The sequence below is a fragment of the Flavobacterium branchiarum genome (genome assembly GCF_030409845.1).
GTDB classification, from domain to species: domain Bacteria; phylum Bacteroidota; class Bacteroidia; order Flavobacteriales; family Flavobacteriaceae; genus Flavobacterium; species Flavobacterium branchiarum.
In genome coordinates this window covers 922,741-1,384,113 of the sequence record NZ_JAUFQQ010000005.1, presented here as the reverse complement: position 1 = coordinate 1,384,113, position 461,373 = coordinate 922,741, and the positions used below count along the sequence as shown (strand labels likewise).

The 461,373-nt window shown below is 32.9% G+C and carries 379 protein-coding genes, 9 tRNA genes and 1 pseudogene (2 of these 389 cut by a window edge); 198 read left to right on the top strand and 191 right to left on the bottom strand.

The window, feature by feature from the left end:
• The 5 genes from QWY99_RS17920 to porU all read right to left on the bottom strand — a co-directional run.
• On the bottom strand, positions 1-192 hold the beginning of the coding sequence (locus QWY99_RS17920) for a dihydrolipoamide acetyltransferase family protein (protein WP_290267091.1). The gene continues 1,449 nt to the left of window position 1, outside the view; 192 of the gene's 1,641 nt are visible here — the first part of the coding sequence; it begins with the start codon at positions 190-192; its stop codon lies off the left edge, out of view.
• 6 nt (positions 193-198) lie between these two features.
• The gene (pdhA, locus tag QWY99_RS17915) at positions 199-1,197 is read right to left on the bottom strand and encodes a pyruvate dehydrogenase (acetyl-transferring) E1 component subunit alpha (RefSeq protein ID WP_290267090.1); all 999 of its coding nucleotides are present in this window, start codon (positions 1,195-1,197) and stop codon (positions 199-201) included.
• A gap of 156 nt (positions 1,198-1,353) precedes the next feature.
• Entirely contained in the window at positions 1,354-1,836 is a 483-nt protein-coding gene (gene cdd, locus QWY99_RS17910) for a cytidine deaminase (protein WP_290267089.1), read from the bottom strand.
• Between the two features lie 76 nt (positions 1,837-1,912).
• A complete protein-coding gene (gene porV / locus QWY99_RS17905) occupies positions 1,913-3,082 on the bottom strand; it encodes a type IX secretion system outer membrane channel protein PorV (protein ID WP_290267088.1) in 1,170 nt (389 codons plus the stop codon).
• 35 nt (positions 3,083-3,117) lie between these two features.
• Positions 3,118-6,960, bottom strand: a complete 3,843-nt coding sequence (porU, locus tag QWY99_RS17900) for a type IX secretion system sortase PorU (RefSeq protein WP_290267087.1) — start codon at positions 6,958-6,960, stop codon at positions 3,118-3,120.
• A gap of 222 nt (positions 6,961-7,182) precedes the next feature.
• Here porU and gldJ point away from each other — a divergent pair, with 222 nt between their 5' ends.
• The 4 genes from gldJ (at position 7,183) to QWY99_RS17880 (ending at position 11,439) form a co-directional block, all read left to right on the top strand.
• Positions 7,183-8,868 carry a gliding motility lipoprotein GldJ gene (gldJ, locus tag QWY99_RS17895; RefSeq protein ID WP_290267086.1) on the top strand — a complete coding sequence of 562 codons (1,686 nt, stop codon included), beginning with the start codon at positions 7,183-7,185 and terminating at the stop codon, positions 8,866-8,868.
• A gap of 65 nt (positions 8,869-8,933) precedes the next feature.
• On the top strand, positions 8,934-10,217 hold the full coding sequence (locus QWY99_RS17890; protein WP_290267085.1) for a UDP-N-acetylmuramoyl-tripeptide--D-alanyl-D-alanine ligase: 1,284 nt from the start codon (positions 8,934-8,936) through the stop codon (positions 10,215-10,217).
• A 74-nt stretch (positions 10,218-10,291) separates the two neighbouring features.
• A complete protein-coding gene (locus QWY99_RS17885) occupies positions 10,292-11,128 on the top strand; it encodes an endonuclease/exonuclease/phosphatase family protein (RefSeq protein WP_290267084.1) in 837 nt (278 codons plus the stop codon).
• A 158-nt stretch (positions 11,129-11,286) separates the two neighbouring features.
• Positions 11,287-11,439 (top strand): fibronectin type III-like domain-contianing protein, encoded by a 153-nt coding sequence (locus QWY99_RS17880; RefSeq protein WP_290267083.1) that lies wholly within the window; start codon positions 11,287-11,289, stop codon positions 11,437-11,439.
• Between the two features lie 151 nt (positions 11,440-11,590).
• Here the strand turns inward: QWY99_RS17880 and QWY99_RS17875 are convergent, their stop codons facing one another.
• The 10 genes from QWY99_RS17875 to ahcY form a co-directional block, all read right to left on the bottom strand.
• The gene (locus QWY99_RS17875; protein WP_290267082.1) at positions 11,591-13,612 is read right to left on the bottom strand and encodes a DUF3857 domain-containing protein; all 2,022 of its coding nucleotides are present in this window, start codon (positions 13,610-13,612) and stop codon (positions 11,591-11,593) included.
• Positions 13,613-13,875: 263 nt separating this feature from the next.
• A complete protein-coding gene (locus tag QWY99_RS17870; RefSeq protein WP_290267081.1) occupies positions 13,876-14,484 on the bottom strand; it encodes an alpha-ketoglutarate-dependent dioxygenase AlkB family protein in 609 nt (202 codons plus the stop codon).
• 4 nt (positions 14,485-14,488) lie between these two features.
• The gene (locus tag QWY99_RS17865) at positions 14,489-14,974 is read right to left on the bottom strand and encodes a GNAT family N-acetyltransferase (protein ID WP_290267080.1); all 486 of its coding nucleotides are present in this window, start codon (positions 14,972-14,974) and stop codon (positions 14,489-14,491) included.
• 11 nt (positions 14,975-14,985) lie between these two features.
• The gene (locus tag QWY99_RS17860; protein ID WP_290267079.1) at positions 14,986-15,939 is read right to left on the bottom strand and encodes a Fic family protein; all 954 of its coding nucleotides are present in this window, start codon (positions 15,937-15,939) and stop codon (positions 14,986-14,988) included.
• 42 nt (positions 15,940-15,981) lie between these two features.
• A complete protein-coding gene (locus tag QWY99_RS17855) occupies positions 15,982-16,314 on the bottom strand; it encodes a DMT family transporter (protein WP_290267078.1) in 333 nt (110 codons plus the stop codon).
• A 124-nt stretch (positions 16,315-16,438) separates the two neighbouring features.
• Positions 16,439-16,897, bottom strand: a complete 459-nt coding sequence (locus QWY99_RS17850) for a hypothetical protein (RefSeq protein WP_290267077.1) — start codon at positions 16,895-16,897, stop codon at positions 16,439-16,441.
• 25 nt (positions 16,898-16,922) lie between these two features.
• Complete coding sequence (locus QWY99_RS17845; protein ID WP_290267076.1) at positions 16,923-18,014, bottom strand: WG repeat-containing protein; 1,092 nt, start codon at positions 18,012-18,014, stop codon at positions 16,923-16,925.
• A 10-nt stretch (positions 18,015-18,024) separates the two neighbouring features.
• Complete coding sequence (locus QWY99_RS17840) at positions 18,025-18,660, bottom strand: hypothetical protein (protein WP_290267075.1); 636 nt, start codon at positions 18,658-18,660, stop codon at positions 18,025-18,027.
• A gap of 324 nt (positions 18,661-18,984) precedes the next feature.
• On the bottom strand, positions 18,985-19,395 hold the full coding sequence (locus QWY99_RS17835; RefSeq protein ID WP_290267074.1) for a helix-turn-helix domain-containing protein: 411 nt from the start codon (positions 19,393-19,395) through the stop codon (positions 18,985-18,987).
• A 714-nt stretch (positions 19,396-20,109) separates the two neighbouring features.
• Positions 20,110-21,426 carry an adenosylhomocysteinase gene (ahcY, locus tag QWY99_RS17830; protein WP_290267073.1) on the bottom strand — a complete coding sequence of 439 codons (1,317 nt, stop codon included), beginning with the start codon at positions 21,424-21,426 and terminating at the stop codon, positions 20,110-20,112.
• A gap of 547 nt (positions 21,427-21,973) precedes the next feature.
• On the opposite strand from ahcY, the gene QWY99_RS17825 reads away from it, so the two are divergent.
• Positions 21,974-22,606 carry a 4'-phosphopantetheinyl transferase family protein gene (locus tag QWY99_RS17825; RefSeq protein WP_290267072.1) on the top strand — a complete coding sequence of 211 codons (633 nt, stop codon included), beginning with the start codon at positions 21,974-21,976 and terminating at the stop codon, positions 22,604-22,606.
• A 206-nt stretch (positions 22,607-22,812) separates the two neighbouring features.
• Here QWY99_RS17825 and QWY99_RS17820 read toward each other — a convergent pair whose 3' ends face one another.
• The 3 genes from QWY99_RS17820 to QWY99_RS17810 form a co-directional block, all read right to left on the bottom strand.
• A complete protein-coding gene (locus QWY99_RS17820; protein WP_290267071.1) occupies positions 22,813-23,202 on the bottom strand; it encodes a group III truncated hemoglobin in 390 nt (129 codons plus the stop codon).
• 2 nt (positions 23,203-23,204) lie between these two features.
• Positions 23,205-23,486 (bottom strand): hypothetical protein, encoded by a 282-nt coding sequence (locus QWY99_RS17815; RefSeq protein ID WP_290267070.1) that lies wholly within the window; start codon positions 23,484-23,486, stop codon positions 23,205-23,207.
• A gap of 75 nt (positions 23,487-23,561) precedes the next feature.
• A complete protein-coding gene (locus QWY99_RS17810; protein WP_290267069.1) occupies positions 23,562-24,158 on the bottom strand; it encodes a Crp/Fnr family transcriptional regulator in 597 nt (198 codons plus the stop codon).
• Positions 24,159-24,601: 443 nt separating this feature from the next.
• Between QWY99_RS17810 and pnuC the strand changes: the two genes are divergently transcribed.
• The 13 genes from pnuC (at position 24,602) to QWY99_RS17745 (ending at position 39,616) form a co-directional block, all read left to right on the top strand.
• Positions 24,602-25,225 (top strand): nicotinamide riboside transporter PnuC, encoded by a 624-nt coding sequence (pnuC, locus tag QWY99_RS17805; RefSeq protein WP_290267068.1) that lies wholly within the window; start codon positions 24,602-24,604, stop codon positions 25,223-25,225.
• Positions 25,186-27,294 (top strand): DUF4301 family protein, encoded by a 2,109-nt coding sequence (locus QWY99_RS17800; protein ID WP_290267067.1) that lies wholly within the window; start codon positions 25,186-25,188, stop codon positions 27,292-27,294. The genes pnuC and QWY99_RS17800 overlap by 40 nt, the downstream gene beginning before the upstream one ends.
• Positions 27,294-27,698 (top strand): alternative ribosome rescue aminoacyl-tRNA hydrolase ArfB, encoded by a 405-nt coding sequence (gene arfB, locus QWY99_RS17795; protein ID WP_290267066.1) that lies wholly within the window; start codon positions 27,294-27,296, stop codon positions 27,696-27,698. Before QWY99_RS17800 ends, arfB begins: the two co-directional genes overlap by 1 nt.
• A 260-nt stretch (positions 27,699-27,958) precedes the next feature.
• The gene (locus QWY99_RS17790) at positions 27,959-30,142 is read left to right on the top strand and encodes a TonB-dependent receptor (protein WP_290267065.1); all 2,184 of its coding nucleotides are present in this window, start codon (positions 27,959-27,961) and stop codon (positions 30,140-30,142) included.
• A 340-nt stretch (positions 30,143-30,482) separates the two neighbouring features.
• Positions 30,483-30,620: a hypothetical protein gene (locus QWY99_RS17785; RefSeq protein ID WP_290267064.1), complete on the top strand. Its 138-nt coding sequence runs from the start codon at positions 30,483-30,485 to the stop codon at positions 30,618-30,620.
• A 61-nt stretch (positions 30,621-30,681) separates the two neighbouring features.
• On the top strand, positions 30,682-31,398 hold the full coding sequence (locus tag QWY99_RS17780) for a GLPGLI family protein (RefSeq protein WP_290267063.1): 717 nt from the start codon (positions 30,682-30,684) through the stop codon (positions 31,396-31,398).
• 864 nt (positions 31,399-32,262) lie between these two features.
• Complete coding sequence (locus QWY99_RS17775) at positions 32,263-32,484, top strand: hypothetical protein (RefSeq protein WP_290267062.1); 222 nt, start codon at positions 32,263-32,265, stop codon at positions 32,482-32,484.
• 61 nt (positions 32,485-32,545) lie between these two features.
• Positions 32,546-33,262: a GLPGLI family protein gene (locus QWY99_RS17770; RefSeq protein ID WP_290267061.1), complete on the top strand. Its 717-nt coding sequence runs from the start codon at positions 32,546-32,548 to the stop codon at positions 33,260-33,262.
• An 869-nt stretch (positions 33,263-34,131) separates the two neighbouring features.
• Entirely contained in the window at positions 34,132-34,383 is a 252-nt protein-coding gene (locus QWY99_RS17765) for a hypothetical protein (RefSeq protein ID WP_290267060.1), read from the top strand.
• Between the two features lie 66 nt (positions 34,384-34,449).
• Complete coding sequence (locus QWY99_RS17760; protein ID WP_290267059.1) at positions 34,450-35,190, top strand: GLPGLI family protein; 741 nt, start codon at positions 34,450-34,452, stop codon at positions 35,188-35,190.
• Positions 35,191-35,293: 103 nt separating this feature from the next.
• Positions 35,294-36,034, top strand: a complete 741-nt coding sequence (locus QWY99_RS17755) for a GLPGLI family protein (RefSeq protein ID WP_290267058.1) — start codon at positions 35,294-35,296, stop codon at positions 36,032-36,034.
• Between the two features lie 103 nt (positions 36,035-36,137).
• Positions 36,138-36,878 (top strand): GLPGLI family protein, encoded by a 741-nt coding sequence (locus tag QWY99_RS17750; RefSeq protein WP_290267057.1) that lies wholly within the window; start codon positions 36,138-36,140, stop codon positions 36,876-36,878.
• Positions 36,879-36,943: 65 nt separating this feature from the next.
• Positions 36,944-39,616 carry a TonB-dependent receptor gene (locus QWY99_RS17745; protein ID WP_290267056.1) on the top strand — a complete coding sequence of 891 codons (2,673 nt, stop codon included), beginning with the start codon at positions 36,944-36,946 and terminating at the stop codon, positions 39,614-39,616.
• Positions 39,617-39,676: 60 nt separating this feature from the next.
• Here QWY99_RS17745 and QWY99_RS17740 read toward each other — a convergent pair whose 3' ends face one another.
• Positions 39,677-40,093: a Rieske (2Fe-2S) protein gene (locus QWY99_RS17740; protein ID WP_290267055.1), complete on the bottom strand. Its 417-nt coding sequence runs from the start codon at positions 40,091-40,093 to the stop codon at positions 39,677-39,679.
• Between the two features lie 154 nt (positions 40,094-40,247).
• Here QWY99_RS17740 and greA point away from each other — a divergent pair, with 154 nt between their 5' ends.
• Together greA and QWY99_RS17730 are read left to right on the top strand one after the other, a co-directional pair.
• Positions 40,248-40,724 carry a transcription elongation factor GreA gene (greA, locus tag QWY99_RS17735; protein ID WP_290267054.1) on the top strand — a complete coding sequence of 159 codons (477 nt, stop codon included), beginning with the start codon at positions 40,248-40,250 and terminating at the stop codon, positions 40,722-40,724.
• A 44-nt stretch (positions 40,725-40,768) separates the two neighbouring features.
• Positions 40,769-41,155 carry an HIT family protein gene (locus QWY99_RS17730; RefSeq protein WP_290267053.1) on the top strand — a complete coding sequence of 129 codons (387 nt, stop codon included), beginning with the start codon at positions 40,769-40,771 and terminating at the stop codon, positions 41,153-41,155.
• Between the two features lie 68 nt (positions 41,156-41,223).
• On the opposite strand, the gene QWY99_RS17725 is transcribed toward QWY99_RS17730, so the two are convergent.
• Positions 41,224-42,378: a sensor histidine kinase gene (locus tag QWY99_RS17725; RefSeq protein ID WP_290267052.1), complete on the bottom strand. Its 1,155-nt coding sequence runs from the start codon at positions 42,376-42,378 to the stop codon at positions 41,224-41,226.
• A 157-nt stretch (positions 42,379-42,535) separates the two neighbouring features.
• On the opposite strand from QWY99_RS17725, the gene QWY99_RS17720 reads away from it, so the two are divergent.
• The 3 genes from QWY99_RS17720 to aat all read left to right on the top strand — a co-directional run bounded on the left by QWY99_RS17720 (position 42,536) and on the right by aat (position 44,528).
• The gene (locus QWY99_RS17720; protein WP_290267051.1) at positions 42,536-43,420 is read left to right on the top strand and encodes a flavin reductase family protein; all 885 of its coding nucleotides are present in this window, start codon (positions 42,536-42,538) and stop codon (positions 43,418-43,420) included.
• Between the two features lie 23 nt (positions 43,421-43,443).
• Positions 43,444-43,815 carry a DUF3127 domain-containing protein gene (locus QWY99_RS17715; RefSeq protein WP_290267050.1) on the top strand — a complete coding sequence of 124 codons (372 nt, stop codon included), beginning with the start codon at positions 43,444-43,446 and terminating at the stop codon, positions 43,813-43,815.
• Between the two features lie 71 nt (positions 43,816-43,886).
• The gene (gene aat, locus QWY99_RS17710; RefSeq protein ID WP_290267049.1) at positions 43,887-44,528 is read left to right on the top strand and encodes a leucyl/phenylalanyl-tRNA--protein transferase; all 642 of its coding nucleotides are present in this window, start codon (positions 43,887-43,889) and stop codon (positions 44,526-44,528) included.
• A gap of 78 nt (positions 44,529-44,606) precedes the next feature.
• Here aat and QWY99_RS17705 read toward each other — a convergent pair whose 3' ends face one another.
• Genes QWY99_RS17705 through QWY99_RS17690 form a run of 4 tightly spaced genes read right to left on the bottom strand, consistent with a single transcriptional unit; the run spans position 44,607 to position 46,973 of the window.
• On the bottom strand, positions 44,607-45,167 hold the full coding sequence (locus QWY99_RS17705) for a DNA-3-methyladenine glycosylase I (RefSeq protein WP_290267048.1): 561 nt from the start codon (positions 45,165-45,167) through the stop codon (positions 44,607-44,609).
• Positions 45,168-45,177: 10 nt separating this feature from the next.
• Positions 45,178-45,630 (bottom strand): lipocalin-like domain-containing protein, encoded by a 453-nt coding sequence (locus QWY99_RS17700; RefSeq protein WP_290267047.1) that lies wholly within the window; start codon positions 45,628-45,630, stop codon positions 45,178-45,180.
• 21 nt (positions 45,631-45,651) lie between these two features.
• Positions 45,652-46,296, bottom strand: a complete 645-nt coding sequence (locus tag QWY99_RS17695) for a hypothetical protein (protein ID WP_290267046.1) — start codon at positions 46,294-46,296, stop codon at positions 45,652-45,654.
• Positions 46,293-46,973, bottom strand: a complete 681-nt coding sequence (locus tag QWY99_RS17690; protein WP_290267045.1) for a queuosine precursor transporter — start codon at positions 46,971-46,973, stop codon at positions 46,293-46,295. Before QWY99_RS17690 ends, QWY99_RS17695 begins: the two co-directional genes overlap by 4 nt.
• 163 nt (positions 46,974-47,136) lie before the next feature.
• Here QWY99_RS17690 and QWY99_RS17685 point away from each other — a divergent pair, with 163 nt between their 5' ends.
• Complete coding sequence (locus tag QWY99_RS17685) at positions 47,137-49,266, top strand: M3 family metallopeptidase (RefSeq protein ID WP_290267044.1); 2,130 nt, start codon at positions 47,137-47,139, stop codon at positions 49,264-49,266.
• 181 nt (positions 49,267-49,447) lie between these two features.
• On the opposite strand, the gene QWY99_RS17680 is transcribed toward QWY99_RS17685, so the two are convergent.
• The 7 genes from QWY99_RS17680 to QWY99_RS17650 form a co-directional block, all read right to left on the bottom strand.
• Positions 49,448-50,011: a hypothetical protein gene (locus QWY99_RS17680; protein ID WP_290267043.1), complete on the bottom strand. Its 564-nt coding sequence runs from the start codon at positions 50,009-50,011 to the stop codon at positions 49,448-49,450.
• Positions 50,012-50,220: 209 nt separating this feature from the next.
• A complete protein-coding gene (gene tsf, locus QWY99_RS17675; protein WP_290267042.1) occupies positions 50,221-51,183 on the bottom strand; it encodes a translation elongation factor Ts in 963 nt (320 codons plus the stop codon).
• Between the two features lie 135 nt (positions 51,184-51,318).
• A complete protein-coding gene (gene rpsB / locus QWY99_RS17670) occupies positions 51,319-52,101 on the bottom strand; it encodes a 30S ribosomal protein S2 (RefSeq protein WP_290267041.1) in 783 nt (260 codons plus the stop codon).
• Between the two features lie 174 nt (positions 52,102-52,275).
• Positions 52,276-52,662: a 30S ribosomal protein S9 gene (gene rpsI, locus QWY99_RS17665; protein ID WP_007808909.1), complete on the bottom strand. Its 387-nt coding sequence runs from the start codon at positions 52,660-52,662 to the stop codon at positions 52,276-52,278.
• Positions 52,662-53,117: a 50S ribosomal protein L13 gene (gene rplM, locus QWY99_RS17660; RefSeq protein WP_290267040.1), complete on the bottom strand. Its 456-nt coding sequence runs from the start codon at positions 53,115-53,117 to the stop codon at positions 52,662-52,664. Before rplM ends, rpsI begins: the two co-directional genes overlap by 1 nt.
• Positions 53,118-53,309: 192 nt before the next feature.
• Positions 53,310-54,122, bottom strand: coding sequence for a ferritin-like domain-containing protein (locus QWY99_RS17655; RefSeq protein WP_290267039.1), 813 nt, complete (start codon positions 54,120-54,122; stop codon positions 53,310-53,312).
• Between the two features lie 28 nt (positions 54,123-54,150).
• Positions 54,151-54,903 carry a ferritin-like domain-containing protein gene (locus QWY99_RS17650; protein WP_290267038.1) on the bottom strand — a complete coding sequence of 251 codons (753 nt, stop codon included), beginning with the start codon at positions 54,901-54,903 and terminating at the stop codon, positions 54,151-54,153.
• 231 nt (positions 54,904-55,134) lie between these two features.
• Between QWY99_RS17650 and QWY99_RS17645 the strand changes: the two genes are divergently transcribed.
• Positions 55,135-56,160, top strand: coding sequence for a LacI family DNA-binding transcriptional regulator (locus QWY99_RS17645; RefSeq protein WP_290267037.1), 1,026 nt, complete (start codon positions 55,135-55,137; stop codon positions 56,158-56,160).
• Between the two features lie 103 nt (positions 56,161-56,263).
• Here the strand turns inward: QWY99_RS17645 and QWY99_RS17640 are convergent, their stop codons facing one another.
• Positions 56,264-56,686 (bottom strand): helix-turn-helix domain-containing protein, encoded by a 423-nt coding sequence (locus tag QWY99_RS17640; RefSeq protein WP_290267036.1) that lies wholly within the window; start codon positions 56,684-56,686, stop codon positions 56,264-56,266.
• Positions 56,687-56,837: 151 nt separating this feature from the next.
• Positions 56,838-59,687, bottom strand: a complete 2,850-nt coding sequence (polA, locus tag QWY99_RS17635; protein WP_290267035.1) for a DNA polymerase I — start codon at positions 59,685-59,687, stop codon at positions 56,838-56,840.
• Between the two features lie 305 nt (positions 59,688-59,992).
• Between polA and QWY99_RS17630 the strand changes: the two genes are divergently transcribed.
• The 6 genes from QWY99_RS17630 to QWY99_RS17605 all read left to right on the top strand — a co-directional run bounded on the left by QWY99_RS17630 (position 59,993) and on the right by QWY99_RS17605 (position 64,549).
• Positions 59,993-60,235: a hypothetical protein gene (locus tag QWY99_RS17630; protein WP_290268281.1), complete on the top strand. Its 243-nt coding sequence runs from the start codon at positions 59,993-59,995 to the stop codon at positions 60,233-60,235.
• A gap of 186 nt (positions 60,236-60,421) precedes the next feature.
• Positions 60,422-61,096 carry a response regulator transcription factor gene (locus tag QWY99_RS17625; RefSeq protein ID WP_290267034.1) on the top strand — a complete coding sequence of 225 codons (675 nt, stop codon included), beginning with the start codon at positions 60,422-60,424 and terminating at the stop codon, positions 61,094-61,096.
• A gap of 10 nt (positions 61,097-61,106) precedes the next feature.
• A complete protein-coding gene (locus QWY99_RS17620) occupies positions 61,107-62,441 on the top strand; it encodes a sensor histidine kinase (protein ID WP_290267033.1) in 1,335 nt (444 codons plus the stop codon).
• A gap of 106 nt (positions 62,442-62,547) precedes the next feature.
• Entirely contained in the window at positions 62,548-62,742 is a 195-nt protein-coding gene (locus QWY99_RS17615; protein WP_290267032.1) for a hypothetical protein, read from the top strand.
• Between the two features lie 195 nt (positions 62,743-62,937).
• Positions 62,938-64,179 carry a metallophosphoesterase gene (locus tag QWY99_RS17610; RefSeq protein ID WP_290267031.1) on the top strand — a complete coding sequence of 414 codons (1,242 nt, stop codon included), beginning with the start codon at positions 62,938-62,940 and terminating at the stop codon, positions 64,177-64,179.
• Positions 64,180-64,252: 73 nt separating this feature from the next.
• Positions 64,253-64,549, top strand: a complete 297-nt coding sequence (locus QWY99_RS17605) for a thioredoxin family protein (RefSeq protein ID WP_290267030.1) — start codon at positions 64,253-64,255, stop codon at positions 64,547-64,549.
• A gap of 56 nt (positions 64,550-64,605) precedes the next feature.
• Here the strand turns inward: QWY99_RS17605 and QWY99_RS17600 are convergent, their stop codons facing one another.
• Together QWY99_RS17600 and QWY99_RS17595 are read right to left on the bottom strand one after the other, a co-directional pair.
• On the bottom strand, positions 64,606-65,250 hold the full coding sequence (locus QWY99_RS17600) for a polysaccharide deacetylase family protein (protein WP_290267029.1): 645 nt from the start codon (positions 65,248-65,250) through the stop codon (positions 64,606-64,608).
• A 91-nt stretch (positions 65,251-65,341) separates the two neighbouring features.
• Entirely contained in the window at positions 65,342-68,617 is a 3,276-nt protein-coding gene (locus tag QWY99_RS17595; RefSeq protein ID WP_290267028.1) for a glycosyltransferase family 117 protein, read from the bottom strand.
• Between the two features lie 245 nt (positions 68,618-68,862).
• Between QWY99_RS17595 and QWY99_RS17590 the strand changes: the two genes are divergently transcribed.
• Together QWY99_RS17590 and QWY99_RS17585 are read left to right on the top strand one after the other, a co-directional pair.
• Positions 68,863-68,933: transfer RNA gene (locus QWY99_RS17590), tRNA-Gln, on the top strand.
• Positions 68,934-69,042: 109 nt separating this feature from the next.
• Positions 69,043-69,113 (top strand) — tRNA-Gln (locus QWY99_RS17585).
• 96 nt (positions 69,114-69,209) lie between these two features.
• Here the strand turns inward: QWY99_RS17585 and QWY99_RS17580 are convergent.
• A complete protein-coding gene (locus QWY99_RS17580) occupies positions 69,210-70,034 on the bottom strand; it encodes a universal stress protein (RefSeq protein WP_290267027.1) in 825 nt (274 codons plus the stop codon).
• 176 nt (positions 70,035-70,210) lie between these two features.
• On the opposite strand from QWY99_RS17580, the gene rimP reads away from it, so the two are divergent.
• From rimP to infB, 3 genes are read left to right on the top strand one after another with little or no spacing between them, the layout of a single operon-like run.
• Positions 70,211-70,675, top strand: coding sequence for a ribosome assembly cofactor RimP (gene rimP / locus QWY99_RS17575; protein WP_290267026.1), 465 nt, complete (start codon positions 70,211-70,213; stop codon positions 70,673-70,675).
• 13 nt (positions 70,676-70,688) lie between these two features.
• Entirely contained in the window at positions 70,689-71,936 is a 1,248-nt protein-coding gene (nusA, locus tag QWY99_RS17570; protein ID WP_229989914.1) for a transcription termination factor NusA, read from the top strand.
• A 47-nt stretch (positions 71,937-71,983) separates the two neighbouring features.
• Positions 71,984-74,881, top strand: a complete 2,898-nt coding sequence (gene infB, locus QWY99_RS17565; protein ID WP_290267025.1) for a translation initiation factor IF-2 — start codon at positions 71,984-71,986, stop codon at positions 74,879-74,881.
• 1,809 nt (positions 74,882-76,690) lie between these two features.
• On the opposite strand, the gene QWY99_RS17560 is transcribed toward infB, so the two are convergent.
• Complete coding sequence (locus tag QWY99_RS17560) at positions 76,691-77,080, bottom strand: SPOR domain-containing protein (RefSeq protein ID WP_290267024.1); 390 nt, start codon at positions 77,078-77,080, stop codon at positions 76,691-76,693.
• 220 nt (positions 77,081-77,300) lie between these two features.
• Between QWY99_RS17560 and QWY99_RS17555 the strand changes: the two genes are divergently transcribed.
• From QWY99_RS17555 to QWY99_RS17420, 28 genes are all read left to right on the top strand, one after another.
• The gene (locus tag QWY99_RS17555) at positions 77,301-78,626 is read left to right on the top strand and encodes a c-type cytochrome (RefSeq protein WP_290267023.1); all 1,326 of its coding nucleotides are present in this window, start codon (positions 77,301-77,303) and stop codon (positions 78,624-78,626) included.
• 32 nt (positions 78,627-78,658) lie between these two features.
• Positions 78,659-81,715, top strand: coding sequence for a TAT-variant-translocated molybdopterin oxidoreductase (locus QWY99_RS17550; RefSeq protein WP_290267022.1), 3,057 nt, complete (start codon positions 78,659-78,661; stop codon positions 81,713-81,715).
• 38 nt (positions 81,716-81,753) lie between these two features.
• The gene (gene nrfD, locus QWY99_RS17545) at positions 81,754-83,154 is read left to right on the top strand and encodes an NrfD/PsrC family molybdoenzyme membrane anchor subunit (protein WP_290267021.1); all 1,401 of its coding nucleotides are present in this window, start codon (positions 81,754-81,756) and stop codon (positions 83,152-83,154) included.
• Positions 83,147-83,671 carry a DUF3341 domain-containing protein gene (locus QWY99_RS17540; RefSeq protein ID WP_290267020.1) on the top strand — a complete coding sequence of 175 codons (525 nt, stop codon included), beginning with the start codon at positions 83,147-83,149 and terminating at the stop codon, positions 83,669-83,671. The genes nrfD and QWY99_RS17540 overlap by 8 nt, the downstream gene beginning before the upstream one ends.
• Before the next feature lie 8 nt (positions 83,672-83,679).
• A complete protein-coding gene (locus tag QWY99_RS17535; protein WP_290267019.1) occupies positions 83,680-84,225 on the top strand; it encodes a c-type cytochrome in 546 nt (181 codons plus the stop codon).
• Positions 84,226-84,255: 30 nt separating this feature from the next.
• Positions 84,256-85,662 (top strand): cation-translocating P-type ATPase, encoded by a 1,407-nt coding sequence (locus QWY99_RS17530; RefSeq protein ID WP_290267018.1) that lies wholly within the window; start codon positions 84,256-84,258, stop codon positions 85,660-85,662.
• A gap of 19 nt (positions 85,663-85,681) precedes the next feature.
• Positions 85,682-86,845 carry a cytochrome c oxidase subunit II gene (locus QWY99_RS17525; RefSeq protein WP_290267017.1) on the top strand — a complete coding sequence of 388 codons (1,164 nt, stop codon included), beginning with the start codon at positions 85,682-85,684 and terminating at the stop codon, positions 86,843-86,845.
• Positions 86,846-86,876: 31 nt separating this feature from the next.
• On the top strand, positions 86,877-88,673 hold the full coding sequence (locus QWY99_RS17520) for a cytochrome c oxidase subunit I (protein ID WP_290267016.1): 1,797 nt from the start codon (positions 86,877-86,879) through the stop codon (positions 88,671-88,673).
• A gap of 71 nt (positions 88,674-88,744) precedes the next feature.
• The gene (gene ruvB / locus QWY99_RS17515) at positions 88,745-89,767 is read left to right on the top strand and encodes a Holliday junction branch migration DNA helicase RuvB (protein WP_290267015.1); all 1,023 of its coding nucleotides are present in this window, start codon (positions 88,745-88,747) and stop codon (positions 89,765-89,767) included.
• Between the two features lie 120 nt (positions 89,768-89,887).
• The gene (gene queG, locus QWY99_RS17510; RefSeq protein WP_290267014.1) at positions 89,888-90,811 is read left to right on the top strand and encodes a tRNA epoxyqueuosine(34) reductase QueG; all 924 of its coding nucleotides are present in this window, start codon (positions 89,888-89,890) and stop codon (positions 90,809-90,811) included.
• Between the two features lie 573 nt (positions 90,812-91,384).
• Positions 91,385-107,710: a T9SS type B sorting domain-containing protein gene (locus QWY99_RS17505; RefSeq protein WP_290267013.1), complete on the top strand. Its 16,326-nt coding sequence runs from the start codon at positions 91,385-91,387 to the stop codon at positions 107,708-107,710.
• Between the two features lie 61 nt (positions 107,711-107,771).
• Positions 107,772-108,683 carry a PorP/SprF family type IX secretion system membrane protein gene (locus tag QWY99_RS17500; protein ID WP_290267012.1) on the top strand — a complete coding sequence of 304 codons (912 nt, stop codon included), beginning with the start codon at positions 107,772-107,774 and terminating at the stop codon, positions 108,681-108,683.
• Between the two features lie 11 nt (positions 108,684-108,694).
• Positions 108,695-110,635 carry an OmpA family protein gene (locus QWY99_RS17495; protein WP_290267011.1) on the top strand — a complete coding sequence of 647 codons (1,941 nt, stop codon included), beginning with the start codon at positions 108,695-108,697 and terminating at the stop codon, positions 110,633-110,635.
• 252 nt (positions 110,636-110,887) lie between these two features.
• Positions 110,888-111,313, top strand: a complete 426-nt coding sequence (locus tag QWY99_RS17490; RefSeq protein WP_290267010.1) for a CBS domain-containing protein — start codon at positions 110,888-110,890, stop codon at positions 111,311-111,313.
• 159 nt (positions 111,314-111,472) lie between these two features.
• The gene (locus QWY99_RS17485; protein ID WP_290267009.1) at positions 111,473-113,764 is read left to right on the top strand and encodes an NADP-dependent malic enzyme; all 2,292 of its coding nucleotides are present in this window, start codon (positions 111,473-111,475) and stop codon (positions 113,762-113,764) included.
• Positions 113,765-113,846: 82 nt separating this feature from the next.
• Entirely contained in the window at positions 113,847-114,428 is a 582-nt protein-coding gene (gene ruvA, locus QWY99_RS17480; RefSeq protein ID WP_290267008.1) for a Holliday junction branch migration protein RuvA, read from the top strand.
• A gap of 27 nt (positions 114,429-114,455) precedes the next feature.
• Positions 114,456-121,673, top strand: coding sequence for a T9SS outer membrane translocon Sov/SprA (gene sov / locus QWY99_RS17475; protein WP_290267007.1), 7,218 nt, complete (start codon positions 114,456-114,458; stop codon positions 121,671-121,673).
• A gap of 87 nt (positions 121,674-121,760) precedes the next feature.
• Positions 121,761-122,141: a glycine cleavage system protein GcvH gene (gcvH, locus tag QWY99_RS17470; RefSeq protein ID WP_290267006.1), complete on the top strand. Its 381-nt coding sequence runs from the start codon at positions 121,761-121,763 to the stop codon at positions 122,139-122,141.
• Positions 122,134-122,520 (top strand): VanZ family protein, encoded by a 387-nt coding sequence (locus QWY99_RS17465; protein ID WP_290267005.1) that lies wholly within the window; start codon positions 122,134-122,136, stop codon positions 122,518-122,520. The genes gcvH and QWY99_RS17465 overlap by 8 nt, the downstream gene beginning before the upstream one ends.
• A 169-nt stretch (positions 122,521-122,689) precedes the next feature.
• Positions 122,690-123,433 (top strand): deoxyribose-phosphate aldolase, encoded by a 744-nt coding sequence (gene deoC, locus QWY99_RS17460; protein ID WP_290267004.1) that lies wholly within the window; start codon positions 122,690-122,692, stop codon positions 123,431-123,433.
• Between the two features lie 523 nt (positions 123,434-123,956).
• Positions 123,957-124,859 carry a heme o synthase gene (gene cyoE, locus QWY99_RS17455; protein ID WP_290267003.1) on the top strand — a complete coding sequence of 301 codons (903 nt, stop codon included), beginning with the start codon at positions 123,957-123,959 and terminating at the stop codon, positions 124,857-124,859.
• A 2-nt stretch (positions 124,860-124,861) separates the two neighbouring features.
• A complete protein-coding gene (locus QWY99_RS17450; RefSeq protein WP_290267002.1) occupies positions 124,862-125,449 on the top strand; it encodes a cytochrome c oxidase subunit 3 in 588 nt (195 codons plus the stop codon).
• A 42-nt stretch (positions 125,450-125,491) separates the two neighbouring features.
• Positions 125,492-126,472: a cytochrome c oxidase subunit 3 gene (locus QWY99_RS17445; RefSeq protein WP_290267001.1), complete on the top strand. Its 981-nt coding sequence runs from the start codon at positions 125,492-125,494 to the stop codon at positions 126,470-126,472.
• Positions 126,473-126,490: 18 nt separating this feature from the next.
• Entirely contained in the window at positions 126,491-126,841 is a 351-nt protein-coding gene (locus QWY99_RS17440; RefSeq protein WP_290267000.1) for a cytochrome C oxidase subunit IV family protein, read from the top strand.
• 77 nt (positions 126,842-126,918) lie between these two features.
• Positions 126,919-127,560, top strand: a complete 642-nt coding sequence (locus QWY99_RS17435; RefSeq protein ID WP_290266999.1) for a hypothetical protein — start codon at positions 126,919-126,921, stop codon at positions 127,558-127,560.
• A gap of 12 nt (positions 127,561-127,572) precedes the next feature.
• Positions 127,573-128,262, top strand: coding sequence for an SCO family protein (locus tag QWY99_RS17430; RefSeq protein WP_290266998.1), 690 nt, complete (start codon positions 127,573-127,575; stop codon positions 128,260-128,262).
• Between the two features lie 2 nt (positions 128,263-128,264).
• Positions 128,265-128,804, top strand: coding sequence for a DUF420 domain-containing protein (locus QWY99_RS17425; protein ID WP_290266997.1), 540 nt, complete (start codon positions 128,265-128,267; stop codon positions 128,802-128,804).
• Positions 128,797-129,063 carry a hypothetical protein gene (locus tag QWY99_RS17420; protein ID WP_290266996.1) on the top strand — a complete coding sequence of 89 codons (267 nt, stop codon included), beginning with the start codon at positions 128,797-128,799 and terminating at the stop codon, positions 129,061-129,063. Before QWY99_RS17425 ends, QWY99_RS17420 begins: the two co-directional genes overlap by 8 nt.
• Positions 129,064-129,070: 7 nt before the next feature.
• On the opposite strand, the gene QWY99_RS17415 is transcribed toward QWY99_RS17420, so the two are convergent.
• Complete coding sequence (locus QWY99_RS17415) at positions 129,071-130,480, bottom strand: DUF4403 family protein (protein ID WP_290266995.1); 1,410 nt, start codon at positions 130,478-130,480, stop codon at positions 129,071-129,073.
• 168 nt (positions 130,481-130,648) lie between these two features.
• On the opposite strand from QWY99_RS17415, the gene QWY99_RS17410 reads away from it, so the two are divergent.
• The 7 genes from QWY99_RS17410 to tsaB all read left to right on the top strand — a co-directional run bounded on the left by QWY99_RS17410 (position 130,649) and on the right by tsaB (position 138,585).
• Complete coding sequence (locus QWY99_RS17410; RefSeq protein WP_129540842.1) at positions 130,649-131,350, top strand: ABC transporter ATP-binding protein; 702 nt, start codon at positions 130,649-130,651, stop codon at positions 131,348-131,350.
• The gene (locus QWY99_RS17405) at positions 131,343-132,587 is read left to right on the top strand and encodes an ABC transporter permease (RefSeq protein WP_290266994.1); all 1,245 of its coding nucleotides are present in this window, start codon (positions 131,343-131,345) and stop codon (positions 132,585-132,587) included. The genes QWY99_RS17410 and QWY99_RS17405 overlap by 8 nt, the downstream gene beginning before the upstream one ends.
• 2 nt (positions 132,588-132,589) lie before the next feature.
• The gene (locus tag QWY99_RS17400; RefSeq protein ID WP_290266993.1) at positions 132,590-133,861 is read left to right on the top strand and encodes an ABC transporter permease; all 1,272 of its coding nucleotides are present in this window, start codon (positions 132,590-132,592) and stop codon (positions 133,859-133,861) included.
• A gap of 41 nt (positions 133,862-133,902) precedes the next feature.
• Entirely contained in the window at positions 133,903-135,018 is a 1,116-nt protein-coding gene (locus tag QWY99_RS17395) for an efflux RND transporter periplasmic adaptor subunit (protein WP_290266992.1), read from the top strand.
• 86 nt (positions 135,019-135,104) lie between these two features.
• Positions 135,105-136,550: a TolC family protein gene (locus tag QWY99_RS17390; RefSeq protein ID WP_290266991.1), complete on the top strand. Its 1,446-nt coding sequence runs from the start codon at positions 135,105-135,107 to the stop codon at positions 136,548-136,550.
• Between the two features lie 6 nt (positions 136,551-136,556).
• Positions 136,557-137,843: an efflux RND transporter periplasmic adaptor subunit gene (locus tag QWY99_RS17385; protein WP_290266990.1), complete on the top strand. Its 1,287-nt coding sequence runs from the start codon at positions 136,557-136,559 to the stop codon at positions 137,841-137,843.
• A 70-nt stretch (positions 137,844-137,913) separates the two neighbouring features.
• The gene (gene tsaB, locus QWY99_RS17380) at positions 137,914-138,585 is read left to right on the top strand and encodes a tRNA (adenosine(37)-N6)-threonylcarbamoyltransferase complex dimerization subunit type 1 TsaB (RefSeq protein ID WP_290266989.1); all 672 of its coding nucleotides are present in this window, start codon (positions 137,914-137,916) and stop codon (positions 138,583-138,585) included.
• A gap of 9 nt (positions 138,586-138,594) precedes the next feature.
• Here tsaB and QWY99_RS17375 read toward each other — a convergent pair whose 3' ends face one another.
• The 3 genes from QWY99_RS17375 to QWY99_RS17365 form a co-directional block, all read right to left on the bottom strand.
• Positions 138,595-139,407, bottom strand: coding sequence for a mechanosensitive ion channel family protein (locus QWY99_RS17375; RefSeq protein WP_290266988.1), 813 nt, complete (start codon positions 139,405-139,407; stop codon positions 138,595-138,597).
• Between the two features lie 101 nt (positions 139,408-139,508).
• Entirely contained in the window at positions 139,509-140,150 is a 642-nt protein-coding gene (locus QWY99_RS17370; RefSeq protein ID WP_290266987.1) for a hypothetical protein, read from the bottom strand.
• Positions 140,151-140,322: 172 nt separating this feature from the next.
• The gene (locus tag QWY99_RS17365; RefSeq protein WP_290266986.1) at positions 140,323-141,222 is read right to left on the bottom strand and encodes a NifU family protein; all 900 of its coding nucleotides are present in this window, start codon (positions 141,220-141,222) and stop codon (positions 140,323-140,325) included.
• A gap of 163 nt (positions 141,223-141,385) precedes the next feature.
• On the opposite strand from QWY99_RS17365, the gene QWY99_RS17360 reads away from it, so the two are divergent.
• Both QWY99_RS17360 and QWY99_RS17355 read left to right on the top strand, forming a co-directional pair.
• Positions 141,386-142,372 carry a PorP/SprF family type IX secretion system membrane protein gene (locus QWY99_RS17360; RefSeq protein ID WP_290266985.1) on the top strand — a complete coding sequence of 329 codons (987 nt, stop codon included), beginning with the start codon at positions 141,386-141,388 and terminating at the stop codon, positions 142,370-142,372.
• Positions 142,373-142,397: 25 nt separating this feature from the next.
• On the top strand, positions 142,398-142,919 hold the full coding sequence (locus QWY99_RS17355; RefSeq protein ID WP_290266984.1) for a gamma carbonic anhydrase family protein: 522 nt from the start codon (positions 142,398-142,400) through the stop codon (positions 142,917-142,919).
• 121 nt (positions 142,920-143,040) lie between these two features.
• Here QWY99_RS17355 and murI read toward each other — a convergent pair whose 3' ends face one another.
• The 8 genes from murI to QWY99_RS17315 all read right to left on the bottom strand — a co-directional run bounded on the left by murI (position 143,041) and on the right by QWY99_RS17315 (position 151,460).
• The gene (murI, locus tag QWY99_RS17350) at positions 143,041-143,817 is read right to left on the bottom strand and encodes a glutamate racemase (protein ID WP_290266983.1); all 777 of its coding nucleotides are present in this window, start codon (positions 143,815-143,817) and stop codon (positions 143,041-143,043) included.
• 146 nt (positions 143,818-143,963) lie between these two features.
• Complete coding sequence (locus QWY99_RS17345) at positions 143,964-144,461, bottom strand: OmpH/Skp family outer membrane protein (RefSeq protein WP_290268250.1); 498 nt, start codon at positions 144,459-144,461, stop codon at positions 143,964-143,966.
• Between the two features lie 35 nt (positions 144,462-144,496).
• Entirely contained in the window at positions 144,497-145,504 is a 1,008-nt protein-coding gene (locus QWY99_RS17340) for an OmpH family outer membrane protein (protein WP_290266982.1), read from the bottom strand.
• Positions 145,505-145,542: 38 nt separating this feature from the next.
• Positions 145,543-148,269 (bottom strand): outer membrane protein assembly factor BamA, encoded by a 2,727-nt coding sequence (bamA, locus tag QWY99_RS17335; protein ID WP_290266981.1) that lies wholly within the window; start codon positions 148,267-148,269, stop codon positions 145,543-145,545.
• Complete coding sequence (gene uppS / locus QWY99_RS17330; RefSeq protein ID WP_290266980.1) at positions 148,202-148,939, bottom strand: undecaprenyl pyrophosphate synthase; 738 nt, start codon at positions 148,937-148,939, stop codon at positions 148,202-148,204. The genes bamA and uppS overlap by 68 nt, the downstream gene beginning before the upstream one ends.
• A 4-nt stretch (positions 148,940-148,943) precedes the next feature.
• Positions 148,944-149,627: a type IX secretion system protein PorG gene (gene porG, locus QWY99_RS17325; protein ID WP_290266979.1), complete on the bottom strand. Its 684-nt coding sequence runs from the start codon at positions 149,625-149,627 to the stop codon at positions 148,944-148,946.
• A gap of 173 nt (positions 149,628-149,800) precedes the next feature.
• Complete coding sequence (locus tag QWY99_RS17320; RefSeq protein ID WP_290266978.1) at positions 149,801-150,685, bottom strand: NAD kinase; 885 nt, start codon at positions 150,683-150,685, stop codon at positions 149,801-149,803.
• Between the two features lie 115 nt (positions 150,686-150,800).
• Positions 150,801-151,460 (bottom strand): CBS domain-containing protein, encoded by a 660-nt coding sequence (locus QWY99_RS17315; protein ID WP_290266977.1) that lies wholly within the window; start codon positions 151,458-151,460, stop codon positions 150,801-150,803.
• Positions 151,461-151,575: 115 nt separating this feature from the next.
• On the opposite strand from QWY99_RS17315, the gene QWY99_RS17310 reads away from it, so the two are divergent.
• From QWY99_RS17310 to QWY99_RS17300, 3 genes are all read left to right on the top strand, one after another.
• Positions 151,576-152,289 carry a pyridoxine 5'-phosphate synthase gene (locus tag QWY99_RS17310; protein ID WP_290266976.1) on the top strand — a complete coding sequence of 238 codons (714 nt, stop codon included), beginning with the start codon at positions 151,576-151,578 and terminating at the stop codon, positions 152,287-152,289.
• A gap of 78 nt (positions 152,290-152,367) precedes the next feature.
• Positions 152,368-154,647 (top strand): TonB-dependent receptor plug domain-containing protein, encoded by a 2,280-nt coding sequence (locus QWY99_RS17305; protein WP_290266975.1) that lies wholly within the window; start codon positions 152,368-152,370, stop codon positions 154,645-154,647.
• Between the two features lie 3 nt (positions 154,648-154,650).
• Complete coding sequence (locus QWY99_RS17300) at positions 154,651-155,505, top strand: DUF4249 domain-containing protein (RefSeq protein ID WP_290266974.1); 855 nt, start codon at positions 154,651-154,653, stop codon at positions 155,503-155,505.
• A 38-nt stretch (positions 155,506-155,543) separates the two neighbouring features.
• On the opposite strand, the gene QWY99_RS17295 is transcribed toward QWY99_RS17300, so the two are convergent.
• Complete coding sequence (locus QWY99_RS17295; RefSeq protein ID WP_290266973.1) at positions 155,544-156,944, bottom strand: hypothetical protein; 1,401 nt, start codon at positions 156,942-156,944, stop codon at positions 155,544-155,546.
• 522 nt (positions 156,945-157,466) lie between these two features.
• Positions 157,467-158,855, bottom strand: coding sequence for a hypothetical protein (locus tag QWY99_RS17290; RefSeq protein ID WP_290266972.1), 1,389 nt, complete (start codon positions 158,853-158,855; stop codon positions 157,467-157,469).
• A 209-nt stretch (positions 158,856-159,064) separates the two neighbouring features.
• Between QWY99_RS17290 and QWY99_RS17285 the strand changes: the two genes are divergently transcribed.
• The 9 genes from QWY99_RS17285 (at position 159,065) to serB (ending at position 167,003) form a co-directional block, all read left to right on the top strand.
• The gene (locus QWY99_RS17285; protein WP_290266971.1) at positions 159,065-159,829 is read left to right on the top strand and encodes an alpha/beta fold hydrolase; all 765 of its coding nucleotides are present in this window, start codon (positions 159,065-159,067) and stop codon (positions 159,827-159,829) included.
• 56 nt (positions 159,830-159,885) lie between these two features.
• Entirely contained in the window at positions 159,886-160,230 is a 345-nt protein-coding gene (locus QWY99_RS17280; RefSeq protein ID WP_290266970.1) for a phage holin family protein, read from the top strand.
• Positions 160,231-160,349: 119 nt separating this feature from the next.
• Positions 160,350-161,675 carry a trigger factor gene (locus tag QWY99_RS17275; RefSeq protein WP_290266969.1) on the top strand — a complete coding sequence of 442 codons (1,326 nt, stop codon included), beginning with the start codon at positions 160,350-160,352 and terminating at the stop codon, positions 161,673-161,675.
• Positions 161,676-161,843: 168 nt separating this feature from the next.
• Complete coding sequence (clpP, locus tag QWY99_RS17270; RefSeq protein WP_229989974.1) at positions 161,844-162,518, top strand: ATP-dependent Clp endopeptidase proteolytic subunit ClpP; 675 nt, start codon at positions 161,844-161,846, stop codon at positions 162,516-162,518.
• A 157-nt stretch (positions 162,519-162,675) separates the two neighbouring features.
• On the top strand, positions 162,676-163,908 hold the full coding sequence (clpX, locus tag QWY99_RS17265) for an ATP-dependent Clp protease ATP-binding subunit ClpX (RefSeq protein ID WP_290266968.1): 1,233 nt from the start codon (positions 162,676-162,678) through the stop codon (positions 163,906-163,908).
• A 282-nt stretch (positions 163,909-164,190) separates the two neighbouring features.
• Positions 164,191-164,601 carry an SRPBCC family protein gene (locus QWY99_RS17260; RefSeq protein ID WP_290266967.1) on the top strand — a complete coding sequence of 137 codons (411 nt, stop codon included), beginning with the start codon at positions 164,191-164,193 and terminating at the stop codon, positions 164,599-164,601.
• A gap of 11 nt (positions 164,602-164,612) precedes the next feature.
• Positions 164,613-165,020, top strand: a complete 408-nt coding sequence (locus tag QWY99_RS17255) for a VOC family protein (RefSeq protein WP_290266966.1) — start codon at positions 164,613-164,615, stop codon at positions 165,018-165,020.
• A 40-nt stretch (positions 165,021-165,060) separates the two neighbouring features.
• A complete protein-coding gene (locus tag QWY99_RS17250) occupies positions 165,061-165,498 on the top strand; it encodes a VOC family protein (RefSeq protein ID WP_290266965.1) in 438 nt (145 codons plus the stop codon).
• Positions 165,499-165,767: 269 nt separating this feature from the next.
• Positions 165,768-167,003 (top strand): phosphoserine phosphatase SerB, encoded by a 1,236-nt coding sequence (gene serB, locus QWY99_RS17245; protein WP_290266964.1) that lies wholly within the window; start codon positions 165,768-165,770, stop codon positions 167,001-167,003.
• A gap of 145 nt (positions 167,004-167,148) precedes the next feature.
• On the opposite strand, the gene QWY99_RS17240 is transcribed toward serB, so the two are convergent.
• On the bottom strand, positions 167,149-168,660 hold the full coding sequence (locus tag QWY99_RS17240; RefSeq protein ID WP_290266963.1) for a GH3 auxin-responsive promoter family protein: 1,512 nt from the start codon (positions 168,658-168,660) through the stop codon (positions 167,149-167,151).
• A gap of 257 nt (positions 168,661-168,917) precedes the next feature.
• Here QWY99_RS17240 and QWY99_RS17235 point away from each other — a divergent pair, with 257 nt between their 5' ends.
• Complete coding sequence (locus tag QWY99_RS17235; RefSeq protein ID WP_290266962.1) at positions 168,918-169,712, top strand: DUF2797 domain-containing protein; 795 nt, start codon at positions 168,918-168,920, stop codon at positions 169,710-169,712.
• A 6-nt stretch (positions 169,713-169,718) separates the two neighbouring features.
• On the opposite strand, the gene QWY99_RS17230 is transcribed toward QWY99_RS17235, so the two are convergent.
• The gene (locus QWY99_RS17230) at positions 169,719-170,747 is read right to left on the bottom strand and encodes a LacI family DNA-binding transcriptional regulator (RefSeq protein WP_290266961.1); all 1,029 of its coding nucleotides are present in this window, start codon (positions 170,745-170,747) and stop codon (positions 169,719-169,721) included.
• A 158-nt stretch (positions 170,748-170,905) separates the two neighbouring features.
• Between QWY99_RS17230 and QWY99_RS17225 the strand changes: the two genes are divergently transcribed.
• From QWY99_RS17225 to QWY99_RS17215, 3 genes are all read left to right on the top strand, one after another.
• Positions 170,906-173,551, top strand: a complete 2,646-nt coding sequence (locus tag QWY99_RS17225) for a TonB-dependent receptor (protein WP_290266960.1) — start codon at positions 170,906-170,908, stop codon at positions 173,549-173,551.
• Positions 173,552-173,641: 90 nt separating this feature from the next.
• Entirely contained in the window at positions 173,642-174,862 is a 1,221-nt protein-coding gene (locus QWY99_RS17220; RefSeq protein WP_290266959.1) for an MFS transporter, read from the top strand.
• Complete coding sequence (locus tag QWY99_RS17215; protein ID WP_290266958.1) at positions 174,852-176,717, top strand: alpha,alpha-trehalase; 1,866 nt, start codon at positions 174,852-174,854, stop codon at positions 176,715-176,717. The genes QWY99_RS17220 and QWY99_RS17215 overlap by 11 nt, the downstream gene beginning before the upstream one ends.
• 230 nt (positions 176,718-176,947) lie before the next feature.
• On the opposite strand, the gene QWY99_RS17210 is transcribed toward QWY99_RS17215, so the two are convergent.
• Positions 176,948-179,587, bottom strand: coding sequence for an AsmA-like C-terminal region-containing protein (locus QWY99_RS17210; protein ID WP_290266957.1), 2,640 nt, complete (start codon positions 179,585-179,587; stop codon positions 176,948-176,950).
• A gap of 421 nt (positions 179,588-180,008) precedes the next feature.
• A complete protein-coding gene (gene sppA / locus QWY99_RS17205) occupies positions 180,009-181,772 on the bottom strand; it encodes a signal peptide peptidase SppA (protein WP_290266956.1) in 1,764 nt (587 codons plus the stop codon).
• A gap of 136 nt (positions 181,773-181,908) precedes the next feature.
• Here sppA and folK point away from each other — a divergent pair, with 136 nt between their 5' ends.
• Positions 181,909-183,042 (top strand): 2-amino-4-hydroxy-6-hydroxymethyldihydropteridine diphosphokinase, encoded by a 1,134-nt coding sequence (gene folK, locus QWY99_RS17200; protein WP_290266955.1) that lies wholly within the window; start codon positions 181,909-181,911, stop codon positions 183,040-183,042.
• On the opposite strand, the gene QWY99_RS17195 is transcribed toward folK, so the two are convergent.
• The 3 genes from QWY99_RS17195 to QWY99_RS17185 all read right to left on the bottom strand — a co-directional run bounded on the left by QWY99_RS17195 (position 183,043) and on the right by QWY99_RS17185 (position 184,730).
• Complete coding sequence (locus QWY99_RS17195; RefSeq protein ID WP_290266954.1) at positions 183,043-183,636, bottom strand: CHAP domain-containing protein; 594 nt, start codon at positions 183,634-183,636, stop codon at positions 183,043-183,045. It abuts the gene before it with no gap.
• A gap of 55 nt (positions 183,637-183,691) precedes the next feature.
• Positions 183,692-184,228 (bottom strand): RNA methyltransferase, encoded by a 537-nt coding sequence (locus QWY99_RS17190; protein WP_290266953.1) that lies wholly within the window; start codon positions 184,226-184,228, stop codon positions 183,692-183,694.
• Positions 184,229-184,307: 79 nt separating this feature from the next.
• Positions 184,308-184,730, bottom strand: coding sequence for a DUF1573 domain-containing protein (locus tag QWY99_RS17185; protein ID WP_290266952.1), 423 nt, complete (start codon positions 184,728-184,730; stop codon positions 184,308-184,310).
• 157 nt (positions 184,731-184,887) lie between these two features.
• Here QWY99_RS17185 and mutS point away from each other — a divergent pair, with 157 nt between their 5' ends.
• The 4 genes from mutS to QWY99_RS17165 all read left to right on the top strand — a co-directional run bounded on the left by mutS (position 184,888) and on the right by QWY99_RS17165 (position 188,311).
• Positions 184,888-187,497 (top strand): DNA mismatch repair protein MutS, encoded by a 2,610-nt coding sequence (mutS, locus tag QWY99_RS17180; protein ID WP_290266951.1) that lies wholly within the window; start codon positions 184,888-184,890, stop codon positions 187,495-187,497.
• A 150-nt stretch (positions 187,498-187,647) separates the two neighbouring features.
• A tRNA-Gly gene (locus tag QWY99_RS17175) sits at positions 187,648-187,720 on the top strand.
• A 14-nt stretch (positions 187,721-187,734) separates the two neighbouring features.
• Positions 187,735-187,820: transfer RNA gene (locus tag QWY99_RS17170), tRNA-Leu, on the top strand.
• Positions 187,821-187,963: 143 nt separating this feature from the next.
• Complete coding sequence (locus tag QWY99_RS17165; RefSeq protein WP_290266950.1) at positions 187,964-188,311, top strand: YegP family protein; 348 nt, start codon at positions 187,964-187,966, stop codon at positions 188,309-188,311.
• 147 nt (positions 188,312-188,458) lie between these two features.
• Here the strand turns inward: QWY99_RS17165 and QWY99_RS17160 are convergent, their stop codons facing one another.
• Entirely contained in the window at positions 188,459-188,683 is a 225-nt protein-coding gene (locus tag QWY99_RS17160; protein ID WP_290266949.1) for a hypothetical protein, read from the bottom strand.
• Between the two features lie 374 nt (positions 188,684-189,057).
• The gene (locus QWY99_RS17155) at positions 189,058-190,284 is read right to left on the bottom strand and encodes a 3-deoxy-D-manno-octulosonic acid transferase (protein WP_290268248.1); all 1,227 of its coding nucleotides are present in this window, start codon (positions 190,282-190,284) and stop codon (positions 189,058-189,060) included.
• Between the two features lie 166 nt (positions 190,285-190,450).
• On the opposite strand from QWY99_RS17155, the gene QWY99_RS17150 reads away from it, so the two are divergent.
• From QWY99_RS17150 to QWY99_RS17135, 4 genes are all read left to right on the top strand, one after another.
• Positions 190,451-191,581 carry a DegT/DnrJ/EryC1/StrS family aminotransferase gene (locus tag QWY99_RS17150; protein ID WP_290266948.1) on the top strand — a complete coding sequence of 377 codons (1,131 nt, stop codon included), beginning with the start codon at positions 190,451-190,453 and terminating at the stop codon, positions 191,579-191,581.
• 36 nt (positions 191,582-191,617) lie between these two features.
• Positions 191,618-192,640, top strand: a complete 1,023-nt coding sequence (gene galE / locus QWY99_RS17145; protein ID WP_290266947.1) for a UDP-glucose 4-epimerase GalE — start codon at positions 191,618-191,620, stop codon at positions 192,638-192,640.
• An 88-nt stretch (positions 192,641-192,728) separates the two neighbouring features.
• Positions 192,729-193,634: a DMT family transporter gene (locus QWY99_RS17140; RefSeq protein ID WP_290266946.1), complete on the top strand. Its 906-nt coding sequence runs from the start codon at positions 192,729-192,731 to the stop codon at positions 193,632-193,634.
• 146 nt (positions 193,635-193,780) lie between these two features.
• The gene (locus tag QWY99_RS17135) at positions 193,781-194,974 is read left to right on the top strand and encodes a glycerophosphodiester phosphodiesterase (RefSeq protein WP_290266945.1); all 1,194 of its coding nucleotides are present in this window, start codon (positions 193,781-193,783) and stop codon (positions 194,972-194,974) included.
• Between the two features lie 62 nt (positions 194,975-195,036).
• On the opposite strand, the gene QWY99_RS17130 is transcribed toward QWY99_RS17135, so the two are convergent.
• From QWY99_RS17130 to QWY99_RS17115, 4 genes are all read right to left on the bottom strand, one after another.
• A complete protein-coding gene (locus QWY99_RS17130) occupies positions 195,037-195,558 on the bottom strand; it encodes a hypothetical protein (protein WP_290266944.1) in 522 nt (173 codons plus the stop codon).
• A gap of 113 nt (positions 195,559-195,671) precedes the next feature.
• A complete protein-coding gene (locus QWY99_RS17125; protein ID WP_290266943.1) occupies positions 195,672-195,998 on the bottom strand; it encodes a LytR/AlgR family response regulator transcription factor in 327 nt (108 codons plus the stop codon).
• A gap of 144 nt (positions 195,999-196,142) precedes the next feature.
• The gene (fabD, locus tag QWY99_RS17120; protein WP_290266942.1) at positions 196,143-197,018 is read right to left on the bottom strand and encodes an ACP S-malonyltransferase; all 876 of its coding nucleotides are present in this window, start codon (positions 197,016-197,018) and stop codon (positions 196,143-196,145) included.
• Positions 197,019-197,092: 74 nt separating this feature from the next.
• On the bottom strand, positions 197,093-197,455 hold the full coding sequence (locus QWY99_RS17115; RefSeq protein WP_290266941.1) for a DUF983 domain-containing protein: 363 nt from the start codon (positions 197,453-197,455) through the stop codon (positions 197,093-197,095).
• Positions 197,456-197,554: 99 nt separating this feature from the next.
• Between QWY99_RS17115 and QWY99_RS17110 the strand changes: the two genes are divergently transcribed.
• Positions 197,555-198,418 carry a helix-turn-helix domain-containing protein gene (locus tag QWY99_RS17110; RefSeq protein WP_290266940.1) on the top strand — a complete coding sequence of 288 codons (864 nt, stop codon included), beginning with the start codon at positions 197,555-197,557 and terminating at the stop codon, positions 198,416-198,418.
• A gap of 423 nt (positions 198,419-198,841) precedes the next feature.
• Here QWY99_RS17110 and QWY99_RS17105 read toward each other — a convergent pair whose 3' ends face one another.
• The 4 genes from QWY99_RS17105 to QWY99_RS17090 form a co-directional block, all read right to left on the bottom strand.
• Positions 198,842-199,372, bottom strand: coding sequence for a YceI family protein (locus tag QWY99_RS17105; RefSeq protein WP_290266939.1), 531 nt, complete (start codon positions 199,370-199,372; stop codon positions 198,842-198,844).
• Between the two features lie 117 nt (positions 199,373-199,489).
• Complete coding sequence (locus tag QWY99_RS17100) at positions 199,490-199,720, bottom strand: (4Fe-4S)-binding protein (protein WP_290266938.1); 231 nt, start codon at positions 199,718-199,720, stop codon at positions 199,490-199,492.
• A 156-nt stretch (positions 199,721-199,876) separates the two neighbouring features.
• Positions 199,877-200,593, bottom strand: a complete 717-nt coding sequence (locus QWY99_RS17095; RefSeq protein ID WP_290266937.1) for a pirin family protein — start codon at positions 200,591-200,593, stop codon at positions 199,877-199,879.
• Between the two features lie 298 nt (positions 200,594-200,891).
• On the bottom strand, positions 200,892-202,373 hold the full coding sequence (locus QWY99_RS17090; RefSeq protein ID WP_290268246.1) for a helix-turn-helix domain-containing protein: 1,482 nt from the start codon (positions 202,371-202,373) through the stop codon (positions 200,892-200,894).
• A gap of 119 nt (positions 202,374-202,492) precedes the next feature.
• On the opposite strand from QWY99_RS17090, the gene aceB reads away from it, so the two are divergent.
• Together aceB and aceA are read left to right on the top strand one after the other, a co-directional pair.
• Positions 202,493-204,094, top strand: a complete 1,602-nt coding sequence (gene aceB / locus QWY99_RS17085; protein ID WP_290266936.1) for a malate synthase A — start codon at positions 202,493-202,495, stop codon at positions 204,092-204,094.
• A 226-nt stretch (positions 204,095-204,320) separates the two neighbouring features.
• Positions 204,321-205,601 carry an isocitrate lyase gene (aceA, locus tag QWY99_RS17080; protein WP_290266935.1) on the top strand — a complete coding sequence of 427 codons (1,281 nt, stop codon included), beginning with the start codon at positions 204,321-204,323 and terminating at the stop codon, positions 205,599-205,601.
• Positions 205,602-205,857: 256 nt separating this feature from the next.
• On the opposite strand, the gene QWY99_RS17075 is transcribed toward aceA, so the two are convergent.
• From QWY99_RS17075 to QWY99_RS17050, 6 genes are all read right to left on the bottom strand, one after another.
• Positions 205,858-206,433, bottom strand: a complete 576-nt coding sequence (locus tag QWY99_RS17075) for a Crp/Fnr family transcriptional regulator (protein ID WP_290266934.1) — start codon at positions 206,431-206,433, stop codon at positions 205,858-205,860.
• The gene (locus tag QWY99_RS17070; RefSeq protein ID WP_290266933.1) at positions 206,433-206,750 is read right to left on the bottom strand and encodes a DUF6370 family protein; all 318 of its coding nucleotides are present in this window, start codon (positions 206,748-206,750) and stop codon (positions 206,433-206,435) included. The genes QWY99_RS17075 and QWY99_RS17070 overlap by 1 nt, the downstream gene beginning before the upstream one ends.
• 3 nt (positions 206,751-206,753) lie before the next feature.
• Entirely contained in the window at positions 206,754-207,914 is a 1,161-nt protein-coding gene (gene purT / locus QWY99_RS17065; RefSeq protein ID WP_290266932.1) for a formate-dependent phosphoribosylglycinamide formyltransferase, read from the bottom strand.
• A gap of 861 nt (positions 207,915-208,775) precedes the next feature.
• A complete protein-coding gene (locus QWY99_RS17060; RefSeq protein ID WP_290266931.1) occupies positions 208,776-210,644 on the bottom strand; it encodes a peptidase U32 family protein in 1,869 nt (622 codons plus the stop codon).
• Between the two features lie 141 nt (positions 210,645-210,785).
• Positions 210,786-211,250 (bottom strand): hypothetical protein, encoded by a 465-nt coding sequence (locus QWY99_RS17055; RefSeq protein ID WP_290266930.1) that lies wholly within the window; start codon positions 211,248-211,250, stop codon positions 210,786-210,788.
• A gap of 38 nt (positions 211,251-211,288) precedes the next feature.
• Positions 211,289-211,864, bottom strand: a complete 576-nt coding sequence (locus QWY99_RS17050; protein ID WP_290266929.1) for a hypothetical protein — start codon at positions 211,862-211,864, stop codon at positions 211,289-211,291.
• Between the two features lie 257 nt (positions 211,865-212,121).
• Between QWY99_RS17050 and QWY99_RS22285 the strand changes: the two are divergent.
• Positions 212,122-213,179: pseudogene (locus QWY99_RS22285) on the top strand (serine hydrolase domain-containing protein).
• A 61-nt stretch (positions 213,180-213,240) separates the two neighbouring features.
• On the opposite strand, the gene QWY99_RS17035 reads toward QWY99_RS22285, so the two are convergent.
• Together QWY99_RS17035 and QWY99_RS17030 are read right to left on the bottom strand one after the other, a co-directional pair.
• Positions 213,241-214,431 carry a pyridoxal phosphate-dependent aminotransferase gene (locus tag QWY99_RS17035; protein WP_290266927.1) on the bottom strand — a complete coding sequence of 397 codons (1,191 nt, stop codon included), beginning with the start codon at positions 214,429-214,431 and terminating at the stop codon, positions 213,241-213,243.
• A 72-nt stretch (positions 214,432-214,503) separates the two neighbouring features.
• Complete coding sequence (locus QWY99_RS17030; RefSeq protein WP_290266926.1) at positions 214,504-215,601, bottom strand: fatty acid desaturase family protein; 1,098 nt, start codon at positions 215,599-215,601, stop codon at positions 214,504-214,506.
• 107 nt (positions 215,602-215,708) lie between these two features.
• Between QWY99_RS17030 and rsmG the strand changes: the two genes are divergently transcribed.
• From rsmG to QWY99_RS17010, 4 genes are all read left to right on the top strand, one after another.
• Positions 215,709-216,338, top strand: a complete 630-nt coding sequence (rsmG, locus tag QWY99_RS17025) for a 16S rRNA (guanine(527)-N(7))-methyltransferase RsmG (RefSeq protein ID WP_290266925.1) — start codon at positions 215,709-215,711, stop codon at positions 216,336-216,338.
• 149 nt (positions 216,339-216,487) lie between these two features.
• Positions 216,488-217,903: an alkaline phosphatase gene (locus QWY99_RS17020; protein ID WP_290268242.1), complete on the top strand. Its 1,416-nt coding sequence runs from the start codon at positions 216,488-216,490 to the stop codon at positions 217,901-217,903.
• Positions 217,904-218,066: 163 nt separating this feature from the next.
• A complete protein-coding gene (locus QWY99_RS17015; protein ID WP_290266924.1) occupies positions 218,067-218,459 on the top strand; it encodes a hypothetical protein in 393 nt (130 codons plus the stop codon).
• 159 nt (positions 218,460-218,618) lie between these two features.
• Positions 218,619-219,767 (top strand): virulence RhuM family protein, encoded by a 1,149-nt coding sequence (locus QWY99_RS17010; RefSeq protein ID WP_290266923.1) that lies wholly within the window; start codon positions 218,619-218,621, stop codon positions 219,765-219,767.
• 59 nt (positions 219,768-219,826) lie between these two features.
• On the opposite strand, the gene QWY99_RS17005 is transcribed toward QWY99_RS17010, so the two are convergent.
• From QWY99_RS17005 to QWY99_RS16995, 3 genes are read right to left on the bottom strand one after another with little or no spacing between them, the layout of a single operon-like run.
• Positions 219,827-220,525: a LytR/AlgR family response regulator transcription factor gene (locus QWY99_RS17005; protein ID WP_290266922.1), complete on the bottom strand. Its 699-nt coding sequence runs from the start codon at positions 220,523-220,525 to the stop codon at positions 219,827-219,829.
• Between the two features lie 59 nt (positions 220,526-220,584).
• A complete protein-coding gene (locus QWY99_RS17000) occupies positions 220,585-221,754 on the bottom strand; it encodes an alpha/beta fold hydrolase (protein WP_290266921.1) in 1,170 nt (389 codons plus the stop codon).
• 46 nt (positions 221,755-221,800) lie between these two features.
• Positions 221,801-222,853, bottom strand: a complete 1,053-nt coding sequence (locus tag QWY99_RS16995) for a sensor histidine kinase (RefSeq protein WP_290266920.1) — start codon at positions 222,851-222,853, stop codon at positions 221,801-221,803.
• Between the two features lie 314 nt (positions 222,854-223,167).
• Between QWY99_RS16995 and QWY99_RS16990 the strand changes: the two genes are divergently transcribed.
• A complete protein-coding gene (locus tag QWY99_RS16990) occupies positions 223,168-224,256 on the top strand; it encodes an NHL repeat-containing protein (protein WP_290266919.1) in 1,089 nt (362 codons plus the stop codon).
• Positions 224,257-224,331: 75 nt separating this feature from the next.
• On the opposite strand, the gene QWY99_RS16985 is transcribed toward QWY99_RS16990, so the two are convergent.
• The 8 genes from QWY99_RS16985 to map form a co-directional block, all read right to left on the bottom strand.
• Entirely contained in the window at positions 224,332-225,060 is a 729-nt protein-coding gene (locus QWY99_RS16985; RefSeq protein ID WP_290266918.1) for a hypothetical protein, read from the bottom strand.
• Between the two features lie 294 nt (positions 225,061-225,354).
• On the bottom strand, positions 225,355-226,983 hold the full coding sequence (gene pruA / locus QWY99_RS16980) for an L-glutamate gamma-semialdehyde dehydrogenase (protein ID WP_290268240.1): 1,629 nt from the start codon (positions 226,981-226,983) through the stop codon (positions 225,355-225,357).
• A 153-nt stretch (positions 226,984-227,136) separates the two neighbouring features.
• Positions 227,137-227,523 carry a Co2+/Mg2+ efflux facilitator ApaG/CorD gene (apaG, locus tag QWY99_RS16975; RefSeq protein WP_129540919.1) on the bottom strand — a complete coding sequence of 129 codons (387 nt, stop codon included), beginning with the start codon at positions 227,521-227,523 and terminating at the stop codon, positions 227,137-227,139.
• An 80-nt stretch (positions 227,524-227,603) separates the two neighbouring features.
• Entirely contained in the window at positions 227,604-228,857 is a 1,254-nt protein-coding gene (locus QWY99_RS16970; RefSeq protein WP_290266917.1) for a type IX secretion system plug protein, read from the bottom strand.
• A 63-nt stretch (positions 228,858-228,920) separates the two neighbouring features.
• Positions 228,921-231,830 (bottom strand): DEAD/DEAH box helicase, encoded by a 2,910-nt coding sequence (locus QWY99_RS16965; protein WP_290266916.1) that lies wholly within the window; start codon positions 231,828-231,830, stop codon positions 228,921-228,923.
• 117 nt (positions 231,831-231,947) lie between these two features.
• Positions 231,948-232,721 carry a class I SAM-dependent methyltransferase gene (locus QWY99_RS16960; RefSeq protein WP_290266915.1) on the bottom strand — a complete coding sequence of 258 codons (774 nt, stop codon included), beginning with the start codon at positions 232,719-232,721 and terminating at the stop codon, positions 231,948-231,950.
• Between the two features lie 49 nt (positions 232,722-232,770).
• The gene (locus QWY99_RS16955) at positions 232,771-233,184 is read right to left on the bottom strand and encodes a GxxExxY protein (RefSeq protein WP_290266913.1); all 414 of its coding nucleotides are present in this window, start codon (positions 233,182-233,184) and stop codon (positions 232,771-232,773) included.
• Between the two features lie 62 nt (positions 233,185-233,246).
• A complete protein-coding gene (gene map / locus QWY99_RS16950; RefSeq protein WP_290266912.1) occupies positions 233,247-234,065 on the bottom strand; it encodes a type I methionyl aminopeptidase in 819 nt (272 codons plus the stop codon).
• 199 nt (positions 234,066-234,264) lie between these two features.
• On the opposite strand from map, the gene QWY99_RS16945 reads away from it, so the two are divergent.
• Positions 234,265-235,509, top strand: a complete 1,245-nt coding sequence (locus QWY99_RS16945) for a DUF445 domain-containing protein (RefSeq protein WP_290266910.1) — start codon at positions 234,265-234,267, stop codon at positions 235,507-235,509.
• A 68-nt stretch (positions 235,510-235,577) separates the two neighbouring features.
• Here QWY99_RS16945 and QWY99_RS16940 read toward each other — a convergent pair whose 3' ends face one another.
• The 5 genes from QWY99_RS16940 to gpmI all read right to left on the bottom strand — a co-directional run bounded on the left by QWY99_RS16940 (position 235,578) and on the right by gpmI (position 242,303).
• Positions 235,578-236,966 carry a TolC family protein gene (locus QWY99_RS16940; RefSeq protein ID WP_290266908.1) on the bottom strand — a complete coding sequence of 463 codons (1,389 nt, stop codon included), beginning with the start codon at positions 236,964-236,966 and terminating at the stop codon, positions 235,578-235,580.
• Positions 236,966-238,312: an HlyD family secretion protein gene (locus QWY99_RS16935; RefSeq protein ID WP_290266905.1), complete on the bottom strand. Its 1,347-nt coding sequence runs from the start codon at positions 238,310-238,312 to the stop codon at positions 236,966-236,968. Before QWY99_RS16935 ends, QWY99_RS16940 begins: the two co-directional genes overlap by 1 nt.
• A 5-nt stretch (positions 238,313-238,317) precedes the next feature.
• Positions 238,318-239,976, bottom strand: coding sequence for a peptidase domain-containing ABC transporter (locus QWY99_RS16930; RefSeq protein ID WP_290266903.1), 1,659 nt, complete (start codon positions 239,974-239,976; stop codon positions 238,318-238,320).
• Between the two features lie 11 nt (positions 239,977-239,987).
• A complete protein-coding gene (locus tag QWY99_RS16925) occupies positions 239,988-240,659 on the bottom strand; it encodes a TetR/AcrR family transcriptional regulator (RefSeq protein WP_290266902.1) in 672 nt (223 codons plus the stop codon).
• A 126-nt stretch (positions 240,660-240,785) separates the two neighbouring features.
• Positions 240,786-242,303: a 2,3-bisphosphoglycerate-independent phosphoglycerate mutase gene (gpmI, locus tag QWY99_RS16920; protein ID WP_290266900.1), complete on the bottom strand. Its 1,518-nt coding sequence runs from the start codon at positions 242,301-242,303 to the stop codon at positions 240,786-240,788.
• Positions 242,304-242,910: 607 nt separating this feature from the next.
• Between gpmI and QWY99_RS16915 the strand changes: the two genes are divergently transcribed.
• Positions 242,911-243,633 (top strand): murein L,D-transpeptidase catalytic domain family protein, encoded by a 723-nt coding sequence (locus tag QWY99_RS16915; RefSeq protein ID WP_290266898.1) that lies wholly within the window; start codon positions 242,911-242,913, stop codon positions 243,631-243,633.
• Here the strand turns inward: QWY99_RS16915 and QWY99_RS16910 are convergent.
• A complete protein-coding gene (locus QWY99_RS16910; protein WP_290266896.1) occupies positions 243,622-245,202 on the bottom strand; it encodes a L,D-transpeptidase family protein in 1,581 nt (526 codons plus the stop codon). The two genes, QWY99_RS16915 and QWY99_RS16910, sit on opposite strands and share 12 nt — an antisense overlap.
• A 1-nt stretch (position 245,203) precedes the next feature.
• Positions 245,204-245,641 (bottom strand): GNAT family N-acetyltransferase, encoded by a 438-nt coding sequence (locus tag QWY99_RS16905; RefSeq protein ID WP_290266894.1) that lies wholly within the window; start codon positions 245,639-245,641, stop codon positions 245,204-245,206.
• A 136-nt stretch (positions 245,642-245,777) separates the two neighbouring features.
• On the opposite strand from QWY99_RS16905, the gene QWY99_RS16900 reads away from it, so the two are divergent.
• Positions 245,778-245,850 (top strand) — tRNA-Gly (locus QWY99_RS16900).
• A gap of 117 nt (positions 245,851-245,967) precedes the next feature.
• Positions 245,968-246,040 (top strand) — tRNA-Gly (locus QWY99_RS16895).
• A gap of 34 nt (positions 246,041-246,074) precedes the next feature.
• Here QWY99_RS16895 and pepE read toward each other — a convergent pair.
• Positions 246,075-246,782, bottom strand: a complete 708-nt coding sequence (pepE, locus tag QWY99_RS16890) for a dipeptidase PepE (RefSeq protein ID WP_290266892.1) — start codon at positions 246,780-246,782, stop codon at positions 246,075-246,077.
• A gap of 154 nt (positions 246,783-246,936) precedes the next feature.
• Here pepE and QWY99_RS16885 point away from each other — a divergent pair, with 154 nt between their 5' ends.
• From QWY99_RS16885 to QWY99_RS16855, 7 genes are all read left to right on the top strand, one after another.
• On the top strand, positions 246,937-247,689 hold the full coding sequence (locus QWY99_RS16885; RefSeq protein WP_290266889.1) for a hypothetical protein: 753 nt from the start codon (positions 246,937-246,939) through the stop codon (positions 247,687-247,689).
• On the top strand, positions 247,676-248,404 hold the full coding sequence (locus QWY99_RS16880; protein WP_290266887.1) for a peptidase associated/transthyretin-like domain-containing protein: 729 nt from the start codon (positions 247,676-247,678) through the stop codon (positions 248,402-248,404). The genes QWY99_RS16885 and QWY99_RS16880 overlap by 14 nt, the downstream gene beginning before the upstream one ends.
• Positions 248,394-249,146 (top strand): BamP family beta-barrel-assembly machinery protein, encoded by a 753-nt coding sequence (gene bamP, locus QWY99_RS16875; RefSeq protein WP_290266884.1) that lies wholly within the window; start codon positions 248,394-248,396, stop codon positions 249,144-249,146. Before QWY99_RS16880 ends, bamP begins: the two co-directional genes overlap by 11 nt.
• The gene (locus tag QWY99_RS16870) at positions 249,147-249,656 is read left to right on the top strand and encodes a DUF6702 family protein (RefSeq protein ID WP_290266882.1); all 510 of its coding nucleotides are present in this window, start codon (positions 249,147-249,149) and stop codon (positions 249,654-249,656) included.
• A 62-nt stretch (positions 249,657-249,718) separates the two neighbouring features.
• Positions 249,719-251,959: a M1 family metallopeptidase gene (locus QWY99_RS16865; RefSeq protein WP_290266880.1), complete on the top strand. Its 2,241-nt coding sequence runs from the start codon at positions 249,719-249,721 to the stop codon at positions 251,957-251,959.
• A gap of 107 nt (positions 251,960-252,066) precedes the next feature.
• Positions 252,067-252,393, top strand: coding sequence for a Sec-independent protein translocase subunit TatA/TatB (locus tag QWY99_RS16860; RefSeq protein ID WP_290266878.1), 327 nt, complete (start codon positions 252,067-252,069; stop codon positions 252,391-252,393).
• Positions 252,393-252,956, top strand: a complete 564-nt coding sequence (locus QWY99_RS16855) for a phosphatase PAP2 family protein (protein ID WP_290266875.1) — start codon at positions 252,393-252,395, stop codon at positions 252,954-252,956. Before QWY99_RS16860 ends, QWY99_RS16855 begins: the two co-directional genes overlap by 1 nt.
• Before the next feature lie 464 nt (positions 252,957-253,420).
• Here the strand turns inward: QWY99_RS16855 and QWY99_RS16850 are convergent, their stop codons facing one another.
• From QWY99_RS16850 to QWY99_RS16830, 5 genes are all read right to left on the bottom strand, one after another.
• Entirely contained in the window at positions 253,421-254,062 is a 642-nt protein-coding gene (locus QWY99_RS16850) for an O-methyltransferase (protein WP_290268239.1), read from the bottom strand.
• A gap of 112 nt (positions 254,063-254,174) precedes the next feature.
• Complete coding sequence (locus QWY99_RS16845) at positions 254,175-254,507, bottom strand: hypothetical protein (RefSeq protein ID WP_290266873.1); 333 nt, start codon at positions 254,505-254,507, stop codon at positions 254,175-254,177.
• A gap of 185 nt (positions 254,508-254,692) precedes the next feature.
• Positions 254,693-255,244 carry a hypothetical protein gene (locus tag QWY99_RS16840; RefSeq protein ID WP_290266871.1) on the bottom strand — a complete coding sequence of 184 codons (552 nt, stop codon included), beginning with the start codon at positions 255,242-255,244 and terminating at the stop codon, positions 254,693-254,695.
• An 8-nt stretch (positions 255,245-255,252) separates the two neighbouring features.
• On the bottom strand, positions 255,253-256,617 hold the full coding sequence (locus tag QWY99_RS16835; protein WP_290266869.1) for a hypothetical protein: 1,365 nt from the start codon (positions 256,615-256,617) through the stop codon (positions 255,253-255,255).
• Between the two features lie 7 nt (positions 256,618-256,624).
• The gene (locus QWY99_RS16830; RefSeq protein WP_290266867.1) at positions 256,625-257,185 is read right to left on the bottom strand and encodes a YceI family protein; all 561 of its coding nucleotides are present in this window, start codon (positions 257,183-257,185) and stop codon (positions 256,625-256,627) included.
• A gap of 476 nt (positions 257,186-257,661) precedes the next feature.
• On the opposite strand from QWY99_RS16830, the gene rlmN reads away from it, so the two are divergent.
• On the top strand, positions 257,662-258,711 hold the full coding sequence (gene rlmN, locus QWY99_RS16825; protein WP_290266865.1) for a dual-specificity RNA methyltransferase RlmN: 1,050 nt from the start codon (positions 257,662-257,664) through the stop codon (positions 258,709-258,711).
• A gap of 79 nt (positions 258,712-258,790) precedes the next feature.
• Here the strand turns inward: rlmN and QWY99_RS16820 are convergent, their stop codons facing one another.
• On the bottom strand, positions 258,791-259,651 hold the full coding sequence (locus QWY99_RS16820) for a hypothetical protein (protein WP_290266863.1): 861 nt from the start codon (positions 259,649-259,651) through the stop codon (positions 258,791-258,793).
• A 255-nt stretch (positions 259,652-259,906) separates the two neighbouring features.
• Here QWY99_RS16820 and QWY99_RS16815 point away from each other — a divergent pair, with 255 nt between their 5' ends.
• The 5 genes from QWY99_RS16815 (at position 259,907) to dnaG (ending at position 265,675) form a co-directional block, all read left to right on the top strand.
• On the top strand, positions 259,907-260,884 hold the full coding sequence (locus QWY99_RS16815) for a polyprenyl synthetase family protein (RefSeq protein ID WP_290266861.1): 978 nt from the start codon (positions 259,907-259,909) through the stop codon (positions 260,882-260,884).
• 222 nt (positions 260,885-261,106) lie between these two features.
• Positions 261,107-261,667 (top strand): RNA polymerase sigma factor, encoded by a 561-nt coding sequence (locus QWY99_RS16810; RefSeq protein WP_290266860.1) that lies wholly within the window; start codon positions 261,107-261,109, stop codon positions 261,665-261,667.
• Complete coding sequence (locus QWY99_RS16805; protein ID WP_290266858.1) at positions 261,654-262,382, top strand: hypothetical protein; 729 nt, start codon at positions 261,654-261,656, stop codon at positions 262,380-262,382. The genes QWY99_RS16810 and QWY99_RS16805 overlap by 14 nt, the downstream gene beginning before the upstream one ends.
• A 62-nt stretch (positions 262,383-262,444) precedes the next feature.
• Positions 262,445-263,482, top strand: coding sequence for a hypothetical protein (locus QWY99_RS16800; RefSeq protein ID WP_290266856.1), 1,038 nt, complete (start codon positions 262,445-262,447; stop codon positions 263,480-263,482).
• Between the two features lie 126 nt (positions 263,483-263,608).
• Entirely contained in the window at positions 263,609-265,675 is a 2,067-nt protein-coding gene (gene dnaG, locus QWY99_RS16795; RefSeq protein WP_290266853.1) for a DNA primase, read from the top strand.
• On the opposite strand, the gene QWY99_RS16790 is transcribed toward dnaG, so the two are convergent.
• The gene (locus QWY99_RS16790; protein WP_035618090.1) at positions 265,672-266,301 is read right to left on the bottom strand and encodes a LuxR C-terminal-related transcriptional regulator; all 630 of its coding nucleotides are present in this window, start codon (positions 266,299-266,301) and stop codon (positions 265,672-265,674) included. The genes dnaG and QWY99_RS16790 overlap by 4 nt on opposite strands.
• Positions 266,302-266,393: 92 nt before the next feature.
• Positions 266,394-267,200: an NAD(+) synthase gene (gene nadE / locus QWY99_RS16785; protein ID WP_290266848.1), complete on the bottom strand. Its 807-nt coding sequence runs from the start codon at positions 267,198-267,200 to the stop codon at positions 266,394-266,396.
• Between the two features lie 100 nt (positions 267,201-267,300).
• Here nadE and gldB point away from each other — a divergent pair, with 100 nt between their 5' ends.
• Together gldB and gldC are read left to right on the top strand one after the other, a co-directional pair.
• Positions 267,301-268,257: a gliding motility lipoprotein GldB gene (gene gldB / locus QWY99_RS16780; protein ID WP_290266846.1), complete on the top strand. Its 957-nt coding sequence runs from the start codon at positions 267,301-267,303 to the stop codon at positions 268,255-268,257.
• Positions 268,257-268,595, top strand: coding sequence for a gliding motility protein GldC (gldC, locus tag QWY99_RS16775; RefSeq protein WP_290266844.1), 339 nt, complete (start codon positions 268,257-268,259; stop codon positions 268,593-268,595). Before gldB ends, gldC begins: the two co-directional genes overlap by 1 nt.
• Before the next feature lie 50 nt (positions 268,596-268,645).
• Here the strand turns inward: gldC and QWY99_RS16770 are convergent, their stop codons facing one another.
• The 3 genes from QWY99_RS16770 to QWY99_RS16760 all read right to left on the bottom strand — a co-directional run bounded on the left by QWY99_RS16770 (position 268,646) and on the right by QWY99_RS16760 (position 270,822).
• Entirely contained in the window at positions 268,646-269,272 is a 627-nt protein-coding gene (locus QWY99_RS16770; protein ID WP_290266841.1) for a hypothetical protein, read from the bottom strand.
• A 121-nt stretch (positions 269,273-269,393) separates the two neighbouring features.
• Entirely contained in the window at positions 269,394-270,014 is a 621-nt protein-coding gene (gene yihA, locus QWY99_RS16765) for a ribosome biogenesis GTP-binding protein YihA/YsxC (protein ID WP_290266839.1), read from the bottom strand.
• A gap of 43 nt (positions 270,015-270,057) precedes the next feature.
• The gene (locus QWY99_RS16760; RefSeq protein WP_290266837.1) at positions 270,058-270,822 is read right to left on the bottom strand and encodes an alpha/beta fold hydrolase; all 765 of its coding nucleotides are present in this window, start codon (positions 270,820-270,822) and stop codon (positions 270,058-270,060) included.
• 376 nt (positions 270,823-271,198) lie between these two features.
• Between QWY99_RS16760 and mraZ the strand changes: the two genes are divergently transcribed.
• The 16 genes from mraZ (at position 271,199) to QWY99_RS16680 (ending at position 288,134) form a co-directional block, all read left to right on the top strand.
• On the top strand, positions 271,199-271,672 hold the full coding sequence (mraZ, locus tag QWY99_RS16755) for a division/cell wall cluster transcriptional repressor MraZ (RefSeq protein WP_290266835.1): 474 nt from the start codon (positions 271,199-271,201) through the stop codon (positions 271,670-271,672).
• Positions 271,647-272,555, top strand: a complete 909-nt coding sequence (gene rsmH, locus QWY99_RS16750; protein ID WP_290266833.1) for a 16S rRNA (cytosine(1402)-N(4))-methyltransferase RsmH — start codon at positions 271,647-271,649, stop codon at positions 272,553-272,555. The genes mraZ and rsmH overlap by 26 nt, the downstream gene beginning before the upstream one ends.
• Before the next feature lie 17 nt (positions 272,556-272,572).
• Positions 272,573-272,920, top strand: coding sequence for an FtsL-like putative cell division protein (locus tag QWY99_RS16745; RefSeq protein ID WP_290266830.1), 348 nt, complete (start codon positions 272,573-272,575; stop codon positions 272,918-272,920).
• Positions 272,911-274,911 (top strand): penicillin-binding protein, encoded by a 2,001-nt coding sequence (locus QWY99_RS16740; RefSeq protein WP_290266828.1) that lies wholly within the window; start codon positions 272,911-272,913, stop codon positions 274,909-274,911. Before QWY99_RS16745 ends, QWY99_RS16740 begins: the two co-directional genes overlap by 10 nt.
• On the top strand, positions 274,908-276,371 hold the full coding sequence (locus QWY99_RS16735; protein ID WP_290266826.1) for a UDP-N-acetylmuramoyl-L-alanyl-D-glutamate--2,6-diaminopimelate ligase: 1,464 nt from the start codon (positions 274,908-274,910) through the stop codon (positions 276,369-276,371). Before QWY99_RS16740 ends, QWY99_RS16735 begins: the two co-directional genes overlap by 4 nt.
• A 10-nt stretch (positions 276,372-276,381) precedes the next feature.
• Positions 276,382-277,614: a phospho-N-acetylmuramoyl-pentapeptide-transferase gene (gene mraY, locus QWY99_RS16730; protein WP_290266824.1), complete on the top strand. Its 1,233-nt coding sequence runs from the start codon at positions 276,382-276,384 to the stop codon at positions 277,612-277,614.
• Between the two features lies 1 nt (position 277,615).
• Entirely contained in the window at positions 277,616-278,947 is a 1,332-nt protein-coding gene (murD, locus tag QWY99_RS16725) for a UDP-N-acetylmuramoyl-L-alanine--D-glutamate ligase (protein WP_290266822.1), read from the top strand.
• A 50-nt stretch (positions 278,948-278,997) separates the two neighbouring features.
• A complete protein-coding gene (locus tag QWY99_RS16720; protein ID WP_290266819.1) occupies positions 278,998-279,363 on the top strand; it encodes a four helix bundle protein in 366 nt (121 codons plus the stop codon).
• 46 nt (positions 279,364-279,409) lie between these two features.
• Complete coding sequence (locus QWY99_RS16715) at positions 279,410-280,711, top strand: FtsW/RodA/SpoVE family cell cycle protein (protein ID WP_290266817.1); 1,302 nt, start codon at positions 279,410-279,412, stop codon at positions 280,709-280,711.
• Positions 280,712-280,766: 55 nt separating this feature from the next.
• Complete coding sequence (gene murG, locus QWY99_RS16710) at positions 280,767-281,855, top strand: undecaprenyldiphospho-muramoylpentapeptide beta-N-acetylglucosaminyltransferase (protein WP_290266816.1); 1,089 nt, start codon at positions 280,767-280,769, stop codon at positions 281,853-281,855.
• A 46-nt stretch (positions 281,856-281,901) separates the two neighbouring features.
• Positions 281,902-283,251, top strand: a complete 1,350-nt coding sequence (gene murC / locus QWY99_RS16705; RefSeq protein ID WP_290266814.1) for a UDP-N-acetylmuramate--L-alanine ligase — start codon at positions 281,902-281,904, stop codon at positions 283,249-283,251.
• Positions 283,238-283,960: a cell division protein FtsQ/DivIB gene (locus QWY99_RS16700; RefSeq protein WP_290266812.1), complete on the top strand. Its 723-nt coding sequence runs from the start codon at positions 283,238-283,240 to the stop codon at positions 283,958-283,960. Before murC ends, QWY99_RS16700 begins: the two co-directional genes overlap by 14 nt.
• Before the next feature lie 6 nt (positions 283,961-283,966).
• Entirely contained in the window at positions 283,967-285,349 is a 1,383-nt protein-coding gene (gene ftsA / locus QWY99_RS16695) for a cell division protein FtsA (protein WP_290266810.1), read from the top strand.
• A gap of 52 nt (positions 285,350-285,401) precedes the next feature.
• On the top strand, positions 285,402-287,360 hold the full coding sequence (gene ftsZ, locus QWY99_RS16690; RefSeq protein ID WP_290266808.1) for a cell division protein FtsZ: 1,959 nt from the start codon (positions 285,402-285,404) through the stop codon (positions 287,358-287,360).
• Positions 287,361-287,553: 193 nt separating this feature from the next.
• Positions 287,554-288,003: a GatB/YqeY domain-containing protein gene (locus QWY99_RS16685; protein WP_129540971.1), complete on the top strand. Its 450-nt coding sequence runs from the start codon at positions 287,554-287,556 to the stop codon at positions 288,001-288,003.
• Between the two features lie 57 nt (positions 288,004-288,060).
• Positions 288,061-288,134 (top strand) — tRNA-Arg (locus tag QWY99_RS16680).
• Between the two features lie 186 nt (positions 288,135-288,320).
• Here QWY99_RS16680 and QWY99_RS16675 read toward each other — a convergent pair.
• From QWY99_RS16675 to QWY99_RS16630, 10 genes are all read right to left on the bottom strand, one after another.
• The gene (locus tag QWY99_RS16675; protein WP_290266804.1) at positions 288,321-288,890 is read right to left on the bottom strand and encodes a GNAT family N-acetyltransferase; all 570 of its coding nucleotides are present in this window, start codon (positions 288,888-288,890) and stop codon (positions 288,321-288,323) included.
• 1 nt (position 288,891) lies between these two features.
• Positions 288,892-289,050, bottom strand: a complete 159-nt coding sequence (locus QWY99_RS16670; protein ID WP_290266802.1) for a hypothetical protein — start codon at positions 289,048-289,050, stop codon at positions 288,892-288,894.
• Between the two features lie 491 nt (positions 289,051-289,541).
• The gene (locus QWY99_RS16665; protein WP_290266800.1) at positions 289,542-290,813 is read right to left on the bottom strand and encodes an acyltransferase family protein; all 1,272 of its coding nucleotides are present in this window, start codon (positions 290,811-290,813) and stop codon (positions 289,542-289,544) included.
• Between the two features lie 54 nt (positions 290,814-290,867).
• Positions 290,868-292,076, bottom strand: coding sequence for an anhydro-N-acetylmuramic acid kinase (locus tag QWY99_RS16660; RefSeq protein ID WP_290266798.1), 1,209 nt, complete (start codon positions 292,074-292,076; stop codon positions 290,868-290,870).
• Positions 292,077-292,294: 218 nt separating this feature from the next.
• Entirely contained in the window at positions 292,295-295,291 is a 2,997-nt protein-coding gene (locus QWY99_RS16655; protein WP_290266796.1) for a serine hydrolase domain-containing protein, read from the bottom strand.
• Between the two features lie 82 nt (positions 295,292-295,373).
• Positions 295,374-296,879: a sodium:solute symporter gene (locus QWY99_RS16650; RefSeq protein WP_290266794.1), complete on the bottom strand. Its 1,506-nt coding sequence runs from the start codon at positions 296,877-296,879 to the stop codon at positions 295,374-295,376.
• 60 nt (positions 296,880-296,939) lie between these two features.
• Positions 296,940-297,767, bottom strand: coding sequence for an N-acetylmuramic acid 6-phosphate etherase (gene murQ / locus QWY99_RS16645; protein ID WP_290266793.1), 828 nt, complete (start codon positions 297,765-297,767; stop codon positions 296,940-296,942).
• A 114-nt stretch (positions 297,768-297,881) separates the two neighbouring features.
• Entirely contained in the window at positions 297,882-299,081 is a 1,200-nt protein-coding gene (locus QWY99_RS16640) for an exo-beta-N-acetylmuramidase NamZ family protein (protein ID WP_290266791.1), read from the bottom strand.
• A 270-nt stretch (positions 299,082-299,351) separates the two neighbouring features.
• Positions 299,352-301,085, bottom strand: coding sequence for a RagB/SusD family nutrient uptake outer membrane protein (locus tag QWY99_RS16635; RefSeq protein WP_290266789.1), 1,734 nt, complete (start codon positions 301,083-301,085; stop codon positions 299,352-299,354).
• A 24-nt stretch (positions 301,086-301,109) separates the two neighbouring features.
• The gene (locus tag QWY99_RS16630) at positions 301,110-304,376 is read right to left on the bottom strand and encodes a SusC/RagA family TonB-linked outer membrane protein (protein ID WP_290266787.1); all 3,267 of its coding nucleotides are present in this window, start codon (positions 304,374-304,376) and stop codon (positions 301,110-301,112) included.
• Between the two features lie 245 nt (positions 304,377-304,621).
• Between QWY99_RS16630 and QWY99_RS16625 the strand changes: the two genes are divergently transcribed.
• The 9 genes from QWY99_RS16625 to QWY99_RS16585 all read left to right on the top strand — a co-directional run bounded on the left by QWY99_RS16625 (position 304,622) and on the right by QWY99_RS16585 (position 321,204).
• Entirely contained in the window at positions 304,622-305,371 is a 750-nt protein-coding gene (locus QWY99_RS16625) for a DeoR/GlpR family DNA-binding transcription regulator (RefSeq protein ID WP_290266785.1), read from the top strand.
• Between the two features lie 136 nt (positions 305,372-305,507).
• Positions 305,508-307,433, top strand: coding sequence for a glucosamine-6-phosphate deaminase (nagB, locus tag QWY99_RS16620; RefSeq protein WP_290266783.1), 1,926 nt, complete (start codon positions 305,508-305,510; stop codon positions 307,431-307,433).
• 197 nt (positions 307,434-307,630) lie between these two features.
• Positions 307,631-310,546, top strand: coding sequence for an FAD-binding and (Fe-S)-binding domain-containing protein (locus QWY99_RS16615; protein ID WP_290266781.1), 2,916 nt, complete (start codon positions 307,631-307,633; stop codon positions 310,544-310,546).
• A gap of 112 nt (positions 310,547-310,658) precedes the next feature.
• Entirely contained in the window at positions 310,659-311,486 is an 828-nt protein-coding gene (locus QWY99_RS16610) for an alpha/beta hydrolase (protein WP_290266779.1), read from the top strand.
• Positions 311,487-311,496: 10 nt separating this feature from the next.
• Positions 311,497-313,335: an outer membrane protein assembly factor BamB family protein gene (locus QWY99_RS16605; RefSeq protein ID WP_290266777.1), complete on the top strand. Its 1,839-nt coding sequence runs from the start codon at positions 311,497-311,499 to the stop codon at positions 313,333-313,335.
• An 877-nt stretch (positions 313,336-314,212) separates the two neighbouring features.
• Entirely contained in the window at positions 314,213-315,685 is a 1,473-nt protein-coding gene (locus tag QWY99_RS16600; RefSeq protein WP_290266775.1) for a glycoside hydrolase family 10-like protein, read from the top strand.
• Positions 315,686-315,707: 22 nt separating this feature from the next.
• Positions 315,708-318,215 (top strand): beta-N-acetylhexosaminidase, encoded by a 2,508-nt coding sequence (locus QWY99_RS16595; protein ID WP_290266773.1) that lies wholly within the window; start codon positions 315,708-315,710, stop codon positions 318,213-318,215.
• Between the two features lie 5 nt (positions 318,216-318,220).
• Positions 318,221-319,525, top strand: coding sequence for a serine hydrolase domain-containing protein (locus tag QWY99_RS16590; protein ID WP_290266770.1), 1,305 nt, complete (start codon positions 318,221-318,223; stop codon positions 319,523-319,525).
• Positions 319,526-320,061: 536 nt separating this feature from the next.
• Positions 320,062-321,204 (top strand): exo-beta-N-acetylmuramidase NamZ family protein, encoded by a 1,143-nt coding sequence (locus QWY99_RS16585; protein WP_290266768.1) that lies wholly within the window; start codon positions 320,062-320,064, stop codon positions 321,202-321,204.
• A 116-nt stretch (positions 321,205-321,320) separates the two neighbouring features.
• Here the strand turns inward: QWY99_RS16585 and QWY99_RS16580 are convergent, their stop codons facing one another.
• The 4 genes from QWY99_RS16580 to QWY99_RS16565 form a co-directional block, all read right to left on the bottom strand.
• A complete protein-coding gene (locus QWY99_RS16580; RefSeq protein ID WP_290266766.1) occupies positions 321,321-321,785 on the bottom strand; it encodes a PepSY-like domain-containing protein in 465 nt (154 codons plus the stop codon).
• A gap of 25 nt (positions 321,786-321,810) precedes the next feature.
• On the bottom strand, positions 321,811-322,254 hold the full coding sequence (locus QWY99_RS16575; protein WP_290266764.1) for a PepSY-like domain-containing protein: 444 nt from the start codon (positions 322,252-322,254) through the stop codon (positions 321,811-321,813).
• 74 nt (positions 322,255-322,328) lie between these two features.
• On the bottom strand, positions 322,329-323,600 hold the full coding sequence (locus tag QWY99_RS16570; protein ID WP_290266762.1) for a sensor histidine kinase: 1,272 nt from the start codon (positions 323,598-323,600) through the stop codon (positions 322,329-322,331).
• Positions 323,600-324,271 carry a response regulator transcription factor gene (locus tag QWY99_RS16565; protein ID WP_290266760.1) on the bottom strand — a complete coding sequence of 224 codons (672 nt, stop codon included), beginning with the start codon at positions 324,269-324,271 and terminating at the stop codon, positions 323,600-323,602. Before QWY99_RS16565 ends, QWY99_RS16570 begins: the two co-directional genes overlap by 1 nt.
• A 159-nt stretch (positions 324,272-324,430) precedes the next feature.
• Here QWY99_RS16565 and QWY99_RS16560 point away from each other — a divergent pair, with 159 nt between their 5' ends.
• A complete protein-coding gene (locus QWY99_RS16560) occupies positions 324,431-325,381 on the top strand; it encodes a DUF4421 family protein (protein WP_290266758.1) in 951 nt (316 codons plus the stop codon).
• A 1-nt stretch (position 325,382) separates the two neighbouring features.
• Here the strand turns inward: QWY99_RS16560 and QWY99_RS16555 are convergent, their stop codons facing one another.
• Positions 325,383-326,912 (bottom strand): MFS transporter, encoded by a 1,530-nt coding sequence (locus QWY99_RS16555; RefSeq protein WP_290266756.1) that lies wholly within the window; start codon positions 326,910-326,912, stop codon positions 325,383-325,385.
• 87 nt (positions 326,913-326,999) lie between these two features.
• Here QWY99_RS16555 and QWY99_RS16550 point away from each other — a divergent pair, with 87 nt between their 5' ends.
• Positions 327,000-327,851, top strand: a complete 852-nt coding sequence (locus tag QWY99_RS16550; RefSeq protein WP_290266754.1) for an AraC family transcriptional regulator — start codon at positions 327,000-327,002, stop codon at positions 327,849-327,851.
• A gap of 63 nt (positions 327,852-327,914) precedes the next feature.
• Here QWY99_RS16550 and rpe read toward each other — a convergent pair whose 3' ends face one another.
• The 11 genes from rpe to QWY99_RS16495 form a co-directional block, all read right to left on the bottom strand.
• Positions 327,915-328,577, bottom strand: a complete 663-nt coding sequence (gene rpe, locus QWY99_RS16545; protein WP_290266751.1) for a ribulose-phosphate 3-epimerase — start codon at positions 328,575-328,577, stop codon at positions 327,915-327,917.
• Positions 328,578-328,981: 404 nt separating this feature from the next.
• Positions 328,982-329,845, bottom strand: a complete 864-nt coding sequence (locus tag QWY99_RS16540) for a sigma-70 family RNA polymerase sigma factor (protein WP_026707723.1) — start codon at positions 329,843-329,845, stop codon at positions 328,982-328,984.
• Between the two features lie 272 nt (positions 329,846-330,117).
• The gene (locus QWY99_RS16535; protein ID WP_290266724.1) at positions 330,118-330,981 is read right to left on the bottom strand and encodes a sigma-70 family RNA polymerase sigma factor; all 864 of its coding nucleotides are present in this window, start codon (positions 330,979-330,981) and stop codon (positions 330,118-330,120) included.
• 717 nt (positions 330,982-331,698) lie between these two features.
• A complete protein-coding gene (locus QWY99_RS16530; RefSeq protein ID WP_290266722.1) occupies positions 331,699-333,441 on the bottom strand; it encodes a hypothetical protein in 1,743 nt (580 codons plus the stop codon).
• Positions 333,429-334,631, bottom strand: a complete 1,203-nt coding sequence (locus QWY99_RS16525; RefSeq protein WP_290266720.1) for a DUF4249 domain-containing protein — start codon at positions 334,629-334,631, stop codon at positions 333,429-333,431. Before QWY99_RS16525 ends, QWY99_RS16530 begins: the two co-directional genes overlap by 13 nt.
• A gap of 12 nt (positions 334,632-334,643) precedes the next feature.
• Positions 334,644-337,430: a TonB-dependent receptor gene (locus tag QWY99_RS16520; protein ID WP_290266718.1), complete on the bottom strand. Its 2,787-nt coding sequence runs from the start codon at positions 337,428-337,430 to the stop codon at positions 334,644-334,646.
• A gap of 5 nt (positions 337,431-337,435) precedes the next feature.
• Complete coding sequence (locus QWY99_RS16515) at positions 337,436-338,179, bottom strand: hypothetical protein (RefSeq protein WP_290266715.1); 744 nt, start codon at positions 338,177-338,179, stop codon at positions 337,436-337,438.
• Between the two features lie 185 nt (positions 338,180-338,364).
• Complete coding sequence (locus tag QWY99_RS16510) at positions 338,365-340,497, bottom strand: polyribonucleotide nucleotidyltransferase (RefSeq protein WP_290266713.1); 2,133 nt, start codon at positions 340,495-340,497, stop codon at positions 338,365-338,367.
• A gap of 157 nt (positions 340,498-340,654) precedes the next feature.
• On the bottom strand, positions 340,655-340,921 hold the full coding sequence (gene rpsO, locus QWY99_RS16505; RefSeq protein WP_129537341.1) for a 30S ribosomal protein S15: 267 nt from the start codon (positions 340,919-340,921) through the stop codon (positions 340,655-340,657).
• A gap of 98 nt (positions 340,922-341,019) precedes the next feature.
• Positions 341,020-341,976: an energy transducer TonB gene (locus QWY99_RS16500; protein ID WP_290266710.1), complete on the bottom strand. Its 957-nt coding sequence runs from the start codon at positions 341,974-341,976 to the stop codon at positions 341,020-341,022.
• 38 nt (positions 341,977-342,014) lie between these two features.
• Positions 342,015-342,470, bottom strand: coding sequence for a GAF domain-containing protein (locus QWY99_RS16495; RefSeq protein WP_290266708.1), 456 nt, complete (start codon positions 342,468-342,470; stop codon positions 342,015-342,017).
• A gap of 71 nt (positions 342,471-342,541) precedes the next feature.
• On the opposite strand from QWY99_RS16495, the gene xrtF reads away from it, so the two are divergent.
• The 8 genes from xrtF to QWY99_RS16455 all read left to right on the top strand — a co-directional run bounded on the left by xrtF (position 342,542) and on the right by QWY99_RS16455 (position 349,556).
• Positions 342,542-343,081, top strand: a complete 540-nt coding sequence (xrtF, locus tag QWY99_RS16490) for an exosortase family protein XrtF (RefSeq protein ID WP_290266706.1) — start codon at positions 342,542-342,544, stop codon at positions 343,079-343,081.
• Positions 343,071-343,514: an exosortase F system-associated membrane protein gene (locus QWY99_RS16485; protein ID WP_290266704.1), complete on the top strand. Its 444-nt coding sequence runs from the start codon at positions 343,071-343,073 to the stop codon at positions 343,512-343,514. Before xrtF ends, QWY99_RS16485 begins: the two co-directional genes overlap by 11 nt.
• Positions 343,515-343,577: 63 nt before the next feature.
• A complete protein-coding gene (locus tag QWY99_RS16480; RefSeq protein ID WP_290266702.1) occupies positions 343,578-344,408 on the top strand; it encodes an ATP cone domain-containing protein in 831 nt (276 codons plus the stop codon).
• A 41-nt stretch (positions 344,409-344,449) separates the two neighbouring features.
• Positions 344,450-345,805: an MBL fold metallo-hydrolase RNA specificity domain-containing protein gene (locus QWY99_RS16475; protein WP_290266700.1), complete on the top strand. Its 1,356-nt coding sequence runs from the start codon at positions 344,450-344,452 to the stop codon at positions 345,803-345,805.
• 73 nt (positions 345,806-345,878) lie between these two features.
• Positions 345,879-346,280 carry an HYC_CC_PP family protein gene (locus QWY99_RS16470; protein ID WP_290266697.1) on the top strand — a complete coding sequence of 134 codons (402 nt, stop codon included), beginning with the start codon at positions 345,879-345,881 and terminating at the stop codon, positions 346,278-346,280.
• A 72-nt stretch (positions 346,281-346,352) separates the two neighbouring features.
• A complete protein-coding gene (locus QWY99_RS16465) occupies positions 346,353-348,359 on the top strand; it encodes a TonB-dependent receptor plug domain-containing protein (RefSeq protein ID WP_290266695.1) in 2,007 nt (668 codons plus the stop codon).
• Between the two features lie 41 nt (positions 348,360-348,400).
• Positions 348,401-348,742 carry a heavy-metal-associated domain-containing protein gene (locus QWY99_RS16460; RefSeq protein WP_290266692.1) on the top strand — a complete coding sequence of 114 codons (342 nt, stop codon included), beginning with the start codon at positions 348,401-348,403 and terminating at the stop codon, positions 348,740-348,742.
• A 130-nt stretch (positions 348,743-348,872) separates the two neighbouring features.
• Positions 348,873-349,556: a DedA family protein gene (locus QWY99_RS16455; protein WP_290266690.1), complete on the top strand. Its 684-nt coding sequence runs from the start codon at positions 348,873-348,875 to the stop codon at positions 349,554-349,556.
• Positions 349,557-349,855: 299 nt separating this feature from the next.
• Here QWY99_RS16455 and groL read toward each other — a convergent pair whose 3' ends face one another.
• The 12 genes from groL to QWY99_RS16395 all read right to left on the bottom strand — a co-directional run bounded on the left by groL (position 349,856) and on the right by QWY99_RS16395 (position 362,057).
• Positions 349,856-351,484 carry a chaperonin GroEL gene (gene groL / locus QWY99_RS16450; protein WP_229990132.1) on the bottom strand — a complete coding sequence of 543 codons (1,629 nt, stop codon included), beginning with the start codon at positions 351,482-351,484 and terminating at the stop codon, positions 349,856-349,858.
• Between the two features lie 71 nt (positions 351,485-351,555).
• Positions 351,556-351,831: a co-chaperone GroES gene (locus tag QWY99_RS16445; protein ID WP_290266685.1), complete on the bottom strand. Its 276-nt coding sequence runs from the start codon at positions 351,829-351,831 to the stop codon at positions 351,556-351,558.
• A 158-nt stretch (positions 351,832-351,989) separates the two neighbouring features.
• Positions 351,990-352,331 carry a preprotein translocase subunit SecG gene (secG, locus tag QWY99_RS16440; protein WP_129537349.1) on the bottom strand — a complete coding sequence of 114 codons (342 nt, stop codon included), beginning with the start codon at positions 352,329-352,331 and terminating at the stop codon, positions 351,990-351,992.
• A 3-nt stretch (positions 352,332-352,334) separates the two neighbouring features.
• Positions 352,335-353,321, bottom strand: coding sequence for a tetratricopeptide repeat protein (locus tag QWY99_RS16435; RefSeq protein ID WP_290266683.1), 987 nt, complete (start codon positions 353,319-353,321; stop codon positions 352,335-352,337).
• Positions 353,322-353,401: 80 nt separating this feature from the next.
• Positions 353,402-353,905, bottom strand: coding sequence for an LptE family protein (locus tag QWY99_RS16430; RefSeq protein WP_290266681.1), 504 nt, complete (start codon positions 353,903-353,905; stop codon positions 353,402-353,404).
• A gap of 69 nt (positions 353,906-353,974) precedes the next feature.
• Entirely contained in the window at positions 353,975-355,231 is a 1,257-nt protein-coding gene (locus QWY99_RS16425) for a sigma-54 interaction domain-containing protein (RefSeq protein ID WP_290266679.1), read from the bottom strand.
• Between the two features lie 62 nt (positions 355,232-355,293).
• Positions 355,294-355,665 (bottom strand): GxxExxY protein, encoded by a 372-nt coding sequence (locus QWY99_RS16420; RefSeq protein ID WP_290266677.1) that lies wholly within the window; start codon positions 355,663-355,665, stop codon positions 355,294-355,296.
• Between the two features lie 88 nt (positions 355,666-355,753).
• On the bottom strand, positions 355,754-357,199 hold the full coding sequence (gene miaB / locus QWY99_RS16415; RefSeq protein ID WP_290266675.1) for a tRNA (N6-isopentenyl adenosine(37)-C2)-methylthiotransferase MiaB: 1,446 nt from the start codon (positions 357,197-357,199) through the stop codon (positions 355,754-355,756).
• A 172-nt stretch (positions 357,200-357,371) separates the two neighbouring features.
• On the bottom strand, positions 357,372-358,163 hold the full coding sequence (locus QWY99_RS16410; protein WP_290266674.1) for a hypothetical protein: 792 nt from the start codon (positions 358,161-358,163) through the stop codon (positions 357,372-357,374).
• A 23-nt stretch (positions 358,164-358,186) separates the two neighbouring features.
• Positions 358,187-358,915 (bottom strand): MIP/aquaporin family protein, encoded by a 729-nt coding sequence (locus QWY99_RS16405; protein WP_290266672.1) that lies wholly within the window; start codon positions 358,913-358,915, stop codon positions 358,187-358,189.
• A gap of 27 nt (positions 358,916-358,942) precedes the next feature.
• Positions 358,943-360,439: a glycerol kinase GlpK gene (gene glpK / locus QWY99_RS16400; protein WP_290266670.1), complete on the bottom strand. Its 1,497-nt coding sequence runs from the start codon at positions 360,437-360,439 to the stop codon at positions 358,943-358,945.
• A gap of 28 nt (positions 360,440-360,467) precedes the next feature.
• A complete protein-coding gene (locus QWY99_RS16395) occupies positions 360,468-362,057 on the bottom strand; it encodes a glycerol-3-phosphate dehydrogenase/oxidase (protein ID WP_290266669.1) in 1,590 nt (529 codons plus the stop codon).
• 153 nt (positions 362,058-362,210) lie between these two features.
• Between QWY99_RS16395 and QWY99_RS16390 the strand changes: the two genes are divergently transcribed.
• From QWY99_RS16390 to QWY99_RS16355, 8 genes are all read left to right on the top strand, one after another.
• Positions 362,211-362,984, top strand: coding sequence for a DeoR/GlpR family DNA-binding transcription regulator (locus QWY99_RS16390; protein ID WP_290266667.1), 774 nt, complete (start codon positions 362,211-362,213; stop codon positions 362,982-362,984).
• A gap of 195 nt (positions 362,985-363,179) precedes the next feature.
• Complete coding sequence (gene topA, locus QWY99_RS16385; RefSeq protein WP_290266666.1) at positions 363,180-365,699, top strand: type I DNA topoisomerase; 2,520 nt, start codon at positions 363,180-363,182, stop codon at positions 365,697-365,699.
• Between the two features lie 3 nt (positions 365,700-365,702).
• Positions 365,703-366,854, top strand: coding sequence for a formimidoylglutamase (locus tag QWY99_RS16380; RefSeq protein WP_290266665.1), 1,152 nt, complete (start codon positions 365,703-365,705; stop codon positions 366,852-366,854).
• Positions 366,855-367,119: 265 nt separating this feature from the next.
• Positions 367,120-368,520 (top strand): T9SS ring complex lipoprotein PorK/GldK, encoded by a 1,401-nt coding sequence (porK, locus tag QWY99_RS16375; RefSeq protein WP_290266663.1) that lies wholly within the window; start codon positions 367,120-367,122, stop codon positions 368,518-368,520.
• A gap of 71 nt (positions 368,521-368,591) precedes the next feature.
• Positions 368,592-369,239: a type IX secretion system motor protein PorL/GldL gene (porL, locus tag QWY99_RS16370; protein ID WP_290266661.1), complete on the top strand. Its 648-nt coding sequence runs from the start codon at positions 368,592-368,594 to the stop codon at positions 369,237-369,239.
• Between the two features lie 48 nt (positions 369,240-369,287).
• Complete coding sequence (gene porM / locus QWY99_RS16365; protein WP_290266660.1) at positions 369,288-370,835, top strand: type IX secretion system motor protein PorM/GldM; 1,548 nt, start codon at positions 369,288-369,290, stop codon at positions 370,833-370,835.
• Between the two features lie 50 nt (positions 370,836-370,885).
• Positions 370,886-371,875: a type IX secretion system ring subunit PorN/GldN gene (gene porN, locus QWY99_RS16360; RefSeq protein WP_290266659.1), complete on the top strand. Its 990-nt coding sequence runs from the start codon at positions 370,886-370,888 to the stop codon at positions 371,873-371,875.
• 97 nt (positions 371,876-371,972) lie between these two features.
• Complete coding sequence (locus tag QWY99_RS16355) at positions 371,973-373,025, top strand: NAD(P)/FAD-dependent oxidoreductase (protein WP_290266658.1); 1,053 nt, start codon at positions 371,973-371,975, stop codon at positions 373,023-373,025.
• A 1-nt stretch (position 373,026) separates the two neighbouring features.
• Here the strand turns inward: QWY99_RS16355 and QWY99_RS16350 are convergent, their stop codons facing one another.
• Entirely contained in the window at positions 373,027-373,410 is a 384-nt protein-coding gene (locus QWY99_RS16350) for a DUF983 domain-containing protein (protein WP_290266656.1), read from the bottom strand.
• 459 nt (positions 373,411-373,869) lie between these two features.
• Between QWY99_RS16350 and QWY99_RS16345 the strand changes: the two genes are divergently transcribed.
• Positions 373,870-375,777, top strand: a complete 1,908-nt coding sequence (locus QWY99_RS16345; RefSeq protein ID WP_290266654.1) for an ABC transporter ATP-binding protein — start codon at positions 373,870-373,872, stop codon at positions 375,775-375,777.
• 425 nt (positions 375,778-376,202) lie between these two features.
• On the opposite strand, the gene QWY99_RS16340 is transcribed toward QWY99_RS16345, so the two are convergent.
• Complete coding sequence (locus tag QWY99_RS16340; protein ID WP_290266653.1) at positions 376,203-377,171, bottom strand: App1 family protein phosphatidate phosphatase; 969 nt, start codon at positions 377,169-377,171, stop codon at positions 376,203-376,205.
• 61 nt (positions 377,172-377,232) lie between these two features.
• On the opposite strand from QWY99_RS16340, the gene QWY99_RS16335 reads away from it, so the two are divergent.
• Positions 377,233-378,102, top strand: a complete 870-nt coding sequence (locus tag QWY99_RS16335) for a diacylglycerol/lipid kinase family protein (RefSeq protein WP_290266651.1) — start codon at positions 377,233-377,235, stop codon at positions 378,100-378,102.
• Positions 378,103-378,145: 43 nt separating this feature from the next.
• On the opposite strand, the gene QWY99_RS16330 is transcribed toward QWY99_RS16335, so the two are convergent.
• Positions 378,146-379,291 (bottom strand): peptidogalycan biosysnthesis protein, encoded by a 1,146-nt coding sequence (locus tag QWY99_RS16330; protein WP_290266649.1) that lies wholly within the window; start codon positions 379,289-379,291, stop codon positions 378,146-378,148.
• A gap of 135 nt (positions 379,292-379,426) precedes the next feature.
• Positions 379,427-379,915 carry a DUF1761 domain-containing protein gene (locus QWY99_RS16325; RefSeq protein ID WP_290266647.1) on the bottom strand — a complete coding sequence of 163 codons (489 nt, stop codon included), beginning with the start codon at positions 379,913-379,915 and terminating at the stop codon, positions 379,427-379,429.
• A gap of 294 nt (positions 379,916-380,209) precedes the next feature.
• On the opposite strand from QWY99_RS16325, the gene QWY99_RS16320 reads away from it, so the two are divergent.
• The gene (locus tag QWY99_RS16320) at positions 380,210-380,515 is read left to right on the top strand and encodes a hypothetical protein (RefSeq protein ID WP_290266645.1); all 306 of its coding nucleotides are present in this window, start codon (positions 380,210-380,212) and stop codon (positions 380,513-380,515) included.
• A 341-nt stretch (positions 380,516-380,856) separates the two neighbouring features.
• Here the strand turns inward: QWY99_RS16320 and QWY99_RS16315 are convergent, their stop codons facing one another.
• Positions 380,857-382,377 (bottom strand): glycosyltransferase family 39 protein, encoded by a 1,521-nt coding sequence (locus tag QWY99_RS16315; RefSeq protein ID WP_290266644.1) that lies wholly within the window; start codon positions 382,375-382,377, stop codon positions 380,857-380,859.
• Positions 382,378-382,553: 176 nt separating this feature from the next.
• Complete coding sequence (locus QWY99_RS16310; RefSeq protein ID WP_290266643.1) at positions 382,554-383,246, bottom strand: S24 family peptidase; 693 nt, start codon at positions 383,244-383,246, stop codon at positions 382,554-382,556.
• A gap of 253 nt (positions 383,247-383,499) precedes the next feature.
• Here QWY99_RS16310 and QWY99_RS16305 point away from each other — a divergent pair, with 253 nt between their 5' ends.
• Positions 383,500-385,230: a hypothetical protein gene (locus QWY99_RS16305; protein ID WP_290266642.1), complete on the top strand. Its 1,731-nt coding sequence runs from the start codon at positions 383,500-383,502 to the stop codon at positions 385,228-385,230.
• A 96-nt stretch (positions 385,231-385,326) separates the two neighbouring features.
• Here QWY99_RS16305 and QWY99_RS16300 read toward each other — a convergent pair whose 3' ends face one another.
• Entirely contained in the window at positions 385,327-386,550 is a 1,224-nt protein-coding gene (locus tag QWY99_RS16300) for an outer membrane beta-barrel protein (protein ID WP_290266641.1), read from the bottom strand.
• Positions 386,551-386,914: 364 nt separating this feature from the next.
• Positions 386,915-387,919: a hypothetical protein gene (locus tag QWY99_RS16295; protein WP_290266640.1), complete on the bottom strand. Its 1,005-nt coding sequence runs from the start codon at positions 387,917-387,919 to the stop codon at positions 386,915-386,917.
• Positions 387,920-388,570: 651 nt separating this feature from the next.
• Between QWY99_RS16295 and QWY99_RS16290 the strand changes: the two genes are divergently transcribed.
• Positions 388,571-389,005 carry a hypothetical protein gene (locus QWY99_RS16290; RefSeq protein WP_290266639.1) on the top strand — a complete coding sequence of 145 codons (435 nt, stop codon included), beginning with the start codon at positions 388,571-388,573 and terminating at the stop codon, positions 389,003-389,005.
• 387 nt (positions 389,006-389,392) lie between these two features.
• Here QWY99_RS16290 and QWY99_RS16285 read toward each other — a convergent pair whose 3' ends face one another.
• Together QWY99_RS16285 and QWY99_RS16280 are read right to left on the bottom strand one after the other, a co-directional pair.
• Positions 389,393-389,794 carry a helix-turn-helix domain-containing protein gene (locus tag QWY99_RS16285; RefSeq protein WP_290266638.1) on the bottom strand — a complete coding sequence of 134 codons (402 nt, stop codon included), beginning with the start codon at positions 389,792-389,794 and terminating at the stop codon, positions 389,393-389,395.
• A 115-nt stretch (positions 389,795-389,909) separates the two neighbouring features.
• Positions 389,910-389,981: transfer RNA gene (locus tag QWY99_RS16280), tRNA-Glu, on the bottom strand.
• 500 nt (positions 389,982-390,481) lie between these two features.
• On the opposite strand from QWY99_RS16280, the gene QWY99_RS16275 reads away from it, so the two are divergent.
• The 3 genes from QWY99_RS16275 (at position 390,482) to uraH (ending at position 392,071) form a co-directional block, all read left to right on the top strand.
• Positions 390,482-391,051 (top strand): Crp/Fnr family transcriptional regulator, encoded by a 570-nt coding sequence (locus QWY99_RS16275; RefSeq protein ID WP_290266636.1) that lies wholly within the window; start codon positions 390,482-390,484, stop codon positions 391,049-391,051.
• A 64-nt stretch (positions 391,052-391,115) separates the two neighbouring features.
• Entirely contained in the window at positions 391,116-391,640 is a 525-nt protein-coding gene (locus tag QWY99_RS16270; RefSeq protein ID WP_290266634.1) for a GlcG/HbpS family heme-binding protein, read from the top strand.
• Positions 391,641-391,663: 23 nt separating this feature from the next.
• Positions 391,664-392,071 carry a hydroxyisourate hydrolase gene (gene uraH / locus QWY99_RS16265; protein ID WP_290266633.1) on the top strand — a complete coding sequence of 136 codons (408 nt, stop codon included), beginning with the start codon at positions 391,664-391,666 and terminating at the stop codon, positions 392,069-392,071.
• Between the two features lie 77 nt (positions 392,072-392,148).
• Here the strand turns inward: uraH and QWY99_RS16260 are convergent, their stop codons facing one another.
• Positions 392,149-392,376, bottom strand: a complete 228-nt coding sequence (locus QWY99_RS16260) for a helix-turn-helix domain-containing protein (protein WP_290266631.1) — start codon at positions 392,374-392,376, stop codon at positions 392,149-392,151.
• 158 nt (positions 392,377-392,534) lie between these two features.
• Between QWY99_RS16260 and QWY99_RS16255 the strand changes: the two genes are divergently transcribed.
• The gene (locus QWY99_RS16255) at positions 392,535-392,843 is read left to right on the top strand and encodes a hypothetical protein (RefSeq protein ID WP_290266629.1); all 309 of its coding nucleotides are present in this window, start codon (positions 392,535-392,537) and stop codon (positions 392,841-392,843) included.
• Positions 392,844-393,080: 237 nt separating this feature from the next.
• Here QWY99_RS16255 and QWY99_RS16250 read toward each other — a convergent pair whose 3' ends face one another.
• Together QWY99_RS16250 and QWY99_RS16245 are read right to left on the bottom strand one after the other, a co-directional pair.
• A complete protein-coding gene (locus tag QWY99_RS16250) occupies positions 393,081-394,532 on the bottom strand; it encodes an ATP-binding protein (RefSeq protein WP_290266628.1) in 1,452 nt (483 codons plus the stop codon).
• Between the two features lie 296 nt (positions 394,533-394,828).
• Positions 394,829-396,022 carry an outer membrane protein assembly factor BamB family protein gene (locus QWY99_RS16245; RefSeq protein WP_290266626.1) on the bottom strand — a complete coding sequence of 398 codons (1,194 nt, stop codon included), beginning with the start codon at positions 396,020-396,022 and terminating at the stop codon, positions 394,829-394,831.
• A 639-nt stretch (positions 396,023-396,661) separates the two neighbouring features.
• On the opposite strand from QWY99_RS16245, the gene QWY99_RS16240 reads away from it, so the two are divergent.
• Both QWY99_RS16240 and QWY99_RS16235 read left to right on the top strand, forming a co-directional pair.
• Complete coding sequence (locus tag QWY99_RS16240; protein WP_290266625.1) at positions 396,662-396,955, top strand: type II toxin-antitoxin system TacA family antitoxin; 294 nt, start codon at positions 396,662-396,664, stop codon at positions 396,953-396,955.
• Complete coding sequence (locus QWY99_RS16235) at positions 396,939-397,448, top strand: GNAT family N-acetyltransferase (RefSeq protein ID WP_290266624.1); 510 nt, start codon at positions 396,939-396,941, stop codon at positions 397,446-397,448. Before QWY99_RS16240 ends, QWY99_RS16235 begins: the two co-directional genes overlap by 17 nt.
• Here the strand turns inward: QWY99_RS16235 and QWY99_RS22280 are convergent.
• A complete protein-coding gene (locus tag QWY99_RS22280) occupies positions 397,440-397,703 on the bottom strand; it encodes a helix-turn-helix domain-containing protein (protein ID WP_353960584.1) in 264 nt (87 codons plus the stop codon). The genes QWY99_RS16235 and QWY99_RS22280 overlap by 9 nt on opposite strands.
• 423 nt (positions 397,704-398,126) lie before the next feature.
• Between QWY99_RS22280 and QWY99_RS16230 the strand changes: the two genes are divergently transcribed.
• Both QWY99_RS16230 and QWY99_RS16225 read left to right on the top strand, forming a co-directional pair.
• A complete protein-coding gene (locus QWY99_RS16230; protein WP_290266623.1) occupies positions 398,127-398,840 on the top strand; it encodes a GLPGLI family protein in 714 nt (237 codons plus the stop codon).
• A gap of 236 nt (positions 398,841-399,076) precedes the next feature.
• Positions 399,077-400,399 carry an IS4 family transposase gene (locus QWY99_RS16225; RefSeq protein WP_290266622.1) on the top strand — a complete coding sequence of 441 codons (1,323 nt, stop codon included), beginning with the start codon at positions 399,077-399,079 and terminating at the stop codon, positions 400,397-400,399.
• Between the two features lie 161 nt (positions 400,400-400,560).
• Here the strand turns inward: QWY99_RS16225 and QWY99_RS16220 are convergent, their stop codons facing one another.
• The 9 genes from QWY99_RS16220 to QWY99_RS16180 all read right to left on the bottom strand — a co-directional run bounded on the left by QWY99_RS16220 (position 400,561) and on the right by QWY99_RS16180 (position 411,873).
• Positions 400,561-400,968, bottom strand: coding sequence for a helix-turn-helix domain-containing protein (locus QWY99_RS16220; protein ID WP_290266621.1), 408 nt, complete (start codon positions 400,966-400,968; stop codon positions 400,561-400,563).
• 248 nt (positions 400,969-401,216) lie between these two features.
• A complete protein-coding gene (locus tag QWY99_RS16215; protein ID WP_290266620.1) occupies positions 401,217-402,359 on the bottom strand; it encodes a cytochrome-c peroxidase in 1,143 nt (380 codons plus the stop codon).
• Positions 402,360-402,404: 45 nt separating this feature from the next.
• On the bottom strand, positions 402,405-403,877 hold the full coding sequence (locus QWY99_RS16210; protein WP_290266619.1) for a hypothetical protein: 1,473 nt from the start codon (positions 403,875-403,877) through the stop codon (positions 402,405-402,407).
• Positions 403,864-405,345: a RagB/SusD family nutrient uptake outer membrane protein gene (locus QWY99_RS16205; protein ID WP_290266618.1), complete on the bottom strand. Its 1,482-nt coding sequence runs from the start codon at positions 405,343-405,345 to the stop codon at positions 403,864-403,866. The genes QWY99_RS16210 and QWY99_RS16205 overlap by 14 nt, the downstream gene beginning before the upstream one ends.
• 4 nt (positions 405,346-405,349) lie before the next feature.
• Positions 405,350-408,709 (bottom strand): SusC/RagA family TonB-linked outer membrane protein, encoded by a 3,360-nt coding sequence (locus tag QWY99_RS16200; protein WP_290266616.1) that lies wholly within the window; start codon positions 408,707-408,709, stop codon positions 405,350-405,352.
• Positions 408,710-408,725: 16 nt separating this feature from the next.
• Positions 408,726-409,832, bottom strand: coding sequence for a FecR family protein (locus QWY99_RS16195; protein WP_290266615.1), 1,107 nt, complete (start codon positions 409,830-409,832; stop codon positions 408,726-408,728).
• A 67-nt stretch (positions 409,833-409,899) separates the two neighbouring features.
• Complete coding sequence (locus QWY99_RS16190) at positions 409,900-410,499, bottom strand: RNA polymerase sigma-70 factor (protein WP_290266614.1); 600 nt, start codon at positions 410,497-410,499, stop codon at positions 409,900-409,902.
• 404 nt (positions 410,500-410,903) lie between these two features.
• Positions 410,904-411,311, bottom strand: coding sequence for a helix-turn-helix domain-containing protein (locus tag QWY99_RS16185; protein ID WP_290266613.1), 408 nt, complete (start codon positions 411,309-411,311; stop codon positions 410,904-410,906).
• Between the two features lie 489 nt (positions 411,312-411,800).
• Positions 411,801-411,873, bottom strand: a tRNA-Met gene (locus QWY99_RS16180).
• A 118-nt stretch (positions 411,874-411,991) separates the two neighbouring features.
• On the opposite strand from QWY99_RS16180, the gene era reads away from it, so the two are divergent.
• The 3 genes from era (at position 411,992) to QWY99_RS16165 (ending at position 417,523) form a co-directional block, all read left to right on the top strand.
• Positions 411,992-412,873, top strand: a complete 882-nt coding sequence (era, locus tag QWY99_RS16175; protein ID WP_129537395.1) for a GTPase Era — start codon at positions 411,992-411,994, stop codon at positions 412,871-412,873.
• A gap of 412 nt (positions 412,874-413,285) precedes the next feature.
• On the top strand, positions 413,286-414,596 hold the full coding sequence (der, locus tag QWY99_RS16170) for a ribosome biogenesis GTPase Der (RefSeq protein WP_290266611.1): 1,311 nt from the start codon (positions 413,286-413,288) through the stop codon (positions 414,594-414,596).
• Positions 414,597-414,775: 179 nt separating this feature from the next.
• Entirely contained in the window at positions 414,776-417,523 is a 2,748-nt protein-coding gene (locus tag QWY99_RS16165; RefSeq protein ID WP_290266610.1) for an outer membrane beta-barrel protein, read from the top strand.
• A 182-nt stretch (positions 417,524-417,705) separates the two neighbouring features.
• Here the strand turns inward: QWY99_RS16165 and QWY99_RS16160 are convergent, their stop codons facing one another.
• The 7 genes from QWY99_RS16160 to QWY99_RS16130 all read right to left on the bottom strand — a co-directional run bounded on the left by QWY99_RS16160 (position 417,706) and on the right by QWY99_RS16130 (position 424,282).
• Positions 417,706-420,255, bottom strand: a complete 2,550-nt coding sequence (locus QWY99_RS16160; RefSeq protein ID WP_290266608.1) for a TonB-dependent receptor — start codon at positions 420,253-420,255, stop codon at positions 417,706-417,708.
• Between the two features lie 241 nt (positions 420,256-420,496).
• Positions 420,497-420,910 carry an RrF2 family transcriptional regulator gene (locus QWY99_RS16155; protein ID WP_035619335.1) on the bottom strand — a complete coding sequence of 138 codons (414 nt, stop codon included), beginning with the start codon at positions 420,908-420,910 and terminating at the stop codon, positions 420,497-420,499.
• A 117-nt stretch (positions 420,911-421,027) separates the two neighbouring features.
• The gene (locus QWY99_RS16150) at positions 421,028-421,828 is read right to left on the bottom strand and encodes a TPM domain-containing protein (RefSeq protein WP_290266607.1); all 801 of its coding nucleotides are present in this window, start codon (positions 421,826-421,828) and stop codon (positions 421,028-421,030) included.
• Positions 421,828-422,265: a TPM domain-containing protein gene (locus tag QWY99_RS16145; RefSeq protein ID WP_290266606.1), complete on the bottom strand. Its 438-nt coding sequence runs from the start codon at positions 422,263-422,265 to the stop codon at positions 421,828-421,830. The genes QWY99_RS16150 and QWY99_RS16145 overlap by 1 nt, the downstream gene beginning before the upstream one ends.
• 91 nt (positions 422,266-422,356) lie before the next feature.
• Positions 422,357-422,938 (bottom strand): LemA family protein, encoded by a 582-nt coding sequence (locus tag QWY99_RS16140; protein ID WP_290266605.1) that lies wholly within the window; start codon positions 422,936-422,938, stop codon positions 422,357-422,359.
• Between the two features lie 32 nt (positions 422,939-422,970).
• Complete coding sequence (locus QWY99_RS16135; RefSeq protein ID WP_290266604.1) at positions 422,971-423,303, bottom strand: MerR family transcriptional regulator; 333 nt, start codon at positions 423,301-423,303, stop codon at positions 422,971-422,973.
• Between the two features lies 1 nt (position 423,304).
• A complete protein-coding gene (locus QWY99_RS16130; RefSeq protein WP_290266603.1) occupies positions 423,305-424,282 on the bottom strand; it encodes a M23 family metallopeptidase in 978 nt (325 codons plus the stop codon).
• Between the two features lie 190 nt (positions 424,283-424,472).
• Here QWY99_RS16130 and alaS point away from each other — a divergent pair, with 190 nt between their 5' ends.
• Both alaS and QWY99_RS16120 read left to right on the top strand, forming a co-directional pair.
• Positions 424,473-427,112, top strand: coding sequence for an alanine--tRNA ligase (alaS, locus tag QWY99_RS16125; protein WP_290266602.1), 2,640 nt, complete (start codon positions 424,473-424,475; stop codon positions 427,110-427,112).
• 325 nt (positions 427,113-427,437) lie between these two features.
• A complete protein-coding gene (locus QWY99_RS16120) occupies positions 427,438-427,815 on the top strand; it encodes a GxxExxY protein (RefSeq protein ID WP_290266601.1) in 378 nt (125 codons plus the stop codon).
• A 470-nt stretch (positions 427,816-428,285) separates the two neighbouring features.
• Here the strand turns inward: QWY99_RS16120 and QWY99_RS16115 are convergent, their stop codons facing one another.
• Positions 428,286-428,870 carry a pentapeptide repeat-containing protein gene (locus QWY99_RS16115; protein WP_058699790.1) on the bottom strand — a complete coding sequence of 195 codons (585 nt, stop codon included), beginning with the start codon at positions 428,868-428,870 and terminating at the stop codon, positions 428,286-428,288.
• 135 nt (positions 428,871-429,005) lie between these two features.
• Complete coding sequence (locus QWY99_RS16110) at positions 429,006-429,560, bottom strand: TetR/AcrR family transcriptional regulator (RefSeq protein ID WP_058699789.1); 555 nt, start codon at positions 429,558-429,560, stop codon at positions 429,006-429,008.
• 284 nt (positions 429,561-429,844) lie between these two features.
• On the opposite strand from QWY99_RS16110, the gene QWY99_RS16105 reads away from it, so the two are divergent.
• From QWY99_RS16105 to QWY99_RS16080, 6 genes are all read left to right on the top strand, one after another.
• Positions 429,845-430,690: an RteC domain-containing protein gene (locus tag QWY99_RS16105; protein WP_058700049.1), complete on the top strand. Its 846-nt coding sequence runs from the start codon at positions 429,845-429,847 to the stop codon at positions 430,688-430,690.
• A 250-nt stretch (positions 430,691-430,940) separates the two neighbouring features.
• The gene (locus tag QWY99_RS16100) at positions 430,941-431,288 is read left to right on the top strand and encodes a helix-turn-helix domain-containing protein (RefSeq protein WP_058699788.1); all 348 of its coding nucleotides are present in this window, start codon (positions 430,941-430,943) and stop codon (positions 431,286-431,288) included.
• An 11-nt stretch (positions 431,289-431,299) separates the two neighbouring features.
• Positions 431,300-431,608 (top strand): helix-turn-helix domain-containing protein, encoded by a 309-nt coding sequence (locus QWY99_RS16095; protein ID WP_058699787.1) that lies wholly within the window; start codon positions 431,300-431,302, stop codon positions 431,606-431,608.
• A gap of 88 nt (positions 431,609-431,696) precedes the next feature.
• Entirely contained in the window at positions 431,697-433,151 is a 1,455-nt protein-coding gene (locus QWY99_RS16090; protein WP_058699786.1) for a DUF3945 domain-containing protein, read from the top strand.
• A gap of 19 nt (positions 433,152-433,170) precedes the next feature.
• A complete protein-coding gene (locus tag QWY99_RS16085; protein WP_058699785.1) occupies positions 433,171-435,255 on the top strand; it encodes a type IA DNA topoisomerase in 2,085 nt (694 codons plus the stop codon).
• Positions 435,252-436,127, top strand: a complete 876-nt coding sequence (locus tag QWY99_RS16080; protein WP_058699784.1) for an ORF6N domain-containing protein — start codon at positions 435,252-435,254, stop codon at positions 436,125-436,127. The genes QWY99_RS16085 and QWY99_RS16080 overlap by 4 nt, the downstream gene beginning before the upstream one ends.
• A 75-nt stretch (positions 436,128-436,202) precedes the next feature.
• Here the strand turns inward: QWY99_RS16080 and QWY99_RS16075 are convergent, their stop codons facing one another.
• The 4 genes from QWY99_RS16075 to QWY99_RS16060 all read right to left on the bottom strand — a co-directional run bounded on the left by QWY99_RS16075 (position 436,203) and on the right by QWY99_RS16060 (position 439,666).
• Complete coding sequence (locus QWY99_RS16075; protein ID WP_059344605.1) at positions 436,203-437,435, bottom strand: IS256 family transposase; 1,233 nt, start codon at positions 437,433-437,435, stop codon at positions 436,203-436,205.
• A gap of 79 nt (positions 437,436-437,514) precedes the next feature.
• The gene (locus QWY99_RS16070; RefSeq protein ID WP_058699783.1) at positions 437,515-437,691 is read right to left on the bottom strand and encodes a BF3379 family histone-like protein; all 177 of its coding nucleotides are present in this window, start codon (positions 437,689-437,691) and stop codon (positions 437,515-437,517) included.
• An 81-nt stretch (positions 437,692-437,772) separates the two neighbouring features.
• Complete coding sequence (fabF, locus tag QWY99_RS16065) at positions 437,773-439,023, bottom strand: beta-ketoacyl-ACP synthase II (protein ID WP_058699782.1); 1,251 nt, start codon at positions 439,021-439,023, stop codon at positions 437,773-437,775.
• A 55-nt stretch (positions 439,024-439,078) separates the two neighbouring features.
• Positions 439,079-439,666, bottom strand: coding sequence for a TetR/AcrR family transcriptional regulator (locus QWY99_RS16060; RefSeq protein WP_058699781.1), 588 nt, complete (start codon positions 439,664-439,666; stop codon positions 439,079-439,081).
• Between the two features lie 221 nt (positions 439,667-439,887).
• On the opposite strand from QWY99_RS16060, the gene QWY99_RS16055 reads away from it, so the two are divergent.
• Both QWY99_RS16055 and QWY99_RS16050 read left to right on the top strand, forming a co-directional pair.
• The gene (locus QWY99_RS16055) at positions 439,888-440,325 is read left to right on the top strand and encodes a DUF1896 domain-containing protein (RefSeq protein WP_058699780.1); all 438 of its coding nucleotides are present in this window, start codon (positions 439,888-439,890) and stop codon (positions 440,323-440,325) included.
• Positions 440,312-445,696 carry a helicase-like domain-containing protein gene (locus QWY99_RS16050; protein ID WP_058699779.1) on the top strand — a complete coding sequence of 1,795 codons (5,385 nt, stop codon included), beginning with the start codon at positions 440,312-440,314 and terminating at the stop codon, positions 445,694-445,696. Before QWY99_RS16055 ends, QWY99_RS16050 begins: the two co-directional genes overlap by 14 nt.
• A gap of 19 nt (positions 445,697-445,715) precedes the next feature.
• On the opposite strand, the gene QWY99_RS16045 is transcribed toward QWY99_RS16050, so the two are convergent.
• The 9 genes from QWY99_RS16045 to QWY99_RS16005 all read right to left on the bottom strand — a co-directional run bounded on the left by QWY99_RS16045 (position 445,716) and on the right by QWY99_RS16005 (position 454,639).
• Positions 445,716-446,543 carry an RteC domain-containing protein gene (locus tag QWY99_RS16045; protein ID WP_058699778.1) on the bottom strand — a complete coding sequence of 276 codons (828 nt, stop codon included), beginning with the start codon at positions 446,541-446,543 and terminating at the stop codon, positions 445,716-445,718.
• 82 nt (positions 446,544-446,625) lie between these two features.
• Positions 446,626-447,411, bottom strand: coding sequence for a patatin-like phospholipase family protein (locus tag QWY99_RS16040; RefSeq protein WP_058699777.1), 786 nt, complete (start codon positions 447,409-447,411; stop codon positions 446,626-446,628).
• A gap of 93 nt (positions 447,412-447,504) precedes the next feature.
• The gene (locus QWY99_RS16035; RefSeq protein ID WP_058699776.1) at positions 447,505-447,756 is read right to left on the bottom strand and encodes a hypothetical protein; all 252 of its coding nucleotides are present in this window, start codon (positions 447,754-447,756) and stop codon (positions 447,505-447,507) included.
• Positions 447,757-447,799: 43 nt separating this feature from the next.
• The gene (locus tag QWY99_RS16030) at positions 447,800-448,405 is read right to left on the bottom strand and encodes a hypothetical protein (RefSeq protein WP_131828806.1); all 606 of its coding nucleotides are present in this window, start codon (positions 448,403-448,405) and stop codon (positions 447,800-447,802) included.
• Positions 448,406-448,509: 104 nt separating this feature from the next.
• Positions 448,510-448,899, bottom strand: coding sequence for a DUF2147 domain-containing protein (locus QWY99_RS16025; protein ID WP_058699774.1), 390 nt, complete (start codon positions 448,897-448,899; stop codon positions 448,510-448,512).
• Positions 448,900-448,947: 48 nt separating this feature from the next.
• Positions 448,948-449,193, bottom strand: a complete 246-nt coding sequence (locus tag QWY99_RS16020; RefSeq protein ID WP_058699773.1) for a transporter suffix domain-containing protein — start codon at positions 449,191-449,193, stop codon at positions 448,948-448,950.
• A gap of 11 nt (positions 449,194-449,204) precedes the next feature.
• Complete coding sequence (locus tag QWY99_RS16015; protein WP_058699772.1) at positions 449,205-450,515, bottom strand: TolC family protein; 1,311 nt, start codon at positions 450,513-450,515, stop codon at positions 449,205-449,207.
• Positions 450,515-453,595 carry an efflux RND transporter permease subunit gene (locus tag QWY99_RS16010; protein WP_058699771.1) on the bottom strand — a complete coding sequence of 1,027 codons (3,081 nt, stop codon included), beginning with the start codon at positions 453,593-453,595 and terminating at the stop codon, positions 450,515-450,517. The genes QWY99_RS16015 and QWY99_RS16010 overlap by 1 nt, the downstream gene beginning before the upstream one ends.
• An 18-nt stretch (positions 453,596-453,613) precedes the next feature.
• On the bottom strand, positions 453,614-454,639 hold the full coding sequence (locus tag QWY99_RS16005; protein WP_058699770.1) for an efflux RND transporter periplasmic adaptor subunit: 1,026 nt from the start codon (positions 454,637-454,639) through the stop codon (positions 453,614-453,616).
• A gap of 156 nt (positions 454,640-454,795) precedes the next feature.
• On the opposite strand from QWY99_RS16005, the gene QWY99_RS16000 reads away from it, so the two are divergent.
• The 3 genes from QWY99_RS16000 (at position 454,796) to QWY99_RS15990 (ending at position 457,631) form a co-directional block, all read left to right on the top strand.
• Entirely contained in the window at positions 454,796-455,668 is an 873-nt protein-coding gene (locus QWY99_RS16000) for a helix-turn-helix domain-containing protein (RefSeq protein WP_290266597.1), read from the top strand.
• A 109-nt stretch (positions 455,669-455,777) separates the two neighbouring features.
• A complete protein-coding gene (locus tag QWY99_RS15995; RefSeq protein WP_290266595.1) occupies positions 455,778-456,971 on the top strand; it encodes a TlpA family protein disulfide reductase in 1,194 nt (397 codons plus the stop codon).
• Positions 456,972-457,211: 240 nt separating this feature from the next.
• On the top strand, positions 457,212-457,631 hold the full coding sequence (locus QWY99_RS15990; protein ID WP_058699767.1) for a LytR/AlgR family response regulator transcription factor: 420 nt from the start codon (positions 457,212-457,214) through the stop codon (positions 457,629-457,631).
• A gap of 362 nt (positions 457,632-457,993) precedes the next feature.
• Here the strand turns inward: QWY99_RS15990 and mobC are convergent, their stop codons facing one another.
• Positions 457,994-459,994, bottom strand: coding sequence for a conjugal transfer protein MobC (gene mobC, locus QWY99_RS15985; protein ID WP_058699766.1), 2,001 nt, complete (start codon positions 459,992-459,994; stop codon positions 457,994-457,996).
• 107 nt (positions 459,995-460,101) lie between these two features.
• Positions 460,102-461,373: the 3' portion of a conjugal transfer protein MobB gene (gene mobB / locus QWY99_RS15980; RefSeq protein WP_058699765.1), read on the bottom strand. It continues 30 nt past the right edge of the window; 1,272 of the gene's 1,302 nt are visible here — the last part of the coding sequence; its start codon lies off the right edge, out of view; it ends in the stop codon at positions 460,102-460,104.

Genomic DNA, 461,373 nt, shown 5'->3' with positions numbered 1-461,373 from the left:
TCCAGCTGGTATTCCTATATATAAAAGAGTTCCTTCGTTGAAAGACTCAAATTCCATTGTTGCTTTGTCAGTTTCAATTTCAGCAAGGATATCACCTTCGCTAATTTTGTCTCCTACTTTTTTAAGCCAAGTTGCTACCGTTCCTTCCGTCATAGTATCGCTCAAACGAGGCATTGTTACTTTTATCGCCATAATATTTTATAGTTTATGAGGTGTAAATGGGTAGTTTTCTTGTGCGTATACCACATCATAAAGTTGTTGTAAGTCTGGATATGGAGATTCTTCAGCAAATTTCACACATTCTTCTACCAAGTCTTTTACTCTTTGGTCAATAGCTTCAATTTCTTCTTCTGTAGCAAATTTTTGATCAACAATTACGTCAAGAACTTGTGTAATTGGGTCAATTTTTTTGTATTCTTCTACTTCTTCTTTAGAACGATATAATTGTGCATCAGACATTGAGTGTCCTCTGTAACGGTATGTTTTCATTTCTAAGAATGTTGGTCCATCACCACGACGAGCTCTTTCAACAGCTTCGTACATTGCTTCTGCAACTTTCACTGGGTTCATTCCGTCAACTGGTCCACAAGGCATTTCGTAACCTAAACCAAGTTTCCAAATATCAGTATGGTTTGCAGTTCTTTCAACTGAAGTTCCCATTGCATATCCGTTGTTTTCAACAATAAATACAACTGGAAGTTTCCATAGCATAGCCATGTTGAAAGCTTCGTGAAGAGAACCTTGTCTTGCTGCACCATCACCAAAATAAGTCATAGTTACACCACCTGTTTCAAAATATTTATCTGCAAAAGCTAAACCAGCTCCTACAGGAATTTGTCCACCTACGATTCCGTGACCTCCGTAAAAACGGTGTTCTTTTGAGAAAATGTGCATAGAACCACCCATTCCTTTAGATGTTCCTGTTGCTTTTCCTAAAAGTTCAGCCATTACACGTTTTGGGTCAACACCCATACCAATTGGTTGTACGTGATTTCTGTAAGCAGTTATCATTTTATCTTTTGTCAAATCCATGACATGCAATGCACCAGCAAGTACTGCTTCTTGACCATTGTATAGGTGAAGAAATCCTCTTACTTTTTGTTGGATGTACAATGCTGCTAGTTTGTCTTCAAACTTTCTCCAAAGTAGCATGTCTTCATACCACTTTAAATATACCTCTTTTGTAACTTCTTTCATCTGAATTCTTTCTTTTGCTAAAGTGTTTCTGTTATCAATTGTTGCCTATAGCGCAAAATAGTTTCCTCCCACAAATTTGCGCCCGAATGGGTCGGGATGCAAAAATAAGACATTCCTACTTAGAACTAAAATTTAAACGCTACTATTTGGCTTTTTTTACAAGAACTTTTTATCAAACATAAAAGGAAGTAAGTTTTTTAGTGATGCCGATTGGTAAACTGCGCCAATTTCGCCCATGAAATAAATTTCTATTGGAGTCTCTTGTTTTATTTCATATTCTGCAATTGATTGTCTGCAAGAGCCACATGGTGGAATAGGGGCTTTTGTCTGGTTTGTATCTGAAGCAGCTGAAATTGCGATTTTTAAAATTTTAGCTTCTGGGTAAATTGCTCCCGCATGAAAAATCGCTACTCGTTCAGCACAAAGACCTGAAGGATAGGCTGCGTTTTCTTGATTTGAACCTAAAACAATTTTACCATTGTCTAAAAGTAATGCTGCACCAACTCTAAATTTTGAATATGGAGCATAGGCTTTTTTGCGAATAGCAATTGCTTCGTTCATTAAGTCTTGAATGTCTTTTGAAAGTTCTTCGATAGATTCAAAAACTGAAAACTGGGTTGTAATAGATATTTCTTTCATTATATATTTAGGAAAAAAAATCCAAATTTCAATAAGTTGAAATTTGGATTGTTATGTTTTTATTTGTTATTCGGTATTAATATACTTCGTATTTTTCGCCAAAGTTAAACGTTAGAGAGAAACGAAGTGTGTTTTCTAATGGATTTTTTACGTTTGATGTTGAAAATAGGTATGAAACATCTACTTTAACAACGTTGTACTTGAATCCAGCTCCTAAAGAAAAGAATTTTCTTGCTCCTTTTTCTGGGCTTTCATGAAAATAACCAGCGCGAAATGCAAATGAATCTTGGTACATGTATTCTGCACCAATGCTATAAGTGATCTCTTTTAATTCTTCACTAAATCCGCCTGGAGCATCGCCAAACGATTTGAAAATACCAGGTACCCAACCGATTGATCGGTAGTTTTCTCTGTTTTGGTTTATTTCTTCTTTTGTGGTTGTACCGTCTCCGTTTAAATCTGGGTTTTGAGGTGTTGGTACTAGTAGTTTACTAAATTCTACACCTATACCAATTTTATTATAATCGTCTAAGATGAAATCAAATCCTCCTCCTACTTTTAGATTAGCAGGTAAAAAATTAGCATTGAATTCGTCATTGTCATATTTAATTTTTGGGCCAATGTTTTGAATATTGAAACCACCTCTCCATCTTCCGTTAAAATCGTTATAAGCAATTTCTTCAGACTGATAGAAACCGGCAACATCAACTGCGAATGAACTTGCTGGAGATGCATCTATGTTTTCTGAAGCGATTTTTAGATTGGAACGGATGTATCTTCCAGCTACTGCCATTGAGAATTTTTCACTTAGTTTTAGGGTGTAAGATCCGTCAAGAGCAAATTCATTTGGAGATACAATTCTTGGAACTTCTTGTTGGCTATCTGTTTCTCGTAATTCAATATCTCCAAAACCAAAATAACGAAAACTCGCAGCAAATGCATTACGGTCGTTTATTTTGTTGAAATAGGTAATTTGTCCTAAAGAGACATCATTTACTAAATCGGTAAGGTATGGAGTGTAACTAACAGAGAATCCTTGTTTGTCTTCTGAGAAGGCATACTTCGCGGGATTCCATTGTTGAGAAAAAGCATCTGCAGAAGTGGCGACTCCTTGGTCGGCCATACCAGCTGCTCTAGCGTCGGCAGCTACTAGTAAAAAAGGAACTGCGGTTGTAATGGTTCTTTCTTGTGCCTTTGCTAAAATAGTTGTAAAAAGGCAAATTAAAATGAGGGTAGTTTTTTTCATCTAAGTTTTTAATAGTAAACAAATATAATATTTAATTAAAGTATGACAAGTTTTTCGAATTTTTCTGCCTTTTTATTTGTTGTGTTCGATTTGACTGTAAGTTTATAGATATAAACTCCTTTACCAATTCGATCTCCAAAATCGTCTCTTCCGTTCCAAGTTATATCCCGAGATAAAAAGCCTTCGGTAGTTATGATTTGATTTTTTGTCCAAACAATTTTCCCTGTAATTGTCATTACTTGTACTTGAACCTCTAAGGGTTCGTAGGGTTTGTTGTGTGAAAACCAAAACTCAGTATAGGTTGTGAACGGATTCGGGTAATTTAAAACATGTGTTAATGTAATTGAATCATCTCCCGATACTACAAATTGAATCTCAGTGGTTACGGGATTGTTGTAAACATCCCATGCTGTAACTGAAACAGTGTGTAGTCCTGTTGCTAGATTACGAAATGGAAAGCGTAATGTTCCATGTGTGTAATCATCTAGCTTGGTTTGGTAGTAATCGTTTAATATGTAAGGATTACTGACGTCTCCATCTAGAATTGCAACTATATCATGTCCGATTCCACTTGCTGTATTTATTCCATTTTCATCTTCAAGGTTTGCAAGTAAAAAAGGTGATTCATTTGTAACCCCTCCTGATACAAATGTTTCATCATTCATATATAACTGAACTTTGGGACTATTATTGTCTTTGGGTGCATTTTCATTTATTCCACCTATTTTTACTGTAGTGTTGTAGCCTGTTTGGTTCTCAAGAAGCTGTTGTTTTTTTGCATAAAAGCTAATTTTTCCATTTCCCAACGGAATTCTAATATCTCTTGGTACGACAAAGCTAAATTCGAATAGCCCATTTGTTATTGAGGCACTTCCTCTAAAAATAGTTTCCCCTAGAGTGTTGAATTGCATTGCGGGGCTAAATCCATTGTTGTTTAGAGTCGAAGCTGTGATTGTTTTATCGAATATAGCGGTTGTTAATTCTCCGTTATAATTCGTTAGTAAATTGTTGTTTTCATCTGTTATTTCACCTGATAATTTAATTTTTGCAAGTGATTTAAAATCGTCAATTGGTTGGGAAATAATAACATCGTTTACTTTTGTTAAGTTTATTTTAGGTTTTGGAATTGCGAGCATTAAGGCTGGGTCTCCAATGTATACAATGACATTGCTAGATGAACTTGGGTTACTGTTTTTGGATATACGTAATGATTCCGAAATGGTATTGTATTGATTCGATCCGTATGACAATAAGTTTTTAGATAAGATGTCATTGAAGTTTTCGGCACTAAACTGTCCGATTGATCTCGTGGTAGTCAGCATTGCGATGGCCCCACCTTTTGGGTTCCAGTAGGTGTATTCTCCTGCGGTTGGTCTAGTGGGGTCATCAAATCTTGAGAATTCACAAGTGATTGTTATGAATAAAGGATATTTGTATTGATTGTTTAGGTTTTGTCCGTCTGATTTTCCCCAAATTCGTTCTCCTGCTAAGCCATCTTCGCCTCCATGACCGAGGTAATTAAAAACGAGAGCTCCTTTTTCGAATGCTTCAAATAAATCGGTTCTTGCTTTAGGATATCTTGCTCCTCCAGATGAAGCTTCTTCTACGTAAGAATCTAGAAGTATTTTGTCTACATTAAAGAATGGCTTTTCGGCAGTGATAACATCTGCTAATTTATTTTGACGACTTTGTAATGTAGCATCAGATGCTTTGTCGGAGTCGTCTGCTATTAATACGAAATTATTTTTCCAGTTCCCGAATGATTTTATATCGTGGTATTCGAGTACTTTATTAACCATTTCGCTTGCTTGTCTTGCGTCATTAACAAGCATTCTTCCAACTGCGATGTCTATTCCTCCGTAGAAAGAAGTTATGTTTCCTTCATTATTATCCATTAGTCCATAAAAATCATCAGATGCAAATGAAGCTTCTCCCGAAGTGTTACTTCTTAGTGAGAGATATATAGGTACAATATTTCCGTTATTGTTGGTTCGGTCTTTGTAATCGTAAGATGCATCGCCAAAAAGATTGACATATTTAATTCTTTTTTCAGAAGAAGATGCATTGTCGTAAATGTATTTAATGCAATTTCGAATCGCGGCTATGTCTTGTTTTCCAGATGAAAATTCTTGGTAGATAGATTCTGTAGTAATTACTTTTACATTTAAATTAGAGTGAGATCTATGAAAAGCAGCTAGTTTTTCGGCTTGATTTGATAAAAAGGAAGGGGTGATGATGGCATAATCAATGTCTTGAAAAGTACCTTGGTTGTTCTTTAATAATGTTCCTTTTAAATTTTGATTTGAAATTTTAGTCTTGTTTTCTTTAAATGGAGTGTAATAATCAGAAGGATCCAAGGCTATATATTTTCGTACTTCGCCTAGTTGTGCTTTAAAGCTGATTGTGCTTTGGTTTTGGTTTTCAAGAGTTGTTATATTATATAGGTCTGTAATGTCCCAGATTTGATTAATTCCAGTTGTGTTCGTTAGGTTGTAACTTGCGATTCCGGGAGTTGAATCTGCGAGGTCATATTGAAAAAGAAACTGTTTCCCGTAACCTTGTAGTTTTCTTTTTGCAATTAGACTAATTCGGTCTAAGTATCCTTTAGAGCCTGGGATACCACCGTTGTTGTAGTTAAGTTTTATTTTTATGTTTTCGGTTCCAGTAAATGTTTTGTTTGAGCGAATGGAATCGGTGTAGAATTTAATTTCGGAATTTGCGGTTAGTGCGCTAAAATTAGTGTTTTCTATTTCTTGTTGGTTTGCTGTGATTTTGAAAGAGGTGGTTGTAAAGGAAGCAGATGCTGTTTTAACTTGTATTTTGACAGGTGTTGAAATGTCAATATTTGGAAAGTTAAAGTCAAATTCTTGTTCATTGTTAATTTCAAATGCTTCGCCGTACCATTCACGTCCTAAATGTGTGATATTTACAAGGTCTTTTTCGTGGTGCTTGTGATCGTCAAATGTTGATATGTTTATTGTGCTACTTCCTGTTGGGAATTGCATTTGTGAAATTCTTTTCCCGTCTCCTCCTTGAGTTGTTATATAGTAGTACGATTTGTTGTCGTATAAGTTATTAGAGGTTCTGCTTTCGTTGTTCCAAGTGTCTGTACCCTCGGCGTAAAATAAAATATAGTCGTCATTGTCAAAGCTTCCGTCATTTTCGCCTATAATTTGAATTGCATTTTCTGTTAGGTCGTTTGGGTAGTAGGTTGCATTAGATAAGGGAAGCATTCTCCCTCCGTTACCGTATATTTTTATCTTTTTAGGATTGGTCTTTATTAAGTCCGAGTTTAAGCTTTGTAAGAAGCTTTTTGATATTTTGTACACTCCTGATTTTTCAATGTAAAATCTATACCAATCTCCGGATGCTAATACTGAATTGGATATGGCTGTATTCTTTCGGGCTAATGCTTTTCTTGATGAAGTATTGTCTTGAGAATTTGTTATTATATTATAGGTAAAGGATTTTATTCTTTTGTATCCATTTCCATCATTAATTATTGGGGATAAAGTTAGTAAGGCTTGGTTTATTCCTCTTGCAGAAGAAATTATCAATGATTCATTGGGTTTTTTAGGTACGTTTTTTAGGATTAAATCACCAAGTTGATTTTCTGAAATTGTTTCGTAGATTATATTTGATAACTGAACTGTACTGCTTTCGGAATAATTAGATTGTGTAAGGTTTAAAGTGTATGAAATAGTCCTTGTGTCGGAGTTCAAATGATAGTTGTTGCCCGAAAATAGAGGGGCATTTACTTTAAAGTCACCAAAATACATATCTTTTTTGTCAAGCCAATTTAAAGTGATGTCTTCTTTTGTTTGTGCAAAAGAATTGATATATAGTAAGATAAAAAAAGTTAGTAGTGTGTTCTTCATTGTTTATTTTAACGATAATAATATTGTTATATTATAGTTAGTAAAAATATAATATTTAGTGTTATAGTAAATAATAAAAAGTATATTTTTGCGTTCGAATAATGAAAGATGATCTGATAACAATCAGGTACATGAAATATTTATAATTGTTTTTATAATTGATGTTGCGAATTAATTTTAATTATTATATTGCAACACCTAAATTATTACCTACTAAAGAGTATGAAAGTAAACAAAATTATGGCCTTACAGTTAATGTTATCTATGACATTAGTTCTGGGAATGGCTAGCTGTAGTAAAAAATCTAGCTCAAGTGCATCAAGAGCTACGGGTTGGGACGTTAAGAGTATTAACGGAACAGCACAAAACGTTTCTAATAAAAAACAACAAGCAGGACCAGGATTAGTTTTTGTAGAAGGAGGAACATTTACCATGGGTAAAGTTCAAGATGATGTTATGCATGATTGGAATAATACACCGACACAACAACACGTTCAGTCTTTCTATATGGATGAGACTGAGGTAACAAATATGATGTACTTAGAATATCTTGAATGGTTGAAAAAAGTATTTCCACCTACAGAAGATAACTACAAACATATATATGAAGGAGCTTCACCAGATACTTTGGTTTGGAGAAATCGTTTAGGTTACAACGAAACAATGACTAATAACTACTTAAGACATCCTGCATATGCAAACTACCCAGTAGTTGGTGTAAACTGGATTCAAGCAGTTGAATTTAGTAAATGGAGAACAAACCGTGTAAACGAAGCAATTCTTGAGAAAAAAGGATACCTTAAGAAAGGGGCTAAAACAGATGATGTAAACGCTGAAAGCAACTTTAATACAGAAACATATTTAATTGCACCTACATCTACATTTGGTGGAAACGATGAAATTGTTTTAAAAGAAGGTAAAAAAGTAAAAAGAGCTAAAAAAGGAGAAACTGCTGAGGAGCCTAAAAATGTTTATGCACAGCGTTCTTCTGGAATTATCTTACCAGAATATAGATTGCCTACAGAGGCTGAGTGGGAATATGCTGCTGCTGCTGATGTTGGACAAAGAGAATACAATATCTATAAAGGTCAAAAGAAATACCCTTGGTCTGGAGATTATACTCGTTCTGCAAAAAGAGCAACAAGAGGAGATCAATTGGCTAACTTTAAACAAGGAAATGGAGATTACGGTGGTATAGCTGGATGGTCTGATGACGGTGCAGATATCACAAACGAAGTTAAAAAATATCCTGCAAATGATTTTGGTTTGTATGATATGGCTGGAAACGTAGCCGAGTGGGTTGCCGATGTTTACAGACCTCTTATTGATAATGAAGCAAATGACTTTAACTACTTTAGAGGTAACCTTTATGCTAAGAACAAAATTGGTAAAGATGGTAAAGTAGAAATCGTTACTAAAGAAACTATCAAATACGATACATTAAGTAATGGTAAAATTGTTGCAAGAAATTTCCCTGGAGATATTGCACAAGTACCAGTTGATGAGCAAGAAACTTATTTAAGACAAAACTTCTCTACAAGCGATAACATCAACTATAGAGATGGAGATAAACAATCTACTAAGTATTATGATTTTGGTGGATCTGGTGAGGAAACTGCAGCAGAAAAAGCAAAACAAGCGATGTACAATTCTCCTAAACATAATGTAACAACAGATAGTTTAGGTAACATGGTTAGAAAATACGATAAGTCTAGCAAAAGAACGACTTTAGTAAATGATAATGTTAGAGTTTACAAAGGAGGTTCTTGGAGAGATAGAGCATATTGGTTAGATCCAGCTCAAAGAAGATATTTCCCTCAAGATATGGCAACTGATTACATTGGTTTCAGATGTGCAATGTCAAGAGTAGGACCAAAATCTGAAAAAAGAAAATCACCTAGAAATTAAGAAATTTAATAATAGTAATAAAAGCCCTTTGATTAGGGCTTTTATTGTTTTAAATCTGTTTTAAAATGGATATTGCTCACATTCATAATTTATTTTTACAATGTCAATCAGTTTCGACTGATACCCGTAAAATAGCATTAAACTCAATGTTTTTTGCTATAAAAGGAGATAATTTTGATGCCAATACATTTGCAGATGAGGCTTTGCAAAAAGGAGCTCTATTTGTAATAATTGATAATGCATCTTACTTTATCGATCAAAGAACAATTTTGGTTGAGGATAGTTTGATTGCTTTACAGGAGCTGGCAAAATTTCACCGAGCTTATTTGCAATTGCCTATTATTGCCTTAACGGGAAGTAATGGTAAAACAACTACCAAAGAGCTAATAAATGTTGTGCTTTCTAAAAAGTACAAAACCAAAGCTACAGTTGGAAATTTAAACAACCATATAGGTGTTCCATTAACGTTGTTATCGTTTACTAAAGATACCGAAATTGGTATTGTGGAAATGGGAGCTAATCATAAAAAGGAAATTGAATTTTTGTGCGAATTGGCACAACCTGATTTTGGATATGTGACTAATTTTGGTAAAGCGCACCTTGAAGGATTTGGTGGAATAGAAGGAGTAATAGAAGGAAAAAGCGAATTGTATAAATATCTTTCTGCAAATAATAAAATTGCTTTTGTTAACCTTGATGATGCAATTCAGGTTGAGAAAACTAGTGCAATAAAGAGTTTTACATTTGGACATAAAAAAGCCAATGCAGATGTTGTTATAAGTACCATTACAGCTAATCCTTTTGTAGTTTTAGGTTTCGATGACCAAACTATTACTTCACATTTGATAGGGCTTTACAACGCTAATAACATAAGTGCTGCGGTAGCAATAGGGAAATACTTTAAGATTGAAGATTTGGCTATTAAGGGAGCTTTAGAAAGTTATATTCCGGAAAACAATCGCTCACAATTATTGATTAAGGGAACAAACGAAATTATTCTTGATGCGTATAATGCAAACCCAAGTAGTATGGCGGTTGCTATCGAAAATTTTATCCAATTAGAGAAGCAAAATAAAGTTATGATTCTGGGGGATATGTTTGAGCTTGGTTCTGAAAGTGAGCAAGAGCATAAAATTATTGTGACATCATTATTAAATGAAAGCAAAACGAATTGCTATTTTATAGGTCCTTCGTTTTATAAACATAAAATTGAAAAAGAGAATTTACATTTCTTTGATTCGTTTGATTCATTCGTCGCTTATTTAAAAATTATAACTTTTAATGAACAGACAATGCTTATTAAAGGTTCACGAGGAATGGCGCTAGAAAGAACATTAAATTATATTTAAAACGTTATAAATACAGCAAAAATCCATCTATACAGATGGATTTTTGGTTTAAATACTCATTAAAAACCTTAATTATGAAAAGAATAAACAAATTAGTTGTCCTAGTGTTGTTTTTGTCCCTTTGTGGGACTTATGGTCAAAATTTAAAAATAATGACATACAATATCCGTTTAGATGTTGCTTCAGACGGAGAAAATGCATGGCCTAACCGTAAAGATTTTTTTACATCACAAATACAATTTTATGCTCCTGATGTATTTGGAGTGCAAGAAGCAATGCCAAATCAAGTAAATGATATTGCTTCGGCATTACCTTCTTATACTCATATAGGTACCGCTCGTGAAGGAGAAGGTAAAGGCGAATCATCTTCTATATTCTATAAAAAAGATAGGTTTTTAGTGCAACAATCCAATACATTTTGGCTTTCAGAAACTCCAGATGTAATCTCAAAAGGTTGGGATGCTGCTTACAACAGAGTTTGTACGTATGCACTTTTTAAAGATTTAAAGACTAAAAAAGTATTTTGGGTTTTTAATACGCATCTTGATCACATTGGCGAAGAAGCTAGAACAAAAGGATTAGAGCTTATTCTTTCTAAAATGAAAGCTGTAAACACTAAGGGATATCCTGTTTTTCTTATGGGAGATTTTAATTCAGAGCCAGACACAGAACGTATTATCTCTTTAAAAAAAATAATGAACGATACTCGTGATATTTCAGAAGAAAAGCCATTTGGCCCATCAGGAACTTTTAGTGATTTTAAACATGATAAACCAGTTACGCTATTATTAGATTATATATTTATTTCGAAGAACAACAGTTTAAAAGTAAAGAAACACGCTGTTTTAAGTGATTCTGTAGATTTAAAATATCCATCTGATCATTTTCCTGTCTTAATTGAAATTTATTAAGCCATGCTTTTATAAGCTTCAAGCTATTTAAGGTTTTGGGTTTTGCCAAATAAAGGCAGTATCGTGAGAGATCAATAAATTATAAAAAGCAATATCAAATTAATGTTTCTTTTCAGCTAAAGAATGCTGGAAAAGTTGCTGGAGAAGAAGTAGTTCAATTGTATTTAAAAGATAAGTTCGGATCTGTTGTAAGACCAGTTTTAGAACTTAAAGATTTTCAGAAAGTGAAATTAAATGCAGGAGAAACCAAAACAATTCAGTTTACAATTGGTAATGAAAAATTATCTTTCTACAATGATAAAATAGAGTAGGGTTCTGAGCCTGGAGATTTTGAATTGATGATAGATTCATCATCTGCGGATATTCGTTTGAAATCGAATTTTGAATTAGAATAAGAATTTATCGGATAAAAAAAAAGGGGTTTTTAAAACCCCTTTTTTTTTTTAATAATAGCAACGATGCTTATTTAAATATTTTTTTGAAATTAAATTTCAAGTTATTTATAAGTCCTTCTTCTACAATATCAATTCCAAGACCAGTATTACTATCTGCAATGGTATGATGAGCAGATCTGAATTCTTCGTAATCTTTTTCAGGGATTTCTAAGTTAACCAATGGTTTGTAATCTACATATACAGTTCCACCATTTTTAGTAATTTTTTTGCGTGTTACATAATCAAAATAAGGATTGTTAATAGTACACTCTTGAATTGTGTATTTTTCTTGAGTATCTATTTTTTGATCCGTATAAACGTTGATTTCATATTTCTCATTATCAAAATTATGCCAGAAAGGAAAGTCCTTGTGCATAAAATCTCTTGCATTTTCTTTAACCATGTTTCGGTCAAAATACATCATAAAACGATTCTTTTGATCGTCTACGAAATACGGATTCTCGATAGTTGCATTGTATTGAATGGTGAATTCATTTAGTTTTTTATCATCACTAATAATCTCAATAGCGGCATCGGTAAAAATATTTCTAATATCAGTTCCGTTTCTGTCATTATTATAGTTCAGTGTATAAAACAAGAAATTATTCCAACTGTCAATCACCTCTCTTTTGTTAGTATTCTTAAAATACCTACGCATGCTATTGGCACGATTTCCTTTATAAGTAGTTGTTAGTTTTAAATCTCCAGTAGTGTTCTTTGCATTGAATTCTACTTTTTCATCTATACAGTAATAAGGGAATTTATGAGGTTTTCTTACTTGTAATTCTTGATTTGGTTTTATTTCTAGATAATGTCTAAAAAAGATAAAACCACGATTTTCAATTAAACCAAATTCATCACGAATAGTAGCATCAATAAAATAAGTCTCTCCATTATAATTGATTTTAACAATTACATGATTGAAAGTAAGAAGGGATGGCAAATAATATTTAATGTAATAATCAGTATTAAAATTGACTAAAACTATCGAAGAATCAACACCAATATAATCTAAAATTACTTTTAATAAAACAGATTTTGCTTTACAATCTCCTTGCTTGTTCTCATAAGTAACAGAAGGTTCTTGTGGTTTATGACCGTTCATTTCATGAGCATTATAAACGTAATAAACATGATTTTGAACATAATCTATAGCAAACTGTAATTGCTCTCCTTTATCAGTTATTGCATCTAATTTCTCTACTAAGTTTGGTGCAAAATCTACTAAAGATGATTTGTTATAAATTTCTTCATATATAGGATAGATATAATTAGATAAATCGATCCAATTGTTATGAGTTGCAAAATCAATAAAAGGAGACAGCTCTCTATTTATGTCAACAGTATTTATATAATTTTCCTTCTCAATCGTATATCTTTCGCCTTTTTTTAGATGGATGATTTCTGGCTCCAATAGATTTCCTTCTTCATCTCTAAAATAAGTTTTTTTGTATGAAATGGTTTTCTCACGATCATTAATAAAAGTGAATTTATAATTCCCATAAGCCCAATAAGTATCAGGACTAATCCAAACAAATTTAGAGAACTCTTTGCGTAAGAAATCGCGTTCTGTGAAAATCTTTACTCGAGAATCTTCCATGATTAAAACATCGTACAGGCGAAGATCTTTGATCGTAATATTAATTTTTTTATTACTATTCAAAATACCACCGCTACTCTGGTTTTCACTATCCAGAACTTTAATTTTGGTGTCAGCAATTTTGTCTATTAAAACCCCTTCGCGTAAAACACTTATTCTATGAATAATGTAAGTTTCATTTTCTTCTACAACAACGTCTGTTACAGATGCTCGTTCAAGATTGGCAGGCTCATTAAGAGTATAAGCTAAGCAGGCATATTCACTGCTTTCATTTTCATTTGTATAATATATTTTATCCAAAAAAAAGCAATAATCTCGCCCTTCTTCTATTTGCTTATTAGAAAAATCTGACTCCTTTATTAGGTCAATAAGTTGGTTATCATTTATATCGGTTGCCCAATGTTGGGGTTTTTGAATTTTGTAGTGTTCTAACTGAATTAGGTTTTCCATATTAGCATCCATTATCTAAGTAAAATCTTATTTTTTGTTAATTGCAAAAATATGAAATTTATAAGTATTTCCTACTCTTTATAATTGAGTAAAATTCAATTGTTTGAATGAAAAGCTTTATCCAGTAAGGTTTTCTATCCAATTTTAAATAAATGTGGATACGATGATGAGATAATTGATAATCTTATAAAAGTTATAGAATCAATGCCATTGAGTTTGTCTTTCAAAATCGATGGATTTGAAAAGTAAAAATAACATGAAATTTATGCAACAATAGATCTAAAAGTTAGATTAACTCTTGGTTTTGATGTAGTTTTTGTTGGAGGTAAACGGTGGAGCCAATGCGTTTGAGTTGTATCTTTCATTACCAACAAACTTCCGTGTTCTAAAATCAAAGAAATAATCTCTTTGGTCTCTTTGTGCTTGAAAGCAAATTTTCGCTCAGCACCAAAACTAACCGAAGCAATAGCTCCATTTTTCTTTAAATCTTTTTCGGCATCGCTATGCCACGCCATTCCTTCGTCGCCAGAATGGTATAAATTAAGTAAGCAGGAATTAAATGTTTCTCCAGTTTTCTCTTCTACAAAAGCTTTTAATTCCAATAATTCTGGAGTCCACGCAAGTGCTTTTTTTGTAGTATTAGAGTAGGAGTACTCAAAGCTAGAATCACCGTACCAAGCTACTTTTCTTTGGGTGATTATCAATTTTCCAAAAATAATAGCTTCATCATTTTTCCAGTCGATAGTATCTAATAAAATATCACGATAGTAATTCGCTTGCTCACGAGAGAATAACCTACCATAATAATTTACAGTTCCATCTTTGGGTAATAAATTAGTGTCTTCGTTTATTTGAGGATTAAATAAGTCCATTCTTCTATTTTTGATATTTGGTTTCGGCTAAAACAGCTTTCTGCATTTTATAATTAATGAGTTCTACTCCTAATTTTTCTATTCTTTGTTCTTTGATTACAATAAAACCTTTCTTTTCAAAAAATGGTTTAGCCGTTATGCTGATATCCGAAGTTATTATTTTTGAATTTGATTTTTTAGCTTCGATTTCTAGTTTGGATAAAATTTTATCTGCGATTCCTTGTCGCTGAAAGTCTTTATGAACGTAAAAGAAATCAATATAATTACCGTCTTTCAAAGTACCGTAACCCACAATTTTATTTTCGATAATTGCTAATAAAACAAACTGAGTGTTAATAACGTTAATCCAACGTTCTGTATTGCTTGCGCCTGAGGTCCAAACCTCAATTTGCTTGGGATTATAATCTTTCTGACAAACGTTTTTAATTGTATCGATAAACAATTCTTGCATTTCTTTTAAGTCTGAAAGAGTGGCTGTTCTGAAAATCATTCTTTTAAATTTTATAGTAGTATATACTTTGCTTTATTCTGACTTCCTTCGATGGTAAATAATTTTAGTTCTACACCTTTTTTTAAGTCTCTGCTGGCTGTAGCCGAAGAAATATCTTTAAAAATATTCATATAGTCTTTTCGGCTAAATTCTTTTAGACCTAGCATTAAAAAATAATCCAATCGGTCTATATCTTTTAATGTTCTGTTATTATAATTAAGTAAACCTTCTAGAGATTTATTAATTACATTAAGCATATATTCTATAAAAATTGTTGATTTTCCTGATTTATCGCTTAATGCAAGTGCTTGATAATAGTTTTCTTGTGTTTGGCTTATTAAAGTTTCAAAAGGTAAAAATTCAAAAACTGGATATTCTGCGGTTAGAATTAATGTCTGCCACAATCTTCCCATTCTTCCATTTCCATCTAAAAAAGGATGAATAAATTCCATTTCATAATGAAAAACACAACTTTTGATTAGCGTTAATTCATTTTTATCTTTTAGAGATTCAAATAAATCATTCATTAAATACGGAACATTTTGATGTGGCGGTGCTATATGTTCCACTTTTGTACCTTTAACTATTCCAACGCTTTGATTTCGATATTTTCCTGAATTTTTGATCAGACCCTTCATTAATTCCGAATGTGCTTTTAGGAAGCTTTTGTTAGATGCAAATTCATATTGCTCTAAGTTTTCATATACTTTTATTGCATTTAGAACTTCAAGAACGTCTTTTTCGGGGCCAATGATTCGCTTGTTTTCTACTAAGGCTGTTATTTGTTCTTCTGATAAAGTATTCCCTTCAATTTGTAATGAAGAATGTATCGTTTTTATACGGTTTTGTTTTCTGAGTTGTGGCGATTGCTTGTTTAAAAAGGTTGCATTTATCTCGCCAATCTTTACAGATATAGAACTTACAAGTTGTAAAATAGTTGGTGTTATATCGTAAGGAGGTTTCATGATAGTATCATTTGATACTATCAAAAATACTGTTTTTTTAAATTAATGAGCAGTAGTTTGCGAGAAAACATTAATTACAATAACACCAATTAGTATTAATGCCAATCCGATAATTGCTGGTAAATCGGGAATCTGTTTGAAAAACACGGCGCCAATTATTGTAATTAAAACAATACCAACACCAGACCAAATTGCATAAGCAATTCCTATTGGAATAGTTCTAATTGCAAAACTCAAAAAATAAAATGCTCCAAAGTAACCTACAATCGTAATGATACTTGGAATTAGTTTAGTAAACTCTTCAGATTTTTTTAGTGCAGAGGTTGCAATGATTTCAAAGATTATAGCGACAGCTAAGAATAAAAAGTTTTTCATATTCACGTTTTTTACAAAGTTAAGATTTGTATTTAAGTGAAAAGAAGAATTAGTTTTATTTATTCTTTTTCTTGTTTTCAAGGGTTTGTTTTTATAAAAACGAATAGTTGTCGTACCACATAATCTAAGATTGTTTTATTTCATTTAAATCAACTTTCTGAAGGAGTTCTTCGGAATTTGGATCGTAATAACGATAAGGGATGTTGGGACCTAATGCACGAAAAGGACCATCCTTGTGATTTAAAGTAGCCGAAAATCTTCCGCAACATTCTAATGTTATGTAGCTAAAATTAGAATCGCAACTACTAACTTGAACATTAATCCATTGTGGGACTTTGCCATTTCGCCATAAATAATCAATTACAGTCGATTCAGTAGCAGGATTAATAAAACTGGTTTCGTCGATTTTATCATCAGGATAAACTTCTTCATCGGCCGTTAATTCATTACCATCGTAAGAACAATTGGTTTTGATTATAAACTTATATTCATGCGGTAGTTTGTTTGTCACCATTTCTTGAGTGAAATCGATAAGTCCATCAAGAGCTTTTTTTAGATTAATCTTAAAATCTTCCTTCTCCATAATTAATTGCGATTTAGTACAAAAACTATTTAAGTTCTCCTTTTCGTATTGTCACACTTATTAATTTATAACCATTTTCGGTTCTTAAAAATTCAAAATGATCTTGAGTCATGTCTTTTTTATCTCGATGCGAAACAACAATGTTTTTTACTGGATAAATCCATTCTTTGGCTTGATTACAATTGTCAAAATAATTCTCGTATTTCGTACCATCATAAATAAATTGATTTAAACTTTCATTAAAAATGGTATAATCACAACTAGCCGATTTAAGTGCTGCTAGTTTGCTTTTTATTAGCTTATAATTACGTTCTATAAATGCTGTATTCGGTTCACTAATCCAACCATTTGGTTCTTTCCAATAAAAGATTTCTTCGTTAGAATGTTTTACTAAATTGTTTTGAGATAAATCTTTGAGTAAGTTGTCTTTTAGGAAAGACTTAAACTCTTTGTCATAATTTATAAACGAATAATATTGTCCATCTACTCCTAAGAAATTGTCTCTTGTTGGATCTTTACTTGGCTCTTTAGATTTCTGTAAAGAATAAAAATTCAGTTCATCACTATATTTAAAATCGTTAATCAAAACCGTATTGTTGGTATCAATAAGATATTGTTTGCCACCAGTCCAGCCAAAATGATTGCAATCACCTCCATGAGTGTCATTAGCCTTTTCGGCACCTTTCAGTACAGTAGCCATTCCGTTATGTACTTTAGTTAAGCTGTTATATTCTGCAGGAATTACAATTTCGCCATTACTATTAAAGATTCCCATTTTGTCGGTTTTTGGATCTGTAAAACGAATGAAGCCTTCGTTTTCACAATCAGAACCATTGTCAAAAACATACAAACTATCTCGACCAACTATTTTTCCAGATTTAGTTAGGTAATAATTTTTCCAACTATTATTTGCTTCTTTGGTAACTGCAATAATGCCATCAAATTTATTAGCAGCTGTAAAGCCCATAAACGTTGGTTCTATTTTAATGGCGCCAGTTTTATCTTTATATCCAATAAGAGTGGTGTCTTTGTTGGGGAAAGAAAACCAAATGTCTTTGTCTTGTGCATATAACGTACAGTTTATAAAGAGGAATATATAGAGAAGAATGTTTTTCATAGTTGCTTGTCTATTGAAAGTTGTATTCGTAGTTTATCTCTTTTAAATCGTCTTCTAGTAATTCCCAATCCTCAATTGCGTCAACAATAGATAAAACCATTTCTTTGGTTAGTGTTTTACCTTGATAAATTTCGGTTACCGTTTTTAATGGAATTCCTGTTTCTTTATAGGATTCTTCAAAGTATTCACTTGCCCAATCAATATAAGTTTGAGGATTTCCATCAAAAATAGCTAGTAATTCTTCCGAATTATCGTTGAAATCGTTAATCGTTCCAACTTCCCAATTATTGGTTTCATTTGTCCATAAACAAAATGTTGTTCCGTTTGTGGCAACAGGTTCATCAAAAATAAACTGATTGTAAATTTCGGGTAGATTTGTAGTTAAATCACTTTTTTGATTATGCTGAAACTCGTGTGCAAAACCGCTAATTACAGAATGGTTTTCAAGAAAAAGAATATCCATTAAATCGCCAGATCCATCTCTCATTGCGAAATACTCTTCATCTTCGGCCCATTTAGAATTATATAAATAATAACGATATTCCCATTCTTGACAAATAATTGCATCTAGAACAGCAATTGCTTTGCATCTGTTTTGTAATGTTTTTTTATCGGGTAGTAATCTAAAATCTTTTGTAGAAATCATGTTTTATTTTGTAGTTATCGGTTTAATTACCGACAGTTTCTTAGCTAATATATAAATATAATCTGCAATTTAGTTTTTGCAATCGTGTTAAAAACAGAAAACCCGACAGGTTTTTAAAATCTGTCGGGTTTGAATATATGATGTGTAAGATTAACCAGTTGAGGGTAATTAAAAAAACGATACTATTTAACGCGGATTAGACGGATTCGTTATCACGAAGTCGCGGATTTACACGGATTTTTTTAGATTATTTATATAAATCCGCGTTTTTGCGGAGCAAATCTGTTTTATCCGCGTTCTAATTTACGCCCAAAGGATTAAAGATTATTTATCCTTTATTATTTTTTCTAAATATTCGACTTTATCTTTTTCGGCTTGAACCAAGCGCTCGTAAAGTTCAACTACTTTATCAAGCGGATTGAAAGTGCATTGATTCTGATTTGTTCCGTGTTGTCCAAAATAAGCACCCTGTTGATTACTATTGTCGTAAAAATTAGTGAAATAAGAAAACACAGCTTCGTCCGAAAAATTCTTAATTGCTTCTACGCTTACGCCCAGCGCTTTTGCAACTTGAATTAATTTATCTTCATCTATGACTTCACTGTTTTCGATTATAGAAATAGCTTGCTGGTTTGTTCCCATTGCCTGTGCTAAAGCTTCTTGTTTCATGTCTTTTAGTTCACGAATACGGCTTATTTTTCGTCCTATATGATTTGGTTTTGTTTGTGTGCTCATAATTCAAAGATATTTAATATTCTTAAACGAAAATTGATTTCGGTAAAAAACATGATTTTTTTGTAAGATACATTTTACAGGTTTTAAAACACTCTGCGGGTTTGTATCTTATATAATGTAAAACAAAAGTACGGTTTTTAAAATATATTTCTGTTTTGAGACCAAGTATAAATAGGTAAATTTATTTCAGGATGAGTTGCGTAAAGTGTAGCTCGCGTGAGGGATAGGAGCTAGCTACCAAAGTAGCGCGGATAGCCCGACAGTATTTAAGAAATGCACCAATGAAGGCAAAGTATATTGGGGCATTTTTTAAATGGTGGCACGCCCTGATTATTTTAGGATTCGGAGTTTGAATATATAATGTGTAAAGATTAGCTCTTTGGGTGTAATTACTTCGTTAATTGGCTTCGTTTGGATCGTAAAAATGGTATTTAACACATAGAGACATAGTTCTGATAGCTATCGGAATAGAATTGGTAATCAAAGAAGATTCAAGAAAAATATATTTTTTTCGCATAGGCTTATGTGATTTATTTTAAGTGAAACGCCTTTTTTGGACTTTGCTAAATCTATCTTTCTATGTGTTGAAATAATTACGCAAACGGGTTAAAATATAATCAAGGAATTACTTCCCGGAATTGTACTAAAAACAAAACCCGACAGTTTTTAAATTCTGTCGGGTTTTAAGTATGTAATAGATAAATCTAGTATTGACTAGTATCTGTAGTATTCTGGTTTGAATGGACCTTCGACAGGAACACCAATATAAGCAGCTTGATCGTCACGTAAAGTTTCCAATTCAACTCCTAATTTAGCTAAGTGCAAAGCAGCAACTTTTTCATCTAAATGTTTAGGTAACATATAAACGTCATTGTTGTAAGCAGCGCTGTTATTCCATAATTCCATTTGAGCCAAAGTTTGGTTTGTAAATGAGTTACTCATTACAAAACTTGGGTGACCTGTAGCACAACCAAGGTTAACTAAACGACCTTCGGCAAGAATGATGATATCTTTTCCAGCAATAGTATATTTGTCAACTTGTGGTTTGATTTCGATTTTTGATGCACCGTGGTTTTTGTTCAACCAAGCCATATCAATTTCGTTGTCAAAGTGACCAATGTTACAAACAACAGTTTTGTCTTTCATTTGCTCAAAGTGCTCTCCTAGAACGATATCTTTGTTTCCTGTAGTAGTAATGATGATATCAGCATTAGCAATTACAGTGTTTAATTTTTTAACCTCATAACCGTCCATTGCAGCTTGTAGCGCACAAATTGGGTCAATTTCAGTAACAGTTACAATAGATCCAGCACCTCTAAACGAAGCAGCAGTTCCTTTTCCAACATCACCGTATCCGCAAACAATAACTCTTTTTCCAGCAAGCATTAAATCAGTTGCACGACGCACAGCATCAACAGCAGATTCTTTACAACCGTATTTGTTGTCAAATTTAGATTTAGTAACCGAGTCGTTAATGTTAATTGCAGGCATTGGTAAAGTTCCCGCTTTTACTCTTTCGTAAAGTCTGTGAACACCAGTTGTAGTTTCTTCAGATAAACCTTTGATTCCAGGAACCAATTCTGGGAAACGGTCAATAACCATGTTAGTTAAATCTCCACCATCATCAAGAATCATGTTCAATGGTTTTCTGTCTTCACCAAAGAATAAAGTTTGCTCAATACACCAGTCAAATGATTGCTCATCTAGACCTTTCCAAGCGTAAACCTGAATTCCAGCAGCAGCAATAGCAGCAGCAGCTTGATCTTGAGTAGAGAAAATGTTACAAGAAGACCAAGTAACCTCTGCACCAAGAGCAATTAAAGTTTCGATTAAAACTGCAGTTTGGATAGTCATGTGTAGACATCCAGCAATACGAGCACCTTTAAGAGGTTGTTCGTCTTTATATTCAGAACGAAGTGCCATTAAACCTGGCATTTCAGCTTCAGCTAGTTCAATTTCTTTTCTTCCCCAAGCCGCTAGAGAAATGTCTTTTACTTTGAAAGCCACAAAAGGCGTAGTTGTAGTACTCATTTATAGTATATTTGTAATTGTAATTTTTTTGCAAATTTACGCAATAACTTTATAATTTAACTAATTTCTAAAAGATTTGTGAAATGTTTAATTGCTTAATCTTTTGAACATTAGCCAAATGATTTTTATTCGAAGCCATTTCCTGCTGTTCACTATATCTATTGCGGCGAACCCCGCCACAATAGGATGCCGTTACCATCAGGGCTAGAAAATAGCACCGATATTAATAGTAAGAATAAGAAAAGTATAATTTAAAGGTGTTTGGTGTAATTCGCAAAAATGATATTTAACACATAGAGACATAGTTCCGATAGCTATCGGAATAGAACTCATAATTATAAGGATATTCAAGAAAAATATTTTTTTTTCGCATAGCCTTATGTTATTTATTTTAAGTGAAACGTCTTTTTTGGACTTTGCTAAATCCTATGTTCCGATAGCTATCGGAACTATGTGTTGAAATAATTACACCCAACATGTATATTTTAGTGTTTTCAATAACATAATCGATTCATAATTAACAACTCATAAATCGCAATTAAAAAAGATGCCTCTACATCAAACCATACAATTTAATGCCACAACAAAAATATTAGTTTGGAAGATAACCGAATCTTTTGAAGAGTTGCTTGATAAAGTAGTCTTAAAAGAAAAAACACAACTGAGGTTAAACGGAATGAAATCTGAAATGCATCAGCGTGCTTTTTTAAGTGTCCGTATGCTGCTTCAGGAAATGGGATTTACGGATCATGATTTGCATTACGACGAATTCGGAAAGCCTTATTTAAGTTGCGACAATTATATTTCGATTACGCATTCGCATAATTTTGCAGCTATCATAATCAGCGCAGAAACGGTAGGAATCGACATGGAATTGCAACGTGAAAAAATCCTGAGAATTGCCGATAAGTTTGTCGATAAAGAATTCGAATATCTAAATCCAGATGCATTAGAAGAATACATAAAAAAACTCACTGTGATTTGGGGAGCGAAAGAAGCTATCTTTAAAATCCGAAACGAAAAAGGAATCAGTTTTAAAGATCATATTCGTGTAAATCAGTTCTCTTTAAATGAAAATAAAACCCAAGCCAGCCTGCATTTTGATGATTTAATAATTGACTTTAATGTCTATTACCAAGAAATTGAAAACTTTACTTTAGTTTATGCTTTTGAGGATTAGGTTTTAGTATTCAGTTTTCAGTCGCGGTAAAAGCAGTCGCAGTTTTCAGTCGCAGTGTGAAACTTGGAACAAAATTTTGCAGTCGAAGTTTTCAGTCGCAGTGTGAAACTTGCAATAAAATTTTACAGTCGAAGTTTTCAGTCGCAACTTTAAGAACTTTTAGCGAGTCTTAGCGATTTCTTTGTGAATCTTAGCGTAATAAATACCTAGCTTTTCGAGCGGTTTTCGAACATACTCAAAAAAAGAAACGTACTCATTTTTCGAGCTCTTCGTTTGAGAGTATCTACATGTTCTCCTTCAAAAAGTTCGTCTAGCGTTTCAAACCAAATATTTAGCCAAATCCCAAATTCATGCGATGAAATCTGATGGTTAAAATGATCGTCGACTTTATTATGCGCCTCGATGGGATTGCCGTTGTATATTTTGCCACCAAATACATTGGTTTCCCAAAAATCAGTTAGCTTCTCTAAATGTTCGTCCCAATCTTTAATCATATCATTAAAATAAAAGCCAATTTCATCATTGGCTCTTATTTTTGTATAGAAAGTGTTTACCAGAAGCGAAATGTCTTCTCTGTTTTCTATTTGTTTTTTCATAACTAAATGTTATTTATAATAATGAACAAGATACTAAAAAAGACGCTTGTTATAATTAGGTTGAAAACCGTTTTATGGCTCATTTGTGCCAAAATAGAAGTATTAGCAATAATATTGGTAAATACAATTATAGCAAGCTGAATCATTTGTGTTACCGATGTTCCATTGGCAAGAATAAACATTGCCGCGGCGGCACCAAGACAGCTTTGTCCAATTATTGCCATAGTTGCAGAACCGATGTAACTTTTGTTGAAATTTTCGAATGTTGAGTTATAAAGTGTCATGATGTATAATTTTAGTATAGCAAAGTTACATTCATCATGCAGCACGCATTTATGACTCAAATCATAAAGAAATAATTATCGATATACTTTTCGGTTTATGATTTTTAATTCGCCTTTTTTCTCCAGTGATTTTATAGCGCGTATTACCGTTTCGACCCGAAGTCCAGATAAATCTCCAATTTGTTGTCTGGTAAAATTGATAAGGTAGCCGTTGGAGTCTTTCTTAAAATTAAAATTAGCAATCGCATAATCTATCAGTCGCAACACACGATGTTCGGGTTCGTGAGTCGATATCTCAGCTGCCATAACCGATTTGTAATACAAACGTTGTGCTAAATTTTCGATTATCTTAATACTTATTGCTGGATTCTCATGGAGTAGTTTCATGAAGTTTTCTTTAGAAACACAAAGTATTTCGGCATCTTCTACAACCACCGCACTGGCAGGATATTTTTGATTTAAGAATAAAGGAGGTTCACCAAAAGATTGATTCTTGTAAAAGATTCCTTGAATGAATTCCCGACCGTCATCATTGTAATTATTCATTTTTACTTCGCCCGAAAGAATTTGATAATAATGCGTTGGCAATTTTCCTTCATTAAAAATAGAAGTTGCTTTAGTATAAGATTTTTGTATTGCACCATATTTTTCAAGCAATTCGGTAGAAATCATAGATTTGTTTCTTTGGTTAGTGAAAGCGAGTACACAAATATAATTGATTCAAAATAGTTCTCTTGCATTAAAAAACTTTTACTTTTACACTCGTTATAGAGCTGAAAAAATACCATTTAGAAGATTTAGCTTTTCAACTAAAAACTAATTTGCTATTCTGAATTTTTCCAAGGAGATCCACTGCAAATTTCAGGTTCAAACAACAGCGATTAAAAATAAATGAATTTGGGAATTATACTAAGTGAATAACTTTTAATAGAAAGTAGAATAAAAACAGACAGTTCTGTCAGAAATGATTCAATTTATGTATTAAAATCTACATATTCCTATTAATTGTTGGCGGCGGAATTGTAGCTTTGTCGCAAATTCAGAAAGCTATTGAAAATGACATTAGTTTTAGGAATCCTAAGCAAAGTATTATATAATGAAAACAAACAAACTCAATGATTGATTTTTTTCTTAATGCGTATAAAAATGTTCCACTTTGGCATATAGGACTTGAGTTTCTTGTCTTTGTGTTTGGAATATTAAGTGTTTGGTTTGCTAAAAAAGAAAATATTTTGGTATATCCTACAGGATTAATCGCTACGGTAATTTCGGTTTATTTGCTTTATATTGCCGGCTATTTGGGAGATATGATGATTAATGCGTATTTCTCGATTATGAGTATTTATGGCTGGTACAATTGGTCAAAAGGAACAGATCAAGAGGATAATTTACCTATTACACGTACCAATAATAAAGAAAAGATAATAGGTATTGCCCTATTTTGTATTACAGTCTTTGTAGTTTTCGGAATCTATAAGTTTTTTGATTACGACTTACATAAAGATAACTATGTCGATATTCTGGCTTCGGGCATATTTTTTACCGGAATGTGGTATATGGCAAAGAAAAAAATAGAAAATTGGACTCTTTGGATTATTGGCGACATTATTGTAGTGCCTTTATATGCTTATCGTGGGTTAGGAATGTTAGCATTCCAATATTTAATTTTTACAATTTTGGCTATTTCAGCTTATTTAGAATGGAAGAAAATCTTAGACAACAAGATACAAGAATATTAAAATTTGCTTTATTCGGTCCAGAGAGTACTGGTAAAACAACTTTGGCTAAGCAACTTGCTTCGTATTATGAAACAGAATGGGTGCCTGAGTTTGCACGTGATTATCTTCAGGAAAAATGGGAAGAAAACCAACACATTTGTGTAGAAGAAGATATGATGCCTATTGCTTATGGACAAACCAAATTAGAGAACGATAAATTAGTTTTAGCAAATAAATTTTTATTTTGCGATACTAATCTTATGGTGACCAAGGTATTCTCAGAGATGTATTATAATTACTGTAATCCGTTGTTAAACGAGGCTGCATTAGAACATGAATACGATTTATTTTTTCTAACGGATATCGATGTTCCTTGGGAGAAAGACGATATACGGGATAGTCCAAAAGAAAGAGAATCTGTTTTTTCTGTTTTTAAAGAAACATTAATAGCAACTAAAAAGCCATATATAACCCTTTCGGGGAATAAAAAATTTCGCTTAGCTAAAGCAGTAGAAATTATTAACAACTTGGTACTTGCTAAAGAATTAGGTTTTACTTCTGCCGATTTTGTGCAAATTTATGAGCATGGTATTCCTTTTGAAAAGATAAAGGAACAATTGCAGATTTTTAAAAATGGAATAAATAAAAGCAATCTAATAAGTCCAGCAACAGTTTCAAATGGAATTTTGAGCTTGTCAGAAGCTGACTTTGAAGCAAAAGCTTCTTTGTTTGATGCAAGTAAATCAAAGTTAAAATTAAAAAAGTTTGTTCCAGCATCGGGAGCTGCGAGTAGAATGTTTAAGTTTTTGAGTACTTTTTTAAATGATTTCAATATCGAAAAAGAAAGTATTAATGCCTACATCAACAGAAAGAAAGAAAGTCAATTGTCTCTTTTTATTATAGGCATGGATAAGTTTCCTTTTTTCGAAATTGTGGATAAAAAATTAAAAGAGGTATATCCTGACTTTGATTTTCTAAGCGTAGATCATAAAAATTATTATTTTATAAAAATGCTATTGGCTTCAGATTATTTTGACTTTGCAAATAAGCCAAAAGCAGTTTTACCATTTCATCAATATAAAACACATATTGCAAATCCTATAGAGGAGCATTTGCACGAATGTGCTCATTATGCAAGTTCAAATTCGGTATCGAATTTACATTTTACAGTTTCAGAAATACATCAGAGTCAATTTGAAAAATGTGTTAGTGCGGTTAAAGAAAGATTAGAGAAAGAGTCTGGAACAAAAATTAATATTAGTTATTCATACCAAAATAAAAGTACAGATTCAATTACGGTTGATTTAGAGAATAAACCAGTTAAAACAGAAGATGGAAAATTGATTTTTAGGCCAGGTGGACACGGTGCTTTGATTGAAAATTTAAATGATCTTGATGCAGATATTATTTTTATTAAGAATATAGATAATGTAATTCAGAATCATATAGTTGAAATTTCTTTATACAAAAAAGCATTAGCAGGAATATTAATAGAATTACAGGATAAGATTTTTGGTTATTTGCACGAAATCGAAAACAATACAATTACAGAGGATAGAGTTGCAGATGTCATACTGTTTTTAAAGGGAAATCTTAATTTAGAAATGAATTTTGGAAGTCTAACTTTTGAGAATAAAGTTGATAAAATAAAAGCAGTTTTAGATAGGCCAATTCGTGTATGTGGAATGGTTAAAAATGAAGGAGAACCAGGAGGAGGACCATTTTGGGTAAAGGATGAAAAAGGCCTAATATCACCCCAAATTGTTGAAACTTCGCAAGTAGATTTAACAGATAAAAATCAAACAGAAATTTTAGCTAATGCGACACATTTTAATCCAGTCGATTTAGTTTGTGGGACAAAAAATTATAAAAATGAAAAATTTGATTTAAAGCAATTTGTCAATAAAAACGCTGGTTTCATTGTAGAGAAAAGTATAGGTAAGGATATTGTAAAAGGATATGAATTACCAGGTTTATGGAACGGAGCAATGGCAAATTGGTTAACCGTTTTTGTTGCAGTACCAATAATCACTTTTAATCCTGTAAAAACGGTAAATGATTTATTAAAACCAGCACACCAGCCACAATAATGGAAATAGAAAAAATTGTTACCGAGTTAACTTACAAAGCCGTTCGTAGTAGTGGTGCGGGTGGACAAAATGTGAATAAAGTATCCTCAAAGGTGGTTTTGACTTTTGATTTAAGAAACTCACAAGCTTTATCAGATGAAGAAAAAATACTTTTGGAAACTAAGTTAGCAACAAGATTAACATTAGAAGCTATTTTAATTCTGACCTGTGATGAGGACAGAAGTCAGTTAAAAAACAAAAGTATTGTAACAAAACGATTTTTAGAATTGATTAAAAACGCTTTAATAATCCAGAAACCTCGAAAAGCGACAAAGATTCCTAAATCTGTAATTCGCAAGAGAATTAAGGATAAAAAGAATGTTTCAGATATTAAACAATCTCGTAAAAAACCAAATTTAGATTAATTTTTTTTCGATTTTAATTAATTTAAAAAATCTAATACAGAAAGAGTCTGAAAATGTAAAAATCTTTTCTACTTTTGTCACGTCTCAAAGGGGTGCTCTAAATAACGAGCTGAGATCATACCCAAAGAACCTGAGCGAGTAATGTTGCTAAGGGAAAAAACGACAAATTTTAGCGTGCACACTTTATTTTGTCGTAAGAAACACATTTATTAATTTAACAAAAAGAATAATTCCCCCTTTTATTCGTAATTTTTTTACGGATGAAAACTATTTTTCAAAAAAGTACTGAGGTACTATGTCACAAAGGTTCAAAGTTGAAAAACTATAAGCCATCTCTTTTTTTTCTATTCTCTTTCTTCTATTCTGTTTTTTCTTTTGCACAAGTACAAGACACAACCAAAGTCAATAAACTTGATGATGTTTTGGTTTCTGCAGTTCGTGTTACTACAAAAACGCCTGTTTCCTTCAGTAATATGGATAAAAAGGAAATCAAATTTAGAAATTTAGGTCAAGACATTCCTATTTTAATGAATTATTTACCTTCAGTAGTTACTACTTCCGATGCAGGAAACGGTATGGGATATACCGGTATTAGAGTGCGTGGTAGCGATGCAACAAGAGTAAATGTTACCATCAACGGGATTCCGTATAATGATTCTGAAAGCCAAGGTACATTTTGGGTTAATATGCCCGATTTTGCTTCTTCTGTAGAGAGTCTGCAATTACAGCGTGGTGTTGGAACTTCTACAAATGGTTCAGGAGCTTTTGGAGCCAGCTTAAATATGCTAACAGATAATTATGCTTCAAAAGGCAATGGAGAAATCTCAAATTCCTTCGGTAGTTTCAATTCTCATAAGCATAATGTAAAGTTTAGTACAGGTTTATTAAATGATCATTTTGAAATCGCAGGACGTTTGTCTGTAATAAAATCGGATGGTTATGTGGATAGAGCAAGCTCAGATCTAAAATCTTATTTCTTGCAAGGAACTTATGTAGGTAAAACGACTTTAATTAAAGCATTGGTATTTGGTGGAAATCAAAGAACATATCAATCTTGGAACGGAATTGATGCTGAAAAACTAAATACTGACCGAACTTATAACTCTGCAGGAAAGTATAAAGATGAAGCTGGAAATGTTCATTTTTATGATAATGAAACCGATAATTACAAGCAAGACCATTACCAGTTGCATTGGAGCGAATCTGTTTCTGATAAATGGAGTACAAACTTAGCATTCCATTATACTAAGGGATTGGGCTATTATGAGAATTATAAATACAACACGGCTGTTGAAGGTTATGGAGGAATTGAGCCTACTAAAATGGTTGAAAACGATAAAGGAGAATTAGTTCCAGGTACAGATTTAATTCGTCAGAAATGGTTAGATAATGACTTTTACGGAACCACTTTTTCTGTAAAATATAAAGACGATAAGTTAGATGTTATTTTGGGTGGAGGCTGGAATAAGTACGAAGGCGATCATTTCGGAAAAGTTATCTGGGCACGAAACATGGGAAAGGTAGAGTTAGGAGATCATTATTATGATGATTATTCGGCAAAGACCGATGGAAATGTTTTTGCGAAAGCGAATTATCAAGTTACAGAAAAATTAAGTTTTTACGGAGATTTACAATACAGACGAGTTACTTATAAAGCGAACAGTTATGATACGGGTGTAGTCGATGATACTTTTAATTTCTTTAACCCAAAAGCGGGTTTAAATTATGAACTAAATCAAAATAGCACTTTGTATTTTTCGTATGCAAGAGCTAATCGTGAGCCAAACAGAACCGATTACGAAGGAGGAAATGTCAAGCCTGAGAAATTAAATGATTTTGAATTAGGCTGGAGATTTAATTCAGAGAAATTTCAATTGAGCTCGAATGTTTATTATATGGGATATAAAGATCAATTAATTCTAACAGGAAGATTAGATGATGTTGGTGCGCCAATACGCTCTAATACGGATAAAAGTTACCGTTTAGGGTTAGAAGTTGATGCGACGATTAAATTGTCTGAAAAATTCTTAATTCGACCAAACTTTACATTAAGCAGTAATAAAAATGTTGATTTGGCTGTTGAAGGTCAAAATTACGGAACAACAGATATTGCCTATTCTCCGTCAGTAATCGTTGGAAATATTATAGTTTATAGTCCGATTAAGAGTTTGCATCTTTCCTTATTGCAGAAATTTGTTGGAGAACAATACATGAACAATATAGAGTTGCCAGAAGCTAAATTAGCGGATTATTTTGTAAATGATTTTAATGTCTCTTATGAGATAAAACCAAAATCTATTTTTAAATCAATTCTGATTACAGGATTGGTAAATAATATTCTGGACAAAAAATATGTTTCAAATGGAGCTATGTGGGATATTTATCCAGCGTATTATCCTCAAGCAGGAATTAACTTCTTAGCAGGATTGACTTTGAAATTTTAAAGAGAATTTTTAAGAAAAAAATAGTAAGCCTGAAAGTTTTAAACTTTCAGGCTTTTTTGGTTTTAATGGAATACAAATAATATATTTTCTTTGGGATTAATGCATTTTTCGTGAAGTACATTTAGTGTATGGTTATTGTTTGTTAATTTAGTAAGCATGCATTTGTTAATTAACGGTTAATTTAATATGTTTATACTTCTTATTGCGTTAATTGTTTATGATATTTATAATGGTTAACAAAACAGGACATGATTTTAAATCAATTTAATTATTTACCACTTTAACAGTGCTAATCTTCAGTGGGTTATTAATGAAAAATACAATTAATATAGAATCTGTGATGGATTCTTCTTTTCTTGTAGGTGATTATTGCATTGCAGTGTATCATGATATAAATATAGAATTTGTAAACGAGGGTTTTGAACATGATGCTTCTAGCGAAGCTTGGGCAGCTTATAAAGTGTGTATGGGACACTAAAATTTATTGGTATTAATAATCCGTTTGGGTTAAATATCTAAACGGATTAAAATTAAATTTAATGAAATATATATATATTGTTTTTGTCTTCTTTTCTTTTGCATTAACAGCTCAAAATCTAGCCAAAGTAAATTATATAGTTTTGCCAACTGATGGATCAATAGAAAAAAGAGAAGCTTTAAATGAACTGAGGATTTCGTTTAATGGCGTTGATGATGCTATGAAAAAATTAGAATATGAGTTGTTGGTAAGTAATAATAAATCCTATTTTCATTTAATCGCAAATCTTGATTTTAATGAAAGGGCTGCAAGATTAGCAAGGTCTTTCGCTGGTCGTAAGGAGTATTATAGAGATAATGATAAAAAAGAATTAATAGAGGTTATCGAATTTTCAGGAGAATTTTTCAATGTTTGGGGAGATATAAATAAAGAATGGGAATTAGTTAATGAAACAAAATTAATTAATGGTTATAAATGTTATAAAGCAATCACTGAAAGGAAGATTTGGTTGAAAAAAACAGATAATGTTGCAAAAGTAATTGCATGGTATTGTCCTACTATTCCAATGAATTTTGGACCAAAAGGATTTGGTGGATTACCAGGTTTAATATTAGAATTACAAGATAGTAAAATGATTTATTTAGCTTCAAGAATAGAGATTAGTGAAAAATTAAAAATTAAAATTAAAAAAATAGAAGGGAAAATAATTTCGAAGGATGACTTTTATAAAATAGTCGAGAAAACGAACGATTATAATATCAATATTTTACCAAAATAAGTATTTGTATATCAAATCAGAATCAGTTTTGTCATTTTTGTTTCGACAAAACAATTTACTGTTTAAACTATTGGCTTACCCGGTTTGGTATTAGAGCTATTTGATGTAGATAAAGGAACTACAACGATTATAAAAAGCATAGATATAAAGCAGCATCCAATTGAGATTAAATTTCCAAAAGGCAAAGTTATTACAGTTGATGAGTATATGAAAAATTCAACTTTTATACCGAGATAAAATAGTTCATAGAATCTAGAAAATCGGGTAGTATCTCTTATACGTCTTTATTGCCAGTATATAAGAAAACAATAAAGGATGAAGGAACTAGATTAATGTTAGAAGCAAAAATAGTTGCTAAAAATCAAGTTTGTATTTTGAGGTTAGTGTTAAATAATCCCTTTTGTTTAAATCCAAAAATCAATTTTTTATTACAGGTTTTCTAAATAATATTTTGGACACCAAATATGCTTCAAACAAAGCTATGTTGGATATTTATCTAGCGCCTTATCCTCAAGCAAGAATTGACTACTTAGTAGGATTGACTCTGAAAGTTTAAAGTTTTTTTATGAAATAAAAAAGATTTAAACTTTCAGACTTATTTGGTTTCAATTTCATATTAACAAGGTATTTTTTTAATATTTTTTACTTTTTTGTGAGTTATATCTGTTTTTTAGTAATTGTTAAATGTAATTACCTGTAATTTAACATGTTGAATGATGTGTCGATGAGTAAATGTTAATTTAATAAGCGCACACATGTTAATTAATTGTTAAATTAACAAAGATGTATTCTTTTTTGCGTTAATTATTTGCGATATTTATAATGGTTAACCGAAAAAACTTATAAATTTAAACCAATTTAATTATGAAGAAATTAGTATTTACCGCTCTGGCAGTGGTAGCGTTTAGTGGGGTTTCGATGGCAAATACAAATAATATAGAATCTGAGATGGATTCTTCTTTTCTTGTAGGTGATTATTGTATTGGAGTGTATCATGCAACATATATAGAATTTGCAAGCCAGGGTTTTGACTATGATGCTCCTGGCGAAGCTTGGGCAGCTTATAAAGAGTGTATGGGGCACTAAAATTTATTGATATTAATAATCCGTTTAGGTCATATATCTAAACGGATTAAAATTAAATTGTATGAAATATATATATATTGTTTTTATCTTCTTTTCTTTTGCACTAACAGCACAAAATCTAGCCAAAGTAAATTATATAGTTTTGCCAACTGATGGATCAATAGAAAATAGAGAAGCTTTAAAGAAACTGAGTGTTTCGTTTAATGGCGTTGATGATGCTATAAAAAAATTAGAATATGAGTTGTTGGTAAGTAATAATAATTCCTATTTTCATTTAATCGCAAATCTTGATTTTAATGAAAGGGCTGCAAGATTAGCAAGGTCTTTCGCTGGTCGTAAGGAGTATTATAGAGATAATGATAAAAAAGAATTAATAGAGGTTATCGAATTTTCAGGAGAATTTTTCAATGTTTGGGGAGATATAAATAAAGAATGGGAATTAGTTAATGAAACAAAATTAATTAATGGTTACAAATGTTATAAAGCAATCACTGAAAGGAAGATTTGGTTAAAAAAAACAGATAATGTTGCAAAAGTAATTGCATGGTATTGTCCTACTATTCCAATGAATTTTGGACCAAAAGGATTTGGTGGATTGCCAGGTTTAATATTAGAATTACAAGATGATAAAATGATTTATTTAGCTTCAAGAATAGAGATTAGTAAAAAATTAAAAATTAAAATTAATAAAATAGAAGGGAAAATAATTTCGCAGGATGACTTTTATAAAATAGTCGAGAAAACGAACGATAATAATATTAATAATTTAAGAAAATAAGGATTTGTATGTTAAATTAGAAACAATTTTGTGTTTTTTTTGTTTCGATAAAATAACTTTCTGTTTAAACTATTGGCTTACCCGGTTTGGTATTAGAGCTATTTGATGTAGATAAAGGAACTACAACGATTATAAAAAGCATAGATATAAAGCAGCATCCAATTGAGATTAAATTTCCAAAAGGCAAAGTTATTACAGTTGATGAGTATATGAAAAATTCAACTTTTATACCGAGATAAAATAGTTCATAGAATCTAGAAAATCGGGTAGTATCTCTTATACGCCTTTATTGCCAGTACATAAGAAAACAATAAAGGATGAAGGAACTAGATTAATGTTAGAAGCAAAAATAGTTGCTAAAAATCAAGTTTATATTTTGAGTTTAGTGTTAAATATTCCCCTTCTTTTAAATCCAAAAAATCAATTTTTTATTACAGGTTTATATCTAATATTCGGTTTGAAAATATGTTTCAAACGAAGATATGTTGGATATTTCTCCAGCGTCTTATCTTCAAGTAAGAATTAACTTTTTAGCAGAATTGACTTTGAGATTTTGAAAAGAATTTTAAGAAATAAAAAAAGGTTTAAACTTTCAGATTTATTTGATTTTAATCATACATTAATGAGATATTTTATTACATATCCTAGATGTTTTGTAAGTTATATTTGTTTTTTAACAATAATTAAGTATAATCACTTGTGAGTTAATATGTTAAACAATGTAATGATGGTCAAATGTTAATTTAGCAAGTATCGTAATGTTAATTAATTGTTAATTAAACGAAGCCATGTTTCTTTTTGTGTTAATTATTTATGATATTTATAATGGTTAACCAAAAAAAAGCATATAAATTTAAACCAATTTAATTATGAAGAAATTAGTATTTACCGCTCTGGCAGTGGTAGCGTTTTGTGGAGTTTCGATGGCAAATACCCTTGAGGTAGGTGTTGAAGTAAAAGGGGCAACAATCCTAGAAAATAAAATTAAAGTCTTTTATGGTGGGGATGAAGTTAGAGCTTGTGAACTTGCTGCAATCGATCTTTATGTAAAGAGTCTTAAAGTGCAAGACAAAGAAGAAGATATTAATCTTTTAAATGAGCTTATAGCAAAGTGTCATTAAACGAATAAATTAAAACACTATCAAAATAAATTTGGTAGTGTTTTTTAATGCATAACATTATTATTTATGAAAAACATATTTTATTTCTTACTACTATTTACAAATTTTCTATTTGCACAATCAGGCATCGTTGTTTATTCGATACAATTAGATACTATAGGAAATGAAGAAATGAAGTCAGGATTAACAGGCGAATGGTTAGATACATTTGAAAAAATGAAAGAGTATGCGACTAAGCAACAATTTGAATTGAGATTTAACAAGAATCAATCAAGTTTTAAAAATATTGAGGGTTTGAATTCTGATTCAAATTTTGATGGTAAAATAAATTCATTAGCAAAAGCACTCTATACTTCTGCTGACGATGTATACATTAATTTAAGCACTAACATTGAGTTGAGAAAAATGCGCGATGGAATTTTGGTTCGTGATAGTATTAATAAAAATTGGGAAATTTTAAACGAATCAAAAAAAATAGGCGATTATTTGTGTTACAAAGCAATTCTAAGTAGGCCCTTTATTAATAGAAGTGGGGAATCAAGAATTTCAAAAACGGAAGCTTGGTTTGCGCCCAGTTTGCCGTATTCTTTTGGTCCCAAAGAGTTTTGTGGTTTGCCTGGGCTTATTTTAGAACTGGTAGCTGATAAGTTAACCACTTTTATTGCAACTAAAATCACCATCGAGAAAGAATATTTGGATATTACTTTTCCAAAAGGAAAATCGGTAACAAAAAAAGAATACAAGGAGAAATTACAAAACAGTGCAGGTGCAATATTGTTGAGTAAAAAAAGGGATAGTGAAAAATAAATTTTATCTCTCTACGAAACAACCAAGAAAAAGCCAGCCTAAAATTTGCTATTGCTGATAGCAAAGAACGTTATCGGTTAGAGCTCGAAAAATACTATTATTTATGAAAAACATATTTTATTTCTTACTACTATTTACAAATTTTCTATTTGCACAATCAGGTATTGTTGTCTATTCGATACAATTAGACACTACAGGAAATGAAAAAATGAAGTCTAAATTAACAGACTATTGGGTTGAAACAGATCGAAAAATAAAAGAGTATGCAATAAAGCAACAATTTGAATTGAGATTTAACAAGAATCAATCAAGTTTTAAAAATATTGAGAGTTTGAATTCTGATTCAAATTTTGATGAATCAATAATTTCATTAGCTAAATCAATCTATACTTCTGCTGACGATGTATACATTAATTTAAGCACTAACATCGAGTTGCGAAAAATGCGCGATGGAATTTTGGTTCGTGATAGTATTAATAAAAATTGGGAAATTTTAAACGAATCAAAAAAAATAGGCGATTATTTGTGTTACAAAGCAATTCTAAGTAGACCCTTTATTAATGGAAGTGGGGAATCAAGAATTTCAAAAACGGAAGCTTGGTTTGCGCCCAGTTTGCCTTATTCTTTTGGCCCCAAAGAGTTTTGTGGATTGCCAGGACTTATTTTAGAACTGTTAGCAGATAGGGCAACCACTTTTATTGCAACTAAAATCACCATTGAAAAAGAATATTTGGATATTACTTTTCCAAAAGGGAAATCGGTAACAAAAAAAGAATACAAGGAGAAACTACAAAACAGTGAAGGTGTAATAAGATTGAGTAAAATGAGGGATAGTGAAAAATAAGTTTTATCTCTCTACGAAACAACCAAGAAAAAGCCAGCCTAAAATTTGCTTTTACAGATAATAAAAAGCTCTACAGATTAGAGCTCGAAAAATAATATTATTTATGAAAAACACATTTTATTTCTTACTACTATTTACAAATCTTTTATTTGCACAATCAGGTATCGTTGTCTATTCGATACAATTAAATATCATAGATGATGATAAAGCTAAGTCTGAATTAACAGGCGAATGGGCTGAATTATTTCAAAAATCAATAGAGTATGCAAGAAAGCAACAATTTGAATTAAGATTTAACAAAAATGAATCAAGTTTTAAAAATATTGAGAGTTTGAATTCTGATCCAAGTTTTGATGAAAAAACAAATACGTTAGCAAAATTATCCTATACTTCTGCTGACGATGTATATATTAATTTAAGCGCTAACATCGAGTTGAGAAAAATGCACGATGGAACTTTGGTTCATGATAGTATTAATAAAAATTGGGAAATTTTAAACGAATCAAAAAAAATAGGCAATTATTTGTGTTATAAAGCAATTCTAAGTACGCCTTATGTTAATAGATATGGGGAATCAAGAATTTCAAAAACGGAAGCTTGGTTTGCGCCTAGTTTGCCGTATTCTTTTGGCCCCAAAGAGTTTTGTGGATTGCCAGGGCTTATTTTAGAACTGGTAGCTGATAAGTTAACCACTTTTATTGCAACTAAAATCACCATCGAGAAAGAATATTTGGATATTATTTTTCCAAAAGGAAAATCGGTAACAAAAAAAGAATACAAGCAGAAATCACAAAACAGTGCAGGTGCAATAAGATTGAGTAAAAAAAGAGATAGTGAAAAATAAGTCTTATCTCTCTACGAAACAACCAAGAGAAAATGATTGCTATGATCTGGTTAAATAACAAAAAAATGAATAAACTCGTACTACTTTTATTTTTCTATTCTGTTTTTTCATTTTCCCAAACGAAAACATTTGAAGGCATAGTTTCTGACGAAACTAATAAGCCCCTAGAATCTTCTAATGTAATTGCAAAACCATTGCAAGAAAAAGCCAGCCTAAAATTTGCTATTGCAGATAATAAAGGGCGCTATAGATTAGAGCTCGAAAAAAATGTAAAATACGAAATCACAGTTTCTTATATTGGGTTCTTAGAAGAAGTCTTTATTTTAGAACCTGAATCTGAAAAAAAATCACATGATTTTAAATTAAAATTTTCGGGAGAAAATCTTAAGGAAATTGTGATTAAACATGATTTTAAGCCAATTATAGTAAAAAAAGACACTCTGATTTTTGACGTCAAAGCCTTTTCGAATGGTAATGAGCGCAAAATGAAAGAAATTCTAGAAAAACTTCCTGGTGTTGAGGTTGATAAAAAAGGTAACGTTACAGTTCAGGGAAAACCAGTAACTAAAATGTTGGTGGAGGGGAAATCATTCTTTGGTGGTGGCACTAAACTCGCGGTAGAGAACATTCCAGCGAATGCATTGGATAAAATTGAAGTAATTGACAATTTTAACGAAGTTGGATTTATGAAGCAAGTCTCAGACAGTGATGATTTGGCTATTAATGTAAAGCTAAAAGAAGATAAGAAAAAATTTGTTTTTGGAGATTTACAAGCTGGTGTCGAGGCAGGGGCAGGAGATAACGGTTTTTATTTAGCTCACGCTTCTTTGTTCTATTATGCTCCAAAAACAAATTTTAGTTTTATCGGTGATGCCAATAATGTTGGGAAAAGCACTTTTGCTTTTGATGATTTAATGCGTTTTGGTGGAGGTTTTAGTAGTTTTCTTTCAGGTCGAAAACAATTAACAAACTTATATTCTTTAGCTAAAGATAATACAGATGTAGTTCAAAGTAAATCACAATTTAGTGCTTTTAATTTTAGTCATGATTTTTCACCAAAACTTATCGTATCCGGGTTCGGAATACTTTCTAAAGTTTTTACAGTTTCAAGAATTGATAATAACATTGAATATTTGAATAGCAATAGTACCGTTGATTATGAAAATAAAATAAGGAATGCCGATAATACCACTGTATTAGGAATAGGGAATATAAAATTAGATTATTCTCCCACTAATAAAGAAAAATGGTATTATAACGGGCAATATCAGTCTAGTACTAACGATTTAAAAAGCGTTTTGAATTCTGTTACTAATTTAGGTTCCAGTGTTTTTGAAACAATCAATAAAGCAGATAACGCATCAGTTAAACAATATATCGAATGGCATAAAAGTCATAATGCACATCATACAACAACTTTTGTGGTCAATCAGGCTTATGATAAAATTACTCCAACAAATAACTGGTTTACAGATCAACCCTTCTTACAAGGGCTAATACCATTAATTAAAGATGAAAGTTATACGATTAATCAAGTAAAAAAATCTGAGGTAAATAGTATAGATGCTCTTTTTAAACATTATTGGATTATCAATAATTCCAATCATTTATATACTAATGTTGGTAATAATTTTGAGAAATCTAATTTCATAACATCCGAGAAACAAATTTTAACAAATGGTTCTATTAATGATTTTGCAACTGCGGGCTTTGGTAATGATATTAGCTACAAATTAAATGATGCTTATGTTGGCGTTGAATATAAGTTTAAGATAGGTAAATGGATAAATAAGCCAGGGCTTTATTTGCATTGGTACCATTTAATTACAAATCAAAATAGCGGTAGTAATACTGTTTCCAAAGCATTGTTTCAACCACAATGGAATAGTGATTACGAGTTTAATAAGTCTGAAACCTTAAGTTTTGTTTATAAGTTGGAAAATAAATTCCCTAGCGTAAATCAACTAGCAGATAGATATACTTTAGAATTTTACAATGCAGTATATAAAGGAAATGCATTGTTAGAAAATGAAAAATACCATTCGGCAAGTTTACGATACTCAAAAATAAATTCTTATAGAGGAATTATCTGGAACGGAATATTAAATTATTCTAAGAAAGTAAAAGTAATTAGAAACGAAGTTCAATTGGATGGTATAGACCAATTCAATACTCCGATTTTAACAGATAATCCAGAGACTAATGCTGGTTTTACGGGTTCTGTATCTAAAAAAATTTATCGATTTAATTTAAAATTTAATACAAGGCTGTCATTGTTTAAATATTCTCAGACTCTAAATGATGTTACCACAAACAATGAAAGAAATAGTCAGAATGTAGGGTTAGTTTTAAAAACAGTCTTTAGAAAATGGCCAGATTTGAGTATAGGTTATGAGAAAGGTTTTAGTGAGTTTTCAGGTTTGACAAAATCTAAATATCAAACAGATGTCCTAAAAACTGCATTCGAAATAACAATTTTGAAGTTTTGGACATATAAAATAGATTATGAGTATTTAAAAAATACAAATAATGTTAAACAATCTAATTTCTATGATATAGCAAATACATCACTTTTTTATCAAAAGAAAAATAACCCATTTGGTTTTGAACTATCAGTTAATAATTTGTTTGATGTAAAAAATAAAAACAGCTATTCCTTTTCGGATTATATGATCAGTGAGCAAAATACATATATTTTGCCTAGAGCTATTCTGTTTTCGGTAAACTATAAACTTTAAACCGTATTTCGTTAAAATGTAAAAAGCCTGAAAATTTTAAACTTTCAGGCTTTTTTGGTTTTAATTGTAGATGCGCAATACATTTCCGGCGGCGTCGACACGATATTGTTTCATAGGATACTCAAGATCGCCTAATCCTGTATATAGATTGTACTTGCTTTTATCGCAAGAGCAAACGGCCATTATACCATCAACAGTCATAGCTTTGCAACTTGCTAAGGCTTGATTGGGGCAGGCGGCATCAAAAGCATTATACGTTCCTTCGCCAGTTCTCATTATAATTATACCTTTTGCACCATAATTAGGAATGTAAACAGGACTGCTAGGAAATTTTAAGTTACTATACAAAGGTAAATTTGTATCTACAGTAAGATTCACCGAATAATTTGGAATATTTGGGTTCTTGGTTCTCTCACGGCTATTGCTGCAAGATACTAGTAAGATGATAAACAGGGGTAAAAGCCAGATTTTTTTCATTATTGTAAAAAGAATTAGTGAAACAAAAATAATTTAATTAGATTTGAAATCTATATGATTAACATATAATTATGTACTATTAAAAATAATAGTATATTTGTAATAAGAATCCCGTCCCGATGGGATTTTTTCTATTTATATAAACGATGAAGTTATGAGTAAAGTATCTTATTATACAGCAGAAGGATTAAAAAAATTAAAAGATGAATTGGAACACTTAAAAAGTGTAATGCGTCCAAAAGCATCTCAAGATATAGCCGAAGCAAGAGATAAAGGTGATTTATCTGAAAACGCCGAATATGATGCGGCTAAAGAAGCCCAAGGCTTGCTTGAAATGAGAATTTCTAAGTTAGAAGAGGTGTATTCAAACGCTAGATTAATCGATGAGTCGCAATTAGATGTTTCTAAAGCATTGGTGCTTTCTAATGTGAAAATTAAAAACCAAAGCAACGGTATGGAAATGACCTATACGCTTGTTGCAGAAAGTGAAGCAGATTTAAAATCAGGGAAAATATCAGTTACTTCTCCAATAGGAAAAGGATTGCTTGGTAAATCTGTTGGAGAAGTTGCTGAAATCACTGTTCCTAATGGAGTTTTAAAATTTGAAATCCTTGAAATCACAAGAGACTAAGTCTAAATTGTCTAACAATCTAAGAAGTCTAATAATCTAAAAAAATGAGCATATTTACCAAAATAGTAAACGGAGAAATTCCAAGTTATAAAATTACTGAAGACGCTAATTTCTTGGCTTTTCTAGATGTAAATCCAAATGCCAAAGGACATACGCTATGTATTCCAAAACAAGAGATCGACAAGATTTTTGATATGGATGACGAACTATATCTTGGCTTAATGCAGTTTTCTAAAAAAGTAGCTATTGCATTAGAAAAAACAGTTCCATGTAAAAGAGTAGGAATGGCTGTAGTAGGACTTGAAGTGCCTCATGCACACGTACATTTGATTCCGCTTAACGAAATGGATGAAATGCGTTTCCATAATAAAGTAACACTTACTAAAGAAGAATTTGAAGATTTAGCCAAAAGTATTCAGGCGAACTTATAAACTTAATTAGCAAGTTTTAAATAAAATAAAACCACAAATTCAATAAATGAGTTTGTGGTTTTTTGTTTTTATGAAGGAGAATTTATTCTGTAGTTCAACTGAATGATTGTTCCTTTGCCTACTTCAGATTGTAGGACTTTTATTTTACCGCTATGGTATTCCTCAACAATTCTTTTTGTCAACGAAAGTCCTAATCCCCAACCTCTTTTTTTGGTTGTAAAACCAGGTTCGAATATGGTTTTAAATTGGCTCTTGGGAATTCCGATTCCAGTATCCGAAACATTTATTTTTACGACCTCACCATCTTGTTCAATTTTTAATGTCAAATTACCTTTTCCTTTCATAGCATCAATAGCATTTTTTACTAGATTTTCGATAGTCCAACTATGAAGAATTGGATTAATCATAACCATAATTGGAGTGTCGGGCATCTGGCAAGTAAAATTAACTTGTTTAGAAAAACGAGATTGTAGATAATCATAGGTGTTTAACGTTTCCTGAATAATATCTTTGTTTTCAAGTACAGGAGTAGATCCTATCTTCGAGAAACGATCCGTAATAGTTTGTAAGCGTTCAATATCTTTCTCAATTTCAGAAGTAATTGATTCATCAATATTTTCAGTCTTTAATAATTCGACCCAACCAATCAATGAAGACAGGGGAGTTCCTATTTGATGGGCTGTTTCTTTAGCCATTCCTGCCCAAAGCTTATTTTGGGTAGCCATTTTTGTACTTCTATAAAAATTGTATACCAAACCTGCAAATAAGAAAATAATCAATAGCAAAGCAACTGGGTAATACTTTAGTTTATTCAATAGTTCCGAATTACCATAATAAAGTTCTTGATGTTTCCCAGGAGCATATTCGATTACAATTGCTTCATTTTCTCGTTTTAATTTGTTTAAAATCGATGTTGCTCCTTTTTTATCTTTTATGATAGCTTCATCAATGTTTATTGCACTTATAATGCTGTCTTTTTCAGTTAAAATAATAGGAATTGAAGTGTTGTTGCTAAAGATTAGTAATGGTAACTCCATATCACTATTCTCATCAGCATTAATCAACGTTTTTTGAGCATTTGCCCAAAGATTCATTTTTAGCCGTTCTTCGTTTTTAAAAATCTGAAAAAAGGTGTAAGTGTTCCAAAGGATTAAGGAAATAATCAAAAAGGAAGCGCAAATAATGATCCAGCGGGTTGTATTTCTTCTTTCTGAAAAAAACATAAATTAAATTTTGAGGTATAAATATAACGAAATAAACACACTATATATTTTGTATGCAAACAAAGATTTTTATTTTTAAAATGAATAGACTTCTTTTGAAACTTAAACGATTTATGTACTTTTGTTGTCTTCTAAAAACGATTAGAAAAACAAGACTATGATTAGTATCGATCCAAAGGAAATTCCAACAGCAAAATTGCAAGGCTATTTACAAAGTGCGGTTGGACCGAGGCCTATTGCTTTTGCAAGTACTGTAGATAAAGACGGAAATCCGAATTTGTCTCCATTTAGTTTTTTTAATGTTTTTAGTGCTAATCCGCCAATTTTAGTTTTCTCACCATCTCGAAGAGTACGTGATAATTCTATAAAACACACTTTAATAAATGCCGAAGTAACGCGCGAAGTAGTTATAAATGTTGTTAATTATGATATTGTACAACAAACATCATTGGCGAGTACAGAATATGGTGATGGAGTAAATGAATTTATAAAAGCGGGATTAACACAAATAGCATCAGATATTGTTAAACCGTATAGAGTCAAAGAATCTCCTGTACAATTTGAATGTAAAGTAACCCAAATAATTCCATTAGGGACAGAAGGGGGAGCAGGGAATCTGATTCTTTGTGAAGTAGTTAAAATTCATATTCACGAGGAGATATTAGATGAAAATGGAGCAATAGATCAATATAAAATAGACTTGGTTTCTCGTCTAGGAAGTAATTGGTATTCAAGATCAAATCAAGGGCTTTTTGAAGTCGAAAAACCGCTTACAACCTTAGGAGTAGGAGTGGACGCTGTGCCAGATTTTGTAAAAACAAGCCCTGTTTTTGATGGGAACGATTTAGGTAAACTTGGTAATATAGAAGCCTTGCCTACAACAGAAGAAGTTAGTATATTTGTGAAAGAAAACTTTTCTGTGAAAGGAGTATTGAGCTCAGATGATGCCGTAAAAGTACACCAAGAAGCTAAAAAGTATCTAGACGAAAACGATGTAATATCGGCTTGGAAAGTACTTTTGGCTAAAAAAATAAAAAAATAAATAACAATTAAATAAAAACGGAGATGGAAGTTACAGGAAAAGTAAAAGTTGTTAATCCAGAACAACAAGTTAGTGCATCATTCAAGAAAAGAGAACTTGTTGTAACTACAGAAGAGCAATATCCTCAACATATCATGATCGAATTTACTCAAGATAAATGCGATTTGTTGAGTAATTATAGAACAGGAGATCCAGTAAAAGTTTCAATTAACTTAAGAGGAAGAGAATGGGTTAATCCACAAGGAGAAACAAGATACTTTAACAGTATTCAAGGATGGAGAATTGAAAAATTAGATACTGCTGCTCCAGCTCAAACGCCTCCGATGCCAGCTGCAGAAGCTTTTGCTCCAGCAACAAACTTAAATGAAGACGAACCAGACGATTTACCATTTTAATCAATAGGTTCTGATTTTATAATAACGACCCGACATTTTTTAAATTTGTCGGGTTTTATATTTTACTCAAAATGTATCATTTATCTGAAGTTTTGTTTTTTCCACCAGTATCAGAAGCCAATTATGAAGGGGTTTTGGCTATTGGAGGTGATTTATCAACCGAACGATTACAATTGGCTTATCGTAGCGGAATTTTTCCTTGGTTTAATGAAGGTGAGCCTATCGTTTGGTGGTCACCTGATCCTAGAATGGTTTTGTTTTTGGATGAATTAATAGTGTCTAAAAGCATGCGTAACATTCTTAATAGAAATAGTTTTAAGATTACGTTCAATCAGAATTTTAGAGATGTAATCTCAAATTGCCAAAAGATAAAACGCGATGGTCAAAATGGAACATGGATTTCTAATAATATGATCGAAGCCTATTGTAAACTTCATGAAATGGGTTTTGCAAAATCTGTTGAGGTATGGGAAAACGATGCGTTAGTAGGTGGTTTATATGGAGTAGATTTAGGACATGTTTTTTGTGGAGAGAGTATGTTCTCAAAAGTGTCCAATGCATCCAAAGTAGCCTTTATAGCCTTAGTAGATAAATTAAAAGAAGAAAATTATGAGCTTTTAGATTGTCAGGTTTATAATCCGCATCTGGAAAGTTTAGGATGCCGAGAGATAGACCGTGAGGTCTTCATGCAAATTTTGAATAATGAGATATGATTGTACTTTAAAATGTTTGTTCAACTCATCTTTAGTTTAATTCCTAAAAAACGACTAAAACTGCGACTGAAAATTCTTTTATTTGGTTCGTGTCCAGCAATCTTCGATATGATCATTAACCATTCCAGTAGCTTGCATATTTGCGTAAATAACGGTTGAACCTACAAACTTAAATCCTCTTTTTTTTAAATCTTTACTAATAGCATCAGAAAGAGGAGTAGTGGCAGGAACGTCTTTCAAAGTTTTGGGGTTATTGTCGATGGGTTTGCCATCAGTGAATTTCCAGATATAATCAGAAAAACTTCCAAATTCTTCCTGTATTTTTATAAATGCCTGCGCATTGGTTACAGCCGAACGTATTTTTAATTTGTTACGAATAATCCCAGCATCTTGTAGTAGTGATTCTATTTTGTCTTCAGAGTAATGTGCTATTTTTTTGTAATCAAAATGATCAAAAGCATTTCTGAAATTCTCTCTTTTGTTTAATATGGTTATCCAACTTAATCCTGCTTGAAAAGTTTCAAGAATTAAAAATTCAAACAAGGAAGCATCGTCATAGACAGGAACTCCCCATTCTTCATCATGATATTTTTTGTATAAATCGCTGGATGAACACCAGCCGCATCTTATTAGATCCATTTTATTTAAATTATATTTTTTTAAATATTACAATTTGTGAAACAGTCTCTTTTTCGACTTGAGATATAACTCTAATCTTTAAAGTAGTTTTATTTAGTGCTATAATTTCTGAATTTGCTGGCTCCAAATTTTCGATGTTACCCTTTTTAAGAGAAAGAGTCGATCCGATTTTTGTGTATTTTCCATTGTCTTCAGAAGTACTACATTGTCCATTGTCTTTTCTAAATAGTACAACTTTATATGTTTCATCAGAGAGAAATTCCATATAATCGTTGCCACATTCAGTAGTATTTACACGATCTGTAAAAATTTCTTTACCAACAGGTCCGATTCCATGTTGAGAAAACTCCCATTTACCAAAAATTGATGCATTGCTCACATTGTTATTATCGTCGTTGCTACAGCTCAAGAAAGTTAATCCTATTGTTATTAAGAAGAAAAGAAGAATACCTAATTTTTTCATTTTGATTTTTTACTTTGTTGTTTATTTTCCAATTTTCCAGTGGTAGCCTTTTACAGAAGGGATGTAGGCAGAAGTCCCAATGATTGTTAGGTCGTTGTAAATTTTCTTATTGTATTTTATTCCAATAGCTTTTCCAGAAGTATACATTTTGTTAGCTTCAAACTTTATTTTTATTCGTGCATCGGCAAATTTAGCATCCGAAATTTTTTCAATAAACCAAGTGTTGTTCCACTTGATATCGATTTCATCCTCGGCAGTTTTGGTAATGCTTTTTATTAATTTAACTCCATCTTTTGGAATATTATGGTTTTCGATTAACTCTTTTTGTGTTAGCGTTTCGCCTGTTTTACAAGTAGCGAGCAATTTTTTGAAATAGATAAAACCTTTAAGATTTTCATTTTCTAGATTTTCTATTTGTATGCTATCTTTTGAGACGGTAGTTTCTTCTTCAAGTGTTTTATAGCTATTTGTCTTGACAGATGTTATTATCGTTTTTGTAATTGAATCTTTAACAGAGCTTATTGTTTCTATTGTACTTTTTGAAATGTTTTTTATTCTTTCGGTAACGTTTGATGTTGATTTTAATAATTGTTCTCTATCGTTTTTATTACAGCTAAATTGCAAGCATATAATTGAAATCAATAAAAAGGTAATATAATGTTTCATGCGACTTTATTCTCTTTTTTTTCTTTTGGATGATCTTCTTTCAAGTAATTTTTAATTAAATGATGACCAAGATAAATTAATGGGGTTAGTAAAACGGCAACAGCAAGTTTAAATGTATAACCAGTTAATCCTGATGAAATAAAAGTGTCAAAATCTATTTTTCCAGGCAACCAAAATGCAATTCCTAAAACAATAAAAGAATCGAATAATTGTGAGATTACCGTTGATCCAGTAGTTCTAAGCCAAATTTTCTTTTCACCTGTTCTTTTTTTGAAAAACCAGAATATCCAAACATCTATTAATTGTGATGCCATAAATGCAATAAGGCTACCTACAATAATCCACATACTTTGTCCGAATACAGCTTGAAATTGTTCGTCGTTTACCGGGCTTATTCCTTTTGCGGCTGGAACTACCATTGCCATAAATAATATAATAAAGGCATAAGCAATTAAACAAGCAGTTATAAGTGAGAGTTTTTTAACGCCTTTTTCTCCAAAATACTCATTGATTAGGTCGGTTGTCAAAAAAACAATAGGCCAAGGCAAGATTCCAATACTCATTACAAATGGACCAATTTGAATTAGTTTTCCTCCAATTAATTCAGCCACAACGGCATTGGTAATAAAAATTCCGGCAAGGATTACAAAAACAATCTCTTTTTTTGTTTTAAACATAAATAAAGTTTTACTTTTCAAATTTAAGATAATATTCTGAGTATTTATTTTTATAAAATAGATAGTTGGGATGAGTTTTCAAATGATTTCTATCTCTCTGTTAAAATCAATCATTAGTAATATTTGATTGTTATATTTGTTTTTAAAATATTAAATAATGCACATGAAAAAAATTGTTACAATTCTAATTATGGCTACTTCTTTAACTTCTGTTCAAGCACAAACAAACGCTACAAATCCATTATTGCAAAACTGGACAGGACCGTATGGTGGTGTACCAGCATTTACTGAGTATAAAGTGGCTGATTTTAAGTCTGCTTTTGATGTAGCTATTAAGCAAAAGAACGATGAGATTAATGCTATCGCAAACAACACAAAGCCTGCAACTTTTGCTAATACAATTGCTCAATTAGAGCGTTCTGGAAAAACGTTATCAAGGGTAATGACCGTTTACGGAATTTTTTCTTCGAATAGTAGTACTCCAGAATTACTATCAATAAAAAAAGATATTGAGCCATTGTTAGCCGCGCAATCCACCAATTTTTATCAAAATAGAAAATTGTTTGGTAGAATTGAAAAACTTTATAACTCTCCAGATAAAAAGAAATTAACTAGCGAGCAACAACGACTTATATGGGTATATCATACTGAATTTAATAAGCAAGGAGCTAATTTAAGTGATGCTGATAAGGCTAAAGTTGGTGCAATCAACAAACAATTGTCAACGCTGTTTTCACGATTCAGTCAAAATTTATTGGCAGAAGAAAATGACCAATATGTTGCCTTATCAAGTGAAGCTGATTTTGATGGTTTGCCAGAAGAGATAAAAAAAGCTGCTATGGCTCAAGCCAAAGAAAGAAAACTTTCCAATTTAGGATGCATTGCCAATACGCGTTCTTTTGTAGAGCCTTTTTTGACTTTTTCTACTAATAGAGGATTAAGAGAGAAAGTTTGGAGAATGTTTGTAAACAGAGGAGACAATGGTGATGAACATGATAATAAATCGACTTTGGTCGAAATATTACAGCTTCGTGCTGCAAAAGCAAAAGTTTTGGGCTATCCTACTTTTGCACATTGGAATTTAACGAATAGAATGGCAAAAACACCAGATAGAGCTATGGCTTTAATGGAGGCTGTTTGGGAGCCTGCTGTGGCTCAAGTTCATAAAGATGTTGCAGACATGCAAAAGATTGTAGTAGCCGAAGGGGGTAAGTTTGAAATAGAACCTTGGGATTATCGTTATTATGCTGAAAAAGTTAGAAAAGCAAAATACGATTTAGATCAAAATGAGGTAAAAGAATACCTTCAGCTTGAAAAATTGCGTGAAGGAATGTTTTGGGTTGCAGGTGAATTATTTGATTTGAAATTTAAACAAATAACTGATGTTCCAGTGTATCATCCAGATGTAAGAGTTTGGGAGGTGTCTAATCTAAAAACTGGTAAAGTAGTAGGCTTATGGTATTTTGATCCATATGCGCGTAAAGGAAAGCGTTCTGGGGCATGGATGAATGCGTATAGACAGCAACAAAAAATGGATGGTGAAGTTCTTACGATTGTTTCTAATAATAGTAATTTTATTAAAGGAAATGATAATGAGCCAGTTTTGATTTCGTGGACAGATGCAACGACTTTATTTCATGAATTTGGTCATGCATTACATGGTTTATGTTCGAATGTAACTTATCCAACTCTTTCAGGAACTGCTGTGGCTAGAGATTATGTAGAGTTTCCATCTCAAATTTTAGAGCGTTGGTTAGAAACTCCAGAAGTGTTGAATAAATTTGCTTTAAATTATAAAACAGGCAAGCCAATTCCTAAAGATTTAGTAGATCGTATTGCAAAAGCAGCGACATTTAATGAAGGTTTTTCTACTGTAGAAACAATTTCAAGTTCACTTATAGATATGAAATTGCACTTAGCTGGTGATGCAGTTATTGATCCTACTGCCTTTGAGAAAGAAACATTGACAAAACTTAAAATGCCTAAAGAAATCGTAATGCGTCATCGTATTCCGCAATTTGGACATATTTTCTCAAGTGATGGATATGCTAGTGGATATTATAGCTATCTATGGGCAGATGTTATCAGTGCAGATGCTTACGATGCATTTACTGATGCAAAAGGACCTTACGATAAAGAGGTAGCAAAAAGATTACATGATAAGATCTTTAGTGTTGGTAATACAACAGATCAAGAAGAAGCGTACAAATCTTTCAGGGGGCATAACCCTGAGATTAATGCTTTAATGAAAGCAAGAGGTTTTGATGCTCCTGTTGCAAAGTCAAAAAAATAATTATTGAGAATACGAGACTTTTATGTCTAGTTAAAGTCGGAAGATTCTTCTTCCGACTTTTTTATTGACTTTAATTTTGGTTGCCACCATTGTTGGTGTAGCCATAAATAAATAAATAAATAAAAGCAGCTTTTATATCGGGCTGGTTTTAAATATCTAGTCTGTAAGCATGTTTATTTGCTTAGTGTCCCCAAGGTCTTTCGGGTACAGGAATGGCTTTGCTTAAATCAAAACGGACTTGAAAATGATTTGGAGAATTGGCCTTTCTTAAATTGTATGTATATTCATTTCCGTCTATTGTTACCCACCAAATATTAGCGGCTGCAGCAGGAATTAAGTCAGTAGTTTCCTGATCAGCTGGAAAGAATTGAATATCTTTTGCGCCTGTATTTGTTGTAGTACCTCCGTATTGTGTAATCTTATCTTCAGATCCATCTTTTAAGCGATGGTCGTGTTTTAATTGAATTCCATGTTTTGTTTTAGTAAATACCCAAGTTCTAGAATGGTCATCGCCTACATAAAAAGGAATTTTAATTTCTATATCTGAGCAACTCATTACGTACATAGATAGTTTTTTGTCTGCAAAATCTTTGGGTGCAGGCTCTGTGCTTAATTTACCTGAGTAAGCTTTACCACAATGTGCTTGTAATTGTTTCCAAAAGTCATCTTGAGCATTCTTATTTTGCGCAATAACGGAACCCATTGCAGAAAGCAGAATGACTAAAAAATAATTTATCCTCATCATTTTATTTTATAAGTGTTATTTCCAAATATAATCTTTTTTATATAAAGAAATTTGTTGTTCAGGCGAACTCTTGATGGGTTGAATATAGTAAAACAAAAAAATGATGGCATTTTAAAATGCCATCATTTTTAATTCACACAGTTATTGTTTAAACTAAAAAAAGGTTGGAATTTCTTCCAACCTTTTTTATATATCATTTAGAATATAGATTATCCTAAAGAAACTCTTTTGAAACCTGTAATTTCAACGTTGAATCCTTTAACATAATCACTAACTTTTTTACTGTCATCTTTGATGAAGTTTTGATCTAATAAAGCTTTTTCTTGATCTAAAGTAGTGTTGTCAGAGATGAAACGTTGTACTTTTCCAGGAATAATTTTATCCCAGATTTGTTCTGGTTTACCTTCAGCTTTTAATTCAGCTTTAGCATCTTCTTCAGCTTGTTTGATAACTTCTGGAGTCAATTGAGAGAAAGAGATATATTTAGGAACATTTTTTAAAGTTTTTCCTAAACGTTTAGCTTCTTCATTATCTTTTTCGATTACAGCAATACGAGCAGCAAGTTCAGATTCAACAAAAGCAGGATCAAAATCTTTGTAAGATAATGTATCAGCACCCATAGATGCAACTTGCATAGAGATATCTTTAGTTAAAGTCTCAGCGTTAGCAACTGGAGCAGAAATTGCAGTTAAAGCAGCAATTTTGTTAACGTGAACGTAAGATCCAACGAAAGCACCTTCTAAAATTTCGAAACCACCGATTTCGATTTTCTCACCGATAACACCTGTTTGCTCAATTAATTTTTCAGCAACAGTCATTCCGTTGAAGTCAGAAGCTAAAAATTCTTCTTTAGAAGAGAAGTTGATCGCTTTTTCTACTAATTCTTTTGCTAAAGTTACGAAAGCCTCATTTTTACCTACGAAGTCAGTTTCACAGTTTAAAGTTATGATAACTCCTCTAGTTTTGTCAGCATTGATGAAAGAAACAGCAGCTCCTTCAGAAGACTCACGGTCAGAACGGTTAGCAGCAACTTTTTGTCCTTTTTCTCTAAGAACTTGTATAGCTTTATCGAAATCTCCATCAGCTTCAACTAAAGCTTTTTTACAGTCCATCATTCCAGCACCTGTAGATTGTCTTAATTTATTTACGTCTGCAGCAGTAATTGTTGCCATATTGTGTGTTTTTATGAGTTAAAAGTAAAAATTCCAATCCTTAAATCTCAAATTCCAATTTTATCAAATTATCAACGTAATGTTTCTAATTCTTTATGGGATTTGGAATTTAAAAATTGGAATTTAAATGTTTATTTATTCTTTTGTTTCAGCAGGAGCCTCAACAGCTTCAGCAGCAGGAGCAGCTTCTTCTGTAGCAGGTAATAACGCTTCAGTCTCTTTGTCAGAACCTCTGTCAGAAAGACCTTCAACGATAGCAGCTGTAACTAAAGATAAAATTTTATCAATTGATTTAGAAGCATCATCATTTGATGGGATAACATACTCTACTTCTCTAGGATCAGAGTTAGTATCCACCATTGCGAAAACTGGAATGTTTAATTTTTGTGCTTCTTTTATTGCGATATGTTCAGCTTTAATATCTACTACGAACAATGCTGCAGGTAGTCTAGACATGTCTGCGATTGAACCTAAGTTTTTCTCTAGTTTAGCACGAAGACGATCTACTTGTAAACGCTCTTTCTTAGAAAGTGTCATGAAAGTACCGTCTTTCTTCATTTTATCAATAGTAGCCATTTTTTTAACAGCTTTACGGATAGTTACGAAGTTAGTTAGCATTCCACCAGGCCATCTTTCAGTGATGTAAGGCATGTTAGCAGCTTTTGCTTTTTCAGCAACGATGTCTTTAGCTTGTTTTTTGGTAGCTACGAATAATATTTTTCTACCTGATGCAGCGATTTTTTTCAAAGCTTCATTAGCCTCTTCAATTTTTGCTGCAGTTTTATATAGATTGATAATGTGAATACCATTACGCTCCATATAAATGTAAGGAGCCATGTTTGGATCCCATTTTCTAGTCATGTGTCCAAAGTGAACACCTGCTTCTAGTAATTCTTTTACGTCTATTTTGTTTGCCATTTTTGTACTAGTTTACGTTCTGTTGATTAGCAATGCATAAATGGCGGTTTCCCAGGCTTTATACATTTAGATGCTAAACTATTTCCTACCTCGATAGGAGAGCAACAACAACTGTTTTTTTTAAATTCAATAATAATTGAGATGCCTTGTTCGTAATGAACAAGACAGGTAATATTAACGTTTAGAGAATTGGAATCTCTTACGAGCTTTCTTCTGACCGAATTTCTTACGTTCAACCATTCTTGGATCTCTTGTTAATAAACCTTCTGGTTTTAAGATAGCTCTGTTTTCAGCATTTACTTCACACATAACACGTGCTAATGCCATTCTTACAGCTTCTGCTTGACCAGTTGAACCACCTCCGTAAACGTTTACTTTTACATCAAAGTTGTTTACATTTTCTGTCATAGACATTGGTTGTAAAACTTTGTATTGCAAAGTTGCAGTTGGGAAATAGGTTGCGAATTCTTTTTTGTTTACAGTGATTTTTCCTGTTCCTTCTGAAACATAAACACGTGCAACAGCGGTTTTTCTTCTACCGATTTTGTGAATAACTCCCATTACTTAAGATCGTTTAGGTTAACAGTTCTAGGTTTTTGAGCTCCTTGTTTGTGCTCAGATCCTACAACAACATTTAAATTTCTGAAAAGTTCAGCTCCTAATTTGTTCTTAGGTAACATTCCTTTTACTGCTTTTTCTACTAATAATGCAGGGTTTTTTGATTGCAATACTTTAGCAGTTAAAGTTCTTTGTCCTCCTGGGTAACCTGTATGACGCATGTAAATTTTGTCATCCATTTTTTTACCTGTAAGGTTAATTTTTTCTGAGTTGATAACAATTACGTTATCTCCACAGTCAACGTGTGGTGTGTAACTTGGCTTGTACTTACCTCTTAAGATCATTGCAACCTTTGAAGCAAGACGACCTAAGTTATGACCATCAGCATCTACAACAATCCACTCTTTCGTTACAGTGGCTTTGCTAGTTGAAACTGTTTTGTAGCTTAATGCGTCCATAATATTATTTTAATTAAACATTCCATCCCCAATAAAGGGGTTGCAAAAGTACAATTAATTATTTTAAATACAAATACCTTAAAAGATTATTTTAAATGCTGAAAATCAGGTGATATGTTTTTATTTAAAAGAATAAAAAAACCACCTTTACAATTAAGTAGAGATGGTTCGGATATTTTGGAGTAAATTTTGTTACACAATAAACAAATTTGCTATGTCTACAACCTGTTGTGTTGTAAGCGGTTCATCATATGCTTCTGATCCTGCCGCAGCTCCAAATAAGGTAGCTGTATTGTATCCTGCTTGCATTGTAATTTGTTCCCCATCATATACTGCTTGAGTAGCTGGAGGCATTCCTGCTCCTCTTTCATTACCGCTAATCCATCCCTTTAGTCCGCGTAATCGACGTACTTCTGATGCATGGCGTGCCTCTACAGAGTGTATTTGTAACGCAGCAGTTAGTAAATCGGGTGTTGAAATTAAATTTCCTGCTTGCCCTTTATAGGCCCTTACTCCTGTATCTTCAAAGGCTTGTGCTAATGCTAAAAATGTTGGATAATCATTAAATGGATCAAATGCTCCTCCAACTGTGAAGTCAAATGTAGGTTTTGGTACAAAGTTGGCACTTGCAGTTCCGCCCAATCCTGCAATTAAAAATTTTACATGATCAGATTCATGAGCTGCAATTTGTTGGAAAACTTTTAAATCGCGACCTCCATTTTCAGAGGCAGGTATTACTCCTGAATCTAATGCCATAGTATAAAACTCATCTTCTAGATATTCTAATGTTAATGCAAATTGCAACGCTCCTACTGGAGTTGCAGGAGTTGCAGTTATATCTTTGGCCAAGGCTTTATTTGCTAATGAAGATAATCCGAATGGGATGGAGGCTATTGCTAAAGTTTTTCCGATGTTTCCAAATTGTGTAAAGCTATCTCTTCTTGAACCTGTACTTCTCATTGCGCTTTCGTCGGCAAAGGTTTCTATAAATTTTAATATATTCATAATTTCTAAGATTTAAAAAGGTTTGGATTTAAGGTAAGTATTTAGCAGTAAATGGAGTTGTTATAAAACTGCCAGCAATAGGAAGAATTTTTGAAGGGTCTTTCGCTACATCTAATCCAGTGGTTGGATTTACAATGTCGTCACCCGCAAAATCTGCGGAATTAGGGTTGATTAAGCTTCTAATAGCCGATGCGTGTCTTGCTTCAACAGAAACAATTTTTCCCGCTAATACTAAATAGTCTGCACTCTTAATTAATTTTCCTGCACCATTATATGCGGCAACTCCTGTATCTTCAAGCGCTTTAGCAGTTGCAAGTACATCTGTACGGCTGTTAAAGTTTAGAGCTCCATAGTTAAAAGATAAAGTAGGAAGTAATTGTTTACTTGGGTTAGGAAGGGCTCCTGTTAAAGCAGCTTTAAAAAAATCTCTATGAATTACTTCATGATGATATAAATCAGTAAGTACTTGTTTTTCGATATCGTTAAAAACAGAATTAAAGCTTGATCCATTTACAACTTTAGTGTAAAAATCTGCTTCTAGTTGTTCCAATGCATATGCGTATGTTAAAACGCCAAAATCTCCAGATCCTAGATCGAAGACACCATTTCTAATTCCAGGTAACGAAGTGTCGTCAATTGGAATATCATCATTATCATCATCGTGGCTACATCCAGCCAAAAGTAAGCCGGTAGTAACAAGTGTTAGGCCACTGATCTTAAGGAAACTCCTCCTGTTATTTAATAGGGGGTTAACTTCGTGAATTTTAACTTCATTTTTCATAATTCAATTTCTTTAAAATGGTTATTAATAGTAATTATAATCATGCGTAAATAGTTATAAACGAAATTTTTAGAAGGGCGGTTTTAATTTTTTTGCTTTTTTTTAAGAATTTTAAGATTTTTATGAGAGTGGTGTAATTACTTGAAATTTTAAAGCATGTTTTGTCGGTTTATTATTTTAATTTCCGTATTTCTACTATATTTGTATTAATTCAATAAAATTATCTTAATAATGAAAGCTAAAGCAACTCTAAAACAAATCGCAAAAGAACTTAATGTTTCCGTGTCTACAGTTTCTAAGGCACTTAATGATAGTCCTGAAATTAGTGAACAGACTAAAATTAAAATTAAAGAGTATGCCAAACTAAAAAATTACAAACCGAACGTTATTGGTTTGAATTTAAAAAACCGTAAAACAAAAACGATCGGAGTTATTATACCTAATATATTAAACTCATTTTTCGCTAAAGTTTTTAGTGGTATCGAAAAAGTAGCAGATAAAAAAGGATATAATGTGATTACTTGTATTTCGAATGAGTCTTTAGAAAAAGAAATTCATACACTAGAAATGTTGAGCAATGGAACTATCGATGGATTTATATTGTCAGTTTCAGAAGAAGCTCAAAAATTACAAGAATACAATCACTTTAAAGAAATAATAAATGATGGAACACCAATTGTAATGTTCGACAGAATTGCAGAAGGTGTAGAATGTGATAAAGTAATAGTTGATGATTTTGACTCAGCTTTAAACTCAACACAACATTTAATTAATTTAGGATGTAAAAACATCGCTTTGATTTCTTCTGTAGATAATTTAAGTGTTGGGAAATTAAGAGCAGACGGTTATTTGAAAGCATTAGCAGACAATAATATTCCTGTAAATGAAAATATCATTCTTCGTACAGATTCAGAAGAGGATATGAAAAGTAAAATCGATGCTATTTTCGACAATAAAATCGATGCTATTTTTGCTCTAGACGAAAATGATTCGGTAGCAGCTTTAAGAGTTAGTCTGAAAAAAGGATATAGAGTTCCAGAAGATATATCAATAATAGGCTTTGCTGATGGAATTTTGGCTTCAAGACGATTATCACCAAGTCTGACTACAATAAGTCAACACGGAATAGAAATTGGAGAAGTAGCTGCTAAACGATTAATTTCGAGATTAGAAGAAAAAGAAGGAGAGACTAGCGATTACGAAACCATAGTAATCAAAACAGTACTAAAAGAAAGAGAGTCAACTCGAAAAAAATAATAACAAAAAAATCCGTTCAGTTTATTGAACGGATTTTTTTTTGCTCTATGTATAATTTAGATAGTTTGAAAATCTTGAGGTTTTTTATATCCTATATAAAGGACTATTTTCCTTTTAATAATTTCATCAAATCTTCGTTTCTGTCTTTTTCAGATTGAAGTAAGCGTTCGTAAAGTTTTTTGTTTTCCTCACCAGCTTCCATTAATTTATCTAATGGATTAAATGTGCAATTGTAATTATTGGAATTGAATATTCCGTTTCCGCCACTACTGTTGTCGTAGAAGTTGTTAAAATAATTAATTACATTTTCTTCTGAAAAATTCGTTATAGCTTCTACACTTACTCCCAGAGCTTTTGCCACATCTTTTAGTTTTTCGTCGTCTATAGTTTCGCTGTTCTCTATAGCAGAAACGCTTTGTTGAGATACACCTAAAGCTTGTGCCAAAGCTTCCTGTTTCATGTCTTTTAGTTCGCGAATACGGCTAATTTGTCGTCCTATATGGTTTGGTTTTGTTGCTGTGCTCATAATTCAAAGATAATCATTAAGAATAAGAAAATTGATAATAGGTAAAAAACATCATTTATATAGTATGATACATAATAATGTATTGTTTTCTAATGCTAAATTAAACAAAAGGAAGATTTTTGAATTAAGAAATCAGAAATCTAAAATTAAATTAATGTGCCTCTAACCAATCTCTACCTAAACCTAATTCAACTTCTAATGGAACTGCCATTATAAATGCATTTTCCATTTCATGTTTAATCATTGGTTGAATTTTTTCAAGTTCCTCATTGTGTACGTCAAACACAAGTTCATCATGTACTTGAAGCAACATCTTAGATTTCCAATTTTCGTCAATCAATTTTTTATGAATGTTAATCATTGCAATTTTGATAACATCAGCAGCGCTTCCTTGAATTGGTGCATTTACAGCGTTTCTTTCGGCTCCACCGCGTACAATTGCATTCTGTGAATTAATATCTTTTAAATAACGGCGACGGCCTAAAATAGTTTGTACATAACCATTCTCTCTAGCAAAATCTATTTGTTCCTGAATGTATGATTTTAATCTTGGGTATGTTTTATAGTATGCTTCAATCAAAGTAGCACTTTCGCTTCTTGATAATGAAGTTTGGTTGCTTAGTCCAAAAGCCGAAACACCGTAGATAATACCAAAGTTTACCGTTTTAGCATGACTACGTTGTTCACGAGTTACTTCTTCTAATGGAACATTAAATACTTTAGAAGCCGTAGATTTATGAATGTCTTCATGATTCTGGAACGCTTTAATCATATTTTCTTCGCCACTTAAAGCAGCAATGATGCGCAATTCTATTTGAGAGTAATCGGCAGAGATTAAAGTGTAATTTTCGTCACGTGCAATAAATGCTTTACGTATTTGCCTTCCTCTTTCGGTACGAATTGGAATATTCTGTAAGTTAGGATTATTTGAGCTTAAACGGCCTGTTGCAGCTACCGTTTGCATATAATCGGTATGGACTCTTTTAGATACAGGGTCTACTTGTAATGGTAAAGCATCTACATAAGTATTCTGTAATTTAACAAGAGAACGCCAATCTAGAATTGCAGCAACAATCTCGTTGTCTTTAGCTAGGAAGCTTAATACTTCCTCACCAGTTGCGTATTGACCTGTTTTGGTTTTCTTTTGCTTTGCTCCACCAATTTTTAATTTATCAAATAAAATATCACCCAATTGTTTTGGAGAGGCAAGGTTGAATTGTTCTCCAGCAATTTCATAAATTTTAGCTTCTAATGTTTTAATATCATTGCCTAATTCTTCGGATAGTGATTTTAAGAAGTCAACGTCAAGGCGGATCCCTTCGGTTTCCATTGCGGCAAGAACACTAACTAATGGAATTTCGATTTCTTCGAATAACTTTTTAGTTTCGGTTTTGTCTAATTCGGTTGTGAATATTTCTTTCAGTTGTAATGTTACATCGGCATCCTCAACAGCATATTCTTTTATATCTTCGAGTGCAACTTCGCGCATCGATTTTTGATTCTTTCCTTTTTTGCCAATTAAATCTTCAATCGATTTTGGTGTATATTTTAAATAAGTTTCAGATAGAATATCCATATTATGGCGCATATCTGGATTAATCAGGTAATGCGCAATCATAGTGTCGAATAACTTCCCTTTTACCGAAACACCATAATTCAATAGTATTTTTAAATCGTATTTTAAGTTCTGACCAATTTTTTCAATAGCTTCATTTTCAAAAAATGGAACAAACTTTTCGATTAATGTTTTTGCTTCATCTTGGTTTTCTGGAAACGGCACATAAAATCCTTTTCCTTTTTCATAAGAAAATGAAATTCCAACTAATTCAGCATGCAAGGCATTTAATCCGGTGGTTTCTGTATCGAAGCAAACAGAAGATTGATTTTGTAAATTTTGTAAAAGTAATTTCAATCCTAAATCTCCCTGTATAATTTGGTAGGAGTGAGGTGTGTTTTCTAAATTACTATAAAAAGGAGTTCTGTTTGCTTCAGGATTTTCATCTGTAGTAGCGCTTCCAAAAAGGTCAAATTGATCTTCGTTTTTGGCTTGTGGCTTCTTGTATAATTTTGGATCAGAAGTATCTGGAGTTGTTGTAGCTGTTGATCCGCTTCCGTCAGTTTTAAAAAGATTGTCAAATTGCTCTGCCATTCTTCTAAATTCCAATTCTTGAAAAATAGCATCCGTTTTTTCGATATCAGGACGAGTTAGTTCATAATCAGATTCATTGAAGGTTACAGGGCAATCTAATAGAATAGTTGCCAATGTTTTTGATAGTAATCCTTTCTCAACGTTAGCCTCAATGTTTTCTTTCATTTTTCCTTTTAGCTTGTCCGTATTTGCTAAAAGATTTTCCATAGAGCCATATTCTTTTAATAGTTTTTTGGCAGTAACTTCTCCAACTCCTGGAAGTCCAGGGATATTATCGGCAGCATCCCCCATCATCCCTAAAAAGTCAATTACTTGCTCAGGACGTTCTATTTCAAATTTTGCTAATACTTCAGGAACTCCCCATATTTCAATTCCGTTACCCATTCGGGCAGGTTTGTACATAAAAATATTATCAGAAACCAATTGTGCAAAATCCTTATCAGGCGTAACCATAAAAACCTTGTAGTTTTCTTTTTCGGCTTGCTTAGCAATAGTTCCAATTAAATCATCGGCTTCGTAACCGGCAACTTCTATAATCGGAATATGCATTGCTTTTAATAATTCTTGAATATAAGGCACAGCAATTTTTATAGCTTCGGGAGTTACATCGCGATTAGCTTTGTACTCAGGGAATATTTCATTTCGTAAAGCACTACCTCCTTTATCAAAAGCTACTGCTAAATGATCCGGTCTCTCTCTTTTTATTACATCCAGAAGGGAGTTCATAAATCCCATAATTGCAGAGGTATCCATTCCTTTGGAGTTAATACGAGGGTTTTTTATAAAAGCATAATAACCACGGAAAATTAAGGCGTAGGCATCAAGTAAGAAAAGACGTTTTTGAGTTGACATAAAAAAAATATTAGTCTGTAAAAATAAACAATTGGGTTTTAATAACGATTCTGTTATTCGAAATTTAATCCAGATAAGTTTTGTGTTTAGGTTAAAGTATTCTTTATGAGGTTTTTTTGTAGATGCATAAGTTGAGTAAAGCAATATGGGTAAGGTTCTTTTTTTTAAGTTTTATGTTGCGTTAAATACTTATAGTTAATAACAAGTTAAAAATATCACATCCTTTTAATCTTCATTTTGTCTTCATTTTACAGATGTACATTTGGTGTATAAATAAGGAGATAATTAATTTAAATATTGAAATCATGAAATCACAGATTCACGAAAACAGAAAAAGCAGACTGCAAAACTTGAGTAAAAATTTAGCAATGTTATTAGTAGCAGTTTTAGGAACAAGTGCAATGGTTAATGCAGCTCCAATGCCAGTAAAAGCAACTCCTGTAAAAGAGGTTAAAGCAACCAAACATCCAAAAACAAAAACAGATAAAAAAGCGAAAACTGTAAAAGCAACAGCTTCAAAAGCAGAACCAATGAAAACAAAAAAATAGAAGTCGTTTTTGTTTTGTTTTCGATTGGATTGATAATGGTCGACAAAACAAAAAGGATAATTATTGATGAGGCTGATAAAGAAATTTATCAGCTCTTTTTGTGTTCAGACAGGCGTTAAATTTTTTAATAAATTAAAAATTACGTTTTCATTATTTGCTTACTTTTAATTAATAAAAATACATTCTATGAATATTCTGATTGTCGAAGATAACAAAGAGCTGGCTATCGAGGTTCGTGATTTTTTGAGTAACGGTGGTTATGTCTGTAAAATTGCAAATACTTGTAATGAGGCATTAGATGAAATAGGAGGAAATGATTATGATGCGATGCTACTCGATTTGGGTTTGCCTGATGGTGATGGTTTTGATGTTCTAAAAGCAGTTCGAAAAACCAAATCTAAAATAGCAGTAATAGTTATAACAGCCCGTGGAGAGTTAGATGACAGGATAGATGGTTTGCATCTTGGAGCCGATGATTATCTTACAAAGCCTTTTGCATTGACAGAATTAAGTGCGCGTTTGTTTGCTGTTATTCGTAGAATGCATGGATATACACTAAATGATTTGGTAGTGCATGGATTTTCTTTGCAATTGCAAGATTATAAGGTGAGTTATGATGGAACACCGATTAATCTAACCAAAAAAGAATTTGATATTTTTCAGTATTTAGTACTGAATAAAAATCGTGTGATCACACGATTACAATTAACAGAGCATATTTGGGGAGATATTCTAGAAATCAATTCAGATTCTAATTTTATAGATGTTCACGTTCGTAATCTTCGAAAAAAACTAGACAAACACACAACAATAGATTGGTTTGAAACAGTAAGAAATGTCGGGTATCGTATTAATACTTAAATAAATCAACGTGAAAATAAAACATCAATTAGCCATCTTTAATGCATTAACACGATTGTTGTTGATTTTAGTTCTATGGCTAATGTTGCCGATTTTGATTCAAAATGTAGTTTACAGGCACATTAATAATGGTCTTATAGAAAAGAAGAAAAAGTTTATAGAGCATTTAAATCAAAATGAGATTGATGATTTTATCGAAAATGCAGCAGATTCTACCGAAACTTATTCGCAGTTTTCTAGCTTACACAGTGAGTTTTTAGTTCTTTCGAGATTGCCAAAATTACCAAATCAAGAAAAAACCTCATTTGTTAATGAAAATAGGATTATAGAAGGTGAAGAAAATGAGTACAGAATCTTGCAATATCATTTTACTTATGAAAATATAGGGTATGAGTTAGAGATAGGAAGCAGTTTGGCAGAGATAAAAGACCTTACTTTTATTATTAAGCTCTTTATAATTGTAGTTTTGGTTGTGGTAGTTTTGATAACATTTTTAGCAGATACTTTTTATATCGAGTATTTACTCAAGCCTTTTTATAAAATAATTGATACAAAAATTAGGCGAGTTAATGAGCCCGAAGCTTTTGATCATACTCCGATTAAAGCACATTCTACCGATTTTAGAGAATTAGATTCGGTTTTAAATCAAATGATGGATAGGATAGCAGAATTGTTTAAAAAAGAAAAACAATTTATATCCAATGTTTCCCATGAGTTATTAACGCCAATAGCTTTATTGAAAAATAAATTCGAAAATTTATTGCAAAATGAATCTTTAGATGATAATGCAATAGATAAAATAGCCAGTTCGCTCAAGACACTAGATATGTTGAAGAAAATAATCAATAATTTATTGCTAATCTCCAGAATAGAGAATAATCAATATGTAGCCAATGAAGTTATTGATTTTCATGAAATCGTAAATGGATTATATGAAGATCTTCAAGATAGAATTGAAGATAAAGGATTAGAGTTCTCTAATGATATGAAGCATGATTTTGATTTTAGAGGCAATAAAACACTCCTTCATATTTTATTGTACAATTTGGTAACAAACGCAATAAAGTACAATAAAGAAAATGGGAGCATAATTATTAGCGATGGATTCCTAGAACAACGGTATTATTTATCTATTTCCGACTCAGGGATAGGAATGAATGAATCTCAGATCGAAAATATATTTAATCGATTTACACGTATTAGTTCCGATCAAGACGGGCAAGGTTTAGGTTTGGCTATTGCAGATAGTATTGCATCCTTTCATCATATAGATATTAAAGTAACTTCAAGTCCAAATGAAGGAACAACGTTTTTATTATTATTTCCAAATGGTATTAAAGCTTAATTAAAAGTTAAAACTTTCGGGTAGGGCAAAACTTCATTTAATCTTCATTTAGTGAAGATATCTTTGACCTATAAATAATGAGTTAATAATCATAAAAACCACAATCATGAAAAAAGTATTAATGCTAGCTATAGCAGTTTTAGGAACAACAGCAATGGTAAGTGCACAAACAACACCAGCACAAACAACACCAGCAAAAGAAGTAAAAGCAACTAAACATGCTAAAAAGAAAGCAGATAAAAAAGCAGATTCTGTAAAAATGGAAACAGCTAAGCCAGAAGCTGCAAAAGCAAAAAAATAAGGGTTTGATTGGTATTTTGCTTACTGTAAATTAGACATAATAATTTATATAAGGGGGTAAGCAGGATAATAGTTTTAATAGGTGAAAGGCTGGTGAATTTATTCGCCAGCTTTTTTGTTATTGTTTGCGTTAAATTTTTGATAATTAAAAGTTTTTGCATTTTCATTCTTTGTTTCTTTGCCTAAAAAATTACCAATGGTCATTCGTTTTATAATTATTTGTGCTCTTTTTTTATTTATAGAGTTATATTCTTTTCAGGCTGTCAGAACATTGATCAAATTAAGATGGCTCTTGATAAGTTACCAAGTAATAAGTTTACTGCTTTTTATATTTATAATATATTCTTTTACGCAATTTGATCGATCTGTTGGGCAAACTAAGCAAACCATGTTTACTATGGGGTTAATGTTATTGGTTTATGTACCAAAAATTGTAATAACATTAGTGCTTTTGGGCGAAGATATTTTTCGTGCAGGAGTTGGAATAGTTAATTATTTCATCGAAAATCCAAATACTACAACAAATAGTGTAATTCCTAGCCGAAGAAAATTTGTAAGCCAATTGGCTGTAGGTTTAGCAGCAGTTCCTTTTTTATCTCTTATTTATGGGATTTTTGAAGGAAGGTATAATTTTAAAGTATTCAAGCAAACAGTATTTTTTCCAGATTTACCAGATGCTTTTGATGGATTTAGGATTACACAAATTTCGGATGTACACTCCGGAAGCTTTGATAATCCAGAGAAGATAAGCTATGCCATTGATTTGATAAACGAGCAAAATTCGGATATGATTTTGTTTACAGGAGATATCGTTAATACCCATGCTACCGAGATGCATCCTTGGCTGGAAACATTCAATAAAATCAAAAAACCTAAGTACGGTAAGTATTCCGTTTTAGGAAATCATGATTACGGGGAGTATGTTACTTGGCCATCTGAGGAAAAGAAAGAAGAGAATTTTGAAGCTATAAAAAAATTATACGAACAAATAGGTTTTCAATTGTTATTGAATGAACATACTTACATTCAAAAAGGAGATGACAAAATTGCTTTAGTTGGCGTAGAAAATTGGGGACATAATTTTAAAAAAGCAGGCGATTTAAATAAGGCATCACAAAATGTTAATCAAGATGATTTTAAAGTTTTAATGAGCCATGACCCAAGTCATTGGGAGTATGAAATAAAAGAGCATCCTAAGAATTTTCATCTTACATTATCAGGTCATACACACGGAATGCAATTTGGAATTGAAATTCCAGGTTATTTTAAATGGAGTTTGGCACAATATGTGTACAAACAATGGGCCGGTTTGTATGAAAATGCAGGTCGCTATGTATATGTAAATCGTGGTTTTGGTTTTCATGCTTATCCAGGAAGGGTAGGTATAATGCCTGAGATTACCGTGATTGAACTAAAAAAAGGTAAGAATGTGGCATAATTAGTTAAAAATGCTACATTTGTATATAATAAATTCTTTTTAGTAGATTTAAAAAGATTAAATTTTCGGTTATATGTCAAAATTTGGAGAACTTATAAATGCTCAAGTTCCAGTGTTAATAGATTTTTACACCGATTGGAACGAATCTTCTATTTCAATGCATCCTGTAATTAAGGATGTTGCAGCAGCGCTAGGCGATAAAGCCAAGGTGATAAAAATAGATGTGGATAAAAATCAGGAATTAGCCGATGCTCTTAGGATTAAAGGCCTTCCTACTTTGATGATATACAAAGATGGTCAAATGATTTGGAGGCAATCCGGCGAATTGGATGCAAATACTATTATTGGGATTGTACAAGAACAACTCTAATATCTTCTATATGCCACAAACTTGTGGTATTTTATACTTTACAGGATGTTCTATGTCTAATAAATAACATCAAATATAAAATTGTTATCCTTTAAATAATCTAATGTTTTTGGTAATGCAAATTTAAGATTTTGCGATGCTTTTACGCTATCGTGAAAAACTATTATGCTTCCTGGTTTTACATTTTTGATTACATTCTGCAAGCATTTTTCAGGAGATATATTTCGGTCAAAATCGGCACTTAAAACATCCCACATTATTATTTTATATCCAAATTGGCGTAATTGTGTCGATTGGGATTTTGTGATTTTTCCATAAGGAGGACGAAAAATCTTTGGCTGAATGGTTTTAGCAGATGACTCTTGAATTTGTTTGGCGCATAAAAGGCTATTCTTTAAGTAGGTCTCTGTGGGTGTTTTCCATCCTTTTAAATGGTCGTAAGTGTGATTTCCTATAACATGCCCCTCGTTAATTATTTTTTTGAAAATAGCAGGGTGTTTCTCTATGTTGTTTCCGATGCAGAAGAAAGTTGCTTTGGCATTTCGTTTTTTTAGTTCAGATAAAACCCATTCGGTGATTTCGGGAGTAGGGCCGTCATCAAAAGTCAAGTATATTTTATTCTCCTTATTAGGAATGTCCCAATAATAGTTAGAGAAAATATGTTTGATTAGCTTATTTGTTTTGATCCAATAAAAACTCATTTTCATAAATTTTAGATTATGTAAAAATAAAAAATGTAGCGGTATTTTTCAATAGCGCTACATTTTTTAATTATTATATTTTGAATCTTATTTATTCCTTTTCGCGACCAAATCGCTCAAAAACATTTACATAAGTATTAAAGATAGTCTTTTGTTTATTGTAGAAAGGTAAGTCTTTGCTTTCTTTCATTACTTGCAATAAGCTTCTGTATCTTTCGATATCAGTAATAATATCAATGGCAAGGCTAGATTGCTCAGAAGGCGTTAAATGACTATAGTATTCAAGATTCTCTTTGTATTTGTTTATTAGTTTTTCTAATAAATCATGTGCTTTGGCTTTTTCACCAACATCATAATATCCTTTAGCAAAAGGTTCTACTAATGAGTAATATCCAAATTTGTCTAAAGGCATTTTAGTCATTGCTAAATTGATGATGTTTTTAGCTTTGTCAATTTTACCTTCAGCAATTAATTGTTTCATTAATCGAGAAAGATTAGTACGGTATGTGATACTGTTTCTTCTAGTTTCAGGATCGTGATAGATTTTATCACTATCGCTATTACCCCAGTCCCATTTCATTACGATGTTGTACATTTTTTCACTGTCAATTTGTCCCATATCCATTGGTCCACCTTCTTTAGAAGGAACATTTTTAATAGGTACAAGTTTGTATGCCATACCATCAAGTTGAAGGTAGCTTTTTAGCCATAGATAATCCTCGTCATCAAATGCTCCGCCGCTAAAATAAATTGGTCTTTTCCAGTCATTGTTAGCTAGTATATCAAGCATCATTAAGCGGTTCTTGTATATAGCGCTTCCTTTAATGTCAATGTCGATATAAGGAACGATCGAGTCATAATACTTTGGTGCAACTACTTTGTTCTTAATAATATTGTCTTTGTTTATAGTAAGACGAATTTTATTAGTTGGGTAGAAATGAATTGTTTGTCCATTTTGCATTTCAACGGTAGACTTTGGATTTTTTATAAAGTTTATGAAATCTTTAATATCCCATCGGTTATCAATTTTCGGAATGTGAGCTACATAATCGCGGTTATCCCCCACATATTCATCATGTGTAAATGAAATTGGTAACGGATCTGATTCGTAAGCTTTCATTTTCATCTGATCAATGTACCAATCAGTCATGAATAAACTGGTGTTTACAATTTTAACATCGGTTCTAAAGTGTTCAATTTCTTGAATATACCATAAAGGGAATGTGTCGTTATCACCAATGGTGTATAGGATAGCATTTGGATCACAAGAGCTTAGATAAGCTTTTGCCATTGCTACAGCAGTGTACTTGTTTGATCTATCGTGATCGTCCCAGTTTTGAGAAGCCATAAGTACTGGTGCGGCAAGTAAGCTGGCTACGATAACTACGGGTCCAGCAATTTTTGGGGCTAAGTATTTCTGCAGAGTTTCGTAGAGGGCATATACTCCAAATCCAATCCAGATAGCAAATACATAAAAGGATCCTACAAGTGCATAATCCCTTTCTCGAGGTTCAAAAGGTCTTTCGTTTAAGTATATTTTTAATGCAAAACCTGTAAATAGGAACAAGGCAAGTAAGACATAGAAGCTTTTTATGTCTTTATTCGCATGGTACATCAGTCCAACTAGACCAAGAATAAATGGTAAAAAGAAATAAACGTTTCTTCCTTTGTTGTTTAAAACATCAGATGGTAAGTTATCTTGAGAAAGTAAATGGATAGAGTCCATGAATTTGATTCCACTAATCCAGTTACCGTCTAAGTTGTCATATTTTCCTTGAACATCGCTTTGACGACCAACAAAATTCCACATTAAATATCTCCAGTACATATAGCCGAATTGATATTCGAACATAAAACTAAAATTGTCTGCTGTTGTTGGTTTTTCAACAATTAAGTAGTCTTGGTAGCTTTTTAAGAATTTTATGTATCCTTCGTTGTCAATTTGTTTTTGAGCATATGCCTTTTTAAAATCCATGACAGTTTTTTCAACCTCATGTCTTAGTTGGGAAGTTGCTTTATTGTATTCTTCTTCAGTTAGTTGACTTGGGTCGATGCCGTATTTTTGCAAGTCATCCTCGTAAGGATAGTTTGGATTTATCTTAAAGGCAGGAGGATTTGTAAAGTTTGCGTAGTTTTCTGCGTGATCGGTACTCCACATTCTAGGTAAAAATGCTTTTTGAGCATCATCCATATTCTGTACAGCATTTTTATAATTATTGGTAATGATATATTTACCAGTTGTATAGTCTCTTTCGTAATTAGGTTTTTTGTCAAGATAAGGAGTGTTTTTGTCTAATCCTGCAAACATTTCTGTATACTGAGGTCCGTAAAACAATGGGTTTACACCGTATTGTTCACGATTGTAATAAGCAAGTACTTCGGTTGCATCCGAAGGTTTATTTTCATTAATCACGGTATTAGCATTGGCTCTAATAGGTAGCATTAACCAAGTAGAGAATCCAATTAAAATAAATAAGATACAAAGAATTATTGTGTTATAGAAAACAAGTCCTTTTTGTCTGGTGTAGCGTAATCCAAAATAAAAGAAAGCAATAAGAACTAAAGCTACAAATATAGTTCCTGAGTTAAAAGGCATTCCCATTTCGTTAACCATGTAGATTTCGGTTTTACCAAAGAAAGCCATTGTTAACGGAAGTAGTAATATGAAAATGAACAATAAGACTGCTACTACCACTATATTAGCGATAATGAAGTTTTTTATTGTAACTTTTTCGTAGTTTTTAAAGAAATAAAGGAATCCAATTGCAGGAATTGTAAGCAATGCCATGAAGTGTACTCCAAACGAAAGGCCAACTACTAAGGATATAATTAGTAACCATTTGTTGCCTCTAGGAGTATTCATATCTTGTTCCCAACGCAATCCTAGCCAGAATAGTAAGGCTATTAATAAGGATGCCATAGCATATACCTCTGCTTCAACAGCATTAAACCAGAAGCTGTCTGAGAAAGTATAAGCTAGTGCTCCAACAAAAGAGCTTCCTAAGATAACAATTGAATTGTTTGTATTGATCTCAGAAAAGCGTGAGATCATTTTTTTTAGAATAATAGAAGAAGACCAAAACATGAATAATATTGTGAATGCACTAGAGAACACCGACATCATATTAACCATTAAGGCCACATGCTGATCATCCATTGCAAACATTGCAAAGAAAGCGCCCATCATTTGGTATAAAGGAGCTCCAGGTGGGTGACCTACTTCAAGTTTAGCGGCTGTAGCGATGTATTCACCACAATCCCAAAAACTCATTGTGGGTTCGACAGTAAGTGTGTAAGTTATTAAAGCGATTGTAAAAGTTAACCAACCAATAATTGTATTCCATTTATTAAAGTTGAATTGTGCCATATTTAGGTGTTAAAAATTTGTCCATATTTAATCATACAAAGAAAATGTTTTTTTGTGTAACCAAACCAGCATTAACAAATTTTTCTATAAAAGTAATTCTTTAGATTAATTAACTGTGTGTTAATGTGTTCTGTGTTGGCGTTGAGATTTGTTGAATAAAAAATGATTTTTTTTTAAAATTTTTGCTCAAAAAGCTTGTGCGAACTAAATAAAGCTCTAAATTTGCACTCGCTTAACAGCACTGCTGGTCTATGGTGTAATGGTAACACAACTGTTTTTGGTGCAGTCTTTCAAGGTTCGAGTCCTTGTAGACCAACATAAAAAGCCTCTCAATCGAGAGGCTTTTTTTATTTAAAAAAGTTTTTTTAAAAAAGTTTGTGTAAACCAAAAAAAGCTTTAAATTTGCACTCGCTTAACAGCACTGCTGGTCTATGGTGTAATGGTAACACAACTGTTTTTGGTGCAGTCTTTCAAGGTTCGAGTCCTTGTAGACCAACATAAAGCCTCTCAATTGAGAGGCTTTTTTTATGCAATAAATTGTAGGTTGTTTTTAGTTTTTCTTTTTTAGGTGATTTGTAGTGTTGTTGTTTGATTAGATCTTAAAAGTCAGTATCGGACGTACTGCATGATTTACTATATCTTCGCTGAGGCTTCCGTTGAAAAAATGTGCAAATCCAGTTCTTCCGTGTGTGCACATGCCGATTAAATCTGCGTTAATGCTATTGGAGAAGTTTATAATTCCGTTTTCAATATTTGTGTCGTTATAAATATAGGTTGAATAGTTTTTTAAATTAAACGGAGTAATGAAATCTTCCATTGTTTTTTGAGCAACATGAGTTGGTTTGAAGCTGTTTGGAGTGCAAATCATTACTAAATGTAATTTAGAATCAAAGATTTTTACAAACTCAATCAATTTTTTAAAAGGTTTTTCGATTTCTTTTGAAAAATCTGAAGCAAAAACAAAATTCTTAGTTTTGAAATCTTTTATGTGTTGTTTTATTACTAAAACAGGTACTTCTGAATGGCGAACTACTTTTTCGGTGTTTGATCCAATAGCTAATTCTTCAAATCCTGAAACCCCATGTGAGCCCATGATAATTAAGTCTATTTCGTGCTCTTTGCTGGTTTTTATAATTCCTTCAGTGGGTCTGTCGAGTTTTGCTATCTCGATTATTGTAAGTCCGTCTAGGTAGGCGCTGTCAGCGGTTTTAGAAAGCATTTCGTTGGCTTTTTTTATGAAAAGCATGCTCTCGGGAATGCTGATTCCTCCAGTAACGGCGTCGTTCATTTGACTAGGTAATTCTAGCGTGTGGAGCAGAATTATTTCGGAGTTATTTTTTTTTGCGATCTGAGCGGCGACTTTTAAAGCGTTTTCTGCATGTTCAGAAAAATCGGTAGGAACTAATATGCGTTTCATGATCTTGAGTGTTAAATTATTTGAAGAATGGGCTGTTTTGATGCTCATATAAAGATAAGTAATATTTTTAGAGCAATCAATTTATTTTGATTTACAAAAAAAACACTATATTTGCACCGTTATTTATTAAAATCTAAATAATGAGGGGACTAAATGTCCCCTCTTTTTATAAAAGTATGACATTTAAAGAAAAAGTAAACGTATTAATAGCTGAGGGTCTTTTAGAAAAACCATCAATTTTTTTAACTGACTTAACCATTACCGATGCTTTCAAGATAATTGTATCTTTGGATGGAGATAATGGTGTGCTCTTGCAAGACTGTATTGATGTAAGTCGCGCTATCGAGAATAATTTGGACAGAGAAGAACAGGATTTTTCTTTGGAAGTTGCTTCGGTAGGAGTTGGGTCACCATTGAAGATGGTGAGACAGTACAAGAAAAACATTGGTAGAACATTAATTGTTAATGCTAATGGTGAAAAAATTGAGGCTGAGTTGGTTGATGCTAATGAAGATTTCATAATTTTGTCTTGGGAAGCAAGGGAGCCTAAGAAAATAGGAAAAGGAAAAGAAACAGTTCGTAAAGAGCAGCAAATACCTTATACAGAAATTAAAGAGGCAATTGTTACAGTAACATTTTAATTAAAGAATTCGCATGGAAAATTTAGCATTAATCGATTCATTCTCAGAGTTTAAAGATGATAAACTTATTGATCGTGTAACGCTTATGGCAATCTTAGAAGATGTATTTAGAAATGCATTGAAGAAAAAATACGGTTCAGATGATAACTTCGATATTATCATAAATCCTGATAAGGGAGATATGGAAATTTGGAGAAGGAGAGTAATTGTTGCTGACGAAGATCTTGATTTTGAAAATGAGGAAATTACTTTGACAGAAGCAAGAAGAATTGAGGCGGATTTTGAAATTGGAGAAGAAGTTTCTGAAGAAGTAAAATTAATTGATTTAGGTAGAAGAGCTATATTAGCTTTACGCCAAAATTTAATTTCTAAAATACACGAACACGATAACACAAATCTTTATAAGCAATTTAAAGATATTATTGGCGATATTTATACTGCCGAAGTGCACCATGTTCGTCCAAGAGTTGTAATTTTGGTGGATGATGAAGGAAATGAAATTGTATTGCCAAAAGAAAAACAAATTCCATCTGACTTTTTCCGTAAAGGAGATAACGTTCGTGGAATTATTGAAAGCGTTGAATTAAAAGGGAACAAGCCACAAATTATTATGTCTAGAACTTCTGAGAAGTTTTTAGAGAAATTATTTGAACAAGAAATTCCTGAAGTATTCGACGGATTGATTACAGTTAAAAATGTAGTTAGAATACCAGGAGAGAAAGCAAAAGTAGCGGTAGATTCTTACGATGATAGAATTGATCCTGTTGGAGCTTGTGTTGGTATGAAAGGTTCACGTATTCACGGAATTGTTCGTGAATTAGGAAATGAGAATATAGATGTTATTAATTATACTAGTAACATTCAATTATATATTACTAGGGCTTTAAGTCCTGCAAAAGTTTCCTCAATAAAAATTAATGAAGAAACAAAAAGAGCCGAAGTTTTCTTGAAATTAGAGGAAGTTTCTAAAGCTATCGGTAGAGGTGGTCATAACATTAAACTAGCTGGTCAATTAACAGGCTACGAGCTTGATGTTATTAGAGAAGGAGATGTAGCAAGTGGTGAAGACGACGATGTCGAATTAACTGAGTTCTCTGATGAAATCGAAGGATGGGTTATCGAGGAGTTTGCTAAAATAGGATTGGATACTGCAAAAAGTATTTTAAAACAAGAAGTAGAAGATTTAGTAAGAAGAACAGACTTAGAAGAGGAAACAATTCTAGATGTAATGCGTATACTAAAAGAAGAGTTTGATAGTTAGTCTATCTTTCTCACAACACAACGAATAGGTAATAATAAAAAGGTTTTATGTCTGAAGAGAGAGTAATAAGAATAAACAAGGTTTTAAGGGAATTAAATATTTCATTAGAAAGAGCTGTGGATTATCTAAAAGATAAAGGAATTGCTATTGATGCAAATCCAAACGCAAAAATTTCTAATCAGGAATTTAATATCCTACAAAGCCAATTTGCGGGCGATAAGGGAAATAAGGAGGCTTCTAAAGAAGTTGGTGAGGAAAAGAGAAAAGAGAAAGAAGCATTGCGTGTAGAACGCGAAAAAGAAATTGAAGACAAACGCAAGCAAGACGAAGAGCGCCAAAAACAACAAGAGGTTATAAAAGCGAGAGCTGTTGTAACTGCTCCAGTTCAAGTTGGTAAAATAAATCTAAATCCGAAAAAACCTGCAATTATTCCAAACACTCCTTCAGTAGCAGCAGAGCCAATAAAAGTTGAAACACCTAAGGAAGTTGTAAAAGAAGAAAAACCTGTTGAAAAAGAGGTAGTTCAACCTGTACAACCACCAGTTGTTGTTACTGAGAAAAAAGAAGAAAAACCAGTTGTAGAGAAAAAGGAAATTAAGCAAGAAGTAGTGGTGCCAGTAGAAAAAGCACCTGTAGTAAAAGTAGAGCCTGTTGTAAAAGCGGAGCCTGCTGTAGTTACACCTCCTGTCGAAGAATCTATAACAACACAATATCAGAAATTATCTGGAACTACTCTTACGGGGCAAACTATTGATTTATCTCAATTTAATAAGCCTAAAAAGAAGAAAGAAGATCCAAAGATAACTCCTAATAAACCAGGAGCTCCAGGAGCAGCAGCTAATAATGCTAACAAAAATAAGCGTAAAAGAATTGCTCCTAAACCAGGTGCGACTAGACCGGCTGTGCCACCAGGAACACCTAATCCTAATAAAATTACTCCTAATACAGGAGGAGCTGGAGGAGGATTTAATGCTAACAGAAGTTCTAGACCAGGTTTCGTAAAAGGAAACCGTCCTGCAATTGTAGCTAAGGTTGAGCCTACTGAAGAGGAAGTAAAAAACCAAATTAGAGAGACGCTTGAGAAATTACAAGGTAAAGGTGGTAAATCAAAAGCTGCTAAATACCGTAGAGATAAAAGAGATACGCACCGTCAGAAATCTGATGATGAGCAAAGAGCTTTAGACGAAGGAAGTAAAACTATTAAAGTTACTGAATTTGTTACTGTAGGTGAAATTGCTATCATGATGGATGTGCCAATTACTAAAGTTATTGGTACTTGTATGTCACTTGGAATCATGGTTACCATGAATCAGCGTCTTGATGCAGAAACATTAACAATCGTAGCTGATGAATTTGGTTATGAAGTTGAGTTTATTACTGTAGATATCGAGGAAGCTATTGAAGTAGTTGAAGATAGAGAAGAAGACTTAGTGGTTAGAGCGCCAATTGTTACTGTAATGGGTCACGTCGATCACGGTAAAACATCTTTACTAGATTATATTCGTAAAGAAAATGTTATCGCTGGTGAGTCTGGAGGTATTACACAACATATTGGAGCATACGGAGTAACATTAGATAATGGTCAAAAAATTGCATTCTTAGATACACCAGGTCACGAAGCGTTTACAGCGATGCGTGCACGTGGAGCTCAAGTTACCGATGTTGCTATTATCGTAATTGCTGCGGATGATGATATCATGCCACAAACAAAAGAGGCTATCAGCCATGCGCAAGCAGCTGGAGTACCAATCATATTTGCTATCAATAAAGTTGATAAGCCAAATGCTAATCCAGAGAAAATAAAAGAAAAATTAGCAAGTATGAATTTACTTGTTGAAGATTGGGGAGGAAAAATCCAATCACATGATATTTCTGCAAAAACTGGATTAGGAGTTAAAGAATTATTAGAAAAAGTATTATTAGAGGCTGAGATTTTAGATTTAAAATCAAACCCAAATAAACCAGCACAAGGAACTGTTGTTGAAGCTTTCTTAGATAAAGGAAAAGGATATGTTTCGACTATCTTAGTTCAACACGGAACACTTAAAATTGGAGATTATATGTTAGCTGGAAAGCATCATGGTAAAATTAAAGCCATGCATGATGAAAGAGGGCATACAGTTCTTGAAGCAGGGCCATCAACTCCTGTATCAGTTTTAGGTCTAGATGGTGCAGCAACGGCAGGTGATAAATTTAATGTATTTGCAGATGAGAAAGAAGCAAAACAAATTGCTTCAAAACGTTCTCAGTTAATGCGTGAACAATCTGTACGTACACAAAGACATATTACGTTAGATGAAATTGGACGTCGTATTGCTCTTGGTCAATTTAAAGAATTGAACGTGATTCTTAAAGGAGATGTGGATGGTTCTGTTGAGGCGTTATCTGATTCGTTCTCTAAATTATCTACTGAAGAAATTCAAATTAATATTATCCATAAAGGTGTTGGAGCAATTACAGAAACTGACGTTATGTTGGCTTCTGCATCAGATGCGATTATTATTGGATTTAATGTTCGTCCAGCTGGTAATGCAAGACAATTAGCAGATAAAGAAGAAATCGATATCCGTTACTACTCTATTATCTATGCTGCTATCGACGACTTAAAAGATGCAATGGAAGGAATGTTAGCTCCAGAGATGAAAGAAGAAGTTCTTGGTACCGCAGAAGTTAGAGAGATATTCAAAATTTCTAAAGTTGGTTCTATTGCAGGATGTATGGTAATGGATGGTAAAATAGCAAGAAACTCTAAAATTAGAGTTATCAGAGATGGTGTTGTTGTATTTACTGGAGAGTTATTAGCATTAAAACGTTTCAAAGACGATGTTAAGGAAGTTAGTAAAGGATACGATTGTGGTATTCAAATTAAAAACTTTAATGATATCGAAGAGCGTGATGTAATTGAAGCTTACCATGAAGTAGCAATAAAAAAGAAATTGAAATAAAATTTATAGATTTCAAATTAAAAATCCCGACTTGTCGGGATTTTTTTTTGTTTAATATTGAAATTGCTAAAGATCTTTTATAAATGTAAAGAGTCGTTTTTTTGTGATCTTCATATTTAATTTTAGTTATGATACTTCTTGGGATCAATACCAAAACCTGTGGAGTAGTAAGGTTTTCTTTTGTTCGAAATTTTTTTTAACCACAATCTTGTCTTTCTGACGAAGGAAGAATCTCCATAAGAAGCTAATCAAAGTATTCCTAGATTGTCGAACTATTAGATGCGATTACTTTATCTATTCACTATCGCTCAGGTCTTCATGCCTTAAAAGGACAAGCTTGGGATCAAGAAGAACCTTTGGAGGGTCAAGATTGGGGCAATGCAGGATGCTATAAAAAAAACTGTTTTGTGTTAGCTACTTGATTCGATTTTTGTCTCCCCACAGGTTTTCGTGTTGATTTACTTCTTGTGTGTGATTTGTAAAAAAGACTTTAAATAATAGATTTGCGATTTTATTCGTGTCGGAACAAGAATGATTAGCCAATTTTTTTTTAGCTAAAGCCAAATATTTGTTAGCTTATGTTATTAAGCGTTGAACTGTTTTTACTTAAAATTTATAAGGGTGAGTGTTTGTATTCAACTTTGATTTTTTGTGTATTGGAATAAAGTTTTAAAATTGATTATTTTATTCGTGTTGTTTCTTTTTATTAGGTAGGTTTCGTGAAAAAAAAATGTTTGTTGATTTCGGCATGTTTAAATCAGTGTGCTTTTTGGAAGAGGGGAAAGGATTGTTTTTGGATTAATCGATGATTTTGGTTTTTCATAAAGTTACTTATGATAGCTTGGGTTATTTTTTTAGTCCTTAGGAGTTTGTGATGATGAATATAAAGGTTGTATTTTACTGAATAAGGCGTTAATTTTTCATTTTGCTATATTGATGTGGTTTCGCAAATTGATGTCTTTTTTGAAGAGTACTTGTTGTTTTTGTTTTTTTGGTGAATATCTTATTGTTTTGAAGTTTTTTTCTATTGTTGGCAATTAATAGTGATCAATAGGTTAAAAAGATTATTTTGTTTTACCTAGTTTTTTTTTTATTTAGGGTTTTATTATGTTGGTTGCTTTTTTATGTTGGTATTGTCTTTTTGTAAAGTGTTTTTTATGTAGAGTGTTTTTTAAAAGTTTTCTACTTGCTTTGGATGGCTGTCTTATTTTTATGTTTTTCTTTTTTTCTTCTTATACCTGATGCAGTTTTTTTATTGTTAATAATGGTGTTTTTATTTTTTTGAGTGCATAGGTTAGTTTGCATTTGCATCAGAATCCAATTTTTATTTTGATAAAGAAAAATGATTTTTTTATCTTTAAGCTTGTCGGTATTTGTGCTTTTCTTCTAAAATTTCAATGGGATATTGTTCTTGGTTTTTTGTTTTTTTTTGTGATGTATAATGGAAAACATAAATTTTTTGTTTGAGAATTGGTTTTGTTTTGGGTCTATTATTCTTAGTATAAACGTTATTTCTCTAAAGTGTATTTTCTAGTTTTTAATTTTTTTTTTTAGGGTTTTATAGTTTTTAAGTTTTAAAATTATTGGGAAAATTCTAGGGATAGTTCTTGGAGGTGTTTCTTGTAAAAGTGTTTACATTTTTTTAAGATTTATTGCTTTGTGATAATGTCTTTATCGCATTGTTGGCCTAATAGTACAGTTTAGTTTATTAAAAGTATGTTCTTCGATATTTTGATAACAAAAAAAAAGCCATTCTGTTTGAATGGCTTTTTTTTTGTGAAAAAATATTTCTTTGAATGTGTTTGAGTTTTATTTACTTGGTTTAATGAGGAATACGTTTTTGAATCTTCTTTTTATCTCAATTAAGTTTCTTTCGGCTTCAATTCTGCTTTTAAAATTACCAACCATAACTTTATAGTTTGGCGTGTTGAAAATTATAGTACCATCTATGTTTTTGAACTCTTGTTTGAAATCGCTAAGCGTCTTTTTTGCATCTTCACTCTTGCCACTAAAAATTTGGATTTTATAGCTGTCGTTAACGCTAATTGACGCGTTAATTTTACGTTTTTCATTCAGTAATTGCTCGAATTTAGGGTCTTGATTTAATGTAATGTTTTGTTGTTGTGCATTAATGTTGCATGCCGTAATTAATAGTAATAATGTGTAAAGTGCTTTTTTTCTAGGAGTTAAAATTCTCATAATGTGATGGTTTTTATGCAAAAATAGTGTTTAATAAATAAATGGATATCGGAAAAATTATTTAGAATTGATATAAATTGGTATTTAAGGATGTTTTAAGGTTTTGAGAATAGTTCTTAAATCGTATTTTTGTGCAAGTTTTAAAAGAAGGTATTCTATTTTGTGTAATTAATATACAGAAAAAACCGTACCAAATTTTAGTTGATAATCATTATACAATATGGAAAAGGTGGGTAACCATAATTCGATCTCAAGGAAATTATTTTTAAGCTTAGGGCTAACGTTAATTTTCTCGCTAAGTTCATTTGCACAAGATGCTGCTACTGCAGCAGCGCCTGAAGCTGCTCCTGTAGCAACTCAAGGAGGTGATCCGGTAAAGGGTAAAGAACTTTTTAATGCAAATTGTGCTGCATGTCACAAACTAGATGGAAAATCGACAGGTCCTGAATTAAGGGGCGTGGCGGAAAAACATGATAAAGCTTGGCTTTACAAGTGGATTCATAATAGTTCTGACATGATTAAGTCTGGTGATCCTGTAGCTGTAAAGCTTTTTGCAGATCACAACAAAGCTGTAATGACTTCTTTTCCTCAATTATCAGAGGGAGATATAGATAATATTATTGCTTATACGTCTACTCCTAAAGCTGCTGCTCCAGTAGCAACGGCTACTACAGCTGTACCTGGTACAGGAGGAGAAAGTGGTTCTATCTCTAATAATGTTATCCTAGGTGCTCTTGCTCTTGTAATGGGTATGCTGGTAGTGATGCTTTACTTAGTAAACAACGTTTTAAGAAAAGTTGCTAAGGCAAATGGGATTGACGTTGCGCCAAAAGAGCCTAGAGTTTCTTTATGGAAAGCATTTGCTAGAAATCAATTTTTGGTTTTAGTTTCTTCAATAATATTATTGTTGGCAAGTGGTTATTTTGTTTACGGTTACTTAATGCAAGTAGGTGTTGATCAGAATTATGAGCCAATTCAGCCAATACATTATTCACACAAAATTCACGCAGGTGATAACGAGATCAATTGTAAATATTGTCACTCTGCTTCACGTGTAAGTAAAACTGCTGGTATTCCATCTTTAAATGTTTGTATGAACTGTCATAAAAACATTTCTGAAGTTGCTGAAACTACTGCTACTCCAGAGTACAGCAAAGCATTTTACGATGAGCAAATTCAAAAATTATACAACGCTGTTGGATGGGATAAAACAACTCAGACGTATACAGGGAAAACGCAACCAGTAAAATGGGTTCGTATTCATAATTTACCTGACTTCGTTTATTTTAATCACTCACAACACGTTACTGTTGCTGGTATTGAATGTCAAACTTGTCACGGTCCAGTACAAGAGTATGAAATCATGAAGCAGTATTCTAAGTTAACAATGGGATGGTGTATTGATTGCCATAGAAAAACTGATGTTAAGATGGAAGGAAATGAGTATTATACTAAAATACACGCAGAGCTTTCTAAAAAATACGGTGTAGAGAAATTGACTGCAGCGCAAATGGGAGGTTTAGAGTGTGGTAAATGCCACTATTAATCAAATTATTAAGATTTTAATATTTATATACAATGTCATCAAACAAAAAATACTGGAAAAGTGTTGAAGAGCTAGACGAAAATAGTTCTATTGTTGAGGCGCTTAGAAATAACGAATTTGTTGAAGAAATTCCTACTGATGAATTTTTAGGAAATGAAGGAGCTTTAGCTTCGTCTTCGACATCGCGTCGTGACTTTTTAAAGTACGTTGGGTTTAGTACTGCAGCAGTTACGCTTGCAGCTTGCGAAGGCCCTGTTCACAAATCGATACCTTATGTACTTCAACCAGAACAAATCATACCAGGAATAGCAGATTATTATGCTACTACTGTTTTTGATGGTTTCGATTTTGCTAATCTTTTAGTAAAGACACGTGAAGGGCGTCCTATTAAAATTGACAATAACACAATTTCAGGAGCGAAATTTTCAGCCAATGCTAGAATTCATGCGTCTATATTATCGTTATACGATAGTATGCGTTTGAAAGAACCTAAGTTGGAAGGGAAAAATGCAACTTGGTCTGCTGTTGATTTGAAAATTAAATCTAGTATTGCTGAGGCAAATGCTAAAGGTGGACAAATTGTTTTGTTAACAAATACTTTAGCAAGTCCATCGACTGAAAAATTAATAGCTGAGTTTATAGCTAAAAACCCTAATGCAAAACATGTTGTATATGATGCGGTTTCGTCATCATCTGCTCTAGATGCATTTGAAACGGTTTATGGTGAAAGAGCTTTAGTTAATTACGATTTCTCAAAAGCATCACTTATCGTTTCGGTAGGAGCTGACTTTTTAGGAGATTGGCAAGGAGGAGGGTATGACGCTGCTTATGCACAAGGACGTATTCCAAGAAATGGAAAAATGTCTCGTCACTTCCAATTAGAAGCAAACATGACTTTGTCTGGTGCTGCTGCTGATAAGCGTTTGCCTATGTCAACTGCAAATCAAAAACAAGCATTAGTACATATATATAATATTGTAACAGGTTCATCTGTTGCTGTTAATTTAGACGCTCAGTTTAAAGCTGAAGTTACTAAAGCAGCTCAACAATTAAAAGCTGCTGGTTCAAAAGGAGTATTAGTATCTGGTATTCAAGATAAAAATGCTCAGTTATTAGTTTTGGCTATTAACCAAGTGTTGGCAAGTGAAGCTTTTACTACTTCTGAGACAAGACAAATTAGAAAAGGATCTGACGCTAAAGTTGCTCAGTTAATTAATGATATGAAAGCAGGAAGCGTTCATACTTTACTTATGAGTGGTGTTAATCCAATTTATACATTGGCAGATAGCGAATCTTTCGCTACAGGATTGAAAAAAGTTAAAACATCAGTTGCTTTTTCTTTAAAAGAAGACGAAACTGCTTTACTTTCTACAATTGCTGCTCCAGTTCCTCATTATTTAGAGTCTTGGAATGATGTATCTATTACAAAAGGAACTTATGGTCTTACTCAACCGACTATTCGTCCTATATTTGACACAAAACAATTTCAAGATGTTTTATTATCTCTAACAGGAGCTTCTGGAACTTTTTATGATTATATCAAAGCAAATGCTTCTGGGATAATTGCTGGTTCTAGTTGGAATAAAGTATTACACGATGGAATTTTTGTTGGAAGCTCTACGGCTCTTTCTGCAGGTTCTGTTGACTATAGTGCGGCTGCAAATGCTGTATCACAATCAAAAGCTTTAGGTGATTTCGAATTAGTATTGTATACTAAAACTGGAATGGGTGATGGGCAACAAGCAAACAACCCTTGGTTACAAGAGTTTCCTGATCCAATCACAAGAGTTTCTTGGGATAACTATGTGACTGTTTCTAATGCAGATGCTAAGGCATTGGACATGAGTAACGAAATTGTTGCTAATGGTGGATTAAACGGAAGTTATGCTACTATTACTACTGCTGATGGACTTAAGCTTGAAAATGTACCAGTTATTGTTCAACCTGGACAAGCAGTAGGTACAATTGGACTAGCTTTAGGTTATGGACGTAAAGCGGCTCTAAAAGAAGAAATGATTGTAGGTTTAAATGCTTACTCTTTATATAAAGGTTTTAATGACATACAATCTGTGAAACTTGCAAAAGCTAGCGGTGAACATGAGTTTGCTTGTGTACAAGGTCAAAAAACATTAATGGGAAGAGGAGATATTATTAAAGAAACCTCTCTTGAAATATTCAATACTAAAGATGCTGAATTTTGGAACGAACAACCAAAAGTATCTTTGGATCACAATGAAGTAAATGCTACATCTGTAGATTTATGGGATTCATTTGACCGTTCAACAGGACATCACTTTAATCTTTCAATTGACTTAAATGCATGTACTGGATGTGGGGCTTGTGTTATAGCTTGTCACGCTGAAAACAATGTACCAGTTGTTGGTAAATCTGAAGTAAGAAGAAGTCGTGATATGCACTGGTTGCGTATCGATAGATATTACTCATCAGAAAGTACTTTTGCAGGAGATAACGAAAGAAAAGATAATATTGCGGGATTGTCAAGTTCATTGTCTACATTTAACGAAATGGAAAAAGCGGGAGATAATCCACAAGTTTCTTTCCAACCAGTAATGTGTCAGCATTGTAATCACGCTCCTTGTGAAACTGTTTGCCCAGTTGCAGCAACTTCACACGGTCGTCAAGGACAAAACCAAATGGCTTACAACAGATGTGTTGGTACTCGTTACTGTGCTAATAACTGTCCGTACAAAGTACGTCGTTTCAACTGGTTCTTGTATAACAAAAACAGTGAATTCGATTATCACATGAATGACGATTTAGGACGTATGGTATTAAATCCAGACGTAAACGTTCGTTCTCGTGGAGTTATGGAGAAATGTTCTATGTGTATTCAAATGACACAAGCTACAATATTAAAAGCTAAGAATGAAGGTAGATCAATAGTTGATGGTGAATTCCAAACAGCTTGTTCTAACGCTTGTTCATCTGGAGCAATGATATTTGGTGATGTAAATGATAAAGATAGTCAAGTGACTAAATTAGCTGCTGATGATAGAATGTATCATTTATTGGAGCATGTCGGAACAAAACCTAATGTGATTTATCACGTTAAAGTTAGAAATACTTAGTACAAAAAATTATTAATTAAGAAACAATATAAAGGATTATGTCGTCTCACTACGAAGCACCCATTAGAAAACCTTTAGTTATAGGTGATAAATCTTATCACGATGTAACTGTAGATGTAGCTGCGCCTGTTGAAGGTAAGGCAAATAAACATTGGTGGATTGTATTTTCAATCGCATTAACAGCTTTCCTTTGGGGATTAGGTTGTATATTTTACACCGTATCTACAGGTATCGGAACTTGGGGATTAAATAAAACAGTTGGTTGGGCTTGGGATATCACAAACTTTGTTTGGTGGGTAGGTATTGGTCACGCCGGAACTTTGATTTCAGCAGTATTATTGCTTTTCCGTCAACGATGGAGAATGGCAATTAACCGTTCTGCCGAAGCAATGACAATTTTCTCTGTTGTACAAGCAGGTTTATTTCCAATCATTCACATGGGTCGTCCATGGTTAGCATACTGGGTATTGCCTATACCAAATCAATTTGGTTCATTATGGGTAAACTTTAACTCACCATTACTTTGGGACGTTTTTGCCATCTCTACGTATCTTTCTGTATCATTAGTTTTCTGGTGGACTGGTTTATTACCTGATTTTGCAATGCTACGTGATAGAGCTATAACACCTTTTAATAAAAGAGTTTATTCTATCCTAAGTTTTGGATGGAGCGGTAGAGCAAAAGACTGGCAACGTTTTGAAGAAGTTTCTTTAGTACTTGCAGGTTTAGCTACTCCACTTGTACTTTCTGTGCATACTATTGTATCTATGGACTTTGCAACATCTGTAATTCCAGGATGGCACACAACAATTTTCCCTCCTTACTTCGTTGCAGGAGCGGTTTTCTCAGGATTTGCAATGGTAAATACATTGTTGATCATCATGAGAAAAGTTTCTAACCTTGAGGCTTATATTACAGTTCAACATATTGAATTAATGAATATCGTAATTATGATTACGGGTTCTATCGTAGGTGTTGCATATATTACTGAGTTATTCGTAGCTTGGTACTCAGGAGTAGAATACGAGCAATATGCATTCTTGAATAGAGCTACTGGACCTTACTGGTGGGCATATTGGTCAATGATGACTTGTAACGTTTTCTCTCCGCAATTCATGTGGTTTAAGAAATTAAGAACAAGTATCATGTTCTCATTTATTATTTCGATTGTAGTAAATATCGGAATGTGGTTTGAAAGATTCGTAATTATTGTTACTTCTTTACATAGAGATTATCTTCCATCTTCTTGGACAATGTTCTCACCAACATTTGTTGATATTGGGATTTTCATCGGAACAATTGGTTTCTTCTTTGTATTGTTTTTACTTTACTCTAGAACATTCCCAGTTATTGCTCAGGCAGAGGTGAAAACCATTTTGAAAGGAACAGGAGATAATTACATAAGAGAAAGAGCAAATAAAGATTCACATCATGAGTAATAAAGTTATATACGCCATTTATAATGACGATGATATTTTGATGGATGCTGTAAAGAAAACTAGAGCTGCACATCATCATATTGAAGAGGTATTTACTCCATTTCCGGTACACGGATTGGATAAAGCAATGGGCTTAGCGCCGACAAGATTAGCAATATGTGCTTTCTTATATGGATGTGTTGGTATCACTGTTGCGACTGTGATGATGAGTTATATTATGATTCATGACTGGCCTCAAGACATTGGTGGAAAACCAAGTTTCAGTTTCATCCAAAACATGCCAGCATTCGTGCCGATTATGTTTGAAATGACTGTGTTTTTCGCAGCCCACTTAATGGTTATCACTTTTTATATGAGAAGTAGATTATGGCCATTCAAAGAAGCAGAAAACCCGGATGTTAGAACAACTGATGACCATTTCTTAATGGAAGTTGCTGTTAATAACAACGAAGAAGAATTAGTTTCTTTCTTCCAAAACACGGGAGCTGTAGAAGTTAAAGTAATAGAAAAGAATTAATTGTAGCTATGAAAGGTATATATAAAATAACACTTTTAGTTGGTATAACTATTTTAGTTTCATCATGCCACAATACTTCGGCACCAAACTATCAGTACTTCCCTAATATGTATGAGTCTTTAGCGTATGAACCATATGCAGAAGCAAGTATTTTTAAAGGAGGAGAGGAAGGTCAACTTCCAGCAAAAGGAGCAATAAATAGAGGTTTTGAACCTTATGAATATGAGAATTCTACAGCAGGTTATGAATTGGCGAAAGCTAACTTAAAATCTCCATTAGATTCTTTAGATAGAAATTCTGAAAAAGGAAAAGAACTTTACGATATCTATTGTATTAGTTGTCATGGTGCAACTGGAAATGGAAAAGGTAAATTGGTAGAAAGAGAAAAATTTCTTGGAGTTCCTAGTTATAAAGATAGAGAAATCACTGAAGGAAGTATTTTTCATGTTGAGACTTACGGATTAAATGCAATGGGTTCTCATGCAAATCAATTAAGTACTCACGAACGTTGGTTAGTTGCTGACTATGTTCTAAAACTAAAAAGCCAATTATAATAATTGTTGAACAAACTGATCGTATTAGATATGTATACATTTTCAAGTAAATTAAAAACTTTTTCTTTCATCTTAATGGCCTTAGGTCTTTTGGGTATAGGGTATGGTTTTTTAAATGCACCTAAAGATATTCAAGAAGTTGAAAAAATTCTAGCTGCTGAATCTCATGGGGGTCACGGTGAAGCAACTCATGCTACTGCTGAGTCTACTCATGATACACATGCTGTAGCTTCTCATGATACTGCTGAAGCAGCTCATGAAGCACATGCTGAAGGAAAAAAAGAACACGCTCAAGTTAGTGCAGCTGACGAGCATAACAAGCATTTAAATCATGTTTTGCACCAATTGCAAAACAAACCATGGTCAGCATTATATGTTGCAAGTATCTTCTTTTTGCTACTTTCTATGGGAGTTTTAGCTTTTTATGCTATCCAAATCGTTGCACAAGCAGGGTGGTCTCCAGTATTATTTAGAGTTATGCAAGGTATAACTGCTTATTTACCTGTAGGTTCTGCTGTGTTTTTTGTAATCCTAGTACTTTGTGGACTTCACTTTAACCATATATTTGTATGGATGGGAGAGGGAGTAACAGATCCTAATAGCCCTAATTATGATGCAATTATTGCAAATAAAGCGGGTTATTTAAACTTTCCTTTCTGGATTATTAGAGCTGCTATATTTTTAATAGGATGGAATTTGTATAACTATTATACAAGAAAAAATTGTCTTGCTCAAGATGAAGCTAATGACGATTTAAATTATAAAAAGAATTTCAAATTAACTGCAGGATTTTTAGTATTCTTTATCGTTTCTGAGTCTATTATGTCTTGGGATTGGATTATGTCTATTGATCCACACTGGTATAGTACTTTGTTTGGATGGTACGTATTTGCTAGTTTCTTTGTTAGTGGTATTACTACAATTGCATTAGTAACTGTATACTTAAAATCTAAAGGATATTTAGAGTTCGTAAATACAAGTCATATTCATGATTTAGCTAAATTTATGTTCGGTATTAGCGTTTTTTGGACTTATTTATGGTTCTCACAATTCATGTTAATATGGTATGCTAATATACCTGAAGAGGTAACTTATTTTGTAACAAGAATACAACTATATAATCTTCCTTTCTTTGGAGCGGTTGTTATGAATTTCCTTTTCCCATTATTGATTTTAATCAATACAGATTTCAAGAGAATGAGTTGGGTTATTGTTATGGCAGGAGTTGTAATTTTATTAGGACATTATCTTGATTTCTTTAATATGATTATGCCTGGTACGGTAGGTGATAGATGGTTTATTGGTGTTCCAGAAATTGCATCAGTACTTTTCTTCTTAGGTTTGTTTATTTTTGTAGTGTTCACTGCATTAACTAAAGCTCCTTTGTTACCAAAAAGAAATCCATTTATAGAAGAAAGTAAACATTTTCATTATTAATATTTAAAGAAATAAACAGATGACAAGTTTGTTGGTAATTATAGTTTTAGTTTTATTAGCTGTATCATTATGGCAATTGACCAAGATATTTGATCTTACTCAGGTAGGTGCAAATTCGGACGATTCTCAGGTTGCATCTGATAACGATAATAATGTTCAAGGGTATTTGATGTTCGGATTTTTAGCTTTCATATATATATTTACTATATATGGTGTTATAAAATGGGGACCACTAGTATTACACACACCAGCTTCAGAGCATGGTAGTTTGGTTGATAGCCTTATGAACATTACTTGGGTTTTAATTTTTGTAGTTCAATTTATTACTCAAGGTTTACTTTATTATTTTTCTTTTAAATATAAAGGTGATAAAGATAAAAAAGCATTATATTTTGCAGATAATAATAGATTAGAAGCTCTTTGGAGTGTAATCCCAGCTGTTGTTTTAGCAGGATTAATTCTTTATGGATTATATGCTTGGAATAACATTATGTTTGTTGATGAAGATGAAGATACAATTGTTATCGAATTATACGCTCAACAGTTTAAATGGACAGCTAGATATGCTGGACCAGATAATGTTTTAGGAAAAGCGAATGTAAGATTAATAGAAGGTGTTAACACTTTAGGTGTTGATATGTCTGATCCTTATTCACAAGATGATATTGTAGTTTCAGAATTACATATTCCAAAAGGAAAGAAAGTGCATTTTAAAATGCGTTCTCAAGATGTATTGCACTCTGCTTACATGCCTCACTTTAGAGCTCAGATGAACTGTGTTCCTGGTATGGTAACTGAATTTGCTTTCACACCAGTTTATACTACTTCAGAATATAGAGAGTTACCATATATGGTAGAAAAAGTTGCTCATATTAATTCAATTCGTTCTAAGAAAAGTGTTGATTTAGTAGCAAAAGGAGAAACAGCTTTAGATCCTTATACTTTTGATTATTTGTTACTTTGTAATAAAATATGTGGAACATCACACTACAACATGCAAATGAAAATTGTAGTTGATACTCCAGAAGATTATAAAAAATGGTTAAGCGAAAAAGCTACATTAGCTCAGGATATTAAAGCAGCAGTAGCTCCAGCTCCAACAGAAGGTGCAGCAGGAACTGCTGATACGACTAAAGTAGATACTACTGCTAAAGTAGAAGCTCCTAAAGTAGCTATGAAATAATATTTATTTAAGAAATTTAAAGTATACACATATGTCAGCAGAAGGTCACGATCACGGACAAGATCACGAACACGAACATCACCATAAAGACACATTCATTACTAAATATATCTTTAGTATTGATCACAAAATGATTGCCAAACAATACCTTATTACTGGTATTATTATGGGGATTATTGGTATTGCAATGTCCTTGCTTTTTAGAATGCAATTAGCATGGCCTGAAGAGTCTTTCAAAATTTTTAATGTTTTATTAGGAGATAAATTTGCACCAGATGGTGTAATGACTAATGATGTTTATCTTGCATTGGTAACCATTCACGGTACAATCATGGTATTCTTTGTATTGACAGCTGGTCTGAGTGGTACATTTAGTAACTTATTGATTCCACTTCAAATTGGAGCACGAGATATGGCTTCTGGATTTATGAATATGGTATCTTATTGGTTGTTTTTCTTATCAGCAGTAATAATGTTATCTTCTTTATTTGTTGAAGCTGGACCTGCTTCTTCAGGATGGACGATTTATCCTCCATTAAGTGCTTTACCACAAGCGATTCCTGGTTCAGGAACAGGTATGACATTATGGTTGGTATCTATGGCAATATTTATTGCTTCGTCTTTAATGGGATCTTTAAATTATATCGTTACTGTTATTAATTTAAGAACAAAAGGGATGTCTATGACTAGATTACCTTTAACAATATGGACATTTTTTGTAACTGCAATTATTGGAGTTATTTCATTCCCAGTATTATTATCAGCTGCATTATTGTTGATTTTTGATAGAAGTTTTGGAACTTCATTCTTCTTATCTGATATTTATATCGCTGGAGAAGTTTTACATTACCAAGGAGGTTCACCAGTTTTATTCGAACATTTATTCTGGTTCTTAGGTCACCCTGAGGTATATATTGTAATCTTACCTGCAATGGGACTTGTTTCTGAAATTATGGCTACGAATTCTCGTAAACCAATTTTTGGATATAGAGCGATGATTATGTCAGTTTTAGCAATTGCTTTCCTTTCAACAATCGTTTGGGGTCACCACATGTTCGTTTCAGGAATGAATCCATTCTTAGGTTCTGTGTTTACTTTTACAACATTATTGATTGCTATTCCATCAGCTGTAAAAGCATTCAACTGGATTACAACTTTATGGAAAGGTAACTTACAATTCAACCCTGCAATGTTGTTCTCTATCGGAATGGTTTCTACTTTCATTACTGGAGGTTTAACAGGAATCATTTTAGGAGATAGTACTTTAGATATTAACGTTCACGATACTTACTTTGTTATTGCTCACTTTCACTTAGTAATGGGTATCTCTGCACTTTATGGAATGTTCGCTGGTATTTACCACTGGTTCCCTAAAATGTATGGTAGAATGTTAAACAAAAACCTAGGTTATATTCACTTTTGGGTAACAGCAGTTTGTGCTTATGGAGTATTCTTCCCAATGCACTTTATTGGATTAGCTGGTTTACCAAGACGTTATTATACAAACACAAGCTTTCCTTTATTTGACGATTTACAAAACGTAAACGTTCTAATAACAGTATTTGCTTTGGTAGGTGGAGCTTTCCAATTAGTATTCTTGTATAACTTCTTTAGTAGTATTTTCTACGGTAAGAAAGCAGTACAAAACCCTTGGAAATCTACAACATTAGAGTGGACTACACCAGTTGAGCATATTCACGGAAACTGGCCAGGAGAAATTCCTCACGTTTACCGTTGGCCATATGACTATAGTAATCCAAACTATGACGTTGATTTTGTACCTCAAAACGTACCAATGAAAGAAGGAGAAGAAGTTCTTCATCACTAAATATATTTAAAACCTCTACTCTTAGTAGAGGTTTTTTTTTGTCTTCCTTTTTCTTTATCTATCTTTGCTACATGAATGAGAATTTAGATCCGACAACTAATAGTTTTAATCCGGAAGAATTTGATCTTGAAAAAAGATTAAGACCGCTTTCTTTTGATGACTTTGCAGGTCAAGATCAAGTTTTAGAGAACTTGAAAGTATTCGTTGCTGCTGCAAATCAACGTAACGAAGCATTAGATCACACGCTTTTTCACGGGCCTCCGGGACTCGGAAAAACAACATTGGCAAATATCCTTGCCAATGAGCTTGAGGTTGGAATTAAGATTACTTCAGGGCCTGTTTTGGATAAGCCCGGAGATTTAGCTGGATTGCTGACTAACCTCGACGAAAGAGATGTTCTATTTATAGATGAAATTCATCGTCTTAGTCCAATCGTTGAAGAGTATCTTTATTCTGCAATGGAAGATTTTAAGATTGATATCATGATTGAATCTGGACCAAACGCACGAACAGTACAAATTAACTTAAATCCATTTACGTTAATTGGAGCAACAACGCGATCAGGCTTGCTTACAGCACCAATGCGTGCTCGTTTTGGTATTTCGTCAAGATTACAATATTACACAACAGAACTTTTAACTACAATTGTAGAAAGAAGCTCCTCTATATTAAAAATGCCAATTTCATTAGATGCTGCAATTGAGATAGCAGGGCGTAGTCGAGGAACACCTCGTATCGCAAATGCTTTATTGCGACGTGTTAGAGATTTTGCTCAGATTAAAGGAAACGGAACTATCGATTTGAGTATTGCTCAATATGCTTTAAAAGCTTTAAATGTGGATGCTCATGGTTTAGATGAGATGGATAATAAAATCCTTCTTACTATAATTAACAAATTTAAAGGAGGGCCAGTTGGGTTATCAACACTTGCAACGGCTGTTTCTGAAAGTAGCGAAACCATAGAAGAAGTATATGAACCATTCTTAATTCAAGAAGGGTTTATTATGAGAACGCCAAGAGGGCGCGAAGTTACCGATAAAGCATATAAACATTTAGGCAAAATAAACACGAATATTCAAGGCGGATTATTTTAATTTTTGAAGCTATTTCCTGCTGTCCACTATATCTTTTTCTAGGAAGCCTTCCTTCGTAAGAATTCTTAGAAAAAGGATGTCGTTCCCATCAGGGCTAAAAAGTATCCTGATAAAATCACGTTGATAAATTCTAAAACTACATATTCACAATTTATTAAATCCGAATCAAAAAGACTCGGATTCTTATCTTGTGGTATATCTAAGGCCGGTTTTTTAGAGCAAGAAGCACCGCGTTTAGAAAATTGGTTAAATAAAAATCATAACGGTCAAATGGCCTATATGGAAAACCATTTTGATAAACGATTAGATCCAACTTTATTAGTCGATGATGCTAAAAGTGTAGTGTCACTATTGCTTAATTACTACCCATCAGAAACCCAAGAAAAGGATAGTTTTAAGATTTCAAAATATGCCTTCGGACAAGATTACCATTTTGTAATAAAAGAAAAATTGAAAGAATTACTTCATTCAATTCAGGAACAAATAGGAGAAGTTTCAGGACGTGTTTTTGTAGATTCAGCACCTGTTTTGGATAAAGCTTGGGCAGCCAAAAGTGGTCTTGGTTGGATTGGTAAAAACAGTAATTTAATTACTCAAAAAGTGGGTTCTTTTTACTTTATAGCCGAGCTAATATTAGATTTAGACTTAGAATATGATTATGCTACAACAGATCATTGTGGTTCCTGTACAGCTTGTATAGATGCTTGTCCAACAGAAGCAATAGTTGCTCCTTATGTAGTTGATGGTAGTAAATGCATCTCTTATTTTACAATCGAATTAAAAGAAAATATTCCTCAGGAAATGAAAGGGAAGTTTGACGATTGGGCATTTGGTTGCGATACTTGTCAAGACGTTTGCCCGTGGAATCGATTTTCTAAAGCACACTCAGAACCATTATTTAATCCGAATCCTGATGTTATGACAATGTCAAGAAAAGATTGGATAGAGTTAACCGAAGAAACATTTCGAGTAGTATTTAAAAATTCACCGATAAAAAGAACAAAGTTTGATGGGCTTAAAAGAAATGTGGCATTTTTAAAATAAATTTTCTATCACTTTTTGATATTTTTGCTTTATTGTTGAATCCAAATGTTAATAAAGTTGTTTTTTAATAGAAAACACTGCAAAGTTGGTTCTGTTTATTGTTGGAATAAACTACTGATTCCAATTTTAATTATCTTTTTTTTGGTTGTTTTAATAGTTGAATTTAAGTGAGTTATGTGTTTTGGTATTCATTGTTTTAGTAAACATGACTTATAATGTTATAATTAAAACGTATTGTTGCCTTAAAGTTAATTTTTTCATCTATCAAAATAAGAAATTTTCTTCAAAACAAGTATTTCGTCGACAAAACAGGTAGTTTAACGAATAATCTAGTAATCTTTTTACTGTTTATATACTTTCGCTGCTCCAAACTACCTAATTTATAAACTTTAAGACGAATTTGAGTCGAACCTAATTTATTTATGGCGTTTATTTTATTTCACTTTCACGAAGTTTCAAAAAATCTTGTTCTAAGATTTTCAGGTCAATGGTCCTTTATTTTTAATTCAAATTTTTCGAATTCCTTTATTTGGTTTTCGAATCCCTATAGTATTACCCCTAAGAAAACTGTCTATGCAAAACTGTACTTTTAAAAAGCTTAATTTCTTTAAGCTAACTTTTTTTATTGTATTTTTTCTATTTTCAATTAACTCGTTTTCCCAAATTTGTGGGACTCCTGGAGGTGATGGGCCTATTACGGTAGAGAGTTCTGTAAATACCTATTATCCTATTTTTGGTGAGTCTACATTAAATACAGGGGGTAAATCTGTTTTCTTGGATAAAGTACCAGCTACGGATAGATATAAGAATAATTTTGGTACAATTCCTATTTCTATAGGAGATTTGATCTTGATTATTCAAATGCAAGATGCTTCTATTGATTATACAAATAGTAATTTGTATGGTTCAGGAACCTCTGGTAGTGGACGAGATGGTTTAGGAGGTACAGGATTTAAAGCTATTGGGAATACAGGAATTTTTGAATACGTAATTGCGACAAGTAATGTCCCACTAACTGGAGGAAATCTAACATTTAAAGGTACAGGTACTAATGGAGGTACTTATAATAGTTATGTTAACGCAGCACCAACGACAGCAAAAGGGAAGAGTACATTTCAAATAGTTCGAGTACCTCAATATTCTAATTTGAAATTAACAAAAAATATAACAACACCTCCTTTTAATGGAGTTGCTGGTGGAATCATTGCTTTTAATGTTTCAGGTAATTTCGATTTTAATAAATTTACTATAGATGGATCAAGTAGAGGCTTTAGAGGTGGTTATAGTCCAAAAAATGATTCTGGGGGAAATAATGCAACAACTTATGTGGGTGAAGCTAAAGTAAAATCCATCTCTGGTAAAGGAGAGGGAATTGCTGGTACACCAAAATTTATGTGGGATGGTTTTAATGAAGTGGTTAATGTAGATGAAGGTATGCCTGGTGGTTCTTCTGGAAGAGGAGCCCCTGCTAATGCCGGTGGTGGTGGTAATGACCACAATTCCGGTGGAGGTGGTGGTGGTAATGGTGGTTTTGGTGGTTTAGGTGGCTATGGATGGCAAGGTGGTGGAGGTGCACAATGGACGAATGCAAATCCTCTTACGGGAGGAGGAAGACCTGGTTATCTATCTTTCCGTACCGATGAAACTGAATTAACTAGACTTATTATGGGTGGAGGCGGAGGTGCCGGAGATGCTAACGATGCTAAAGATGGTGTAAAAGGTGGTGTTGGTGGAGCTATAGTACTTATTAATGCAGGTACTGTTAAAGGACCAGGTACGATTGAAGTAAATGGTGGTGCTGGTGCTGCTGGTGTTTATCAAAATTCATCAGATGGTGCAGGGGGTGCTGGTGCAGGTGGAACAGTTCTTTTGAATATTTCTGGAGCTACAACTAATGGCATAATAACAATTAATGCTAATGGAGGAGATGGAGGAAATACTGCTAATGATACTAAAAATGAGCACGGACCGGGTGGTGGTGGTGGTGGTGGAATCATCAGACACAACATTGCACTAGCTAGTGTTAAAGCTACCGCAAAAGGAGGACCAGCTGGTTTAACAAACGGTGATGGTGTTAAGCACGGTGCTGAGGATGGAACTCCAGGTATCGTAGCTGCTTTTACTAATGATAAACTACCTCCATATTTACAAGTTAATTCAAGCTGTTTTCCTATTCTTACTACTACAGTAAAAGCTTTACCTACAGCGTCTGCTTGTAGTTCAGTTAATGAAAAGGTTTCTTATGAAATTCAAATAACAAATACAGGTGTTGGAAATGCAGCTGGGGTTGCTTTAGATTTTCTTTTTCCTTTAAATATAGGATTCGATTCAGCTATAGTGAAGTCTCTAGTTGATGCATCGTTATCTTCAAGCGCTCTGACAAATACGAGTACAAACAATAGAACTCTGTTAGGCGATTTTAATATTGCACAAAATGGAGTGGTTACAATAACCTTAGTTGGTAAATTAACTGGAACCATTGCAGCGGGTGAATATAGTTCTAGTGCTCAGGCATTGTATTTGGATCCAACACGTTCGAGTACACCTAACAGAAAAATCACAGCATTTATAGATGCTTTTGTAGAGAACACTACAAATAAAACCTATCAAGGTGGTCAAGGTAATGTTCCAGGTTCAAATTTTAACGGTGCAGGCACTAAAGTAGATGATATAATAATCTACGCCTTACCAGAAACACCAAAAACTGAGGTTACGCAATTAAGTTGCTCAATGTCAACAGGAACAATAACCGTAACTTCACCTGCTAATGGGGCGAATATTTCTTATACAATAAAAGGCGCAAATCCAGCAACAGTAGAAACAACTACTACTGGTGTCTTTTCAGGATTGGCACCAAATACCTATGTTGTTACTACAACAAATGCCAATGGTTGTGTTTCACTTGCAACTGGTAATATAGTTATTAATGCAGCTGAAGGAGCACCAAAAACTACTGGGGCTTCAGTTTGTCAAGGAGATAGAAATGGAGCTTTGTTAAAAGTTACATCGTCAACATGTAACGTGAGAGATATAAATTGGTATCTAACTGATACGGGAGGTGATCCTATAGCTAGTGGGGCTGAATTTAATCCATTTACAAATAATAAATCTGGATTAACAGCAACTAGTCCTCCAGGAACTAAAACGTATTATGCGGCTTGTGGTAATTCAACTTGTAGAACAGCGACTAATTTTGTTATTAATGCTAAACCCACGATCACTAGTACGACTCAAGGTTCACGATGCGATGCAGGAACAGTGATTTTGAAGGCTACGGCTTCTGCGGGTACAATCAATTGGTATGATAGCGATACAGGAGTAACATTATCAGGAACAGGACCAGAATTTACTACACCAAGTCTAACTGTAAATAAAAATTATTATGTTGAAGTAACTAATAATGGTTGTACTTCAGCTAGGACATTAGTGAAGGCAACAGTAAATACTACACCAACAATTACTTCTACGAGGCAAGGGGCTGTATGTGGACCAGGTGAGGTAGTGCTAACTGCTACTGCATCAACGGGAGCAGAAATTCAGTGGTTCGCAGATTCAACAGGAGACACTTTATTGGCAACTGGGCCAACTTTTACTATAGAAGATTTATCAGTAACTACAACTTATTATGTAGGTGCTAGATTAGGGGATTGTACTTCATCATCAAGAAGATCAGTTGCAGCTGTTGTGAGCATACCTTCTGAAATTAAGCTTACTACTGGTGCGGAAATTGCTAACGTATGTACAGGATCAGACATTCAGAGTACTATTTATACTTTTAGTGGCAGTGCTACAAATGCTACAGTGACCAACTTACCAGCTGGATTAAAATCAGATGTAGATGAAAAAGAAAAAACAGTTACTATTTCAGGAACCCCAACTGCAGATGGTACTTATACTATAACGACAGTTGGTCATACAACTCCTTGTTCAGCAGCTATTATAACAGGAGATGTTAAGATGAACGCGAAACCTGCAAAACCAACAGCTAATACACCTACTCAACCAACTTGTGCTTTAGCTACAGGAAGCTTTACTTTAGGTGGATTACCATCAGGTAGTTGGACAATTCAGCCTGGAAATATTAATGGAAGCGGAAGCACTAAGCTTATCGAAGGATTGACTTCAGCTACATATAATTTTACAGTAACTAATGCAGCAGGTTGTACTTCACCAGCAGTAGAAGTTGTTATAAATGATAAACCAGTAGCACCAGCTCAGCCAGAAATTACCACTACACCAGCTACGTGTTCAGCTGCAGCAAGTAGTAAAATTAACAATTACGTTTCAGGTAATGCATATAGTTTTAATCCAGGTGGACCAAGTGTTGATGCATTAGGATTAATAAGTAATATGGTTATTGGAACTGGTTATACAGTTACATCTACAAAAGCGAATTGTATATCACTAGCATCAGCATCATTTAGTAATGCGGCTAAATTAGAAACACCAGCTCAACCAGAAATCACCACTACACCAGCTACGTGTTCAGCTGTAGCAAGTAGTAAAATTAAGAATTACGTTTCAGGTAATGCATATAGTTTTAATCCAGGTGGACCAAGTGTTGATGCATTAGGATTAATAAGTAATATGGTTATTGGAACTGGTTATACAGTTACATCTACAAAAGCGAATTGTATATCACCAGCATCAGCATCATTTAGTAATGCAGCTAAATTAGAAACACCAGCTCAGCCAGAAATTACAACTACTACAGCTACGTGTTCAGCGGCAGCAAGTAGCAAAATTAAAAATTACGTTTTAGGTAATACATATACTTTTGATCCAGCAGGACCAAGTGTTGATGCATTAGGATTAATAAGTAATATGGTTATTGGAACTGGTTATACAGTTACATCTACAAAAGCGAGTTGTATATCACCAGCATCAGCATCATTTAGTAATGTGGCTAAATTAGAAACACCAGCTCAGCCAGAAATTACAACTACTACAGCTACGTGTTCAGCGGCAGCAAGTAGCAAAATTAAAAATTACGTTTTAGGTAATACATATACTTTTGATCCAGCAGGACCAAGTGTTGATGCATTAGGATTAATAAGTAATATGGTTATTGGAACTGGTTATACAGTTACATCTACAAAAGCGAGTTGTATATCACCAGCATCAGCATCATTTAGTAATGCGGCTAAATTAGAAACACCAGCTCAGCCAGAAATTACAACTACTACAGCTACGTGTTCAGCGGCAGCAAGTAGCAAAATTAAAAATTACGTTTTAGGTAATACATATACTTTTGATCCAGCAGGACCAAGTGTTGATGCATTAGGATTAATAAGTAATATGGTTATTGGAACTGGTTATACAGTTACATCTACAAAAGCGAGTTGTATATCACCAGCATCAGCATCATTTAGTAATGCGGCTAAATTAGAAACACCAGCTCAGCCACAAGCAGGAACTATAACACATCCAACATGTGATACAGCTACAGGAACTTTCCAAATTTCAGGATTTGTTAGTACAAGTACTTATACATTTACACCACCGATATCTGTTGCTAATATTTCAAGCACAGGATTGGTAACAGCTGTATCAGGAAATTATACATTTACAGAAAGAAATGCTGCAGGATGTACTTCACCGGCATCATCTGAAATTGTTATGAATAATGTTATTTGTGCCAATGATGATACAACAACACCGATCAATGGAAAAGACGGAGGGAAAACAACAGTTTCAGTTTTAGATAATGATACACTAAACGGAACCAAAGTAGATCCAACAGAAGTTATTTTGAGTAAAATAGGTACATATCCAACAGGAATTACCTTAAATGCAGACGGAACAATTAGTGTTGCAGCGGGAACGCCAGCAGCTAATTATGAAGTTGAGTATAGCATATGTGAGAAGTTGAATGTATTAAATTGTAGTTCAACAAAAGTTACAGTAAAAGTAATAGCAGCTCCTATTGTTGCCAATACGGACACCACAGAGGAGATCAATGGAAAAGACGGAGGAAGCACTACAGTTTCAGTTTTAGATAATGATACACTAAACGGAACCAAAGTAGATCCAACAGAAGTTATTTTGAGTAAAATAGGTACATATCCAACAGGAATTATCTTAAATGCAGACGGAACAATTAGTGTTGCAGCGGGAACGCCAGCAGCTAATTATGAAGTTGAGTATAGCATATGTGAGAAGTTGAATGTATTAAATTGTAGTTCAACAAAAGTTACAGTAAAAGTAATAGCAGCTCCTATTGTTGCCAATACGGACACCACAGAGGAGATCAATGGAAAAGACGGAGGAAAAACAACAGTTTCAGTTTTAGATAATGATACACTAAACGGAACCAAAGTAGATCCAACAGAAGTTATTTTGAGTAAAATAGGTACATATCCAACAGGAATTACCTTAAATGCAGACGGAACAATTAGTGTTGCAGCGGGAACGCCAGCAGCTAATTATGAAGTTGAGTATAGCATATGTGAGAAGTTGAATGTATTAAATTGTAGTTCAACAAAAGTTACAGTAAAAGTAATAGCAGCTCCTATTGTTGCCAATACGGACACCACAGAGGAGATCAATGGAAAAGACGGAGGAAAAACAACAGTTTCAGTTTTAGATAATGATACACTAAACGGAACCAAAGTAGATCCAACAGAAGTTATTTTGAGTAAAATAGGTACATATCCAACAGGAATTACCTTAAATGCAGACGGAACAATTAGTGTTGCAGCGGGAACGCCAGCAGCTAATTATGAAGTTGAGTATAGCATATGTGAGAAGTTGAATGTATTAAATTGTAGTTCAACAAAAGTTACAGTAAAAGTAATAGCAGCTCCTATTGTTGCCAATACGGACACCACAGAGGAGATCAATGGAAAAGACGGAGGAAAAACAACAGTTTCAGTTTTAGATAATGATACACTAAACGGAACCAAAGTAGATCCAACAGAAGTTATTTTGAGTAAAATAGGTACATATCCAACAGGAATTACCTTAAATACAGACGGAACAATTAGTGTTGCAGCGGGAACGCCAGCAGCTAATTATGAAGTTGAGTATAGCATATGTGAGAAGTTGAATGTATTAAATTGTAGTTCAACAAAAGTTACAGTAAAAGTAATAGCAGCTCCTATTGTTGCCAATACGGACACCACAGAGGAGATCAATGGAAAAGACGGAGGGAAAACAACAGTTTCAGTTTTAGATAATGATACACTAAACGGAACCAAAGTAGATCCAACAGAAGTTATTTTGAGTAAAATAGGTACATATCCAACAGGAATTACCTTAAATACAGACGGAACAATTAGTGTTGCAGCGGGAACGCCAGCAGCTAATTATGAAGTTGAGTATAGCATATGTGAGAAGTTGAATGTATTAAATTGTAGTTCAACAAAAGTTACAGTAAAAGTAATAGCAGCTCCTATTGTTGCCAATACGGACACCACAGAGGAGATCAATGGAAAAGACGGAGGGAAAACAACAGTTTCAGTTTTAGATAATGATACACTAAACGGAACCAAAGTAGATCCAACAGAAGTTATTTTGAGTAAAATAGGTACATATCCAACAGGAATTACCTTAAATACAGACGGAACAATTAGTGTTGCAGCGGGAACGCCAGCAGCTAATTATGAAGTTGAGTATAGCATATGTGAGAAGTTGAATGTATTAAATTGTAGTTCAACAAAAGTTACAGTAAAAGTAATAGCAGCTCCTATTGTTGCCAATACGGACACCACAGAGGAGATCAATGGAAAAGACGGAGGAAGCACTACAGTTTCAGTTTTAGATAATGATACACTAAACGGAACCAAAGTAGATCCAACAGAAGTTATTTTGAGTAAAATAGGTACATATCCAACAGGAATTATCTTAAATGCAGACGGAACAATTAGTGTTGCAGCGGGAACGCCAGCAGCTAATTATGAAGTTGAGTATAGCATATGTGAGAAGTTGAATGTATTAAATTGTAGTTCAACAAAAGTTACAGTAAAAGTAATAGCAGCTCCTATTGTTGCCAATACGGACACCACAGAGGAGATCAATGGAAAAGACGGAGGGAAAACAACAGTTTCAGTTTTAGATAATGATACACTAAACGGAACCAAAGTAGATCCAACAGAAGTTATTTTGAGTAAAATAGGTACATATCCAACAGGAATTACCTTAAATGCAGACGGAACAATTAGTGTTGCAGCGGGAACGCCAGCAGCTAATTATGAAGTTGAGTATAGCATATGTGAGAAGTTGAATGTATTAAATTGTAGTTCAACAAAAGTTACAGTAAAAGTAATAGCAGCTCCTATTGTTGCCAATACGGACACCACAGAGGAGATCAATGGAAAAGACGGAGGAAAAACAACAGTTTCAGTTTTAGATAATGATACACTAAACGGAACCAAAGTAGATCCAACAGAAGTTATTTTGAGTAAAATAGGTACATATCCAACAGGAATTATCTTAAATGCAGACGGAACAATTAGTGTTGCAGCGGGAACGCCAGCAGCTAATTATGAAGTTGAGTATAGCATATGTGAGAAGTTGAATGTATTAAATTGTAGTTCAACAAAAGTTACAGTAAAAGTAATAGCAGCTCCTATTGTTGCCAATACGGACACCACAGAGGAGATCAATGGAAAAGACGGAGGAAAAACAACAGTTTCAGTTTTAGATAATGATACACTAAACGGAACCAAAGTAGATCCAACAGAAGTTATTTTGAGTAAAATAGGTACATATCCAACAGGAATTACCTTAAATGCAGACGGAACAATTAGTGTTGCAGCGGGAACGCCAGCAGCTAATTATGAAGTTGAGTATAGCATATGTGAGAAGTTGAATGTATTAAATTGTAGTTCAACAAAAGTTACAGTAAAAGTAATAGCAGCTCCTATTGTTGCCAATACGGACACCACAGAGGAGATCAATGGAAAAGACGGAGGAAAAACAACAGTTTCAGTTTTAGATAATGATACACTAAACGGAACCAAAGTAGATCCAACAGAAGTTATTTTGAGTAAAATAGGTACATATCCAACAGGAATTACCTTAAATACAGACGGAACAATTAGTGTTGCAGCGGGAACGCCAGCAGCTAATTATGAAGTTGAGTATAGCATATGTGAGAAGTTGAATGTATTAAATTGTAGTTCAACAAAAGTTACAGTAAAAGTAATAGCAGCTCCTATTGTTGCCAATACGGACACCACAGAGGAGATCAATGGAAAAGACGGAGGGAAAACAACAGTTTCAGTTTTAGATAATGATACACTAAACGGAACCAAAGTAGATCCAACAGAAGTTATTTTGAGTAAAATAGGTACATATCCAACAGGAATTACCTTAAATACAGACGGAACAATTAGTGTTGCAGCGGGAACGCCAGCAGCTAATTATGAAGTTGAGTATAGCATATGTGAGAAGTTGAATGTATTAAATTGTAGTTCAACAAAAGTTACAGTAAAAGTAATAGCAGCTCCTATTGTTGCCAATACGGACACCACAGAGGAGATCAATGGAAAAGACGGAGGGAAAACAACAGTTTCAGTTTTAGATAATGATACACTAAACGGAACCAAAGTAGATCCAACAGAAGTTATTTTGAGTAAAATAGGTACATATCCAACAGGAATTACCTTAAATGCAGACGGAACAATTAGTGTTGCAGCGGGAACGCCAGCAGCTAATTATGAAGTTGAGTATAGCATATGTGAGAAGTTGAATGTATTAAATTGTAGTTCAACAAAAGTTACAGTAAAAGTAATAGCAGCTCCTATTGTTGCCAATACGGACACCACAGAGGAGATCAATGGAAAAGACGGAGGAAAAACAACAGTTTCAGTTTTAGATAATGATACACTAAACGGAACCAAAGTAGATCCAACAGAAGTTATTTTGAGTAAAATAGGTACATATCCAACAGGAATTATCTTAAATGCAGACGGAACAATTAGTGTTGCAGCGGGAACGCCAGCAGCTAATTATGAAGTTGAGTATAGCATATGTGAGAAGTTGAATGTATTAAATTGTAGTTCAACAAAAGTTACAGTAAAAGTAATAGCAGCTCCTATTGTTGCCAATACGGACACCACAGAGGAGATCAATGGAAAAGACGGAGGAAAAACAACAGTTTCAGTTTTAGATAATGATACACTAAACGGAACCAAAGTAGATCCAACAGAAGTTATTTTGAGTAAAATAGGTACATATCCAACAGGAATTACCTTAAATGCAGACGGAACAATTAGTGTTGCAGCGGGAACGCCAGCAGCTAATTATGAAGTTGAGTATAGCATATGTGAGAAGTTGAATGTATTAAATTGTAGTTCAACAAAAGTTACAGTAAAAGTAATAGCAGCTCCTATTGTTGCCAATACGGACACCACAGAGGAGATCAATGGAAAAGACGGAGGAAGCACTACAGTTTCAGTTTTAGATAATGATACACTAAACGGAACCAAAGTAGATCCAACAGAAGTTATTTTGAGTAAAATAGGTACATATCCAACAGGAATTATCTTAAATGCAGACGGAACAATTAGTGTTGCAGCGGGAACGCCAGCAGCTAATTATGAAGTTGAGTATAGCATATGTGAGAAGTTGAATGTATTAAATTGTAGTTCAACAAAAGTTACAGTAAAAGTAATAGCAGCTCCTATTGTTGCCAATACGGACACCACAGAGGAGATCAATGGAAAAGACGGAGGAAAAACAACAGTTTCAGTTTTAGATAATGATACACTAAACGGAACCAAAGTAGATCCAACAGAAGTTATTTTGAGTAAAATAGGTACATATCCAACAGGAATTATCTTAAATGCAGACGGAACAATTAGTGTTGCAGCGGGAACGCCAGCAGCTAATTATGAAGTTGAGTATAGCATATGTGAGAAGTTGAATGTATTAAATTGTAGTTCAACAAAAGTTACAGTAAAAGTAATAGCAGCTCCTATTGTTGCCAATACGGACACCACAGAGGAGATCAATGGAAAAGACGGAGGGAAAACAACAGTTTCAGTTTTAGATAATGATACACTAAACGGAACCAAAGTAGATCCAACAGAAGTTATTTTGAGTAAAATAGGTACATATCCAACAGGAATTACCTTAAATGCAGACGGAACAATTAGTGTTGCAGCGGGAACGCCAGCAGCTAATTATGAAGTTGAGTATAGCATATGTGAGAAGTTGAATGTATTAAATTGTAGTTCAACAAAAGTTACAGTAAAAGTAATAGCAGCTCCTATTGTTGCCAATACGGACACCACAGAGGAGATCAATGGAAAAGACGGAGGAAAAACAACAGTTTCAGTTTTAGATAATGATACACTAAACGGAACCAAAGTAGATCCAACAGAAGTTATTTTGAGTAAAATAGGTACATATCCAACAGGAATTACCTTAAATGCAGACGGAACAATTAGTGTTGCAGCGGGAACGCCAGCAGCTAATTATGAAGTTGAGTATAGCATATGTGAGAAGTTGAATGTATTAAATTGTAGTTCAACAAAAGTTACAGTAAAAGTAATAGCAGCTCCTATTGTTGCCAATACGGACACCACAGAGGAGATCAATGGAAAAGACGGAGGAAAAACAACAGTTTCAGTTTTAGATAATGATACACTAAACGGAACCAAAGTAGATCCAACAGAAGTTATTTTGAGTAAAATAGGTACATATCCAACAGGAATTACCTTAAATACAGACGGAACAATTAGTGTTGCAGCGGGAACGCCAGCAGCTAATTATGAAGTTGAGTATAGCATATGTGAGAAGTTGAATGTATTAAATTGTAGTTCAACAAAAGTTACAGTAAAAGTAATAGCAGCTCCTATTGTTGCCAATACGGACACCACAGAGGAGATCAATGGAAAAGACGGAGGAAAAACAACAGTTTCAGTTTTAGATAATGATACACTAAACGGAACCAAAGTAGATCCAACAGAAGTTATTTTGAGTAAAATAGGTACATATCCAACAGGAATTACCTTAAATGCAGACGGAACAATTAGTGTTGCAGCGGGAACGCCAGCAGCTAATTATGAAGTTGAGTATAGCATATGTGAGAAGTTGAATGTATTAAATTGTAGTTCAACAAAAGTTACAGTAAAAGTAATAGCAGCTCCTATTGTTGCCAATACGGACACCACAGAGGAGATCAATGGAAAAGACGGAGGAAAAACAACAGTTTCAGTTTTAGATAATGATACACTAAACGGAACCAAAGTAGATCCAACAGAAGTTATTTTGAGTAAAATAGGTACATATCCAACAGGAATTACCTTAAATGCAGACGGAACAATTAGTGTTGCAGCGGGAACGCCAGCAGCTAATTATGAAGTTGAGTATAGCATATGTGAGAAGTTGAATGTATTAAATTGTAGTTCAACAAAAGTTACAGTAAAAGTAATAGCAGCTCCTATTGTTGCCAATACGGACACCACAGAGGAGATCAATGGAAAAGACGGAGGAAAAACAACAGTTTCAGTTTTAGATAATGATACACTAAACGGAACCAAAGTAGATCCAACAGAAGTTATTTTGAGTAAAATAGGTACATATCCAACAGGAATTACCTTAAATGCAGACGGAACAATTAGTGTTGCAGCGGGAACGCCAGCAGCTAATTATGAAGTTGAGTATAGCATATGTGAGAAGTTGAATGTATTAAATTGTAGTTCAACAAAAGTTACAGTAAAAGTAATAGCAGCTCCTATTGTTGCCAATACGGACACCACAGAGGAGATCAATGGAAAAGACGGAGGAAAAACAACAGTTTCAGTTTTAGATAATGATACACTAAACGGAACCAAAGTAGATCCAACAGAAGTTATTTTGAGTAAAATAGGTACATATCCAACAGGAATTACCTTAAATACAGACGGAACAATTAGTGTTGCAGCGGGAACGCCAGCAGCTAATTATGAAGTTGAGTATAGCATATGTGAGAAGTTGAATGTATTAAATTGTAGTTCAACAAAAGTTACAGTAAAAGTAATAGCAGCTCCTATTGTTGCCAATACGGACACCACAGAGGAGATCAATGGAAAAGACGGAGGGAAAACAACAGTTTCAGTTTTAGATAATGATACACTAAACGGAACCAAAGTAGATCCAACAGAAGTTATTTTGAGTAAAATAGGTACATATCCAACAGGAATTACCTTAAATGCAGACGGAACAATTAGTGTTGCAGCGGGAACGCCAGCAGCTAATTATGAAGTTGAGTATAGCATATGTGAGAAGTTGAATGTATTAAATTGTAGTTCAACAAAAGTTACAGTAAAAGTAATAGCAGCTCCTATTGTTGCCAATACGGACACCACAGAGGAGATCAATGGAAAAGACGGAGGGAAAACAACAGTTTCAGTTTTAGATAATGATACACTAAACGGAACCAAAGTAGATCCAACAGAAGTTATTTTGAGTAAAATAGGTACATATCCAACAGGAATTACCTTAAATACAGACGGAACAATTAGTGTTGCAGCGGGAACGCCAGCAGCTAATTATGAAGTTGAGTATAGCATATGTGAGAAGTTGAATGTATTAAATTGTAGTTCAACAAAAGTTACAGTAAAAGTAATAGCAGCTCCTATTGTTGCCAATACGGACACCACAGAGGAGATCAATGGAAAAGACGGAGGAAAAACAACAGTTTCAGTTTTAGATAATGATACACTAAACGGAACCAAAGTAGATCCAACAGAAGTTATTTTGAGTAAAATAGGTACATATCCAACAGGAATTACCTTAAATGCAGACGGAACAATTAGTGTTGCAGCGGGAACGCCAGCAGCTAATTATGAAGTTGAGTATAGCATATGTGAGAAGTTGAATGTATTAAATTGTAGTTCAACAAAAGTTACAGTAAAAGTAATAGCAGCTCCTATTGTTGCCAATACGGACACCACAGAGGAGATCAATGGAAAAGACGGAGGAAAAACAACAGTTTCAGTTTTAGATAATGATACACTAAACGGAACCAAAGTAGATCCAACAGAAGTTATTTTGAGTAAAATAGGTACATATCCAACAGGAATTACCTTAAATGCAGACGGAACAATTAGTGTTGCAGCGGGAACGCCAGCAGCTAATTATGAAGTTGAGTATAGCATATGTGAGAAGTTGAATGTATTAAATTGTAGTTCAACAAAAGTTACAGTAAAAGTAATAGCAGCTCCTATTGTTGCCAATACGGACACCACAGAGGAGATCAATGGAAAAGACGGAGGAAAAACAACAGTTTCAGTTTTAGATAATGATACACTAAACGGAACCAAAGTAGATCCAACAGAAGTTATTTTGAGTAAAATAGGTACATATCCAACAGGAATTACCTTAAATACAGACGGAACAATTAGTGTTGCAGCGGGAACGCCAGCAGCTAATTATGAAGTTGAGTATAGCATATGTGAGAAGTTGAATGTATTAAATTGTAGTTCAACAAAAGTTACAGTAAAAGTAATAGCAGCTCCTATTGTTGCCAATACGGACACCACAGAGGAGATCAATGGAAAAGACGGAGGGAAAACAACAGTTTCAGTTTTAGATAATGATACACTAAACGGAACCAAAGTAGATCCAACAGAAGTTATTTTGAGTAAAATAGGTACATATCCAACAGGAATTACCTTAAATGCAGACGGAACAATTAGTGTTGCAGCGGGAACGCCAGCAGCTAATTATGAAGTTGAGTATAGCATATGTGAGAAGTTGAATGTATTAAATTGTAGTTCAACAAAAGTTACAGTAAAAGTAATAGCAGCTCCTATTGTTGCCAATACGGACACCACAGAGGAGATCAATGGAAAAGACGGAGGGAAAACAACAGTTTCAGTTTTAGATAATGATACACTAAACGGAACCAAAGTAGATCCAACAGAAGTTATTTTGAGTAAAATAGGTACATATCCAACAGGAATTACCTTAAATACAGACGGAACAATTAGTGTTGCAGCGGGAACGCCAGCAGCTAATTATGAAGTTGAGTATAGCATATGTGAGAAGTTGAATGTATTAAATTGTAGTTCAACAAAAGTTACAGTAAAAGTAATAGCAGCTCCTATTGTTGCCAATACGGACACCACAGAGGAGATCAATGGAAAAGACGGAGGGAAAACAACAGTTTCAGTTTTAGATAATGATACACTAAACGGAACCAAAGTAGATCCAACAGAAGTTATTTTGAGTAAAATAGGTACATATCCAACAGGAATTACCTTAAATGCAGACGGAACAATTAGTGTTGCAGCGGGAACGCCAGCAGCTAATTATGAAGTTGAGTATAGCATATGTGAGAAGTTGAATGTATTAAATTGTAGTTCAGCAAAAGTTACAGTAGTTGTTACTAAACCAAAAATAGAAGCTGTAATAGAAACGACTCCATCTATTAATGGAAATACAGGAGGTACTACAGACCCATTAACATCTAACGATACGTTAAATGGTGATAAAGTTGTAATAGGAGCCAACCCAGGAGAGGTAAAATTAACTGGATTAAACGTACCAACAGGATTGACATTAAATCCTAACGGAACAGTAACTGTTGCACCAAATACCCCAGCGGGTAACTACAATGTAGAATACGAAATATGTGAAGTAACTAATCCAACAAACTGTGATAAAGTTGTTTCAATAGTAGTAGTAGGTAAACCAATCATTGATGCAGTAACAGAAACTACGCCATCTATTAATGGAAATACAGGAGGTATTACACGATCATTAACATCTAACGATACGTTAAATGGAACTACTGTTGTAATTGGAACAAAAACAGGAGATATAATTTTAACATTAGTGAAAGTACCAACAGGATTGACATTGAATCCTGACGGAACAGTAACAGTTGCTCCAAACACACCAGCGGGTAATTACAATGTTGAATACAGAATATGTGAAGTAACGAATCCATCAAATTGTAGCACTGTAACTTCAATAGTTGTTGTAGGGGCAGCAGTAATCGAAGCAAATGACGATGATGTAGTTTTTGCTGATGGTATTAATGGATCATTAGAGGTAATCAATGTATTAGATAATGATATGTTGAATGGTGTTAAAATAACTGACCCATCGGTTGTTGTTTTAAAAGACCTAACAAAAATACCAGGAATTACGTTAAATGTAGATGGAACTATTGATGTAGCACCAAATACAGCAGGTGGAACTTATGAACTTACGTATCAAATTTGTGATGCCATAAATAGATTAAGTTGTATTACGGCTAAGGTTACAATCTTTGTAGAAGTACCATCTATTGCAGTTGTGAAAACGGCAGTGTTTAACGATGAAAACAAAAGTGGTTATGCGAATGAAGGAGAAACGATAACGTATAAATTTAAAATTACAAATACAGGAAATACACCTCTTTTCAATGTTATTATTGATGATCAACTTCCAGGACTTATTATGTTAGGAATGCCAATATCATTAGGAGTAAATGAAACAGACGAGCATTCTTTCATAGGTACTTACGTTATTAAACAATCAGATATTAATGCAGGTAAAATTGTGAACCAAGCAACAGTATTTGGAACAAGTGCACATGGAATTATAGTTGAGGATAAATCAGATAATCTAAGCGAAGTAGATGATAATCCAACAGTTTCTCCAGTAGAAGGATGTGTAATTAAAGTATTCAATGCAATATCGCCAAACGGAGATTCTCAAAATGACCGATTCTATATTCAAGGTTTAGAATGTTATCCAGATAATACTGTAGAGATATACAACCGTTGGGGAGTATTAGTCTTTGAACGTGATGGATATAATAATACCGATAGAGCTTTCAAAGGATTCTCAGAAGGACGTACAACAGTTCAACAATCAGTTGGATTGCCAGTTGGAACGTATTATTATATTCTGAAATACAAGGATAATCAATCTAATGCTCATCAAAAAGCAGGATATTTATACATCAATAAATAGTAAAAACAAATAGGAATGGCTTAGCTCAATAGGGCTAGGCTATTCTTTTAAAAAAAAGTAAATGAAAAAATTAGTTTTAGTTTTTATGTTTTTCTCAGCTGTGGGATATGCACAACAAGATGCACAGTTCACACAATATATGTACAATACCATCAATATAAATCCAGCATATGCAGGTTCAAGAGGAGCAATGAGCATCTTCGGACTTTACCGTACGCAATGGGTTGGACTAGATGGAGCACCAGAAACGAGTAGTTTTTCACTAAACACACCGCTAACTAATAGTAATTTAGGATTAGGAGTTTCGCTTGTAAATGATAAAATTGGGCCAACAAACGAGAATACTTTTTCGGCAGATTTGTCTTATACAATACCAACTTCTGATACTTTTAAACTATCATTTGGAATAAAAGCAACTGCCAATCTATTCAATTTAGACATCAATAAATTGAATCCAGAACATCAAGGAGATCCGCAATTTCAAGACTTAAACAGTAAATTCACGCCTAATGTTGGAGCTGGAGTATATTGGCATTCAGATAAAGCATATATAGGATTGTCAGTGCCGAACTTTATCGAAACCAACAGATATAGTGAAAAAGACAAAGAAGTAGCAATTTTTAAAGAAAAAATAAATTACTATTTAATTGCAGGATACGTATTCGATTTAGATCCTTACATCAAGTTTAAGCCAGCAGTCCTAACCAAAATGGTCGAAGGATCTCCATTACAAGTAGATCTTTCTGCCAACTTCATGTTCAATGATAAATTTGTAGTAGGAGCAGCCTATAGATGGAGTGCTGCATTGAGTGCTATGGTAGGATTTCAAGTTACTGATGGATTATATATAGGATATGCCTATGACCGTGAAACAACTAGATTGAATAATTATAATTCAGGATCACACGAGATATTCCTACGATTTGAATTCTTTAATAATTATAACAGAATAACCTCACCAAGATTCTTCTAAATCCCCTAAAGATGAAAATTAAACATACAATTTATACTGTTTTTTTAGTACTGCTTGCTTTAAATGGAAATGCACAAACGGGAGTAGAGAAGAAAGCAGAAAAAAACTATGCTCAATATGCATTTATTGATGCAATTGCAACTTATGAAAGAGTAGCTGAAAAAGGATACAAAGACGAAAAAATGTTCCAGAAATTAGGGAACGCTTATTACTTTAATGGCGAACTAATTAAAGCATCCAAATGGTACGATGAGCTCTTTGCCATGAATGCAGAACAAGAGCCAGAATATTACTATCGTTATGCGCAAACTTTAAAAGCGACAGGGGATTATGCTAAAGCAGATAAGATCTTAGAAGCTTTCAATAAAAAAACGAATACAGATAAAAGAGGGATATTGTTTGAAAAAAACAAGAACTATCTCGAACAAATAAAAGCCAATTCAGGTCGCTTTGAAATAGCCGATGCTGGAATTAATTCAACACAAACAGATTACGGAAGTGCTTATTACGACAATAAAATCGTATTTGCATCTGCTAGAGATACCGGGGGAGTAGTCAGAAGTACATTTAAATGGACCAATAAAGCATTTACAAACCTTTATTCAGCCGAATTAAAATCAGATGGGACACTTGGGAAACCAGAACGATTTGAAAAGAAAATCAATTCTAAGTTCAATGAATCGACACCCGTTTTTACAAAAGATGGAAAAACAATGTACTTTACAAGAAACAATTTTCTTGATGGTAAAAGAGGTAGAGATGAACAAAAGATTACGCTGTTAAAACTTTATAAAGCTGATTTTGTTGATGGAAAATGGACTAATTTGAGAGAGTTACCATTTAATAGTGATCAATATAGTACTGCGCATCCAGCACTAAGTAATGATGAGAAATTATTGTATTTCGCATCAGATATGCCAGGAACTCTTGGTCAATCTGATTTGTATAGCGTAACCATTAATTCAGATGGAAGTTTTGGTAAACCCAAAAATTTAGGAGCAACAATTAATACAGAAGGAAGAGAAACTTTTCCATTTGTTTCAGCAGATAACGAATTGTATTTTGCTAGTGACGGAAGACCAGGTTTGGGAGGACTAGATGTATTTGTTTCAAAAATCAATGATGACGGAACCTTCTCAGCTATTCAAAATCTAGGTGCGCCAATAAATAGTAAACAAGATGATTTTGCATTTATTATAAATAGCGAAAATAGAAATGGATTTTTCTCGTCTAATAGAGAAGGTGGAATAGGAAACGATGATATCTACCGATTTACTGAAATCAAAAAATTACTTTGTGAACAAGTATTAAAAGGAGCAATTATCGATTTAGAAACTAACAAAATATTGGACAATGCGAAAGTGTTATTGTTAGACGAACAATTTAAAACTATAGGAGAAGTTGTAACAGCAGCAGACGGTAGTTATAAATTTAATGTAGATTGTGGTAAAACATATCATGTAAGAGCGAGTAAACAAGATTATGAAACCAAAGAACTTCTGGTTACAATTAAAAATGAAACAGGAGAAACTAGTTTAGTAATACCTCTTGAGAAACGAATTAAGCCAATTGGTGTAGGTACAGATCTAGCCAAAACGCTGGATATTCCAATTATTTATTTTGATCTAGATAAATCATTCATTCGTAAAGACGCCGCTTTTGAACTTGAGAAGATACTCGCAGTGATGAAACAATATCCAAAGATGAAAATTGATGTTCGTTCACATACAGATAGCCGACAAACAGCCAAATATAATTTAGCTTTATCAGATAGAAGAGCAAAATCGACTATACAATGGTTAGTGAAAAATGGTATCGCACAAAATAGAGTAACAGGTAAAGGATATGGCGAGAGCCAGTTAGTGAACCATTGCTCAGATGGAGTTCCTTGTACAGAAGCAGAACACCAATTAAACAGACGAAGCGAGTTTATTATCGTTTCAATGGAATAACAATGTAGTACATTTATTAAATACCATCATTTGCAAACAAAGCCTTTTCTTAATATAGAAAAGGCTTTGTTTTTTTAATTTTAATTTGTTTTGACGTAAATAAATATTTAATAAATACGAGATAAAGATAAAATAAACACTTTGTTTTGCTGATTTTATTGATGAATTCAATTAATTTTTAACTAAAAAATAAAATTAATGTTATTTGTAAGTTGATTTTCTTTAAATTTATAGTTCTTAAAATTATCAGATATGACTGTAAATCAAATACTAAGCACGAAAGGGAAAGAAGTTTATTCGGTACTTTCATCGACCACCGTTTACGAAGCATTGAAAGTAATGGGTGATAAAAACATTGGAGCCATCTTAGTTATAGATGGAACAGAGTTAAAAGGGATATTATCGGAGAGAGATTATGCACGAAAAATTGTGTTGAAAGACAAATCTTCGAAAGAGACATTTGTACATGAAATTATGGAAAGTAATGTCATTACAATAAGTCTATCCGATAGTTTAGATTCATGTATGGAATTAATGAGTAGCAAAAGAATTAGGCATCTACCAGTAGTAGATAATGGTGTTGTGGTCGGAATTATTTCTATAAGTGATGTTGTGAAATCAATAATAGAAATCCAAAAAGACACCATTAATCATCTAAATTCTTATATATCACAGTAAATAAATAAACTAAATAGAATTCAAAAATAACCCGAATAATTTCGGGTTATTTTTTTGTGGGTTATCTTAAAATAGCATTATTAAATAAAAGAGCAGTAAAAAGCTTCCTTTTTAAACGAAGTCTTATATCTTTGTAAGCTAGAATAAAATCTAAAAACAATGAACAAAGATAGTAAAAGAAGCGAGGCGTTGTTGTATCACTCAAAGCCTACTCCGGGTAAAATTCAAGTAGTTCCAACCAAAAAATATGCGACTCAAAGAGATTTGTCTTTAGCATATTCACCAGGTGTTGCTGAACCGTGTTTAGAAATTGCAAGAGATGTAAACGAAGTATATAAATACACTGCAAAAGGAAATCTTGTTGCTGTAATAACAAATGGAACCGCGGTTTTAGGTTTAGGAGATATAGGTCCTGAAGCTTCAAAACCTGTAATGGAGGGGAAAGGATTGTTATTTAAAATATTTTCGGATATTGATGTTTTTGACATCGAAATTGGAACAAAAGATATTGAAGAATTCATTCAAACTGTAAAGAATATCGCTCCAACATTTGGAGGTATTAATCTAGAAGATATTAAGGCACCAGAATCTTTCGAAATTGAAAGAAGATTGGTAGAAGAGCTTAATATTCCTGTAATGCATGATGATCAACACGGAACTGCAATTATATCTTCTGCAGCTTTAATAAACGCATTAGAGTTGGCTGATAAAAAAGCCGAAGATGTAAAAATGGTAGTTTCAGGAGCGGGATCAGCAGCTTTGGCTTGTGCTGATTTATATGTTCTACTAGGAGTAAAAATAGAGAATATTTTAATGTATAATAGTAAAGGGCTTTTAACAAAGAACAACCCTTCATTATCTACTTTACAATTAAAGTATGCAAAAGATATAGAACCAATTGGTTTAGAAGAAGCTTTAAAAGGAGCAGATATATTCCTAGGATTATCATCAGGTGACATCATGACACCAGACATGTTATTAGGAATGGCCGAAAACCCAATCGTTTTCGCAATGGCAAATCCTAATCCAGAAATTGATTATAACCTAGCAATTGCAACTCGTAAGGATGTTATTATGGCTACGGGTCGTTCAGATTATCCAAATCAAGTTAATAATGTATTAGGGTTTCCTTATATTTTTAGAGGAGCTTTGGATGTAAGAGCTACTAAAATCAACGAAGCAATGAAAATGGCTGCCGTTAGAGCACTAGCTTCATTAGCAAAAGAATCAGTTCCAGAGCAAGTAAATGTAGCTTATGGAGCAACCAAATTAGGATTTGGAAGAGAGTATATAATTCCAAAACCATTTGATCCAAGATTAATTACTATAGTTGCGCCAGCAGTAGCCAAAGCAGCAATGGAGTCAGGAGTAGCTTTAAACCCGATAACAGATTGGGAAAAATACGAAGAAGAACTTTTGGCTCGTTTAGGTAATGATAATAAAATGGTTCGTTTGATTACAAACAGAGCAAAAATGGACCCTAAAAGAATCGTTTTTGCAGAAGCAGACCATTTAAATGTATTAAAAGCAGCTCAAATTGTACATGAAGAAGGTATCGGTTTTCCAATTTTATTAGGAAACAAAGAAATCATTCTAGAACTTAAAGAAGAGTTAGGTTTTGATGCAGATGTAGAAATTATTGATCCAAAAACAAAAGATCAAGAAGAAAGAAGAAATCAATTTGCAGCCTCTTTTTGGTCAACAAGAGAAAGACGCGGTATATCTTTACTAGATGCTCAAAAATTAATGCGCGAAAGAAACTATTTTGCTGCAATGATGGTTAATGAAGGAGAAGCAGATGCATTAGTAACAGGTCATTCAAGAAGTTATCCATCGGTTGTAAAACCAATGTTGCAAATTATAGAAAAAGCACCAGGAGCTTCACTTGTTGCAACAGCAAACATGATGATGACAAGCAGAGGACCAATGTTCTTATCAGATACTGCAATAAACATCAATCCATCAGCAGATGATTTGGCTAAAATTGCTGTTATGACTGCAAAAACGGCAAAAATGTTTGGTGTTGAGCCAGTAATCGCAATGGTTTCGTATTCTAATTTTGGATCTTCAACAAATCCAGGAGCTGCAAAAGTAAGAGAAGCAGTAGCTTACTTGCATAAAAATCATCCAGAATTAGTAATTGATGGAGAAATTCAAGCAGATTTTGCTTTGAATCCAGAATTACTTCAAGAAAAATTCCCTTTCTCTAAATTAGCAGGAAAAAAAGTAAACACACTTATTTTTCCAAATTTAGAATCTGCAAATATTACCTATAAATTATTGAAAGAATTGAATAAAGTAGATTCAATAGGTCCAATAATGTTAGGAATGGGTAAACCAGTTCATATTTTCCAATTAGGAGCAAGTGTAGAAGAAATGGTAAATATGTCTGCTATAGCAGTTATAGACGCTCAAGAAAAGCAACTTAAAAAGAATAATATAGTAAAATAACATAATGTAAAAAAGTATTGTTTTTAGTTGTCGTATTTTTACTTCAAATTTTGTTATATTTGACAATTATTAACATTATATTATGATTACACATTTGCAAGGAAAATTGGTAGAGAAGACCCCTACCGAAGTTGTTATTGATTGCGGGGGAGTTGGATATCACGTAAATATATCCTTGCATACCTATTCTTTAATTCCAAATAATGAATTTATAAAATTGTATACGCATCTTCAAATCAAAGAAGATGCGCATACATTATTTGGTTTTGTAGAGAAATCTGAAAGAGAAATTTTCAGAATGTTACTATCCGTTTCGGGAATTGGAGCAAACATTGCCAGAACAATGCTGTCCTCATTAGATCCTAAACAAATAATCAATGCAATAGCAGCTGGAGATGTTGGCGTAATTCAATCAATAAAAGGTATTGGGAATAAAACTGCCCAAAGAGTAATCCTCGATTTGAAAGAAAAAATTGTTAAATTGTACGATTTAGATGAAGTTTCTATACTTCAAAACAATACAAACAGAGATGAAGCGTTATCTGCTTTAGAAGTCTTAGGATTTGTTAGAAAAACTTCTGAAAAAGTGATTGAAAAAATCATTAAAGAAGATCCTGACGCAACTGTTGAGTCATTAATAAAGAAGGCTTTAAAAAGTTTATAAAAACGTACATAAAAACATTCAGGATATATGCATAAAATTTGTATTTTTTTACTGGTTTTATTTTGTGGGATTGTATCGAATGCTCAAGTAATAGAGGAGGTTCAAGATACAACGAAAACAGGGTATTCTGTTGGTAAAATACAAATAAAAGATCCGCAAAGCATTCTTTCAGCTTATACTTATGACCCTATAACAGATCGCTACATCTATACCAATTCAGTAGAAGGGTTTTCGATTAACTACCCAATTATTTTAACACCGGAAGAGTATGAGCGATTAATCTTAAAAGAATCTCGAAGAGCTTATTTTAAGAAAAAAGTTGACGCTATAGATGGTAAAAAAGATGGTGCCGAAGATGCCAAAAAAGATTTACTTCCTAGATATTATATAAAGTCAGGACTTTTTGAATCTATTTTCGGGAGTAATACAATCGACGTAAAACCAACTGGTTCTGTCGAAATTGATTTAGGTGCTCGTTATACCAAACAAGATAATCCGTCTTTTTCTCCCAGAAACAGGTCTAATCTTTCTTTTGATTTTGATCAACGTATTAGCATGAGCTTGCAAGGAAAAGTAGGTACGCGATTAAATGTAAATGCTAATTACGATACACAATCAACATTTGCGTTTCAAAATTTAATAAAATTAGAATACAGTCCATCCGAAGACGATATCATCCAAAAAATCGAAGTTGGTAACGTAAGTATGCCTCTTAATAGTACTTTAATTAGGGGAGCACAAAGTTTATTTGGAGTAAAAGCTCAATTACAATTCGGAAAAACTACTATTACAGGTGTTTTCTCAGAACAAAAATCTCAAGCCAAAAGCGTCGTTGCCGAAGGGGGAGGAACTGTTCAGAATTTTGATCTGTATGCCTTGAATTATGATAATGACAGACACTTTTTCCTATCTCAATATTTTAGAAATAAGTACGATTCAGCATTAAAAAAATACCCTGTTATTGATAGCCGTGTTCAAATTACACGATTAGAGGTTTGGGTAACAAACAAACAAAATAGGGTTAGTACAACCAATAATAATTTAAGAAATATTATTGCGCTACAGGATTTGGGAGAAGCACAAATAGCTGGAATTCCAGATAATGAAATTGTAGTTTTAAACCCTTCAGCAGGAATTTTTCTTAAACAAATTGGTTCACCATCAGACAATGGTAATAATAAATATGATCCGAGATTAATTATTGGAGGAACAGGTTTATTGAATAGAGATATTCGTGAAATTGTCACTTCAGGTACAGGGTTTAATGTTACAGTAAATGAAGGACAAGATTATTCAAAATTAGAAAATGCAAGAAAGTTAAATCCTAATGAGTATACTTTTAATGCACAATTAGGGTATCTATCGTTGCAACAACGATTAGCAAATGATGAAGTTCTGGCAGTTGCTTACGAGTATACAATGGGAGACCAAGTGTTTCAGGTAGGTGAATTTGGAAACGATGGTGTAGACGCTACCGTAGTAACAGGAAATAATCCTTCAAATCAAGCAATCATAACACAAAGTTTGATATTGAAAATGCTGAAAAGTAATTTGACTAATGTTAAGAATCCAGTTTGGAACTTGATGATGAAAAATATCTATCAAATTCCTGGGGCATATCAAATAAAACAAGAGGATTTTAGATTCAATATATTGTATACGGATCCTTCTCCAATAAATTATATTACACCAGTAAATAGTTCTAATCCATTTCCAGAAAACCCTCTTCCAGATATGAGAGTAACAGATACCCCTTTACTTAAGGTATTTGATTTGGATAAATTGAATTATAATAATGATCCTCAAGTGGGAGGTGATGGTTTTTTTGATTTTTTACCAGGGTTAACGATAGATGCTCAAAATGGTAGAATTATATTTACGACCAAAGAGCCTTTTGGAGAACGACTATTTGAAAAATTATCAAAAAGTACAGCCGAAGATTACCGTAATACAAGTACATATAACCCAAACCAGAGTAAATATGTATTCCGTAATATGTATTCTAATACACAATCGGGAGCTTTACAAGATAGCGATAAAAACAAATTCTTATTAAGAGGTAAATATAAATCTACAGGAGGCGATGGGATTCCTATTGGAGCTTTTAATGTTCCACAAGGTTCAGTTGTCGTTACTGCAGCAGGACGTGTATTAGTTGAGGGAATTGATTACAGTGTAAATTATCAATTAGGAAGAGTTCAAATCTTAGATCCTTCGCTTCAAGCATCAAACACACCGATTGAAATATCATTAGAGAATAATTCTATTTTCGGACAACAAACCCGAAGATTTATAGGAGTAGATATACAACATAAAATTTCTGATAATTTTACTGTTGGAGGTACTTTATTACAGATGTCAGAGAAACCGTTTACACAAAAATCAAGTTATGGACAGGAATCTGTAAATAATATGATATATGGTTTCAATACAAATTTCTCTACAGAAGTTCCTTTCTTTACCCGATTGGTAAATAAATTACCATTTATGGATACCGATGTACCTTCAAATCTTTCGATAAGAGGAGAAATTGCTTTCTTAAAACCAGGAACTTCAAAAGCAGATAATTTTGAAGGAGAATCAACTATTTATGTAGATGACTTCGAAGGATCGCAATCTACTATTGATATGCGTTCAGCATATGCATGGAGTTTGTCTTCTACACCAGATAAAAGTACAACAAGTACGTATGATTTTGGTGCAGATAAAGGGGATTTAAGTTATGGTTTTAAAAGAGCAAAACTATCATGGTATACAATTGATCCAATTTTTTATGCATCAAAACCTTCAGGAATTACTAATGATGACTTATCGTTAAATACAACCCGTAGAATTTATAGTGATGAGTTATATCCATTAACAGATATAGCACAAGGGCAAACACAAGTGGTTAATACATTAGATTTAACCTATTATCCATCAGAAAGAGGACCATATAATAATGATTTAAATTATGCATTAAATCCAAAAGATAATTTTGGTGGAATAATGCGTGCCTTGAGTTCAACAGATTTTGAACAAGGAAATGTCGAGTATATCCAATTCTGGGTATTAGATCCATTTGTGGGTGCAGGAAAGACTAATGACAGTAATACAGGTAAGGTTTATTTTAACCTAGGAGAAATTTCCGAAGACATCTTAAAAGATGGTAGAAAACAATATGAAAATGGTTTAGGTCCAAATCAAATATTAGCAAAGCCACAACCAATATGGGGAGATGTTCCAGCATCACAATCTTTAATTTATGCATTTGATAATAACGCTGGTAACAGAGCAAATCAAGATGTTGGTCTAGATGGCTTACCTGACTCTAAAGAGGGTACCATATATACGAACTATGGTGGAGAAAAAGATCCTGCAGCGGATAACTATACTTATTATTTAAATACTACAGGAGGCGTTTTAGATCGTTATAAAAATTATAACGGAGTAGAAAATAACTCAGCCGTAGATATAAATGATGCCAATAGAGCTTCGACAACACTTCCAGATGTAGAAGATATCAATAGGGATAACACGATGAATACCATTAATGCCTATTATGAGTATAGCATAGATGTTAAGCCAGGCATGAAAGAAGGACAAAATTATGTTACCGATATAAGAGAAACACAAGTGACAATGGCAAACGGATCTGTTACCGATGCCAGATGGATACAGTTTAAAATTCCAGTTTCGCAACCTCAAAACACAATTGGTACCATATCAGATTTTAGATCAATTCGTTTCATGAGAATGTTTATGACAGGATTCGAAAGCGATGTTACAGTTCGTTTTGGAGCATTAGATTTAGTAAGAGGAGAGTGGAGAAGATATACAAATACATTAGACCCAACAGATGTTAATGTTGATGATGACAATACTACTTTTGATGTAGCAGCTGTGAATATAGAAGAAAATGGTGCTAGATGTCCAGTAAATTATGTTTCGCCTCCAGGAGTATTACGTGAACAATTGTATAATAATAATACGATCATCAACCAAAACGAGCAAGCATTAGCACTACGAGTTTCAGGAGGAGGATTGCAACCAAGAGATTCTAGAGCTGTATTTAAAAACGTAAGTGTTGATATGCGTCAATACAACAGATTAAAAATGTTTTTACACGCTGAATCATTGCCTGACGAAATAGTATTAAGAGATGGGCAAATGGTTGGGTTTATCCGTTTTGGAAATGACTTTACTCAAAATTTCTATCAAATTGAAATTCCTTTAAAAGTAACACTTCCAACTTCTACCAATGGGTCAAATTGTTCTCCATTAAGTCCTGAAATTGTTTGGCCAGCAGAAAATGATATTGATTTGGATTTATCGTTATTAACGAAGATGAAAATTATGGCCATGAAAATTGACCCTAATACGCTTCCGCCCGATGGTATTTATTATCCAGATGATGATTTAATAAATCCTGGCGGTGATGGGGATAACAACATGCGATTAGGTATAAAAGGTAATCCTAATTTTGGATTGGTTAGAAATTTAATGGTAGGTGTTAAAAATGCCGAGCTACACCAAAATGTTAAAGGAGAAGTATGGTTTAATGAGTTGCGTCTTGCCGGAATGGATAATAAAGGTGGTATGGCAGCGATATTAAATATTGATACTAATTTTGCTGATTTTGCAACTATATCTGCAACAGGTAGAAAAAGCACCATAGGATTTGGTTCTCTAGAACAAGGACCAAACGAAAGAAGTAGAGAAGATATTCAACAATATAATATTGTAACGAATTTAAATTTAGGAAAATTATTACCTCCAAAGTGGGGAATAAACTTGCCTTTCAATTATGCGGTAGGAGAAGAGACAATTACACCAGAATACGATCCGTTTAACGAAGATATTAAGTTGAAACAATTGTTGGATATAACAAGTAATTCTGCCGAAAAAGAAAATATAAGAAATCGTGCTATTGATTATACAAAGCGTAGAAGTATCAATTTTATAGGAGTAAGAAAAGATAGAGCGCCAGAACAAAAACAACATATTTACGATCCTGAAAACTTTACTTTTTCGCAATCATATAACGAAGTAGAGCGTCATGATTATGAGATAAAAAGTTATGAAGATTTACAATCGAGTACAACAGTAAATTACGCCTACAGTTTTCAGCCAAAAACAGTAGAGCCATTCAAGAAAACTAAATATTTTAAGAAAAGTGATTATTGGAAAATGTTGAGTGATTTTAATTTTAATTACTTACCATCAAACATCACTTTTAATACTAATATCATAAGACAATACAATCGTCAGGAATTCAGACAGGTTGAAAATGTTGAAGGGCTTGGGTTAGATCCGTTGTACAGAAGAAACTTTGCTTTTAACTATCAGTATGGATTCAATTATAACCTTACAAAATCGTTGAAAATAAATTATACAGCATCATCAAATAATATCGTTAAGAATTATTTGAATGCCGATAATGAACCTATCGATAGCTTTAGCATTTGGGATAGTTACTGGGATATTGGTACGCCAAATCAGCATATGCAACAATTGATTTTAAACTATGAAATTCCGTTGTATAAAATACCTGTATTGGCATTTTTAAAAGCGAGTTATACTTATACTGGAGATTATACTTGGCAACGTACATCAGAGGCATTATCGACTTTTGAAGATGATCAAGGAAGTTATAATTTAGGAAATACAATTCAAAACGCAAATTCGAATACGTTCACTGCGGCAATGAATATGAATACGCTTTATAAGTATTTAGGACTTACAAAAGGAGGTGCTAAAACAGCTAAGGCAAAACCAACCGTGCCTAAACCAGGAGAAAAAGTAGTAAATACAAATCAGGGATTAGAAAAAAACAGTGTATTTCAAGATGGTTTAATGGGGGTGCTAACAAGTATAAAAAACATTCAGGTTAATTATACCGTAAATAGCGGAACAGTTTTACCAGGGTATACACCAAGTGTTGGATTCTTAGGTTCGTCGCGACCTTCATTAGGATTTATTTTCGGAAGTCAGGATGATGTACGTTACGAGGCAGCTAAAAACGGATGGTTAACCAATTACCAGGACTTTAATCAGAGTTTCTCACAGGTTACTAACAAGATGTTTAAAGCTACGGCCAATATTGATTTATTACCAGATTTAAAAGTTGATTTGAATTTTGATCGTACTTATTCAGCCAATTTTTCTGAACAATATGATGTTGATGCATCAGGGCAGTATCATGCAAGATCGCCATACAATTATGGAATGTTTTCTATTTCGACGATTTTAATAAAAACAGCATTTTCTACGAGTAACGAAATTTCTTCGGCAGCATTTGATGATTTTAGATCTAACCGTTTAGAAATTGCAAATCGATTAGCAGAAAGTCATTACGGTTCAGGAGTTCCGATACCGAGATATGGTGATGCAGCCAATCCTATTCCGGTAAATCCAACAGATCCTAATTATGAGAAGAAAGACATTTTCGAGTCAAACGCGGGCTACCCAATAGGATATACAAAAAACAATCAAGCCGTTTTGCTTCCTTCCTTTTTAGCAGCCTATTCAGGAAGCGATGCTTCAAAAAGTTCGACAGGAATTTTTAGGAATTTCCCGCTTCCAAACTGGAGTATTAAGTATAATGGATTAATGCGTTACCGTTACTTTAAAGAAAAGTTTAAACGTTTTTCATTACAACATAATTATAGAGCATCTTATACAATAAATCAGTATCGCTCTAATTTTAAATATGACCAATATAAAGGGCAACAAGATCCTGATAGTGATAATTTTTATAATGCAACTATTATGTCTAATGTGAACTTAGTAGAGCAGTTTAATCCACTAATCAGAATGGATTTTGAGCTAAAAAGTTCTTTGAAGGTACTTACAGAAATTAAAAAAGATAGAGCGTTGTCAATGAGTTTTGATAATAATTTATTGACAGAAGTTAAAGGAATGGAGTATATCATAGGTCTTGGATATCGCATTAAAGATGTGATTTTTTCATCGACACTAGCAGATAGTCCTACGGGAATAATTAAGAGTGATATCAATATAAAAGGAGATTTATCGTTTCGAAATAATCAAACAATGGTTCGTTACTTAGATTATGATAACAATCAACTAGCTGCAGGACAAAACATTTGGTCTTTAAAACTTACAGCAGATTATTCATTTAGTAAGAACCTAACAGCTATTTTTTATTATGATCATTCATTCTCTAAAGCAGTCATTTCTACTTTATATCCTTTAACCAATATCCGATCAGGGTTTACTATTCGATATAATTTTGGAAATTAATTTTTAGATTCTGAAGAGAATTTGATTAGAAGATTGTTACATTTGCCCTATTAGAATTCAATTATCAATTATCAATAAGTATTTATTATGAATATACCAGCAAATTTAAAGTACACAAAAGATCACGAATGGGTTAGCATTGAAGGTGATGTTGCAACAGTAGGAATTACTCATTTTGCACAAAAAGAATTAGGAGATATCGTTTATGTTGAAGTAGAGACTTTAGATCAAACACTTGATAAAGATGAAGTTTTTGGTACGGTTGAAGCTGTAAAAACAGTTTCAGATTTGTTCTTGCCTTTGTCTGGAGAGATTATTGCTTTTAATGAAAATTTAGAAAGTGCTCCAGAAACTGTAAACTCTGATCCTTATGGTGATGGTTGGATGATTAAAATTAAAATTTCAAATACATCAGAATTAGATTCTTTATTATCTGATGAAGCTTATAAAGAATTAATAGGTGCTTAAAAAAATTGTTTTTTTATGTTTGGCTTTATTTTGGACAGGAATTATTTTTTATCTCTGTTTAACCGAATCAAGTAATATACCGGTTGTAAGTATTCCACACATAGATAAATTAGTTCACTTTTGTTTTTATTTTGGTTTTAACTTTCTGTGGTTTTTGTATTTCAAAAAGCAATTTAAGAACACAGATGATTTTAGACCATTATTGCTTTCTTTTGTTTTTTCAACTTTTTTTGGAATCATAATCGAAATTTTACAAAGCGAATATACTTTAACAAGAAGTGCAGACATGATGGATTTTTTAGCCAATTCATTAGGGGCTACAGCCGCAATAATTGCAGTGTTACTGTTTAATAAAATAGTCACTAAAATAGTAAATTAAAAAAAATCTCACTTCGGTGGGATTTTTTGCTTTTAGGGCTAATGGGTCGTTGTCCATAAAGATTTTGTTGTGTATGTGTAGTATTAAAAGTAGTCGTTAATTCCAGGCTTATCTCAATATAAAACGTATTTTTGTTAATCAAGATTTAAAGCAATCAATTTATAGAACTATGAATATTAGACAATACTTAGACTCAACATATTTAAAAACTGCTACTCAAGCAAATTTAAGCGAAGCTGAAAATACACAAGTGGTCAAGAGTTTTATTGAAGAAGCGATAGTAGAACAATTTAAATTAATAATGATTCGTCCAGACCAAGTGAGTTTAGCTAAACAAATAATTTCTGATGCTAAATCAAATCTTTTGATAGGTACCGTAATTGACTTCCCAGAAGGGAAATCAAGTCTAGAAGAAAAGCTTGCTGAAGCTAATAAAGCAATACGAGATGGAGCAAATGAATTGGATTTTGTTTGCAATTATGAAGCGTTCAAAAATGGAGAAATTGATTTAGTGAAAAATGAAATTTTGCAATGCACACTATTGGGATTGACTAATAGTAAAGTTGTAAAATGGATTATCGAAGTTGCGGCACTCAGTGATAAAGAAATTATACAATTGTCAGCATTAATCAAAAATATAGTCATTCAGAATTTTGAAGAGAATCAGTATTCTTCAGTTTTTGTGAAATCGTCTACAGGTTTTTATAAAACAGAACACAACAAACCAAATGGAGCAACGGTTCCATCAATTCTTATGATGTTGGAAAATGCTTCTCCCTTACCTGTAAAAGCGGCAGGCGGAGTAAGAACATACGAAGAAGCAGTTGAAATGATAAAGCTTGGAGTAAAGCGTATAGGGACATCAAACGCTAAAGCAATTGCTGATAGAGAAATTTCAAACAATGAATACTAAATTTACAACCCGATTTAGTTGAACAAACGATTCTTGACTTTTATAGCTTTGTTTTTTATGCTTACATAAAATTTACTGTACTTAATTTTGGAGGAGGATTGGATTTTGATAGGAATGAAGATTCATTTAATTATCGATTGAGTATTTATAAAAGTGGAGAAGAAAATGGACTTAATAAGGAAAGTGTAATAATCAGAAAGAGTTAGGATATTTTTTAAATCCGTAACTGATTTAAAAAAAGCAGTAAGCTTAATTTGGAGAAGATTTGGTTCGACTAAAGATATAGAGGAGTTTTTTGGTAAAGTGCAACAAGTTTTGCTTACAGATTAAGAGTAGTTGTTTTTCAGATGGTGTTTTTATTAATGAGATATTTAGTAAGATTTTTTGCAAATGATTCGCTTTTATAGTGAAATTGAGGTGTATTTGATTGCTTCATTCGAAAAATTGTAAATTTATCGTCCTAAATTCTGCAATCTAATTTGTACATTTGCACCAGTTTTGGAAAAACAAAAATAACAACGCATTGGACGCAACACAAAATACACTTTCACTTAAATCTATATTTAATGATTTCAAAGAAATCACAAAAGCAGGACTCGCTGTTAGTGTTTTGTTTTCTTCAATTGCAGGTTATTTACTTGGTTTTGACGATAAACATCCATTTCAATGGACTGTACTTCTAGTTTTAGCAATAGGAGGGTATTGTATGGTAGGAGCTTCAAATGCTTTTAATCAGGTTATTGAGAAAGATTTGGACGCCTTAATGGATAGAACAAAGAATCGACCTGTTCCTTCTGGAAGAATGTCCTCAAAATTAGCTTTGATTGTAGCAAGTTTGTTGACAATTATTGGGTTAACTTTACTGTATACAATCAATCCTAAAACAGCAATGTTTGGTGCGATTTCTATATTTTTATATACCAGCGTTTATACCCCTTTAAAGACAATAACATCATTGTCAGTTTTTGTTGGAGCTTTTCCAGGTGCAATACCATTTATGTTAGGATGGGTTGCGGCTACAGGAGAATTTGGGATAGAGGCAGGGACGCTTTTTTTAATTCAGTTTTTTTGGCAATTTCCTCATTTTTGGGCTATAGGTTGGTTTTTATATGAAGATTACGAAAAAGCAGGCTTTTTTATGCTGCCTACTGGGAAAAAAGACAAAGGTACTGCGTTGCAGATTATTTTATATACAATATGGCTTATAGTGGCATCACTTTTACCATGTTTAGGGTATACAGGTAAGTTGTTTATTACACCAATAGCAGCGGTTTTAGTGTTTCTGTTGGGGATTTGGATGTTGATTTATGCAGTTCGTTTGTATAAATTAAGAACAGCCAAGGCAGCAAGAACATTGATGTTGGTAAGTGTGTCTTACATTACCTTGTTGCAGTTGATTTATATATTTGATAAATTTTTGAGATAATTATGGAAATGACAATGACAGAAGATGAATATAGAGCAAGGAGCGCTAAGTCATCTAAATTAATTTTATTGTTCGCTATGGTCAGTATGACCATGATGTTTGCAGGACTTACAAGTGCTTTTGTAGTTAGTAAGTCAAGAACCGATTGGTTGAAGGATTTTCAATTACCGCCAGCGTTTTTTTATAGCACTTTGGTGATTATTGGTTGTAGTGTTACTTTTCATTTAGCTAAAAATGCGATGCAAAAGGACAATAGAAAAGCAACAACAAATTTACTATTGACTACTCTAGCATTAGGAATATTGTTTGTTATTTTACAATTTGTAGGTTTTGGACAGATAGTAGCAAACGGATATTATTTTACCGGAGCAGAGAGTACAATAACTACAACTTTCTTATATGTTGTAACGGTTACACACTTATTTCACTTAGCTGGAGGGATCATTTCTCTTCTAGTTATTATTTATAATCATTTTAAACAGAAATACAATTCGACTCAAACTCTTGGAATAGAACTAGGTGCAATGTACTGGCACTTTCTTGATTTCTTGTGGGTCTATTTATTTTTATTTTTATATTTCTTTAAATAAGAAAAAAACGTAAATTTGGGAACTTTTTAACGAATATCTTTTATGGAAGCGACAGTTACAACTGCAAAAAACGAAGAAAAAACTTGGGGAGGCGGCAATGAGCCATTAGGGGCAAGTTATGGTAAAATGATGATGTGGTATTTTATCGTATCTGATGCCTTAACGTTCTCTGGATTTCTAGCAGCTTATGGTTTTTCTAGATTTAAATTTATCGAAACTTGGCCATTGGCTGATGAAGTGTTTAATCACTTTCCTTTTATGCATGGTGTACCTGCACCTATGTACTATGTCGCATTGATGACATTTATTTTGATTTTTTCATCTGTAACAATGGTTTTGGCTGTTGATGCTGGTCATCAAATGAAGAAAAACAAAGTTGCAGTATATATGTTTTTAACTATTATTGGAGGTTTGATTTTCGTTGGGTCACAAGCTTGGGAATGGAAAAACTTTATCAAAGGAGAATACGGAGCTATTGAAACAAAAGGAGGAAGTTTACTTCAGTTTGTGGATAAAGACGGAAAACGTGTTGCTCTTGCAGATTTTGCAGTAAAATTGCCAGATGGTAGAGAAGCATTGACAAGAGACAAAGGTAAATGGTTTATGAGTGATGCTGAAACATTGCCAACATATTCAGTAGCCGAAGTACAAGCAGGTTTCAAAGCGCATCCTGAATTATTAATAAGAACGGAAAAGCTTACTGAGAAAAAGCAAAAAACTATTCTAACTAGAGAAGAGTCAGAGTCAAGATTAAGTCAAGCGCATTATGTTGTAGAAGGTGCTAATTTGACAAGAAACGAATACGGAAACAAATTGTTTGCTGATTTCTTTTTCTTTATTACTGGATTTCACGGTTTTCACGTTATCTCAGGAATTATCATCAATATCATTATCTTCTTTAATGTATTGTTAGGTACTTATGAAAAAAGAAAGAGCTATGAAATGGTAGAGAAAGTTGGTTTATACTGGCACTTTGTCGATTTAGTTTGGGTATTTGTATTTACAGTTTTCTACTTAGTTTAATTTTAGATTTATATTATTATGTCACACGAATATGTATCACATACGAAAAGAATCTGGTTTGTTTTTGCACTTTTATCAGTTGTAACAACAGTGGAGGTTATCCTTGGTATTTATAAGCCAGGAGTATTAGAGTTCAATCATTTTTTTGGTTTGAACTTATTAAATTGGATATTTTATATTTTAACAATATATAAAGCTTATTATATAGTATGGGCATTTATGCATATGGAAGGTGAGTCAAGTGGCTTAAGATGGTCAGTTGTTTCTTCAGTTGTTTTCCTTGTATTGTATTTATTGTTTATTCTTTTAACTGAAGGACATTATATTTTTGAGGTTTTTAAAAATTCTACCATTAAATGGAATTTTTAACATGATATTAATTCAAAAAGAAGGTACGCATTGCGTACCTTTTTTTATTTTTGTACTTTAATTTTTTCCCTTGTATAATGAAAAAAAATATAGTCCTTTTTGTTCTCTTCGTTTTGCCTATAGTTGCTTATCTTTTTTTTGCATCTGGCGTTAATGGTTTCACTAAATTACCTGTTGTAACTCCCAAAATTGCCAACCTAGGAGATTGGAAGTCTTTAAGAGGCGAAAAAGTTGGTTTGGATAATAAAATAACAATACTTGGTTTTTCAGGATCTGATATTTTAAAAAATCGAGGTAATTATTTTAATCTAAATGAAAAAGTTTATCAACGCTATCATGGCTTCAAAGATTTACAATTTGTTGTGATTTGTCCATTGGGGACAGAAGAGGATGCGCGTAAAGTTATAGATGCTTTATCCGATTTTACAGATGTATCTCAGTGGCATTTTGTTTTTGCTCCTCCATCCGAAATAACAGCCTATTACGATCAATTGCATTTGGTTGGAAAACTAGACCAGCATTTAGGAACTCCTAATGTGTTTATTGTTGATAAAGAACGCAATTTAAGAGGGCGAAAAGATAAAGACAATTATAAAGAAGGGTATAATACTTTTCATCCTTCTGAGTTAAGCAATGAAATGTTAGATGATTTTAAGATTATCTTATACGAGTATCGTGCAGCTCTTAAGAAAAATCATAATGCAACAAAACAACTTTAAAATTATATTATCATGTTTAAAAACAAATCATATATCGGTATTTCATTTATAGTATTGATTTTTGGAATTTATGCAATACCTAAAATTATTGAAAGAGTAAAAAATGATTCAGTTGTAAAAGGAAGCCGTTTAGATAGCGTTAATGGAAAAAATGTTAAGGAAGATGGAAAACTAGTTAAAATTGGTCCAGCTCCTAAATTTGAATTAATCAATCAGGATAATATAAAAATATCAAATGAAACGTATAAAGGAAAAGTTTATGTTTTAGAGTTTTTCTTTACGACCTGCCCATCTATATGTCCTAAAATGAATTTAAGTATGTTGGAGATTGAGAAAAAGTTTTTTGGAAATCCAAATTTCGGGATTGTCTCAATAACAATTGATCCTGCTCATGATACACCACAAGTTTTAAAAGATCATGCTAAGATTTTAGGAGTTAAGTCTTCTAATTGGAATTTTTTAACTGGAGATAAAAATGTTATTATGGATTTATCTAATAAAGGATTCAATTTGTACGCAGGTACAAATAGTAAAGTAAGCGGAGGTTTTGAGCATTCTGGATTATTTGCTTTAATAGATAAAAATGGAGACATTCGTTGTCGTAAAGATGAATTTGGAAACCCAATACTTTACTATGATGGATTGGATAAAAAAGGAGTTAGAGACATTCAACAAGATATAAATATATTATTAGAAGAATAAAAATGGAGGATAATTCATTAGAAAAAAAATACAACAAGTATATAGTACTTGTTTCAATTGTAATTCCAGTTGTAGTTGCTATTCTGTTTGGAGTTAAATTAAAAGATTTTGGTTACGATGTAGAGCCACTTACTTTTTTGCCACCTATTTATGCTACGATAAATGGAATTACTGCTTTGGTTTTGATTATTGCAGTAATGGCCATAAAAAAAGGAAATCGTAAGGCACATGAGCGTTTGATGACTACGGCAATAGCGCTTTCATTGGCTTTTCTTGTTATGTATATTGCGTATCATATGACGTCTGATTCTACTAAATTTGGTGGAGAAGGAGTGATACGATATGTTTATTTCTTTATTTTAATTTCGCATATCTTATTGTCAATTGCAATCGTTCCTTTGGTTTTGATAACTTATGTTCGCGCAATTGCTAAGAATTTTGAAAATCACAGAAAAATTGCAAGAATTACATTTCCGCTTTGGTTATACGTTGCTATAACTGGAGTAATTGTTTATTTAATGATTTCCCCTTATTATGCTTAATATAAATACAAACAACAAGAAACGTTCTGTTTCTAAGCTAACAAAGATTAGTTTCTTGTTGGTTATTTTCTTCTTTAATTTAACTGCTAATGCGCAATGTGCTATGTGTCGCGCTGCTTTAGGTGGTGATGAAAACACGAAGCAAGCCGAAGCTGTAAACGATGGAATTGTTTACCTAATGGTAGTTCCTTATTTGCTAGTTGCAGTAATAGGCTATTTGATTTATAGAATGTATCAATCAAAAAAGAAAAGCGCGTAAGTTAGATTTATTTCAATCCGTTTACAGAGACATTTACAGTACCATTAACTTTTATAAAAGCAATAATGGCTTGATTTGTCAATTCAATTTTTTGAAATTCAATATCTTCCATTTTTCCATTTACAAAAACACCAGGCATAGGAGAATAGTTTTTAAGGTATGTTAGCATACTCTTCTTACCTTCTTCTAAGTTTGGTTGTATTGAATAACGACAACTTTCTTCCATTTTCTTTAAGATGTAACCTTGCATGAGCCAATTTGCAGTGCGGGTTAGTTTACTTTTTGTATCAAGAACATAGTCGAGTTTGTCAAAATAAAGTTCTTTAGATTGTTGATTATACTTCGGAAAACCGGTTAAGTATAATGTTCCGTTTACTGCTCCCAAAACATCTAAAGCAATAATCATTTTTCCCTCTTTGTGCCAGATTTCTACAATTTTCACAGTGATTTTTTTACTGCCAGTACCAAACTCTTGTCCGGCAAAGTTTCTAGTCATGATTTTAGAAGCGTCTTTATAGCTCGATACCGCAGCGATGTTGGCTGTAATTTGTTTAGGGATTTTTGTAACAGGTTTTAAAACAATTTTAGAGGCATTGAATTTGCTTTCAGGTTGTTTCCCAACTAGTGTTTCCATATTGCATTTCATGCCCATTTCTAATAAAAAAGAATCGTTTTTAAGTACTGCATCACTAGAGTATATTTCTATTGGAACAATTCTAAGCCAACTTTCATATTGCTCATTCATTTGAAAAGGAGTGCAGATCTTCTCTAATGCTGCTAAAACGTTAGGTTTGAAATCCATAGACTTTTCGATTGCTGCGTCGATACTTTTTTCTATTTTTGATTTGAAAATTGAAACAGCCGGATTTATAAGATAAGTTACAGGCATGTTTTTTCCAAAAACACTCATTGTTGGACTCTCATTCCAATCTAATGATTTTAATTCCGTTTTAGTGTTAAGTTTCCAGTTGGTTAATCCTACTGAGCTGTTCAATGTAATTACTCCATTCAAATTAAATTCTCGTGTGTCGTACAATTCAACACCCAGTTGTTTAGTTCCTATTCGGTACTTAACAAGTGCTTTTAAAGGTAAAATAGTTTTTATTTTTTTACCAGGATTAGCAGGGTCAACCTCGATTTTTATAGGAGCTAATTTCCAGATTTTGATTTCGATATCGTCATCTTCAATATTGTTGTCTTCGTAAATCAAACCATTAAGAATAGTGTTAGTCTGGTTTTCAATATCTTTTAGTTTTATTGTAATAGGTAAATTAATAAATGATGGGGCATTGTCATATATTAAGGGACTAGCATCATCGGGTTCAGGTTTTAAGGTCGCTAATTTCTGAGAAGAAGAACAGCTAGCTATAAATAGTGCAATCATTGAAAGTATTAGAAACGAGAATAATTTCTTCATTGTATTTTTTTTAAGATACAAAATTAAGAAAACAAATATATTTTAAGATTAAAGTGTAACATTTAGATAAGAAATAAGTCTTATTGGTATAATAGGTTAAATCTATTAACATTTTATTGTAGTATATTGCTAGGAAAAATAGGTATTATTGTTTAAAATTAACAAACCATGATTGAAATTAAAGACTTACATAAATCCTATAAAATGGGAAAATCTGAATTGCATGTATTAAAAGGGATTAATTTCAATATAAAAGAAGGGGAGTTGGTTGCTATCATGGGATCATCAGGTTCTGGAAAATCTACATTACTTAATATTTTAGGAATATTAGATGAAGCAGATTCTGGAGAGTATATACTAGATAATGTACCAATAAAAAATCTGAATGAAACCATAGCATCTAGATATCGAAATAAATTTTTAGGTTTTGTATTTCAATCTTTTAATTTGATTAATTATAAAACTGCTTTAGATAACGTGGCAATGCCATTATATTATCAAGGTGTAAAAAGAAAAGAACGATACGAGATTGCCTTGAATTACTTAAAAAAAGTAGGGCTTGATTCCCATTCTCACCATTTACCAAGTGAGCTTTCTGGAGGACAGAAGCAGCGTGTAGCTATTGCAAGAGCATTAGCATCAAATCCTAAAGTTTTATTAGCCGATGAACCTACAGGAGCATTGGATACAAAGACATCATATGAAGTAATGGAATTGATTCAAGGAATCAATGACGAAGGAAAAACAATCCTAATTGTTACCCACGAACCAGATATTGCAGCAATGTGTAAGAGAAATGTAGTCTTGAAAGATGGACTTATTATCGATGATAAATACGTAGAACAAGTTAGAGCATCAGCATATGTTTAATATTGAGCGTTGGCAAGAAATATTTGAAGCAATCGCTAAAAATAAATTAAGAACCTTTCTTACTGGTATCTCTGTGGCTTCCGGGATATTTATATTAGTTATTCTTCTTGGTGCAGGTAAAGGCCTTCAAAACGGAATCGAAAAACAATTCGAACGTGATGCCGAAGGTATTATAGAGGTTTGGTCGGGTACTACTACAAAACAATACAAAGGATTAAATCCAGGCCGCCAAATTCAGTTTAGAAATAGTGATTACTCACAATCAGTTCAAAAATTCGAGGATAAATTAGATAAACGTGCATCAACGTATAACTTTTGGGGAGCCTCAGTGAGTTATGGAAAAGAATCGTCGACGTATCAATTTAGAGGAGTAGATCCCGACTATTTGGGAATTGAAAATGGTACCGTTGTTATGGGAAGATTCATCAATAGCAAAGATTTAGCTAATAATGAAAAAGTTGCTGTTATTGGAATGAAAGTAAAAACAGATTTGTTTAAAGATAAGAACCCACTTGGAGAACAAATTGCAATTAATAATATCAATTTTAAAGTTGTTGGCGTTTTTACAGATCCAGCAGGTGAAAGAGAAGAAACAAGGGTTTATTTGCCAATGACAACCACACAAAGAGCCTATGGTGTTGGTGATAAAGTAAGTAATTTGTTTTTTACTTTAAATAAAAAAGCGACTTATGAAGAGGCTTTGGCACAATCTGAAAAATTTAGTGAAGACTTAAAAGCACTTTTGAAGAGTAAAAATATTGTTGCTCCAGATGATGACAGCGGTATCGGTCTATACAATTCGGTTAAGGATGCAAAGCAAGTATATGATTTAAATCTTTATATCAGATTGTTTTTTTGGTGGGTTGGAATTTGCACGATCATAGCAGGCGTTGTTGGTGTTAGTAACATCATGTTAATTATTGTAAAAGAAAGAACCAAAGAAATTGGTATTAGAAAAGCGCTTGGTGCCTCTCCAGTATCTATTGTTGGAATGATATTACATGAGTCTATTTTTATTACTACAATAGCAGGGTTTATTGGTTTGTTAGCAAGTTTATTATTGCTAGAAGTAGTAGGCCCAATGATAACAAGTGAATTCTTTTTAAATCCTGAAGTTGATTTTAGTGTGGCATTGACCACTCTTATTTTACTTGTTTTTGCGGGAGCAATGGCTGGTTTTTTTCCAGCATACAGAGCAGCAAAAATAAAACCTATTGTAGCACTTAGAGACGAATAATTATGTTTGATAGAGATAATTGGGAAGAAATTTTAGAAGCCTTAACTGCTAATGTATTTAGAACAGTACTTACAGCTTTTGGTGTGTTTTGGGGAATATTTATTTTAGTAATATTACTCGCAGCAGGAAAAGGATTAGAGAATGGTGTTAAAAAGGGGTTTGATGGAATCGCAACAAATACTATGTTTATGTGGAGTCAAACCACATCAAAAGCATATAAAGGTTTGCCTAAAACACGTCGTTATGATTTTAAGAATAGTGATGTAATAGCTTTAAAAGAAGCTTTGCCAGATTTGCTATATGTTTCACCTCGAAATCAGTTAGGAGATTCTAACGGTGGGGTTAATAATGTAGTTCGTGGTACTAAAACTTCTGCTTTTACTGTGTATGGAGATAATCCGGAGCTTATTAAGCAGCAACCAATGGATATCATAAAAGGGCGTTTTGTAAACCAACAAGATATTAAGCACAACAGAAAGGTTGCTGTTATTGGAAAAGGTGTAATAACCGGACTTTATGAAAAAGATGAAGATCCTATTGGGACTTATATAAAAGTAAACGGAATAAATTTTATGGTTGTTGGAGTGTATTATTCCAAAAGTCAAAATAATGGCGGTGCAGAAGCAGAGCAAAAGAATATATTTGTTCCTTTTACAACGTTTCAGCAAGTGTTTAATTATGGCGATAAAGTTGGCTGGATGGCAATCACAGCAAATGATGAAGCTTCTATAACAGACTTGAAACCTAAAATTATAGAAATAATAAAGGAAAGACATTCGGTTAGTCCTAAAGATGATAGAGCAGTCGGAAATTTTGATTTGTATGAACGATTTAACCAAGTACGAGGATTGTTTACAATCTTAACATTTATTGCTTATTTCGTGGGTACTTTGGTTTTGATTTCTGGGGTTATCGGTATTTCTAACATTATGCTTATTGTAGTAAAGGAGAGAACAAAAGAAATAGGAATTCGTAGAGCGTTGGGAGCAACACCAGGGGCAATACGAAGACAGATACTTTCAGAATCAATATTTTTAACAATCATTTCGGGTATGTTAGGTATTGCAGTTGCCACAGGGGTTGTAGCAATACTTAATATGGTGCTAGATTCGATGCCTCAAGATGGCGATACAATGTTTGCAAATCCAACGGTAGATTTAGGAGTCGTTTTTGTAGCATTATTAATTTTAGTGGGATCAGGTTTGCTGGCAGGATTTATTCCGGCCCAAACAGCAATAAACGTAAAGCCTGTAGATGCCTTACGAGCAGAATAAATTATCAATCAATAAAATAATCGATTAAACAAAAAAACAAAATGAAAAAAGGAGTAACCATAACCATTTTAATTTTTATTGCAGTAGTCTTCTTTGGTGCTTTGTATTATTTGTATGCAAAAAATCAAGAGTCACCAATTGTCTATCAAACAGAAAAAGCTGAAATAAAAACGATAGTTAAAAATACAATTGCAACGGGTAATATCCAACCTGATGAAGAGGTACTTATTAAACCAAATATTTCAGGAATTATTGAAGCAGTTTATATTAAAGCAGGGGAGAGTATTAAAGCAGGGGACATGATTGCAAAGATTAAAGTTGTTGCAAATGTTTCTAATGTGAGTAATACCCAAAATCAGGTTCAAACGGCAAAGATTGCATTAGATAACCAAGAAAAATTATACCAGAGACAAAAAACATTGTTTGATAAAGGAGTAATTTCTGCAAATGATTTTGATGCAACACAACTGGCTTACAAACAGGCGAAACAAAATTACTTTTCATCAAAACAAAGTTTTGATATCGTTAAAACAGGAACGACTTCTGGTTTAGGGAATTATGCTAATACAGTAATCCGATCTACAGTAACTGGAATGGTATTGGATGTTCCTGTGAAAGTTGGAAATCAAGTTATTGAAAGTAATAATTTTAATGAAGGAACTACAATTGCTAGTGTAGCAGATGTTGGTAAGATGATTTTTGTTGGAAAAATTGATGAATCAGAGGTTGGTAAAATAAAAGAAAAAATGCCAATCGAAATTACAATTGGAGCTATCGAAAATAAAAAATTCGATGCTGTTCTACGTTATATCGCTCCAAAAGGAGTTGTAGAAAATGGAGCAATTCAATTTCAAATTAAAGCATCATTAGAAAATAGAGATGATACATTTATTAGAGCAGGTTTAAGTGCTAATGCATCAATTATATTAGATAAAGCAGAAAATGTTTTAGCTATAAAAGAATCATTAGTTCAATTTGATAAAAAAACGCAAAAACCATACGTTGAAGTAGAAACAGCACCGCAAAAATTTCAAAGAAAAGATCTTGTTTTAGGAGTTAGTGATGGAATTTTTGTGCAGGTAAAAAGTGGAATCACAGCTACAGACAAGATAAAAATCTGGAATCAAGGCTTGATAAAAGATGAAGGAAAAAAATAAGTAGCAGTTATAAAATAAAAGAATTTTTGGTTTTTAGAGAATGTTAAATTTGTATAGTATCTTTGCTATGCTTTGATTCAAAGTTTATGAAAAATAATAAATATATTTATCTTGTTTTTGTCTTACTACTTGGTGTGTCATTACAGGCACAATCTAAGAAATGGACTCTAGAAGAATGTGTGCGATATGCGTTAGAAAACAATATCTCGATTAAACAATCAGAATTGGACACAAAAAACATTGCTATTGATAAAAAAGATGCCTTTGGTAGATTTCTCCCTACAGCAAATGCACAAGTATCACATTCTTGGAATATTGGTTTAAACCAGAATATTACAACGGGATTGTTAGAAAATCAAACAACACAATATTCAGCTATAGGCGCAACAGTTGCAGTCGATATATACAAAGGATTGCAAAATCAGAATGCATTGCGAAAAGCCAATCTATCTATGGTGGCTTCTAAATATCAATTGTTGAAAATGCAAGAAGATATTTCGCTGAATGTTGCAAATGCTTTTTTACAAGTACTGTTTAATAAAGAAAATTTAAAAGTACAACAAGAGCAATTAGCCATTAGTGAAAAACAATACACGCGTTCAGACGAATTGGTAAAAGCAGGAACAATTCCTAGAGGAGATTTGCTTGATATTAAAGCAACTGTAGCTACAGGTAAGCAAAATGTTGTTATCGCAGAGAATACATTATTGATCTCAAAACTAAGTTTAGCACAGTTGTTACAATTAAAAGAATTTAATGATTTTGATGTAGTAGACGATACAAATATTAGTGCTGGAGAAACTATTTTGGCACAATCACCTACAGCAATTTATGAAAAAGCTAAAGAAACGAGAACAGAATTAAAAATAGCTAAAACAAATCTTGAAATTGCAGAGAAGAATGTTTCTATTGCTAGAGGAGCTTATCAGCCAACTTTAAGTGCTTTTTATAACTTTAATACAAGAGCAAGTTATTCGGATATCGTTAAAGGAGCAATTCCGGATGCAGCAAATCCTACCAAACAAATTGGTTACGTGCAAGGAACTAATCAATCGGTTTTACAAGATAATTATGCGCCAGTTTTAGGAAGTGCAGCGCCAATTTTGGATCAATTTAGTGATAATAAAGGACAGTCTTTTGGAGTTCAATTAAACATACCAATATTTAACGGATTCTCTGTAAGAAATAATGTAGAGCGTAATAAAGTAAGTTTAGAGAAATCTAAAATTGATTTAGAGCAAAAAAACTTAGATTTGCAACGTAATGTTTACACTGCGTTTACAGATACTAAAGGAGCATTAAATGCACATGAAGCAGCGGTAGTAGCTTTGGAAGCAAGACAAGGTGCATACGATTATGCAAAAGAAAAATTTGCAGTAGGTTTAATGAATGCTTTTGATTTTAATCAATCGCAAACACTACTTACTAATGCGCAATCAGAAGTAATTAGAACAAAATACGATTATATCTTTAAAACAAAAATATTAGAATTCTATTTTGGAATTCCTATTGTTCCGATAGTTAAAAACTAGTTTATTATGTCAAAAAAAACAATTTACTTTTTATTAGGAGGTGTCGTTATAATCATTGCGGCCTTGATAGGATTTTCGAAAGCGGGAGTAATAGGAAATAAAGATGCTGGTACAGAAGTAGAAGTTGCAAAAGTAGTAGCGTCAACTATTGTAGAAACTGTTTCGGCAACAGGAAAAATTCAGCCTGAAATAGAAGTGAAAATCTCATCTGAAGTTTCGGGAGAAATTATTGCACTTAATGTTAAAGAAGGGCAAGTTGTTAAGAAAGGAGATTTGTTGGTAAAAATAAATCCTGATTTATATACCTCTAGTTTCAACCGAACAGTCTCTAATTTGTCAGGAACTAAAGCTAGTTTAAGTCAAGCAGATGCTTCTCTTAAAGAAGCAAAGGCTAATTATGATAGAAATAAAAAGTTATTTGAGAAAGGAATAATTTCTAAGTCTGATTGGGATAAAGTAGTTGCATCTTTTGAAGTTGCAAAAGCAACCAAACAAAACGCTTATTTTGCAGTACAAAGTGCTGAAGCATCTGTAATTGAAGCTAAGGATAATTTAAGACGTACTACTATTTATGCTCCTGCAGATGGAACAATATCAGTACTTAATGTTGAACTTGGAGAGCGAGTTTTAGGAACCCAACAAATGGCAGGAACCGAAATTTTAAGAGTTGCAAACTTAAACAACATGGAAGTTGAAGTAGATGTAAACGAAAATGATATTGTGAAAATTAAAGTTGGAGACGAAGCAAATGTAGAAGTAGATGCTTACCTAAAAAAACAATTTAAAGGTATAGTAACTAGTATTTCTAATTCAGCAAGTAGTACTTTAACATCTGATCAGGTAACTAATTTTAAAGTTAAAGTTAGAATCTTAAAAGAGTCTTATCAAGATTTAATAGAAGGAAAGCCAGAAGCATATTCTCCTTTTAGACCAGGGATGACTGCTACGGTTGATATTATTACAAATACAAAAAAGAATGTTCTAGCAGTGCCTATAAGTTCAGTAGTTGTAAAATCGGATACTACAGCAGTAAAAGAAATTAAAATCGAAGATCCTAATGATAAAAAAATAGCTCCTAAAAATGACAAAAAATTCGAATGTGTTTTTGTTAAAGACGGAGATAAAGCTAAAATTAGAATCATAAAAACAGGAATTCAAGACGATACAAATATCGAAGTGATGTCAGGACTTAAGGCTGGAGATATGGTAATAACAGGACCGTACACAACAGTTTCTAAAGATTTGAACTCAGGTGATAAAGTTAGTCTTAAATCTGAAAAAGTAAAAAAATAATAATGACAAGACAATCTAGTTCTATGATAGGACTAGATTGTTTTTTGTTCCCATAAAATATAAAATTAGTTTGGCTTATATTCTTAATATTGAAACTGCTACAAAGAACTGTTCTGTTGCTTTAGCAAATGAAGGAGAAATAATTTTGTGTAAAGAAATCTCTGATGAAGGGTATTCTCACGCAGAAAGATTACATGTATTTATCGAAGAATGTATTCAAGAAGCCGGTATTTCTTTTCAAGATTTAGTTGCAATTGCAGTTAGTCAAGGCCCAGGTTCTTATACAGGATTACGTATCGGGGTTTCGGCAGCAAAAGGATTGTGTTTTGCATTAGAGATTCCGTTAATAGCAGTTGATACATTGCAATCATTGGCTTCTCAAGCAAAGATTAGTGACGGTTTAATTGTTCCGATGCTAGATGCTAGACGTATGGAAGTATATAGTGCTGTATTTAATGCAAAGTTTGAAAAACAAAGAGAAATTTTAGCTGAAATAATTACCGAAAATTCTTTTGAGGAATTCAACGAAACACTTTATTTCGTGGGTGATTGTGCTGAAAAATGTAAAGCAGTTTTAACAAAAGAAAATTTTATTTTTCTGGAAGATATTAAATATCCTTCAGCAAAAGAAATGAGTATTATAAGTTATGATAAATACAAAAAAAGCGACACTATAGATGTCGCTTATTTTGAACCGTATTATTTAAAAGACTTTATAATTACTACTTCTAAAAAACAATAAAAAGTTATCTTATTTTTGTAATGTGTAAGGTTGGATAGCAATTCCAGCTTCGTCCAGAGCAATTTTGCAATCTTCTAGAGTTTGAGAAAAAACGGTTCCGTAATTTTCTTTTTTTGCCCAAGGGCGTACAGCAAATTCTACAGAACTACTTGTTAAGTTTTTTACAAAAACTTCTGGTGTAGGATTCTTAAGCACGTTTGGATTATCCTTTAAAATTTTCTCAAGAATATCTTTGGCTTTTTTAATATCTGCATCATAAGCAACTGCAAATGTTAAGTCGGCTCTACGTTCTCCTTGCATTGAGTAATTAATAATTGTGTTATTAGATAAAGCTCCGTTTGGTATAAATACCGTTTGATTGTTTGCAGTAAATAATTTAGTCACAAATATCTGTATTTCAGATACAGTTGCTACAATGCCTTGTGCTTCAATAGTATCTCCAACTTTAAAAGGCTTGAAAAGAATAATAAGCATACCTCCAGCAAAATTAGAAAGAGATCCCTGAAGAGACAAACCAATAGCAAGACCCATTGCTCCTAATATGGCAACAAATGACGATGTTTCTATTCCTAGTTTAGAAATAAATGATACAAATAGTAATATTCTTAAGGCCCATAATAAAATATCACCTAGAAAGTTAGTTAGGGTAGGGTCCAAGTTTCTTTTCTCCATTATACGACGTATTAGTCTATTGACAAAACGAATAATATAAAGCCCTATGAATAGAATAAGAAAGGCAGATATTAGTTTAGGAGAATAATCAACTAATACTTGGATAAATTGGTTAACGTAACCGCTAATTTGATCGGGATTTAGATTCATTTTTTTAGTATAAAAAAACCTTCTCGATGAGAAGGTCTAAATTAGTTAGGCAAAGATAAAGATTAATTATTTTTATTAATAAACATTACTATTATCTTTAACTATTTATTTAAGGATTCGTCTGATGCTTCATTTATGGCGTCAGTAGCGAGCGCTTTTGCTTTTTCTGTAATTGTAGTAGTATTTGCTTTTTCCTTTACAGTCTCAATTACTTTGTTTAAACCATCTGAAGCTTTTTCAGTAAGTTCCTCAACAGTATCTTTTGCTTGATCTACTTTTTCTTCAGCATCATTTAATATAGGGGCAGCTACTTCTTTTACTTTTTCTATGGTTTCTCCAGTTACTGTTTCCGTTTTTTCAAGATATGGAGCCGCTACTTCTTTGACCTTATCTATAGTTTCTTCAGCTAATGTTTCTGCTTTTTCAAGATACGGAGCCGCTACTTCTTTAACTTTTTCTATGGTTTCTCCAGCAAATGTTTCTGCTTTTTCAAGATGTGGTGCAGCTACTTCTTTGGCTTTGGCAATAGTTTCTTCGGCAAATGTTTCCGCTTTTTCAAGATAGGGAGTAGATACCTCCTTAACTTTTTCGATTGTTTCTTCGGCTAATGTTTCCGCTTTTTCAATGTATGGTGCGGCAGCTTCTTTAGCTTGCTCAAATGTGTTTTCGGCTTGATTTGCTAATTCAGTAGCCGACTCTTTAGCTGTGCCAAATAAATTCTTAAAAAATGATGATAATCCCATAATAGTTCTTATTGGTTAGTATAGGATGCAATATTAATCTTTTTTTTAAGAAATACGCTAACGGATTAGTTATAATTTACTGACAGTAAGTAATTTGGATTTATTTTTTTTGCTTTTGTAAAAAAAAAGACGCTTTCTGTGAAGCGCCTTTTAAAATTGTTATAAAAGTTGGTTAAGCATTTACGGCTTCTACTTTAATATTTTCGTCATTTAGCATGCTTTTTAGCATGTTCTCTATACCGCTTTTTAGTGTAAATGTTGATGAAGGGCAACCGCTACATGCTCCTTGTAAAATCACTTTTACAGTTTTGTCAGTATCATTATAAGAATCAAAAGCAATATTTCCACCATCTGCAGCTACAGCAGGTTTTACATACTCTTCTAGGATATTTATAATTTGTTGAGAAGTAGTATCTAATTTATCAAAAGCTTCATCTTTAGTGACATCATTTTTTGTTGCTACTTCGATTAAACTTTCGTCTAGAACCGTTCCTCCATTTTCAATATATTGTTTAATGAAAGTTCTTATCTCAAGAGTGATTTCTTGCCAATCATTAATTTCATATTTAGTTACTGAGATGTAGTTTTCATCGATAAAAATCTCTTTTACGTAAGGGAATTTAAATAATTCTTTAGCTAGTGGAGAAGAGGCAGTTTGGTCAATGTTTTTGTATTCAATTGCATTTTTTGTCAACATTCTGCTTACTACAAATTTTAGAGCTGCAGGATTTGGAGTTGATTCGCCATAAACAGTTATAGGTTGCTTCTTAGGCTTGTTTTCATCAATAGATAGAATTGTACCACCATCGTTTACAAATGTTTCAATTTGTTCTACCACTGCTTCTTTTACATCATCCCATTCAACAATATTATATCTTTCGATAGCAATAAAATTACCTGAAATATATACTGTTTTTACGAACGGTAAATAAAATAATTTTTGTGCTAGTGGAGAGTTTTTAGCTTCATCAATGTTTTTAAATTCAAAGCTCTCATTCTTAGTAATAAAGTCTGGGAATTCAAATTTTAATATAGCAGGGTTTTGCGTTTCTTTTATAGTGAGTTTTGTCATGATTTAGTAATTTTCCACAAATTTACTAAAGTTATTTTCTACTAATAGTTATATTTGATTTTTAATATAAAAATAACGTATTATTTTCTGTATCTCACTAATAGTTGCCAATGTGTATTAGCGATATAAGTTTTTAACATCTATTTAAACAAAGCTACTTTTAATGTATTCTAAAATTAAATATTCAGTTTTTCTTTTATTTATATTTTCATACTCATATTCTCAAGAAGGAATTCCGGTTTATTCTGATTATTTATCGGATAATTATTATTTAATACACCCTTCAATGGCGGGAGCGGCAAATTGTGCAAAATTAAGATTAACAGCGCGTAAGCAATGGTTTGGTCAAGAAGATGCACCAGCACTTCAGACTTTAAGTTTTAACGGTCGTATTGGTGATCGATCAGGGGCAGGGGTTATACTTTTTAATGATAAAAACGGGTATCATTCTCAAAAAGGAATCAAACTTACTTATGCGTATCATATTCTTTTTTCGAGAAATGAAATAGATTTAAATCAGCTGTCGTTTGGTATCAATGCAGGAGTAATTCAGAACCAGTTAGATGAAACTTCATTTGGAGAATTTGATCCGATTGTTTTCGGTAACATACAAAAAGATTCTTATTTTAATGTTGACTTTGGTGCTTCCTATAATTTCTTAAACTTTTATGCTCACGCTACAGTTCAAGGTGCAGTAGAGACAAGAAGACAAATATATACCGATTTTGAAAGTGATAACCTCAGAAAATATCTTTTGAGTGCAGGATATGTTTTCGGAAATAAGAGAAAGTTATTATGGGAGCCTTCAGTTCTTTTTCAATTGTTTGATAAGACAAAAGAAAAGTTAATTGATTTTAATCTAAAAGCGTATAAGAATATGGATTTTGGTAACCTTTGGGCTGGATTATCCTATAGAAGAAGTTTAGATGGCGCTCAATATTATAATGGTTCAGGAGTTTCTACTCAAAAATTACAATACATAACACCTATTTTGGGGGTTAACTACAAGAACTTTATGTTTGCTTATACGTATTCACAAGTCACAGGTAATGTGAAATTTGACAATGGCGCATACCATCAAATTACTTTGGGAATTAACTTATTTTGTAAGCGTGAAAAATATGATTGCGATTGCCCAGCAATAAATTAATAAAATTCATTTAAAAAATAAACACATGTTGATAAAATCTGTAAACGGTAAAACACCTAATATTCCAAATGATTGCTACGTAGCCGAAAATGCTACAATAGTTGGAGACGTTTCTTTTGGAGATTCATGTAGCGTTTGGTTCAATGCTGTAATCAGAGGTGATGTTAATTTTATTAAAATAGGTGATAAAGTTAATATTCAAGATGGAGCTGTTATTCATTGTACCTATCAAAAACATCCAACAATTATTGGTAATAATGTTTCTATAGGGCATAATGCGATTGTTCATGGTTGTACCATTCATGATAATGTATTGATAGGAATGGGAGCAATTGTAATGGATAATTGTATTGTCGAGAGCAATGCTATTGTTGCAGCAGGTGCTGTTGTAACTCAAAATACAATAGTAGCTTCAGGGAGTATATATGCGGGAGTACCTGCTAAGAAGGTAAAGGATATCGATCAGTCTAATTTTGCTGGCGAAATTGAACGCATTTCTAATAATTATGTAATGTATTCGAGCTGGTTTAAGGAAGGAGAAGAATAATTATAATTTCTTTTGAAGAAGGTATTTTATGGCTTTCGATAGTAGGAATTCTTATATCGCAAATTATCGCTCAATTTATCATTGGACGAAATATGGTTTGTTAAGAATATTCGATTAATTATTAGAAATCTTTTTCTAAAACGGTGTATTTATTACCTAGTATATCCGATAAAACCTTCGGATTGCTATTGCTGTAAAATATAGGTTCAGTTGCTACTCCATCATTTAAGCCAACTTTCTTTTGTAATATATTTTGGGTTTGTTTGGCTACTGCTTCGCCAGAGTCAATTATATGAATGTGTTTGGGTAGAATTTTTTCTATCTGAGGGATTAGATAGGGGTAATGACTGCACCCTAATACTAAATAATCAATATTCGCCTCAATCATTGGTTTTAGATAAGATTCTAACAGTTGTGTCATTTCAGGAGAATTTAAATCTCCATTTTCAATTAACTGTACTAAGCCATGACCAACTTGTTCAATTATTTTAACGTCTTGATACATTTCAGTTGCTTTATTAAAAAGAGCACTGTTTAAAGTACCTTGAGTAGCTAGTATTCCAATAGTATGAGTTATTGAATTTATTGCGGCAGGTTTTATAGCGGGTTCAATTCCGATAAACGGAATGGTATATTGTTCTCTTAATTCTTTAATTGCATTTGTAGTCGCAGTATTGCATGCAATAACAATCAATTTACAATCCATGCCCAGTAAAAAATCGACGTTTTTTTTGCTTAAAGAAATGATCTCATCTTTGCTTTTTTGACCATAAGGAGCATTTTTACTGTCGGCTAAATAAATAGTTTTCTCATTTGGGAGTAATTGATGGATTGCGCTCCAAATTGAAGTACCACCAATGCCAGAATCGAAAACACCTATAGGATTGTTGTTTGTCATAAAAACAAAGTTAAGTATTTTTTAGAATCAAAAAAAAGGCTTTGTTCAAGATTCTTTAGTATAGTTTAATAAATTTTAGTGTGTAAAAAAAAACTGCTCGAACCATTTATTGGCGAGCAGTTTTTTTTATTTTATGAAGGCAGTTTTTAGAAACCTAAATCTTTTTTAACATCAGCAGTAACGTTTGGTCCGTCAGCTAATAAAAGAGTAGAACCATCTAAAACATATTGGAATCCTTTTGCTTTTCCAACTTTTATGATTGAAGCTCTAACTTTTTCCATTATTGGTTTTACAATATCAGTTTCTTTTTGTTGTAATTCTTTTTGAGCCGTGTCTCTATATTCTACAATTCTTTTTTGCATATCTTGAACTTCTTTAGAACGTTCTCCATTAACTGCATCTGTTACTGTAGCTGATTCAGCTTCGTATTTTTTTAATTTTGCTTGATATTCGTCAACCATTTTCTTGTAATCTGCATCATATGTAGTGCTTAATTTTTCAAGTTGTTTTTGTGCATCTATCATCGCTGGCATTTTAGACATAATTTCACTTACATCTACGTGAGCTACCTTAGCTTGAGCATTCATTTGATTTGCTCCTAAAACTAGTATTGCAGCAATTAGTAAAGTTTTGATTTGTTTCATCATCATTTTAAAATATTAATTAATTATTGGTCGTATTATTGTTGTTTTTCTTTTTCCTCCTTTGCCTTTTGCTCTCTTGCTTTTTTGGCAGCTTCTCTTTCTTCTAAGATTTTATTTCTTCTTTCTTCTAAAGCTTTTTTACGTTCGTCATAAAGCTTTTGTCTTTCTTCGGCTTGTTTAGCTCTCGCGTCATCAGTGACAGTTGTTTTTGTTGTCTCAGTTGCTTTTGACGTTTGAGTGGTTACTGATGGTGTGCTTTCCTTTTTTACTGTTTCAGAAACCGTGCCATTTTTTTTAGCCTCTCTTGCATCACGAATTGCTTTTTTGTTTTCTTCGTATGCTCTTATCTTTTCTTCTTGAGCTGCTTTTCTGTCTTCTAGGATTTTATCCCTTGCTGCTTTTCTCTCATCTAGCATTTTTTGTCTTTCCTGTAGTGCAGGACTTTCATCAATGGCAGTTTCTTTATTTTCTTTTTCTTCCTCAATAGCGAGTTGTTTTTTTGTCAACTGCTCTCTTTTGTCGGTTCTGGTGATAACTCGTAACACCTGATCGCTAACATCAAATCTTTTTGCTGCAAAAAGCATTGTTAAATCAGATGATCTGTCAAAGATGAAATCATATTTTCTAGCTTCTGCGATATCCTGAACAGCAGTAAAAACCTGATCTTGGATTGGTTTTGATAAAGCAGATTTTTGTCGAATTAAATCACCATTAACACCAAAGCGTTGTTGCTGATAATCTAAAGTCTCTTTTTCAAGAAACTTGATTTCTGTTTCTCTTTCATCGATTAACTCATTTGTTAATAATGCTTTTTCGGCTTTTAAAGCATCTTTAAGTTTATTGATTTCTAATTTCTTAGTCTCAATTTCTTGTTTCCACTTTTCAGCCTTCTGTTCTAGTTGCGATTGCGCCTCTTTATAATCAGGAACATTTTGCAGGATATACTCCATGTCGATGTATCCTATTCTTGTCGATTTGGTTTGTGCTTGACTTGTATTTACTACTATCAAAGCCAAAATTATAAATAAAAATTGTTTTCTCATAACATTAATTTTATTTGAATTTTTTTTAACCAATAGCACTAAAATTGTTGACCAATAATAAAATGCGTTCTGAAACCACTTGGTTTTGATTCTCCTGGTAATTTGTCAAATCCGTAACCAAAATCGATACCTAATAGTCCAAATGCAGGCATGAATACACGTAAACCGGCACCAGCTGAACGACTCAAGTCAAAAGGATTATAGTTCTTGAAATTTGCATATGATGAACCTGCTTCAGCAAATGTAAGTACGTAAATAGAAGCTGATGGCTTTAATGTAATTGGATAACGCAATTCTAATGAGAATTTGTTGTAAATCGTAGCTCCAATTTGTTCTCCATTTTGCACTGGTGTTAATGAGTTGTTCTCATATCCTCTTAATGCTATCGTTTCTCTACCATCCATAGAATAGTTTGCCATTCCATCTCCTCCTAAATAGAATCTTTCAAAAGGAACAACGCCTCTTGATTGGTCGTATGCACCTAAGAAACCAAATTCAGTTAGTGTTCGTAGTACTAATTTACCATAAACTTTTGTATACCAATCAGCTTTGAACTTTATTTTATAGTATTCTAACCAATTAAATTTCTTTTGGTCAACTTTTCCTTGATCTGTAGCAGCTTGAGTGTAGTCATCAACCTTATTTCCTCTTGCATCAACATAGTCTCCAATCTGTACTATATTATCGTTTTCATCTAGTTGATTTGATTTGTCAACTGTATTTCTTAATTTATATTCTTTTTGATTTGCTAAATCTCCATAATCAACTCCATTAAATAATGAATAAGGAGGAGTAAGTTTAGCAGAAAGACTAAATTCTGAACCGTATGTTGGGAATATTGGGTTTAAACCTTTATTACTTCTTGTAAGTCCAATAGTATATGCTAAGTTTCTAGAAGTTCCATTTCCAAAAGTAAATAATCCAGTGTTGTAATTATGTAAGTCATAGTGTTGGTAACTTACCGATTGCGACAACACGAAGTAATCATCTGGCACAGATAATCTTTTGGCTAAACCAACAGATAACGTTAGAATATTAAAACTTTTACTTCTGTCTACTCTTTGTGTGATGTAGTTGTTTAGGAACTGTGTACTATAAGATACCGAAGTGCTAAATTGTACCGGTTTTTTTCCTCCAAACCATGGTTCTGAGAACGATACGCTATAAGTTTGGAAATAAGTACTTCCTTGTAAACGAAGTGCTACTTTTTGGCCATCCCCCATAGGTAAAGGTTTGTATGCTTTTTTGTTAAATATATTTCTAGCAGAGAAGTTGTTAAATGAAAGTCCTAAGGTTCCAATGAAACCACCACCACCATAACCTCCTTGAAGTTCTATCTGGCTAGATCCTTTTTCTACAAGATTGTATTCTATGTCTACTGTTCCTGCACCAGCATCTACATTTTTAAACTTAGGGTCGATAGCTTCTGGATCAAAGAATCCTAATTGTCCAATCTCACGAATTGTTCTAACTAGTAAGTCTTTACTATATTTTTCACCTGGTTTAGTTCTTAGCTCACGATAAATTACTTTATCATTCGTTTTGTCATTTCCTACAACTGATATTTTATTAAAATAGGCAATAGGACCTTCGGTAACTCTAATTTCAAAATCAATAGTATCGTTTACCGTTTTTACCTCTACAGCATTAATATTAGAGAATAAATAACCATTATTTTGATATAAATTGGTAATGTCTTCTGCGTCAGGTTTTGTTTTGTCAGATATTCTTTTTTCTAGAAGTACACCATTATATGTTTCTCCTTTTTTAATACCTAAGAAACGATTAAGTGTTTGGTCTGAATATACCGTATTACCTAAAAATTTGATATCCCCAAAGTAGTATTTGTTTCCTTCTTCGACATCTATTTTTATAGCTAATGTATTTTTCTTTTTGTTGTAAACAATAGTGTCAGATAATATACGTGCATCTCTATATCCTTTTTCTTTGTAGGTAGCGATAACTTTTTCTAAATCACTTTTGTACTTGTCTTTTATGAATTTAGAGGCTTTAAAAACGCGAATTGGGTTCTTTTGCTTGGTGTCTTTCATAGCTTTTCGCAAAGCTGCGTCAGACAATTGTTTGTTCCCTTCAAATTCAATTTTGCTAATTTTAACCTTATCTCCTTTATCTACACGAACCAGCATGTTTACTTGGTTTGTAGATGTTGTGTCGGGAGTAGTAGTAATGGTTACTTTGGTATTGTAGAAACCTTCCTTCTTGTATTTGTTTTCGATATAATTTTTGGTAGTCGTAATTAAATTTTCGTTAACAATTTTATTTTTTGTTAAACTATTGTCTTTAATTAATCCTTCTATTTTGCTTTTTTTAACACCAACAATTTTGACGTCGTTTAGCTTAGGAAGTTCAACTATATCAAGATCTAGGTATATGCTATCATTCTCAATTCTATTTACATAGAAAGAGATTTCGTCAAAAAGCCCTAGCTTTCCAAGTTTTTTGATGGCTCCACTTATTTCTTCACCAGGAACTGTTATTTCTTGTCCTTTTTGTAAACCAGAAAAAGTGACAACAGTTTGCTCATTGAAGCTTATTTTACCAACTACAGATACGTCGGCAAGAATATATTTTTTCCCTTGGTCAAAAGGAATTCTTTCTTGCGCTTTTATTTGTGAAAAACTACTAAAAACCAATAAAGTAAGTACTATTTTTATTCTTTTTTGTAACACTAAAAAATTATTTAATTTGTTCACTTGTTTTTCCAAATCTACGTTCTCTTTTTTGATAACTAATGATAGCCTCATATAAATCCTTTTCTTTAAAGTCTGGCCATAACACATTAGTAAAATATAGCTCTGCATAGGCAATTTGCCATAACAAAAAATTACTTATTCTATGTTCTCCACTTGTTCGTATTAATAAATCTACATCGGGTAAATTTTGCGTGTAAAGATGCTCATTTATAATTGAATCGTCAATAGTGTCTATTGAAATTATATTATTTTTAACTTTATTACTGATGATTCTAACAGCGTTTATAAGTTCTTCTCTCGAACCGTAACTTAAAGCTAATGTGAGCGTAAGTCTTGTGTTGTTTTTTGTTTTCTCAATAACATCCAAGAGCTCTTTTTGAGCAGATTTAGGTAGTTTTTCTAAATTGCCAATTGCATTAAGTTTAATATTGTTTTTTTGTAATGTACCGAGTTCTTTTTTTAATGAATTGATAAGTATCTTCATTAGAGTTTCAATCTCTAATTTAGGTCTATTCCAGTTCTCGGTAGAAAAGGCATACAATGTTAAATACTCGATCCCTATTTTAGCACAGGATTCGATTGTTTCTTTTACAGATTTAGTTCCATTTTCATGGCCAAAAGCTCTTAGGAAACCTTGTTGTTTAGCCCATCGCCCATTCCCATCCATTATGATGGCTAAATGTCGTGGTAAGTTTGTTTTATCTAGTGTGTCTAAATTCATTTTTTTAATATGGGCAATAGCAAGGTTTGTTTCCAAACGTGTATGTTAGTGTTATTCCTGAGAAGACATACCAGTCATTATTATTTAAATCTCCAAAACGCAATGATCTCAAATTATCATTATCAGGATTGCTACCGTCAAGATTATCTGAAAAGGTATATCGTGCACCGACTTCTAGTCCTAAAACAAAATTAGTAGTTAAATTTGTTTTTACACCTAATATCATCGGAATTGCAATTGAACCTGCCTTTTTTTCTTTTTCTGTCTCTCCAGATTGGATGTACAATGAGTCATATCTGAAATAACTCAGTCCTGAAAACACATAAGGCGTGACTTTTCTTTTGGATTCATGTAGATTGAAGTCAAAAAAATTGAATTCAAGTCCAGCAGAAAGTTCTCTTATTGTATTGTCAAAACGATATCCTCTTAGTTTTCTTCCTCCTTCTTTCGAATCTAAATCATTTGCTGTGATCGTCGATTGTGTGTACGAAAAACGATAAGCGTGTCTCGGACTCTTATTCCATCGGTACAATAGCCCAAAAGCAGCCTTGTCTGGTGAAATATAAGTTGTACTTCCTACGTCTCCAATATAGTTGCTTCCTCCTAAAAAAACACCAACCTCATGTATCTGAGCATTCATGCTTGTAAAGAAGAAGAAACATAACAATAAATTAAAAATTTTGTTCATTTAATTAAAAATTGCGTGCAAATATAATAATAATCAATACGAATCAATGCTCATTAAGTTAAAACTGTCATTTTTTGAATTATAGATGATATATCTCAGCAATAACTGAACATTCGACAGTTGCAAAACGTCAAAAACATTGCAAATAGTATAAATTATCTTTAAAAAGGAGTCTAATTTCTTTTGTCTTCCCCCCAAAGGAGTTTATTGCGTAAGGTTTTTAAGAAAGTTTCTCCGGGAATTTCAACCATATTGATTTTAAAATCAGTTTTCTTTATTGTTAAAATAGATTCGTTTCTTATGGAAGCTATTCTTGAATCTAAAGAAACAAGATAATTGTCTTCTCTTCCTGATACTCGAAGTTTGATCTCGGTGTCATCTGGTATTATAAGTGGTCTTGCTGTTAAATTATGAGGTGCAATTGGTGTAATAACAAGGCTGTTGACATCTGGTGTTAATATTGGACCACCACAACTTAATGAGTATCCTGTTGAACCTGTTGGGGTTGATATGATTAGCCCATCTGCCCAATAGGAGTTTAAGTACTCTCCATTTAAATAAGTGTCTACTGTTATCATCGAAGTTGTATCTTTTCTGCTAACAGTAACTTCATTCATGGCAAAATTAAGTTCTTCAATCGCTTCGTTTTTAGGCTCTGTAGTTAAGCTTAGTAAAGTTCTTTGTGACACAGTATATTTTTTGTCGATTACAAATTGCATAAATGCAGCTATGTTTTCTTTTTGTACAGTAGCAAGGAATCCTAACCGTCCAGCATTAATTCCTAAAATAGGAACGCCAGAATTGCGTACTAAAGTTGCAGCTCTTAAAATAGTTCCGTCTCCACCTATGCTTATTAACATCTCAAAACTACTATCTAATTCAGTGTGAGATGAGAAAGTTTTATATTCTTTCTCAATTATCTGTTTTTCATAGAGCATCTTCAAAAAATTGGCTTCAATGACCATTTCAACATTGTTTGTCGTAAAAAAAACAAATATGTCTTTAATAATTGGGTTTGTACTATTTAGATAGTATTGTCCGTAGATAGCTACTTTCATTCTTTTTGATTAGATAATGAGAAATTAGTAATTTGTCAATGTAAAAATCAGATAATTCGATCAGTTGAGATTGTAAACGAACTCCCTAGTTGACACATTTTATCTTTTTTCTAATTTATATATTAAGGTACTTGTCTAAATAATCAGAGCGTTCCTTTAAATTGTTAATATACGTGTCTTCTTGGTGTTCTGATATGATTTCGTAATTGTATCTTCGGAAGGTTTGAATAATTTCATTCATAGCTCCTAAGCTTATTTTAATGGTTATTTCAACACTGTCTGTATTTCCATCAGAAACAAATGCACCTAAAATTTTACCATTGTTACTCTCTACTATTTGAGTTATTTGACTCATAGAATAATCGAGAAGCCCTTTTTTTATAATTATTACTCCACCTGGTTCCTTTAAAAAAGGTGTTTCGTGAAAGAATTTAATAATATCACCTATCTCATAAAACCCAAGGTAAGTATTGTTTTCATCCAAAACAGGGATTAAATTGGTGTGATTTTTAGCAAAAACTTCTAATACATCCAGCCAGATCATGTTGCTTCGAGCAAAAAATGGCTCGAGAGTATATTTATAATCGATTACTTTTTTGTCGCCATCAAAAGTTTCAATGTCATCCGAGGCTATGCAACCAATATAGACTCCATCTTCCAAAACAGGAAAATGCGAATAGCTTAAATCAGTAAAGAAATCCTGTGCCGAAGCAATGGTTTCTTGGCTGTTTATAGCTCTATAATCATTGGTGATGTAATTAGTAATATCTGTCATAATACAATTAGCAATATTTGATGCAAAATAATCAAAAAATAGCAAAAACTCCTAAGTTTTACTTTGTATTTTTGTCGTAACAAATATAGTGTTACTAGAATTAATATCCATTTATATGACAAAGTTAAGTGTAAATATCAATAAAATTGCAACGTTACGTAATGCACGTGGCGGAAATGTGCCTGATTTATTAAAAGTTGCAACCGATATTCAAAAATTTGGAGGACAAGGAATCACGATTCATCCTCGTCCAGATGAGCGTCATATTCGTTATCAAGACGCACGTGATTTAAAAGCAATTGTGTATACCGAATATAATATTGAAGGAAATCCACAACACAATTTTATCGATTTGGTTTTAGAATGTAAGCCAGATCAGGTAACATTGGTTCCTGATGCAATTGGGGCGATTACATCTTCTGCAGGTTGGGATACAATTAAAAATCAAGAGTATTTGACAGAAGTTATTCAGGAGTTTCAGCGTAATGGTATTAGAACTTCGATTTTTGTTGACCCGGTTTTAGAAATTATTGAAGGTGCTAAAAAAACAGGAACTGACAGAATCGAATTGTATACCGAAGCTTTTGCGCATCAATATGATTTAGGTAATAAAAGTGGAATTGATCCTTATGTGGCTGCTGCAAAATTGGCAAATGAACTAGACTTAGGGATTAATGCTGGGCATGATTTAAGTTTGGATAATATTGAGTTTTTTAAACAAAATATTCCAGGTTTGTTAGAAGTTTCAATTGGGCATGCTTTAATTTCTGAGGCTATTTACCTTGGTTTAGACAATGTGGTTAATATGTATTTACGTAAACTTAAATAAGATAGTAGTTAAAACAATTATAACCTGATAGAATTGGGTTGTAATTGTTTACTTTCGCACTTTTCTTATTAAAATTACGTGTCGAAATCATTTTTTTTATTCTGTTTTCTTTGTTTTTCTTATGTTTCTGGACAGTCTAGAGCTACAATAGCTGGAAATGTCAGGTCATTAGAGGGTGAAAATTTAATTGGTGTAAGTATCTCTTTCCGTACGAACAATCAACACCATTATTCTACAAGTGATTCTCTGGGTAGCTTTACGAAAAAACTTCCAGTAGGGTTGATGAAAATTGCAGTTAATCAATTTGGGTATCTCGAAAAATCCATTACTATTGATTATAGAAAAGACACAATAATTGCTATTGTATTAGAAAAGGATGTTTCTTCACTTTTAAAAGAGGTTTTAATATCTAATACTAAAAAGGCAGCCATAACAAATCTTTCAGGGAGTAAATTGTCTTTTAACATAAAAGAGTTAGCTGCGGTTCCAACCTTATTAGGAACAACAGATATTGTTAAAATTTTGCAGTTAACTCCAGGAGTACAGAACTCTGGTGATGTAAATGGATACTTGTATGTAAGAGGAGGTGATCCTGGACATAATTCGATGTTGTATGATGGAACTCCTATTTATGGGATGTCACATTTATTGGGTGTTTTTCCTTTTTATAATACCGATCATATACAGGATGTAGAGTTTGACAAATCAAGCTCAAACGCAAAATATGGTGGCCGTTTAAGTTCTACCACATTATTACTACCAAGTAAAAAAATCCCTGCCGAATTTACGATTCAAGGAAACGTAGGTGTATTAGCATCTCAAGCTACATTAAGTATTCCGATTAGTGAGAAAACGGGAATTATGATTTCTGGAAGAAAAACATATATCGATGAGGTAATTGCGCCATTACTAAGTTCAGATTCGGACAGTAATGATGTTCAGAATATGAAATATGGTTTTTCAGATGCTAATTTAACTTTTGTGACTGAAATCTCTAAGAATAATTTGTTGACAGTTTCGGCTTTTTCTAGTGCAGATAAATTAAAAATTGAGGATAGTAATTTAGCATTACAGACTAGCTTAAAATGGAGTAATTTTAATATATCTCCTACTTTGGTTTCTAAGTTATCTCCCAATGTAACCATGTCTAATGCTCTTTATTTTACGCGATATACTAATGAATTAAATATGAAGCAGTCAGCAATTGAAATGGGGATATCGTCATTTGTTGAAGATTTTGGTTTTACAAATTCGACAACGTATTCGATAAAAGGAATTCCTTTTGAATCAGGACTGCAATATGTTTATCATAATTTGCAACCGCAAAAAATAAAAATTGAAAATTTTACAGCTACTAATAATTCGGTACAGAATAATTTAATTAGAGCTAATGAATTGGCTGTTTTTACAACTGCCAAACCAAAAATATTAGATAATCTGACTGCGGAGTTAGGATTGAGAATAAACTATTATAATTCAGGAGCAAAGACCTATTTACATTTTCAGCCACGTGCAGTTCTTAATTATTATATGTATAGAGATCTTTCATTTTATGCTTCTTATAACAAACAAAATCAATATTTGAATTTAATAACAACTTCAAGTGTTGGAATTCCGACCGATTTTTGGGTTGCAAGTACAGATGGGATTCCTGCTCAATCCTCAAATGAATTTGCTTTAGGTTCAAACCAAACTATTTCTAAAAGTTTTACATCTTCTATAGGAGGTTTTTATCGTTCGATGAAACATTTGCTGGAATATCCTTATGGAGTTACCCAGTTTAATGAAATTTCGACACTAAAAGATGATCTATTAGAAGGGAATGGGAGAGCATACGGGATGGAGTTTATGTTTAAAAAAAGCAATGGTAAGTTTAGAGGGTGGATAAGTTATACTTTGAGTTGGTCTGATAGGAATTTCGAAAAATTTAATAATGGGAAAACGTATTATGCAAAATATGACAGACGACATAATTTGGCATTGGTAGGGACATACGATTTGAATTCAAAATGGAATTTTGGTATTACTCAGGTTTTTAGCTCAGGAAATCGTTTTACAATGCCTACATCTTGGTATTTTGTTAATAATAATCCAGTAAAAGAATATTCAGAATATAATAATGCTCAAATGCCAAATTATATCAGAACAGATTTGTCAGTCAATTACTTTTTTGTAAAAACAACCAAAAAAGAAAGTGCTCTTAATTTTTCAATTTTTAATGCTCTCAATGTCGAGAATCCTATTTATGTGGTGATTAATGTGCTAATGAATGAGGATAAAAATAGTGTAATTGTCAAGCCAGAAAAAAAAGTTATGTATAGAATACTTCCTTCTGTGAGTTGGAAATTTAAATTTTAAATGATGAAAAATTACATTTTATTCTTTTTAGGGATTGTTTTGTGTAGCTGTAATAATGATACTTTTAGTGATGGAATTAAGCTAGAATCAAAACTGGCTGTTGAAGGCTGGATTGAGGAAGGTGATGTTTCGCAGGTGATATTGTCAAGTTCGATACCAATTGATGATGTAATTGATTCTACTAATGTTTTTGATCATGTTATTCGCTCAGCCAAAATAACAGTATCTGATGGAGAGAGTTCAGAGGTGTTGAGAGTGAAAAAGGATAACGATAGGATTCCTCCCTTTATATACTTTGGAAGTGAAATGATTGGAAAAGCGGGAAAGACCTATACGTTGAAAATCGAATATTTAAACCGAACACTAGAAGCTACTACAAGTATTCCGAAGTCAGTACCACTTCTTAGTGCGATTTATGAAAAGAAAAGTGCTACAGATTCTACGGGATATATTTTTGTGAAATTTGACGATCCTGTTGGTGAAAAAAATTACTATCAGATAGCAACAAGAATTGATAAAAAGGAGCCGATTTTTGTTCCTGCTTTTTATGGGAATTTAGACGATGAAAAAATTAAAAATTATTCAGTCTCTATGCAGGTAAATAGAGGTGTACTGCTTTTTCCTAAAACTAAATTTACTCCTTATTTTAATGATGGAGATTTGATTTTTGTAAAGTTAAGAACGATGAATAAAGGATCATATGATTTTTGGAATGGCTGGCAAAATGAAATTGTAAATAGTAGAAATCCTATCTATCCGTCTAATACAAGTTTAAAATCGAATATAAAAGGAGGAGTAGGTATTTGGGCAGGTTATGGACAAAGTACATTAATAGTAAAAACACCTTCTAAAAAATAAAGCCGATTTGAATTGTTCCAAATCGGCTTTAAATTATTTTAGTTATTTCTATCTGTAAAAGTTTTTAAGAAATCTTCAAATTTAGTTTGAAGTTTTTCAAAACCGTCAGAGAAATAGGCACTCATAGCAATTTGTGTATTATCACTAAATTTTAAGTAATATACTTCTTCAAGGTATGGTTGTGAAAATAATTCGCCTTTTTCATCCCATGTTGTCCAATATTCATATTCGTTATCCCAAACTGGTAAGTTAAAAATATAGTCATCACCTTGTTTTTCAGAACGCATAACAATATCAGCTATTTTAGTACCATCTTTTTTAGATACTAAGATTAATTTCATGTTTTTGTTGAAATTAGCTGCAGTTCCTTCTGAATACTTTTTTTCATATGTATTTATAGCTGTATAAAACGCTTTGTAGTCACTCTTAGGATCTTTATAATTAAGTTGATCAGGGTATATTGCGCTTTTTTCTAAAGCTTTAGCATCATTTGCTTCAGCAGTTAGATCCATATCAGCTACGATAATAAAATTATCCATAATTTTTACCAATCCATTTGCTTTACCTCTGTATTGAGCAAGAGGTTCTTCGCTTAATAAACCATCAATATCACTAGTGCTTCCAGCATTGAATTCTACTAAGTTTTTTCCATTATAACTAAAAGTAGCTTTACCTGTGTTATCTGTAGCTTTCTTGTTACCGCTAACCTCGAAAGCATATCCGTCATTTAATACCATTTTGTAGCTTGCTTCGTCAGGAGTATTAACTCCCTTAGAGTATTTTGCACCAGATACAAAAGTTGCTGCTTGTGCACCACCAATTGTTAAAGTTGCATCTGCAGATGTAGGTAAAAAGAAGTAATCGTCTACTCCTGGAGTATATACAGGTTGTCCTGTTTGTGGGTATGACCAACTTCCATAAGTGTCAGTGAATTTTACTTTTATATCAGAAGAAACACTTTTTGCAGAAAAAGTTGCGTTATTTTCTGTTCCATTTGTTTTAGCAGGAAAAACAAATTTTAAATCTGTAGTCGAAGAAGTTCTTTTCCAAATTTTGTCGGTGTTATTCCATGTATAAATACCGTATACATCAGCTACTTTTAAAATATCTTCTACTTCATTACCATTTTTTCCGCCAAATACGTCGATTGGGCTAATAGTTAATAAGTTTTTTAAGTTTTGAATTGCTTCAATAGCACCAGAGGATTTAGATTTGTCCATTTGTAGAAGCATTTCATTAGCTTCAATTTCTAATTTTACTTTTTGCTCAGCAGGAAGTAATTTAGAGTAAGGTTGCTTAAGGATGTTTGCTATTTGTTCTTTTAAACTTTCTTCTGCAGCTGTTGGAGGAGCAATAACAGCTTCGTCCTCGTTATTGTTTGAACATGAAATAGTAAGCTGTGAAAGAATCACAGAGGCTAAAAATAATTTTTTAATCATTGTAAAAGGGGTTAAATTAATGTGAATGTTTTGTCAATTTTCACAATTGGTTTGCTTAAGTTTGATAATGGAATTTTCTTATTAAAAGAACTTAAATTTCTTGCAAAGATAAATTTATAGGCGAATCTCACAATACCTGATTTTAGTGATTTTTACTAGGCTAAAATAGTTTTATCTATGTGATTCGATTTGGTGAATTAGAGATAAAATGGTTAGATTCAAAAATAGAAGGATATTGTTTTTTACTAAAACTAAATTCATGCCTTATTTTACAGATGGAGCTTTTGTTTTTATAAAATTAAGGATTACGAATAAAGGTGTATATGATTTTTGAAATAGCTGGCAAAATGAAATTGGAAATAGTAGAAACCCTATTTTTATCCTTCTAATAGAAGTTTAAAGTCGAATATAAAAGGAGGAGTTGGTATTTGGGCAGGTTACTGGTGAAGTACATTATTAGTAAAAACAACTCCAAAAAAACAAAGCCGATTTGAATTGTTTCAAATCGGCTTTAAATAATTTTTAGTTATTTCTATCTGTAAAATTTTTTAAGAAATCATCAAATTTAGTATGAAGATTTTCAAAACCTTCTGAGAAATAAGCGCTCATAGCAATTTGTGTGTTGTCATTGAATTTTAAATAATATACTTCTTCAAAGTAGTGTCGTGTAAATGTTTCTCCTCCTTCATTCCATGAAGACCAATATTCGTATTCTTCATTCCAAACTGGTAGATCAATAACATTATCTTCTCTTTGTCTTTCTGAGCGCATAATGACATTAGCTATTTTAGTACCGTCTTTTTTAGATACTAAAGTTAATTTTATGTTTTTATTAAAATTAGTAGCAGTTGCTTCAGAGAGTTTTCTTCTGTAAGTGTTTTGGTCTGTATAAAATGCCTTGTAGTCATTTTTTGGATCTTTCGTAGAACTAGGATAAGTAGGGTATTCTAGGTCCCTTAAGGCTTTGTCGTCAATTGTTTCGGCAACTAAATCTATATCTGCAATAATAACAAAATTATCCATTAATTGGATTAACCCATTCGCTTTTCCTCTGTATTCAGCTAGTTCCGGATTGTCAATCAAGGCATCGATTTGAGCAGTACTTCCGGCATTAAATTCAACTAAGTTTTTACCATTATAAGCAAAAGAAGCTTTTGAAGTGTTTGTAGTGGCTTTTGTTCCACTCATTTCCCAAGTGTAGCCATCATTTAGGGTTACTTTGTAAGCGAAGTCGGTAGGGATTTCTTTTCCATTTGCGTATTTAGCTGTTTGAGTAAAACTTGCAATTGGTAGATTATTAATTGTTAATGTAGCATCCGCAGACAATGGTAAAAAGAAGTAATCATCTACTCCTACAGTGTATATGGGGTCTCCTATTTTTGGATATGACCAATATCCATAAGAATCTGTCATTTTTACTTTTATTTCAGAAGAAACACTTTTTGCAGAAAACGTTGCGTTGTTTTCTGTTTCATTTGTTTTAGCTGGAAAAATAAATTTTAAATATGTAGTCGAAGTTGTTTTTTCCCAATTTTTGTTAGTGTTGCTCCAAGTGTAAATACCGTAAACATCAGCTACTTTTAAAATGTCTTCTACTTTGTTGCCATTTTTTCCTCCAAAAACATCAACAGGACTTATATCTAATAATTTTTCTAAATTTTCCATCGCTTCAATAGCACCAGAACTTTTAGACTTGTCTAGTTGTACTAGCATTTCATTAGCTTCTGCTTCTAGTTTTATTTTTTGGTCTGCGGGATTTAAGCTAGAGTAAGGTTGTTTAAGAATATTTGCGATTTGATCCGCTAGAGTTTGTTCTATTTCTGTTTCAGTTTTGGTTTCGTCGTTGTCACTAGAACAAGAAATCGTTAGTTGCGAAAGCACTAAAGACATCAAAATAACTTTTTTAATCATGGTTAAGTTTTAAAAATTTATAAATAAATCAAAGATTCAGTTTTTGATTCTGCTGCAAATATAGTTTTTTTGAATGTATTATTTTACAAAAAATAAACAAAACTGTAATCTTTTTTTTATAAATAAAACAGTTGCTGTAATGGTATTGTTCTCGCTTTTGCCAAATAAGTTTTTTTTACCTTTGCGATAGATAAAAATACCAACACTAAATGTTATACTCAAAAATAGAAGGAGAAGGCAAACCATTATTAATTCTTCATGGATTTTTAGGGATGTCTGATAATTGGAAAACATTGGGAACGCAATTTGCAAGCGATGGTTTTCAAGTTCATATTCTGGATTTACGTAATCATGGTCGCAGTTTTCATTCGGATGTATTTACTTATGAAGCGATGGTGCAAGATGTATTCGAATATTGTCAAGCCAATCAATTAGCAGGAATTGATGTTCTAGGGCATTCAATGGGAGGAAAAGTAGCTATGCTTTTCGCGGCAACCTATCCTGAAACTGTAGATAAATTAATCGTAGCCGATATTGCTCCGAAGTATTATCCGCAACATCATCAGGATATTTTGGCAGGATTAAATGCAGTAGATTTTTCTGTCAAACCAAGTCGTAATGATGTTGAAGCTATTTTAACAACGTATATACCCGATTTTGGAACACGACAATTCTTGATGAAAAACTTGTATTGGATTGAGCCGGGTCAATTGGCTTTCCGATTTAATTTATCAGTTTTCAATACTAACTTAGAGGCTATTGGCAAAGAATTAGATGCTAATCTGGTTTTTGAAAAACCTACATTGTTTATTCGAGGTGGTGCTTCGAGATATATTTTAGATTCAGATTTTGAGAATATCAAAAAGCATTTCCCTGATTCAAATATTGAGACAATTCCAAATGTTGGGCATTGGCTTCATGCCGAAAATCCAAAGATGTTTTATGAACTATCGATGGCGTTTTTGAAAAAATAATTGCTCTTTTTAATTGAATTTATTACTTTTAAAGTAAATTATAAAACGAAAAAAATATGAAATTACTACTCAGAATATTAATTACTGCAGGTTTGGTGTTGCTAATTGCTAATTTTATGCCAGGCGTTCATGTAGCTAGTTTTACTATTGCTTTAGTTGTTGCCATTGTATTGGGGTTGCTTAATGTTTTTATTAAACCGCTATTAGTATTATTCACATTGCCAGTTACTTTAATAACGTTTGGATTGTTTTTGCTGGCGATTAATGCTATAATTATTTTGTTATGTACAGAAATTGTTGGCGGGTTTATAGTTGATTCGTTTTGGACAGCATTAATATTCAGTATCGTTCTATCTATATTAGAATCTATTACGTATAAGATATTAGGCGAGGATAGATAAAAGAATAGGAAGTAAGTGTCTTAAAAAGCACTTCTTAGCAATATATTAAAAAGCTTGGTTGGGTTGCAAAAATTTTATAATTTTGCAACCCAATTTTATTATGTAAATTAAAGAAGAAGATGGATATTAAAAGAGTAGCAATAAACGCAGTAAATGAGACAATTGTATTGAACGTTGTTCATATGGATTACAAAGGTCAAGTTCAAAAAAGATTAAACGAAAAAATGCCTTTGGCAACTGTAAAAGGTTTTAGAAAAGGTCAAGTACCTAAAGATCTTGTTGAAAAACAATACGGAAAGGCAATTAAACAAGAAGAGGTTAAAAAAGTAGTTGATTTGGCTTTGGAGCGTTATGTACAATCTGAAAGATTAAATCTTCTTGGAACTCCTCTTGCTATAGAAAATGACAATTTTGATTGGGATGCTGAAGAATTAGTATTCGAATATGAAATTGGTTTAGTACCAAACTTCGAAATTGATCTTGAAGCTAAAAATGATATCGTAAAATATATCGTTACTGCTGATGATAAATTAATCGATGGTCAAGTAGAGCGTATCCAAAAACAATTTGGAAAAGCAATTCCTCAAGACGTAGTTGTAGCTGATTCTGATATTACAGGAACTTTTACAAACGAAGAAAAAGGAATTAACAATCCTGTGACAATCTCACTTTCTATCTTTAAAGATAAAAAAACTGCTGATAAATTCATCGGTAAAAAAGTTGGTGATGTTGTAACTGTAAATACAAAAGGTTTATTCGAAGATGATCACCAATTAATGGATTACTTAAAAGTAAGTCATGATGATGTTCACGGTTTAGAGGTAGATGTTGACTTTACTATCGAAGCTATCAACGGAGCAGAATTGGCAGAATTAAACCAAGAATTGTTTGATAAACTTTTTGGTGAAGGTAAAGTAGCTTCATTAGAAGATTTGAAAGGAAAAATTAAAGAAGATGCAGAGCTTCAATTTGCTCAACAAGCAGATCAGAAATTATTAGCAGATGTTCAAGATTTCTTAATTGAGAGCACTAAATTTGAATTACCATCTGAATTCCTTAAAAAATGGTTGCAAACTGTAGGTGAGAAAAAATTATCTGCAGAAGAAGCTGAAGTTGAATACGCAAGATCAGAAAAAGGATTACGTTTTCAATTAATTGAAGGAAAAGCAATGGCTCAAAGTAATATCCAAATTACATTTGAAGATTTGAAAGCATTCACAACAGGTGCAATTAAACAACAAATGGCTCAATTTGGACAAACAAATCCAACAGACGAAGAAGTTCAAGGAATTGTTGCAAGAGTATTGTCAAACCAAGAAGAAGTAAAGAGACTTTCTGAGCAAGTTGTTGCTGAAAAGTTATTGGAGTTGTTTAAAGAAAAAGCAAACCCAACAACTAAAGAAGTAACTTACGGAGAATTTATTGCTGCTTCTTACGGAGAATAATTTCTAAAAAAATAAGTATATTTGAGCGTCAAAAGAATTTATTCTTTGACGCTCTTTTTTTAGGTTACCAATTTAAAATAAGACATATTGACATTGTTTATAAAGAGGTATGACCTTTGATTAAATAATACATATAAAATAGTAACGTACAACTTAGAACAAAAAAATATGAACTACGGTAAAGAATTTAAAAAATTTGCTACAAAGCACCAAGGAGTAAATGCGATGTATTACGATAAAATCGTAAGTGCAATGACTCCAACTAATATGACTCCATATATTATAGAAGAACGTCAGTTGAATATTTCGCAGTTAGACGTTTTTTCAAGATTAATGATGGACAGAATTATTTTTCTTGGAACAGGAATTGATGACCAAATTGCAAATATTGTTCAAGCGCAATTGTTGTTCTTAGAAAGTGCAGATGCATCAAAAGATATTCAGATTTATTTAAACTCCCCAGGAGGAAGTGTTTATGCAGGATTAGGAATTTACGATACAATGCAATATATCAAGCCAGATGTAGCTACAATTTGTACAGGAATGGCGGCTTCAATGGGAGCTGTTTTATTATGTGCAGGAGCAGCAGGAAAACGTTCGGCATTACCACATTCAAGAGTTATGATTCACCAGCCATCTGGAGGTGCACAAGGAGTTGCTACAGATATGGAAATTAACTTACGCGAAATGTTGAAACTGAAAGATGAATTATATAACATTATTTCTCATCACTCAGGACAAACTTTTGATAAAGTACACAAAGATAGCGAGCGTGATTATTGGATGATTGCTGATGAAGCTAAAGAATACGGAATGATCGATGAGGTTTTGAGAAGAGGATAATTTTTTAAGATTCAAAGTTGCAAAGGCACTAAGTTTCTAAGTGCATTACTTTGTGAATTTGGAGAAGAAGAATTTAGGATAAAAAAAATCAGTTTGTGGTTTGCAGTGACAGTTTTCAGAACTGCGACTGTAATCTGCGACTGAAAACTAAAAATAAATGGCAAAAGTAGTATTAGAGTGTTCGTTTTGTGGGAGAAAAAAGCCAGAGACCAATTTATTAATTGCTGGTATTAATGCACATATCTGTGATAAGTGTATCGAACAAGCGCACGGAATTGTTTTAGAAGAATTAAAATCAAGTGGAAGCTCGAAATTAGTTGGTGATTTAATATTAAAAAAACCAAAAGAAATTAGAGCATTCTTAGATCAATATGTAATTGGTCAGGATCAAACTAAAAAAGTAATGTCAGTTGCGGTTTACAATCACTACAAGCGTTTAATGCAACAACAGTTGGATGACGAAGTAGAGATTGAAAAAAGTAATATCATAATGGTTGGACAAACCGGAACAGGAAAAACATTAGTAGCAAAAACAATTGCAAAAATGTTAGACGTTCCGTTAGCAATTGTTGATGCTACCGTTTTAACCGAAGCAGGATATGTTGGAGAAGACGTAGAAAGCATTTTGACACGTTTACTTCAGGCAGCCGATTATGATGTGGCTAAAGCCGAAAGAGGAATTGTATTTATTGATGAGATAGATAAAATTGCTCGTAAAAGCGATAATCCATCAATAACACGTGATGTTTCGGGAGAAGGGGTACAGCAAGCATTATTAAAATTGTTAGAAGGAACAGTTGTAAACGTACCACCAAAAGGAGGACGTAAGCATCCGGACCAAAAATTTGTTGAGGTAAACACACAAAATATTTTGTTTATTGCCGGAGGTGCTTTTGATGGAGTAGAACGTATTATTTCAAAACGTTTAAACCGTCAAGCTGTTGGTTATAGTACATCTAAAAATGTAGACAATATCGATAAAGACAATTTATTGCAATACATCATTCCAAAAGATATTAAAGACTTTGGATTGATTCCGGAAATTATCGGTCGTTTACCAGTTTTAACGCATATGGATCCTTTAGATAGAGAAACATTACGTGCAATTCTTACTCAACCTAAAAATGCATTAATCAAACAATATCAAAAATTGTTTTTAATGGATGAAGTAACGTTTACAATTACTGATGAAGCATTAGATTTTATTGTAGACAAAGCATTAGAATATAAATTAGGTGCACGTGGATTACGTTCTTTATGTGAAGCAATTCTAACAGATGCAATGTATGATTTACCAAGTTCAGATGTTAAAACATTAGAGATTGATAAAGATTATGCAAAAGAAACATTAAATAAAAACTTATTGAAACGATTAGAAATCGCTTCGTAATGTTTAGAAATAAATTTGTCTTGATTTTTTAAACTAGATAGATTAAACAGAAATATACCAGTTCAGAAATGAGCTGGTATTTTTTTTTATCTCATTCTTAACTTCTGCTTAATATTTTACCGCCTTGAGGATTGCTTTAAATTTGAATTAAATAATTCGTAAATTTATATAAAAATGGTTTTGAATTTAGATGGACAGCATTGAAAGCTATTCTTCATGGATGAAAGTCAGGTTCTAAAAGCTTAAAAGTCAATTTATAGAGATAATCTTAAACGATTCAATATGATAACAGTTAAAAGTACGGTAAAAGCACCTATAGCTAAAGTTTGGGAAATATGGAAAACTCCAAAGCATATCCAAGAATGGAATAGCCCTTCGCCAGAATGGCATACTCCTTATGCAGAAAATGATTTACAAACAGGTGGTAAATTTAAATCTACAATGGCAGCTAGAGATGGTAGTATGAGTTTTGATTTTGAAGGAGAATATACTCTGGTAAAAGAAAATGAAGCTATAGAATATATAATTCTAGACGGAAGAAAGGTTGAAATTGTTTTTATAGAAACGCCAAACGGAGTAGAAGTAATTGAAAGTTTCGATCCAGAAACTGAAAACCCCGAAGAGATGCAACGTGGCGGATGGCAAGCTATTTTAGATAGTTTTAAAGATTATGTGGAGAACAAAACAACTTAAAATGTTAAAAAATGGCAAACCAAATATGGCTCAATCTGCCCGTAAAAGATGTAGCAAAATCAAAAGTTTTTTTTTCGGAAATAGGATTCACTTTTAATGAAGAACACGATACACCAAAATCAACTTGTATGTTGGTTGGTGAAAATAAATTTGTAATAATGCTTTTTGAGGAGGAGTTATTTGCTGATTTTTCTCAAAATGAATTAACAGATACCAAAACAAGTTCAGAAATATTAATTTCTATAGATGCTCAAGATAAAGAAGAAGTAAATGAACTTGCTAAAAAAGTAGCAGCAGCAGGAGGGATAGTTTTTGCTCCTCCAGCCGAAAGCCAAGGATGGATGTATGGTTGTGCTTTTGCTGATTTAGATGGACATCGATGGAACTCTTTATTTATGGATTTTAGTAAATTATCATAAGAAAATAGAAGAAAAAATAATAGAAAAAAAATAAAATATCATGGCAGCAGTAAACCCTTATTTAATATTTAATGGAAATTGCGAAGAGGCATTTCTATTTTATAAATCCATTTTTGGAGGCGAATTTGCATATATTGGAAAATTCAAAGATATGCCTTCAGACGATGATTGTTCTAAAATTTCAAGCGAAGAAGCAGAAAGAATCATGCACGTAAGTTTACCAATTGGACAAACCATTTTAATGGGAAGTGATAGTACAACGCAATCGGGTTTTGTAACGGTTGGAGGGAATTTTTCGGTTTCAATAAATGTCGAAAGCGTAGCCGAGGGAGATCAAATTTTCAACGGGCTTTCAGCAGGAGGGAATCCATTTATGCCAATGAACAAAACATTTTGGGGAGCTTACTTCGGAATGTTTACTGATAAGTTTGGAATAAACTGGATGGTAAACTTTGATGAAAATATGGCAAGTAGCTAAAATTAATAATCGCGATAGCGTAATTAATCTAGGAGATTATTTAAGATGACTCAAGAATAGTATTGATCTGTTTTTTCAGTTGTTTCAAATAGTCTCTTTTTTATTTGAAGATCACAAAGTCAGCTTGTTTAGAGTATTAAAAACAAACATTAAATAATTTAAATAATTCATATCGATTTGTGTTTTTTCTTTATAAGAAAACAAAGCATATACTTTTTTATCAACAATAGATTGCCGATTTTTGTCACTTCTAAAACAACAACCAAAAAATGGCAGCAGAAGATAAAGAAATTATTTTATTAAAGGTTTCAGGGCATGATAAGCCAGGAGTTACAGCTGGTTTAACCGCTGTATTGGCTACTTATGATGCTATTATTTTAGATATTGGTCAAGCCGATATCCATGACACACTTTCTTTAGGGATTTTGTTCGAAATAGAAGCAGGTTCGACCTCTGGGCCAGTTTTAAAAGATTTGTTGTTTAAAGCTTATGAATTAGAAGTTAAGGTTAAATTTATTCCTATTTCTATTGAGGATTATGAAATGTGGGTAAAAACACAATCTAAGCAACGTTATATTGTCAATATTCTAGGCGAAAAGTTAGCAGCATCGCAATTGGCAGCAGTAGCTAAATTATTATCAGATCAAAATTTAAATATTGTTTCGATAATTCGATTAACAGGTAGAACATCAGTTGTAGAAACAGAAGAATACCCGCGTTCATGTATACAGCTTTCACTAACTGGTGATGTTGTAGATAAAATTGCAATGACAGCAAGTTTCATGGAAATTTCTAGAACCCTAAATGTAGATATCTCATTTCAAGAAGATAATATTTATAGAAGAAACCGCCGTTTGGTTTGTTTCGACATGGATTCAACCTTAATTCAAACTGAAGTAATAGACGAGTTAGCAGAGCTGAATGGAGTAGGCGAGCAAGTAAGAGCAATTACAGAATCGGCTATGAATGGCGAAATTGATTTTAACGAAAGTTTCAAGCAACGTATGGCATTGTTAGAAGGTCTGAGTGAAGACGTACTACAATCTGTTGCAGAAAGATTGCCAATAACCAAAGGGGCACATCGTTTAATGAAAGCCTTAAAATATTACGGATACAAAACCGCAATATTATCAGGAGGATTCACCTATTTTGGAGAATATTTACAAAAAGAATTAGGAATTGATTACGTACATGCCAACCAATTAGAAATTAAAGACGGTAAGCTAACAGGTAAGTATTTAGGCGACATCGTAGATGGACAAAAGAAAGCTGAATATTTAAAAGCTATTGCCGATAAAGAAGGAATTCACATCAACCAAACCATTGCAGTTGGAGATGGAGCAAATGATTTACCAATGCTTAATTTAGCAGGATTAGGAATCGCTTTTCATGCCAAACCTACTGTAAAAGAAAATGCATCAACCTCAATTTCGAGTTTAGGACTCGATGGTGTTTTATACCTATTAGGATATCACGACCGATATATTGATATGATTAATAAATAGAAACGCGAACTTTTGTCATTCTGAAGAATGAGGAATCTTATCAAGTAGCTCTACAATCTAAATAAAAAACAGATCTAACAGGTTTTAAAAACCTGTTAGATCTAATAGGATAATAAGAAAGTTGAGAACTATTTTATTAATAATCTTAACTCATTCCCTTCAACTGCTCTAAATAATCTCTTTGATTCGAAAGTCTAGGTATTTTATGTTGTCCGCCTAGTTTATTACGTTCTTTTAACCAATCGTAGAATAAGTTCTCTCTAGCCACATTAATCACCAAAGGATTTAAAGTCATATTATTGTAGCGTTTGGCTTCGTAATCAGAATTTAAAGATTGTAATGTTTCGTCAAGTACTTTTTGGAAAAGTCCAACATCAGCGGGTTTTTTCTTAAACTCAATCATCCATTCATGAGCACCTTTTTCTTTGTCTTGCATGAATATCGGAGCCACAGTATAATCTTTAACTTCAGTATTTGTTAGCTGGCATGCTTTGGCGATAGCTTGATCTGTATTTTCGACCATTAATTCTTCGCCAAAAACATTAATATGATGTTTGGTTCTTCCAGTAACTCGAATTCTGTATGGATTTAAAGAAGTAAAACGAATCGTATCACCAATTAAATAACGCCATAAACCAGAATTAGTAGTAATAACGATTGCATAATTTTTGTTTAATTCAACATCTGCCAATCGGATAACTTTTTGTTCCGGTTTTCCAAAAGTTTCCATCGGAATAAATTCGTAAAAAATTCCATAATCCAGCATTAGTAACAAATCACTAGAATTATTTAAATCCTGAATAGCAAAGAAACCTTCGGAAGCATTGTATATCTCGTAGTATCTAAAATCTTTTTTAGGTAATATTTTTTTGTATTGTTCTTTGTATGGAGAAAAGCTCACGCCACCATGAAAATAAACTTCTAGATTAGGCCATATTTCAAATAAATTTCCTTTTCCAGAATCTTCCAGAACGCGATTCATTAAAACCAGCATCCACGAAGGAACACCAGCAAAACTGGTTACATTCTCATTTTTAGTTTCACTTATAATAGCAGCAATTTTAGTTTCCCATTCGCTCATAAGCGAAGTTTTATTGCTAGGAGTACTGCTGAATTCTGCCCAAATCGGCATGTTTTCAATTAATATAGCCGATAAATCTCCGAAGTAAGTATTGTTGTTTTCGTAAATTTGAGAACTTCCGCCTAAGCGAAGACTCTTGCCTAAAAACAATTCTGAATCTTCATTATTGTTTAGATATAAACACAATAAATCTTTGCTTCCTTTATAGTGACAATCTTCTAAAGCCTCGTTACTTACAGGTATAAACTTGCTTTTTGCATTCGTAGTTCCGCTAGATTTTGCAAACCATTTTATAGGAGTTTCCCAAAAAACATTTTGCTCTCCTTGACGGGTGCGCTCAATTAAAGGTTGTAATTCTTCGTAAGTTGCAATAGGTAGCCTTTCAGAAAAAGTTTTATAAGATTTAATCGAAGCAAAATCGTATTGCTTACCAATAACAGTATTTTCGGCAGCCAATATTAAATTATGAAGTAATTCTTCCTGAACCTCATTTGGGTATTTAAGAAAAAGCTCTATTTGATGAATTCTTTGTTTAAGAACCCAAGAGGCAAATGAATTGATTATTGATAGAGGCATGAATGATTTTAGGTTTTGATTACTGATTTTTCTACAAACGTAAAAAGTCAGGAATTTAAGATTTGAATATCGGTAGACAAATACTAACTTTGGCGTTGTATCAAAAATAGTGTTTTTTTATAAACGACAATTCTATTTATGGTAAAGATTCCAAGTCAAAAATGGAATTTTAACAATAAAAACTTTAAATTCCTCAAAGCGAGTTTAAAATTTAAAAACAACTTCCGATAGCTATCGGAACTAAAAATTAAAATCTAATGCAATATCAAGGTGTACTTACAAAGATGCAAACCGAAATGGGGAGCCCAATTCAATATTATTTAGTTTTTGAAGACAGTTTTATTAACGTCAATCAATTACTGAATAAAGAAATTGAAATCAATTTTGTAGGCTACCAATGTTTGAATTGTGGTAAGAAGAAAAAAATATTCCGTCAAGGATTTTGTTACGATTGTTTTTACTCAAGTCCAGCTGTTGGTGATTGGATTATGAAACCTGAATTGAGTACGGCGCATTTAGGAATCCAAGATCGTGATTTGGTATATGAAGAAAAAGTACAATTGCAACCTCATATTGTATACTTAGCTTTATCTAGCGAAGTAAAAGTTGGAGTAACCAGAAAAACACAAGTGCCAACCCGTTGGATAGATCAAGGAGCAACACAAGCTTTGGCAATTGTTGAAGTGCCAAATCGATATTTAGCAGGAATTACCGAGGTGGCTTTAAAGAGTCATTACGCTGATAAAACCAATTGGAGAAAAATGCTTCAGAATAATGTAGAAAGCGTTGACTTAATTTTAGAAAAAGCTAAAGTCGAGAGTTTGATTCCAGAAGAGGTTCGTGATTATTTCTTTCCAGAGAAAAATGACTTGTATGAAATGCATTATCCAGTTTTAGAATATCCAAAAAAAGTAGCAAGTTTGAGTTTAGATAAAACACCAACTTTCCAAGGGAAACTTACAGGAATAAAAGGACAATATTTATTATTTGCAGACGGAACCGTTTTTAATGTTCGTGGATCCGAAGGTTATGTGGTAACGATTAACGTATAATATTCATTACTTTCTTATTGTCGATTCTCTCTCAATAATAAGCGTTGGGAGTTCAATAGTTTCATGCGTAACAGGAAGATGCTCTTTAATTTGAGCAATTTCGTTTATTAATATAGCAGCCGCACGTTGACCAATATCGTAACCGGGTTGGTCAATAGTGGTAAGCTTTGGAGAAATTACCGTAGACATAAACCAATTGCTAAAACCGAAGACAGCAATTTGCTCAGGAATCTTAATTTGCATATCGTTGAGGTATTTTATAATACCAATAGCCACTAGATCAGTAATAGCAAAAACAGCATCAACGTCTTTATGTTCTTCGACTAGCTTTTGCGCATTGGCATAGCCATCTTCAAAATCAGAATTGTGATCACACAAATAAACTAGTGAAGGGTCGTAAGGAATATTATGATCTTCAAGGGCTTTTTTATATCCAAGAAAACGATCAATAGAATTTTGAGGAGTATAAGAACCTCTAAAGTGAGCAATTTTTTTGTACCCTTTGTTTATTAAATAAGTTACTGCATCGTAAGCGGCCTTTCGGTCATTGATAATAACTTTTGAGCAATCAACCAGTTTGGCAATTTTATCAAACAATACAACAGGAGTATTCTTTTTTATGGCATCATTAATATGAGTGAAATCATCTGTTTCGTTAGACAACGAAATTAAAATCCCATCTACTCTTTTTTGCTGTAACAAAGCAATTTGCTTTTTTTCAAGCTCGTATTTTTCATTAGATTGTAAAATGATAACAAGATAACCTCTGTTTTCTGCCTCATCAATAATACCATTTAAAACACTCGAAAAGAAATGATGAACCATTGTAGGAATAACGACTCCTAGGGTTTTGGTTTCGTTAGTTCTAAGATTTACTGCATTGGCATTGGGCTTGTAATTCATAGTTGCTACCATTTCAAGCACTCTTGCTCTGGTAGTATCACTAATATCTGTGTACCCTTTTAATGCTTTAGAAACTGTGGTAACAGATATTCCTAAGGCAGCTGCAATGTCTATAAGTCTGGTATCATTCATCGAATAAATGTAATAAAACTAATTGATAATTATTTAATTTTAATTAATCGAAAACGTTTTCGGCGAAATCGAAAACGTTTTCGGTCAAAATCAGCATTGATATAAAAAAATAGGCAATAGTTTTACCTCTAACTAATAACCTAACCAAATAATAAATCATGAAACAGTTTAATTCAAACGCAATAACATCGTTCTGGATGGTATTGTTATTAATCATTCCAGCTCTAGCTTTTTCACAAGAAAAAGGAAGTGTCTCTGGGCAAGTATTCGACGAAAATGGGCAATCAGCTCCAGGTGCAAATATTGTTATTCAAGGAACTGCGGTAGGAGTAAGCACAGATGCAGAAGGAGGATTTACACTTCTAAATCTTTCAGGAGGAACTTATGTAATTCTTGTTACAAACATTGGATATAAATCTACTCAAAGAAGTGTTGTTCTTAAAGGTGGAGAAAACATAAAAATCGATTTTCATCTAGAAGCAGAATCTCAAAGTTTAAAAGAAGTAGTAATTACAGGTTCATCAAATCCAAGGTCAAAATTAGAATCAAGTATCGCAATTACTACTATGGGAGCAAAGGCAATCGAAAGCAGAGCGCCTATTAGTACAGCAGATATCCTTCAGACAATTCCGGGATTTGTTGTTGAAACATCAGGAGGAGAAGTAGGGAATAACCTTTTTGCAAGAGGAATTCCATCGGCGGGAGCTTATGAATATGTACAGATTCAAGAAGATGGCCTGCCTGTTTTTGAAGATGGAGCTTTGCAGTTTGCAAATGCAGACAATTGGTACAGACTAGATGAAACGGTGAGTAAAATGGAAGCAGTTAGAGGAGGATCGGCATCGATTTTTGCATCGAATGCTCCAGGGGGAATTGTCAATTTTATTTCGAAAACAGGACAGAATGATTTTCAAGGAAAAGCAAAACTTACCGTTGGAGATTATGGTTTATTCCGTACAGATCTAAATTTAAGTGGAGCATTGGTAAAAGATAAATTGTTTTTTAATGTAGGAGGGTTTTATAGAGCCGACGACGGAATTAGAAAAACTGGTTTTACCGCAAACAAAGGAGGACAAGTAAAAATGAATCTTACCTATAAGTTTGATGACGGAGGATATTTGAGAGTGAATTATAAAAAGCTAGATGACAGAAATACGTTCTACTTACCAATTCCTTTGAGAAGTAATAACGGAAAAGTAGAAGGCGTAAGTGGTTTTGATCCAAATTATGGAACGCTGACTTCTGCAAATTTCTCACATTTAAGTGTACCACAATATGGAGGAGGAACTTTTAAAGCTGATTTAGAAGATGGAGTTCATCCAGTTGTAGACGCTATTGGAGCAGAATTTAAAAAGAAAATAGCAGAAAAAGTTACCTTAAAAAATGCATTCAGAAATACTAAAATAGATTTGAATTACAATGCAATTTATAGCAGTGGCGGACCTTGGACACAAGCAGGATATGCAACAGATGTACAAAACGTAGCTCCAGCAAACACAGGAGATTTAAGTTATACATACGTAGATAATAATACAGCCTTAAATCCAAATGCGCTAATCATGAGAGCAGATCATTGGTACATTCATAAACAAATGGATAATTTTGCTAATAACCTATCTTTTAATTTTGATTTAAAGCCTGTTAGTCTTACAGTAGGATATTATTATTCTAATTGGAGATCAAAACAATACTGGAACTGGAGTAACTATTTAGTAGATGTTACTGACAATCCAAGATTAGTAAACGTAAACAATACTGCAAGTGGCATAGCGCATACTTGGAACGGAATAGAAAGAATTACTTGGTTAGAAAGAGATGCAGAAACAAAAGGGAAACTAAATGATTTTTATATAGATGCCGAAATCCAAGCTACAGATAATCTAACATTCAACGCTGGTTTAAGATACGACAAAAACATATATTCCGGATACAGAGATAATGCACGTTTTGGAGCTGAAAATTTAGGAATTTTAGATAATAATACTGCCGATGATGCAGTAACTACAGTGTTGGGAAATCCATATACCTATTGGAGATATGATGTAAGCGAGATTTCGTATACAGCAGCAGGGAATTATAAGTTTAATGATAACATGGCTTCTTATTTAAGATATAGTCATGGTTTTAGATCACCAATTGAAGAGGCATTTTATGAAAATGCCAAAGATTTGAGTAAACTAGAAAACACTTTTGTGAATCAATTAGAGCTAGGTTATAAATATGCCAATTCATTCCTTTCGGTAAATGCCAATTTGTTTCATATGAATTTAAAGAATGTTGCCTTTACAGATATATTAGCCGATGGATCTTCTGAAAATAAATTTGCTGATGTGAACAATTTAGGATTAGAAGTAGAAACGAACGTAAGATATGGCATAGCGAGATTGAATTTTAATTTCACAATTCAAAATCCAAAATATGATAATTTCACAGGTCAAAATGCAGACGGAAGTACTTTCGATTTTAACGGAAATACAGCCCGTAGAATTCCTAAATTCTTCTGTACAATAAGACCAGAAGTAGATATAACCAAAAGATTATCAGGATATGCACAATATACTTATTTTGATAAAAAATATACAAATCAGGATAACAGACAAGTTTTACCAGCCTTTAAAGAAGTAGGAGCAGGTTTAAGTTATGTGGTTAATAATTTACGATTTGCTGTTGATGGAACTAACTTGTTCAACGAGATTGGTTTAACCGAAGGGAATCCAAGACAATCAACATCAGATACAGATGTGTTTTTGGCAAGACCTATTTTAGGACGAGCATTTAGATTTTCAGTAGCAATCAACTTTTAGTTTTTTTTATATTAATTAATTCAGCCAAATGCTGTTGTAATAACAGTATTTAGTTTTTTGTTACATTCGTTAGTAAATCAATAGGGTAGTATGAAAAAAGCAGGAATAACGGCAGTATTATATCTCAATTACTTTGTATTTGCGATACTACTGAATAGTGTTGGGATAGTGATTTTAAAAGCACAAAAAAATTATGGAGTAAATGAATTACAGGCTAGCATTTTAGAAGCTTTTAAGGATTTACCCATTGCAATAGTATCTTTTTTAATAGCTTCTTTTCTACCAAGAATTGGATATAAAAAAGCAATGCTTATTGGGTTAGGATTGGTAACTTTTGCTTGTATAGCTATGTTTTATGGCAATTCGTTTAATTATGCCAAATTACTTTTTGCAACCGTAGGAGTTTCTTTTGCTCTAATAAAAGTATCTGTTTACTCACTTATTGGCACAGTAACAGAAAATCAGAAGGAGCACAATGCATTAATGAGTAGTGTCGAGGGTGTTTTTATGATAGGGATTGCACTAGCTTATTTTTTATTTCCAGCTTTTAATACCGATACAAATCCAGATTCATGGCTTAATGTGTATTGGTTTTTGGCATTACTAACATTGTTGTCATTCGGTTTTTTGTTCTTTATAAAAATAGAAAAACCAGTAGAAATTCCAGGAGTAAATCTAGCCGATGATTTTATGCAAATGATTAAGCTAATGGCAAAATCATTGGTAATCGTTTTTGTAGTTAGTGCTTTTTTATTCGTAATGATAGAACAAGGAATCATGTCTTGGTTACCAACGTTTAATGATAAAGTACTTCACTTATCCGAAAACAATAGCATAATGATGGCTAGTATTCTAGCTATTTCTCTAGCTGTTGGGCGAATTCTAGCGGGAGAAATTACAAAGAAAATAAACTGGATTTGGGTACTAAGCTTCTGTATTATATGTGCCATGTTGATTGTAATTTTTGTATTGCCAAAGACGGTTGGGTTAGAAGTAAAAACGATTCATTCTTTTCAGGATATTCCATTAATAGGTTTCGCATTTCCACTTGTAGGATTATTTATAGCGCCTATTTATCCGTTGCTTAATTCAGTTATATTAAGTGCTTTGCCTAAAAATTTACATAGTTCAATGACGGGGTTAATTGTAGTGTTCTCTGCTTTGGGAGGAACAATAGGTTCAAGAATAATAGGTTGGCTATTCCAGAATCAAGGGCCACAGAATGCATTTTATTACACCTTGATTCCAATGTCATTACTATTGGTCTCATTCTTTATATTAAAAAAAATTACGACAAAAAATGAAATTTAAACTAAACATAAATCAGACACTTCAGCGCTTATTAGCCCAAGAAGATACAGATGGGGATAAAAAGATTACGATTGATGATAAAGGACCTAAAAGTTTTTTATTGGAAGATGAAAACGGAAATTCATTGCATGTCGAAGGGACTTATTATTTATCTAATCTATTACAAGAATTAGCATTGTCTAAAAAAAGCAATTTAGAATTTGCTGAAATAGATAGTTCTGAAATAATCGAAAATCCAGTAAGTCGTATTTCTAGAAAAATAAAGGATTTATATTGGAATGGATTAACAAGAACTATCGATGCCAAAGGAGTTGCTAAAATTGTAGAAGATGAAAAGATAGAAAACGCAGTTTCTTATTTGTATGTTCCTGCAACAGATAAAATAGCTTTTGAGTATTTTAAAGCGTTAGAGAAATCTATTCCTAAATTGCAAGTAGTGCAACTAGCCAATGATATTTCTTCAGAATATGTATTGACGTTGAACAAAAAGCCGGGGATTCTTGCTCTAGCATTGCAACAGGAAAACGGAGAGACAAAAGGAGTTCCTTTTGTCGTTCCGGGAGGTAGGTTTAACGAGATGTATGGTTGGGATAGCTATTTTATTGCTATTGGACTTTTATTAGATAATAAACCAGAATTGGCTATTGGGATAGCTGAGAATTTTAAATACCAAATTGATCATTACGGAAAAATTCTTAATGCAAACAGAAGTTACTATTTAACCCGCACGCAACCACCATTATACACTTCGTTGATTGTTGCAATTGTAAAAGAGGCGAAACCAACGAAAGATTGGATAGCAAGACACCTTCATACTGCGATAAAAGAATATCAAACGGTTTGGATGGTAGAAGGAAAGCGACTTACTTCAAATGGATTGAACCGTTATAAAGCAGAAGGAATTGGACTTCCGTTTGAAGTTGAGGTAGGACATTTTGATGATGTTCTTGAAAAATATGCACAGTTATATAAATTACCTCTAAGAGAATTTGAGAAGAAATATCTTGATAGAGAAATTATTGACGCTAGTCTAGATGCCTATTTTGTACACGATCGTAGCATGCGAGAAAGTGGTCATGATACTACGAATCGATTTGTGGATATTTGTGCTGATTTAAATACAATAGATTTAAACAGCTTACTTTATAAATACGAAACCGATATTGCTTACTTAATTGAAACCGTATTTGAGAATCATTTTGCAGATGAGCAACAAACAACTTATACTGCCGAATACTGGAAAGAGAAGGCAGTTTCTAGAAAAGATAAAATCAATGAATTGCTTTGGGATAAGAACACAGAGATTTATTATGATTATAATTTTGTAAAGAAAGAACCACATGTATTTGATGCTGCAGCAACATTTTATCCGCTTTGGGCAAAATTATGTAGTGCAGAGCAAGCAGCAATTTTGGTAAAAGAAGCATTACCAAAATTTAAATTAAAAGGAGGGATTGCAGGAAGCACCAAAGAGGAGATTGAAAATCTAGATGTAAATTCACCACAGCGACAATGGGATTATCCTTTTGGATGGGCACCACATCAGGTTTTCCTGTGGGAAGGGCTAATAAATTATAATTATGTAGATGAAGCGCAAGAAATGATTTATCGCTGGTTATGGCTTATTACACGTAATGCAGTAGATTATAATGGCACCATTCCGGAGAAATTTAATTTAGAAACAAGTTCACTTAAGATTTTTGCAGAATATGGCAATGTGGGTACAGCATTCGATTATATAACCGAAGAAGGATTTGGTTGGATGAATGCTTCTTATCAGTTAGGATTAAGTATTCTAAAAACAGATTTAAGGGCAGAGTTAGAAAAACTAACAGATCCCGATAAATTGTTTTAGAAACAATATAGGAGTAATTAATTTTAACGCATAGAAACATAGATTTTGTACTCTTAAAATAGGCGTTTCACTTTTCTTAAGTACACAAAGGTTGTTATGTGGAAGAAATGTATTTCTTTTTTTACATAAAATCTATGTTTCTATGTGTTGAATGAAAATTTGCTGACTTGTAAATGAAAAAAGCCTAAGAATTGAATTCTTAGGCTTTTTTGTAATTTAATAATATGTTTTTAAGGAGTCGTTGCCGGCTCTTCTTTTTTCTTTTTCTTAAACAAACCGTTTATTAAATCGGCAGCTTTGTTTACCTGTTCGGTAGTTTTTTCTTTGTTGGCTGCACCTGCCTTTGTAGTGTCTTTTGATTTAGTGTTTTTATTAATCAAATCCGTTAAAGCAGTTGTTCCTTGTTTAGTCAGTTTCTCTTTTTGTTGGTTAACCAATTGTGTTGTTAAGTTAGTAACAGCACTTTTCATATCGGTAGAAACTTTTGGATTAGAAAAATTACCAGTCAAGAATGCATTAATCGGAATGCTTTGCAGTTTTGCGGCATCAGCAGGAGACATTTTAGCTAAGAAAGCATTTGCCTCAGATCCAAGGTATTTTGCAGGAACATCCAACTTTATAGTGTAGTTCATTGTTTGGTCAAAACCATGAGTTCCTCCAATAGTTGCTTTAATGTCTTGGTATTTTATATCGAATGGTTTTACATTTACTTTTCCATTATCAAATGTAAGTCCGATTTTTAAGTCATTTAAGTTTAACTTATTAATATCAAGAAATTTAATATTAGAAGTTAAAGCATTTAATACAGTCGAATTCTGGGCATTTACAGTTGTAGAAAGTAATTGACCTAACAAATCACCTGATATAGATTTTAAGTCAGGAGTTAATTCGTTAGCATCGAGGTTTCCGTTAAGTTTTATAGTCGAGTTTATTTTACCATTGACAATTCCTGCTATTGGAGCAATCTTTTTCAACAAGTCTAATTGCGTAAACGATTGTGCAATATCAACTTGATTGAATCCTAAATTCATATCAAAAGTTGGTACTTTTGCTTTTGTAGATACTGCTCCGTTTAAAGCAATTGTACCTCCAAAAATAGCCGTTTTAAAGTTCTCTAAAGTTGCTTTTTCATCTTTTACGATTATCTTTCCAGAAACATCTTTTAGTTTTAAATTATCATACAAAACAGTAGCTGCTTTTGCTGTTAATGTACAATTTAAGAAAGCTGGAATTTTCATTGCTTCCGCTGGCTTAGCTTTTGCTTTAGAATCTGCTTGTGTTTCCGTTTTAGCAGGTGCAGGTTCTCCGGTAGTCATAAAATCAGCTACAGCCAATTGGTTTGAGCTCATATTGAAATTACCTCTTAGTTCTTGTTTTTTAAACATGAAACCATAGAAATTTTCAAGAACTCCATTGATGCTCATGTCACTTTTTCCAGTAGTAGCATCAAATTGCTTTAAGTTAATTGTGCTTGGAGTAAACTGAACCAAAGCAGTACTAATATTCATCGATTTGTTATTTTCATCTGTATATTTAAATCCAGATAAACTCATCGTACCAGCATTTTTAATGTTTTGATATTGACTTTTCTCAACTGAAGCCATATCAAAATTAGTAGTCACATCCGCTTTTAAAATACCAGACAAAGGTTTGTCCATTTTTATAGGATAAGCTTTAGAAAGGTTCGCTAAGTTAATAGTTCCTTTTAATGCAGCATCTACAATAGGATTTACAGTAATATTCTTAATATTCGCTTTAGCATTAAAAACATCTTGATCAATCTTAAATGATAGTTTGTCTAAATTTACATAAGTATCATTTAGGACACCAGTTTCGTTTATAATCCTAGTATCAATAACAATGTTTTGAACTGATTTTGGCAAGTTTGGATATTTAAATGAAGCATTGTTAGATGCAATTTCAATATTAAATTTAGGAACAGTAGTGTCCGAATATTTTCCTTTGGCAAATCCTGCAACAGTAAAATCTCCGGTAGTTTTTACACCATCTAATCCAGAAGAATAAGCAGATGGAATTAACCCTAAGAAGTTGGTGAAAGATGAGGTAGGCGTTTTAAATTTTAAATCATATTCTTGCCCCCCTTCAACCATTTGAATAAAACCATCAAATTCTAATGGCAACTGATTGATTAAAGCTTTGTTCTCTTTAAAAGTATATTTGCTTTTTTCTAAATCGATACCTAAAACTGCATCAAGAGTTAGCGATACATTTTTCATGTAATTTACTTTATCCATGTCCAAAGATACTTTGGCAGTCGATTTTGTAACTAGGTCAAGATTTGAAGCGGTAAAATCACCTTTTCCTTCATGGTTTAAGCTATCGATAACCATTTTTATTTTTGAACCTTGGTCAAAATATCTAAAAGTGAAATTTTCAATTTTGTACCCTTGGATTTTTAAAGAAAGAGGTTTGCTGGCGGTTTCGTCTTTTTTAGATTCGTCTTTTTTTAGTGCAATGTCAAAATTACCCACACCATTTTTATCAAATATAATATTGATTAATCCATTTTTAGTATCAATTCCTTGAATGTTCAACGCTTCCTCTTTTCCTTTGAAAAGCTCTTTGATACTCATTTTTAAATTTAACTCACCTAATGAAACTAAAGTATCCCCTTCAAAAGGAGCTTTATTTATAATCACTAATTTTTCTATGGTGACGTTAGCATTCGGAAAGTTTTTAAATAAGCTCAAATCGGCGTCTACAAAACTAACTTTGGCATCAACGCTCTCATTGATGGCTTCGGATATTTTGTTTTTAATTTGGTCTTTAAAAAAAAACGGAATGGCAAATAAAGAAGCAATCAGTAAAACGATCACTATTCCTGCGATTTTCAGAGCTTTCTTTAGCATATGTATAGTTATTAATATTCAGTTATTACAAGCAAATTTTGTGCCTGCTTATCACAAAAATAAACTTTTATGAGAGATTCCTTTTGAATTTCCTTTATAAAAAGAAATTTAGTCCTATTCTTTTAGAAGTCTTCTAATGAGTTTAATCTAAAAAAATAGCCTACTACATATCGAGGGGGGCGATACGAGTAAGCTATCCAAAAAAATAAACAGGGTTATGATTACTATGAATTCTACTAGCTTAAAATGTCTTAAATGCTTGTATAGTTGCCCTTGTAATATTTGGCTAAAGTAGCAACAACATCCACTTATGTATGTTACCGCTAAATTAAACCTGAGTTAACTTTTGGCGATTTGGTATAAAACAAAAAATCCGCTTAAGTCTAACTTAAACGGATTGTAATTGTAATAAATTTATAAATTATCTAATGTTAATTTCAAATGGCATCATGGCTTGTACGCCTTTTTTAGCTTGTAATCTTTTTACTTGTTCGATAATAAAATAATTTTCTTCTCCTATTTCTTCTTTAATAAAATTCTCTTTTGATTTTGCAAAAGGTAAATTTTGCAACATATCGTTGAATTTCTTTTCGTATTCCGGATAGTTTTGTGTGCTGTAATCTTTTACTTTAGCAAGAGTTGCAGCCTCGGCTATAGCGTCATTCAAGCCTCCAATTTTATCTACAAGACCAATTTTTAGTGCTTCAGAACCAGTCCAAACTCTACCTTGTGCAATAGCATCAACTTGATCAAAAGTCATTTTTCTTCCTTCAGCAACATGAGTTACAAAAGTTTTATAGATATGTTCAACACTTTCTAGAGTTACCGCTTTGAAGTTCTCGTCTAAAGGGACAAATGGACTGTAGTTAGCAGCATTTGTATGTGTTTTTACTTGTTCAGTATTAATTCCTAGTTTGTTGGCCAATGGAGTGAAATTTGGTAATACTCCAAAAACTCCAATAGAACCAGTTATTGTATTGCTTTCAGCAAATATTTTATTAGCATTACACGCGATATAATATCCTCCAGATGCGGCGTAATTCCCCATAGAAACAACTACAGGTTTAATCTTCTTAGTTAATTCTACTTCTCTCCAAATTAAATCAGAAGTTAAAGCGCTTCCACCAGGACTGTCAATTCGTAGTACAATTGCTTTTACATCTTTGTTCTTGCGTGCATCTTGCAAAGAACGGCGCATTGATCCTTCTCCGATAACAGTAACATCACCTTCTCCACTTTGAATTTCTCCTTGAGCATAAATAATAGCTATTTGGTCGCCCGTAGCACTAGAGCTAATCGCAGTAGTGATAAAGTTTTGAGTATAATCAGAAATAGAAATTTTATTATAATCATCGTCGCCAGTTACCTTTAAGGCTTTTTTAATCGCTTCATGATAAACATCTTCGTAAGCTATAACATCTACAAGACGTTCTGCTTTTGCCATTTCAGGAGTTCTAGCCAAAAGACCATTAGCGATTTCATTTAATCGATCAACAGGAATGTTACGGCTTTTAGAAATATCGGCAACAACAGTATTCCAGATTGAGCTTAATAAAGCACCCGTTTGTTCTCTGTTGGCATCACTCATTTTGTTTTCAAGGAATGGCTCAACTGCACTTTTATATTTTCCATGGCGAATTACTTCCATGTGAATACCTGACTTATCTTGAAAATCTTTGAAAAACATAATTTCAGAAGACAAACCTTTAAAATCTAATTCACCAACAGGATTTAAATAGATTGTATTTGCAACAGAATTTAGATAATATTCTTTTTGAGAATACCCATTAGAATAAGCCATTACAAACTTTCCTGATTTTTTAAAACTCTCAAGGGCATTTCGTAAATCTTTACTTTGCGCCATTCCTAAAGAAGAGGCGTCATTAAGAATAGAAATCCCTTTAATGTTGTCATCTGTTTTTGCTACATCTATTGCGTTAATGATATCTGTTAATCCGATACCTTTTTGCTCAGAAAAAATAGTTACCCAAGGGTCTTTATATTTCCCGGCATAATCATTTTGTATTTTTCTTAAATCGAGTTCAATTACAGAGTCCGTTTTTATTGTAACAGCATTACTATCGCCTCCAAAAAGTGCCGCTAATAACATTATTCCAAAAAAAGACAGCATGAAAAAAACAAAAATACCGATTACGGTAGCTATTACATTTCCTAAAAATTTCATAATTACAATTTTTTAATAAGTAGCAAAAAAGCTAAAATGTTACAAATCGCGACTTTATATTTTTTTATTTTGTTATAAGTCGATATACAAATATATTGCTATTTCTAAAATACTTTTAGTTAATTTGCATCTAATTATGAAATCACAATATCAGGTCGTTTTATCCCTAGGAAGTAACCAAGGAAATAGGTTAGCAAATATCGAAAACTGCATTAATTTGATACATCAGGAAATTGGTACTGTTGTTCAAGTTTCGAAGTTATATGAGACACCGGCTTGGGGTTTTGAAAGTGATGCATTTTATAATTGTGCTTTGGTTTTGCATACCAATGCGTCTGCACAAAAAATATTAAATCAGGTTTTAAAAGTAGAAAAACAATTAGGACGTACTCGTTCAGAGCAACAAGGTTACCAATCTCGACTAATAGATATTGATCTCATTATTTACGAAGATGAAGTTGTCGATACAGAAAAGCTCAAGGTGCCACATCCTTTGATGCAAAATCGAAATTTTGTCTTGCTGCCTATTCAAGATTTGAATTTAAACTGGAAGCATCCAATTTTTCAAAAAACAATTTCAGAATTAATTGCAATATCGCCAGACGATAGTGTTTGTACAGTTGTTCAGAGTTTGAAAAGTCCACTACAAGAAATTCCGATGCAACGATTTAATTATATTGCCTTTGAAGGGAATATTGGTGCAGGAAAAACAACTTTAGTGCATAAGATAGCAGATGATTTTAATGCTAAAACGGTATTAGAACGTTTTGCAGACAATCCTTTTTTGCCCAAATTTTATAAAGATCAAAATCGATATGCTTTTCCACTCGAAATGTCTTTTCTGGCAGATCGTTATCAGCAATTATCGGATGATTTGGCTCAATTTGATTTGTTTAAAGATTTTATCGTAGCCGATTATCATATCTTTAAATCATTGATTTTCGCTAAAATTACACTTGCGGAAGATGAATATCGATTGTATAGAAACTTGTTCGATATTATTTATAAGGAAATGCCAAAGCCCGATTTGTATGTGTATTTATATCAAAATACAGAACGTTTATTGCAAAACATAAAAAAACGAGGCAGAAGCTACGAGCAAAATATTGAGGCTGCTTATTTAGATAAAATCAACAATGGCTATTTGGAATATATTAAATCTCAAGCAGATTTAAATGTTTTGATTATTGATGTCTCAGACCGTGATTTTGTAAAGAAACATGAAGATTATCTTTTTGTTTTAGAAGAAATCCAGAAAAAAATAGGCTAGCTATTCTTTTCTTAACCAACCTAAGATTCTATCATTATTAATTGTCCATTTTCCTTCTTTTTCAATTAAAGAGAAGGTTTCTCTAGATTTACTAAACGGACCTGGGTTTTGCTGAATTATTTCTATTTCATTAGCAGTAACATTCGAAACAATTGCAACGTGTCCAAATCGGTTAAAAATAGTTCCGCTGTAAATTAGCAGGTCGTCAACTTTGGGTTTGCTTATACTTGGATTGGTATATTGTATTAAATTCCTCTTTTCATTTTTTTGACCATCAGAAAGTTTTTCGTTAAAAAAATCTTTGGCGTGACCATAACTATCAGGCATTTTGTGGTTAAAATGCTCGTAGTAATATCTCTTTACAAATTCTACACACTGGTATTTTAGGCCAAGATTGTAATTGTCGGCGGTGAGATTTCTATCAGTAACATTATTCACTCCTCCGTTGTAATAAACGCAAATACCATTTAGGCTATCCAAAGGCTGTCCTATTGTATGTTCAGAATTGAAATTAAATTTTTTAAAAGCCCATATTCCTGAGAAAAGAAATAGTAATAATCCAATTAAGAAGTAAGTCCAGCGTTTGGTTTTCATTGTGATAGTAATGTTGTTTTGTATTCTGTCATTTCGAAACTAGAAGTTTCTAAAATTATTTTGGCCAATTCATTTTCTGAAATAAATCCCAAACAACAATACCAGCACTCACAGAAATATTAAGTGAATGTTTGGTTCCTAATTGTGGAATTTCAATACAACCATCGCAAATTGCAACAGCTTCTTGAGATACGCCATACACTTCGTTTCCAAATACTAAAGCATATTTTTTGTCTTTCTCTACTTCAAAATCTTGCAAGAAAATAGCGCTTTCAACTTGTTCGATTGCTAGTGTAGTAACGTTTTCCTTTTTAAGATTTTCGATTACTTCTAAAACGCTTTCGTGGTGTTCCCAAGTAACGGTTTCAGTAGCACCAAGTGCTGTTTTGTGTATTTCCTTGTTGGGTGGAGTTGCAGTGATACCACACAGGATTATTTTTTCAATTAAAAATGCATCTGCCGTTCTAAATACAGAACCTATATTGTGTAGACTACGAATGTCGTCTAATACTAAAATAAGAGGTGTCTTGTCTGATTTTTTAAAAGCAGCAATAGATTTTCTTTCGAGCTCGCTGTTTTCGAGTTTTCTCATAATTATTTAAATTCTAGTAATAAAAAAAGCTTCCAAATATAAGGAAGCTTTTCGTTTATTTTTTTTGCTGTTTTACGATTTAGCTTTTTGGAGCATCATTTGCTGCTAAAACTGTACCTTTAATCGTAAGAGTTTTTGTAGGTTGTCCAGCTGCGTTAGATGAAACTGTTACTGTTTTAGTAAAAGAACCTACTCTATCAGTAGCATATTTTACACCAATGATACCTTTTCCACCTGGAGCAATTGGCTCTTTTGGAGAAGTTGGAACTGTACATCCACAAGATCCTTGTGTGTTAGTGATGATTAATGGTTTGTTACCGTTATTAGTAAAAACAAATTCACGTTTTCCATCTGCATTTTGTGCAATTGTTCCGTAATCTATTACTTCGTTAACGAAAACCATTCCAGCACCATCAACTTTAGCTGTTTTAGCTTTAGCTTGTGCGTTTGATGTAGCAACGCTTAGTACTGTAAACATTACAAGTAGAACTATTTTTTTCATTTTTAGTTTATTTTTTAATTATTAACAAATTTATGTAAAATAATGAAAGTGTACCTTAAAATTACCTTAAAAATATTTTAATTTTTTCTGGGATTCTTTATTCGCTTTAAAATTTATAAATTCGCTGTCATAATATTTCATTTAAAAACACAGTAATTTGGCAGCGAAAGAGAAAGTGGTGAAAGAAACACCGTTAATGAAACAATACAATGATATTAAGAGAAAATATCCAGATGCATGTTTGCTTTTTAGAGTTGGTGATTTTTACGAAACCTTTGGAGAAGATGCTGTTAGGGCTTCTAAAATCTTAGGTATAACATTAACAAAAAGAGGAGCAGGCTCAGAAACCGAAACAGCTTTGGCGGGTTTTCCACATCATTCTATTAATACGTATTTGCCCAAATTAGTAAAAGCAGGACTTCGTGTAGCGATTTGTGATCAGCTAGAAGATCCTAAAATGACTAAAACAATCGTTAAAAGAGGTGTTACGGAGTTGGTGACTCCAGGTGTTTCTCTAAATGATGAGGTATTGCAGTCTAAAGCCAATAACTTTTTGGCATCAGTTTATTTTGTCAATAAAAATATAGGAATTTCGTTTTTGGATGTTTCTACGGGAGAATTCCTAATGGCCCAAGGAAATACTGAATACATAGATAAATTATTACAGAATTTTAGACCAAGTGAAGTACTGGTTCCTAAGCACAATAAAAATGATTTCAAAGAAGCTTTTGGAGAAGATTTTCATAGTTTTTATTTAGAAGATTGGATTTATAAAGAAGACTATGCTTTAGAGATTTTAACGAAGCATTTTCAAACTGTTTCTTTAAAAGGTTTTGGGGTAGAAGAATTAAAAGAAGGAATTATTGCCTCGGGAGCTATTCTATATTACTTATCCGAAACGCAACATAATAGAGTACAGCACATAACAACAATTCAGCGAATTGCCGAAGACGCTTATGTGTGGATGGATCGATTTACGATTCGAAATCTAGAATTGTATCACAGTTACAATCCGAATGCAGTTACGCTTTTGGATGTTATTGATAGAACGCTTTCGCCAATGGGTGGGCGATTGTTGAAACGTTGGTTGGCGTTACCTCTTAAAGATAGTGAAAAGATTAAGAGCCGTCACGAAGTAGTTTCTTACTTAAAGGAGAATCAAGAGGTGCTTCATAATATTCAGTATCAAATTAAGCAAATATCAGATTTAGAACGTTTGATTTCTAAAATTGCCGCAGGTAAAGTTTCTCCGCGTGAGATTGTTTATCTGAAAGAATCATTAGATGCAATCATTCCTATAAAAGACCTTGCTCTTAAGAGTTCACAAGAAGCAGTAAAAACAATAGGCGTTAATTTGCATAGTTGTGATTTATTGCGTGAAAAAATTAAAACAACTTTAAATCAAGAGGCAGCACCTGTATCTATTAATAAAGGAAATGCTATTGCAAAAGGAATTAGTGAAGAGTTAGATGATTTGCGAGCTATTTCTACTTCAGGAAAAGAGTTTCTGGAGGGGATTGAAAAAAGAGAGTCGGAGAGAACCGGAATTACTTCTTTGAAGATTTCATTTAATAACGTTTTTGGGTATTATATCGAAGTTAGAAATACGCATAAAGATAAAGTACCGACAGAATGGATTCGTAAGCAAACTTTGGTAAATGCAGAACGTTATATTACTGAAGAGTTAAAAGAATATGAAACTAAAATTTTAGGAGCTGAAGAGAAAATTCATAAAATAGAATTAGAACTTTTTGAGGGATTGGTTTCTTGGATAACAACATACATCAAGCCGGTGCAAATGAATGCAAATTTGGTGGCGCAACTAGATTGTTTATGTTCATTTACGCAATTGGCAATCGAGAATAAATATGTTTGTCCGGAAATTGATGATACTTTCGAATTGGAAATTAAAAACGGAAGACATCCTGTTATTGAAAAACAATTACCAGTTGGTGTACCATATATAGCTAATGATGTTTTCTTGGATAGAGAAACGCAACAGTTAATTATGATTACAGGGCCTAACATGTCTGGTAAGTCTGCTATTTTGCGCCAAACTGCTTTAATTGTATTATTGGCTCAAATGGGAAGTTTTGTTCCTGCGGATAGCGTTAGAATGGGAATGGTTGATAAAATCTTTACAAGAGTAGGAGCGTCGGATAATATTTCGATGGGAGAATCTACTTTTATGGTTGAGATGAATGAAACAGCTTCAATCTTGAATAATATTTCAGATAGAAGTTTGGTGTTGTTAGATGAGATAGGAAGAGGAACGAGTACATATGATGGAATTTCGATTGCATGGGCTATTGCTGAATTTTTGCATGAGCATCCGTCGAGACCAAAAACATTGTTTGCTACACATTATCACGAGTTAAATGAAATGACAGATTCGCTACCTAGAATTCAGAATTATAATGTTGCAGTAAAAGAATTAAAGGATACGGTTCTTTTTGTTAGAAAGCTTGTAAAAGGAGGTAGCGCACATAGTTTTGGAATTCACGTTGCAAAAATGGCAGGAATGCCTCAGATTGTTATCTTGAAGGCACAAAAGCTTTTGAAGAAATTGGAGAAAGACCATTCAAGTGATGCGTTAAACGGGATTAAATCGGATAGTGATGAAATGCAAATGAGTTTCTTTAATTTAGATGATCCGTTATTGGAAGAGATTAAAGAAGAAATTTTAAATCTTGATATTAATGCGATAACACCAGTAGAGGCGTTAATGAAGCTTAATGAGATTAAAAGGATGATTACAAGAAAATAATTTCATATTTAAAGTTTAGGTTATCAGTTGATTATAAAATAAGTGAAATTTTTTTTCAAAAAACGCTTGTATAACTCAATAAATGTCTTAAATTTGCACTCGCAATACGGCACAATTCAAGTATTGTAGTTCTTAATTAGAATTTGAAAGGCGAAAATAGCTCAGTTGGTAGAGCGCGACCTTGCCAAGGTCGAGGTCGCGGGTTCGAGCCCCGTTTTTCGCTCAACACCACATAATGCTCGGATGGTGAAATTGGTAGACACGCTGGACTTAAAATCCAGTGAACAGCAATGTTCGTGCGGGTTCAAGTCCCGCTCTGAGTACAAGAAACCTCTTCTTTTTGAAGAGGTTTTTTTATTTTACAATAGTCTGTAGTCTGTAGTAAACTTATAATACTTGATTTCTGGCTTTAATAAATCTTAGTCGATTCTAGAATCGACAATCTAAAAAAAATCTAAAAATATAAATGGGAGCTTTTGTTATAAGTAAGAGGTTTAATGATGAGTATAAGTTTGTGTTTACTTCTAGAAAAGGGAAGGTCATCTTTACGAGTCTTAGTTATGAGCTTAAATTTGAGTGTGAAGAAGAGATTGAGAAATTTAAGGGTAGTATTGACTCGGCTAAATTTTTGAAGTTTAAATCGTCTGGGGGAAAGTTTTTTTTCAAGTTGGTTTTTAATGATAATCATTTTGCAACAAGTAGAAAGTATACGACAGAATTGCTTCTTCAAAAAGGAATAAAAGAAATTGTTACTTATGGTTCAAAAGCAGAGATTTTGGATTTCTCTGTAGATGATTTTGTTTTTGAGGACTAGTGGGAGGGTGGTTGAAAAAAAGAGAGCATTTTGATTTATCAAAATGCTCTCTTTTTTTTGTTTAAAATGTATTGCTGCGTTTTAATCCAATAAAAAAGCCATCACGCTAAGCGGATGGCTTTAAAAATTTTAGAATTTAAGTTCTAATTATTTTTTTGCAGCTTCAGTTGCAGTAGCAGCAGCTTCAGTAGCAACAGCAGCAGCAGAATCAACTACAACAGCAGCAGAATCAACTACAGCAGCAGCAGAATCAACAACAACAGCAGCAGAATCAACTACAGCAGCGTCGTCAGCAGGTGCAGCGTCAGCTTTTTTACAAGATACAACAGTTAAAACAGCAACAACAGCTAAACTTAAAAATACTTTTTTCATCTTACTTTATTATAAAAGGTTAATTATTAATTCGTGGCAAAGATATAAATTTTTTAATATGTAAAATATTTTTTTATTTTTTTTTTAAAATATTCTTCATTGCCTACGTTATATCTTATTAACAAATAACGTGCCAAAAACGTTAAATAGCTTTCTTAAGTGATAAATTGATATTTGATTTAATGTTTTTAGGACGAAATTGTTTGGTAACGCTAGTAGAATCAGTGCTTTCTGGTTTTTGATTAATTTTTTCACAATAAAAAAAGACTAGCCTTAGAGGTGTGATAATTAAATTTAAGAATTCATTTTTGATCTAAAACAAACAGAAAATTATGATTTGGATAACAGTTTTTAGGGAAAATTAGGGAGTCAGATTAAATTGCATTCATAATTGTATCTGTTGCGCCCTTTTTTTCTTGTACATAAGACTTACAAATCAAGCCTTTTTCGGCAAGGTAGCTTTGATTTGAAATAAGATTGTTAAAAGCGTTTTCTAACTCTGTTGCATTGGTGATAGAAATACAGCCTCCTAGTTGAACAAGTTCAATAGCTTCGGCAAAATGAGAGTAATTTGGGCCTATTACAATAGGAAGACCAAAAGTTGCTGGTTCAAGTATGTTGTGGACTCCAGGGTTTCCAAAACCACCGCCAACATACGCAATTGTTGCGTAGCTGTATATCTTGGTAAGTATTCCAACAGTGTCAATAATGAAAACATCATTGTCTGCTAAATTCTTTCCTTCTTTTTCAGAAAATAAGATTGTCTTTTTAGTGATAGAATTTTGTAACGCAGTAATTTGTTCTGGTTTGATGTTGTGAGGAGCGATAATGAATTTTACTTGTTCTTTTGTGGTGTTGATGTATTGAGTTAGTAGCGCTTCGTCCTTGGGCCATGAGCTTCCAATAACAATGGTAGGAGTGTTGTTCTTGAATTCAGAAATAAAATCTAATGTGTTGTTTCGTTCTAAAATTGCAACCACACGATCAAATCTAGTATCGCCTGAGATAATTACGTTTTTGTAGTCAATAGATTCAATTTTGTTTTTTGAGCTTTCGTTCTGAACGAAAAAATAAGTAAACGCGTCAAGTGCTTTTTTGTAAAAGCCTCCGTACCATTTAAAGAATATTTGATTGTCTCTGAATATTCCAGATACTAAATAGGTAGGAGTGTTGTTCTTTTTTAATTCATTAAGGTAGTTTGGCCAAAATTCATATTTAATAAAGAAGACCATCTCGGGATGTACCAACTTTAAAAATTGTTTTGCATTTTGTTTGGTGTCCAATGGTAAATAAAGAGTAACATCGGCAACAGTATTGTTTTTTCGTACTTCATAGCCAGAAGGAGAAAAAAAGGTAACGATGATTTTATGTGAAGGGTATTTTTCTTTTATTTTTTCAATTACAGGTAAACCTTGTTCGTACTCGCCTAGCGAAGCAGCGTGGAACCAAATCGTTTTGTCTGTGAGGTTTATCTTTTCTTGTAGGGTTGTGAAAACGCTTTTTCTGCCATCTACAAAAAGTTTGATTTTACGGCTAAAAAGCGCTACTATTTTTAATAAAAAACTTACAATAATAACGATTAGATTGTATAAGAAAAGCATAGTTGGATATTTGGGGCTAAAATACGTTTCTTTCAATTATTTTCATTGGTTTAAACTCATTAAATAACTATTTTTGTTGCTCGTTTTTGGAAGTATTATTTTGAAAGTCAATTAAAATTGAACTTTTTTTAATTCAAGGACGCAAACTTTAAATTAGAATATCACAATGAAAAAAATTCAAATGGTTGACTTAAAAAGTCAATATGATAAAATAAAAGTAGCAGTAAATGCTTCAATTCAAGAGGTTTTAGATACAAATACATATATCAATGGACCGTTGGTTCAGCAATTTCAAAAAAACTTAGAATCGTATTTAGGGGTAAAGCATGTTATTCCTTGCGCAAACGGTACTGATGCATTGCAAATAGCAATGATGGGATTGGACTTAAAACCTGGTGATGAGGTTATTACAGCCGATTTTACTTTTGCAGCTACAGTTGAGGTAATTGCTTTGTTGCAATTAACACCAGTTTTGGTAGATGTTGAAATGGATAGTATGAATATCTCTATTGAAGCTATTAAAAAAGCTATAACTCCAAAAACTAAAGCAATCGTTCCTGTACATTTATTTGGTCGTGCGGCTAATATGGATGCGATTATGGAGCTTGCTGCAGCACACAATTTATATGTAATCGAAGATAATGCGCAAGCAATTGGAGCTGATTATGTTTCTAAATCAGGTGCAAAAACTAAAGTAGGAGTTATGGGGCATGTAGCTGCAACTTCATTCTTTCCATCTAAAAACTTAGGTTGTTATGGAGATGGTGGAGCTATTTTTACCAATGATGATGCTTTGGCTCATATTATTCGTGGAATCGTAAATCACGGAATGTACGAACGTTACCATCATGATGTAGTGGGAGTAAATTCTCGTTTAGATAGTATTCAAGCAGGAGTTTTAAATGTGAAACTTCCATTGTTAAATGACTATAATAAAGCACGTCGTGAGGCAGCAACTAAGTATAATGTAGCATTAGCAGGGCATCCTAATATTATTACGCCTTCATTTAATGCTAGTGAAAACGATCACGTTTTTCATCAATATACATTGCGAATTATAAATGCAGATAGAAACGGATTATTGCAACACTTGCAGGATAAAGGAATCCCATGTGCGATTTACTATCCAATTCCGTTGCATTCACAAAAAGCTTATTTAGATGTTCGTTATAAAGAAGAATATTTCCCAGTAACCAATCAATTGGTGCAAGAAGTACTTTCATTACCAATGCATACAGAACTTGATGATGAGCAAATTAAATTTATTACCGATAGTGTAATCGAATTTTTGAAATAAACCAAATCAAATAAATAGCCAAAAAATAACCAAGAAATGAAAGTATTAGTAACAGGAGGATTAGGATTTATCGGATCGCATACCGTAGTCGAATTGCAAAATGAAGGCTTTGAAGTTGTGATAATCGATAACCTTTCTAATTCATCAGAAGATGTTTTAAAAGGAATCGTAGCCATTACAGGTAAAACTCCATTATTCGAAAAATTAGATTTAAGAGAAAAGGGGGCAGTACAAAATTTCTTTAAAAAATATGATGATGTTACTGGGGTAATTCATTTTGCGGCTTCAAAAGCGGTGGGCGAGAGTGTCGAAAATCCACTTTTGTATTACGAAAACAATATCAGTAGTTTGGTGTATCTTTTACAAGAACTACAACAAAAACCAGAAGCTAGTTTTATATTTAGCTCTTCTTGTACGGTTTACGGTCAAGCCGAAAAGATGCCAATTACAGAAGATGCTCCTGTGCAACAGCCAATGTCTCCATACGGGAATACCAAAAAAATAGGAGAAGAAATTATTAGAGATACTGCGAAAGCAACTAATATCAATGCTATTTTATTGCGCTATTTTAATCCAGTTGGGGCACATCCATCTACAGAAATAGGAGAATTACCAATTGGTGTTCCTCAAAATTTAGTTCCTTTTATTACGCAAACCGGAATCGGATTGCGTAAAGAGCTGTCTGTTTATGGAGATGATTATCCAACAGCAGATGGTACTTGTGTGCGGGATTATATTCATGTCGTCGATTTGGCAAAAGCGCATGTTGTGGCTCTGCAAAGATTATTGAATAAAAAGAATCTGGCCAAAGTGGAAACTTTTAATCTAGGGACAGGAAAGGGAAGTTCTGTTTTAGAGGTGATTTCTAGTTTTGAAAAAGTAAGTGATAAAAAACTACCATACAAAATTGTAGCACGTAGAGAAGGGGATATCACAGAAGCTTATGCAAATACAACAAAAGCTAATGATGTGCTGGGTTGGAAAGCGCAATCAACGCTAGATGAAGCGATGAAGAGTGCTTGGGAATGGGAACAAAAAATAAGAAGCAAGGTTTCTTAGTTTGAAATAGATACTATTTTAAAAGTCCCAAATTATATCATTATAATTTGGGACTTTTTTATTTAAGACATATACACAGCATTAGGCAATGAAACAAAATCCGGATTATAAATTATTTCTCTGTATGGCTACAGTAGGAATCGTATGGGGAACAACTTTTTTAGGGATTAGAATTGCGGTGGAAACTATTCCGCCTTGGTTTGTGACTTCTATCCGCCAAGGGTTGGCAGGATTAATATTATTGATTATTTTGTTATTCAAAAAAGAACTAAAATGGATTGGTTGGGAAAATTTTAAACACCAATTAATTCCGGCTTTATTGATGATTGTTGTTGCTAACGGATTTACTACTGTTGCGGAACAAACATTGCCAAGCGGATTGGCATCGATAATGAGTGCGTTATCACCTGTGCTTATTTTTATAGGGAGTGTTCTGTTTGGATTGCAAAAGCCAAGTTTAAAAGGGTTTATAGGTGTTGTAATTGGGTTTTCGGGTGTGGTGTTTATTTTTAAAGAGGGACTTGGTTCGTTTTTGGATTCTAATTATAAACACGGACTTGTATTTATGAGTTTAGCAATTTTAGGTTGGGCAACTGGAACAATTTACACAAAAACACACGCTCATAAATCGAATAATATTAAATTGAATTTATTTTATCAATTTACTATCGCTACTTTGGTTCAGCTTGTTTTGGCTTTTATTTTTTCACCAAGTCCAGATGTGAGTTCATGGAGCTCAAAAAGTATTTTTGCAGCTTTGTATCTTTCAATTTTTGGGTCAATACTTGCTTTTTTTGCGTACCATTATGCTTTAAAGCGAGTTACAGCAATTCAAGTTTCAATTTTATCATATATCAATACTATAATTGCGGTTTTTCTGGGTTGGTTGCTGTTGGATGAAGTTATTACTACCGACTTTATTATTGCAACAGCTTTGATCATTACTGGAGTCTTCATTATTAATTATAAGAAGAAAGATAAAAAGATTGCTTAAAAAGCAATTGTCTTTTTGACTAGAGCAGCATCTCAACTTATCATCTTTGATAAGTTGGGATTTTTTTTGAAATTATATAACTGATTTTTAATGTAGTACTAATGGTTTTTACAATAAAATTGAATTTATTTGTAAAAAGATAAATTATGATTTCTATTCAAGGTTTACGTGGTATTGTTTTTTTAGGAGGTGCTATTTTTTTATCTTGTGCTTCACATAATAAGCTACCAATGGAAAACGCAAAGTATCCCACTTTAACCGGAGCAAATCCTATTGTGATTGCTCATCGAGGCGCATCAGGTTATTTGCCAGAGCACACTATCGAAGGCTATACTAAAGCCATTGAAATGGGAGCTGATTTTATAGAACCCGATTTAGTAATGACAAAAGACGGACAGCTTGTAATACGCCATGAGCCAATGCTTTCTGGGACAACAAACGTGGCTGAAATACCTGCTTTTGCTTCCAAAAAAACTACTAAAAATTTGGATGGAGCTATGGTGACCGATTGGTTTGTTTCTGATTTTACTTTAGCAGAAATAAAGCAATTAAAAGCAAAACAGGCTTTTGCGGAGCGTTCACAAGAATATAATAATAAATATTCGATTCCTACATTTGCGGAAGTAATCGCTTTGGCAAAACAAAAATCGAAAGAATTAGGACGCGTTGTTGGAATTTATCCAGAAACAAAACATCCTTCTTTTCATGAAGCCTTACATTTAAAAATTACCGATAAGTTGTTGGAAATGTTGACTGCTGAAGGGTGGAGCAGTGTTGAGGCTCCAGTTTATATTCAGTCATTTGAAGTTTCTAATTTGCAATACATCAGGAGTAAATCAACAGTAAAAACGATTCAATTGTTAAGCTGTTTTGATGTGGCTATAAATGGTGATTTGATTTTTACAGTTCCTAAAGGCGAGGCAATTTCTGACGGACAACCGTACGATTGGTATTTAAAAGGAGATAGCAGAGATTATGGTTTTTTTAGAACGCAAGAAGGATTAGATTTTGTTAAAACATATGCAACAGGAATTGGTCCATGGAAGCCATTTATAATTTCGTATAAAGGAACAGATACGAATAAAGATGGAAAAGCAGATGATATAAACGGTGATGGGAAAGTAGATGATTCGGATAAAGAAGCGTTACTGCCTACAACGTTAATTGCAGATGCACATAAAAAAGGATTACAAGTGCATGCGTACACCTTTAGAAATGAGGCAAAACGATTGTTACGAAATTATAATAACAACCCAACCTTAGAATATAAGGCTTTTTATAAGTTAGGATTGGATGGGGTATTCTCAGATTTTACAGATACAGCCGTTAAGGCAAGATAATTAATTATGGAATCCCAAACTATTACATTATGGTTTGGGATTTTTGATTTTATAACTTATTATTAATGGGAGTCAAAAGTTTGAGGGATTTTTTGGTTTTCTCTTTCTTTATCAAATAGCCACGATATAATCCACCATCTTCCTTTGTTGTAATAAAGTTGGATGCTGTTAATGCCTCTTCGTTCAACAGGGCCATTTTTTACTAATCGAGTTTCATAAGTGCTCCAAACATGGGCAATATTACCAAATACGCGGACTTCTCGATTTATCTCATTTTCATAAAAAGCAGTTGTGGCAACCATAGAATCTGTTTCTTTATGAAAATCTTTAAGGGACATTGTGGTGTGTTGCGGTTGTCCCGCTTTTTTTTCTAAAGGAAAAGAATAAATTGCATTTGGATCATGAAGAGAAAGATCGCGTTCCCATTGTCTTTTTTCACCAGCTTCTCCCGAAACGGCTTCGTAAGTTGCTTTTATTAACCCGCTAATAGTGACTACGTCTTCTTTTAAAGGGTATTTTTGTGCATTCGAGATTTGTGTAGTCATAATAATAGTTAATGTGATTTTTAATATTACTTTAATCATTACTGAATTGTTTAATGTTCAGGCAAATGAAGGTAAAGTAGGAAACACAAAAAACTATTTTATACAGACGTGTGTAAAAATGATACAGATTGTTCCTTTTCTTATGTTGACGGTTACAACATGAATCTATCGAGTGTATTAATTAGGCACTCTTTGTAAGTTTTACCAATAGTTATTTTGTTTCCTTTAGCAATAATATGATTGTCTTCAATGCAATCAATATTGGTTAGGTTAACTATAGATGAATTGTGAACCCTCATAAATTCATCGGGTAATACTTCGATTAAATCTTTCAGCGATTTATAATAAGTATATTTTGTATTATCAACTGTTATTATTTGAACATAATTTCCTAAACCTTTGATAACAGCGATGGAGTCAAAGTGTAATTTGATAATCTTTTTATCTGCTTTTATAAAAGTGAAATTTTCATTTGGCATTTTAGAAATATAGATTTAATGATTATAAAATTGCACTAACAAGTGGTAAATTTAAATAAAAAAATCCTCACAAACAGTTGCTTGTGAGGATTCTATTTTGTTGACAATTTTTAGACTGATTTAAAATCGTAACTGTTACTTAAATTATGCATTTGCAGTAACGGCTTCTTTATCAATTTTTCCAATTAACCCAGCTAAAACTTTTCCTGGACCTACTTCAGTAAATAAAGTAGCGCCATCAGCAATCATTTGTTGTACAGATTGAGTCCATTTTACAGGAGCTGTAAGTTGAATGATTAAATTCTTTTTTATTTCATTTGCATCCGAAACTGCGCTTGCAGTTACGTTTTGATATACAGGACAGATCGGAGTAGAGAAAGTAGTTGCTTCGATAGCAGCTGCTAATTCTTCTCTTGCAGGTTCCATCATTGGTGAGTGAAATGCTCCTCCAACAGGTAATAATAAAGCACGTTTAGCACCAGCTGCTTTCATTGCTTCACAAGCTTTTTCAACTGCTGTTGTTTCACCAGAAATTACTAATTGTCCAGGACAGTTATAATTTGCAGCAACAACAATTCCATCAATCGAAGCACAAACTTCTTCAACTACATTATCTGCTAATCCTAAAACTGCAGCCATAGTAGATGGAGTGATTTCGCATGCTTTTTGCATTGCTAAGGCACGTTGAGAAACTAGTTTTAATCCGTCCTCAAAAGACAAAGTACCATTGGCAACCAAAGCAGAAAACTCTCCTAAAGAGTGACCCGCTACCATTTCTGGTTTAAAATCTTCTCCTAAAGTTTTAGCTAAAATAACCGAATGCAAGAATACTGCAGGTTGTGTTACTTTAGTTTCTTTTAGTTCTTCGGCAGTACCTTCGAACATGATATCTGTGATTCTAAAACCTAATATTTCGTTAGCTTTCTCAAATAATTCTTTGGCTAAAGCCGAATTCTCATATAAGTCTTTGCCCATTCCTGTAAATTGTGCGCCTTGACCTGGAAATACGTATGCTTTCATTTCTTTTAATTTAAAATTTAGTAATTCTAAAATTGAAAAATTAGTTTCAATTGAAAGGCAAAAATACTATTTTTTTAGCTTGAATAATTCTTAAACATGTAAATCCATAACAATCTCGAAAGTCGGATATTAAAAAAAGAAAAAGCAATGATTACCACGGCAATAATTGGGATAATTCTTAGGTCGAAATTTTTTTCAAAGAAAAATTGAGCAATGCAATACGTAGCAATACCTTGTGCAACGGTTAGCCCGTAACTCATATACATGGCGCCAAAAAAGAAGCCAGGTTCTTTCTCGAATTTAAAACCACATTCGCTACAATCCTTATTCATTTTTGGAAACTTGAAGGTAAAAAATATGTTTTTTTCATCAAGAACTTTTCCTTTGTGACAATTAGGACATTCATTTCTTAAAACATGAGTGATCATATATGACATAATTGATTCGTTTTTTATTATATACAAAGATACTTTGCTAGTTATTAATTCTGTTTTTATATCTTCGCTTGTTATAGCACGATAAAGACATTTACAGCCATGAAAAAGTACCCAATTTATAGCGTCACTAATTTTAGTTGTAACGATACGAGAAGTGATTTTTATGTAAATTCTTTTACGGAACATTTAAAAACACACAGTTTTGTCGAAAAACCACATCGCCATGATTCTTATTTAATGGTGTTTTTTACGGCTGGCTCAGGAATTCATGAAATTGATTTTGATCGATTTGATATAAAAGTGGGAAGTCTGTTTTTACTTCAGCCAGGACAAATTCACTTTTGGAGTTTGTCGCAAGATATAGAAGGGTTTGTGGTAATCTTTTCACAAGAAATATACAATCTGTATTTCGGTCAAAAAAAAATAAATGATTATGCTTTTTATAGCTCTATTAATAACAAACCACAAGTTTATTTTGATGTCAAGGCAACAAAAGGGATTACGCCATATTTTGAATTACTAATGCATGAAAGTAAGCAAAAGAATAAATATCAATTAGATAAGATGCTCAATCTGTTAGATTCTATCCATATTGAAATTGCAAGAAAATATGATGATTCTGAGATTCATGAAGTACATTCGTATAATCTAAAAATAAAGAAATTTGAAGAACTTCTGGAGTTGTATTTCAAGACAAACAAATCTCCTTCATTTTATGCGGAGCAATTGCATATTACCTTAAAACACCTGAATAGGATATGTAATGATATCTTGAAAAAAACAGCAACAGAAGTTATAGCAGATCGTGTTGTTTTGGAGATAAAAAGAATGCTGATTGATAAACAATTGGCAGTAAACGAAATTGCAGAAGAAGTGGGCTATGATGATTATTCTTACTTCTCTAGAGTTTTTAAAAAACACACGAACCTGTCTCCAACTGAGTTTCGAAATTTGAAAAAGTGATTTTTTAGTTTAAGCTAGTGTTAAAATCTTTCAACTTCGCTTAGGAAGACAATACTGAAACTGATTACTCAATAGAGGATAAAAGGTTCAGAGAAGGACAGGTTTAAAGGTATGTTGGCGAAAAAACTTTGCGATTCTGCGCCTTTACGAGAAATAGTCTCACTGACTAAGGAACAAAGGTTCAAAGTAGCAAAGGGGTAAAACTGAACACTGAGACTGTCCTTCTAATCCGCTCAGAAGGACAATTTGATTGTTGAGTGTGAGTACGATTTTTGTTGTGTTATATTGATTGTGAATGCATGTCAGGCTGAGCGGAGTCAAAGCCCTGTACTTTTCTGAAAATTGTATAGAAAAAACAAAACCCTATACTTCTTTCAAAGCATAGGGCTAACCAAATTAAAAACTAATTTTATGATAGGGTAATTATTGTTTTGCAAATTGTAATTCAATATTCAAACGAACATCATCGCTTACTAAAACACCACCAGCTTCAAGAGCTGAGTTCCAGTTTAATCCCCAGTCTTTACGGTTGATTTTTCCTGTAATGTTTAAACCAACTTTTGTATTTCCCCATGGATCAGTCATGATTCCGCTAAACTCTACTGGAAGTTTAACTTCTTTTTCAGTACCTCTAATGTTTAATTTACCAGTAAGCTCATAGTTTCCATCATCAACTTTTGTGAAAGAACTTGATTTGAAAGTCATTTTTGGATTGTTTTCAATATCAAAGAAATCAGCACTTCTTAAGTGATTGTCTCTGTCTGTATTTCCTGTATCAATCGATTTGATATCTGCAGAAAAATTAATAGATGCATTTTCGAAGTTATTCTCCTCGCTGGTAATTGTTGCTTCGTAGTCATTAAATTTACCTGAAACATTTGTAAACATCATGTGTTTAACTTTAAAACCAATTTCTGAGTGTGTAGGGTCAATTGACCATTTTGTAGTTGCCATAATTTTTTGTTTTTATTTAAATAATAATACTTTCGTTTTGATAGGACAAAGTTACTTCGGTGATAGATGAATCACACTTAACCTAGATTAAGAAATGAAAAAGAAATAAATTAAATTTTAGCTTTTTTGATTTATGTAAAAGGTTAAAGCCCCAGAAGGGCATTTTTTGACTGCCTCTATGATTTTTTCGGTACTTGAATTTTTGGCTTGTATCCATGGTTTTTCTTTGGGATGGAATACATCGGGATTGTTTTTTACGCAATTTGCAGAATGAATGCATTTTCCAGATTGCCATACTATGGTTACTTCGCCATTAGTATATTCTTTTATTAGGTCGTTTGGATTCATAATTGAAAGTTTTGCGGTTGATTTAAATCAATAGGTCTTATAAAGTTAATCTTTCTTTTGGTTTTTATGAAAGGTTATATAAGAAAAACGGAGTTAATGATTTGTTTTTTAAATCATTAACTCCGTTTTTGAAGCTTTTTTTATTGTGTATCTGAATTAATAATTCATCGGAACTTCCATTAAAAGAAATTCAGCATCAGTGTTTGCTTTAATACTTACAGTTTCAAAATCTGTAATTCCAATAGCGTCACGAGTGTTTAATTCTTGACCGTTTATGGTTACGTTTCCTTTTAAGATAAAAGCATACAAACCGTTTCCTTCTTTTTTAATTGAATATTCTGTTGCAGTTCCTGCATCAAAATTCCCCATATGAAACCATGCATCTTGATGAATCCAAACTCCGTCGTCATCTGGATTTGGTGACAGAACTTGTTGTAATTTATTATGTCTGTCTTCGGTATTCAAAGAGATTTGTTGGTAGCGAGGGGTAACATTACGTTTGTTTGGAAATAACCAAATTTGTAATAGTTTAGTTTGTTGGTCAGCATTTGGATTGAACTCGCTATGCTGAATTCCAGTTCCTGCGCTCATTACCTGAATATCTCCATGTTTGATGATTTCAGTATTCCCCATGCTATCTTTATGTGCTAAATCACCTTCAAGCGGAATGGTAATAATTTCCATATTATCGTGAGGATGTGTTCCAAAACCCATTCCTGCTGCGATTGTATCATCATTTAAAACACGAAGTGCTCCAAATTGTATGCGTTCTGAATCGTAATAAGCAGCAAAACTAAAGCTATGATAAGCATTTAGCCATCCGTGATTTGCATTTCCTCTTGTTTCTCCTTTGTGAATTACTATATTTTCCATGATTGTATGTATTAGTTGTTATTTGATAGGGCAAATTTACAACCAAAGTAGAGGGAAAGCACTTAACCTAGATTAAGATTTTTGAGTTGCAAAGGTTCAGAGGTTCAAAGAGACAAAGGAGCAAAGGTTCAGAGTTGCAGGGGAGTAAAGGTACAGAGAGGCATAGGTTCAAAGCAACCACAAACTTGTCATACCGAGGTACGAGGTATCACAATAGCAAGTTTGACAAGATTGACTACAAAGATTGTCTAATAATCTAACAATCTAAAAGTCTAACAATCTAATAATCTAAAAAAAACTAGCTGTATTTCGCAATATATTGTTGTACAACTAAATCGGTGTTTTCGTGTCGTTTTTTGCTTTCTAATTGTTTAGGAGGAGAGGCTCTTTCTAGGCAGTTTTTTACGGCACAAGTTTCACAAGTAACTCCGACGATTTGTTTTACGACTGGTTTAGTGTCTATGAATTTGAATTTCTTTTTCATAGTGGGAGTAATCAGTATTCCTACTGAAATACTTCGCATGCAATTTTCTACAAAAGGATCTTTAGTTGCCGATGAAAAAACTAAATATTCGTTTCCGCTATTTTCATAACTAGAAATCTGAGCGTCAAAAAAATGGGCTTTATTTTGTTTGATGGCTTCGTCGATGGTTTTAATAGATACCCAACGGCGGCAATAATGCTCGTTCATTTCATTGGCATGTGGTTCCTGCTGATTGGTGATATGAAGCTCTTTTTTTATTTGATAGGTACCCGATCCTATTTGGTGGGACATTCTCAAGAAGAATAAATTCTTTAAATGAAAATCTTTGGGTAAGAGATTCGTTAATCTTTGATAAAATGATTCAGGTGAGACATTAAACTTTTCGATTAATGCAACAAATTCTTCGGGCTTTGGATTCTCTTTGGTTAAAAAAAGATTGATATCATCAATTAGTAGCTTTCTTGGTAATAATAAAGCGCCAGCAAAATAGGAAGCATAGAAATTGTGCAAGACTTGATCGAAATTATCAAACTTTATCCAGCTGAATGTTAGTAGTCTGTCTGTTATTTCTAAGTAGTTGTATGCTATTTCTTTCGCTAATATAAAAGCCCTTTGTGGATCGTCTATTTCTTTAGAAAGTAATAATGTTTTACTTTTTGGAACGTAAATAGATCTCAAATCACCTAAAGCTTCTTGGTCTTTAAAAAGAAGTTCTTTAATCGTGTAGCCGTATTCTTCCTTTAGAATAGCACTCAATTCAAGTGTCGAAATTTGATTTTCAAGATTAATCTGAAATGATTTAGAGAATGCAATTACTTTATTTTCTAAATCTTCAAAGTAATTAATATGAGCTTCTTGGTACGAACGTAGCGATGCTAAGAAAAAACTCTCTCGGCTTAAATTATAATGCTGAGCAATTTCGATTATGGTACTGATAAAGGCATTGACTTTTGCGGGAGCATTGGCAATAATATCAATTAAATCATTTTCATGGATACCAAAAAGTTCTAATGGGATTTCTTTAAGAATTCCGGATTTTAAAATTTCACCAATAGGAGCTAAATTATTATCCAGCTTCAAAGAAACCATCTGATCGTAACTAACGTCGAGTTTTTCGCATAAAAGCAAAATCTTGTCCGTCTTAGGATATTTTTTTCCTTTTTCTATTTCGTTCAAATAAGATTTAGAAAGGTTCGTGAGTTTGGCTAAGCCAAATAACGAAAGGTTTTTTTGAGTGCGGACTTGCTTGAGTTTTAACCCAAAAATAAGCTTGATGTAATCTTTTTCGATATCCATAATATCAAATGTAGCCAATAAAAAAATAATCGCCAAAAAAATATTTTAAAGATTTAGCGAACGTTCGCTTGTTTTGTAAAAAACTTTTTTCTAATATTGTGGTGTAAAACATATTAGCTATGAAAAACCAATTAGAAACTACAGAGTCGGCAATGGAATTTTTAGCCGAAAAAAACAATTCTTATCCTACTATTTGGACAGATGAAGCTGTTGCATTTATCACAGAATTGCACTTGAAATTTGATTCACAACGAAAATTATTGTTGTTACAAAGAGAGCAACAACAAGTTTTATTTGATAAAGGTGTCTTGCCTACTTTTTCAACTGAAACAAAATTAGTCAGAGAAGATAATTGGACGGCTGGAGCAATTCCGAAAGATTTATTAGACAGAAGAGTGGAGATTACAGGGCCTGTTGATAGAAAAATGATTATCAACGCCTTAAATTCTGGAGCCAAAACTTTTATGGCCGATTTTGAAGATAGTACTTCACCAACATGGGACAATCTAATGAGCGGACAAGTCAACTTAATTGATGCGGTAAATAAAACGATCAGCTTAACAGATGAAGTAAAAAACAAGTCGTATCAGTTAAATGAAAATATAGCGACTTTAATTGTTCGTCCTAGAGGATTACATCTTACAGAAAAACATGTTTTGGTCGAAGGTCAAGTAGTTTCAGGGGCATTAGTAGATTTTGGTTTGTATGTTTTTCATAATCATAAAAAATTACTTGAAAACGGAACAGCTCCATATTTCTATATTCCAAAATTAGAGCATTATCTAGAAGCTCGTTGGTGGAATAACGTTATTGAGTTTACTCAAAATTATTTAAGAATTCCTCAAGGAACGATTAAAGTAACAGTGCTTGTAGAAACAATAACGGCGAGTTTTCAGTTGGATGAAATTATATTCGAACTAAAAGAGCATATCGTTGGATTGAATTGTGGTAGATGGGATTATATATTCTCTTACATAAAAAAATTCCACAAGCATGCATCGTTTTTGGTTCCAGACAGAGATCAGGTAAATATGACTTCACCTTTTATGAAAGCATATTCTAGTTTGGTAATTCAGCGATGTCATAAAAGAGGAATCCATGCAATTGGCGGAATGGCAGCCCAGATTCCGATTAAGAATAATGATGAAGCCAACGCAATTGCTTTTGCAAAAGTAAAAACGGATAAAGAACGCGAAGTAAATAATGGTCATGATGGAACATGGGTAGCGCATCCAGATTTGGTTTCGCTAGCAATAGAAGTATTTGATGGAGGAATGCCAACACCAAATCAGATTCATGTAGCAAGACCACATCTTACAATCACTGAACAAGATTTGCTTGAAGTGCCCATTGGAACAATCACAGAAGAAGGGGTTCGAAAAAACATCAATGTAGGTGTATTGTATTTGGCTTCGTGGTTAAATGGTCAAGGTGCCGCTGCAATACATAATTTAATGGAGGATGCAGCAACAGCAGAAATTTCGAGATCGCAATTGTGGCAATGGCTATATAATAAAGTGGTTTTGGATAATGGGAAACAGTTAAATCTGGCGTATTATCACGAATTGGCTTTAGATGAATTCAGTAAAATTAAAAAGGAATTGGGTGAAGAAAATTACGAAAAACGCTGGTTTCCTTTGGCTGAAAAAGTACTAGAAAGGTTGGTTGTAACGCTCGACTTTGAAAACTTTCTTACTATACCATGTTATAAATATTTATAAAACACCAGTAAGTTTTATAGTTGAAAAAAAATAAACACATAGAAACATAGATTTAGAATTTGAAATTAAGGAAGTCTTAAAAAATCATGATTTTCACACATAGCTCTATCTGTACTTAGGCAAGTGAAACGTCTTTATAACCATAAAGGGAAACTATGTCTCTATGTGTTAAAAATTAAATTCAAAAAACAAAAAATTGCTTACTAACAACCCAAATAACTATACGATGAAAACAACAGAAGACAGAATTCAGGAATTGATCAAGGATTGGTTAACAAATCCAAGATGGGCAGGAGTAGAAAGACCTTACACAGCAACCGAGGTGGTTACGTTACAAGGTTCTTATCAGATAGAACATTCTATTGCTCAAATGGGAGCCCAAAAATTATGGAGAAAACTTAAAAGTCAAGATTTTGTAGCAGGATTAGGAGCTTTAACGGGCAATCAGGCAATTCAAGAAGTAGATGCTGGTTTAGAAGCGATTTATCTTAGCGGATGGCAAGTCGCTGCTGATGCAAATTTGGCTGGAGAAATGTATCCTGATCAATCTCTTTATCCTGCTAATAGTGTACCTATGGTGGTTAAGAAAATAAATAATGCTTTATTGAGAGCCGATCAAATTCAGGTTGTTAATGGAGTAGAAGATAAAAAAGATTATTTAGTACCAATTGTTGCCGATGCCGAAGCAGGTTTTGGAGGAAATCTAAATGCTTTCGAACTAATGAAAGCAATGATTGAGGCTGGTGCTTCAGGAGTTCATTTTGAAGATCAATTAAGTTCAGCTAAAAAGTGTGGCCACTTAGGAGGAAAGGTTTTGGTGCCAACGCAAGAAGCTATTAATAAATTGGTAGCTGCAAGATTAGCAGCAGATGTTATGGGAACTCCAACGCTTATTGTAGCAAGAACAGATGCTGATGCAGCTAATTTGCTTACAAGTGATGTTGACCCGAGAGATGCTCAGTTTATTACTGGCGAAAAAACGAATGAAGGTTTCTTTTATGTAAATAGTGGAATCGATCAAGGAATTGCACGAGGATTAAGCTACGCTCCTTATGCCGATTTGATTTGGATGGAAACAAGTAATCCAGATTTGGTTTATGCTAAAAAGTTTGCCGATGCCATGCGTGAGCAATTTCCAGATAAGATGTTGGCGTATAATTGTTCTCCTTCATTTAATTGGGCAGCTAAACTATCAGTTAGAGAGATGGAAACATTTAGAGAAGATTTAGCAGCAATGGGATATAAATTCCAATTTATTACTTTGGCTGGTTTTCATGCTCTGAATACAAGTATGTTCGAATTATCTAAAGCATATAGAGAAAGAGGAATGGCTGGATATTCTGAATTACAGGAAAGAGAATTTGCATTGCAAAGTAGCGGTTTCCGAGCAGTAAAACATCAAGGGTTTGTTGGAACTTCTTATTTTGATGCAGTTCAGAATACAGTAACGATTGGAAAATCGACCACAACGGCAATGGAGCATTCTACCGAAGTAGAGCAATTTTAATTCATAAAAAAAACACGGTTCGATCATGAACCGTGTTTTTGCTTTTTAGCCACAGATTGCACAGATTGAAATGATTTTTTCGACAAGAATTTCACGAATTAATTTGACTCAAAAGAGATATAAAAATTAGGGAGAACTTTTTTAATCCTTCTAATCTGTGGCATTTTTATTTATTTTCACCATTAAGAAGTCAAGATAATTTAGGTTTAAAACTTAATGAGGTTTAATTTCTTAATGGTGATTTTTTTAAAATAATTTATTTCTTCAAAAGACGTGCCTTCATCTTACTGAAGAACTCAGGTGTGACTCCGATAAATGAAGCAATCTGTTTTTGAGGTACTTTTTGAATAAGCGTTGGGTATTTGGCACAGAATTTTTCAAAGCGTTCTTCCGCAGACAAACTCAAATTATCCATTAATCGTTGTTGATTAGCAACTAATGAATTTTCAATTAAGATTCTGAAATAACGTTCTAATTTTGGAATATCAAGATATAATTGTTCTTGATTTTCTTTAGATATTGAAACTACTTCAGCGTCTTCTATGACTTCTATGAAAAGTTGTCCGGGTTTTTGTGAAAAATAACTGTACATATCACTCATCCACCAGCCTGAGCAGGAAAAAGCTAGAACATGCTCCACAATATTATCGTTTATGTTGAAGCTTCTCAAAATCCCAGAATTTACAAAATATGATTCTTTACAAACATCTCCTGCATTTAGAATGATTGTTTTTGCTTTGTAAAAATGAGTTTCTGTTTTAGATAAAAAATGTGCCTCTTCTTCTGGTGTTAAGGAAATATGTTTGGCAATGTTTTCAAGAATTAAAGCCATTATTTTTCTTTTACCAATGTAAACGTAGTTACTTTATATCTGTTATTTTCTATTTTTCCAGTAACTGAAGCTTTGCGGATAGCATTGCAAAAACCATCTTTTGCATGAGCATCTCCATGTTCGTCAATTTTGGTTCCGTCTACAAAATAAGATTTCCCATCAATACGGACAGCTAAGTCGCAACCTTTACCTTCCATTCCGAATTGGCATTCACCGCAAGCAGCTTCTACAATTTGAGGTTTTTCAGTTGTTTTTTTATCTTGAGCATTGATTGCAATACTTAAAAATAGGAATAATGCAGTTGTGATTTTTTTCATTTTTTATGAATTAACGGTTATTAATTGTGCGGTTTTTTTGGCTCTTTCTACTACTTCTTCTATCGGGGTTTCTAAAATGTCATTTGATAAAACAACTCCCATGCGACGATAGGGTCTTGAAGTTGGTTTTCCAAAGATACGGAAGTCTGTTTTAGGTAATGCAGCTACTTTTTCTATTCCTGTATAGGTCGGATTATCGGAATCTTTAGAAGCTAAAATTACTGCGCTTGCACCAGCTTTCTCTAATGTGATTTCAAAAATAGGCAAGCTTAGAATAGTTCTTAAATGAAGTTCGAATTCATTGAAGTTTTGTGTTCCTGCTAAAGTTACCATTCCTGTATCATGTGGACGAGGGGAAAGTTCAGAGAAATAAACACCTTCGTCAGTCAGGAAGAATTCTACTCCAAAAAGACCTGCTCCACCTAAAGCTTCGGTTATTTTTTCGGCCATGTCTTGGGCTTCGTACAAATCTTTGTCTGAAATTCTAGCAGGTTGCCAGCTTTCTTGGTAATCTCCACGTTCTTGGCGGTGACCAATTGGAGCACAAAAAAGTGTTGGATTGTTGTTTTGTGTAATCGTTAGAAGCGTAATCTCAGAATTGAAATTTACAAATGCTTCAACGATAACTTCTATAACATCGCCACGAGAACCTGCAACGGCATATTCCCAAGCTTTTTGTATATCTTCTTGGTTTTTTATGGTTGATTGTCCTTTTCCAGAAGAAGACATTAGTGGTTTTACTACACAAGGCATTCCGACTTCCTGAACGGCTTTTTGTAATTCCTCGGCTGAGGTTGCGTATTGGTATTTGGCGGTTTTAAGTCCGAGTTCTTTAGCAGCCAAATCACGAATTGCTTTACGATTCATGGTGAAGTTTGCCGCTTTCGCAGAAGGTACAACTGTGATGCCTTGTTTTTCATAATCATAAAAACGTTCGGTGCGAATGGCTTCTATTTCGGGGACTATAAAATCGGGTTTGTGTTTGGCTACAATGCGATCAAGGGCCTCGCCATCGAGCATATTAATGACTTCAAAGCCATGAGCAACTTGCATTGCTGGAGCATTTTCGTAATTATCAACAGCAATGATCGTTTGACCAATTCGTTGTGCGGCAATGGTAAACTCTTTGCCTAATTCACCTGAACCTAGAAGTAGTATTTTCATTTTAGTGTGTTGTATGAATGGAGTAGTAAAAGTAAAGAAAAAGGATTTTAGTCGCAAAGTTCACAAAGTTTTTGTTTTGAGTAGAGAAAAAGGAATTTAATCGCAAAGTTCGCAAAGGTCTGCGCAAGGTTCGCAAAGTTCTTGTTTTGAGTAGAGAAAAGGATTTTAATCGCAAAGTACGCAAAGTTCTTGTTTAGGCTAAGAAAAAAATGTACACAAAGCTTTGCGAACCTTGCGAAAACCTTAGCGAACTTTGCGGTAAAAATAATATGTGTGTTAAAAAATATCCTAGGTAGTCAACAATTATTAATGAAAATGGTTTTCTTCAATTATTAATGGAGTGGGAAGTTTTTCTTTAAAAAATAATCGCAAAGTTCTTGTTTTGAGTAGAGAAAGGAATTAATCGCAAAGTTCGCTAAGGTTTTCGCAAGGTTCGCAAAGTTCTTGTTTTGAGTAGAGAATGGAATTAATCGCAAGGTACGCAAAGGTCTGCGCTAAGTACGCTAAGCTTTGTCGATTTCTTGAAATAAAAAAGGTTCTTAAAGATTTAAAAATATGTCTTTGCGAACCTTGCGAGAATCTTTGCGAACTTTGCGGTAAAAAATATCTTAGGCAGTCAATTATTAATGGAATAGGAATTTTTCTTTAAAAAATAATCGCAAAGTTTTCGTTTTGAGTAGAGAAAAGGATTTTAACCGCAAGGTACGCAAAGGTCTGCGCTAAGTACGCTAAGCTTTGTCGATTTCTAGAAATAAAAAGGTTCGCATAGCTTGGAAACTTTGCGAACCTTTTGCGAAAATCTTAGCGGACTTTGCGGTAAAAAAACCTTTGCGATAAAATATCCTAGGCAGTTAAATATTATTAATGAAACTGATCTTCTTCTATTTCAAATTCGGCATCTTTCTCCCAAATTTCCATTTCGCAAGGCTTGCAATTGAACTTTAGTTTGTATTCTAGTTCGCCTTGTTTTAATACTAATGGTTCTTTTACTTTAACGCCCATTATATCTTTTTGGTGGATTGGGCATTTTTTTAATTCGTATTTAATGCAATATTTGGTTGTCATTACACGAGATTTTCCTGGATCCCATTGTAATTCAAATGCTTTTTCGATTTCGGTTACCCCATGACGTTCGTAAAATTTACGAGCCGTTTTGTTTGAAACGTTGTACATAAAGTCCAATTTGGTTTCAGGGTAAGGATGTGACGTTTTTTCTATTTGATGCTCTTCGCGTTTGTAATTGGCTAAACGTATTTCTGATAATTGCTCAAAAACATTTCTTCGCATTTCGTTTACTTTAGAAATAGGAAGGAACCAGTTTTGAGAGAACATTACATTAATTTCATCGGCGCTATAAGGAGTAAATCCTGTTTTTGCCAATTGAGCTTTGATGTTGTCTTCAATCGATTCGTTGTTTTTTGTTTGTTCTTTAGAATGAGCTAGTTTTACGATACTTACGTTTTGATCTTCATCGGTAGCGATTAATTCAAAACCTTCTTCATTTTCAGTAAGTAGTAAAGTAGTTCCGATTTTACGAACAGCACTATCTTCTCTTTCTACAATTTTGATGAATGCAATATCATTGTTACGATAAATGAAAGTTCCCTCTTTTATTTCTTTTAGAACATTTGGATATGCTTTTCCATTTTCGACTTTATTTACATAAATTCCATCGGCTTCATTATTTTCGTTGATAAAACAAAGTCCATCACCGTTGTTTAGTAATTCGCCATTTTCAATTTCGTAGGCGTTACCAACGGTTTTGATAAGTTTACCAATATATTGTCCTTTTGATTTTGGGCTTTCCCAAGAACCAATAGAGCTGTGTCTTTCGTTTACGAAATAATCGGTATAGCCACGATTAAAGGTTCTGTTTAGAGTAGAGTCAAAAGTGAATGTGCATTTTCCAGAAGAAGCTTTGATGTATTTGTCACTTCCTTCTAAATAACTGTCTAATTTCTGACGCAGGTAAGACACATTGTTCTTAACATAAGCAACATCTTTTAAACGCCCTTCTATTTTAAAAGAAATAACTCCAGCCTCAATAAGGTTTGGAATTTGATCAGAAACATCTAAATCTTTAATAGAAAGTAAGTGGCTATTCTTGATTAAAGTGTCTCCATTTCCGTCGATTAGGTTATAAGGTAAACGACAGTTTTGAGCACAAGAGCCACGGTTTGCACTACGTTCTCCGTTAGCAACACTCATATAACAGTTTCCGCTAAAGGAAACGCATAAAGCACCAGTAACGAAAAACTCTAGTTCAACATCTGCTTTGTCATAGATATCTTTAATTTGATGCAGATTTAGTTCACGTGCTAAAACCACACGTTTTATCCCAGCATCTTTAAGGAATTTAATTTTATCAGCATCACGATTATTGGCTTGTGTGCTGGCATGAAGTACGATAGGAGGAAGTTCCATTTCCATGATCGCCATATCTTGAATAATCAATGCATCGACACCGATATCATATAATTTCCAAATCATCTGACGACAGGTTTCAAGTTCATTGTCGTACAAAATAGTATTCATAACCACGAAAACCTGAGCATTAAATAAGTGCGCATATTTTACTAATGCGGCAACATCTTCAATTGAATTGTTTGCGTTAGAACGTGCTCCAAATTGAGGTGCTCCAATATAAACAGCATCGGCACCACTATTTATAGCTGCCATTCCGCCAATTAAATCTCTGGCTGGAGCTAATATTTCAACTTTCTTCTTCATTTTTAAAACTTTAGGCTTTTGTGGGATTCACTTAAAAAAGCTTGCAAAGGTCTTATAAATTATTTGAGATTGCTAGTGCTGAGGTGATTTTTTTTGAAATTGTTGACTTATATAGAATGAAGAGATTTAAGGGGTTATACGCTACTGGTGTAATTGGTTGTATGTATCTCTTTCGTTCTCGTAAAAATAAAATTTAATTCCAGTTTGTTTTACCTCAATATCGAAATCACGTTTGATTAGGAAATTTGTTTCAAAAATTGTCGAAAATACTACTTGAATGCTAACCAGCAATACTGCAATGATATACAACACAAAGGACAATGATTTTTTAAATTTTATTTCAGAGAAGTATCTATTTAGGGCTAATAATATTGTTACTATAACTAAAAAATAAACCAATAGATCAAAAAGAAGTTCCATTATAAAATATTGTTCTGCCATTGAAGTGTGAAACGCTGGAGATTTATAGATTAAAGGGAATCCATATGCAATACAATTGCTTGCATCAACAACTTGAACTATCCACCATTTTGTTAAAAGTATAAACAAGATGATTGTTAATGGAACTGCTAGATTTAATATTGCCTTTGAATTAATTTTTGCCATTATTCTAAAAGTTAATTATTCTAGCTATTTTTTTTGCATTACCATTTCACAGGGAAAGTAAAGCCTATGGCTGCTGCTCCTGAAAATTGTTCTGCAGCTGATGTATAATAATATGTAAATGCCACATCGAAATTATTTTTGCGACCTAACGCTAAACCAATACTGAAAGGTACATGCGTCAATAGTCCCTTCTTTTTTATTGCAGTTAATGGTGTATAGGTTTCAAATGAGCCAATAGAAGCACCAATACCAATCTCGAAATATGGAGCAACCCATGGTAGAGGTGCACAAATACGGGCTTTTCCACCAATTAAAAAAGCATTAGTTGTTACTTTGTAATCAAGTTGGTTATGTTGATTGGAATTTTGATTGGTCGATGTTAAAATAAGTCCAGCATAAGGTCTTAAGTTGAACCATTTGGTTAAACCAAATACATATTCTCCTTGTGCATAAAAACCAGTGCCACCTATGTCAGTTTCGTCATAAGAGGACGTCAGTCCTAGGCCTACTGCAACATTAATAAATTCGCCTTTTCTTGGTTGGGCTTTAGTCAGATTAGAAGAAAATGTTATGAAAATTATAATGATAAATATTTTTTGGAATAGAGAGGTCATGATTAAATAGTTTTTGGTTTGTAATGTTTTGTTAAGACTACTGTTTTTAACTAATTACGATTGAGTTTTTTTAAGTGGTATTTTTTTGTTGGCTAAAATACTAATAAAATAATCTAAAAAGCAAGGTTTTTTTGAAAAGAGATGTTATGAATTTTGAATTCATAATTTTTGATATACCATGTTTTGTGCCTTTTTTTTGTAACCTAAAGAGTTATAATGTCGTCAGAAGAAATAGCAATCATTAAATTAATAATCAAATGAAATTAGTTCTTAGAATTTTTACAGTGCTATTTTTAATATTTGATTCTGTTGTTTTTTCTCAAACTTTAGAGAATCGAATAGATAGATTGTTGAACGAAAAATTTAAGTCAGAAACACCTGGTGGCGTTTTTTTAGTTGCGAAAGGAGGTAAAGCAATATATAGGAAAGCTTTTGGAATGGCTAACTTGGAATTGAATGTCAAAATGCAACCAGATTTTGTTTTTGAAATAGGCTCAATGACCAAGCAATTTACAGCAGTTTCAATTTTGATGTTAGTCGAACAGGGTAAGCTTAAATTAGATGATGAAATCACCAAGTTTATCCCCGATTATCCTACTAATGGAAATGGTATTACAATACATCATTTACTAACACATACATCAGGAATTAAGGATTTTACAAGTATGAAATCAATTAAAAATATTGCTAGAAGTGATTTGTCGCCTAAAGAATTAGTTGATTTTTTTAAGAATGAACCAGTAGATTTAAACCCGGGGAACAATTTAAATATTGCAATTCAGGTTATGTTTTATTAGGATATATTATTGAGATTGCATCGGGACAAACGTATCAAGAATTTGTGAATCAGAATATTTTTGCGAAGTTAGGAATGACGAATACTTATTACGCAAGCCATGAGAAAGTAATAAAAAACAGGGTTTCAGGTTATCGAGATAAAGAGGGATATGTAAATGCTACTTATATTAGTTTTTCTATTCCTTATGCTTCGGGTTCAATAATGTCAAATGTAGATGATATGTTAAAATGGCAAAATGCAATAGATGCTAATGTATTGCTTAATCCTATTACTACCGAAAAAGTATTCACGAATTATAAATTAAATAATAGTGCTAATATTGATTACGGATATGGATGGCATATAAAAGAGTTGAATGGGGAACTTGTGCGCGAGCATGGAGGTAGTATTTTTGGCTTTAAATCTATGGGAGTTTATGAACCAACAGAGCAGATTTATGTAATAGGTTTGAGTAATTGTGATTGCAATTCTCCAACCACGCTTACAAGAGATATAGCGTCTTTATTGGTTAATTAGAAGAATAAAAAAAGCCTCAAGAAAATTCCTGAGGCTTTGATCTATATAATTTGAATCTTGATTAAGCAGTTAAAGCTTCTTTGATTCTGCGTAAAGCTTCTTTTAAGATGTCTTCGCTTGTTGCATAAGAAAAACGAATACAGTTTGGATTCCCAAAAGCATCACCTGTTACAGTTGCTACGTTAGCTTCTCCTAAAAGATACATTGATAAATCATTTGCGTCTTTAATTTCTGTTCCTTTTAATGTTTTTCCGAAGAAAGAAGAAACGTCTGGGAAAACGTAAAAAGCTCCTTCAGGAACGTTGATTTTTACACCAGGAATTTCTTTTAATAATCCAACCACTAAATCTCTACGACCGTGGAAAGCCTTAACCATGTGGTTTAATACACTTGGGTCAGCATCTACAGCAGTAATTGTAGCGCGTTGTGCTACAGAGTTTGCTCCAGAAGTTACTTGTCCTTGAATTTTTGTACATGCTTTTGCAATAAATTCAGGAGCTCCAATATAACCAATTCTGTATCCTGTCATTGCAAATGCTTTTGCAACTCCGTTTACAGTGATTGTTTTTTCTAACATTCCTGGGATTGAACCGATGCTACAGAAAGTACCTGAGAAATTGATGTGCTCATAAATTTCGTCGGCAACTACGTATATATTTGGGTGTTTTTCTAAGACTTTTGCAAGAGCAGTTAATTCCTCTCTGCTATAAACAGATCCAGAAGGATTACAAGGAGAACTGAACCACATCATTTTTGTTTTTGGTGTGATAGCTGCTTCTAATTGCTCAGGTGTAATTTTAAAATCAGTATCTACAGATGTTGGAACTTCAACAGGAACTCCACCAGAAAGTTTAACGATTTCGAAATAAGAAACCCAGTAAGGTGCAGGTAAAATAACCTCGTCACCATCGTTAAGCATTACTTGTGCAATGTTGTATAAAGATTGTTTTGCTCCTGTAGAAACAACAATTTGTGATGGTTTGTAATCTAATCCGTTATCTCTTTTGAATTTTTTGCAGATAGCCTCTCTCAATTCTAAATATCCTTCTACTGGAGAGTATGTGCTATAATTTTCGTCAACTGCTTTTTTTACTGCTTCTTTAATGAAATCAGGTGTGTTAAAATCAGGCTCACCTAAACTTAAACTGATAATGTCTTTTCCTTGGGCTTTTAATTCGCGTGCCAAAGCAGCCATTGCTAAAGTTTGTGATGTCGCAAGGTTGTTGATTCTGTCTGAAAGAATATGGTTCATTATAAAATTTTTGAATGTCCTCAACTCTAACTGTAATTGAGGAGGGTTAATTATTAGTAGTTATTTTTTAGTTTAAGCAGATAATCCTGGTTTCATACCTAACTCACGCAAATGTTTAAAGTGAGCAACAATAGCACTTCCCATTGTTTTGTATTCGTAGTAAGGCAAGTTGCATTCATTTGCAGTCTCTTTTACAATTTTTGCAATTTTCCCATAATGAATGTGACATATGTTTGGAAAAATGTGATGCTCGATTTGGTGATTTAATCCCCCAGTATACCAATTTACAATAGCATTTTTAGGAGCAAAATTGGTTGTAGTAAATAATTGGTGAATTGCCCAAGTGTTGTCCATTTCTCCTAATTCATTTGGAGATGGATTTGTAGTTTCTTCTACAACGTGTGCCAATTGAAACACGATGCTTAAAATTAATCCAGCTGTATAGTGCATTACAAAAAATCCGATAAGTACTTTCCACCATGTAATTCCAATCAAGATTGGTAAAACAATCCAAATTGATACATATATGACTTTAGTTATAATTAGAGTTGTCCAAAGAATTTTCGGGTTTTTTGGTTCACCATAAGATAGTTTTCTTTTTAAGTAGTTACGCATTTGCTTAAAATCAGTTGTGATTGCCCAATTAAAAGTCAATAAACCATATAAGAAAACAGAATAATAATGTTGAAAACGGTGAAATTTATGCCATTCTGCGTGTTTTGTAAAACGTATAATTCTTCCAGCATCAAGATCTTCATCATGCCCAGGAATATTTGTATAAGTATGGTGTAAAACATTATGTTGTACTTGCCAGTTGTAAACATTTCCTGCTAGAACGTAAATTGTTCCCCCCATGAATTTATTAATCCAGTTTTTATTAGAAAAAGAACCATGATTACCATCATGCATTACATTCATTCCAATACCAGCCATTCCGATACCAATTACAATTGATAATAGAAGCATTACCCAAAATGGCATGTTAAGTGTAAGGATTAAAAAATAAGGAGTTAAAAAAACAGCAAAAAGTATAACTGCTTTTAAGTGTAATTTCCAGTTTCCAGTTTTCTGAATATTATTTTCTTTAAAGTAATTGTTAACCCGTGAGTTAAGTGTTCTGAAAAATTTCAGATTGTCTTGTCTTGCAAAAGTAGGCGCAGTGTTATTCATAATGAAATTAAATAGTTTTCAAAGATAATTATTATAAATTTTCATTTTGCAAAATTGAGTTAAATATTTCAATCGTAAAGTAGTACTTTTGTTAAAAAAATAGAACAATGGACGAGATATTGAAATATTTTCCTGATTTGACCGAACTTCAAATCGAACAATTTCAAAAATTAGACTTTTTATATCACGATTGGAATGAAAAAATCAATGTTATTTCTAGAAAAGACATTGATTCCTTATATACAAAACACATTTTACATTCGTTAGGGATTGCAAAAATCATGAAATTTGAACCAGGAACTTATGTTCTTGATGTGGGGACTGGTGGTGGATTTCCGGGTATTCCTCTGGCGATACTTTTTCCTGAAACTCGTTTTCATTTAATTGATGTTATCGCTAAAAAGATAAAAGTAGTTCAAGGTGTTGTAGATGCTTTGGATTTAAAGAATGTAAAAGCAGAACAGCTTCGTGCTGAAAATGTAAAGGGCGATTTTGATTTTATCGTAAGTCGTGCTGTAACTAATATGCCTGATTTTGTTTCTTGGATTAAAGATAAAATCAAGAAAAAACACAAGCACGAACTTAAAAACGGAATCTTATATCTTAAAGGAGGAGACTTAACCGAAGAGTTGAAAGATTTCCCTAAAGCTACAGAATACAATTTGACTGATTTCTTTGAAGATGAATTTTTTGAAACAAAAAAAGTAGTTCACTTGCCTTTAAAGTTTACAGTTTAAATTTTCTTAATACGATTTACTATAAAACCCTGTCATATATATGATGGGGTTTTGTGTTTTTATGACGATAATTGGTATGATAACACAAAGATAATTTTGTTGCTAAGTGTATTTTTTTATCTTTGAAACACTTACAAAACAAAGTAATGATGGATAGAAGGAAGTTTTTTAGAAATGGCTCTTTATTTACAATTGGAGCAGCAGTTATGAATCCGTTTCAGGGTTCGGCTAATATCTTGGATTTAGAATCAGTTAATAAAAACAAGAAAGCCAAAAATATTATTCTTTTAGTTAGTGATGGGATGAGTACAGGTACTCTAAACATGGCTGATTTGTACTTAAACAGAAAAACAGGAAAAGGATCCAATTGGATTCAGTTATATAAAGACAATAGAGTTTCGAGAGCGCTAATGGATACAGCTTCGGCTAATTCTATTGTGACCGATTCATCAGCTGCTAGTTCTTCGTGGGGAGGTGGTTTTAGAGTAAACAATGGAGTGCTTAATGTTAGTCCTCAAGGAGAACCACATTTACCGATTTGGCAAAAATTCAAGAAATCAGGTAAAATGGCTGGTTGTGTAACTACGGTTCCAATAACGCATGCAACTCCTGCTGGTTTTTGCGTAAATAGTAAGAGTAGAAATGCTCAGGACGATATCGCTGAACAATACTTAGACCTTGGTTTTGATGTTATGATGGGGGGAGGTTCAAATTATTTTAAACCAGAAGTAAGAAAAGACAAAAAAGACATGTATGCTGCTTTTAGAGCCAAAGGATATCAGGTTGTGAATACTCGCTCTGATATGGAAGCAGCTTCTAATTCTAAACCTATTTTAGGAGTGTTTTCAGAAGATGGTCTTCCGTATTATGTAGATAGAAATAGTGATGAAAATCTTAAGAAAACAATTCCAAGTTTAGCCGAAATGGCTCAGAAAGCGATTGACAGAATGAAAGACCATAAAAATGGTTTTGTTTTGCAAATAGAAAGCGGAAAGGTTGATTGGGCTGCTCATGGTAATGATATTGCAGGTTTGATTAATGATCAAATTGAGTTTGATGAAGCAGTAAAAATTGCAATTGATTTTGCTGAAAAAGACAAAGAAACGTTGGTCATTATTACTACAGATCACGGAAATGCTAATCCAGGGATTATTTATGGTAAATACGCCAATGAGAATTTTGATAGTATTCAGAAATATACGCAGACTAACGAATGGATTTTAAATCAAATTAAACCAGATTCTTCTATTTCGCAAGTAAAAGAAATTATTGAAAAGGCTAACGGACATTCGGTTTCTGATGATGATGCAAAAACAGTTTTGAGTTATTATGATGGATTGCATAAGGAAGATGGATTGTACAATTACAAAAAATTACCCTATAAAGCGTTTGCAGAAATGCAGGGTAAAATAAATTCTGTAGGTTGGATCAGTATGGATCACTCTGCTGATTATGTCGAATTGGCAATGTTTGGCCCAGGAAGCGAACTTTTAAAGCCTTTTGTGAAAAATACAGATTTACATTATTTGATGTTACAAGCTGCTGAGGTAGAGAATAAGTTTTAATTTACTTCACAAAAAGAAACAAACCCCACTAATTTCAGAATCGCCTGAAGTTTGTGGGGTTTTGCTATTTGATTTTATTTAGTGATGTATTATTTTACACTAAGTAACTCAGGTTTTGGTGTAAATAAGTTCTATATTTGTTTTGCAATTAAATGTAATCGCCATGATCCCCCAAGATTTTAAATCGACTTTAGACCTAATTAAAGCATTTCCAGATGAGCAAAAATGTATTGATCACTTGGAAGCTTTGCGTTGGGATGGTAACGTAATAAGTCCTTTTGATGCTTCATCAAAGGTATATGTTTGTAAAAGCAATAAGTACAAATGCAAAAATACTGGGAAGTATTTCAACGTTAAAACCGATACCTTATTTGATAATACTAAAATGGAATTACAAAAATGGTTTCTTGCTATTTATTTGGTTACTTCTCATAAAAAAGGAATTTCGTCTTTACAATTAGGACGTGATTTAAGTATCACTCAAAAATCAGCGTGGTTTATGTTGCAAAGGATTAAAAAATGTTTCGGTATTGAAAACAACAACGAATTAGATTAAGTAGTTGTGAGAGAGATAGAACTTATGTAAATGGCAAAAGATAAAACTGAAACAATTGAGCGGTAATTTAAAAACTAATGTAATTACGTGTTTGTTCTTTAGTATTCTAATTTATTACTTTCAAATTCAAATAATCATTCAACTTATAAAATGTAATTAATGTATAATTCGGAAAAAGACACAAAATTCATGTTTTATTCTTCTAGTGAAGGTAATACAAGTATAAAGGTTATTTTGGATGAAGAAAATCAAACAGTTTGGGTGTCTCAAAATAGCATGGGTGAAATTTTTGAAACTACTAAACAAAATATCAGTTATCACTTAAGTAATATATATGATGAAGGAGAACTGAACAAATTTGCAACTGTCAAAGAAATCTTGACAGTTCAATTAGAAGGTTCAAGAAATGTTCAAAGAAATATAGAGTTTTATAATTTAGATGCTATAATATCTGTTGGATATAGAGTAAATTCTCAAAAAGCTACTTTGTTTAGAATATGGGCTACATCAATCTTAAAGGAATATCTAATAAAAGGCTTTGCATTAGATGATGATAGGCTAAAACAGGGCAAAAATCTATTTGGGAAGGATTATTTTGAAGAATTATTAGAGCGTATAAGAGAAATACGTGCCAGCGAAAGAAGGTTTTATCAAAAAATAACGGACTTGTATGCAACAGCATCAGATTATGATTCTAAAGCAAAAATAACTAGTACTTTTTTTGCTACTGTTCAAAATAAATTAGAGTTTGCAATAACAAATCATACCGCGTCTGAAATAATAAAGCTAAGAGCTAACTCAGAAAATCCAAATATGGGTTTAACTACGTGGAAAAACTCTAAAAGTGGAGGGAAAATTCTAAAAACCGATGTAGGTGTTGCTAAAAACTACCTTACTGAAGATGAAATATCAGAACTAAATAGAATAGTGACTATGTATCTTGATTATGCTGAAAATCAAGCGAAAAAAGGCAAAATAATGACAATGAAAGAATGGTCTGGAAAGTTAGATGCATTTCTTGATTTTAATGATTATGACCTTTTAAAGGATGCAGGAAAAATAAAAACAGATGTTGCTAAAAAATTTGCTGAGAAAGAATATGAAAAATTTAGAGTAGTACAAGATATTGAATACAAATCTGATTTTGATAAAGTTGTTGAAAGTATCAGAAGTACAGGTGTATTACCTAAAGAAATTGATTCGGTTAGTATGAATCCTTTAGCTACAAAAGCAATTAAACAATTATCAGATTTTGACCAAAAACTTAAAAAGGGGTTAGACTTCAATCCAAAAGTAGATAAAGAATAAAAAAATCCCGAAGTGATTCGGGATTAATTTTATCAAATCTGCTTAAAATTATATGATAGTTACCTAATTTTATTTAGATACAGTAGCCAATTTTCTTTATAGCTACTTCCTATTGGTATTTCTATTGTGTTTATCTCGACTTCATTTTTAGTGTAAGCAGTTAGTTTTTTTGTTTGAATAATAAAAGAGCGGTGCACTCGAACAAAATTTGAATCTAGTACTTTTTCGAAAGTAGAAATGTTCTGTTTAAGATGATGTGATATTCCATTTTCAAGATGAATCGTGATGTAATCTTTTAGACTTTCTATATATAAAATATCTTCAAAAATTATCTTGATATTTCTATTCCCACTTGATACAAAAATATGATTTTCCGGATTTGCTTTTTCTTCTTTTCTTGGAGCTTGTAATTGTTTAAACTTCTCTATTGAAACAAAAAAACGGTCAAAAGTAATTGGTTTTAAAAGGTAATCAATAACATTGAGCTCGTATCCTTCGATGGCATATTCGCGATAAGCAGTTGTAAATATTACTTTGGGTGGATTTTTTAGTTTCTTTAAAAAATCATTTCCTTTTAACAGTGGCATTTCAATATCAAGGAATAATAAATCAACAGTATTTGTTTCTAAAAATGTATAGGCTTTTAATGCGTTTTCAAATGAATCGACTAGTTCAAAATTATCAAAATTAGTGAGATGAGATGCAATTAACTCTCTAGCCAAAGGTTCGTCGTCGACAATAATGCATTTATATTTCATTTGAAAGTTTTATATTTAATAGATGTAATTTTAATCTATTTGTTTATAATCTAGTCTATTTATTTTGTTGTTTCTTTTACAATGCGTTCTAAAACTTCTTTGCCGTTTGTGTTCTCAGGATTAAGAGCAATAGATTTTTTATACATAGCAATAGCTTCTTCTTTTTTATTAATTTTCAATAAAGCTTCGCCATAGCTATCATACGCATTTGAGCTTTTAGGATTCAATAATACATTAAGTTTGAATACTTCGGTTGCTTTTTCATTTTCATTTTTGCGTAATAATTCGTATCCCCAATTATTTAGGTCGTCTTCGGAATTATTGTACGCTAATTGCTCTTTTTTGCCTTCGTTAAAAGATTGAATTGCGTATTGTAAAGTGCGCTCTTGAATCTCTGTTTTTTGTTTAGAATCATTGTCATACATTTTAGCAATCGTAGTGATTACTAATTGAGGATTGTCGATCCAGATAGCATGACCACAACCGTAAGCAGTTATACTGGTAACGTTAGAATTGTTTGCAGCATATTTTTTATGACACTCTTTCCAACGTTCAATTTCTTCAGGTGTTTTTAAAAAAGGAATTTCGTTGACAAAATCAATAACAGGAATGTTTTGAGGTATCGACAACTTACTCATTGTTTTTACAGTTTCGACGATAGTTGCCGACATATAATAAATGCCTTTGTTGGTTTTTTTCCATTGCGGTATAAGCTTGTCTTGAGTAGCAAGTACTTTTTCAATGTAGCCATCTTCATAATAGTTGTGGTTAACGTCAATTAAAATAACACCTTTAATAAGTTTGGGATGTCTTGTAGCATAAAGAGTTGAGAGATAGCCACCATAAGAATGTGAGACTAACATGATTTCTTTGTCATAGCCAAGTTTTTTTAGACCGATTTCTAAATCTTCTACACTGCTTATAATTCCGTTTTTCAAATCATCTGTTTGTAAAGTATCAATAGTACTTGTGCCAAAACCAGCTCTGTCATATGTTATTAAAGTTGCATCTGTTAATTCGGAAATAGGCTTTAGAATCGAATTCCATACAGAACCATCATTCCCTCCACCTGCATCAAAAAGGATAGGTGTGCCTTTCCCTTTTACGATCTTAAAATGAATACGGTGCTTACCGACATCGACCAAAGTGTCAATAGTTTTAGATTGGCTATTTGCAGTAATAAAACAGAGAACAAAAAAAAGACTAACAATGATGGATTGTTTTTTCATAAAATTTGAAATGATTAGTTTTTGGTAGTAAGTTGATTCAAGAATGTTAAAGAGTAAGAACAAGTTTAACGGTATAGGTATTTTGTGTTTCTTCTATTTCTAATTGATGTTTTTTTGGATATAATAAATCCAATTGTTTTCGGACGTTTTCTAATCCGATTTTTGATTTATCTGAAATTACTGTACTATCATTTTGAGGTTTTGTATTCTCTATGCTAAAAATAATTTGTCCTTTTTTACTCTCTAAATTCAGCTTAATGTTGGCTTTTTCAGTCTCATTAATAACACCATGTTTAAAAGCATTTTCTATAAACGTTAATATGATAAGTGGCGAAATTTTATTGCTTTCCTGAATGTTTTTGGTAAACGAAATATTTAATCTGTTTTCGCTATAGCGGAGTTTTTCCAAAGCAATATAATTTTCGATTAAGGCAATTTCTTTTTCAATAGAAACATAATCTTCATTGCAACGGTATAAAACAAAGTCTAAAATTTCAGATAATTTAGCAATTACTTCAGGTGCTTTGTCATCCTTTTTCAGTGTTAGTGTATATAGATTATTTAAAGTATTGAATAGGAAATGAGGGTTCAGTTGATTCTTCAATACTTTTAATTCCATTGATTTTTTTTCTTCCTCTAATTTTAAAAGGCGTTGTTGCTTGCGGTTAAAACTTATAAAGCCTAAAATGATAATAGGGTAAGTGATAAAAGAAAATTCTCTAAAGATCAATTTAAATGAAGTTAATCTTTCGGGAATCGACATTTTATGTCCAAGCCAATCATCAAAGAAACCAGGGAATTTTGGCTCTAGGTAATAGAATTTAAAAATCATTAAAAGAGCAAAAACAAAATAGAGCCAACTTGTCGCAAAAAGTATAAAAAGTAAATATTTCTTTCGATTAAGTGTCTTGGGGATAATCCAATAAATTAATCCGTAAGCAGCAGTTGCTTGCGCTAAAATTTTCCACACATAAACAAACGTAAAATCATAATAAGAATCATTATCTGACTTTCCATTGACGTATAGTAGCAAAAAGGAAATCCAATAGATACAGTGTAAAAGGATCCTTTTTAGGTCGATATTTTTTAAAAATTGCATTATAATGTTTTAAGAGGGAACAAGATAATAAAATATAAAAGTCTGCTTTGTTCTTTGCTTTAAATAAAGTGTTATCACACCTAAAAACAGTGTTTGAGCATACGAATGATGTATTTTTTCAGTATCGATTATTTGAATGCTAAAACCGGGTTTTCAATTGCGCAATAAATAACAAATTGGTACTGTAATTATATTCGCTTTAAATATATAAATCATGATGAAACTGATTCTTCTCTTCGCAATATTTTTAGTAAATGCACTAAAAAGGATACTGTTTTAAATAATCTCAAAAGCAACAATTAAACCATAACAAAATGAAGAAAATGATTAAAAATGCAATTGGTATTCTGATTTTAATGAATACTGTAAATTTATTTTCACAAGAAGACAAACAACAGATTGTTTATAGTGAGGATTTTAAAATGATTAAACCAACTTTGTTTGCTGATCTGGGCGAAACTTGTCAAACTCCCGATGGGCTAGCATTAGATAAAAAAGGGAATCTGTATTTGTCAATCACAAATCCAGTTACGTTTGAAAAGCATGGGAGTAAAATTTTAACTTTTGATGAAAATGATAAGCCAATAACATGGTTTGATCAATTACCATTGCATCCTATTACGAAGAAAGTACATCCTATGGGAATGGAATTTGGTCCTGATGGAAATTTATATTTAATGGATAATCAGTTTTTTACGGATAACGAAAATTTCTCTAGATTAATAAGAGTTGTAGTTGAGAATGGCAAACCTAAATACGCTGAGGTTTTGGTTGAGGGATTTAATTTTGGTGAAGCTGTAAGATGGTATAAAGATAGAGTTTGTGTTACAGATGCTCTTTTTGAGAATAGAAGAGAAAGCGGAATTTATAGTTTTTCGTTGAAGGAATTAAACTCGGGTAAAATAATTTTGGATAAGAATACAAAACCAAATTACCTAGTAACGACATTTACCCTTAAGCCAGAAATAACTAAAAGAACGATTGGTATTGATGGAATTGCTTTTGATAAAAAAGGGGATTTATATGCAGGGAATTTTGGAGACGGTGTAATTACAAAGCTTGAATTTACAAAAGATGGAAAGCTTAAATCTAAAAAGGTTGTTTTTGATTCAGATAAATTAAAATGTTGTGATGGTTTTTTTTATGATGAGAAAAGAAATTCAATTTTCATTGCCAATTACGACAATAATAGTGTTCATCAGTTGGACTTGAATGCAAATAAAATGTATCTAATTTGGGAAAATGATAATGCAGATGGTTCAGACGGACAATTGGATAATCCGTGTGAAACAATCATTTATAAAGGAAAATTATTAGTTGTAAATTATGATACTTTTGAAGGGAAAAAGAATACTGAGATAGATTCTTTTCATACGATTTCTAGTTTTGAATTAGAAAAATAGACTTAGTTTAAAAAAAGAAAACTCACAAGTTTTAATAAATATCAAAAACTTGTGAGTTTTATTAAATGTATTGGTTTAGATGGCTTCTTTAGGTGAACATAAAAAAGGGTTTATCTCGTAATCTAAACTTGCAACAAAATTTTTAATTGCAATTTCAGATGATTTTGCTGAGTACTCGTAAAGAGGATCAAAGAAAAAATCTCGACATATTACAGGTTCTGATGAAGGATTGTATTTTTCTTCATTACTTTTTAAATTGTCATAAGAATATTGACAAGGGAATAATAGAGTAAGGTCTTTTAAAGTAGTTTTAAGCCATTGATTAAATATTTTTTTCTTAGGTGTTATATGACGTGCTAGTAGTGCTAGTCCTACGATTTCGCTTTGAAGATAGTAGGATCCTTTTCGGCGCAAGACATCTATCATTCTAACATTCATTAATGCAACCCATAAAGGTCCGTCTACAGGTCCAGATGCAGGGGTATTCATATTTAGGTCAAAAATTAACGGTTTGGTGTATTCTGGATTTGATACTGAGCACCATAGCGCTTCGATACGAAGGTTCATTTGTTCAGATGTTTCAGTATGATCTTTATAACGCCAGTAGATCCATTCGAGTAAGGCCGCTGTTAAACCCAAAGAGGCTTTATGGCTAATGCTAGTTAATGCCATTTCTAATTTTCCATGCTTCTCTGATGGATCTATTAGTTTTTCCATTATTTTTCCGTTCCATTTAAAATCAATTGGATGATTCGTACTTTTGGCTGCACGGATAATTTTCGGCGCTTTTTCTATACTTTTCATTTTTTCTTTGTTTAATATTTAGATATAAATATTTTATTATTTTTCTCTTGAGTCTATTTGTTTGATCAAGAGTTTTCAAATTTACAGTTGTGTTTAATTTTTTCTATGTCATGATAAGTTTAAAAAATAACACGATTGGGCATTTTATTGGCTGTATGTTTTTGAAAATCAACAAAGAGAGAAAAGCATTACAAAGAACTGTGTATTTGGTAGGAAGAATTTCTTAAAAAACAAAACCCACAAGTTTCAAAATAGTTGAAGCTTGTGGGTTTTTATGGTTTTAAACTCTAGTGATTATTCTCCTAAAAATGGATATCTATAGTCTTCTGGAGTTACAAATGTTTCTTTTATTGTTCTTGGCGAAGCCCAACGCAATAAGTTTAATGCAGAACCTGCTTTGTCATTTGTTCCTGATGCTCTTGCACCACCAAATGGTTGCATTCCTACAACAGCTCCTGTTGGTTTGTCATTAATATAGAAGTTACCTGCTGCATTTTGTAATTTTGTAGTAGCTACTTCAATAGCGTAACGATCTTGACTAAATACAGCTCCAGTAAGAGCATATTCAGAAGTTGTATCAACTAATTCTAAAGTCTCTTCCCATTTTGCATCTTCATATACATAAATAGTAATTACTGGTCCGAATAATTCGGTTTCCATTGTAGCGTATTTAGGATTTGTAGTTACAATAATAGTTGGTTCAATAAAGTATCCAACTGATTTATCATAATTTCCACCAACGATTATTTCTGCATCAGCATCTTTTTTAGCTTGGTCAATAAAACTTGCTAATTTATCAAAAGAACCTTCGTGAATAACAGCAGTAATAAAATTACCAAAATCTTCTGGTGAACCCATTTTCATAGATTTCACATCAGTAATCAATTGTTCTTTTATTGTTGGCCATAAACTTTGTGGGATATAAGCTCTTGAAGCTGCAGAACATTTTTGTCCTTGAAATTCAAATGCTCCACGTACAATTCCAGTTGATACTTGTTTAGCATTAGCACTTGGATGAGCAATGATAAAATCTTTACCACCTGTTTCACCTACAATTCTTGGGTATGTTTTGTAGTGGTGAATGTTTGCACCAATTTTTGCCCAAATATCTTTGAATACATGAGTAGAACCTGTAAAGTGAACTCCTGCAAAATCACGACTTGCTAATACGGTATCAGTAATCATTAATGCATCACCAAAAACAACATTTATTACACCGTCTGGAACACCAGCTTCTTTAAATACGTCGATGATGATTTTAGTTGAGAATACTTGGCTATCACTTGGTTTCCAGATTACAACGTTACCCATCATTGCAGCACTTGCAGGAAGATTTGCAGCAATAGCAGTAAAGTTAAAAGGAGTAATTGCATAAACGAAACCTTCTAGAGGTCTGTATTCAAGACGATTCCAAGTAGTAGAATCAGATTTTGGCTGATCTGCATAAATTTGAGTCATGAACTCAACATTGTAACGTAAGAAATCAATTAATTCACATGAAGCATCAATTTCAGCTTGGTGAATGTTTTTTGATTGTCCGATCATTGTAGCTGCATTTATTCTAGCTCTGTAAGGACCAGCAATAAGTTCAGCAGCTTTTAAGAAAATAGCAGCACGTTGTTCCCATGCCATATTAGCCCATGCATCTTTTGCTTCAAGCGCATTAGCAATTGCCTTTTCTATATGTGTTTTTTCAGCTAGGTGGTAAGTTCCAACTACATGTTTGTGATCATGAGGAGCTGTAATGTTTTTAGTGTTACCAGTTTTAATCTCTTCACTTCCAATATATAAAGGAACATCAATTTTAGAGTTCCACATTGTAGTGTAAGCTGCTTGTACTGCTGCTTTTTCTGGTGAGTTTGGTGCATATCCTTTTACGGGTTCGTTTACCGCTTTAGGTACATGAAAAAATCCTTTTAGCATATTGTTTAGAATTAGATAATTAGACAAATTAACAGTCGGATAATCCATTTTATAAGAATTATCTAACGCTCTACAAAAGTACGAAGGTTAAATTAATAATCTGATAATTTTGTTATAAGTTAACTATAAAAAATATTTAGATGCAATAGAAATTTAGTTCAAAGCAAAAGGAGCACACATTCTAAAATTAGGTACTATAACTTTGAAAATTTTTGTAGTAGTAAAATTTACCATATTGAAATATCCTTTCATTGCTCCGTAAGGAGATGACAATAGACATCCTGAACTGTAAGTATGAAACTCGCCAGGTTTTAAAACTGGTTTTTTTCCTATTACGCCTTCACCATCAACTATTTCGATATCGTTAAGCGAATCGAAAATTTCCCAATGACGAGAGGTAAGTTGTACTGAATCTTTGCTATGGTTCTCAATAGTAACCACATAGCTAAAGGCAAAATGAATCTTATAGTTCTTGAAGTAAGTGCCTTCAAAACTAGTTAAAACCGATATCTTTATGCCTCTTGTTATTTGAGAAACCATACTAAAGTGTTATATATGTGCGTAATAGAAGCAAATTTACAAAAAAAAATGATTTAAAAGAATCATTTGTAAAATGTTTTTTAATTGATGATATTCAGTGAGTTAGCTGACCCTTTTCCGATAACACGATCATAACGGTCACTATTCTCACGATAATAAACCAATATGGTGTATTCATTCTCGGTTTGATAAAAATTACCATCAATTGCATTTTCAAAATCAATTACTCCCTTTTTGTCGGCTATTTGATATTGATAATTTGTAAACCCTTGTTTTATCATTATTGCTTTTTCATAGACTCCTTTTTCTGTATTGTAGTCCATTTTGTTTTCAGGAGTTAAACTGTAATTGTCGAACATTCCATTAACATAAATGTCTTTGTTGAGTCGAAAAGCAGGTGCCGAAAGTGTAAAGTAAACCCAAGCATAATCAGCTTCGATTTCATTATTTGCTGCGTTTATATTTTTTACAAGAAAGTTACCATTTATGTCTGGATAGTTGGTATAAGGAAAGTTACCTCTGGCTTGGTTGGTATATAAGTACGAGTTGTATATGTCTTTGCTCGAATCGACTCTCCCTACATTGTTACCTGCGTTACGGATGTCTTTATTCTCAAAATACAGAAATTCGTTTCCAGCCCAAAATTGAGTTTCATTATTGTATTTATATATTAAGTCATTCCCGATAGTATATTGTGGTGGAATGTTCTTTATTACTGTGTTGAAATTGCCATTTTGCATTAAAACCACTTTTACATTTTGCAACGGAGTTTGAAAGTTAAGAGCACTTGATTTTATAGAAAAATCTAAATTATGCTTATATTCAATATTGCTTACTGTTCTGCTTCTTTTTACCTGTGCAGGAACAGTTACCAAATTTTCATAAACAATGAACTTTCTGGAAAAAACAACTTCTTTATCTTCATTCAGGATTTTCAGAATATAATTACCTGTAATCAATACTTGAGTGAATTGATTAGGTAAAGAGAGTTTATAGTGTGAATAGATTTGTAATGTATTGAACGAGTTAGTGTAATTAGTGATTCTCTGACCATCAAAACCTTGTAGGTATTCTGTTTTAGGAATGTCTGATGGAATCCAATTGTAATTGCAATGTGTTATTTCGTAGTAATAATCGGCTTCATTACCAAAAAGGTCATCAAATTGTAGTTGAATCTCACTTCCTAATTCGAATATTGGAACAATATTTTGCCCGCCTTGCACAAACGAAACAGTCTTTATGTTATAAGGAGGAGCAATTTCAGATTGTACTTGGGCTGTTGCCGAAGTAAAAACAAGAAGGAGAACTATTTTTCGAAGGATAGAATTTAGCATAATATAATACGTTGCAAAAATGTAAATATAAGAATTTTATATAACGAAAAATGAGTCAGTTTGTTAAGTACCCAATATGTATTCCAAATTAATTTCGATTTCGTCGCTAATATAGCTTTCTTCTAATAGGGAATCAGACAGTAGTTTTTTGTTTTCTTGTAGTTTAATTATTTTTTCTTCAACTGTATTTTTCGAGATAAATCGAATGACATTTACTTTGTTTAATTGTCCAATTCGATGTGCTCTTCCTACTCCTTGCTTTTCAGCAAAAGGATTCCACCAAGGATCTAAAAACAAAACATAAGAAGCTTTCGTAATATTCAATCCAACACCACCAGCTTTAAGAGAGATAAAAAACAGTAAAGGATTCTCATTTTCCTGAAACTGATTCACTTGCTGTTCTCGTTTCTTAGAAGGGGTTTCACCTGTGATTTCACAAAACGCTATTTTGTTATCCTTACACCAAGAGGTATAAAAATTCAAATTGGTGACAAACGAACTAAATATGATAACTTTTTGTTTTCCTTTAACTAAATTTTCTAGATAATTAGTTACTGCAATATATTTTCCAGAATCAATTTCTGAATCCTGATCTACCATTTTCGGATGATTACTCAACTGCCTTAACTTCATCAGCGTATTAATAATGCTGATTTTATCAGGAGTAGAACCATCAGTTTTTAATAAAAAATTACGTGCTTTCGATTTCTCTTTTTCATATAATTTCTCCTGTTCGGGTTCCATATCGCAATAATAGATCTGCTCTGTTAATTCAGGTAAATCTTTTAAAACCTGCTCTTTAGTTCGTCTTAGAATATAAGGCTGAATCAGAGTCTTTAATTCAGACAAACTATTTTCGTCTTGTTTTTTCTCAATCGGAATTTTAAAGTTTTCTGCAAAAAAGTTATAAGTACCTAAAATATCAGGATTTATAAATTCCATTTGTGACCATAAATCATCCAAAGAGTTTTCGATAGGCGTACCACTTAAGGCTATTTTATGAGCTGTTTTTATTTTGTTAATTGCTTTAAAAATCTTCGAACTTTTATTTTTAATATATTGACTTTCGTCTAAAATTAAATAGCGAAAATTATATTTTTCTAGAATTGAAATATCACGATGAATGATGTTGTAGCTAGTAAAAATTAAGTCAGATGATTCTAATCTATTCACTAATTGTTTCCTGTCGTTACCCACATATTGTATTTTCGAAAAATGGGGTGTGAATTTTTGAGACTCGTTGTACCAGTTGAAAACTAATGAAGAAGGTAAAACAATCAAGGTTTTTAAAGGATCTCTTTCAATAGTAGTTTCGTTTTGAAACAAATCAAAATTGGTGGTTTTGGTTGTAAATCCTAATTGTTCCTGTACAGCAACCAGAACGGCTAAGGTTTGTAACGTCTTACCAAGTCCCATATCATCAGCCAGACAGGCACCTAAGTTAGAATTAAAGTGACCTAAAAGCCATTTAACGCCATCAATTTGATAAGGTCTCAAAGTTGCTTTTAGCAAATCAGAAGAGGTATATTCGGCTTTGTAAATAGGGTTTACATCGTTTTTAATTTCCGGAATAGCATCCAAAGCAGCAAAATTACTTTTGCGCAGCAGAAGATTTCCATCTTCAGTTTTAGCCAATTTTGCTAAAGAACCATATTTGCTGAGCCATTCTATTGGAATCAAAAAATAGTTACCGTCAGGCAATAAAAACAGCCTTTCTTTGCTTTTTATATTTGGAATAATTTCGCTAAAATTTATAGTAAAAGTTCCAATTGTAAGCGTTATTTTGATGTCAAACCAGTCTTCTTTTGTTTCTTGTCTTGAAGCCGAAATAGTATGACTTTCTGTAATTATTTCTTTGCTTTCTAGTTGGAGATTTTCTATTGTAAAACCTAAGCTTTTTAGTTCTTTTTTACGATTGATAACCAATTGAATAGTAGCGTAAGGATCAGGAGTTTTGGTATTTGAATTCCATCCAAACAATTCATTTTTAATTTTTATAAAACCAAATTCAAGTAGTTTTTCGGTGTATAAAGTTTCATCAGCACTTCGTTTGAACTGAATTATCTTGGGCTCATTAGCAATGCTAAAATCGACAAATGTATGTGTGTTTTTGGTTTTGCTAGCATCAAATGAATAGCCATTATATTCGAAATGTAGATTGAGATAATAGCAATTTTTAAAGAAATCATAAACGGGTTGAATCGTACAAGAGATAATTTTATCACGAAGTTCTATTTCAAAACCAGTTGCTTCAATGTCTGTTTTTTTTGCTATTTCAGGGATGAAATTTTTAAAATAGTCATCAACTAATCGTGAAGGGATTTCGATTGATTTTTTCTTTAAAAAAGGCGTGAGTTTCTTAGAATTTAGCTCTTTTAGCTGTCCTAGTTTTTTATTAATAATTAACCAACCTGGCTCGTCTAAAAGAATATCAATACTACTATCCATGGGCGAAAATGTAGTTTCGTTTTCTTTTAAAGACAACGTATAAGTAATTCCTTCTGAGTGTTTGTCAAATTGAATTAGTGGCTCAAAATCGAGAGGGGCAATGCTAACTCTCGAACGGTAAAAATCTTTTTCAACTCCCATGTTAATTGATAACGGAAATTGTTCTTTTACAATTAGCATGTAAAAGGAGCTTAAATTAAATTGCAAATGCTGGCGTATTGCAAAATCAATTTTAGAGTCTTTTTGTAAATCCGTAATTGTTTTTGCGGATTTGATTTTTGCGCTAAATTTCTTGAAAATAAATTCAGGCTTCAATGCTTCACAAGCAGTTAGTATTCTTTTTGAATTCGAATCTAAATCTTCGAAAACAATTCCGAAACTTTCTAGAACGCCTGTTGTTGCTTTTTTATTTAAATATCTAATTTCATCAGTGTTTTCAATGATATAAGCCGTCGGAATATAAGTATTTAGGTTTTTATCAAAACTGATGTCAAAACAAAATTGAAATAATTTAGTAGGTTGCAAGATGATAGGTTTGGTTTGGTTGTAATTTGAGGACTTGTATAAAATTAAAAAGTTTTCAAATTATTGCTATTTTGAAAACTTTTTAAATGTGATTGTATCACTTGGAGAAAAGACTATTTAGTTTTCCTTTTTGAAGCAAAGTGGAATAATTTCTCCTTTTGCTAAGCAATATTTTTCTACCAGTTCGGGAGAAATTTTATTGGTATAATCTTCTTCGATAACAATGAAACCGATACTTCTTAATTTATCAAAATAATCACGACCGTAAATACGTACGTGATCGTATTGTCCGAATATTTTAGCACGTTCTTTTTGATCGGTTATAGAGTCATCAGCAAAAGTTGTTGCTCTTGATAAATCTTGTGGAATTTGTAAAACGGCCATTCCGCCAGGTTTCAAGACACGAAATAATTCTTGCATCGCTTTGGTGTCATCTGGAATATGTTCTAAAACATGATTACATAAAATAACATCATATTCATTGTCCTTAAAAGGTAAATTACATATATCTGCTTTAACATCTGCCAAAGGCGAAAATAAATCAGTTGTGGTGTAATCTAGGTTTTTTTGCTTGCGAAATAGTTTGTAAAAAGCCTGTTCAGGGGCAAAGTGCAATATTTTTTTTGGAGCTGTAAAAAAATCAGTTTGATCGTTAAGGTATAACCACAGTAAGCGATGTCTCTCTAGCGAAAGAGTGCTTGGTGACAATACATTATTACGTTGTTTACCGTAACCATATGGCAAAAACATTTTAAAACTTTTACCATCTATAGGATCGGTAAATTTATCTCCTTTTAATGTAAAGGCTAAAATTGGACGCGCCACATAACTCAACCGAATTAACAATGGACGTGGAATGGTATTAAGAACTAGTTTGAAAAGTTTTTTCATAATTATTTCGCAAAGGCTCACAAAGGGAACTCAAAGATTCGCTAAGTTTTTAAATATTTGATTTTGAGTTTATAAATCTTTTTATATTGTTTTTTAATATAGTGCTATTGTAATTTATTAACAAACCTAATGGGTATTTTCCCAGTTTCAAGTATGTTAATATTTGAGCAAAATGTGCAGGGCTAAAACTTTCAACAGTTTTTAATTCGATTACTAATTTATCTTCTACAAGTAAATCAATCCTGTATCCTTGTTCTAGTCTAATTTCTTTATAAATAATTGGAAGTGTTACTTCTTTTTTAACTTTTAAACCTGCATTTTTAATTTCATAAAATAGGCATTCCTGATAAGCAGATTCGAGCAAACCAGGACCAAGTTGCCGATGAACTTCTATTGCCAATCCAATTATCTTGTATGATATAGCTTGTAAATCTTCAGGTATTTCGGAGAACTTGTCACTCATCTTTAGGCTTATTTGAAACTAAATCTTGGCGTTTACTTTGTGAAACTTTGCGTAATAACGTGTTATAATGTCAATGGCACTTTTCTAAATTCATCTTCTTCGTTGCTTTCTATTCCTAGTGCTTTATAGATGTATTGGAAAGTTGATAAGATTTCTGGTTTACCATCAATAAGAGCTACATCATGTTCAAAATGTGCACTTGGTTTTCCATCGGCTGTTGTAATTGTCCAACCATCTTTATGTTGTTTTATGTTTCTTGTTCCAAGGTTAATCATTGGCTCGATCGCAACAACCATTCCTTCAACAAAAAGTTTACCTCTACCTTTTTTTCCATAATTAGGCATTTCTGGATCTTCGTGCATTTTTTGCCCAAGTCCATGACCAACTAGTTCACGAACAACTCCGTATCCATGTGCTTCAGTATATTTTTGTATGGCACTTCCAACATCTTCTACGCGGTTTCCAGCTTTAAATTCGCGGATTCCAACATATAAAGATTCTTTAGTAACTTGTAGTAATTTTTTAACTTCTGGAGCAACTTCTCCTATCTCAAAGCTGTAAGCATGATCTCCATGATATCCATTTTTGTAGGCACCACAGTCTACCGAGATAACATCACCACTTTTTAAAGGAGTGTTGTTTGGAATACCGTGTACAACTTGTGAGTTTGGACTCATACATAATGAGTTTGGAAAGTCATATAAACCTAAAAAACTTGGAACTGCACCGTGATCACGAATGAATTCTTCGGCTAGTTTATCAAGATATAATGTGGTAACTCCTTCTTTTATTTCAGAAGCAATCATTCCTAATGTTTTTGATACGATTAAGGCACTTTCGCGCATTAATTCTATTTCTTCACGTGATTTTACAATAATCATAATTTCGAATTTTCTGTTTGCAAAAGTACAATTTTAATATTATTTTCTTTAAGTAGCCTTTGGTTTTAATTATATCATTTAAAACTAGATTTAAAAGCAGTCTATAAATATATAGAAAGTTTGTAAAATTATCTTACTAAAATGAAAACAGTTGTTGAAACAATTGAATAAATTAGCTTAATAATTAATTCTTCCTATCATGAAAAGTATTAATAACCAAGAAGTAATAAGCAAAGTAGCAGGTTTGATCAAAATGAAACGATTTGCTTTAGGAGTATTGGGTGGAGCTGTACTGCTTTTTTTAATTGCAATTTATTTTAAAATAGGCTGGCTCAAAGCTTTTAGCGAAGCGGCAATGGTTGGTGGAATTGCAGATTGGTTTGCGATAGTGGCTTTATTCAGGCATCCTTTGGGTTTGCCTATTCCGCATACGGCTTTGATACCCAATAATAAAGATGCAATTGGTCAAAACTTAGGCACTTTTGTTTCAGATGAGTTTTTGATTAAAGAGAAATTAGAGGCAAAAATTGAACAGTTTAATTTTGCTGCAAAGGCAGCTGATTGGCTATCTGAAAAAAACAACGCAAATACTATTGCTTCTTTGATAATTGAAGATGTAATTCCAGGTATTTTAAAAACGATTGTAGATGAAGATGTTCAGAAATTCATACAAGTGAAATTTGAAGCCAAATTGCAAGAAATAAACTTTGGAGAATGGATTGCAATTGGGTTGGAGTCTTTGACTAAAAGCGAAAAGCAGGAGCAGTTAATATCCAATGTCCTAAAAATACTTACTGAAGAATTGCAGAATAATAGAGAAGTGATTCGGGAGAAAGTAAATGAATCAACTCCTTGGTACACGCTTGGAGTGGCAGATAAAAAAATTGCAGACGGTATTTTTAATGGATTGTATGAGTTTATCGATGAAGCAAAACATGCAAATAGTAGCATTCGAAGAAAAATAAATACATATGTTCTTAATTTTATCTCCGAGTTAAATAGCTCGCCAGAGTTGCAACAAAAAGTAAATGATTTGGTTATTGAGTTTGCTCATAAGAAAGAAGTCATTGAGTATATTGGTGCTATATGGAGTCAAATAAAAGATGCAATTGCTACCGATTTAGAAAAGAAAGAGGATTCTAAAATAAAGAACAGAATTATAAGTATGATTCAGAATTTCGGAATCAGTATAAAAAGTGATCTTGTTATGTTGAGCAAAATAAATGATTTTATAAAAATAGATTTGCTAGGTATTCTTCTTAAAAATAAACAAATGATTGGTGATCTGATAGCATCATCAGTAAAGAGCTGGGACAAGGAAGAAATCTCCAATAAGCTAGAATTAGAAATAGGTAAAGATCTCCAATTTATACGTATTAACGGAACTGTGGTAGGAGGGATTGTGGGGCTTTTAATTTATTTTGTAGAGCATATTATTACCTAGAATCTTTAAAAAACAAAAAGAGACAAGTTTTAGAATTTGTCTCTTTTTTGATTTGTTTTATACTGGTTTTAATCTGGGTTTGCCATGATTTTAAAAAGTTCCGAATTTGAGATGTAAAATCGGTTTTCTAATGCAATAGCGGCAAGCTTAGCGCTAACCAAATTATTTTCTCGGGTATTAATTAAGAATAAAGAGCTCTCGCCAAATGAGAATAATCGTTCTTCGGAGTTGAGCATTGTAATGTTATTTTCGACCAAATCTTTGGCAAGTTTCTTCTGCTTTTGCAATGAAGTGATTTCTATTTTTTGTGCACTTATTTTATTCGTTAATTGCACTTTTTCTAGAGCCAAAGCAAATTCGTTTTCTTGAACTTTGTATTTTGCTAATCTTAAACTTCCTCGTTCTTTTCTTAAAAATAGAGGGAAATAAAACTCCACACCAAATTTGTAATCTTGAAAGCGATAATTGTCAATATAGCTAGGTTCCGATAAATAGGAGTAGCCCAAGTTTATTTTTGGTAAGAGCATATTCTGCTTTAGATCTTTCTCTACATTCAGAATGTCTATTTTATTTTGCAATGCATTTATTTTTGGATGTGCATCCAAGCTAAAGTCTTTTTGTAATAAATCATTAGTTTTTAGTGTTTCTTGCAAGGTGTTTTCTAGCACCGTTTCTGGTATAAGATTTTCTGAAACTTCTAAGGGAATATTATTTTCTAGCCAAAGAAAATTAGATAGTTCTAATTTAGATTTGGTTAGTTTTAATTTAGAATCCTCAAAGCTTAATTGTCTGTTTTTTAAACTTATTCCTGCTTCAATACTGTCAATAGCAGGTTTGTCGCCGCGGCTAATAAGAGATTTAATTCCTGATAAACGTATTTGAGCATTGTTATTGTATGTTTCATAGAGCTTCATTTCGTCAAAATTCTTCTTCCAATTAAAATACGCAATCGAAGCATCGTATAAAATACTAATGGCTTGGAGTTTTCTTTCAGATTCACTAAGCTTCATTTGAATTTTAGCTTTTCGAACATCCGCCATTCTTTGATTAATGAATAATCCTTGCCCGATAGGCACATTGATTCCTAAAGAAGTTAATCCTTGATTTGGAGTAGAATTTTCGGGATTAAGATAAATACCTTCACTATTGTCAAATCCAGCTTTTAATTCGATTCCGTACCAAGTTGGGATTTTAAAACTGCTATTTAAAATCGAATAGTATTCTTTGTCTTTAAATTCCTTTTTACTAAAATCGACTTCAATTTTTGGATCAAAACCACCTCGAGCCATCATTAAATTAGCTTGAGCTTTGTTAACTTCTAAATTGGCATTTTTAACCAAAGGATGGTATTTTTTTACATATCCAAGAAATTCATTATAGGTGAATTCTTTGGAGATTGGTTCTTGGCCAAAAAGCGTAAAACCAATAAATAGGAAAACTAAATATATCGGTTTCATTATTTTTTTTCTTTAGTGGTTTTTGTCTCACTTTTATAATAATTAGGAGGGAATCCGTTTAGGGTTCTCCATATTTCAAACCAAATTGGCACCGTTTCTAATAAAGCAAGCGTTTGAGCACCAGAACCAATACTTAGTTGTTTTGGCCATTTTGCTTCTGATGGATCTGGAGCGATAAGGACTCTGTATTTGCCGTTGGGACTAATAAAATTTTCTATAGCAACCACTTTTCCACCAAAGGTTCCATATGAAATATCTGGCCAGCCAGAAAATACAATCGTTGGCCAACCATCAAACCAAATACGTACTTTTTCTCCTTTTGTCATTAATGGTAAATCAATAGGACTTATGTAAGTTTCAACAGCAATATCATATTCAGATGGCATTATAGTCACAATTGGAGTGCCTTCTTTTATAGTTTCTCCTATACCAGCAAGTAGAGCTCTGTTAATGTAACCATTTTGAACTGCTTTAATGTAATACATGCCATTTCGAACGCTATAATTTACGTATTGATTTTCTAATTTATTGACTTGTGCTTCCGTATCAAATTTATTACTCAAAGTGGTAAACTGATCACTTTTTGCTTTGGCAACCTTCTCAGAATATTCAGCCGTAATTCTATTGACTTCTACTTTAGAATTGATGTATTCATTTTTGCTAGTTAGGTATTTGTTTTCCTGAGTTACAATCTTAGCATCAACATCTTGTAATTTTAAACGTTTTTCTTCAACATCAGTCAACGGTTTAAGTCCTTCTTTATTAAGTTGTACGGAACGATCGTATTGTGTGTTTGCAATTTTTAATTGGGTTTTGACTGCAATAAGATCGATACTATCACTTTTTATTTTTAAAAGAGATTGCTTTACTTTGTTTTTAGCTTGCTCTAATTTTAATTTCTGTTCATTTTCTATAAATTGAATTTGCTTAGAAAGGGTATTCACTTTTGAGTCATATGATTCTAGAGAATGTTTTTTTGCAGTTACTTGGTTTTTAGTATTCTCGACCAAGTTTGGATCCATGTAGTCTTCTTTTACCTCAGATATGTACATGATTGTATCTCCCTTTTTTACAAAATCACCTTCTTGAACATACCATTTTTCAATTCTTCCAGAAATAACACTCTGAATAGATTGTGGTCTTTGATTTGGTTTTAAGGTTGTCACGGCTCCTGATCCAGAAATATTCTGTGTCCAAGGCAAGAACAGTGCAATTGCACCAAAGATAGAAGTGCCTATAATGATTTTGTTTAGAATTTTGTAATGAGGCCTATTACTTAGGTTTTTTACAGTTTCATATTTGTCAAGAGGCTGTATTTTTGTTTTGTTGTCAGAAATGTTTAGCATAGCTTTTATTTTTTTTGATCAAGTATGATATGTCCTCTTTGCATCGTTATTTTTCGAGTAGATTTAGTCTCCCAATACGGATTTTTAGATGAAACAATAATGGTCCATTTGTTTTTGTCTGAAGTAATAAAATCAATGATTTCATTTGCAACAGTATCATCCATAGTATCCGTTGGATCTTCATAAAAAAGAATTTTTGGCTTATGAATAATACTTCTCGCTAGCAGTAATTTTTGGGCATTTGAGGAAGATAATTGTTGTCCTTCGGGAAAAATATGGGTATCTAAACCTTTTGGTAATTGTCTGATAAAGGAGCCAAGTTGTACTCCTTCGATAGCCCATTTTAGGTCTTCAGAGCTTACAGTGGGGTCATTAAAGGTTAGATTTTCTAGAATAGTTCCTTCAAACGGAGTCTCATTATAATTTATGTAGCTAATTTGTGAGCGGTATTGCTTTATATTTATTTTTTTATACGTGTCATCATTGATGTAAAGAGAGCCTGAATTTTGTTTTAAAACTCTTGATAATAAGCGAATCAGTGTTGTTTTTCCAGAACCATTCGTACCATCAATTACTACTTTTTCACCTTGTTCTATTTTAAGATTAATACCCTCTAAAATATAGTTCTCGGAATCTGGAAATTTAAAATTCAAATTTTCAGTTTCTAATGTTATGTTATTGTAGCAATTATCCTCTTCAGAATCTGTATATTCTTCTAATTCTAAGTCGTTTATTTGTCCTATTTTTTCAACAGAACTTAAAACATCATAGAAGGTTTGAAGTCCTAAGATAATTTTTTCTACAGAGTTTATTACCAATAAGATTATAATTTCTGCAGCTACAAACTGTCCGATGTTCATTTCCTGATCTAGTACTAAAAATCCTCCAATGGATAATAATCCAGCAGTTATTATTATTTTAAAGATAATTAATTGAGTAAATTGTTTTTTAATGACGCTAAAATGTTTCTCGCGATACGTAAGATAATCGGTAATTAAAGTGTCGTTTTTTTGAAGTGCAAAATCATGGGTGAGTTCATTGATAAAACTAAAGCTATTACGTGCAATTTCTTGTAGCCAGTTTACAACACTATATTTAGCTTTTGATTCTTTTAAGCTGGTTTCTAAACCAGGATTGTAAGAAAATTTAAAAATAAAGAATAAAAGTAAAAGAAGAAGCACACCGAAAATAATAAAATACGGATGATATAAGGATAATAAAATAATTCCAAAAACGATTTGAAGTAGCGCAGCCGAGAAATCTATTAACAATTTGGAAGTTCCTTTTTGGATCGTTAGCGTATCGAAAAAGCGGTTCGTTAATTCCGGTAAATAATGTCCGTATATCTGATTTGATTTGATTTTTGGTAATCGTGCAGCAAACTCAAAGGAGGATCGGACGAATATTTTTTGTTGTAAATTTTCGGTAATACGCAATTGCATTAAAGATAGAATTCCCACTAATGCAACACCTACTACAACTAATATGATGAGTATTATCCATGAAACACTTACTCTACCAGATTGTATAAAGTTTATGATTGCCTGAATACCTAATGGGAGTGATAAACTGATTAATCCTGCAAAAATAGCATAGAAGAAAATTTGATAAACGTCTTTTTTATCTAGCTCAAGTAAATTGTAAAATCGTTTTAATGGAGTCATGTTTTTTCTTTTTAGCGCAAAACGTTTTCTGCAAGGTTTAAATAAAATTGAGTAGTTGTAACAGTCTCATTGCAATCTGTGATTGTTTTTAAATGATCTGTTAGAAAATGTTGGTGTAAACTTCCTTCTACAATAGTTGATATTAAAGATTTTGCAAAAGGATATTCTGGGTTCACTTCTTTTACAATAGCCACAATTCGGCTAATAACTCTTTTGTATATTAAAAAAAAGCCTTCTTTGTTTTCTTGATCGACCTCTTTAGTATGAAGCGTTTTGGTAAATTCTGCAATTATAATTTTATTTAAAATTGCCTCGTTAATATGATCTGTATTAGTATCGTCTGTTACTTTTTCAGTAACAATCGTTATCGCTTTATTTAGTTTTTCTTTTTTATCTGTGATGTTAGTGGTGCTAAATACAAGTTTGTATTCCATCCAGCTCCAATACCAAGAAGATAAATAAACTAATAATTTGTGTTTGTTTTCAAAATAGCGATAAATAGAGCTTTCGTTTGAGCCTATTTTTTCGCCTAATTTTTTAAATGTAAAATTATCAAAACCAATAGCATCGATGAGGAGTATACTATGTTCAATGATTTTTTTTCCTAATACAGATGTTTCTGGATCTTTTACATAGATCTTTTCGTTGATTTGGATTTTTAAATTTGATAGTATAATTTCCATATAAGTTATTTTAAATGCAAATATAATAGTATTACTGTTATATTTACGTTTTTAACTTTTATTTATGTAAAAAAAAAGCTACTCTTATAGTTAAGAATAGCTTTTAGTTTTTTTGTTTCAAATTGCTTACAATAATGAATGACAGGTCATTGCAGCAGGTTGAGGTATTCCCATTAACTCAAGTATAGTAGGAGCAATGTCACCTAGAACACCATCGTGTATCGTTTTTAATTCTTTGTCAACCAAAATAATTGGTACAGGATTAGTCGTGTGTGCTGTATTAGGGCTTCCGTCAGGATTAATCATCGTTTCACAATTTCCGTGATCTGCAATTACAATCGTAGTGTAATCATTTGCAAGGGCTGCCTCGATAACTTCTTTTACACAAGCATCAACAGCTTCGCAGGCTAATATAGCAGCGCTCATAATTCCAGTATGTCCTACCATGTCTCCATTGGCAAAATTTAAGCATACAAAATCTACTTCGCCTTTGTTTAATTCAGGAACTAATGCATCTTTTAATTCAAAAGCACTCATTTCAGGCTTTAAATCATAAGTAGCTACTTTTGGAGAATTTCTTAAGATTCTAGTTTCGCCTTCAAAAGGAACTTCTCTTCCTCCAGAGAAGAAAAAAGTTACGTGAGGATATTTCTCCGTTTCGGCAATACGAATTTGTTTTCTATTGGCTTTTTCTAAAACTTCACCTAAAGTTTCTGTAATGTTGTCTTTATTGTAAACAACTTTTACATTTTTATACGTTTCGTCGTAATTGGTAAGTGTAACGTAGTATAAGTTTAGTTTATGCATGTTTTGCTCGTGAAAGTCTTCTTGCGAAAGCGCCTCAGTAAGTTCACGACCTCTATCAGTTCTAAAATTGAAGAAAATAACAACATCATCCTCTTCGATAGTTGCCAAAGGTTTGTCGTTTGCGTCAACCATAATGATTGGAGCAATAAACTCATCGGTAACATCATTTTTATAACTTTCTTTGATTGAAGCTACAGCATCTTTTGAGTGTGCTCCTAAGCCGTTAACAATTAAGTCGTAAGCAAGTTTTACACGTTCCCAACGTTTGTCACGGTCCATTGCATAATAACGACCAATAACTGATGCTATTTTAACTGGAGTATTTGCAATATGGTTTTCTAAATCTTGAATATAAGTTGCTCCAGATTTCGGATCTACATCGCGGCCGTCTGTAAAAGCATGAATAAACACTTTGTCTAAGCCATATTCTTGAGTAGCATCTATTAATCCTCTTAGGTGAGAAGTGTGTGAGTGAACACCACCATCTGAAACTAAACCTAAAAAGTGAACTTTTTTATTGTTTTCTTTAGCGTAAGTAAAAGCGTCTACAAGGACTTGCTCTTTTGCCAAAGTATTGTTAGCTACTGCAAGGTTGATTTTTGCTAAATCTTGGTAAACGATTCTTCCTGCACCAAGGTTCATATGACCAACTTCACTATTTCCCATTTGTCCTTCAGGTAAACCTACGTTTAAACCATCGGTACGAAGTTGAGCGCTTGGGTAGTTTTTGTAAAGGCTATTTATAAATGGAACATTTGCATTGTCTATTGCAGATACTTTAGGGTCAGGAGATTTTCCCCAACCATCTAAAATCATAAGGATTACTTTTTTGTTCATCAGAATTTATTTTCTACAAAGATAAGAGATTTATAAAATGTTTAAGGACGACAGAGTTACAATTATGCTTTATAAAGGGAACTGTATTAAAAAATAATAATTTAATTGCGGATGCTTAATTTTTTTATAATATATGCAGATTAGAATTTATTTTAGTTGGTAGCATAATTGAGGAAATGATAAATGACTATCAAAAATGGTTCTTCTTAATTTCTGTGTTTACTTTCTGTTTCAAATTATTATAATTCGTAAAAAAGACATTTAACTTATAGAAATATAGTTCCGATAGCTATCGGAACTAGGTGTGAAAATAATGATGCCCAAGGGATTTGATAAGTCTCTTTAAATTTGTATTTGCTTAATAATAAAACAGTTAATTAAAGAGGTTTAATGCTGTTATTTTGCTGAAAATTATAAGATTTGAGTTGTATTTTGCTGTTATTCAGAGTTTTTAATTATAGTTTTATTAAGAGAATGCAATAATTATTAGGTTTGATTCGTTAAAAATTAATTAAAAAGCCTTTTGTTTTCCTTTTAAAATTTTGAAAGCTATGATTTTTTTATACATTTGCGAACCCAGAAATAAATTATAACCTAAACATATTCAATGATTTATAAGATTTATCCCGCGTTGCTTTTCTTGTTTTTGTCATTTACCACGGATACAAAAACGACAACAGAAGTTAAACAAGTTGAGAAAAAAAATATCGCCAGTACAGTAATTACAAGCTTAGATTTAAGAGTTAAGGCGGTTTATAGCACGCTTAACGCTAATAACTTCGATTTACCAGATGCTAAAAGTTTTACAGAAGCCTTAAAAGGTTTTTATTTATTAAAAGATAAAGGAGTTATACAAAAAAATCTTTTGACTCTAATTGATTTTAGTATGTCTTCTAATATGAAACGTCTTTGGGTAATTGACCTTTCTACTAATACAATATTATTTCAATCTTTAGTTGCACACGGAAAAAATACAGGAGAAGAATTTGCATCTGATTTCTCAAACACAAATTCTTCTTTTAAGAGTAGTCTCGGGTTTTATGCAACTGCAGAAGTATATAAAGGAAAGCACGGAGTTTCATTGCGCTTAGATGGTTTAGAAAAAGGAGTTAATGATAATGCACGTGAAAGAGCAGTTGTAATTCATGGAGCCAATTATGTTTCTGAGTCATTTATCAGAGGCAATAAGAGGTTAGGGCGTAGCTTAGGCTGTCCTGCTATTCCGGTAGAATTAACAAATGCAATTATCGAAGCAATTAAAGATAAATCATGTTTGTATATCTATCATCCATCTAGAACTTTCGCAATGGAAGAAAGGCTAATTTCTTAATTTAGCGTACAAATCTGCATCTAGATTGTAGATGTCATCTCTAAATTGTAAAGAGTTATCTTCGTTCCAAGCGGTCCAATACCATTGATAGATCGCGTATTTTTTAGCAATTCTTGCATTGGTAGTCTTTTTGGTTACAATAATAGAGTCTATTTTTTCTTTAGACCATTTAGTAGAGTCCAATATATGAAGCGCTAATTCCAGCGGATTTTCTACTCGAATACAACCAGAACTTAAAGAGCGGTTACTTCTGCCAAATAAGCCACGATGATTCGTGTCATGTAAATAAACACTATGATTGTTTGGGAATAAAATTTTCATTAATCCCAAAGAATTATGATTTCCCGGACTTTGTACATAGCGATATCTTCCTGGGGAATTTTCATTCCAATCACTTGGATCCACTACCGAGTTATCTTTGTCATAAATAGTGATGTTTTTATTCTTTAAATAATTTCGATTTCGTTTCATTGCAGGAACAACATCTTCTTTTAGAATAGTTGGAGGAACAGTCCATGTAGGATTTAAAACGACAGTTGAAAGTGTTGAGGTGAGTATCGGTGTTTTTCGGCTAATAGTTCCAACGACAATTTTTCGAACTACTGTGGTGTCTTTGCTTTCAACAACGTTTAGGCTGTAATCAGGTATGTTTATTATGAAATAATTTTCGGCAAGTGTATCTGGGTACCATCTCCAGCGCTCGATATTAGCAATAATTTGATGTTTTCTTCGAGTTTTAGAAAAGTTTAAAGCGTTAACTGTTCCTTTACCAATCACGCCATCAGCAGCTAAGCCATGACGCATTTGGAATCTTTTAATTGCTTCAAGCGTTTTACTGTCGTAAATAGAAGTTAGACTGTCTCTTCCGGCTAAGTCTTTCCAGTATAAAAGTCGTTTTTTTATTGTAATCATTGCGTTATTAGTATCGTGTAATACTACTTTATCTTTAACGTCGATTGATCTAATGTTATCATCTGGAAATTGGTCTAATAATGCAAGTGCTTTTAGGAGTCTTTTATAAGTATATGTTTTAGGTTGGCTTTGTTCAACAGTAAGTGCTAAATCATCATCGTTAAAAGCTTTTATAAGGATGTTGTTTACATCAAATGGTTTTTCGTTTAAATCCCAGTCATTATATAGTTTCTTTGGATTTAGCTTTCCTTTATATAGGTGAGTTAAGTATTTCTGGAAATTATAGGTAAGTAAAACATCATAAAGAGCTAAATCGGTATCGGTTAGTTTGCTTATTTTGTTTTCAAAGTCCTTTATTTTTTTTAAAGCATAATCATTTGGTTCCAAGCCAAGCGTTTCTGATTTTTTTAATTCATCTATTATAAAGGTTCTTTTTTTTAGATTGCCCCAAACGGTTTCATTGTTAGAGGCAATATAGAATTTTTGAAGGTTTTCACTTTTAAAAGAATTAATCAACGAAGTGTCCAGTTGAATTTTTCGTTCATCGGTTTGGATGATTGCTGGAAGGGGTTCTGTTTTCTTTATAGGAATTACTTTTTCTTCCTTTTTGCAACTTATAACAATAGATAATAATATAATAAAGTAAAGTTTATTCATCTTAAAGGTTTTTAAACATTAGTAGATGTTCTCCAACACCTTTTATTTCAAAAACAGCTCCCGTTTTCTGGTAGCCCATTTTTTCATAAAAACCGACAGCTTCGGTTCTCGCGTTAAACCATATTAAATCGCAATTGTTGTTAATGCAGTATTCTTCGCAGTGATTTACCAGTGCTTCTCCGAATCCTTTTTTTCTGAAATCATCTAAAATGGCCATCCCTCGGATCTGAGATTGGGAGTTTTCTGTAAATGTAATGTTGGAATTTTTAAATAATGATATGATTCCGACTAAGCTTTCGTGTTCAAATAGGCCAAAGTGATGTGTTGATGGTAAATCATCACCATCAAATCGGCAACTTTCTATTGGTTTTCCTTTTCTCAAAACAGGATTACGGACTAAATAAGTCTCTTGGGCGGGTATTTCTTGTATGTTTGGCATAATGTTTTATAAAAAAGTAAAATTATAACTTTTTAGTTTTAAATGCCTTATAGAATTACTTTAAAATTTTATGAAATTTTAATAAAAAAAACTTGTTTATAACTTGATTTATTCTCTATATTTGCACCACAGTAATGCGAAAGTAGCTCAGTTGGTAGAGCTCCAGCCTTCCAAGCTGGTTGTCGCGAGTTCGAGCCTCGTCTTTCGCTCTAAGAGTTAAAAAGTAAAAATTTTAACTTCGTTTTGAAAAGAATTATTGTTGAGATAAATAATTGAATTTATTTTTGGATATTAAAAATAAATTTTTATCTTTGCAGCCTGTTAATGCGAAAGTAGCTCAGTTGGTAGAGCTCCAGCCTTCCAAGCTGGTTGTCGCGAGTTCGAGCCTCGTCTTTCGCTCTTAAAAAGCCGAAACTTAATTGTTTCGGCTTTTTTATTGCACATATCCCAAATCTGTTTGAGGTTCTAATTCTTCTGGTTCCTGATTTTGTCTGAAAAGACGAGCAGATAATTGCCCTTTCAAAGTAATTTTATTTCCTTTTACATCTAACCAACTTCCTTCGCGTAAACCTAAAACCGGTAATGTATTAAAAGCGTGGAATTCTTTTATTCTTGTTTCGCGTGTTTCTCCCATATGTTTAGATTGAGAATCTGGATCTAGGTAGTGAGGATTTAAGTTAAACGGAATTAATCCTAAAGTTTGAAAACTTGGTGGGTAAATTATAGGCATGTCGTTAGTTGTTTGCATTGATAAACCACAAATATTACTTCCTGCACTTGTTCCTAAATAAGGAGTTCCATTTTTAACCGCTTCGGCAAGAGTAGTCATAATGTTATTTTTATACAGTTGAGTGACTAGTAAAAAAGTATTTCCGCCACCTGTAAAAATTCCTTGAGCATTATTAATAGCTGTTGTTGGATCTTCAAATTCATGAATTCCTTTTACGTTAATGTTTATCTTTTTGAATGCTTGAGAAACGGTCTCGGTGTATTGTTCGTGAGAGATTCCTCCAGGTCTTGCAAAAGGGATAAAAAGAATAGACTCGCAGTTTTTAAAATGCACTTCTAATTCGGGTAGCAAATAGTCTAAATAACTGCCTCCATGGAGTGTAGAGGTACTGGCAATGATGATGTTTTTCATAAGTATTATGTAGTTTTTAATAAAGTTAAAGGTATTAAATTGTAGATTTTAAAGCTGTAAAATAAAGTTTTAATTAACATATTTTTACCAAGTTCTTAGTATTAAATTTAGAACACATTAAGATACTTTTACAACTTATCCTTATAATGAATTGATGAACAAAGCAGTATGTGTATTTTTTGTTTTACTTGCTAATAATCTTTTGGCACAGGTAGAGGTATCTACTGTTTTAAAAGGGAAAGTAGATGCTAATATTATGGATGTAGAGGGGATTTATGTGGTGAATCTCAGGACAGAAGCCTCTGTGACTACAAATTCAGATGGTTCATTTTTAATACCTGCGCAAATAGGAGATACGCTTATTTTTTCATCAGTACAGCTTAAGGAGCGACGTGTAGTTTTGGTATATGAGGATTTTGCTTCAACAAATTTTGTGGTCAAGGTAGAGGTGGGTCTGAATCAATTGCGAGAAGTCATTGTAAGAAGGTATGATAATATAAATGCAGTTGCCTTAGGGATAATTCCAGCTGGGCAACGTTCTTATACTGCTGCAGAGCGAAAATTAAAAGGAGCAACAGATCTGGATGCTTCCGTGGGCTTGGGAGGATCAGTAGCTTTGGATCCCTTGTTGAATATGTTTTCAGGGAGGTCAAAAATGCTTAAAAAAGAATTGGCAGTAGAGAAGAAAGAATTTTTCATGAAACTTTTAGAAAAAATGTTTGATACAGATCATTTTGTTCGAAAGCTAAGTATACCTTTGGACTATGTAAAAGGATTTGAGTATTTTGCTATAGAAAATGAAAGCTTTACAAAGATTCTGAATACTAAAAATAAAACTACAACAGAGTTTTTGTTAGGGGAGCTCGCAGTTAAATATAAAGAAATCATAGCCTGTGAAAATAATTAATATCTTACTTCTATTTATTTTATCTTTATTCTTTCAAGTAAGTTTCGGGCAAGCTATTGTTTTAAAAGAAGTGATTGGGAAGATTACTGCCGATTCAAGTTCGGTTGAAGCGGTAACAATTGTAAACAATACAACTCAAGAAACAACAATTTCGGATAATAAAGGACAGTTTTCTATAGTTATAAAGGAGGGAGATGTATTGGTTTTTTCGGCAGTAAATTTAGAGCCACTTCGAAAACGAATTACAGCCAGTGATTTGAAATTGGATTTGTTGTTAATTAAAATGATAGCCAAAAACATCGAGTTAAAAGAGGTTGTTATAAACGAGTTTCCGAATATAACTGCGGAGAATTTAGGTATAATACCATATGGTCAAAAGAAATACACACCTGCGGAACGAAAATTATATACCGCTAAGTCATCTATGACAGAAGCTCTTATAAATAAAATATCTGGAAGGACTGCTATGTTGAAAAAAGAAGCCGCTGTTGAGAAAAAAGAGATTTTATATTCCAAAATTGAATATCTTTTCGGTGAAGATTATTACACACAAAGATTAAAAATTCCACTTGAGCATATAAAAGGATTCCAACTCTATTGCATAGATGATCCAGAGTTTGTAAATTCGTTGACCGCTAAGAACAAAACAGTTTGTATGTTTTTGATTACAGGGCTGGCACAGAAATATTTAACAATTATATCGAATGAAAAATAAAATAGGAGTACTCGTTTTAGGTTTATTATGTCAGCTTTGTTTTGCACAATCTGTAGAAAGAAAGCCATTGCACGGACGTGTTATAAATGAGATTATTGCCATAGAAAATGGTTATGTAGTGAATATCAATGCAAACGTTAGAACATTTATTAATGCAAACGGATTGTTTGATATAATGGCACGACCAAAAGATACTTTGTTATTTTCGGGTTTAGCATTTCAGTCTAAGAAGATTGTTTTAACAGAGAAAGATTGTGCTCAAGTATTATTTATGGTCAAATTAGATTTAGTGAATAACCAATTAAAAGAGGTTGTTATTCCAAAAGATCTAAAAGTAAAAGTGTTGCAATTAGGTTCGCAGCAATATGTAGATATGCAATTTGAGGATGATAAGCAATCTGTAGCTAAAAATTCTGCAATGTATTCGGATCAAACTATAAAATATGGAACTGATTTTGTTCGAATATTCAAGGATGTTTCAAAGTTATTGAAAAAGAAGAAAGAGAAAGTTCAAGAAGATCAAGTTAGCGACATAGCTTTTTCGGAATATGTAAAACTTCATTTTAGTCCAAAGTTTTTTGCAAAAGATTTAGATCTTAGGGAAGATGAGGTTGAATTGTTTTTATTGTATTGCTCAAATGATACTCATTCTAAGGATTATTTGAAACCACAAGATCAATTTCAGTTGATGGACTTTTTGGTTAGCAAGAGTAAAGAATTTAAGAAATTAAATGATAAATAGATGAAGAAAAGAATAGTCTTTCCTGTTCTTTTTATTTTGTTTGTCTTGAGTTCTGCTTTTTCTTTTCATAAATTTTATGTTGGAGTTTATCAAGTAAATTATGCTCCAGAGAAAAAAATGTTGCAAATTACCTCCCGAATTTTTATCGATGATTTAAATAATGGGGTGGAGAAAAAATACAAAACGAAAACCAATATTGGCACAGGAAAAGAAACTGAAGCTGACGTTGCTCTTTTGAAAAAATACTTAGCCGAGAATTTTATCATAAAAGTAAATGGTCAGTCAAAACCAATTGTATTTTTGTCAAAAGAAGTAGAGGCAAACGATGTTTTGGTTTGTTACTCCAGAATAAACGATGTGAGTAAAATTAAAACGATAGAGATTTCTAATACGATTTTGGTAGATTGGAATTCTGATCAGCAAAATATCACACATGTTTCGGTATTAGGAACTAAGAAAAGTGCACTTTTTACTGCGTCTTCAAGGAAAGAATTGTTAAAATTTGATTAAATCGGCATAAATATTCTTTTAATTGCTATTTTCACAGCTTGACAAAACTCCAAAAACCAGTTATGAAAAGAATTTCGTTTTTATTGTTTTTTCCTGCCATCCTTTTTGCGCAGGAAAAAAACACCACAAATGTAAGACAACAAGGAAAGTACGATACCAATAAATTTAGTCAGATGTACGATTTATTGGCTACTCCCAATATGTTTCGTACAGCATCAGGGGCGCCAGGTCCAGCGTATTATCAGCAACAAGCCGATTATAAGATAGATGTTGAGTTAGATGATAAAAATGCAAAATTAACAGGTTCAGAAACGATTACTTATTCTAATAATTCACCTGATAATTTAGAATATTTATGGGTGCAACTAGATCAGAATCAAGCTAAGAAAAACACACAATCTACATTAGCAGAAAGTGAAAAAATTAGTCCAGTATTACCAGTCTCTGGTTTTTCTAATAAATACTTAAAAGAAGGATTAGTACGAGGGTTTAATATTGACTATGTAAAAGATGCTAAGGGAAATCCAATGTCATACACAGTTAATGAAACTATGATGAGGATTAATTTGGCTACGCCATTAAAAGCTGGTGAGAAAATTTCATTTTCGATTAAGTGGTGGTATAATATCAACAATTACAGACAAGATGGAGGGCGTTCAGGATATGAATTGTTCGAAAAAGACGGAAACAGATTGTATGTAATTGCACAATTCTACCCAAGAATGGCAGTCTATAATGATGTCGAAGGTTGGCAGAATATGCAGTTTTGGGGAGGTGGAGAGTTTGCTTTGCCTTTTGGAAACTTTGATGTAAATATTACGGTTCCTGCAGATCACGTGATGGAGGCTACAGGAGAATTAATGAATAGAAGTGAAGTGTTTACTCCAGAACAAGTAAAAAGATATGAGCTAGCTCAAAAATCATACGATAAACCAGTAATTATTGTTACACAAGCTGAAGCAGAAGCAACAGAAAAAGGGTTTTCTGAAAAGAAAAAAACATGGAAATTCAGTGCTAAAAACGTGCGTGATTTCGGAATTGCAACATCAAGAAAATTCATTTATGATGCAATGGCTGTAAAACTTGGAGATAAAACAGTAATGGCAGCTTCAGTATATCCAAAAGAAGCAAATCCGCTTTGGGAAGAAACTTCAACAAGAGTAGTTGCACATACATTAAAAAGTTATTCTTCGCATACATTCGATTATCCTTATCCAAAAGCAGTTTCTGTTTCGGCAGAAGATCAAGGAATGGAATATCCTATGATTTGTTGGAATTATGGTCGTCCTGATGAAAATGGGGTAACGAGTAAAGAAACGAAAAATGGAATGATTGGTGTGGTGATTCACGAAGTAGGACACAACTTTTTCCCGATGATAGTAAATTCAGATGAGCGTCAGTGGAGCTGGATGGACGAAGGATTGAATTCGTTTTTAGAGTATCTGGCAGAGCAAGAATTAGATCCCAATTTTCCTTCAAGAAGAGGGCCAGCAAAAAATATCGTTCCTTATATGAGTGGCGATCAGAAATTTTTGGAGCCAATTATGTCTAATTCAGAAACTATTATTCAGTTCGGAAATAATGCATACGGAAAACCTGCTACAGGACTTAATATTCTAAGAGAGGTTGTTATGGGAAGAGAACTGTTTGATTATGCTTTTAAAACATACGCAAACAGATGGAAGTTTAAGCACCCAACGCCAGAAGATTTCTTTAGAACGATGGAAGATGCTTCGGCAGTTGATTTAGACTGGTTTTTTAGAGGATGGTTTTATTCAACAGATTTTGTAGACATCGGAATCAAAGATGTGAAACAATATTATGTGAGCGAAACAGCAACTCCTGAGTTGAAAAATGCTAAGATTAAAAAAGGACGTTTTGGTTTTGAAAAAGGGCCGTTTGTGTATTTAATTGAAGGAGAAAATAAAGAAATAAAGAAATCTGATAAAAAGGCATTAAAAATTGATGAAGTAAAATTGTTGTCAGATTATGTAGCGGATACATTTACAGCAGAAGAGAAAACAAATTTAAAGGCTCCAAAATACTTTTATGAAGTTGAGTTTAATAAGCCAGGTGGCATGATTATGCCTATTCTTGTTGAGATTACATACGAAGATGGGACAAAGGAAGATTTTAAATATCCTGCTCAAATTTGGAGAAAAAATAACGACACTGCTAAAAAAGTTTATGCAACAGAAAAAGTTATAAAAAGCATTCAGATTGACCCGAAATTACTTACTGCTGATATAGATGTAACTAATAATACATGGCCGAAAGTAGAGGTAAAATCAAAATTTGATTAATTATAAAAGGAAGAGAGACTTGTAATAGAGTCTCTTTTTTTTAAGTAAATTTTAAAGCAGTAGGCTACAAAATTTAATATCTTTGTGGCACATAAAATAAAAAAGATATGTTTGGTATAGGAGGAGGAGAGTTAATTTTCATATTATTTGTAGTACTTATGCTTTTTGGTTCGGATAAAGTGCCAGAAATAGCTCGTACAATGGGAAAAGCAATGGCGCAACTTAAAAATGCGACTAATGATATTAAAAGCGAAATTCAAAAAGGAGCAGAGGCTAATGGCTTTGATGCAAAAACCTTGGACGATATGACAGGTAATATCAATTCAGAAATAGAGAAAGCTAAAACTAAATTATTAGGAGACGCTACCACACAATTTGAAAAAACAAAAGAAGATATAGACAGTATTACAGGACCTATAAAACGTCAGTTATAATGCTTGAAAAATTACAAGAACTCGATGTAAATTTATTTGTATTTCTTAACGGATTAGGTTCTGAAACTTATGACAAATTTTGGTTGGTAATTACAAATCAATTTAATTGGACTCCACTTTTTTTACTATTACTTTATATTATCTATAAAAAAATAGGAGTAAAACAAACCTTGTATTTACTCTTGTTTATAGCAATTTTAATAGCTTGTACAGATCAGTTAACCAATGCAGTTAAGTATAGCGTACAACGATTAAGACCTTGTAATAATCCAGATATCAATTCGTTTATTCGAATAGTACAATCTCGAAAATCTTTTAGTTTTTTCTCAGGCCATGCGGCTAATTCAATGGCAGCAGCAACCTTTTTATATTTAGCACTTAATAAGCACTTTAAATATTTTGGATTCTTGTTTCTGTGGCCATTAATTTTTGCTTACAGCCGTATTTACTTAGGCTTGCATTACCCGTTAGATATTCTTTGTGGATATTCAGTAGGAGTAATAATGGGATTTTTAATCTATAAGCTATACCAAAAAGCAAAAGCGAAGTATTTTCCAGTTTAGTTTTTAGGAGCATTTTCCAGCTGTACACTTTATCTTTTCCTGACTAAAGAAGCCAGGAAAAGGATGCCGTTTCCATCTGGGCTAGAAGTGCTCAGAATCACTGATGTGTTTTTAATTAATATTGGTTCTTTCGGGACCTATACGAAAACCTTTGGAGTAACAAGAATTTCTTTTGTTCGAATTTTTTTTAACCACAATCTTGTCTTTCTGACGAAGGAAGAATCTCCACAAGAAACTAACGCAAAGTATTCCTAGATTGTCGAGCTACTAGGTGCGATTCTTCGTGCCTCAGAAAGACAAGATTGGGGTAATGCAGGATTCATTAGAAGCATGAAAAAGTAAAGGTTTCATAATTGTTATTCTACCTTTTTCAATTTCACAAATTGTTTTGTTTTTTTTATTCTTATGGGATAATTTAATAAGTTACTCATCAGAAATTTCACGACAAATTGGTTCAGGATTTCTTAAAGAACTCTACTAACAGTTAAACCGTCTCTAATAGGTAGTAATACAGTTTCTACTCTTGGGTCATTCTTTAAAAGTAAGTTGTATTCTAAAAGAATTTTTGTGCTAATATCATTTGGATGCAATGGTTCTAATACTTTACCACTCCATAAAACATTATCAGATAAAATGATTCCGCCTTTGTTCATTTTAGGAACAATCATTTCGTAGTAATTAAGGTAATTTTCTTTATCAGCATCAATAAATACCAAGTCGAATTTTACATCAATTGTAGGGATGATGGTAGTTGCTTCTCCTAGGTGTTGAAAAATTTGTTTTCCCCAAGGCGATTGGTCAAAATACTTTCGTTGAAAATCGATTAATTCTTCTTTGATATCAATTGTGTGTAATTGTCCATTTTCTTGCATTCCTTCACATAAACACAAGGCAGCATAGCCAGTGTAAGTACCAATTTCAAGAATGTTTACTGGTCTGATTAATTTAGATAACATACTTAAAACGCGGCCTTGAAAATGACCACTTAACATACGTGGTAATAGAATTTTTTGGTAGGTTTCTTTGTTTAAACGAGCTAGTAATTCTGGTTCTTTTTCAGAGTGCTGTTCTATGTAGTCTTCTAGTTCTTGTGATATAAAATGCATTGTTGTATAAGCTAAAAATGAAATACAAAAATACAAAATATCTGCTTTACTTATTTGCATAAAAAAAACCATTCGCGTTGGCGAATGGTTTTAATTTTATTAGAAATAAAAACTATTTTTTTAAAGCATCATTAACTTCTTTAGCTGTTTTTACAGTTCCGTCTTTAGCAACTTTAGCAGCTTCTTCTACTTTTTTAGCTCCTTTTTCTGTAGCATTTTTTACATCTTCAGCCGCTTTTTTAGTAGCTTCTTTAACATCTTTAGCAGCATCTTCTACTTTGTCTACTGCAGTGTCTTTTACTTCATCGATTTCTGTAGCTAAAGAGTCTACTTTGTTTCCAATTGTTAATTCGTCTTCAGTAGGTTTTGGTTCTTTCTTCTCGCAAGATTGTACTCCGAATGCTAATAAAGCGATAACTGCTAAGCTTAAAATTTGTTTTTTCATAATTAATTATTTTTTGGGTTGATACAATGTTAAGTATATAGTTTTAAGAAAGAACAATTTACATAAAAAAACGAGACATTGCTTTTTTTTGTAGGACTATCTTTCCTAGAAGTGTAAATACAATTCTTGTACCAAACTTTTAATTTTTTGATTATTGTATGAAAACTTTTTTTAAAGCGGTATAGTTAGTTTTTATATAAACTAAAATCTATTATTATTTGATCTTTTACTTTTATGAGTCCAGCCATCTTTACAGGGGGGGCAAGACCAATATCAGAAAAATTCAAATTGAGAGTTCCTTGGATTTTATTGCCCGTGGTGTTTAATATAAAGTCTTTGTATTTAAGCGTTTTGTCTGTTATTAAAAAAGTAAGATTGCATTTGTAGTTTTTACCACAAGGTCTAATGTCGGATAAGGTTACAAAGCTATTAGGATATATTTTTGTTTTTACCGTAGCTTGCAAATCTTTGGTCATTATTTTGTTTCTACAATCAAACTTAGACATAGGGATCTCTGCTGAAATACTATTTTTTTTATTTAGGCTTAAAAAGATACTGTCTTTTTTAATTAATGAATTACCACAGTTGTAATCGCCAACAGTTGATTTTCCGCTAATTATAATTTCAATTTTATTAATAATTAAAATTGAATCGTCAGGGAAAAAAGTGGGCTTAGCACTTCCTAGAGATAGGAATAATGCTAAACCCAACAATCCAATTGTAAATAAATTTTTCATTGAGTTAGTTAGAATGTGATAACAGCTTCAAACATTACACCGTTAAATTTTCCTTTGTATAAATCATTTGGATTTCCAGCAGCATTAAATTGGCTGTAATTTTTGTATCGTTGGTCTACATAACCAACTTTAGCTAAAATATTTTTAGTCATAAACCAACCAGCACTAGTTTCAAATCTTGTAATATTTACAGCTTCTGCATCAGAGTTTCTTAATTTACCATCAACCAAGTTGTATTTAGCTCCAATAAAAAGGTTTTCGTTTGTACCAAATCTGTATACAATGTCTCCTGCATATTGGTTTACTGAACGAGAAGTCTCAACCCCTTTGGCATCTCCACCAGAAGTAAATTCTAAAGTACCAAAAAATTCAAAACCTTTGTATTTTACAAACGGGTTAATCATGTATGATGTTGCCCAGTTTCCGTATCCAGGATTAAAACGGCCAGTATCTTTATTAGCAGTTGGGTCAAAGTTGTCAGCAACAGGAGCTCCATTGGCACCAGTATAATCACTATGACTCATTACACCATAAAAACGGCTTCCAGCTCTATCTGATGCGTATAAGTTACCACTTGAATTTGCAGTGTGGTATAAAGACCCAGTTAATCTTATTCTTAAATCTGGATCAATTTGTTTGTCGTATCCAATTTTTGCTAAAATGGTAGGGCTAACCGTTGTGTTATGTGTAGGACTAGCTTGTTTTACTTCCTTAACATCTTGGTCTAGTTTAGAGTTTGTAACTCCAATCATACCAACAAAACCACTTCGGTTATAGTAAAGTTCAGCACCCATTTCTGTAATAAATGCATCCATGATATTATTTCCAATAAAAGGGTTCATTAGCGCATTACCATTATCAGATCTTCTAAAGTGAGCATCCCCGTAGTTATTCTCCATTTGACCAATTTTAATAGTAGCATATTTCATGAAATCGGCTAAGAAATCTTTCTTAATGAAATCTAATTTATCAATTTGTAAATATCCTCCTTTTACCCAAGTTTCATGATGGTGTCTAGAAGCAAGGTAAACGTCTAGATTTACACGAACTCCATCAAATAATTGTGCGCCAATTGTAAAGTTAGCAGTAGGTAGATTAAAATTATTTTCAAGATTATTTAATCTGTAGCCAGAAATTGGGGCAGATAGATTTTCTTGTCCGTTAAAAGAATTTACTCCTTGGAATTGTAATGCAAATGCCGCTCCTATATCGATACTTAGTCCTTTGTATTGAACCGTATCTTTTTTTACGTCAAATTGATTTATTCCGTTTTTGTCTCGTGAAATTTGATTCTGAATTTGCCCAAATCCCACTTGAGCTGTTGCTGTAGCCATTCCTAGTAAAACTGTAGCTATGAGATAGATTTTTTTCATGTGGTATTTATTTTAATATGATACTGAAATTTAAAGTAAGGTCTTTTCCTGTTTTGATTGTTCCAAGTAATGCTTTTGGAGGAGTCATACCGAAATCGGCAAATGTTATTTTGTTCGATCCCTGTAGGGTTACAGCTCCATTGTTAACAGTAATTTTTACCTGAGTTTTATAGTCTTTGCTAACTCCTGCAATTGTGTATGTTCCTGTTAGGTTCCAAGTTGTTTCATTCACTTTTTCTGCAGCTTTTAAAACGTACTTAATATTTTTGTGCGTTTTGGTATTTAATGTTTCATAAGCTACCTTGTCCATACTCGTTTTATGGCTTTTTATACTTTCTGCCAAAAGAGTAATTGTTAGGTTGTGAATGTCTGTTAGTTTAGCATCTGTGACAGTTAAATTTGCTGTACCAGTTCCAGAGTTAGATTTCATTTCCCAATCGTGCATTGTAGATGTTCCTGCTACCATAAAAGTCGATTTTGCATCTACAGTATAGTTTTTTTGTGCACTCATGTATGTTGACATTGCTAAACATGCTACTGTTAAAAAAATTGATTTTAGTGTTTTCATTTTCATTGATTTATTCGTTACTCATTTATAAGATATTGTTTGTAAATGCGCTCATATACTGACTTTATAAACAATACTTATTTTCTTTTTATCAAATTTACTATGCATGTATAGTAAAGAGCATGATAATAATCATTGTTAAAAGTTTAATAAAGAGTTATATTAATAGTCATGGAGGAATTTCATGGAATTTTTATGTAATTACTAATGAAATTTTTTTGTGTATTGTGTTGTTGGTCAACTTGTTGTTTGATTGTTGATAAGTGCTATCTTATTTTTTTAAAATGATTTTTAGAATGAATTTTTTAGGAGAAATTTTTTATTCAGTCTAAATTTGAAGAAGTGAGGGTTTACAGGCTTTTGCATCGTTTACAACGATTGAATTAATTTTTAATTTTTTTTTGCCAAATTGTACTTTTTAGCAAGAATGCATTTAAAAAACATTAAAAAACAACAAAAGTGATTAAATTTGCAGCATGCAAATGGAGAAAAAAGACATACGAGCCTTATCAAAAGAAGAATTACGTGATTTTTTTGTCACAAATAATGACAAAGCCTTCCGTGGAAATCAAGTTTATGAATGGTTATGGAGCAAAGGAGCACATAGTTTTGAAGACATGACCAATGTTGCAAAAGCAACACGATCAATGCTCGAAGAAAATTTTGTTATCAATCATATTAAGGTTGATACAATGCAACGCAGTAACGATGGTACTGTAAAGAATGCCGTTCGATTACACGATGGGTTGGTTGTAGAATCAGTTTTGATTCCAACAGAAACAAGAACTACAGCATGTGTATCAAGTCAAGTAGGTTGTAGTTTGGATTGTAACTTCTGCGCTACAGCAAGATTAAAAAGAATGCGTAATCTAGAACCTGCTGAAATTTACGATCAGGTAATAGCTATCGATAAAGAAAGTCGTTTGTACTACAATCATCCCTTGTCGAATATTGTTTTTATGGGAATGGGAGAACCGCTCATGAATTATAATAATGTTATGAAGGCTATCGATATGATTACATCTACAGAAGGTTTAGGAATGTCGCCAAAACGAATCATGGTTTCAACATCTGGGATACCAAAAATGATTAAAAAAATGGCAGATGACGATGTTAAATTTAAATTGGCAGTTTCATTGCATTCGGCAATAGATGAAATACGTGCCCGCATCATGCCATTTAGTAAAAACTTTCCTTTAGCCGATTTACGTGAGTCATTAGAGTATTGGTACAGAAAGACCAAGTGTAAAATTTCATACGAATACGTAGTTTGGAAAGGAATTAACGACGATAAAGCATCGATTGATGCATTGGTTAAGTTTTGTAAATATGTGCCTTGTAAGGTCAATTTAATAGAATACAATCCAATTGATGATGGAGAGTTTCAACAAGCTTCAGAAGAATCCATTAATGCCTACATAAAAGCGCTAGAAAATATTGGAGTCGTTGTAAAAGTGCGCCGAAGTAGAGGAAAAGATATTGACGCTGCTTGTGGGCAATTAGCCAATAAAGAAGCAGAAGTTTAAATAAAATTAAGCATAAAATAAAAAGCATTAAAAACGAGAGTAGTACTTGTTCTTAATGCTTTTTTTTAATAAAGAGTGGTTATTTCTTTAATTGTATTTCTTCAGATACGCCATCTCTTGTTATAATGGCAAGATTATCACATTCGCCATTTCCAAAATCGATTAAAGCATTGGCTTCGTTTTTTGTAATAGAAATAGAACCTTTTACAGGAAATGGTTTTTTACATGCCATATTGAATTGTAAAGGGAGTTTAATTTCACTCGAAATTTTATCACCATTTGCAAAAATAGTTTCTCCCGAGCCAGTAATAACAAAAGTATTGTCGTCCCAATTAAACCAAGTGTCAAAACCTTCGATCATCTCTTTGGTTAAAGTGCCAGTCCTTTTGTAAATTTTCCCATTTTCAAATGTAATCGTCATAGCAATGGTAGAAACAGAAACAGGATGTACGGTAGCTAATAAATCGGTTGCTTTTTTAGATAGACTTATGCTCTTGCTTCCTTGAATTTTATTGCCATTGTGATAGAAATCTTCAAAACTATACATAATTGTATGTTCAGAACTTGTGAAATCATTGGTGAACGAAATAGTAATTTTTCCTTTCAATATGTTTCCATTAGATAGCGTACAACCTGTAGAACCAAAATCAATTGTTTTTGTCCATGTGTTATCTTTTAATACAGTTGTAATAATAGCACATTCAGGTAAAAAGCTTTTAATAGTTCCAGTAGCTTTTTTTGAACTATTTTGTTGTGTGATAAATTGATCTTCAGCAATGTTTGAAACATCATCGATTGATGCATCAATTTTTGAATTCGTTACTATTTCATCGTTTGAAATAGTTTTAGCAGAAACATCTTGTCTCGTTTCGTCTGAACTGCAACTAATAAAAAATGTAAAAATTGCAATGGCTCCCGATAATAAAATCTTAGTTTTCATAATAAGTAATTTTAGATTTCTTGTAATAGATGAATTAAAGTGGAGATTATTGGATGATGTAGATTTAGAGTTAATGCTATTTTATGGAGGGGAAAATAAGACAGTAACAGTGCAATTAGACATGTGCTAATAATGAACTTTCAAGTAAATTAGGATCACTTGAATAAGAATAGTGTATAAAAAGTTCGTAATGTTGATATACTTCTATAAAATACACAACGTTTTTTTATTTAAAATAGTATATTTGGAATCGAAATGAATATTACTTCTCAAATAAAACAGCCCATCTTTAGCGAGATGGAACTTTTTGAAAAAAAGTTCCATGAATCGATGACTTCAAAGGTGGCTCTGCTCAACAGAATTACGTACTATATTGTAAACAGAAAAGGGAAACAAATGCGACCTATGTTCGTATTCTTGACGGCAAAAATGGTGTCGGAAGGAATCGTGAACGAACGTACGTATCGTGGAGCTTCGGTTATAGAATTGATTCATACTGCAACCTTAGTTCATGATGATGTTGTTGATGATAGTAATCGTCGACGAGGTTTTTTCTCAATTAATGCACTCTGGAAAAATAAAATAGCAGTTCTGGTTGGAGATTATTTACTATCAAAAGGATTACTACTTTCTATCGATAATGGCGATTTTGATTTACTTAAAATAATATCTGTCGCTGTTCGAGAAATGAGCGAAGGAGAATTACTTCAAATAGAAAAGGCAAGAAGACTCGATATTACCGAAGATGTTTATTACGAAATTATCCGAAAAAAGACAGCGACACTTATTGCTGCTTGTTGCGCACTTGGTGCAAAATCGGTTATTGAAGATGAAGTTCAGGTAGAGAACATGCGTAAATTTGGAGAACTCATCGGAATGGCTTTCCAAATCAAAGATGATTTATTTGATTATAGCGATGAAGCAATTGGAAAACCTACCGGAATAGATATCAAAGAGCAAAAAATGACTTTGCCCTTAATTCATGTTTTAAATAATTGTACCTCTAAAGAAAAGAGTTGGCTTATTAATTCCATCAAGAACCATAATAAAGACAAAAAGCGCGTAAAAGATGTTATTGCTTTTGTAAAAGATAACAATGGTTTGACCTACGCCGAAAATAAAATGGTCGAGTTTCAGCAAGAGGCACTCTCTTTGCTCGATAATTATTCAGATTCAGATTTCAAAGCAGCCTTGACTTTGATGGTGAATTATGTGATTGAAAGAAAAAAATAATAAATAATTTTAGTTGTATTAAATTTTAAACACTTGTGATACAGTGTTTTTTGGCGTTATTTTTATTTTTGTTTATTTTAATTGTAATTTTTTTACATTCCCATGCAACCTTTTTTAATTGCAAAGCGTCTATGCTAATAGAAGTCAGTTTGATTTTAAGCTGCCTATTAATAATGCTATTATTTGAATTAATTTTACCGAATCAATTTTCTACAGAGTTTTATGAAAGTAATCCAATTGCATCAAGAAGAAGCTGAAATCATTCAGTTGGCTATCGATAATAATCGACAGGCACAACAGCAGATATACAGTAAGTTTTCTTCAAAAATGCTAAGTGTTTGTCGACAGTATATTAAAGACATTCAACTGGCCAAAGATGTAATGTTAACATCATTTATGAAAGTTTTTACGAATCTTAAAAGATTTGAAAATAAAGGAAGTTTTGAAGGATGGATTCGAAGGGTAATGGTAAATGAATGTATCTCTTATCTGCGAGTTCAAAAAAAGGTAAAATTTATTGAAGATGAGAATTATACTGAAGAGAGTTTTAACGGAATCGAAAGCCAGTTATCAACAGATCAAATTCAGTTTTTAATAGATGCCTTGCCAGATGGATATAAGATGGTTTTTAATCTTTATGCGATCGAAGGGTATAAGCACAATGAAATTGCAACAATGTTGGGGATTAATGAGGGAACGTCGAAATCGCAATTATCACATGCTCGCAAAATGTTGCAGAAGCAAATAATGACATTAAAAAATCAAGAAAATGGAACCGAATAAATTAGAAAAAGAGTTTCGTGAAAAACTAAATGAAAGAGAAATTAATCCTAGTGCCAATGCTTGGGATCGATTGGATGCAATGTTGCAGGTAGTCGAAGAAACAAAGCCTAAACGAAAATATACTTGGATGTATTTTGCAGCAGGTTTATTAGGTTTCTTGTTAATCAGTACTATTTATTTTAATCAAAGCGAAATACCTAACGAGGATAGCAATAATACAGTAGTTGTTAAAGAAGAACAATCAAAAGATTCTGTTGATGAAATGAAAAGTAATCAAAATAAAATAATTTCAAAACCTTTAAATACTGATGCAATAGTTGTACAAGAAACAGAGAAAGTTTCAGAAGAAAAACATCAAAAACTAAACTATAATAAAACAAATCAAAATCAAGTAGCGGAGTATTCAATCATCAAAGAAGCCAGTAAAGAAAATTGGCAAAACAATCAAAAAACAGAATCAAAAAACAATCAAAAAGTTATTGCCGAAACTCCCAAGAAAGCACCTTTAGATCAATTGCTACTTTCGGCAGAAAAAACAGTAGTAATGGATAATGGAACTCCGCAAAAAAGTAAAGTTAAGGTAAATGCAAACGACTTACTCTTGCAAGTTGATGGAGAATTAGAACTTTCATTTAGAGAAAAAATAATAAATAAAGTGAATAAAAACTATCAAACAGTAAAAGTAGCTTTAGCCAACAGGAACGTTGAAGAATAATTTTTGCAAGAAATAAATTAAAAATCATCATAATCAATCAATCAAACTAAAAAAAAATCGTCATGAGAAATTTTACTATTTACTTAGTCCTAATCCTGTTTTTGTTTGTTAACAAAATGGTAGGTCAGGAAACATTCGAATCAAAGGCAAAACTTATTGCTAACAAAATTGAGAAAGCAACTAAAGAAGAAAAAGCGACTTTAAAGGAAGAAGTTGAAGCTGTAAATGTGCAACTATCGGAGGGGAAAATTACAAAAGAAGAGGCAGATAAAAAGAAAAAGGAATTAGCCGAAGCAAGAGCAATTATAATTGAACAAAAAGTTACGGTTGCTCAAAATGAATTAAACGATTTAGTGCAACAAAAAGTAGATGGAAAGATAAAGGAACAAGATTCTAGTCATAAGTATTTTGTTAGTTTTGATTGCAAAAGATGTGGGAAAGAAAAAGATACGATTCATAGTGAAAAAAGAACGACATCGCAATTTGTGTTTGCAACTGGATTAAATAATTTGGTAACAGATGGAAGCTTGAAAAACTCAGATTATAAATTTATGGGATCGCATTTTTACGAATGGGGATTTACATTTAATTCAAGAATCTTAAAAGAACATAATTTATTGCATGCTAAATACGGATTGTCATTGATGTATAATAATCTTCGACCAACTGAGAATCGTAGTTTTGTAGTTGATAGAAAACAAACGGTTTTAGGAGTGAATCCGATAAACTTAGATGAATCACGTTTTAGAAATGTTTACTTAGTGATGCCATTGCATTTAGAGTTTGATTTTTCGGGAAGTAAGACAGACAACGGAAAAACGTATTTTAAAACACATAAAAGTTTTCGTTTCGGTATAGGTGGTTATGCAGGAGTCAATGTTAAGTCAAAACAAATTCTGAAATATGATCAAGACGATATAAAGGATAAAGTAGTTTCTAAAGGAGATTATAATGTAAATAATTTTATTTACGGATTAAGTACTTATATGGGTTATAGAGATATGAGTTTGTATTTAAAATATGACTTGAATCCTTTATTTGCAGATAATGAAATAAAGCAAAACAATGTTTCGTTGGGATTGCGTTTTGATTTAAATTAATAAATTGGGTTAGTTTTTTAGTAATGAAGCACTTCGAAAGGAGTGCTTTTTTTGTTTCATATAATTAAAATATGAAGTTTGATTTGTGTAATTTTACAGGCTTCAATCTTAAAAAATATATACGTTTTGATTTCACAAAATACCATTGATACTGTTTTTGAAACTGCTCGAGTAGAGGAGGTAATTGGCGATTTTGTTAATCTAAAACGAGCAGGAAGTAACTTTAAAGGGTTGAGTCCGTTCTCAGATGAGCGCTCTCCATCTTTTATGGTGTCACCTGTAAAAGGTATTTGGAAAGATTTTAGTACAGGAAAAGGTGGGAATTCAGTTAAATTCCTAATGGAACATTCCCAATTTACATATCCTGAGGCCATTCGTTATCTGGCTAGAAAATATAATATTGAGATTGAAGAAACAGAACAATCTGAGGCAGAAAAAGCTATTACAGATGTTCGAGAAAGTATGTACCTAGTCTCAGAATTTGCTAAAAAGTATTTTCATAATGTACTTTTAAATACAGATGAAGGTCAGGCAATTGGATATTCATACTTTAAAGAAAGAGGTTTTACTAACGAAACAATAAAAAAATTCGAATTAGGATATTCTCCCGAAACTTGGGACGCTTTTACAAAAGAAGCACTTGGTCAGGGGTATAAATTAGAATTTTTGCAAAGTACGGGATTAACAATTCCAAAAGATGACCGTCCTTTTGATCGATTTAAAGGACGTGTTATGTTTCCGATACAAAGTATGTCGGGACGTGTACTTGGTTTTGGAGGACGAATCCTTACAAACGATAAAAAAGCAGCAAAATACTTAAACTCACCAGAGAGTGAGCTTTATCACAAGAGTAAAGTATTATATGGTATTTTTCAAGCTAAGCAATCTATTGCGAAACAGGACAACTGTTTCTTGGTAGAAGGATATACCGATGTAATCCAGTTTAACCAAGCAGGAATAGAAAACGTTGTTGCTTCATCTGGAACCGCATTAACACCAGATCAGATTCGATTAATAAATAGATTGACAAAAAATATAACTGTACTTTTTGATGGAGATGCAGCAGGTTTAAGAGCATCCATAAGAGGAATCGACTTAATTCTGGAAGAAGGGATGAATGTTAGGGTTTGTAGTTTTCCTGATGGAGATGACCCGGACAGTTTCGCTAAAAAAACATCGTATGATGATTTAGTGGTGTATTTAGAAGAAAATGCTAAAGATTTTATCCAGTTTAAGGCTTCATTGTTAATGGATGATGCTAAAAATGATCCTATAAAGAAAGCCGATTTAATTCGGGATATGGTTACGAGTATTTCTAAAATTCCGGACAGAATTCAGCGTGAAGTTTACGTTCAGGAGTGTGCTCGAATTATGGATATTTCTGAGCAGGTACTTGTGAGTACTTTAGCGCAGTTAATTCAAAAAGACCTTGTCGAAGCTAGTAAAAAGCAAAAGCAGGAACAGAAACCCTTTGAAGTTTTAAGAAACCCAAAACCCAATGTAGGTTATTCTGGAGGAGATCCCGATGATCCAAGAGTTGGACCACCAGATGATTATCCAGGAGAGCCAGGATATTTTGAGCCGCAACAAACGGAGAAAGTTGACATTCTATATGATTTAGAGCGTAAAGTAATTGAGATTTTATTGCTTTATGGAGATAAAGTAGAAGTGTTTGAAGATGTCTTCATGAAAACAAATGATGAAGGAGAGATTGAGCATGTTACTGAAAAAAAAGAATATAAAGTATACCAAAGAATCTACTTGAGTTTGCAAGAGGATGAGGTAGAATTGTCGAATGATTTGTTTCGAGCTATTTTTAAAAACCTAACCGACTATTATCTTCAGAATGAAAAGTTCAATCTAGAGCAATATTTAATGCGTCTTGAGCCTGAATTTGCTCAGGAGGTGACGGATATTTTAATGGAAGATGAAAAAGTGAGTCTCCATGACTGGGAAGGACAAAATATTTTTACGAAAGCGAAATCGGAAACAATTAGTCAATATGTTACTGAAACCATTATGTCTATGCGTTGGTTTTTAGTGGATAAGATCATTGAAGAACTAAAAAGCTCCATAGTATCAGACCCTAAGGAAGATAATATGGAGCTTTTGATGATGGTTATGGATTACTCTAAATTAGTTAATTCTTTTTCAAGAAAACTAGGAAGAGTGATGTCCCGTTACCATACTTAAATAATTTCTAATGTCTTAGCTTTATTAACTAAGTCAACTAAATTCGTAACGTTTAATTTAGTTAGTAGTCTTAACTTGTAAGTACTAATTGTTTTTTCGTTCAGATTTAGGATTTTAGAAATTTCATTGTTTTTCTTACCATCGCTTAAGTAACGTAAAACCTCAATTTCTCTATTTGAAAGTTTTCGGTATAGACGTTCGCTTTTGCTTTGTTTTGCAATCAAAGCCATGTTTTTACGTACGGTTTCATTGATGATAATTTTTCCTTCGTGTACTTTAATTATCGAAATCCCCAGAGTTTCTAATTTTTCTGTTTTGTGAATGTATCCAGATACGCCTGCTTTAATAGCATTTGGAGCATACATTTGTTCAGAAAGATTACTGAAGATGATAATTTTCGTTTTAGGAAAATTTTTAAGAATAGACTTTACTTCAAAAATACTAGCAAGACCTTCTAATTCTAGATCTAGAATAAGAATATCTATGTCTTTAGTTTGAAGAATATCTTTTACCATCGTAAAGTTACCTACATTTGCAACGATTGAAATGTCATCATGGTCTTTAAAATACGACTTAACGCCAAAGTGCGTCACAGGGTGGTTGTCTGCTAAACATACTTTAATCATAGTTTTACCTTTTTAAGAATTGTTCATTTTTTTTGGAAATGTAAAATTAATAAATAAATTCTGTAATTTATTGTAAATCAAAATAAAAATGATTATTTTAACTTTTCAGGTAAAGTACACACGGGTATAGGGTTCATTTTGTGCTGGTTAGCTGTGTTCAGTTTCTTGTAAATTTCGAAAACAATTTTTTCTCTTCCTGTGAAGTCAGTAGCTGATTTTCCTAGTTCATCGGCTAACATTGCCCATTCTAATTCATCGTAGCTAGCACCCAATTGATCTTCATCTGTTCTATCATCTCCAAATAACCCATCGGTAGGTGCAGCTGTTAAAATTGAGCCCGGAATTTTAAGATATTCGCCTAAAGCATACACATCTGACTTCATTAAATCGGCAATTGGACTCAAATCTACGCCGCCATCTCCGTATTTTGTGTAAAAACCTACTCCAAAATCTTCCACTTTGTTCCCCGTTCCAGCAACCAATAATCCATGAATACCTGCTAGATAATATAAACTAGTCATGCGTAAACGTGCGCGTGTGTTGGCTAATGATAAGTTAACTTTAGCAACATCAGCATCACTTGGGGTTGCCGCTTTAAAAGCTTCAAATGTATTTGTCAAGTCAGTTTTGATATCTGAAACATTTGGGAAACGCTTTTTTAATTGCTCAATGTGTTCTCTTCCTCTAGAAACTTGATTTGGAGCTTGGTGAATTGGCATTTCTACACACAAAACTTTAAATCCTGTTTGAGCACATAATGTTGAGGTTACAGCTGAGTCGACACCACCAGAAATTCCAATAATAAAACCATTCACTTTAGCACTGGTTGCATAATCTTTTAACCACTCTACAATGTAGGTATTTACTTTTTCTGTTTGAATAGTGCTTTTTTTAGCCATAATAGTTTAAGTTTTAAAATACAGGAATGTATATTTGCACAATTATATTTAAGTAGTACTTACTTAATAGAATTTGCAACACAAACTTAATTAAAATAAAATGAAAATATATCGGTTTGCGATAGCTCTATCTCTCTTTTTTTTGTCCTGTGATAAAAAGAGTAAAATTGAAAAAGCTGTAGAAGAAATTCCTGTTGATATTAAAGTGGAACGTTTTGATAAAGTTTTTTTTGAAGCGCAGCCAAAAGATTTGGCTAATGTGAAAAAAGAATTTCCTTTTTTCTTTCCAGAAGGAAATGATGACTCGGTTTGGTTAGAGAAAATGCAAAATCCACTTTGGAGAGAATTGTATGCAGAGGTTCAAAAAAAATATGGCGACTTCGAACCAGTTCGTAAAGAGTTTAATACTTTATTTCAGCATATAGAATATTATTTTCCTAAAACAAAAACACCAAAAGTAATTACTATAATATCTGAAATGGATTATAATAATAAGGTGATTTATGCAGATAGCTTGGTTATTGTTGCGCTTGAGTTATATTTGGGAAAAGAGCATAAGTTTTATCAATTTCCTAATTATATTAAGGAGAATTTTGAAGAGAAACAAATTATGCCGGATGTAGTTTCTAGTTTTTCTTTAAAGAAAATTGCACCAACTGCCGACAATAGTCTGATAAGTAAAATGGTATATTATGGGAAGCAATTGTATTTAAAAGATTTGCTTTTGCCAAATTATACCGATGCGGATAAAATAGGATATACACCAGGGCAAATAAAATGGTGCGAGGAGAACGAAGGGTATATGTGGCGTTATTTTATAGAAAAAGAGATGTTGTATAGCGACGAGCAAAAGCTTACTACACGTTTTATAAATACGGCCCCATTTTCTAAGTTTTATCTCGAAATAGATAACGAATCTCCAGGACGCGTTGGAACCTGGATTGGGTGGCAAATTGTACGTTCTTATATGAAAAACAATGATGTACCGATTGAACAATTATTAAAAACCAGCGCAAAAGAAATTTTTGAAAAGTCAAAATATAAACCTAAAAAGTAATGTCAGATAATAAACAAACATCAGAAATTAAATTTCTTATAGAATTAGACGAGAATAAAGTTCCAGAAAAATTACAATGGTCTGCAAAAGATGGTGGTGTTGAGGCTCAAGATGCTAAAGCAATTATGCTTTCTATCTGGGATAGTAAAGCACAGGAAACGATGCGTATTGATTTATGGACGAAAGATATGCCTGTAGATGAAATGAAGATCTTCTTTCATCAAACTTTAGTAGCAATGGCTGATACATTTAAACGTGCAACAGATGACGAAAAAATGTCGGATACAATGAAAGATTTTTGCGATTATTTTGCGGAGAAATTAGAGTTGAAGAAGTAATAATTGAAAACAAATGAAAAATCCCAAAACAATAGTTTTGGGATTTTTTTTTATTTAACTGATGCTTTGTTTAGATTTCTAAATATTCGTTTTAAGGCTCCGGACATTAATTTGTCTGAGGTTTTATAGAATGTGATATTATCTATAAGCTTATCTGATTTTTTTGTTTCCCACATAGATTTAGTATTCTCCTTATGAGTGGTGCCTATTACTTTTTGGGAGAAAATAATTTGCTGTAAGTTTAAGTCGTATATTTCTAGAATTACAGCACTTTCGTTCTTGCCTAAATCACTTAAGTTTTGATATAATTCGACTGATGATAAATCGCTTTTGTTTTTTGTAGAAACAATATTAATAAAGTAATCAAAACCAGTTCCGTCTTTAAGCTCTTTTAATTTTGTTTTGTTGGGGTCTAAATGAATCTTTCTAGTGATCAGTAATCCGTTTACATCGTTGATGTAAGATATTCGTTCATCTAAGTTTTTTTTAAAAAAATCTAAAGATTCAGAAGTCAATTTGTCTCTAGAATTTTTAGGACAGTCCAATTCGTTTAGAAGCCATTTTCCAGATGTAAAATCAACGCCGGTTTTTGGCCCAGGCATAGTTACATAAGATGATGATTGACATGATGAAATAATAAAGAGAAAGAGGAGTGGTATAGATTTTAAACTTTTCATACTATTTATTGATTGATGTCAAATGTAGTTTAATTTTTTTTAAAAGATTTTAGCTACAAAACAGAAAATCCCAAAACTGATAAAGTTTTGGGATTTTCTGTTTTATTTGAAAAGGTTATTTTTAAAACTGACTATTGTTTTTGAATACCTCTTGGTTTACTTCGTCAATGTAGTTTAAAACATCATCCTTACCAGTAGACTCTGTTGCAGATGTTACAAAATAATGTGGCATTTCGGCCCAGTTATTAGCAAACATTTTCTTTTTGTAAGCTGCAATATGAGAATCAATTTTTGTTTTACTGATTTTATCAGCTTTGGTAAAAATGATACAAAATGGAATTTCGCTTTCTCCCATATATGACATAAATTCAATATCGATGGTTTGGGCTTCATGGCGAATATCGATTAGTACAAAAGCGCAAACTAATTGTTCGCGAGTTTCGAAGTAATCGGTAATGAACTGTTGGAAAACAGATTTTGTTTTTTTAGAAACTTTCGCATAGCCATATCCTGGTAAATCGACAAGGAACCAATTGTTGTTAATCAAAAAGTGATTTATCAATTGTGTTTTTCCTGGGCGACCAGAAGTTTTTGCTAAGTTTTTATTATTGGTCAACATGTTGATCAAAGAAGATTTTCCTACGTTTGATCTTCCTATAAAAGCATATTCAGGCAAGAAGTCCTTAGGACATTTGCTAACATCTGAATTACTGATTATAAATTCGGCGGTGTTTATTTTCATATCTATACTATTTCTAAAACCTCCTCAAATTCGAAAGTGTTTATTATAAATTGGTTTTTTTTAACCATTCTTCAAGAATTTGATTAAACTCTTCTGGATGTTCCATCATGGCAGCATGTCCACATTTGTCAATCCAATATAAAGAAGAGTTTGGAAGTAATTTGTTAAACTCTTCGGCTACGTCCGGAGGAGTTACTTTATCATTTTTACCCCAGATGATACAAGTTTCAACTTGCATTTTAGGTAAGTCTTTTGCCATGTTGTGACGAATGGCACTTTTTGCAATAGTAAGCGTTTTTATTAATTTTATGCGATCATTTACAGATGCATAAACTTCGTCAATAAGCTCGGGAGTAGCAATCTTTGGGTCGTAAAATACATCTTCGGCTTTTCTTCTTATGTATTCGTAATCTCCTCTTTTAGGATAACTATCGCCCATTGCGCTTTCGTAAAGTCCAGAACTTCCTGTTATTACAAGTCCAATTACCTTTTCTGGGTATAATTTTGTGTGATATAGGGCAATATGACCACCTAATGAATTACCTAGTAGGATAACTTTATCAAATCCTTTGAATGTGATAAAATCTTTAACGTATTTGGCAAAACTTTTTACATTAGTTTTTAAAATGCTTTGTGTGTATATCGGTAAATCGGGGATTACTATTTTGTACCCTCTATTTGAAAAATATTCGGCTACGGCATCGAAGTTACTAAGTCCTCCCATGAGGCCATGTAATATAACAATAGGTGTTCCTTCTCCAGCTTCATAATAGCTATATCTGCCTTCTTTTTTGTAATGTTTATCCATCTAACTAAATACCGATTTCAATTTGGACAAATATAGGGTTTAATACATAAATATGGATTCCTGAAAACAATTTTTAACTAGATAATTTTAGTAGATGAAATAAATGGCTAAAAATCAGTTGCTAGATGTTTTATTTTTTTTCCTTTTTATCATAAAAATTGCCAAAAAACAACTCCATTTTTTTACAAGTTGACCTCATTTTTTATTATGTAGAATCATTCTTACAGCTAATTTTTGAAATAGCTAACAATTTGACAGTGCGTAATTTAAGAGTTTTTGGGTAAAAGTGGTTAAACTTATCAACAAAGTGGTATTTAGTGGTAAATTGTGGTAATATTTTTTATATTTTTGCTGTATAACATAACCATGCTATTTTTTGAACACAATTGTAGGAACATATGAGTGCAAAGTCGATGCTAAAGGGAGGCTATTAATGCCTGCGCCCTTAAAAAAGCAGTTGGCTACCTCACTTCAAAACGGATTTGTTTTGAAGCGTTCCGTGTTTCAGACCTGTTTGGAGTTGTATCCGATGGAAGAATGGGATTTGATGATGCAGAAAATTAATAAGCTGAATCGTTTTGTAAAAAAGAACAATGATTTTATCAGAAGGTTTACCGCTGGAGTTAAGATTGTTGAAATTGATACATTAGGACGTTTATTAATTCCGAAGGATCTAATGGCATTTTCTGGTATTTCAAAAGACGTGGTGTTTTCATCTGCGGTAAATATTGTTGAAATATGGGATAAAGAGTTATACGAAAAATCAATTAGCGGCGAAGATATGGATTTTGCAGATTTAGCCGAAGAAGTAATGGGAAATATAAATGACGACGACAATGGAATATCATAATCCAGTTTTGCTTCATCCAACGGTAGATGGATTGAATATTAAGCCTGACGGCATTTATGTAGATGTGACGTTTGGTGGTGGGGGACACTCAAAAGAGATTTTAAGTAGGCTAGGGCCTAACGGAAAATTATTTGCTTTTGATCAAGACGAAGATGCTTTGGCAAATGCTTTGCCAGACGAGCGATTTACTTTGATAAATGAAAACTTTAGGTTTATAAAAAGGTTCTTGCGTTTTCATGGTGTAAGAGGAGTAGACGGGATTTTAGCAGATTTAGGTGTGTCATCACACCAATTTGATGTTGCTGAAAGAGGGTTTTCTACTCGTTTTGATGCTGAGCTAGATATGCGAATGAGTCAGAAGAATGATTTGAATGCCTATCGAGTAGTAAATGAGTACGATGAGCAAGATTTACGCAGAGTTTTTCTTGATTACGGGGAATTGAAAAATGCACCTGTTTTGGCTAGAACAATTGTTGAGGCTAGAGAGATTAAGATTATCAAGACTACAGATGAGTTAAAAGAAGTTTTAGCAAAATTTTTACCCGAAAGAGTTCGTAATAAAATATTGGCTCAGATTTATCAAGCAATTCGCATTGAGGTGAATCAAGAGATGGATGTTTTGAAAGAATTTATAGAACAATCTTTAGAGATATTAAACCCAGGTGGTAGATTAAGTGTTATTTCATATCACTCATTAGAAGATAGATTGGTAAAGCGTTTTATTAAAAACGGAATGTTCGAAGGGGAGCCAGAACGTGATTTTTTCGGAAACTTTTCAGTTCCATTTAAAACCATCGGAAAGCTAATAGTGCCTGATGATGCAGAGATTAAAATAAACAATAGGGCTAGAAGTGCCAAGCTTAGAATTGCTGAAAAAATATAGTACTATAATAAGGTATAATGAAAAACGGAGTATTTGACATATTAAAAGCAAGATTTCTTATCAATGATGACGCTGTGAAGAATTGGCGTTTCATCGTTTTTATAATCCTGCTGGCAATAATAATGATTGCAAATACACAACGATACGAACAAAAGGTTTTTGAAATTGCAAAATTGAATAATGATGTTAAGGAATTACGATCAGAGTTTGTGGACAGACGATCGGAATTGATGAAGTTAAAAATGGAGTCGACAGTATCGGAAAAAATGCTTGCTAAAGAAATTTATCCATCGACAGTTCCTCCAATTAAAATAGAAGTAAAGAAAGAAAAAGAAAAAAGCTTTTTTAAACGCATATGGCAGTAGACGACAAAAATATATCCTACAGAGTTTATCTAGTAGCAGCCTTCATCTTCTTGATGGCAATTGGTATTGTCGTAAAGTTAACTAACATTCAGTGGGTTGAGGGTGAGTATTATCGAAAATTAGCCAAGCAACGAACAGTGAAAAACTTTGTTATTCCGGCTAATAAAGGAAATATTTATTCAGCAGATGGAAGTCTTTTGGCGACCTCTATCCCTAATTATGAAATTCGTTTTGATGCTGTAGCACCTAAAACTGAGGCTTTTGAAAAGAATGTGAAATTACTTGCAGATTCACTATCGGTAGTTTTAGGGAGACCAAGTGGTTTTTATCAGAATGAGTTAAGAAAGGCAAGAGCTAATAAAAATAGGTATTTCTTAATAGCTCGTAAACTGAGCTATACAGATTATGTGAAAATAAAAGGGTTTCCGTTGTTTAAATTAGGACCTTATAAAGGAGGAATTATCATTGAACAGGAAACGGTAAGAGAGCATCCTATCGGGAAAATTGCTGAACGAACTATAGGTTATGATAAAGGTGGGCTTAATGGAGATTCGACAGGAAAAGGAATCGAATGGGCATTTAGAAACTATTTGAACGGAAAAGATGGTAAGATTCTAAAACAAAAAATTGCAAAAGGCCAGTGGAAACCTATCCGAGATGTAAATGAAGTAGATCCACAAGATGGATACGATGTAATTTCGACAATAGATGTTTTTATCCAAGATATTGCGCATCATGCATTGCTGAAACAACTAGAAGATTATGAGGCAGATCATGGTTGTGTAGTTGTAATGGAAACAGAAACAGGACATATTAAAGCAATTTCTAATTTAGGGAGAGCAGATGATGGTTCTTATTATGAAACAACAAATTACGCTATAGCAGAATCTCATGAGCCTGGATCCACTTTTAAATTAGTTGATTTAATGGTAGTTCTTGAAGATAAAGTTGCAGATACTAGTACAGTTTTCGATACAAATGGTGGCGAAGTTCGCTATTATGGGAAGCCTGTTCAGGATTCGCATCGAGGTGGATACGGTAAAATATCATTAGCACGAGGGTTTGAATTATCTTCTAATACAGTAATGGCACAAGTGGTATATGATAATTACAAAAATAATCCATCCAAATTTGTGAATCGAATTAACAGTTATGGGTTAAATAAAACATTAGGATTACATTTTCAAGGAGAAGGAAGGCCTTATATCCCACAACCAGGAGATAAACATTGGTCTGGAGTTACATTGCCATGGATGGCATTTGGATACGGTGTTTCGATGACTCCTTTGCAAACGTTGACTTTTTATAATTCAGTTGCAAATAATGGGGTGATGGTTAAACCGCAGTTTGTTTCTGAGATAAAAGAATGGAATAGAACAATTAAGAAATTTGATGTTGAAGTTTTAAATCCAAAAATATGTTCGCCAGAAACGGTTAAGAAGCTAAGGGCTGTTTTGGCAAATGTGGTAAAAAAAGGTACAGGATCTAAATTATATTCTAAAGATTTTTCTATGGCAGGAAAAACAGGAACTGCTCAAGTAAATTATGGTAATAAAGACAGGTCAGGATTGTATTATGCTTCCTCTTTTGTGGGGTATTTTCCAGCAGATCATCCTAAGTATTCTTGTATTGTAGTAGTGCATAAACCAAACACATCTCGTAACAATTATTACGGAGCCGATGTTGCAGGTCCAGTTTTTAAAAGAATCGCTCAAAAGATTTTTACTGATGCACCATCTACAAATGAAATAAAAACATTGGATGCTAAGATTTCAAAGCAAGAAAATAATTATAACGCTTATTATACGCAAGTACAAAAAAAGCAATCTGTTCCAGATGTAAAAGGAATGTCGGGTATGGATGCAATTGCTTTACTCGAAAATTTAGGGCTTAAAGTAAAAGCTGTTGGGGTAGGAAAAGTGAAAAAACAATCGCTTCAGGCAGGAGGAAATATAGCTAAAAACACAACTATAGTATTAGAATTATCGTGAATATATTAAAAGACATATTATACAAAGTAGCTATTGAATCTGTAACGGGTTCAACAGATATTACTATTCATAAAATAGATTTCGATTCTAGAAAAATAGAAGCGAAAGATGTTTTTGTGGCCATTCGTGGTACACTTTCAGATGGTCATGATTATATTCAAAAAGCAATTGAACTTGGTGCAACTGCAGTTATTTGCGATACGTTACCAGACGTTTTAGTAAAAGATGTTACTTATATTAAAGTTAAAGATACTAATTCGGCTTTGGCTTTTATGGCAGCTAATTACTTTGATAATCCATCGGAGAAAATAAAATTAGTAGGTATTACAGGTACAAACGGTAAAACTACAGTTGCTTCATTATTGTATCAATTATTTAAAAAAGCAGGATTTAAAGTAGGATTGTTATCTACTGTAAAAATAGTAGTTGACGAAACAGAATATAAAGCAACGCACACAACACCAGATTCTATTACAATCAATCATTATTTAAATGAAATGATTGAAGCTGGAGTTACGCATTGTTTTATGGAAGTAAGTTCACACGGAATTCATCAAAAACGTACTGAGGCCTTGCATTTTGTGGGTGGAATTTTTACAAATTTATCTCACGATCATTTGGACTATCATCCAACTTTTGCAGAGTATAGAGATGTGAAAAAATCATTTTTTGATTCATTACCTAAAACAGCCTTTGCATTATCGAATATCGATGATAAAAATGGTCCTGTAATGTTGCAAAATACAGTTGCTCAAAAACGTACTTACGCTTTAAAAACTTATGCTGATTACAAAGCACAGATTTTAGAAAATCAATTATCGGGATTATTATTAAAAATAAATGATAATGAGGTTTGGGTAAAATTGATTGGAACTTTTAACGCCTATAATTTGTTGGCTATCTACGGAACGGCGATCGAATTAGGGATTGATAGTTTAGAAGCGTTACGATTATTATCGGATTTAGAAAGTGTTTCAGGGCGTTTTCAATTTATTGTTTCAGATTCTAACATCACGGCTATTGTAGATTATGCTCATACGCCAGATGCGTTAGAGAATGTATTGAAAACTATAAATGATATTCGTACTAAAAACGAACAATTAATTACAGTCGTAGGTTGCGGAGGAAATAGAGATAAAACCAAGCGCCCTATTATGGCACAAATTGGATCAGAGTTAAGTGATAAAGCAATATTTACATCTGATAATCCTAGAAATGAAGATCCAGAAACTATTATTAGTGAGATGGAAAAAGGGGTAGAACCACAAAATTATAAAAAGACATTGGCAATTACAGATAGAAAACAAGCAATAAAAACAGCTTGTCAATTGGCACAACCAAACGATATTATTTTAATAGCAGGAAAAGGACATGAAGCCTATCAAGAAGTAAATGGCGTGCGTCATGATTTTGATGATATGCAGATTGTAAAAGAAATTTTAGCTCAACTAAACAAATAAAACCAGATATATGCTATACTATTTATTTGAATATTTAGACAAAACATTAGATGTATCAGGAACTGGTGTTTTTCAGTACATTACTTTCAGATCAGCTTTAGCTTTTTTGCTTTCATTGCTTTTGTCAACAATCTACGGAAAGAGAATTATTAATTTTCTTAGAAATCAACAAGTTGGTGAAACTGTACGTGAGCTTGGACTTGCTGGTCAAAATGAAAAAGCAGGTACACCAACCATGGGAGGTTTAATTATCATATTTGCTACACTTGTTCCTGTGTTGTTGTTTGCTAAACTTCATAATATTTATATCGTATTGCTAATTGTTACCACACTTTGGATGGGAGTAATTGGTTTTGTAGATGATTATATTAAGATTTTCAAAAAAGACAAACAAGGGCTTAAAGGGATCTTTAAAGTTATTGGACAAGTAGGTTTAGGATTAATTGTGGGTTCTGTACTTTATTTTAGTCCTAATGTTACAGTAAGAACAGACACAGGAAATAGTGATATCTATAGAGTGCAATCTACTACTAGTGTTATTGTTCCAGCGTTAATTGAAGAAAAATCGACTGTAACAACTATTCCTTTCTTTAAAAATAACGAATTTGATTATGCTGAGTTATTGGCATGGACTGGTGAAGGATATGAGAAATGGGCTTGGTTAATTTTTATTCCAGTAGTAATTTTTATTATCACAGCGGTTTCAAATGGTGCTAATTTAACAGATGGGATAGATGGTCTTGCAGCCGGAACTTCTGCAGTATCGGTGCTTGCCCTCGGAATATTTACGTTTCTTTCGGGAAATATTATTTTCTCGAATTATCTCAATATCATGTATATACCCAATTCGGGTGAAATGACCGTTTTTATATCTGCCTTTGTAGGAGCATTGATTGGATTCCTTTGGTACAATTCTTATCCAGCATCCGTTTTTATGGGAGATACAGGAAGTTTAACTATAGGAGGTATAATCGCAGTTTTGGCTATTGCAGTTCGTAAAGAAATGCTGATTGTTTTATTCTGTGGAATTTTCTTAGCAGAAAGTGCTTCTGTAATTATTCAAGTAGCTTATTTCAAATATACTAAGAAACGTTTTGGCGAAGGACGAAGAATTTTCTTGATGTCGCCATTGCATCACCATTATCAGAAAAAAGGGTATCACGAAAGTAAAATTGTAACCCGATTTTGGATTGTTGCTATAATGCTAGCCATATTGTCTATTGTAACACTAAAACTTAGATAGTATGAGATTAGTGATATTAGGAGGTGGAGAAAGTGGTGTTGGTACTGCTATTCTTGGAAAGAAAAAAGGATATGAAGTTTTTGTTTCCGATTTTGGAAAGATAAAGGAGAGTTATAAAGAAGTTCTTATTATTAATGGAATTCCTTGGGAAGAAGGAAAACATACGGAAGACCTAATTCTAAATGCCGATGTGGTAATGAAAAGCCCTGGTATTCCTGAAAAATCACCAATAGTTAAGAAACTTGTAGAAAAAGGAATTAAAGTTATCTCTGAAATTGAGTTTGCTAAACCTTTTACAGAAGCATTAACAATAGGGATTACGGGGAGTAATGGTAAGACAACGACAACAATGTTGACGTACCATTTACTGAAATCAGCAGGTTTGAATGTTGGGCTTGGTGGTAATATCGGAAAGAGTTTTGCATGGCAGGTAGCCGAAAACAAATTCGATTTTTATGTTCTTGAGCTAAGCAGTTTTCAATTGGATGGAATCATAGATTATAGGCCAGATATAGCTATCATAACTAATATTAGCCCAGACCATTTAGATAGATACGATTATAAGTATGAGAATTATATTAACTCGAAGTTTCGAGTTACAATGAATCAAACAGAAAGTGATTATTTAATTTATGATGCCGATGATGAAGCATCAATCGAATGGCTTAAAAATAATACAACAAAAGCAAAACTAATTCCTTTTTCATTGACCAAAGAATTCGATGAAGGGGTATTTATAAAAAACAACAAAATGGAAATTAAGATTAACCAAGAAGAGTCTACAATGGATACTGAGTACATTGCTTTAGAAGGAAAACATAATTTGAAAAACGCAATGGCAGCAAGTTCAGTAGCTAAATTGATGCAAATAAGAAATGCAACAATTCGTGAGAGTTTATCTAATTTTCAAGGCGTTGAACACCGCTTAGAAAAAGTTCTAAAAATTCAGAACGTACAATATATTAATGATTCAAAAGCAACAAATGTAAATGCTACATTCTTTGCATTAGATAGTATGAATACACCAACAGTTTGGATAGTTGGTGGTGTTGATAAAGGAAATGACTACAACGAATTAATGTCATTGGTTCGTGAAAAAGTAAAAGCAATTATTTGTCTTGGTGTAGACAACCGAAAAATAATTGATGCTTTTGGTAATGTAGTAGATATTATGGTTGAAGTTAATACTATGGTAGATGCTGTAAAAACAGCTCAACGTTTAACTGAGAAAGGTGATACTGTTTTATTGTCTCCCGCTTGTGCAAGTTTCGATTTATTTGAAAACTACGAAGAAAGAGGAAAACAATTTAAACAAGCAGTGCATAATTTATAGTAAACGAACTAAGAAATTAAACTTTAATCAAAAAAAATATTTTTATAGAGATGACGACAGACGGAATGAAAGTAAGAACAAAGAAATTTTCTTTGATGGTGATAAATTTGGCTGAGAAATTACCAAATTTCGGTTCAAGTGAAATAATTGCAAGTCAAATTATTAAGAGCGGTACTTCGGTTGGTGCAGATTATAGAGCAGTTTGTAGAGCTAAAAGCGACGAAGAATTTGCATCAAAAATGGAGCTTGTTTTGGAGAAAGCTGACGAAACTCTATATTGGATTGAAATTATAGCTGAAAAAAAATGGATTGGCATATCTGAATTAGAAACAATTTGGAAAGAAGGAAATGAGTTAACTGCCATTTTAGTTAACAGTTTGAAGGCAGTAAATAATAGAATTAGTGTAATGAGCTAGAATTAAGAATTTACAAAAAAATTAAATTCATAAATCTAAAAATAAAATGAAAGAACTAGTAAACAAATTAAAAGGAGATAGGGTAATATGGTCATTCGTGGCTTTATTGGCTTTGTTTTCGTTTATGCCTGTTTTTAGTGCGAGTAGTAATTTGGCTTATATAGGTCATGGAACCGGAAATACATTGGGATATTTGGTAAAACACTTAGCTCATATTTGTATAGGATTCCTAATTATTTACTGTGTGCACAAAGTGCCATACCATTATTTTAGAGCAATTTCAAAAGTTGCTTTGCCTGTGGTTTGGATATTGTTGGCTTACACACTTTTAAAAGGAACTGTTATTGCTGGAGCAAATGCAAGTCGTTGGATTCAAGTTCCGTTTATCGGGATTACATTCCAGACTTCTACATTGGCATCTATGGTATTGTTTATTTTTGTTGCTCGTTATTTATCGAAAACTAGAGATGAAGATGAACCTTTTCAAGCTTCGTTAATACAGCTTTGGATGCCTGTTTTTGTTACGTTGATGCTTATTCTACCCGCTAACTTTTCGACAACAGCGCTTATCTTTTCGATGGTATTGATGCTAACTTTTATAGGTAAATATCCTTTAAAATATATCGGATTCATTATAGGTTCGGGAGTGGTAATGTTCTTGTTTTTTCTTCTTTTGGCGAAAGCCTTTCCTGATTCTCGCTTTTTTAGTAGGGTAGGAACATGGGGAAGTCGTATTGAGAACTTTACAACCGATAAACCTGATGAAGATGATTATCAGATAGAGAAAGCAAAAATTGCTATTGCGTCTGGAAAATTAGGAGGCTTAGGTCCAGGAAAAAGTGTTCAAAAGAACTTTCTGCCACAATCCTCTTCCGATTTTATCTACGCAATTATTGTTGAGGAATACGGTTTGATAGGTGGGCTTACCATATTAGGGTTGTATTTATTGTTGCTATTTAGATTTGTAATCGCATCACATAAGGCCAATACACTGTTTGGGAAGTTAGTCGTCGTCGGACTCGGTTTTCCGATGATATTTCAGGCGATGATTAACATGGCTGTAGCAGTTGAATTATTGCCAGTAACAGGGCAAACCTTACCACTGATTAGTAGTGGAGGTAGTTCGATTTGGATGACTTGTTTTGCACTTGGAATCATTATTAGTGTTACTAAAAAGGATGAAGAAATTGAGGCAGAACAAAAAGAAAAAGAAAAAAGAGAGGAAGTGCTTCAACGATTAATTGATAGACGTTTAGAAGAAGAGAATGAATTAGAGCATGACGAGGAAGCTGAAGGGTATTCAATTGAAGATAAAGCAAAGAATCCAATGGAGGCGGTTATGAAATGATTGAAGTAAAAAAAGAGAATATAATAATTTTTAAAATGTAGTAACATTTAAAAATATGACAAAATATAAATTCATATTAAGCGGTGGAGGAACTGGAGGACATATTTATCCTGCAATTGCAATTGCGAATGAATTAAAAATACAATATCCCGATGCTGAATTTCTTTTTGTTGGTGCAAAAGACAAAATGGAAATGCAGAAAGTACCACAAGCAGGATATGAAATAAAAGGACTTTGGATTGCTGGATTACAACGAAAAATTACGTTCCAGAATGCAATGTTCCCTTTTAAGTTGTTAAGTAGTTTATTGCAATCACGAAAAATAATTAAAGAATTCAAACCAAATGTAGTTATTGGTACAGGTGGTTTTGCTAGTGGTCCGTTATTAAAAATGGCTGGATCGGCAGGAATTCCAACAGTTATCCAAGAACAAAATTCATTTCCAGGGATCACTAATAAATTGCTTAGCGGTAAAGCGAGTGCAATTTGTGTCGCTTATGAAAACCTAGAACGTTTTTTTCCTAAAGATAAAATTGTTTTAACTGGTAATCCCGTTCGTCAGGATTTAATTGATATCGATAGCAAAAGAGAGGAAGCAATTGCTTTTTATAATCTAGATTCAAATAAAAAAACCTTATTGGTTCTTGGGGGTAGTCTTGGTGCTAGAAGAGTAAATCAGTTAATTGAAAAAGAATTACCAAATATACTTTCTCAAAATGTTCAGGTTATCTGGCAATGTGGAAAGTTGTATTTTGAAGATTATAAAAAATACAATCAGCCAAATGTAAAAGTGGTTGATTTTATAGAGCGAATGGATTATGTTTATGCAGCAGCAGATGTGATCATTTCTAGAGCAGGAGCATCATCAGTTTCGGAATTATGTATCGTCGGAAAGCCAGTTGTTTTTATTCCATCGCCAAATGTTGCAGAAGATCATCAAACAAAAAATGCGCAAGCAATTGTAGATCAGAAGGGTGCGATTTTATTAAAAGAATCTGAGTTAGATAGCGAGTTTAGCATTGTTTTTGAAGCATTGCTAAAGGATGAAGGTAAGCAAAAACTGCTTAGTGAAAACATAAAGCGATTGGCGCGACCAGGTGCGACTAAGGTAATTGTCGCAGAAATTGTAAAGTTGATTAAATAAAAAAATAGTCCTGAATCGAAAGATATAAAGGCAATAAGAATTAATTATGAATTTAAACCAAATACAGAACGTCTATTTTATAGGAATTGGAGGCATCGGAATGAGTGCTCTGGCTCGTTATTTCAAGAATATTGGGAAACAAGTTTCGGGTTACGATAAAACGCCTACAACGCTTACAAATGAACTAATAGAAAGTGGAATTAATATTCATTTTGAAGATAATATCGGTTTAATTCCAAGTGATTATTTTGTAGAGAATACATTGGTTATAATCACGCCAGCAGTTCCAAAGACACATTCGGAATGGAATTATTTTTTAGAAAGAAGTTATGTAGTGAAGAAAAGAGCCGAGGTTCTTGGAATTATTACAAAAGATACTTTTTCATTTGCTGTTGCTGGTACACATGGTAAAACAACTACATCTAGTATTTTAGGACATATTCTTTATGAAAGTGGAGCAGATGTTACAGCTTTTGTAGGTGGAATTGTTGAAAACTATAATTCGAATTTAATAGGAAACGGAAAAACGGTTACTGTCGTAGAAGCAGATGAGTTTGATCGTTCGTTCTTGCATTTACATCCAAATATAGCTTGCATTACATCAATGGATGCAGATCATTTGGATATTTACGGAACAAGTGAAGCAATAGAAGAATCTTTTGTGGAATTTGCTTCAAAAGTGGAAGATAAAAATAATCTTTTTATAACTAAAGAGTTGCCATTAGAAGGAGTTCAGTGTGCAATAAATGAAGACGCTCCGTTTAAGGCTTTTAATGTTAGAATTGAAAATGGAAGTTATGTTTTTGATGTGCAAACGCCATCAGAAATCATGAAAGATTTACATTTTGGATTACCAGGAAAACATAACTTAATGAATGCGCTTATGGCTATTGCTATGGCAAAGACATATGGGACTTCGACCGAGGCTATTGCTAAAGCGATTGGTTCATTTAGCGGAATTAGAAGACGTTTTTCATATCAAATTAAAAATGAAAATCTAGTTTATATAGATGATTATGCGCATCATCCAACAGAGATAAATGCTGTTAATCATGCTGTTAAGGAATTGTATCCTGGGCAAAAAGTACTGGCTATTTTTCAGCCTCATTTGTTTAGTAGAACGAGAGATTTTGTTGACGGTTTTGCCAAAAGCTTATCTGCTTTTGATGAAGTAATTTTATTGGATATTTATCCAGCAAGAGAATTGCCAATGGAAGGAGTTACCTCGCAATGGCTAATGGATAAAATGAGTAATTCTAATAAGAAAATAGTTGCTAAAAATGATTTAATAGCATCAATTAAAGCGAGTGATGCTACGGTAATTGTAACTATAGGAGCTGGTGATTTAGGAGAATTAGTGCCATCAATTAAAAATGCTTTAAATGAAATTAGCTAATTGGACAAATATTCGATTAATCGGCATGTTTGGGGTAGTTATTGTTTTATTTTCGTTTACTTCGCATAGAAATGGAGAGCGAAAATTAAAGAAATCTACCATTGTTTTTGTAGGGGAAAACGCAATTTTCGTTAAGCCGGAAACGGTTAATAAATTGTTAATAGAAAATAAAAGAGATGCTTCTAGCATTAAAAAAGAAGGGTTAGATTTGAATAAGATAGAGAAAGCCCTTAATACGCAAGAGATGATTGAGAAATCGGATGTATTTGTGAGTATTGATGGTATTCTTAAAGCAGTAGTAAAACAGAAAACGCCGATAGCCCGCATTATGAACGGGAATGAGTCATTTTATGTTGATTATGAGGGAGGTAAAATGCCTTTGTCTGATAATTTTACGGCTAGAGTTCCTCTTGTTTCAGGGGATTTAACCAAAGAAAATAACGGAGAAATAGCTAAGTTATTCCGCATTATTTACGACGATGCTTTTTTGAAAAAAAACATCATTGCGATTGAAATTATGCCCAATGGTAGCTTAAAAATGCTAAACAGAAATTTTAATTACGAGATAGATTTCGGAAGAACGATAAATGTTGAGCGAAAATTTAATAATTACAAAGCCTTTTTTCAAAAGGCAGTTTTAGATAGTTCGTTATATAAATATAAAAAAATAGATCTTAGGTTTACGGAACAAGTAGTTTGCACAAAATAATAGATAATGGGAAAAGATAATATTGCAGTAGGTCTAGATATTGGTACTACCAAAATTGTTGCCATGATAGGCAAGAAGAATGAATACGGTAAGCTTGAGATCCTAGGGATAGGAAAATCAAAAAGCTTAGGTGTAGCGAGAGGAGTTGTGAACAATATTACGCAAACAATACAGTCTATTCAGCAAGCGATACATGAAGCGGAGAATAATTCGGGTTACAAGATTAAAGACGTAGTCGTAGGTATTGCAGGACAGCATATTCGTAGTATCCAACATACAGATTATATTAGCAGAAACAATCCTGAAGAGGTAATTGGTGAAGGTGATATTCAGCTTTTAATAGACCAAGTTAATAAATTGGCGATGTTACCAGGTGAAGAAATTATTCACGTTTTGCCACAGGAGTTTAAAATTGATGGACAATCGGAAATTAAAGAGCCGATTGGAATGTACGGTGGAAGATTAGAATCTAGTTTTCACGTTGTAGTTGGACAAGCTTCATCTATTAGAAACGTTGGAAGATGTATTCAAAGTTCAGGAATTGAATTATCAGGCTTGACATTAGAACCATTAGCTTCGGCAGATGCAGTATTGAGTCAAGAAGAAAAAGAAGCAGGAGTAGCACTTATTGATATAGGTGGTGGTACAACAGATTTAGCAATTTTTAAAGACGGAATTATTCGTCATACAGCTGTAATTCCTTTTGGAGGAAACGTAATTACAGATGATATAAAAGAGGGCTGTTCGATTATAGAAAAGCAAGCTGAATTAATGAAGATTAAATTCGGATCGGCTTGGCCAGGAGAAAACAAAGACAATGAAATTGTTTCTATTCCAGGATTAAGAGGAAGAGAACCAAAAGAAATTTCTTTGAAGAATTTGTCAAAAATAATTCATGCACGTGTAGTCGAGATTGTTGATCAAGTTTTTACAGAAGTAAAAGCATATGGACATGAAGATCCTCGTAAAAAATTAATTGCAGGAATCGTTCTTACAGGTGGTGGAGCTCAACTAAAACATATTAAACAATTAGTAGAGTACATTACAGGAATGGATACTAGAATTGGCTATCCAAATGAGCATTTGGCAGGGAATTCAGATGAAGAAATATCTAGTCCGTTATACGCTACTGCTGTAGGTTTAGTAATGAACAGCATTGAGAATAGTACGCAAAGCGCGGTAAGAATGGATGTTGTAGAACAACCAAAGGCACCCGTTTATAGAGCTCCGGTGCAACAGCAACAACATGTGGTTGAAGAAACTTATGTAGAAACTGTTGAAGAAGTGAAGAAACCTGTTAAAGAGGAATCGACTGAAACAAAAATTAGAAGATCCTTTTTTGACCGATATGTCGATAAAATCAAAGATTTTCTAGACAACGCTGAATAAGCGATTATAAAACAAGACAAGAATTAATATTTAATATCAAAAAACCAAAAATATGATGGGCAACTCAGAATTTGGAAGTATTTCATTTGATTTACCAAAAAATCAATCAAATGTGATAAAAGTTATCGGTGTAGGAGGTGGAGGTAGTAATGCTATTAACCACATGTTTAAGCAAGGAATTAAAGGAGTAGACTTTATCGTTTGTAATACCGATTCACAAGCACTACAAAATAGTTCTGTGCCTAATAAAATTCAGTTAGGAGTTAATCTGACAGAAGGTTTAGGAGCGGGTGCTAACCCTGATGTAGGACAACAGTCGGCTATCGAAAGTATTGCAGACATCGAAAAGATGTTAGATCGCAATACAAAGATGGTTTTTATTACAGCAGGAATGGGTGGAGGTACTGGAACAGGTGCTGCGCCAGTTATCGCTCAATTGTCTAAGGAAAGAGAGATTCTTACAGTTGGAATCGTTACTATTCCGTTTCTTTTCGAAGGAAAAGTACGTCAGGAGCAAGCGCTCTTGGGTATCGAAAAGTTACGTAAACAAGTCGATTCATTAATTGTAATCAACAATAATAAATTAAGAGAAGTATACGGAAATCTTGGATTTAAAGCAGGATTCTCTAAAGCGGATGAAGTTTTGGCAACTGCCTCTAGAGGTATTGCTGAAGTAATTACGCACCACTATACTCAAAATATCGATTTACGTGATGCTAAAACGGTATTGTCAAACAGTGGTACTGCTATAATGGGATCTTCTACTGCATCTGGCGAAAGCAGAGCAAAAGAAGCTATTGTTTCGGCATTGGATTCTCCATTGTTAAATGATAACAAAATTACTGGAGCTAAAAACGTCTTGTTGCTTATCGTTTCGGGTTCTAATGAGATTACACTTGATGAAATAGGTGAAATCAATGATCATATTCAGGTAGAAGCTGGTTTTAACGCTAACATCATTATGGGGGTTGGTGAAGACGAAACTCTTGGTGATGCTATTGCAGTTACTATCATTGCGACTGGTTTTGATGTGGAACAACAAAACGAAATCGTAAATACAGAGCCTAGAAAAATTATTCATACGTTAGAAGATGAACAAAGAAGTGTTCATAATTTGACAAATAAAACACTTACTTCTTTTGACTTAAATGCTGAAACACCATCATCACCAAAAGCAGAAGATAGAGTAATTTTTGAATTAATTGACGATACTCCAGAACCTACAGGAGTAGCGCCAATTGTTCAATCACCAGTGATTAACGAAGATGAGTTAGTTGTAATGTCTGAATTTATTAAAAATTTGGATGTAACTTTTGAAATCGTTTCTCCAATTACAGATATTGATTTTACAATCTCAGCTCCAGAAGTTGCCCCTGTAAGAGCTGTTCAACATAAAATCGTAGAAAAAGAAGAACAAACTACTTTTTCTTTTGACTTGCCTATTTTTAGAACTGAGCCAGAAGTAAAAGCAGAACCAGTAGTAGAAGATACTAGAGTTTTATTTGAATTATCAAATGAAACGCGTGAAATGAAAGTGAATCAGCCAGTTCAATTTGTACCAGTTACTGAGCTTTCTGATAACGGAATCATCAGGTATTCTCTAGAAGAGTATATGGAACTTGAAAATGATTTAACTTCATCAAAACCTGCTGCAAAAGTAGTTGAAGAAGTTGTTCCAGAAGAGTTAAATATTACGATTCACCAAAGAGCAGCAGCGCCTGAAACAAATTTTTCTGAAGAAGTATCTCCAATGGAGTTAACTATCGAAGAAACATTACGTATGAGAGCTGACGAAAGAAGAAAGAAATTAAAAGAATTTAATTATAAGTTCCATAATAATGTTTCTAGAGTAGAAGAACTAGAGAAAGAACCAGCCTATAAAAGATTAGGTATTGATCTTTCAAACAGTTCACAAAACAATACAAATTCTAGAATCTCTGTAGGAACAGATAGTAATAATGATTTGCAGTTGCGTTCTAATAATTCATTTTTGCACGACAACGTAGATTAATACGCTAAAATCAAAATGAGGTAACCCGAAAATTGAATTTAATTTTCGGGTTATTTTTTTTATCTTCGCACAGAATTTAGGAATTTGACTTTCTTTTGAAGTTTTAAAAGAATTTTGAATTTCATGGAGATACAAAGTCTCTTATAATAAAATGTCAATATATAAGCCTAGCTTATTTAAAAATAGAACTAAGATGAGTTTACAAACAACAATCATGGACGAAATTAAAAACGCCATGAGAGCAAAAGATACAGTAGCATTAGAAGCTTTAAGAGCTATTAAATCAGAAATGTTATTGGCTGCTACTGCTTCTGGAACAAAAGAAGAATTAACAGAAGACGACGAAATTAAATTACTTCAAAGACTAGTTAAAACTCGTAAAGAGAGCGCTAGAATTTTTACAGAACAAAACCGTCCTGACTTAGCTGAGCCAGAATTAGCGCAAGTTGCTGTAATCGAAAAATTCTTACCAGCACAATTAAGCGAAGAAGAAATTGAAGCTGTTATTGCTAAAATTATCGCTGAAACTGGAGCTTCTGGAATTGCATCAATGGGGAAAGTTATGGGATTAGCTTCTGCTCAATTAGGCGGAACTGCTGAAGGAAAAACAATCTCTGCAATTGTAAAGAAATTATTAGTTTAAAAAATAGATTGTAGCATTCTGATTTTAGATTTAAAATTGGAATGCTATAATTAAAATGACTGCGTAGTTCAACTGGATAGAATATCAGATTTCGACTCTGAGGGTTGTAGGTTCGAACCCTACCGTGGTCACTGAATGGGGCAAAGAAGAATTTTCTTCTTTGCCCCATTTTTTTATTATTTAGGTTTTAAAATAGGACAACATAGTAAAGTGAATTACTTGTTAAGATCTTGCGTGATAAGTGTGAGTTACTTTCAAATAAAAACGCCTGCTAGGGTGGCATGATATTTGTTCCTGAGTATATACTGATTTAAGTATTAGTTCTGTAGTGATTCTTCTTCTGTATTAAAATAAGGGGTTAGGTCAATATACATTTGTCTAGTATCGTCATCTTCATCTTTATCGGATAAATATTCGAATCCCATTTTTTCATAAAATCCTAATGACTCACGATATGCATCAACAGTTATTAGTTTGCAGGCACAATGAGTATTATGACTTAAGCAAAATGAAATTATATTATCAATTATTTTTTTTCCAATTCCTTGACCCTTTCCATCCACACTCACAGCTAATCTACCAATTTTTATTGCTGGAATATTCTTTAAATACCTTTTTCGATGGGGTAGGAAATTTGAAAAGAATTTTTTAAAAGAACTTTTAGAATTGAAATTGCTTTCTTCAATTCTTAAGCTATCATTAAATACGCTATAATATGCTATAGTAGTATTATCTTTTTCTAAAAGATAAGTTGTAGCTAATAGTTCGGATGAGAAATCTTTTGCTTTAGAGAGCAAAAAATCATTTAAATCGGTGTCATCGCAATTAAAATTATTTATGATAGTGTCGGATTTCAACTCAATTAATGAATAATTATGTAGCGACATTCTATTTTTTTAGAATAGCTTGAAATTGTTTTGCAGTTGCCTTAATTTCCATTAAACGGCTATTAGTAACTTTAGATTTTTTGTTTTCATCAAGTTTTCTATTAAAGATTTCAGCATCACTACTTCTTAGTATTGGAGTTGTTTTAATTGGCTTAGCCATAATTTCGGTCTTTTAATTTTACAATTATTCCTTTCTTTTTTTAGTGCTGTTGAGAGTAAATAATAAACTCAGACACTTGTATATTCATATTGAACGGATATTTAAGATGTGGAAAATAGTATTCCATAATCTAATCAGAAATTCATAATAATCTCAAGATATTGGTCAAGTGATTTATACAAATGTACAGAGTTAAATAATACAATGCAATTCAAATTTGTAGGAAAAAAAACTTAACATTATGTTTCGTTCTTGTAAACAAGCATAAACACACATAAACTTAGTAAATGTTAAATTTTTTTTAGGTGTATTTATTTCCATACTTGTACAAGTATTTTGCTTGTGAGCGAAATGTATATGAATTGAATTTCCGTCCTTTGAAATGAAAAGAGATTCGATATGAAGGTCTCCCCAATTTCTTTCCAGACAACCTCTCTTTGTATAATGTAATCTCGTCCTATTTTACTCTAAACAGATAAAAAGCAATCGAATTATACTTTAAATATTAGTTTCTTTTTATAGAAAATCCATAATATGATTGACCAAAAAATGGCGTATGAAATTGCATAAGCAAGTGATGCATTCATAGGATTTTCAAAACAAGGAACAATGCCAAATTTATATATCAAGGATTGAAGACCAATTTGTTCCGTAGCTATTTCTGGATTTTGAACTTTAATTGAACTTAAAACTCGTGGAATTATACCTGAAAAGAAAAATACAATCATTGGATTTACTCCCCAAATTAAAAACAATTTAGTCCATTTTTTATAGTTTGCTACATCAATTATGTAATACAATATTGTCAAACATACCGTGGCAATACCTGCTGTGTACAAAACGTATGAGCTAGACCATAATGATTTATTTATTGGGAATACAATGTTGCAAAGTAAACCTGTAATCACTAGAATAATTCCTGTAATGGCTAATTTTTTTACAATTTCAATTTTAGGAATTTGCAGGTTTAATAGCTGACCGATAAACATTCCTAGAATTCCTGTACCTATAGCTGGTAAAGTGCTTAAAATTCCCTCAGGATCCCACGTTTTAGAGGCGCTCCATAAATGTCCGTTTAATACTAAATTGTCTAACCAAGCAGCTAGATTTGTCCCTTTTTCAAAATTAGGAGCACCAAATCCCGGAACAGGAACAAATGCCATTAGAATCCAATATACCAATAATATTGAAGCAAGAACCCAAAGCTGTGTTTTTAAATTTGTTTTTAAATATAATAGTGATGTAAAGAAATATACAATTCCTATTCGTTGTAAAACACCAGGGATTCTCACGTCTTGATAGGCTTCGATTTGGCTGTATGCTAAGAATAGCATTATTGTAAAGATTCCAAAAACAAGGTAAGTTTTAATTTTTAAAGTGAAATTTCCTAATAGTGCATACGCAACAGCAAAGGTAATGACAAGTCTAAGTAGTAATAACGGAATGCCTTCTAATCCAAATAATTGAATTCTACTGAAGTAAGCTAAAAACAATCCTAAGCAGAAGATTCGTAATGAACGAACTAATATTTTATTAAAAACGGTAAAATCTAAATGTTTTGTTGGCATTGCAAATGGTATTGCAGTTCCCATTATAAAAACAAAAAAAGGAAAAACCAAATCGGTAGGAGTACAGCCATTCCATTCAGCATGCTCTAATGGAGGATATATAGAGCCCCAACTTCCAGGATTATTCACTATTGTCATCAATAAAATAGTAAATCCTCTAAATACATCTAGCGAGATTAAGCGTTCTTTTGTCATTGTTTTGGCTCTGGTTTGTTTTTTGGTTTGGTTGTCTATTTTAATAAAGAAGTTTTAGCTTGGAAATGAAATTTTTCCCATTGCTACTGATGGAATACCTTTGCGTGATCCAAAATCTGAAGTTCCTCCAGAAACAGTTTCATTTGCTAAAACAGCAAATAAGATAGCTTCTTTTGCATCACCAGAAATACCTAATTCGTCTGTGTTTGAAAATTTACAAGGTAATAGTTCTTTTAGCCAGCCCACTAGTAAGGGGTTGTGTGCGCCACCGCCAGACATATAAATAGTAAAACTTTCGATTGAATAGCTTGTGTTAGCAATGGTTGAGTGTATTGCGCTGGCAATAGTTTCGGCACTAAAACGTGTTAATGTTGCCAACAAATCTTCAATAATAATGTTCTCGGTGTTGCTTTGGGTTTGCGCCTTTCTAACATATTCAACGCTAAAAAGTTCTGGTCCTGTTGTTTTTGGAAAAGGTTTTTGGAAAAACTCATTTGCTTTTAACGCCTCCAAAAGAGCTTCGTTTATAGTTCCTTTCTTTGCAATTTCGGCATCTTTATCATAAGCTAAATCAGGAAATGAAAGTCTGGTAAAAGCATCAATTAAGGTATTTCCTGTTCCTGTATCGGTAACAAAAACTTCCTCAGGATTACTGCTAGCGGGTAAGTAAGTGAAATTTGCAATACCTCCCATATTAAGCATGATGCGGTTGGCTCCTTTTTTTGTAAATAGAAAATAATCTCCATAAACAGCCAGCGGTGCACCTTCGCCACCTGCAGCAAGGTGTTTTTGTCTGAAATCAGAAAGCGTAATGATTCCAGTTTTTACTGCAATATGATCTCCGTCGCCAATTTGTAAAGTAGCATTCGGAAATTTTTCTTGCAGATGTAAAATCTTCGGTGCATGAAAAACAGTTTGCCCATGCGAGGCAATTAAATCAACTTGGTCTGTTGGAATTCCCCAGCGTTTTAAGCAGTCTAAAATAATATTAGCATGAAGTACTCCAATCCATTCATTTAATAATACCAGCTTCTGAAAATCGATAGTTTGCTTGGCAAATACACTTCTGATTTCTGATTTTATTTCTTCAGAATAATCAACGGTATCAAATTGCACTAATTGCACTGCGGTATCTTCGCCTGAACCTGAAATTTGGCATAAAGCAACATCCAGACCATCCAGAGAAGTACCTGACATTAATCCGATAATTGTTCGGGAAGGTTTTTGAGCAATTTTATACAGTAATTCCAGATTTGCGTTCATGATTTTGTTTTATTTAATCTTATGATTGATATAAATGATACAATTATTTTTTAACACATAGGAACATAGCTTTTAGAAATCTCAGAAAAGGCATTTCACTTTGCATACATTCACATAGCTATGTGATGATAATGAATTATCTTATTTACATTCTAAACTTAGAAATTAAATCTATGTTTCTATGTGTTAGATAAAACATAAATTATGTTCAGTAAATTTTATTTTATAATAGCGTCTTGAATTATTTGTTGAATATCTTCTCTAATTTTTCCTTTAGATAATTTATTCTCTTCATTAACAGTACCTGGATAAGTTCTGTTTGATAAAAAAACATAAACAATTTCTGTTTCAGGATCTACCCAAGCGATGTCGCCAGTAAAACCAGTATGTCCAAAACTAGATGGAGAAACACAAGCACAAGTTGGGCCTCCTTTTTCTATTCTTTTATCAAAACCTAAACCTCTTTGAACTCCTTGATCAGCATAATAACAAGTATTAAATGCATCAAATGTTGCTGCAGAGAAATATTGTTTATCACCGTAGTTCCCTTTCTGTAAAAACAGTTGCATCATTTTGGCAACATCCATAGCATTAGAGAAAATTCCAGCATGACCAGCTACGCCACCTTCCATTGCTGCTGCCATATCATGAACATATCCCTGAATAAGTTGCTGTCTGAAATAAGTATCTATTTCAGTAGGAGCAATGTTATTTTTGTCGAACTTATCTAAAGGATTGTATAACGTATTATTCATTCCGAGTGTGCTATAGAAATTTTGCTGGCTCAGCTCTTCTAATTTTTTATGTGTTTTTCGTTCTAGGTATTCTTTCAAGATGATGAAAGTGAAATCACTATACTTATATTCTCTTTTAGTAGATAACGGACTATCTGCAATCATTTTCATGATGGTATCGTGATAGTCATTTCTAATAAAAAGATTATCGGCTACTTTTGTAGAAAACTGAGAATCGGCTATTTTACGATAATATTTTGTCGATGGTTTGCCTTCGCTGTCTAACGTTGCTTTGTAAAACGGAATCCAAGCTTGTAGGCCTGCATAATGCGTTAGTAAATCTTTGAAAGTAATATTCTCTTTGTTTGTTTTTGCAAAAAGAGGCACCATATCTTTTAATTTGGTATCTAGATTTACTTTATCATGATCGTATAATTGCATTACATTAGGTAGTGTCGAAATCATTTTTGAAATCGAAGCCACATCATATAAATCTGAATTGGTTACTTTTCTAATATTTTCATAGGTTTGATGTCCGTATGATTTCTGGAAAATAACGTTTCCTTTTCTAGCAACGAGTACTTGCATTCCAGGAGTCATTTTGCCATCAATTGCTTTTTGAGCAATAGCATCTATTTTAGATAAGATTTGCGGATTCATACCTACATTTTCAGGAGTTGTAAACCCCAAACGATTTAATTTCTCCGTCGATAATCCATCATTTATTTTAAAAGAAGAATTAATAGATACAGGTAATGTTCCTTTAGCTGGGATTGCTCCAAATAGTAATTGTGCTGAAACAATCTGGCTTATATCTGAGTTTTGGTATGAAACTACTAATCCTTCAATATCATCAAAATTAGTGATTGGCAATAATGAATATGGTTTTGTGAAAATATCTAATATGACTTTGTTATGCTTTGCAATTTCTTGTAGCCAAACCAATTCAGTATCTGTAAAGTTTTGCTTTTCCCAAGTTTTGTTTACTTTATGAAAACCGATGATAACTACATCATATTTTTTTAATTCTTGGTTTAGGCTGTCAATATTAGTATTGGCTACTTCTGTAACAGCTGTATATTTTTTTAATGTAGTTACAAAGTCGCTGTTTACATCTTCTCCTAGTTTTACATAGGCTATCTTCTGATCTAAATTTTTGATAGGAAGAATGTCCTTTTCATTTTTTAGAACCGTAATTGCATTCTCATATAATTTATAGTGCAAAGCATCATTTTTCGATGGATTAAGATCGCTGACAATGTTTGCCATTTCTATTGGCTTGTATTTGTTTAAACCTGCTTTAAATTTATAATGAAGTATTTTTTTTACCGAATGGGCTAAACGTTCTTCCGTAATAATCCCTTCGTTGTAGGCAACTTCTAGTTTTTGTACTGCCACAGGGACATTTTCTGGGCAAAGTAAAATGTCATTTCCAGCAAGAAGTACGGCTATTTCTAAATCACCAGGACCTTTAAAATTACTTGCACCTTTCATCGCTAAACCATCTGTAAATATCAAGCCATCAAAACCCAATTCTTTTTGAAGCAAGTTCGTTACTACATTATAGGATGCCGAAGAAGGAACATTTGGCGTAGACTCTAAGCTCGGAATATTAAGATGCGCAACCATAACAGAGGCTAAACCTTCATTAAAGATTCTTTTGTATGGATACAATTCGACAGCTTCTAAGCGTTCTTTAGAGAAATTAACTAGAGGCAACGCATAGTGAGAATCGGTTGATGTATCTCCGTGCCCCGGAAAATGTTTTCCAGTACTAAAAACACCTTGGCTTTGTACTCCTTTCATTAAGGCGATAGCTTTGTCGCTAACATTTGTTTTGTCTTCACCAAAAGAACGATTACCGATAATAGGGTTTTTAGGATTGGTATTGATGTCAAGTACAGGAGCAAAATTAAAATGGATTCCAATTCGCTTGTTTTCATTGGCTAAGTTTCTTCCAACATTCTCAATTAAACTCAAATCTTTAATTGCTCCCAAAGTCATATTCCAAGGATAGCGATAGGTTGAATCTAATCGCATTCCTAATCCCCATTCGCCATCAATAGCTATGAATAAAGGGACTTTTGCTTTCGATTGATATTGATTAGTCAACTTCGCTTGACGAACAGGACCTCCTTGAAAAAAGATTACACCGCCGACTTTATAATCTTGCACTAATGAATTGACTTGATTGGTATGAATTGAATCTTTATTAGAATAGGCAGATATCATAAACAGCTGACCTATTTTTTCTCGAAGTGACATTTTGTTGTAAATGCTGTCAACCCAATTGGTCTCTTTGTTTGAATCTTTAAAAAAAGTTTTCTTCTCAGATTTATTGAGTGTAATGGCAGTGGCTGTATCTTTTGTAATAGTGTCTTTATTCGTATTTATAATTGCTTTGTTTTTTTGAGTAGCACAATTGATAATTAAGAATAAAAAAGTGGCGTATAGGCTAATTTTTATGAAGGATTTTTTCATATAATTATTTTTAGAATCAATTAAAAACTACGCATGGTAGTTTCTAATTGATTTGTCGATTAGTTATGTTTTTAACGTGGTTTTAAAAACTTATTCTTTCACTGCTGCGAGAGCTTGTTAGGTATAATCCAAGATAAGTTATTAATCCATTTAATACTATTAATTCATTATCAAAAACGTATCCTGCAAATAATACTTTTGAGTTTTCATTTATTAGATAAGTAAAGAAAGGGGACAACAAACATATAAAAGGAACTAGTTTATCATTTACGTTTCTTGTTTTCTGGAACAATCCAAAAGCATATAATCCTAACAATGGACCATACGTATAAGAGGCTACCTTAAATATCATTCCGACAACAGAACTATCATTGATAGAATTGAATATCAGAATTACAAAGAAGATTAATGCTGAGAAACTAAGGTGAACTAAATGTCTGATTTTGACTGTATTTTTTTTGTTGTTTTCGGCTTTATCCATGCCTAAGAAATCTACGCAAAAAGAGGTAGTTAAAGCAGTCAATGCCGAGTCAGTTGTAGCAAATGTGGCAGCAATTATTCCTAGTAAAAATACGATTGCAGGAATTGTAGCCAAATGATTCAAAGCAATTTCAGGAAAAAGTAAATCGGTTCTTGGTTTACCCGTAATTAAATCCGTAGGAATAGCAATTCCGTTTTTGTCTGCATAGATGTAAAGTAAGGCACCCACACTTAAAAAGAAGATGTTAATGATAACAAAGATTCCTGTAAAAGTGAACATGTTTTTTTGTGCTTCGCCAATGTTTTTACAGCTCAGATTTTTTTGCATCAAATCTTGATCTAATCCTGTCATTGCGATAGTTACAAACATTCCGCCTAATATTTGTTTTATAAAATGGAACTTGCTTCCAAAAAAATCATCAAAGAAAAATATTTTAGAATAGTTGCTGTTTTTTACTTCTTCAAAAGCGCTAATCGCACTTAAATCCATACGATCACAAATAAAATAGATAGTAAGAAATACCGAAGTAACTAAGAAAAAGGTCTGTAAAGTATCTGTTATAATAATTGTTTTTAGTCCGCCTCTGTAGGTATAAGAAAAGATAAGAAGCAAAGAAATCAATACTGTAAACGCAAAAGGAATATTATAATAATCGAATACAAAACGTTGCAATACGATTACAACTAAATAAAGTCTGAATGCAGAACTTACGGTTCTACTAATTAAGAAGATAGAAGCGGCAGTTTTATAACTATAAAACCCCATTCTTTGCTCAATATATCCATAAATAGAGGTTAAATTCATTCGGTAATATAGAGGTAATAACAATTTTGTAATTATTATAAATCCGATAGCATTACCTAATACAAACTGAAAATATTTAAATTGTTCACCACTGGCAGCACCTACTTCTCCCGGAACAGATATAAAAGTTACTCCCGAAAGAGCGGTTCCTATCATCCCAAAGGCTACTAAATACCATTTTGAGTTTTTATTAGCTGTAAAAAAAGCTTCGTTTCCGTCATCTTTCCGGCTAACCCTATGCGAAATGTAGAATAAGGTTCCGAAATAAACGATGATTAGTATTAGGATTGTGCTTGGTGTCATTTTATGTCTTTTGTGGTTTAGTATTTTATAAATCTATAAAAGATTTTGATTAGTTAGGATTTAAACTTCCAGATTTTTGTTTTCTGCTAGTAAAACGGCTCTTACGCTTTTGTGTTTTTTTAATAATTCAGAAGCTAGTTTTTCATCAATTTGAAGTTCTTCTACAATCATTTCAACACCTCTTTGTACTAATTTTTTATTAGACAATTGCATGTCAATCATTTTGTTGCCGTAAATTCTACCTAGTTTTATCATGACAGATGTCGAAATCATGTTTAATACTAATTTTTGAGATGTTCCAGCTTTCATTCTTGTACTACCAGTAAGAAATTCAGGTCCTACGATTAATTCAATAGGATGATCTGCTTGCTTAGAAATCAAGCTGGCGCTATTACATGATATACTACCAGTAACGATATTGTTTTCTCTCGCTTTTTTTAATCCACCAATAACATAAGGAGTATTTCCAGAAGCGGCAATTCCTAAAACTACATCTAAGCTCGAAATATCATATGCCGCCAAATCTCTCCATGCTTGATCAATATCGTCTTCAGCATTTTCTACTGCTTTTCTAATAGCCGAATCTCCACCAGCTATGATTCCAATAATCCAATTGTCTGGGACTCCAAAAGTGGGAGGACATTCTGATGCGTCAAGAATACCGATTCTTCCAGATGTACCAGCTCCTATATAAAACAAACGTCCGCCAAGTTTCATTTTAGAAACGATAGCATCTACTAATTTTTCAATATTAGGAATTTGTTTTTCAACGATATCGGCTATTTTTTTGTCTTCGTTATTTATATTTGAGAGCAATTCATTAGTACTCATTTTATCTAAATTAGAGTAAAGAGATTCTCTTTCTGTATCGGGATTTATCTTTGCCATTTTTATTTTTTTAACTGATTTTTTTAATTTTAATTTTTTTTGGAGACGTACTCGATGTTTGTATTTTATTGAGTTCTTGTCTTGTTTTATTGGTGAATAAATAAAGACAATGATTTAATAGATTAAATAAGTCATGCGCATTTTTTTAAAGGATTCTAAATCCTTCTGCCAAGTCTTTCTTATTTTACTTTCTGAAATTCCACTTTCAATTTGCTGTTGTAATTTTTTTGTTCCAGCTAGTTTTGTGAAAAAAGGATTAAAGAATTTTGTTTTGTCACTCGTATTTTGGTAGGCATTAATTAGCCATTTTAGTTCTAATTTTGTGAGTTTAGGATAAGCCGTTAAGTCTTCGCCAAAACATTCTTTTCCGTTATATAGTGGGTCCTTGGCTCCGAAATTTGGTTTAGGAGTAAAGCTAAAATTTGTTTTTGTTAAAAAAGGAGAACCATAAATTTGGAATTGTTTCTCGGTTCCGCGTCCCATGCTCACATTCGTTCCTTCAAACAGACATAAACTTGCATATAGGTTTATAGATTGGTCGTTAGGTAAATTTGGTGATGGTTTAGCAAGCAGGCTATATTCCATTTTTCGGTCATAGTCAACACAAGGAATAACAGTCAATTTGCATTGAATTCCATTTTTAAGCCATTTCTGACCATTTATCATTTGAGCATATTCACCGATGGTCATTCCGTGAAGCAACGGAATAGGGTGCATGCCTACAAAACTTGTGTATTCTTTTTCTAAAAGAGGTCCATCAATAATACCACCATTTGGGTTTGGTCTGTCAAGTACCATCATCGGAATTCCGTTTTCTGCACAAGCTTCCATAACATAATGTAAAGAAGAAATATAAGTGTAAAAACGGGCTCCAACATCTTGTAAATCAAATATCATAACATCGATTCCTGCTAATTGTGCTGCTTTAGGTTTTTTATTGTCTCCATAAAGTGAGATAATAGGTAGTCCTGTTTTAGCATCTTTTGCATCTACAACATGTTCTCCTGCATCTGCTGTACCTCTAAAGCCGTGTTCAGGAGCAAAAATAGTTTGAACAGCAATTTTTTTCTCTAATAAGAAATCAACCAAATGTGTTTTGTTAGACAAAATTCCTGTTTGATTAGTAATGATCCCTACTTTTTTATCTTTCAATAAAGGCAGGTACTTTTCATAATTATCAGCTCCAGTCTTAATAATTGGGTTGTTAACTTCTATCGTGTTGTTTTTTTCAACGGCTAAGAATGTATTAGAGTAGGATGGAACGTAAAATACAGTTGCTATAAAAAGAGCACTTTTTGCTATGAATTTTATCATTTTGAGTTACAGTTTAATTGTTAGAAGACCGAAATTGACTAAATAAATTTTTTAATTATTGTTTGATTGGTATTCTGTATTTTTTGATTGTTGTTGTGGAGTGTAGTTTGTTAAAGGTACTGTTTATCTAAGAATTCAGACTAAGAATTTATTCTGTCAAATGGTTTTATTTATATTTTCGACCTGCGAATATATAATTTTAAATACTACCTCTGAGTTATTTAAATTCAGAGGTAGTTTTGTTATTTTATTACATTTAGTAATTACGAATTACCAACCTGGGTTTTGTTTTAATTCTACACCTTGAGCTTTAAATAAATCAATATCATTAGTTGGGATATTCATTAAGTAGTGTTTTGCTTCAAAGTTTCTTGTGCTTGTTGGGTATATTTTTACATATCCATTAGCATCTACAATAGTTTGTGTTCCTACAGGAGTACCAATTCTTGCTCCAAGATTGGCATCTAAATTTTTAGAAGTATCAAGGTAATCACCCTTTTTCCAACGGTAAATATCCATTTGTCTTAGTGTTGTCCAGCTCATGAACTCAATTTGACGCTCACGACGAACTTCCCAGATTAAAGGACTAACAGAACCAGAAATTTGCTCTAAAGTCGCTGTTCTTCTTGGGTCATTAATTTGTGTTCCTCCAGCAAAAACATTTGTACCATCTGTAGTTAAAGGTGCAATTCCTGCACGATCACGTACTTTATTGATAGAAATATCAAGATCAGTATTTGTAGCAGTACCAAGTTCAGCACAAGCCTCAGCATAATTTAAATATACTTCGCTTAATGTAAATAAAGGAGCATCAGTATAATTACGACCTCCCGTTGTAACATCTGGACCTGTTGTTGCAGGGTTATTGTATAATTCGAATACATATCCAGACATTGAAACTAATGCCGCTGCACTAAAAGGTTTTCCTTTATATCCATAATTAGCTGGATTTACAGTTTTACCAAAACGAGGATCTCTATTAGTAAAAGTTTTTGTAACGTCTGTATCACCTGCATATTGAGTATTTCCTGCTTGCTGTATTGGTAATCCATTTCTTGTTACATAACTATCGGCAGCCCATTTTGTTAAACCATATTGTATAGTTGATGTATTGGTATAGTTTTGAAGAGAGTGCATTAAAACGTTTGTCAAATAACGTTTTGTAAGTATCACCTCAGTATTACCAGCTAATTCAACCGAGTTGTAAAGTGATTTCCAATCAGCGTTTAATTTATAGCCACCATTATTCATTACAGCTAACGATGCCGTTTTAGCTTTGTTTAGGTAAGCACTTCCATCTTGACCTAAATGGTATTTTCTATACGTTCCTTCGTAGGTACAAATGTTACTTAAAGCTGCATAAGCAGTATATTTATTTACAGTAGTATTTTTATCATCAACCGGAAGTAATAATTCTATAGCTTCTTCCATATCTTTAATTGCTTTGTCGATAACTTCTGCTCTTTGCAATGCTGGGGCATATACTTCAGGATTACCTTGGGCTAAATATTTATCCCTGTATGGTACATTTCCCATTTTTTGTACTAAACGATAATAGGTATATCCTCTAAAAAATTTTGCTACTCCAATGTAATGATTCTTTTTTACCTCAGACATAGGAACTGTAGGTATTTTTTCCAACATTAAGTTGCAACGACGGATAAGGGTGTAAAACTCATTCCAAGAAGTTGTATTAGTAGTTGATGGGGTAAGTTGCATTTGGATAAAAGTAAAAGCAGCTAGGTTATCATCTACTTTAGAATCACTTCCATGATAGTAGAAAGAAGAAAGCCCAATTACTGTACCATTTCCGTATCCATAAAACGTATCATAATTAAGCCATGAAAATGTTTTTACGTTATCTTCAGATTGCCAAAAGTTTTCGTTTGTAAATTTATCTGCAGGGTCCTCTGATAAGTAGTCTGAACAACTAACTGTGCTTAATGCTACTATTGCGGTAGCAAACATCAGTTGTAATTTAGATTTTATAATTGATTTTTTCATTTTAATTTTTTTGAATAGTTAGTGTTAAAAAGCTAGCTCAATACCAAAAGATATTGTTTTGGTAAAAGGATAAGATCTTCCCCAGAAAATTTCATTTTCGTCAATTTCTGGATCAACAGGAAGACGGCTATCTGCCCAAGTCAACAAGTTTTCACCCGAAGCGTAGATTCTTACTTTTTCTAAGCCTGCTTTTTTGATAAATTCTTGCGGTAAAGAATAACCAAGTGTAACATTTTTAAGACGTAGATAAGACATATCAAGTAGGTATCTTGTTTGGGTAATAAAGTTATTTATACCATTAGTACTGCCTCCAAAAGCAGTCGATTCACTTGCATAAGCTGGATTTGGCCAGTAAGCTTCTGTATTAGTTGGTGTCCAATAATCAGCTTGGCTAGCAAACATTTGTTGAGGTGCACGATAAAATGGTAATACAGCATCAGAAGCAGCCCAGTAATCGCGTTTAGCAACTCCTTGGAAGAAACCTGAAATATCAAAACCATGTACTTTTCCACCTAATGTTATTCCGTATTTGTATCGAGGAGTTGAATTACCAATTTTACTTAAATCTCCATGATCGTTTGCAGTTCCTGCTCCGCGCGATATAACACCATCTCCGTTTGTATCTACATAATGTACATCTCCTGCTCCGTATTTGAAATTACCATTCATTGTTTTAGAATAATCAATTCCATTTACCGTTTTACCATTATTAGTAAATACGTCGCTAGATTGTAGTAATCGATCACTAGTTAGACCCCAGATTTGACCAATTTCATACCCATCATAATAAGTATTTAATAATTTAGAACTGTTGTTCCATTTTGTTACCACTGATTTATAATCAGATAAAGCAAGATCTAGAAAAACGGAAACATTTTCGTTTATTTTTTTGTTGAAATTTAAAGCCAATTCCCAACCTCTTGTTCTCATGTTTCCTGAGTTAGTTTGTGCTGCAGTTTGACCAAATGAGCCTGGAAGCGTTATACCAGGAGCCAACATTCCTTTAGTATCACGTTGGTACCAGTCAAACGAAGCACCAAACATGTCAAATATTCTAATGTCAATACCAGCATCTTTAGTATATACTTTTTCCCAAGTTAACGATGGATCAACATTGGTTGGTAAGCCTGTAGAAGGAGGTAATACCGCTCCACTATTTACCCATGAAGGATTTGAAGAATTCAATACAGATAAGAAGGCATTGTTTCCAATGTTTTGATTACCAATTGACCCCATAGAGGCACGTAATTTAAGATCGTTTAACCAACCACGTGTATTTTCCATGAATTTTTCATTACTAATTCTATATCCTACAGAAGCAGAAGGGAAGAATCCCCATTGTTGGTCTGTTGGGAATTTAGAAGAACCATCATAACGAGCATTTAATTCTAATAAATAAATTCCGTTGTAATCATAATTTACACGAGCAAAGAAACCTGCAATTGAGTAGGATGTTTCTGCTGGATTTAAAGTGCTATTCGCAGCTCCAGAAACAAATTGTTCTCCTACTGCAAGGTTAAATTCGGGTTTAGATTTGTCTAAAAGTGTATTTCTTCTTGCATAAGTACGAGAGAAATCTTGCCACTCTGAGTTAAAACCTCCTAAGAATTTTAGATTGTGATTGTTGAATTGTTTTTTGTAGTTAGCATAAATATTAACCACATTGGTTTTTGTTTCCGCTTTTGATTGAGCTACAAAATCATTTCCTGCTTCAAGGGTAGTAGGAATAGCAGTTTGTATTGTTGTAGCATCATAAGGCATAGAGGACCAGCTATCCCAAGCTTGAAATTTACCTCCGTTTTGTTTTCTTGAATAGTAATCACTTACACTGCTTACTTCGGCTATTAAATTAAGATCTTTAGTGATTTCAGCTGTAAATTTAGCACTCAATCTATTGTTATATTGGTCAGTTTCATTCCTAGAGGCATTAGTTAAATATCCTCCAGCAGTACGGAAATTATAGCCTCTATAAGTACCAAAATTAGGTGTATATTGTCCCCAACGAAGTGCATAACCAAGGTAACCTGTAACACCTGTATCATCTGTACCAGCACCACCATAATAATTAAATGGGTTTTCGTAAGTATTTCTGATGGTCATCACTTTGAAATCACCCGTAAGCCATTCCGCTAATTTTGTTGTGAATCCTAAGTTTATGTTTGTTCTTTTTTTGGTTTCTTGATTAACCCTTAGCATTCCTTTTTGATCCGTAAGAGCCAATGAAGCAAAGAAAGAACTGTTATTTCCTAAATTACCCTGTGCAGAGAAATTGTGATAAGTTTGAGCAGCATCTTTCGCATATAATTCTTTATTAGCATCCCATACTCTGTAAAAATATGGTGTACCGTTTTTAATTTCCCAATCTTCACCATAAATCATCTCTTTACTAGTACGGTTATTAGCGTAATTTTGTTTCCAGACTTTAATTCCATCTAGTAATGTTTTGTAATTTGCTCCGAAAATTTCAGGTACAGCACCATCTGTACGTGTTCCAGCGGCAATTAACCCTGGAATCTCTTCTGTTGGGTCTAGGAATTTTAATGTAGAAATTGTGGAATTGAAAGCCGTGTTTCCAGTGTATGAAAATCTAACTTTTCCTTCACCTGTTTTTCCTCCCTTGGTAGTAATAAGAATTACCCCAAAGGCAGCACGAGCTCCGTAGATAGAAGCCGAAGCAGCATCTTTAAGTACAGATATTGATTCTACATCATTTGGATTAATAAGAGCCATATCAGTTGGTACACCATCTACAAGTACAAGAGGCGCATCAGAACCATTAATTGTTCCTGCACCACGGATGTTTATATTTGCAGAACGATTAAGATTTCCAGAATTAAAACTAATATTTACCCCTGGTGTGGTACCTTGTAGTGCCTTACTAACGTTTGTTACTGGTCTACTTCCTATCGCTTTGCTAACATCGATAGAAGCTACGGCTCCTGTTAGATTAGCTTTTTTCTGAGAAGCGAATCCTACGATTACGACTTCATCTAATTTAGAAGTGCTTTCTGTAAGAGCAACATTGAGCTTTTGTTGTCCTTCAAATTTCACCACTTGGGTTTCAAATCCCATATAGCTAAAACTAAGACTTTGTCCTGGTGCTACAGCAATAGTGTAGTTTCCATCAAAATCAGTCGAGCTACCATTTGAAGTTCCCTGAATAAGGACAGTAGCTCCTGGTATAGGAATTCCGTCCGCTTTGTTTTTTACAGTCCCGGTAATTGTTTTTGTTTGCCCAAATGTTACTTGAATGAACAAAACCAACAATGAAATAAGGAATAATTTTTTCATGATTATTTGGTTTTTTTAATGGTTGTTGAGCAAATATATTTATTTATTGCATATAAATGCGGTATATTGTAATTATTTTCTAAAATAAACTAAAATAACGCAAAATAACGCAATTTTAATTCTTGAATTCCTTAGTTTTTTATTTTTAAATTTAAACATGCAAACTATTGCAGTTGTTGAGTGTTCTCCTATTTTGAATAGAATTATTTGATATATTTGTGCTAAATCTTTAATTTATCAAAAAAATGCTAAAAGCGGAAAGACATAAATACATAATGACTAGACTCTTTGAAGATCAAAAAGTCGTTACCACAGACTTGGCTTTGGCTTTAGATTTGTCTGAGGACACAATTAGAAGAGATTTAAATGAGCTTGACAACAAGAATCTTCTTGATAAAGTTTATGGTGGAGCTATTCTGCCTACAGAAAAGTCTGCTAATGTCTTTGATATTGCTATAACGGCAGAAGAAGAGAAGAAAGAAATCGTTACAAAAGCATTGTCATTGTTACACGATGGACAGGTTATTATAATGAGTGGAGGAAGTACTAATTTAGTTTTTGCAAAGCTAATCCCTTCAGATTTGAAGGCAACTATATATACGTATAGTTTGCCAATAGCGATGCAACTTTCTCAACATCCAAATATAGATTTGATATTCATAGGTGGAAAAATGCAGAAAAACGCAATGGTTACTATAGGTATGGATGTAATACAGGTTGTGTCTAAGATTAAAGCAGATATTTGTTTCATTGGCGCTAGTAGTATCAATGTGAAACAAGGGTTAACAGAAATAGGTTATGAAGTGTCTATTGTTAAGAAAGCGATGATAGAGTCCTCAGATAGAGTTGTTTCTATGTTTTCTTCAAACAAATTAAATACTAAAATGCCACATGTTGTTTGCGAATTAAGTCAACTAGATACTATTGTTACTAATTTGGATCCAGAAGATTCAAGACTGGAAGAATATAGAAAATCGGGTGTTTTTGTCTTGTAACTAGAAAATCAATCAGTATTTTGTGCGTTATTTTACGTTATTTGAATTTATTTCTGTTAAATAACGCAAAATAATGTATCCGTTTTGTTTTTTGTATATATTTGTTAAACTAATTATTTAACTAAGACTTATATTTATGAAAACCAATACTTCTTTGGCTTACGATATACCTGGGAAATTTGAAGAAACTCGATTTGAAAAAAATCATAATGTAATTTTTAATAGTTCATTAGAGGGTTCAAAAATGGTGGCTCAGGAAATAGCCGAATTAATACGTTCCAAACAATCCAAGAATGAATCTTGTGTACTAGGATTAGCGACAGGTTCATCGCCTATAAAAGTTTATGAGGAATTGGTTCGAATGCATAAAGAAGACGGACTTAGTTTTTATAATGTAGTCTCTTTTAATCTGGATGAATATTATCCAATGACTAAAGAGAATCGTCAGAGTTATCATTATTTCATGCACCAATATCTATTTAACCACATAGATATTAAGCCCGAAAATATAAATATTCCAGATGGAACAGTTGCTTTAGAAGAACTTAATCAATATTGTGTTGATTATGAAATGAAAATTAAAGAAGCTGGAGGGCTTGATTTTCAGTTGTTAGGAATTGGTCGTACTGGACACGTAGGTTTTAATGAGCCTGGTTCGCATATTAATTCAGGAACCAGAATTATAACATTAGATCATATTACAAGAGTCGATGCGTCATCAGATTTTAATGGTATCGACAATGTTCCAAAAAGAGCCATTACCATGGGTGTTTCAACAATTCTTAGATCTAAAAGAATTGTCCTAATGGCTTGGGGACAAAACAAAGCAGCAATTATTAAGAGAACAATACAAGGAGATATTACTTCAGAAGTTCCTGCTACTTTTTTACAAAATCATTCTAATGCAACATTCGTTTTAGATCAGTTTTCTGCATCCGAATTAACCCGTTTCGAAACGCCATGGTTAGTTGGGAGTTGTACATGGACACAAGAATTAAAATGTAAAGCAATTGTTTGGCTTTGTAAAGAAACCAAACAAGCGATATTAAAACTTACTGATAGAGATTATAATAATAATGGAATGTCAGACCTTTTGGCTCAAGAAGGTTCTGCTTATGATTTGAATATTAATATGTTCAATGTTTTACAGCATACCATAACAGGTTGGCCAGGAGGAAAACCAAATACTTCAGATTCACACCGACCAGAAAGAGCCAATCCTGCTAAAAAAAGAGTAATCCTTTTTAGTCCACATCCAGATGATGACGTAATTTCTATGGGTGGAACATTCTCAAAATTAATTAAACAAGGACACGATGTACATGTTGTGTATCAGACTTCTGGAAATATTGCAGTTACAGATGATGAAGCATTAAAGTTTGCAGAAGTATGTAATGACTTTATCGGAAAAGACAAAGAAGGAGTTAATTTTTCAGCAGTTATTGATTTTCTAAATAACAAGACGGAAAATCAAGTGGATTCATTAGAAGTTCGAAAATTAAAAGGACTTATTAGAAGACGTGAATCTTATGCAGCTACTAGATATATTGGTTTAAAAGATGAGAATACGCATTTTTTAGATCTTCCTTTTTATGAAACTGGTCAAATAAAGAAAAATCCTTTAGGGTTAGAAGATATTGCAATCGTTAAAGATATTATTGCAAAAATAAAACCACATCAAGTATTTGCAGCAGGAGATTTAGCCGATCCACATGGTACGCATGAAGTATGTCTGAATGCAATATTTGCCGCAATGAAAGAATTAAAAACAGAAGCCTATATGTACGATTGTTGGTTATGGTTGTACCGAGGTGCTTGGCATGAGTGGGATATTCATGAGATAGACATGGCTGTGCCATTAAGTCCAGATGAGGTAACTATTAAGAGACATGCTATTTTGTATCATCAATCTCAAAAAGACCGAGTAATGTTTCAAGGAAATGACTCAAGAGAATTTTGGGTGCGTGCAGAAGAGCGCAATAAAAATACAGCAAGGTTATATGATGACTTAGGACTTGCAGAATATGAAGCTATCGAAGCTTTCAAGCGTTTTTCTTACTAAGAATCCAATATCGAATAATAATACAGATTTCCAAAATAATGCCCCAAATCCCGCAAGATTATTTACCTCAAACCTAACAATTTTATAAGATGAGTTAGGTTTAATCTTGCAAACTTTCAATATCAAAAAAAGACTTTGAGAGACCATAATAGAGATTAATTATTTTGTATTTTTAAAAAAATAATAGCACCAATTAAATGTCCGATTCTCTCCAATTAAAACAACTATCCAATTCATTAGAAGGAACTCTTTTTTATGATGAACTTCATAAAAAATTATATGCCACTGATGCTTCTGCTTATAGGATTATGCCAGTCGCAGTGGCAGTTCCAAAGACAGAAGAAGATATTGTTAAAATTATTCGCTTTGCAGCAAAAAATAAAATTTCAATTACACCTAGAACAGCAGGAACTTCATTGGCTGGACAAACGGTGGGCAACGGAATAATTGTAGATGTTTCGAAACATTTCACAAAAATTGTAGCTTTTGATCCTGTAAAAAAAACAATAACAGTTCAACCTGGAGTGATTCGCGATGAACTGAATTTGTATTTAAAACCGCATGGTTTATTTTTTGGTCCCAATACTTCAACTACAAATCGATGTATGATTGGAGGAATGGTAGGAAATAATTCATCGGGAACAACGTCCATTCGATATGGAGTTACCCGAGATAAGATAGTTGAGATAAAAGCTATTTTAAGTGATGGTACTACTGCTGTATTCAAAGAAATGTCTTCGGAAGAATTTATCGAGAAGACAAAGGGCGATTCACTTGAAAGTAAAATTTACAAAACAATTTACGAAGAGCTTTCTAATAAAGAAAATCAAGAAGAGATTGTAAAAGAATTTCCAAAGCCAGAAATTCATAGAAGAAATACAGGTTATGCAATCGATTTATTATTAAAATCAGAACTGTTTTCAGGAACTGAAAATACAATAAATTTAGGAAAACTACTTTGTGGAAGCGAAGGAACTTTAGCATTTACCACAGAAATCACATTGAAAGTAGATGATTTGCCACCAACAAATAATGTTATGGTTGTGGCTCATTTTCATACTATTCAAGAAAGCTTAGAAGCGGTAGTTACTGCTATGAAACATCATTTGTACACTTGTGAAATGATGGATGACACGATATTAGATTGTACTAAAACCAATCGAGAACAAGCTAAAAATAGATTTTTTATTCAAGGCGAACCCAAAGCAGTTATTATGCTAGAAGTGGGTTCACATACTAGTATGGAGGATGCCGAATTACAGGCAGATGCTTTGATTAAAGACCTTCAAGAAAATAATTTCGGATATGCTTTGCCTAAAATTTATGGAGCTGATATTGATAAAATTAATGATCTACGAAAAGCAGGTCTTGGTCTTTTAGGAAGTATTGTAGGTGATGATAAAGCAGCTGATTCTATTGAAGATACAGCAGTTGAGTTAAGTGATTTACCTAATTATATCGCCGATTTCTCTGCTATGATGGAAAGTCATGGGCAAAGTGCCATTTATTATGCACATGCAGGAGCAGGAGAAATTCACTTACGCCCAGTTTTAAATTTAAAAACAAAAGAAGGATTACACCAATTTAGAAACATTGCTACCGAAGTGGCTATTTTGGTTAAAAAATATAGAGGTTCGCTGAGTGGAGAACATGGCGACGGAATAGTTCGTGGTGAGTTTTTGCCTTTTATGATAGGAGATAAAAATTACGAATTATTAAAACGAATTAAAAGCGCTTTTGATCCAAATACAATTTTGAATGTTGGGAAAATTGTAAATGCTTTTAAGATGGATGAAAATCTTCGTGTAGAAGCAGGAAGGGTAGAACCAGATATTAAAACTCTTCAGGATTTTTCGGATAGCATGGGGATTTTGCGTGCTGCCGAAAAATGCAATGGCTCAGGGGATTGTAGAAAATTACCTTCGACAGGAGGTACTTTATGCCCGAGTTACCGAGCAACACGAAATGAAAAAGATACGACACGCGCCAGAGCCAATGCTTTGAGAGAATATTTAACACATTCGGAGAAAGACAATAAATTCGATCACGAAGAATTGTATAAAGTATTTGAGTTGTGTGTGAGCTGTAAAGCATGTGCAAGCGAATGTCCAAGTAATGTAGACGTAGCGACTTTAAAATCAGAGTTCTTATACCAATATCAAAAAGCAAACGGTTTTTCTATCCGTAATAAAATATTTGCTTTTAACTCTAAATTGAACAAGTTAGGAAGCATTGCTCCATCGATGACTAATTTTGTAGCCAACTTAGGTTTGGTTAAAAAAGGAATGGGAATAGCATCCAAAAGACAAGTTCCTTTATTGGCACCAACAACTTTTAGGAAATGGTATCAAAAAAATAAAAAGTCAGCAGAAAGTAATACTTTCGAAAACGGGAAAGTATATCTTTTTTGTGATGAATTTACCAATTATTACGATGTTTCTGTTGGAATTGATGCTTACGAATTGTTAACCCAATTAGGTTACGAAGTAGTTGTAGTAGATCATGAAGAAAGCGGAAGAGCTTTTATATCCAAGGGATTTTTAGAAGAAGCACAAGTTATAGCCAATAAAAACGTGACCATTTTTAAAGATTTAATCTCAGAAAGTACGCCTTTGATTGGAATTGAGCCATCAGCAATATTGACTTTTAGAGACGAATATATCCGATTAGTAAAAGACAAAGAAAGCGCTGAAAAATTGTCAAAAAACACCTTTACCATCGAAGAGTTCTTTAAAAGAGAGATTACAAAAGAGAAAATTCATTCAGAGCAATTTTCTGATGTGGAGAAAACAATAAAAATTCACGGACACTGCCATCAAAAATCATTGAGTACAGTTGAAGCCTCTTTTGCCATGTTGAATTTGCCAAAAAATAGTTCAGTTACGATTTACAATTCAGGTTGTTGTGGTATGGCAGGTTCATTTGGGTATGAAAAAGAGCACTATGAAATTAGTATGCAAATGGGAGAGGATACTTTATTTCCAAAAATTAGAACAACCGAAGCTACAACAGCAATTGCAGCTGCAGGAACAAGTTGCCGTCATCAGATTTTTGATGGAACCAATAGAAAAGCAATGCATCCAGTGACAATTTTGAGGGATTGTTTGAGATAAATTTCTCAAATTTTATTTTATATTTTTTTGTAAAATGTATTAGAAAATTTTTTTTCAGATGCATTTTAATGGATAACTATTGCTCATTTTAAAAGAAACACAGCATGATTTTATGAAAAAAGTGACACATATAATTCTCTTAGTATTCGTGTTTTTTTCTGCTAAAGCGGCTAAAGTTGATACTTTAGATGTTTACAGCACAGCAATGAAAAAAAACATAAAAACCTGTGTTATAACTCCAGATAGCTATAAAAAAGGAAAGAAAAAATTACCAGTTGTTTATCTGCTCCATGGCTATAGTGGAAATTATGCAACATGGATAAAAAGCTTTAAAGAAGTTTCGAAACAAGTTGATAAATATAATTTTATAGTAATTGGAGTTGATGGGAATTATTCAAGTTGGTATTTTGATAGTCCAATTGATGCTGAATTTAAATATGAAACCTATATAATCGATGAATTAATTCTATTTATAGACAAGAAATACAAAACCATTGCAAGTCGTGAGGGCAGAGCTATTTCGGGTCTTAGTATGGGCGGACATGGAGCGTTGTATTTGTCGTTCAAACATCAAGAAGTATTTGGAGCAGCAGGAAGCATGAGCGGCGGAGTCGATTTTCGTCCATTTCATGAAAAGTGGGATATAAAAAAACGACTGGGCTCAATAACTGAATTTCCTGAGAATTGGAATAGAAATACAGTTGTTACTATGCTAGAACTAGTACAAAGTAATAAGCTCAATCTTATTATTGATTGTGGGGTAGATGATTTTTTTATTGATGTAAACAGACAGCTTCATGAAAAGATGCTTGCTTTAAAAATAAACCACGATTATATAGAGCGTCCAGGGAAACACAATATCGAATATTGGGAGAACTCTTTGAAATTTCAGTTACTGTTTTTCGATAATTTTTTTAAGGACAAAGTAAACACAAAGTAAAAAGCAACTTATGAAATATCTATATTCCAAAATTCTGTTGCTTTTTATAATAGCATCAGGCTTCTCTCAGAATACAGAAAAAAAGGGAAATATTAAGTTTGTACAACTTACTGATTTGCATGTTTCTGTTGGGAATGAAAATGATTTTTTATTACAAAATAGTATAAAAGAGATTAATAATTCCGATAATGAATTTGTCGTAGTTACAGGAGATTTAACAAATCGTGGTGCAGATGATGAACTAAACCAAGTACATGCGGTTCTAGCAACTTTAAAAATTCCCTATTATGTTATTTCGGGAAATCATGAAACAAATTGGAGCGAAAGTGCTGGCTTAACCTATAAGAAATTGTGGGGTAATGACCGATTTGTATTTTCAAAAGGTGAGTATCTTTTCATAGGTTTTCCGTGTGGTCCTTATATGAAAATGGGCGATGGATTTGTAAAACATGAAGATGTGCTTTGGCTAGATAAAACATTAAAAGACAGTCTTAAAAACAGTAATAAAAAAGTATTGAATTTTGCACATTACCCATTAGATAATAATGTTAGTAATTATAAAGAAGTACTGACTGTTTTAGAGAAATATCCGACTGTTGCTAGTTTTTGTGGTCATGGACATACCTTAAAAAAATATAATTTTTCTGGATTGAGTGGTATTATGGGCGCATCAATTACATCACGTGACGGAAAAACCAAAAGTTATAATGAAGTAATTATCGGTAAAGATAGCATTAGTATTTATCAGAAAGAGATTGGGAAATTAGGAGTTTTTAAATTTTCTGTCCCAACAAAACCTTCAAAAATAGAAATAGCAAAAGACAACTTTGAAACCAATTTACCTCCTTTTATGAAAGATATTGCATCCGTTTATAGTGTGCCTAGTTTTGATAAAAAGAGTATTTATTTTGCTAATTCAATTGGCGAAATACAATCTGTCAACTTAAAAAGTAAAGCTCTGAATTGGAAAATAGAAACAGGAAATTCAATTTATTTCTCTCCAACCATTGTAAATAATAGTCTTGTTGTAGGCACAATAGAAGGGAATGTTTTAGGATTTGACAAACAATCGGGCAAACAAAAATGGAGCATTCCTGTTGGAGGAGTTTTGGTAGGTTCGCCAATTGTAGAAAACAATAAACTTTATACAGCAAGTTCAATAGCCTTTATTTGTATTGATGCGGTAACAGGAAAAATAATTTGGCAAAATAAATCACCCTTGTCTTACTCACAAGGAACTCCTTTGATACATGGTGATGAAATTATTTTTGGAGCATGGGATACCAATCTCTATTGTTTAAATAAAAACACAGGAGAACTTATTTGGAAATGGAATAACGGAAATGATAAGCAAGTTTTGTATTCAGCAGGAAATGTAAATGTAGTTGCTTCAAAAAGCAGACTTTATTTTGTTACTCCCGAACGATACTTGACCATTTTAGAAAAGGAAACAGGCAAAACACTTTTGAGAACCTCAAAATGGAAAGTAAGAGAATCTATGGGGCAAAGTCAAGATGGAAAGTGGTTTTATGCAAAAACAATGAATGGAGAACTGTTAAGATTGCCACTAAGTGATGATTTAGAATTAACAGAAGAAAATTTAGTTGAAAAAAGTAAAGTTTTAGACTTAAAATTGGGATACGAACACAATCCAGCTCCAATATTCGAAAACAATAACAAAATATACATAGGAAGCCGAAAAGGAGAAGTTGTTATAGTAGATGCTGAAAAATTTGAAATTATAAGACAAATAAATTTAGGAAGTTCAAGTGTAAATGGATTTACGAAGGATAATCAAGGGCGAGTCTGGACATCGCTCATAGAAGGAGGAATCTATTTGTTAGAGTAAATTATTGGCGTGATTCTAACAGTAAATTTAAAAACTTCGCAAGCCTAGCGTAATGCTTTGCGAACTTAGCGGTTTAATTTTTTTCAGCCACAGATTAAAAGAATTAGAGAGATTTAAAGCATAGCGAACCTTGCGGTTAAATTTTCAAACAGATTAAAGAATTACAGAGCATATTAATTAACTAAAAAGCAGTAATCATGAAGAGAATAAAACTTAGCGAACCTTGCGAAACCCTAGCGAACTTTGCGGTTAAAATTTTCACACAGATTAAAAGGATTAGATAGATTTAAAAACATAGCGAACCTAGCGAAATCCCTAGCGAACTTAGTGATTAAATTTTTTTCAGCTACAGATTAAAAGAATTAGATAGATTTAAAAACATAGCGAACCTAGCGAAATCCCTAGCGAACTTTGCGGTTAAAATTTTCACACAGATTAAAAGGATTAGATAGATTTAAAAACATAGCGAACCTAGCGAAATCCCTAGCGAACTTAGTGATTAAATTTTTTTCAGCTACAGATTAAAAGAATTAGAGAGATTTAAAACATAGCGACCCTAGCGAAATCCCTAGCGAACTTTGCGGTTAAATTTTTCACACAGATTAAAAGAACTAGAGAGATTTAAAACATAGCGAACCTAGCGAAATCTCTAGCGAACTTAGCGATTAAATTTTCAAGTAGATTAAAAGAATTACACAGCATATTAATTAAAAAACAGTAATTATGAAGAGTATAAAACTTAGCGACCCTAGCGAAACCCCTTGCGAACTTTGCGGTTAAAATCTTCAGCTACAGATTTAAAAACATTGCGATTAAAACTTTCTTCAAATAGATTATAATAATTTCAGAGCATATTAATTAACCAAAAACAGTAATTATGAAGAGTATAAAACTTTTGATTCTAGTACTATTGTTTCAAACCAATCTTTTCAGCCAAGAATCACCAAAAAGAGAAATGCGAGCTGCTTGGATATCAACCGTAGATAATATTGATTGGCCATCAAAACCAGGTCTTTCAGACAAAGAAATGAAAGCCGAAATGATAGTGCTTTTGGATAATTTACGATCCTATAATCTAAATACAGTAGTTTTTCAAATCCGTCCCACGGCCGATGCTTATTACAAATCGACCAAGGAGCCAGCATCACATTGGATAACAGGAAAGCAAGGAGTGGCACCCGGTTTTGATCCGTTGCAGTTAGTGATAGATGAAGCAGGAAAAAGAGGGATGAGTGTACACGTTTGGCTTAATCCGTATCGCGTACAAAAAGACACAACCAAAGAGGTGTTAGCAAAAACGCATTTGTATTTTAAGAAGCCAGAGCTATTTGTTACTTACGGAAAAACAAGATATTTTAACCCAGGTTTTAAAGAAACTAGAAATTTTGTAGCCTCAGTAGTGGGTGAGATAGTCCGTAATTATGACATTCAGGCCATCCACATGGACGATTATTTTTATCCATATAAAATTGCAGGACAAGAATTCCCAGATCAAGTAGCATTTGAAAAAGAACCTCGACAATTTAAAGACAAAGACGACTGGCGAAGAGATAATGTAGATTTAATAATTAAGCAAATCAGAGATACTATAATTGCAAACAAACCTGAGGTTGAATTTGGTATTTCACCTTTTGGAGTATGGCGAAATAAAGCGAAAGATTCAGAAGGGTCAAATACAATGGCAGGAGCTACAAATTATGATGATTTATATGCTAATATTTTAAAATGGCAAAAAGAAAACTGGATAGATTATGTAACGCCTCAACTATACTGGCATATTGGTTTTGATAGGGCAAATTTTGAAGTATTGGCAAAGTGGTGGGCAGAACGTAAATATGGCGCAAATGTTTATATCGGTCATGGAGAGTATAAAATTTCTAAAACTTCTAAAGAGGAAGAATGGAGAAGTCCAAATCAAATTGTGAAGCAAATAGAAATGATTAGAAGCTTACCATTATTAGATGGTTCGATGCATTTTACGGCAAACGTTTTTAAAAGAATGGGAGATACGCTCAGAAAACCTATTATTCAAAAGCAATATAAATACATTGCATTGACACCCGAAGCAAATAGAATTACAAGGATAAAACCAGAGCGACCAGTAAGTACTTCGATTACTCAAAAGGGAGATCAAATGCTACTGACATGGAAGCCTGGAGCGCACAATCAAAAATTTGTGATTTACAGATTTAATAAAGGGAAAATAACCGATTTCTCTAATCCAGAGAATATTTATTATGTAACTACATCTACAAAATTAGAAGTGCCGAGCGCTAATTTTAAAAATTACACTTATGCTATTACTGCTTTGAGTCCGACACAAATTGAAAGTATTCCAATAGAATTTTAATACAATAAAAAGCCAGAAAAAAATGAAAAAAAGTATACTGCTAATTGCCGTTTTTTTGAGTTCCCTGAATGTTTTACAGGCTCAGAAACTAGATCTAATTCCGAGGCCAGTTAAGATAGAACAGCAACAACAAAAAGTGTTTGTCATTCCATCATCAGTAAAGGTTATTATTGATAAAAAAATTCAAAAAAGTGCCACATATATTGCTAGTAATTTTTTAAAAAATACAGGAATAAATTCAATTGTAACAACGGGGAAAGCGCATGAAAAAAATGCAATATCTTTTTTGGTAGATGAAAAAATGAATATCCCTACTGACGGTTATGAATTGAATGTAACAAAAAAAGGAGTACTTATAAAAGGAAAATCTGCAAATGGAGTGCTAAATGGTTTTCAGACTTTACTTCAAATTTGTTCAGCAAAAGAGGTGAAAAAAGGAACGATTCCCTTTGTAAAAATAGAAGACTATCCTCGTTTTGAATGGCGTGGAATGATGCTTGATGTATCAAGACAGTTTTTTGATAAAGGAACCGTTAAGAATTATATTGACTGGTTAGCAGCACACAAGATGAACATTTTTCATTGGCATCTTACAGACGATAATGGCTGGAGAGTAGAAATTAAATCAATGCCAGACTTAACTAAAAAAGGAGCTTGGAGAGGTCCAGGAGAAGTATTGTTGCCATCATACGGATCAGGAGACAAACGCTACGGAGGGTTTTATACACAAGAAGATATAAAAGAAGTGGTTGCTTATGCCTCAGATCGAGGAGTTTCAATTATGCCAGAGATCGAAATCCCAGGACATTCACGTGCAGTAACAGCATCTTATCCTGAAATAGGTTGCGTAACCACACAGGAAACAAAAAGTGTTCAAGGAGAAGTTAAAAATGTTTGGTGTGTAGGTCGAGAAGAAAACTACCAAATTTTAGACTCAATTATTAGAGAATTTACAGGATTATTTCCTTTTGATTATATACATGTTGCAGGAGATGAGGTAAACAGAGCCAATTGGGAGCAATGCCCAAAATGTAAAGCTTTGATGGAAAAAGAAGGATATACAGATACTTTTCAGCTTCAGAATTATTTCTTTAAACGTGTCGAGAAAATTGTTGAGAAATACAATAAAAAAACAGCAGGTTGGAATGAGATTCTGAAAGGGGGAGAACTGAGCCCGAAAACAGAAATTTTTGCATGGCAAGGGATCAACTACGGAATAGAATCTGTTAAGAAAGGACATTCAACTATTATGATTCCTGGGCAATATATGTATTTTGATATGGCACAATCTGAAACGGAACGCGGTCATCGTTGGGCAGCTATTACAGATACAAAAAGAGCTTATTCTTATGAGCCTATTCCTGAGAATGATTTGACGCCAGAGCAACAAAAATTGATCAAAGGAGTTCAAGGAGCTTTATGGAGTGAATATCTAGATCGTCCAACACGATTTATGGAGTACCAAAGTTACCCACGAATCAGTGCTTTGTCGGAAATTGGATGGTCTAAAAAAGAATATAAAAACTGGGATGATTTCTACAGTAGGTTAACGAATAGCCATTTACAACGTTTGGCAAATATGGGAATTGCTTTTAGAGATTTTCCGCCTACAGCGATTTATACAAACGGAAGTATTACTGTTACACCGCCTTATGAAGGAGCAGTTGTACGTTATGATGCAGAAGGAAATGAACCTACAAGACAATCACTTTTGTATACAAATCCAATTCAGACAAAAGAATATGAGCAATACCAGTTTCGTACTTTTTTCAATGATGATACAGCAAGTCCAGCAGTAAAAGTAGAAAAATTACCAGTGGCAACTTGGGCTACTTCAAAAGTAGAGACTTTAACTATCTCAGAGAATATTTCGGAAAACATCGACAAAAAAGGAATTTGGTATTTAACGTTTAACCCAACAACAGAAGGAACAAATAGTGGAATAATAAGAACAGTTTCACTTTTTGAAAACGATAAGTTAATACAAGCGTATTCTGAAGATAGAGCATTAAAATCAAAACCTCGTTTGCGATTTGTAATTGATAATTATAATGATAAAAACACGTATCGCTTGGAATTTACGGTTGAAAATAAAGAAGCAAAAGAATCTGCTGCAAAAGTAAATTTCAATTGCTCGCCTTATATAGAACCAGAGGTAAAAGTAACTTCATCGATGGTTGAAAACCCAAAATTTCCATTCACAAAATTAGAAGATTATAATATAGAAAGCTATTTGCGTACAGATGTTCCATGTGTAAGTGGAGACTGGATTTTATACACTTTTGCTAATCCTGTAACTTCTTCTAAAATTGATGTGTTGACAGGAATTCCACATCATCCTAGATTCATTATCAACAATGGATATGTCGAGTATTCATATAACGGTATTGATTTTATAAAAGGAGATAGTTTTGATTATGGAAATGCATCCATTTATCCAAAACAACCTGTTAAAGCAGTGAGGATTATGATTACAGGAACAAATAATGAGCCTATTATGGCAGGTCAGGATTTAAGAATTTACCCTTGATAAGAATGAAGAAAATAGGAGTTAGAATCGTACTTGTTTTTTTGATCCTTTTAGGGATTAGTTGCCATTCCCTAAAAAACACAAAAGAGCCTTTTGATATAAAACGAAATGAAGTTTACATTGATTCAATGATGAATAATGCGCTCGAAAAAGGATTTTTCCCAGGAGCACAAATTATTGTAGGAAGTAAAGACGCTGTTTTTGTATCAAAAAATTATGGATATCATAATTATTCAAAAACTGAATTAGTAAAAACAGAGGATGTGTACGATCTAGCTTCTATGTCTAAAGTTTTAGGCGCAACTCTAGTAGCAATGCACTTGGTTGGAGAAGATAAAATAAAGTTAGATGATAAACTGGGAGATGCAGTTGTTGTGTATAAGAACACCGCTATTGCTGATTTAACTCTTTTTGAATTGCTAACTCATACTACAGGTTTAAAATCTGGAATTGTTTTTTATCAAAGTTTACTTTCTACATCAAACGGATTGCCGTTGTTGAGTAGTCAGCAATCAGAGGATTATCCAAACTTATTTGACAATATGTATGTAAATAAGACTATTATTTACGATGCCAACTATTTGTCTTTTGAGCCAAAAGACAATTATATTCAGATATATAAAAATATGTGGTTGAATCCAGAATTTTATAAAACTGTTTATGAAAAAATAGCTTTGGCAAGAACTAATCCTAGAGGTAATTATTTGTATAGTGATCTAAATTTGATTCTTGCACAACAGATGATGGAGGCAAAAACAGGTTTGAAGCTTGACGAATTGGCAAAAGAAATTTATAGTGAATTAGGTATTTCAAAAATTGGATATAATCCTTTGAAATGGACAATAGAGCAAGATGTTATTCCAACTGAAATTGATAATTTTTTTAGAAAGGACACCATTAAAGGATATGTACATGATGAAGCAGCGGCTATTTTAGGAGGTGTTTCTGGCAATGCAGGGTTATTTGCAAACGTAACGTCAATCTCGGGAATATGCCAGATGTTACTCAATAAAGGGGAGTATAAAGGAAAACAAATTTTAAAATCAAAGGTGGTTACTGCCTTTACAAAATCGCCTCTGGCTAAAAAAGGAATTTATCGCGGACTCGGTTTTGACAAGCGTAAACCTGATGAATTTTATAAGAAAAATGATTTTGGGCATACTGGTTTTACGGGAACTTTTTTCTTTATGAATCCTGATAATGATAGGTTTCTAATTATACTTAGTAATCGTGTAAACCCTTCTAGAACCAATAAGTTAATGTACAAAGATGATTTTAGCCCGAAAATTTGGAAACAAATAAACAATTAAAGTTAGTCTAGGTTTATCTATCCTAACAGGTTTCAAAAAGCGGTTAGGTATTAATTAAGTAATAGCCACAGATTAAAAGATTCTCACAGATTTTTGATCAATTTAATCTTTTAATCAGTGGCAAAAAATAAAGTAACGAAAGCTTATTTCTCCTAACAGGTTTTAAAATTCGGTTAGGTATTAATTAAGTAATAGCCACAGATTAAAAGATTCGCATAGATTTTTTAATCAATTTAATCCTTTAATCAGTGGCAAAAAAACAAAGTAACGAAAGCTTATTTCTCCTAACAGGTTTCAAAAATCGGTTAGGTATTAATTAAGTAATAGCCACAGATTAAAAGATTCGCATAGATTTTTAATCAATTAAATCCTTTAATCTGTGGCTAAAAAACAAAGTAACTAAAGCTTATTTCTCCTAACAGGTTTTAAAAATCGGTTAGGTATTAATTAAGTAATAGCCTCAGATTAAAAGATTCTCACAGATTTTTAATCAATTAAATCCTTTAATCTGTGGCTAAAAATAAAAAATAAACTCTATGAAAAAACTAACATTAATCTGTGTGCTAATTGCGACAGTTTCATTTGCACAAAATATAAAAACAGGAGCAGAGAACAGTACGGCATACTTACCAATTCTTAAGGGAAAAACAATTGGTATTGTAACCAACCAAACAGGAATCATTGATAAGAAAACCCATCTGGTTGATTTTTTAGTTGAAAAGAAAATTAAGATAAAAACCATTTTTGCACCAGAGCATGGTTTTAGAGGAACTGCCGATGCAGGAGAACATGTTTCAGATGAGATCGATTCAAAAACAGGATTATCCATTGTATCTCTTTATGGAAAGAATAATAAGCCAAGTTCCGAGCAATTGAAGGGAATAGATATTATGGTTTTTGATTTACAAGATGTGGGAACGAGGTTATACACTTACGTTTCTACAATGCACAGAATAATGGAAGCTTGCGCAGAGAACAATATTCCGTTAATAGTGATGGATAGACCTAATCCAAACATTGCAATTGTAGATGGTCCCGTTTTAGATATTGCTTTTAAAAGTGGCATTGGTATGCATCCAACTCCTTTGCTTCACGGCATGACATTGGGCGAGGAAGCTAAAATGATTAATGGAGAAAAATGGCTTAAAGATGGAATTCAATGCAAGTTGACTGTTATTCCGTGTTTGAATTATGATAGGACGATGAGTTATAGTTTACCAGTTAGACCATCACCTAATTTGCCTAATGATCAATCGATAAATCTATATGTTAGTTTGTGTCTTTTTGAAGGAACTAATGTAAGTATGGGACGCGGGACAGAGAAGCAATTTCAAATTTATGGATCTCCTTTTTTACCAAAAAGCAATTTTGCATTTACTCCTAAGCCTAATTTTGGAGATAAAGATCCTCTGTATAACGGAATAGAATGTAATGGAGAGGATTTGTCAGCAATTCCTAAAATTGACAAACTAGAGATCAAATGGTTGATTAAAGCATATCAATCAACATCAGATAAATCAAAGTTTTTTGAAAAAAGAAAGTTCTCTATACGAGCAGGAAATGAAAAGTTGCAACAACAAATTGAAGAAGGAATCTCAGAAGAAGAGATAAGAAATAGTTGGAAAGAAGGTTTACAAGCTTTTAAAATAATGAGAAAGCAGTATCTAATTTACAAATAGGAAAAAAAACATTAGGTTGAGAATTAGTTGAAAGTAGTAAATTTTTTTGTTTATTTTTTTTTGGTTAGAAATACCGCCTCAAATTATGAGGCGGTATTTTGATTTTTATAGCATTCTTATTTATCTATTCGAATAAAATTTCCTTCAAGATCAAATACAAGCTCTAAATTATTAGAGAGTTCTATTTCTATTTGTGTTTTTTCGTTATCGATTGCAGTTACAGATTGATCTGGATATTTTTCTTTGACATAAGCATTAATTTTTGCTGGAATTAACTCCACCGGAATTGCTTGGTTGTTTCCATCAATGTCAATCCAATTTCCATCTTTATCAAAATCAATTTCAAAATTATTACTTAATAAGACATCATAAATAGAACCATCTGAATCAGGAATTCTTTGTTTTGTTATGAGTTTATAAGTGGCAGTAGGGAAATAAGTGGTAACAAAAATAGTTGCCAGCTTTGGTAAATCATTTGAGCTGATTGTATACTCGTCGTCATCATCATTATCACTGTGACAAGATGTTATCGAGAATAAAAGGGTTAAGGCAATGAAGCCCGATAAGATTGTTTTTTTCATGATTATAGTATTAAATTAATTATTCTTAATCGTCAATTCTGATAAAATTGCCCTTAGAGTTGAATTCTAACTCTAAATCGTTACTTAAGTTTATTTCATAACCCCAAGCACCCTTATCAATCTTTGTTATTACTGTATTAGTAAAATAAGTATTTACGTAAGATACTATTTTTTTAGGAATTATATTTATAGGAATAGCTTTATTATTTCCGTCTATTTCTTCCCAGTTCCCTTTTGCATCAAATTCAACCTCGACATTGTCTGGAAACTGTACTTTGTAGTCTTTTGAAAATATTTCTTTATCCTCAATTATATAAGTTGGTTCTTGCCCTGAAAAGTGGGTTCTTAAAAAGGATTGAGCATTTGTAGGTAATGCTGTTTTAGTGATTACTGTTTTTTGAGCATTTACAGAGATTCCAAATGCTAATCCTGTTATTAAACAAATAGCTAAGTTTAATTTATTTTTCATAATGTTTGTTATTTAATTCTAATGCAAGTGTACTATTGGAATTTGGAAACAATTAGGAAAAAATGGAATAAAGGCTACTTTTTAAAAAATAGAATTTTGAATTGATGATTTCCAGGATATAAATATTCGATCGTGATTGAATAGTTATTTATAATTGATTTTACAATAGATAACCCCAAACCAGTAGACTCATTAGTTGTAGTATGGCGATAGAATCTTCCGAAAATTAGGTCAGGATTCAATGGAGGATTCTTTCCGCTATTCGAAATTGTAATATCATTTTTGTTTATTATGAAATTTACAAAACCTCCAGGATGATTATGTATTAATGCATTTTTTAATAAATTGCTAATCAATGCAATTGCCAATCCTTTGTTCATTATAAAGTATAAACGTTCATTTTCGGTTATAGTTATTTTTACTTTTTTGAACTCGGCTAAGTCAGCGTAGTCATCGGTTAATAATAAAATGAGTTCATTAAAATTAATGTTTTCACCTTCCGCAAATTGTTGATTTTCTATTTTAGATAGCATTAATAAAGATTTATTTAACCGTGTCATTCGATTTAAACTATCAGTTATCTTTCCTATTTCCATCATCTGTTCATCTGGGAGATCATTATTTTCTGCAAATAACTCAAGCTTGTTAATGCTAATAGCTAGCGGAGTTTGCAACTCATGGGAAGCGTTTTCTATAAATTGTTTCTGACTCGAATAGATTATTTCATTACGATTTAGCATTTTCTCTACTTCCTTCGCTAAAATATTGAATTCATCTATTGGTGAATTTATTTGTTTTAATTGGCTACTAGTTCCTAATTTAATTTCTTTTAGATTTTCTAATATGGTATGAAATGATTTCCATATTTTTTTTAAGAGTAGATGATTTACAGCAAGTATACTTATAACTAGCATAACATATAACCCTATTAATGCTAAAAATAAGTCTTCAAGTAATTCATCTTCTTCAACAATTGAAGCTTTTATGATTAATTCATAAGGGTTGCCTTTGTCATCTCTAAAAATGGTTTTTAATGTACGGATGGGTTGGTTGTCATTATCATATTCCATGAATTCTTTAGAAGTTGAGAATTCGTCCTTTTGAGAGTAATTTCCTTTAGGTATAGGTTTTATTGTAAATTTGTTAATTCCAAATTTAGGTGAGTTTAGTAGATTTTTGTCGGCAAAGGCATGACGAATAATCATGATTTTTGAGTTTTTTAAATCATCATCAATATTGTCATGTACTTCATCTAAAATAAGCATATAAAAAATTCCAGCCCAAATTGGTATAACAATTAGGAGTGTAAGAGCTAGATAGCGAAGAGTATAATTTTGTAATTTCATTAATTCATTTTATATCCAATACCGTAAACTGCCTGTATGTCTATTTCTGCCTGACTGTCTTTCAGTTTTTTGCGTAAATTTTTAATCTGTGAATATACAAAATCTAAATTATCAGCCTGGTCAGTATGATCCCCCCAAACATATTCGGCTATTGCAGTTTTATTAATTAATCGATTCGGATTGATTATAAAATAGTAAAGTAAATCAAACTCTTTTCGGTTTAGAATTAGTTCATTGTTGTCTATAGAAACTGTTCGTTGTTCAGGACAAAGCACTATGTTTTTCCAAGTAATTAAATTATCTCCATTATGGTTATTCCTGCGAATTGCTGATTTTATTCGAGCATGTAACTCAGACAAATGAAAAGGCTTACTTAAGTAATCATCGGCTCCCAAATCTAATCCTTTCACTTTATCATCAACAGCATCTTTGGCCGAAATGATAATAATAGCACTTTGTTTTTTTTGTCTTTTTACTTCAAGAAGTAAGTCAAGTCCATTTCCATTTGGAAGCATGATATCAATTAAAATACAATCGTAATCATATGCACCTAGTTTGTCTAGTCCAGAAACATAATCATGTGCGGTTTCGACAATATATTTCTCTTTTTCAAGGGATTGTTGTACAACTTCACGTAAACCAGCCTCATCTTCTATTATTAAAATTTTCATGTTTTGTCTGTTTTATGTAATTCAAAAGTATAAATAGTAACCAAAATAAAACGCGAATTTTGGAAACATTTAGGAATAAATGCCACTATTGCTTTTTTTAGCTTTTATAAGCCATGCTCTTAATATAATAAGATGTAATAAATTCCGTTTTTTATCATAATGAAAACTTTTTTTTATTTTTTACTCCTATTTGCTCTTCCTTATTTTAGCCAAGCCCAGGTTGAGGTTGACACTTCTTATATTAAACCCTTTGAAAATCATCTTTCTATTCGGATATATCAGTCAATGAAGTTTATTTCTATGGAACAAAAAATAGGAGGAGAGATAAAGAAATTTATGCCAAATACACCAATGAATTTAGGTTTTGGAGTTTCTTTAAACAATACTATAATTAATTTGAGTTATGGATACGGCCTAAATTTCATGAGGGATAAGGAAAAAGGAAAAACAAAAGCATTAGATTTTCAGATTCATAATTATGGGCGAAAGTTTATTATCGATCTTTTTATTCAAAAGTACCAAGGATTTTATACTGCAGATGATAATGATAAAAACATAGAATTGCATCCTGATTTAAGTATTGAACAATATGGTGCATTTGGGCAGTATGTTTTTAATAATAAAAAGTTCTCGTATAAAGCGGCCTTTAATCAAAACGAAAGACAATTAAAATCGGCAGGAAGTTTTTTGCTAGGAGGAGGAATTTATTTTACAAAAATTGGTTCAGATAGTTCTTTTGTGCATAAGAGCAAGAATTCATTGCGAAATTTTCAGTTTGGTGTAAGTGGAGGTTATGCTTATACTTGGGCGATTAGTGAAAAATGGTTTGCTAGTGGTTCAGCAACAGTGGGAGTTAATTTTGGTACAGAAAGAATAAATGATTTTGGTAAAAAAAAGATAGAAGTATACCCAACATTTTTTCCAAGAGTGGCAATAGGATATAATAAAGAAAAATGGTCACTTGGTTTATCCTATGTTAATAATCTTATTTTTTCTTCATTTTCAGATAATGAAACTAGTAACATAGGATTGTCCTCAGGAAATTTTCAGATTGCTTATATATGGAGGCTTGATTCTAATCCTTTTTGGGGCAAGAAAAAAGCAGATTAAATTATTTGTTTCTATTACTAGGATTGAAAAATTTAAAACTCATCAATGCTAAAATCCATACACCAAACCCTCCGTATAATAAGACTAAGTCAAAGCCATGAGCAAGAGCGTCATGTGCAATTTTACCCGAAGCATCTAAGGTGACAAGTTGTGGAAAGTCTTGGTTTAGAGAAGAAAAATTCCCTACAGCTATTTTTTCTGCCATGGAGCGCAATGCTTCGTTATCTAATGATTTAGAAAAAGCAGTAGTTAAATGAGACAAGATTCCTTCAACTAATATAAATCCCATTAAAGCAATATTAAGAGATAAAGTAATCATTCGGGCACTCATGTCTATACCAGATGCCATACCAGCTCTATTGCTTGAAACGGAACCCGTAGTTGTATTAGTTACAGGAGTGTTGGTTAAACCTAGTCCGATACCAGCCAATAGCGAACCGGGTAGCATGGTAATCCAACTAGCATTTTCTGCAATGCTGCCGTATCTCATCATGATAAAACCTAATCCTAGTATAAACAGTCCCAAAGGAATTACAACACCTGAGCGATATTTAACCGAAAGATACTCAGCTAAGGGAGGAATAAATAAAGTAGGTAAAGTATAAGCAAGCAAAGAAAGTCCTACTGTTACTACATTGTAACCCAAATAGCTTTGAAAGTAAATTGGAAGATAAATTATAAAAGGCCAAAAGCTAAAATTCATACCGATAGAACCCAATATGGCTCCTGAAAATGTATTGATTTTAAATACTGAGAAATCAAACATAGGATAGGGCGTTGTTTTTTCGACCCATATAAAAAGGAGTAAACTGATTAAGGCAATAATGATGCTGACTAGAGCGATTGGACTTGTGAATCCTAAATAGGGACCTTGGGTAATGAAATAAGTGAGCCCAAAAATGGAAATAGATAATGTAATCATTCCCCAGATATCTAATTTTTTAGCTTCAGAATCTTTTGATTCATTTACTGTATCATAAACAAGATAAGCTGAGATAATTGCTATTGGAACATGAATTAAAAATACCCACTGCCATGATAATAAAGCTAGTATTGAACCACCTACAATAGGACCGAAACCTAATCCGATACCAAGAATAATTCCCCAAACACCAAATGCTTTACTACGTTCCTTACCATCCTGAAATTGATGAGATAAAGTGGCTACTTGACAAATTAGCATAGCCCCACCGCTTATTCCTTGAAAGAATCGACTAATAATTAATACTGTTACATTTTGTGTCAAACCACAAATTAAGGAGAAAACACCAAATAGGCTTAATGAGATAATTAGAATGCGTTTTCGGCCGTATCGATCGGCTAAGGTTCCAGCAGCCATTAATACAGCAGTACAACCAATGGTATATATGTTCATTATCCATTGCATGTCTCTAAGGTTTGCATTTAGGACTTTTTCGAGAGTTGGTAAGATTACGGGAACACTAGAAATTTCTAGAGAGAACATTAAATTAGCCAGACAAATGGCGATTAAGGCAATTGTGTTTTTGTTTAAGTTGAATTTTTGCTTCATTTCTTGTATTATTTATAAATAGCAAAATTATACTGAACACAATTGTTTTATCGGTACAATTTTACGATAATAAAGTACCTTTGCAAGATGAGAAAAGAAAACATGCATCAATCTGTTGAGGTGATTTATAAGAAAATCAACGAATGCCCGATTGTAGATTCTAAATTTAGTTTCTTTCAAATGGTTTATGTTATTTCTGGAAATGGGTTTCTTCATATTAATGGTAATCGTATTTCTTATCGATCGGGTAACCTTATGTTGCTTACACCAAATGATTACCATAAGTTTGATACTGTAACGACTACGGAGTTTTTATTAGTTAAACTTAATAGTGAGTATGTAAAAGAATACAAGTCCAAAAGTATTGATCATATCGAGTGTTTATTGCATTATGCGACACATCTATCAGGTTGTATTTTAAAAAATAAAGCCGATGAGTTTCTTGTTAGGTCAATAGCAGAATCTTTGATGCACAGCATAGAAAACAAAGATATTTATGATGAAGATTTAGTTTCTCATTATGTAAATGCATTGATTGTAATAGCTGCAAGAAATTTAGCTAAGATAAAACCAATTGGAATAAAAGAAAATGCAGATAAAAGAATTTTGGAAATCATTAATTATATCCAGGCTAATATTTTTTATCCTCAAAAATTAAAAGCTTCAGTTATAGCTGCGCAATTTGATATATCTGATACGTATTTAGGAAGTTATTTTAAGAGCCATTGTGGAGAAACGATTCAATCTTTTACCTCAAATTATAAAATTAGGTTGATAGAGCACCGATTGGTTTTTAGTGATATGAGGATTAATGAAATTGTAGAAGAGTTTGGTTTTTCTGATGAAAGTCATCTCAATAAATTTTTTAAGAAGCACAAAAATAGTAGTTTAACAGGTTATAGAAAGGCAAAGGTTTTATTAAATGAAGATTCTAATTAGTTTATAAAAACAAAAAATCCGAAGAGAAATCTTCGGATTTTGTATTATATATACTTCTTAAAATTAAAAAGAAGTTAGCGCTTTTAAGTCAGCAATAGTTGCTGTTGGGTTTTCGGCTTTAAAAACGTAGCTCCCAGCTACTAATACATCAGCACCAGCTTCTACTAATTGTTTTGCATTTTTATTGGTTACACCACCATCGATTTCTATAATAGTTGATGCATTTTTTCTAGTAATTAAATCTTTTAGCTTTTTTACTTTAGTGTAGGTGTTTTCAATAAATGATTGTCCGCCAAAACCAGGATTTACACTCATGATGCAAACTAAATCAATGTCGTTTATAACATCTTCTAATAAGTCAATGTTTGTGTGTGGATTTATGGCTACTCCAGCTTTCATACCTTCTGCTTTTATAGCTTGTAAGGTTCTATGAAGATGTGTACAAGCTTCATAATGCACGCTTAGTATATTTGCTCCTAGGTCTGCAAAAGTTTTGATATATCTATCAGGATCAACAATCATTAAATGAACATCGATGGTTTTCTTAGCATGTTTGTTAATTGCTTCTAAAACTGGCATTCCAAAAGAAATGTTTGGAACAAAAACGCCATCCATAATATCAATATGAAACCAGTCGGCTTGACTGTTGTTAATCATTTCGATATCACGTTGTAGGTTTGCAAAATCGGCTGCAAGAACTGATGGTGCTATTAGTGTATTTTTCATTGTGTAGTAGTGTTGTTTTTAGCAAAAGTAGAATTTTAACTGCAAAGTTCACATGCTTTTATACTAAGTTAATGAAGAAAAATATTTTTTGACGATAGAAGGTGTTTTGCGTGAGGGATTGAGTATTTGTTTGAGCTCTTTTTAAAATGATGCAACGGAGTGTAATTATTTAAAAAAGCGAGTACGAAAGCCCGACCTGTAGTTTTACGAAAGGGCACGCCCAATTATATAATAAAATCAGTAGGTATTAAAAAAAATAAAACTCCGGTAATCAGCCGGAGTTTCAATCATCAATCAAAAAACGAACAGTCAATCAAACTGTTGTTTGCGTTAAAAACATTTCAAGTTTAAAGTTTCAGGTTACTCGGAGCAACTTGAAACCTTAAATTTGAAAATAAATATTATTATCCTAAGTAAGTTTTAAGAATTTTACTTCTTGAAGTATGTTTTAATCTACGGATTGCTTTTTCTTTAATCTGACGTACACGCTCACGAGTTAAGTCGAAAGTTTCACCAATTTCTTCTAGAGTCATTGGGTGTTGGTCTCCAAGACCAAAGTATAAACGAACTACATCTGCCTCTCTTGGAGTTAATGTTTCTAAAGAACGTTCGATTTCTGTACGTAATGATTCGTGAATTAACTCTCTGTCTGGGTTTGGTGACTCACCTGAACGTAATACATCGTAAAGGTTAGAATCTTCTCCTTCTACAAGAGGTGCATCCATTGATAAGTGACGACCAGAGTTTTTCATAGACTCTTTTACGTCATTAACTGTCATGTCTAGTTCTTTTGCAATTTCTTCAGCAGATGGTGGGCGCTCATTAGATTGCTCTAATAATGCATACATCTTGTTGATTTTATTGATAGAACCAATTTTATTTAACGGTAAACGAACGATACGAGATTGTTCAGCAAGAGCTTGAAGAATCGATTGACGAATCCACCAAACTGCGTATGATATAAATTTGAAACCACGTGTTTCATCAAAACGTTGTGCTGCTTTGATCAAACCTAAATTTCCTTCGTTTATTAAATCGGGAAGTGTTAACCCTTGATTTTGATATTGTTTTGCAACCGATACTACGAAACGTAAGTTGGCTTTTGTTAATTTTTCTAATGCTCTTTGATCACCGGCTTTAATCTTCTGTGCTAACTCTACTTCTTCGTCAGCGGTAATTAGGTCAACTTTTCCAATTTCTTGTAAATATTTGTCTAATGAAGCAGTCTCACGATTGGTTACCTGCTTGGTGATTTTAAGTTGTCTCATGTTTTTGTCTCCTCAATTTTTAAGTGTACAAATAGTTATACGTATGGAGTTGCAAAAAAGTTACAATTAAATTCAAAATTTTTTTAAAATAATAAAAAGTATAGATTTTTTTAGTTTTATGTTATAAAATCCAGCTAGTATAAATAACATAAAACTCCGGTAATCAGCCGGAGTTTCAATCATCAAATCAAAAAACGTACAGTAAAAAAAATTGTTGTTTGCGTTAATAATATTTTAAATTTAAGGTTATTCAAGGTACTTGAAAGTATATCTTACCCTAAATACGTTTTTAGGATTGCACTTCTGGATGCATGTCTTAGTCTGCGTATTGCTTTTTCTCTAATTTGGCGTACACGTTCACGAGTAAGGTCGAAGGTTCCACCAATTTCTTCTAATGTCATTGGGTTTTGATTTCCAAGTCCAAAGTATAAGCGCACTATATCTGCCTCTCTAGGAGTAAGCGTGTCCAGTGAACGCTCTATTTCTGTGCGTAATGATTCGTGAATTAAATTTTTATCTGGATTTGGAGATACGTTAGAACGCATCACATCGTAAAGATTTGAATCTTCTCCATCGACTAGAGGTGCGTCCATTGATAAGTGATGACTCGAATTTCTCAAAGAGTCTTTTACATCTCGGATAGTCATATCTAGTTCTTTTGCAAGTTCTTCGGCAGATGGCGGACGCTCATTAGTTTGCTCTAATTGTGCGTACATTTTATTGATTCTATTGATAGAACCAATTTTATTTAATGGTAAACGAACAATACGTGATTGTTCGGCTAATGCTTGTAGTATCGCTTGTCGAATCCACCAAACTGCGTAGGATATAAATTTAAAACCACGGGTTTCATCAAAACGTTGTCCTGCTTTTATTAAACCAATATTTCCTTCGTTTATTAAATCAAGAAGTTTTAAGCCTTGATTTTGATATTGTTTTGCCACCGATACGACAAAACGGAGGTTGGCTTTTGTTAATTTTTCTAATGCTTTTTGATCGCCACTTTTAATCTTTTGTGCTAATTCTACTTCTTCTTCTGGAGTGATTAGATTAACTTTTCCAATTTCATGTAAATATTTTTCTAATGAAGCAGTTTCACGATTGGTTACTTGCTTGGTAATTTTAAGTTGTCTCATATTCTTTTCTTCTCAAATTTTTAAAGTCTACATAATACTTTGCATTTAGAGTTGTAAAAAAGTTGTAATAACTCAGCATGCAAAAAAAATCTTCTGCAATGAAAATCGCAGTAATTAAATAAAATTGTAATCGTTAAATGATGGGATTAAAGACTTATGTCCGTGTTTTTTTATTTTTAATAAGTAACGGGGATTACTCTAAATTAATAAAAGCTATTTATACAGAATTAAAATTTATCCTGAGAAAAGAATCCAGAGATCTTTAAAAATAGCTGTTATAGAATTTGATTCTATTGATATCTAGGGGTCAAAAGTATTGATAAAAGGAGTTTATTCCTAATAAAACACTTAAAGATGTGTTTTAAGTTGTTACAAACCAGATTAATGTACAATGCCTATCACAATAAACTAACAAGGTTTTTTAGGAAAATATAAATTAGGTGTTTAAATTATTTAGAAAGCTTAGTAATTAACTATATAAATGTTTTTTTTGATAAAAGAGCCAATTTTTTAAAAGGCTATGAAAATTGCTTGCTTAATTTGTTTTGAACTAGCTGGTTGTAGTTTTTATTTATTCAAAATCGATTTTTTTTAAGTATGATTGACTTTTTTTTACATGAAAAGCCCCAATTCAAATAAATGAATAGGGGCTTTCTTAAATCCTCAATTTGAGATGTATTTTTTTTTTTATAACATTTATATATGAATACGATATGGTTACAAAGAATTTTTTACTTCAATGATTTCTTTTAAAGAAATTGGAGTTCCAGTTTTTGTAAAACCTTCAAGTCTTACTTCAAACATTCCCGAAAGGTCAGAAGTGTAAAATGAATTATTACTTTCAGTATTCAGTTTCACATCAGGATTCCAAAATAATTGATTTCTGAAGTCAGGAATACGTTCGTTGTCTGTTAAATCAGTATAAGTTATTTTGTTATACGCTTTTTTAGGTTGTGGTCTTAAAACTGACGCTTTTACCATGGCATTTCCAGTTTGGTTGCTTTTAAAATCGTTATCGAATGTTGTAAAATTAATTAATCCATTAAAAGATTTTGGACCAATATAATATCTTCCAACAACAACATCAATTTTATAAATATTTTTCATGTTGTATGTCATTAGTTCATTTTGACTCTCTAAGTACAAACCATCAACTAGAACCAAAGCAGATTCGGGTAACTGTGGGAAATGAGTTGGATCCGAAACAAATAAGTAGGTTTTGTCTCCTCTCTGTTTGTGATACATTTCAGTAGCAATTTCAGTCATCGTTTCTCTTAATGTTCTGAATCTAGTAAAGTCATCTAAGATATATTCTTTTGCAACAGGAAAATAGAAAGGTTCTAATGTAGGCGTTTTAATTATATTATCTAGCTTTTTATGATAATACGCATTTTCAACCTGAGCAGAAATTGATCTGTCCAAAAGACTTTCTTTAATTGTATATGATAAATTTGAATTTGGATTAAAAGATAAATTTGAATAATCTATTTCTGGAGCATTATTTATTTTCAGATCGTAATTGTTTGCGTTTTCATCATTGATATGAATGATAACGTCTGGTGTGTAATAAGTTTTGTTCACATAGAAAATGAAATTACCATTAGAATCTGTTTTTACAATTTTAAAAGCGAAAGACTTTCCTGGTATTGATAATCCAATAGCAATGTTGTTGATGTTGTCAGTACTGTTTTTTCCTGATATTTTTCCTGAAATCATTTCTCCTCTAATTTCAGGTAGAATTGTTTTTTTGTCTTGATTCTGTAAGTCTACAATTGAAGTGTAGGATTGTTTAGAAGAAAAGTCTACTGCAGAAATTTGATCTTTTTCAGGTATGTTGTCAAGTCTTCGAACTGATAAAGAGTATTCACCGTCTTGAAAAATGGTATTTGCCGATTGGATCTTTAAATCTACTAATTCACGATTTGTAAATGTCTTTTTATTGAAATTAAAAGCGACGTTTTCATTTGTAACGCTACTAGCATTTGATGAATCTTCTGTATTGTTTTTTGATGAAGCTAGGCTATTCTCTGTTGTTTTTGTGTCTACAGTTTTGTACGGGTTGACGATGTTAATGTCTAATTGGAAAAGCTCAGAAGTCGGTTTGTTTAACATCCAGTTTGTGTAGCCAATTAATTTGTAATTTCCAGTTTTTAAGGTTGTTGGAATGAAATAATCACCCTGTCCAGTTGCATTTTCTAATGCGATTTTTGTTTTAAAAACAGATTTCTTATCATTATCTACAAGTTCAACATAAGCAATTTTACTTATGTTACTAGGCATTTTGTCAGTCGATTTTAGACAGTAAACTTTATATTGTAAGGTTTCTCCAGATACAAACGATGAGCCATTTGTATGAATGAATATTGTTTCATCTAATTTGATGTTTTGAGGAGCTTGTGCTGTTATTATCTGTATTTTGATGAATACTAATAATAAAATGATGTTTTTTAATTTGTCCAAAATGAAGGTATTACGTTAGATGAAAATGATGTACAGTCTCCACATTCTATTTTTGTAACAGTGTAGGTAGGCTCTTCGTAGTTTAGAAAAGTTACTTTGTTTGCATTAATACGATCAATTAAAGCGTCGCCTCGACAAGGGATAGGCATACTTAGTCCAAAACAAAATTTATACTCCTCGCTATCACAATCTGTGAAATAAGGAGGTAGTTTTTCATTAGGGAATAAATCGGAATAATTGAAAAATAGTCTTTTTGAAGAAACAGATGATACTTCAAAAAAACCGATTGCCTTTTCATCGATATTAGATATACATTTGATATTCCCATTAATAAAACCTGGCTGTTTTGGTGACAATATACTAGAAGAACTTGATATATCTTTCATGGTTTTTCGGAATGTATAAGATTGTAAGTTTTGAACATACTGTCTTACAAGTATACTGTAACGATGGCTAATGATATAATTTTGATCACTAATAAAACGAACTTGAAAATTCACACGGTCTTCTTGTAAATTCGCAGTCGATGTTAAAATAATATCATTTGATGTTTTTGTACTATAACATGTTCTAGTGTCTATTGAGTTTGATACGATTTCTACTTTTTGAGGCCCTACAACGGCAAGCTTACTGCCTGACCAACTTGGAGCAACAATCTTGTATGTTTCTTCGTATTCGTATCTGTAATATTTTGATGTATTAGCAGGGTCGAAGCTGTGTACTTTTATTTGAACTCCTCTGCCTTCTTTACTGTCAGTTACAACAGCAGGTGTTAAACTCTCGATTTGATTTTCAGTAGTTAGAACTTCATTTGAAGATTTATATTTCTTCCCGTTAGAGGTAGTAATCTCGAGTGTGTATTCTGTATTTGGATCAGCCTTAAATTCATTTTCTGAAATGTATTTACCTGATTTTTCTTTAAATAGAAATGTATTTCCTTTATTATCAAATACAGTAACATTTGCGCCAGTTTCAATCTTTAAGCCATCATCTTCTAATCGTGAAGTTTTTGTGAGTTTTATTTCTTGTTTTTTAAATTCATTTGTAATAGTTGCTTCAACTACTAATGCTTCTTCGTAAGTATCACTTTGAAGGTTAAACGATTCTGTGCAACTACTTATAATTAAGCTTAGAAGTAGAATAAAATATATTTTATTTTGGTAGATGGTTTTCATAATTTTTGAATCCATTTAGATTGGTAATTAAAATTTAAAATTATAAGTGATGCTAGGAACAGGTATTGAAAAAATCGATGATTTATACCCTTTTACGGATCCGTTTTTATCAGTAACAAAATAAATAGAATACGGATTGTTTCTACCTAAAACGTTGTAAATAGAAATATTCCAGAAGCTATGAGCTAGTTTTTTTATTTTATGGTTTCCTTCAATGTTGATTCCGATGTCTAAGCGGATATAATCTGGTATTCTATATGCATTTCTGTCGCTATAAAGTGTATATTCAGCATTTCCATAGTTAAAAGTTCCAATTGGATAAGTAATTGGTCTTCCAGTTTGATATAAGAAATTGGTTGATAAACTGTATCGTTTTGTGAATCTGTAATTTAAGATAGCACTTAAATCATGTGGTTTGTCAAAATTAGATGGAAAAAAGTTTCCATTGTTTACCATTTCAGAACTAAATTTACTATCAAGTTTAACAAGCGATTTAGAATAAGTATATCCAACCCAACCGTTTAATCTTCCAGTTGTTTTCTTTAGTAATAACTCTATTCCATAGGCTTTTCCTTCCCCTTGCAATAATTCGGTTTCCACTTTTTGATTTAACAAAAGTTGTGCTCCAACCTTATAATCAAGAATGTTCTTAGATGTTTTATAGTATCCTTCAAGGCTTAATTCATATTCTTCATCATTAAAAGTTTTAAAAAGACCTAACGAAACTTGTTGCGCGCTTTGTGGTGCTACATTCGTGTCGGATAATTTCCAAGTATCAGTTGGCGATTGAGTTACATTGCTAGATAGCAGGTGGATATACTGTCTTGTAAAGTCATATCCAGCCTTTACTGATAGATCTTCGGTAATAAAATAGCGTGCTGCTAAACGAGGTTCTAGGCCTCCGTAAGTTTTTATAACTTCGTTATTCGAATATTTTTCTGTTCCAATAAGTGTTTGATCGCTTAAAGGTAAGCCAGGCTGATATTTGTTAACATCTGCGGGTCCTAGTGAAGCATAAAAAGAATATCGCAATCCTAAATCGATCAATAGTTTGTCGCTTAATTTATAGCTGTCCGCTAAATAAATTGCCGACTCCAGTGCTCTTTCTTTTGCAATATCTACAGGTACTAGAGTTGCTTCAGGTTTTGTAGGATGTTGATATCCTGGTGAAATATTGTACAGTTTACTAGCAACACCATATGATAAATTATGCTTTGGGCTAAGCTGGTAGTTCATCTTTAACTGCAACTGAGACTCATTTACTTTGTAGCCAAAATCAAATGAATTGACATCTTGAGTATTATAGTCGATGTTGAATTTGTATTCGCTATTGGTAAAGATTAATGCTCCTTTGCTTTTTTCGTTAAAAGTATGATCCCATTTTACCGAAGCAAGTCTGTTGCTGTATTTGTAAATAGAGTCAGAGCTTAAGCTAAAACGGTCATGACTATAGTACAAAGTAGCTTCAATTGAATTGTTTTTGTTTATGTTGTTGTTGTATTTTAGGATACCATCATAAAAGCCTGCTTGGCTGTTTTTTAGATTTTCATCATCCAATGACTTCAAAATCCAGTCAGAATATGTTGCGCGAACTCCAAAAATGATACTAGATTTATTTTTTTTAATTGGAGTGCTAATGGTAAGATTTGATGTAATAGGTCCTACAGCTCCTTCTCCAGAAAATTTTTCTAGATTACCATTCTTTGTCGTAATGTCAAATACTGATGACAAACGGCCTCCAAAATCGGCAGGAATGCTTCCTTTGTAAATATCTGCTTTTTTAGCTGTATAAGGATTTATCGCAGAGAAAAAGCCTAAAAAGTGTTGAGGGTTATATAATACAGCATTGTCTAAAAGAATTAAATTTTGGTCATCTTTTCCTCCTCTAACGTTAAACCCTGCTGAACCTTCTCCTGTAGTTTTAACACCCGGAAATGTAGTTGCAACTTTTAATATGTCTCGTTCTCCAAGAATTAAAGGAACATTTTTTATTCCTTCAATGTCAATAGAGACTAAACCAGAAACAGTCGTTTCAATTGTCTTTCTGCCTTTCTTTTTAATTACGATTTCGTCTAGTAAGTTTGACTTTTCATTGATATTGACATCAAATACGCCATCCTCATAAACCATCAAAGTTTTTATAACTTCTTTGTGGCTTAGTGATTTTATTTCAATGACATTTATTCCTCTTGGTAGTTGTATGCTATAATTTCCGTCTAAATCGCTTGAGGTGCTAATGTTTTTGTTTTTTACTTTTATGAAAATATTAGCTTCAGGCTTACCAGTCTCTTCATTTTTTATGTTACCAGTTACAATAAAGTTTTTTTTCGTTACTTCTTTGTTTTCTTTTCCTATAAAAATGATTGATGCCTTTTTTGTAACGCTATAATTATTTAAAGTATCATATTGTTGATAAAATACAGGATTACTGGAGTTATTTTCGCCATTGTTCCTGTCGTTAACTACTGGAGTATCTGTAAAATAATTAGCTGGTAAATCATCGTGAATAGAATTGTTAAGTGTTAGAATCACTTTGTTTTTTATAACAATAAAATTCAAATCAGTTTTATTTAATAGTTTCTCTAATAAATCATCGATTTTTATGTCGGTATACGTCCCAGTTATGATTTTATTGTTGGATTTAATCCAAGCTGAGTCAAAATAAAATTTATATGGGGTAGATGATTCTATTGATTTTAAAGCATTTTCTAGGGTTTCATTATTAAAATTAATAGATAGTTTTTCATTAGAGTTCTGGGCTATAGAAAATTGAAATGAAAATAAAATAAATAAGGCGAGTATAATTCTTTTCATTTGTCTTATATAGTTTGAATTGTAAGAGAGTTGCTAATGTATTTCATCAAGTTTTTCATGAATAGATTTAAGTTTGTTTTTTTTAGTTCTCTGTTCATTAAATAAAATTCGCTAATCTGTTTCTTTTGTTCTGGAAATAGTTTAATTAAGTCTTTTTTCGTTTTTATTTGATATGCAGTGTTTTTGAGGTCAATGAAAAAAGAAGGGTTTTCTTTGTATACAACAAATGCTTGATCATCACTTATTATGTCTTTTTGATCTTTATAGTGCTTAGTGTAAAATGTAAAATAGGGGTAATAAATATTCTGCTCATAATACCCGCTTGGCAATTTTAGATCTTTATTGTTTTGGTTTTCAATATTGACAAAGTTTATGTCTTTTATAGAGAAGGATTTTACTTTGTTCTTTGCAAGATTGATTCCTATGTTTTGGGATTTATCCGATGGGCTTAAAATTAGAATATCCCTAAAAATATCGTATTTTAAATTGACATCATAATAAATTTGTCCGTCATAAGTGAGGTTGCCTAATTCGTATGAATTTATGTAGTATAAATTGATGGATTCTTTAGTTGTTCTAAAGGTATTTGTATGAGGGGTTCCGTTGATTATGTCTAAATTTTCTTTACCAATTGTTTTGTCAAACCCGTTGTATGTGTTGATATCGTTGGTTTGACTTGTTATTATGTGAATGTTTAGTATTAATCCAAATAAAATAAAGAATGATTTTTTTTTATGATAATTTTTCAAAGGATTGTTGGTTTTAATAGTTTTTTATTGATGTTTTAGCAAATGTTGAAAAAAAATAAGTTAAAAAAAAATAATTTTTTCAAAAAAAAATGTTTTTTATTTTGTAAATTAAAAACGAAAAACCCCAATTCAAATAAATGAATTGGGGTTTTCTATGAATAAACCTTTAGTAAACTAAGATCTGATTACTCTTTTTTCTCCTCACGTGGAGGTCTTGGTAAAAGTGCTTTCTTAGACACTTTTTCTTTTCTAGTTTTAGGATCGACACCTAGGTATTTAACTTGGAAAGTATCTCCCATTTTAACTACATCGGCTACATTTTCTGTACGTTCCCATGCTAATTCAGATACGTGAAGTAAAACTTCATTTCCTGGAGCAGCAAGATATTCTACTACAGCTCCAAAATCTAGCATTTTGATAACTTTAACGTCGTAAGCTTCTCCTACTTGAGGTTTGAAAGTTAACGAGTCAATTTTACGTAAAACAGCTTCGATTCCGTCTGGATCAGTACCTAGAATTTCAACTACACCTTGTTCGTCAACCTCATTGATTACAATAGTTGTTCCAGTAGATTTTTGTAATTCTTGAATTACTTTTCCACCAGGTCCAATTAAAGCACCAATAAAGTTACCAGGAATAGTTACAGTAATGATTTTAGGAGCGTGTTTCTTAACTGTTGCTTTTGGCGCAGCTAATACTTCGGTAATTTTACCTAAAATATGTAAACGTCCATCACGAGCTTGAGCTAATGCAGCTTCCATGATGTTGTATGCTAAACCTTCGATTTTGATGTCCATTTGACAAGCAGTGATTCCATCAGCAGTTCCAGTTACTTTAAAGTCCATATCTCCTAAATGATCTTCATCACCAAGAATATCAGACAATACAGCAAATCTTTCACCATCAGTGATTAATCCCATTGCAATTCCAGAAACTGGTTTTGTCATTTGGATACCAGCGTCCATAAGTGCTAATGTTCCAGCACAAACAGTTGCCATAGAAGAAGAACCGTTAGATTCTAATACTTCAGATACAATACGAATAGTGTAAGGACAATCAGCAGGAATCATGTTTTTCAACGCTCTTTGTGCTAAGTTTCCGTGACCTACTTCTCTTCTTGAAGTTCCTCTTAGAGGTTTTGCTTCACCAGTTGAGAAAGGAGGGAAGTTGTAGTGTAAGTAGAATTTCTCTTCACCTTGTTCAGATGGAGAATCTATTTGGTTTGCTTCTCTAGATGTACCTAAAGTTGCAGTTGCCAATGCTTGAGTTTCTCCTCTTGTAAAAAGTGAAGATCCGTGTACAGATGGTAAATAATCAACTTCACACCAGATAGGTCTGATTTCTGTAGTTTTTCTTCCGTCTAAACGAGTTCCTAAATCTAGGGTTACGTTACGAACAGCTTCTTTGTTTGTTTTGTAAAAGTATTTAGAAACTAAATCGCCATTTTCTAGTAATTCTTCTTCTGTAAATAAAGCTTTTACTTCTTCTTTTACTTCAGCAAATGCAGCTGTTCTTTCTTGTTTAGAAGAACCTACTTTTGCGATATCATAAATTTTATCGTATGCAGCAGCTTTTACTTTAGCGTAAATTGCTTCATCTTCTTTTTCTTCTTCGTAGATTCTAGTCTCTTTTTTACCAAAAGCGGCAACTAATCTCTCTTGAGCGTCAATTTGAATTTTGATAGCTTCGTGAGCAAATTTAATTGCTTCAACCATTTCTGATTCTGAGATTTCTTTCATCTCTCCTTCTACCATTGCGATAGAATCTTTAGAAGCACCAATCATCATATCTATATCAGATAATTCTAATTGAGCACGGCTAGGATTGATTACAAGTTTTCCGTCGATACGTGCAACACGTACTTCAGAAATTAATGTAGAAAAAGGAATGTCAGATAATGCTAATGCTGCTGATGCTGCTAAACCTGCTAATGCATCTGGCATAACTTCATCATCATGAGACATTAACTGAATCATTATTTGTGTTTCAGCATGGTAATCATCTGGGAAAAGCGGACGCAATACACGGTCTACTAATCTCATTGTTAATACTTCGCTATCACTTGGTCTAGCTTCTCTTTTGAAGAAACCTCCAGGAAAACGACCTGCTGCAGCAAATTTTTCGCGATAATCTACCGTTAAAGGTAAAAAATCAACTGGACTTGCTTTTTTGGCAGATACTACTGTTGCAAGCAACATAGAATCTCCCATTCTTACTACTACAGAACCATCAGCTTGTTTAGCTAATTTTCCTGTCTCGATTGAGATGCTTCTGCCATCTCCTAAATCGATACTTACTGTTGAAACTTGTGGAATCATAAATTTTTTCCTTTTTTGATTATACAATGGGTTTTAGTTGTGTTGTAGTTGTTGTTGTGCGTAGTTAATGCCTAAAACCCAATGAAAAACCAAACTTTTTTTATTTGTTTGCCTAAAAAACAAAAAGAGGCACTTTCGCACCTCTTTTTTATATTGATTATTTTCTGATATTCAATACTTTGATAATCTCACGATATCTGTTGATTTCTTTTTTCTTCAAGTAATCTAACAATGATCTTCTTTTTCCTACTAGTAGTACTAATGAACGTTCAGTGTTATAATCGTGACGATTTTTTTTCAAGTGCTCAGTTAAGTGTGAAATTCTGTAAGTGAACAATGCAATTTGAGCTTCTGCTTTTCCAGTGTTTGTTGCTTCACCGTGTTTTGCGAAAATCTCTTCTTTAATCTCTTTAGTTAAATACATTCCAATATTATTTAATGATTTTTATGTATGTCATACAACTCTTGTAAGACGGGTGCAAAAATAGTACTTTTTTTCTAAAAAATAAATTTTATTGCCCCTTATTTTGCAATTGTTATAGGTAATGAGTAAATAACACTGACAGGAAGACCTCTTTCTAATCCTGGATTCCATTTTTCAGAGCCTTTAATGACCTTTATTGCACTTTCGACCAACCCGTAACCAACTCCTTTAATTATTTTTGGATTTATTAGTTTTCCTTCTTTATCTACAGTAAAAGTTAAATAGATTTTTCCAAAAACTTTATTTCTAGCTTCTATGGGGATAAACATTTCTCTTGCGATATAGCGATAAAATGTTTCAATTCCTTTTATAGGAGTGGGCTGTTCGTGAACAACTTTGTAAGGGTGCTCAATGTTTAAGGAATCGATGCTTATTCCAGAAACTAACTCGCCATTTTCATAATTTTCAGTAAATGTAAAATTGCGTTTTAAGTTTTTTCCTTTCCAGATGCCGTCTGGGAAACCGTTTTTTATTTTTCCACTTCCTGCGTAGTTGTCATCAAAAACATCACAATCTCCATCCCCAACTATTACTTTTTGCTCGTTTTGGCTGTTCCAGTAGTTATTAACTTTAAAAATGACTTTGTTTTTCTTATCTTTAATATACTCAAGTTCTGATTTTAATACTCCAGTGTCGTACCAATTATACTCTTTACCACTTTTTTTTCCTTTTACATAACTTACTGTTGACTTTTTTTTACCATTTTCATAAAAATAAACAAATTGTCCTTCTCTCTGGAGGAAGTCTTTTTCTGTGGATGTTCCAATCATTTTTAATGCTTTGGACTTGTAGTAATCTTTAAAGACATATGTTTTGTTGTCTTGGTAATATCCCTCAACAATTCGAATGTATTTGTAGTTGTCTTCTGCAGTTTCAGTATAAGTAGAATCCATGTAGATCATTTTGTTAAGTTCTATAGAACCTTGTGAAAATGATTTCGTGGTAATTAATAAAAAAAACGCAATTATAAAATACGAAGGGAGGTTAAATTTCATGGATACATATTTTTAATACAGAATAAAGAAAAATGTTTTTAATACAGTTTAGCTACTTCTTGATTAACAAATTCCAAAAACTTTTCATCAGCTTCGGTAAATGGGTCAAGAACGTGACTATCAATATCGATTTGTCCTATGTTTTGCCCGTTTACAAATAATGGAACAACAATTTCAGATTTCACAGTAAAGCTACAAGCGATATAGTTATCCTGAGCCGCCACATCTGGAACTACAAAGTTTTCGTTTGAAACCGCTACTTGCCCACAAATACCTTTACCAAACGGAATTACAGTATGATCCGTTTCAGCTCCTACATAAGGTCCTAAATGCAATGTTTTGTTTTCATGATTAGCAAAATAAAAGCCAACCCAGTTGTAGTAATCTACATTGTTGCTTAATAATTGACAAATGTTTAATAATTTCTCGTCTCTTGAGTGATTTGTGTCTGCGACAATCGCAGTTATTTTTGGTTGTAATTCTAGAAATGTCATCTTGTTTTGTTTTTATACAAAAGTATTTAAAGCCAAATCAAAAAATACATAAATTTGTTAAAAAATTTGTCTTGAAAAAATATTTAATTGAGTATAAGCCTTTTCTCCTTTTTATAAGTGCATTTTTTGCAACTTATATTATATTGACATTGGTGTATCAATTTTATTTGAGCAGTTTTGGAACTACAGGTAAGTTAGACCAAATAACAAATTTAGTAGCATATCATGTGGAGCAATTATTGCGATTGTTTAATGGAGATGTTACATTCGATAAAATTCCTTCTGAGCCTTATGTAAGGATATTATATAATCAAAAAACAGTTGCTTCGATTGTAGAAGGGTGTAATGCGATCAGTGTGATTATTTTATTTATATCTTTTATAGTTGCCTTTTCAGGGAAATTAAAGCCAACATTACTTTACATAATGGGAGGTTGCCTTTTTATTTATATCCTTAATATTTTTAGAATAGCATCATTGTGTGTATTATTGTATTATTTCCCAGAGAAGTCACATATTTTGCATGGTGTTCTTTTTCCATTGGTGATTTATGGAATGGTTTTTATTCTGTGGATTATTTGGGTAAGTAAATTTTCTAAATATGCTAAATAATATTCTTGAAAATAAATTGAAAGTCTTTCTTCTTATTCTTTTTGTACTTCTTTTGGTGAGTATAAGAGCTTTTGAAAGTCAGTTGTTTTATGATCCCTTTCTAGCTTATTTTGAAAGTGATTATGAAGTGCTTCCTTTGCCCGAATTTGATTTGATTCGTTTGTTTTTCGGGTTGCTGTTTCGATATACATTAAATGCAATTCTATCATTGGGGATTGTTTATGTGCTTTTTAAAGAAATGGAAATGGTGAAATTTGCCTCAATTTTATATGCTGTTTTTTTCTTAGTTTTAATTGTTGCTTTTTTTTGCATCATTTATTTCTTTGCCAATCATAATAATTTGATGCTTTTTTATGTGCGTCGTTTTTTAATCCAACCTATTTTTATACTGTTGTTCATTCCTGGATTTTATTACCAAAAAATAAATAAATAGCTCTTTTTTTCTTATCTTTATTAGTCGGTTTGTTTTTGTTTTAATACTCAAATTAAGAAACAGATGAAAGTTGTAAAAAAATCAGGAGATTTTGTTGTCTTTGATAGAAAGAAATTAGAGAAGTCTCTTTTGAATTCAGGGGCAAATCAATTCGTTGTTCAAGAAGTTTTACAAACAATAGAAAAAGAAATTTATGAAGGCATTTCTACAAAGGAAATTTACAAGATGGCTTTTAATCTTTTACGGAAAAAATCCCATTCTCATGCCGCACGTTATAACTTAAAAGAAGCTATTCAGTTATTAGGACCTGCAGGTTTTTACTTCGAAAAATATATAGCTAGGCTTTTCTCGATTGAGAATTATGAAACGAGAACAAATTTAACGTTGCAAGGCAAGTGTGTTTCGCACGAAGTAGACGTCTTGATAAAGAAAAACAATAGCATTGGAATGATTGAGTGTAAATTCCATATGGGGAAAGAAGCGTCCACAGATGTAAAAGTACCGATGTATATTTTGTCTCGATTTAATGATCTTAAAGAAAGAAAACATCTTGTTTTTGCTGAGAAAGATACTATTTCAGAATGCTGGATAGTTACTAACAATAGATTTACATTAGATGCAATGACTTTTGGGACTTGTTCTGGTTTGAATTTATTGAGTTGGGATTATCCTGCAAATAATAATTTGAGAACAAAGAATGAGAATAATAATTTATATCCTATAACTTGTTTAACGGCACTGACACTTGCTGAAAAAGACAAATTATTGGCTTTGGATGTGATTTTGGTAAAAGAGTTGTTAAACAATCACTATTGTTTAGAAGAAATAGGGCTGAGCTCTCAAAGAATAAAAGGGATTATAAAAGAAGCATCGGAGTTGTGTAGGTATTCTTAAAAATATAGTTTTTTATTTTATGTAATTTAAATTTGAATCAAATGAAAGTTAAATTCATTGGTGGTGCAGGAACTGTTACAGGCTCTAAAACATTAATTGAGAGTAATGGTGTTAGGATTTTAATTGATTGCGGACAGTTTCAAGGGATAAAGCCTTTGCGAGAACTTAATTGGGAACCTTTATCTGTTGAACCCTCGACGATAGATTTTGTATTGCTTACCCATGGACATTTAGATCATTGTGGCTGGTTACCAAGATTAGTGTATCAAGGTTTTAAGGGGAAAATATATTGCTCAGGACCAACAAAAGAAATTGCTAGACTAATTCTTTTGGATAGCGCTAAGATCCAAGAAGAAGAAGCTAATAAGGCAAACGAAGAGCGCTATTCTAGCCATGAAATTGCGGAACCACTTTATACAGTAGAACAAGCTAAGAAAGTTTTTCCGCTTTTTAGAGTAGTCAAAATCAATGAGCCTTTTCTTTTGGAATCTGATATTTCTGCAGTTTTCTCCACAGCAGGGCATATCATGGGAGCTTGTAGTATAGCGTTGACAGCTGAAAAGAAAACCTTAGTATTTTCAGGAGATATAGGTCGAGATGATGATGTGTTACTTTTTCCTCCAGAGAAGCCTAAAAAAGGAGATTATATATTTTTAGAAAGTACATACGGAAACAGATTGCATCCAGATACGGATCCCAAAGAAGAACTTGAAAAATACATAAATACTACATTCCAGAAAAAAGGAACAGTTATTATACCCAGTTTTGCTGTTGAACGTGCTCAGAGTATCATGTTTTTGTTATGGCAACTAAAGAAAGAAAATAGAATTCCAAATATCCCATATATTATAGATACTCCTATGGGGATTAGTGCGCTAGAAATCTTTATAAATAATAAACAGTGGCACAAACTCTCGATGGAAGAATGTATGGGAATGACAAAAATGTTTTCTTTAGTCTCAGATTACCAAGAAACAATGGATGTTATATATAACAAAAGTCCTAAAGTTATTATTGCGGCCAGCGGAATGTCTACAGGAGGGAGGGTTCTGAATTATTTTGAACATTATATTGGGATGCGAGAAACAACTGTAATTATTGTAGGATATCAAGCTGAAGGAACTCGTGGTAGGAAATTATTGGAAGGGGCGGATGAGATTAAAATACGTGGAAAATATTTTCCAGTTAAAGCAAAAATATTAGAAATAGGAGGGCTCTCTGCTCATGGAGATCAGGATGATTTACTTGCCTGGCTTTCTGCATTAGAGAATAAGCCCAAAAAAGTCTTTTTAGTTCATGGTGAAAATGTTCCTGCAGATGCTCTTCGTATAAAGATTAAAGAAAAATATGGTTTCAATTGTGTTATTCCTTTGATGGGGCAAGAGTTTGAATTATAAAAAAAATAATTTTTAAATTTTTAACAAGAATTTCATTTGTGTAATTGATTATAATGCTAGTTTTGCAAACGATATGAATATAAAAAGATGCACTAGTTTATTTTTAGCAATTCTACTATTGGTCTCCAATGTAGGACTAGCTTTTGATGTGCATTATTGTGGAGGTAAATTGGCCTCTATTTCATTGAATAAAACTTTAGAAGCGCCTCCAGTTAAAAAATGTTGTGAGATTGCTACCAAAAAGAAAGCATCATGTTGTAAGGATAAAGTAGTTCATTTTGAGAAAAAATCTGATACTGCTACTATTAAAACATTCTTATTTCAGCTTGATTTTCCTTTTACCCTTCAAGAATTTAAAACAGTTGTTTTTTTATTTATTCCAAAATTTAAAAACAAACAGTTAGTTACTTATTATAGCGATGCTCATGCACCTCCGCTATTTAAGCTCTATCAACAATATATATTTTACGCCTGATTTTAATGTTTTTTAAAGTCAAACCATTTGGTATGGTTTGAATCTATTTATTTAAACATTAAAATTATACTCATGAAAAAAAATATAGCATTTTTCGCTATGCTTTTACTTTGTATTCCTGCTCTTGCACAAGAGAATTTGGGTGAAGTAAAAATTGTAAAGAAGCAAAAAGGAATTAAAAAATCATATTCACTTACAGGAAATACATCGCTTATAACAAGTAAAGAATTGCTTAAGGCGGCTTGTTGTAATCTTGCCGAAAGTTTCGAGACAAATCCATCTATTGATGTTAACTTTTCGGATGCGTTAACAGGAACGAAACAAATTAAAATGCTAGGACTTACAAGTCCGTATTTAATGATTACCGAAGAGAATGTTCCTTCTGTTCGTGGAGCGTCTCAGGCTTACGGATTGTCATTTACCCCTGGAACATGGGTTGAGAGTATTCAGGTTACCAAAGGAGCAGGAAGTGTTGTAAACGGATACGAAAGTATTTCAGGACAAATAAACACAGAATTATTGAAGCCGATGAATGACATTCCGTTCTTCTTGAATGCGTATGGTTCTACCGATTCTCGTTTTGAGTTAAATACTCATTTTACTAAAAAACTTTCGGATAAATGGGCGACAAGTTTATTAGTTCATGGTAATGCACGTGTTGCAAAAACAGATATGAACGATGATGGTTTTTTGGATAATCCATTAGGGAAGCAAGTCAATATCTTAAACCGTTTTCAATACACTAATGCAGAGAAAGGTTGGGTTGGTTTCGTTAACCTTAGGTATATGAATGATAAAAAGCAAACGGGAGAACTTGACTTTGATAAGGATCGAGATAAAGGAACAACCAATTATTGGGGATCAGAAATTAATACAGAACGAATAGACGTAGCTACTAAAATTGGTTACGTTTTTCCAGATATGCCTTACCAGAGTATTGGTTTTCAGAATGCATTTAATACGCACAATCAAAGATCTTATTTTGGGTTAAACCAATACGATATTAAACAGAATAGCTATTATTCTAACTTAATTTTTAATTCAATTATAGATAATACTAAGAATAAATTTGCTACAGGATTAAACTTTACTTACGATCAATATCAGGAGTTTGTAAATGTAAATGACTACAGTCGTATCGATAATTCTGTTGGAGCTTTCTTCGAGTATACGTATGATAACACAGACAACTTTAGTGTTATTTTAGGTGGACGAATTGATAATCATAATCGTTTAGGGACCTTTATAACACCGCGTTTACATGTAAGGTATAATCCTTGGGAAAAAGCAGTTTTAAGATTTTCGGCAGGAAGAGGAAAACGTTCGGCTAATATTTTTGCTGAAAACCAACAGTTATTTGCGAGCTCAAGGGCATTTTCTATTTTGGATAATAATGGCAAAATTTATGGAATGAATCCTGAAATTGCATGGAATTACGGATTGAGTTTTTCGCAAAGGTTTACTCTTTTTAATAAACATGCCGAAGTAGTTTTTGACTTATATAGAACCGATTTCCAGAATCAAGTTGTTGTAGATGTAATGCAAAGCCCGCAAGAGGTTTTGTTTTATAATTTAAACGGGAAATCGTATGCGAATAGTTTGCAAGTCGAGTTCAACTATGAGTTACTAAAGAATTTTAATTTCCGTTCGGCATATAAATATTATGACATCCGTACAAATTATTTATCTGGAAATTTTGAAAGACCGTTACAAGCAAAACATCGTTTTTTTGGTAATCTAGAATATGAAACTAATCTTGTTGATGGCAAACAATGGAAAATCGATTATACCTTTAATTGGATTGGAGAGCAGTTATTGCCAAATACAGCTTCTAATCCAGTAAAAGACAGATTGCCTGAGTTTTCACCTTCTTATTCTTTAATGAATGCACAAATAACAAGAGTTTTTTCGGATACTTTTGAAGTATATCTAGGAGGGGAGAACATCGGGAATTACCGACAAGACAAAGCGATTTTAGGAAATGATAATCCGTTTGGGCCAAATTTTGATGCATCGATTGTGTATGCTCCTGTTTTTGGGCAAATGTACTATGCTGGATTGCGATTTAAAATAAAATAAAAGACAACTTAATATTTATAAACCCTTAATAACAAAATAAAATGAAGAACGTAATTTTAGTCTTGCTAGTGACTTTTTTCTCAATTGCTGTACAAGCACAAGATAAAAAGAAAAAAAATGCAAAATACGAAACCGAAGTAAGTGGTAATTGTGAAGACTGTAAAAAACGAATTGAAAAAGCTGCTTTTGGAGTTTCAGGAGTGAAATCTGCAGTATGGGATGTTAGTACTCACAAGCTAAGCTTAATCTTGAATGAAGAGAAAACTTCTTTAGTAGATGTGAAAAATGCTATAGCAAAATCAGGCCATGATACCGATGTTGCAAAGACAACTCAGGATGTTTATGATGCACTTCCGACATGTTGTAAATATGAAAGAAATTAATATTGAAGCATAACAGGTAATTTGGGCTTTTTTAGCGTTAATAAAACTTTAAAATATCCCAATTTTTTGTGGTTAAAGTAATTTATTATTACTTTCACCAACTTATAAAATTAATAAATAAATCGCTTATATGAATAATTTTGATTGGACTCAATTAATCAATCCTGAGTTTTATATTACCCTTAACGTTGGTGGATTTCAAATTGGTCTGTACATTGTTATATTTATAGTTTTTGCTGAAACAGGGCTTTTTGCAGGTTTCTTTTTACCAGGTGATAGTTTGCTATTTTTAGCTGGAATTTACAGCCGTGATTTAATTCAAAATATGGTATATATTGAGAGTGATTTCATAAATGTCTTCCTTCTTTCGCTAATGGTCGCTATTTCAGGGATTTTAGGTAATATGACCGGATATTGGTTTGGAGCCAAAAGCGGTTATTATTTGTTTAAAAAAGAAGATACTTTTTGGTTCAAGAAAAAATATCTATTGCAATCAAAAGATTTCTTTGAAAAATACGGAGGTAAAGCTATAATTTACGCTCGTTTTTTACCAATTTTCAGAACTTTTGCACCTATCGTTGCTGGAATCGTATCTATGGACAAAAAGAAATTTATGTTCTATAATATATTAAGTTCATTTTTATGGGCTTTCATTCTGATTTTTGCAGGACATTACCTTTACGGAGTGTTTTTGAAACAAGGAGTTGATTTAAAACAGCATATTGAATATATAATTATAATTATTGTTATCATAACGACTTTTCCAGTTTTGATGAAGCTGTTAAAGAAAAGACCAGCAGATAAAATAGAATAACATTAAAGAACAAAATCCGAAGCTATAAACTTCGGATTTTTTGTTTCTAGGCTTTTGGTAGTCGTGATTGATATTACTTGTCTTAAGCTAATGTTTGTGTTCTATTGGTGTTCTCCATAATAACCAAAGTTGTATTCGATTATGAAATTTAAGTAATGTTTTTTTTTTTTGACAGATGTATTCTGTTTTAAGAAAATGAGAAGAGAGTGTTGAAAAAGCGTTCAAATCAAACCAAAAAAAAATCCGAAGCTATAAACTTCGGATTTTTTATTTTGAGACTTTTGTAAGTCAGCAATGTATTACATCATTCCTGGCATACCTCCACCCATTGGGTTTCCGCCTGCATTATCTTCTTTAATATCAATCAAAGCACATTCTGTAGTTAAGATCATACCTGCTACAGAAGCAGCGTTTTCTAAAGCTACACGAGTTACTTTTTTAGGATCGATAATACCTGCTTTAAGCATATCTACATACTCGTCAGTTTTTGCATTGTATCCAAAATCACCAGTACCTTCAGCAACTTTAGCAACAACTACAGAACCTTCAAGACCTGCGTTTTCAACGATAGTTCTTAATGGAGCTTCTACTGCGCGAGATACGATTTGAATACCAGTTGCTTCATCAGCATTGTCAGCTTTTATTTCGCTTAAAGCGTTTTTAGCTCTTAACAATGCAACTCCACCACCTGCAACAATTCCTTCTTCAACAGCAGCGCGAGTAGCGTGTAATGCATCGTCAACTCTGTCTTTTTTCTCTTTCATTTCTACTTCAGAAGCAGCACCAACGTAAAGAACAGCAACACCACCAGCTAATTTAGCTAAACGCTCCTGTAATTTTTCTTTGTCATAATCAGAAGTTGTAGCTTCCATTTGACCTTTAATTTGGTTTACACGATTTTTGATCATGTCTGCTTCACCAGCACCACTTACAATTGTAGTGTTGTCTTTATCGATAGTTACTTTTTTAGAAGTACCTAACATTTCGATTGTAGTGTTTTCTAATGTATAACCTCTTTCTTCAGAAATTACAGTTCCACCAGTTAAAATAGCAATATCTTCAAGCATTGCTTTTCTTCTGTCACCAAAACCAGGTGCTTTTACAGCAGCAATTTTTAATGCTCCACGTAATTTATTTACTACCAGAGTTGATAAAGCTTCTCCGTCAACATCCTCAGCAATAATTAATAATGGTTTTCCTGATTGAGCTACTGGCTCTAGAACTGGTAAAAGTTCTTTTAAAGAAGAAACTTTTTTGTCATATAAAAGGATATATGGGCTCTCTAATTCTACTTCCATTTTTTCAGGATTTGTAACGAAATATGGAGATAGGTATCCTCTGTCAAACTGCATTCCTTCAACAACATCTACGAATGTATCTGTTCCTTTTGCTTCTTCAACAGTGATAACACCTTCTTTTCCAACTTTTGCGAAAGCAGTAGCGATTAATTCACCAATTACTTCGTCGTTATTTGCAGAGATAGATGCAATTTGTTTTATTTTTTCTGAATCACTTCCTACAACTTTAGCTTGTTTAGCCAAGTCTGCAACGATAGTTTCAACAGCTTTGTCGATTCCACGTTTTAAATCCATTGGGTTAGCTCCAGCAGCTACGTTTTTCAAGCCTTCTTTTACGATTGCTTGTGCTAAAACTGTAGCAGTTGTAGTACCATCTCCAGCTAAATCATTAGTTTTTGAAGCTACTTCTTTAACCATTTGAGCTCCCATGTTTTCTAATGGGTCTTTCAATTCGATTTCTTTTGCAACAGTAACACCATCTTTAGTTACGTTTGGTCCACCAAAAGATTTTCCAATGATTACGTTACGTCCTTTTGGTCCTAAAGTTACTTTTACTGCATTTGCCAATGCATCAACACCACGTTTTAATCCGTCACGTGCTTCAATATCAAATTTTATATCTTTTGCCATTTCTTTTAATTTAGTTTAAGGTTTGAGTTGTTTCAGGTTTTACCCGACTTAATTCTTGAGATTTATGCTTTTTAGATTATCGCTAAGATATCATCTTCACGCATAATCAAATAATCAGTTCCTTCATGTTTTAATTCAGTCCCTGCGTATTTACCATAAAGTACTGTATCTCCAACTTTTACAGTCATAGTATGGTCTTTAGTACCATTTCCTACAGCTACAACAGTTCCTTTTTGTGGTTTTTCTTTAGCAGTATCTGGAATAAAAATCCCTGACGCAGTTTTAGTCTCTGCTGCAACTGGCTCAATAAGTACGCGATCTGAAAGCGGTTTAATGTTTAAAGTCATGATTTTATAATTATGTTATGTTTATAATTTTATTTGCTAATAATTTTGTTCTCATAAAAACTTTCAGAAACTGTGCCACCTTGGATAAACTGACATTATTTCTTATAAAAAATGCCAGCTTTGACAGGCTGGCATTTTTACGTTCTATAAAGAATGTATTATTTTGCTGGGTTAGTCGCAGCAGGTGTTTCTTGAACTGGAGCAGCAGGCGTAGTGCTTGGAGCTGTAGTAGCAGATTTCTCGATAAGTTTAGATTCTACATCACTTAAAGATCCTGTGAAACTTAAACTAGAAAGCAAGATTAATGCAATTAAGATTGTTGCTAATGTCCAAGTACTTTTGTCTAAAAAGTCAGTTGTTTTTTGTACACCACCTAACATTTGAGATCCACTAATTGTTGAAGATAATCCTCCACCTTTAGGGTTTTGAACCATGATAACTACGATCAATAGAAAACAAACTATTGTGATTAAAACTAAAAAAATTGAAAATGTGCTCATTGTTTAATTATTATTGTTATTTTGTTGTAATGTCTTAATATCCGATATGCGGTCTGCAAAGAAACTAATTTTTTCTGGATATTTCAAAATTAATATTTCATATGCTTGTATTGCTTTTGTATATTTTTTTTGTTCCAAATATACTCTGGCCAAAGTCTCCGTCATTAAGTAAGTATTATCGTCTTTATTAATGTCTATCTGAATGTTAGCAGCTACCGTTGTAGTTGATTTCACAGGAGAAATTTTCGGGCTTGTTTCGATGAACTTGTTAATTAACGCTTCTTTTTTCTTTTTCTCTTCGTTGATTTCGATTAAAGAATTGTCTATTTCTATAGTTGGAACTTCTTGTTTTTCTTCTTTATTTTCTTTTTTTCGTTCAATGGGTTCTGTTCTAGAAAGTTGAAGCCATTGTTGGAAGGAGTGTTTCTCTTTTACAGAAAAATCTAGTGGTTTACCAATTTCTAGATTTTCCGTTGCAATTTCGATAGCCTCTTCAGCGGTTTCTAAAGCCTCCTCTGTAGTTTCTAAATTTACTTCGATAGTTGGAATCGAAGCTTCCTTTATTGAAGTAAGGATAGATTGCTCAATAGGATCTATAATTTTTATAGTTTCTACTTTTTCTATTACTTCTATTATTTCTTCTTCTTTATCCTCTTCAATTACAACGTCAGGTAAAAGATGTTCGCTATCAATAACATTGATGTCTAAAAGCGCTAAAGCTTTCTTGTCGTAATATTCTTTCTGAATGGTTGAAAAAGTTTCTGATGTTATAAAGTCAAATAAAATAGCTCTATCTGTTGTATGTGCGGCAGTAACTTTTAAGGCATAATTATACTTAAAACTGTTTTGACTATAAAGTCCTTTTAATCGCATTGCTCTTGCACTTTGAAAATAAGGGAATTCATCCAATACATTGCCTAATTCCTCCGTTTGCTTTTCGGAAATAGCATCGGGTCTATTTATTAGGTAAGTATAATCGTTAACATTCATTATTTTTTCTTTTATCGTTTAAATTGTTTATTCGTTAATTAATGGCTTGTTTGGTTGTTTAATAAGTTAAACAATCGGTTTTACCATTTCGCTAATGACTCATTAAAAATATCTTGAGTAATACGGTCAAGAATTTCTTTAATAGCAGTGTCTTTGATAGGTCCTACAAGTTGATCTCGTGCAGGATAGTCATAATAAAACTCGAATGATCTTTCAAAGTCATCAGTTTCTTTCTTTCTGTTAGTGAATCGTACGTTTACACGAATTTTTAATCTGTTTTGTGACGCCTGCTGATCTGCAGTTGCAGTCATCGGACTAATTCGGTAATCTGTAATCTCTCCTTCATACATTAAATCTGCACCTGAACTCACTAAGTTTAAGTTAGTTTGATTCTGGATTAAATCCTGTAATTGTAAAGTAAAAGTACGATCCAATCCTGGTTCAATTAAATCAGCATTATTCTGGAAGTAGTTTACTTGAAATGTTTTTGCATCTATTTTACCAGTTCCAGTAAAGTTGTAAACAGAACAACTACTAAAAGTGAACACAATTGCAATTATAATTAGGTACTGTATGTTTTTCATTTTATTTTTTAAAAGCCCCAAAGGTATTTATTTTAGTTCTCATTTTTTGAGCAAATTGTTTGTGATGTTCTACAAATCAAATTGTTTTATTTTTCTATATAAAGTTCGTTCTGAAATTCCCAGTTCATCTGCAGCGGCTTTTCGTTTCCCTTTATTTTTTTCTAATGATTTTTTTATCATTTCGATTTCTTTTTGTTCCAATCGTAAAACTTCTTCCTCTTCGATTGTTTCTGCAAACAAATAATTATCGTCATTTGATTGGTACTGTTCCTCGTGATTAGGAGTTGTCATAACAGCTGTTCTTGGTTCTTCTTCAAAATCAATTTCGCTGTCATTTTCTTGCGAACCGTATATTTTTTTAATCAAATTTTTATTGGTTTCTTGCACATTTGCGCTACCATTTTGCATTAATTCTAGGGTAAGTTTTTTTAAATCATGCAAGTCACTCTTCATGTCAAAAAGGACTTTATATAAAATCTCTCTTTCGGTATTAAAATCACTATCGTTTTTCTTGTCGTTTATAACAGAAGGTAAATTAGGGCCTTCAGTTGGTAAATAAGACTGTAGTGTTTCAAGTGAGATTTCACGGTTGGTTTCTAGAACTGAAATTTGCTCAGCTACATTTCGCAATTGACGTACATTACCATTCCATCTGAATTTCTGTAATAATTGCACAGCATCATCATCTAGTTTTAATGGAGGCATCTTGTATTTATGAGCAAAATCAGATACAAATTTTCTAAATAATAAATGAATATCATCTTTACGCTCACGTAATGGAGGTAATGTAATTTCTACAGTACTCAAACGATAGTATAAATCCTCACGGAACTTGCCTTTTTCGATAGCATTGAATAAATTAACATTGGTTGCGGCTACAATTCTAACATTCGTTTTTTGTACCTGTGAAGAACCTACTTTTATAAATTCACCATTTTCAAGTACACGAAGCAATCTTACTTGCGTAGTAAGAGGTAATTCTCCAACTTCATCTAGAAATATAGTTCCTCCATCGGCAACTTCAAAATATCCTTCACGTGTGCTTGTTGCACCTGTAAAAGCTCCTTTTTCGTGTCCAAAAAGTTCGCTATCAATAGTTCCTTCAGGAATTGCACCACAGTTTACGGCAATGTATTTTCCATGTTTTCTATGTGAAAGTGAATGTATGATTTTTGGAATACTTTCTTTACCAACACCACTTTCTCCAGTTACCATTACCGAAATATCAGTAGGGGCTACCTGAATTGCTTTTTCTATGGCGCGATTAAGCTTAGGATCATTTCCTATAATTTCAAAACGTTGTTTTATAGCTTGAACTGTCTCCATATATAATGTTTGTTTTTTTTGCCACAGATTAAAATGATTCCCGCAGATTTCTTTTAAACGTTTTATGAAATAAATCTTTTGTACTGAAGGGATTTTGTTTGAAAATTGACAAGTAATCCTATTTCTGAATTAGATAATTTCATGTAATTTATAATCTGAGCAATATGTTCATTTGAAAATTCTTTTATTGCTTTTACCTCTAAAACGATATCTTCATTAATAATAAAATCAGCATAAAATTTATGAGGCAATATTTTGCCTTTATATTCAATTGAATATTCTTTTTCTCTTTCAAAAGATACATTCTGTTCTTTAAATTCTATTTCTAAAGCATCTTTGTAAACTATTTCTAATAAGCCTGGTCCGAGATTTCGGTGTACTTCCATGCAAATGCCAATAATTTTATAAGTTTCACTTTCTCTATAATGTTGCATAAATTAATTTGTTTGCCATAATTTTAAATATAAGTAAAATAATACAAAAAATCATTTAAATCATATTAATCTGTGGCAAAAAAATAAATCAATTCATGTTACTCAATTCTACTGCTTCACCTTTTAACGTTCCGCTGGTGCAACTTGTAATTTTTACATTTACAAAATCGCCAATTTTATAATCTTCTTTAGGGAAAACTACAGTAATGCTTTGCGAGTTTCTTCCTGAGAATTCTTCTTTAGATTTTTTAGAAACTTTTTCAACTAAAACTTCTACAGTTTGTCCGATAAATTCTTCAGAACGGAACCAAGCGTGTTTTTGTTGTAAATCGACAATTTCTTGTAATCTTCTAGCTTTGGTTTCTTCCGTAACATCATCTTCCATTTTTCTTCCAGCCAAAGTCCCAGGACGTTCTGAATACGAATACATATAACCAAAGTTGTATTTTACATATTCCATTAAACTCATAGTGTCTTGATGGTCTTGCTCAGTTTCTGTTGGGAAACCTGCAATCATATCTTGAGAAATAGAACTGTTTGGGATTATTGTTTTGATTTTATCAATCAAAGTCATGTATTCCTCACGCGTATGCAAGCGGTTCATTTCTTTTAGGATTCTATTGCTTCCAGATTGAACTGGTAAGTGGATGTGTTTACATATATTTGGGTATTTTGCAATAATATGCAAAACACTTTCGTGCATATCTTGTGGGTTCGATGTTGAAAATCGAATACGCATTTTAGGATAAGTCACTGCTACCAATTCTAGTAATTGATCGAAGTTTACAGCAGTTGCTTTTTGCATGTCTGATGCACTAACAAAATCCTTTTTTAATCCGCCTCCATACCATAAGTAACTATCTACGTTTTGGCCTAAAAGTGTAATCTCTTTAAAGCCTTTTTCCCATAAATCCTGAATTTCATTCATGATACTCTGAGGTTCACGGCTACGCTCACGTCCACGAGTAAAAGGTACCACGCAAAACGTACACATATTATCACAACCACGAGTTATAGAAACTAAAGCAGTAATTCCGTTACTCATCAATCGAACTGGAGAGATGTCGCCATAGGTTTCGTCTTTTGATAAGATTACGTTTATAGCATCACGTCCTTCCTCAACTTCACTTAATAAATTGGGTAAATCTTTGTAAGCATCTGGGCCAACAACTAGATCTACTATTTTTTCTTCTTCTAGAAACTGACTTTTTAAACGTTCGGCCATACATCCTAGCACACCAACCTTCATTTTTGGGTTAATACGTTTTACAGCGTTGTATTTTTCTAAACGTTTACGAATAGTTTGCTCAGCTTTGTCACGAATAGAGCAGGTGTTTACTAAAACTAAATCGGCTTCTTCAAGAACCGATGTTGTATTGTAACCACCATCAGATAAAATCGAAGCTACAATTTCGCTGTCCGAAAAATTCATAGCGCAACCATAACTTTCTATAAAGAGTTTTTTAGTATTCTCAGGTTTATTCTCTAAAACAAGACTTTCACCTTGTTTGCTTTCTTCAATAATCTTTTCCATAAGTCACTTTCAAAAGTGTGTTTTAATAAGATAACAAATGTACGATTATTTGAATGATTATGACAAGATGTCATATGAAGATTTAACATTGTTTTTATATTTCTGCTTAACATGAAAAAACTCCCTTTGAAATAAAGAGAGTTTTAGCAAACAAATTAAAAACCAAATAAGTTTAGAACAGATTGACTTCTAGTTGCAATCTGGCAATTTTGTTTTCAGGATTCCACATTGCTGTGGCTGAAACAGGTAATTTATAATTAAAAACTGAAATATCTTTGGTCGCTTTTATTCCTGTATTTACAATACCGAAACTGCTTTCTGCTTTATTTGAATATAGAAAAGTATCTCCATTAAGAGCATAGCCGGCTCCTAAAAAAACGTCCAAATTTACTTTTTGGTTTCTAATAGCAGGGTAACTGAATTCTGTATATGTTGAATATTTACTTTTGTAGCTGTCATTGCTATCAAGTTGCCTATCCTTTAAGCCACTGTAAAGTATTATATCAACTTCTACTCGTAATGGGAATGATTCTGGAAAACGATACGAAGTCCTTAAATCTATAAGGTGTGTAGATGTGAGTTTGTTGTAATTAAATACTTCAGGGTTTTCGATTCCAGTAGTGTTAAATAGATCCCATAATCCAATTGAAAAATTATTTTTTTGATATTGGATATAATAATTTATCTCGCGGTATTTTCCATCAAATCCTGCGCCTCCCCATATTCCAACAGTAAAGTTTCTTTGTTTATCAAATGTGTAATGAATATTTCCAGTAGCAGTCATACCGTCATTAATAACAAGGCCTCTCCATAAGTGACTTGTTTTAAGGTTAACATTAAAGTCTAAACGGGAAGGTTTTGTAGTCTCTGTTGTAACGGAACTACTGTCTAAAGCCGTTTTTTCTTGAGCGTATCCAGCTAGCCCTATAATTGAGATTATAGAGAAAAATAGTGTTTTTTTCATGATTTCTATTTTATAAAAGCATATTAAAGTAGGTTCATGTATAAGAGGGCAGCCAACGCTGATCCTATGATTGGTCCTGCAATTGGAATCCATGCATAGTCCCAGTTGCTACTTCCTTTAAAAAGTAGAGCATGTGTGATACGAGGACCTAGATCTCTCGCGGGATTAATAGCATAGCCTGTAGTGCCACCTAAAGAGAGTCCGATTGCCCATACTAAAATGGCAACAGGCAAAGCGCCAATAGAGCCTAGTCCTATTTTTACGTCAGTAGCTGAGTTAAAGCTAAGTTCTGGACCTGCAATGTAGAAGATTACAAAAATAAGAACGAAAGCTCCAATTATTTCGCTAATCAAATTTGAGACATTGTTTCTAATTGCTGGTATAGTGCTAAAACAGGCTAGCTTCGAGCCTTCATCTTCAGTAATAGAAAAGTGATCTTTGTGGAATAACCAAACTAAAAATGCACCTAGCATAGCGCCTATTAATTGGGCAATAATATATGAAGCAACTTGGCTCCATGCAAATTTTCCTATGAGGGCTAGTCCTAGTGTTACAGCAGGGTTTAGGTGCGCACCACTAATTGGTCCTGAGACGGTTACGCCTACAAAGACAGCAAATGCCCATCCAGTAGTAATTACTATCCACCCAGAGTTGTTTCCTTTTGTTCCTTTAAGAACTACGTTTGCAACAACTCCGTTACCTAATAAGATAACGAGCATTGTGCCTATAATTTCTGCGATAAATGGTGACATCTTCTTGTATTTTAAATGATTTGTCTTCTAGTCTTCAATCCAGTTTGTAGTACGGCCTACAGCTTTGTTCCAGTTGTGTACCAATTTATCCACTTCAGGCTTTGGCATTTCTGGAGAGAATTCACGGTCGATTGACCATTGTTCTTGAAGTTCGTCTATGCTTTTCCAGTATCCTACTGCTAATCCTGCTAAATAGGCTGCTCCTAATGCTGTTGTTTCTAAAGTTTTAGGTCTAATTACCTTGAATCCAAATAAATCTGATTGAAATTGCAACATTAAATTATTGACAACAGCTCCACCATCTACTCTTAATTCTTTTCCTTCGTTTCCAAAGTCAGCTTCCATTGATTTTGCTAAATCGAATACTTGATATGCGATTCCTTCAATGGTAGCGCGCGCTATATGCGCATTTGTTGTTCCTCTGGTAATACCGAAAATTGCTCCTCTAGCGTATTGATCCCAATGTGGAGCGCCCAATCCTGTTAAAGCAGGAACAAAATATACACCACCATTATCAGGTACGCTTGCTGCTAAAGTTTCGATTTCATCAGATGAATTGATCATCTTAGCACCATCTCTAAGCCATTGTACAGCGGCTCCTCCCACAAACACACTTCCTTCTAGGGCATAAGTAGTTTTACCATTTATTTTCCAAGCAACTGTTGTAAGTAGATTGTTTTTAGAATAAACAGGTTTGTCGCCTGTATTCATTAGCATAAAACAACCAGTACCATAAGTGTTTTTTACCATTCCTGGTTCTGTGCATAGTTGTCCAAAAAGGGCAGCTTGTTGGTCACCAGCGACACCTGCGATTGGAATTTTAGTAGAAAATAATGTGGTACAAGTTTCACCATAGATTTCACTACTTTGTTTTATTTCTGGTAACATTGCTCTTGGAATATTAAATAATTCCAACAACTCATCATCCCATTCTAATGTGTGAATGTTCATTAGTAACGTTCTACTTGCATTAGAAACATCTGTCATGAACATCTTGCCTCTTGTTAGTTTCCATATAAGCCACGTGTCTACGGTACCAAAGCATAATTTTCCTTGTTCTGCTTTTTCACGTGCTCCTTCAACATTATCTAAAATCCATTTTAACTTTGTTCCAGAAAAATAAGCGTCTAGTTTTAATCCCGTTTTTTCTTGGATCATTTCTGTAAGTCCTTGCGCTTTTAGCTCATCACAATATTTTGCTGTTCGACGATCTTGCCAAACGATAGCGTTGTATAGTGGTTCGCTAGTTTCTCTATCCCAAACTATTGTTGTCTCACGTTGGTTGGTAATTCCGATTGCAGCTATTTCTTTTCCTGAAATCCCCATTTTTGCAATAACTTCGGCAGCAACGCTAATCTGTGAATACCAGATTTCATTAGGATCGTGTTCAACCCATCCTGGTTTCGGAAAGATTTGTTCATAAGGTTTTTGAGAGATGCTTACTATTTTGCCATCATGGTTGAATATGATGGCTCTAGAGGAGGTAGTACCTTGATCTAATGTTAGGATAAATTTATTTTCCATGATGGTATATTTTTAAAAGTATTTTTTTTTAATGGTGTTTTTCTTGAAAATCAGATAAAATAAATCCGTTTGCAAGATGTTTAAATTCTGATATTTGTCTTTGTGCCCATGTCTCGTCGTGGCCTAGTTCTTTAGCTAATAAATGAGCTACTTTTTCGCAAGAAGCAATTGCTGCACGTGCATCTAAGAATAATAAACGAACCCTTCTTGCTAGTACATCATCAATGGTTCTTGCCATTTCATATCGAATTGCCCAAGCTACTTCCGCCATCGTATATTCGTAATCGGGATGTAATTTTTCTTTTAATTCAGGCTCTTTTTCTTGTAATTCTAATATTTTAGGAATATCAGTTCCATATATGTATAAGTGATTTTCTCTAGCTTTTGTATCGGTTTGCTTATTTCCATGAATTGCAATGTGTTCCGTTTTGCATTTTAATTTTGGTAAGTTATGTACTGTAATTGCTTTGTCTATAATATCTTCGGCAATTTTTCTGTAGGTAGTCCATTTTCCTCCAGTAATTGTTATTAATCCAGTTTCAGAAACTATGATTTTATGACTTCTAGAAACTTCTTTAGTACTTTTTCCTTCTTTTTCTGGTGCGGCCAAAGGTCTTAATCCTGCAAAAACAGATAAAACATCAGCACGAGTAGGTTTTTTTACTAAGAAGCGTTGTGCTGTTTCTAGTACAAACTCGATTTCTGACTCTAACGCAATTGGTTCTAAGCTATGTTTTTTAATTAAAGTATCTGTTGTTCCAACTACTACTTTATTATGCCAGGGCACTGCAAATAAGACTCTTCCATCACTCGTTTTAGGAATCATTAAGGCTTGGTCGCCAGGTAAGAAAGACTTGTCGAATACAAGGTGAATTCCTTGGCTTGGAACAATGTATTTTTTATATACCGTATCGTTTAGTTTCATTATTGCATTAGTGAAAACACCAGTTGCATTTATGACTGCTTTACCTTTAATTTCGTGTTTTTCCCCAGTTTCGTGATCTATTATTTCAACACCTATAACTTGGTTCTTGTCATTTTTTAATAAACCAACAACTTTAGCATAGTTTAAAAGACAAGCGCCATTTTCTACAGCAGTTTGTGCAATGTTTATAGCTAAACGGGAGTCATCAAATTGACCGTCTTGGTAAACAACACCACTTACTAGACCTTTTGGTTCTACAGTAGGAAGCAATTCAATAGTTTTTTTCTTTGAAATATATTTAGATCGACCCAAACTAAGTCTTCCTGCTAGCAAGTCGTAAATAGTTAGACCTATCGTGTAAAAGTAACCTCCCCACCAGTTGTAATTTGGAATTACAAAAGATTGATTTTTGACTAAGTGTCCTGCATTTTGTGCCATTAAACCTCTTTCTTTTAAGGCTTCCGTAACTAGCGAAATATCACCTTGTTCTAGGTAACGAACGCCTCCGTGAACCAGCTTAGTACTTCTACTAGAGGTTCCTTTGGCAAAATCTACCGCTTCAATCAAAACAGTTTTGTATCCTCTGCTTGCAGCATCAAGGGCTGTTCCTAGTCCGCTAGCGCCTCCACCAATTATGATTACATCCCATTCGGAGGTTTGTTTTAGTTTTGCTAATTGTTCTATTCGTTTCATTGTTTGGTTTTATTTGTTTCGTATTCCTTTAAAAGCTTTCGAATAACAAAGCTAATGAAATTAAACGAAACTAAATAAAGTTAAGTGAAATTTATTTTTTTATTTTATTTTTGTATCTTTCGACATCAATAACCTTAACATTAAAGTAACATTATGACCATTATCAACAGAAGACAAGAGGATATACTTAAAGAATTAGATCGAAAAGGATATGTGAATGTAGTTGATTTATGTGAGGCGCTTAATGTTTCAACCGTAACTATACGAAAGGATCTGAACTTTTTAGAAAACGAAAAACTATTACATCGTACACATGGGGGAGCTAGTAAAAAGCCAATTTATGCTTTTGAAAGAGATGTTAACGATAAAGAAACATTACAGGTAGATCAGAAAAAGCAAATAGCTAAAGAAGCTTTGAAATATATTAACGAACACGATTATATTATCTTAGGTTCGGGTTCTAATATTCACTACTTATCAAGAATTATTACTGGATTTCAAAAATTGACGGTTCTTACTCCTTCATTAAAAGTGTCTTTGGAACTTACTAAAGAGGTTAATATAGATACGATTCAATTAGGTGGAGATGTTCGAAATAGTTCTACCTCTGCTGTTGGTCCAATTGCGGAGGCTACTTTGAGTCAGTTTTCATGTAATAAATTATTTATAGGTACAGACGGGGTTCATTTAGAATTCGGACTGAGTACATCAAATGCATTAGAAGCACATTTGAATCAAGCCATGATAGAAGTAGCTGAAAAGGTTATAGTATTAGCAGATTCTACGAAAATGAATATTAGAGGTTTTGGTAAAATTTGTAATTTAAATAAAATTGATGTGCTAATTACTGATGAAGGTATTGATCCAGAGACTAAAATGAAATTGGAAGAAATTGGAATAGATGTAGTTATCGCAGGTAAGATTTAGTCTTTTGGGTTATATATAAAGTCTGTTATTTTATGGGATAATTGTGAGGAGTATATTTAAATGCTTCCAATGTAGGAAATTACATTGTTTTATGTTTATATTTGTGCCCTGATTAAAGGTATAAAGTATTTTTAAAATTTAGTAAAGCGCAATATTTAAAAAAAATAGATACTTTTGTTCCAGAAAAATAGAGTAATGGCAAAGAATTTAGTGATAGTTGAGTCACCTGCAAAGGCAAAAACGATAGAGAAATTTTTGGGAAGTGATTTTCAAGTAGAGTCAAGTTATGGGCATATTGCCGACTTGCCTTCAAAGGAAATCGGTGTAGATGTAGAGAATGGGTTTAAACCTAAATATGAAGTTTCTCCTGATAAAAAAGCTTTGGTAAGTAAGCTAAAAACGTTATCTAAAAATGCTGAGATGGTTTGGTTAGCGAGTGATGAGGATCGCGAGGGTGAGGCTATTTCATGGCATCTTGCTGAGGAGCTGAAGTTGGATAGAAAAAAAACCAAGCGAATTGTTTTTCATGAAATTACTAAAACTGCTATCTTAAAAGCAATTGAGAATCCAAGAGAGATAGATTATAACTTGGTTAATGCACAGCAAGCACGTCGTGTATTAGATAGATTGGTTGGTTATGAATTATCTCCTGTTTTATGGAGAAAAATTAAAGGCGGTTTGTCTGCTGGACGTGTGCAATCTGTTTCTGTACGTTTAATAGTTGAAAGAGAACGTGAGATTCAGAATTTTAAAGCAGTTGCAACTTATTCTGTTGTTGCTGAGTTTACCAATGAAAGCGGAAAAACCTTCAAGGCTAAATTGCCTAAAAATTTTAATACAAAGAAAGAAGCCGAAGATTTTTTAAATAAAAATATAGGTTCTTCATATAAGGTTTCAGACTTAGAAACGAAACCTACTAAAAAATCTCCAACAGCACCGTTTACAACTTCTACTTTGCAACAAGAGGCTGCTAGAAAATTGTATTTGCCAGTTGGAATCACAATGCAATTAGCACAACGTCTTTACGAAGCGGGACTTATTACTTATATGAGAACCGATAGTGTTAATCTTTCTAAAGATGCAATGGATGCAGCTCAGGCTGAAATTATCAAATCATACGGTAAAGAATTCTCAAAACCGAGAACCTTCACGAATAAAAGTAAAGGAGCGCAAGAAGCACACGAGGCGATTCGTCCAACGGATATGTCACGTCATACTGTAAATATTGATAGAGACCAAGCGCGTTTATATGATTTGATTTGGAAAAGAACATTGGCATCACAAATGAGTGATGCACAATTAGAAAGAACCAATGTAAAAATTGAAGCTAATAATCACAGCGAGATATTTACAGCATCAGGAGAAGTATTGCTTTTTGAAGGATTCTTAAAAGTTTATCTTGAAGGTCATGATGATGACGAAGAAGAGCAAGAAGGAATGTTGCCAGCAATGAAAGTGAACGAGAAGTTGATAAACAATTATATCACGGCAACTGAAAGATATTCAAGACCACCAGCGCGTTATACAGAGGCATCTTTGGTTAAGAAATTAGAAGAGTTAGGTATCGGTCGTCCTTCGACTTATGCACCAACTATTTCTACTATTATCAATAGAAATTATGTTGAGAAAGGGAATCTAGACGGGCAAGAACGTAATTATACACAACTTACATTACAAGCTAATAAGGTAGGTGAGAAGTTGCTTAAAGAAAATACAGGTTCGGATAAAGGAAAGTTGGTTCCAACTGATATCGGAACAATTGTTACAGATTTCTTGGTCAAAAACTTTGGGTCAATATTAGACTATAATTTTACAGCAAAAGTTGAACAGGATTTTGACGAAATTGCTGAAGGAAATATTGATTGGGCACAAATGATGCAGGAGTTTTATGATAAGTTTCATCCAAATGTAAAAGATGTTGAGGCAAATGCCGAGAGAGAAAGTGGAGAGAGAATATTAGGTAAAGATCCAGTTTCAGGAAGACCAGTTTCAGTTCGTTTAGGAAAATTTGGTCCAATGGCACAAATTGGTGAGCCGGATGATGAAGATAAAAAGTTTGCTAGTTTAATGGCAGATCAAAATATTGGAAATATAACGTTAGAAGAAGCTTTAAATTTATTTTTATTGCCTAAAAACTTAGGAGAGTATAAAGGGGAAGAAGTAGAAGTGAGTAACGGACGTTACGGGCCTTATGTTCGTCATGGTAGTGTGTTTATTTCGTTACCAAAAGGAGAAGATCCTTTAGATGTGACAATAACTAGAGCTCAGGAATTGATAGATGAAAAAGCTATTGCCGATGCACCTATCGCTGTGTATAAAGGTGAGGGCGTGCAAAAAGGAGTGGGACGTTTTGGTCCGTTTATTAAATGGAACGGATTGTTTATCAATGTAAGTAAGAAATATGATTTTGATAATTTGTCACAATCAGATATAGAAGCCTTGATCGAAGATAAGCTCCAAAAAAATATAGATAAAGTACTTCATAATTGGGAAGAAGAAGGGATCTTGGTTGAAAAAGCACGATGGGGACGTTCAGTTATCACAAAAGGTAAAATTAAAATTGAACTAAGTAAGGATGTTGATGCTACAAAATTGACGTTGGCTGAAGTTCAAGAAATGATTGCTAAGAAAACCCCAGTAAAAAAGACAGCCGCTAAAAAAGCGCCAGCAGCCAAAAAAGCTGTAGCGAAAAAAACAGTAGCAAAAAAGAAATAAAAAATGGAATTTGATTTTCTACAACCAGTTTCTGAAGAAATTCTAAACTATGTTGATACTTTGTCTTCTCAAGAATTGGGAAGTAAAATAGTTTTGCATACTAAGGAGCAATTCCCTGATATAACTAAAATTAATATCGCTATAATTGGAGTTTTGGATAATCGTGGCGATACAACTGCGATTGATGATGTAAATCTAAATCCATTTCGTAAAAAGCTATATGGCATGTTTCCTGGAAATTGGGATATGGGTATTGCTGATTTAGGTGATATTGCGCAAGGGGATTCTATAGAAGACACTTATTATCTTTTAAAGAAAATAACAGCAGCTTTAATAAAAAATAGAGTAGTGCCTATAGTAGTAGGTGGTTCTCAAGATTTAACGTATGCTTTATATCGTGCTTATGACGATTTAGAACAAATGGTTAATTTGGTTGCGGTCGATAATAAATTTGATTTTGGAAAAGAGAGTGAAGATTCTTCTGCAGCTTCTTATTTGACCAAGATTATAGTAGATGCGCCTAATAATTTGTTTAATTTCTGTAATATAGGGTATCAGACCTATTACAATTCCCAAGAAGAAATAGATTTAATCGAAAAATTGTTTTTTGATGCATACCGCCTAGGAGAGATTTCAAATAAAATTGCACTCGCTGAGCCAGTTTTTAGAGATGCCGATTTAGTAAGTTTTGATTTGAATTCAGTGAAATCTGCCGATTCAGGTAATACTATTGCTTTTGAGCCTAATGGTTTTGATGGTAAAGAGATTTGTTCGTTAGCGAGGTATGCTGGAATTAGTGATAAAGTGTCTGCTTTTGGTTTGTTTAATCAAAACAGCACATGTCAAGAAGCTCCGTTAATGGCGCAAATAGTTTGGTATTTCATCGAAGGGTATCATTACCGTTCAAATGAATATCCATACGGAAGTCGAAAAAACTACCTGAAATATATCGTTCCATTGGAAGAAGAAGATCTCGTTTTTTACAAAAGTGACAAAACAGATCGATGGTGGATAGAGATTCCTTTTATTTCAAATGGCAACAATAAATTGAAGAGAAATACGTTGTTATCTTGTTCTTACGATGAATATTTAGTTGCTTGTAATCAAGAATTGCCAGAAAGATGGTGGAAAGCACAACGTAAAAACACCGTGTAATCGTTTTCGTAATAAGATACGAGTTATTAAGGTTTTTTTTAAATAGCTGATTTTGTTTTAATTAGTAAGGTTTGACTTATAAATATTAAAATTTAACGTTTTTAAGCGGTTTTTTGTGGCAGTTTATCGACTAAATATTTTTTTTTTATTTTTTTTAACTTTAATTTTGGACCCTGAAATAAATTGCACTAAAAGCTATTGTTTTTTAGAAAAATAATAAATAGGTTTACGGACTTATAATAATGAATAGATAATCCAAACATATATGAAGAAGTTTATTGCATTTGCGGCATTTTTAACACTAATGATTAGTTGTGGTAGGTCAAGTGACAAAGGAGAATTAGTAGGTGTTAAAGGCGGGAAATGGTATCCAGAAAAACCTTACGGAATGACATTGATTCCAGGAGGGTCTTTTATCATGGGGAAGTCAGATGATGACTTGGCTCAAGTAGAGGATGCACCAACAAAAACAGTTACTGTTCGTTCTTTTTATATGGATGAAACTGAGATAACTAATAGCGAATATCGTCAATTTGTAGAGTGGGTTAAAGATTCTACAATGAGAGTTCGTTTGGCAATTATGGCTGATGAAATGGGTCAAAAACCAGGTGGCGGAGCAGATGCTAAAGGTAAAAAAAGTGGTAGTATAGGGGATTATGCTTTTAATGATTCTGATCCTGAAAAAATGACTGCTTATGATAAATACATGTATGATAATTACTACAGTATAGGGACAGCAGATGATCCTTATGCAGGTAGAAAATTAAACAGAAAAGTTAAGTTAGCAAAAGGAACACAAGCTTACCCAGACGAGTATTATGCTGAAGTAATGGATTCAATGTATATTCCTGTTGAGGAGTCTTATAATGGATTAAGAACTATAGATGTTAATAAATTGAAATTTAGATATTCTTGGATGGATATTCAAGCTGCGGCAAAAGCTAAAGTTGGAAAAAGAAAAGAATTTGTTAAGACAGAAGAAGTTAAGGTTTATCCAGATACAACAGTTTGGATTAAGGATTTTACATATTCTTACAACGAGCCAATGCACAATGATTACTTCTGGCATAAAGCATATGGAGATTATCCGGTTGTAGGTGTAAAATGGACTCAAGCAAAAGCATTTTGTGCTTGGAGAACTTTAAATAAAAATACATACATAAAAGCTAAAAAGAAAGGTCATGATTTAGTGAACTCTTTCAGATTGCCTACAGAGGCAGAATGGGAGTATGCTGCTAGAGGTGGTCTTGAATCAGGAACTTACCCATGGGGAGGTCCTTATATCAGAAATGATAGAGGTTGTTTTATGGCAAACTTTAAACCAAATAGAGGAGATTATGCAGCAGATAATGCTTTATATACTGTAGAAGCAAAATCATACGATCCAAATGGTTATAATTTGTACAATATGGCAGGTAACGTAGCAGAGTGGACAGATTCTTCATACAGTCCAAATGCATACGAATATGTGTCTACTATGAATCCTAATGTACAAGACGGGTCTAACAAGCGTAAAGTAGTACGTGGAGGTTCATGGAAAGATGTTGCTTATTTCTTACAAGTAAGTACCAGAGATTTTGAATATGCAGATTCTGCAAGAAGTTTTATCGGTTTTAGAACTGTTCAAGATTATATGGGAACACAATCAACAGGGAATAAGAAGTAATTAAACGAGAAAGAAAATTAAATTAAATATCCAAATCCTTTTTTTAAACCTAAAACAAAACAAAAACAATTATGGCATTATTAAGTAAAAAAGTGATGAATTTCGCTTACGGTATGGGAGCAGCAGTAGTAATTATTGGAGCTTTATTCAAAATTACTCACTTTGAAATAGGACCATTAACAGGTACCTTAATGCTTTCAATCGGATTAGTAACAGAAGCATTAATCTTTGCTTTATCTGCTTTTGAACCAGTTGACGAAGAGTTGGACTGGACATTAGTATATCCAGAATTGGCTAACGGACAAGCAAAAGTAAAAGTTGCAAAAGCGGAGAAAACTGCAGATGCTCAAGGTTTACTTTCTCAAAAATTAGACGTTATGCTTAAAGAAGCTAAAATTGACGGTGAATTAATGGCAAGCTTAGGTAACAGTATCAAAAACTTTGAGTCTGCTGCTAAAGGTATTGCTCCAACTGTTGATTCAATTGCTTCTACTAAAAAATACAGCGAAGAGTTATCTACTGCTGCTGCACAAATGGAATCTTTAAATAGTTTATACAAAGTTCAATTAGAAAGTGCTTCTCGAAATGCAGAAGCAAACAAAGAAATCGCAGAAAACGCTAGTAAATTAAAAGAGCAAATGCAATCTATGACTGCAAATATTGCTTCTTTAAACAATGTATATGGTGGTATGCTTTCAGCTATGAATAACAAAGGATAATTAGTTAAAAACTATTATTATTAATAAAAAACTAATTATTTAGAAAATATGGCAGGAGGAAAATTAACCCCTAGACAGAAGATGATAAACCTGATGTATCTGGTTTTTATCGCAATGTTAGCAATGAATATGTCAAAAGAAGTATTGTCTGCTTTTGGCTTAATGAATGAAAAATTTGAAAGTGCAAATGAGTCAGCTAATATGACAAATGAGCAATTATTGGCTTCGTTAGATCAGAAAGCGGCTGAGGCTAAAGGTGAATTTGAAACAGCTGCTCAAACAGCTCATAAAGTTCAAGCAATATCTAAAGATTTTTATAGCTATATCGAAACTTTAAAAGGTGATGTTTTAAAGGGATTCGAAAAAGACAAAGAAACTGGGAAATTACCTTATGAGTCTATGGACAAAGGGGATAATATTGATAACTGGTTTACAGGTGATGGTTATACTGCAAAAGGTAAAGAAATTGTTGCTAAAATTGACAAGTACAAAGCTGATATGAAAGCTGTATTAAGCGACAAAAAGTACAATGCAATTGTAGCTGAGATTGATAGTAAATTTGATACTTCTGATGTTAAGAACAAAGAAGGTTTGAAAGATGATTTTTTAGCTTACCATTTTAAAGGTTTTCCAGCTGTAGCTTCAGTTGCAAAATTATCAGCATGGCAAAGTGATGTTAAAAAAGCAGAATCAGATGTTTATAGTTCTGCTTTAGGAAAAGCAGCAGTACAAGCCGCGTCTTATAGTAATTATAAAGCAATTGTGGTTCTTGATAAAAGTGCATATTTCCAAGGAGAAACTGTTACAGGTAAAGTAGTTTTAGGTCGTTATGATGATAATACACAGCCTACTTCATTTATTCTTAACGGAAGACCTGGAAAAATTGTTAACGGTCAAGCTGTAGTTGAAATGACTGCTGGTGGAGTTGGTGAACAAAATATTAGTGGTCAATTTACATTCTTAGAAGATGGAAAGACTATTCCTCTTAAATTTGATCAACCATATGTTGTAGTTCCTAAGCCAAACTCTGCTACTATTTCTGCAGATAAAATGAATGTAGTTTACAGAGGTGTTGTTAACCCTATCTCAATTTCATTTGCAGGTGTTGCTGATAACAAAGTTGTTGCAACAGCTCCAGGATTATCATCTGCTGGAAAACCTGGAAAATATAACATGAGCCCAGGTACAGGTACAGAAACTACAATTTCTGTAACAGGTAAATTAGAAAATGGAACTACTGTTTCTGATAAGAAAACTTTTAGAATTAAAGGTATTCCTGGACCAAGTGGAACTATTAGAGGAGAAATGGGTATTGTAAAAGGACCTAAATCAAATTTAGAAGTAGCTACAATTGGAGCTAAATTAGTTGATTTTGATTTCGAAGTTGGTTTAGATGTTGTTGGATTTAATTTAAAAGTTACTGGACAACCTACAGTTGTTGTTGCTGGTAATAAATTAAATGCACAATGTAAATCAGTTCTTTCAAAAGCAGGTAGAGGAGATCAAGTTACTATTTCTGAGATTAAAACTAAACTTGTTGGAGCAGGAAGTTATTTATTGCCAAGAACAGCTCCAGTAATTTTTGAAATACAATAATAAGTAGTTCTATAAAGTAAACTACTTCAATATCTTATACTGATACCATGATGAATGTAAGAATTTTTTTAATAGCTATTATCTCTGTTGCAGGGAGTTATACAACATTTGCACAGTCGAATTTGCTTAACGCAAAAACACCAGCTGAAATTGGTTTAAAGACACCAGCGCAACTTGTTTTGGATAATGACAAACCATTAGCATATGGTTATGTACACGATAGAGATGTTTTGATGGGGAAAACTGTTTGGGAAATCATTGATTTGAATGAAAAAATCAACTTCTCATTGTACTTTCCTATTGATACTGCAAATATTGGTTCAGACAGACGTTCTATGTACGATGTCTTGACAAAAGCAATTAAAAATGGTAAAATTACTGAGGTTTATACTGATAGTTATTTCAATACCAAAAAGTCTATGAAAGATATTCAGGCTTCTTTATCTCGTATCGATACAACTGATGCGGGTAGAGAGCAATTGAATCAAGATCCAGGTGCATACGTTGCACAAACGATCCAGAAAAAGAAGACTACTGGTAAAGGAAAAAACAAAGTAACTACAACTGAAACAGTAGACGTTCCTGCATCTAAAATTATATCTTCAGAATATATCTTGAAAACTGATTTAACAGCTCAAGATGTTACGGAGTATAAAATTAAAGGATATTGGTATTTTGATAAACGTCAAAGTGAATTGAAGTATCGTCTATTAGGTATTTGTCCTGTAACTCCTGATGTTTACACTATTAATAGTGAAGAGAAAGATTATATTGAATTGTTCTGGGTATTCTTCCCAGATGCCAGAAATGTTTTGCATGAAGCTAAAGCTTTTAATGACAAAAACTCTGCAATGCCAATTTCTTTTGATCAAATCTTAAACTCTAGACGTTTTAACAGTACAATCTATAAAGAAGAAAATGTTTACGGAGATAGAGCTATCGAAGAATACATGAAAGATAATGCTCAGAATCAATTATTAGAATCTGAGAGAGTGAAAGAAAAAATTAGAAATTTCGAATCGGATATGTGGAATTACTAAAAATTGATTTCCTTTTTTAATATAAACTCTTACCATTCGTGGTAAGAGTTTTTTTTTATTTAAGTTTGATGGCTGTAACAGTTTAATTTGTTTTTTTATGATTGACTACTTAATTATTGGCTCAGGTTTGGCTGGAATTTCTTTTTCAGAAAAGGCATTGTCACGCAATAAATCTATTTTAGTAATAGATGATAAATCACAAAACTCTTCTAAAATAGCTGGTGGATTGTACAATCCTGTTATTTTAAAAAGATTTAGTGAAGTGTGGCAAGCACAACCACAGTTAGTCTTGATGGATACGTTTTATACAACTATAGAAGCCAAACTTGCTACAAAGTTCAATTTCCAACTTCCAATCCTGAGAAAATTTTTCTCTATTGAAGAACAGAACAATTGGTTTAGTGCTTCTGATAAAAAAAACTTAGCACCTTTTTTGTCAACCAAATTAGTTACTAAAAAATACAATAGTATAGATTCTCCTTACGATTATGGAGAAGTTTTGCATACTGGTTATGTCGATACTGCTTTGTTATTAGAAAAGTATAGAGAATATTTGCTTACTGAAAATTTATTACTTCAAGATGCATTTGATTACAGTCAAATTAAGTTTTTAGATTCAGGAATTCAGTATGAAGATATTATAGCACAGCATATTATTTTTGCAGAAGGATTTGGGTTGCATAAAAATCCATTCTTTAATGATTTGCCTTTGGATGGAACAAAAGGGGAATTGTTTATTATACGAGCAGTAGGTTTAAATCTAGATGTAATCGTTAATACAAGTGTGTTTATTCTGCCTTTAGGTGATGATTTGTTTAAAGTAGGAGCTACATACAATTGGAAAGATAAAACGGACTTACCTACCGAAGAGGCGAAGGAAGAACTTCTAGAGCGTATCCGTGAAATTATTACTTGTGAGTTTGAAATTGTTCAGCATTTTGCAGGAGTTCGTCCTACAGTAAAAGACAGAAGACCATTGGTGGGAACACACCATACAAATAAATCACTTCATATACTTAACGGATTAGGTACGCGAGGAGTTATGCTTGGACCTGCAATGGCGGAAGCTTTGTTTGAAAATATTGAAAATGAAATTCCTTTGGACGATGAAATAAACATCCAACGGTTTTACAAAAAGAATAGAAAGTAACTTATTTTATATTGGTAGTTGGATCGTAAGAAACAAACATGTTGATGTAAATATTTCTTGACCATCTTAATACAAAAGGAAATAATACCACAAGAGTTATTACAATTGCTATAAATGAAGTTTCAATACTCGAATGCAATAAAACATACGATATAATAAAAGCTGCGATTCCTAAAGCAACGTTTAGACCGTAGCTAACATACATTGCTCCATAAAAAAAGGAAGGTTCAATTTGGTACACAAGTCCACAATGACTGCAAGATTCATTCATTTTTAGAACTTTTCCTAAATGCAATGGATTCTTGTCTTCGTACATACTTTCGTTTTGACACTTAGGACAAGTTCCTTTTAAAATACTATTTAGCTTAGATCCTTTTTTGAACATTTTGAGTAGTTTTTTGTGATATTTAAATAGCTAACTCTTTCTTTTATTTAAGTCAGAGTAGTTGTTTAAAATAATAAGATATGAATTTAATTCAAAGATAATCATTGATTGCCACATTAACAATTTTCCTACTCTTAATATATAAAACCGTGTAAGAAATCGGCTTTAACTATGCTGAATATCGGCTTTTTAACTTTATAGTATAATACATTCCTTTTCACTACCTTTGCATTTTTAAAATCATAAGTAAAATGCAATATATATTGCTTTATATTTTAGAAGATAAAGAATTAAAAATACTGATTAGACGTTAATTAGACACAGGGTTTAAGTTTTATGTAAGCTCAATAAATGTTTAATTACTCGAAAAGAAGGATTTTAGTATCTACAAAAATTGATTCTCATTAATTTGAAGGTATCAATTTACACAATCAATTAGTTATAAAATAACAATAATAAATGCTTAATATACACAATTTATCTGTTTCGTTTGGGGGGTCTTATTTATTTGAGGAAGTTACATTTCGTTTAGGTGCAGGAGATCGAGTTGGTCTTGTTGGGAAAAATGGTGCTGGAAAATCAACAATGCTAAAGATTCTTGCAGGTGATTTTAAACCAGATTCTGGTCAAATTGCAACAGAGAAAGAAGTAAGAATGGGTTTCCTACGTCAGGATATCGATTTTGAACAAGGAAGAACAGTACTCGAAGAAGCCTACGAAGCTTTTACAGATATTAAAGTTGTAGAAAAAAAATTAGAGCAAATCAATCATCAATTGGTAACCAGAACCGATTATGAAAGTGAAGAATACAGTCAGATTATCGAAGATTTATCTGATTACACACACCGTTTTGATTTGTTAGGTGGATATAATTATGTTGGTGATACAGAAAAAATATTGATAGGTTTAGGTTTTAAAAGAGAAGTCTTTAATAACCAAACCGAAACTTTCTCAGGAGGATGGAGAATGCGTATCGAGCTTGCAAAGTTGTTATTGCAGTCTAATGATATTTTGTTGCTGGATGAGCCTACGAATCACTTGGATATAGAGAGTATCATTTGGTTAGAAAGCTTCTTGCGTAATTATCCTGGTGTTGTGGTAATTGTTTCCCACGATAAAATGTTCTTGGATAATGTAACCAATAGAACAATCGAAATTTCATTAGGAAAGGCGTATGACTTTAATAAGCCATATTCTGAGTACTTATTGTTGCGTCATGAAATTCGTGAAAAGCAATTGGCTACACAAAAAAATCAAGCTAAGAAAATTGAAGAAACTGAAAAGTTAATCGAGAAATTCCGTGCCAAAGCTTCAAAAGCATCTATGGCGCAATCGCTTATCAAGAAATTGGATAAAGTAGAGCGTATTGAGGTAGATGAAGACGATAATTCTGTAATGAATATCTCATTTCCAGTTTCAAAAGAACCAGGAAGAGTAGTAGTCGAAGCAGACAATGTTACCAAAGCTTACGGAGATAAAGTTATTCTTAAAGATATAAACTTGTTGGTAGAACGTGGAAGCAAAATTGCTTTTGTTGGGCAGAACGGACAAGGTAAATCAACTTTTATTAAAGCAATTGTTGATGAATTTGAATACCAAGGAAGCATAAAATTAGGTCACAATGTTCAGTTGGGTTATTTTGCTCAAAATCAAGCCGAATATCTTGATGGTGAAATCACTTTGCTACAAACAATGGAGGATGCTGCAATGGATACCAACCGTTCGAAAGTTCGTGATATGTTGGGGTCATTTTTGTTCCGTGGAGATGATGTTGAAAAAAAGGTAAAAGTTCTTTCTGGAGGTGAAAGAAACCGTTTAGCATTATGTAAGTTGTTATTGCAACCTATAAATGTATTGCTAATGGATGAGCCGACGAATCACTTGGATATAAAATCTAAGAATGTATTGAAAGCGGCGCTTCAAAAATTTGGTGGAACATTATTATTGGTTTCTCACGATAGGGATTTTCTTCAAGGAATGTCTAATTTAGTATATGAATTCAAGGACCAAAAGATAAAAGAATATTTAGGAGATATTAACTACTTCTTAGAGCAACGTAATTTAGAAAACATGCGTGAAGTAGAGAAAAAAGATGCTACAAAAGCGGGTGCTCCTAAAGAAAGCAATAAAGCTTCATACGAAGATCAAAAGAAAAATAAAGCGTTGCAGAATCGCTTGAGTAAAGTTGAAAGTCAAATAAAACAACTAGAAAAAGACATTCAGCACGACGATAAAATGTTAGCTTCAAATTATGACAAACACATAGAAGATGCTTCATTTTTTACGGCATATAATAAAAAGAAAGCTGAACTGGAAAAATTACTTTCAGAATGGGAAGTAGTTCAAGAAGAAATAGATAATCTATAATTCAATAATAGGGGACTATTTCAGCTTTCGCTACAATTCTTCATAAAAAAAAGCATTTCTAATGTTATAAAAAGAGCTTCTTATGTCGCCTTTTTAAAACAGGAAATGCTTTTTTTTTATGTCTCAGTTTCCAGTCTCAGTTTCCAGTCTCGGTATTCAGTCTCAGTATTCAGTCTCAGTCGCATGTCATCCTGAGCGGAGTCGAAGGGTAGTCTCAGTATTCAGTCTTAGTCGCATGTCATCCTGAGCGGAGTCGAAGGGTAGTCTCGGTATTCAGTCTCAGTCGCATGTCATTTTGAGCGGAGTCGAAGGATCAGTATCTGTTTTTTACTTTACATCTTACATCTCACATCTTACATCTCACATCTTTCATCTCACATCTTTCATCTCACATCTTTCATCTCACTTCTAACATTTCATACAAATCAGGTAATAATTCCAATTTTTTTAGAATGTTCAATTGCTTCACTACTATCTTTAAAATAACAAATAGAAACTTCAAGGTTTTCTAAATTTTTCAGAATAGCTTTAGTTGCTTCTTTCTTGTTTTTTCCAGTTTGTCTTATGTAAACTGCTTTTACAGTCACAGGAAATATTTTGCAAATGTTTTCATATAGCATCGGATCGTGTTGAGAATCATCACCTAATAAAACATACTTTAGGTTAGGGTAAAACTCCAGTACATGTTTAATTTTTTCGAACTTATGATTATGACTTCCTCTGCCACTCATAAAAAAATCGGATATTCCTGTTTTGATATCCTTTAATAAAATTACCGCTCTTGGTAAATCATGAATTTTTGTAAACCGAATTATGAAACGATACAGATTCCATTCGCTACTAGAAATGTAGAAAAAAGCATTTTTTTCATTTTTATTGTTTCTTCCAGCTGAACTCAGTGCTTGATAATGAGGTACAACGTCATCAAATATCTTACGATCATTTACATTTCTAAATAGAAGAATATATAGTTTTCTAAAAAAACTTTTGGTGTGCGAAATAAGAAAAGTATCATCAATATCAGATATAATTCCTAAATTACCATCATGAGGTCTAATGAAGGATGCAAAAGATGTTATTGTTTCGCTTTTGTGCGTAATGCTAACTTCGTAATCTATCCATCCAAAGTCAGTTTTTTGATATAGAGGAATGCAGAATTTAAAAAAACCATCATCAAGAGTTTTAGTGTGAATTTGTCTATTACCATGTTTTAGATAAACATCATAATTAGGAATTGTTTTTATTCGGAAAAGTTTAAGTATAGAAGACGCATTTTTAAAGTTTTTCTTTTGAAAATCATAATCACTAGCTGTTGATGGTTTAAAAACGTGTCCCATAACAATTAGTTCCTGATCGTTAGCATATCCGCGATATAATTTTAAAATGGGCTTCATTAATTGTGTACTTTTGGAATAACTGGTGTAATTACTTTTTAATAAATATAAAGATAAAATTTTGAAACGAAATATCTTATTTGTGGTAAACCCTATTTCGGGCGATTTGGATAAGTCAGAACTTATCGAGGCAGTAAAATCCTATGCGGTAACTTGTCATATTAATCTTGAAGTATATGAAACTACAGGAAAGGATGACGTTGCTCAAATTATACGATTATATAATGAGCAGCTGCCTAGCCGAATTATTGTGGCGGGAGGAGATGGAACGGTAAAAATGGTAGCTGAGGCAATGGAACAATATGATGTTGTTATTGGGATATTGCCAGCAGGATCTGCCAATGGTTTATCAGTTGATTTAAATCTTCCAAAAAGTCTTGAAGAAAATCTAAGTATTGCATTTCATAGTAATTATATCGAGATGGATATGATATCTATTAACGGCAAAAGAAGCATTCATTTAAGTGATATCGGACTTAATGCAGACTTGATCAAGAATTACGAAGAAAGCAATTTAAGAGGTTTCTGGGGCTATGCATCACAGGCATATACAACTATAAAAGAGTCAAGAGATCCTTTTTGGGTTTCAATTACAGCAAACAATCAAACAGAAGAACATGAGGCAAGGATGGTAGTGATTGCTAATTCTCAAAAATATGGAACTGGCGTTGTAATTAATCCAAAAGGAATGGTTAATGATGGTAAATTTGAATTGGTAGTTTTAAAAAACTTAGATTTAATAATTCTTGGAAAAATAATTACTGGAAATATGCCAATCGATTCAGATGACATTGTTATTATTTCGACAGATAAAGCTGTGATGAAAACTAATAATCCGGTTAGTTTTCAAATCGATGGAGAATATTGTGGTGCACAAACGGAGTTAGATATTCATATTCTGCACAAGCAAATTAAAATTGCTATCCCTTAAGAATTTCAGGGAAGTTTGTCATTTTCTTAAATACGCAATGTATTTATTTAAACGGATTTCGTTCCTGCCAATCGCTTTTAGGTTCTAGGTAATTAAAAAGTTTAGCAATATTATGGTTGATTAAAGCATTGCTGTGTGTGATAAGTCCGTACATTTTAATGGGTTTTGCGCCAACAGAACTTTTTATTTCTAGAGCAGTTCTTGCGAAAATAATTTCTTTAAAACCTTTGTTTATAGAAAACGCTATCATGTCATAAAGCATATTTAAATACAGCATTTTTTCGCGCTGAATACTTTCATCATAGCCTAAGAAATAAGTGTCCATTGCGCTTCCGTTCATGATTAAAGTATTAAAGCCAATTAATTTTCCATCAATAAAATAGCCGTAAAAAAGGAACTTATCTTGTAATGTTTCTTTAAAAACGCTAAAATGATTTTTTGCCAAGAAAAAAGTGTTGAATGGAGCATTTTTGGCAACATGATAATACAAATCATAAATAGTATCTTCAAAAGCGATAATATCGTTTAGATCCATTTTTCTTTTCTCGATTCCTAATGCTTTTTTGCGAGTACGTTTGTATTGGTCACGGTATTTTTTGGATAAAGCATCGATATAATCCGTTTCAGTTTTCCAGTATTCATTGATTTTAAAAACCATGTTTGGCTGAATAGAAAACGTATATCCTTTTTTAAATTCGTCAGCAAGAAGATCAATTTCTTTAGCCGAAAAATCTTTAATAGTTGTAATGTGAATCTTTTTTCCTTTAGATTTAAAATCCTTTTTTAAAGCATTAATTGCTTTGTGCAGTAATTTAATTCCTTTTGGTAGACTTATTTTTTCGGAAAATGAAAAAGCATTTTGTCCAGTAAGCATGTTATTGCCGACAAACAAAACATGAGAAGCAAATTTTTTGAAGGCAAAATTACGAACAGTTGTTTTAACGCATTTATCTCGCTCTCCAAATGATTCTAGCTTATTAGAATCTACAAACTGAGTTAGTACAATACCAATTAATTCGGTGTTCTTAAAGAGTCCGATATAATGGCATAGCATGTTGGTGGGAGCAGATTTTTCTAAAACCTCAAGATATTCTCTTGATAAAAAAATATTGTGGCTAGCCAAATCATTCCATGATTTAGGAAGTGATGCTGTATTGTTGTAAATCTGGAAGGAATAAGATGCATTCAAGGTAAGAGTACTATATTGTTCAAATTTACTTAATAATTACAGAATAATATAATTTATGGCTTATTTAGGGACAGTATATTTAAAAGAGAAATCCGTTTGATTTTATCTTTCAAACGGATTTCTATAGTTTTGAATTTATGCCCATGCACAAATGATTCCCCCCATTATGGTTAAGGTTAGAATCCAGTACCCTGCATGAACAAAAATATATTTCCAAGATTTTCTTTCGAATAAGCCATTAATTGCAAGCATTGGAAAAGCAAAGAATACTCCAGTTAGAAATCCATGAAGAGCACCGTGCTTAAAAGTGCGATAAGCCGTTCCATAATCAGCCATGAATGCTGTAAAAGAAGGTTTTACGCTTTCTAACATCGGAGGGCCTCCAATCATTCCTATCGCACCAGATTGATGAATTGTTAATGATGAAACGATTATTGTCATCATTAAGGAAAACACATAAGTCAATCCAAAAATTTTAAGCATGCTTCCTTTCTTAAGATCATCTTGAGTTATTCTGGCCTCTCTCATCCAGATTGTTCCAAATACTTTAGGATTGTACCAGATAAAACCAGTAACAAGAGTAGTTAATGCTGAAGCTAAAAATGCTATGAAGTTCATTTCCATGAAATTAGGTTTTAAGGTTAGTTGTTCAAATTTAATAAAATATAAAATACCAATGACATTTGTTTTAATTATCTTAAAATCATGTTGTTTTATAGTTTAATTACTATTTTTTATGTGGTATTGTTAATTGATCTTGAAATCTATTTTTTAATTAAGACTATAAATTAGTTGTGTTTTGTTTTAAAAATTTCAGAATTAATTATGAATGTAAAAGATTTTTATTAGTAAATTTATCTTTCAATAGGGTTTTGAACCCTTGCAAATAGAATTATACTTAATTTAAATTGATAAGCTATGAGAGTACAGTATCAGGGTGAGCATAACGGGAAACCTACAACATTCGAAATAAGAATTATAGGTAATAATCTTTCGAAATCGAGTTCTAATTATCAAATTGATTTATTGGTAGGAGATAATAAATTGCCTATAACTTCATCAATGATACACCAGAGTTTGTCAAATTGCTTGAAAGATATTTATTTATTCCGAAAAGCAAATAACATTCAGTTTGACGCTTCTTCTGAAAAAGTATTGCCAAACGTAGTACCGTATGATTTGGTGCTTTATAACTATAATAAGAATATGCTGTTTAGGGCTTAAAGAGGAGGTACTAAGATTCTAAGGTTCTGAGGTGCTAAGGTTTTTTTGGGGTACAAAGGCTCAAAGCTATAAAGGTTCAAAGGTACAAAGTTGTAAAGGCCTATAAGTAATTCTTTGACTCGGCTCTGGCGACTCAGAGCATTAAGCGAGTGACTGAACGCATAGCACTGTGACTGTACTTCGACTCTATTCAAGATAATATAGAGCACTGCGACTGAAAACTGAAAACTGTGACTGTCCTTCGACTCCGCTCAGGATGACATGTGACTGAAAACTAAAAACTTTGAACGAAAACAAAACCTTTGTAACTCTGCTCCTTTGTTGCTTTGAACCTTAAAAAGTCAAAACCTTTTAGACTCCTTAATTTCTTTGATAATTCTTTTATTGATATCAATTTTTGCATCAGTGAAAACAAAAATAGTTGTTTTGTATTCTCTAGCATTTTTATTAGTGATTGAATCTGCTACTGCATAGGAGTTAAAGTATGGGCTAGTCTCTTTAATTTCACCATCATTTTCATGATATTCCTTTATGCGAATTAAGTTAGTGTATTGAGTAGTAAGATCGAACCAGTTTATGTAATCGGCATTAAAAGAAACGGCTTTAATTCTTTTTTTTGTGTAATAATTAATAGCTCCTGCCTGACCATAATTATCGCAAAGAACTAAGGTTTTTTCTGGATTAGCGATAGTTGAATAAATTGAGTCTGTTTTATGAGCGAGTTCCTTCCATCCCAGCATATCAGCATAATCTTGTGGTAAATTATGCTCTTTTCCATCTTCCCATGTAAGCATTCCTAGTTTTTTATAGCCTTCAGGGTGTTTTATTATGTATTCAGGACTTTTATTTGGAAATGATAAGTTGTACATCGGAATAAAAAATAATAGCGGGATGATTATGAATACAGGTTGTAGATAACGTTTCCAATTCGTTTTTAAAACTTCAGAGAGATAAACAGCACCAAAAGCAATGTAAATAGGATATAAGCCGATGGCGTAATATGCCTTGGCTTTAAAGGATAAGAATACAATAAGTGTGAAAATTATTGAAGTAAAAAAGAACCTATATTTTTCGAAGGGTTTGTAAAATAATAAGGCGTACAATGCTGCAAGTAGTACAAAGAAAGAGCCAATAAAATAAAGCAATTGTTTTTTTAGAAATTCGAAACGATCGATGTTAACTAATTGTGTTTCGGCTAATTCTTTCATATGATGCACAACCGGAAAGTTATTGTTGTATTGCCATAACAGGTTTGGTAAAATAAGAACAAGTCCTAAAAGGAGTGCATAACATAGTTTTCTAGTGGCTAATATTTGTCTTTGTTTGGATAGTAGGATAGCAGGGAGTAAGCCTATAAGCAGGAATAGAATGTTGTATTTGTTAAGAAATCCAAAGGCAAATACGATTGCTCCTATATAAAGCCATTTTGATTTTTTAGTATCACTATATTGGATTAGGGTATAATAAAGAGTAGTCCAGCATAATACATCTAATGAATTAGGTTGATAAAGAATGTTAATTCGTAGTAATGTTGAAAAAACGATACAAGTCGCACCTAGAATTAGGGCATATAAGTTTCCGTTGAGTTTATCGATAGTTTTCCAGACGATCAAGAGCGTTAAAGCACCAAAAAGGGCAGGGAAGAACTTAACCCAAAAAACAGAATTTCCGAGTTGTAGTATGATATAAGAAATCCAAGATGTTACAGGAGGAACCGATAAATAGCCCCAAGCCAGATGATGGGCTTGGTCCAGATGAAGGTATTCGTCCCGTTGCAAATTATATTCAGGGGATATTAGGTTGTATTGCAAAACAAATTTTAAAATGATAAATCCGAGTAAGATTATGGTTTTCTTAGTCATGGGTTTTGATCTAAAGAGCTAAAATTGATGTTTTTTTTGCTAATATATAATTTATTTTAATTGATTGAATGTTAAACGAATAAAGCCTCAGTTTTTCTGAAGCTTTATTTGTTTTAGGAAGGTTGATGAAATATAAACGAGAATTTTTAAAGATACTTTGTTTAACTAAATCTGAATTAGTGTGTAGCATTTATTCTAATGCTTGCTTTAACCAGGGCTAATCCATTTATATTTGATATAAGAATGTCTTTAGGTTGGTGTTGCGGATTTTCGCTTACTAATTTTATCCAATCTTCGCCTTTCTCCGATTTCTGTATCCATTTAACCATTATAAGTTCTTCTGAGTCATCCGGTATTAGTGAGACTAAATACAATTCGCCCCAAAAGATATTCTCGATAATGTTGTTCATGTTTTTATAGATCACAATATCACCGCTTTTTATTATAGGATGCATGCTGTTGCCATTTATACGTATAGCGCCATCACATTTGGGTAAATTAGGTATAGATATAAAATCTATTGGATTTTGATTTGAATCTTGAAACAAAGAAGTAACTCCGTTGGGAGTGTTTATGTCGTATAAAGGTACTTGTAGTTTAGTAGATTCACTTAGGTATATATTAGTAGATGGTTCTTCAACTTTGTCCTTTTCTGCATCAGAAACTGAATTTAATAGCATTTTTCCTCTTCCAGTGATAAGCCATATGACGCTAATTTCTGGATACGCATGTAGTATATGGTCTATTTTTGAAACCCCAATGTCTTTCACCTTGTCTAAAAAACCGTTAGAAAGACCTGTTTCGATATAGAATTTTCTTTTGTTAATTCCTTTGTATTTAATGATTTGTAATATTCTAGCGACTATCATTTTAATTTTTTTATAGATTATTTGCTCTTTTGTTACGATATGTAGGATAAACTCTATATATTTGTAATTTCATAAGAAAAGTATTAAGTATTGTGACAAACGTACAAAAAAAATGTACAAATATGCTTATGAATACGATTTGATTTGATAGTTTTAACTAAAAAATAGATGAAATTATTTAGTGTATCAAAGTTTAGGAGATTATATGTAGTTATTAAATAAGGAAGTGGTTATTAATATGTAAAAATAAAATATGGATTATCCGATTAAAATAGCGAGAAGTACCCCCAATTTTAAAAGATTAGAAAATGCAATTATTGATTTGTTACAGTTTGTTGAAACTGGGGCAATTTATGTATCGCACAATGGTAATAATAGTGCTGTTATTGTAACTTTTGTCTTGAAAGAAAATTGTAGTCAAGATGTAGATGTGCTGGGAGAAAAGGTGCTTAAGTTTACAAAGTTATATCCTGATTTTATTTTTAAATTCATTAATTCTAAATGGGCCGATTATGGATTTAAAAAAGGGAAGTTGTTTTTTGTAAAGCATTGTACTTATGAAGAATTGGTTTATTTTGAACCTGACACAAAGGTATATTATCCGCATGTAGATTCGTCTAAGCAGTTGTCTAGAAAAGCAAAAAGGCGCTTTGAAATTGACATTGAAGCAGCTGTAGTGATTTTTCGCAATGTATCTATTTATAGAAGAAGTAGTAAGAGTGTAGATGCTGCTTTTACAATGCATCAAGCCTTGCGTTATATTTTCATCTGTGCTTCGGAGTTTCTTTTACCAGAATTTATTAGTTCGACCTGTTTATTAATACACTACGATTATATAATTGATTTTGCTCCTTCGTTTAAAGCAATACTTGATAAAGAGAATGATGAAGACAAAGAAATCTTAATCATGCTTAATGAGGCTTATGGTAGTATCCAGCAAAATATTGAGATGAAAGCTATAGATTTTGTGTTAATAGATAGAGCAAAAGCTAAGATCGAATTAATGCAAAGAGAGATCAATAGACTCTTTGAGGAATATATTGAGGCATGTGAGCAAAAAATAAGAAGACTTAATCATCAAACTTATTTGGGAAGAGCTATTTTTGAGAATAAGATTCCGTCAAACTACATTTTAGATGAAGCATTTTCGAAGATAGGTGCTGTAATTTCTGAATCTTTTGTAAAAACAAGATCAATATATTGTTTTGGATATACTACTATTCATGATGGTAATACAGCTAAGGGAGTAAATTATAGTAAGCAACTGCCAGTTTATCATTTTTATCTGCTGGCACTTAATTTAGGGCATATTGAAAATGCAGAAGAGCTAATGGAAGTTGCTATAAGAGAAAAACTTGGTGCTAAATATAAAGTAACGATCCTTAATCATAGTATTAATTATTTACGCAAGAAGAACTGTAATCAAAAATACTTTTTTAATGCTATTATAGCAAATGGACTTTTGGTCTATAATAGTCCTTTATCTATTGTTTATACTAAGAGTTTTGAACTGGATAGGGAGATGGGTTTTGTGAGAAAATTTTATGATAGTAAAATGCAACTGGCTCAGCAATTCCTTACTCTTGGATATGATTGCCTTAGTCCTGATGTAATAACTATGGAAAATGAATTTTTGCACAAGACGCTAAAACAAGTTGCAATTGCACATATTCATTTGTTTTTAGGATATCATACAGGCAGGTTTTCAATGAGTACTTTATTCTATTTGTTGAAATATATACAAAAAATTGAGCTTCCTTTTGATTATGCAGATAATGAAGAGAATTTAATATATCAATTCCTTTGTCTAAATTCAGAAAGGATAAAGCATAAAGAAGCACAAAGGAATGTCTCTGAATATAATAACTTTCTTAAAGAAATTTGTGTTGTTTTTTTTGAACAAGCACAGTTGATGGCTGATAAAGAATTTAAAAGATTGGAAAATAAAAAAAGGCAATCTTTTAATTTTTTAGTTCCTGTCTAGATAATAAGATATGAAATAATTATGTCTCAAAAAAACAAAAGCTTTAGGGAAACCTGAAGCTTTTGTTTGGTATTGTTTCAGATGCTTTATTTACTGTTAAAACAGAGTATATCCGAAAATTACAGAAAGGGAACTATATTTCACTTGCCAAATAGAATACTCAGATAGAAGTTCTTTGCTTGCTTCGTATCTTACTTCTAAGCTGTATTTATCCATAAATTTATAACCTGCTCCAAACCCTAAATTGCTTTTAGATTTATCTTTTTGGGAGCTAACGATTGCTCCGTCTGCTCGTGTGTACTCAAATGATTTATTTAAGTTGAAATTATAAACGTATGAAATATTAGCAAAAAGTTTAGAACGATTATTAAGGAAAAAATAATGTCTTACGCTCAAAGGAACTTGAATAGAAGAATACTCAACTTTTCCAAATAATTTGTTTCCATATATTTGGCTTACATCGATCGAACCTTCACTTTTGTAATTCTGATAAGTTGGCTCAATTGTAACAGCCCATTTGTTTCTATTAAAGGGTAGTATGAATTCTGCTTCAAGTCCGATCCTCAAGCTTAATTTATTTTCAAAATCAATTTCTTTAGGGAAACTAATAGGGTTTATATTAGACATAGTGGTACTGTTCAAGCGAGGTCTAATAGATAAATTGAATAGATCTTTTTTTATCTTTTTTACGTAATTTGTATAGCTTGAATTGCTACATTCATTATATTGGATAAATAATTTAATTAAATCTTTTTCTTTGTATTGTAAATTTATAGTGTTAGTTATTTCAATTGTAGAACATTGCAAATCTTTCCATAACTGTTGTTTGTAATATTCATTTTGAGCTATTTTATCGGTTGAAATTAGGTATTTTTTATATACCAGTTGCTCTAAGTTACCATTATCTACTTTATAAAAGAACTTCTGTGAGGCACTGTTGTTGTAAACAAATAAATTAGCTTTCCCTTCAATTAATACTTTTAAAAAAAGTTGTTCTTCAACAAAAACAGGGTTTTTTTCAGAGCTCATTTCATCAAGTTTTGTACTTGATTTGTCTATTTTTACAATGCTACTGATGTATTTTGAACCATTTTCTATCGCAAATTCTTTCACCGTGTTAATAGTTGCGATTCTTGATTCACTTTCTTCAGATAATTTATATTCAAAAGTAGTTGGGTTGCTTCTCCAATCTACGTTTTTTATTAAACAATCGATTTTTTGCCCTGAATTATCTATATAGTACCCTTTTTCAAAAGTGATTTGAGAGTAGGTATTAAAACCTAAGAATATGATTAAGAGTAATAAAAGGTGTTTCTTCATTTTTTTTTTGTTAATTGTTAAATTGGTTTGGTTTTTTTAAATGATGTTCATGTAAAAGAGTCTTAAATAAAAACACACAATTACTAATCCATATAATTAAGCCTGTCATAATTAGGTTAGGCTTTGTTTTATTAGAAGTTGTATTTGTATTAAGGTGTTTCTTAAAACAATGGCGAATATATAATTTTTGTTATAAAATTCTATCTTTTTAGGTAATTATCTACAAAAAAAATGTTAAACAGTTGGGAGTTTATGTGTTTACGAAGCATACTAGTGCTTACGTACCAGGGGGGCATATTTAAGTTTTTTTTATGGTGTAGTATTAAGAATGGCTTTGATGGTATTGAATTATGGCTTAAGTCGTTTAATTAGCTGCTTTTTTACGGTTCGGGCGTTCTATTTTTAATCTTATTTGGCGTGGCATAAAACAAATCAGAATATGTGCACGTTTCCATCGGTAGCATTTTAGGAAAACGAACATAGCAACAAATAGAAATACGGCAGTTCCAATCGCAACTTGAAAAGGGTAGGAGAGTACTTTTTCTTGTGGAATTATCATCGGAACAAGTGCAATAGCGCAGGCAGGAGCAAAAGGTTTTCCGACGATTTCAAATAATAAGAAGAGGCATGAAAATAGCAATAGTACTGTAAGCACAAGCGGTAAGCCTGCTATTGTGTGCAGATAATATTGAGACAGCGAGCCTAAAAAAGCGGCAATTACCATTATTAGATAAACTTGTAGCGGGCGATTACGAAAACCCGATTTTGAAGAACTGAATTCTATAAACATAACTACTAACGGAGGTACAATAAAATATAGCTTGCCTGTAGATACAGGAATTATTGCAATAAGTAAAATCCAGAAAAGTAGTTTAAGCCAGTGTTTCGGATTATGTGTATGCTGTTTTTTTGTGTGCAAAGGGGGAGTTTTGCGTACTTTAATCTTTTCAAGAAACCACTGTCCCGCAACCACTAAAATACTCATGATAAAAACAGAAATAGGATATACTAATGAATGAGTCCCCATTAATACAGGTAACATAGCGGCAGAGGTTATCGGTATTAATGAGGTGCGTGTTGTAATAAGACAAAGAGAAGTAAAGACAAAGGAAATGGCAATATTGGCTAGCAACGGAAAAGGAGAATAGCGAACAAGCAGGATTCCGAAAACGGCACAAACAGTCATTAGTGCAATTAGCATGGGTCTGCTTACGGTCCATATTTTTTTATCTACAACCCATAAGCCAAGTACCAACGCAGCCATTTCTGGAAATAGAATTTCTTTTTCTCCTAGCCATTCCGAAACTCCAATCATTAGGCTGATTATAAGTAATGTAAATAGGTATCGGATTAGTTTATTTCTGTTCATTTCAATTGATGTAATTAGAGGCGGTGTAGTTTATATGCAAAATTACGATGCCAATCCTCGGGAAACAATGGACAAATATGGATATTACCTAGACAAATATGCTATTAGTGTTGTTTTGGATCAATACGAAAACGGGTGGAGTAGCAAGAATTTTTTGTTCAATTTTTTTTAACCACAATCTTGTCTTTCTGAGGAACGAAGAATCTCTGTAAGAAATTAATACAAAGTATTTCTATATTGTCGGACTGCTAGGTGAGATGCTCCCAGCTGCGAAGTCTCAAGACTTTGCACCCGTTTCAATTGACTATCACAACAACTAAAATTATAATTTAATAAACTGTTAAAAAGTGTTTAATGTAAAAAATCCGTAGTTTTATTTGCGATATGAGAATATGGTGTTGCAGAGTCATAGTTTTAAATTGTAGTAGCAAATAGGATTGGGTACAAAGTCGGGAGGCTTCGCACAGCTTGGTGGTTTTGTGAATTATGGATGGAGAGATGGTGTTCCTCAAATTACAAAAATTGATAATTTTAGAAATGATGGAGGTTATTTAACTTTTATCAACGGTAAACAAGTAGGCCAAAAAAACAGATTTACAAACAGTAAAAATGATGTCTCAAATAAGAACTGGATTGACAAGATAAAAAAAAATGAAAAATATATCTATTTATTTAAGTGTGTGTTTAACTTTTTTAATTCTTTCATGTAATGAAAAAAAGGAATATACAATTATTAAACCTTCAGTAGTGAAAGACCACGATGAAAGACCAAACCATGAAAAAATAACTGAGAATAAAAAAGCGAGTGATAGTTTGCTAAATCTTGCTATTAGCAAAGGAGACGAGATGGCATATAATTCAGTAGCACAAGATTTTATTATCAATGAAAACTATAAACAATTGTTGTATTATTCATTGATTATGGCAAATAAATATAATAATTCTCAAGCTCATTTTGATATTTATGTTATACTTGTGGAGTCATCTGAAAATAAATCTTTGAAAGATTTAGACACAAAAACAAAAAACTTAGCGAGGTATCATTTGATAAAATCAGTTGAATTAGGTTATAAAAGTGCTAAATAAGAAATTGATGAAATTTTTGGAAAAGAAAAAAAAATCAAAAACTCAGATTATTATTTAATTGAGTATGCAAAGTAATTAAAGATAAACCAATTAATTTTTATAATGAACCTCTGCTCTTCGAAGTTTGAAATCATAATTGTACTTGACTTTTCTTTCCATAAAAAATGCCCCAAATAGTGTCTAACTTTTTTGGGGCAGTGCAAAGTGTGAGGTTTTTTTATGATTTAAAGAGATACTACATTTTTGGCAAAAAAAATACTGATCACTCAGATATATAGACAACGGTAGTACAGAAATTCTTTCTGTGCCCACAAAGAGGAATCAACAACAGCCATTCTACCACAGAATGGCTGTTGTTTTATATTAAAATCAAATGAAACATCGGTTTTACTTTCTGTATTCAGTAGGAGTCATATTGGTATATCGTTTAAAGTAGCGACAGAAAAGCGAAATATCAGAGAAGTGAAGTAAATCGGTAATTTCTAGAATGCTCTTGTCAGTTGTTTTTAAAACAGATTTAGAATAAGTAATAACAGCTTCGGTTATCCATTCAGATATTGACTTTTTTGTCTGTTTACGAATCGCAGTCGTTAGGTATTTAGGAGTCAAATTCATTTTGTCGGCATAGAAAGTAATGCTTCGTTCTTCTTTGTAGTACTTCATCAGACATTGAAAAAACTCATTAGTCCGCTGTACGAAGTATCCGTGCCCACAAGGAGAATCAAAAAAATGAGCATTTTTTTGGATCAATACGAAAACGGGTGGAGTAGTAAGAATTTTTTTGTTCAATTTTTTTTAACCACAATCTTGTCCTTCAGAGGAACGAAGAATTGGGGATTACAATTCAGTAAAAAATTGGTGAAAAACAAAAAAGCTTCAGATTTCTCTGAAGCTTTGTCTTTAGTAGCCCGTAGCGGAATCGAACCGCTCTTACATGGATGAAAACCATGCGTCCTAACCGATAGACGAACGGGCCTACTTGCGTATTGCGAGTGCAAAACTACAACTAATTTCTACATATACAAGCATGTTCTGAAAAAAAAGTTTTTGAAGAAATTCAGAAAATAGCACATTGAGAAATTATCAATTATTTTCAAATTGATTTAATGAATATATATTTATTTGATTAATAATGGGTTGTTTCTTCTTTAGAAAAAAAAACAGGAATGATTTATCCCATTTTCATTGAAAAAACAACTTCAAAAAAAATAAAAAATATTTTAAAATCTCTTCGTTTTAAAGAATAATCCTATGGTTTTGTTGGTTGAAAAGCTGTCAACAGAGAGGGAAAAAATTAAAATAAGTCGCTTCTGGAGTAATAAATTGTTGAATATTTTTAGTTTTTCAGATTGGATAGTTTAGAAGATTAGGTTTTAGCCTGTGATTTATTGTGTAAAAGAACGGAATAAGGCTAAGGGGCATCGTTTATTCAATTGCTATTTTGTCTACTTTTGATGAATAAATACTAATAGATTCATGTATTCAACTCTTGAGAAATTTATAAAAAGTAAGACAGTTGTAGATGACCAAACGCTAAAAAGGATTTGTTCGTGCTTTGAGTTAATCAAGACAAATAGAAACGAAATTTTGTTGAGTTATAATCAAGTATCAAAACATTATTATTTTATAAACAAAGGCGGTGTTCGCTTGTTTACCACTTCAAAGGGCGGAAACGAAAGCTCCAGATTCTTTGCCTTTGCAGGAAATTTTGTAACAGCTTTGCCCAGTTTTATAGATCAGCAACCAGCAGAAGAATATCTGCAAACGATTCAGAAATCAGAATTACTTCGCATTTCAAGAACCGATTTTTATAATTTGGTTGATGAAATACCGCAGTTTACAAAAATATACACCGAAATTTTAGAGCTTGGATTTATAATGGCTCAAAAAAGAATTTACGGATTTCAAGGTTTTGATGCTCTGGATAAAGTAAAATGGGTCATGAAATACCAACCCGAATTATTGCTAAATGTGTCCAATAAAATGTTGGCTTCCTATTTAGGAATATCGCCTTCTACGTTGAGCAGAATTAAATCGAAGCTCTAAAACGTTGACATAGGACAACGTTTTTAAAAAGTAGAGCTAGTAGCTTTGCTGAAACAAATTTGATATGAAAACCCTATGTTTATTTCTCATGCTGTTTTCGACAGTATGTTTTGGTCAAGCCAAAGTAGAAGCGAAAAAAGCGCAATTGCCAATCAATAAATACATTAAGTCAGTTGATAATTTAACCTTAGAATCGGCCTTGGAGTTAGCAAAGAAGGTAACCGAAACGGCGACATCATTAAATAAAAAAGTTTCAATAGCAATACTAGATGCTTCGGGAACAACCATCTTACTTATGCGTGCAGATGGAGTTGGCCCGCATAACACAGAAGCATCAAGAAGAAAGGCTTACACGGCTTTATCTACAAAAACAGGAACACTTACATTGCTACGAAATGCAGTAACTAATCCTGATACAAGAAACTTAAATACACTTCCAGAATTGTTATTACTAAGCGGAGGCGTACCAATTTGGTATCAAGGCAATGTAATCGGAAGCGTTGGAGTAGCAGGTGGCGGAAGCCCCGAAAATGATGATTTAATAGCTAGATCGGCAGAAATTACAGAACTCGGAATAACAAATAAATAAATATAATCTTAAAAACATACAAAATGAAAAAAATACTAGCAGTTCTTACCTTGATGATGTTCTCAACATTGGCGTTTGCCCAAGAAAACAGTTTTCAACTTTCGACTCACATTCTTGATGTTTCAAAAGGAATGCCCGTAAGTGATGTTTCTATCAAGTTAGAACAATACAATGAAAAAACGAAAACATGGTCTTTTGTTGAGGAGAAAAAAACGGATGTGAACGGAAGAATAACAGATTTTTTAAACGCTAAAAAGTCTAATAAAGGAATTTATAAACTGACTTTTTTTACAAGTGATTATTTTAAAAAGAGTAATGTAGAGAGTTTTTATCCGTTTATCGAAGTTGTATTTCAAATTAATGACCAGAAACATTATCACGTTCCGATAACGCTTTCGGCATTCGGATATTCAACCTATAGAGGAAACTAAACCATTAGAAAAGTTAATTATGAAAAAGCTTCAGAGAAATCTGAGGCTTTTTTTGTTGTATGACAGTTTCAATTAAATCATATTTTTCGAAACAATTCTGAAAATTCAACATTTAAAGCCTTACCGATGCGTATAAGTTTATCAATACCCATAATCTGTTTACCTAACATATATCTTCTTAATGCTTCAATATCTAAATCTGCATCGTGAGCCACATTACGTACTTTAAGTTTTTTTTCTTTAATAATTTCTTTTATGTTATTTCCGATAACCTTAACAGATTGAGGGACTTCAGTTTTTCTCATCACTTAATATTAATGATTTGAAAATTATGATTAAGTAGCTAAAAAAACAGGAACGTATATATCAAGTCATATATAACCGTTTTTTGTTATATTTGTATGATAATTCTGAAATATGAATGAGCTCAAAAAAAATATAAAACTATTAATAAATTAAAATCATGGAAGTACAACAAAAAGAACAAGTCGCAACTGTATTGGAATTAATGAGTCAAATGAATTATTTTTCAAAACTAAAACCAGATTCCGAAAATGATAATTCGCTTAGTACGCCAATAAAAGCGTCTTCTTATTGCGAATTATCTCTAATGATTTCTTCGTTGCTAAAATCAAGCATTGGTTTACTTAAGCAGGATGATCCTACTGAAAAGGCAATTGATCTAATAATTTTACTCGAAATTGCTTTGGATCTTCTCCCTAACGACGAAATGGATTTGCTAGATATGTTGTATCAAATGAATCTAAAATAACGCTGATTTAAAGCTAGTTTATTACTAACTCGGAGCTAGTCCTTTCGACGAAGGAGAAAACGCATTAAGTAACTCCGTAACAGAATTGGCAGATTTGAAATCTATACGCGTAAAAATTGGATTAAGAATGACCGAAAGGTTTATGCTGTGGACGCGGATTGTTAATCCGCGTTAACGACTAAAATATTTTTAGTTTCTATATATATACCAACGTTTTAAGAGTAGCAATATATAATTTTATGCCCAAAAGGGAATATATTTTTTATATTTTCTAGAGTTACTCGAAGGGTCGTCATCTTTTATTAAATCTTCATTTATAGTTTCTTTTATAATTCTTGATGCTATAGCAGAATTTTGCTCTTCAATTTGGAAACGCTCCCTTAAACTTTGGTTAGTCATTATGTCATTTGAAACGTAGCGTAAACATGCATGTTGGTAGCAAGCTCTTACTTTATCTTTTTTATCTAAATGGTTAAGTTCCTTGTAGCTGAACATTGTAATTCTAGTTCTTTTTTCTGAAACAATAAAGTCAACGGCTGGTAATTGATACATTTCATTGTAAAAAATTACTTTATCAATACCGCTTCCTTTTTCTTCGCATATTCCAAATCTTCTTAATATATCTGCTAATTTTTCATTTCGAGATATATATTCATCGATAAAACGTTGGGGAGTGATAAGTGGTAGACCAGGATTTGAAATTTCAATTCTATCGGAAAATATTTCTATCATAGGAAACCCTTTTTCATTAAAATCCTGATGAATAAGAGCGTTTGCGACCAGTTCTCTTATTGCAATTTCCGGATACATTTTGGTTTCTTTTCTGAAAGCTTTTCCTATTTCTTCATTTGCAGGCAATTGTCCATTTATCCAGTCAATTAATCCATCAAAACCTACAGCATATCCTCTTCTTCCTATCTGTTCTCTTATAGTTTCGACTTTGTTTTTTCCTTTATATACAATCACTCGAACTGCTTTCCTGCCTATTTCATCAAAATCTTCTAAGTTTTTAGCTAGTAGTATAGCCCCTAATTTGGTAATGTCGTAGTGATCTTTATTCTTTTTTATCAGCTTTTCTAAAATAAATTTTTCAATTACGCCATCTTGTGTATTTGGATAGGGCAATTTTAATAATTCGAAGTAAGTTTGAGAATTAAGTAAGCTAATTATTTCAGAAGAAGTTACATTTGCTTTAGCTATGAGATTTTCTAATGGTTTGTCTGGAGCTTTCCTCCAAATTTTCCCTTCTTTTTCGGGGAATTCACTTAATTTTCGTGTATAACTAGCAATTCTGATATATGATACATGAAAAAAATCAACTGGTCGATTGTCTGCACTTGGAATTATAATCATAGAGATACGGATTCCCTCTTGATATTCAAATTCATACATTCTAAAATCAATTTTAGGAGCAAGTCTATTAATTAACCAACTTTCTAAATCTTCTCCACCTTTTTTATGCGATTTTATTTTGAAACTTGTCCCTATAACTTTGTGTGTTTTGTCTTCCACTCCAAAAATTAAATAACCGTAAGGTTGATTGTGTAAACAAGCTCCATTTGCTAACGCTGATATGCGTTCACCTATTTCTTCAGCAGAATGATAATTTAATTTAAATTCAACCCATTCACTTTCGTTAGGTTGTTTTACCAAATCGTTTACTATGTTTATTAACTTTTTTAGCTCCATAATCAAATAACCATCAAATAAGAATTGCTTGTATTTACAGGGGTTTAGTGTAAAAATACGTTGATTTATCAAATAAGTATCAAATAAGATTCTTCCTCCTCTCTTAAATTGTTAATAACTTTTCATCGGTTATTTAAAGAGATTTACGGATGATTTTTAAATCAAATTTCTTTAATAAACTAAAAGAGTTGATTTGTAATCTTTGCACGCAAAGAAAATCAGAAAAGTAAATATAAGTAAAAAGCTTCAGATTTCTCTAAAGCTTTGTTTTAGTATTTGGAAATTTTCCTTTCTTGTTATCGAACTAATTTTATATAAGCGCTATAAATATCGTCCTTAAGAGAAGTTCGCATATAATATACGTTTTCTTCTTTTTCTTTTAAATCGTATTGAATTAAACCAGCATCACAATAATAATAAAACAAGTTATCATCTTCAGGAAATTCAATGTTTGAAACAGGAATGGTTGTCAATTTTATCTGAGATATTATTTCACCATTGGTCAAGTCCAATTTAAAAAGTTTTCCTTTACGAGTATATCCCCAAAGCTCATCATCATGCTCTGTGATGTATTCGACAGAATCGTCTTTAAAATCAGTTTTCCATAGCTGCGTTCCCGTTTTTGAATTAACAGCGTAAACAGAAGAAATTTTGGAACCTTGTGCGCCAAAATATACATTCTCGTCTTTGTAAAATATACGCTCCTTGATGTTTTTTTGACTTTCGTCTAATTTAAATTGCCATAAAATATCCAGTTTATTTGGGCTTAAGGCAAAAAGAATGTCTTTATCGTTAGCAACAAATATATTTTCACTATCTGTTACGGGTTTTCCAGTCATAGGTTTTTCAAAACTTTTTTGGCTAAGCACTTTTCCTGTATTTGCGTCAAAACTATATGTAGTTAAAGCGCTTTGGGTAAATATTTTGTTGTCAAAATACAGCACCGGAATGTCATTAGTTGGAGCATCAAGTTTGTAAGTCCATGATAAACTGCCGTCTTTTATATTAAGCGCGTATAGGTTACTGGTTTGATCTTGATTTTGAGCAGTTATATACAGTTTTCCGTTGCTTATAATTGGAGTTTGATCCTTTAGAACAATTTGATCTGTAATGTTACCTATTCTTGATTTCCAAAAAGCCTCACCGCTGAGGTTGTCTATTGCTATAATTTCACCATTTATAAACGGAATGTAAACAACTCCATCTTGTATGGTTACTTTGTTTGCGCACATTTCAGTATGAGCATCAGTAGCTTTTGCAGTCCAATTGTTATCTTCGGTGTCAAAATCATATGAAAAAATAGAACCATCATAATCATAAATTAGAATTGATTCTTTGTTTAATGGCACTTTCTTAAGCGGACTTATAACCTTATTGGTGACTATTGTATTAGAAGGTGATTCATTGTCAGAATTTGGAGCGGTTGTAATTTGTCCAAACACATTTATAACAGTAAATAGAAATAAAGTAGGTATTAGTTTTTTTTTCATTTTAAAAGTTTTTGTTCGATAATTTGGGGGCTTTTTAGGGATACAAAAGTACTCTTTCTGAAGAACTGAGATGGTTATGTTTTTTATAACTATGATTAGTTATCCAACGGCCTTATTTAGGATGGTACTATTTTAGGTCTATATTTTGTTATAAAAATATATTTTGACGCGAGTAAAAGTAAACAAAAAAAGCTCTAGATTTCTCCGAAGCTTTGTTTTAGTAATGGGAAGCTCTCAAATATTTAAACGGTTTATAGAGAGTTATTATTTGATTAGTGGCTTAGATTTAATGTGATTAATTAAATAATTCCAATAAATATTTTTTTGTACGCTAAATGTACGTACATTTGCAGGGCTAATATGAAGTCTAGTCTTCTTTAATGGAGAATTCGGAAACAAGTCGAGTACAAATGTCAAAATAATTAACTCAAAAAATGCGTAATATAAATGATTGCGTTGAATTATAAGGGAAATGACACGTCGAAAGACAAAACGAAAACAATATAAAAAAACACTGAAAATAGAAAAAACACTGAAAATAGAAAAAATACTGAAAATAGAAAAAACACTGAAAATAGAAAAAACACTGAAAATAGAAAAAACACTGAAAATAGAAAAACACTAAAGTCACTAAAAACTATGTCAACAATTATTAACGACCGAATAGATGTTCGTATTAGCAAAGAACAAAAGGAGTTAATTAAGTATGCTTCAGCATTGAGAGGGTTTAAAAACTTAACGGAATTTATTGTTTATTGTGCAAATACTGAAGCAAACAAGATCATTAAAGAAAATGAGATTGTTTTACAGACTTACGAGGACAAGAAAATATTTATGGATGCGATTTTAAATCCCCCACGTGCTAATGATAAACTTAAAAGGGCTCAAATGAACCATTCTAAATTTGTCACAACTAATGAATTTAATGATTAATGTCCTTGCAAAGGATCACGAAAAGAAACATTTTAATTGTGGAAATATATTATTAGATGATTATTTCCAAAAGCAAGCTGGACAAGATGCCAGAAAAGATTTATCTGTTTGTTATGTTTTAACAGATGCAAACGAAGATGAAAAAAAAGTAATAGGGTTTTACACTTTGACAAATAATTCGATACCGTGGGCAGAATTTCCGGAAGAGTTGACAAAAAAAATACCAAAATCCTATGCTATACCAACGGCTTTACTTGGTAGGCTTGCCGTAGACAAGAGCAAGCAAGGAAATAAAATTGGAGAAATATTATTGTTTGATGCACTAAAAAAATGTTTAGAAGCTTCAGAAAAAATGGGACTTTATGCAGTAATAGTAGACCCATTAGATGATTCAGCTATTGCATTTTATGAAAACTATGGTTTTATATTGATACCAAGTAGTAAGAAAATGTTTATTACAATTAAAACCATAGAAGATTCGTTTTCAAAGTAAGAATAATAGGCTTAGCTTATTTTTCTGTAAAAAAGATTTTTGAATCAAAAAAAAGTCTGAAAGATTTAGATCTTTCAGACTTTTTTTTGCGAGAACAAGACTCGAATCTATGTCTGCCGTAATAATAGTTTTTTTTGTCTGATTACTTTCAATTTTTGATAATTCACTTTGTGATATATTCAATTCGTTAGCTAATAAATATTGAGAAACATTTCGTTGCTCCCTAAGTTTTTTTATCTTAAATCCTATTGACATATAAATAAATCTTTTCGGATTAATTAAAAACGGATATATAATATTCTTTTACGAATAACAAATGTGAATTTTATTTGCAATATTTGTTTGTACTAAAATTTGGATTAACTAAAAAAAAAACATTTTTATAAAAAATTTATTATTTACTGCTATTGCTGCACTAGGATTCAGCGCAGTTACCAATGCAAAGAATCATGTAGAAATTAAGGAAGTAAAAATCATTGCCCAACTAGTTTATGATAGCTGTGATTTACGACAAGAAATTGCAGAAAATTTAGCATTAGAACATGGTTCAGACCCATGGGAAGTATATTTCTATGGCGCTTCGGAATGGGGAAGATGTATGGCAGGGAAATAAATTATAGATAAAATAAAAGAGTTCTTTCTTTAACGAGGGGCCATTTTAAAAATAAATTGTTGAGAATGAGAATATTAAATATTGTTTCACTGTTTATTAGTTTTATCAGTGTAGCTCAAATACAAAATGGTAGAATAGAATATGGTATAAATATCGAAATGCCGGCAGAGCTTCAAGCACCTAACAGTTTCAAAACATCTTATGCAGAAGCAATTGAGAATGCTAAATACTTAAATTTCGCTTTGATTTTTAATCAAGAAATATCTGTTTTTAGTATTATTAATGCTATTGGTCTTGATGATCAGGGGTATTTTTATGCAAAGTTATTTTCAGGATACAGAGGTGAAGTCTATCAAAATAAGGAGGGTTCATTATCAGTTTTAGGAGGTGAATTTGGTAATTATATTTTAAAAAAAGAATCTAATGAATGGGAATTGATCAACGAAACAAAAGAAATTGAGGGATTTATATGTTATAAAGCAACATCAAGTAAGGTAGTTGTCAATTCTAAAGGAACTTTTCAGTTTCCTGTAATTGCTTGGTATTGTCCTAAAATACCTCTTTCTTATGGTCCTAGTGGATATGGGAATTTACCTGGATTAATTCTTGAATTGCAAGTCAGAAACGTTGTTTTTGGAATAAAAAAATTGGATTTAAATCTAGATAAAGAGCCTACTATTCCAAAAATAAAAGAATATAAAACGATTACTGAAAAAGAGCTAAATGAAATAATTGATAAAAATAAAAATAGTTTTAAAAAACCTAAAGATAAATTTTAAATATCTTTCCTGAGGTTTTATTCTGAATAATAAAACTTGGGTAAAATATAATAAATGCTAAAAAAAACTTGTTTTTTCTTCTATTTTCTACATTTACATTTTCCCCAGCTAGCGCGAACGCAATGTCATTAAGTTAAGGTGTTAATGTTTTTATTTTTAAGGAATTAAGATGTTTGCAATTTGCTATATTGTATTAATTTTCTTGTATTTAATCTGTAATTTAACAGATTTTATATATGCAGAAGAATTCAATTTTAATAATTAAAAAATTGAGAGAAGAGATTTTTAGTAAAGAAATAATATCCAATTATAAAGTGAATAAACAAGATTTTAGTAGAAAACGAAAACAGTCTTTTGATCAAGTTTTATTATTTATGTTGAATTTATTAAGAAAAAGTATGGCTATCGAAATTAATAATTTTCTAGATTACTTAAATTCAAAATTACACTTTCAGAAAGTTGAAAGTTTCACATCGAGTGCTTTTGTTCAAAAAAGGAAAAAAATAAAACCTGAGGTTTTTAATTATTTATCCTCAATAATTACAGATAATTATTATGTACAGGGCAATCAAAATATTAAACTATTTAAGGATTTTAGAGTTTTAGCCGTTGATGGTTCAAAGATAACTCTCCCATTTACTGAGCAATTAAAAATAGCTTTTGGAGAATCAAAAAATCAGACCAATACATCAATAGTTCAGGCAAGATCCTCGGTGTTATATGATGTGCTAAATCGTTTAGTTTTAGATTCAGTTTTAGAAAATATTAAAACTGGAGAAAGAGAGTTAGCCTTAAGTCACAAGTCGCATTGGAAGGAAAATGATTTAATAATTTATGATAGAGGATATCCTTCTTATGATTTTAAATACGAGCACATTAAGGCAGGAATTGATTATTTAATAAGAGTTCAAAAAAATCACAGTAAGATCGTAAGTTCATTTATATCAAGTGAGAAAAGAACCTTAATTGTTGATGTTTTGCCACAGGAAAAGCACTTATTTACAGGGAAAGATTATGATAAAACTACCAGTGTAAAAGTTCGTTTAGTTCGAGTTGACTTACCTGGAGAAGAAATTGAAATTTTAATGACATCTTTATTGGATAGTCAAATTTACCCATCGGCTATATTTAAAGAACTATACTTTTTAAGATGGGGAATAGAGACTTTTTATGATGAGTTAAAAAACAAATTGAAAGTAGAATATTTCACGGGGTATTCAAAGATGAGTATCGAGCAGGATTTTTTCTGTGCAGTATTTATCAGCAATCTACAGTCGATTATAGTAAACGATTTAGAAGAAGAATTAAAGGTTAAAAATCAAAACACAAAATTAAATTATAAAGTAAATACAAATTTGTCCTATGGGTTTTTAAAAAACCGAATTCTTGAATTACTTTTTAAAGAAGCTCCTTTGGAAGAAGTATTCAAAGAATTAGAAAAATTATTTCTTCAAAATACAATTCCAATTCGATTAAATCGAAATAATAAACGGGAAGCAGGAAAATACAGAAACAGAATAAGACCATTAGTTCTTAAAAATCAGAAAGATGCGATATAAGAAATCCTTAACTTAATGACATTGATCGCGAGCGTCCCGCTCGTGAACACAAAGCTGTAAAAGAAAGGTTTAAACGAAAAAAAGCTTCAGAGAAATCTGAAGCTTTTTTTTAGTAGTTCGCCACGGCGAAGACTCGAATTTTACATAATGTCTTCTAGAAACTATTTTATTAATTGCTCGAGTTTTTTCATCATTTCATCTTTCTCTTTCAGCATGCGCTCGTATAGAGCAATCTTTTCTTCATGAAGTTTTTTTAATTCTTCCAATGAATTGATGTTAAATACGGGTTTAGAGTTTCCTATATATGCGTCTTTTTCAACATTAAATGTATTCGAAATAATATTCACTGCCTGCTCCTCATCGAAGTTCTTAAAAGCTTCAACTGGAATTTTTAGAACTGCTGATATCTGTTTAAGCAAATCATCCTCAATAATATCTTTCTGTTCCAACATAGAAATTTTCTTTTGATTCCAGTCTTCACCCAGATCATAAGCTAATGCCTCTTGCTTTATACTAAGCATTTCTCTGAAGCGTTTTATGTTTCTTCCCTGATGTATTTTCTGTTCCATAATGAGTATAAAATTTCTAAAGGCAAATATTAAGCCATTTGATTAAAAGTATGAGAATCAAAGATAGAAAAAAATATGTTGTAAAAAATCCTTTGTAGCACAAGCATCCCGCTCATGAATGAAAAGTACTTCAAGGTAGTCTAAACAAAAAGCTTCAGAGAAATCTGAAGCTTTTGTTGTTGTAGCGGGAAGCATTCAAATATCTAACCAGATTATTGAGGATTATTGATATGTGTTTTTAAGATTAATTATTTTGGCATTTGTGGCGTGATAATTCTTCTTGTAGGTGTACTTAAAGTTTCGATAAAAGCCAGTAAATCGCTAATTTCTTCCTTGTTTAAATTCAATTTTCGAAGCATCGGATCTATTTTCGGAATCAAAGAATCTCTTGGAGTTCCTAAATGTTTTTTCTGAACTGGAGATGGATTTCCTAAATTATACATTTCAACAACATCCAATAATGTTGGAAAATGACCGTGATGCATCCAAGGTTTTGTTTGTGCAACTTCACGTAAGGTTGGTGTTCTGAATTTGCCAATATCTTTTACATCTTTGGTAACATTGTAACGTCCGAAATCTTCATTTTTTGTTCCAAATAAAGTCTGTCCGTCATTGTGGAACTCATTATCACTAAAATAAGGTGTATTATGACAATTGATGCATTGTGCTTTGGTTCTGAATAAATGCAGCCCTTTTACCTGTTGATCGGTATAAATGTCTGATTTTCCACTTACAAATTGATCAAATTTACTTTTCGGACTATTGATTGATCTTTCGAAAGTGGCAATCGCATATTGAATGCGCTCTAAAGTTACTTTTTTATCTCCAAAAGCGTCTGTAAATAAACTATTGTAACCTTTAATTTTAGCGATTTTATTAACAGCAATCGTTAGTTTTTCATTCATTTCTAAAGGATCAGAAACCGGAAATTGCGCTTGATCTTCTAAGCTTTTTGCGCGTCCGTCCCAAAATAGGGAAGTGGCATACGCCGAATTTATAATTGTCATCGAATTTCGTTTCCCCGTTTGGCGGTCATGACCAAAAGAACGGGTTAAATTATCTGTCCAGCCTAATTCGGGATTATGACAGGAGGCACAAGCAATTTGCCCACTTTGGGATAATCTAGGATCAAAGAACAAAATCTTTCCTAAACTCTCTTTTTCCTTGGAATACGGATTGTAAGCAGGATATGGAACAGCCGGAAGTACGCCAATATCTTGAAATTTAGATTTATCGACATTTTCATGTAAATCTGCAGTTGGCCATTTTGATGAATCTCCGTTGGAATACAGTTTTCGCAATTCTGTTACATCAATGTATTCTGGATCTTCAATACTTTTGTAAGCCGTTAAACTTAGTAAAAATAGAATAGGGAAGATTAGTTTTTTCAATTGTTTTTGTTTTTTATTTTTATTCTTGTTTTATGATTTTAGAAATTACAGATTTACTTCTTTAGCACAAGGCTCATTTATTGGACTTAGTTTAGGATAGGTTTTGTTATTGTAAATTCTGTATTGAGAAGTAGCAGTTCCTCCAAATAATTCCTGATTTGTAAGTTTTAATTCGAACGAAATTTCAAATAAACCAGCACTAATTTCTTTGTAAGTTCCATCGCCTGAGATGGCAATAGTGTGACTATTTTTTGTTGTACTTGCTACAGTAATATATTGAGGTATTACCAATACTTTTCCTTTCGTTTTACTGTTTCCATTGTCAGGGAAAAATTCTAAAGCCGATGTAATATTAAATCCCGGTGAATTTGCAGCAGCTGTACTCTCGTTTGTAAACCATCTTTTTAAATTGAATGAATTTGTGGTTGAGGTTCCAGAGGCAACATTAAATCCAATCTTAAATGCATCATGATACACATCGTCATTTGGGTTTGTTGTTCCTTTATCACTATACAGAATGGCATTTTGATTGTCTTTTGTTACAACAACAGGAAAGGTAAAGGCATTAAAAGCCTGCCATGCACAAGTTCCGCTTTTATCAAACCAGTTCTCACCATATGTAAGATAAAATTGATTAGACAAATCGTAGAATTTAGAAGCCGGATTGGCTAAAACATCTCTTGGAGATTTAATGTTTTTTACAATTTGTAAAATTTTATTTCCCGTTGCCAGATAATTTTCTGAATTGTTTAATGTTAGTGTACTTTCATAATAGACATCATCATTCTGAATATCTTCTAATAATTTTAGGTGATAGGTTATAGAACTTTGGCTTTTTCCATAATCGTCATGTGTAAGCTCATAATCAAATCCGTTAAGAAATTGAAATATTTCAAGATTTTCAATTTCTGAAGGGAAAAATCCATTAGGGAAATTAACTTTAAAATCAATAATTTCTCCTTTTATCCCTTTTATATCAATTTTACTGATAGGAAAGGTGTAGTTGGTTGAAATGGTTCCTAAATTAATTGTAAAAGTATCATGGACAGCTTCAGTATTACTATTTCCGATGTGAATTTCTGGGTCTGATGTATTCTCTAACTTTAAAGTTATACTTTGATTTTCTTTCCATCTTTTATCGAAAGATACATAAATAGTATCTGTTAGTTTATTAGGCTGAAAAGAAAGCGTATTTTTTGGATTTAATGAATAGCTATCGCTTGTTCCCGTTGTTGTAGTTTTAAAATTTGCTGTAACCGAATTTTTTAATCCAAATACAGTTAAGGCTACAGGTATTTTTAAGGTTTTTATAGATTTATTTTCGTAGCTATTTTTGGGTACTAAATTGGTGTTTACAGCCGGATATTCGAGCGGAATATTATTACTATTTGTAGTAAAGTTAAATCTCAAAAATGGATCTACGTTTTCTCCGCCTAATCTATAATCGTCTTTAGAACACGCTGTAAATAATACCAGCACAGCAATACTTAATAGTGATGTAAATTTAATACGATTCATTTTGCTTTAAGTTTGAATTAAGATTAATGTTGAAAGTAGGTATAGGCAATACAAATTTTGGTGACGGATAGTTTATACTGCATACATTTGAGATACAACCATCATTTCTAAAAATGCCTGTTTGATTACGTACAAGATCAAAGAATAAATGCCCTTCAAAACACAATTCTTTTCTTCTCTCTAAAAGGATGTTATTTTTAATATCGTTTGTAGTGTTTAAAAGTGTTGCATTGGCACGGGCTCTTATGATGTTAATATCAGCCAGAGCTAAATCGGGTCTATTGCTCTCTGCAGCGGCTTCGGCACGAATCAAATACATTTCACTGAGCCTAAATGCTACGTATCCGGCATTATCATGAAATTTTTTAGTAAAATCATACGGCATAAATACTTGATTGCCTGCTATTAAGGTTGAGAGTTGCAACGGTAAAAATAGTTTTTTACGAATGTCATTAGTTTCGTATAAATTCAGTAAATCGTTTGATGCTACATATTTTCTTCCAGTATTAGATATTGTGTAAGATGGAGGAGGAGAAGTAGTATAACCAAAGTAAGCTCCCATAGTACCTCCTGCAGTTCCAGCATCATCTTTAGGAATCGAAAATTCAAGTAAAATTTCAGAAACGGGTAAATCAGTTTCTTCCCATTGTGATACAAGATTTTCAGAACTCATTAAACTTATACCAGAATTTGTTATGACATCATTTGCTGTATCATAAGCATTTTGCCAATCTTTTTTATACAAGTAAACGCGTGCAAGCAAAGCTTTTGCACTGTTGCTATTAAAATAGGAGGAAACAGGGCCTTTTAAACTGGGTGTAGTAGAATAATTTATTAATGCCGTCTTTAAATCATTAATAATTAAGGAGTAAGTGTTGGCAACAGTTTCTCTGGCAGGATATTTAATGCCCCCTTTTATAGAGGTCGTATTGTACACAATTCCTAAATGTGTAGCATTTGTTGTGTATCCATAGTTTTGAGCATAAATTAAGGATAAAAGAAAGTGTGCATAAGCTCTTATTGTTAGGGCTTCGGCTATAATCTGATTTTGTTCAGATACTGTTGCATCTTCTAATTTTGGAGTATATTCTAGAATTAAGTTTGCTTCATTTATGATGGTATAACTTTTATCATAAAAAGATTGAAAATTGCTAGTATTTGCCTGGTCGTCAAAAGAATATACCTGATTGAAGGCATTTGGAATTGCGGTTTCTCCTTTGTTGGTAGTATCAAAAGGTGATATTTTTAAATTTCCTCCTTGTAAATCAGCATAAGCAGCAAAACGTTCTCCTCTAACATTTTCTTCTACATGGCTGTAAAGACCTTTTAATGCTGTAAAGACCCCTTCTTTATTTTGTAAAAGTTCATCAATTGAGGTTTGTGTACCAGGTTCCTGTTCCAGAAAATCACTACAGCTTTGTACAAAAAAAATAAGGATAGCTATTGTTATATATTTAAAGTATTTCATATTCTTAAAATTTAGCGTTCATTCCAATCGAGATTGTTCTCGCTTGCGGATATGCATAATTAAACTCTCTTATTCCATTTAATCCCTTTGGACTTTTCTCTTTATACCAATACCAAACATTTGAAGCATCAGCAAAAACAGTTAGATTATTCAGAAAAGTATTTTTTAGCGGAACATTATAACTTAAATTAATGTTACTAATTTTTAAGAAAGTAGCATCATAAATATATTTGCTCAAGTTTGCATTGATTGGTGAACCACTTACAGAAGATTGAGCTACAAGATCTCCCGGCTGTCTCCAGTGATCGTATGCATTTACAGAAAGATTTCGATTTAATGTATTCGAATATTTATCAATGAAAACATCCTGTACTAAGAAATCTCCGCCGATTTGGAAATTTCCTCTAACCGATAATACAATATTCTTGTTAATCGTAAAATTGTTGTTAAAACCACCGTAGGCATCAGCTTGTTTATCGCCAATAGGCACCCAGTCAGCATTTGTATATAAAGAACGATAAGTTGCAGCATCGTATATTTTTCCGTTTTTTTCGAGTAAATCTCTACCTGTTGCTGGATCTACACCAACCCAATTAATTCCCCATAAAGTAGTCGTGCTGTAACCCAATTTTTGAGCCAGTGCCAATGTTGCTACAGAATATTCGCTTCCTAAACCTTTTAGCTCTGTAACTTTATTTTTTACAGTAGAGATGTTAAATGAAGTCGTCCATTTAAAACGATCGCTTTTGATCCATTTTATTCGGGTTGTAAACTCAAAACCTTTATTGTACATACTTGAAGCATTAAGCTGTGCAGAGGTATAGCCTGTTTCTGTAGGAATATCACGAGTTGTAATTAGATTGCTTAAATTATCATAATAATACTCTAATAAAAATTCTACACGATTAAAAACATTAAAATCAAAACCTATATTAAACTTGGTGTTTTTTTCCCAGCCTAAGTTTTCATTTGGTGAAGTATTTGTAGTGGCTTCAGGTCCTCCATTATAGCCATTTTGACCAATTTTATACAATCCTTTTGAACGATATGATCCAATTCTTGAATTCCCTGTTGTTCCGTAACTTACTTTGAATTTAAGTAAATCTATCCAGGAAGAAGATTTAAGAAATTTTTCATTGCTAGTAATCCAGCTAAATCCAGCACCACCATTATTGGCAACATCAGAATCGTTACCAAATACTGAACTTTGATCTCGTCGGAAATTGGCTAAAAAATAGTAACGTTTTTTATAATTATAATTAATTTGTGCAAATGCAGAAACTTTAGAATTATAACTTATTTCGTGTTTATAATTTTGATTAGATTTTGTTTCATCAATTGTAGGCGTGTCTGGATTATCATCGCGAATCGCTTCGGAAACGGCATGAATTTGATTTGGATTTACAAAACCAACACCAGATGCGTAATCAAAATTGGTTTTATCTTCTGATAATTCCATACCCACTAAACCATCAATAGAATGATTTTCATTAAGTTGTTTATCAAATAAAAGTTGTCCCTGCCAGTTCCATTTAGTCGAATTTCTTTGATTAATTAATCGACGTCCCCAACCCGGATAATTAATTTTATTTAGGATAAAACTTGAGTTAAACTGGCCACTTTCGTTTTCACCTGAAAAGTAACGATCTTGTTCTTTTTCGGTATAATCAAGTCCGAATAATGAAGAGAATTTTAATCCTTTTGCGATTTGGTAGCCAAGATTTATACTTCCTAAAATACCATACGTTTGTGTTTCGTTTTTGTTTTGTGCAATTGCAGCTAACGGGTTACCACCGCTAATGCCGGTTAAACCAATTTTAGAGTAAGTACCATCGGCATTATAAGGAGAAATAGTTGGCAAGTAGGCAAAATTGTAAAATATATTTGGAGCATCTTTTTGAATATAACTCGGATTTAGCATTAAATTAATATTCCACTTACCCGAACGATACCCTAAATTTATGCCCATATTTAATTGTTTGCTTTTGTTCCCCATTTGAGGCTCATCAATCTTTAAATAACTAATATTTGTACGATACGAAAACTTTGATGTGGCACCAGAAACATTAAAATTGTATTTATTGAAATATCCTGCATTGTTTAGTAAATCGAACCAATTTGTATTTACTCCGTTGTAAGGAACATTTATAAAGTCGGGTACTTTACTTTTTTGAAATTCATTTCTAATTTCATTATACTGTTCTCCGTTTAAGTACTTAATTTGATTCATTGCAGACGAAATACCAGATTGGTTCGAGAAACCAAATTGTGTTTTACCTTTTTTACCTTTTTTTGTTGTAATCAAAATAACACCATTTGCACCATCGGCACCATAAATACCAACAGCTGCAGCATCTTTTAATACCGTAAAAGTTTCTATGTTTTCTGGAGCAATTTTCATTAAAGGGTTTGAGAAATTTTCAGAGCTATCTCCGTTTCCATCAAAGAAAGAATCGTCTATACCTATTTCTTCACTCATAACCAATCCATCTACAATAATAAGCGGTTGAGTCGAAGTCCCAGTTCTGGAGTTTGTCAAGGATGTTAAGCTTCCCTGGCCACGAATATTAATTTTAACTGGACCACCAACTCCCGTAGTATTTTCGATCAAAACCCCGGCAATTTGCCCCGCTACCATTTTATCTATACTTTCGGATGCTTGTTCAATAGCAATATCTTTAGCTTGCAAAGTCGAAATACTTCCTACAATTTCTTCTTTTAATTTTGTAGTTCCATAAGAAGAAGTGATAATTACCTGATTTAACTCATCTGTAACTTCTTCAAGGAAAAATGAAAATTGTTTTTTGTTACCTGCTTTTTGTGATTGCGATTGCATTCCTAAAAAGCTAACTTCTAATACAATATTCGGAATGTCATTTCCTGTTAGCTGATAAGCAAATTTTCCGTTAAAGTCAGTAATTGCACCCATTCCACCGTTTCCAATTCCTTTTATACGAACGCTCGCACCCGGAAGAGGTAATTTATCTTTTGCATTATAGACAATTCCGGTAATAAATCGTTCATTTTCTGGAGTTACCACATCTGAAGTTTCAGGTGTAGTGCTGGTCAATAAAACCTGTTTTTTCTGAATGTAATACGAAATGTTTTTATCCTTTAATAATTGCTTTAAAACAGTTTCTAAAGGCGCATTATTAATATCAAAATCGATTAATTGTTCTGCATCTATTTTTCGGGCATTATAAATAATCCTAAAATCGGTTTGATCTTCGATTGATTTGATAATAAAGCTTATAGGTTTTTTTTTGGCATGTATTGTAATTAATTTATTCTGAGAAAAACCTTTAAAACCGGATATAAGGAGGGCTAAGAAAAACAGAATTTTTCTTAAGTTATTGGGTATCATTAAAGTCATGTTTTATTTAGTTTGGAATATTGGTAATTGTAATCGTATTTTTCTTAATCGAATAGTTAAATGGCGTATCACGTTTTAAGACGTCTAAAATATTCTCAACACTCGATTCGCTGATTTTTATTGTACCAGTAAAATTCTGTCTGGCCAAGTCAGAATTTTCATTGACAATTTCAACGTCGTAGGTACGCTGAATAATTTTGGCAATTGTAGAAAATGGGGTGTCTTTAAAAGCAAGTTCTCCTTTTGTCCAAGCAGTATAAAAGGCAGCGTCAACTTCTTTTACGACAATTTTTTTGGTATTGTTTTGCCAAGTTGCCATTTGATTTGGCTCAAGAAGAACTGCATTAGTAGGATTAGCGGCTTCAGACATTTTAATGCTTCCTTCAATTAATGTACCGTTAACAGAAGGATTCTCAGGATAAGCACTCACATTAAATTTAGTTCCGAGAACTTCAATAGCTGCCTGATTGGCATGTACGATAAACGGATGCATTTTGTCTTTGGCAACTTCAAAAAATGCTTCACCAGTTAAATAAACAATTCTACTTCCGTTAACGCCAAATTGCTCTGGATAACGAAAAGTTGTTCCAGAATTTAAACTCACAACAGTACCATCTGAAAGTTTAAGTTTGAAACGTTTTCCGTAAGGAACAGAAAGTGTGTTATAAATAACGTTTTGATTTTTAGTTTTACCAAAGTAAATAATTTCATTCGGAAATTTTTTTGCAACCAAATTACCTTTGTCATTTAACAACGTTGTCTGATTTTTTTCTGAAAAATATTCCAAACGGCCGTCGCCTAATTCTAGAACAATTTCTTTTGGAGTTTCAGATTTATTGTTAAACAAAAAAATAGCTGATCCTAATCCGACAAAAACTAAAAATGCAGCAGCGTATTGCAAATACCATCTGCTTTTCTTTTTGGGTTTCATCTCGATTACGGGAACAGTTTCAATTGATATAGCCTCAGAAAGTGTGGTTAGAACCAAAGCTTTCTTTGCTGTTAAAAATTGTTGTCTATTTTCTTCAGTAGCATCAATCCATTCAAAAAGTGCTTGAATTTCTTCTTCTGAAGCTTCGTTAGAAAGGTATTTGTTTATTATTTCCGATATCATATTTGTGCTTTAAAACTTCTCACCGTAGTAAGTACACTTCAGAAATAAAATACCCTACCTTTTATTCTTAATTATTATAAATAAGGATAAAAATAAGAAATAAATAATCAGATAATTTAGTTTTTAAAATCTTTAAAGCCTTGGTCATGTGGGCTTCTACAGCTTTTAGAGTAACTTTCATTTCAGCTGCTATTTCAGCATTTTTTTTATTCTCGAAGCGTTTTTTTATAAAAACTTCTCTTGTTTTGGGTGGTAAATCATTTATAGATTCCTGAATTAAACGTTCTAATTCAGTTAATTCTAAAGTGTCAAACTGAATCGAATTTAGAACCTCGATATCCAATTCTCTTTCTTTATAGTTTAAGAAGTCGTTTTTGAATTTATCCTTCACTTTATTGTGACGAATTAAGTTCAAACATTTTGATTTGGCATACGTAAACAAAAAAGCCTGAATCCCATTTATAGATTCTACGCTTTCCCGATTTTGCCATAAGTGTAGTAAAGCTTCCTGAGCTAGATTTTCGGCTTCGTCCTGATCATAGATAAACTGAACACTAAAAGCCTTAATTCTTCTAAAATATTTATCATAGAAAAACTTAAACGCAGTTTCGTCTCCATCTTTAAAAGAATGAAAAAGTTCTAATTCGAAACTGGTATTGTTATTCATCAAATGAAATTTACTTGGAAAGCAATATTAAGTAAATTTTGAGAAGAACTTTAATTTGCTATGAAAACGGCAAATATAGAGGTTTATTTATATTAGTTCTAAATAAAATAAAAATATTGAATGTTTTGAAGAAAATTATTCAGAATAGGTTTATTGTTGTGAGATTTTAAACGTGAAGCACGCAAAAGTTTTTTATTTAGAGATTAAAAAATGCAAAGGCCACAGAGTTTTATAAATAACTTAGTGTAAGTTTTCAGAATAATACATTAACACAACAAATTCTTCCATAATAAAATGTGTTATGAATAACAAAAGCTTCAGATTTCTCTGAAGCTTTACTTATTAGTTTGTTAATCATATCTGATACTCAATTCAAATTTTACTTAAATTAATATCTTTTAAGTTTATTTATCTTTTAATAATTTCTCTAAAGCCCAAATATGCTCATCCTTGGTTCTCAAAAGTTCTAAATTTAAACGTTTGATTTCCTCTAAAGCTTCTATCCATTTTTCTATTGGATTTACATTAAACGTTGGATAATAGTTGTAACCATTAGATTGGTCGTTAAAATTATTTGAAATAATGTTTATTGCCTGCTCCTCATCAAAATTCTGAAAAGCTTCAACAGGAATTTTCAATGAATTAGAAATTTGTTTAAGTAGATTATCTTCAATAACATCTTTCTGCTCCAGCATAGAAATTTTCTTTTGATTCCAGTCTTCCCCTAGATCATAAGCCAATGCCTCTTGTTTGATACCAAGCATTTCTCTGAAGCGTTTTATGTTTCTTCCCTGATGTATTTTCTGTTCCATAATGAGTATCAATTTTCTGAAGGCTCAAAGATAAAGCCATTTGGGTTAAAAAGTATGAGAATCAAAGATAGAAAAATATCCTCTAAATATCAGTTTTTTCAGATATTATATCTGCTTTTATTGAGTCAAAACGAAAACCTGTGGGGAGACAAAAAATCTCACCAAGCCGTAAACATAAAACAGTTTTTTTTCATAGAATCCTGTATTACCCCAAACTTGTCATTCTGAGGCACGAAGAATCGCACCTAGTAGCTCTACAATCTAAGAATACTTAGCGTTAGTTTCTTGCGGAGATTCTTCCTTCGTCAGAAAGACAAGATTGTGGTTAAAAAAAATTCGGACAAAAGAAATTCTTGCTACTCCACAGGTTTTCGTGTTGATCTTATTTTTGCATAAACACAACTTTTGAAACTAATCCCAAATTCTTCCATAATAAAATGTATTATAAACGAAAAAAACACCAACTTTTTCAAGTGGTGTTTTTCTTAGTAGCGGGAACAGGACTCGAACCTGTGACCTTCGGGTTATGAGCCCGACGAGCTGCCTACTGCTCTATCCCGCGTTGTTTCGGGTGCAAAGGTATAACCAATTATTGGATATTTCAACAAAAAATTAAAAAAATGTTTTTATTTTCTGTATTGGCTTGATATGACTACCTTTGCAGAATAAATAGAACACAAATGTCACATAAAGCAGGTTTCGTAAACATTATCGGAAATCCAAACGTTGGAAAATCAACACTTATGAATGCTTTCGTTGGAGAACGATTGTCAATCATTACATCTAAAGCACAAACTACACGTCATAGAATCCTAGGAATTGTTAACGGAGAAGATTTTCAGTTAATCTTATCTGATACTCCTGGAATCATCAAACCAGCATACGAAATGCAGGAATCGATGATGAACTTTGTAAAATCGGCTTTTGAGGATGCTGATATCCTAGTTTATATGGTTGAGATAGGGGAGCAGGAACTTAAGGATGAAGCTTTCTTTAATAAAATCATCCATGCTAAAATTCCAGTATTGTTGTTATTGAATAAAATTGATAACTCAAATCAGGAACAATTAGAAGAGCAAGTAGCTTTCTGGACAGCTAAGGTTCCTAATGCAGAGATTTTTCCAATTTCGGCATTACAGAATTTTAATGTACCAGAGGTTTTTGGTAGAATTATCGAATTATTACCAGAATCACCAGCATATTATCCTAAAGACCAACTTACAGATAAGCCAGAACGTTTCTTTGTTAATGAAACGATTCGTGAGAAAATCTTGTTGAATTACAGCAAAGAGATTCCATATGCAGTAGAAATTGTAACGGAGGAATTTTTTGAAGATGAGAATATCATCCGTATTCGTTCTTTGATTATGGTGGAACGCGATACTCAAAAAGGAATCATCATTGGACACAAAGGTGCTGCTTTGAAGAAAGTAGGAACTGAAGCTCGTGCAGATTTAGAGAAATTCTTTGGAAAACAAATTCACATTGAACTATATGTAAAAGTGAATAAAAACTGGAGAAGTAATGCCAATATGTTGAAACGCTTCGGGTATAACCAGTAAAAAAGAGTTTTTAGTCTCAGTTCTCAGTTTTCAGTCTCAGTTTTTGAACTTGAAATCTGAAACTTGAAACTAGAGTTTGTTGTCAACCTGAGCGGAGTCGAAGGGTATTTTAGTCACAGTTTTCAGTCACAGTTTTTGAACTTGAAACCTGAAACTAGAGTTTGTTGTCAACCTGAGCGGAGTCGAAGGGTATTTTAGTCACAGTTTTCAGTCTCAGTTTTTGAACTTTAAACCTGAAACTTGAAACAAAAATAGGCAGTTTTTTAAAACTGTTAACGGCAAACTAAAAAAGACTACCTTTGCAAAAAATTAAAATACAGGATTTTGGGTTTGTAACTGAATATGATTTAGTTATAATGAAATCTAAAATCTATCCTGATAGTTATTGGGATTGAAATTTAAAATAAAAAAAATGAATAATATAGTTGCGATAGTAGGAAGACCTAATGTAGGGAAATCAACCCTTTTTAATAGGCTGATACAAAGAAGAGAAGCTATTGTAGATTCAGTTTCTGGTGTTACCAGAGATAGAAACTATGGTAAAAGCGAGTGGAACGGAAAAGAATTTTCTGTAATTGATACTGGAGGATACGTTCGCGGAAGTGATGACGTATTCGAAGGAGAGATCCGCAAACAAGTAGAATTGGCGATTGATGAAGCCGATGTAATTATTTTTGTTGTAGATGTAGAAGAAGGTATCACTCCAATGGATGATATTGTTGCTCGTTTGTTACGTAAAGTTACAAAGCCAGTTTTATTGGCTGTAAACAAGGTAGATAATGCAATGCGTGAGAAAGATGCAATTGAGTTTTATAACCTTGGTTTAGGGGAGTATTTTACTTTTGCAAGTATTTCAGGAAGTGGAACTGGAGATTTATTAGACGCTTTAATTGAGTCTTTTCCAGTAAAACCAGAACCAGTTCAAGAAGAGGTTGTTTTGCCTCGTTTTGCTGTTGTGGGACGTCCTAATGCTGGAAAATCAAGCTTTATCAATGCATTAATTGGTAAAGAACGTTTTATGGTAACTGACATTGCGGGAACAACTCGTGATGCTATCGATACTAAATTCGACCGTTTTGGTTTTGAATTTAACTTGGTTGATACAGCGGGAATCCGTCGTAAGGCTAAAGTGAAGGAAGATTTAGAATTTTATTCAGTAATGCGTTCGGTTAGAGCAATTGAGCATGCTGATATTTGTATTTTGGTTATTGATGCGACTCGTGGATTTGAAGGTCAAGATCAGAGTATTTTCTGGTTGGCAGAAAAAAACCGTAAAGGGGTTGTAATCTTAGTAAACAAGTGGGATTTAGTAGAAAAAGATACGATGTCTACACGTGATTACGAAGAGAAAATCAAGAAAGAATTGATGCCTTTTACAGATGTGCCAATTTTGTTCGTTTCGGCTTTAACTAAGCAACGTTTATTGAAAGCATTAGAAGCTACAGTTCAGGTTTACGAAAACAGACAACAAAGAATACCTACTTCTAAGTTCAATGAATTTATGTTGAAGGTTATCGAAGCATATCCACCACCAGCAACAAAAGGTAAATATGTAAAAATTAAATATTGTATGCAATTGCCAACACCAACGCCTCAGTTTGTGTTTTTTGCTAACATGCCACAATATGTTAAAGAACCATATAAGAGATATCTTGAAAATAAAATTAGAGAAAACTGGGACTTCGCAGGAGTGCCAATCGATATTTATATTAGAGAGAAATAAAAAACTAAAATCCCGAGAAATCGGGATTTTTTTATGGAATGAAGTATGATCATGAAATATTTTCGTTTTTAGTAAGTTATCTTTGTTTACAAGATTATTTATCGGATAAAGAAATAGGTGATAAATAGATTAAACCTTTAGTCGTTTTTTTGAGTCTTACACTATTAAAAAATTCTTTCATGTTTAGATTGTACTTCTTTTTATTGTTTTTTGTTTTAGGTTATACTGCAAGCGCTCAGAATGATATTGTTATCAAAGGAACAGTCATTGATATAAACACGCAACTACCATTAGAGCTTGCTACCGTTTATTTCTCTGCGGCTAAAGATTCAACTGTAATTGATTATGCAACGACAGATAAAAATGGTTTTTTTAGTATAAATACCAAGAAATACGATAAGCCCGTTTTTTTGAAGATAAATTACATAGGGTATCAACCTTATTATGAGGAAGAAAAAGGACTTTTGGCAAGTAAGGATTATGGTAAATTATACTTACTTGAAAATGTAAATGCACTAGATAATGTAATTATAAAAACCGAAGCGGCTCCGATAACTATGAAAAAAGACACATTAGAGTTTAATGCTTCTTCTTATAAAGTGCGTCCAGACTCAAATGTAGAAACCTTATTAAAGCAACTTCCTGGTGTTGATGTAGACAATGCAGGTAAGGTTACTGTAAACGGAAAACAAGTAACTCAGTTTTTGGTTAACGGAAAGCCTTTTTTTGATAAAGATGGTGCTATTGCTTTGAAAAATTTACCAGCAGAAATTATAAAAAAAGTTCAGGTATCTGATTTTAAAACAAAAAAGGAAGAGTTGTCTAAGCAAGAATCGACTTCGGATAATTCTAGTATTAACTTAACAATAGACGAAAAGAAGAATAAAGGTTTCTTTGGTAAAATTTTGGGAGGTTATGGTTCTGATGATCGTTATGAAAGTAGTCTGATCATGAATTTTTTTAATAATAAACAAAAGATAAGTGTTTTAGCATCTTCTAATAATATTAATTCATCGGGTTTTTCGATGGATGAGGTCTTTGATAATATGGGAGGAGGCAGAAATAGCAAAGGATTAGGTGCTTCTGGAGGCGGTAGAGGAATTACACAGTCGAGTTTGGTTGGGTTTAATTATTCGGATGAATGGGCAAAAGATTTGGAAGCCTCTGCGAGTTATAATTTTTCTAATTCAATTAATAACAATGCAAGTAAATCAGATCAAACTAGTTTCTTGCCAACAGGAAATATTGTAACAAGCTCAGAATCGAATTCAAGAAATGAAAACACAGGAAATACAGTAAATCTTGACTTAGAATATAAAGTCAGTCCGAGTATTCATATTTTTGTTTCTCCAAAATTAGGTCAAACACGTTCTAATAATAATTCTGATTCTTCTAGTTTTTCAGAAGACGGAAATGGAGAATCTTTAAATGAAAGTAACTCAAATTCCTATTCAGAAAGTGAAAATAATAACTTTAGTAACACGATAAATTTCAACAAGAATTTTGAGAAGAAAAAGCGTAATCTGAATTTTGTGTTAATGAATAGTAATACAAGTAATGATTCGGATGCTTTTAATCGCTCGAAGACCATTTTTTACAAAGACAATAAACCAGATGATGAGAGAAATCAAAACACTAAAAAGAATACTGCTAATGATTCTTACTCGTTAGATCTTGAATATACAGAGCCAATTACAGATTCTTTACGCGTACGATTTGGAACAAATTTAGATTTTGTAAGTACGTTAAATGATGAGAAAACATTCAATTTTGATTCCGGAACAGAATCCTATTCAGATTTAAATTCGGCATTGAGTAATTACATTACATCAAGACAAAATACATTCAGCCCTAAAGTAGGGATTACTTGGCAAAAAAGTAAGTTTACAATAAACGTAAATTCTAGAACGGCTATTGTTGATTATGATAATCATTCGTTGTATTTGGATAAAGCGACAGATTTAAATAGAAAATATGCTTTGCCTTACGGTGATTTCCAGTTAAGATACAAATTCAGTAAATCTAAAAATTTGTCATTTAAGTTTGATCATTCCAATTCACTTCCTAGTTCAATTCAGTTATTGCCAGTTTTAAATTTAAGTAACCCATTGAATACCATAATTGGAAACCCAGATTTAAGTCCAATAGAAAAAAATAGCGCCAACTTCAGTTTTAGGAATTTTGATTTCCGCACACGTTCTGGCTATAGCTTATTTGTTAGGGCAGATTTTTATAATAACGATGTTGTTTCGACTTCTGTTTATGACGACAGTGGGAAACGAACAACTACTTACGCTAATATTTCGGGAACTTATAGTACTTCTGCTGGAGGAAACTGGAATCAGTCGATAAAGAGAGATGCTCACGTTTTAAGATATGGTTTGGGGCTAAACGGAACGTATGCTTTTGATAAAGGATATACAAATGCTGTTTTGTATAATGCAAAATCTACAGTGATTACTCCCAAAGTATATTTGTCTTACGATTATGGGGAGTTGCTTACTATTGCTCCTTCGTATAGTTTTTCTTATAACGAAACACAATATGAGAACTCATCAAGGGATGCTACTTCTAATGTAATTCATAATATCAATTTGCAAGCAACTACCTATTGGCCTGAAAATTTTGTTTTCGGTAATGATTTTGGATACACCTACAATTCTAATATTTCTAGTGATTTTAAGAAGGATTTTTTCTTATGGAATACGAGTTTGTCTTATGGTCTTTTGGATAAAAAGTTGTTCGTAAAAGTGAAAGTGTATGATCTTTTAAATCAAAACCAAAGCGCTACAAGAACAATTTCTTCAACTTCGATTCGTGATGAAGAGAATACAGTTCTTAAGCGTTATGTGATGTTTTCGCTATCGTATAAAATTGGAAATTTTGCTTCTACTAAAAAAGAAGGTAGGGGTAAAGGGAAGTTTTAATTTTTTAGGTACAAAGGTTCAAAGGTGTGGAGAGGTTCTTAGTTACTGAGGTACTAAGTTTTTTAGGAACGAAGAAGTATATTGACAAGCTAATACAAAATAGATTTTCAAATAAAAAAACTGGAGCAAGTTGTTTTAAGACTTACTCCAGTTAATAGTTTTTAATTTATGTATTTAGTGTGTTATAGAGAATATTTTAAAGTAACTCCGTAAGTTCTTTGATCTCCCAAAACACCAGCGTATTGTCCTGTATTTCCTCCTGCAGGCAATAATTGCTCATAGTAATCTTTATTTAGGATATTGCGTCCCCAGAATTGAACAGACAAACCTTCGGATGCACGGAATCCTAAACGAGCATTAAAAATGGCATAACCAGGAACGACTAAGTATTTAGAAGCCGAAGGGCTTGATGAAAATTCAGAACGAGCATAAGAATCAATTGCTAAGTAAATTTTACCCACATTTCCGAAAAATTTTGCTTTATCAGAAAGTTCACCTCCTAATGATCCAGCCCATTTTGAGGCACCAGGCAAATCTGTTCCAGAAACATCCTTGAATGCTATTGGAGCGCCAGTTTCTTCTAAAGGAAGTGGTGCATTTGTGAATTTAACGTATTTAGCATCAGTATAAGTAGCAGCTCCATTTATAGTTAAATGACTGTTGATTACAAAACTTGCGTCTAATTCAGCACCTCGTACACGTACCTTATCTGCATTTGCAAGGTATCCACGGTTAACACCTAATTCAGCAGCTTGAACGTTTGTTTGAAAATCTTTGATGTCAGTATTGAAGAATGCTAAGTTCAATATTGAATTTTTAAAAGGGGATGTTTTTATTCCTATTTCGTAGTGATTTACCTTTTCGGGTTTAATTACTGCAAGATCAAGTAACGGTTGCCCTTTTGAGTCAGTAGGAAGTCCAGCCACATTCACACCAACTGGTTTATAGCTTTTTGCATAAGTTGCATAAGTATTGATTTTATCAGAAGCTTTGTAAGTGATAGTTACATTTCCTGAAAAGTCAGTATTGTCAGTATCAGAAGTAAAAGCTTGATCACTATAAACGGATTTTTTCAAAGCTAGTAAAGCTGGGTCAGTAGTTTGAAGACCTCCATAAGTAGTACGAGAGTAATCTGCTTCTTTTTTATCAAAGTTGTAGCGTACGCCAGGAAGTATATGTAAACGATCTGTAATTGCCCAATCTAATTGTCCAAATACGGCTGCGCTTGATGATCTAATTTTGGCATCAGTTTTTATTCCATATCCTTCAAAAAGACCAGGAGTTTTCCATAACGGACTAGTTGAACTTTGAGAAAATCGCCATTGTGCATTTCCAGATTCTTCAGTACCATTTGTATGCGAAGTTTGATCTATGAAGAACACTCCAACAACACCGCTTATTTTAGATGTAAGTTGTCCAGCATAACGAATCTCTTGAGTAAATTGTGTTTGTCTAGTAGGATTTTGTGATTTAGCAAGTACTTGTAATCCTGTAAAATCTCTATCATTTGATGGATCCCAATTCCAAAAACGCCAAGCAGTAGTTGAGGTAAGCGTTCCGTTTCCAATTTTTGTATCAACATTAAGAGAGACACCTCCTAAATCTTGTCCCGAACGCCAAGGTGTATCTTGGTCAATTTTACGGTCGAATGCATTTAGAGTAGGTAGTTTGTAGTTTAAATCGGCAGTAATTGCATTAAACTGGCGATATGGAGCTCTTTGAGTATTAGCAACTCCGGCAACTACTTGTGCATATCCATCTGGACGTTGCGTTGTAATGTCAGCTGCTAATATGATATTTGTATTTTCTGAAGGAGTATAAAGTAATTGACCTCTAATTCCTTGGTTGTTTAGTGTATTTGTAGCTTTACCAGTTACAATGTTATCGATTAAACCATCACGTTGTGTTCCAGAGAATGATATACGTCCTGCTATTTTTTTTCCTAACGCACCTGTAACCGATGCTTTAGCTTGTAGAAAAGCATAATTTCCGTAACTAACTTCAAAATCGGCGCCAGTTGTAAAACTCGGTTTGCGAGTAGTAATATTGAATGCTCCAGAAGTAGTATTTTTTCCAAACAACGATCCTTGTGGTCCACGTAATACTTCGATTTGTTCTACGTCTATAAAATCTAATGTAGTTGCCGCTGGACGTGCATAATAAACACCATCAACGTAAAAACCTACACCAGGATCGATTCCGTCATTGGTAAGTCCGAAAGGGGAGCCTAAGCTTCGAATATTAATACCTGTATTTCTAGGATTTGATGAATAGAGTTGTACCGATGGAACGAGTTCTTTTATGCGATTAACATTGAATGCTCCAGCTTGTTCTGCTTGCTTACCTGTTATAACAGATACTGCAATGGGAACATCTTGGGCTCTTTCAATTCTGCGTCTTGATGACACTACAACTTCGATAAGTTCATTTTCTTCGGCTAGTGTTACTTGTAATGGAGTAGTAAGTGGTAATTGAGTAATTTCTATCTCTGTTGTTTTGTAACCAACATATTGAACGAGTAGGATTAAGGGGAGTTTACCTTTAGATTCGATGGTGAATTTTCCGTTCGAATCTGTAGTAGCATTAGAAGTTGTTCCCTTTATAACAATATTAGCGGTTTCTAATGGTATGTTTTCGCTGTTTGTAACGATACCTTCAATGTTTTGTGCAAATGAGATTGAGAAGGTTAAAACTAGTAGTACTGTAAATGTATTTTTTATAGAATTTTTCATTTTATATTAAGTATATGTAATTAGTAGAATTTAAATTAAATTTTTTTTACTAACACATACACATAATAAGACTGTTGTTGTTTTTTATAATAAATTTTGGATTGCTACTTTGCAACCGACTTCCTTTTACGACAAGAATTCTTTTACGTGGTTTCATAGGGTTGGTTTTAATTAGTGTGTGTTTATTTTTGGCAAATATATATAAATTCTACATAATTAATAGAGTTTAAAATATATTTTTTTATTTTTCCACTAATGAGGCTATGGTAATCCCTTGCATCGCTTGTAAAGTTTTGTCTCGAATAAGCATCAAGCCGTGTCTTAAGTGGCATTCGGACTCCGTTTTGCAATCAGAACAAGGTTCGTAAAAGTTTAAAGATGCACAAGGTAAAAGCGCAATTGCACCATCAAAAAGACGATGAATTTCGGCTAATGTAATGTCGTTTTTAGATTTTATGAGGTAATAACCGCCATATTTTCCTTGTTTACTACTCACAAAATGGCCTCTCTTTAGATCAAGTAAAATTTGTTCTAAGAACTTTTTAGGAATATTGGCACCTTCAGCAATTTCTATAGTTTTAGAAATGTGATTTTCATCTTGCTCAGCTAAATAGAGTAATGCTTTTAAGGCATATTTGGCTTTATGTGATAACATTATAAATTTGAATTTTGCAATAAATTGTATTGATAATTGATTAACTACTTCGAACAAAAGTGTAGAAAGTTGTCATATTCTTAATTAATCGTCAAATATAAATTAAAAATACGGATTTTACCAACTTCCGCTAGAACCTCCACCAGAAAATCCACCTCCGCCGAATCCGCCACCAAATCCGCCACCGCCAGATGATCCGCCGCCGAAGCCTCCAAAACCACCTCCGCCACTGCGTCCTAGATTGCTTAAAATGATAACGTCAAGTAGGCTAGGGCCTCCGCCACCATTGTTTCCAGAGTTTCCGCCACCACCTTTATTTCGTGACATAAGAAAGATAATAAAAGCTATAATGATGATGAAAATGAAAAAAGGAAAATCTTGTCCTTCAGATGCTTGTTTTCGGCTTCCTTTGTATTTGCCTTTAAAGACATCAAAAAGTGCATCGGCGCCTTTATCGAGACCTTTATAGTAACTTCCTCCTTTGAATTCAGGTATAATAATGTTTCGGATGATTTCGCCTCCAATACCAGCAGTCAATCTATCCTCAAGGCCGTATCCAGGATTAATAGCAATCTTACGTTCTGCTTTTGCTACCAAAACAATAACTCCATTGTCTTCTTTTGCTTGACCTAATCCCCATGTATGTGCCCATTTTGTTGCAAGTTGACTAACGTCTTCACCTTTAAGACTTTCGATGGTAATAACTACAATTTGGGTAGAGGTTGAGTCAGAATAACGAATAAGTTTTTCTTCTAATTGTGCTTTTTCCGTAGGGCTTAAAACTTTTGCATAATCGTATACAGAAGTCTGAAATTTAGGTTTTTCAGGAATTGTAAATTGAGCAAAACCTATTTGGGTAAAGAATAGACAAACAATTAATTTTAGGAAAATCGAGGTATTTAGTTTGGGTGTAATCATTATCCTTTTGAGATTTCGTTTGATAATTCGTTAGTATTGTCTGAAGTCCAAGGGAAGTATTTTTTCAATTGTTCTCCAGCTACCAAGATACCATCAATAAGTCCTTGTTTGAAATTTTGTTGTTTGAATTGTGCTAACATTGCTTCTTTGGTAGAATTCCAAAAATCAGGATGTACAACATCGTTTATTCCTTTGTCTCCACAAATGACAAATTGTTTGTCATCTACAGCAATGTATAATAAAACACCGTTTTGAAGTTGTGTTTCGTCCATTTTTAATTCATGAAAAACTTCTAAAGCCCTATCGTAATGGGATTTAGAAGTTGATTTTTCTATATGAACTCTAATTTCGCCAGAAGTGTTCTTTTCGGCCACGCGAATAGCTTCAACAATTGCTTCTTCTTCTTCCTTGGTTAAAAAATCTTCTACTTTTGACATTGAAATTGTTTTTAAATGGATAGTAACGATTTTTGATTTTAGAATTAGTTTCTAGAATCAAAAATCGTTTATTAAAATGTAAACCTCTTTTTTAGAATTTTACTTCAACAGGCTTATCTGCTCCTGTAACAGCTTCAAAATATGGTTTTTCTTTGTAATCTAAGAACCATTTATTTGGAATAGAAAGGACATATCCATTGTATTCTTGTACTGATTCATTGAAACGAGTTCTAGCCGTAAGAATTTGATTTTCTGTACTAGCCAATTCGTCTTGTAATTTCAAGAAATTTTGGTTTGTTTTTAAATCAGGGTATCTTTCTACTGATACTAGTAATTTTGATAATGAAGAAGAAACGCCACTTTGAGCTTGATTAAATTGAGCTAATTGTTCTGGAGTAACATTGCTTGGATCAATTGTAACCGATGTTGCTTTTGCACGCGCTTCGATAACAGCAGTCAATGTTGATTTTTCAAAGTCAGCAGCACCTTTTACTGTATTTACTAAATTTCCAATAAGGTCATTACGTCTTTGGTAAGCAGTTTGTACATTTCCCCATTCTTTATTAACGGCTTGGTTGTATTTTAAACCAGTGTTTTTAATTCCGATAGACCAAAAAGCTATAATAGCGATCAATGCAATAATAATTCCTACAGGGATTAACCATTTTTTCATATTTTTCTAATTTTAAGTTTAATAATTTATTGTTACAATTCGTTTTTAATTTCTATCAATTCTCTTTTAATCGTCTCTAATTTACGTATTATTTCGAATTTATCTAATGTTTTCTTTTGTCCTTCTTTTAGATGAGTTTTGGCACCTTCTAATGTAAAACCGCGTTCTTTGACTAAGTGAAAGATCAGTTGTAGATTCTTTACATCCTCAGGAGTAAACATTCTGTTACCCTTGGCGTTTTTTTTAGGTTTAAGAATGTCAAATTCTCCATCCCAAAATCGTATCAAAGAAGCATTGACATTAAATGCCTTGGCAATTTCGCCAATACTATAATATCGTTTATCGGGTTGTAATTCTATGTGCATTTTAGTCTAATGATTGATTTTCTTGGTTTGCTAATTGTGAAATAGCAACATATTCTACTGCCGAAATATTTCCGTAATAAAAATTAAGCGGGTTCACTACTTTTCCATCTTTATGAACTTCGTAATGGCAATGTGGTCCTTCTGATCTTCCTGTACTACCTACATAACCAATTACGTCTCCACGTTTCACTCTTTGTCCAGGTCGGCAGTTGTATTTGCTTAAGTGGGCATATAAAGTCTCGTAGCCAAAACCATGCCTAATTACGACATGATTCCCAAAACCTGACGCATTATTATCGGCTCTATTTATAACACCATCTCCGGTAGCGTAAACTGGAGTTCCTACTTTGGCTGTAAAATCCATACCCTCATGCATTTTACGTACTTTAGTAAATGGATCAGTTCTGTAACCAAAACCAGAAACCATACGTTTTAAATTTTCATTCTGCACTGGCTGAATGGCAGGAATTGCCGATAACAAATCTTCTTTGGCACTTGCCAATTTCAAGATTTCATCCAATGATCTCGATTGTATAGCCAATTGCTTAGAAAGTACATCGATTCTTTCGGTTGTTTTAATTACCAATTGCGAATTATTATATCCTTCTAGAGCTTTATATTTTTCTAGTCTTGAAAATCCTGCTTTTCGTATTGAATCTGGAATCTCCGATTTATTAAAATAAACTCTGTATAAATTATTGTCTCTTTCCTCGATACTTCCCGCTACAGCATCAATCTGATCCATTTTTTTGTTTAAAATCGAATAATTCAACTTTAAATTTTCAATTTCTCGAGCTTGTAAGCGATCTTTTGGAGTTTCAAAGTAAGGTGTGTTCAACAATATCACAAAAGCCAAAAAGCCAAATAACGTTGAAGCCACAAAAAACAATACAATAAAGCCAAACTTAGTCCTTTTTTTAGTTTTTATTTTTCGGTAGGCCAAATTTTCCGAATCGTAATAATATTTTACTTTCGCCATATTTTAAAATACCCTATTTTTGCACATTGTAAAAGTGTTAGTGAACAAATTTAATAAATGTTTCAGTTGTTCTACCCTTTTTTCAATAATAAAAAAATAATTAGGTGATTAAATAACAAGACAATTAGATGATTAATTGTAAATTTTTAAAGCACCACAATTTTAAACAGGCACATTTTCAAATTAATATATGAAATCACAAGACGTACGTAAGCAATTTTTAGACTTTTTTCAGAGCAAAGGACATTTAATTGTTCCATCTGCTCCAATTGTTCTTAAAGACGATCCAACCCTAATGTTTAATAATTCGGGAATGGCTCAGTTTAAAGAATATTTTTTAGGAAACGGAACTCCAAAAAGCCCTAGAATAGCCGATACACAAAAATGTCTTCGTGTTTCAGGAAAACATAATGATCTTGAAGATGTAGGGTTTGATACCTATCACCATACTATGTTTGAGATGCTTGGTAACTGGTCTTTTGGAGATTATTTCAAAAAAGAAGCAATTAATTGGGCATGGGAATTATTGACTGAAGTGTATAAAATTCCTAAGGAGAATCTTTATGTTTCTGTTTTTGAAGGAAGCAAAGAAGATAATGTTCCTTTTGATCAGGAAGCTTGGGATATTTGGAAAACTTTAATCGATGAAGATCGAATTATTCTTGGAAATAAAAAGGATAATTTTTGGGAAATGGGAGATCAAGGACCATGCGGACCATGTTCAGAAATTCATGTTGACTTACGTTCTGAGGATGAAAAAGCATTGGTTTCAGGGAAGAGTTTAGTTAATAACGATCACCCGCAAGTGGTAGAAATCTGGAATAATGTATTCATGGAATTCAACCGTAAAGCTGATGGTTCTCTTGAGAAACTTCCAGCACAGCACGTTGATACCGGAATGGGATTTGAGCGTTTATGTATGGCACTACAAGGAAAAACTTCTAATTATGATACAGATGTTTTTACACCGCTTATTGAAAAAATAGAGCAGATTACAGGTTTTAAATATACTTCTGATGAAATCAAAAACATCAGTGAAGAACAAAATAAAACGAATATTGCGATTCGTGTTGTAGTAGATCACGTTCGTGCGGTTGCATTTGCAATTGCCGATGGACAATTACCATCAAACACAGGAGCAGGATATGTAATACGTAGAATATTACGTCGTGCTATTCGTTATGGATTTACATTTTTGGGTACTAAAGAGCCTTTTATTTATAAATTGGTAGAGACGTTAAGTACGCAAATGGGAGGTCCATTTCCAGAGATCAAATTGCAAAAAGAACTTTGTGCAAATGTAATTCGTGAAGAAGAAAATTCATTTTTACGTACACTTGACCAAGGATTGGTATTGTTAGATAATATTATCGCAAATAATACGGATAAAGTTATTTCGGGTAAAAAAGCATTCGAATTATATGATACGTATGGTTTTCCAATCGATTTAACTGCTTTGATTCTTTCTGAGAAAGGATTGAAATTAGATGAAGCAGGTTTTGAGTCAGAATTGCAAAAACAAAAAGAGCGTTCTCGTGCAGCTTCAAAAGTAAAAGCGGGAGATTGGCAAATTTTGATTGATGATGAAGACGAAGAATTCATCGGGTATGATCGTACTGAAGCGATGGTAAAAATCACTCGTTACCGTAAAGTAGAAAGCGCTAAAGATGGAGAAATCTATCAAATCGTATTTAATATGACGCCTTTTTATCCAGAAGGTGGAGGGCAAGTAGGTGATAAAGGATATTTTGAGACAAGTAACGGAGATGTAATTTATATTATCGATACTAAGAAAGAAAATAATGTAATTATACATTTTGCTAAAGAGATTCCGAATAACTTATCAGAGACTTTTAAAGCTTACGTAGATGTAAGCACACGAAAAAGCTCAGCTTCAAATCACTCAGCGACACACTTAATGCATCAAGCTTTACGTACCATTTTAGGTACACATGTGGAGCAAAAAGGATCATTGGTTAGTCCGAAATATTTAAGATTTGACTTTTCTCATTTCTCAAAAGTAACAGATGAAGAATTGCAACAAGTAGAAGATTTTGTAAATGCAAGAATCCAAGAGCAATTGCCATTAATAGAAAGAAGAAACGTTCCATTTGCACAAGCAGTTGAAGAAGGTGCAATGGCTTTGTTTGGTGAGAAATATGGGGATAATGTGCGTGCTATCAAATTTGGCGATAGTATGGAATTATGTGGTGGAATTCACGTAAACAATACTGCTGATATTTGGTATTTCAAGATTGTGAGTGAAGGTGCAGTTGCATCAGGTGTGCGTCGTATCGAGGCAATTACCTCAGGTGCTGTAAAAGAATATTTCGCAAACCAAGCAGAGAAATTAAAAGAAATCAATGCAGTTTTAAAAAACGCACAAGATCCTATAAAAGCAGTTGTTTCGTTGCAAGATGAAAATGCTAAATTGAAAAAACAGTTGGAAGCTTTGTTGAAAGATAAAGCTAAAAATATGAAAGGGGAACTGGCTAAAGAATTACAAGAAGTAAATGGTGTACAGTTCTTAGCAAAACAAGTTGATTTATCTGCAGAAGGAGCTAAAGACTTGGTTTATGAGCTAGGAAATTTAGGTGCTAATTTGTTTTTAGTTTTGGCTACAGCCGAAGAAGGAAAACCGATGCTAACATGTTACATCTCGAAAGAATTAGTAGCAGACAAAAAACTTAATGCTGGACAAGTTGTTCGTGAATTAGGAAAATATATCCAAGGAGGAGGAGGAGGGCAACCTTTCTTTGCAACTGCAGGAGGGAAAAATGCTGACGGAATCCCAGAAGCTTTAGCAAAAGCTATTGAATATGTGAAGTAAATAGTTGTTTAGAACCTTAGATACTAAGGTTCTGAGTTTTTTATATATCTCGCAAAGACACAGAGTCGCAAAGTTGTTTTAAGCTTTGTTGGTTTTGTGTTTTTGCGAGATTTTTTTGTTTGATAATTTTTAATGTATCAATTATTAAAGTTAGTATTACTAGAGTTATTAGTAATTTTTGAGTTCATGTATTTATTATATCTCTCGCAAAGACGCAGAGTCACAAAGTTGTTTTAAGCTTTGTTATTTTGGTATTCTTGAGAGATTTTTTTGTTAAACATACTATTAAGTAGGTTTTTTCTTTAATTTTGTAAAAAAATATAAAATGACAGAAAATGAAATTTCAGCTATAGTGGTTGATGTATGTTATAGAATACATGTAAAACTTGGTCCAGGTTTATTGGAATCCGTATATGAAACAATATTGAATCATGAACTATTAAAAAGAGGTTTGTCTGTAGAAAGGCAGAAGCCTATTCCAGTTGTGTGGGACGGGATTAATCTAGATATTGGATTTAGAGCTGACTTAATAGTTGAGAATAAAGTTATCTTAGAAATAAAATCAATTGAACAAGTTGCAAACGTTCATGCCAAACAAGTTTTAACTTATCTTAGAATCACCAAAATGAAATTAGGCTTGTTGATAAATTTTAACGTACCAATTATTAAAGTTGGTATTACTAGAGTTGTTAGTAATCTTTAAGTTTGTTCTTATTATATCTCGCAAAGACGCAAAGTTTTTTTAAGCTTTGTTGTTTTTGGTGCTTTTTTGAGATTTATTTGTTTAACAAATTTTAATGTACGAATTATTAAAGTTGTTAGTAATCTTTGAGTCTGGTCCTTTAGATATATTTAAGAAGCTTTGCATATACAACTTAGCGACTTTACGAGATTATTTATTTAATGCAATTTAACGTATGTTTTTTTTAAAAAAAAAAATCAATTAGGACCAAAGCGGTTAATTAAGAGCGAATTAGGCAGTGTGAAATTATTATTGGTAATGATTTAGTAATGGTGCTTACTGCATTCATTTATATTCAAATTCCTTGTAACTCAATTACAAAAGTACAAAAAATAAAGCAATGAATCACTGGAAAAGCAATTACTTGGTACAGCATGCTTCAGTGATAATTATCAGATAATTCAACGGGTTATGATTGGTCAAATAATTTATTAGCTGTCATAATCTATATCCAAATTATGTCTGTATAAAAGACCTACAAGGTTAAGTGCCGAAAACTTCGCTTTTTTCATCTTGTTAACGTCTGGGTCTATAGCAAAATTTACTGCTGTCCTGAAATCTGTTTTTTCTAGAATAGAATTAGAGAATATAGCAGAGGAAAGGTCACATCCTAAAAATTCAGAGGCCGTCAGATCAGCCTCACCAAATTCAACGTCTTTTAATGTACAGTTCTTGAAAGTAGTTTTTCGAAGCTTTGTTCCAAAAAAATTACTGTAGTCTAAATGACATTCCGTAAACGAAAACGAAAACGCAAACTTGCTACATCTTGCAAAGTCTACCCCCAGCATTTTGCACCCAATAAATACAGCATTCCTGAATCCGGTTCCGTCAACGTCCACCATTGAAAAGTTACATTGTTTAAAAGTGCAATCTTCAAAATTATTGTCCTTTAGATCACTCTTGTTAAAATCACAACTGACAAATTCACACTTTATGAATTCTCTGTTTCTCAGTTTCTTTTCAGAGTAATTTATACCGGAAAATATTTTGTCTTGATGAATTACGGTTTCTTCCATTTTATATATTTTATATCCAAACAAGTTTAATTTTAAATATCAACAGTTTTAAGTAAGCACTTGAGAATCATTTTATTTGTTTTGTGATTCAATATATTATCCATTAATTGGTGTTAATACCTAATAAAGAATCGGTTACTTTAATTGCTGTAAAAAATTTAAAACCTTGGGTTTATCTTTTTCAGTAAGGTGTATACTACCCATATTTTCTGAGTACCAGATAGCATCTGCCACCAGAAAAACAATAGTACTATGTATGCTCAACTCCTCTCCATCGGTTGGCAAAATGTGAAGATTGTACCAATCTTCCCATTGTAGGCGATACTTGGAGTTAATCATGATTGCTTGGAGAATGATTCGCATTGTTTTAGCGTATTTTTCATCATTTTTCTTTTCTAAGATAAATTTCAGATAAGCAAAAGCACCATCCTTATCGACATTTTGATCTCTGTATTTTTTTACTTTATCCGTAAGGTTAATCAGGCTTTGATTTACTAGCTCATCCAGTAATTCTTCCTTATTCCTAAAATGATGGATAATCCCTCCTTTACTCAAACCTGTCCAATCAGCAATAGATTGAAAAGTTACGTGGTGCCAGTCTGATTCTGATCCAATGTGAATAGCCGCGTCGATAATCAACTGCTTACTTAATTCCGGTTCCTTTTTTCGGGTATATGAGCTATTTTCCAAATTATATCTTTATAGTTTATAACAAGCAACATTTGCAAAGATACCGAACGTTTGGTTTGTTTTGACATCGAATCATTAATTATTTTAAATACTTTTTCATTAACAGTTATGTCCTTTAATAAGACATGTCCTCATGGTGTTTTTCTGATTAAAACATAAAAATATTGCTACTAGAAATGGATAAAAATTTCCCAAGTTGGTTAGTACTTGGGAAATTTTCTCGTTTATAATAACAAATTTTGTAAAATATGGAAGAGACTATCTAATTTCTAAATATGTCACTTATGAGAATATCCCTGCCAAATATTATTGCTGAAATAAACAGTAAAGAGAGTAGATTATCCTCAGAGTTATCTCTGATTGTAGAAGAAGCCTACCAAATGACGATTTTTTTGCAAGATTTACTTCTCTCTGTGAAAGATTATGTAATCTCAAACGGATTTAAAAACAACGAAGAAGAAATTGATTTCTTCCGAAACATCAAACCATATATTTTAGGAAAATTAATCTACTACAATAAGCTGTTTAGAATAGAAACCGTTTGTCCAGTCAATGAAGGTGAGATCTATCATAAGTACTTTTCTAAGCATCTTGAAAAATTGAAGATAGATTACAGTGAGCACATCTGTAATTCTGATTTTTATAGATACTATCGTTCAGGCAGGGTTGACAGAGATGATTTATACTTCAGGTTAGGTAATGTTAATTGTTATGATGGATTAAATAGTATTGCTTTTGAAATCGATTTACAATTCTCAACTTACTATGACTACAAAATTGCCAAAATCATTTCAAATGATTTGCTATATTCTTATTTAATAAATAAGATAGCCCCTGATGATAATACAGGTATAAAACTGGATCATATAGATTCTATAAAAGAATTAACATGGACAAACTCAAAAAATGCACTTATTGAACTAATTTATGCAATACATGCGTCAGGAACAATTTGTCATGGCAAAATTGGGATTAGAAAGCTCGGCTTGATCTGTCAGATACTTTTTAAAATTCCTCTTAACGATGTACATCATGCATTTCATAGAATGAAAACTAGGAGTGGTTCGCGAACTACATTTTTAGATCAGCTTAAAATATCTCTTGAAGAATATATGGATAAAGATCTATAGTTACTTCGATACACCAATCTTAAAAGCAGTACCCTAAACGTACTGCTTTTTTCTTTACCCATATTTGCCAATTGGCAAATGTTCACAAACCGTTATTGCTGATGCTTTCATGTATTCTTAATGCCTAACAACTAGGTGTTTATATGATTCAAGAAAATTTAAAAAAAACTCCAAACCAATTGGCAGAGCTTGGCAGACAATACCAGCCAGACAATCCAACTTTGTATCGTAATTAATAAATACGTGTACAATGAAAATTATAACAATCGAAGAAGAAGCGTGGAAACAGCTCAATGAGCGGTTAAAGGCAATTAATGATTTTATCCTGAAATCAGAAGATACCAGCTATGATAGCCTCTGGCTGAACAACCATGAAGTATGTCAGTATCTCCATATTAGTGAAAAAACACTTTGGCGAATACGTACAAAAGGAGAAATAGCTTATTCCAAAATGTATGGACAGTATTTCTATACCATTGGAGCTATAAAAGATATGCTTAATGCCAATGCCGTACAGACCAGCGATGAATATGTACAGGAGCTTATGGCTAAAGGCAAGAGTTACATTGAGAAAGGTAGAAAACTAAAGAATTCTTAAAGGACTACATTATGAATATAGATAGAATAGAATTTATATCGTGGATGGAACGCATTATGGATCGTTTCGATATGCTAAAAGATAGCTTAACAGATATTGAAAAAAAGAAAAACACCATAGATGGTGAAGTATTATTAGATAATCAGGATTTACTTCAGATGCTTAAAATCAGTAGTCGTTCTTTACAACGTTATCGTTCTTCTGGCAAGTTACCATACTATACAATCAGCGGTAAATTATATTACAAATTAACTGACGTACATCAGTTTGTAAGAGAAAGCTTCAATACTCCATTGCACCGTACTAAAGACAGCAAGTGACAAATAATGCCCCTAAAGGACGCTTTGGTCATACCTTTTTGTGTATAGGTTATTTTCGAAAAGATAACAGTTTTAAAACAATAAAATTATGAGTGAAGAAACAATAGATAGTCCGCAATTACCGGATCAATTATCGGAAACACTTTTGGTATTGGACAAAGAAAAAAACAGGATTCAGGTTGTCAAAGGAATTGATAAAGACGGCAATCTCAAAACTGTAGAGCCAAATGAGAAAAACCAAAATCAGTTTATGCGTGTGGATAAACACGGAGATATGTTTTCTAACTTCTTTTCCAATTTTTTCCGTCAACTGAAGAATCCTACCCATTTTAAATTTTTTAAAGTACCAGCTGATGAAGCAATTGATACGGCAAAAAAAATGCAGCAACAGATTGATACACCTACTAAAGAAGGGGAATCAGTAATGGCAAAGCATGAGGTAAAAGAACCAGAGTTAAAACAAGAAAATCATAAAAATATGGAAACAACACAAAAAACTCCGGAAACAGGCGAATACCGTTTCAAGCCGGAACAGATTGATTGGGAAATGATGAACAATCTTGGATTGAGCAAAGAATATCTGGAAAAGAGAAACTTGCTTGATCCTCTTTTAAAAGGATATAAAACCAATGAATTGGTAACAGTTACGCTAAACCTCGGAACTGCTGTTTCCCGTCCTGAAGGCAGGTTGTCTTTACAGCCCGGCGAAGATGGCAAAGCTGTTATGCTTATCCATAGCGTAAGAAAAGAACCTCAATTAAACTTCCCTTTCTTTGGGCATGAATTCAGCAAAGAGGATAAAGAGAATCTGATTAAAACAGGCAATATGGGGCGAACTGTTGATCTTAAAAACCCTAAAACAGGTGAAACAATACCTTCCATTATAAGTGTAGATAGACTAACCAATGAGCTTATTGCTCTGCGGACAGATAAGATTAAAGTACCTGATGAACTAAAAGGCGTACAATTGAATGAGCAGCAGAAACAAACTCTTATGGAGGGTAAGCCACTATTGATTGAGGGAATGATCTCAAAAAAAGGTACTTCATTCGATGCTACAGTTCAATTCAATGCCGACAAACGTTATGTAGAGTTTTTATTTGATAGAACCACCAACAATAAGCAGACACAAAATCAGCAGCAAACACAATTACAAGGTACTTCTCAGGAAGCTCCGCGAAATTTCCGAGGAAAAGAACTGGATGACAAACAGTACGAGAAATTCAAAGAAGGTCAAACTGTATATGTAGATGGATTACTGGATAAAAAAGGCCAGAAATATCAGGGTTATATAACTTTTGACAAGGAAACAGGCAAAACAGGCTTTTCGTTTAACAACCCTGATAGGTTGAAAGAAAAAATCCAACCTGTTGAAGCACATAAAACTCAGACAGCTGTTAATTCTCAGGGAAAAACTAATGAGGCTACAAAAAATTTAAAAGAGCCTTTAAAGACAGGGCAGAAAAACCCTGACAGTAAGACGCAACAAGAGCAACAGGAAAAGCCAAAAGCTCCCGCTAAATCCAAAGGCAAAAAAATGTAAATCTCCAAAATAGCAAAATATGAAAGTAGTAATAGCAGAAAAGCCAAGTGTTGCAAGAGAGATTGCCACAATATTGGGTGCAACAGAAAAGAAAGAAGGATTCTTGACAGGTAATGGGTTTTACGTTACCTGGGCATTTGGGCATTTGGTTGCTTTGGGAATGCCTGAAGATTATGGTATCTCAGGTTTTCAAAGAGAATCCTTACCAATGCTTCCTAATCCCTTTTTATTGACAGTAAGGAAAATCAAAAAAGGCAAATCGTACGTACCTGATAACGGAGCTTTAAAACAGTTAAAAATTATTGAGCAGGTTATCAGTAAAAGCGAAAGTATCATTGTAGCTACTGATGCCGGACGTGAAGGGGAATTGATATTTCGTTATATATACGATTACTTTAAATGCAATAAACCTTTTGAGCGTCTTTGGATAAGTTCTTTGACCGAAAAAGCCATTAAACACGGTTTAGAAAACCTAAAACCTGGTAGTGACTTTGATGGACTTTACCATGCCGGACAAGGCAGAAGTCGTGCTGACTGGTTAGTGGGCATCAATGCTTCACAAGCATTGAGTATTGCCGCTGGGCATGGTGTATATTCGCTTGGACGAGTGCAAACACCCACATTAGCCCTCATCTGTAAAAGGTATCTGGAAAATAGAAACTTCTCAATAAAAACTTATTGGCAGATAAATCTGGAACATCATAAGGAATCAATAGATTTCAAAAGTCTTTCAAAAACTAAATGGGACGATAAAAAGCTAGCTGAAGACATACTGAAATCGTTACAGCGTATTGGAATAGCTAGAGTGATTGAAGCAGAGAGTAAAAAGATAGCAGAGCAACCGCCTCTATTGTTCGATCTGACAGGATTACAAAAAGAAGCTAATAAAAAACTTGGACTCTCTGCGGATGAAACGCTTAACATTGCTCAAAGCCTTTACGAAAAGAAACTGATTACCTATCCGCGTACAGGTAGTAAATATATTCCTGAAGATCTATGGGCTGAAATCCCTGGTCTAGTAAGACTACTAGAAAACAGAGAATCGTGTAAGGAAGCCAGCAAAAAAGTGAAATGGGGACGTTTCAATAAACGTATGGTGAACGATGTCAAAGTAACGGATCATCATGGTTTACTCATTACTGAAAAAATACCCGCTGAATTACCTGCCAAAGAAAATGCAATTTATGATATGATAGCTTTCAGATTATTGGAAGCCATCTCACATCCATGCTCCAAAGAAATAACAGATATTACCTTACAAGTAATACATTATGATTTTATTTTGAAAGGTTGTAAAATTCTTGAACCGGGTTGGCGTGCTATTCGTGGAAATTTTAGTGAGGATGACAGTGAGCCTATACAAGATATCCCCGAACTGAAAGTTGGTGAAGAAGTTAATATCAAAAGTATGCAGGTAATAGAAAAGAAAACTAAACCTCCTGTATTGTACACCGAAGCCGGATTGTTATCAGCAATGGAAAGTGCTGGGAGGGAAATTGAGAGTGAAGAGGAACGTAAAATTTTACAGGGGATTGGTATTGGCACCCCAGCTACAAGAGCAGCTATAATAGAAACTCTTTTTAAGCGTGACTATATTCGTCGCGAAAAGAAATCACTCATCCCAACAGAAAAAGGTTTGCAGGTTTATGATTTAGTTAAAGACAAAAAGATTGCTGATGTTGCTATGACCGCAGAATGGGAGTTAACATTACAGCAAATTGAAAATGATCAAGAAGATGCCACCATATTTCTTAAAGAAATGGAGTTATATGCAGATTTTATTACAAAGGAACTATTAGAATCTACTATTGTAAAACAGAAACAACCTGAACTGGAATGTCCAAAATGTAAACAACAGCAACTCCTCATTTGGAATAAGGTGATAAAATGTCCCGATGAAGTTTGTAATTGGATACAGTTTCGTAATGTTTGCGGAGTATTATTGAGTACCAATGATATTGAAAGTCTTTTAAAAACACGAAGAACAAAACTCATAAAAGGAATGCAAAGTAAATCAGGCAAAAAATTCGATGCATACATTGTGTTGGATACAACCGGAAAAAGCTCTTTCGAATTTCCACCCAATAAACAAAAAAAGAAATGAGTAATATAATCCTGTCCAAAAAAGAAATAGAAAAACTGATTTTCACCATTCGAGATAAACACGTAATGCTGGATAGCGATCTGGCTTCCTTATATCAGGTAGAAACTAAGAACCTAAATAAAGCCGTGAAAAGGAACATCGAAAGATTTCCACAATCGTTTTGTTTTCAGTTAACCGAAGAGGAAGCTGAAAACTTGAGGTTCCAGATTGGAACCTCAAGTTTAAACTATGGTGGAAGACGTTATTTACCCTATGCTTTTACCGAGCAAGGTGTGGCAATGGCTTCCGCCATTCTTCGTTCGTCTACAGCGATTAAGGTCAGTGTTGAGATTATGGAAGCCTTTGTAGAAATGCGTAGAATACTCATCAGTAATGCTTCTTTGTTTCATCGTTTGGATAAAATGGAACTGAAACAGTTGGAAACCGATCAAAAATTTGAAGAGATATTCAAAGCTCTGGAAAGTGACAAGCTACACATTGAAAAAGGGATTTTCTATAGTGGACAGGTTTTCGATGCCTACGCCTTTGTATCAGATATTATTCGAAGTGCTAAAGAGTCCATTATCTTGCTTGACAATTATGTGGATGATACTGTACTTACGCTACTAGGTAAACGAGAACAATCTGTAACCGCAACAATCTATACCAAAAGCATCAGCAATCAGCTTCGGTTGGATTTACAAAGGTACAACAGTCAATATCCCCGTATTGAAGTTGAAGTTTTTGCCGATAGCCACGACCGCTTATTAATTATTGACAGTACGGAACTTTACCACATTGGGGCTTCGCTTAAAGACCTGGGCAAAAAATGGTTCGCATTTTCACGAATGAATATAGAAGTGAGCAAAATTCTTCAGGTACTTAACAAATAACAAACCCTCCGAATATGGAGGGTTTTGTCATTATTATGGGGAGTGTAACTCAAACTGTGTCATTGGATTTAAATCTTAAAAACCTCTTTCTAATTTGAGTCTATCCCCAAATCTAATATAAAGTTGGGATATGGTCAAGCCCCAGTTATGCATTGGCATCGTCCATTTTTTTGCAATATCTTTAATAATTAAATACATCAATTTCATGAGCGCCTGTTCAGAGCTGAAAGCTCCTTTAGATTTAATAATTTTTCGTATCTGACGGTGCATTCCCTCGATTGGATTTGTGGTGTATATAATCTTGCGAACCTGATCCTCGTATTCAAAGAAAGTAGAAAGATTGGTCCAGTTATCCATCCAGGATTTGGCAGCAAGTGGGTATTTCTTGCCCCATTTTTCTTCAAAAGACAGTAGGTTTTCATATCCCATTTCTTCGTTCACAGCCTTATAGACCGGTTTTAGATCCTCCATGACAAGCTTCTTGTCTTTTTCGGTTACGTAACGCATACTTGTTCTGATCTGGTGAACAATACACAACTGGATCTTTGTTTTTGGAAAAATAGCTTCTATGGCCTCAGGGAACCCTTTTAGACCATCAATACAAGCAATAAGGATGTCTTCAACGCCACGTTGCTTTAAATCTGTAAGAACTGAAAGCCAGAACTTAGCTCCCTCATTTTCTGAGCTATAAAGACCAATCAGATCTTTTCTACCATCCATACCAACTCCCAGGATATTATAGATAGCCCTCGATTCAACAGTTCCATTCTGGCGAACCTTGATGTGCATACAGTCTAGGAATACAAAGGGATAAACAGCTTCAAGAGGCCTGCTACGCCACTCATTTACCGCTGGAAGCACGCTTTCTGTAATACGCGATATTTCTGTGGCAGAGATCTCCATTGCATACATTTCGCGTATAAACTCGCTTATCGCCCGTGTGCTCATTCCTTTGGCATACATGCTCAACACATGTCCCTCAAGCTGTTCAGTGATGATTAATTGTCTCTTAGGTACTACTTTAGGCTCGAACGTTCCCGATCTATCCCGACCTGTCTCCAGCTCAAAAGTTCCGGTATTGAGACCTCGGACTGTCTTTTTTGTCTTGCCATTTCGACGATTGCTATTGCCCGAAGCTTTCTCTTCGTTCAAGTGGTTTTCCAGTTCTCCATCCATCATCGATTCCAACAGATGCTTCATTAACGGCGCTAGGACGCCATCATTGGGAGATAAACTTTTACCTTCGTAAAGACCTTGCATAGCTTCTGCCTTGAAGCGTTCAAAGTCGAATGGGTCTTTTTCTTTCATGACCGTGTCGTTTGAATAATTGAATATAAATAATCTTATTGAATTATTCCTCTGACACAGTTTACGTTACAGTCTCTTATTATGCCTTAGAAGCATCTAAAGATGCTTTTCTAAATTCTTTTAGCAGTTTTTCAAGTTCTAAAGAGGTTTTACGAGCTCTTGTTCCTGCTGCTTTGTTTCCTTTGTCTGCCTGTAATTCAGCATCTACTTTTAACGCTTCAAATGAAGCATTGATTTTTTCGATTAGTTCTTTCATTATGATAATGGATTAAATTGTGATGCAAAAATAAAAAAATATGCTTAAAGCATTTTCATAGAGATTTCCCTACTTTGTAATTTAGTAAATGTATTTTTTTAAGATTAAAGCTCCACAATGTCCCCCAAACCCAAAGCTGTTGCTCAAGGCATAATTCACCGTTTTTGAAAACGCCTTACTACCTAAGGACAGATTTAATTCTTTTGGTATATTTTCATCAATTTCGGTCGTATTTATAGTTGGTGGAATTAAATCGGTTTTTACGCTTAAACAAGTTGAAATGGCTTCAATAGCACCTGTACCTCCCAATAAATGCCCAGTCATAGATTTTGAAGCACTTACCTGAATTTTATCAAGGTTTGATGAAAATAATTTCTCAATCGCTTTAATTTCTGATAAATCACCAAGTCCAGTCGATGTCGCATGTGCATTAACATAATCAATATTATTTGGATTTAAGTTGGCTTCTTTTATACCTTCCCTCATGGCCAAAAATGCCCCAGTTCCTTCGGGATGCGTTCCCGTAATGTGATAGGCATCTGAACTTTCTCCACCACCTACAATTTCCGCGTAAATTTTAGCTCCTCTTTTTATTGCCGAGCCTAAGCTTTCGACAATCAAAGCCCCGGCTCCTTCACCGACCACAAATCCATCACGGCTTGTATCAAAAGGCCTTGAAGCAGTACCGAAATTTTCATTATTGGTCGACATGGCCTTCATCGCGTTGAACCCGCCAATGGAAGATGCTGTTATGGGAGCTTCAGAACCGCCCGTAATAACGATATCCGCTTTGCCTAAACGGATGTAATTAAATGCCTGAATAATGCTTTGTGTAGAAGAAGCACAAGCGGTAACAGGGCAATAATTAACTCCCCTTAATCCGTAATTGATAGAAATTATACCAGACAAGCCATTAGAAATGATCTTGGTAATAAAAAATGGATTAAACTTTGGTTGAAAATTACCTTTTGCATAATCGATGACTTCATGCTCGAACGTTTCAAAGCCACCAATTCCACTGGAAAAAATGACACCTATCCGGTTTACATTCAATTTCGAAAAATCTAATTCTGCATCTTTTACAGCTTCATCTACGCAAATAAGTCCGTACTGCGTAAATCTGTCCATTTTTCTTGCTTCTTTCCGATCGAAGTAATCTAAAGCCTCATAATTCTTGATTTCACATGCAAATTTTGTCTTGAAATTTGTTGTGTCAAAACGCGTTATTTTGTCGGCACCAGAGTCTCCGTTAAGCAAGTTGTTCCAATATTCCATTGTGTTTTTTCCAATAGGAGTAATTGCTCCTAATCCTGTGATAACTACTCTTTCCATTTTTTTAATATTTACGCATATACCTACCGGTATATGCTTGTTCAAATTTTTTTATTTAAATTTTCAGACTATTAATTTCAGACTGTAAAAAATCGATGCTTTCCATCAATATTTCTGGTTTTTCAAGTGTTTTTGCTAGCAAAATACTTCCTTCAATCAGAGCAATTAACCGATATGCAAAAACACTCGCATCCAAATTTTTTATTTCATTTTTATTGGCACCATCTTCCAGTATGGAGACAATGGTCTTGTGCCAACTTTGGATTGATTTAGTGACCTCCATTTTTAGCAAATCATTTCCATCATCTGCGTCAACGGATGTATTCAAGATGGCACAACCTCCGTTTTGGAATATTGGCTTAAATTCCGTTTTGTAATGACCTAAGAATGCAATCATTTTTTCGGCTGAATGCTCTATTTGATTTATTTTGCCGAGTATTTTTTCAGATTGGAATTTGTAATTGTATCTAAAAGCTTCTACAGCAACCTCATTTTTGTCTTTGAAGTTTCCATAAATACTACCTTTTGTCAAGCCTGTTGCATCAGTCAAATCGGATAAATACGTCCCTGTATATCCCTTTTTGTTGAAAATTGAAGCTGTTTTTTCAATAATGTATTGTCGTGTTTTTTCTGATCTTACCATATTGCAAATATACCGTACGGTATTTGATTGTGCAAATTCATTATAATTTTTTTAATAGACTATTTGTCTCTTAAAATCTGGAACCTCTCAGATGATTGAAATTCTCGTTGCATATTACGCCAAATCCTACCTCTCAAAGCCAAATCCTACCACTTCTATAAAAACTTTGCCTTACTGCTCTAATTTTAGGATTTACGCAAAAATTCTAAATAAAATTTACCATGAGTACACTGCAAAAAGACTTGTCGTATTTCAGACTACGACTGCAAGAACACCTTAACAGCAGCTTCCCCGAAAAAGCAAGCGACCAGAAATTTATTGACCAACGATCTTCATGGGCAGCAAATGCTTATGAAGGAGCATTTCTTTCGGGCAACGCTATAGAGCAATGTAGTGAAATTGCCAATTACATATTATTTGAAGGCTTACATTTCTCCCGTTTCGACACCATTTTTCAAGTGGTTTGCAATGAGTTTGATGCTTTAATGGCAGATGAAGAATTGAAACCATTTGCCCTAAAAATGTTTCCCGTCTGTGAATCTGTTTTCTTGAAATATGAATTAACCGATGATTTCGCATACTGTCATGAGTTTGATGAGCTCTACACAGAAATAACCGGTACCATTTCAATCTGGATAGAGGAAAATGGGCTTCAGTAAACGTCTTCATCTCCAACAGAATATTGAAGCCTTACGTACTGCTTTTAAATTGGAGAAGGAACAGCGGCAAGCTACCGCAGGCGAAAGACTGCTAATGATGCATTATAGCGGATTTGGTGGTCTAAAGTTCGTATTGAACCCTATCTCCAGTGAAGTAGATATCAATCATTGGCGAAAAAACGAACATGATCTTTTTCCAATTACACAGGAATTACACCAACTATTAATGGAGAATTCCGTTGATGATAAACAGTACAGAAAATATGTGGACAGTATGAAAAGCTCTGTCCTAACAGCATTTTACACACCACCACAGGTTATAGATGCTATCTCATTTGCTCTGAAAGATAGTGGACTTAAAATACAGAATTTTCTGGAACCATCAGCAGGTATTGGTGCATTCATACAATCTTTTGCAGATAACGAAGAGACTAGGGTTACTGCCTATGAAAAAGATGTATTAACCGGGAAGATACTAAAACACCTCTATCCAGAAAGTAATATCCGTGTAAGTGGCTTTGAGGAAATTTCCGAAAAAGAACAGAACAGCTATGATGTAATCGCAAGTAATATTCCGTTTGGAGATACTGCTGTATTTGATTTATCCTATTCCCGAAGTAAAGATTATGCAAAAGTACAAGCAGCCAGAAGTATTCATAACTATTTCTTTTTGAAAGGGAATGATATGCTTCGGGAAGGAGGTTTACAGTTTTTCATTACCTCGCAAGGAGTATTAAATAGTCCTAAGAATGAGCCGATACGTAGAGCATTAATGGAAAACAACAATTTGGTGTCAGCTATCCGATTGCCAAATAACTTATTTACAGAGTATGCAGGCACAGAAGTAGGCTCTGATTTGATAATCCTACAAAAGAATACAATTAAGCAAAGCTTATCTGAAGCAGAAGAACTGTTTTGCCAAAGTCAACAGACTGTATACAATACACCAGGGAATGCATTATTTTATAATAACAGCAGGATTGTACATACTGAAAGTAAATTAGATACTGACCCTTACGGACAGCCCGCTTTGATCTATAAACACAATGATGGTGTAAATGGAATTGCTAAAGACCTAACACAAATGCTTTCTAAAGACTTTGGTAGGAATTTAAACTTAGCTTTATACAAAGGTGAACGAAATGAGGAGCCGGCAATAGAAATTCCCGTTACACCAATTTTTACACCTCCTATAATTGAATCAGCAATTACCCAACAGGAACAACAAAGAATTTCACCGCCACAAGAACTAAAACAGCTGAGTATTTTTGACTTATTTGGCAATGATGATGAGTCTATAACAGTAATTGCACCACCAAAGAAAACAGCCCAAAGTCAAAAGAAAAAGTTTAACAGAAACCGTACTCCGATTGGAAAGCAAACCAATCTTTTCAGTGGTGGTATGCAACAACCCTATGTACAGCCTGTTAACAATGAATCTATAAGTAAACCTAAAAACAATGAGCCAAGAGAGCTAATCGGAGATTTATTTTCGCAGGTAAACGAAAAAGATACTGTTGATAAGCTAGTTCTAAAAAACACACTTCCAGAGCCTGCTTTGTATAGTCAGGAAATACAAGCATTTCACCGTAATGACTGCCTTGTGGTAAACAATGGCTGGGTTGGTCATTTACAAAATGTTGACAAAGTTGACAAAACAGGTATATTCCATCCTTTGCAATTGACTTCTTCACAGAAAGCAAGAGCTGAAGCCTATATTGCTATAAGGGATACCTACATAGATCTTTATCAAAAGGAAGCAGAGAAACAAACCGAACATAACTCAGAAAGAGAAACCCTTAACTATTTGTATGATGCTTTTGTAAGAAAGTATGGTAACCTGAATAGTGCTGATAATATTAAGCTTATTAAAACGGATAGTGCGGGGAAAGAAGTACCGTATCTGGAACGTACAATTGGTGGAGTGATACATAAAGCCGATGTATTTAGTCATCCTGTTAGTTTTTCCATCTCTACACTGGCAACGGACAATCCAGAAGAAGCATTAGCAGCTTCATTAAACAAATACGGAACTGTAGATCTGGAATACATGTCTGAAATCAGCAGTATGTCTGCCGATGCTCTTAAAGAAGCCTTGAATGACCGTATTTATTACAATCCGTTAGCTAATGAATACGAAATAGCGGAACGTTGGATTGCAGGAAATGTGGTTGAAAAGGCACACGAACTTAGAAGCCATGTTGAAAATAATCCTGAGGATAAAGAAGCTGCACGAAGCTTAACTATATTGGAAGAATCCCGACCAAGAAGAATAGAGTTTGAAGAACTTGATTTTAATTTAGGTGAGCGATGGATACCGTCCGGAATCTACGCACGCTTTGCCTCACATCTTTTCGACACAGAAGTAAGAATACACTATTCAGATAGTTCAGATGATTTTTCCGTAACCTCTAAACAGGGCAATCAACATATTTGGGAAAAATATGCCGTAAAATCGGAAAGCAGAACATTTGATGGAATTGCGTTACTGAAACACGCTTTAGTAAACACGACACCCGATATTACTAAAAAAGTTACGATTGGAGATCAAGAGGTTAAAGTAAGGGATATGGAAGCCATACAAATGGCAAACAGTAAAATTGATGAAATAAGAACAGCCTTTACTGAATGGCTCCATGCTCAAAACGATGAGTTCAAAACACGACTTACAGATCAATATAATGATAAGTTCAATTGTTTTGTCCGCCCCAATTATGATGGAAGCCATCAGGATTTTCCTGGTCTGGATCGCAAGGCTTTGGGCATAAATGATCTTTATGGAAGTCAAAAGGATACCGTTTGGATGATTAAGCTGAATAACGGAGCCATCTGCGACCATGAAGTCGGTGCAGGAAAAACTTTAGTAATGTGTACAGCGGCACAGGAAATGAAACGACTGGGTTTGGCTCATAAGCCAATGATCATTGGTTTGAAAAGCAATGTTCATGAGATTGCAGAAGCCTATCGTACTGCATATCCGCATGCTAAAATCCTGTTTCCAGGGAAAGATGATTTTACACCTCAAAAACGCTTGCGAATCTTTGGCGATATAAAAAACAATGATTGGGATTGCGTGATATTGACGCATGATCAGTTTGGAATGATACCGCAATCGCCCGAAGTACAAAAGGAAATTCTTGAAATTGAACTGGATAATGTAGAACGAAATCTTGATGCTATGCAATCGCAAGGTGCTGAAGTAACAAGAGGTATGCTTGCAGGAGCTATCAAAAGGAAAGAAAACCTCGAAGTAAAACTTAAAACGCTGCAACACGATATTGAGAATAGAAAAGATGATATTGTAGATTTTAAAATGATGGGTATAGATCATCTGTTTATCGACGAAAGCCACCAGTTTAAGAACTTGATGTTTAATACCCGACATAGTCGTGTAGCAGGATTGGGAAATGTAGATGGTAGTCAGAAAGCCCTGAACTTATTGTTTGCTATACGTACTATTCAGGATCGTACCAATGCCGACATGGGAGCTACCTTTCTTTCGGGAACCACCATCAGTAACTCTTTAACGGAGTTGTATCTGTTATTCAAATATCTTAGACCAAGGGCATTAGAAAAACAAGGTATAAACTGTTTTGATGCATGGGCGGCTATTTATGCAAGAAAAACTACGGATTATGAATTTTCTGTAGCCAATAATATTGTGGCAAAGGAACGATTTCGTTATTTTATTAAAGTACCGGAGCTAGCTCAGTTCTATTCTGAAATTACAGATTATCGCACAGCAAAGGATATAGGGATTGACCGACCGGAGAAAAAGGAAATACTGTACAATATTCCACCTACACCAGACCAGGCAAAATTTATACAAAACCTGATGCAGTTTGCAAAATCCGGGGATGCTACCTTGCTTGGAAGACCGCCATTATCTAAAACGGAAGAAAAAGCAAAAATGCTCATTGCAACAGACTACGCACGTAAAATGTCGCTGGATATGCGTATGGTGAGTGGTGCTTATTATGATCATCCTGATAACAAGGCTTCGCACTGTGCCGATAATATCGCCAAATATTACCAAAAGTTTAATGCACAAAAAGGAACACAATTCGTTTTTTCTGATTTGGGGACCTACAAGTCCGGAGAGTGGAACGTGTATTCTGAAATCAAGAAAAAACTGGTAGAAACACATGGTATTCCTGCTCACGAAGTCCGTTTCATACAGGAAGCTAAAACAGATAATCAACGTAAGGAGCTGATTAAGGGAATGAATGAAGGTAAAATTCGGGTACTATTTGGCTCTACAAGTATGCTTGGAACAGGAGTCAACGCACAGAAGAGAGCTGTAGCTATACATCATTTAGATACACCCTGGAGACCTAGTGATCTTGCCCAAAGAGATGGTCGGGCAATTCGTAAAGGCAATGAAATAGCCAAGCATTTTGCCGATAATAAAGTGGATGTGGTCATCTATGCCGTAGAAAAATCACTGGACAGTTATAAGTTTAATCTATTGTTCAACAAACAACTATTCATAGACCAGCTAAAATCAAATAATCTCGGTAAGAGAACTATTGATGAAGGAAGTATGGATGAAAAGTCAGGAATGAATTTTTCTGAATACGTAGCAATTCTATCAGGAAATACTGACCTTTTAGACAAGGCGAAAGTAGAAAAGCAAATTGCAGGCTTGGAAAGTGAGAAACAGGCATTTAATAGGTCAAAATATAGTGCTAAATATAAACTTGAAGATTTCACAGCAGAGCTTAACAAAGCTCAGTCGCGACATGATCGTATGAGTCTTGATTGGAGTAATCTGCAACAACGTATTCAAAAGAACCAGGATGGTACGATTGTAAACGCTATTCAGCTCACAGGTCTTCCTGCTACTGCTACCATCAAGCAAATAGGTACTAACCTTAATGAATTAACAGATAAATCCCGAACAGGTGGAGATTATGAAGAAATCGGAAGTTTATATGGTTTTCAATTATTGGTAAAAACCGAAATGTCAGAAAAAGATGGAGTCGATATTCGAGTGAACCGTTTTTTTGTACAAGGCGAAGGAAATATAAAATATACATTCAATAATGGAATAATGGCGAAAGAGCCGGAAACTGCCTCAATGAATTTTTTGCGGGCACTGGAAAAACTACCATCCTATATCGCTAAAGAGCAAGAAAATATAACTGATTTTCAAAAAGATATTCCAATACTTCAGGGAGTAGTGGATGGTATATGGACAAAAGAATGTCGACTGAGCGAGCTTAAAACCGAACTTGCCGCAATCGACCGTAAGATTCAACTATCCATTACACCCCAATCAAATAAACAGGAAGATACTCAAAATGAGGCTAAGCTACCAGAATTAACTGCTTCAATGACAAAAAATATAAGTACTAAAAATACATTTTAGCGTAAATATAAATAAACTCTCACTTATCGTCCTGTTCATCCATTTTTTTGCTTAAAACATCTCTAAGAGAGTCTAGAAACTTGGTTTTGTTGATTTTCCTATTACGTAGTTCTAAATAAGTATGATAAAAATCACCGATATCTACATTAAACATTCTTGAAAACACTCTTGAGATCTGTTTGATATCAGCATGACCATAATCCAATACCCCCTGAGCTTGCAAGGCATAAATAAGTTCAACTAATGCAGCTTTACTTCCTGTCCAGTTCAAAGAATAGTGTGGACTTTTTGCACTTGAAATGTTTGAAAGCCCAAAAATTCTGTCTTCAATATATAGTTGGATAAGATCATTTGCTAAAATTTTTGCAACTTTATAATCATGGCTAGTACAGAATCTATGATCTGTCTCAAAATAATAACTATCTAAGCTTAGTTTGATATCATATTTCCCTCGCAAAAAATATTTATCATCTAGGTAAGTACTATTTGTTCTGTAATATTTGTAAAACTCAAGATTATTATCAAAATATAGCTTCAATTTTGTAATCTCATTTTTTAGATACTTTTTCGTTACCTTATCTCCACCATAAGGGATTTTAGCCTCAATCTTATAAATACCGTTGTAATAAATCAACTTAGCAACAAACTGCGGTTTTATCTTCTTAAAAAAGCAGATTTCTTCATTAGCATCTTTAAAACCCTTTTCAATGATAAACTCCTTTACCTCGTTGAGTTTTTTTTGTGCAATTTCAATTGCGTCTTCTGCAAGCAACATTGTTTTATCACATGATAAATCATTTAGGTGGTCATTTAGCTGCTGTAATTTTTCATAACAGTATTTTTTCATCTATTAAATTGTTGCGATTTTTGAGTTATGAAACTTAATATGATATTTATCCAATAGGCAATAGTCTACTAATGTTTTATACTCAACAGTTATTATCCTGTCTTAAAGACAGCAAATCATCTTCAAATTTTTTAGCATGTTCATATCCTATTTGATATATTTCATCCATATGTTTTGTGTCGAAAGTTGAAAACTTTCGAAGTTCTCCCGGCTGTATAAAGACGTCGCAGTAATTTGCTCCTTCTTTATCTATTTTTGAAGTAATTATTCGGATAATGCGGTCCATGATTTCACCATATCCCATATGTCCCCTTGCAATCTCAATAGAATTTACATCCACTCCAACACTCTTTCCGCATGTTGCATTTATGTGTTCAACAGGAAAATTATTTAGTATACCTCCATCGCATAATATAGTATCATTATGATAATTGACGGGGACAAAGACCATAGGGAAACAACATGAAGATTTAATTGCCAAACTTAGGCAGCCCTGATTGAACACCAACGACCGAGCATTACTCAAATCAGTAACAGAAACATATAATGGGACTTTGAGCTGCTCAAAACTGTTATGAGGGATATATTTGGTAATAATCCTTTCAAATATATCTGGACTGAACATTCCTCCATTACCTCGAAATAAATCTGTGTAATTGAAAAACTTTTCTGTTTTTGCAAATTTGAAAATCTCTGCAGGACTGTAGCCTTCCGCAATAAAGGCACCAATAAGTGCACCTGCGCTTGCACCTGAAATAGCATCAAATGAGATTCCTAACTCTTCCATACATTGGAGAACACCAAGGTGAGCTATTCCTCTAAACCCACCTCCTGAAAGTGTAATCCCAATTTTATTATTTACTATCATTATTCAATTCCCCTTCCTACTTATAGATTATAATTATTCGACATTATTAGTGTCTCTAGTCCGTAATTTTTGAGACTTTATCTGACTTAGGAATTACATTATAAATACCTTATACTCCCTGCTAGGTGTCGGTGGAACTAACATTGTTTTAACCCACGAGGGATCTAGCGCTTTGCCTTCACTGTCTAGGAAAGAGTTCGTAATTATTCTTGCCAAGTCTTCAGGATTGCCACCGATTAACGGCTTACCCTCAAAATAGAGCTCGTTATGTAGCTGAAAAAAAATATCTACAACCTGCTCCACAGAACAGTTGATCTTTATTTTTTTAGAATTTACTTTATCCATAATCTTTTATTTTTTGTTACTAAGAGCTTTTACTGACGTTCCGTCATCTTTTTTGATTGCTCAAATTCGTTCGAAAACCTAAAGCGATATTGGTACCACCAAGCTTACTGTCAAAGACATGAGAACGCCGTAGAGCATTGAAATGCTGTAATTCGATATACAATGCAAATTTTTTATTAACACGATATGATGCAAAACCACCCAATCTATAAGTCTCGTAAGCTTTTGTTTCCGAGCGCGTATTGATACTGGCAACACTTCCCTGAACCTCGGTAAAAGGGCTTGTGAGCCATAATAAACCAAACCCAGTAAAACCCCCAATTTCAATTCTGTCACCAATAACTGTATTTGATCCGATATCTACGAACGCACCGATTAAAGAGCGATTCCCCTTGTTTATAACGGAAAATCCATCGACTGATCTACTATTTGTAAAACTGTAAAGTGATATCTCATATACGGCTCTGAAGAATATACTCTTGTTGTACCGATATTGGAAGCCAGTCATCGTTCTTATACCAATATTACTATGCTTCATAAAATCTGAACGCGGGATGCTGAGTCCAAATGAAGTAGTAATCTCTATTTTATCTCTATAGCTGTTACTTATGGTGTCTTGAGAAAATACGTAGTTGCTAAAAAAAAACAAAAAAGCAATTATTATACAACACCTATTATTAGATGGGATCATTTTCCCAATGATTTAAATTATTACATACAATCATTTGACATTTAAAATTTATATTACTAAGTCTATAATTTCGTCCAAATTTCACTATGCCAAATAAATCCCCATTTAAGCTTAAATGTCAAACTCTTTCCATCACCATCACTGATAATCCACATACTTTGATATTCTTTATCGTCGTTTAGGTCAATTGAAGTTCCTTTATATTCACCTTTTGATGTTTCAAGTATGTTCTTAGCCACTACTTTTCCATTATTTAACTTTTCTTTCTGTTTGGGAGCTTCTAATTGTTTGATATTAAAACCTTTTCCTACTTTGTAGACTTCGACTATCATTTTATCTTTTGAAAGCCACTTTCCTGTAAATTTATCTTCCTTATTCTGCCCATAAGCTGAGCAGATAAGAAATAGAAATGCTGTCAAAAATATTACTGTAAAATTTACGCTCTTTTGCATGTTTTCATTTTTATTGATTAGTGAACCATTTAAAATTTATTAATATACCTAGTTTTCTTTGGTGTTCTTACTGAATAAGTTCTTGAACCACTGCTTGATTTTACCCCAATATTCTTTTCCAAGAAGTGCAATAGCTGATACAAAAAATACCTCGCCGACAATAACCACCGTTGTTGTCACAATTGCCTTATTAGGGATATCAGTAAATGGTATTATGGGTGCACCAACCCAGCATATGAGCGTGATGCCAAAGAATATAAAACCAAGTGTCTTTTTAAAATTGCTTTTATCCATTGTTGTATAATTTATCTTCCGGTTTCTCTAAGATAGAGGTATCTAGCAACTAGAAATCCCGTGTATGCTTCTGTGTACTGATCTCTGCTCTGTTGTAATAGTGACTGGGCATCAATAAGATCGCTTAATATGCTTAGCCCATTCTGATATTGGTCTTTATTTATTCGCACATTTTCCTCAGCTGTCTCAATGGCCTGTTTGGCCAATAGTAACTTATTGTAATTTTCATTTAATTTGTTCCAATAACTTTGGAACATCACAAATAGCTTTTGATCAGTATCTTTTTTCTCGTATTCTGCCCTGTCTATCTGAGTTTGCTTTTTACGGAGATTGTAAGAACCGCCCCACCAGTCTGAAATGGGAAGGGTTAAAGTTGCATGAACCATAGTAGACGGATTTCTATTTTTAAAAATATCATTGTATTGGTAATATCCAGCTCCAACACCAAAGTATGGAAGCAATTTACCACGTTCTATTTTCTTTTCCAGTTGTTTAGCTTCAATGTTTTTACTTAGGAGCTTGTGCATATTCGTATTTGTTACGGCCTGGTTATGATCCACAAGGAGAGTAACGGGATTGGAAATATACTCTTGATCCTTGGTTTCTATTTCGAATTGACCACCATCTACATTCATTAACTGTGCAAGCTGAATTTTTAATAAACTGATACCGTTTTCTAGTTCTACACTAGCTGTCTTTATCTCGTTCTGTTTCAACTGTACCTGCAATAAATCGTTTCTATTTGTAACGCCTGCATCTACAGCAACTTTAACGTCGCTGAAAAGATTATCAGCTAGATTTTTCATTACATCAATAGTTTTGCGTTTCTCATATAGGGATACTAATGTCCAATAGTATTGTTCTACGTTTACTAGTAAATTCTTTTCAGCTTCCTGAGTCTGATATTTACTGACATCTTCGCCTAACTCTGCTAATTTATTTCCATAATAAATCTGTCCTCCTGTAAAAACGGGCTGTTCTAAAGATATACCTAGCATATAGCCATTTTTCCTGTCCCTTACATTGGGCATTCCCGGAAAACTTGAACCAAGCATGTTTATCATTTCTGCGGATTCTTTGCCAATCATTCCTTCTTTAAGATGATAACCTAATCCGAAGGCACTTACTTTTGGAAAATAATTGGTAAAAGCTTCCTTTTTAGTTAAAGATGCTTCCTCCATAGACAAACGATCAGCTTTTAGCGCATTGTTATTCTTTAACGTGAGTTCTTTGCACTGTTCCAGCGTATATGTAGTCTGTGCTGAAGCAGCACTTGTAGCCAAAAAAAGAAGGGCAAAAAATATATAGTGAAGAGATTTCATTATTTTACGATTTTAGTATCCTGTTTTCTGTAAACGAGCCAATAAGAAACAGGCAGGATTGTTAATATAAAGACCATGGAGAATAGTGCTCCGAAACAGATGATAGCTGCCATTGGTCCCCAGAGAGGGCTTCCAACAACCAACATCGTAATTACACCAACTGAAGCGGCTACCGAAGTCAATACAATTGGCCTCATCCTTCTTTTTCCAGCTTCCAATGCAGCTTCTTTTACTGTCATTTTCTCGTTTTTTCTAAGCTTATCAGCATAGTCAAAAAGGATAATACCATTCCTCATTACAATACCGATTAGACATACGAATCCCAGAACTGAAGTCATTCCGAATTCAAATCCGGTTACCCATATTCCAAATGCGGCACCGAAAAAACAGAGTACGGTTGATGCCAGCGTCAGGTTGGCCAGACTGATTTTCTTGTAGTGAAAAACAAGTACAAAATAGATGATGAATATGGCTATCAACAGAGCAATAAGCGTTTGCGGAACTGACTCTTCATTTGATTCTGAAACACCACCATATTTAACTTCAACATTCTTATAGTCATCTTTTTTAAGAAGGGAATCTACCAAGGTACTTACCTTAGGAAATATATCATTTGGATTTACATTTCGCTTAAGATCGGCAAGTACAGACATCGTATAAATGCCATTGCGTGTGTTTATCTGTCCATCTCTCCAAGCAGGCGAAACTTCGGCAACTTGATTCAACGGTACAGATACACCAGCCATGTTTGGCACATATATATCACCTAAACGATTAAGTTGCCTTAGGCTGTCTACTTCACCTCTCAACGTGATATTCATCTTGTAGTCATCCTCCCAAACATTTGTTATATCAAAGCCTTTATTAATCACACCAAGTTCCTGTGCCACAGAATTGTTAGAGATTCCCTGACGATTAGCAAGTTGTTGGTCTATATTTATCTGTACCGACGACGATGGATTTTCTGCATCGTTATGTACCCAAAGGAATTCATCCATTTTAGATAAATCACGGATCAGCTCTTTAGACATGGATTTCAATGTGGTTTCATCGGCACCTGTCAATCTTACTTCTATAGGATAGCGTACTACCTCATTATCTAGCTGCTTAAAGAAAACATAAGCTCTCGGGAAATGAAAGGCATATTTGTCTGCATATTCATTCAGTATTTCTTCTGTAGCTTTATTTGATTTGGTGTTAACAATAAATTGAGCGTAGTTTTTCGAAGGCATATTGGGTGAATAACCTGAATGGAAACGAGGGGAGCTTGCTCCGATAAAAGAAGTAATGGATAGTACCCTATCATCTTTTTTCAAGACTTTTTCCAGACTGTCAGCCACTTTTTCGGTTTGAACCAAAGAATTGCCCTGTGGAAGATAAATTTCTACTGCAAATAGATCACGTTCAGCAATAGGCATCATTCTCATCTTGGCATTTCCCAGCATTAACATAGCCAACACCACAGAAGTAATTAAGATAGATAGGGTTAATACCGGACGTTTAAAGAATACCGGAAGAAGCTTATCATAACCTGACTGAATTCGGTCAAGAAAACTTTTCTTGGTGTCTTCCTTATCTTTATGCAAACCTTTTTTTATCAGGATATACTGCATAAAAGGAATGATAAACAAGGCTACTGCAAGAGAAACAAAGAGTGTGATTGTAAGCGTCCACGGGTAAGAAAACATAAAGTCTTTATTCGGTCCTTTCAGTGTGATAAGAAAGGGGAAGAACGTAACGCTAATGATAAGTGTTGCAGAAACCAGAGATTTGAAATACTCTCCCGCACCTGCAATTGATGCATGCCAGCGGGACATGCCCTCATCAAGATGCTCAATGTAGCTATCTACTATAACGATACAGTCATCTACGATAAGACCGAGTACAACTATGAGTGCTGCAAACGTAACAACATTTAATTCGAAACCTGCTGCATACATAATTCCCAATGAGATAAAAATCGTAATGGGAATAGAAGTAGCTGCTACTGCTGCAACACGTACGGGCATAAAAAATACAGTAACAAGTACAACCGAGATTATGGCTATAAGCATCTCGATCAGAAACTCATCGACTGATTTTTGTACAACTTTTGATTGATCGACAATGGTACTGATTTTAACATCGGAAGGAAGTTTGGCTCCTTCCTCTAAAAGGATGGAGTTTAATTCCTTTCCGAAACGGGTAATATCATTCCCTGTCTGCATTTCGACAGACATCAACAAGCACTTTTTTCCGTTATTCTTGATAAAATTATCTGGTGTAGGATATTCTCTCACAATATTCGCTACATCCTTTAACCGAAGTATATCCGTTTGTCCATCACCCCTGATAATTTGATTGGCAATGTTCTGTTCGGTCTGATTCGCAGTATTTAGATAGATTGGGACTGACATATCTCCGTTATCTATATCACCTGCATACCCTTTCAGTCCTTGTGTATAGAGTACTTCTCCGATTTCCTGAACCTGAATGCCATTTTTTGCCATTTTTCCTTTATCTAGATAGATGGCTATCCTTTCTTTCTGCTCTCCTGATTTTGTCAACTTTGAAACTTCGGGTACCTGTCTTAGTCTCGATTCTATTTTCTCCAAATAGCCTTCAAGCTGTCGGTAAGTTTTACTTTCGGACTCGACTGAAAACAGTAAAGCTGAAGTTTCACCGAACTCTGAATCTACTACCAGCGCCAATACCTCGGGAGGCAGTTCCTGTTTAAGTTCATTTAAGCCGTGTCTTATTTTTGCCCATACCTCATCCTTGTTTTTTACATAATCATTCAAGGTAATGTAAACGTAAACAATACCGTCTTTAGACTGTGAATAGGTAGCCTTTCTTTTTACTTCTTTATATTTGAAAAGATGTTCTTCCAAAGGTTTGGTCAGTTGTTTTGCGACCTGTTCTGAATTAGCTCCGGGGTATATTCCCGCAATAATCCCCTGATTTATATTTACAGTTGGATATTCCTGTTTGGGCATATAGAGAAGCCCACCAATTCCCGCTAGTAGAAGTAACGCCGTTACTAAAAAGACAACTTTATGGTAACGCATAGCCCATGCTACTGCTTTAATATTATTTGCCATTTCTTATAGTTCAAGTTTTTAGTTAACGATAACTTTAGATCCTTCAAAGATTTTTTGAAAACCTTCGGTAACAATCCGGTCTCCTTCTCCAATACCTTCTAAGACAACCACGCCATCTGAAGTCAGTTCTCCTATTTTCACTGTTTGTTTTGACACAGTATTGTCTTTACTGACCTTCCACACATACCGTTCATTCCTTGCAGAAATTTGAATTACAGAAATTGGAAGTGAATAGCCTGTCAAGTTATCCGATTTAAATGTAATGTTACAGTCCATCCCCGGAAGCAGTTCGTCGCTGCCATTTAGAATATCTACCTTAACCGTATATGCTCTGGAATATGGATTGGCCACAACTCCCTTCTCGATAATTTTTCCGGTATAAGTCTTATCCAGTGTCTTTAAGTAGATATTTGCATCATCACCGATTTTCAACTCTTTTATATCATTCTCGGGAACAGAAACTTTAACCCGTATTTTTTCTACTTTAAGTACTGTAAAAACCGGCATACCAGCAGCTACATTTGCACCCAGATCAATACCCTTGGTCCCGATTACTCCACTGTAAGGGGCATAGAGGTTACAGTCTTCTACATCCTTTAGAGCAAGAGACTCTGCAGCTTCTGCCTGTTCAAGAATAGATTGAGCTTCAATAATCTTGATCTCAGGTAAACTCTTGTTATCATAAATAATCTTAAGTCTCTGATAGGCATCCTTAGCTTGCTTTTTCTGGGACTTTGCTACCTCATAAGCCTTTTGGTAACGGCCTTTATCCAAAGTTGCTAAGAGTTGACCTGCATTGACCTTACTTCCTTCGGAAACAAGTATCTGCTTTACATTTCCAGCAACCTGAAAACTTAGCTGGGTCTGCGCAGACTCTTCGACGGAACCGATATACTTTCTCTGTCCGTCAATATCATTCAGTGCAATCAATACTGCCTTTACTGGAATCTGCTGTTCATTTTGGATTTCCTTTTCTTTGTTCTTACAGCTTGTAATGAGAAAAAGGATAAAAGAGGCGATTGCTAAATAGTTTCTAATTTTCATACCGATTAATTCAATATTTTAACATTGCAAAGTTCCGTTCTACAGCATATATTAAAAAGGTCACACATTCCTAATTTATAGTCAGATGGTACTATTTTTGGAATAATAGACGGATAAATTGAAAAAAATGGTTTATTTGTCTTAAAAGATAATGTGATGATGAAACAAAAAACTATTTACACCTTGGAAGTTTCACACCTGAATTTGGCGGATGATAATCTGAGGAACGATTTTGCGATATCAGATACAAGTGAAGATATTATTGGAATAACGCTCGAACATCCGGTAAAGATTAATTCCTTACTTGTTGGTATATGTATAAAAGGGAACGGTAATATGAAAGTCAACTTAAAATCTGTTCCGCTATCTGAAAGAGACGTCATAGCACTCTCTCCCGGCACTATCATCCAATATGTGCCAGAAGAAATAAGCAGTGATTTTATGATGAAATATATGTTAATATCTCTTGAGTTCGTCGCTGCTTTCGATGCTTCATATCTCTATCCCGATGCAAGACAGACGTCTTATTTTAAAGCCGATATTGAAGAATATAATATATTATTAAAGCTTTATGATAATCTGCTTGAAAAATATAATCGGAAAGATAATTTGTTCAGAAGACAGATCATACAGCATTCATTATTGTCAGGCATGTACGAGTTTGCGCTGATTGAAAAAAACCATACATATTTAAATACCGAAGGCCTGACAAAAAAGGAAAAACTAGTTTGGGAGTTCTATCAGCTCTTATTTAAACACTACAAGAATGAAAAAGACACATTGTTCTATGCCGAAAAGCTATTATTATCGACCAAATACTTATCGACGATCATAAAACAACAGACAGGAAAGACGGTCAACGAATGGGTCTTTGAATATATTATAGCGGAAGCAAAGGCTCTTATTAAATCTTCAAAAATTACCATTAAAGAATTGGCAGAACATTTTAACTATGCTGATGCCACATCATTTGGTAAATTCTTCAAAAAACAAGTAGGTATGACACCAAATGAATACAGAAAAAATTAATAAGGCTAATAGAAGGATATTAATAAAATGATAGTTGCCCCCCCAAATTGTGTTTTTAGTGGTCTATTACTATAGATAACCTAATTAAAAGAAAATGGAAAAAAAATGTATGATTATCGTGACAATTTTGCTTTTAGTAGTAATGGCTACTCCAATAAAAGCAATTGGGCAAATTGTTGTTGAGGAACAGTCAACTACTTACCTCTATAATGCAATAAAATCTGAAACAGATCCAATTAGCATTGAAAAAATGCTTGTTCAAATGGAAAAGCAGTCTGCATCGGAACCAAGAGATGCCATGATATTAGATGCTGGCCGATACATAGCCGCTAAAGCTTATGCCCACGCAGGAGATGCTCAGAAGGCAAACTACTGGATGAATAAGATTAATAATAAAAGTTGGAAGACAAGCAGTTTATCTACAGTTACTCGAGCTCTTATCGAAGCTGGGATGCTGAATGATGCTGAAGAACTTGTAAAGCCTTTTTTGGGTCAAACTGGATCAAACAACTTTCACTACGGTTTGATTCTCTATAAACGTAAGGAGTTTAAAGCTGCATTGGAGTATCTAAAGCCTAATAATGAAGACAAGTCTGATTTTTTAAGTGCAGATGCTGAAATTTATCCTTTCGCACTGATCGAAGCTGATAAACAGCTGGATGCTTTCAATGAAGTTAATAGATTACTGAAAATTTCGGCAAATAGAAGTGATAGATTCAAAGATGCTTCAAGAAAGTTATTTCAAAATAAATATGGTGACGAGATACGCTATGAATTTCTGCTCGATTCTATGGAAACTGTGGACCATAATAGCACATTGACAAAAATAGCAAAAATGGAGACTAACCAATTGGCTCCAGATTTTGAACTTAAAGATTTAAACGGAAAAAGCGTTTCGTTAAAAAGTCTAAAGGGTAAAATCGTTATCTTAGACTTTTGGGCTACTTGGTGCCAGCCTTGCATAGCCTCTTTCCCGGGTATGCAGAAGGCCGTAGATTACTACAAAAACGATGATAGCGTTGTTTTTATGTTTATTCATACCCAAGAAAAAAGCCCAAATGCTGCTGATGATGCTAAAAAGATGCTAATTGCAAGGGGAAACCGATTTGATGTTTACATGGATTTAAAGGACGAGGTTCTTGGAAAAAGCCCTGTTTCAGCTGCCTATAAAATTTCTGGACTTCCTGCTAAATTCTTTATTGACAAGAATGGTTTTATACGTTACAAAAACGTTGGTTATATAGGTGTGGATGAAGCTATACCTGAAATCAAAACCATTGTGGATAAATTAAAAGCGGAATAAGCAACACACAATTCACGCTGATATAGCGAAGTTAATGGGATTGAAATCGACAAAGATGTTCAATTGTTATTAGCATGTACGTATGACACCAAATTAATGTAAGTATTTCTAGTGATCAAATGTGTATAGGGTCTTGTATGCAATGTCTTTAAGTCAGAATCATTTTTAATAGGTCCTATTTAATTTTCAATAATACCAATAGAATTTTCACTTAATTAATCACCACTATCTATAAACAGTATGAGAATTTTAATTATAGAAGATGAAGACTTAAATGCTCGTCGCCTAAAAAGATTGTTAGAAGAATTGGAACCTAACTGTGAAATTTTGCAAATAATTGATACAGTTAAGGATGCAGTTTCCTGGTTAAATTTAAACAATTCACCAGATTTAATTACAATGGATATATGTTTGGCTGATGGGGTTAGTTTTTCCATATTCGATCAGTCAATTATTAAATGCCCGATAATATTTACAACTGCCTATGATGAATATACTTTTAGAGCATTTAGTAATAATAGTGTAAGTATAGAATACTTAATGAAACCCATTCAGAAGGACGAACTTGCTGCTAGCTTAAATAAAATTAAACTATACCTCGGAAAGGAGGATTTATTCCCTGTTTTTAATTCGAGAAATCTAAGAGGGGATTATAAATAATCACTTTGTGTATCGTAATTTTTTGCCTGATTGAAGTTGTTAAATATTTTAAAATATACCTCTTTTGTGTTCAGTATAAAAAAGTTTCTATTTTTTACAGATTTTGTATTTCCATCAGTCATAAAAATGAGGAATCACAAAAGAAATAGATTCGTCTAATGTCAAACCGTTTTCTATTAAAAAGGGAAAGAACAAAGTCATATAATAAAAATTTAAAAGCTACAGTAAATACCTCTATTTACTGTAGCTTGTTCTAAACAGAATAGTGCATCAATGATTCTAATAATTATTTATTCAGTATTATTAAAAGGTTGAAAAAAAGCTTAGTGAGCATTAACACTACTAAGAGAAGTGTAGTTTATCTATAGGTCTTTAAGTAAGTGCGTTAAATTAGAATCATTCTTGATTCGATCTATTTCATTTGCAATAATACCTATAACATCTTTCTTTACCTGCTTGTAATTAGCTTCAATTTGTTCTTTCATATTATCAGCTCCATGTGAATCGTTAAAAGATAAAATCTCTGGTATTTTTTTAAAAGCTTTGGTTTCGGCAGCAACTTTGTCGTTATCTACTACAATTTCAGAATGAAAAATCTTCTGTTCAATACGTTCGTCAAAATTGTCGGAAACAGCTCCCACGAACATTCCTTGTGTAAGTGTAGAAATCTTAGATGCAGGTATTAAGCTATCTAACTGTGTGGATATTGAAGTAGATTTATCATTCCTGTTAATTGTCAAGCTTTGACGTTTTTGCAACACTTTCCCGAAACGTTCCGAAAGATTTTTAGCAGTTTCTCCCACTACCTGACCACTAAAAATGTTACCGACAGTGTTCTGAATTACTTTAGCTTCTTTATCTCCATAATCACGGATTAATTGAGAATAGTCTTGAAAGCCTAAACATACTGCCACTTTATTACTTCTGGCCGTTGCAATCAGGTTATCCAATCCTCGAAAATAAATTGTCGGTAACTCATCGATGATGACAGAACTCTTTAACTGTCCTTTTTTATTAATGAGTTTCACAATTCTTGAATTATATAAACCCAATGCCGCTGAGTAAATATTTTGACGGTCTGGATTATTACCTACACATAAAATCTTAGGCTCCTTCGGATTGTTGATATCCAGAGAAAAGTCGTCACCGGTCATTACCCAATATAATTGTGGAGAAATCATTCTTGATAATGGGATTTTAGCAGAAGCAATCTGTCCTTGCAGTTGGTCTTGTGCTCCGCCCTGCCAAGCATCCATAAAGGGCGATAAATAATTTTCCAAATCAGGATAAGACGTCAGAATAGTGAATACATCAGAGTATTTTTTATTCAGTAATTCAATAGCGTGTGGAAAAGTGCAGTATTTGCCGCTGTCATAGATTTTCAGAAACCAGATGATTGCTGCCAGCAAAATAATTGGTGATTCAACGAAAAAATCCCCTTGCTTCTGGATCCAGCTTCTATTAAGATTCAACATAATCGTGTAAGCAGCTTCATAAGCATCAGAGATATCCGTCATAAAAACCGGGTTAAGTGGATTGCAACGATGACTTTTACGAGGATCATCAAAATTAATAACATAAAATTGAGGCTGTACCTTGTATTTATCTCGGTGTTTTAGTAAATGGTTATATGCAATAGTAGAAAGGTCGTCAAATTTAAAATCATAGATATACATTGAAAACCCTTTTTCTATATGCTGTCTAATATAATTATTTACAACTGCGTATGATTTGCCTGAACCTGGCGTGCCTAATACAATTGTTGCCCTGAAAGGATTCACTACGTTAATCCAGCCTTCATTCCACTTTCCCTTGTAATAAAATTTAGTAGGTAAGTTTACAGAATATTCGTTTTTCATCAGTTTGGTTTCTTGCTGAAAACTCTCATTCTCATTATTAAATACATCATCCATTAAATTCGTGCGGAGCAATCTGGTAATCCAGACACCCGCCTTCATCAAAGAAATGTAACCTAATGCTGTAGTAAAAATGTAGAGAGATGTACCTATAAAGGGAGACAGTTTTAGTAAAGGTGTATTGAGAAAAAACAGAATAAAACCAATTACCAAGGCGGTGTTTATTTTTGTCCATGTTATTTTTTCGTTCTTTACACCTTTGGTTCCAAGACAGCTTAATGCCAGCAATACCAATGCGAAAATTTTGGTGTAAAGGTTGTGAGCAAAAAGCCCCGCCGTTCGGTTAAAGTTGGCTAATATTTTGCCTATTATTTCTAATGTCCAGCCACGCTCCAAAAAGAAACCAAAGCAGAACCAGTAAAAGTGCATCAGTACAATGATGATACTGACCGCACGCATGAAAGCCATAATCTTGGCTAAACCTCTTAAATCGTCTTCTCCTTGCATAATTTGTAATGATTAAAATGACAGAGAGTGAATTTAGAGTCTGTTCGGGTTGGTTTTGGATAAACGGTAACCGATGGCGTTCGGTGGCATTGTTTGGTTTGATGTTTCTATTTACCTCTTTTTCGTTTCCTTTTCTTCTTCATTCTATTGGCAAATTCTTGTTCCTCGTAATCTTCGTCCTGTACATCGGGAAGCAGACTGCCCAACCCCTCTATCAGATCAGGCTCATTATAGGCAGGTTGTTCCTTGTTCAGAAAATCAAAAAGCTCGTGTGGTGTTTCGGACTCTTCCTTAGTATTATTCTGGGATGAGCGGCTTGAATGTGTTGTATTGTCATTTGTGGTTTGCTTCCTATTTTCTATTGCCTGTTCATCCCACCATTTATTAAATACATTAGCAGATAGATTTTTACCCAATTGCGAGCCGTTCCATACGGTACGGCTTTCGTGGTCTATAAAAGTCATTCCATAAATACGACCTTCATCATTCCTGCGGACAACGGTATTAATGCCCTGCTCCAATAGCTGCTTCTTAAAATCTGTTTCATTATTGGATGTATGCATACCAGCTTCAATAGTATTTTTAAGCACCTCTTTTGCAGGGTTGGTTTTCATATTTTCCTTTGATTTTTCAAAGTGTTTTTCAAGCTGGGTCATTCCTGCTTCTTTGCCAAACAGTGAAGACTTGAACGGATTACTTGCCTTTTGTCCATACTCATTTAAAGCAAAATACACTAAACCCTGTTTTGGTTGACCGTGTAATTCACCTTTAACTTCTTCGGAAGTTATATTAAAAAGAGAAAGTAAAGCGTTGTAAGCTCCTAGACTTTGGTACTGATAATATTTGGGCAAGTGGCGGGTAACGGATGCTATTTGGCTTTTTATATCTCCTTTGGTATAATCCACGGATTTAAAAATTCGGTCACTATTTGACTGGTATTGCTCTGTAGCGGGCTTCAAATCATATTGCTGTTCCAATTTCCTGCATACAGCCATTGAACGTGGATGATCATAACTGTCCGGTATTTTTGCACCGTTGAGTTGCACGCAGGTGGTTACGATATGTATATGGGTGCGTTCAATATCGGTATGCTTGAATACCACATACGGCTGATTGCCATAACCCATTTCTTGCATGTATTGCTCCGCTATATTTCTGAACTGCTCATCACTAACCTTATCCGCAGGGTCAGGATTCAGCGAAATGTGACGAACAGGCTTTTCTGTTTTGTTATTTGCCAGCAAATAAGGCTCGAAATAGCGGTTGAGAAAAGCGGTAGTGTAGTTGTCGTTCAGCACTTCGGGTATCTTATTCGTGAGCAAAACATGTCCATTTTCCTCGTGCACTTTAAGCAGATTGTAAGAAATTGCTCCGATCAT

Bases quoted from the DNA above. Each gene is read 5' to 3' on its own strand.
- QWY99_RS16565 (WP_290266760.1), bottom strand. From the start codon at position 324,271: ATGAAAATTTTAATAATAGAAGATGAGGCTGGTTTACGTGAAGTTGTA.
- QWY99_RS17865 (WP_290267080.1), bottom strand. From the start codon at position 14,974: ATGATTTTCAGAACAGCCACTCTTTCAGACTTAAAAGAAATGCAAGAA.
- QWY99_RS16155 (WP_035619335.1), bottom strand. From the start codon at position 420,910: ATGTTATCACATAAAGCCAAATATGCCTTAAAAGCATTACTCTATTTA.
- QWY99_RS17345 (WP_290268250.1), bottom strand. From the start codon at position 144,461: ATGAAACAAATCAAAACTTTACTAATTGCTGCAATACTAGTTTTAGGA.
- QWY99_RS17435 (WP_290266999.1), top strand. From the start codon at position 126,919: ATGAAAAAAAATATAGTCCTTTTTGTTCTCTTCGTTTTGCCTATAGTT.
- QWY99_RS16860 (WP_290266878.1), top strand. From the start codon at position 252,067: ATGTTTGGTATAGGAGGAGGAGAGTTAATTTTCATATTATTTGTAGTA.
- porG (WP_290266979.1), bottom strand. From the start codon at position 149,627: ATGAACAAAATTTTTAATTTATTGTTATGTTTCTTCTTCTTTACAAGC.
- QWY99_RS17450 (WP_290267002.1), top strand. From the start codon at position 124,862: ATGGAAATGACAATGACAGAAGATGAATATAGAGCAAGGAGCGCTAAG.
- QWY99_RS17005 (WP_290266922.1), bottom strand. From the start codon at position 220,525: ATGAAATATAAATGCATTATTGTCGACGACGAACCTTTGGCTAGAGAG.
- bamA (WP_290266981.1), bottom strand. From the start codon at position 148,269: ATGAGGCTATCATTAGTTATCAAAAAAGAGAACGTAGATTTGGAAAAA.
- QWY99_RS17075 (WP_290266934.1), bottom strand. From the start codon at position 206,433: ATGGCTTTAATTCTTGAAAACATTGCCAAACATATTTCCTTAACACCA.
- uraH (WP_290266633.1), top strand. From the start codon at position 391,664: ATGAAAAAAATACTAGCAGTTCTTACCTTGATGATGTTCTCAACATTG.
- QWY99_RS16720 (WP_290266819.1), top strand. From the start codon at position 278,998: ATGACGACAGACGGAATGAAAGTAAGAACAAAGAAATTTTCTTTGATG.
- QWY99_RS16465 (WP_290266695.1), top strand. From the start codon at position 346,353: ATGAAAAAAAATATAGCATTTTTCGCTATGCTTTTACTTTGTATTCCT.
- QWY99_RS16590 (WP_290266770.1), top strand. From the start codon at position 318,221: ATGAAGAAAATAGGAGTTAGAATCGTACTTGTTTTTTTGATCCTTTTA.
- QWY99_RS17260 (WP_290266967.1), top strand. From the start codon at position 164,191: ATGATAACAGTTAAAAGTACGGTAAAAGCACCTATAGCTAAAGTTTGG.
- aat (WP_290267049.1), top strand. From the start codon at position 43,887: ATGTATCATTTATCTGAAGTTTTGTTTTTTCCACCAGTATCAGAAGCC.
- porU (WP_290267087.1), bottom strand. From the start codon at position 6,960: ATGAAGAACACACTACTAACTTTTTTTATCTTACTATATATCAATTCT.
- der (WP_290266611.1), top strand. From the start codon at position 413,286: ATGAATAATATAGTTGCGATAGTAGGAAGACCTAATGTAGGGAAATCA.
- QWY99_RS16045 (WP_058699778.1), bottom strand. From the start codon at position 446,543: ATGAAAAAATACTGTTATGAAAAATTACAGCAGCTAAATGACCACCTA.
- QWY99_RS16790 (WP_035618090.1), bottom strand. From the start codon at position 266,301: ATGATTAAAGTATGTTTAGCAGACAACCACCCTGTGACGCACTTTGGC.
- QWY99_RS17155 (WP_290268248.1), bottom strand. From the start codon at position 190,284: ATGCTTTTCTTATACAATCTAATCGTTATTATTGTAAGTTTTTTATTA.
- QWY99_RS16040 (WP_058699777.1), bottom strand. From the start codon at position 447,411: ATGATAGTAAATAATAAAATTGGGATTACACTTTCAGGAGGTGGGTTT.
- QWY99_RS16700 (WP_290266812.1), top strand. From the start codon at position 283,238: ATGAAATTAGCTAATTGGACAAATATTCGATTAATCGGCATGTTTGGG.
- porN (WP_290266659.1), top strand. From the start codon at position 370,886: ATGAATGTAAGAATTTTTTTAATAGCTATTATCTCTGTTGCAGGGAGT.
- QWY99_RS17030 (WP_290266926.1), bottom strand. From the start codon at position 215,601: ATGAATAACACTGCGCCTACTTTTGCAAGACAAGACAATCTGAAATTT.
- nrfD (WP_290267021.1), top strand. From the start codon at position 81,754: ATGTCGTCTCACTACGAAGCACCCATTAGAAAACCTTTAGTTATAGGT.
- map (WP_290266912.1), bottom strand. From the start codon at position 234,065: ATGATTATTGTAAAATCACGTGAAGAAATAGAATTAATGCGCGAAAGT.
- ruvB (WP_290267015.1), top strand. From the start codon at position 88,745: ATGAATGAGAATTTAGATCCGACAACTAATAGTTTTAATCCGGAAGAA.
- infB (WP_290267025.1), top strand. From the start codon at position 71,984: ATGTCTGAAGAGAGAGTAATAAGAATAAACAAGGTTTTAAGGGAATTA.
- apaG (WP_129540919.1), bottom strand. From the start codon at position 227,523: ATGGTTTCTCAAATAACAAGAGGCATAAAGATATCGGTTTTAACTAGT.
- fabD (WP_290266942.1), bottom strand. From the start codon at position 197,018: ATGAAAGCATACGTATTTCCAGGTCAAGGCGCACAATTTACAGGAATG.
- QWY99_RS16670 (WP_290266802.1), bottom strand. From the start codon at position 289,050: ATGGCTAAGCCAATTAAAACAACTCCAATACTAAGAAGTAGTGATGCT.
- QWY99_RS17210 (WP_290266957.1), bottom strand. From the start codon at position 179,587: ATGCTAAAGAAAGCTCTGAAAATCGCAGGAATAGTGATCGTTTTACTG.
- QWY99_RS17340 (WP_290266982.1), bottom strand. From the start codon at position 145,504: ATGAGAAAACAATTTTTATTTATAATTTTGGCTTTGATAGTAGTAAAT.
- QWY99_RS17275 (WP_290266969.1), top strand. From the start codon at position 160,350: ATGGATATTAAAAGAGTAGCAATAAACGCAGTAAATGAGACAATTGTA.
- QWY99_RS17255 (WP_290266966.1), top strand. From the start codon at position 164,613: ATGGCAAACCAAATATGGCTCAATCTGCCCGTAAAAGATGTAGCAAAA.
- QWY99_RS16445 (WP_290266685.1), bottom strand. From the start codon at position 351,831: ATGACTTTAAACATTAAACCGCTTTCAGATCGCGTACTTATTGAGCCA.
- QWY99_RS16380 (WP_290266665.1), top strand. From the start codon at position 365,703: ATGGAATTTGATTTTCTACAACCAGTTTCTGAAGAAATTCTAAACTAT.
- cdd (WP_290267089.1), bottom strand. From the start codon at position 1,836: ATGAAAGAAATATCTATTACAACCCAGTTTTCAGTTTTTGAATCTATC.
- QWY99_RS17405 (WP_290266994.1), top strand. From the start codon at position 131,343: ATGTTTAATATTGAGCGTTGGCAAGAAATATTTGAAGCAATCGCTAAA.
- QWY99_RS16570 (WP_290266762.1), bottom strand. From the start codon at position 323,600: ATGAAATTACAAAATTATACTCTTCGCTATCTAGCTCTTACACTCCTA.
- QWY99_RS16535 (WP_290266724.1), bottom strand. From the start codon at position 330,981: ATGAGACAACTTAAAATTACCAAGCAAGTAACCAATCGTGAAACTGCT.
- QWY99_RS17165 (WP_290266950.1), top strand. From the start codon at position 187,964: ATGGGAGCTTTTGTTATAAGTAAGAGGTTTAATGATGAGTATAAGTTT.
- gldB (WP_290266846.1), top strand. From the start codon at position 267,301: ATGAAAATATATCGGTTTGCGATAGCTCTATCTCTCTTTTTTTTGTCC.
- arfB (WP_290267066.1), top strand. From the start codon at position 27,294: ATGGAAATAGAAAAAATTGTTACCGAGTTAACTTACAAAGCCGTTCGT.
- QWY99_RS17800 (WP_290267067.1), top strand. From the start codon at position 25,186: ATGGAAGAAAATCTTAGACAACAAGATACAAGAATATTAAAATTTGCT.
- QWY99_RS16835 (WP_290266869.1), bottom strand. From the start codon at position 256,617: ATGAAAAAAATCTATCTCATAGCTACAGTTTTACTAGGAATGGCTACA.
- QWY99_RS16255 (WP_290266629.1), top strand. From the start codon at position 392,535: ATGGAAGTACAACAAAAAGAACAAGTCGCAACTGTATTGGAATTAATG.
- QWY99_RS16915 (WP_290266898.1), top strand. From the start codon at position 242,911: ATGATTTATAAGATTTATCCCGCGTTGCTTTTCTTGTTTTTGTCATTT.
- QWY99_RS17535 (WP_290267019.1), top strand. From the start codon at position 83,680: ATGAAAGGTATATATAAAATAACACTTTTAGTTGGTATAACTATTTTA.
- QWY99_RS17820 (WP_290267071.1), bottom strand. From the start codon at position 23,202: ATGAAAAAACAAATAGAAAACAGAGAAGACATTTCGCTTCTGGTAAAC.
- QWY99_RS16685 (WP_129540971.1), top strand. From the start codon at position 287,554: ATGAGTTTACAAACAACAATCATGGACGAAATTAAAAACGCCATGAGA.
- QWY99_RS16925 (WP_290266902.1), bottom strand. From the start codon at position 240,659: ATGGAAATTATACTATCAAATTTAAAAATCCAAATCAACGAAAAGATC.
- rpe (WP_290266751.1), bottom strand. From the start codon at position 328,577: ATGAAAAATACACTAATAGCACCATCAGTTCTTGCAGCCGATTTTGCA.
- QWY99_RS16210 (WP_290266619.1), bottom strand. From the start codon at position 403,877: ATGAATCGTATTAAATTTACATCACTATTAAGTATTGCTGTGCTGGTA.
- QWY99_RS17770 (WP_290267061.1), top strand. From the start codon at position 32,546: ATGAAATATATATATATTGTTTTTATCTTCTTTTCTTTTGCACTAACA.
- QWY99_RS17685 (WP_290267044.1), top strand. From the start codon at position 47,137: ATGAAAAAAATTGTTACAATTCTAATTATGGCTACTTCTTTAACTTCT.
- gcvH (WP_290267006.1), top strand. From the start codon at position 121,761: ATGAATATACCAGCAAATTTAAAGTACACAAAAGATCACGAATGGGTT.
- pnuC (WP_290267068.1), top strand. From the start codon at position 24,602: ATGATTGATTTTTTTCTTAATGCGTATAAAAATGTTCCACTTTGGCAT.
- QWY99_RS16320 (WP_290266645.1), top strand. From the start codon at position 380,210: ATGAGAGTACAGTATCAGGGTGAGCATAACGGGAAACCTACAACATTC.
- QWY99_RS16080 (WP_058699784.1), top strand. From the start codon at position 435,252: ATGAGTAATATAATCCTGTCCAAAAAAGAAATAGAAAAACTGATTTTC.
- QWY99_RS16800 (WP_290266856.1), top strand. From the start codon at position 262,445: ATGAGAAATTTTACTATTTACTTAGTCCTAATCCTGTTTTTGTTTGTT.
- QWY99_RS16275 (WP_290266636.1), top strand. From the start codon at position 390,482: ATGTATTCAACTCTTGAGAAATTTATAAAAAGTAAGACAGTTGTAGAT.
- QWY99_RS16325 (WP_290266647.1), bottom strand. From the start codon at position 379,915: ATGGAAATGAACTTCATAGCATTTTTAGCTTCAGCATTAACTACTCTT.
- QWY99_RS16220 (WP_290266621.1), bottom strand. From the start codon at position 400,968: ATGGAACAGAAAATACATCAGGGAAGAAACATAAAACGCTTCAGAGAA.
- deoC (WP_290267004.1), top strand. From the start codon at position 122,690: ATGAATATTAGACAATACTTAGACTCAACATATTTAAAAACTGCTACT.
- QWY99_RS16350 (WP_290266656.1), bottom strand. From the start codon at position 373,410: ATGTTCAAAAAAGGATCTAAGCTAAATAGTATTTTAAAAGGAACTTGT.
- gldC (WP_290266844.1), top strand. From the start codon at position 268,257: ATGTCAGATAATAAACAAACATCAGAAATTAAATTTCTTATAGAATTA.
- QWY99_RS17215 (WP_290266958.1), top strand. From the start codon at position 174,852: ATGAAATTTAAACTAAACATAAATCAGACACTTCAGCGCTTATTAGCC.
- QWY99_RS16605 (WP_290266777.1), top strand. From the start codon at position 311,497: ATGAAATATCTATATTCCAAAATTCTGTTGCTTTTTATAATAGCATCA.
- QWY99_RS16395 (WP_290266669.1), bottom strand. From the start codon at position 362,057: ATGAAACGAATAGAACAATTAGCAAAACTAAAACAAACCTCCGAATGG.
- QWY99_RS16070 (WP_058699783.1), bottom strand. From the start codon at position 437,691: ATGAAAGAACTAATCGAAAAAATCAATGCTTCATTTGAAGCGTTAAAA.
- QWY99_RS16295 (WP_290266640.1), bottom strand. From the start codon at position 387,919: ATGAACAGAAATAAACTAATCCGATACCTATTTACATTACTTATAATC.
- murQ (WP_290266793.1), bottom strand. From the start codon at position 297,767: ATGGCAAAGATAAATCCCGATACAGAAAGAGAATCTCTTTACTCTAAT.
- QWY99_RS17355 (WP_290266984.1), top strand. From the start codon at position 142,398: ATGTTGATAAAATCTGTAAACGGTAAAACACCTAATATTCCAAATGAT.
- QWY99_RS16770 (WP_290266841.1), bottom strand. From the start codon at position 269,272: ATGAAAAGTTTAAAATCTATACCACTCCTCTTTCTCTTTATTATTTCA.
- QWY99_RS16145 (WP_290266606.1), bottom strand. From the start codon at position 422,265: ATGTCAAAAGTAGAAGATTTTTTAACCAAGGAAGAAGAAGAAGCAATT.
- QWY99_RS17370 (WP_290266987.1), bottom strand. From the start codon at position 140,150: ATGGGATTATCATCATTTTTTAAGAATTTATTTGGCACAGCTAAAGAG.
- nagB (WP_290266783.1), top strand. From the start codon at position 305,508: ATGAAAACCAATACTTCTTTGGCTTACGATATACCTGGGAAATTTGAA.
- QWY99_RS16845 (WP_290266873.1), bottom strand. From the start codon at position 254,507: ATGAAAAAACAAATTTTAAGCTTAGCAGTTATCGCTTTATTAGCATTC.
- QWY99_RS16075 (WP_059344605.1), bottom strand. From the start codon at position 437,435: ATGAAAGAAAAAGACCCATTCGACTTTGAACGCTTCAAGGCAGAAGCT.
- bamP (WP_290266884.1), top strand. From the start codon at position 248,394: ATGAAAAATAAAATAGGAGTACTCGTTTTAGGTTTATTATGTCAGCTT.
- QWY99_RS17230 (WP_290266961.1), bottom strand. From the start codon at position 170,747: ATGAATGATACCAGACTTATAGACATTGCAGCTGCCTTAGGAATATCT.
- QWY99_RS16985 (WP_290266918.1), bottom strand. From the start codon at position 225,060: ATGAAAAGTATAGAAAAAGCGCCGAAAATTATCCGTGCAGCCAAAAGT.
- QWY99_RS16095 (WP_058699787.1), top strand. From the start codon at position 431,300: ATGAATATAGATAGAATAGAATTTATATCGTGGATGGAACGCATTATG.
- QWY99_RS16995 (WP_290266920.1), bottom strand. From the start codon at position 222,853: ATGCAATTTTTAAAAAATATCGACCTAAAAAGGATCCTTTTACACTGT.
- QWY99_RS17730 (WP_290267053.1), top strand. From the start codon at position 40,769: ATGAGCATATTTACCAAAATAGTAAACGGAGAAATTCCAAGTTATAAA.
- pepE (WP_290266892.1), bottom strand. From the start codon at position 246,782: ATGAAAAACATCATCATTGCCAGTACCTCTACACTCCATGGAGGCAGT.
- QWY99_RS16595 (WP_290266773.1), top strand. From the start codon at position 315,708: ATGAAAAAAAGTATACTGCTAATTGCCGTTTTTTTGAGTTCCCTGAAT.
- QWY99_RS16525 (WP_290266720.1), bottom strand. From the start codon at position 334,631: ATGGATTCAAAAATTATGAAAACCATCTACCAAAATAAAATATATTTT.
- QWY99_RS16660 (WP_290266798.1), bottom strand. From the start codon at position 292,076: ATGAACGCAAATCTGGAATTACTGTATAAAATTGCTCAAAAACCTTCC.
- rlmN (WP_290266865.1), top strand. From the start codon at position 257,662: ATGCAAATGGAGAAAAAAGACATACGAGCCTTATCAAAAGAAGAATTA.
- QWY99_RS16410 (WP_290266674.1), bottom strand. From the start codon at position 358,163: ATGAAAAAAACACTATTTTTCTCTATAATCTCAATTATAGGGCTAGCT.
- QWY99_RS16250 (WP_290266628.1), bottom strand. From the start codon at position 394,532: ATGGAGCTAAAAAAGTTAATAAACATAGTAAACGATTTGGTAAAACAA.
- QWY99_RS17785 (WP_290267064.1), top strand. From the start codon at position 30,483: ATGGATTCTTCTTTTCTTGTAGGTGATTATTGCATTGCAGTGTATCAT.
- QWY99_RS16195 (WP_290266615.1), bottom strand. From the start codon at position 409,832: ATGATATCGGAAATAATAAACAAATACCTTTCTAACGAAGCTTCAGAA.
- QWY99_RS16130 (WP_290266603.1), bottom strand. From the start codon at position 424,282: ATGGCGAAAGTAAAATATTATTACGATTCGGAAAATTTGGCCTACCGA.
- ruvA (WP_290267008.1), top strand. From the start codon at position 113,847: ATGATTACACATTTGCAAGGAAAATTGGTAGAGAAGACCCCTACCGAA.
- QWY99_RS17500 (WP_290267012.1), top strand. From the start codon at position 107,772: ATGAAAAAATTAGTTTTAGTTTTTATGTTTTTCTCAGCTGTGGGATAT.
- QWY99_RS17840 (WP_290267075.1), bottom strand. From the start codon at position 18,660: ATGATTTCTACAAAAGATTTTAGATTACTACCCGATAAAAAAACATTA.
- QWY99_RS17135 (WP_290266945.1), top strand. From the start codon at position 193,781: ATGATTTCTATTCAAGGTTTACGTGGTATTGTTTTTTTAGGAGGTGCT.
- mraY (WP_290266824.1), top strand. From the start codon at position 276,382: ATGCTATACTATTTATTTGAATATTTAGACAAAACATTAGATGTATCA.
- tsf (WP_290267042.1), bottom strand. From the start codon at position 51,183: ATGGCAACAATTACTGCTGCAGACGTAAATAAATTAAGACAATCTACA.
- QWY99_RS16455 (WP_290266690.1), top strand. From the start codon at position 348,873: ATGAATAATTTTGATTGGACTCAATTAATCAATCCTGAGTTTTATATT.
- rimP (WP_290267026.1), top strand. From the start codon at position 70,211: ATGACATTTAAAGAAAAAGTAAACGTATTAATAGCTGAGGGTCTTTTA.
- QWY99_RS16990 (WP_290266919.1), top strand. From the start codon at position 223,168: ATGAAGAAAATGATTAAAAATGCAATTGGTATTCTGATTTTAATGAAT.
- QWY99_RS16300 (WP_290266641.1), bottom strand. From the start codon at position 386,550: ATGAAGAAACACCTTTTATTACTCTTAATCATATTCTTAGGTTTTAAT.
- sppA (WP_290266956.1), bottom strand. From the start codon at position 181,772: ATGAAATTTTTAGGAAATGTAATAGCTACCGTAATCGGTATTTTTGTT.
- QWY99_RS16230 (WP_290266623.1), top strand. From the start codon at position 398,127: ATGAGAATATTAAATATTGTTTCACTGTTTATTAGTTTTATCAGTGTA.
- nadE (WP_290266848.1), bottom strand. From the start codon at position 267,200: ATGGCTAAAAAAAGCACTATTCAAACAGAAAAAGTAAATACCTACATT.
- QWY99_RS17010 (WP_290266923.1), top strand. From the start codon at position 218,619: ATGTATAATTCGGAAAAAGACACAAAATTCATGTTTTATTCTTCTAGT.
- QWY99_RS17290 (WP_290266972.1), bottom strand. From the start codon at position 158,855: ATGATTAAAAAAGTTATTTTGATGTCTTTAGTGCTTTCGCAACTAACG.
- QWY99_RS17415 (WP_290266995.1), bottom strand. From the start codon at position 130,480: ATGAAGAAATTATTCTCGTTTCTAATACTTTCAATGATTGCACTATTT.
- gpmI (WP_290266900.1), bottom strand. From the start codon at position 242,303: ATGAACAAAAAAGTAATCCTTATGATTTTAGATGGTTGGGGAAAATCT.
- QWY99_RS16495 (WP_290266708.1), bottom strand. From the start codon at position 342,470: ATGACATTTCTAGAATTACAACCAAAAATAACTGCGATTGTCGCAGAC.
- QWY99_RS16935 (WP_290266905.1), bottom strand. From the start codon at position 238,312: ATGCTAAACATTTCTGACAACAAAACAAAAATACAGCCTCTTGACAAA.
- QWY99_RS16870 (WP_290266882.1), top strand. From the start codon at position 249,147: ATGAAGAAAAGAATAGTCTTTCCTGTTCTTTTTATTTTGTTTGTCTTG.
- QWY99_RS17715 (WP_290267050.1), top strand. From the start codon at position 43,444: ATGGAAGTTACAGGAAAAGTAAAAGTTGTTAATCCAGAACAACAAGTT.
- fabF (WP_058699782.1), bottom strand. From the start codon at position 439,023: ATGGAAAGAGTAGTTATCACAGGATTAGGAGCAATTACTCCTATTGGA.
- QWY99_RS17365 (WP_290266986.1), bottom strand. From the start codon at position 141,222: ATGACAAAACTCACTATAAAAGAAACGCAAAACCCTGCTATATTAAAA.
- QWY99_RS17485 (WP_290267009.1), top strand. From the start codon at position 111,473: ATGAACAAAGATAGTAAAAGAAGCGAGGCGTTGTTGTATCACTCAAAG.
- QWY99_RS16000 (WP_290266597.1), top strand. From the start codon at position 454,796: ATGATGAAACAAAAAACTATTTACACCTTGGAAGTTTCACACCTGAAT.
- QWY99_RS16940 (WP_290266908.1), bottom strand. From the start codon at position 236,966: ATGAAACCGATATATTTAGTTTTCCTATTTATTGGTTTTACGCTTTTT.
- QWY99_RS17000 (WP_290266921.1), bottom strand. From the start codon at position 221,754: ATGAAAAAACAATCCATCATTGTTAGTCTTTTTTTTGTTCTCTGTTTT.
- QWY99_RS16355 (WP_290266658.1), top strand. From the start codon at position 371,973: ATGATTGACTACTTAATTATTGGCTCAGGTTTGGCTGGAATTTCTTTT.
- QWY99_RS16805 (WP_290266858.1), top strand. From the start codon at position 261,654: ATGGAACCGAATAAATTAGAAAAAGAGTTTCGTGAAAAACTAAATGAA.
- groL (WP_229990132.1), bottom strand. From the start codon at position 351,484: ATGGCAAAAGATATAAAATTTGATATTGAAGCACGTGACGGATTAAAA.
- QWY99_RS16560 (WP_290266758.1), top strand. From the start codon at position 324,431: ATGAAAACTTTTTTTTATTTTTTACTCCTATTTGCTCTTCCTTATTTT.
- QWY99_RS16600 (WP_290266775.1), top strand. From the start codon at position 314,213: ATGAAGAGTATAAAACTTTTGATTCTAGTACTATTGTTTCAAACCAAT.
- QWY99_RS17445 (WP_290267001.1), top strand. From the start codon at position 125,492: ATGGAAGCGACAGTTACAACTGCAAAAAACGAAGAAAAAACTTGGGGA.
- QWY99_RS17130 (WP_290266944.1), bottom strand. From the start codon at position 195,558: ATGATTAAAGTAATATTAAAAATCACATTAACTATTATTATGACTACA.
- QWY99_RS17410 (WP_129540842.1), top strand. From the start codon at position 130,649: ATGATTGAAATTAAAGACTTACATAAATCCTATAAAATGGGAAAATCT.
- QWY99_RS17610 (WP_290267031.1), top strand. From the start codon at position 62,938: ATGGTCATTCGTTTTATAATTATTTGTGCTCTTTTTTTATTTATAGAG.
- QWY99_RS17420 (WP_290266996.1), top strand. From the start codon at position 128,797: ATGCTTAATATAAATACAAACAACAAGAAACGTTCTGTTTCTAAGCTA.
- QWY99_RS16340 (WP_290266653.1), bottom strand. From the start codon at position 377,171: ATGAAGCCCATTTTAAAATTATATCGCGGATATGCTAACGATCAGGAA.
- nusA (WP_229989914.1), top strand. From the start codon at position 70,689: ATGGAAAATTTAGCATTAATCGATTCATTCTCAGAGTTTAAAGATGAT.
- porM (WP_290266660.1), top strand. From the start codon at position 369,288: ATGGCAGGAGGAAAATTAACCCCTAGACAGAAGATGATAAACCTGATG.
- QWY99_RS17855 (WP_290267078.1), bottom strand. From the start codon at position 16,314: ATGAAAAACTTTTTATTCTTAGCTGTCGCTATAATCTTTGAAATCATT.
- QWY99_RS16635 (WP_290266789.1), bottom strand. From the start codon at position 301,085: ATGAAAAAATCAATTATAAAATCTAAATTACAACTGATGTTTGCTACC.
- QWY99_RS16420 (WP_290266677.1), bottom strand. From the start codon at position 355,665: ATGCAACATTATAGAGAAAGTGAAACTTATAAAATTATTGGCATTTGC.
- QWY99_RS17765 (WP_290267060.1), top strand. From the start codon at position 34,132: ATGAAGAAATTAGTATTTACCGCTCTGGCAGTGGTAGCGTTTTGTGGA.
- QWY99_RS16650 (WP_290266794.1), bottom strand. From the start codon at position 296,879: ATGACACCAAGCACAATCCTAATACTAATCATCGTTTATTTCGGAACC.
- QWY99_RS17755 (WP_290267058.1), top strand. From the start codon at position 35,294: ATGAAAAACATATTTTATTTCTTACTACTATTTACAAATTTTCTATTT.
- QWY99_RS17105 (WP_290266939.1), bottom strand. From the start codon at position 199,372: ATGGCAACTACAAAATGGTCAATTGACCCTACACACTCAGAAATTGGT.
- QWY99_RS16585 (WP_290266768.1), top strand. From the start codon at position 320,062: ATGAAAAAACTAACATTAATCTGTGTGCTAATTGCGACAGTTTCATTT.
- QWY99_RS16960 (WP_290266915.1), bottom strand. From the start codon at position 232,721: ATGAAAAAACTTTTCAAACTAGTTCTTAATACCATTCCACGTCCATTG.
- QWY99_RS16610 (WP_290266779.1), top strand. From the start codon at position 310,659: ATGAAAAAAGTGACACATATAATTCTCTTAGTATTCGTGTTTTTTTCT.
- QWY99_RS16520 (WP_290266718.1), bottom strand. From the start codon at position 337,430: ATGAAAAGAATTATACTCGCCTTATTTATTTTATTTTCATTTCAATTT.
- QWY99_RS17310 (WP_290266976.1), top strand. From the start codon at position 151,576: ATGACAAAGTTAAGTGTAAATATCAATAAAATTGCAACGTTACGTAAT.
- QWY99_RS16020 (WP_058699773.1), bottom strand. From the start codon at position 449,193: ATGGATAAAAGCAATTTTAAAAAGACACTTGGTTTTATATTCTTTGGC.
- QWY99_RS17295 (WP_290266973.1), bottom strand. From the start codon at position 156,944: ATGATTAAAAAATTATTTTTAGCCTCTGTGATTCTTTCACAGCTTACT.
- QWY99_RS17140 (WP_290266946.1), top strand. From the start codon at position 192,729: ATGAAACAAAATCCGGATTATAAATTATTTCTCTGTATGGCTACAGTA.
- QWY99_RS16090 (WP_058699786.1), top strand. From the start codon at position 431,697: ATGAGTGAAGAAACAATAGATAGTCCGCAATTACCGGATCAATTATCG.
- QWY99_RS17860 (WP_290267079.1), bottom strand. From the start codon at position 15,939: ATGAAACCTCCTTACGATATAACACCAACTATTTTACAACTTGTAAGT.
- QWY99_RS17280 (WP_290266970.1), top strand. From the start codon at position 159,886: ATGAAATTACTACTCAGAATATTAATTACTGCAGGTTTGGTGTTGCTA.
- QWY99_RS15995 (WP_290266595.1), top strand. From the start codon at position 455,778: ATGATTATCGTGACAATTTTGCTTTTAGTAGTAATGGCTACTCCAATA.
- QWY99_RS17440 (WP_290267000.1), top strand. From the start codon at position 126,491: ATGTCACACGAATATGTATCACATACGAAAAGAATCTGGTTTGTTTTT.
- QWY99_RS17100 (WP_290266938.1), bottom strand. From the start codon at position 199,720: ATGAATCCAAACGACCTAATAAAAGAATATACTAATGGCGAAGTAACC.
- QWY99_RS16140 (WP_290266605.1), bottom strand. From the start codon at position 422,938: ATGAAAAAATGGTTAATCCCTGTAGGAATTATTATTGCATTGATCGCT.
- QWY99_RS16390 (WP_290266667.1), top strand. From the start codon at position 362,211: ATGACCATTATCAACAGAAGACAAGAGGATATACTTAAAGAATTAGAT.
- QWY99_RS17505 (WP_290267013.1), top strand. From the start codon at position 91,385: ATGCAAAACTGTACTTTTAAAAAGCTTAATTTCTTTAAGCTAACTTTT.
- QWY99_RS16485 (WP_290266704.1), top strand. From the start codon at position 343,071: ATGCTAAATAATATTCTTGAAAATAAATTGAAAGTCTTTCTTCTTATT.
- murC (WP_290266814.1), top strand. From the start codon at position 281,902: ATGAATTTAAACCAAATACAGAACGTCTATTTTATAGGAATTGGAGGC.
- QWY99_RS16580 (WP_290266766.1), bottom strand. From the start codon at position 321,785: ATGAAAAAAACAATCTTATCGGGCTTCATTGCCTTAACCCTTTTATTC.
- QWY99_RS17845 (WP_290267076.1), bottom strand. From the start codon at position 18,014: ATGAAAAACATTCTTCTCTATATATTCCTCTTTATAAACTGTACGTTA.
- QWY99_RS17605 (WP_290267030.1), top strand. From the start codon at position 64,253: ATGTCAAAATTTGGAGAACTTATAAATGCTCAAGTTCCAGTGTTAATA.
- QWY99_RS16235 (WP_290266624.1), top strand. From the start codon at position 396,939: ATGAATTTAATGATTAATGTCCTTGCAAAGGATCACGAAAAGAAACAT.
- mobC (WP_058699766.1), bottom strand. From the start codon at position 459,994: ATGCAAGGAGAAGACGATTTAAGAGGTTTAGCCAAGATTATGGCTTTC.
- QWY99_RS17185 (WP_290266952.1), bottom strand. From the start codon at position 184,730: ATGAAAAAAATAGTTCTACTTGTAATGTTTACAGTACTAAGCGTTGCT.
- QWY99_RS16005 (WP_058699770.1), bottom strand. From the start codon at position 454,639: ATGAAAATTAGAAACTATTTAGCAATCGCCTCTTTTATCCTTTTTCTC.
- QWY99_RS16815 (WP_290266861.1), top strand. From the start codon at position 259,907: ATGAATATTACTTCTCAAATAAAACAGCCCATCTTTAGCGAGATGGAA.
- QWY99_RS16810 (WP_290266860.1), top strand. From the start codon at position 261,107: ATGAAAGTAATCCAATTGCATCAAGAAGAAGCTGAAATCATTCAGTTG.
- QWY99_RS16120 (WP_290266601.1), top strand. From the start codon at position 427,438: ATGACAGAAAATGAAATTTCAGCTATAGTGGTTGATGTATGTTATAGA.
- clpP (WP_229989974.1), top strand. From the start codon at position 161,844: ATGAACTACGGTAAAGAATTTAAAAAATTTGCTACAAAGCACCAAGGA.
- QWY99_RS17540 (WP_290267020.1), top strand. From the start codon at position 83,147: ATGAGTAATAAAGTTATATACGCCATTTATAATGACGATGATATTTTG.
- QWY99_RS17750 (WP_290267057.1), top strand. From the start codon at position 36,138: ATGAAAAACACATTTTATTTCTTACTACTATTTACAAATCTTTTATTT.
- porV (WP_290267088.1), bottom strand. From the start codon at position 3,082: ATGAAAAAAACTACCCTCATTTTAATTTGCCTTTTTACAACTATTTTA.
- QWY99_RS17615 (WP_290267032.1), top strand. From the start codon at position 62,548: ATGAAAAAAGTATTAATGCTAGCTATAGCAGTTTTAGGAACAACAGCA.
- QWY99_RS17060 (WP_290266931.1), bottom strand. From the start codon at position 210,644: ATGAAGAAGAAAGTTGAAATATTAGCTCCAGCCAGAGATTTAATTGGC.
- glpK (WP_290266670.1), bottom strand. From the start codon at position 360,439: ATGGAAAATAAATTTATCCTAACATTAGATCAAGGTACTACCTCCTCT.
- QWY99_RS16715 (WP_290266817.1), top strand. From the start codon at position 279,410: ATGAAAGAACTAGTAAACAAATTAAAAGGAGATAGGGTAATATGGTCA.
- QWY99_RS17195 (WP_290266954.1), bottom strand. From the start codon at position 183,636: ATGAAAACCAAACGCTGGACTTACTTCTTAATTGGATTATTACTATTT.
- QWY99_RS16905 (WP_290266894.1), bottom strand. From the start codon at position 245,641: ATGCCAAACATACAAGAAATACCCGCCCAAGAGACTTATTTAGTCCGT.
- QWY99_RS16760 (WP_290266837.1), bottom strand. From the start codon at position 270,822: ATGGATAAACATTACAAAAAAGAAGGCAGATATAGCTATTATGAAGCT.
- QWY99_RS16550 (WP_290266754.1), top strand. From the start codon at position 327,000: ATGAGAAAAGAAAACATGCATCAATCTGTTGAGGTGATTTATAAGAAA.
- QWY99_RS16010 (WP_058699771.1), bottom strand. From the start codon at position 453,595: ATGGCAAATAATATTAAAGCAGTAGCATGGGCTATGCGTTACCATAAA.
- QWY99_RS16655 (WP_290266796.1), bottom strand. From the start codon at position 295,291: ATGAAAAAATCCTTCATAAAAATTAGCCTATACGCCACTTTTTTATTC.
- QWY99_RS17220 (WP_290266959.1), top strand. From the start codon at position 173,642: ATGAAAAAAGCAGGAATAACGGCAGTATTATATCTCAATTACTTTGTA.
- QWY99_RS16270 (WP_290266634.1), top strand. From the start codon at position 391,116: ATGAAAACCCTATGTTTATTTCTCATGCTGTTTTCGACAGTATGTTTT.
- QWY99_RS16315 (WP_290266644.1), bottom strand. From the start codon at position 382,377: ATGACTAAGAAAACCATAATCTTACTCGGATTTATCATTTTAAAATTT.
- QWY99_RS16470 (WP_290266697.1), top strand. From the start codon at position 345,879: ATGAATATAAAAAGATGCACTAGTTTATTTTTAGCAATTCTACTATTG.
- QWY99_RS16615 (WP_290266781.1), top strand. From the start codon at position 307,631: ATGTCCGATTCTCTCCAATTAAAACAACTATCCAATTCATTAGAAGGA.
- murG (WP_290266816.1), top strand. From the start codon at position 280,767: ATGACAAAATATAAATTCATATTAAGCGGTGGAGGAACTGGAGGACAT.
- QWY99_RS17430 (WP_290266998.1), top strand. From the start codon at position 127,573: ATGTTTAAAAACAAATCATATATCGGTATTTCATTTATAGTATTGATT.
- QWY99_RS16425 (WP_290266679.1), bottom strand. From the start codon at position 355,231: ATGGAGACAGTTCAAGCTATAAAACAACGTTTTGAAATTATAGGAAAT.
- QWY99_RS17090 (WP_290268246.1), bottom strand. From the start codon at position 202,373: ATGGATATCGAAAAAGATTACATCAAGCTTATTTTTGGGTTAAAACTC.
- QWY99_RS16135 (WP_290266604.1), bottom strand. From the start codon at position 423,303: ATGCACATAGAATTACAACCCGATAAACGATATTATAGTATTGGCGAA.
- QWY99_RS16955 (WP_290266913.1), bottom strand. From the start codon at position 233,184: ATGAGTGACAAGTTCTCCGAAATACCTGAAGATTTACAAGCTATATCA.
- QWY99_RS17115 (WP_290266941.1), bottom strand. From the start codon at position 197,455: ATGTCATATATGATCACTCATGTTTTAAGAAATGAATGTCCTAATTGT.
- QWY99_RS17555 (WP_290267023.1), top strand. From the start codon at position 77,301: ATGGAAAAGGTGGGTAACCATAATTCGATCTCAAGGAAATTATTTTTA.
- QWY99_RS16675 (WP_290266804.1), bottom strand. From the start codon at position 288,890: ATGTCGCTACATAATTATTCATTAATTGAGTTGAAATCCGACACTATC.
- QWY99_RS16945 (WP_290266910.1), top strand. From the start codon at position 234,265: ATGAAAAGTATTAATAACCAAGAAGTAATAAGCAAAGTAGCAGGTTTG.
- QWY99_RS17250 (WP_290266965.1), top strand. From the start codon at position 165,061: ATGGCAGCAGTAAACCCTTATTTAATATTTAATGGAAATTGCGAAGAG.
- QWY99_RS16840 (WP_290266871.1), bottom strand. From the start codon at position 255,244: ATGAAAAATTTATTTACAATTGGATTGTTGGGTTTAGCATTATTCCTA.
- QWY99_RS17560 (WP_290267024.1), bottom strand. From the start codon at position 77,080: ATGAGAATTTTAACTCCTAGAAAAAAAGCACTTTACACATTATTACTA.
- QWY99_RS17530 (WP_290267018.1), top strand. From the start codon at position 84,256: ATGTATACATTTTCAAGTAAATTAAAAACTTTTTCTTTCATCTTAATG.
- QWY99_RS16310 (WP_290266643.1), bottom strand. From the start codon at position 383,246: ATGATAGTCGCTAGAATATTACAAATCATTAAATACAAAGGAATTAAC.
- QWY99_RS16055 (WP_058699780.1), top strand. From the start codon at position 439,888: ATGAGTACACTGCAAAAAGACTTGTCGTATTTCAGACTACGACTGCAA.
- QWY99_RS16260 (WP_290266631.1), bottom strand. From the start codon at position 392,376: ATGAGAAAAACTGAAGTCCCTCAATCTGTTAAGGTTATCGGAAATAAC.
- murI (WP_290266983.1), bottom strand. From the start codon at position 143,817: ATGACAAACAACAATCCTATAGGTGTTTTCGATTCTGGCATTGGTGGT.
- greA (WP_290267054.1), top strand. From the start codon at position 40,248: ATGAGTAAAGTATCTTATTATACAGCAGAAGGATTAAAAAAATTAAAA.
- gldJ (WP_290267086.1), top strand. From the start codon at position 7,183: ATGAAAGTAAACAAAATTATGGCCTTACAGTTAATGTTATCTATGACA.
- QWY99_RS17630 (WP_290268281.1), top strand. From the start codon at position 59,993: ATGAAATCACAGATTCACGAAAACAGAAAAAGCAGACTGCAAAACTTG.
- QWY99_RS17550 (WP_290267022.1), top strand. From the start codon at position 78,659: ATGTCATCAAACAAAAAATACTGGAAAAGTGTTGAAGAGCTAGACGAA.
- QWY99_RS17070 (WP_290266933.1), bottom strand. From the start codon at position 206,750: ATGAAAAAAATCACAACTGCATTATTCCTATTTTTAAGTATTGCAATC.
- clpX (WP_290266968.1), top strand. From the start codon at position 162,676: ATGGCAAAAGTAGTATTAGAGTGTTCGTTTTGTGGGAGAAAAAAGCCA.
- QWY99_RS17740 (WP_290267055.1), bottom strand. From the start codon at position 40,093: ATGAAAAAAATCTGGCTTTTACCCCTGTTTATCATCTTACTAGTATCT.
- QWY99_RS17125 (WP_290266943.1), bottom strand. From the start codon at position 195,998: ATGCCAAATGAAAATTTCACTTTTATAAAAGCAGATAAAAAGATTATC.
- QWY99_RS16510 (WP_290266713.1), bottom strand. From the start codon at position 340,497: ATGATTCCACAAGTTTCAACAGTAAGTATCGATTTAGGAGATGGCAGA.
- QWY99_RS16830 (WP_290266867.1), bottom strand. From the start codon at position 257,185: ATGAAAACACTAAAATCAATTTTTTTAACAGTAGCATGTTTAGCAATG.
- QWY99_RS17150 (WP_290266948.1), top strand. From the start codon at position 190,451: ATGAAAAAAATTCAAATGGTTGACTTAAAAAGTCAATATGATAAAATA.
- QWY99_RS16165 (WP_290266610.1), top strand. From the start codon at position 414,776: ATGTTTAGATTGTACTTCTTTTTATTGTTTTTTGTTTTAGGTTATACT.
- QWY99_RS17725 (WP_290267052.1), bottom strand. From the start codon at position 42,378: ATGTTTTTTTCAGAAAGAAGAAATACAACCCGCTGGATCATTATTTGC.
- QWY99_RS17110 (WP_290266940.1), top strand. From the start codon at position 197,555: ATGAAAAAGTACCCAATTTATAGCGTCACTAATTTTAGTTGTAACGAT.
- ftsZ (WP_290266808.1), top strand. From the start codon at position 285,402: ATGATGGGCAACTCAGAATTTGGAAGTATTTCATTTGATTTACCAAAA.
- QWY99_RS16665 (WP_290266800.1), bottom strand. From the start codon at position 290,813: ATGACAAAAGAACGCTTAATCTCGCTAGATGTATTTAGAGGATTTACT.
- QWY99_RS16015 (WP_058699772.1), bottom strand. From the start codon at position 450,515: ATGAAATCTCTTCACTATATATTTTTTGCCCTTCTTTTTTTGGCTACA.
- murD (WP_290266822.1), top strand. From the start codon at position 277,616: ATGAGATTAGTGATATTAGGAGGTGGAGAAAGTGGTGTTGGTACTGCT.
- porL (WP_290266661.1), top strand. From the start codon at position 368,592: ATGGCATTATTAAGTAAAAAAGTGATGAATTTCGCTTACGGTATGGGA.
- yihA (WP_290266839.1), bottom strand. From the start codon at position 270,014: ATGAAAATAAACACCGCCGAATTTATAATCAGTAATTCAGATGTTAGC.
- QWY99_RS17320 (WP_290266978.1), bottom strand. From the start codon at position 150,685: ATGAAAGTAGCTATCTACGGACAATACTATCTAAATAGTACAAACCCA.
- porK (WP_290266663.1), top strand. From the start codon at position 367,120: ATGAAGAAGTTTATTGCATTTGCGGCATTTTTAACACTAATGATTAGT.
- miaB (WP_290266675.1), bottom strand. From the start codon at position 357,199: ATGGAAAAGATTATTGAAGAAAGCAAACAAGGTGAAAGTCTTGTTTTA.
- QWY99_RS16740 (WP_290266828.1), top strand. From the start codon at position 272,911: ATGGCAGTAGACGACAAAAATATATCCTACAGAGTTTATCTAGTAGCA.
- QWY99_RS17870 (WP_290267081.1), bottom strand. From the start codon at position 14,484: ATGGACTTATTTAATCCTCAAATAAACGAAGACACTAATTTATTACCC.
- QWY99_RS17815 (WP_290267070.1), bottom strand. From the start codon at position 23,486: ATGACACTTTATAACTCAACATTCGAAAATTTCAACAAAAGTTACATC.
- aceB (WP_290266936.1), top strand. From the start codon at position 202,493: ATGAAAAACCAATTAGAAACTACAGAGTCGGCAATGGAATTTTTAGCC.
- QWY99_RS17745 (WP_290267056.1), top strand. From the start codon at position 36,944: ATGAATAAACTCGTACTACTTTTATTTTTCTATTCTGTTTTTTCATTT.
- QWY99_RS16930 (WP_290266903.1), bottom strand. From the start codon at position 239,976: ATGACTCCATTAAAACGATTTTACAATTTACTTGAGCTAGATAAAAAA.
- QWY99_RS17680 (WP_290267043.1), bottom strand. From the start codon at position 50,011: ATGATGAGGATAAATTATTTTTTAGTCATTCTGCTTTCTGCAATGGGT.
- QWY99_RS22280 (WP_353960584.1), bottom strand. From the start codon at position 397,703: ATGTCAATAGGATTTAAGATAAAAAAACTTAGGGAGCAACGAAATGTT.
- QWY99_RS17655 (WP_290267039.1), bottom strand. From the start codon at position 54,122: ATGAATATATTAAAATTTATAGAAACCTTTGCCGACGAAAGCGCAATG.
- QWY99_RS17525 (WP_290267017.1), top strand. From the start codon at position 85,682: ATGACAAGTTTGTTGGTAATTATAGTTTTAGTTTTATTAGCTGTATCA.
- QWY99_RS16575 (WP_290266764.1), bottom strand. From the start codon at position 322,254: ATGAAAAATAAATTAAACTTAGCTATTTGTTTAATAACAGGATTAGCA.
- pdhA (WP_290267090.1), bottom strand. From the start codon at position 1,197: ATGAAAGAAGTTACAAAAGAGGTATATTTAAAGTGGTATGAAGACATG.
- QWY99_RS16480 (WP_290266702.1), top strand. From the start codon at position 343,578: ATGAAAGTTGTAAAAAAATCAGGAGATTTTGTTGTCTTTGATAGAAAG.
- QWY99_RS16405 (WP_290266672.1), bottom strand. From the start codon at position 358,915: ATGTCACCATTTATCGCAGAAATTATAGGCACAATGCTCGTTATCTTA.
- QWY99_RS17235 (WP_290266962.1), top strand. From the start codon at position 168,918: ATGCAATATCAAGGTGTACTTACAAAGATGCAAACCGAAATGGGGAGC.
- QWY99_RS17160 (WP_290266949.1), bottom strand. From the start codon at position 188,683: ATGAAAAAAGTATTTTTAAGTTTAGCTGTTGTTGCTGTTTTAACTGTT.
- QWY99_RS16745 (WP_290266830.1), top strand. From the start codon at position 272,573: ATGAAAAACGGAGTATTTGACATATTAAAAGCAAGATTTCTTATCAAT.
- QWY99_RS16500 (WP_290266710.1), bottom strand. From the start codon at position 341,976: ATGAAATTTAACCTCCCTTCGTATTTTATAATTGCGTTTTTTTTATTA.
- QWY99_RS17775 (WP_290267062.1), top strand. From the start codon at position 32,263: ATGAAGAAATTAGTATTTACCGCTCTGGCAGTGGTAGCGTTTAGTGGG.
- QWY99_RS17625 (WP_290267034.1), top strand. From the start codon at position 60,422: ATGAATATTCTGATTGTCGAAGATAACAAAGAGCTGGCTATCGAGGTT.
- alaS (WP_290266602.1), top strand. From the start codon at position 424,473: ATGAAATCACAAGACGTACGTAAGCAATTTTTAGACTTTTTTCAGAGC.
- QWY99_RS17315 (WP_290266977.1), bottom strand. From the start codon at position 151,460: ATGACAGATATTACTAATTACATCACCAATGATTATAGAGCTATAAAC.
- QWY99_RS16190 (WP_290266614.1), bottom strand. From the start codon at position 410,499: ATGAATAACAATACCAGTTTCGAATTAGAACTTTTTCATTCTTTTAAA.
- QWY99_RS17790 (WP_290267065.1), top strand. From the start codon at position 27,959: ATGAAAACTATTTTTCAAAAAAGTACTGAGGTACTATGTCACAAAGGT.
- QWY99_RS16025 (WP_058699774.1), bottom strand. From the start codon at position 448,899: ATGCAAAAGAGCGTAAATTTTACAGTAATATTTTTGACAGCATTTCTA.
- topA (WP_290266666.1), top strand. From the start codon at position 363,180: ATGGCAAAGAATTTAGTGATAGTTGAGTCACCTGCAAAGGCAAAAACG.
- QWY99_RS17300 (WP_290266974.1), top strand. From the start codon at position 154,651: ATGAAAAATTACATTTTATTCTTTTTAGGGATTGTTTTGTGTAGCTGT.
- QWY99_RS16430 (WP_290266681.1), bottom strand. From the start codon at position 353,905: ATGAAAAACATACAGTACCTAATTATAATTGCAATTGTGTTCACTTTT.
- QWY99_RS16290 (WP_290266639.1), top strand. From the start codon at position 388,571: ATGAAAAATATATCTATTTATTTAAGTGTGTGTTTAACTTTTTTAATT.
- QWY99_RS16865 (WP_290266880.1), top strand. From the start codon at position 249,719: ATGAAAAGAATTTCGTTTTTATTGTTTTTTCCTGCCATCCTTTTTGCG.
- aceA (WP_290266935.1), top strand. From the start codon at position 204,321: ATGAAAACAACAGAAGACAGAATTCAGGAATTGATCAAGGATTGGTTA.
- QWY99_RS17395 (WP_290266992.1), top strand. From the start codon at position 133,903: ATGAAAAAAGGAGTAACCATAACCATTTTAATTTTTATTGCAGTAGTC.
- QWY99_RS17825 (WP_290267072.1), top strand. From the start codon at position 21,974: ATGCCTCTACATCAAACCATACAATTTAATGCCACAACAAAAATATTA.
- QWY99_RS17810 (WP_290267069.1), bottom strand. From the start codon at position 24,158: ATGATTTCTACCGAATTGCTTGAAAAATATGGTGCAATACAAAAATCT.
- QWY99_RS17050 (WP_290266929.1), bottom strand. From the start codon at position 211,864: ATGACCTCTCTATTCCAAAAAATATTTATCATTATAATTTTCATAACA.
- QWY99_RS17885 (WP_290267084.1), top strand. From the start codon at position 10,292: ATGAAAAGAATAAACAAATTAGTTGTCCTAGTGTTGTTTTTGTCCCTT.
- rsmG (WP_290266925.1), top strand. From the start codon at position 215,709: ATGGACGAGATATTGAAATATTTTCCTGATTTGACCGAACTTCAAATC.
- QWY99_RS16150 (WP_290266607.1), bottom strand. From the start codon at position 421,828: ATGATTACACCCAAACTAAATACCTCGATTTTCCTAAAATTAATTGTT.
- QWY99_RS16245 (WP_290266626.1), bottom strand. From the start codon at position 396,022: ATGAAAAAAAAACTAATACCTACTTTATTTCTATTTACTGTTATAAAT.
- pruA (WP_290268240.1), bottom strand. From the start codon at position 226,983: ATGCTAAAAGGATTTTTTCATGTACCTAAAGCGGTAAACGAACCCGTA.
- rpsI (WP_007808909.1), bottom strand. From the start codon at position 52,662: ATGGGAGTTATTCACAAAATCGGTAGAAGAAAAACCGCTGTTGCACGT.
- QWY99_RS16540 (WP_026707723.1), bottom strand. From the start codon at position 329,845: ATGAGACAACTTAAAATCACCAAGCAGGTAACCAATCGTGAGACTGCT.
- QWY99_RS16345 (WP_290266654.1), top strand. From the start codon at position 373,870: ATGCTTAATATACACAATTTATCTGTTTCGTTTGGGGGGTCTTATTTA.
- QWY99_RS17095 (WP_290266937.1), bottom strand. From the start codon at position 200,593: ATGGAAAATATAGTAATTCACAAAGGAGAAACAAGAGGAAATGCAAAT.
- QWY99_RS17490 (WP_290267010.1), top strand. From the start codon at position 110,888: ATGACTGTAAATCAAATACTAAGCACGAAAGGGAAAGAAGTTTATTCG.
- uppS (WP_290266980.1), bottom strand. From the start codon at position 148,939: ATGAATTTAGACACACTAGATAAAACAAACTTACCACGACATTTAGCC.
- QWY99_RS17035 (WP_290266927.1), bottom strand. From the start codon at position 214,431: ATGAACCATATTCTTTCAGACAGAATCAACAACCTTGCGACATCACAA.
- QWY99_RS16640 (WP_290266791.1), bottom strand. From the start codon at position 299,081: ATGATAAAATTCATAGCAAAAAGTGCTCTTTTTATAGCAACTGTATTT.
- folK (WP_290266955.1), top strand. From the start codon at position 181,909: ATGAAATCACAATATCAGGTCGTTTTATCCCTAGGAAGTAACCAAGGA.
- QWY99_RS17645 (WP_290267037.1), top strand. From the start codon at position 55,135: ATGAAAGCTAAAGCAACTCTAAAACAAATCGCAAAAGAACTTAATGTT.
- rpsO (WP_129537341.1), bottom strand. From the start codon at position 340,921: ATGTATTTAACTAAAGAGATTAAAGAAGAGATTTTCGCAAAACACGGT.
- QWY99_RS17360 (WP_290266985.1), top strand. From the start codon at position 141,386: ATGTATTCTAAAATTAAATATTCAGTTTTTCTTTTATTTATATTTTCA.
- secG (WP_129537349.1), bottom strand. From the start codon at position 352,331: ATGAGCACATTTTCAATTTTTTTAGTTTTAATCACAATAGTTTGTTTT.
- QWY99_RS16115 (WP_058699790.1), bottom strand. From the start codon at position 428,870: ATGGAAGAAACCGTAATTCATCAAGACAAAATATTTTCCGGTATAAAT.
- QWY99_RS17705 (WP_290267048.1), bottom strand. From the start codon at position 45,167: ATGGATCTAATAAGATGCGGCTGGTGTTCATCCAGCGATTTATACAAA.
- era (WP_129537395.1), top strand. From the start codon at position 411,992: ATGTCACATAAAGCAGGTTTCGTAAACATTATCGGAAATCCAAACGTT.
- QWY99_RS16885 (WP_290266889.1), top strand. From the start codon at position 246,937: ATGAACAAAGCAGTATGTGTATTTTTTGTTTTACTTGCTAATAATCTT.
- QWY99_RS16205 (WP_290266618.1), bottom strand. From the start codon at position 405,345: ATGAAATACTTTAAATATATAACAATAGCTATCCTTATTTTTTTTGTA.
- QWY99_RS17400 (WP_290266993.1), top strand. From the start codon at position 132,590: ATGTTTGATAGAGATAATTGGGAAGAAATTTTAGAAGCCTTAACTGCT.
- QWY99_RS16060 (WP_058699781.1), bottom strand. From the start codon at position 439,666: ATGGTAAGATCAGAAAAAACACGACAATACATTATTGAAAAAACAGCT.
- QWY99_RS17720 (WP_290267051.1), top strand. From the start codon at position 42,536: ATGATTAGTATCGATCCAAAGGAAATTCCAACAGCAAAATTGCAAGGC.
- QWY99_RS16555 (WP_290266756.1), bottom strand. From the start codon at position 326,912: ATGAAGCAAAAATTCAACTTAAACAAAAACACAATTGCCTTAATCGCC.
- QWY99_RS16240 (WP_290266625.1), top strand. From the start codon at position 396,662: ATGTCAACAATTATTAACGACCGAATAGATGTTCGTATTAGCAAAGAA.
- QWY99_RS17015 (WP_290266924.1), top strand. From the start codon at position 218,067: ATGATCCCCCAAGATTTTAAATCGACTTTAGACCTAATTAAAGCATTT.
- polA (WP_290267035.1), bottom strand. From the start codon at position 59,687: ATGTCAACTCAAAAACGTCTTTTCTTACTTGATGCCTACGCCTTAATT.
- QWY99_RS16460 (WP_290266692.1), top strand. From the start codon at position 348,401: ATGAAGAACGTAATTTTAGTCTTGCTAGTGACTTTTTTCTCAATTGCT.
- QWY99_RS17190 (WP_290266953.1), bottom strand. From the start codon at position 184,228: ATGAGAAAACTCGAAAACAGCGAGCTCGAAAGAAAATCTATTGCTGCT.
- ftsA (WP_290266810.1), top strand. From the start codon at position 283,967: ATGGGAAAAGATAATATTGCAGTAGGTCTAGATATTGGTACTACCAAA.
- QWY99_RS17690 (WP_290267045.1), bottom strand. From the start codon at position 46,973: ATGTTTAAAACAAAAAAAGAGATTGTTTTTGTAATCCTTGCCGGAATT.
- QWY99_RS17850 (WP_290267077.1), bottom strand. From the start codon at position 16,897: ATGGAGAAGGAAGATTTTAAGATTAATCTAAAAAAAGCTCTTGATGGA.
- ahcY (WP_290267073.1), bottom strand. From the start codon at position 21,426: ATGAGTACTACAACTACGCCTTTTGTGGCTTTCAAAGTAAAAGACATT.
- QWY99_RS17760 (WP_290267059.1), top strand. From the start codon at position 34,450: ATGAAAAACATATTTTATTTCTTACTACTATTTACAAATTTTCTATTT.
- QWY99_RS16630 (WP_290266787.1), bottom strand. From the start codon at position 304,376: ATGAAAAAATTATTCCTTATTTCATTGTTGGTTTTGTTCATTCAAGTA.
- QWY99_RS16820 (WP_290266863.1), bottom strand. From the start codon at position 259,651: ATGAAAACTAAGATTTTATTATCGGGAGCCATTGCAATTTTTACATTT.
- QWY99_RS16305 (WP_290266642.1), top strand. From the start codon at position 383,500: ATGGATTATCCGATTAAAATAGCGAGAAGTACCCCCAATTTTAAAAGA.
- QWY99_RS16105 (WP_058700049.1), top strand. From the start codon at position 429,845: ATGAGAATATCCCTGCCAAATATTATTGCTGAAATAAACAGTAAAGAG.
- QWY99_RS17375 (WP_290266988.1), bottom strand. From the start codon at position 139,407: ATGAATCTAAATCCCGATCAAATTAGCGGTTACGTTAACCAATTTATC.
- QWY99_RS16085 (WP_058699785.1), top strand. From the start codon at position 433,171: ATGAAAGTAGTAATAGCAGAAAAGCCAAGTGTTGCAAGAGAGATTGCC.
- QWY99_RS17425 (WP_290266997.1), top strand. From the start codon at position 128,265: ATGGAGGATAATTCATTAGAAAAAAAATACAACAAGTATATAGTACTT.
- QWY99_RS16435 (WP_290266683.1), bottom strand. From the start codon at position 353,321: ATGAATGTTAACGATTATACTTACCTAATAAATAGACCCGATGCTATT.
- QWY99_RS17055 (WP_290266930.1), bottom strand. From the start codon at position 211,250: ATGGCAAAAATTAATTCAAAGGCAATATTAAATCTAGCAGTTCCATTA.
- QWY99_RS16910 (WP_290266896.1), bottom strand. From the start codon at position 245,202: ATGAATAAACTTTACTTTATTATATTATTATCTATTGTTATAAGTTGC.
- QWY99_RS17285 (WP_290266971.1), top strand. From the start codon at position 159,065: ATGTTATACTCAAAAATAGAAGGAGAAGGCAAACCATTATTAATTCTT.
- QWY99_RS16475 (WP_290266700.1), top strand. From the start codon at position 344,450: ATGAAAGTTAAATTCATTGGTGGTGCAGGAACTGTTACAGGCTCTAAA.
- purT (WP_290266932.1), bottom strand. From the start codon at position 207,914: ATGAAAATACTACTTCTAGGTTCAGGTGAATTAGGCAAAGAGTTTACC.
- QWY99_RS17890 (WP_290267085.1), top strand. From the start codon at position 8,934: ATGGATATTGCTCACATTCATAATTTATTTTTACAATGTCAATCAGTT.
- QWY99_RS17385 (WP_290266990.1), top strand. From the start codon at position 136,557: ATGTCAAAAAAAACAATTTACTTTTTATTAGGAGGTGTCGTTATAATC.
- QWY99_RS17390 (WP_290266991.1), top strand. From the start codon at position 135,105: ATGAAAAATAATAAATATATTTATCTTGTTTTTGTCTTACTACTTGGT.
- QWY99_RS17225 (WP_290266960.1), top strand. From the start codon at position 170,906: ATGAAACAGTTTAATTCAAACGCAATAACATCGTTCTGGATGGTATTG.
- QWY99_RS17835 (WP_290267074.1), bottom strand. From the start codon at position 19,395: ATGAGCACACAAACAAAACCAAATCATATAGGACGAAAAATAAGCCGT.
- QWY99_RS17580 (WP_290267027.1), bottom strand. From the start codon at position 70,034: ATGAAACGCATATTAGTTCCTACCGATTTTTCTGAACATGCAGAAAAC.
- QWY99_RS15990 (WP_058699767.1), top strand. From the start codon at position 457,212: ATGAGAATTTTAATTATAGAAGATGAAGACTTAAATGCTCGTCGCCTA.
- QWY99_RS17020 (WP_290268242.1), top strand. From the start codon at position 216,488: ATGGATAGAAGGAAGTTTTTTAGAAATGGCTCTTTATTTACAATTGGA.
- QWY99_RS17695 (WP_290267046.1), bottom strand. From the start codon at position 46,296: ATGAAACATTATATTACCTTTTTATTGATTTCAATTATATGCTTGCAA.
- QWY99_RS17700 (WP_290267047.1), bottom strand. From the start codon at position 45,630: ATGAAAAAATTAGGTATTCTTCTTTTCTTCTTAATAACAATAGGATTA.
- QWY99_RS17595 (WP_290267028.1), bottom strand. From the start codon at position 68,617: ATGGCACAATTCAACTTTAATAAATGGAATACAATTATTGGTTGGTTA.
- QWY99_RS16970 (WP_290266917.1), bottom strand. From the start codon at position 228,857: ATGCTAAATTCTATCCTTCGAAAAATAGTTCTCCTTCTTGTTTTTACT.
- QWY99_RS17640 (WP_290267036.1), bottom strand. From the start codon at position 56,686: ATGAGCACAGCAACAAAACCAAACCATATAGGACGACAAATTAGCCGT.
- QWY99_RS17240 (WP_290266963.1), bottom strand. From the start codon at position 168,660: ATGCCTCTATCAATAATCAATTCATTTGCCTCTTGGGTTCTTAAACAA.
- QWY99_RS16050 (WP_058699779.1), top strand. From the start codon at position 440,312: ATGGGCTTCAGTAAACGTCTTCATCTCCAACAGAATATTGAAGCCTTA.
- QWY99_RS16100 (WP_058699788.1), top strand. From the start codon at position 430,941: ATGAAAATTATAACAATCGAAGAAGAAGCGTGGAAACAGCTCAATGAG.
- QWY99_RS16035 (WP_058699776.1), bottom strand. From the start codon at position 447,756: ATGGATAAAGTAAATTCTAAAAAAATAAAGATCAACTGTTCTGTGGAG.
- QWY99_RS17650 (WP_290267038.1), bottom strand. From the start codon at position 54,903: ATGAAAAATGAAGTTAAAATTCACGAAGTTAACCCCCTATTAAATAAC.
- QWY99_RS16625 (WP_290266785.1), top strand. From the start codon at position 304,622: ATGCTAAAAGCGGAAAGACATAAATACATAATGACTAGACTCTTTGAA.
- QWY99_RS16855 (WP_290266875.1), top strand. From the start codon at position 252,393: ATGCTTGAAAAATTACAAGAACTCGATGTAAATTTATTTGTATTTCTT.
- rsmH (WP_290266833.1), top strand. From the start codon at position 271,647: ATGACGACGACAATGGAATATCATAATCCAGTTTTGCTTCATCCAACG.
- serB (WP_290266964.1), top strand. From the start codon at position 165,768: ATGGCAGCAGAAGATAAAGAAATTATTTTATTAAAGGTTTCAGGGCAT.
- sov (WP_290267007.1), top strand. From the start codon at position 114,456: ATGCATAAAATTTGTATTTTTTTACTGGTTTTATTTTGTGGGATTGTA.
- QWY99_RS16200 (WP_290266616.1), bottom strand. From the start codon at position 408,709: ATGATACCCAATAACTTAAGAAAAATTCTGTTTTTCTTAGCCCTCCTT.
- QWY99_RS17520 (WP_290267016.1), top strand. From the start codon at position 86,877: ATGTCAGCAGAAGGTCACGATCACGGACAAGATCACGAACACGAACAT.
- QWY99_RS17875 (WP_290267082.1), bottom strand. From the start codon at position 13,612: ATGGAAAACCTAATTCAGTTAGAACACTACAAAATTCAAAAACCCCAA.
- QWY99_RS17600 (WP_290267029.1), bottom strand. From the start codon at position 65,250: ATGAGTTTTTATTGGATCAAAACAAATAAGCTAATCAAACATATTTTC.
- QWY99_RS16185 (WP_290266613.1), bottom strand. From the start codon at position 411,311: ATGGAACAGAAAATACATCAGGGAAGAAACATAAAACGCTTCAGAGAA.
- QWY99_RS16160 (WP_290266608.1), bottom strand. From the start codon at position 420,255: ATGAAAAATTCTATAAAAAATACATTTACAGTACTACTAGTTTTAACC.
- QWY99_RS16850 (WP_290268239.1), bottom strand. From the start codon at position 254,062: ATGCATTTTATATCACAAGAACTAGAAGACTACATAGAACAGCACTCT.
- QWY99_RS17780 (WP_290267063.1), top strand. From the start codon at position 30,682: ATGAAATATATATATATTGTTTTTGTCTTCTTTTCTTTTGCATTAACA.
- rpsB (WP_290267041.1), bottom strand. From the start codon at position 52,101: ATGGCAAACAAAATAGACGTAAAAGAATTACTAGAAGCAGGTGTTCAC.
- QWY99_RS17495 (WP_290267011.1), top strand. From the start codon at position 108,695: ATGAAAATTAAACATACAATTTATACTGTTTTTTTAGTACTGCTTGCT.
- QWY99_RS16225 (WP_290266622.1), top strand. From the start codon at position 399,077: ATGCAGAAGAATTCAATTTTAATAATTAAAAAATTGAGAGAAGAGATT.
- galE (WP_290266947.1), top strand. From the start codon at position 191,618: ATGAAAGTATTAGTAACAGGAGGATTAGGATTTATCGGATCGCATACC.
- rplM (WP_290267040.1), bottom strand. From the start codon at position 53,117: ATGGACGCATTAAGCTACAAAACAGTTTCAACTAGCAAAGCCACTGTA.